At 46.9% G+C, this 461,373-nt stretch carries 367 protein-coding genes, 15 tRNA genes, 3 pseudogenes and 1 riboswitch (2 of these 386 running past the window's edge); of the genes and pseudogenes, 171 read left to right on the top strand and 214 right to left on the bottom strand.

Going from position 1 to position 461,373, the window contains the following annotated elements:
- The 9 genes from SHEWANA3_RS11645 to SHEWANA3_RS11605 all read left to right on the top strand — a co-directional run.
- Positions 1-687, top strand: partial view of a GGDEF domain-containing protein gene (locus SHEWANA3_RS11645; protein WP_086017256.1) — the 3' portion only. Its footprint begins 288 nt before the window's first position; the window shows 687 of its 975 coding nt (coding positions 289-975); its start codon lies beyond the left edge, outside the window; the stop codon is at positions 685-687.
- The gene (locus SHEWANA3_RS11640; RefSeq protein ID WP_011717156.1) at positions 687-1,865 is read left to right on the top strand and encodes an AraC family transcriptional regulator; all 1,179 of its coding nucleotides are present in this window, start codon (positions 687-689) and stop codon (positions 1,863-1,865) included. Before SHEWANA3_RS11645 ends, SHEWANA3_RS11640 begins: the two co-directional genes overlap by 1 nt.
- A 394-nt stretch (positions 1,866-2,259) precedes the next feature.
- Entirely contained in the window at positions 2,260-3,468 is a 1,209-nt protein-coding gene (locus SHEWANA3_RS11635; RefSeq protein ID WP_011717155.1) for a multidrug effflux MFS transporter, read from the top strand.
- Positions 3,469-3,685: 217 nt separating this feature from the next.
- On the top strand, positions 3,686-3,883 hold the full coding sequence (locus tag SHEWANA3_RS11630) for a hypothetical protein (RefSeq protein WP_166485356.1): 198 nt from the start codon (positions 3,686-3,688) through the stop codon (positions 3,881-3,883).
- Positions 3,846-4,814: a helix-turn-helix domain-containing protein gene (locus SHEWANA3_RS11625; protein WP_041412648.1), complete on the top strand. Its 969-nt coding sequence runs from the start codon at positions 3,846-3,848 to the stop codon at positions 4,812-4,814. Before SHEWANA3_RS11630 ends, SHEWANA3_RS11625 begins: the two co-directional genes overlap by 38 nt.
- On the top strand, positions 4,811-6,013 hold the full coding sequence (locus SHEWANA3_RS11620; RefSeq protein WP_011717152.1) for an EAL domain-containing response regulator: 1,203 nt from the start codon (positions 4,811-4,813) through the stop codon (positions 6,011-6,013). The genes SHEWANA3_RS11625 and SHEWANA3_RS11620 overlap by 4 nt, the downstream gene beginning before the upstream one ends.
- A gap of 40 nt (positions 6,014-6,053) precedes the next feature.
- On the top strand, positions 6,054-6,311 hold the full coding sequence (locus SHEWANA3_RS11615; protein WP_166485355.1) for a hypothetical protein: 258 nt from the start codon (positions 6,054-6,056) through the stop codon (positions 6,309-6,311).
- Positions 6,301-8,226, top strand: coding sequence for an ATP-binding protein (locus SHEWANA3_RS11610; protein ID WP_011717151.1), 1,926 nt, complete (start codon positions 6,301-6,303; stop codon positions 8,224-8,226). The genes SHEWANA3_RS11615 and SHEWANA3_RS11610 overlap by 11 nt, the downstream gene beginning before the upstream one ends.
- Positions 8,227-8,317: 91 nt before the next feature.
- Positions 8,318-9,100: a CLCA_X family protein gene (locus SHEWANA3_RS11605; protein WP_011717150.1), complete on the top strand. Its 783-nt coding sequence runs from the start codon at positions 8,318-8,320 to the stop codon at positions 9,098-9,100.
- A 10-nt stretch (positions 9,101-9,110) separates the two neighbouring features.
- Here the strand turns inward: SHEWANA3_RS11605 and SHEWANA3_RS11600 are convergent, their stop codons facing one another.
- Complete coding sequence (locus tag SHEWANA3_RS11600; RefSeq protein WP_041412646.1) at positions 9,111-10,061, bottom strand: hypothetical protein; 951 nt, start codon at positions 10,059-10,061, stop codon at positions 9,111-9,113.
- 292 nt (positions 10,062-10,353) lie between these two features.
- The gene (locus SHEWANA3_RS11595) at positions 10,354-11,250 is read right to left on the bottom strand and encodes an MBL fold metallo-hydrolase (protein ID WP_011717148.1); all 897 of its coding nucleotides are present in this window, start codon (positions 11,248-11,250) and stop codon (positions 10,354-10,356) included.
- Between the two features lie 202 nt (positions 11,251-11,452).
- On the opposite strand from SHEWANA3_RS11595, the gene SHEWANA3_RS11590 reads away from it, so the two are divergent.
- The 5 genes from SHEWANA3_RS11590 to SHEWANA3_RS23210 all read left to right on the top strand — a co-directional run bounded on the left by SHEWANA3_RS11590 (position 11,453) and on the right by SHEWANA3_RS23210 (position 15,102).
- Positions 11,453-12,622: a PepSY-associated TM helix domain-containing protein gene (locus SHEWANA3_RS11590; protein WP_011717147.1), complete on the top strand. Its 1,170-nt coding sequence runs from the start codon at positions 11,453-11,455 to the stop codon at positions 12,620-12,622.
- Complete coding sequence (locus tag SHEWANA3_RS11585) at positions 12,622-13,086, top strand: hypothetical protein (protein WP_011717146.1); 465 nt, start codon at positions 12,622-12,624, stop codon at positions 13,084-13,086. The genes SHEWANA3_RS11590 and SHEWANA3_RS11585 overlap by 1 nt, the downstream gene beginning before the upstream one ends.
- Before the next feature lie 96 nt (positions 13,087-13,182).
- On the top strand, positions 13,183-13,449 hold the full coding sequence (locus SHEWANA3_RS11580; protein ID WP_011717145.1) for a hypothetical protein: 267 nt from the start codon (positions 13,183-13,185) through the stop codon (positions 13,447-13,449).
- Between the two features lie 1,037 nt (positions 13,450-14,486).
- Complete coding sequence (locus SHEWANA3_RS11575; protein WP_011717144.1) at positions 14,487-14,789, top strand: hypothetical protein; 303 nt, start codon at positions 14,487-14,489, stop codon at positions 14,787-14,789.
- A 22-nt stretch (positions 14,790-14,811) separates the two neighbouring features.
- Positions 14,812-15,102 (top strand): hypothetical protein, encoded by a 291-nt coding sequence (locus SHEWANA3_RS23210; RefSeq protein WP_011717143.1) that lies wholly within the window; start codon positions 14,812-14,814, stop codon positions 15,100-15,102.
- 75 nt (positions 15,103-15,177) lie between these two features.
- Here the strand turns inward: SHEWANA3_RS23210 and SHEWANA3_RS23205 are convergent.
- The 3 genes and pseudogenes from SHEWANA3_RS23205 to SHEWANA3_RS11565 all read right to left on the bottom strand — a co-directional run.
- Positions 15,178-15,331, bottom strand: a pseudogene (locus tag SHEWANA3_RS23205) (IS200/IS605 family transposase); the annotation flags it as partial.
- Between the two features lie 40 nt (positions 15,332-15,371).
- A complete protein-coding gene (locus SHEWANA3_RS11570) occupies positions 15,372-16,985 on the bottom strand; it encodes an IS1634-like element ISShes12 family transposase (RefSeq protein ID WP_011715680.1) in 1,614 nt (537 codons plus the stop codon).
- Between the two features lie 287 nt (positions 16,986-17,272).
- A complete protein-coding gene (locus SHEWANA3_RS11565; RefSeq protein WP_011717142.1) occupies positions 17,273-18,166 on the bottom strand; it encodes a WYL domain-containing protein in 894 nt (297 codons plus the stop codon).
- Between the two features lie 191 nt (positions 18,167-18,357).
- On the opposite strand from SHEWANA3_RS11565, the gene SHEWANA3_RS11560 reads away from it, so the two are divergent.
- From SHEWANA3_RS11560 to SHEWANA3_RS11510, 11 genes are all read left to right on the top strand, one after another.
- Positions 18,358-19,161, top strand: a complete 804-nt coding sequence (locus SHEWANA3_RS11560) for a hypothetical protein (protein WP_011717141.1) — start codon at positions 18,358-18,360, stop codon at positions 19,159-19,161.
- Positions 19,154-22,165: a hypothetical protein gene (locus SHEWANA3_RS11555; RefSeq protein WP_011717140.1), complete on the top strand. Its 3,012-nt coding sequence runs from the start codon at positions 19,154-19,156 to the stop codon at positions 22,163-22,165. The genes SHEWANA3_RS11560 and SHEWANA3_RS11555 overlap by 8 nt, the downstream gene beginning before the upstream one ends.
- Before the next feature lie 2 nt (positions 22,166-22,167).
- Complete coding sequence (locus tag SHEWANA3_RS11550) at positions 22,168-23,568, top strand: hypothetical protein (protein ID WP_011717139.1); 1,401 nt, start codon at positions 22,168-22,170, stop codon at positions 23,566-23,568.
- Positions 23,565-24,122 carry a hypothetical protein gene (locus SHEWANA3_RS11545; RefSeq protein ID WP_041412645.1) on the top strand — a complete coding sequence of 186 codons (558 nt, stop codon included), beginning with the start codon at positions 23,565-23,567 and terminating at the stop codon, positions 24,120-24,122. Before SHEWANA3_RS11550 ends, SHEWANA3_RS11545 begins: the two co-directional genes overlap by 4 nt.
- A gap of 582 nt (positions 24,123-24,704) precedes the next feature.
- Positions 24,705-25,973, top strand: a complete 1,269-nt coding sequence (locus tag SHEWANA3_RS11540; protein WP_011717137.1) for a hypothetical protein — start codon at positions 24,705-24,707, stop codon at positions 25,971-25,973.
- Positions 25,973-29,383 carry a hypothetical protein gene (locus tag SHEWANA3_RS11535; protein WP_011717136.1) on the top strand — a complete coding sequence of 1,137 codons (3,411 nt, stop codon included), beginning with the start codon at positions 25,973-25,975 and terminating at the stop codon, positions 29,381-29,383. The genes SHEWANA3_RS11540 and SHEWANA3_RS11535 overlap by 1 nt, the downstream gene beginning before the upstream one ends.
- The gene (locus SHEWANA3_RS11530; RefSeq protein ID WP_011717135.1) at positions 29,383-32,154 is read left to right on the top strand and encodes an RNaseH domain-containing protein; all 2,772 of its coding nucleotides are present in this window, start codon (positions 29,383-29,385) and stop codon (positions 32,152-32,154) included. Before SHEWANA3_RS11535 ends, SHEWANA3_RS11530 begins: the two co-directional genes overlap by 1 nt.
- 48 nt (positions 32,155-32,202) lie before the next feature.
- Entirely contained in the window at positions 32,203-32,991 is a 789-nt protein-coding gene (locus SHEWANA3_RS11525) for an HNH endonuclease (protein ID WP_041412644.1), read from the top strand.
- Positions 32,992-33,103: 112 nt separating this feature from the next.
- Positions 33,104-33,400 (top strand): hypothetical protein, encoded by a 297-nt coding sequence (locus tag SHEWANA3_RS11520; RefSeq protein ID WP_011717133.1) that lies wholly within the window; start codon positions 33,104-33,106, stop codon positions 33,398-33,400.
- Positions 33,401-33,488: 88 nt separating this feature from the next.
- Complete coding sequence (locus tag SHEWANA3_RS11515; protein ID WP_041412643.1) at positions 33,489-33,785, top strand: hypothetical protein; 297 nt, start codon at positions 33,489-33,491, stop codon at positions 33,783-33,785.
- Positions 33,786-33,930: 145 nt separating this feature from the next.
- The gene (locus tag SHEWANA3_RS11510) at positions 33,931-34,836 is read left to right on the top strand and encodes a hypothetical protein (RefSeq protein WP_011717132.1); all 906 of its coding nucleotides are present in this window, start codon (positions 33,931-33,933) and stop codon (positions 34,834-34,836) included.
- 229 nt (positions 34,837-35,065) lie between these two features.
- On the opposite strand, the gene SHEWANA3_RS11505 is transcribed toward SHEWANA3_RS11510, so the two are convergent.
- From SHEWANA3_RS11505 to SHEWANA3_RS11425, 17 genes are all read right to left on the bottom strand, one after another.
- Positions 35,066-35,488, bottom strand: a complete 423-nt coding sequence (locus tag SHEWANA3_RS11505; protein ID WP_011717131.1) for a hypothetical protein — start codon at positions 35,486-35,488, stop codon at positions 35,066-35,068.
- A gap of 9 nt (positions 35,489-35,497) precedes the next feature.
- Positions 35,498-37,816, bottom strand: a complete 2,319-nt coding sequence (locus tag SHEWANA3_RS11500; protein WP_041412642.1) for a hypothetical protein — start codon at positions 37,814-37,816, stop codon at positions 35,498-35,500.
- Positions 37,813-39,459, bottom strand: a complete 1,647-nt coding sequence (locus SHEWANA3_RS11495; RefSeq protein WP_011717129.1) for a hypothetical protein — start codon at positions 39,457-39,459, stop codon at positions 37,813-37,815. Before SHEWANA3_RS11495 ends, SHEWANA3_RS11500 begins: the two co-directional genes overlap by 4 nt.
- Positions 39,456-40,541, bottom strand: coding sequence for a site-specific integrase (locus tag SHEWANA3_RS11490; protein WP_244096559.1), 1,086 nt, complete (start codon positions 40,539-40,541; stop codon positions 39,456-39,458). Before SHEWANA3_RS11490 ends, SHEWANA3_RS11495 begins: the two co-directional genes overlap by 4 nt.
- Positions 40,542-40,891: 350 nt before the next feature.
- Positions 40,892-41,527, bottom strand: coding sequence for an endonuclease III (nth, locus tag SHEWANA3_RS11485; protein WP_011717127.1), 636 nt, complete (start codon positions 41,525-41,527; stop codon positions 40,892-40,894).
- Positions 41,528-41,593: 66 nt separating this feature from the next.
- Complete coding sequence (locus SHEWANA3_RS11480; RefSeq protein ID WP_011717126.1) at positions 41,594-42,292, bottom strand: electron transport complex subunit E; 699 nt, start codon at positions 42,290-42,292, stop codon at positions 41,594-41,596.
- A complete protein-coding gene (gene rsxG / locus SHEWANA3_RS11475; RefSeq protein WP_086017255.1) occupies positions 42,285-42,923 on the bottom strand; it encodes an electron transport complex subunit RsxG in 639 nt (212 codons plus the stop codon). Before rsxG ends, SHEWANA3_RS11480 begins: the two co-directional genes overlap by 8 nt.
- A gap of 53 nt (positions 42,924-42,976) precedes the next feature.
- Positions 42,977-44,026: an electron transport complex subunit RsxD gene (gene rsxD, locus SHEWANA3_RS11470; protein ID WP_011717124.1), complete on the bottom strand. Its 1,050-nt coding sequence runs from the start codon at positions 44,024-44,026 to the stop codon at positions 42,977-42,979.
- 80 nt (positions 44,027-44,106) lie between these two features.
- Positions 44,107-46,473, bottom strand: coding sequence for an electron transport complex subunit RsxC (gene rsxC / locus SHEWANA3_RS11465; RefSeq protein WP_011717123.1), 2,367 nt, complete (start codon positions 46,471-46,473; stop codon positions 44,107-44,109).
- Between the two features lie 3 nt (positions 46,474-46,476).
- The gene (rsxB, locus tag SHEWANA3_RS11460; RefSeq protein ID WP_011717122.1) at positions 46,477-47,058 is read right to left on the bottom strand and encodes an electron transport complex subunit RsxB; all 582 of its coding nucleotides are present in this window, start codon (positions 47,056-47,058) and stop codon (positions 46,477-46,479) included.
- A complete protein-coding gene (gene rsxA / locus SHEWANA3_RS11455; RefSeq protein ID WP_011717121.1) occupies positions 47,059-47,637 on the bottom strand; it encodes an electron transport complex subunit RsxA in 579 nt (192 codons plus the stop codon).
- 125 nt (positions 47,638-47,762) lie between these two features.
- Positions 47,763-49,667 (bottom strand): GGDEF domain-containing protein, encoded by a 1,905-nt coding sequence (locus SHEWANA3_RS11450; RefSeq protein WP_011717120.1) that lies wholly within the window; start codon positions 49,665-49,667, stop codon positions 47,763-47,765.
- A 208-nt stretch (positions 49,668-49,875) separates the two neighbouring features.
- Positions 49,876-49,951: transfer RNA gene (locus SHEWANA3_RS11445), tRNA-Asn, on the bottom strand.
- A gap of 46 nt (positions 49,952-49,997) precedes the next feature.
- Positions 49,998-50,073 (bottom strand) — tRNA-Asn (locus tag SHEWANA3_RS11440).
- Positions 50,074-50,119: 46 nt separating this feature from the next.
- Positions 50,120-50,195, bottom strand: a tRNA-Asn gene (locus tag SHEWANA3_RS11435).
- Positions 50,196-50,226: 31 nt separating this feature from the next.
- A tRNA-Asn gene (locus SHEWANA3_RS11430) sits at positions 50,227-50,302 on the bottom strand.
- A 47-nt stretch (positions 50,303-50,349) separates the two neighbouring features.
- Positions 50,350-50,425 (bottom strand) — tRNA-Asn (locus SHEWANA3_RS11425).
- 514 nt (positions 50,426-50,939) lie between these two features.
- On the opposite strand from SHEWANA3_RS11425, the gene SHEWANA3_RS11420 reads away from it, so the two are divergent.
- Both SHEWANA3_RS11420 and uvrB read left to right on the top strand, forming a co-directional pair.
- A complete protein-coding gene (locus SHEWANA3_RS11420) occupies positions 50,940-51,143 on the top strand; it encodes a hypothetical protein (protein WP_041412641.1) in 204 nt (67 codons plus the stop codon).
- A 695-nt stretch (positions 51,144-51,838) separates the two neighbouring features.
- A complete protein-coding gene (gene uvrB, locus SHEWANA3_RS11415) occupies positions 51,839-53,860 on the top strand; it encodes an excinuclease ABC subunit UvrB (protein ID WP_011717119.1) in 2,022 nt (673 codons plus the stop codon).
- A 139-nt stretch (positions 53,861-53,999) separates the two neighbouring features.
- Here the strand turns inward: uvrB and rrtA are convergent, their stop codons facing one another.
- Positions 54,000-54,605 carry a rhombosortase gene (gene rrtA / locus SHEWANA3_RS11410; protein ID WP_011717118.1) on the bottom strand — a complete coding sequence of 202 codons (606 nt, stop codon included), beginning with the start codon at positions 54,603-54,605 and terminating at the stop codon, positions 54,000-54,002.
- Positions 54,602-55,321: a 7-cyano-7-deazaguanine synthase QueC gene (gene queC / locus SHEWANA3_RS11405; protein ID WP_011717117.1), complete on the bottom strand. Its 720-nt coding sequence runs from the start codon at positions 55,319-55,321 to the stop codon at positions 54,602-54,604. Before queC ends, rrtA begins: the two co-directional genes overlap by 4 nt.
- Before the next feature lie 188 nt (positions 55,322-55,509).
- On the opposite strand from queC, the gene queE reads away from it, so the two are divergent.
- Positions 55,510-56,178, top strand: coding sequence for a 7-carboxy-7-deazaguanine synthase QueE (queE, locus tag SHEWANA3_RS11400; protein ID WP_011717116.1), 669 nt, complete (start codon positions 55,510-55,512; stop codon positions 56,176-56,178).
- Positions 56,179-56,373: 195 nt separating this feature from the next.
- On the opposite strand, the gene SHEWANA3_RS11395 is transcribed toward queE, so the two are convergent.
- From SHEWANA3_RS11395 to SHEWANA3_RS11385, 3 genes are all read right to left on the bottom strand, one after another.
- Positions 56,374-56,458 (bottom strand) — tRNA-Tyr (locus SHEWANA3_RS11395).
- Positions 56,459-56,588: 130 nt separating this feature from the next.
- A tRNA-Tyr gene (locus tag SHEWANA3_RS11390) sits at positions 56,589-56,673 on the bottom strand.
- Between the two features lie 39 nt (positions 56,674-56,712).
- A tRNA-Tyr gene (locus tag SHEWANA3_RS11385) sits at positions 56,713-56,797 on the bottom strand.
- Between the two features lie 125 nt (positions 56,798-56,922).
- Here SHEWANA3_RS11385 and SHEWANA3_RS11380 point away from each other — a divergent pair.
- The 3 genes from SHEWANA3_RS11380 to SHEWANA3_RS11370 all read left to right on the top strand — a co-directional run bounded on the left by SHEWANA3_RS11380 (position 56,923) and on the right by SHEWANA3_RS11370 (position 60,320).
- Positions 56,923-57,411 carry a VC2046/SO_2500 family protein gene (locus tag SHEWANA3_RS11380; RefSeq protein WP_011717115.1) on the top strand — a complete coding sequence of 163 codons (489 nt, stop codon included), beginning with the start codon at positions 56,923-56,925 and terminating at the stop codon, positions 57,409-57,411.
- Positions 57,412-57,660: 249 nt separating this feature from the next.
- A complete protein-coding gene (locus tag SHEWANA3_RS11375) occupies positions 57,661-57,948 on the top strand; it encodes a DUF406 family protein (RefSeq protein WP_011717114.1) in 288 nt (95 codons plus the stop codon).
- A 188-nt stretch (positions 57,949-58,136) separates the two neighbouring features.
- Positions 58,137-60,320 carry an EAL domain-containing protein gene (locus SHEWANA3_RS11370; RefSeq protein WP_011717113.1) on the top strand — a complete coding sequence of 728 codons (2,184 nt, stop codon included), beginning with the start codon at positions 58,137-58,139 and terminating at the stop codon, positions 60,318-60,320.
- Between the two features lie 79 nt (positions 60,321-60,399).
- Here the strand turns inward: SHEWANA3_RS11370 and SHEWANA3_RS11365 are convergent, their stop codons facing one another.
- A complete protein-coding gene (locus SHEWANA3_RS11365; protein WP_011717112.1) occupies positions 60,400-60,894 on the bottom strand; it encodes a YchJ family protein in 495 nt (164 codons plus the stop codon).
- Positions 60,895-60,921: 27 nt separating this feature from the next.
- Positions 60,922-61,500 (bottom strand): hypothetical protein, encoded by a 579-nt coding sequence (locus SHEWANA3_RS11360; RefSeq protein ID WP_011717111.1) that lies wholly within the window; start codon positions 61,498-61,500, stop codon positions 60,922-60,924.
- Between the two features lie 132 nt (positions 61,501-61,632).
- Between SHEWANA3_RS11360 and smrA the strand changes: the two genes are divergently transcribed.
- The gene (gene smrA, locus SHEWANA3_RS11355; RefSeq protein WP_011717110.1) at positions 61,633-62,223 is read left to right on the top strand and encodes a DNA endonuclease SmrA; all 591 of its coding nucleotides are present in this window, start codon (positions 61,633-61,635) and stop codon (positions 62,221-62,223) included.
- 169 nt (positions 62,224-62,392) lie between these two features.
- Here the strand turns inward: smrA and SHEWANA3_RS11350 are convergent, their stop codons facing one another.
- The gene (locus tag SHEWANA3_RS11350; RefSeq protein ID WP_011717109.1) at positions 62,393-64,252 is read right to left on the bottom strand and encodes a M2 family metallopeptidase; all 1,860 of its coding nucleotides are present in this window, start codon (positions 64,250-64,252) and stop codon (positions 62,393-62,395) included.
- A gap of 218 nt (positions 64,253-64,470) precedes the next feature.
- On the opposite strand from SHEWANA3_RS11350, the gene SHEWANA3_RS11345 reads away from it, so the two are divergent.
- Both SHEWANA3_RS11345 and SHEWANA3_RS11340 read left to right on the top strand, forming a co-directional pair.
- Positions 64,471-65,109 carry a TetR/AcrR family transcriptional regulator gene (locus SHEWANA3_RS11345; RefSeq protein WP_011622813.1) on the top strand — a complete coding sequence of 213 codons (639 nt, stop codon included), beginning with the start codon at positions 64,471-64,473 and terminating at the stop codon, positions 65,107-65,109.
- Between the two features lie 15 nt (positions 65,110-65,124).
- Positions 65,125-67,404, top strand: coding sequence for an acyl-CoA dehydrogenase (locus SHEWANA3_RS11340; protein WP_011717108.1), 2,280 nt, complete (start codon positions 65,125-65,127; stop codon positions 67,402-67,404).
- Positions 67,405-67,544: 140 nt separating this feature from the next.
- Here SHEWANA3_RS11340 and pyk read toward each other — a convergent pair whose 3' ends face one another.
- Together pyk and SHEWANA3_RS11330 are read right to left on the bottom strand one after the other, a co-directional pair.
- Positions 67,545-68,984, bottom strand: coding sequence for a pyruvate kinase (gene pyk, locus SHEWANA3_RS11335; RefSeq protein WP_011717107.1), 1,440 nt, complete (start codon positions 68,982-68,984; stop codon positions 67,545-67,547).
- Between the two features lie 185 nt (positions 68,985-69,169).
- On the bottom strand, positions 69,170-70,024 hold the full coding sequence (locus tag SHEWANA3_RS11330; RefSeq protein WP_011622810.1) for a MurR/RpiR family transcriptional regulator: 855 nt from the start codon (positions 70,022-70,024) through the stop codon (positions 69,170-69,172).
- A 312-nt stretch (positions 70,025-70,336) separates the two neighbouring features.
- Here SHEWANA3_RS11330 and zwf point away from each other — a divergent pair, with 312 nt between their 5' ends.
- The 4 genes from zwf to SHEWANA3_RS11310 are packed head-to-tail and all read left to right on the top strand — an operon-like array spanning position 70,337 to position 75,018.
- The gene (gene zwf, locus SHEWANA3_RS11325) at positions 70,337-71,809 is read left to right on the top strand and encodes a glucose-6-phosphate dehydrogenase (RefSeq protein ID WP_011717106.1); all 1,473 of its coding nucleotides are present in this window, start codon (positions 70,337-70,339) and stop codon (positions 71,807-71,809) included.
- A gap of 9 nt (positions 71,810-71,818) precedes the next feature.
- Positions 71,819-72,517 carry a 6-phosphogluconolactonase gene (pgl, locus tag SHEWANA3_RS11320; RefSeq protein ID WP_011622808.1) on the top strand — a complete coding sequence of 233 codons (699 nt, stop codon included), beginning with the start codon at positions 71,819-71,821 and terminating at the stop codon, positions 72,515-72,517.
- Positions 72,518-72,529: 12 nt separating this feature from the next.
- A complete protein-coding gene (gene edd / locus SHEWANA3_RS11315) occupies positions 72,530-74,356 on the top strand; it encodes a phosphogluconate dehydratase (RefSeq protein ID WP_011717105.1) in 1,827 nt (608 codons plus the stop codon).
- A gap of 20 nt (positions 74,357-74,376) precedes the next feature.
- The gene (locus SHEWANA3_RS11310; RefSeq protein ID WP_011717104.1) at positions 74,377-75,018 is read left to right on the top strand and encodes a bifunctional 4-hydroxy-2-oxoglutarate aldolase/2-dehydro-3-deoxy-phosphogluconate aldolase; all 642 of its coding nucleotides are present in this window, start codon (positions 74,377-74,379) and stop codon (positions 75,016-75,018) included.
- A gap of 70 nt (positions 75,019-75,088) precedes the next feature.
- Here SHEWANA3_RS11310 and SHEWANA3_RS11305 read toward each other — a convergent pair whose 3' ends face one another.
- From SHEWANA3_RS11305 to SHEWANA3_RS11295, 3 genes are all read right to left on the bottom strand, one after another.
- The gene (locus SHEWANA3_RS11305; protein WP_011717103.1) at positions 75,089-76,429 is read right to left on the bottom strand and encodes an anti-phage deoxyguanosine triphosphatase; all 1,341 of its coding nucleotides are present in this window, start codon (positions 76,427-76,429) and stop codon (positions 75,089-75,091) included.
- 25 nt (positions 76,430-76,454) lie between these two features.
- Positions 76,455-77,042, bottom strand: a complete 588-nt coding sequence (gene yfbR, locus SHEWANA3_RS11300; protein WP_011622804.1) for a 5'-deoxynucleotidase — start codon at positions 77,040-77,042, stop codon at positions 76,455-76,457.
- 254 nt (positions 77,043-77,296) lie between these two features.
- Complete coding sequence (locus SHEWANA3_RS11295; protein ID WP_011717102.1) at positions 77,297-78,511, bottom strand: pyridoxal phosphate-dependent aminotransferase; 1,215 nt, start codon at positions 78,509-78,511, stop codon at positions 77,297-77,299.
- A 740-nt stretch (positions 78,512-79,251) separates the two neighbouring features.
- Here SHEWANA3_RS11295 and SHEWANA3_RS11290 point away from each other — a divergent pair.
- Positions 79,252-80,634, top strand: a complete 1,383-nt coding sequence (locus SHEWANA3_RS11290; protein ID WP_011717101.1) for a Na+/H+ antiporter NhaC family protein — start codon at positions 79,252-79,254, stop codon at positions 80,632-80,634.
- Positions 80,635-80,903: 269 nt separating this feature from the next.
- Positions 80,904-82,120 (top strand): IS3-like element ISShes13 family transposase gene (locus tag SHEWANA3_RS23200; RefSeq protein WP_086017254.1). Its coding sequence is split into 2 segments (ribosomal slippage): positions 80,904-81,252 and positions 81,252-82,120, totalling 1,218 coding nucleotides; the frame shifts between segments, so codons are not numbered across the junction.
- 50 nt (positions 82,121-82,170) lie between these two features.
- Here SHEWANA3_RS23200 and efp read toward each other — a convergent pair.
- From efp to SHEWANA3_RS11250, 6 genes are all read right to left on the bottom strand, one after another.
- The gene (gene efp / locus SHEWANA3_RS11275; protein ID WP_011622801.1) at positions 82,171-82,731 is read right to left on the bottom strand and encodes an elongation factor P; all 561 of its coding nucleotides are present in this window, start codon (positions 82,729-82,731) and stop codon (positions 82,171-82,173) included.
- 44 nt (positions 82,732-82,775) lie between these two features.
- Positions 82,776-83,957 (bottom strand): elongation factor P maturation arginine rhamnosyltransferase EarP, encoded by a 1,182-nt coding sequence (gene earP, locus SHEWANA3_RS11270; protein ID WP_041412639.1) that lies wholly within the window; start codon positions 83,955-83,957, stop codon positions 82,776-82,778.
- A 79-nt stretch (positions 83,958-84,036) separates the two neighbouring features.
- Complete coding sequence (gene fldA / locus SHEWANA3_RS11265) at positions 84,037-84,564, bottom strand: flavodoxin FldA (protein WP_011622799.1); 528 nt, start codon at positions 84,562-84,564, stop codon at positions 84,037-84,039.
- A gap of 55 nt (positions 84,565-84,619) precedes the next feature.
- Positions 84,620-84,892: a LexA regulated protein gene (ybfE, locus tag SHEWANA3_RS11260; protein ID WP_011622798.1), complete on the bottom strand. Its 273-nt coding sequence runs from the start codon at positions 84,890-84,892 to the stop codon at positions 84,620-84,622.
- A gap of 11 nt (positions 84,893-84,903) precedes the next feature.
- The gene (locus SHEWANA3_RS11255; RefSeq protein ID WP_007648263.1) at positions 84,904-85,125 is read right to left on the bottom strand and encodes a DUF2788 domain-containing protein; all 222 of its coding nucleotides are present in this window, start codon (positions 85,123-85,125) and stop codon (positions 84,904-84,906) included.
- Positions 85,126-85,226: 101 nt separating this feature from the next.
- Positions 85,227-86,003, bottom strand: a complete 777-nt coding sequence (locus SHEWANA3_RS11250) for an alpha/beta fold hydrolase (protein ID WP_041412638.1) — start codon at positions 86,001-86,003, stop codon at positions 85,227-85,229.
- Between the two features lie 295 nt (positions 86,004-86,298).
- Here SHEWANA3_RS11250 and seqA point away from each other — a divergent pair, with 295 nt between their 5' ends.
- Both seqA and pgm read left to right on the top strand, forming a co-directional pair.
- Positions 86,299-86,850 carry a replication initiation negative regulator SeqA gene (gene seqA, locus SHEWANA3_RS11245; RefSeq protein WP_011717098.1) on the top strand — a complete coding sequence of 184 codons (552 nt, stop codon included), beginning with the start codon at positions 86,299-86,301 and terminating at the stop codon, positions 86,848-86,850.
- Positions 86,851-86,921: 71 nt separating this feature from the next.
- Positions 86,922-88,574, top strand: a complete 1,653-nt coding sequence (pgm, locus tag SHEWANA3_RS11240; protein WP_011717097.1) for a phosphoglucomutase (alpha-D-glucose-1,6-bisphosphate-dependent) — start codon at positions 86,922-86,924, stop codon at positions 88,572-88,574.
- A 118-nt stretch (positions 88,575-88,692) separates the two neighbouring features.
- Here pgm and msrA read toward each other — a convergent pair whose 3' ends face one another.
- Positions 88,693-89,172: a peptide-methionine (S)-S-oxide reductase MsrA gene (gene msrA, locus SHEWANA3_RS11235; protein ID WP_011717096.1), complete on the bottom strand. Its 480-nt coding sequence runs from the start codon at positions 89,170-89,172 to the stop codon at positions 88,693-88,695.
- Positions 89,173-89,449: 277 nt separating this feature from the next.
- Here msrA and astE point away from each other — a divergent pair, with 277 nt between their 5' ends.
- The 7 genes from astE (at position 89,450) to sodC (ending at position 97,741) form a co-directional block, all read left to right on the top strand.
- Positions 89,450-90,484, top strand: coding sequence for a succinylglutamate desuccinylase (astE, locus tag SHEWANA3_RS11230; RefSeq protein WP_011717095.1), 1,035 nt, complete (start codon positions 89,450-89,452; stop codon positions 90,482-90,484).
- Positions 90,485-90,646: 162 nt separating this feature from the next.
- Positions 90,647-91,825 (top strand): thiamine pyrophosphate-dependent dehydrogenase E1 component subunit alpha, encoded by a 1,179-nt coding sequence (locus tag SHEWANA3_RS11225; RefSeq protein WP_011717094.1) that lies wholly within the window; start codon positions 90,647-90,649, stop codon positions 91,823-91,825.
- Positions 91,826-91,828: 3 nt separating this feature from the next.
- On the top strand, positions 91,829-92,806 hold the full coding sequence (locus SHEWANA3_RS11220) for an alpha-ketoacid dehydrogenase subunit beta (protein ID WP_011622791.1): 978 nt from the start codon (positions 91,829-91,831) through the stop codon (positions 92,804-92,806).
- 9 nt (positions 92,807-92,815) lie between these two features.
- A complete protein-coding gene (locus SHEWANA3_RS11215) occupies positions 92,816-94,411 on the top strand; it encodes a dihydrolipoyllysine-residue acetyltransferase (protein ID WP_011717093.1) in 1,596 nt (531 codons plus the stop codon).
- A 144-nt stretch (positions 94,412-94,555) separates the two neighbouring features.
- On the top strand, positions 94,556-95,629 hold the full coding sequence (gene nadA / locus SHEWANA3_RS11210) for a quinolinate synthase NadA (protein WP_011717092.1): 1,074 nt from the start codon (positions 94,556-94,558) through the stop codon (positions 95,627-95,629).
- A gap of 272 nt (positions 95,630-95,901) precedes the next feature.
- Positions 95,902-97,118, top strand: a protein-coding gene (locus SHEWANA3_RS23195) for an IS3-like element ISShes13 family transposase (RefSeq protein WP_086017254.1) whose coding sequence is annotated in 2 segments (ribosomal slippage) — positions 95,902-96,250 and positions 96,250-97,118 — 1,218 coding nt in all. Because the reading frame shifts where the segments join, the coding sequence is not laid out codon by codon here.
- A 110-nt stretch (positions 97,119-97,228) separates the two neighbouring features.
- Positions 97,229-97,741 carry a superoxide dismutase family protein gene (sodC, locus tag SHEWANA3_RS11195; protein WP_011717089.1) on the top strand — a complete coding sequence of 171 codons (513 nt, stop codon included), beginning with the start codon at positions 97,229-97,231 and terminating at the stop codon, positions 97,739-97,741.
- Positions 97,742-97,866: 125 nt separating this feature from the next.
- Here sodC and gap read toward each other — a convergent pair whose 3' ends face one another.
- Together gap and SHEWANA3_RS11185 are read right to left on the bottom strand one after the other, a co-directional pair.
- Positions 97,867-98,877 carry a type I glyceraldehyde-3-phosphate dehydrogenase gene (gene gap, locus SHEWANA3_RS11190; RefSeq protein ID WP_011622787.1) on the bottom strand — a complete coding sequence of 337 codons (1,011 nt, stop codon included), beginning with the start codon at positions 98,875-98,877 and terminating at the stop codon, positions 97,867-97,869.
- A gap of 212 nt (positions 98,878-99,089) precedes the next feature.
- Entirely contained in the window at positions 99,090-99,977 is an 888-nt protein-coding gene (locus SHEWANA3_RS11185) for a DUF2989 domain-containing protein (protein ID WP_011717088.1), read from the bottom strand.
- 206 nt (positions 99,978-100,183) lie between these two features.
- Here SHEWANA3_RS11185 and SHEWANA3_RS11180 point away from each other — a divergent pair, with 206 nt between their 5' ends.
- From SHEWANA3_RS11180 to SHEWANA3_RS11160, 5 genes are all read left to right on the top strand, one after another.
- Positions 100,184-101,617 carry a glyceraldehyde-3-phosphate dehydrogenase gene (locus SHEWANA3_RS11180; RefSeq protein ID WP_011622785.1) on the top strand — a complete coding sequence of 478 codons (1,434 nt, stop codon included), beginning with the start codon at positions 100,184-100,186 and terminating at the stop codon, positions 101,615-101,617.
- Between the two features lie 325 nt (positions 101,618-101,942).
- Positions 101,943-102,018: transfer RNA gene (locus SHEWANA3_RS11175), tRNA-Gly, on the top strand.
- Between the two features lie 23 nt (positions 102,019-102,041).
- Positions 102,042-102,115 (top strand) — tRNA-Cys (locus tag SHEWANA3_RS11170).
- A 49-nt stretch (positions 102,116-102,164) separates the two neighbouring features.
- Positions 102,165-102,251, top strand: a tRNA-Leu gene (locus SHEWANA3_RS11165).
- A gap of 293 nt (positions 102,252-102,544) precedes the next feature.
- On the top strand, positions 102,545-103,738 hold the full coding sequence (locus SHEWANA3_RS11160) for an amino acid aminotransferase (RefSeq protein ID WP_011717087.1): 1,194 nt from the start codon (positions 102,545-102,547) through the stop codon (positions 103,736-103,738).
- A 164-nt stretch (positions 103,739-103,902) separates the two neighbouring features.
- Here SHEWANA3_RS11160 and SHEWANA3_RS11155 read toward each other — a convergent pair whose 3' ends face one another.
- Positions 103,903-104,826: a YvcK family protein gene (locus SHEWANA3_RS11155; RefSeq protein ID WP_011626149.1), complete on the bottom strand. Its 924-nt coding sequence runs from the start codon at positions 104,824-104,826 to the stop codon at positions 103,903-103,905.
- A gap of 317 nt (positions 104,827-105,143) precedes the next feature.
- Here SHEWANA3_RS11155 and SHEWANA3_RS11150 point away from each other — a divergent pair, with 317 nt between their 5' ends.
- Both SHEWANA3_RS11150 and SHEWANA3_RS11145 read left to right on the top strand, forming a co-directional pair.
- Complete coding sequence (locus SHEWANA3_RS11150) at positions 105,144-105,956, top strand: glucosaminidase domain-containing protein (protein ID WP_011622782.1); 813 nt, start codon at positions 105,144-105,146, stop codon at positions 105,954-105,956.
- A complete protein-coding gene (locus SHEWANA3_RS11145) occupies positions 105,949-106,572 on the top strand; it encodes a DUF2987 domain-containing protein (RefSeq protein WP_011622781.1) in 624 nt (207 codons plus the stop codon). Before SHEWANA3_RS11150 ends, SHEWANA3_RS11145 begins: the two co-directional genes overlap by 8 nt.
- A 59-nt stretch (positions 106,573-106,631) precedes the next feature.
- On the opposite strand, the gene ttcA is transcribed toward SHEWANA3_RS11145, so the two are convergent.
- From ttcA to ccoN, 11 genes are all read right to left on the bottom strand, one after another.
- Positions 106,632-107,600, bottom strand: a complete 969-nt coding sequence (gene ttcA / locus SHEWANA3_RS11140) for a tRNA 2-thiocytidine(32) synthetase TtcA (protein ID WP_011622780.1) — start codon at positions 107,598-107,600, stop codon at positions 106,632-106,634.
- A gap of 77 nt (positions 107,601-107,677) precedes the next feature.
- Positions 107,678-108,610 (bottom strand): universal stress protein UspE, encoded by a 933-nt coding sequence (uspE, locus tag SHEWANA3_RS11135; protein WP_011622779.1) that lies wholly within the window; start codon positions 108,608-108,610, stop codon positions 107,678-107,680.
- Positions 108,611-108,752: 142 nt separating this feature from the next.
- Positions 108,753-109,505, bottom strand: coding sequence for an electron transport transcriptional regulator EtrA (etrA, locus tag SHEWANA3_RS11130; protein WP_011622778.1), 753 nt, complete (start codon positions 109,503-109,505; stop codon positions 108,753-108,755).
- A gap of 55 nt (positions 109,506-109,560) precedes the next feature.
- The gene (locus tag SHEWANA3_RS11125) at positions 109,561-110,253 is read right to left on the bottom strand and encodes a sulfite exporter TauE/SafE family protein (RefSeq protein ID WP_011717086.1); all 693 of its coding nucleotides are present in this window, start codon (positions 110,251-110,253) and stop codon (positions 109,561-109,563) included.
- A gap of 8 nt (positions 110,254-110,261) precedes the next feature.
- The gene (ccoS, locus tag SHEWANA3_RS11120; RefSeq protein ID WP_011622776.1) at positions 110,262-110,462 is read right to left on the bottom strand and encodes a cbb3-type cytochrome oxidase assembly protein CcoS; all 201 of its coding nucleotides are present in this window, start codon (positions 110,460-110,462) and stop codon (positions 110,262-110,264) included.
- A 19-nt stretch (positions 110,463-110,481) separates the two neighbouring features.
- A complete protein-coding gene (locus SHEWANA3_RS11115) occupies positions 110,482-112,881 on the bottom strand; it encodes a heavy metal translocating P-type ATPase metal-binding domain-containing protein (protein ID WP_041412637.1) in 2,400 nt (799 codons plus the stop codon).
- A gap of 22 nt (positions 112,882-112,903) precedes the next feature.
- On the bottom strand, positions 112,904-113,383 hold the full coding sequence (locus tag SHEWANA3_RS11110) for a FixH family protein (RefSeq protein ID WP_011717084.1): 480 nt from the start codon (positions 113,381-113,383) through the stop codon (positions 112,904-112,906).
- A 110-nt stretch (positions 113,384-113,493) separates the two neighbouring features.
- Positions 113,494-114,462 carry a cytochrome-c oxidase, cbb3-type subunit III gene (ccoP, locus tag SHEWANA3_RS11105; protein ID WP_011717083.1) on the bottom strand — a complete coding sequence of 323 codons (969 nt, stop codon included), beginning with the start codon at positions 114,460-114,462 and terminating at the stop codon, positions 113,494-113,496.
- Positions 114,462-114,638, bottom strand: coding sequence for a CcoQ/FixQ family Cbb3-type cytochrome c oxidase assembly chaperone (locus SHEWANA3_RS11100; protein ID WP_011072349.1), 177 nt, complete (start codon positions 114,636-114,638; stop codon positions 114,462-114,464). Before SHEWANA3_RS11100 ends, ccoP begins: the two co-directional genes overlap by 1 nt.
- Before the next feature lie 11 nt (positions 114,639-114,649).
- Positions 114,650-115,276 (bottom strand): cytochrome-c oxidase, cbb3-type subunit II, encoded by a 627-nt coding sequence (ccoO, locus tag SHEWANA3_RS11095; RefSeq protein WP_011622772.1) that lies wholly within the window; start codon positions 115,274-115,276, stop codon positions 114,650-114,652.
- Positions 115,277-115,288: 12 nt separating this feature from the next.
- Positions 115,289-116,725, bottom strand: a complete 1,437-nt coding sequence (gene ccoN / locus SHEWANA3_RS11090) for a cytochrome-c oxidase, cbb3-type subunit I (protein WP_011072351.1) — start codon at positions 116,723-116,725, stop codon at positions 115,289-115,291.
- Between the two features lie 223 nt (positions 116,726-116,948).
- Between ccoN and SHEWANA3_RS11085 the strand changes: the two genes are divergently transcribed.
- Entirely contained in the window at positions 116,949-117,434 is a 486-nt protein-coding gene (locus SHEWANA3_RS11085; RefSeq protein ID WP_011717082.1) for a hypothetical protein, read from the top strand.
- Positions 117,435-117,542: 108 nt separating this feature from the next.
- Here the strand turns inward: SHEWANA3_RS11085 and SHEWANA3_RS11080 are convergent, their stop codons facing one another.
- Entirely contained in the window at positions 117,543-119,120 is a 1,578-nt protein-coding gene (locus SHEWANA3_RS11080; RefSeq protein ID WP_011717081.1) for a DUF3369 domain-containing protein, read from the bottom strand.
- Positions 119,121-119,290: 170 nt separating this feature from the next.
- On the opposite strand from SHEWANA3_RS11080, the gene SHEWANA3_RS11075 reads away from it, so the two are divergent.
- Both SHEWANA3_RS11075 and SHEWANA3_RS11070 read left to right on the top strand, forming a co-directional pair.
- Positions 119,291-119,509, top strand: a complete 219-nt coding sequence (locus tag SHEWANA3_RS11075) for a hypothetical protein (RefSeq protein WP_041412636.1) — start codon at positions 119,291-119,293, stop codon at positions 119,507-119,509.
- Between the two features lie 61 nt (positions 119,510-119,570).
- Positions 119,571-120,866 (top strand): site-specific integrase, encoded by a 1,296-nt coding sequence (locus SHEWANA3_RS11070; protein WP_011717080.1) that lies wholly within the window; start codon positions 119,571-119,573, stop codon positions 120,864-120,866.
- A 262-nt stretch (positions 120,867-121,128) separates the two neighbouring features.
- On the opposite strand, the gene SHEWANA3_RS23020 is transcribed toward SHEWANA3_RS11070, so the two are convergent.
- The 4 genes and pseudogenes from SHEWANA3_RS23020 to SHEWANA3_RS11050 form a co-directional block, all read right to left on the bottom strand.
- Positions 121,129-121,599: an HNH endonuclease signature motif containing protein gene (locus SHEWANA3_RS23020; RefSeq protein ID WP_049795964.1), complete on the bottom strand. Its 471-nt coding sequence runs from the start codon at positions 121,597-121,599 to the stop codon at positions 121,129-121,131.
- Between the two features lie 259 nt (positions 121,600-121,858).
- A pseudogene (locus SHEWANA3_RS23955) lies at positions 121,859-122,722 on the bottom strand (restriction endonuclease); the annotation flags it as partial.
- A gap of 48 nt (positions 122,723-122,770) precedes the next feature.
- On the bottom strand, positions 122,771-123,112 hold the full coding sequence (locus SHEWANA3_RS11055) for a hypothetical protein (RefSeq protein WP_011717078.1): 342 nt from the start codon (positions 123,110-123,112) through the stop codon (positions 122,771-122,773).
- 233 nt (positions 123,113-123,345) lie between these two features.
- Positions 123,346-123,654, bottom strand: coding sequence for an HD domain-containing protein (locus SHEWANA3_RS11050; protein ID WP_279587704.1), 309 nt, complete (start codon positions 123,652-123,654; stop codon positions 123,346-123,348).
- A gap of 78 nt (positions 123,655-123,732) precedes the next feature.
- Here SHEWANA3_RS11050 and SHEWANA3_RS11045 point away from each other — a divergent pair.
- Positions 123,733-123,906: pseudogene (locus tag SHEWANA3_RS11045) on the top strand (transposase); the annotation flags it as partial.
- A gap of 286 nt (positions 123,907-124,192) precedes the next feature.
- Here the strand turns inward: SHEWANA3_RS11045 and SHEWANA3_RS11040 are convergent.
- The 5 genes from SHEWANA3_RS11040 to SHEWANA3_RS11020 all read right to left on the bottom strand — a co-directional run bounded on the left by SHEWANA3_RS11040 (position 124,193) and on the right by SHEWANA3_RS11020 (position 133,293).
- A complete protein-coding gene (locus tag SHEWANA3_RS11040) occupies positions 124,193-125,503 on the bottom strand; it encodes a hypothetical protein (protein WP_011717075.1) in 1,311 nt (436 codons plus the stop codon).
- A 190-nt stretch (positions 125,504-125,693) separates the two neighbouring features.
- Positions 125,694-126,641: a Wadjet anti-phage system protein JetD domain-containing protein gene (locus SHEWANA3_RS11035; protein WP_041412634.1), complete on the bottom strand. Its 948-nt coding sequence runs from the start codon at positions 126,639-126,641 to the stop codon at positions 125,694-125,696.
- Positions 126,641-131,197, bottom strand: coding sequence for a chromosome partition protein MukB (gene mukB, locus SHEWANA3_RS11030; RefSeq protein WP_166485354.1), 4,557 nt, complete (start codon positions 131,195-131,197; stop codon positions 126,641-126,643). The genes SHEWANA3_RS11035 and mukB overlap by 1 nt, the downstream gene beginning before the upstream one ends.
- Complete coding sequence (locus SHEWANA3_RS11025) at positions 131,187-131,969, bottom strand: chromosome partition protein MukE (RefSeq protein ID WP_011717072.1); 783 nt, start codon at positions 131,967-131,969, stop codon at positions 131,187-131,189. The genes mukB and SHEWANA3_RS11025 overlap by 11 nt, the downstream gene beginning before the upstream one ends.
- Entirely contained in the window at positions 131,962-133,293 is a 1,332-nt protein-coding gene (locus SHEWANA3_RS11020) for a hypothetical protein (RefSeq protein ID WP_041412633.1), read from the bottom strand. Before SHEWANA3_RS11020 ends, SHEWANA3_RS11025 begins: the two co-directional genes overlap by 8 nt.
- A 176-nt stretch (positions 133,294-133,469) precedes the next feature.
- On the opposite strand from SHEWANA3_RS11020, the gene SHEWANA3_RS11015 reads away from it, so the two are divergent.
- Positions 133,470-134,336: a WYL domain-containing protein gene (locus tag SHEWANA3_RS11015; RefSeq protein WP_041412632.1), complete on the top strand. Its 867-nt coding sequence runs from the start codon at positions 133,470-133,472 to the stop codon at positions 134,334-134,336.
- A 627-nt stretch (positions 134,337-134,963) separates the two neighbouring features.
- Here the strand turns inward: SHEWANA3_RS11015 and SHEWANA3_RS23610 are convergent.
- The 8 genes from SHEWANA3_RS23610 to SHEWANA3_RS10975 form a co-directional block, all read right to left on the bottom strand.
- On the bottom strand, positions 134,964-135,134 hold the full coding sequence (locus SHEWANA3_RS23610; RefSeq protein ID WP_166485353.1) for a hypothetical protein: 171 nt from the start codon (positions 135,132-135,134) through the stop codon (positions 134,964-134,966).
- A gap of 947 nt (positions 135,135-136,081) precedes the next feature.
- Positions 136,082-136,981: a formate dehydrogenase accessory protein FdhE gene (gene fdhE / locus SHEWANA3_RS11005; RefSeq protein ID WP_011717068.1), complete on the bottom strand. Its 900-nt coding sequence runs from the start codon at positions 136,979-136,981 to the stop codon at positions 136,082-136,084.
- Positions 136,982-136,983: 2 nt separating this feature from the next.
- Positions 136,984-137,607, bottom strand: a complete 624-nt coding sequence (locus SHEWANA3_RS11000; protein ID WP_011717067.1) for a formate dehydrogenase subunit gamma — start codon at positions 137,605-137,607, stop codon at positions 136,984-136,986.
- Complete coding sequence (gene fdxH / locus SHEWANA3_RS10995) at positions 137,604-138,506, bottom strand: formate dehydrogenase subunit beta (protein WP_011717066.1); 903 nt, start codon at positions 138,504-138,506, stop codon at positions 137,604-137,606. Before fdxH ends, SHEWANA3_RS11000 begins: the two co-directional genes overlap by 4 nt.
- Positions 138,507-138,508: 2 nt before the next feature.
- Entirely contained in the window at positions 138,509-141,526 is a 3,018-nt protein-coding gene (fdnG, locus tag SHEWANA3_RS10990; protein WP_011717065.1) for a formate dehydrogenase-N subunit alpha, read from the bottom strand.
- 522 nt (positions 141,527-142,048) lie between these two features.
- On the bottom strand, positions 142,049-142,951 hold the full coding sequence (locus tag SHEWANA3_RS10985; protein WP_011717064.1) for an SMP-30/gluconolactonase/LRE family protein: 903 nt from the start codon (positions 142,949-142,951) through the stop codon (positions 142,049-142,051).
- A gap of 99 nt (positions 142,952-143,050) precedes the next feature.
- On the bottom strand, positions 143,051-143,902 hold the full coding sequence (locus tag SHEWANA3_RS10980; RefSeq protein WP_011717063.1) for a DMT family transporter: 852 nt from the start codon (positions 143,900-143,902) through the stop codon (positions 143,051-143,053).
- 99 nt (positions 143,903-144,001) lie between these two features.
- On the bottom strand, positions 144,002-147,367 hold the full coding sequence (locus SHEWANA3_RS10975; RefSeq protein ID WP_011717062.1) for a LamG-like jellyroll fold domain-containing protein: 3,366 nt from the start codon (positions 147,365-147,367) through the stop codon (positions 144,002-144,004).
- A 586-nt stretch (positions 147,368-147,953) separates the two neighbouring features.
- Between SHEWANA3_RS10975 and SHEWANA3_RS10970 the strand changes: the two genes are divergently transcribed.
- Positions 147,954-150,791 carry a TonB-dependent receptor gene (locus tag SHEWANA3_RS10970; RefSeq protein ID WP_011717061.1) on the top strand — a complete coding sequence of 946 codons (2,838 nt, stop codon included), beginning with the start codon at positions 147,954-147,956 and terminating at the stop codon, positions 150,789-150,791.
- Positions 150,792-150,970: 179 nt separating this feature from the next.
- On the top strand, positions 150,971-151,726 hold the full coding sequence (locus SHEWANA3_RS10965) for a sulfite exporter TauE/SafE family protein (RefSeq protein ID WP_011717060.1): 756 nt from the start codon (positions 150,971-150,973) through the stop codon (positions 151,724-151,726).
- Positions 151,727-151,905: 179 nt separating this feature from the next.
- Here SHEWANA3_RS10965 and SHEWANA3_RS10960 read toward each other — a convergent pair whose 3' ends face one another.
- On the bottom strand, positions 151,906-153,810 hold the full coding sequence (locus SHEWANA3_RS10960; RefSeq protein ID WP_011717059.1) for a family 43 glycosylhydrolase: 1,905 nt from the start codon (positions 153,808-153,810) through the stop codon (positions 151,906-151,908).
- Complete coding sequence (locus SHEWANA3_RS10955; RefSeq protein WP_011717058.1) at positions 153,810-154,880, bottom strand: arabinan endo-1,5-alpha-L-arabinosidase; 1,071 nt, start codon at positions 154,878-154,880, stop codon at positions 153,810-153,812. Before SHEWANA3_RS10955 ends, SHEWANA3_RS10960 begins: the two co-directional genes overlap by 1 nt.
- 208 nt (positions 154,881-155,088) lie before the next feature.
- On the opposite strand from SHEWANA3_RS10955, the gene SHEWANA3_RS10950 reads away from it, so the two are divergent.
- Both SHEWANA3_RS10950 and SHEWANA3_RS10945 read left to right on the top strand, forming a co-directional pair.
- The gene (locus tag SHEWANA3_RS10950; protein ID WP_011717057.1) at positions 155,089-156,534 is read left to right on the top strand and encodes an MFS transporter; all 1,446 of its coding nucleotides are present in this window, start codon (positions 155,089-155,091) and stop codon (positions 156,532-156,534) included.
- 106 nt (positions 156,535-156,640) lie between these two features.
- Positions 156,641-159,028 carry a glycoside hydrolase family 127 protein gene (locus tag SHEWANA3_RS10945; RefSeq protein WP_011717056.1) on the top strand — a complete coding sequence of 796 codons (2,388 nt, stop codon included), beginning with the start codon at positions 156,641-156,643 and terminating at the stop codon, positions 159,026-159,028.
- A 277-nt stretch (positions 159,029-159,305) separates the two neighbouring features.
- On the opposite strand, the gene SHEWANA3_RS10940 is transcribed toward SHEWANA3_RS10945, so the two are convergent.
- The 10 genes from SHEWANA3_RS10940 to SHEWANA3_RS10895 all read right to left on the bottom strand — a co-directional run bounded on the left by SHEWANA3_RS10940 (position 159,306) and on the right by SHEWANA3_RS10895 (position 170,827).
- Positions 159,306-159,896, bottom strand: a complete 591-nt coding sequence (locus tag SHEWANA3_RS10940; protein WP_011717055.1) for a DUF4303 domain-containing protein — start codon at positions 159,894-159,896, stop codon at positions 159,306-159,308.
- A gap of 307 nt (positions 159,897-160,203) precedes the next feature.
- Positions 160,204-161,205 carry a family 43 glycosylhydrolase gene (locus SHEWANA3_RS10935; RefSeq protein ID WP_011717054.1) on the bottom strand — a complete coding sequence of 334 codons (1,002 nt, stop codon included), beginning with the start codon at positions 161,203-161,205 and terminating at the stop codon, positions 160,204-160,206.
- A 66-nt stretch (positions 161,206-161,271) separates the two neighbouring features.
- Entirely contained in the window at positions 161,272-162,405 is a 1,134-nt protein-coding gene (locus SHEWANA3_RS10930; RefSeq protein WP_011717053.1) for a family 43 glycosylhydrolase, read from the bottom strand.
- On the bottom strand, positions 162,380-163,342 hold the full coding sequence (yjfF, locus tag SHEWANA3_RS10925; RefSeq protein WP_011717052.1) for a galactofuranose ABC transporter, permease protein YjfF: 963 nt from the start codon (positions 163,340-163,342) through the stop codon (positions 162,380-162,382). The genes SHEWANA3_RS10930 and yjfF overlap by 26 nt, the downstream gene beginning before the upstream one ends.
- Positions 163,339-164,556 carry an ABC transporter permease gene (locus SHEWANA3_RS10920; RefSeq protein WP_011717051.1) on the bottom strand — a complete coding sequence of 406 codons (1,218 nt, stop codon included), beginning with the start codon at positions 164,554-164,556 and terminating at the stop codon, positions 163,339-163,341. The genes yjfF and SHEWANA3_RS10920 overlap by 4 nt, the downstream gene beginning before the upstream one ends.
- Complete coding sequence (locus tag SHEWANA3_RS10915) at positions 164,557-166,056, bottom strand: sugar ABC transporter ATP-binding protein (RefSeq protein ID WP_011717050.1); 1,500 nt, start codon at positions 166,054-166,056, stop codon at positions 164,557-164,559. It lies immediately after the preceding gene.
- Between the two features lie 31 nt (positions 166,057-166,087).
- On the bottom strand, positions 166,088-167,029 hold the full coding sequence (locus tag SHEWANA3_RS10910; RefSeq protein WP_011717049.1) for an ABC transporter substrate-binding protein: 942 nt from the start codon (positions 167,027-167,029) through the stop codon (positions 166,088-166,090).
- Between the two features lie 98 nt (positions 167,030-167,127).
- Entirely contained in the window at positions 167,128-168,183 is a 1,056-nt protein-coding gene (locus tag SHEWANA3_RS10905) for an aldose epimerase family protein (RefSeq protein ID WP_011717048.1), read from the bottom strand.
- 79 nt (positions 168,184-168,262) lie between these two features.
- Entirely contained in the window at positions 168,263-169,033 is a 771-nt protein-coding gene (locus SHEWANA3_RS10900) for an SDR family oxidoreductase (RefSeq protein WP_011717047.1), read from the bottom strand.
- Between the two features lie 60 nt (positions 169,034-169,093).
- Positions 169,094-170,827 carry an IlvD/Edd family dehydratase gene (locus tag SHEWANA3_RS10895; protein ID WP_041412631.1) on the bottom strand — a complete coding sequence of 578 codons (1,734 nt, stop codon included), beginning with the start codon at positions 170,825-170,827 and terminating at the stop codon, positions 169,094-169,096.
- Positions 170,828-171,003: 176 nt separating this feature from the next.
- Between SHEWANA3_RS10895 and SHEWANA3_RS10890 the strand changes: the two genes are divergently transcribed.
- Positions 171,004-171,951 carry a glycoside hydrolase family 43 protein gene (locus SHEWANA3_RS10890; RefSeq protein ID WP_011717045.1) on the top strand — a complete coding sequence of 316 codons (948 nt, stop codon included), beginning with the start codon at positions 171,004-171,006 and terminating at the stop codon, positions 171,949-171,951.
- Between the two features lie 109 nt (positions 171,952-172,060).
- On the opposite strand, the gene SHEWANA3_RS10885 is transcribed toward SHEWANA3_RS10890, so the two are convergent.
- The 5 genes from SHEWANA3_RS10885 to SHEWANA3_RS10865 form a co-directional block, all read right to left on the bottom strand.
- Complete coding sequence (locus SHEWANA3_RS10885) at positions 172,061-172,777, bottom strand: FadR/GntR family transcriptional regulator (protein WP_011622747.1); 717 nt, start codon at positions 172,775-172,777, stop codon at positions 172,061-172,063.
- 235 nt (positions 172,778-173,012) lie between these two features.
- Entirely contained in the window at positions 173,013-173,621 is a 609-nt protein-coding gene (locus SHEWANA3_RS10880) for a beta-phosphoglucomutase family hydrolase (RefSeq protein WP_011717044.1), read from the bottom strand.
- A 76-nt stretch (positions 173,622-173,697) separates the two neighbouring features.
- The gene (gene araA / locus SHEWANA3_RS10875) at positions 173,698-175,200 is read right to left on the bottom strand and encodes an L-arabinose isomerase (protein ID WP_011717043.1); all 1,503 of its coding nucleotides are present in this window, start codon (positions 175,198-175,200) and stop codon (positions 173,698-173,700) included.
- Positions 175,201-175,238: 38 nt separating this feature from the next.
- Positions 175,239-175,934 (bottom strand): L-ribulose-5-phosphate 4-epimerase, encoded by a 696-nt coding sequence (locus tag SHEWANA3_RS10870; RefSeq protein WP_011626173.1) that lies wholly within the window; start codon positions 175,932-175,934, stop codon positions 175,239-175,241.
- Between the two features lies 1 nt (position 175,935).
- Entirely contained in the window at positions 175,936-177,609 is a 1,674-nt protein-coding gene (locus SHEWANA3_RS10865; RefSeq protein ID WP_011717042.1) for a ribulokinase, read from the bottom strand.
- 369 nt (positions 177,610-177,978) lie between these two features.
- Here SHEWANA3_RS10865 and SHEWANA3_RS10860 point away from each other — a divergent pair, with 369 nt between their 5' ends.
- The gene (locus tag SHEWANA3_RS10860) at positions 177,979-178,509 is read left to right on the top strand and encodes a hypothetical protein (protein WP_011717041.1); all 531 of its coding nucleotides are present in this window, start codon (positions 177,979-177,981) and stop codon (positions 178,507-178,509) included.
- Between the two features lie 403 nt (positions 178,510-178,912).
- Here SHEWANA3_RS10860 and SHEWANA3_RS10855 read toward each other — a convergent pair.
- Together SHEWANA3_RS10855 and punC are read right to left on the bottom strand one after the other, a co-directional pair.
- Positions 178,913-179,003, bottom strand: a tRNA-Ser gene (locus tag SHEWANA3_RS10855).
- Between the two features lie 80 nt (positions 179,004-179,083).
- Complete coding sequence (punC, locus tag SHEWANA3_RS10850; RefSeq protein ID WP_011717040.1) at positions 179,084-180,355, bottom strand: purine nucleoside transporter PunC; 1,272 nt, start codon at positions 180,353-180,355, stop codon at positions 179,084-179,086.
- Between the two features lie 115 nt (positions 180,356-180,470).
- Here punC and punR point away from each other — a divergent pair, with 115 nt between their 5' ends.
- The 6 genes from punR (at position 180,471) to SHEWANA3_RS10820 (ending at position 183,725) form a co-directional block, all read left to right on the top strand.
- Complete coding sequence (punR, locus tag SHEWANA3_RS10845; protein WP_041412630.1) at positions 180,471-181,373, top strand: DNA-binding transcriptional activator PunR; 903 nt, start codon at positions 180,471-180,473, stop codon at positions 181,371-181,373.
- Between the two features lie 259 nt (positions 181,374-181,632).
- Entirely contained in the window at positions 181,633-182,292 is a 660-nt protein-coding gene (locus SHEWANA3_RS10840) for a Bax inhibitor-1/YccA family protein (RefSeq protein WP_011717039.1), read from the top strand.
- Between the two features lie 59 nt (positions 182,293-182,351).
- Positions 182,352-182,741: a sulfurtransferase complex subunit TusD gene (gene tusD / locus SHEWANA3_RS10835; protein WP_041413025.1), complete on the top strand. Its 390-nt coding sequence runs from the start codon at positions 182,352-182,354 to the stop codon at positions 182,739-182,741.
- Positions 182,742-182,755: 14 nt separating this feature from the next.
- A complete protein-coding gene (gene tusC / locus SHEWANA3_RS10830; protein WP_011717037.1) occupies positions 182,756-183,112 on the top strand; it encodes a sulfurtransferase complex subunit TusC in 357 nt (118 codons plus the stop codon).
- The gene (gene tusB / locus SHEWANA3_RS10825) at positions 183,112-183,393 is read left to right on the top strand and encodes a sulfurtransferase complex subunit TusB (RefSeq protein WP_011717036.1); all 282 of its coding nucleotides are present in this window, start codon (positions 183,112-183,114) and stop codon (positions 183,391-183,393) included. Before tusC ends, tusB begins: the two co-directional genes overlap by 1 nt.
- Positions 183,387-183,725 carry a TusE/DsrC/DsvC family sulfur relay protein gene (locus SHEWANA3_RS10820; RefSeq protein WP_011717035.1) on the top strand — a complete coding sequence of 113 codons (339 nt, stop codon included), beginning with the start codon at positions 183,387-183,389 and terminating at the stop codon, positions 183,723-183,725. Before tusB ends, SHEWANA3_RS10820 begins: the two co-directional genes overlap by 7 nt.
- A gap of 67 nt (positions 183,726-183,792) precedes the next feature.
- On the opposite strand, the gene SHEWANA3_RS23905 is transcribed toward SHEWANA3_RS10820, so the two are convergent.
- The 7 genes from SHEWANA3_RS23905 to lrp form a co-directional block, all read right to left on the bottom strand.
- Positions 183,793-183,915: a hypothetical protein gene (locus SHEWANA3_RS23905; RefSeq protein WP_011622734.1), complete on the bottom strand. Its 123-nt coding sequence runs from the start codon at positions 183,913-183,915 to the stop codon at positions 183,793-183,795.
- Between the two features lie 18 nt (positions 183,916-183,933).
- Positions 183,934-185,220 (bottom strand): serine--tRNA ligase, encoded by a 1,287-nt coding sequence (gene serS, locus SHEWANA3_RS10810; protein WP_011622733.1) that lies wholly within the window; start codon positions 185,218-185,220, stop codon positions 183,934-183,936.
- Between the two features lie 18 nt (positions 185,221-185,238).
- Positions 185,239-185,613, bottom strand: a complete 375-nt coding sequence (gene crcB / locus SHEWANA3_RS10805) for a fluoride efflux transporter CrcB (RefSeq protein WP_011622732.1) — start codon at positions 185,611-185,613, stop codon at positions 185,239-185,241.
- Positions 185,606-186,937 (bottom strand): replication-associated recombination protein A, encoded by a 1,332-nt coding sequence (locus SHEWANA3_RS10800; RefSeq protein WP_011717034.1) that lies wholly within the window; start codon positions 186,935-186,937, stop codon positions 185,606-185,608. Before SHEWANA3_RS10800 ends, crcB begins: the two co-directional genes overlap by 8 nt.
- A gap of 8 nt (positions 186,938-186,945) precedes the next feature.
- On the bottom strand, positions 186,946-187,566 hold the full coding sequence (gene lolA / locus SHEWANA3_RS10795) for an outer membrane lipoprotein chaperone LolA (protein ID WP_011717033.1): 621 nt from the start codon (positions 187,564-187,566) through the stop codon (positions 186,946-186,948).
- 69 nt (positions 187,567-187,635) lie between these two features.
- A complete protein-coding gene (locus SHEWANA3_RS10790) occupies positions 187,636-190,389 on the bottom strand; it encodes a DNA translocase FtsK 4TM domain-containing protein (RefSeq protein WP_011717032.1) in 2,754 nt (917 codons plus the stop codon).
- Between the two features lie 321 nt (positions 190,390-190,710).
- Positions 190,711-191,217, bottom strand: a complete 507-nt coding sequence (lrp, locus tag SHEWANA3_RS10785) for a leucine-responsive transcriptional regulator Lrp (protein WP_007647640.1) — start codon at positions 191,215-191,217, stop codon at positions 190,711-190,713.
- Between the two features lie 180 nt (positions 191,218-191,397).
- On the opposite strand from lrp, the gene ald reads away from it, so the two are divergent.
- Both ald and trxB read left to right on the top strand, forming a co-directional pair.
- On the top strand, positions 191,398-192,513 hold the full coding sequence (gene ald / locus SHEWANA3_RS10780; protein ID WP_011717031.1) for an alanine dehydrogenase: 1,116 nt from the start codon (positions 191,398-191,400) through the stop codon (positions 192,511-192,513).
- A 250-nt stretch (positions 192,514-192,763) separates the two neighbouring features.
- Entirely contained in the window at positions 192,764-193,717 is a 954-nt protein-coding gene (gene trxB / locus SHEWANA3_RS10775; RefSeq protein WP_011717030.1) for a thioredoxin-disulfide reductase, read from the top strand.
- Positions 193,718-193,910: 193 nt separating this feature from the next.
- Here the strand turns inward: trxB and rplT are convergent, their stop codons facing one another.
- The 4 genes from rplT to thrS all read right to left on the bottom strand — a co-directional run bounded on the left by rplT (position 193,911) and on the right by thrS (position 197,038).
- Positions 193,911-194,267 carry a 50S ribosomal protein L20 gene (gene rplT / locus SHEWANA3_RS10770; protein WP_006081652.1) on the bottom strand — a complete coding sequence of 119 codons (357 nt, stop codon included), beginning with the start codon at positions 194,265-194,267 and terminating at the stop codon, positions 193,911-193,913.
- A gap of 16 nt (positions 194,268-194,283) precedes the next feature.
- Positions 194,284-194,478 carry a 50S ribosomal protein L35 gene (gene rpmI / locus SHEWANA3_RS10765; protein ID WP_011072303.1) on the bottom strand — a complete coding sequence of 65 codons (195 nt, stop codon included), beginning with the start codon at positions 194,476-194,478 and terminating at the stop codon, positions 194,284-194,286.
- An 85-nt stretch (positions 194,479-194,563) separates the two neighbouring features.
- Positions 194,564-195,106 (bottom strand): translation initiation factor IF-3, encoded by a 543-nt coding sequence (gene infC, locus SHEWANA3_RS10760; RefSeq protein ID WP_084294816.1) that lies wholly within the window; start codon positions 195,104-195,106, stop codon positions 194,564-194,566.
- A 3-nt stretch (positions 195,107-195,109) separates the two neighbouring features.
- Positions 195,110-197,038 carry a threonine--tRNA ligase gene (gene thrS, locus SHEWANA3_RS10755; RefSeq protein ID WP_011622724.1) on the bottom strand — a complete coding sequence of 643 codons (1,929 nt, stop codon included), beginning with the start codon at positions 197,036-197,038 and terminating at the stop codon, positions 195,110-195,112.
- 374 nt (positions 197,039-197,412) lie between these two features.
- Between thrS and SHEWANA3_RS10750 the strand changes: the two genes are divergently transcribed.
- Positions 197,413-197,673: a hypothetical protein gene (locus SHEWANA3_RS10750; protein WP_244096609.1), complete on the top strand. Its 261-nt coding sequence runs from the start codon at positions 197,413-197,415 to the stop codon at positions 197,671-197,673.
- 221 nt (positions 197,674-197,894) lie between these two features.
- On the top strand, positions 197,895-198,095 hold the full coding sequence (locus tag SHEWANA3_RS10745) for a CPXCG motif-containing cysteine-rich protein (RefSeq protein WP_011622722.1): 201 nt from the start codon (positions 197,895-197,897) through the stop codon (positions 198,093-198,095).
- 9 nt (positions 198,096-198,104) lie between these two features.
- Here the strand turns inward: SHEWANA3_RS10745 and SHEWANA3_RS10740 are convergent, their stop codons facing one another.
- Complete coding sequence (locus SHEWANA3_RS10740) at positions 198,105-198,725, bottom strand: riboflavin synthase (RefSeq protein ID WP_011622721.1); 621 nt, start codon at positions 198,723-198,725, stop codon at positions 198,105-198,107.
- Between the two features lie 33 nt (positions 198,726-198,758).
- Between SHEWANA3_RS10740 and SHEWANA3_RS10735 the strand changes: the two genes are divergently transcribed.
- The 3 genes from SHEWANA3_RS10735 to SHEWANA3_RS10725 all read left to right on the top strand — a co-directional run bounded on the left by SHEWANA3_RS10735 (position 198,759) and on the right by SHEWANA3_RS10725 (position 200,581).
- Positions 198,759-200,138 carry an MATE family efflux transporter gene (locus SHEWANA3_RS10735; RefSeq protein WP_011717029.1) on the top strand — a complete coding sequence of 460 codons (1,380 nt, stop codon included), beginning with the start codon at positions 198,759-198,761 and terminating at the stop codon, positions 200,136-200,138.
- A gap of 251 nt (positions 200,139-200,389) precedes the next feature.
- A tRNA-Val gene (locus SHEWANA3_RS10730) sits at positions 200,390-200,466 on the top strand.
- Between the two features lie 38 nt (positions 200,467-200,504).
- Positions 200,505-200,581: transfer RNA gene (locus SHEWANA3_RS10725), tRNA-Val, on the top strand.
- A 489-nt stretch (positions 200,582-201,070) separates the two neighbouring features.
- Here SHEWANA3_RS10725 and SHEWANA3_RS10720 read toward each other — a convergent pair.
- The 17 genes from SHEWANA3_RS10720 to SHEWANA3_RS23185 all read right to left on the bottom strand — a co-directional run bounded on the left by SHEWANA3_RS10720 (position 201,071) and on the right by SHEWANA3_RS23185 (position 229,712).
- Complete coding sequence (locus tag SHEWANA3_RS10720; RefSeq protein WP_011717028.1) at positions 201,071-207,433, bottom strand: DEAD/DEAH box helicase; 6,363 nt, start codon at positions 207,431-207,433, stop codon at positions 201,071-201,073.
- Positions 207,434-207,454: 21 nt separating this feature from the next.
- Entirely contained in the window at positions 207,455-210,997 is a 3,543-nt protein-coding gene (locus tag SHEWANA3_RS10715) for an STY4851/ECs_5259 family protein (RefSeq protein ID WP_011717027.1), read from the bottom strand.
- 12 nt (positions 210,998-211,009) lie between these two features.
- Positions 211,010-211,426 (bottom strand): hypothetical protein, encoded by a 417-nt coding sequence (locus SHEWANA3_RS10710; RefSeq protein ID WP_041412629.1) that lies wholly within the window; start codon positions 211,424-211,426, stop codon positions 211,010-211,012.
- A gap of 14 nt (positions 211,427-211,440) precedes the next feature.
- On the bottom strand, positions 211,441-212,091 hold the full coding sequence (locus SHEWANA3_RS10705) for a hypothetical protein (RefSeq protein WP_011717026.1): 651 nt from the start codon (positions 212,089-212,091) through the stop codon (positions 211,441-211,443).
- Positions 212,092-212,093: 2 nt separating this feature from the next.
- Positions 212,094-213,185, bottom strand: a complete 1,092-nt coding sequence (locus SHEWANA3_RS10700) for an MBL fold metallo-hydrolase (protein WP_011717025.1) — start codon at positions 213,183-213,185, stop codon at positions 212,094-212,096.
- A gap of 449 nt (positions 213,186-213,634) precedes the next feature.
- Positions 213,635-213,955 carry a hypothetical protein gene (locus tag SHEWANA3_RS10695; RefSeq protein WP_011717024.1) on the bottom strand — a complete coding sequence of 107 codons (321 nt, stop codon included), beginning with the start codon at positions 213,953-213,955 and terminating at the stop codon, positions 213,635-213,637.
- A 16-nt stretch (positions 213,956-213,971) separates the two neighbouring features.
- Entirely contained in the window at positions 213,972-214,166 is a 195-nt protein-coding gene (locus SHEWANA3_RS10690; protein ID WP_041412628.1) for a hypothetical protein, read from the bottom strand.
- 125 nt (positions 214,167-214,291) lie between these two features.
- Complete coding sequence (locus SHEWANA3_RS10685; RefSeq protein WP_011717023.1) at positions 214,292-216,001, bottom strand: LeoA/HP0731 family dynamin-like GTPase; 1,710 nt, start codon at positions 215,999-216,001, stop codon at positions 214,292-214,294.
- Positions 215,979-217,607 carry a hypothetical protein gene (locus tag SHEWANA3_RS10680; protein ID WP_011717022.1) on the bottom strand — a complete coding sequence of 543 codons (1,629 nt, stop codon included), beginning with the start codon at positions 217,605-217,607 and terminating at the stop codon, positions 215,979-215,981. Before SHEWANA3_RS10680 ends, SHEWANA3_RS10685 begins: the two co-directional genes overlap by 23 nt.
- Positions 217,608-217,611: 4 nt before the next feature.
- Positions 217,612-218,151, bottom strand: a complete 540-nt coding sequence (locus tag SHEWANA3_RS10675) for a hypothetical protein (protein ID WP_011717021.1) — start codon at positions 218,149-218,151, stop codon at positions 217,612-217,614.
- Between the two features lie 238 nt (positions 218,152-218,389).
- Positions 218,390-220,159 carry an ATP-binding protein gene (locus SHEWANA3_RS10670; protein WP_011717020.1) on the bottom strand — a complete coding sequence of 590 codons (1,770 nt, stop codon included), beginning with the start codon at positions 220,157-220,159 and terminating at the stop codon, positions 218,390-218,392.
- Positions 220,160-221,293, bottom strand: coding sequence for an SIR2 family protein (locus tag SHEWANA3_RS10665; protein ID WP_011717019.1), 1,134 nt, complete (start codon positions 221,291-221,293; stop codon positions 220,160-220,162).
- 21 nt (positions 221,294-221,314) lie between these two features.
- Positions 221,315-222,502 (bottom strand): restriction endonuclease subunit S, encoded by a 1,188-nt coding sequence (locus tag SHEWANA3_RS10660; protein ID WP_049795960.1) that lies wholly within the window; start codon positions 222,500-222,502, stop codon positions 221,315-221,317.
- The gene (locus SHEWANA3_RS10655; RefSeq protein ID WP_011717017.1) at positions 222,499-224,040 is read right to left on the bottom strand and encodes a class I SAM-dependent DNA methyltransferase; all 1,542 of its coding nucleotides are present in this window, start codon (positions 224,038-224,040) and stop codon (positions 222,499-222,501) included. The genes SHEWANA3_RS10660 and SHEWANA3_RS10655 overlap by 4 nt, the downstream gene beginning before the upstream one ends.
- Positions 224,041-224,061: 21 nt before the next feature.
- Entirely contained in the window at positions 224,062-227,466 is a 3,405-nt protein-coding gene (locus tag SHEWANA3_RS10650) for a DEAD/DEAH box helicase family protein (RefSeq protein ID WP_244096608.1), read from the bottom strand.
- 69 nt (positions 227,467-227,535) lie between these two features.
- The gene (locus SHEWANA3_RS10645) at positions 227,536-229,038 is read right to left on the bottom strand and encodes a sigma-54 dependent transcriptional regulator (protein ID WP_011717015.1); all 1,503 of its coding nucleotides are present in this window, start codon (positions 229,036-229,038) and stop codon (positions 227,536-227,538) included.
- Positions 229,039-229,487: 449 nt separating this feature from the next.
- Positions 229,488-229,712 carry a helix-turn-helix transcriptional regulator gene (locus SHEWANA3_RS23185; protein ID WP_011717014.1) on the bottom strand — a complete coding sequence of 75 codons (225 nt, stop codon included), beginning with the start codon at positions 229,710-229,712 and terminating at the stop codon, positions 229,488-229,490.
- 121 nt (positions 229,713-229,833) lie between these two features.
- Here SHEWANA3_RS23185 and SHEWANA3_RS10640 point away from each other — a divergent pair, with 121 nt between their 5' ends.
- Genes SHEWANA3_RS10640 through SHEWANA3_RS10630 form a run of 3 tightly spaced genes read left to right on the top strand, consistent with a single transcriptional unit; the run spans position 229,834 to position 232,142 of the window.
- Positions 229,834-230,070 (top strand): hypothetical protein, encoded by a 237-nt coding sequence (locus tag SHEWANA3_RS10640; RefSeq protein WP_011717013.1) that lies wholly within the window; start codon positions 229,834-229,836, stop codon positions 230,068-230,070.
- A complete protein-coding gene (locus tag SHEWANA3_RS10635) occupies positions 230,063-231,286 on the top strand; it encodes a DUF3596 domain-containing protein (RefSeq protein WP_011717012.1) in 1,224 nt (407 codons plus the stop codon). The genes SHEWANA3_RS10640 and SHEWANA3_RS10635 overlap by 8 nt, the downstream gene beginning before the upstream one ends.
- On the top strand, positions 231,279-232,142 hold the full coding sequence (locus SHEWANA3_RS10630) for an HD domain-containing protein (RefSeq protein ID WP_011717011.1): 864 nt from the start codon (positions 231,279-231,281) through the stop codon (positions 232,140-232,142). The genes SHEWANA3_RS10635 and SHEWANA3_RS10630 overlap by 8 nt, the downstream gene beginning before the upstream one ends.
- A gap of 130 nt (positions 232,143-232,272) precedes the next feature.
- Here the strand turns inward: SHEWANA3_RS10630 and SHEWANA3_RS10625 are convergent, their stop codons facing one another.
- The 3 genes from SHEWANA3_RS10625 to SHEWANA3_RS10615 are packed head-to-tail and all read right to left on the bottom strand — an operon-like array spanning position 232,273 to position 238,474.
- Positions 232,273-235,386, bottom strand: coding sequence for a tyrosine-type recombinase/integrase (locus SHEWANA3_RS10625; protein ID WP_011717010.1), 3,114 nt, complete (start codon positions 235,384-235,386; stop codon positions 232,273-232,275).
- Complete coding sequence (locus tag SHEWANA3_RS10620; protein WP_011717009.1) at positions 235,356-237,896, bottom strand: hypothetical protein; 2,541 nt, start codon at positions 237,894-237,896, stop codon at positions 235,356-235,358. The genes SHEWANA3_RS10625 and SHEWANA3_RS10620 overlap by 31 nt, the downstream gene beginning before the upstream one ends.
- A complete protein-coding gene (locus SHEWANA3_RS10615) occupies positions 237,893-238,474 on the bottom strand; it encodes a hypothetical protein (protein ID WP_011717008.1) in 582 nt (193 codons plus the stop codon). The genes SHEWANA3_RS10620 and SHEWANA3_RS10615 overlap by 4 nt, the downstream gene beginning before the upstream one ends.
- Before the next feature lie 286 nt (positions 238,475-238,760).
- Between SHEWANA3_RS10615 and SHEWANA3_RS10610 the strand changes: the two genes are divergently transcribed.
- Together SHEWANA3_RS10610 and SHEWANA3_RS10605 are read left to right on the top strand one after the other, a co-directional pair.
- Positions 238,761-238,837: transfer RNA gene (locus SHEWANA3_RS10610), tRNA-Val, on the top strand.
- Positions 238,838-239,433: 596 nt separating this feature from the next.
- A complete protein-coding gene (locus SHEWANA3_RS10605; protein WP_011717007.1) occupies positions 239,434-241,065 on the top strand; it encodes a HAMP domain-containing methyl-accepting chemotaxis protein in 1,632 nt (543 codons plus the stop codon).
- A gap of 227 nt (positions 241,066-241,292) precedes the next feature.
- On the opposite strand, the gene SHEWANA3_RS10600 is transcribed toward SHEWANA3_RS10605, so the two are convergent.
- From SHEWANA3_RS10600 to SHEWANA3_RS10590, 3 genes are read right to left on the bottom strand one after another with little or no spacing between them, the layout of a single operon-like run.
- Complete coding sequence (locus SHEWANA3_RS10600; protein ID WP_011717006.1) at positions 241,293-242,774, bottom strand: sigma-54 dependent transcriptional regulator; 1,482 nt, start codon at positions 242,772-242,774, stop codon at positions 241,293-241,295.
- Positions 242,775-242,782: 8 nt separating this feature from the next.
- Positions 242,783-246,142 carry a PAS domain S-box protein gene (locus SHEWANA3_RS10595; RefSeq protein WP_011717005.1) on the bottom strand — a complete coding sequence of 1,120 codons (3,360 nt, stop codon included), beginning with the start codon at positions 246,140-246,142 and terminating at the stop codon, positions 242,783-242,785.
- Between the two features lies 1 nt (position 246,143).
- Positions 246,144-247,046 carry a phosphate/phosphite/phosphonate ABC transporter substrate-binding protein gene (locus SHEWANA3_RS10590; protein WP_011717004.1) on the bottom strand — a complete coding sequence of 301 codons (903 nt, stop codon included), beginning with the start codon at positions 247,044-247,046 and terminating at the stop codon, positions 246,144-246,146.
- Positions 247,047-247,354: 308 nt separating this feature from the next.
- On the opposite strand from SHEWANA3_RS10590, the gene SHEWANA3_RS10585 reads away from it, so the two are divergent.
- The 12 genes from SHEWANA3_RS10585 to SHEWANA3_RS10530 all read left to right on the top strand — a co-directional run bounded on the left by SHEWANA3_RS10585 (position 247,355) and on the right by SHEWANA3_RS10530 (position 261,941).
- Complete coding sequence (locus tag SHEWANA3_RS10585; protein WP_011717003.1) at positions 247,355-248,590, top strand: SpoIIE family protein phosphatase; 1,236 nt, start codon at positions 247,355-247,357, stop codon at positions 248,588-248,590.
- Positions 248,587-248,982: an ATP-binding protein gene (locus SHEWANA3_RS10580; protein WP_011717002.1), complete on the top strand. Its 396-nt coding sequence runs from the start codon at positions 248,587-248,589 to the stop codon at positions 248,980-248,982. Before SHEWANA3_RS10585 ends, SHEWANA3_RS10580 begins: the two co-directional genes overlap by 4 nt.
- 225 nt (positions 248,983-249,207) lie before the next feature.
- Positions 249,208-249,549 (top strand): STAS domain-containing protein, encoded by a 342-nt coding sequence (locus SHEWANA3_RS10575; protein ID WP_041413020.1) that lies wholly within the window; start codon positions 249,208-249,210, stop codon positions 249,547-249,549.
- A 37-nt stretch (positions 249,550-249,586) separates the two neighbouring features.
- Positions 249,587-250,855, top strand: a complete 1,269-nt coding sequence (locus SHEWANA3_RS10570) for a polysaccharide biosynthesis/export family protein (protein ID WP_011717000.1) — start codon at positions 249,587-249,589, stop codon at positions 250,853-250,855.
- A gap of 66 nt (positions 250,856-250,921) precedes the next feature.
- Positions 250,922-252,334: a hypothetical protein gene (locus SHEWANA3_RS10565; protein ID WP_011716999.1), complete on the top strand. Its 1,413-nt coding sequence runs from the start codon at positions 250,922-250,924 to the stop codon at positions 252,332-252,334.
- On the top strand, positions 252,289-253,584 hold the full coding sequence (locus SHEWANA3_RS10560; protein WP_011716998.1) for an O-antigen ligase family protein: 1,296 nt from the start codon (positions 252,289-252,291) through the stop codon (positions 253,582-253,584). The genes SHEWANA3_RS10565 and SHEWANA3_RS10560 overlap by 46 nt, the downstream gene beginning before the upstream one ends.
- Before the next feature lie 255 nt (positions 253,585-253,839).
- Positions 253,840-255,168: an oligosaccharide flippase family protein gene (locus SHEWANA3_RS10555; protein ID WP_011716997.1), complete on the top strand. Its 1,329-nt coding sequence runs from the start codon at positions 253,840-253,842 to the stop codon at positions 255,166-255,168.
- On the top strand, positions 255,165-256,220 hold the full coding sequence (locus tag SHEWANA3_RS10550) for a glycosyltransferase family 2 protein (protein WP_011716996.1): 1,056 nt from the start codon (positions 255,165-255,167) through the stop codon (positions 256,218-256,220). Before SHEWANA3_RS10555 ends, SHEWANA3_RS10550 begins: the two co-directional genes overlap by 4 nt.
- Positions 256,221-256,614: 394 nt before the next feature.
- Positions 256,615-258,564, top strand: coding sequence for an exopolysaccharide biosynthesis polyprenyl glycosylphosphotransferase (locus SHEWANA3_RS23900; RefSeq protein ID WP_011716995.1), 1,950 nt, complete (start codon positions 256,615-256,617; stop codon positions 258,562-258,564).
- Between the two features lie 10 nt (positions 258,565-258,574).
- Complete coding sequence (locus tag SHEWANA3_RS10540; protein WP_011716994.1) at positions 258,575-260,068, top strand: NDP-sugar synthase; 1,494 nt, start codon at positions 258,575-258,577, stop codon at positions 260,066-260,068.
- Positions 260,065-260,493: a glycerol-3-phosphate cytidylyltransferase gene (gene tagD, locus SHEWANA3_RS10535; protein ID WP_011716993.1), complete on the top strand. Its 429-nt coding sequence runs from the start codon at positions 260,065-260,067 to the stop codon at positions 260,491-260,493. Before SHEWANA3_RS10540 ends, tagD begins: the two co-directional genes overlap by 4 nt.
- A 50-nt stretch (positions 260,494-260,543) precedes the next feature.
- Complete coding sequence (locus SHEWANA3_RS10530; RefSeq protein WP_011716992.1) at positions 260,544-261,941, top strand: CDP-glycerol glycerophosphotransferase family protein; 1,398 nt, start codon at positions 260,544-260,546, stop codon at positions 261,939-261,941.
- 34 nt (positions 261,942-261,975) lie between these two features.
- On the opposite strand, the gene SHEWANA3_RS10525 is transcribed toward SHEWANA3_RS10530, so the two are convergent.
- Positions 261,976-262,413, bottom strand: a complete 438-nt coding sequence (locus tag SHEWANA3_RS10525) for a hypothetical protein (RefSeq protein ID WP_011716991.1) — start codon at positions 262,411-262,413, stop codon at positions 261,976-261,978.
- Between the two features lie 337 nt (positions 262,414-262,750).
- On the opposite strand from SHEWANA3_RS10525, the gene eco reads away from it, so the two are divergent.
- Positions 262,751-263,302, top strand: a complete 552-nt coding sequence (gene eco / locus SHEWANA3_RS10520) for a serine protease inhibitor ecotin (protein ID WP_011716990.1) — start codon at positions 262,751-262,753, stop codon at positions 263,300-263,302.
- Between the two features lie 83 nt (positions 263,303-263,385).
- Here eco and SHEWANA3_RS10515 read toward each other — a convergent pair whose 3' ends face one another.
- From SHEWANA3_RS10515 to SHEWANA3_RS10505, 3 genes are all read right to left on the bottom strand, one after another.
- Positions 263,386-265,362, bottom strand: coding sequence for a RecQ family ATP-dependent DNA helicase (locus SHEWANA3_RS10515; protein WP_011716989.1), 1,977 nt, complete (start codon positions 265,360-265,362; stop codon positions 263,386-263,388).
- 88 nt (positions 265,363-265,450) lie between these two features.
- Positions 265,451-265,777 (bottom strand): hypothetical protein, encoded by a 327-nt coding sequence (locus SHEWANA3_RS10510; RefSeq protein WP_011716988.1) that lies wholly within the window; start codon positions 265,775-265,777, stop codon positions 265,451-265,453.
- A gap of 154 nt (positions 265,778-265,931) precedes the next feature.
- Positions 265,932-266,432: a hypothetical protein gene (locus SHEWANA3_RS10505; RefSeq protein WP_011716987.1), complete on the bottom strand. Its 501-nt coding sequence runs from the start codon at positions 266,430-266,432 to the stop codon at positions 265,932-265,934.
- A gap of 687 nt (positions 266,433-267,119) precedes the next feature.
- Here SHEWANA3_RS10505 and SHEWANA3_RS10500 point away from each other — a divergent pair.
- Entirely contained in the window at positions 267,120-268,169 is a 1,050-nt protein-coding gene (locus SHEWANA3_RS10500) for a tyrosine-type recombinase/integrase (protein WP_041412626.1), read from the top strand.
- A 197-nt stretch (positions 268,170-268,366) separates the two neighbouring features.
- The gene (locus tag SHEWANA3_RS10495; RefSeq protein WP_011716985.1) at positions 268,367-270,424 is read left to right on the top strand and encodes a PhoX family phosphatase; all 2,058 of its coding nucleotides are present in this window, start codon (positions 268,367-268,369) and stop codon (positions 270,422-270,424) included.
- A 50-nt stretch (positions 270,425-270,474) separates the two neighbouring features.
- On the opposite strand, the gene SHEWANA3_RS10490 is transcribed toward SHEWANA3_RS10495, so the two are convergent.
- The 4 genes from SHEWANA3_RS10490 to SHEWANA3_RS10475 form a co-directional block, all read right to left on the bottom strand.
- Complete coding sequence (locus tag SHEWANA3_RS10490) at positions 270,475-271,962, bottom strand: efflux transporter outer membrane subunit (RefSeq protein WP_011716984.1); 1,488 nt, start codon at positions 271,960-271,962, stop codon at positions 270,475-270,477.
- Positions 271,955-275,122, bottom strand: a complete 3,168-nt coding sequence (locus SHEWANA3_RS10485; RefSeq protein WP_011716983.1) for a multidrug efflux RND transporter permease subunit — start codon at positions 275,120-275,122, stop codon at positions 271,955-271,957. Before SHEWANA3_RS10485 ends, SHEWANA3_RS10490 begins: the two co-directional genes overlap by 8 nt.
- Positions 275,122-276,378 (bottom strand): efflux RND transporter periplasmic adaptor subunit, encoded by a 1,257-nt coding sequence (locus SHEWANA3_RS10480; protein WP_011716982.1) that lies wholly within the window; start codon positions 276,376-276,378, stop codon positions 275,122-275,124. The genes SHEWANA3_RS10485 and SHEWANA3_RS10480 overlap by 1 nt, the downstream gene beginning before the upstream one ends.
- A 260-nt stretch (positions 276,379-276,638) precedes the next feature.
- Positions 276,639-277,403 carry a DTW domain-containing protein gene (locus SHEWANA3_RS10475; RefSeq protein WP_011716981.1) on the bottom strand — a complete coding sequence of 255 codons (765 nt, stop codon included), beginning with the start codon at positions 277,401-277,403 and terminating at the stop codon, positions 276,639-276,641.
- Here SHEWANA3_RS10475 and SHEWANA3_RS23605 point away from each other — a divergent pair.
- The 3 genes from SHEWANA3_RS23605 to emrD all read left to right on the top strand — a co-directional run bounded on the left by SHEWANA3_RS23605 (position 277,402) and on the right by emrD (position 280,649).
- Positions 277,402-277,539 (top strand): hypothetical protein, encoded by a 138-nt coding sequence (locus SHEWANA3_RS23605; RefSeq protein WP_166485351.1) that lies wholly within the window; start codon positions 277,402-277,404, stop codon positions 277,537-277,539. The genes SHEWANA3_RS10475 and SHEWANA3_RS23605 overlap by 2 nt on opposite strands.
- Positions 277,540-277,813: 274 nt before the next feature.
- A complete protein-coding gene (gene ampC, locus SHEWANA3_RS10470; RefSeq protein WP_011716980.1) occupies positions 277,814-279,031 on the top strand; it encodes a class C beta-lactamase in 1,218 nt (405 codons plus the stop codon).
- Positions 279,032-279,404: 373 nt separating this feature from the next.
- Positions 279,405-280,649, top strand: a complete 1,245-nt coding sequence (emrD, locus tag SHEWANA3_RS10465; RefSeq protein ID WP_011716979.1) for a multidrug efflux MFS transporter EmrD — start codon at positions 279,405-279,407, stop codon at positions 280,647-280,649.
- A 53-nt stretch (positions 280,650-280,702) separates the two neighbouring features.
- Here emrD and pssA read toward each other — a convergent pair whose 3' ends face one another.
- Together pssA and SHEWANA3_RS10455 are read right to left on the bottom strand one after the other, a co-directional pair.
- The gene (gene pssA / locus SHEWANA3_RS10460; RefSeq protein WP_011716978.1) at positions 280,703-282,016 is read right to left on the bottom strand and encodes a CDP-diacylglycerol--serine O-phosphatidyltransferase; all 1,314 of its coding nucleotides are present in this window, start codon (positions 282,014-282,016) and stop codon (positions 280,703-280,705) included.
- Between the two features lie 11 nt (positions 282,017-282,027).
- Entirely contained in the window at positions 282,028-282,360 is a 333-nt protein-coding gene (locus SHEWANA3_RS10455) for a DUF1904 family protein (protein WP_011622704.1), read from the bottom strand.
- 391 nt (positions 282,361-282,751) lie between these two features.
- Here SHEWANA3_RS10455 and SHEWANA3_RS23480 point away from each other — a divergent pair, with 391 nt between their 5' ends.
- Both SHEWANA3_RS23480 and dacB read left to right on the top strand, forming a co-directional pair.
- Complete coding sequence (locus SHEWANA3_RS23480; RefSeq protein WP_011622703.1) at positions 282,752-282,928, top strand: hypothetical protein; 177 nt, start codon at positions 282,752-282,754, stop codon at positions 282,926-282,928.
- A 113-nt stretch (positions 282,929-283,041) separates the two neighbouring features.
- Positions 283,042-284,496 carry a D-alanyl-D-alanine carboxypeptidase/D-alanyl-D-alanine-endopeptidase gene (gene dacB, locus SHEWANA3_RS10445; protein WP_049796065.1) on the top strand — a complete coding sequence of 485 codons (1,455 nt, stop codon included), beginning with the start codon at positions 283,042-283,044 and terminating at the stop codon, positions 284,494-284,496.
- A gap of 109 nt (positions 284,497-284,605) precedes the next feature.
- Here the strand turns inward: dacB and SHEWANA3_RS10440 are convergent, their stop codons facing one another.
- The 11 genes from SHEWANA3_RS10440 to SHEWANA3_RS23600 all read right to left on the bottom strand — a co-directional run bounded on the left by SHEWANA3_RS10440 (position 284,606) and on the right by SHEWANA3_RS23600 (position 295,106).
- Positions 284,606-286,363, bottom strand: a complete 1,758-nt coding sequence (locus SHEWANA3_RS10440) for an acyl-CoA dehydrogenase family protein (protein ID WP_011716976.1) — start codon at positions 286,361-286,363, stop codon at positions 284,606-284,608.
- Positions 286,364-286,580: 217 nt separating this feature from the next.
- Positions 286,581-287,123, bottom strand: a complete 543-nt coding sequence (locus tag SHEWANA3_RS10435; protein WP_011716975.1) for a DUF2058 domain-containing protein — start codon at positions 287,121-287,123, stop codon at positions 286,581-286,583.
- 59 nt (positions 287,124-287,182) lie between these two features.
- Positions 287,183-288,010, bottom strand: coding sequence for an SDR family oxidoreductase (locus SHEWANA3_RS10430; protein WP_011716974.1), 828 nt, complete (start codon positions 288,008-288,010; stop codon positions 287,183-287,185).
- 72 nt (positions 288,011-288,082) lie between these two features.
- Positions 288,083-288,778 carry an orotidine-5'-phosphate decarboxylase gene (gene pyrF, locus SHEWANA3_RS10425; RefSeq protein ID WP_011716973.1) on the bottom strand — a complete coding sequence of 232 codons (696 nt, stop codon included), beginning with the start codon at positions 288,776-288,778 and terminating at the stop codon, positions 288,083-288,085.
- Between the two features lie 42 nt (positions 288,779-288,820).
- On the bottom strand, positions 288,821-289,981 hold the full coding sequence (lapB, locus tag SHEWANA3_RS10420; protein ID WP_011716972.1) for a lipopolysaccharide assembly protein LapB: 1,161 nt from the start codon (positions 289,979-289,981) through the stop codon (positions 288,821-288,823).
- Position 289,982: 1 nt separating this feature from the next.
- Positions 289,983-290,258: a lipopolysaccharide assembly protein LapA domain-containing protein gene (locus tag SHEWANA3_RS10415; RefSeq protein ID WP_011626213.1), complete on the bottom strand. Its 276-nt coding sequence runs from the start codon at positions 290,256-290,258 to the stop codon at positions 289,983-289,985.
- Positions 290,259-290,381: 123 nt separating this feature from the next.
- Positions 290,382-290,669: an integration host factor subunit beta gene (gene ihfB / locus SHEWANA3_RS10410; RefSeq protein WP_011072380.1), complete on the bottom strand. Its 288-nt coding sequence runs from the start codon at positions 290,667-290,669 to the stop codon at positions 290,382-290,384.
- Between the two features lie 73 nt (positions 290,670-290,742).
- The gene (gene rpsA / locus SHEWANA3_RS10405) at positions 290,743-292,410 is read right to left on the bottom strand and encodes a 30S ribosomal protein S1 (RefSeq protein ID WP_011622695.1); all 1,668 of its coding nucleotides are present in this window, start codon (positions 292,408-292,410) and stop codon (positions 290,743-290,745) included.
- A gap of 102 nt (positions 292,411-292,512) precedes the next feature.
- Positions 292,513-293,205 carry a (d)CMP kinase gene (gene cmk / locus SHEWANA3_RS10400; RefSeq protein WP_011716971.1) on the bottom strand — a complete coding sequence of 231 codons (693 nt, stop codon included), beginning with the start codon at positions 293,203-293,205 and terminating at the stop codon, positions 292,513-292,515.
- A 183-nt stretch (positions 293,206-293,388) separates the two neighbouring features.
- Positions 293,389-294,669: a 3-phosphoshikimate 1-carboxyvinyltransferase gene (gene aroA, locus SHEWANA3_RS10395; protein WP_011716970.1), complete on the bottom strand. Its 1,281-nt coding sequence runs from the start codon at positions 294,667-294,669 to the stop codon at positions 293,389-293,391.
- A 224-nt stretch (positions 294,670-294,893) separates the two neighbouring features.
- Positions 294,894-295,106: a hypothetical protein gene (locus SHEWANA3_RS23600; RefSeq protein WP_166485350.1), complete on the bottom strand. Its 213-nt coding sequence runs from the start codon at positions 295,104-295,106 to the stop codon at positions 294,894-294,896.
- Between SHEWANA3_RS23600 and SHEWANA3_RS10390 the strand changes: the two genes are divergently transcribed.
- Positions 295,105-296,295 carry an amino acid aminotransferase gene (locus SHEWANA3_RS10390; protein WP_011716969.1) on the top strand — a complete coding sequence of 397 codons (1,191 nt, stop codon included), beginning with the start codon at positions 295,105-295,107 and terminating at the stop codon, positions 296,293-296,295. The genes SHEWANA3_RS23600 and SHEWANA3_RS10390 overlap by 2 nt on opposite strands.
- 223 nt (positions 296,296-296,518) lie before the next feature.
- Here the strand turns inward: SHEWANA3_RS10390 and serC are convergent, their stop codons facing one another.
- Positions 296,519-297,610, bottom strand: a complete 1,092-nt coding sequence (serC, locus tag SHEWANA3_RS10385; RefSeq protein WP_011716968.1) for a 3-phosphoserine/phosphohydroxythreonine transaminase — start codon at positions 297,608-297,610, stop codon at positions 296,519-296,521.
- A gap of 105 nt (positions 297,611-297,715) precedes the next feature.
- Positions 297,716-300,472, bottom strand: coding sequence for a DNA gyrase subunit A (gene gyrA, locus SHEWANA3_RS10380; protein ID WP_011716967.1), 2,757 nt, complete (start codon positions 300,470-300,472; stop codon positions 297,716-297,718).
- A gap of 385 nt (positions 300,473-300,857) precedes the next feature.
- Between gyrA and ubiG the strand changes: the two genes are divergently transcribed.
- The 6 genes from ubiG to SHEWANA3_RS10350 all read left to right on the top strand — a co-directional run bounded on the left by ubiG (position 300,858) and on the right by SHEWANA3_RS10350 (position 307,280).
- Positions 300,858-301,568, top strand: coding sequence for a bifunctional 2-polyprenyl-6-hydroxyphenol methylase/3-demethylubiquinol 3-O-methyltransferase UbiG (gene ubiG, locus SHEWANA3_RS10375; RefSeq protein ID WP_011716966.1), 711 nt, complete (start codon positions 300,858-300,860; stop codon positions 301,566-301,568).
- Position 301,569: 1 nt separating this feature from the next.
- Positions 301,570-302,244 (top strand): HAD hydrolase-like protein, encoded by a 675-nt coding sequence (locus SHEWANA3_RS10370; RefSeq protein ID WP_011716965.1) that lies wholly within the window; start codon positions 301,570-301,572, stop codon positions 302,242-302,244.
- A 485-nt stretch (positions 302,245-302,729) separates the two neighbouring features.
- Positions 302,730-305,018 carry a class 1a ribonucleoside-diphosphate reductase subunit alpha gene (nrdA, locus tag SHEWANA3_RS10365; RefSeq protein WP_011716964.1) on the top strand — a complete coding sequence of 763 codons (2,289 nt, stop codon included), beginning with the start codon at positions 302,730-302,732 and terminating at the stop codon, positions 305,016-305,018.
- 61 nt (positions 305,019-305,079) lie between these two features.
- Entirely contained in the window at positions 305,080-306,210 is a 1,131-nt protein-coding gene (nrdB, locus tag SHEWANA3_RS10360; RefSeq protein WP_041412624.1) for a class Ia ribonucleoside-diphosphate reductase subunit beta, read from the top strand.
- Positions 306,211-306,226: 16 nt separating this feature from the next.
- Positions 306,227-306,637, top strand: a complete 411-nt coding sequence (gene yfaE / locus SHEWANA3_RS10355; protein WP_011716962.1) for a class I ribonucleotide reductase maintenance protein YfaE — start codon at positions 306,227-306,229, stop codon at positions 306,635-306,637.
- A gap of 187 nt (positions 306,638-306,824) precedes the next feature.
- Positions 306,825-307,280, top strand: coding sequence for a nuclear transport factor 2 family protein (locus tag SHEWANA3_RS10350; protein ID WP_011716961.1), 456 nt, complete (start codon positions 306,825-306,827; stop codon positions 307,278-307,280).
- A 124-nt stretch (positions 307,281-307,404) separates the two neighbouring features.
- Here the strand turns inward: SHEWANA3_RS10350 and SHEWANA3_RS10345 are convergent, their stop codons facing one another.
- Positions 307,405-309,423, bottom strand: coding sequence for an NADPH-dependent 2,4-dienoyl-CoA reductase (locus SHEWANA3_RS10345; RefSeq protein WP_011716960.1), 2,019 nt, complete (start codon positions 309,421-309,423; stop codon positions 307,405-307,407).
- Between the two features lie 165 nt (positions 309,424-309,588).
- Between SHEWANA3_RS10345 and sppA the strand changes: the two genes are divergently transcribed.
- Both sppA and ansA read left to right on the top strand, forming a co-directional pair.
- Positions 309,589-311,433 (top strand): signal peptide peptidase SppA, encoded by a 1,845-nt coding sequence (gene sppA, locus SHEWANA3_RS10340; RefSeq protein ID WP_011716959.1) that lies wholly within the window; start codon positions 309,589-309,591, stop codon positions 311,431-311,433.
- A 111-nt stretch (positions 311,434-311,544) separates the two neighbouring features.
- Positions 311,545-312,558, top strand: a complete 1,014-nt coding sequence (ansA, locus tag SHEWANA3_RS10335) for an asparaginase (RefSeq protein WP_011716958.1) — start codon at positions 311,545-311,547, stop codon at positions 312,556-312,558.
- A 70-nt stretch (positions 312,559-312,628) separates the two neighbouring features.
- Here ansA and SHEWANA3_RS10330 read toward each other — a convergent pair whose 3' ends face one another.
- The 11 genes from SHEWANA3_RS10330 to SHEWANA3_RS10280 form a co-directional block, all read right to left on the bottom strand.
- On the bottom strand, positions 312,629-312,910 hold the full coding sequence (locus SHEWANA3_RS10330; protein WP_011716957.1) for a DUF1315 family protein: 282 nt from the start codon (positions 312,908-312,910) through the stop codon (positions 312,629-312,631).
- Positions 312,907-313,224 carry a hypothetical protein gene (locus tag SHEWANA3_RS10325; protein WP_011716956.1) on the bottom strand — a complete coding sequence of 106 codons (318 nt, stop codon included), beginning with the start codon at positions 313,222-313,224 and terminating at the stop codon, positions 312,907-312,909. Before SHEWANA3_RS10325 ends, SHEWANA3_RS10330 begins: the two co-directional genes overlap by 4 nt.
- Positions 313,225-313,232: 8 nt before the next feature.
- Positions 313,233-314,360, bottom strand: a complete 1,128-nt coding sequence (locus SHEWANA3_RS10320; protein ID WP_011716955.1) for a M14-type cytosolic carboxypeptidase — start codon at positions 314,358-314,360, stop codon at positions 313,233-313,235.
- A 180-nt stretch (positions 314,361-314,540) separates the two neighbouring features.
- Complete coding sequence (locus SHEWANA3_RS10315) at positions 314,541-315,221, bottom strand: response regulator transcription factor (protein WP_011716954.1); 681 nt, start codon at positions 315,219-315,221, stop codon at positions 314,541-314,543.
- A 197-nt stretch (positions 315,222-315,418) separates the two neighbouring features.
- Positions 315,419-317,980, bottom strand: a complete 2,562-nt coding sequence (locus tag SHEWANA3_RS10310) for a TonB-dependent receptor (protein ID WP_011716953.1) — start codon at positions 317,978-317,980, stop codon at positions 315,419-315,421.
- Positions 317,981-318,954: 974 nt separating this feature from the next.
- Positions 318,955-319,959: a Holliday junction branch migration DNA helicase RuvB gene (gene ruvB, locus SHEWANA3_RS10305; protein WP_011716952.1), complete on the bottom strand. Its 1,005-nt coding sequence runs from the start codon at positions 319,957-319,959 to the stop codon at positions 318,955-318,957.
- A 120-nt stretch (positions 319,960-320,079) separates the two neighbouring features.
- Positions 320,080-320,697, bottom strand: coding sequence for a Holliday junction branch migration protein RuvA (gene ruvA / locus SHEWANA3_RS10300; RefSeq protein ID WP_011626232.1), 618 nt, complete (start codon positions 320,695-320,697; stop codon positions 320,080-320,082).
- On the bottom strand, positions 320,694-321,215 hold the full coding sequence (gene ruvC, locus SHEWANA3_RS10295) for a crossover junction endodeoxyribonuclease RuvC (RefSeq protein WP_011716951.1): 522 nt from the start codon (positions 321,213-321,215) through the stop codon (positions 320,694-320,696). The genes ruvA and ruvC overlap by 4 nt, the downstream gene beginning before the upstream one ends.
- A 241-nt stretch (positions 321,216-321,456) precedes the next feature.
- Positions 321,457-322,203 (bottom strand): YebC/PmpR family DNA-binding transcriptional regulator, encoded by a 747-nt coding sequence (locus tag SHEWANA3_RS10290; RefSeq protein ID WP_011622670.1) that lies wholly within the window; start codon positions 322,201-322,203, stop codon positions 321,457-321,459.
- A 216-nt stretch (positions 322,204-322,419) separates the two neighbouring features.
- Complete coding sequence (aspS, locus tag SHEWANA3_RS10285) at positions 322,420-324,195, bottom strand: aspartate--tRNA ligase (RefSeq protein WP_011716950.1); 1,776 nt, start codon at positions 324,193-324,195, stop codon at positions 322,420-322,422.
- Between the two features lie 184 nt (positions 324,196-324,379).
- On the bottom strand, positions 324,380-327,193 hold the full coding sequence (locus SHEWANA3_RS10280; protein WP_011716949.1) for a transporter substrate-binding domain-containing protein: 2,814 nt from the start codon (positions 327,191-327,193) through the stop codon (positions 324,380-324,382).
- 148 nt (positions 327,194-327,341) lie between these two features.
- On the opposite strand from SHEWANA3_RS10280, the gene cmoA reads away from it, so the two are divergent.
- The 8 genes from cmoA (at position 327,342) to SHEWANA3_RS10240 (ending at position 336,748) form a co-directional block, all read left to right on the top strand.
- A complete protein-coding gene (gene cmoA / locus SHEWANA3_RS10275) occupies positions 327,342-328,073 on the top strand; it encodes a carboxy-S-adenosyl-L-methionine synthase CmoA (RefSeq protein WP_011622667.1) in 732 nt (243 codons plus the stop codon).
- Positions 328,070-329,062, top strand: coding sequence for a tRNA 5-methoxyuridine(34)/uridine 5-oxyacetic acid(34) synthase CmoB (gene cmoB / locus SHEWANA3_RS10270; RefSeq protein ID WP_011622666.1), 993 nt, complete (start codon positions 328,070-328,072; stop codon positions 329,060-329,062). The genes cmoA and cmoB overlap by 4 nt, the downstream gene beginning before the upstream one ends.
- Positions 329,063-329,145: 83 nt before the next feature.
- Positions 329,146-329,967, top strand: a complete 822-nt coding sequence (locus tag SHEWANA3_RS10265; RefSeq protein ID WP_011716947.1) for an ATP-dependent zinc protease — start codon at positions 329,146-329,148, stop codon at positions 329,965-329,967.
- A gap of 211 nt (positions 329,968-330,178) precedes the next feature.
- On the top strand, positions 330,179-331,687 hold the full coding sequence (locus tag SHEWANA3_RS10260; RefSeq protein ID WP_011716946.1) for a UUP1 family membrane protein: 1,509 nt from the start codon (positions 330,179-330,181) through the stop codon (positions 331,685-331,687).
- Entirely contained in the window at positions 331,687-332,631 is a 945-nt protein-coding gene (locus SHEWANA3_RS10255) for an alpha-L-glutamate ligase-like protein (RefSeq protein ID WP_011716945.1), read from the top strand. The genes SHEWANA3_RS10260 and SHEWANA3_RS10255 overlap by 1 nt, the downstream gene beginning before the upstream one ends.
- Positions 332,606-334,546 carry a M3 family metallopeptidase gene (locus SHEWANA3_RS10250; RefSeq protein WP_011716944.1) on the top strand — a complete coding sequence of 647 codons (1,941 nt, stop codon included), beginning with the start codon at positions 332,606-332,608 and terminating at the stop codon, positions 334,544-334,546. The genes SHEWANA3_RS10255 and SHEWANA3_RS10250 overlap by 26 nt, the downstream gene beginning before the upstream one ends.
- On the top strand, positions 334,473-335,672 hold the full coding sequence (locus tag SHEWANA3_RS10245) for a DUF3541 domain-containing protein (RefSeq protein ID WP_011716943.1): 1,200 nt from the start codon (positions 334,473-334,475) through the stop codon (positions 335,670-335,672). Before SHEWANA3_RS10250 ends, SHEWANA3_RS10245 begins: the two co-directional genes overlap by 74 nt.
- Positions 335,673-335,845: 173 nt before the next feature.
- Complete coding sequence (locus SHEWANA3_RS10240) at positions 335,846-336,748, top strand: LysR family transcriptional regulator (RefSeq protein ID WP_011716942.1); 903 nt, start codon at positions 335,846-335,848, stop codon at positions 336,746-336,748.
- Between the two features lie 174 nt (positions 336,749-336,922).
- Here SHEWANA3_RS10240 and SHEWANA3_RS10235 read toward each other — a convergent pair whose 3' ends face one another.
- From SHEWANA3_RS10235 to SHEWANA3_RS10195, 9 genes are all read right to left on the bottom strand, one after another.
- Positions 336,923-339,145 carry a putative metalloprotease CJM1_0395 family protein gene (locus SHEWANA3_RS10235; RefSeq protein ID WP_011716941.1) on the bottom strand — a complete coding sequence of 741 codons (2,223 nt, stop codon included), beginning with the start codon at positions 339,143-339,145 and terminating at the stop codon, positions 336,923-336,925.
- A gap of 2 nt (positions 339,146-339,147) precedes the next feature.
- Complete coding sequence (locus SHEWANA3_RS10230) at positions 339,148-339,411, bottom strand: hypothetical protein (RefSeq protein ID WP_011716940.1); 264 nt, start codon at positions 339,409-339,411, stop codon at positions 339,148-339,150.
- A 111-nt stretch (positions 339,412-339,522) separates the two neighbouring features.
- On the bottom strand, positions 339,523-340,638 hold the full coding sequence (thiH, locus tag SHEWANA3_RS10225; RefSeq protein WP_011716939.1) for a 2-iminoacetate synthase ThiH: 1,116 nt from the start codon (positions 340,636-340,638) through the stop codon (positions 339,523-339,525).
- Between the two features lie 2 nt (positions 340,639-340,640).
- On the bottom strand, positions 340,641-341,399 hold the full coding sequence (locus SHEWANA3_RS10220; RefSeq protein WP_011716938.1) for a thiazole synthase: 759 nt from the start codon (positions 341,397-341,399) through the stop codon (positions 340,641-340,643).
- Position 341,400: 1 nt separating this feature from the next.
- Entirely contained in the window at positions 341,401-341,604 is a 204-nt protein-coding gene (gene thiS / locus SHEWANA3_RS10215) for a sulfur carrier protein ThiS (protein ID WP_011716937.1), read from the bottom strand.
- Positions 341,601-342,617: a HesA/MoeB/ThiF family protein gene (locus SHEWANA3_RS10210; protein ID WP_011716936.1), complete on the bottom strand. Its 1,017-nt coding sequence runs from the start codon at positions 342,615-342,617 to the stop codon at positions 341,601-341,603. The genes thiS and SHEWANA3_RS10210 overlap by 4 nt, the downstream gene beginning before the upstream one ends.
- Positions 342,614-344,296 (bottom strand): thiamine phosphate synthase, encoded by a 1,683-nt coding sequence (thiE, locus tag SHEWANA3_RS10205; RefSeq protein WP_011716935.1) that lies wholly within the window; start codon positions 344,294-344,296, stop codon positions 342,614-342,616. Before thiE ends, SHEWANA3_RS10210 begins: the two co-directional genes overlap by 4 nt.
- 2 nt (positions 344,297-344,298) lie before the next feature.
- Positions 344,299-346,461 (bottom strand): phosphomethylpyrimidine synthase ThiC, encoded by a 2,163-nt coding sequence (thiC, locus tag SHEWANA3_RS10200; protein ID WP_011716934.1) that lies wholly within the window; start codon positions 346,459-346,461, stop codon positions 344,299-344,301.
- A gap of 159 nt (positions 346,462-346,620) precedes the next feature.
- A riboswitch (TPP riboswitch) is annotated at positions 346,621-346,719 on the bottom strand.
- 174 nt (positions 346,720-346,893) lie between these two features.
- Complete coding sequence (locus SHEWANA3_RS10195) at positions 346,894-348,096, bottom strand: hypothetical protein (RefSeq protein WP_041412623.1); 1,203 nt, start codon at positions 348,094-348,096, stop codon at positions 346,894-346,896.
- Positions 348,097-348,372: 276 nt separating this feature from the next.
- Here SHEWANA3_RS10195 and SHEWANA3_RS10190 point away from each other — a divergent pair, with 276 nt between their 5' ends.
- On the top strand, positions 348,373-349,056 hold the full coding sequence (locus tag SHEWANA3_RS10190; protein WP_011716932.1) for a hemolysin III family protein: 684 nt from the start codon (positions 348,373-348,375) through the stop codon (positions 349,054-349,056).
- A gap of 30 nt (positions 349,057-349,086) precedes the next feature.
- On the opposite strand, the gene SHEWANA3_RS10185 is transcribed toward SHEWANA3_RS10190, so the two are convergent.
- Both SHEWANA3_RS10185 and SHEWANA3_RS10180 read right to left on the bottom strand, forming a co-directional pair.
- Positions 349,087-349,617 (bottom strand): NUDIX domain-containing protein, encoded by a 531-nt coding sequence (locus tag SHEWANA3_RS10185; protein WP_011716931.1) that lies wholly within the window; start codon positions 349,615-349,617, stop codon positions 349,087-349,089.
- Positions 349,618-349,728: 111 nt separating this feature from the next.
- Positions 349,729-350,553: a tRNA (adenine(22)-N(1))-methyltransferase TrmK gene (locus SHEWANA3_RS10180; protein ID WP_011716930.1), complete on the bottom strand. Its 825-nt coding sequence runs from the start codon at positions 350,551-350,553 to the stop codon at positions 349,729-349,731.
- A 249-nt stretch (positions 350,554-350,802) separates the two neighbouring features.
- On the opposite strand from SHEWANA3_RS10180, the gene SHEWANA3_RS10175 reads away from it, so the two are divergent.
- The 3 genes from SHEWANA3_RS10175 to SHEWANA3_RS10165 all read left to right on the top strand — a co-directional run bounded on the left by SHEWANA3_RS10175 (position 350,803) and on the right by SHEWANA3_RS10165 (position 354,551).
- Positions 350,803-352,914, top strand: coding sequence for a glycoside hydrolase family 97 protein (locus SHEWANA3_RS10175; RefSeq protein ID WP_011716929.1), 2,112 nt, complete (start codon positions 350,803-350,805; stop codon positions 352,912-352,914).
- Positions 352,915-353,180: 266 nt separating this feature from the next.
- Entirely contained in the window at positions 353,181-354,065 is an 885-nt protein-coding gene (locus tag SHEWANA3_RS10170; RefSeq protein ID WP_041413012.1) for a helix-turn-helix domain-containing protein, read from the top strand.
- Between the two features lie 36 nt (positions 354,066-354,101).
- Positions 354,102-354,551, top strand: coding sequence for a carboxymuconolactone decarboxylase family protein (locus tag SHEWANA3_RS10165; protein WP_011716927.1), 450 nt, complete (start codon positions 354,102-354,104; stop codon positions 354,549-354,551).
- A 205-nt stretch (positions 354,552-354,756) separates the two neighbouring features.
- On the opposite strand, the gene SHEWANA3_RS10160 is transcribed toward SHEWANA3_RS10165, so the two are convergent.
- The 3 genes from SHEWANA3_RS10160 to SHEWANA3_RS10150 are packed head-to-tail and all read right to left on the bottom strand — an operon-like array spanning position 354,757 to position 356,102.
- Positions 354,757-355,272 carry a hypothetical protein gene (locus SHEWANA3_RS10160; protein ID WP_011716926.1) on the bottom strand — a complete coding sequence of 172 codons (516 nt, stop codon included), beginning with the start codon at positions 355,270-355,272 and terminating at the stop codon, positions 354,757-354,759.
- Positions 355,273-355,319: 47 nt separating this feature from the next.
- Positions 355,320-355,796, bottom strand: a complete 477-nt coding sequence (locus SHEWANA3_RS10155; protein WP_011716925.1) for a GNAT family N-acetyltransferase — start codon at positions 355,794-355,796, stop codon at positions 355,320-355,322.
- Between the two features lie 27 nt (positions 355,797-355,823).
- A complete protein-coding gene (locus SHEWANA3_RS10150; RefSeq protein ID WP_011716924.1) occupies positions 355,824-356,102 on the bottom strand; it encodes a YciI family protein in 279 nt (92 codons plus the stop codon).
- Positions 356,103-356,843: 741 nt separating this feature from the next.
- Here SHEWANA3_RS10150 and SHEWANA3_RS10145 point away from each other — a divergent pair.
- Both SHEWANA3_RS10145 and SHEWANA3_RS10140 read left to right on the top strand, forming a co-directional pair.
- Positions 356,844-358,439: an MFS transporter gene (locus SHEWANA3_RS10145; protein ID WP_011716923.1), complete on the top strand. Its 1,596-nt coding sequence runs from the start codon at positions 356,844-356,846 to the stop codon at positions 358,437-358,439.
- Positions 358,440-358,576: 137 nt separating this feature from the next.
- Complete coding sequence (locus SHEWANA3_RS10140; protein ID WP_049796063.1) at positions 358,577-361,084, top strand: glycoside hydrolase family 15 protein; 2,508 nt, start codon at positions 358,577-358,579, stop codon at positions 361,082-361,084.
- 232 nt (positions 361,085-361,316) lie between these two features.
- Here the strand turns inward: SHEWANA3_RS10140 and SHEWANA3_RS10135 are convergent, their stop codons facing one another.
- Complete coding sequence (locus SHEWANA3_RS10135) at positions 361,317-362,129, bottom strand: helix-turn-helix transcriptional regulator (protein WP_011716921.1); 813 nt, start codon at positions 362,127-362,129, stop codon at positions 361,317-361,319.
- A 79-nt stretch (positions 362,130-362,208) separates the two neighbouring features.
- Here SHEWANA3_RS10135 and SHEWANA3_RS10130 point away from each other — a divergent pair, with 79 nt between their 5' ends.
- Positions 362,209-363,597: an SLC13 family permease gene (locus SHEWANA3_RS10130; protein WP_011716920.1), complete on the top strand. Its 1,389-nt coding sequence runs from the start codon at positions 362,209-362,211 to the stop codon at positions 363,595-363,597.
- Positions 363,598-363,812: 215 nt separating this feature from the next.
- Here the strand turns inward: SHEWANA3_RS10130 and SHEWANA3_RS10125 are convergent, their stop codons facing one another.
- From SHEWANA3_RS10125 to SHEWANA3_RS10095, 7 genes are all read right to left on the bottom strand, one after another.
- The gene (locus SHEWANA3_RS10125; RefSeq protein ID WP_011716919.1) at positions 363,813-364,412 is read right to left on the bottom strand and encodes an ABC-type transport auxiliary lipoprotein family protein; all 600 of its coding nucleotides are present in this window, start codon (positions 364,410-364,412) and stop codon (positions 363,813-363,815) included.
- A gap of 1 nt (position 364,413) precedes the next feature.
- Positions 364,414-366,066, bottom strand: a complete 1,653-nt coding sequence (gene pqiB / locus SHEWANA3_RS10120; protein ID WP_041412622.1) for an intermembrane transport protein PqiB — start codon at positions 366,064-366,066, stop codon at positions 364,414-364,416.
- A gap of 22 nt (positions 366,067-366,088) precedes the next feature.
- The gene (locus tag SHEWANA3_RS10115) at positions 366,089-367,372 is read right to left on the bottom strand and encodes a paraquat-inducible protein A (RefSeq protein WP_011716917.1); all 1,284 of its coding nucleotides are present in this window, start codon (positions 367,370-367,372) and stop codon (positions 366,089-366,091) included.
- Between the two features lie 119 nt (positions 367,373-367,491).
- Complete coding sequence (locus SHEWANA3_RS10110) at positions 367,492-368,961, bottom strand: efflux transporter outer membrane subunit (RefSeq protein WP_011716916.1); 1,470 nt, start codon at positions 368,959-368,961, stop codon at positions 367,492-367,494.
- Between the two features lie 2 nt (positions 368,962-368,963).
- Complete coding sequence (locus SHEWANA3_RS10105; RefSeq protein WP_011716915.1) at positions 368,964-372,071, bottom strand: efflux RND transporter permease subunit; 3,108 nt, start codon at positions 372,069-372,071, stop codon at positions 368,964-368,966.
- Positions 372,068-373,177, bottom strand: coding sequence for an efflux RND transporter periplasmic adaptor subunit (locus SHEWANA3_RS10100; protein ID WP_244096607.1), 1,110 nt, complete (start codon positions 373,175-373,177; stop codon positions 372,068-372,070). Before SHEWANA3_RS10100 ends, SHEWANA3_RS10105 begins: the two co-directional genes overlap by 4 nt.
- Positions 373,178-373,262: 85 nt before the next feature.
- The gene (locus tag SHEWANA3_RS10095; RefSeq protein ID WP_041413007.1) at positions 373,263-374,168 is read right to left on the bottom strand and encodes a LysR family transcriptional regulator; all 906 of its coding nucleotides are present in this window, start codon (positions 374,166-374,168) and stop codon (positions 373,263-373,265) included.
- A 771-nt stretch (positions 374,169-374,939) separates the two neighbouring features.
- Between SHEWANA3_RS10095 and SHEWANA3_RS10090 the strand changes: the two genes are divergently transcribed.
- Positions 374,940-377,612, top strand: a complete 2,673-nt coding sequence (locus SHEWANA3_RS10090; protein ID WP_011716912.1) for a TonB-dependent receptor — start codon at positions 374,940-374,942, stop codon at positions 377,610-377,612.
- A gap of 85 nt (positions 377,613-377,697) precedes the next feature.
- Here the strand turns inward: SHEWANA3_RS10090 and SHEWANA3_RS23595 are convergent, their stop codons facing one another.
- The gene (locus tag SHEWANA3_RS23595) at positions 377,698-377,874 is read right to left on the bottom strand and encodes a hypothetical protein (RefSeq protein WP_166485349.1); all 177 of its coding nucleotides are present in this window, start codon (positions 377,872-377,874) and stop codon (positions 377,698-377,700) included.
- A gap of 186 nt (positions 377,875-378,060) precedes the next feature.
- On the opposite strand from SHEWANA3_RS23595, the gene SHEWANA3_RS10085 reads away from it, so the two are divergent.
- The 9 genes from SHEWANA3_RS10085 to SHEWANA3_RS10045 all read left to right on the top strand — a co-directional run bounded on the left by SHEWANA3_RS10085 (position 378,061) and on the right by SHEWANA3_RS10045 (position 385,845).
- Positions 378,061-378,465, top strand: a complete 405-nt coding sequence (locus SHEWANA3_RS10085) for an ArsC family reductase (protein ID WP_011716911.1) — start codon at positions 378,061-378,063, stop codon at positions 378,463-378,465.
- Positions 378,462-379,607 carry a succinyl-diaminopimelate desuccinylase gene (gene dapE, locus SHEWANA3_RS10080; RefSeq protein ID WP_011716910.1) on the top strand — a complete coding sequence of 382 codons (1,146 nt, stop codon included), beginning with the start codon at positions 378,462-378,464 and terminating at the stop codon, positions 379,605-379,607. The genes SHEWANA3_RS10085 and dapE overlap by 4 nt, the downstream gene beginning before the upstream one ends.
- Positions 379,601-380,389, top strand: coding sequence for a M15 family metallopeptidase (locus SHEWANA3_RS10075; RefSeq protein ID WP_011716909.1), 789 nt, complete (start codon positions 379,601-379,603; stop codon positions 380,387-380,389). The genes dapE and SHEWANA3_RS10075 overlap by 7 nt, the downstream gene beginning before the upstream one ends.
- A gap of 65 nt (positions 380,390-380,454) precedes the next feature.
- Entirely contained in the window at positions 380,455-381,285 is an 831-nt protein-coding gene (locus tag SHEWANA3_RS10070) for an alpha/beta hydrolase (RefSeq protein WP_011716908.1), read from the top strand.
- A gap of 153 nt (positions 381,286-381,438) precedes the next feature.
- On the top strand, positions 381,439-382,044 hold the full coding sequence (can, locus tag SHEWANA3_RS10065; RefSeq protein WP_011716907.1) for a carbonate dehydratase: 606 nt from the start codon (positions 381,439-381,441) through the stop codon (positions 382,042-382,044).
- A 438-nt stretch (positions 382,045-382,482) separates the two neighbouring features.
- A complete protein-coding gene (gene kdnA, locus SHEWANA3_RS10060; RefSeq protein WP_011716906.1) occupies positions 382,483-383,670 on the top strand; it encodes an 8-amino-3,8-dideoxy-alpha-D-manno-octulosonate transaminase KdnA in 1,188 nt (395 codons plus the stop codon).
- Positions 383,671-383,689: 19 nt separating this feature from the next.
- Positions 383,690-384,760, top strand: a complete 1,071-nt coding sequence (kdnB, locus tag SHEWANA3_RS10055; RefSeq protein ID WP_011716905.1) for a 3-deoxy-alpha-D-manno-octulosonate 8-oxidase KdnB — start codon at positions 383,690-383,692, stop codon at positions 384,758-384,760.
- Positions 384,761-384,842: 82 nt separating this feature from the next.
- Positions 384,843-385,580, top strand: coding sequence for an 8-amino-3,8-dideoxy-manno-octulosonate cytidylyltransferase KdsB (kdsB, locus tag SHEWANA3_RS10050; protein WP_011622622.1), 738 nt, complete (start codon positions 384,843-384,845; stop codon positions 385,578-385,580).
- Between the two features lie 28 nt (positions 385,581-385,608).
- Positions 385,609-385,845 (top strand): DUF2897 family protein, encoded by a 237-nt coding sequence (locus tag SHEWANA3_RS10045; protein ID WP_011716904.1) that lies wholly within the window; start codon positions 385,609-385,611, stop codon positions 385,843-385,845.
- Between the two features lie 360 nt (positions 385,846-386,205).
- Here the strand turns inward: SHEWANA3_RS10045 and SHEWANA3_RS10040 are convergent, their stop codons facing one another.
- The 10 genes from SHEWANA3_RS10040 to SHEWANA3_RS09990 form a co-directional block, all read right to left on the bottom strand.
- Positions 386,206-386,628: a GNAT family N-acetyltransferase gene (locus SHEWANA3_RS10040; RefSeq protein WP_011716903.1), complete on the bottom strand. Its 423-nt coding sequence runs from the start codon at positions 386,626-386,628 to the stop codon at positions 386,206-386,208.
- A gap of 73 nt (positions 386,629-386,701) precedes the next feature.
- Positions 386,702-388,624, bottom strand: coding sequence for a restriction endonuclease (locus tag SHEWANA3_RS10035; protein WP_011716902.1), 1,923 nt, complete (start codon positions 388,622-388,624; stop codon positions 386,702-386,704).
- A 631-nt stretch (positions 388,625-389,255) separates the two neighbouring features.
- Entirely contained in the window at positions 389,256-389,843 is a 588-nt protein-coding gene (locus tag SHEWANA3_RS10025; protein ID WP_011626281.1) for a cytochrome c3 family protein, read from the bottom strand.
- An 8-nt stretch (positions 389,844-389,851) separates the two neighbouring features.
- On the bottom strand, positions 389,852-390,337 hold the full coding sequence (locus SHEWANA3_RS10020; protein WP_011716901.1) for a nitrate reductase cytochrome c-type subunit: 486 nt from the start codon (positions 390,335-390,337) through the stop codon (positions 389,852-389,854).
- A gap of 10 nt (positions 390,338-390,347) precedes the next feature.
- Entirely contained in the window at positions 390,348-392,837 is a 2,490-nt protein-coding gene (napA, locus tag SHEWANA3_RS10015) for a nitrate reductase catalytic subunit NapA (RefSeq protein WP_011716900.1), read from the bottom strand.
- A gap of 2 nt (positions 392,838-392,839) precedes the next feature.
- On the bottom strand, positions 392,840-393,097 hold the full coding sequence (locus SHEWANA3_RS10010; RefSeq protein ID WP_011716899.1) for a chaperone NapD: 258 nt from the start codon (positions 393,095-393,097) through the stop codon (positions 392,840-392,842).
- A gap of 44 nt (positions 393,098-393,141) precedes the next feature.
- The gene (locus tag SHEWANA3_RS10005; protein ID WP_011716898.1) at positions 393,142-393,300 is read right to left on the bottom strand and encodes a nitrate reductase; all 159 of its coding nucleotides are present in this window, start codon (positions 393,298-393,300) and stop codon (positions 393,142-393,144) included.
- A 704-nt stretch (positions 393,301-394,004) separates the two neighbouring features.
- Positions 394,005-397,886, bottom strand: coding sequence for an ATP-dependent RNA helicase HrpA (gene hrpA / locus SHEWANA3_RS10000; protein ID WP_011716897.1), 3,882 nt, complete (start codon positions 397,884-397,886; stop codon positions 394,005-394,007).
- Positions 397,887-398,014: 128 nt separating this feature from the next.
- Positions 398,015-398,431, bottom strand: coding sequence for a CBS domain-containing protein (locus SHEWANA3_RS09995; RefSeq protein WP_011716896.1), 417 nt, complete (start codon positions 398,429-398,431; stop codon positions 398,015-398,017).
- 249 nt (positions 398,432-398,680) lie between these two features.
- Entirely contained in the window at positions 398,681-399,712 is a 1,032-nt protein-coding gene (locus tag SHEWANA3_RS09990; RefSeq protein WP_011716895.1) for an isoaspartyl peptidase/L-asparaginase, read from the bottom strand.
- Between the two features lie 120 nt (positions 399,713-399,832).
- On the opposite strand from SHEWANA3_RS09990, the gene SHEWANA3_RS09985 reads away from it, so the two are divergent.
- Positions 399,833-401,689, top strand: a complete 1,857-nt coding sequence (locus SHEWANA3_RS09985; RefSeq protein WP_041412619.1) for an autotransporter assembly complex family protein — start codon at positions 399,833-399,835, stop codon at positions 401,687-401,689.
- Positions 401,686-406,035, top strand: coding sequence for a translocation/assembly module TamB domain-containing protein (locus SHEWANA3_RS09980; protein ID WP_011716893.1), 4,350 nt, complete (start codon positions 401,686-401,688; stop codon positions 406,033-406,035). Before SHEWANA3_RS09985 ends, SHEWANA3_RS09980 begins: the two co-directional genes overlap by 4 nt.
- 109 nt (positions 406,036-406,144) lie before the next feature.
- Here the strand turns inward: SHEWANA3_RS09980 and rplY are convergent, their stop codons facing one another.
- Positions 406,145-406,432 (bottom strand): 50S ribosomal protein L25, encoded by a 288-nt coding sequence (gene rplY / locus SHEWANA3_RS09975; protein ID WP_011622605.1) that lies wholly within the window; start codon positions 406,430-406,432, stop codon positions 406,145-406,147.
- 312 nt (positions 406,433-406,744) lie between these two features.
- Between rplY and SHEWANA3_RS09970 the strand changes: the two genes are divergently transcribed.
- Positions 406,745-407,179 (top strand): hypothetical protein, encoded by a 435-nt coding sequence (locus SHEWANA3_RS09970; RefSeq protein ID WP_011716892.1) that lies wholly within the window; start codon positions 406,745-406,747, stop codon positions 407,177-407,179.
- Here the strand turns inward: SHEWANA3_RS09970 and SHEWANA3_RS09965 are convergent.
- The 10 genes from SHEWANA3_RS09965 to SHEWANA3_RS09920 form a co-directional block, all read right to left on the bottom strand.
- Positions 407,130-407,678, bottom strand: a complete 549-nt coding sequence (locus SHEWANA3_RS09965) for a DUF882 domain-containing protein (protein WP_011622603.1) — start codon at positions 407,676-407,678, stop codon at positions 407,130-407,132. The genes SHEWANA3_RS09970 and SHEWANA3_RS09965 overlap by 50 nt on opposite strands.
- 123 nt (positions 407,679-407,801) lie before the next feature.
- Complete coding sequence (locus SHEWANA3_RS09960) at positions 407,802-409,478, bottom strand: L,D-transpeptidase family protein (protein ID WP_011716891.1); 1,677 nt, start codon at positions 409,476-409,478, stop codon at positions 407,802-407,804.
- 230 nt (positions 409,479-409,708) lie between these two features.
- On the bottom strand, positions 409,709-411,892 hold the full coding sequence (gene mdoH / locus SHEWANA3_RS09955; RefSeq protein WP_011716890.1) for a glucans biosynthesis glucosyltransferase MdoH: 2,184 nt from the start codon (positions 411,890-411,892) through the stop codon (positions 409,709-409,711).
- Positions 411,893-411,915: 23 nt separating this feature from the next.
- A complete protein-coding gene (locus SHEWANA3_RS09950) occupies positions 411,916-413,553 on the bottom strand; it encodes a glucan biosynthesis protein G (RefSeq protein ID WP_011716889.1) in 1,638 nt (545 codons plus the stop codon).
- A gap of 444 nt (positions 413,554-413,997) precedes the next feature.
- Positions 413,998-415,392: an ATP-binding protein gene (locus SHEWANA3_RS09945; RefSeq protein WP_011716888.1), complete on the bottom strand. Its 1,395-nt coding sequence runs from the start codon at positions 415,390-415,392 to the stop codon at positions 413,998-414,000.
- A gap of 113 nt (positions 415,393-415,505) precedes the next feature.
- On the bottom strand, positions 415,506-416,165 hold the full coding sequence (locus tag SHEWANA3_RS09940; protein ID WP_011716887.1) for a response regulator transcription factor: 660 nt from the start codon (positions 416,163-416,165) through the stop codon (positions 415,506-415,508).
- Positions 416,166-416,175: 10 nt separating this feature from the next.
- Entirely contained in the window at positions 416,176-417,078 is a 903-nt protein-coding gene (locus SHEWANA3_RS09935) for an FAD:protein FMN transferase (protein WP_011716886.1), read from the bottom strand.
- 97 nt (positions 417,079-417,175) lie between these two features.
- Entirely contained in the window at positions 417,176-418,522 is a 1,347-nt protein-coding gene (locus tag SHEWANA3_RS09930) for a DUF3570 domain-containing protein (RefSeq protein WP_011716885.1), read from the bottom strand.
- Positions 418,523-418,615: 93 nt separating this feature from the next.
- Positions 418,616-418,837, bottom strand: a complete 222-nt coding sequence (locus tag SHEWANA3_RS09925; RefSeq protein ID WP_011716884.1) for a DUF4266 domain-containing protein — start codon at positions 418,835-418,837, stop codon at positions 418,616-418,618.
- A 3-nt stretch (positions 418,838-418,840) separates the two neighbouring features.
- The gene (locus SHEWANA3_RS09920; protein WP_041412618.1) at positions 418,841-419,308 is read right to left on the bottom strand and encodes a TlpA disulfide reductase family protein; all 468 of its coding nucleotides are present in this window, start codon (positions 419,306-419,308) and stop codon (positions 418,841-418,843) included.
- A 350-nt stretch (positions 419,309-419,658) separates the two neighbouring features.
- Between SHEWANA3_RS09920 and hyaA the strand changes: the two genes are divergently transcribed.
- The 6 genes from hyaA (at position 419,659) to hypF (ending at position 428,194) form a co-directional block, all read left to right on the top strand.
- The gene (gene hyaA / locus SHEWANA3_RS09915) at positions 419,659-420,795 is read left to right on the top strand and encodes a nickel-dependent hydrogenase small subunit (protein ID WP_011716882.1); all 1,137 of its coding nucleotides are present in this window, start codon (positions 419,659-419,661) and stop codon (positions 420,793-420,795) included.
- A 3-nt stretch (positions 420,796-420,798) separates the two neighbouring features.
- Positions 420,799-422,502 (top strand): nickel-dependent hydrogenase large subunit, encoded by a 1,704-nt coding sequence (gene hyaB / locus SHEWANA3_RS09910; RefSeq protein ID WP_011626296.1) that lies wholly within the window; start codon positions 420,799-420,801, stop codon positions 422,500-422,502.
- A gap of 21 nt (positions 422,503-422,523) precedes the next feature.
- Entirely contained in the window at positions 422,524-423,198 is a 675-nt protein-coding gene (gene cybH / locus SHEWANA3_RS09905) for a Ni/Fe-hydrogenase, b-type cytochrome subunit (RefSeq protein ID WP_011626297.1), read from the top strand.
- Between the two features lie 7 nt (positions 423,199-423,205).
- On the top strand, positions 423,206-423,784 hold the full coding sequence (locus SHEWANA3_RS09900; RefSeq protein WP_011622590.1) for a HyaD/HybD family hydrogenase maturation endopeptidase: 579 nt from the start codon (positions 423,206-423,208) through the stop codon (positions 423,782-423,784).
- Positions 423,765-425,615 carry a hypothetical protein gene (locus SHEWANA3_RS09895; RefSeq protein WP_011716881.1) on the top strand — a complete coding sequence of 617 codons (1,851 nt, stop codon included), beginning with the start codon at positions 423,765-423,767 and terminating at the stop codon, positions 425,613-425,615. The genes SHEWANA3_RS09900 and SHEWANA3_RS09895 overlap by 20 nt, the downstream gene beginning before the upstream one ends.
- A 77-nt stretch (positions 425,616-425,692) precedes the next feature.
- Positions 425,693-428,194: a carbamoyltransferase HypF gene (gene hypF, locus SHEWANA3_RS09890; protein ID WP_166485380.1), complete on the top strand. Its 2,502-nt coding sequence runs from the start codon at positions 425,693-425,695 to the stop codon at positions 428,192-428,194.
- 3 nt (positions 428,195-428,197) lie between these two features.
- Here the strand turns inward: hypF and SHEWANA3_RS09885 are convergent, their stop codons facing one another.
- Positions 428,198-429,076 (bottom strand): LysR family transcriptional regulator, encoded by an 879-nt coding sequence (locus tag SHEWANA3_RS09885; protein ID WP_011716879.1) that lies wholly within the window; start codon positions 429,074-429,076, stop codon positions 428,198-428,200.
- A 161-nt stretch (positions 429,077-429,237) separates the two neighbouring features.
- Here SHEWANA3_RS09885 and fdhD point away from each other — a divergent pair, with 161 nt between their 5' ends.
- The 7 genes from fdhD (at position 429,238) to hypA (ending at position 436,186) form a co-directional block, all read left to right on the top strand.
- A complete protein-coding gene (gene fdhD / locus SHEWANA3_RS09880; RefSeq protein WP_011716878.1) occupies positions 429,238-430,098 on the top strand; it encodes a formate dehydrogenase accessory sulfurtransferase FdhD in 861 nt (286 codons plus the stop codon).
- The gene (locus SHEWANA3_RS09875; RefSeq protein ID WP_011716877.1) at positions 430,082-432,403 is read left to right on the top strand and encodes an FdhF/YdeP family oxidoreductase; all 2,322 of its coding nucleotides are present in this window, start codon (positions 430,082-430,084) and stop codon (positions 432,401-432,403) included. Before fdhD ends, SHEWANA3_RS09875 begins: the two co-directional genes overlap by 17 nt.
- 210 nt (positions 432,404-432,613) lie before the next feature.
- Positions 432,614-433,375: a hydrogenase nickel incorporation protein HypB gene (hypB, locus tag SHEWANA3_RS09870; RefSeq protein WP_011716876.1), complete on the top strand. Its 762-nt coding sequence runs from the start codon at positions 432,614-432,616 to the stop codon at positions 433,373-433,375.
- Positions 433,375-433,620: a HypC/HybG/HupF family hydrogenase formation chaperone gene (locus SHEWANA3_RS09865; RefSeq protein WP_011716875.1), complete on the top strand. Its 246-nt coding sequence runs from the start codon at positions 433,375-433,377 to the stop codon at positions 433,618-433,620. The genes hypB and SHEWANA3_RS09865 overlap by 1 nt, the downstream gene beginning before the upstream one ends.
- Positions 433,621-433,678: 58 nt before the next feature.
- Complete coding sequence (gene hypD / locus SHEWANA3_RS09860; protein WP_011716874.1) at positions 433,679-434,818, top strand: hydrogenase formation protein HypD; 1,140 nt, start codon at positions 433,679-433,681, stop codon at positions 434,816-434,818.
- Positions 434,811-435,830 (top strand): hydrogenase expression/formation protein HypE, encoded by a 1,020-nt coding sequence (gene hypE / locus SHEWANA3_RS09855; RefSeq protein WP_011716873.1) that lies wholly within the window; start codon positions 434,811-434,813, stop codon positions 435,828-435,830. Before hypD ends, hypE begins: the two co-directional genes overlap by 8 nt.
- On the top strand, positions 435,830-436,186 hold the full coding sequence (gene hypA, locus SHEWANA3_RS09850; protein ID WP_011716872.1) for a hydrogenase maturation nickel metallochaperone HypA: 357 nt from the start codon (positions 435,830-435,832) through the stop codon (positions 436,184-436,186). Before hypE ends, hypA begins: the two co-directional genes overlap by 1 nt.
- Positions 436,187-436,315: 129 nt before the next feature.
- Here hypA and lpxM read toward each other — a convergent pair whose 3' ends face one another.
- The 4 genes from lpxM to pheS all read right to left on the bottom strand — a co-directional run bounded on the left by lpxM (position 436,316) and on the right by pheS (position 441,036).
- Positions 436,316-437,254, bottom strand: coding sequence for a lauroyl-Kdo(2)-lipid IV(A) myristoyltransferase (lpxM, locus tag SHEWANA3_RS09845; protein WP_011716871.1), 939 nt, complete (start codon positions 437,252-437,254; stop codon positions 436,316-436,318).
- 96 nt (positions 437,255-437,350) lie between these two features.
- Positions 437,351-437,647, bottom strand: a complete 297-nt coding sequence (gene ihfA, locus SHEWANA3_RS09840) for an integration host factor subunit alpha (RefSeq protein WP_011716870.1) — start codon at positions 437,645-437,647, stop codon at positions 437,351-437,353.
- Between the two features lie 3 nt (positions 437,648-437,650).
- Positions 437,651-440,038: a phenylalanine--tRNA ligase subunit beta gene (pheT, locus tag SHEWANA3_RS09835; protein WP_011716869.1), complete on the bottom strand. Its 2,388-nt coding sequence runs from the start codon at positions 440,036-440,038 to the stop codon at positions 437,651-437,653.
- Between the two features lie 14 nt (positions 440,039-440,052).
- Entirely contained in the window at positions 440,053-441,036 is a 984-nt protein-coding gene (pheS, locus tag SHEWANA3_RS09830; RefSeq protein ID WP_041413005.1) for a phenylalanine--tRNA ligase subunit alpha, read from the bottom strand.
- A gap of 470 nt (positions 441,037-441,506) precedes the next feature.
- Between pheS and SHEWANA3_RS09825 the strand changes: the two genes are divergently transcribed.
- Complete coding sequence (locus SHEWANA3_RS09825; protein WP_011716867.1) at positions 441,507-443,024, top strand: methyl-accepting chemotaxis protein; 1,518 nt, start codon at positions 441,507-441,509, stop codon at positions 443,022-443,024.
- A 500-nt stretch (positions 443,025-443,524) separates the two neighbouring features.
- Entirely contained in the window at positions 443,525-445,486 is a 1,962-nt protein-coding gene (locus SHEWANA3_RS09820; RefSeq protein ID WP_011716866.1) for a TonB-dependent receptor, read from the top strand.
- Positions 445,487-445,547: 61 nt separating this feature from the next.
- Here SHEWANA3_RS09820 and SHEWANA3_RS09815 read toward each other — a convergent pair whose 3' ends face one another.
- Together SHEWANA3_RS09815 and SHEWANA3_RS09810 are read right to left on the bottom strand one after the other, a co-directional pair.
- Positions 445,548-446,066, bottom strand: coding sequence for a rod shape-determining protein (locus tag SHEWANA3_RS09815; protein WP_011716865.1), 519 nt, complete (start codon positions 446,064-446,066; stop codon positions 445,548-445,550).
- Between the two features lie 56 nt (positions 446,067-446,122).
- The gene (locus tag SHEWANA3_RS09810; RefSeq protein WP_041412616.1) at positions 446,123-448,045 is read right to left on the bottom strand and encodes an ATP-dependent DNA helicase; all 1,923 of its coding nucleotides are present in this window, start codon (positions 448,043-448,045) and stop codon (positions 446,123-446,125) included.
- Between the two features lie 358 nt (positions 448,046-448,403).
- Between SHEWANA3_RS09810 and SHEWANA3_RS09805 the strand changes: the two genes are divergently transcribed.
- From SHEWANA3_RS09805 to SHEWANA3_RS09735, 14 genes are all read left to right on the top strand, one after another.
- Positions 448,404-448,745: a hypothetical protein gene (locus SHEWANA3_RS09805; protein WP_011716863.1), complete on the top strand. Its 342-nt coding sequence runs from the start codon at positions 448,404-448,406 to the stop codon at positions 448,743-448,745.
- A gap of 87 nt (positions 448,746-448,832) precedes the next feature.
- Positions 448,833-449,285: an MBOAT family O-acyltransferase gene (locus SHEWANA3_RS09800; RefSeq protein WP_041412615.1), complete on the top strand. Its 453-nt coding sequence runs from the start codon at positions 448,833-448,835 to the stop codon at positions 449,283-449,285.
- Between the two features lie 118 nt (positions 449,286-449,403).
- A complete protein-coding gene (locus SHEWANA3_RS09795; RefSeq protein WP_011716861.1) occupies positions 449,404-449,730 on the top strand; it encodes a hypothetical protein in 327 nt (108 codons plus the stop codon).
- Between the two features lie 65 nt (positions 449,731-449,795).
- Positions 449,796-450,623 (top strand): hypothetical protein, encoded by an 828-nt coding sequence (locus tag SHEWANA3_RS09790; RefSeq protein WP_011716860.1) that lies wholly within the window; start codon positions 449,796-449,798, stop codon positions 450,621-450,623.
- A gap of 659 nt (positions 450,624-451,282) precedes the next feature.
- Positions 451,283-452,182, top strand: a complete 900-nt coding sequence (gene hisG / locus SHEWANA3_RS09785) for an ATP phosphoribosyltransferase (RefSeq protein WP_011716859.1) — start codon at positions 451,283-451,285, stop codon at positions 452,180-452,182.
- A gap of 3 nt (positions 452,183-452,185) precedes the next feature.
- Positions 452,186-453,487, top strand: a complete 1,302-nt coding sequence (gene hisD, locus SHEWANA3_RS09780) for a histidinol dehydrogenase (protein ID WP_011716858.1) — start codon at positions 452,186-452,188, stop codon at positions 453,485-453,487.
- 66 nt (positions 453,488-453,553) lie between these two features.
- Positions 453,554-454,759: a histidinol-phosphate transaminase gene (gene hisC / locus SHEWANA3_RS09775; protein ID WP_011716857.1), complete on the top strand. Its 1,206-nt coding sequence runs from the start codon at positions 453,554-453,556 to the stop codon at positions 454,757-454,759.
- A gap of 82 nt (positions 454,760-454,841) precedes the next feature.
- Positions 454,842-455,933 (top strand): bifunctional histidinol-phosphatase/imidazoleglycerol-phosphate dehydratase HisB, encoded by a 1,092-nt coding sequence (gene hisB / locus SHEWANA3_RS09770; protein ID WP_011716856.1) that lies wholly within the window; start codon positions 454,842-454,844, stop codon positions 455,931-455,933.
- 145 nt (positions 455,934-456,078) lie between these two features.
- Positions 456,079-456,729, top strand: a complete 651-nt coding sequence (gene hisH, locus SHEWANA3_RS09765) for an imidazole glycerol phosphate synthase subunit HisH (protein ID WP_011716855.1) — start codon at positions 456,079-456,081, stop codon at positions 456,727-456,729.
- Positions 456,730-456,758: 29 nt separating this feature from the next.
- A complete protein-coding gene (hisA, locus tag SHEWANA3_RS09760; RefSeq protein ID WP_011716854.1) occupies positions 456,759-457,496 on the top strand; it encodes a 1-(5-phosphoribosyl)-5-[(5-phosphoribosylamino)methylideneamino]imidazole-4-carboxamide isomerase in 738 nt (245 codons plus the stop codon).
- A complete protein-coding gene (gene hisF, locus SHEWANA3_RS09755; RefSeq protein WP_011716853.1) occupies positions 457,478-458,251 on the top strand; it encodes an imidazole glycerol phosphate synthase subunit HisF in 774 nt (257 codons plus the stop codon). The genes hisA and hisF overlap by 19 nt, the downstream gene beginning before the upstream one ends.
- A 44-nt stretch (positions 458,252-458,295) precedes the next feature.
- A complete protein-coding gene (gene hisIE / locus SHEWANA3_RS09750; protein ID WP_011716852.1) occupies positions 458,296-458,955 on the top strand; it encodes a bifunctional phosphoribosyl-AMP cyclohydrolase/phosphoribosyl-ATP diphosphatase HisIE in 660 nt (219 codons plus the stop codon).
- A gap of 690 nt (positions 458,956-459,645) precedes the next feature.
- Complete coding sequence (locus SHEWANA3_RS09740) at positions 459,646-460,833, top strand: aromatic amino acid transport family protein (RefSeq protein ID WP_011716851.1); 1,188 nt, start codon at positions 459,646-459,648, stop codon at positions 460,831-460,833.
- Between the two features lie 257 nt (positions 460,834-461,090).
- Positions 461,091-461,373: the beginning of a YdbH domain-containing protein gene (locus SHEWANA3_RS09735; RefSeq protein WP_011716850.1), read on the top strand. Its footprint extends 2,924 nt past the window's final position; only the first 283 of its 3,207 coding nucleotides appear in the window; its start codon is at positions 461,091-461,093; its stop codon lies beyond the right edge, outside the window.

Genomic DNA, 461,373 nt, shown 5'->3' with positions numbered 1-461,373 from the left:
ATTTTTATCGTCAAAACTATCCCAGTGTATAACTGGTTTGAAAAGATGCCGACGCCAGTTGGATTGCTGGTGCTGACCTGTGGTCTATGGCTATGGCGTGATGAGCAAACCGTCGTCAATCGCCAGTTGCAAACCCGGGAGCAATTTCACCGCGAACACCAGTTAACCGATGGCTTAACCTTGCTCAATGATGCTAAAGCCTTTGAACATCACTTAATAAAACAATTATCGCAAAATCAATCATCTGGTCTGATTATGCTTGATATCGATAATTTTCATCAATATAACCAAAATCAAGGAGTGGAAGAGGGTGATAGGCTCTTGTCGCAGTTGGCATTGTGGTTAAGCTCAACCCTTAGGAATCAGGATTTAGTCTGCCGCTACGCTGGTGATCGCTTTATCATTCTGTTGCGCGGTGCGATTCCTGCCCTAGTGAGTGTGATGGCGGAGCAGATACAACAAGGTGTTAGCGCGTTCGGTTGTAGCGCCTCCGTGGTCTGGGCGCTGCCATCACCTAAAGTGTTGCCGTTGCAAACGCATAAAACGCCTGCCAAGGAAGAGGCCGCTACGCTGCTGCAATTATTGAATCAAAAAATGTCACAGCAAAAAGAGAGTCGTAGTCCTGCAGCCACACCGGCTCAAGCGAGTAACACGTTCAATCAGTCTACCTTGAGTGAGCTTAACTGATGCGCGCGCTCGCCACTTGGCAGGATAAATGTATCGATAGCCAATTGCTGGTGGCGAGCATCGTTGGGCTTTTTAAACAGCGTGGGCTCGATAGTGATAAGTTGTTACGGGGCACGGGGATTTTTGCTGCAGACATTCGTAAACCCGATCACCTTATTAGTCCAAAGCAGTTATCTCGGCTGCTGGACAATGCTTTATGCCTGTGGCCAAGTGGCGATTTAAGTTTCTTATTGGGTCAGCTGTGGCTGCCATCCCAAAGTGGCGCGCTCACGGCGGGGATATTTTGCGCACGGGATCTGCAGTCGCTCGGGCATTTTTGGCACAAATATCATTGGCTCACACAACCTTGGTTGCAAACTTGGCGCTGGCAAGGAGAGCAGGAATGGCACTTTCTATTAAGCCTCGACTTAGGTATGCAGCGGCACAAACAGTTTTTCATCGAATTAAGCCTGTCGTCCCTCACGGCATGCTGCAAACAATTACTTGGCCAAGCTTGGCGCGGCAGTATCAGTTTTCCTTACCCCGCACCAGCGAACTTAGCCCATTACTATAAGTATTTCGGCACTGAGTTAAGCTTTGATGCGCCCCTTTGCCGAATTTCGATGGGAAAATCCCTGTTGTGCCAACCTCTGTTGTTTGCAAGTCACTCAGAGACCGATGCGATCGATTTTGCTGGCTCCAAATATACAAAGCCGCCGAATAAGCCCGCTGCGTTGCAACCTTGGGATCACCCTCATGCGGGAACGTGGGATCACCCTCAGGCGGGAACGTTGGATCGCCATTTTAACGAGCCGCTTGCGAGTACTGTGTTAGGGCCGCAACTGACGATGGCCAAGAATGCCCGCCAAGCCCTGCTCGCGCATGGGTTTCGCCATGGATTAGCAGCAGGGATCCGCCTTAAATTGATGCACAATGCATTAAGCCTGCCGGAAATTGCGCAATTGTTAGAGATGAGTCCTGCCACGTTAAAACGGCGTGTTGGGGAGATGGGGCTGAGTTACGGACAATTAGTCGATGAATCCCGTTTGATTAAAGCGTTGTATTTTCTCGCCGAACCAGATCAGGATGCCAATAGCATTGCGCATTCCTTATCCTTCAGTGACGCCAGTAATTTTAGACGTTCCTTCAAGCGCTGGACCGGCCAATTACCCGCCTATTTCCGCTTTTGGCTCGCCTAAGCAAGCGCGATAAGTATTTACGGCTCAAAACAGTAACAATTTCAACTGTTTTTGAATGGATATTCGCGATTTTGCATAATGGTTAGAAGAATCCCCGGAGTTATATTTTTATTTATGCAAATTAAAGCATATTCAGTCATTTATAAACTCAGTGGCGATTGGGTGCTGATTGGGGAATTAGTCATAGCAATCAAGGGGGGATTTGTGCCATGATCCGCCATCTTGTACTGCAAGAGGCATGGTGACTCGTGCGGTAACCGGCGTTGTAATAAGCCCGCAGCCAGAACAGTAATAAGTTATTCGATAGGTTAAAAACGGAGGTTAAAGATGAAGAGGGCGGTGCCTTTTATCCAATTATCGCTGTAAACATTCATAGCAATAATTGGATTTTAACATGACAAAATTTAATCAAAACCCGCAAGACCGCAAATGGGATTATACCTTTGCGTACTCACTCCTATTACTTATTCCCTTCGATTTACTCGCTTCTCTTGGCATGGATCTGTATCTGCCTGCCATCAATGATATTCGCCAGAGTTTTAGTGTTAGCCAAGGTCAAATGCAGCTGACTTTAACCCTCTATATGGCGATTTTAGGCTTAGGCCAGTTGCTATTTGGACCGCTATCCGACGCAATAGGGCGCAGGCGAGTGGTGATTGCCGGAGCCTTAGTTTACGCAGGTTCCAGTTTGGCGATGGCATTGACCGACAGCTTCAGTGTGTTTCTGCTCCTTCGGATTGTCCAGGCACTGAGCGCCTCGGCCGTGCTAGTGGCGGCATTTGCGACAGTGCGAGATGTGTTTGCCGATAGGGAAGAAGGCGTCGTTATCTATGCCATTATGGGCTCAGTGCTCGCGGCCGTGCCTGTGGTAGCACCTTTTATTGGCTCGCTTATCGATGGGCTTTGGCATTGGCGAGGGATCTTCTACACCTTAGCGATATTTGCTGCCCTAGTAGGCTTGCATGCCTTACTGAAATGGCCTGAAACCCGCCCAGCGCAGACCCATCCCTTTGAGTGGTCGAGATGTTTTAACATCATTCGCGCTAAGGCGTTTTTAGGCTATACCTTGGCCTACGCCACGGCCATGGGGGCCTTCTTTGTCTATTTTTCGGCATCACCGAGCATACTGATGGACAAATTAGGACTCGATAAGGTGACCTTTAGCCTGTGGTTTGGCTCGGTTGCGATAGTCATGATAATCACCACCCGCTTTGTTAAGCATCTTGTCAAACGTTGGGGCACACAGGGAACTGTGCTAAGAGGCTTGATTGGCATGATGCTAAGTAGCGGCTTATTGTATGGGCTGGAATGGCTAAATGGGCTGAGTTTACTTGGCTTTATGCTGCCTATGTATTTCATCGGAGTGCATATCGCCTTAACCTGCGCCGTAACCGCTAATGGTGCCTTAGCGGCGTTTTCCCATTCTGCGGGGCTGGCAACCGCTCTGTATTATGCCATTGAGAGTCTGTTCTTAAGTGCCTTAGTCAGTCTGTTGATTTGGCTGTTGCCCTCGGGTACTACGCTGGTGATCTGTAGTTATATTTTGATCTCGGCGTCACTATCACTGCTATTTATTCTCTCCATTAGAGCAGATAACAAATAGCCTCAGCTCCATTATCGTCCATTAAAAGCCGAGAATAGCTCGGCTTTTTTTGCATGCTTTATTGGTTGTTATTTGCTCGAAATTACCGTACGTATCACTAGACACTTTTTTTCGTTGTCCAATGTTACTGTGCCATGGTTTTAGGTTAAAGCTGGCATTTATACTGCAATTCCTGTGGCAAACGCATGGTTACGACTCGGAGCAAATGGAGGGACAAGTGATGCAAGAAGAGAAAATCACGGGGCTCTATTTTGTGGAAGAACAGCAACGCATTTGGATTATTTATACCCTAAGACATCCAGAGCCAATAGATGATGTGAACCATGAGACATATATGGAGCTGCTTGAGAAAATAAAAAAGACTGATGGAACACGTTATGATTTGTACGCCTATCTCCTATCCAAGCAAAACTAGTGCACAGACATTCTCCAATTTCTTAAAACACACTCGCACTGAAAACCAGTTGTCTCAGGAAGAGCTATGTTGCCAGCTACGGCAAAAGAGTTGTTTGTTCGATACCTTAGATGCCATCACTATCAGCCGCTGGGAACGCGGGGTGAATATTCCCTCATTGGCCAAGCAGGCGGAAATTGTCGAAATTTTTGGCTCTGAACTATTTGATATTTATCGTGAAGATAAAACGTTTATCCATGAAGGCTTATCACTGATCAATTTATTTGAGTCCAGTATCGAGCGTAGTGAACATCCTTACTATCGAAATAAACCCTATCGCGTCGAGTTTATTGATAGTCAGGATGACAACTTTATGACCTTGCTGCAGTTGAGCTTGGTTTATGAGAGTAATCCACGGCTTTCCTTGACGAATCGTCAATTAACTCAGCCCTTCATTTGCGGATTATCGCTGGTGGTCGCCTTTAGTTTTGGTGAGCAGATCGTGGGGCATAGTCTGTTTTGCCGCACTCAGGCTAAGGTTGCGCTCGAATTTATGAATGACGAGGTGGATTTATTCGAAGTCATAGGCCATCACTCCCAGTCGATTCCCGATACCTTGATGGTGTTTTCATCCTTTGGGGTGACGCCACATATTGAGAACCACATGATGTCTGTTTACCTCCATAAGATGGCCTTAAGTCGCTCGATCAAGTACTTAAGTTTTAGCATTTGTGATGAAGCCTTAAAGCGTAAACTCACCCAGTTTAAATTACCGCTTTTTAAGATCCGAACCTTAGATAACTATCATAAACCCTTAAAAAATTACTCCTTTTTTGCAAGTCGAACCGAAGTGATGGCGAATCGAAATTTGCTGAAATTGTCTGTCATTCCTTCGGCTAAGTCACAGACAATCGATCCCATTTTCTTTATGCAGTTAGGGACCAGCATATGAATATACTTATCATCGATGATCAAAAATTTATCCGTGAGACGCTCAAAGCAGATATTCATCGGTATTTAGCTGAGGACGATATCCATATTTATGAGGCGAGTAATGGCAACCAAGGGATAGAGTTGCTGATGGCGCTGGATGTATCACTCGACTTAGTGATTATCGATTTAAAAATGGAGCAGGGGGATGGTATCGCTGTCATTAATATGCTGGCGACAACGCCTCGTTGGCTGACTGTGCCTATTGCGGTGATCAGTTCCTCCGATAAACGCACACTGGAATTGGTTGATTGCATTATTCATACCTTGAGACTCAACTTGGTTGGCGTGTTTGCCAAACCTGTTAATGCGAGCGATATCTTAACCCCATTACTGGCAACAGAAGCCGAAGATATTGAGCCAGACAATCAGGCTAATCGACGTCAGCGGCATGCAAATATCAATGTGCAGCAACTACTTAAAGATGAGCAGTTGATCCTCTGTTATCAGCCTAAGATTAACTTAATCACTCAGGAAATCGTGGGGTTTGAGGTGTTATCGCGACTGTGCGATCGTCATCATGGGTATATTTACCCCGATGCGTTTTTACCCTTAATCAATCAGCAGGGCCTAAATAGCGTTTTCACTCGTATGGTGATTTCTCAAGCGTTGCAATGTTGGTTACGTCAGCCTCTCTTAGCCAAGTATTCACTATCGATTAATATTACTGCCGACGATCTTACCTGCGATGAGTTGATTGAATACATTATTGAATCAAGCCGGAATCATGATGGTATTCGGTTGATGTTAGAGTTGACCGAATCCCAAGAGATCATCAATCAGGATAGAGTGCTCAATTCAATTGCACGGCTGATTATTAACAATATTGATATTTCCCTCGATGATTTTGGCAAAAGCTATTCCACCTACGATCGCCTCGATGCTATTCCGTTTAAAGAAATCAAAATCGATAAAAGTTTTGTCTCTGATATGGATATCAATCATCAACATTATCTGATTGTTGAGTCAACCATTGCCCTTGCGCAGAAGATGCATGTCAAAGTGGTCGCAGAGGGGGTAGAAACAGCGGCCATTGAGGCTATTTTGACTGCCCTAGGATGTGATGTGGCACAAGGCTATTTGTATAGCCCTCCCATTGAAGGTCGATATCTTATTGACTGGATAGGCCAATATCAGGGCGAATTAATGCATGCACAGTGATGTATTGGAGCCTCAAGTACGGCGGGCAGTATGGTTTTTTATGAGCCAATACTCCCCCGTTCAACAGCAAGTGCTTAGGCGAGCCTTACTCACTGAACTTGACTGTTTACATCATCAACTGATGCAACTCACTTTAGGTGAGAGTATTGCTGAACTTAAACATAGTTTTTTAGGTATAACCCGTTGTCTCGCCTTACACGAGATCTTATCCGTCCCAAGCATAACATCCATCGAACCCTTGATGGCGCGAGTCAGACTATTGCTTAAGGTTGTTCGGGAGGAAAACCATGGGCAGTAAATATACTCCGAGTATTCATTTGTTAACGGGATTACTGGTTACCTTGCTATTGATTTGTTTGACTCTGGCCCATACAACCCACGAGTTTAAAGCGGTTTATCAAAAAAAAGCTCAAGCAGTATTCGCCTCATCTCAGGATATGTTTTTACAGCATCGCATAATGCTGGATGCGCTCAGATCGTTTTTTCATGCATCAGAGGCGGTGTCACCCCAAGAGTTTGAAATCTTTGCTAAAGATCTATTGAGGATAAAATCGGCGCTGGCTTTTACTTTAAGACCGGATCTTCAACTTGCGTATCTCTCGGATCCTTCTCGACTCTCCGAGTTGCAACGGCTACAACTGCATCGCACTGAGCAAGGCGAGCTACAGGCTCAATTAATGGATTATCTCCTCGTCTCCCTTAAGATTGATGAACCTAACATGCCTTATCTTATCTATGCCATCTCGCAAAAAAGGATTTTGACCCGCATCGATCAGGAACAAAACATTTGCGTAACCTATCAATTTGAGCACTCGATAGTGCGAAGTTCAGCCTGTGACAAGCCTCCTGCAGTAGGCTTTTGGCGGCTATTTACTTATTCCGATGAGCAGTTTGTGGTACTGAGCGAATATCAGACTCAGTTTAATCTACAGGTTTACTACCAAGTTCCTCGTGCCGAAGTGATTGAAATCTTGGTGATTATCCTTTCTATTGCGTCGCTCGGGCTGGCATTTTCAGTGCTGTGGTTTGTGAAAGCGAGGCATCGACAAGTAGTACAACGTATTGAGTGCGAAAACCGCTCTAAGTTAGCGTTACTCGCCAGTATTAACCACGAGATCCGAACACCAATTAACGCATTACTCGGTTATAGCAAGCTGTTAAAGAAAACCCTCTCGCGACAGGAGGCGCAATTAAGGTTGCATCATGCAGAGCAAGAAGATAAAGCATTAAGTACGATCGTCGATAAAATGATCTGGTCAGCGAATTTACTCTATTCAGTTGCCGAAAATACCTTAAATTACAGTAAGGCTGAGGTGGGAAAGCTACAGCTTGACCAACACCCTGTGAACCTACGGGAATATGTCGAGCGAATTCAAGAATACTATCGAGCCTTTAATAGCACTTCAGGTAAAACCCTTAGTGTGACTATTAGTGATACCTTACCGGACTGGCTGGTGCTGGATGGCACTAAACTGTTCCAACTCATTACTAACATTATTAATAATGCCTTTAAATACAGTACTGGCGAGCAAGTGCATTGTTATATGGATTTGCCCATGTTATCTCTACAAGTTTCGACTTCCCCCATGTTAAGGATATTAATCCGCGATTTTGGTGAAGGCATGTCTTGGCGGGCAAAACAGGCTTTGGATGAGCCCTTTAATTATCAATCGGTATCAAGTCACGGCATATCAGGAATGGGGCTTGGGTTATATACCTGTAAGCGCTTATTAGAGCAGATAGGTGGGAAATTACGTTTACGCAGCCAGGAAGGGCAAGGCACTACCGTACTGTTGCGCTTTCCCTGTCAATTGCATTGCGGGGTGCCAGTGCCAACAAATCACTATGCACAGCAGTCATTACTTTTGGTCGACGATAATTTATTTAATCTTGAGATTTGCCGTAGTGTGCTCGAGTCGCATTTTACGCATATTCACAGTGCTGATCGGGCTGAAGAGGCTTTAAGATTATTTAGCACCCAGCGACCATTTATCGTGATTGTCGATTACCGCTTAAAGGATACGGACGGGTTAGCCTTAATCAAGCAAATGGTTATCGCCCAAGCTGAGCATTTTTGGGCATGTCAGTTCTTTATGCTATCAGCGAATGATCGCCACGAGATCCCTGATTTGGCACAGTTCCCTGAGGTGATCTTTATGCAAAAGCCCTTTAGCCTCGAAGTGTTCTTTAGCAAATTAGCGGTGGTTCAATAGAAGTAAGATTGTTGTCTGTGAAGCTATAAATCGATTCTGCTTTCACATAGAATCACTTCCATACTATGTTCACCCACGACTTTAACCGATAGTGTTACTCCATCAGCAATATACCCGCCATGGCCCCGATTATCGCTTCGGGGAGCAAATGACCTTTCTGGATGTAAAGCAAACCTTTGGTTTTAGCCATGTACGTGTGGGGCGTTGGGTTACGCGGGAAGAGTCATTGATTGCCGCGAATTTAGTGTTTGATTCGCTTGCCGATCTTGCTTTTATCCTCAATTTACCGCCGTTGACTTTAGGGTTGAGGCAAACCCTAAGCCTTGCTTTTGGCCATGGTGGACAAAAGGGCGTGCAGGCTCACTATGCGCCAGGGGCGCGAGAGCTGGCGTTAGCCAAAAATGCGGGTGCTGGGGCGCTGGCCCATGAGTTTTGGCATGCCTTTGACCATTATGTGGCACTCAAGGCGTTTTCACGAGTCTCGGGGCGTTTTAAGTGTGCTAGCGATCTTTGGCTTGCGGATCTGCCACTTATCGAGCATCCGCTCAATCAGCGGTTGGCCGAAATTTTTAGGGTGACATTACTCTCCGAGGACAATTTGGAGCCAAGCGATTATGTGCGTCGCGCCATAGCCTTAGATAAGCGTTATGGCGCGCAGTATTTTGCTAAACCGACGGAAATGATGGCCCGCGCGTTTGAAGCTTGCATCGAATCCTATCAAGGGATCCAAAATCCCTATTTAGTCTCTGGCACGCACCATTCTGCGTTGGCGAAGGAAGGGGCTTATCCCGATGAGCAGCATAGGCTGCGTATCTTTAATGCTTTGATTGCTTACTTTGAGCCATTAGGCATGGCCTTAGGGAAAGCGGGATAAGCTGACTGGCTTAGTCCGCGAGTTGCTGACAGTAGGCCAGCTGGTGGCGAATCGCATCGAGATATTGCGAGGCGTGATAATCCATCAGGTACCAAGGACTCGTTTGGCTTTCGGGAAGATGATTAAAGAATAAAGGCTCGCTCGCTTTAAGCTTGCTGTGATCGGCACATTGTTGCCAAATCTCATAAGGCGTGTGTGCAAGGGTCGCTAAGTGGTGACGTAGGGTTTGTTTAGTCTCCTCGCTTACACTTGGGGCGAGGTTGGATTGTCTGAGTAATTCCAGCTGTTCGAAGGGATCCTCAGATAAAGTCTGTTTATTCTTACTGCTATCTGTTTCACTGACTTCATCTGTTTCACAGTCCTTAGACATTGGCTCCCAAGGCATCAATGTAAACTCGACCCAATCTAAGCGTTCACACAACAGCGTCTTTGCGATTCTTCTTTCCCCTAGCCAGTTATGCACCATGCAGGGTAAATGGAGTGTCTCCGGCAGTTCAATACTGCGCTGTAAGCTTGGCAACAGCGACATCCGCTGAACCTGTACGTGATTCGCCAATTGCAGCATGAGTACAACTGTCGTTAAGCCTGAAGATGGCCAACAACCAAGGGATGCGGTGAGATCGGTAGCGACTTGTGTCAATGCTTTCGCCAGTTGCACAGCTTGCGGATGACCTTGAACTTCAAAGGCATACTGCGACTCAGCAAAGCCGCCATTGGCAATATTGACCACTTGACCTTGGGGAGCATTCTGCTGCGACCACTGCGTGCCATTAAAGATAAAAGTGAGGCCTTCGGCCGCGGGCTGCCACTCGCCAGAGGCATTGCCAATAATGGTCACTTGCTCAAGCTTAAGTTGCTCTGCGAGTGTGCGAAGGCAAATCCTAGGTTGTGGCTCAGCCAATTGACGGTGCATATGCGTATGGGACTGAGGCGCATCGGCTAAGGGCTGTGGATAGGACATACTCGCAAGGACTCTCTAAAACAAAGATGGGTATTGTAGCGGATCTTCTGTTTTGACTAAAGAATTATTCCCCCGAAGCGACAGGCAAGCTAATTGATAAAATTTCATAATAACAGTACGTTAGACCGTTTTTGTTTCGGCTTTTCTCCCTGGTTAATCTCCTCAAGCGTAGGTTGATGTATTTAGGATTGAGGGCTATTGAGCTGCGAATAGTATTGCCCGCTAAGCCGTTGGAGCCTTTGTTTTGTAAACTCTAGCTATGAACTTTCGTCCTCAAAATAGTATTTATCCGTTATTTTCCCGATGTTTGACGTTCTTTTTCTATCACGGCAATGGTACGTTCGATAAATTTCCTCAAGGCTTTTGGCGGCAGAAAAGGGGATTTGCCCTCCTGATTAAAGCGCGCAACCCGCTCTGCGATCTGTGGATGTTGGGTTATCTGTTCCACACTCTTGCCTGAGTCAATTAGCGACTCGATATGTTGCACCCAGTCATTGGTGTTTTGCTGAAAGCGGCGCAGGGATGCCTTACTACTTGGCTTACCATGGCCAGGTACGATAAGGCTGTCCTCATTACCTATGGCTAAAATATGGTTGATGGCGGCATTAAATCCGCTAATACCACCAGCATAAAAAGTCGGATGCCAGCTGTTATCGACAATATCGCCGACAAACAGGCTGTTGCTCCATGGATGAAAATAAATCCAGTCAGCTGATGAATGGGATGATACTTGGGTGGCCAATATATCGGTTATCACGGGTTGCATTGGCACAGTTTTTTGCGCTGCCACCGTGTTCTGCATCTGGGCTGTATTTTGCAACGGTACTTTTAGTGAAGATACGTTTTGCGATGGAACTGTGTCTTGCGTTGGCACTAGGCTCGCACCCTGTTGGATAAAGTGCTGATTACCGCCGGTATGATCGGCGTGTTCATGGGTATTTAAGATGAATTTAACGGGTTTGACATAGAGAGATTGAATCGCATCATCCAGAGCACCTAAGTGTTCATCCCCAGGCATAGGATCGATAAGCACTAAACCATCCTGCGTCAATATCAGTCCAATATTGGTGCCGTAATCTATGCCTTTTAAAAGATGTACTTGTTCAGAGACTCGCTCAACACTGATCGAATTGGCTTGAACAATGAAGCTATACGTTAAAAGAACGAGGGTAGCGAATACCTTATGCATAGTGAAATCACTCTCTGGTTTAGCCTAATCGATGGGTTCTTTAAGCATTATCGACCGCATTCGAGTTGCGAGCTATTGCGCAACTCGGCCTAATTTGTGACAAATCTTATAAACCTATCGTATTATCAATATGCTGTATTGATAACAATTCGCATTACCTTTACACTGTTGTGATTCTAAAAGAGGTAGGAAACAATCCCCCATGGCGAAAATAAGTAATCGCTTCTGGTTTATGTTACACGGTTGGGTATCTTTGCCCATCTGGATTTTATTCAGTTTTATCTGTTTAACGGGCACTGTGGCCGTGTTGAGTCATGAGTTGACTTGGCTGACCAATCCAGCGGCTCGTGCGACTAATCCTAACGAATTACCCGCAAAACCCGTTGACGAGTTGATGCTGGTGGTCGAAAAGGCGTATCCAAATGCGCAAGTGATGGGGGCAATGACCCTTGAGCCTTATTTAGTCAATGCCATTACCTTTACCGATGCCGATAAACCCTATGCCATCGCCTATGTGAATCAATATACGGGCGAGATCCAGCAGATCAATGAAGGGTTAACCTTTATCGGTTTTATGCGCTCATTACATGGTTGGTTGTTGTTCCCCTGGCAGAGCGGTTATAGCGTGGGCTATTACCTTGTGTGCTCTATGGCACTTTTGATGCTTGCCTCATTGATAACGGGACTCATCGTTTATAAACGTTTTTGGCGCAGCTTTTTTGCACCAAAACTTAGACTCACCCAAGGGAAGAAGACTCTATTGTCGGATCTGCATAAATTATCCGGCGTCTGGTCGATTTGGTTTATCGCGATTATGAGCCTCACAGGGCTGTGGTATTTAGTCCAAGCCATCTTTTGGCATGCCGATATCGATATTGAATCCCATGCGCCTATGATTGCCGCCGAGCAAGTGCCTTTGATGCAAGCTGGCGATACGCAACTGCCAAGCGCGAATGTCTCTTTTACTGAGGCCTTAAGTTTAGCCAAGCAGCGTTTCCCCGATTTTCAACCAAGCTATGTGATGCTGCCTGAACATCAACGGGATATGTACCATTTAAGTGGTAGTGGCGATCATATTTTTTACGATCAATATTCCTATAGTCTCAGCATTAATCCATGGACTGGTGAAATTGCCAGTGCTACCTCGCCAGAAACCATGACAGGTATGCAAACCTTAATGCATATTGCCGATCCGCTGCATTACGGCACCTTAGCTGGTATTTGGACTAAATTGATTTGGTTCTTCTTTGGACTGGTGCTTTCTGGGATGTCGATCACTGGTTTTATGATGTGGGGATTGCGCCATGTCCGCGCCTTTAAACAGGCCGAAACCAAAGACTTAGCCGCAGATATGATAGGGGAGGCTCGCTAATGGCATCATCGGTATTTTGGCTAAAGCATAAATATAAGCTCAGTGGCTTGATTTTGATTTTACCCTTTGTGTTTCTCTATCAGTCGCTTAGCCCAAGCTTTCCGCCCGCTTGGCCGAGCCAGCAGCTTGGTGAATTTAAAATCGCGCCAATGCCCTTAGATTTAAAGGCGCCTTACAAACACCACGATGATTACGTAAAAGATTTTATGTTGATCTTTGAACAGGGTGATGTCGCCCATATTCGCCAAGGTTATGCCAATATCGGCCCAGAGGCCTTGCCATTAGAAGTCCTGCAAAAAGGCGAAAATGGTGTGTTGCATGGCAGCAAACATGGCCAGCATGTGCATGCGATAACCGGCGCTAAGTTAGCGGCAACGGACAGCCTGTGGGTGTCGATTCAAAATTGGCAGGGCGAATGGTTAGTCAGCCAATGGCCTATCCCCGAGGCAGTGTTAGTTCAGTAATACCGCTAGCAAATTGTTTGCAGTAAAACCGCCCTCAGGTGCAAACTGTGCTTGAGGGTTATTTTTATCGGATAGGTTTACTGCAAAGGATTGGATATGGCATTTACTCAAACGGAACTCGCGTTAATCGCTGCCGCGAAACAAAAAGTGCAGATGGCGCAGCGAGTGCGTGTTGGGGTGATTATGTTGCTTATCTTAGGCACGCTTACGTTGCTGGCAGGATTTTGGAACCATCCGTACGCGATTTATATTGCCTTTGCGCTGGTGGTGTTTGCGGTAGCGCTACCCCAGTTTGGCCAGGGACCCAAATATGAAGAATTGCTCGCCCTATTGCAGCAAAAAGCCGCTCAGCAAAACGATTAACCTGCACCACAAGGTTAATATCAATAGTGCTAAGAACTGTGCTAATGACAGCGCTAATAACGAAGGGCTTTCAGCAAAATCTTAACTAGCCTGAAAGTATTCTCTAGCCTAAAATCCCTTGTTACTTACTCATTCCGTTAGTGAAAGCACTTAACGACAGCCTTGTAGCGCCCTTACTCTTCGGGATAGACCTTTTCCTTAAACTCACATTATATTTACTAAAAATGCATTCTCTTTGGTGGGTGAGTGAGTGTGTACCTAGCTATAACAGGCTCTATAGATAGTTTAGATGCTTATAATTCATTACAAATATTTTATATTTTTGTATAGATAGTCTTTTTTGACTCGAAATCATAGAAAATATCACCTGATTTTCTTTACAAAAAACAATAACAAATGAACCCAATGCCCAATTTAACTTTTTAGTTTAAAAGACTAGCAAGGCATGGTTTAGCTGTCTATAGCCACTGATTTCCTAAATACCTTTTAGTTAGATTAGGGGGTCTTGGCGGTTTACTATAGTAACGGTATTTAGGTTGCTCCTTCATTGGAGGATTGTTAACATCAATATCGCGGAAGAACATAAAATGGCTGAGGTATATGATGAGTGAGCTACAACTATGGTCTATCTTAATTATGTTCGTGACACTCGGTTTAGTTATCGCATCCGGAGTGATCTTATACAAAGGGTTCAAGGAATAGCTCTTACTCAACAAAACCGAATCAAGGGATTTAGTTTTATGTGCTACAGGCAACAAATTGATTTCGTTAGACAATAATGTGATTTGCTACTAACCCGGTAAACTTATTGCTCTTATAGGTTGAGCAACCATGCGGTTAACTTTACCAAGTATAATAGCCATCTCTGGGAACATAATGCTGGGTCTCAATGTGTAAAGTAGGCCACCCCAGATAAATCAGACAACCTTATTTTCTTGGATATATTAGCTCTATTCTGGTGCTCGACTCCTTCCTAGTGAGCCCGCTATCTAGCAACCTAAACATTTTGAAAATGTTTAAAATCAAGGAGGTGAATTGTGAATAACAAAGTTAAAGGAATTCCATTTGCAGAAGTTAAAGCTGCTGCGCTCGCCGATCCTACCGTTCTTGATGCTTACTTGCGTGAACAAGGCGCACTATCAAATCGAGTTGATGTTGAAATGTTTATTACTAAGCTAATGACAGCCTTAAACGACCTTCCTAAAAAGGATATTGATGTATGTGATTTGGCTAATGAGGTAGGTATAGCTATTGCCTCATTAGCCGGTAGTGAAAAGCATATAGAAAGAGAGTGTCTTAGTGGAATTAAGCATGGCTTTTCAATGATTAGAGAAGAATGAATTGTGATCGGGAGGTTTTTTAATGGATAAAACATCGTTGAATGCGTTTTGGGCCCATGCGTTGCCTTGTGTGATCATCTCATCTTGTATGCTAGGTTTTGCCTGGCTTGCGATTCAAGAGTCAGATGTCATCTCATCGATCAACTATCTTGTGACGGCCTCCGTTTCGTTTACTTTTACGACGATAGGTTATTGGGGGTATTGTAAATATTACGCTTCCAAAAAAACACATAGTGTATTATATGCTGCTGTTTACACTATTTTATTTCCATTTCTTTATCTACCAAGTATTTTTATTAGAAGACGCAGATAATTTTGCAATACAAGTTATGTTGTAAGGTTGTAAAGATGCCGTTTTCTTAGAGGGAACCTTTGATTTGCCCTGAATCATTTGCAGCGATAATTGTTCTTCTTGTTCAAGGTCTTACATATTGCCTAATAATTTCTTCATAAACCTCTAGTCTATCGACAAAATAACCTCTGGCCCCAAAACAATTAGCCCATAGCCTTTTACGAGCATGAGGGCATTTTTTGAAGAGCCTTGTGGTACTGATTCCTTTCAGCCGACTTTCCGCACCTGATTTAGGAATAAATTTGCCGATACCGTTCGCCTAACACGTCGAGAATGATCTGCTGGTCCACTGTGAGTCCTGTGACTTGAGGTGGCGCCTCTCCCAACTGGTACTCGTGCACCCCGCCAAAGCGTAAAAAAATCCACCGCGCAGTCGGTTTTTGCGTGGGTTTCTTTTTCATGTCCGCCACACTCCGGTTCTGCTCTACTAAGCCCTGCCGGATCCGGTGCTCCAGCGCCGCATAAATCATCAGGCTACAGGTCATCACCATCAGCAACGCTTCGATACGTTCCGGTTTTTTAAGATATAACGAGGAGGTTAAAAATTCGGGACTTTTCAGAAACCTAAAACCACGCTCGACATTCTGCTGGGCTTTATAGGTAGCCAACAGCTCAGCCATGGTGAGCGTTTCACTGTGATCATTGGTCGCGAGGATGAACACCCCTGTCTGGTTGCGCGCCTCAGCCACCCGCGCCAAGCTACTTGCGGCTAACCCCTTGATGTGAAATTGGTAGTTCACCGGCATTTCACCCTTTTGGGGCCTTCCGCGCCCTGCATAGATAGGTTCACTCACGACTTCTGCTTCTAGTTGCAGCAGATTTAAGCTGACAGCAAAACGGGCTAATTCAGCCTGCGCATCGGTCTCGCAGGCAAAACGCTGGGCACATAATTTGTTGAAGGCTTTCAGTTCACGCGTGCTGTCTTTCAGTAGGTTTTTGGCTAATGTTTGCTGCTCACGGTGGCTGGCCTGTTCGCTGCGCACCAGCAACCAACGCTGCGCGACGTCGGCATAATTGGCGCTTTGCCAACAGCCATGATAGCCATTGCCCAGCGCAACCAGCGACTGGGTGCCAATGGTTGCCACGGCTCGCTTGGCTTCATTGAGGGTGACAGGCACACGAGTCACGAACAACTGTTGCTGTTGTGCCAGTAGTTGCAAGGTGTCGGCGCAATACAGCGCCGCATCGCCGACCAGATAACGACTCTCCTGCGCGGCCTTGAGACTGCTCAAGTGGCGCCGTACCGTCTGGGCAAAGGCCTTGGTATCATTAATATTACCACTCAAGGCTTGCATGTAGATGGGCAGGCCGGCCTGATTTTCACAGATAAGCTCCAGGATAACCTGGTTTAGCTCTGGCCGATGGTCGCGGCTATAGCCCCGTACCAATTGCAACTTACCGAGCTGCTCGCCATCGGCTTGGTCATAGGCGCCATCGACGTGGAAGCTGGTGATATCGAGGTGTACTGCAGTACTTTTGAGCCCCAATCGTTCAACGACCTGCTCCGCCATCACCTGATAAAGCGTGCTGACATCGGCCTCAAAGAGGGCATCAAGGCAGCGGCCGAGCACATCATCATTGAGGTCATCGGCACAGATCCCCGGGCCAATCAGGCGTTCTACAGGCTTGTTGGCAAAGAATTGCGGGAACATGTGCAAGGTCGAACTATGAAAGCCAAGACCGTTCAGTATCATCGCCACCAACGCTTCACCATGTGAGACTTTGTAGGGCGGCGTTTTGGGTAGCACCGCATCAATCATGCGAGCAATGCCGAGTTCTTGGCAAAGTGCAGCGACCAAACCAAGGTGGTCGAGGTTACGGATAGAGATAGCGGGAGCGGCCATGATGAATTACCTGCAAAAGAGAGTAATAGATCAGAATGACCGATCGCCGTCAAGTTTTTTAAATCGAAAATTAGGTGCGGAATGACGGTTTCAGTACTCCCATTAGAGTTGATACAGATAACTTAGAAGGAATATTCTAAACGCAGTTAAATAAATCATTCAGTTACTTTCTGGTCAATTATGCTCGTTAATACTGGTCATAAACGGCGCTAGGAACAAGCGTTCGTATTGCTTTAGAAAAACTTTGGACTCAATTAATTACTACGAAGAGTTATTTTCAATAATACTCACAATCTGCTTCTATTATCAGTGCTCGATGTAAAGCCAGGAGCAAACTGCATAGACTCAACAGAAAGTAGTTCAGTACGATTTTTTAGAGCCAACGGATACTCTATAAAGTTGAGTTTGTGGCTTGTAGAGCAATCCACTCTCATATCATTAAGTACAAAACCTATTAAAGCCTCCGAAACAAGGATTGATCGGTGCTCACCGTCTTTAATACCTATATCAGATAATTGTGCATCTGGGATCGGATTTCTCGGATGTGCCATAAGTTCTACCATTCTTTGACGGTTCCAACTATCGTCACGAGCCTTGGAATAATCGTTGGACGAGTCAGGATGTAATTGGAATACTTTGATAACTCGACTGAGTTTAAACGTTCGAAACTCATATGCAGACTTATCATATGCTCGGAAATACCAAAACCCTCCGGCCTCAAATATAGAATGGGGGGTCACCACTCTATCTTTAATACCAGAGGTTGTAGATGCATACTGAATGTGCAAACTAGCGTTATTTACTATAGCTCTACAAACAGGCGCCACATTAGCTACATCAAGTTGCTTGGCAAACTTATTGATGACTATTCCATACCGTTGTACATCTAGTATTTGAGTAAGAGTGCCGTAAGCTGTGTATTGCAGTCCTGTAACTGCGTTATGCTCATATTTATGTTGATAGAATGGATTCGCTCTATAACCATACCTTGGCCCCAAATACTCCGTCTCTTCAGGATACTTTTCCAAAAAGGAGGCTATAGTTCTACTTGCTGTAGCTTCACCAATGCTGAATCGTTTAACCAGCTCTGCACGAGTTAGCTGACCTTTGAACAGCAGTAGGAAATCTATAAACCTGTATCGCTCAGCTAAAACAGGATCAAGTTCTTTAGTTGTTGTCATAACGACTCAATTAAGCTCCGCACAGTTGTTCCAGATAAGTTAGTTACGGCCAGTCCTTCTAAAGATATTACCATTATTTAGTATCTTTTGATACATATATAGCACGAAAAATCATGACATATTGACACTTAACAATCAAAATACTAGGATTGCTATGTATCAAATGATATATAGAATGAGTGTGAACGGTGATGACACCAGCAGTAAAGAAGTTTTTGAAGCAGATCGAAGCAGGTAATCCGGTCAATTGGAAAAAAATAGAGCGAGCCCTAGTCAAAACTGGCATTCCCTCTGCTTTGCTAAATCAGGCGTTCGATGTGCTCCCATACGGAAGCGATACATATCAAGTAACTGTCCGTGATGATTACGCCTATACAGAAATCAGCTCTCTACTTAATAAACCTAGAAACAACGACCGCACCTCTGCAAGTGTTGCCGGCAATAGCCATGCAGTGTCAGTAAAAGGGGCTATGTTGATTACTTGGGCTGCTGGTGAAGAGTCACCCAAGGTATGCGTTTTCAACGATGACACCCAAGCTCAATTTCCTGCGAAACCGAATGTGCTGATCATTGAAAACGAAGAGTGTTTTTTAAATAAAGAGGACACATTCCAGTTTGTTGATAAATTTTGTGGTACCGATTGCCCAATAACTGACATCGAGTTCGTATTCGGATCTGGAAATAGCATTTCAAACAAACGTATCCTCCCTTATCTCAAAGCTGCTACCGGGCAAATATACTGTCTGTTCGATGTAGACTTCGGTGGCTTACGGATTTTTGCTAACCTCTTAGCTGGCGGACTATCAGCTGAACAAACGCATTATCTAATACCATCAGATCTGGAATGTAGATTAAAGCGATCTAAACGCATTGCTACTCAAGCAGAGCTGGAAAGCTTGGCTCATGTTTATGGGATATCGACAAAAACCGACAGGATCATATCGGCTATTCGCTATTACAAAACAACTCTTGAACAGGAAAGCTACCGTGCATAACTTGGATAATACCTTCGAGCTGGGCTTTTCCAGCGAATATCAAATCCACGAGCTCATTTTTATTAACAGTGGGTCGAACTATTATGTTCGATTGCCAGTTGACCATCATGCTGCGCTAATATCTGACAACAACAGCGGTAAGACGTCCTCTCTTTCAGCCTTAAAGTTATTCTTACTTCCGGAAACCTCTTTCAAAAAGCAAAAAGACAAATTTGGATTCCAGTCGGGAGGAACGTTTTATCAGGATCTATCGTCATATACTTATTACTTTCCTGGGTCTGAGTCTTACATCATATGCAGCGCCTCCAATCCCAGAGGCAGATTTTGTTGGATTCTTCACAGGACCACTGATCTTGGTTATGAGCGAATCGCCGTTCCAGAGGAATATAATTCAATCGAACACCTGTTCTGGAATGCAGATTCCGAATTAAACGAATCAGCCGGCACCCTGCACTCAGGCATAGGAATAGCTGCTATAAAGAAGCAGTTGGTTTCAAACTTCAAAGCAAAAGTGTTTAACGACCGTAAAACTATTGGTGACGCAATATACAGCAGAGCAACTAATCAGGACGACGACACTCGTTTCTGCCTGCTGCCGATGGCAAAAGGCTTTACTACAAGTGGAACTGAAACCATTCGTTCTTTATTGGGAATGGCATTTAGCCTGGGTAATGCCTCTACAACATCCCTGCCTAAGGCTATAAGCTCAATTCTTGACGGCTTAGGAATGAGTGCAGTGAAGAAAAATAATGGTGAAGGTATCTTACTGGATTTGGATAGTCAGCTTCATGAATGGCAAACACTGAAAACAGAAGATGCGAGACTTATACTCGTTGAGTCGCAAAAAGGCACTTTCGATACACTTCAGTCAGCACGAACAAAATATTATCAGCTACGCGGCAGCCTCCTAGATTCATTTAACAAAACTGTATGGTCGATAGAGTTAAGCAAAACCGCTTTGACATCTAAACAAGAGACGCTTAAAAAGTCTGTTTCTGATTTACACGCGGAATTACAGGCATTTAAACCAGAACATGATCGTCTGAGGAGCATGGAATCTGAGGCTAAAAGCGATCATAAATCTGCAGTCAACAGGCTTCACGAAATCGACACCGCTATAAAGATTGTTGAAGAGTGTCGTAGTAAGCTTCTACCTCTTTGCCCTGCAGATTCGCGAAATGATCAATCGCTTTTAGCGGTGCTTGATGAACAGATCAAAGACTGTGAAACTGAAATCGCCAGCTTGCTAGACCAAGCCGCAGCTATTGAGAGAATGAAAAATTTCACATCTGTGATAAACCGCAACAAGGAGGAGCTCGAGTTACGTCGGAAGGCACTTGAAAATATAGACTCTAAATTATCCTTTCTCGATACCATCACCCCAGACGCGGCATCGATTCTACTGAGTATTAATAACAATTTTGCTAAGTTGGAAATAACACCCAGCGCTGAACAAAAAACCGTTATTCAATCTTTTGCAGCACTATTTGCTTCTGAAGCTGAAGCAGTCTATTTCTGTGGCGCCATACTGCCTGGCGTTAACTTGAAGCGATTCAATAATGCAGATATCAAACGAGAATTGGAAAGTGTTATCGATGTTCTGATAGCTAAGATTGAGCATGATGAAAAGCAACGAGCGACCATCAGTCAAAACTGTAGGTTGTCAAAAGAACGCCAGGCTGAAAAGCTAAAAGAATGCACTGAAGATTTAGAGGAGCTGCGTCTGCAGAAACAAAATCTACAAGGCACTGAGCTACTAAATACTCAAAAGACAAAAGCTGAATCAGACGTTATTAGGTCGAAAGAAGAATTTGATAAAGCGACTCGCGAGTTTAAATCGGCTAGTGAAAAATTCGAAAATCTAAGCCGGCGATACAACTTGGCAAATGAAGAACTTACATCGGTGGGAAACCCGCTCAGAGAGCTCAATAATCAAATTAGTCGTCTGGAGGATTTAGAGAGCAATTCCGGCCGAATACTTAATCTGGAGCAAGCAAAGCTCGAGACTCGTCATTCAGAGGTCATCAGCCAACCTATAAATCAGATAGCGGTGTCAGTTCAGTCATTGAAGACCCAGTTATCTTTGGTCGGGGAAGTTCGGCAAGAGTGTATTGATACGATGAATTTTCTTCTTCAGTATCAAATTATCCCGGCTACACCAGAGGAGCGACACCAAATAACCACCAACTCTCAGTTTTTTGAAGACATGTATGGAGCGCTCCAAACTGTATTTCTGAACCTTGACCAGGCAAAAGTTAAGTACAGGGAAACGTTATCTCACCACAACAATACTGCTGCCGCTGCAGCTCGCATTATTGAGAATGTAGAAGGCATTATTACCAACTTCATCAGCAACATTAACGATGAGATAAAAGGCTACAAAATATCAAATCTGTCTTCCGTTATGCTCGTTCCTGAACTTCACGCTCAATACGTTGATATGACTCGCACACTCAATCGTATAGGCAACAGAATAGATGAGCTACTGTCAGAGTCGTTCTATGTCCAAATTAGCAACTTCCAAAATAATTTTTATAACAAACAGACCGGCAAGGTTGAAATCGACAAAATCATTGAAAAAGTGCGGTACCAATTTGTACGTAACGACACTGTAGAGGACACGCCGCAGTCAAATGGGACAAACTGCATGATAAACAGTGTGCTACTCGCACTGTTGTTACAGCGACTGGTTCCAGACGATTTGAGTTTAAGCATGCCTGTTGTGTTTGATGAGATTGGTAGTCTTGATGAGAAAAATTTTCAGGAGATCCTGAAGGTTATGGAAGAACATAATCTCTATCTTTTTGTGGCAAACCCTGAGCAAAATGGCCTAATCGCCAGCGTCCTCGATACCTATCACGACCTTTCTCTTTTCAAAGCCTCTGATGTAGGCGTACTAAATAAAGCTGAAGCCATTTATTACCCTGGCATGGAGGAGCGGCTGGAAAATATGGAATTTGAGTCTGAATTAGAAAACGTAGATGAAGCCATGATGAGTGCCTGATAATGGATACGAACGCACAAAATACACTTGTCATTATCTTCCAGCATGTCGAGATCTTTTTCACGATGCTGGACCATTACACAGGCAGCAGTAAAACGGTAATCGGATTTCAGGTTTCAGCTTATGAGAATGTTATCGAATCTTATCTGAACAGAAAGGAGTTGAGTAAACAGGATTGCCAGCGTATCAGAGCGGCGCTATCGATTAAAAACATTAATGAGTGCTGCTTACTTAGTTTTGTCGATGATCAGCGTGGCCAGTTTGCATTGCAGCGAGGGCTGTTGCAAACCATTCAGAATTTAGACTCTAAACGAATCCGGGAGCTTGGCCAACCCGATTTGGACAGCATCTACGAGCAAATCAAACGCTTATATGATTACTTCATCTCAAAGGCTGGGATATACGAGCGTGAAGATCTCGATTTTAAAGAAAATCTCGCCGCTTTAATGGATGTTCTGCACGAAACACTGAACAAAATTGACCACAATGTCCGAGCACTAGAAGGTAGCTCCAAGAGGCTCTCTGAAATTCTGGATAGCCATGATTTCAATCAAATGGTTATGAACGACCGGGTGCGTAATGCTTTGCAAGAAGTAATACAGATATCAAAACGCAACATACAGCCCACTCTCATTTTCTTAAATGAGAAAGTTATGGCTGCCGGCACGAGTGCTATGAAGCTCATTCGAGAAATCAAAGAATGTTTTGCCAAAACCAGCTTTCACATCGAGTATGCGAACATCTCAATTATTGAAATGAAGCTACTGTCCTATGCAGATGTGATTGGTGACACTCGACGCCGCATGAATCGTTATGTAGAGATGGACCGCAAGCAACGTGAGTTGTACAACAATATCGAACTACGGTTTAACGAACTACATGAATTAGTTGTCTCGAGATTAGACAGCAAGTTAACAGGAAAGAGAATACCCGCGGACGCACCTATATTTGAGCCTGCTCGCTCTTTTAGAGGATTGGTTAGCTGGACATCGTCTAACCTTACGGGTGCGCTGATTGAGTTACCTCACTACGCTGATGAGCAGTATGTTCACGAGTATATCCGCAGTCAATTAGATAAAGTTGATGTTATTAACTCCAGTAAACGGACACCTGTTAAAGACCCCGCATCTGCCAAGGAGCGCCTCGAAAAGAAGCAACGTATTCAACGTATCAAGCAAGTTATGGCCAGTTTCAGTAACCAGGCCGCAGAGCAAGATTTGTACCTGGCGATACATCAGTTTCTAAAAGAAAATCTAAAAGATTATAAGTTGAAAGACGTATTTGATGCTTTGCATTTTGCAGAAGAGAGCAAGCTCTACAAGCCTACCCTGTTAAGGGGGGAAATCATCTATAAATCACAGAAGTTGTCATACCTGATAAGAAGGAAACAAGCCGTCATATGAACAATAACTACCTTGACCTGAATGTGTTTGCTTCCCGGCTTATATACAAGGATTTCATAGCCGGAGCGGTAATAAACAAATATGAGGTCATTGAAGGAGAATTACAGTCTTCACAAAAGTTCCGGGCACTGATAGATGACATCGATAAATATCGTTACGTTTACAGTCTCCTTGGCTTCACTATCCAAAGCATCGGTGAGGAATCATTTTTCGTAACCCGAACAGACAGGGCGGAAGAATACAACGAGGTTGCTGCGAATATCCAAGTGCTACTTTTAGTGATATTAAGAGGGGTGTATTCCCTTGGGATCGCACCAGGTATTCTTTTAGACCCAACTGCAGGGCTAAGCCGTATGCAAATTGATGACATTGGCAATATAAATGAGCAGAAGAGAATCCTGGAAGCCTGCAAAATGAAACTGCCCCTCTCGGAGTCAGTGAACTCATTGCTTGTTAATCGGGGAATTTGCTTTAAGACCAAATCAGACAGATATATCTTATCAGCAGCGGGTAAGTATTTGTTTCAACAACTAACTGCGTCGGCAAACCTATAACTGGATTCAAAGCTTGGAGTTTGACTCGGTCATTATCATGGCCGTCGAGAACGAAATCTTCTTTTAAAAAAATGAAACTGAGCTGGCTGCGAATTTATGCTCTTATTTTGTAGGAGTGTCACGTGCAAAAAGGCGGCTTATTTTGACGTTCACAAAACAGTGGTAGCAGTCTACATATATACAAAACGTTCATCGAACTGCACAGACTGGATTTTTTGGTTATGTTATACCGTTTGTGGAACACAAATAAGCAATTGCAGTAGTTACTAGCAAAACTTCACAGCAGTGTGATTGCAGCTGAATTGATGTACTAACTAACGAAATAACACTAAATGGTGTTAAATCAAATTCAATATAACACTAAATGGTGTTAAATCAATGATCTAAATCCTAACTCACAAAGCAAAATGGTCCGGCACAGCGGAAGATTTAGTTGATACCATCAACAATGTTGAAGCTCTTTCCTGTGTATCCAGAGCTCGAGAATTCAGTAAACGCACAATCAATTATTACCGTACTAAAGGTGTCATCGATGCCACAACCAGCAAAAGATATTCCTATAGGCATTTAGTTCAATGCTTATTGGCACGCAAGCTTACTAATGAAGGATGGAAAGTTCAGCAAATAGCTGATTCAGTTCCACTACTATCAATAAAACAAGCAGAATTTTACCTTGAACAACCTGTCAAATTTGAAGAGCTGTTCAAACAAGCAACGACTGTTGATAAAATCAGTGAAGACGAATCTATAACAGCAACTCTAGAACTAACGGAAGAGTTACTCACAGCCCGAATGTTGGCAAAAGGGGTTTTAAAGCAGTATCTATTGGTTGAGCATGGTGAGCTGGTTGATGGAACTCAAATACCCATAGAGTTACGTCAAGCCATGTGTTTGCTTGGAAAACTAAGAATTAACAATGGTAAAATCGACAACTGCGCATCTGTACACGAGGTATTATCTCGTTGCATAAAGCCTTTTGGTGATGATGAGTGGGGTATTGCAGAGTTTAGCTCAAATTCGTTTTTGCATCGAACTGTATCTCTGATTGACCCGGACCATAGATGCCCTACATTTGATTGTATTGAGTTAGCTGATATACGCTCTGATGCTGATCTTAGAGAAAAATACAGTTTTGAAGAATTTTCACAGCTGTGTACAAGCTTTGGTGCCATGCGACACCAAGTTTATTCACAAATTCGCCGTTTTGTTGCTGAGAATCCAATTGTCGAAAGTTCGGTATTGTTGGATTTCCTCAAGGAAAATAGAATTCAAAAAGCCGATAGGTTTCTTCGGCAGGCTTGTTATCGGTCCTTACAAGAAGCTGACCTAATCAACAGAAGACTGCATGTATGTAAAAGTTGCGGCGTGCCTATCAAAATGGAACGCCACGGAGTTGGTCGTTGCTCTATTAAACAGTGTAGTCAATTCTCAGTTGACCAACCCTTGTCAAAAAACGTTGAACTCACGTCTTCATTACTTATACTCAAACCTCATTTACTCATTTACTGGTTCGGGCCAGCAATTGATGAACTAAAAATATTCTATCAAGCAGAGTCTACAGGTCTAAGTTGTAGCCTTTTCCCAAACAGCGATCAATGTGATATATCAATAGATGGATATGATGTTGGCATAGATGTGAAATCGTATCAAAGCCCACATTTTCTGGCTCAGAAGCTATCGGGTTCGATTGGAGGGTTATCAGAGTATCATCACAAAATAATCGCTGTAAACGACAACCTTATCCATCATCAGCGAGAGTATCTAGAGATATTGGCGAGGTACTATCGCGGTAATGTGAAACTTGAATTCATGTCTGTCGCTGAAGTTGTTCGCTGGTTGGAGGATATGTAATGGTTCCCAAGTGGAAAGGCCCTAATGTGATCAATTGGCTTTGTGTTTTTATGTCTCACTATTTAGGGACTTCTTGCTTAAAAATGGCTCCATTGCTGCTGTCTGGCTATCGAAGTGTTGCTAGCACACCACAGATGTCTGGTCATGAAGAAGCACTCGTTAATATCAGACGAATATGCTTCCACTTAAGCAACATATCAGCAATCCGAAAATGCATCATTAGGTACAATGAACATCATGCCTCGAATCAGACAATGGGCAGCGTAGACAGAAGACTTTTCAAAATCAATGAAAAGACGCTCGAATTCGAGTTTGCCTTTGATCACCCTCCTGTAGAATTTAACGACGCTGTGCAGCACTTAGCAATGACATATCAACCCTCTGCTCACAGCGTTCAGTTTATCTCACCCGGTAACGCAAAACACTTCATTCAAATAAAAGACACGAATACATCTTTTACATATGAGATCAAGGGATTACCAAAACAGGTTGCTCCACTTCACCATGATTTATCCCCTCCCAAAAAGGACCCTATAAAGATTCCTGTTTCAGAGTTACGTGAATTAGCGCGCCAAATGGATGATGTTGACAAAGAACGTGGGTATCGTCTTGGTAATTGGGAGAACCGACTCAAGAACATAATATGTGAAGTCCCACAAGTCGATGGAAAATTTTTAGTTACAGAAGTCATTACACTAGATGAGATGAAACATCTTATCGGCTTACCAGGTTCAGGAAAAACCACATTGCTCGTTTGTATAACTAAATGGCTGTCAGAAAAAGGCTTTCGGACGGTGATGTTTTTTCCCTCTATAGAAGTATGTCGCCAGTATATGACAACGTTACAGCGTTACGACGTAAAAGCCAGTTTGTTAATGGGCCGAAGTAGAAACACCCGCAAGCGCCATGCGCATCAGTTGGCAGAGTCTCTGGCAAGTGGAGACCATCTCAATGGTTTCGCCAGTACTTTGCCAGGGGCTAAATATTTCGCTACAAGTTGCCCGCTACCTGCATATACCACAGCGTTTGATGCAGGGTTAGTGCCTGAAGAAGTATTTTGCGAAGATGTTCTGGAGAAAAATGAAGACTCGAGCAGTCGAAGTAGTGCAGCAAAAATGCAGTCAAGATTATGTCCACTTTGGTCGCAGTGTGGTTATCAGCTTGCTCCAAGAGAGTTAGTAGAGGCCAATGTTTGGTTGGGGCATATTGCTTCTGCGGACACTGAGGTACCAAAACATACGTTGACGCAAAAAATGCGCTACTTCGAACTAATTGCCAGACGAAGTGATGTAGTAATATTTGATGAAGCAGACAAAGTTCAAAGTCACTTGGACGAGCAAGGGATTGCAACGTTGTCATTGACCGGTGATGCTAATTCATTTAATGCCGACTTACTTAACAGACATAGAGAGTTAGCTGCTGGTCACAATTATACGCTTGGGGACCCGCAGATATTCTCATTTTATGTCAGTACACTCGATTTCAGCCGTTGTAGTCACTTATTGGTTAATGCCATCCAGTCACTTGACCGATTACAAATGGCTCGTTACGAAGGGAGTTTATTAACGCCCGCAAGAATTTTGGGTGAACTAATTTCAGGTAATAACAGTAAAAAAGTCAAAGTTGCCTCTGATCGTGACTCTCTATTTCGTAAAAAAGATGCGTTATCGCAGTTATGGGAAAGTGCCGCGGTCCATGCATTCATAAACAGGCTTGGGTTGTCCGAGGAGGTTATTGGTAAGAACTTGGATGTTGCATTTATAGCTAGTAGCCTGTTTATTTCCAAAGAAGATGTTAAAGAGCGCCATAATGTATTAGTTAGAGCTTTTCGGATTTGGTTGAGTGAGGAGCATGATGCAGGGCTAGATGATGCTCTGACTGAGATTTTGGATACCATCAATCCGTATATCCCAGAAGATCGGGTAGTGCAGAAAATACAGCAAGTACGCCTTTTAACTGCTGTGTCGTTCACAATATTAGGTTATCGAAAGTTAGAGCCTCATGCGAATGCTCTTATAGAACAAGGATTTATTGAGCCATTAAATATTGACCAGCGCTGCTCTGCAGACTTATTGAAACATACCAATGACAACATTCTTGGCGGTCTTTCAGGAGTACGATTTTTCTCGTCTGAAGGTGCTACATCTGGAAACAGAGCAGGATCAAAGAATATTCGGCTTCAATATGTGTTATTTGCAGGCTCTCCTAGAGCATATATGTACAACCTGCATAAATTCAAAATGAATGCAGGCTCTAACCCTAAAGTCTTGCTTACTAGTGCTACCAGCTTCCTAGAACAAAGTCCTGCATTTCATGTCACGAAGGAGCCTGATTATATCGTCCGCGGGCTCGAAAAGAAAAAAGCAGTTACTCAAAGTCGCTTTGTCTTTTTGCCAATCAAAGCTTCAGCACAGGGTAAAGAATATTTGCGCTACAGTGGAGAAACCTTAGAGAAAAAGCGCAAAGATAATCTAGAACGTATGGTTTTTCATCTGCTTAATAATCGTGTCGTTGAAGATGCCATAAATACATTTGATTCAGGATTAAAAAAAAGAAAAGCAGCTTTCGTGGTCAATAGCTTTGCTCAATGCGAACAATTAAAAATGTTTATTGATATGCGGTTTCCTGAGTGGCGATCGAAAACGGTGGCCTTAACCAAAGACGTAGAAAAACATTCGGGTAAGACGGGTTATATTACTGCCTCTCAGGTGGAAGCAATTGGCGATGATGATTCAATAGAACTTTTGATTTTCCCTATGGGTGCTATAGGTAGGGGAGTAAATATCGTTTTTACAAATGGAGAGCGTCCACGTGATGCGGCAATTGGCTGTTTGTTTTTTTTGACGCGACCCCATCCATCTGTCGATGATCTCTCTTTGCTTGTAAGTATTGCTGGTCGCCGTTCTGAAGCGTTTAACCAACGGAATTTCAGTTCTGTTGCAAGTCTTGAAGAAGTTGCAGAGTGTCTGAAAATAAGTCGTAAGGAAACTTACTTCCAAATTGGACGATTGCTTCGTAATCCTCTTATGGCCAGTCGTCTTGGTAAGCTACTTGAACCATTTACAGCCAATATTGCTGTGGAGTTGTTGCAAACAATAGGCAGAGGCATGCGCAATGGATGCCCAGTTCAATGCTTTTTTGTAGACGCTGCTTGGGCACAAATGTCATGTCATGGCGAGAAAGATACGCCAGTAAGCAGTATGTTAGTTCAACTTATCGATATACTGACCGAGTGCATAAACCATCCTGACCCAAAACATGCAGCCATTTATACCAGACTTTATAGGTCTTTTCTGGACCCTCTTGTTGAAACTGAAAATTTGTTATACAGCCGACAAAGCGATTATGAAGACCCAACAGTTCAAGAGAACTACCAGCCAGGATGTTTCTTTCAGGAAGGATTAGAGTAATGAGCACCGAAAAGGATATTGAACAAGTGAACAGACAAGACCAAAACATTATACAAGATCTCGCGATGGCATTTAGTCCGCCAGTATACCCTCAAGTATTGAACGTTCAGGTGACTAAAGCGTATTGGACACCACATGCTATGGCCTTGTTTGCTGACATCTATAAACTGGCCGAACAACACTTTATAAAACAAGGAGCTAAAGACAAAAATGTAACATTACCTACATCGGCATTACGTAATTTGTTACATGGCAGCTTGCCCAACCTACTTTCGACCAATCAGTATCTAGGACTAGGACCACACTCTCTATATCGCAAAGACATATCACTGTGTGGCTTGTTTAAGCAAAATATACATACTGTAGAACGATTCTATGCATGCTTGGATGAGTGGATTGAGCATGACATGACAGGTTTTATTGAACGCTATGATATTCCGGATCATTTCCGCGAGGAAATGTACGGTTTGGCAGATAACACCTCGTTAGTAACTTTTACGGATGATTCACTTTGTCTCTATCCATGGATTTCCCCGCATGTTGATACGGCACCATCTCTTGGAGAGCGTTTGACTATATCAGCCAATGACATCGCTGTTCTGCTGGAAGGTGAAGTGATTTTTCCTGAGTTACCACCTGTTCGTCGTGTTGCTGGGCACGGAGGTAATCGAGCAGAATTAGTGACACTTCCCATTAATGATCACCAAGAGGGACGATTCAGTTTGGTTTGTGAAATCTCAGTCGAAACCTTGCCAACTGATAATACTCCAATAATCAACATTAACTTCAAAAAACGCAGATGGTTGGAAAGCTTAAATAATGATTACACCCGAGCACTCACAAAAAGTGGATATCTCATAGAGTCTGAAGGTACTCGCGCTTATCATTTTTGTCTGGAAAAAAATCAAACTAATAATTGGAAGTGGACACCAGATAGCGCATTTTCCGCCTTGGAACGTCGCTTTGACCTTACATTTACAGAGGCTTTGATGTTTCAGGAGCCTTCTGACCAAAGCGATTTCATTGGAATAGTGCATGACTATGAAAATGAAGGTGATCAAAAAAACGAAATTGGAGCTGGAGTCCCCGAAAAGGATAGAAAAGACGCATTTGATCTCATCTCTCAAATTTTGTCAAAATTTGGCTTTACACCGTTTAGTGCATTTGAACGAGTCAAAAGCCCGATTAAAGCGTTTTCTAACGTGACTTATATGAGCAAGTTAGTCAAAGATAAACCGACGGATATCAAGCTTGAGGCGGCAGACTCACTCTATCTCGGACAACCCCTTCCACCCTCTTTGTTTGAATATGATGATATCGATGCATTAACTGCCGGTACAAAAGTATATTTGCCCGACTTAATCCAAGGGTATCTGAGCGATGAAAATGTTACGAAACACGTGAAATCACAGACGCTTTTTCTCGTTTCACAATCTGCAGCTGAAGGGGAGGTGCTCAAACGAATTGCATATACCCTTTTTGGTGATTGCTTAACAATAAAATCTGTTTCGCTTCCCGAGCTCGTTCACGGGCCGCGGGTAGACCTACCCAGCAGTGAGGTGAAAAATAAGCACACACGAAAATCGGCTCGCAAGAAGCAATGGGAAGGTTTCGTCAAAAGTCTCTCCGAAGATTCAATGTCGTCTATATGCCTAATCCAGGCGCCTATGTTTTATGAAACGAGTTCAGGGCCTAAACCTGACGACGAGGTGAACAAACCAGCGGCTAAATTAGCTTTTTCCAGTGAACAAGGATTCCCGGTTCAATACTTGCTACCTCCAGATACAAGGAGCAGCTCGACTACCAAACTTGAAAAATACATTATGCAGGCTCAGCAAGCTTTGCTGGATTTGATTTTCGGACATCTTGGTAAACTGCCGAACCTCTCGAAACGCACCTCTCATTACCATTCTGATGAAAAAGCACCTAAGTACCTATATGGCATTAATATGTTTACCGCGACAACTGAGACTCGTGCGAGCAAAGCTGAGATTATCGTTGCGTCCAGAGTTTGTATAGAGTCGGGATTAACCGAAATCAAAATTGCTCATAGTACAGCTCAAAATGTGATTACAGATTGGATGCCATTTAGGAATGCTATTCAATATTTAACAAAAAGATCTGAAGCAACTTTGTCCTTGGGTAAGTCATGGGGTGACAAACAGCACTTGGTGAAAGAGTTTTGCTCGTCGATTTTAGATGAAGCACAAAAAAGTACACCTCATGCATATGTATATATCAAAGCTGAAGGCTGCCGCAGTTATTGGAATTGGTTAGGTGATAGTGGTGTGGCTGATTTTGCCACACATGCTAAGAGTAAGTGGTCTCTGTTGAGAATCGTCAGAGTTAGAGATCAGGCACCCAAATTACTTCAGCACAAAATAGTCGACGGGCATGATAAACCTACAACGACCCCCAGTCTATTCAAGTTGCATACAACAGACTTGCCTGTATATTGGTCGCTTGGTGAACCAATCCAACAATATACACGAGGGTTAAGTTGCTACAGGACATTAACAGTGAGTCAGGCAAATCCCAAAACCAAAGAAAAAGTAGTGAAAACATTCTCACCAGATATAAAGCAGGCAATGCGACCAAATGCCACTGAGTTTACACTAATCAGTTCTTTACCCGAAGATGAACCGGATACAATATCACAGTTTTCAGCTTCGCTTAGGCGCGGGTTGATGCCTGCAAGACTTGAGACTTGGGTGAAGTCTCCTTCCCCAATCTTTGTGATGAATAAATTAGAGGAGTACCTTAAACTTTAATTACTAACTTTTCCCTAAATATAAGTGTTTGAAGTGGAATTGGAGATTATGGGTTCTATTAAAATATCTGCTATAAAAAGACTGTTTGCGATGTCTGCAAATGAATGCGCTTTTCCTGAATGCAGGTCGCCAATAATTGAATCGTCAGGCACCGTTACCGGGGAGATAGCTCACATCAAGGCTGCGAATAAAAATGGTCCTCGATATGATGCCTCGCAAACAGATGATGAAAGGAACTCGTTTGACAACTTGATATTGCTGTGCAGTCGTCATCATACGATTGTTGACTCGGAAATAGATTTATATCCGGCGGATTTAATACAAAAATTTAAAAGTGAACATGCGCAAAAAAGTGTTGTAGGAATATCACCACTCACAGAGTTTGCATCAAAGATGCTGCTTGACAACTACAATCAGAACGTTGTAATTCATAGTAATTCTGGACAAGTTGTAATAAATAGCCCTGGTGCAATTCAGGCAAAAACCGTAAATATTAAGTCTCAAAAAGTAAAAGCTGTCTACCCAATACCAGAAGGTGCAGTATCTGGTGTCCTAGGAATGAATTCTTACATTGAATATCTAATTGGAAAATATAAAGATTTTCAAAAACAGGATATTTCCAAACAGAGCAACTACAAGTATATGGCTATTTATAACGCAATGAAGAGAGAGTTTGGAAGTAAATGGCAATTACTACCAGCCTCTAGTTTCGAGTTGATTGTCGTTTTCCTTCAGAAAAAAATTGATAACTCGAGGGTTGGCCGAATCCGTAAAAAGAGTGGGCAAAAGAACTATCATAGCTATTCAGAGCATCTTGAACGGATAGGTGCATTATAATATTTTATATTATTCAATGCGTTAATTGTAAGGTGTTGAAACTGATTGGATCCAACAATCTCAATAAATAAGCACTAAACTGACCAATGGTAATTCTGAGGGGGATTGATATATGAGTACCAAAGAGTGGGTTTATCAAGATAATGAGCCGTTTGGGCTTTATCAGGAAATAACCTTCGATAAGGATAATGACAATCCTGCTGTTATTGAGATAACCAATCCTATTGATTTCAAAATAATTTATGAGTCGGATGCTGAAGGTAAGTTTTTCGGAAGGCTGGACGCTGAAATACCAGCAGATGTGTTTGATAAAATTGCTATTGCTTGGTGCAAAAAGAGAAAGTTACAAGGTGCTTTAGGTGGTCCAATTGGTTTGGAGCTTGGGGGGCCAGACTGTGATTGGGATTAGACCTGATTTATATCTTATATAAGTGAGAGTGAATATATGAACTATTTTGAAGAGGACCCCTTCTAGGTAACGTAAACCTGGAGGGTATATGAAAAAACTAAAATCACACTACGTACAGAGTGTAAATGAGGAACATTCAAAATATTTATGGAGGCAATACCCTAATATCCGTAGCGGGTTTCATAAATATTTTAGTACTAAACAAGAAAAAAGCTTTTACTTTATGCATTTAATTGAATGCAAAGGGTACCCAATTAAACTCCGTGCAGCTCGTGGGAAACAGCTAGCAGATCCTTGGGATGATTACCCGGCACATGTCTTTGATGTAGCAAAAAGTTGGAAGCATAACTCAAAAAGAAAGTTTCAGTACTACCGTTTAGTTTGAACTGTCGGAAAGCTTAGTTCATCTAATGGAAAGCTGAAAAGTTCTTTGTATACTGATAGTTAACTGTGCGCGTTTGCACTGGTTCAACGAGGTAAACGCGCAGCACATAAATACTAAGACGTTACATATCAATCGAGACCTATAAATGATTACACTTAATAGCGAACAAGGGTTTGTTAAGGTTGAAAGCTGGGAAGATATTGAAACCCTTCCAGGCTTCACTACGAATTTAGATCCAAAAGAGCACCAGCTAAATCAAATTATTGGCAGGTACATATTTAAAGATTATATAAAATGTGGTTTATCTAACTGCCACACTCCTCATGGAAGAGGATATATTGTCAGTACAAAATCAGGGCCTATTACGAACATTGGACATAATTGTGGAAAGAGCCATTTTGATGTTGAGTTCGATCAGCTATCTAAAGTATTTGAGAGGAACATTGCACTTCATACATACAGTGAAAATATTAGAAGCACGCTTAAATCGCTTGATTTTTACAAAGAGAAGATCGCAAGCATTCGAAGTGGGCCTCAAGGTGCTGACGCATTGTATAAGAAATCTCTACTCCTATTTAAAGGGAAATCTGGTTGCCCAGAGGCGGCTACATCGATTATTTCCAAAATGGTTCGTGGTCGAAATTCAGTTATAAGTATCGAGAAAGAGGCTAGCAGAAAGGAGATTGACTACCTCGAGGCAATTCAAGGGAAAAAATTACCACGTCCGTACTACATTGAAGAAAAAGTTGGAGAGTTATCTGGACTGTCATTTCTTTTCGAAGAAAATAGCTTAAGAGATATATTAGTTTTAGATCTAGATAATAGTTTCAAAAGTTTGTCAGAACTGGACGTTGATAACGGCAGTTTTAACGAGTTAAAGGAATGGTCCGCATGGTGTTCTGTTATAGGGCGAAAAATAGAAAACATAGAGAACTTAATTGACGTCGGAATAAAGCTTTTGCGAAAAGATAATTTACTTCAGATTTCTGCAGCTATATCAGATAAAAAACAAAAGGATGAATATATTAAATTCATCAATGCAAACATGTAACATACAAACCGTAGCACTCCGACTCATTCTACCACGATCGTTTTTTGTGTCGCGGTGTAGTGGCCAAATTCACTATGCCACTACACTTCCTGGGAAATTAACAAGTAAGGGGAGCTAATCTCTTCGTTAGTCCAACTTCTAATTTTATCAATGTCAAATTGACTCATTGATGACTCATCCAATTAAAGTTCAATAAAATGTACAAACATTTAAAAGCTACATGTGATGTTTACTTAGTGCTACTTTCAACGTCTCGTAGGGTCTTTTGAAACACATCCATGACACTTGGGTTGGTTTTGCTAATGCTGGATAACTTTTGAATGAAAGCTTGAAGTTTGCCTATCTCAGAGTGTGCTACTGCAAGCTGTGCTTCGAGTTGGATCAGCTTCTCCGCTAATTCCACGTCTTTTTGTAAATATGAAATCAGTTCCTTATTATCAGGCGAAACGGGCTTACCCCTTAAAACTTGCTTTTTTTGCTTGTATTCGTGCTTGATATTGGCGTACTTGTCGAGTGTTTGTCTCGTGGTGGCAATACCTAAACTGGATTCAATTTTTGTGACTAACAAGTCCCAGGTTAATTTTCCTTCCCAGCTTCGAATGAGGGCTTGTATGGAAATTTGCTGTTCAGTTTCGAGTGATTTAAGTGCCATATTGCCTCCCTAGAGTGAACCTAGAAAGCCTAAGAAATTATTCGTGGCTGCATCTTGGCTTTTAGCTTTTTTTGCCTCAAGCGCGGCTTGAAGGGCTTGCTCGGCATCAGGTAGCGCTAACTTGTGTTCTGCCACTGTTTTTGTCTCTAAACTGGTGATTCTTATGCTATTTGAACGAGTAAGTAAACGTACCATACTGCCTTTTTCGATGGCGTCATCGGATAGCACTTCAATGAGGTGCTTTAGCATGCACGTGTTGCGATAATGGGTTTTGTACCACATCTGCATGCTTCGACTGGTGACAAAGTTGATGGTAGTCTGAACCTTTTCCAAGTTATGCGTCTGTACTTTTAGATCCTTCATAAGCAAGGCAATTGCCTCACTATCATGGGCGATATGGCACGACGATGAGCACAGCGCACATTGTGTTTCAAACTCTGACATGTAAGTGCAAGGTGATAGGGCGAGGTTCTGAGTGCAAAACCCTGTTTCATGGACAAAAGTAGGCGTTTCATTGTCGATAGCCTCATTGTATTGGTTCATGGTTCTAATACGAAGACTGACTTTCTCTTTAACGTCCCTTTCTGGCTCATTAGAGTAAGAGATATCCCAAATCACCGAGGCGTTCTCGGCATCTGTGGTATGGATATACGTCAGGGTTTGCTCTGCGCTTTTTCGACCGGACAGCAGGGTGATGAGATGGTGAGGTAGCCCTTTTTTCGCAAGGTAATCATTTTGCCAGTGGCGAAGTTGGTGAGGCTTGAGCACAAAATCGCTGGCAAAGCCGTGTCGCTCAAAAATCGTCAGCCTGTTTTTACTGGCTTTACTTAAATCGTCAGCAAAGATCCGACTGAGCGAGCCAATCGGCACCAAAAGAAAAGGGTGTGTTACCTTGCCGCCCATTTGCTTTTCTGTATACATAAACAAGGCGTGCTCTACATCTACAGACTTCGTTTGCTGCTTATTGTAGCCACTCAGTTGAGATTGATTTATCTCGATGGTGTGATTTTGAAAGGCGGCCACGGTAAGTGCTTGTTGACCCGCAGTATAATTTTGGTATTGACATTGCTTTGCAAAATTAGATCCTGTTAGCGCCCGAGCGTAAGGGCAGCGAGGCTTAAATACCAATGTATCGAACGGCTCAAGTTGGGCAATGGGTTTGATGAACTTTGGATTATGCGGTTTATAAGTTTTGTCGATTGCCCCTTTTGTGTCAGGGGTAACTCGCACACATTTGTCACTGCCTTCAAAAAAGCCTAGCAGCAAGCCAAGATGCAAAAGGTGGGTGGGTTTGTTCATGGATGGCTTTAGCAGGGCAATGTTCTCATCGCTAGGCTTAAAATCACCCAGCACTTCTTTCAATGGGCGATTTGGCTGTCGATAGAACCGAGCCAGGGCTCTGGCAGGTTCTGTCGCTAGGATGGTGAAGTGCAAGGCTCGGTCTAGACTCTCAACCATTTCGGCATTGATGTGATTTTGATTGTCCTTAAAGCCCTTTGAGCCTCGCCAGTTCAGATAATGCACTGTTTTTTCTTGTCCATCGACAACTTGCGAATGGCGCTGTATGCGTTGTGTAGTCAGAAGCACTTGCTCTGCACCGATGCGATTAGGTGACGCCATGCCTAGCGCTGCCATGGTGCAAATAAAGCTGTCTCGCTGCGTTTGCGTCGATGCGATAAGCGGTTGCCAAGCATCAATATCATTTTGGTCATCATCCAGATAGGGGGGGATGACATCATGAAAGATAGCGCCGAGCGCTAACAGCGATTTTTCCGAAGGCAGTTTGCCTTTCTCCGCCGCCAGTGCATCATCACCACTTTTATTTCGAGCTGCTTCAGTGGTGGTATTTATGTAGGGCTGACAGCTTTTGGGCAACATTTTATGATGGTGTAGCCAGTTGATGAAATTCGTTAGGGGGCGAGAGTATTTCAGCGAGTCGATGACGTGTTGAATTTTATCAAGGGAAGCAGAGGCGACATTCTCATTCAAGCGGCAAAGGAAGTATCTTGCTGTCGTGATTTTATCTTGCCTTCTATTTATGGTTATGTTTTCCTTCAATACATCAAGCATATAGGCAAACAATAAATCATGTGTTTCAGGCGCTAATCGGTCATCGTCTGTGAAACGCGTACCTATATTTGGAAAGTTTTTATTCAGATTGCAAAAGAGAATATTGATGGTTCTACTGTCACTGTCGGTGAATGTCACCGCCATATCATCCCATGACGCAGGCTCCCCCTGAGAGTTAGTAAAGCCCATTAATGGCTGAGTTTTCTTTTTGGCCACGTAAGCACACTGGTTATCAATGTAGCGATTTATCGTGCTCATATCTGCGTACCTACTTTCAGGATTTTTCGCTCTTCACACAGCGCAATTGTCACTCGGATATAAGTAATGATGGTTTGCAGCCGTTTGACCGTGGCGGGATGCGCTGATTGACTGTTAATCGCCAGTTTACGCTCGGCTTTATCCAAATACGGTTGATGATTGGCGGTTTCTAACGGTCGAAAGTTATCACAGGGATAGCACCCCATCGGGGCGGCCCCTTTTGACTGACAACTGGCACAATTGGAGGGGTTCAGTTTGTGCCCCATTTCTTCGTCAAAAGGACTTTTAACCACAAAATCATGGTGTTGCTGTAACTCTTTCGAAGACATGCTATCAAAACGCTGGATAACACTATTCCCCGCAAAGGCTTGGTCAATTTTGACCCGTTCAGGTGCTTTTAAATCAAGATAAGATAGGATAGCTGCCACTGTGACACCAGTAATGGCGGCAACTTGTGCGGGGCTTAATCCCATCCAAGCCGCCAGGGTTAACTGGGTGTGGCGCCAGCGATTATTTTTAAAGACAAGGGGCTGATGGGCGATGCGGTCACTTTTAATGTCGAGTTTTTTATTGAAGAGGTAAGCAATATTTTTTAAAAGACTCACAGAAGAGAGATGAAATGCTTCGGATGTGTCGCTTACAGAGCGAAAGAGGCTCTCTATCATCTCAAATTTTGCTGAAAATAAACTTTGGTCCGGAAGCAGTGGCAGTCGTTGCATCAGTGCTTTGATGTCACTCTCAGATAATGCGATATTGCACTTGCTCAAGCAGACACATAGATAGGTTTCATACGCTTGGTAATATTGGAGTAGCAATTCAGACAGGTTTGGATCGAGTCGATGTGAGCGTGATTCGGCATTGCGTCTAAATCCTCCGTCTTTTCCTTTAAAGGTTCGCAAGTGCAATTGCTCCACATCAGAAAAGTGATGCTGTGTCAGAGGTTGCCAATCACGGTTATGTTCCTTGTGTGAGGTAAACGCTTGACCTACTCGCAAGAGGTCACACCATTTAAGTTGCACTAATTGTATCGGTCTTCTTACGATGGCGACCATCAACTGACAAGCCAGAACACTTCTCAGGCGTATAAAAGGGGATGTGGTGATGAACTCATTCTCGAGCGCATGGAGCGTTTCGATTCTAAGGGCTTCTAGAAGGTTATCACGCTCGATTTCACTGTACGCACCTATTTTTTCATCAAGGATGCCTTTATGAAAATTGCTTCTCCCTAGGTTTTCTTCCTTAACGAGATTATAGAGCGGAGTCAGGATAGAGCTACGGTACTCATGGCTTCTCTGACAAAATGCGTATAGTGTATCTCTTGTATGCCTTTTATAGTCCGTCAGTGTTAGCCACCACGCTTCAAACGTTGCGGGCTCTATATACTGGCAAAGCGTTTTTAAGGTGCTGACAAAACCATTTAGACTTTTATAAGCATAATGTTTTGCTGCGTGAGCGATAGCCAGTCGCAAATCGAGAAAAACGTTGCTGTCTAACGTGTGCATCCAGCCAAGGTAAAGGGTTTTCTTGTAACCGAGCATCCACTCATCTGAAAAGAGCTCGAAATCATAGCCCTCCATTTTTGACTGAAAGGTACTTGTTCCTTCAAAACGATTAATTAAATCATTTAATTCAAGGATGTTCATTGGTCACCTCTCAGGTTAGGCACGGATTGGCTCTGGTTTTTCGATGAGATTTCCGCCACCGTTACGGCTAATTGGAATTCGTTGTAGACGGAGGCCATTTTTGAATTTTCCACCCAACCCATCGCATATTTGCGAAGGTCTTCAATTTTATCTGGTGAAAATCCTTTCTCTTTTGCTTTATCTTCAAAGATTTCATTCCATTTATGACGAAGTAAATGGGGGTGCAGTGCTATTCCAATCGCGTCCCCAAAGGTCTTTATGACTTTGTGAATGGCGTTGTAAGAGATTGGCTTTCCTATGGATTTTCCTTTCTCCGAAATGAAGACAAAGTCATGCTTATGAGCGTTTGGGGTACTTTGGCGCACGGTTTCAATGTAGAGCTTAATGAGTTTCATCAAGTCACGAGAGATGGAAACTGAGAGTGCTTTTGTTTTATTCGCGGCGGGAAGCCGCCTTATGTCCGTAGGGTCGTTAGGTGTTCGGGTTAGTCGGAATCGAGGGTTGCCCCAATCATCCACTAAATCACTCACCTTCAATTTCAATACAGCACCCACACGAACGCCAGTATCAATCAATATTTGGGCGATGATTTGATTTCGAAGCTTGCTCGACTTGAATGGGTTATTTGGCGAGCGCTCTTTAATAATTTCTAATAAATCAAAGAACTTATTCGCTGAAATCACGGATTCAAAGGGATCTTTAACAACCGTGTTGTCTTTTCTAGAGTGAGATATCACCGAGCTTATGTAGAGTTTAAATTTATTAAATTGAGCATCCGTACTGATTTGCTGATCAGTTTCAGCTCTATCGTAGTGATGGCACACATATAGGAATTCAATGTAGGCTTTCAGTCGATTGAGGCGTTGATTAAACGTATGCACTGACACTTCTGGTTGACTGATGGATGTCGCATGTATCGCATCTCTGATCCTTTTATCAGTCAGGCTGACTACCGTGCTGTCTTTGTTATCGTCTTTTGTGTCCACATAGAATTTACATGCACGAATGTAGTCATCAATTTCCTCGATCGATAAAAACGATCCACATGCTACACGCTCAACAAGGTCAATACCGTTCTCCATGAAGAAGCAATATAAAAACTTCAACTCATAGGCATATTTCATTCGAGTGTAGAATGACGCTGACTGTTTTGAGGTGTGTGATCTCGCATTGGAAAGTGGGGAGTTATGATTGCCGTTTAGGTAAGCATTCAGGTACAAGCAGCATGGGAGGAAGCCGTTCCTAACTACGACTGGAAACGAAGCGCCTTTTATATCCTTATATATCCTAACCTGAACATTATCCCTCAAATTATTCATTACATAATTCAATATCGCTTACACATAAATACACTATGGTAGGTCTTTAGCTTTTTGTAAAGATAAAAAACAGATTTACTAAGGAAACTGTTATACAAACTAAGTCTGATTCTTTACTTTTCTTTTAGTGGGGAGTATTCGCAAAGGTCCTCAATAATGCAGCTGCCACAGCGGGGTTTGCGGGCCAGACAGGTATAGCGGCCATGCAGAATAAACCAGTGGTGCACATCGACTTTAAATTCGGCGGGAACAACCTTTAACATGCGCTCCTCGACTTCGACCACGTTTTTACCGGGGGCGAATTTAGTGCGGTTTGCCATGCGAAAGATATGGGTATCGACGGCGATGGTTGGCCAGCCAAAGGCGGTATTGAGCACCACGTTAGCGGTTTTACGGCCGACACCAGGAAGCGACTCTAGCGCTTCTCTGTCCTCTGGGACTTCGCCATTGTATTTTTTAATCAAGATCTCACAGGCTTTAATCACATTGATGGCCTTGTTGTTATACAGGCCAATGGTCTTGATATATTCCTTTAATCCATCCACGCCTAAGGCATAAATGCTGTGGGCGGTATTGGCGACTGGAAACAGTTTATCGGTCGCCTTATTCACGCTCACATCGGTCGCCTGCGCTGATAAAGTCACCGCCACCAGTAATTCAAAGGGACTGGAGAAATTCAGCTCGGTTTCGGGTTTGGGATTGTTTTCGCGAAGGCGGGTGAGGATTTGGATGCGTTTTTCTTGATTCATAGTGATCCTTGTAAGCAGTGGGTTTAACGCTAAACCCACTACTTAAGCTGTTATCTCAATAAGGGCTTAACTCACTTTGGTGATCCGTGCCCGAGTTACACTTGGTTGTACAGCCACTTCGGGTTGACGCTCTTTAAGCTTTTTATCGATAACGTTTTTCAGGGCGATAAGTAGGCCCATCACAATAAAGGCGCCGGGTGGTAACATCGCCAGCAGGAAGGGGGTATCGACTTGCCATACCTGAATCGTTAAGGCTTTAGCCCATGGGCCGAGCAGTTGGTCGGCGCCATCAAACAGGGTGCCTTGGCCGAGAATTTCGCGCGTTGCGCCAAGAACCGCTAAGACTAAGGTAAAGCCAAGCCCCATCATCAGTCCATCGAAGGCGGCGCTAAAGGCATTATTACGGGAGGCAAATGCTTCGGCGCGGCCAATGATAATGCAGTTGGTCACAATCAGCGGCAAGAAGATCCCTAAGGACAAATACAGACCATAGGCGTAGGCATTGATCAGTAGTTGCACCGCCGTCACCAGCGCCGCAATGATCATCACAAACACGGGGATACGGATTTCCTTAGGCACATAGTCACGTACCAACGAGACTAAAATGTTTGAGCCTATCAGCACCAACATAGTGGCAACCCCAAGCCCGAGGGCGTTGGTGAGGGTGGCCGTTACGGCTAACAGGGGGCACAGACCCAGTAATTGCACTAAGCCAGGGTTGTTTTTCCACAGTCCTTGCCAGGCAATTTCGCGATAATTAGTCATGGTTGGCCTCACAATTCAGAGGTTGGCTGAAAATCTCTGCTTGATGCTGAGTAAAGTACCATACGGCGCGCTTAACCGCTTTCACATAGGCGCGTGGTGTGATTGTCGCGCCGGTAAATTGGTCGAAATCACCACCGTCTTTTTGCACTAGCCATTGCTTATCATCTTCTGATTTAAGCACTTTACCGACGAATTGCGTCACCCAGTCGGATTTACGTAAATCGATTTTATCCCCAAGGCCTGGGGTTTCTTGGTGGGCGAGTGTGCGCACGCCTAATACTTCACCTTGGGTATTGATGCCCACAATCAGCTTAATATTGCCGTTGTAACCATCGGGGGCAATGGCTTCTAGGGCGATAGCAACGGGTTTACCAGCAGCGGTAGCAATATAGGCGGGCATGGCATCTTCGGTGCCGAGCGCCTCTTTATCCTGCAACAGGGTGCATTGCGCGGTTAGCTCATTGTCATGGAGCTCATCAGGGATCAGCTGATGCAGTACGCGCATCAATTCCTGCTGCTCCTGCTGCTTAATTTTGTCTAAGGTCTGTTGATTGACCACTGCGACTAAGCCCGTGCAGAGCAGGGCAAATAGCGCAAGTAACAGACCATTTTTAATCATTGGATTATTCACTTTTATTCCTCAAGAATCTTTGTTCAAGCATGCTTGATTCTTTTGCCACAGGCCTAGGGCGCTGAATGGCCATAGGTGCGCGGACGCACATAGTAGTCAATAAATGGCGCGCACAGGTTTGCGAGCAGTACGGCAAAGGCGAAGGCATCGGGGTAGCCACCTTGGGTACGAATGATATAGACCAAGACGCCAATTAATGCGCCGAAAATCAAACGGCCGCGCGGACTGGTCGCCGCGGTGACAGGATCGGTCGCAATAAAGAAGGCGGCGAGCATGGTCGCGCCCGAGAATAAATGGAACAGTGGGCTTGCCTGAGTATCGGGCGACAGTAAAAAGCCAATGCTCGATGCCACAAATAATCCCGCCAATACGCCGGTGCTGATATGCCAACGGATGGCTTTTAATTTGAGTAGCACTAAACCGCCAGCAAGATAAGCCAAATTGACCCAAAACCAACCAACGCCAGTGCCGCCATCGAAGATGCTTTTAGCCATACTTTCAGTGGTGGTGAGCCCTAAGGACAGATCGGTTTTGAGGGTATCGAGTGGTGTCGCCATACTGATCCCATCGATACCGAGGCGGAATTGTTCCATGCCACCATGGGCGCCGACATTGAAGATCAATTGCAAACTATCGATCACACTTGGGGTATTGAGCGCAACGGTACTTGGTGCTATCCAACTGGTCATCTGTACAGGGAATGAAACCAGCAGTAACACATAGGCGGCCATTGCGGGGTTGAACAGGTTATGGCCTAGGCCGCCGTAGAGGTGTTTGACGATAACAATCGCAAACACTGTGCCCATAACGATCATCCACCAAGGTGCCAGCGGCGGGATCGCAACCCCGATTAAGATTGCCGTCAGCATGGCGCTGTTATCGCTTAAACTCGCTTTGATGCTGCGGTTACGCAGTTTCATCACCGCGGCTTCACAGCTTAAGGCTACGATAATTGCCAGTAACACTTGAATAAGCGTACCCCAGCCGAAAAAGGCGCATTGCACCACAAGGCCGGGTAACAAGCATAAAATAACCCTTTGCATAACCGTTGAAGTATGCAAATTACGGGTAACATGGGGTGATGAGGCTATTTTAAACGCCATTGTGATCCCTTTTATCTAATCTTGAGTCACTGATTTTTAAGCTAATCATTTTCAAAGCACTGAGGTTAAAACCCGCAGTGCTATTCATTTGCGTCGCTGATCGCATTCGCTTCTCTGGCCGCTTTTTTGGCTTTCGCGCGGGCAACCGCAGCAGCGACCTTGGCTTTCTTCTCATCTTCGGGACTGAGTGGCGCACTTGGTTCAGCGACTGAGCTTGATTCATCGCCTGATTGAGAGCCTGATTCAGAGTCTGGTTCAGCGTCTACGGCTAACTTGGGCTGAACTTCGGCAACCTCAGTCGATTCAGCCTGCTGCGTGGCGGCTTTTTTGGCTTTCGCGCGGGCAACGGCAGCTGCGACTTTGGCCTTTTTCTCATCTTCAGGGCTGAGTGGCGTGCTTGGAATAGAGCCTGACTCTGATTCTGGCTTAGCGTCAGCTACTCGCTCGGGCTGAACTTCGGCAACCTCACTCGATTCAGCTTGTTGTGCGGCGGCCTTTTTGGCTTTCGCACGGGCAACAGCTGCAGCGACCTTGGCTTTTTTGTCATCCGCTTCTGCGTTAGCCGTTGTTTCTGTTGCTGACTTATCTGTGTTGCTTGTCGCGGCGTCAGTGTCGCTATTGGCATCCGAGTCGGCCTTCAACGCCGCTTTTTTCGCTTTGGCACGAGCGATGGCAGCGGCGACTTTATCTTTTTGCGATAAAGACTCGGTTTGCTCAGTTGGCTCGCTTTGCTCAGGAGACACGGCTTGTTGAGACGATTCTGCATCATCGGCCCCTTGAGCCGCAGCAGCTTTCTTGGCTTTAGCTCGAGCAATCGCGGCGGCAACGGCCGCCTTACCCTTAGGCGCCTCAGTGCTGCTTGCATCAGCCGCAACGACCTCGACCGGAGCGTTATCCGCTGTGGTTTCTGCAGCAGCCGCTTTTTTGGCCGCAATCCGCGCCATGGCTTCGGCGACGGCATTTTTGTCCGTTGAGGTCATGGTCGCTTGGCGACGCGCAGCGGCTTCTTTAGCCTTGGCTTCGCGGGCGAGTTTTTCTTCCTCGAGGCGTTGAATACGCGCCTCGAAGCGCTGTTTGGCGCGCTCGGCTTGATGCTTTTCATCGGCGGCTTGTTTTAGCGCCGATTTAGCGATGCGGTAGTATTCCACCAGTGGGATATCACTGGGGCACACATAACTACAGCAACCACATTCGATACAGTCTTTAAGGTTGTAGCTGGCCGCCTTGTCATATTCTTCGGCTTTTGCATGCCAAAACAGTTGCTGTGGTAGCAGGAGTGCAGGGCAGGCATTGGCACATTCGCCGCAGCGAATACAGGCCTTTTCCTCTGGTGTTGTTCCAATCTCTTGACTGCTGGGCACCAAAATACAGTTTGTGCCTTTTAAAATCGGCACTTGGATGGTTGGTAACGCATGGCCCATCATAGGGCCGCCAATAATCACTTTTTGATCGGCTTCGGCGTTAAATTCAGTGTATTTGAGCACATGCTCAACGGGCGTACCTATGGGTAACCAATAGTTGCCGGGCTTACCCACATTTTGCCCGGTAACTGTCACCACACGTTCAATCAGCGGTTTACCTTGGGTCACGGCTTGGTGAATCGCAAACGCGGTTCCCACGTTATGCACGACAATGCCAAGCTTAGCGGGGATAGCGCCCGAGGGCACTTCACGCCCCGTGATGATTTGAATAAGCTGCTTTTCACCGCCAGAAGGATACTTGGTTGGTATCGCCGTTACCCGCGTGCTGCCCGCTGGAAGCGCGGATTGACTCACCGCCTGTTGCATGGCTTTAATCGCTTCGGGCTTGTTGTCTTCAATCGCAATCACAATGCGCTTGGGCGCTAGGAGGCGATGGATAATCCCAATACCCGCCAGAATGTCTTGGCTGTATTCGCGCATTAAGCGATCGTCGGCGCTGATATAAGGCTCACACTCCACGCCGTTGATAATGACTAATTCGATTTCACTGACGGGGTTCAGCTTGATATGACTTGGGAAGGCGGCGCCCCCCATACCGGCAATGCCTGCGCCATGGATTTTGGCAATCATCTCATGATTACTGAGCTCAATTGAGCCTGGCGTTAACTCGCACCAGCGGTCTTCACCATCAGCGGCAATCACGCAGGTATTGACCGGCAAGGCCGAGGCGTGGTTACTGGCTCTTGGCTCAATGGTGACCACAGTGCCAGAGGTTGGCGCATGCACCGGCAAATGCCAAATCGAGGTGCCTTGAGTTAATGGCGCGCCTTTTAATACTTTGTCACCCACTTTGACCGCAAGAGTGCAGTTCTCACCTACCTGTGGCACAGGCACTAGGTATTCCTGCGCTAATGGCAGTTGGCTAATTGGTGTGGTGTTGGAGAGGAATTTGACTTCAGGTGGATGAATGCCACCGGGTGAGCGCCAAAGGGTTCCTTTATCTAATTGATCTAATAAAGTCAGCACCGCTTATCCTCTCTTTTCTTCGTGCGGGGTCTCTTGGATAAGAGTCACGGGAATGGCATTTAAGCGCCAGTTCCAGTTTTTCAGATTTTGGCCCACAGGGATCATATCGATACAGTCAACGGGGCAGGGCTCGACACAGAGATCGCAACCTGTGCAGTCTGCCGTGAGCACGGTATGCATGAGTTTGCCCGCACCAATAATGGCGTCGACAGGACAGGCCTGAATACACTTAGTGCAGCCGATACACTCATCTTCGCGAATGTAGGCGACTTTTTTGACTTGGGACTGAGCCTCGGCATTGAGCGGCTCTGGCTCGACACCCATTAAGTTGGCGAGCTTTTCCATGGTTGCAGTGCCGCCGGGAGGACACTTGTTGACTTTATCGCCATTAGCAATGGCTTCGGCGTAGGGGCGGCAACCGGGATAACCACATTGACCGCATTGGGTTTGTGGCAGAATCGCTTCGAGTTCATCGACAATGGGATTGCCTTCAACCTTAAATTTTAAGGCAGCAAATCCGAGTAATACCCCAAAGAACAATGCCAATAGGGTCAGTAAGATAACGGCAATTAACATGGTGGACATCTATTTAACCAATCCTGTGAATCCCATAAAGGCTAAAGACATTAAGCCTGCGGTGATCATGGCGATGGCGCCGCCCTTAAACGGCATTGGCACATCGGCGGCCGCTAAACGTTCGCGCATCGCGGAAAACAGAATTAACACTAAGGAAAAACCTACCGCAGCCCCAAAACCATAGATAGCTGACTGAATAAAATCGTGTTTCTCGTTCACGTTTAACAGGGCCACACCCAGTACGGCACAGTTAGTGGTGATCAATGGCAGATAGATCCCGAGTGCTCGGTGTAGGGAGGCACTGGTTTTTTGCACCACCATCTCAGTAAATTGCACCACCACAGCAATGACCAGAATAAAGCTCATGGTACGCAAGTAGCTGAGGTCAAAAGGCAATAATAGATATTGGTTGACGAGGTAACTGAGAATGGATGCCAAGGTCAACACGAAGGTGGTCGCCATGGACATGCCAATAGCGGACTCCAATTTACTGGAGACCCCCATAAAAGGACATAAACCTAAGAATTTCACTAATACGAAATTGTTGACCAGTACGGTGCTGATCAACAACAGGAGATATTCACTCATCTCAATACTTGTCTAAACGGATCTTGGCCGTATTATCGACTTTTCCGTTTGCATAAACAACATATAGAATGCAGGGTTAACTATCTTTACTGTAAATTTGCGCGCTCCATTAACCCTGCGCTGGCTTAAATTTGGTCAGTTAAGGTAATGGCCTGTGGCTGGGCAATATAATAGCCCTGCAAACCATCGACGAGGAGTTTTTCGAGGGTCAGTTTTTCCTCTTGGCGCTCGACACTGGTGGCGATAACTCGAATGCCGATGCGTCGTGCCACATCGACCATCATCCGCACGAAGAACTTATTATTGCTGTCTTCATCGATTGATGAGGTGTAGCTGCCATCGAGCTTAATGTAGTCTGGACGCACTTCACTGAAGAATTTGAAGGAGGTAAAGCTCATCCCAAAGCGCTCAATTGAGACCCGTGAACCGACACTGTGTACTTCACGGACAAACTTATAGCTGGCGCCTAAATTGGCCTGCATGCCGGATTCGTTGATCTCAAACACTAGGCGAGAAGCGATGTATTTATGTTTACTCAACACATCCCTTAACCAGCCGACAAACAGTTCTTGATGGGCCGAAAAGGCGCTGATATTGACGCCAAAGTTGCCGCTAATGGTCGGATTTTCTTTAAGCATTCTTAATGTGCTGATCACCACTAATTTATCTAATTCGGTGCTCATGCCGTGGCGCTCGGCCATGGCGATGACGGTGGTGGTAGGCAAAAACTTGCCTTCGTTGTTGTAAAAACGTGCGAGTAACTCGCGATAGACCTCGACATCATTGCGGCAAGGTTGAATCGGCTGTTGGAAAAACTTCAACGCTTGGCGGGTGATTAAGTCGTTGATTGCCACTTTCCAACGGTCATCCCCAAACTGCTCGTCGCCGTTGAGCTTTTCTTGAATATGGAAACTATTAGGACCTAAGGTTTGCGCTATGCTGACGGCGGTGTCTGCTAAGGAGAGCAAATTAACGGGGTCGGTCCCCTGTTGATAAGGCACTAAGCCAATGTGCGCCACCGATTCGGCTCTGGTCATTTGTTGGTATTCATCGAGGAACACTTTAAGTTGTTCTAAAAACTTAGGGCCGTCTTTTAACACTAAATCAGGTAAAAAAATCGCAAAATCGGCACTGGAGACACGGTAACACTCCGAATCGGGATATTTTGAACAAGCCTTACGAATGCAATTAGCTACACTCGCAAGATAATCATCACCCGCTGAGCGGCCTTGCAATTGGTTCACATGGGAAAGCTCAGTCGCTTTGACCATGGCTAACAGCCCGAGTTGTGGGATGCTGCGGTTACTGATGCTTTCTAATTTAGTGGTAAAAGGTGGACGACTGCCAAAACCCGTCACAGGGTCTTGATAGGCGGCTTTATGTAATTTTTGATTTTCTTGGGTGAGCAAATCCAGTTTTGATTTGAGCTGAGTTCGGCAGTCTTCTAAGGCTAATTTCACTGGCGCCATTTCACCGTTCAGCTTCGAAGATTCAATGGCGGAAAAATTCATGTCAGGAATGTGGGAGATATACTCTGCCGCATAACGGATAGCTGATTTTAATCTGTTGATAAGCAAAATAAAAACAACCATCAACAGGATATAGGTCAGCACCAATACCATCCCCAACTGCTGGGTACTGGTGATGGCATTTTCAATCGCTTGATCGGCACTCAACTTAACCTGTAAACGCCCCGCAGCCAGTTTTTGCGTATGGGATAAATCTAAGGCAAACAATCCGGCTAGCGGGTGAGGGCTCTGGGAGTTGAGATCGCCCTGAGTAAAATTAAGTTGTCCGTCGGTATCATCGACATATTGGAAAAATTGCAGCGGATAATGACTGGCAATACTTTGGTAAAGCTCGGCGCCATTGCCTTGCCATTGGGCAAAGTTAGCCATGTACTGTTTAAAGTTATTGAGCTCTTGCTGTTGCTGCACTTGGAGCTGATTATTTTCGTTGTGATAAATCCAACCAAACAGCCCTAAAAAAATCAGCAATAAAAAGATGGGATATGATTTAGACATCGCCATAAAAATCCGCTCTCAATGTGGTGAAGTATTTGCGGACAGAATATTAAGAGAGTGCTCAGTCAATATCCCTATCTGCGTGATGATACTCGGAATTTTGGTTAACAAACTGCTTACAGTGTAACCGTATTTGGCGTAAAACAGAAATGAAAACACACGCCTAGATGACGAGTTATTGGAGCTTAGAAAATTGGATGGATAAGCAAGAAAGTGGCTCCCCTGACTGGACTTGAACCAGTGACATACGGATTAACAGTCCGCCGTTCTACCGACTGAACTACAGGGGAGTAGAGGGTGCGATATTGCTATCGACTTGAGATATCATCTTGAAATTGGCTCCCCTGACTGGACTTGAACCAGTGACATACGGATTAACAGTCCGCCGTTCTACCGACTGAACTACAGGGGAGTAGATGATGCGATATTGCTATCGACTTTAACTTGTCTTGCGTTAGTGGCTCCCCTGACTGGACTTGAACCAGTGACATACGGATTAACAGTCCGCCGTTCTACCGACTGAACTACAGGGGAATCGTGTTAACGCAACAGCTTGATAATTAAGTGGCTCCCCTGACTGGACTTGAACCAGTGACATACGGATTAACAGTCCGCCGTTCTACCGACTGAACTACAGGGGAATCGTTAGTTACCTAACTGCATTCTCACTTTTATCGAGATTGAAATTTGGCTCCCCTGACTGGACTTGAACCAGTGACATACGGATTAACAGTCCGCCGTTCTACCGACTGAACTACAGGGGAATCGTTTCTCTTGTCTCGATGACTCGTTGAGAACGGAGCGCATAGTAAAACGCTCTGTGGGATGAGTCAACTCGAGTTACTAAAAAAAGTGTAATTATGCTGTTAAGTGCTCATCTAATGTGCATTGCGGTGTAGAAATCAGCATTTTGATGAAGAAATAACTTATGTTTTCGTAAGATAGCGTATGTAAACATCCAAACTCAGTTGGCTTTTATCCGCCAGTAAAAATCCCCAAAAGGCTTAATTGATTAAATTGACAGCAGTTATTGGGGCTAATGGTTAATTTGAAATTTCTAAAAGCTCGGTCTTAACTAGATAAAGTTCAAATTCGTGGCAACGAAACGGTACGATTGTGGTCGAATTAAATATGCGGCATTCAATTTGGCCTTTGCGCCGATGCAAAGCAATTGGTAACGCGATAACCCAAGACACTTCACATTATCCCTATAGCGACAGGTAGGCGCCATTTTTAACGATATAAGTGGCATCGAAAACATCCCGAGAGGTGATAACTATGGCAATGAGTCGATTAGCGCAAGCGGAAGCCTTACTTCAGGAACCGTTGACTTTAGATGTACTGCGTCAATACCGCGAATTATCCATGCACTTAGATGATCCTGATTTTCAAAAAATCCAAGACTTAGCCGAAATCCTCTTTGTAGTTGCATCGGCGGATGAAGCACTTTTCGCCGCCGCGTTGGCAGAGGACTTAATTTAGCGCTGCTATCTGCAGCGGTGATCAAACAGGAGAACGGGCCTTATATAAAGGCTTTGCCCACATTAATACGTCGTGAATGGGTAAACGCTGTCATTTTATGCTGCAATGCCAAGGTTAAAGCCTAACAGTTGGACATGTATCAGATTTTTCGAATGCTCGCAGATGTAACAAGTAGTAACATTTATCAAATGTAATTAAATTACCAAAGCCGTCCATCAGCTGACGCTAGGGTGAAATACTCCTCAATCCCGCATGGTTTCTCACTAATTTCGACTTATCAACAAATTCTGTGGATAACCCTGTGAGTTGCGGCTTGAAACAGGCGGCAAAGCCTTGCTGCACGTGCGATGGACTTAAATTGCACTATTTTGGCGATAAAAATTTAATAATATATTTATCAAATAGATATGAATTGCAAGCCTTATCTTTTTTGGGCTTGTTTGAGGTTGCAATTTTGTAAGCAAGTGAAAGTCAACTCTTGTGTATTAATTTGGCATTTCCCCTGTATTTTTGGGCGTTTTATCGCCAATTTGAGCATTAAAAGCTCGTGGTCAAAAAGTTTCATTTTCTGTCCATCAAACTGTCATTCAGATGGTTTAGGGCTTAATACTCCCTTTGACTTCTAAAGGAGAACTGCTGGAGCTTAAAGGATGAGTTGATTAGAATGGGGCGACTAACCACAAGGATATGTTCGCGTGTCAGAATCTGTTTTTCAGCTTGAATCTCAATTTGCCCCCGCAGGGGATCAGCCCACGGCCATTGCCAAGTTGGTCGATGGCTTAGAATCGGGCCTAGCTTGCCAAACCCTATTGGGGGTAACGGGCTCGGGCAAGACATTCACTATCGCCAATGTGATCGCCCAACTGGGGCGCCCAACCATTATTATGGCGCCAAACAAGACGCTGGCGGCGCAGCTTTATGGCGAGATGAAAGAGTTTTTCCCCAATAATGCGGTGGAATACTTTGTCTCCTATTACGATTATTACCAGCCAGAAGCCTATGTGCCCGCATCGAACACCTTTATTGAAAAGGATGCGTCGGTTAACGCCCATATCGAGCAAATGCGACTCTCGGCCACGAAAGCACTGTTAGAGCGTAAGGATGTCGTCTTGATTGCCTCTGTATCGGCAATTTACGGTCTGGGCGATCCCGATTCCTACATGAAGATGCTTTTGCATCTACGCCAGGGCGATACCATGGGGCAGCGGGATATTCTTAAGCGCTTGAGTGAGTTGCAATATACTCGCAACGATCTCGAGTTGCAGCGCGGTACTTTCCGCGCCCGTGGTGAAGTTATCGATATTTTCCCCGCCGATTCTGACCGCTACGGGATTCGAGTCGAACTCTTTGACGATGAAATTGAACGCTTAAGCGAGTTTGACCCGTTAACGGGGCAAATTGTTAAACGTATCGCGCGCACCACTGTTTATCCGAAAACCCACTATGTGACGCCGCGGGAAAAAATTCTCGAAGCGACCGAGTCAATTAAACAAGAGCTGCGCGAGCGTAAGCAGTATCTGCTCGACAACAATAAGTTGATTGAAGCCCAGCGGATCCATGAGCGGGTGCAATACGATATTGAGATGATGGTCGAGCTGGGCTATTGCTCCGGTATTGAAAACTACTCCCGCTATCTGTCGGGTCGTGCACCGGGTGAAGGTCCGCCAACTTTGCTCGATTATTTACCCGCCGATGGTTTGTTGATTATCGACGAGTCCCACGTCACTGTGCCGCAAATTGGCGCCATGTATAAGGGTGACCGCTCCCGTAAAACCACGCTTGTGGAATATGGCTTCCGTTTACCCTCGGCGCTGGATAACCGGCCACTGAAGTTTGAAGAGTTTGAGCAATTGATGCCGCAGACCATTTATGTGTCGGCAACACCAAACCCTTACGAACTGGATAAGAGTGGTGGCGAGATTGTTGAGCAAGTTGTTCGGCCAACGGGTTTGCTCGATCCCGAGTTAGAAGTGCGTCCGGTCAGCATCCAAGTGGACGATTTACTCTCCGAGGTCGCCAAACGCGTCGCCGTTAATGAGCGGGTGCTTGTCACCACCTTAACCAAGCGCATGTCGGAGGATTTAACCGAATACCTCGATGAGCACGGCGTCAAAGTCCGTTATTTGCATTCGGATATCGATACCGTAGAGCGGGTGGAGATCATTCGCGATCTGCGCCTCGGTAAGTTTGATGTGCTGGTCGGTATCAACTTGCTGCGTGAAGGTTTAGACATGCCAGAAGTTTCCTTAGTCTGTATTCTCGATGCGGATAAGGAAGGCTTTTTACGTTCGGAGCGTTCGCTTATTCAGACCATAGGCCGCGCCGCGCGTAACGTCAATGGCAAGGTTATCCTCTATGCCGATAGGATCACCCAGTCGATGGCCAAGGCGATGGGTGAAACCGAGCGTCGCCGCGAGAAACAACACGCCTACAACCTTGAGCATGGCATAGTGCCAAAAGGCGTGGTCAAGCGCATTACTGACGTGATGGATGTGGACGATGGCAGAGATACTGAGAAGGGTTATAGCCCATCGTCACTGGGTAAAGTGGCTGAACCTAAAGCCAAACGTTATCAAGCCGATGCGGCGCAGCTTAGCCATGATATCGACAAGTTAGAGAAGCAAATGCATGAACATGCGCGTAACTTGGAGTTTGAACAGGCGGCAGCCCTACGTGATGAGGTGAAACGTTTACGGGAGTTGCTGATCACAGCCTAACAAATTTGTGTCTTAGCTCGTTAGACGTAGGACTGCGATGCTAATCAAGCAGATACCAAGGTTCACTACTTAATAAAAAGCCGCCAACATAACAATATGAGGCGGTTTTTTATTGTATGAATTAATCAAAGCGCGAGGTTTACTTTGCTAGTGTGCTTCGTTGGTACACAAACACCATAAGCGCGCAGACTAAGCCACAGATCAGGCCGACTAAATGCGCCTCAGTGGCCACGCGTGCACCAATCATTGCGGTCACATCATCACTGGCACCATAGAACTGTTCATGGCCGACTTTGACTATCACGCCGAGCAGCAGCAAATAACCCGAGCGCATTTTGCGGCGTATATCCTGCACTGCACCAAAGGTAAATAGGCCGTGTAACATGCCACTCAGCCCCACATAACCTAATAGCTGCGGATAACCCAGATACAGGCCAATGCCTTCAAATAGACAAAGCAGAATAAACAGCGCGGTTAATCCGTTAAGTCGATAATGAAAGTGGTGCAAAAACAACACTACCCATAATCCTGCGAGGTTCATCAGCAGGTGCCAATGATTGGTATGCAGCAGATTGCCTGTGATCAGACGCCACCACTGGCCATCACTGATGGCGCTGCGGCGATAGGCGAGCAGGTTATCTATGCTCGGGGTAAAAAGTCCCGCAACATACAAGAGTGCGCAGAGCAGACTGACGATAAGCGCCAGCCAATAGGGGCCGAGTTTTTTTAACGTTACCAGTCTCACGCCTGTGGTTTACCCGTTGCAGTTGCCTTGTCCAGCGAGGCCATCACCTCTGCTTTATTTTGCAGGTAATCCTCTAAGCCCCGTTTGCGAAGATGGCAGGCTGGGCAAGCACCGCAACCATCGCCGACAATGCCGTTATAACAGGTTAGGGTATGGTGGCGAACTAAATCGAGCTGCTGGTATTTATCGGCCAGCGCCCAGGTTTGAGCCTTATTGAGCCACATTAATGGCGTGATGATCTCAAGCTTTTTGTCCATGCCTTGCACCAGTGCCGATTCCATCGCGCGCACAAAGTCGTGGCGACAGTCGGGATAACCGGAAAAATCGGTTTCACACACGCCGGTAATAATCGCCCCTGCCCCTAGTTGGTAGGCGTAGATCCCCGCCAAAGTCAAAAACAGGATATTGCGGCCCGGCACAAAGGTATTGGGTAAGCCATTTTCCATTAATTCGTGGGACACGGGGATCGCATCGCGGGTGAGGGCAGAAATAGCTAACTCATTGAGTAAGCTCACATCTATCACTTTATGGCTAGTGATCTTTAAGCGCTTGGCGAGGGATTTGGCAACTTCAATTTCTTCACGGTGACGCTGACCATAATCAAAGGTGATCCCGTGGACTTCATCAAACTGAGTTAAGGCTTGAATAAGACAAGTCGTTGAGTCTTGTCCGCCACTGAAAACCACTACCACCTTTGAAACTGACGCTGCTGACATAGGATCCACTTAAATTGACACATAAAATAGGGCGTAAGTGTAACTCAGGCGCTAGGGCTTGCAAACTCTTTGCTGGCGTGTGGCGACGGGCATATCGCTCTTGGCATCACTCTGTGTGAGGCGGTAAAAACTTGCAGCTGCAGCTAAAATCCTCTATAAATGCCGCCCCAGAAAAACGGAACGCTAGCATGAATTACCCAGTCAACGAAGTCTTTGAAACCATTCAAGGTGAAGGTGTCTTTACCGGAGTGCCCGCCATTTTTGTGCGTTTACAGGGTTGCCCTGTGGGATGTGCTTGGTGTGATACGAAACAGACTTGGGATCTGCTTGAGGAAAAGAAGGTGTCACCTGAACAAGTGATCACCGTCGATGGCTCCGTGGGGCGCTGGGCGAATCATACGGCGCAGAGTCTTATTGATGCGTTCAACGCTAAGGGATACACGGCGCGACATGTGGTGATCACCGGTGGTGAGCCTTGTATGTACGATCTGAATGAATTAACTCACACGCTTCATGCTGCCGGTTTTGCCACTCAAATCGAGACCAGTGGCACCTTTGAGGTGAAGTGCGATGCTGATACCTGGGTGACTGTCTCGCCAAAAATCAATATGAAAGGGGGTTATAAGGTGTTAGCGCAGGCCTTGATCCGCGCCAACGAGATTAAGCACCCGATAGCGACCGAAAATCATATCGACGAACTCGATGAGTTACTCAAAGGGATTGATGTGTCAGCGAAAACGATTTGTCTGCAACCGATCAGCCAAAAGCCAAGGGCGACGGAATTAGCCATGAAGGTGTGTATTGCCCGCAACTGGCGTTTATCGATTCAGACCCATAAGTACTTGAATATCGATTAATTGCCACTTAGCTCAGCAGCATTGGTCTCTAATGCTTAGAAATAGTTTTAACGCTCCGAATGGGGCGTTTTTTATCAGCAAAATCTATGGATTAAAAGCAATAGCGTTAAGCGATAGAATAAGTTTGAATAAGCGGGAGCGCTAGAGATAAAACTTGGGGAATAACGCGAGAAAAAGTGTGAGATAACAAAGAAGTGGTGGAGGGAGAAGGATTCGAACCTTCGAAGGCGGAGCCGTCAGATTTACAGTCTGATCCCTTTGGCCACTCGGGAACCCCTCCACATATTTTCTTCAACTTTTAAGTCCGACTCATCGAGTCTGATTTTAAAGTTATCTTAAATCTTGGCCGGATTTAAGGGTAAAGCAAGTGTACAGTGAACTAACGATTGACGAACCAAATAAGATAAAAGTGGTGGAGGGAGAAGGATTCGAACCTTCGAAGGCGGAGCCGTCAGATTTACAGTCTGATCCCTTTGGCCACTCGGGAACCCCTCCACGAGTATCTTTTATAGCATCGCTAATTGTTAGTGCAAATGGTGGAGGGAGAAGGATTCGAACCTTCGAAGGCGGAGCCGTCAGATTTACAGTCTGATCCCTTTGGCCACTCGGGAACCCCTCCTCAATTGCGGCCGCCATAGTAGTCAGAAACGTTTGGCATGTAAAGTCTAAATATGAAAATTTTCCTAAAGTTCTGGTTCAACTGGTCGATTAACTAACAACGAGTTGTTTTAATGATGTTTTTTTATGCAAATCGATGTTCCTTTAATCAACGAAGCCCAAATTGGCTCCCGCTTAAATGCGGCAATCGAACACAACAGGCGAGGAGAGTTCGCCCTGTTGCTATCGCTATTGTCTGCAGATGCGAGGGACATGGCGCAGTTTCAATGGCAAAAAGAGCTCGATAATGCAGAAAAATTGCAACGTCAGTTTGAGTTACCCCCAAAGCAAGCGCTTCTAGCGGATTTATCGACGGATAACAATGTTACCGACAATAGTGCTGTTTTCGCCGAGCAAGGGGCGAGGGCGTTTCAACTGCAACAGGCATTGCGCCCTGAAGCCTTAGTGATCCGCGGTGGCGAGCCTATCGCCATGGCCGAAGCCTTAAGTAATTGCGATCTCACCACACGCCTGCGTCAACGTGGGCAATTGCCATCTCCTAAAATGGACATCATGCATTTTGCCGATCAACTGGCGATTCAACGTAACTTGATGCCGTTATTAGCCAGCGCCTAGCCAGTATGTCGTCTTGCCTCTAACTCGCTTTCGGGCTGTTGAGGAATATTCAGTCTTTAAAAGCACATCTAGGCTTTAAGGGACTTGTTGACCAAATAGCCATCAACTGTGTCGATACACAATAATAAGCGTGAGCTAAAGCTGAGTCTCTGACGTCACAGTTATCTATAATAAGGCGTTAATGATGCAGCTTTAAGTTGATGCATCACCCTTAAATGCAGCTGTATAGCGATTAATGAGGAAAAACAGATGAAAGGTATCATTGCAGGACAAGCGGCTACCGTAAACGACACTTGCACCGATTGTGGCAGTTTTGTGGATATTGGCGCTGTGATTGATGAGCAGGATACAATGCTGGAGTTATCCTTTGCGGGTGCACAGGCTGAGGTCGAAGCCAGCAAGATGCTGGAACGGGCTCAAGCACGCTTTAGCCAAACCCAAGGAAACATTGTCAAGAATGACGCGGGCGTTACCCTCAAGCTGGTCTTCGATGTGAGTGTCGAGAAGATGATTTTCCAATTAGAGAACGGGCTGTAAGCATAAAACCCTGCGGTAAATGTTGATTAATTTGTAATAAATTGTGCTCGATGTTGCTGTTTGAAATGCCAATGTGTAATCTGCATCGACAAAAATATTCAGGATTGGCGCAATTAGCACGCTGAAATGAGTCGTGCTACTCGCTGTAGTATCTGTGTTACCCAACACGAAGTTTTGTAGGAATCAGAGTGAAGCGACGTCAGCATCAGCATTTATTAGAGTCTTTAGTGCATTCCACGGCTAAACAGCAGGGTGATTTTACTAAGACCGCAGAGTTAGCCACTGAGCTACTTTGCCAAAATTTAGCCGTTTCTCTGGTGTCGGTTTGGATTTTTTCCGCCGACCAATCGAGCCAATCCCTAGTGGCGCAATTTGGCGCTATGCCCCTACAAGACACTTACCGCCCCTCGCAGTTGCAGACGCTGCCTTGTTATTTAAATGAACTCAAAAATCATCGCCATATCGATGCGGGTAATACCCTTATCGATCCACGCTTGACTGAGTTAGTCGATAACTACTTTATCCCTCGGCAAATTTTATCTAGTCTCGAGATTGGCATTCGCATTAATGGTCATCTCGAAGGCGTGCTTTGCCTAGAGCGAGCGCAAGTTACTCACCATTGGCACGATAGCGAAATCCATCTTGCCTGCCAAATGGCCGATCAACTGGCCCTCACGCTGGCCACTAAACATACCTATGATAAAGAAGAGCGCCTAAGCCTATTTCGCTGTGCCACCGAGCAGTCACGCCAGATGAGCATGCTGATTAACCTGCACACTGAAAAAGTCGAGTACGTGAACCAAGCCCATGAAGAGATCACCGGCTTAGCGCGTGAAAAAAGTATTGGCGCCAATTTACGTGAGCTAAGTTTTTTTAAGCAGCACAATCAATTAGCTGAGCAAACTCTCGCGCAGATCTTCAGGGGTGAGCAGGCCAAGGGCGAGGTACAATTTAATCGAGCAGATGGTAGTCGCTACTGGCTCAAATATGTAGTCAGTCAATTTATCACCGATCGCGGCAATCATTACGCCTTAGTGTCGGGCGAGGAAAGCACGGATGAGCACAATTATAAGGCGGAGCTTGAGCGTCTAGCCTGGCGTTGTAGCCTCACTGGGCTGAATAATCGCAGTCACTTCAATCGCGTATTGGAGCGCACTACCAATGGATTGTTGCTGTTGGTCGATTTAGTCGCCTTTAAACGTTTCAACGATACCTATGGCCACGAAAATGGCGACAGCTTGCTGATCGAAATTGGCCGGCGCTTAAAACATTTTTCGGAAATCAATAAGGCAACCGAAATTGCCCGCGTCGGTAGCGACGAGTTTGCCGTGTTGCTCACCGATGATAACGCGGTTTACGATCTGGATTATTTCAGTACCCGCCTATATCAGCATTTAGCCATGCCGATTTTAATCGGTCGTGAGCAAATCGAACCTAAACCCGCACTGGCGGTTGTCGATATCGCCTCGGTGGCCAATCTGTTCGCACCGCTGACCTGCGCCGATATTGCGGTGCAATACGCAAAGAAGAAAAAGGGTACAGCTATTCAAGTGTTTAACAGCACCTTGCTCAGTGCCTTTAAGGAAGATGCGCAAATCGAGCGTGATTTACATAGCGCGATTCGCGGTCGTCAATTCGAACTTTATTATCAGCCCTTACGGGATCTGGAGCAGAAAACCTATATCGGTGCCGAAGCCCTGATCCGTTGGCATCACCCGAAAAAAGGTGTGCTGTATCCCGGCGCCTTTATCGATATTGCCGAGCAATCTGGGATGATAAATGCCATTGGCAGTTGGGTGCTGGAGGCCGCGTGCCGACAATTGAATATATGGCAGCACCATAATGCCGATTTAAGCATGCATGTTAACGTGTCGGCGCGGCAGTTTTTTAGCGGAAACCTGTATGAGCAAGTCTGGCAACTGCTGACGCGCTATCGTTTAAAGCCTAAAACCCTGATCCTTGAGATCACCGAGACGGAATTGATGGGCGACATTCGCCATGCCACGCTCTTATGTCAGGAATTGGCAGAGCTGGGTGTGGGGCTGGCCATAGATGACTTTGGCACCGGTTACAGCTCGATGCGCTATCTTAAACAATTCCCGATCAGTAAGTTAAAAATCGACCGCTCCTTTATCTCCGATCTCGCCATTAGCCGCGAAAGCCAAGAAATCGTCTCGGCCATTATTGCGATGGCGAGCGCGCTTAATATTTCCTTGACCGCCGAAGGGGTTGAAACCGCCGAGCAGGAAGCGTTTTTAGCCAAGAGTTTTTGCCATCAGGCGCAGGGGTATTTATACAGTCCTGCGTTGCGAGAGCCCGAATTTGCGCAATTCTCATTGGTGGCAAAAGAACCTAATCTTGTTACGCATTAACCAGTTAGATTAGTCGTACAGGTGATATAAAAACAAAAGGCAATCAATAGATTGCCTTTTGTTTTATCTGTGGACTTGGTTAACCCTTCATGCAGCACTGCTTAAACTTTTTACCGCTGTGGCAGACGCAAGGATCATTACGCCCCGGTAATTTGGCATGCATTTGATGGCCTTTAGTGTAAAACCAACGACCTTGCTCGAAGATAAACTCAGAGCGCTCGTAAATGGCATCAATCTCGCCACTCATTTTATACCAGGCTTTGAAAGTTACAGTACCGAACTTGCTGCCATCGGGCTGGGTAGTGTCATTGGCGGATAATACATCGAGCCCTAACCATTCGGGATGTGGACCTTGTTGGAGCTGCTCAAGGGTTAAGCCATCGAGGTAAGCTGCATGGTGTGTTTTGATAATGTAATCAAAATTTTTCAACACAAAAGCGCAGTAGCGAGAGCGCATTAATTGCTCAGGACTTGTCGCCAGTTGTGCTCCTGAATCGAGCCCTAGATGCAGTATTTGACAGCAATCTTGATAGATTTTTGGGCTGCCGCAAGGGCAGGTTTTGTCGTGTGTCATAATGGTAATGCTTTAAAATATAATAGATTACTGCTTTTTCTTTTGGCTGTCCGGTAATGGTGGGAACTGGCGGCCATAGTAAAGATTGGGTACAGGTTTGGCATTCAAATAGAAACTGGGTTCGGCACGGTTATTCATATCCAGTGTGACATTCCAGCGCTGCTGAGAGTCTTTTTGGGTGCCAATCACAAATTTGCCAGCAAATTCACTCACTGGTTCGCCGGTTTCTTCTGCGGGGTAAAAACGCACTAAATAATAGCCAGTGTCGAACGCGCTGTTGCCCGAAAGCTTACGGTTGAGCACCCGGAAATCGATATCGATACGGGCCTTTTTATTGCGGATTTTGTCGAAAAAACGTTGGTAAATAGCAACGATACTGTCGCGGCCATAATAGATTTCTTTACTTTGGCTTTCAGAGAGATAGCTTGCATCTTTCGCATAAATCTCTGCGGTGACTTCGGGGGCAAGCTCAGTAAATGCTTTAGTGAACAGCGGATAATTAGCATTGATCAGCTGATCGGTTGTCATGGTTGTTTTGGCTTTTGCAGGAGTTGCAAAACTTGGAAGCGACAATAGGCAGATCAGGGCTAGCAGCAAAAATCTCATTACATTATTCTAATCAAGCATTCATGGCGCCACTATAATGGAGGTGCCCGCTGAACTAAAGGGTTGAATGTTTACAAAGTGTGTTTCTGTTCTAAAAGTGCACACTGAGTGTTAAGAGTGGAGGAGCTTGCCATGCTAGATGATGAATCAGCACTGTTTTTTGAAGAAATGGCGGGGGTTGTGCCACTTAAGGGTGATGTGAAAGCGGTGAATTTGCAGCCTAAGGCACTAACGGAGGAGCAACTTCAGCGCCGTGATGCGTTGCAACGCGAGGCTTATTTAGCCTGTATGCCCTTGGATTTGAGTTTGATCCCGATAATAGCGCCCGATGATATTGCCAGTTTTAAGCGCGAAGGGGTGCAAGGGGCAGTGTTTAAGCGCTTAAGGCTAGGGCAGTACAGCATTAAGATGGAATTAGATGTACATGCCTACCGTTTAAGTCAGGCCCGTGATGCGTTGCTCAATTATCTGTTAGCGGCGCAGGCCCATGGGGAACGCTGCGTCATGCTTATCCATGGTAAGGGTCATAACAGTAAACCCGTGGCAGGCCTGTTGAAATCTGCCGTCTGCCATTGGTTGTCTCAACTTGATATGGTGCTGGCCTATCATTCGACGAAAACCGAGCAGGGCGGCACGGGCGCCTTGTATGTGATGCTCACTAAATCCGAACAGCTTAAGATTGAGAACAAAGAGGCAAATCGTAAGGGAATGGGTTGGCGTTAATAGGTTTCTGAACGCATTGATTTTATCTGATTGATACTCGCGTTCGTTATTAATGCCGAAGCTTAAAAGAAAATGCCCAACATCGTTGGGCATTTTTATCGGTTACATTTTCACACCTAAGAGCCTAGGTGTTACTTACGTTAGAGGCTTCATTTCGTCTTGGTTTTAATTACCAACCACATTGACGATTCGCCGCCGTGTTTTGCTCATCGAGCCAAGTTTTAAGCGGCGCAAAATAATCGAGTACGGCTTTGGCATCCATTCCCTTAGTACCTGTCACTTCTTTTAAAGCAACTGGCCAAGGTTGGCTTGCACCCAGCTCTAACATTTTATTGAGTTTTTCCCCAGCGGCTTGATTGCCATAAATACTGCATCTGTGTACAGGTCCTTTATCGCCGGCGGTATCACATAGCGCCTTATGGAACTGGAATTGCAGAATATGTGCGAGGAAGTAGCGCGTATAAGGCACGTTACCGGGCACATGGTATTTGGCACCTGGGTCAAAATCGGCTTCGCTGCGATCCGTTGGCGCCTTAACGCCTTGGTATTTCTCTCTTAATTCCCACCAGGCTTGGTTATACTGCGCTGGAGTGATTTCACCGCTAAAGACTTTCCAGCGCCACTGGTCAATCATCAAACCAAAGGGCAGGAAGGCGATTTTATCTAAAGCTTGTTTCAGCAGTAAGCCAATATCCTTAGAAGCATCGGGCACATCTTCGAGCAAGCCAATCTGTTTTAGATAGCTTGGGGTAATAGATAGCGCGATCGTGTCACCAATGGCCTCATGGAAACCATCATTGGCACTGTTTTTAAACAGGAAAGGCTGCTGTTTATAGGCACGTTGATAGAAGTTGTGTCCAAGCTCGTGGTGAATAACGGTAAAGTCTTCAGCGGTTTTCTGGATACACATCTTGATGCGAATATCGTCGAGGTTATCCAAATCCCACGCCGAGGCATGACAAACGACATCACGATCCTTGGGTTGCAAGAATAAAGAGCGACTCCAGAAACTGTCTGGCAGCGGCGCAAAGCCTAACGAGGTGAAAAAGCTTTCGGCCTGTTTAACCATCTTGTGTTCATCATAGCCCTTCTGCTCGAGCAATTCCGTCACATCATAGCCAGGATCGGCATCGTCAGGGGCGACGAGATCGTACACATTGCCCCATTGCTGCGCCCACATATTTCCCAGTAAGTGTGCGGGAATAGGGCCGGTTTTTGGCGCGATGGCATCACCGTATTCGTTATTCAGCTCGCCGCGAACGTAACAATGCAGGGATTCATAGAGGGGCTTAACTTGTCCCCATAAACGATCTAACTCCTGTGAAAATTCATCGGGTTTCATATCGTATTGGCTGCGCCATAACTCAGAGAGGTTAGCGTAACCTAGATCTTTTGCACCTTCGTTGGCGAGTTCAACTTCACGTTGAAATAGTGGGCGCATCGGTTTTGCAATTTCGCGCCAACCTTTCCATGCCTCAAGCAGTTTGGCTGGGTCACGCGATTCCGCCATCAGGCTCGACAGCTCTGGCTGGGTCATACACTTGCCATCGGCGAAACAGTATTTGCCTTTACCATAGAGTCCATTGAGCTCGGAGCTGATTTGCGCCAGCTCAGCATTTTTGGCGGGATCAAGCGGCGCAGGTAACACGAGTGCGCTGCGCAGAATATTCAGTTTGCGCGCATTGGCTGGATCGAGTTCCACATTGGCGTACTTGGCAGCTTCGGTGGCAAATTTTACCGACGCGGCACTGACTTTTTCACCGACTGCGGCCGAAAGTGCAGCGGTATCTTCGGTGATGAAGTTACTGTAAATCCATTCGGCGCGATTCGCTTCGATAGAGAGCTGCGCCATCTGGGCTTCAGCATCTTGAATAAAGGCGATGGCCTGAGCTTTATCGGGCGCAGCATTAGTTGCAGCAGGTGCTGCAGTGGTTTCGGCCTTGCTTTGGGCATCATTACAGGCGGTTACGCCTAAGGTTAGTGCTATGGTGAGCGCAAGAGTGGTGGGACGATTCAATAGAATAGCCATGTATTGCAGTCCTTTGTTGTTTTTGTGTTAAGCATTCTACCTAAGCACAGTGTTTTTTGCACAGGACTTGATGACTTTTCATTGTTTTTTGCAACGGATGTGAGTGGCCTGTTAATCCCTGTCAGCAAGGCGCAGCTTATTTGGCCATTTTTCGTTTGACAACTCCCATACCAATGTTTAATTTAAACGAGTGTTTTAAATTAATTCAAGGTCACGGAATGGCAAGTCGATCCGATACAAAAACTAGAATACTTGATGCCGCAGAGAAGCTATTTGCCGAAAGGGGGTTTTCTGAGACGTCATTGCGACTTATCACGAGCAAGGCGGAAGTTAACTTAGCCTCGGTGAACTATCACTTTGGCTCTAAAAAAGAGTTAATCCGCGCCGTGTTAGCCCGCTATTTAGACGTGTTTATGCCCGCCGCATCGACGGCCATAAAACGTTTACATACGGCGCCAACACAAGCCTCGTTAGAGGAGATTTTCTCTGCGTTAGTCGATCCATTATTGGATTTGAACGAGCTGCGCACCGAAGGCACGACAATTTTCCTACAATTGCTCGGTCGCGGTTACATTGAAAGCCAAGGGCACCTGCGTTGGTTTATCACCACCCATTATGGGCAGCATTTAGACACCTTTGTTAAAGCTGTTTCGGCCAGTGCACCGCATATTCCTCCTGCTGAAATGTTTTGGCGCTTACACTTTACCCTAGGCACGATTGTTTTCACTATGGCGTCAGCCGATGCGCTCAATGATATTGCCGCGGCCGAATTTGGTGAGCATAACGACATCGAAGCCGTGATCCGTAAAGTGATCCCCTACATGGCTGCGGGCGTATCAGTCCCCGTGGCTTCTTAATAAAAGGTCTTGATTATGTTGACGATTATAATTATTGCCCTGATTGCGATTATTGCGCTGTTTGCAGTAAAGAGCCTTCGGATGCAATTTATCACCCAGCCTGTGTTTCATTTCTTTAAAAAAGTATTACCGCCATTATCCGATACCGAGCGCGAAGCGATGGAAGCGGGTGATGTGTGGTGGGAAGGCGAGTTATTCCGTGGTAACCCAAACTGGAATACCCTGCACAGCTACGGTAAACCAACCCTGACGGCTGAAGAGAAAGACTTTATCGATAATCAGGTGATGACCGCCCTGAAGATGATCGATGATTTCGACATTGTGCATAATCGTAAGGATTTGCCACCAGAGCTGTGGGACTACTTTAAGAAAGAAGGCTTTTTTGCGCTGATCATCCCGAAAAAGTTTGGTGGTCGTGCGTTTTCTGCCTACGCCAACTCGACGATTGTGAGTAAATTAGCCAGCCGCAGTGTGAGTGCTGCGGTCACTGTGATGGTGCCAAACTCATTAGGCCCAGGTGAGCTTTTGACTCATTATGGTACCAAAGAGCAAAAGGAGCGCTGGTTACCTGCATTAGCTAAGGGTGATGAGATCCCATGTTTTGCATTAACTGGCCCTGAAGCCGGTAGTGATGCGGGCGCTATCCCCGATGTGGGTATTGTTTGCCGTGGTGAGTTTAACGGTGAAGAAGTTTTAGGCCTGAAATTAACCTGGGACAAGCGTTATATCACCCTCGCACCTGTGGCAACCGTATTAGGTTTAGCCTTCCAGATGCGCGACCCTGATGGTTTGCTTGGCGATAAAAAGAATTTAGGTATTACCTGCGCCTTGATCCCTACCGATCATCCTGGTGTGGTGATTGGGCGTCGTCATAATCCGCTTAACATGGCGTTTATGAACGGGACTACTAAGGGCGAAGAAGTCTTTATTCCGCTGGATTGGATTATCGGTGGTCCTGAGTTTGCGGGCAGAGGCTGGCGCATGCTGGTTGAATGTTTATCGGCGGGTCGCGGTATTTCTCTGCCTGCATTGGCTACCGCTTCTGGCCATATGGCGACCAAAACCACCACGGCTTACAGCTATGTGCGTCAGCAATTTGGTATGGCGATTGGCAACTTTGAAGGTGTGCAAGAAGCGCTGGCGCGCATTATCGCTAATACCTATCAATTGGAAGCGGCGCGCCGTTTAACCACAACGGGTATTGATCTTAAAGTTAAACCTTCAGTGGTGACGGCGATTGCTAAGTTCCACATGACTGAACTGGGCCGCGCTGTGATGAACGATGCGATGGATATTCAGTCGGGTAAGGGTATCCAATTAGGACCTAAAAACTACTTAGGCCACCCTTATATGTCGAATCCTATTTCGATTACCGTTGAAGGGGCGAATATTTTGACGCGTTCCTTGATGATCTTTGGTCAAGGTGCGACCCGTTGCCATCCTTATGTGTTGGCTGAAATGGAAGCCGCGGCGATGGAAAACGAGCACGATGCGCTCGAGCGTTTCGACTCGCTGTTAATGGGCCATATGGGTTACGCCACTCGCAACGCGTTCAGTGCCTTATTCAACGCCTTGACTGCCAGCCGTTTCGGCAGTGCGCCGGTGAGCGGCGATACCAAGCAATATTACAAAGACATGTCGCGCATTTCATCGGCATTAGCCTTGATGACAGATATTTCAATGCTGATCATGGGCGGCGATTTGAAGCGTAAGGAAATGTTGTCGGCACGTATGGGAGATGTGTTAAGCCAGCTGTACTTAGGCTCAGCCACCTTAAAACTGTTTGAAGACAATGGCCGTCAACAGGACGATTTACCCGCGGTGCGTTATGTGATGGCAAATCGCTTGCACTTAGCAGCTAAAGCGCTTGAAGAAGTGATCCGTAACTTCCCGAACCGCCCATTTGCATGGCTGCTACGTGCACTGATTTTCCCCATCGGCAACCATTTCAATGCGCCTAGCGATAAAATGGCGACTGAATTGGTCTCTGGCATGTTAAAACCGAGTCCTGCTCGTGAACGCATTACTTTCCTATGCCCAGAGTTTGAAGGCGACGTGGGTGGTATTGCAGAGGTTGAACAGGCCTTCGTGGCGCAATATGCCTGTAAAGAGATTTACAAGAAGCTCAAGAAAGCACAACGCGCCGGTGAGTTGCCAGCCAAAGTGCCTAACTTAGTGTTATTTGCTAAAGCGCTGGAGCAGGGCACTGTGACTCAAGATGAGCATCAAAAGCTGTTACATGCCGATAAGCTGCGCTTAGCGGCCATCAATGTGAATGATTTTGAAGCCTTATAATCTGATCGGCTAGCACGACTACAATCGTTTCTAGCCTGACAAGATATAAAAAAACCACCTCAATTGAGGTGGTTTTTGTTTTTAAGCTTGATGACGGTTAGCCTTACTCTTTACGTCTAGCTAACGCCAATCAGCAAAAATTATGCAACGATCAACACTTTACAAGTGTTAGTGCCGCCGATAGTTTCCATCGCATCGCCCTTGGTCATTAATACCAAGTCGCCACTCTGCAGATAACCCGCAGCTGTTAATGATTCCAACGCTTTTTGCGCTAACTCATCGGCAGGATAAATGGTTGAGTCGAAGTAAATCGGTAACACACCACGGTACAGTGCCATCTTCGCCAGCGTTGTCTCATGGCGTGATAAACCAAGAATTGGTAAAGATGAACTGATACGTGACATCAGTTTAGGTGTTGCGCCAGACTCAGTTAAGGCAATAATCGCTTTAACGCCTTCTAAGTGGTTAGCGGCATACATAGTAGAGAGTGCGATCGTTTCTTCAACTGAAGTAAAACGTGCATCTAATCTGTGCTTAGACACTTTCACGCTTGGGTGAGATTCGGCACCGATACACACATTCGCCATCGCCTTAACGGTTTCTTCTGGGAAGTCACCAGCAGCGGTTTCGGCAGACAGCATCACAGCGTCTGTACCATCGAGCACGGCGTTGGCCACGTCCATGACTTCCGCGCGAGTTGGCATTGGGCTCGAAATCATTGACTCCATCATTTGAGTCGCAGTGATCACGATTTTATTCAGTTGACGAGAGCGAGCGATAAGCTTCTTCTGCACTGCAACCAGTGCTGCGTCACCAATCTCAACCCCTAAGTCACCACGGGCAACCATGACTACGTCAGAGGCTAAAATCACATCATCCATCGCTTCTTCGCTAGCAACGGCTTCAGCACGTTCTACTTTCGCGACGATCAGTGCATTGCTGCCAGCTTGTTGTGCTAAAGAACGGGCGTATTCCAGATCGGCGCCGCTACGTGGGAAAGACACGGCTAAGTAATCCACTTGGATCATGGCCGCAGTCAGAATGTCTGCCTTGTCTTTTTCAGTCAGAGCCGCTGCCGATAGACCACCACCTTGTTTGTTGATCCCTTTATTGTTTGATAGAGGGCCAGCAACGGTAACAGTCGTGTGCACTTTACGACCCTCAACGCGCTCAACACGCAGTTGAACACGGCCGTCATCGAGCATCAGGATATCGCCGACATTCACATCGTCTGGCAATTGCTTATAGTCGATACCGACTTGATTCTCGTCGCCTTCGCCTTTACCTAACTCGGCATCCAGAATGTAGGCTTGACCTAAGTTCAGTTGAACTTTCTTGTTGTCTTTAAAGGTAGATACACGGATCTTAGGACCTTGTAAGTCACCTAAAATAGCAACATGGACACCTAATTCTTTTGCAATTTCGCGAGCTTGAGTCGCGCGTTTGAGATGATCTTCGGGGGAGCCGTGGGAGAAGTTAAGACGAACAACGTTTGCACCTGCCGCGATAATACGGCGTAAGTTATCGTCACGGTCAGTGGCGGGGCCCAGAGTGGTGACGATTTTGGTTCTGCGGAACATAAGATACTCCGTTAAAGTTAAAAAAATCTTGGGGCTATATTACCATGCAATTCCAAATTATGTAGTAAAGTTACAATCAAATTGATCTAAAGTTATGTTTCAAATTTGTGAGGTATCGCTGAAATTTGCTTTAAAAAAGGCTAGACGGACGATTTGCACTAGCCTTTTTTAAGATAGGAAGTGAATTACAGTATCGGATCTTTATTGATACGAGACTCTTTCAACACTTCTTTCACACGCTTTAAATTGTCACGGAAACGTGGGCCGCGGCGAAGGGTAAAGCCAGTCGCCAATACATCTATAGTCACCAATTGCGCTAAACGCGAGGCCATTGGTAAATACATATCGGTATCTTCAGGCACTTCCATTGTCACAGGCAGTGTACATTCCATAGATAACGGTGAGTTACGAGCCGTAATACCAATCACAGCCGCGCCGTTTTCTCTCGCTAAACGCGCTATTTCAATCAATGACTTAGTACGACCTGTATGGGAAATCAGCACCACAACGTCGCCTTCATTGCTGTTAATACAGCTCATGCGCTGCATCAGAACATCGTCAAAACAAATGACAGGCACATTAAAACGGAAAAATTTATTCTGGGCATCATGGGCTACGGAGGCCGAAGCGCCTAAGCCAAAGAAGGAAATCGTTTTGGCTTGAGTCAAAATATCCACGGCTTTATTGATGGCAGTGACGTCTAAGCTTTGACGTGCTGTATCTAAGGAAGCCATTGATGATTCGAAAATTTTTGTGGTGTAAGACTCGGGAGAGTCATCTTCTTCCACATGGCGGCTCACATAAGGCGTACCGTTTGCGAGACTTTGCGCCAGATGTAACTTAAAATCAGGAAAGCCTTTAGTATCTAAGCGGCGACAGAAACGGTTCACAGTAGGTTCACTCACATCTGCCATCTTAGCCAGAGTGGCAATACTGGAGTGAATAGCTGTTTGCGGAGAGGCTAAGATCACCTCTGCAACCTTGCGTTCTGACTTACTAAAATGGGTGAGGCTTTTTTGAACCTTTTCTAGGGTATTCATACGCGTACGTCCGCTAAATTGAGAATGTAATTTTATTTATTTTTGTTTAGTGCTGCTGATCTGTTTCAGGATCTCACTAATCGACACTGCTTAAGTAAGTTTTAAGTACATTTTTGAAATAAGAATTTACTATCATCAGTAATTTAAGCACAAAAAGCATATCAGATTTATGCCCTAGGTGCCTAGTTAGCAAGAATGTTAATATTGATAAAAATAGATGCATTTAACAAATTCTGTTGTTATATTACAACAAAAGTGTGGATTTCTTCATTGGCTTGAAGGGACACAACATACAAAGGAGAGCGTAACGCAATGGGCAAAACAACATCAGGCGCCAAAGCTTGTGACTTCGTACTCTTTGGTACTAAAGGCGACTTGGCACGACGCAAGTTGTTACCTTCTTTATACCAGCTAGATAAAGCTGAACTTCTGGATAAAAACACCAAAGTCATTGGGGTTGCCAAAGATGAGTTCAGTCAGGATGAATTTAGAGAACTCGTCATCCTTGCGTTAAAAACCTTCGTAAAAGAAGCCCTCTGCGAAGAGACTGTCCAACGCTTCTTGTCCCGCTGCCATTATGTCGGCACGAATTTCACCGAATCTGCAGGCTACAGCGCCTTCCATGAATTGCTCAAACCAGAAGAGCGCGTCATGGTCAGTTATTTTGCCACCCCTCCTGCGATTTTTGGCGATATCTGCCGCTGTTTACACGAACAAAATCTTATCCATAGCGATTCTCGCGTGGTACTCGAAAAGCCCATTGGCTCTGACCTCGCTTCTTCCCGTGTGATTAACGATCAAGTTTCTGCCTACTTCAAAGAAAACCAAGTTTATCGTATCGACCATTACTTAGGTAAAGAGACAGTCCAAAACCTGATTGCGCTGCGTTTCGCTAACTCGTTATTCGCGTCTAAGTGGGACAACCGGACCATTGACCATGTCCAGATCACCGTTGCTGAAGAAGTGGGTATCGAAGGCCGTTGGGGTTACTTCGATAAAGCCGGTCAGATGCGCGATATGATCCAAAACCACTTACTGCAAGTGTTGACACTGGTTGCCATGGATCCACCAGTTAACTTAGATGCTGACAGTATTCGCGATGAAAAAGTGAAAGTACTGAAGTCGCTGCGCCCAATCAATGCCGACAATGTCTATGAGAACACTGTCCGTGGTCAGTACAGTGCCGGCTTCCTAAAAGGCAGTCCTGTTCCTGGCTATTTAGAGGAAGAGGGCGCTAACCTTCAGTCCCATACTGAAACCTTTGTGGCGCTGCGTGTCGATATCGACAACTGGCGTTGGGCTGGCGTGCCATTTTATCTGCGTAGCGGTAAACGCATGCCGTTCAAGAGCTCTGAAATTGTGGTGTATTTTAAAAACCCACCCCACAACTTGTATCGCTCAAGCTACCGTAACTTGCCACCTAACAAGTTAACCATCCGTCTGCAACCACATGAAGGGGTTGAGATCCAGATGATGAACAAGGTGCCGGGGCTAGAGCAGAAACAACGTTTACAAACCACCAAACTCGACTTGAGTTTCTCGGATACCTTTAAAAACGAGCGTATCGCCGATGCTTACGAGCGTCTGTTGCTCGAAGCCATGCTCGGTAACCAAGCCCTGTTCGTTCGCCGTGACGAAGTAGAGCAGGCTTGGACTTGGGTGGATGGCATCATCCAATCATGGGAACAAAGTAACGAGAAACCGAAACCTTATCCTGCGGGCACTTGGGGACCTGTTGCGTCGGTCGCGCTGATCACCAAAGACGGCCGTTCGTGGGATGAATAGGGGGCTTTTATGATTAAAGAAACCGTATTTAAATCCTTTGATACACCCGCAGCGCTCGAGCAACAGTTGGCGAATAAGATCGCCAGTCAGTTGCAAGAGGCTGTGGATGCCCGCGGTAAGGCAAGCTTAGTCGTCTCCGGCGGCTCAACACCGCTGAAACTGTTTGAGCTCCTCAGCATGAAATCCATCGATTGGAGTGATGTTTATGTCACGCTCGCCGATGAGCGCTGGGTAGATGTGGAAGACAGTGCATCGAATGAGCGGTTAGTGCGTGAACATTTACTGCAAAACCGCGCGGCCAATGCCAAGTTCCGCGGATTAAAGAATATGTTTTCCACCGCCGAAGCGGGCGCCGATATGACCGCCGAGTCGCTGTCTAATTTCCCGCGTCCCTTCGATGTAGTGGTGCTCGGTATGGGCAATGATGGTCACACTTGCTCATGGTTCCCTTGCAGCGCCGAGTTAAATGATGCCTTGAGCACTCAAGCCCTGTGTGTGGCAACCAATCCCACCACGGCGCCCCATGGCCGGATCACATTATCTAAGAATGCGATCCTCAATAGCAGACAGATTTATCTGCATTTGGTCGGGGAACAGAAATTATCCGTATATCGTCAAGCCTTAGAAAATGATGATGTTAATGCTATGCCCATCAGAGCCGTATTAGCGCAGCGTAAAACGCCCGTTGACGTGTTCTGGAGCGCTTAAGGAGTCACTCTCATGCACTCAGTCGTTCAATCTGTTACCGACAGAATTATTGCCCGTAGCAAAGCATCTCGTGAAGCGTATTTAGCCGCGTTAAATGATGCTCGTAACCATGGCGTACACCGTAGCTCCTTAAGCTGCGGTAACTTAGCCCACGGTTTTGCTGCTTGTAGTCCAGATGACAAAAATTCATTGCGTCAACTGACCAAAGCTAACATCGGGATTATTACCGCATTCAACGATATGTTGTCTGCACACCAACCCTATGAAACCTATCCTGAATTGCTGAAAAAAGCTTGTCAGGAAGTGGGCAGTGTTGCACAGGTCGCAGGTGGTGTACCTGCAATGTGTGACGGTGTGACTCAAGGTCAACCCGGGATGGAACTGAGCTTACTGAGTCGTGAAGTGATTGCCATGGCGACGGCGGTGGGCTTATCCCACAACATGTTTGATGGCGCCTTATTACTGGGTATCTGCGACAAAATCGTGCCGGGCTTATTGATTGGCGCCTTAAGTTTTGGCCATTTACCTATGCTGTTTGTGCCTGCAGGCCCAATGAAGTCGGGGATCCCAAACAAGGAAAAAGCCCGTATTCGCCAGCAATTTGCCCAAGGTAAAGTCGATAGAGCGCAGCTGCTTGAAGCCGAAGCGCAGTCTTATCACAGCGCTGGCACTTGTACCTTCTACGGTACGGCTAACTCGAACCAGCTGATGCTCGAAGTCATGGGGCTGCAATTGCCGGGTTCATCCTTTGTGAATCCTGACGACCCACTGCGTGAAGCGCTGAATAAAATGGCGGCCAAGCAGGTGTGCCGCTTAACAGAGCTTGGCACTCAATACAGCCCAATCGGTGAAGTGGTTAACGAGAAATCCGTGGTGAACGGCATAGTGGCGCTACTGGCAACGGGTGGTTCAACTAACTTAACCATGCACATTGTGGCGGCGGCGCGTGCGGCTGGCATTATCGTGAACTGGGATGATTTTTCTGAATTATCTGACGCGGTTCCTTTGCTGGCCCGTGTTTATCCAAACGGTCATGCGGACATTAACCACTTCCACGCCGCGGGCGGTATGGCTTTCCTTATCAAGGAATTACTCGACGCGGGCCTCCTACATGAGGATGTCAACACAGTTGCCGGTTTTGGTCTACGTCGTTACACCCAAGAGCCAAAATTACTCGATGGCGAGCTGCGCTGGGTCGATGGTCCAACCGTCAGCTTAGATACTGAAGTATTAACGTCTGTCGCTACGCCTTTCCAAAACAACGGTGGCTTAAAACTGCTTAAGGGCAACTTGGGCCGTGCGGTGATTAAAGTGTCAGCCGTGCAAGAAAAACACCGTGTAGTTGAAGCGCCTGCCGTGGTGATTGACGATCAAAACAAACTCGATGCGCTGTTTAAATCCGGCGCATTAGACCGAGATTGTGTGGTGGTAGTTAAAGGCCAAGGGCCGAAAGCGAACGGTATGCCTGAGCTGCACAAGTTAACGCCACTGTTAGGCTCTCTGCAGGATAAAGGCTTTAAAGTGGCTCTGATGACCGACGGTCGTATGTCGGGCGCATCGGGCAAAGTACCAGCCGCAATTCACTTAACGCCAGAGGCTATCGATGGAGGGCTAATTGCCAAAGTGCAAGATGGCGATCTGATTCGTGTCGACGCACTGACCGGTGAGCTGAGCTTATTGGTCTCCGATGCCGAACTTGCCGCGAGAACCGCCGCTGAAATCGATTTACGCCACTCACGCTATGGAATGGGCCGTGAGTTGTTTGGGGCACTGCGTTCAAATTTAAGCAGTCCAGAAACTGGTGCGCGCAGTACCAGCGCCATTGACGAACTTTATTAATACAAAGGAAGAATACCGCAATGCTTGAGAATAACTGGTCATTACAACCACAAGATATTTTTAAACGCAGCCCTATTGTTCCTGTTATGGTCATTAACAAGATTGAACATGCGGTGCCGTTGGCTAAAGCCTTAGTTGCTGGCGGGATCAGCGTTTTGGAAGTGACATTACGTACTCCATGCGCCCTCGACGCTATCACTAAGATCGCCCAAGAAGTGCCTGAGGCGCTTGTTGGCGCGGGTACCATTTTAAATGAAGCCCAGCTCGATCAGGCGATTGCTGCCGGTGCGCAATTTATTATCACCCCTGGGGCGACGGTTGAGCTGCTTAAAGCCGGTATGCAAGGCCCTGTGCCTTTGATCCCAGGCGTTGCCAGCATATCCGAAGTGATGACGGGCATGGCGCTGGGTTACACTCACTTTAAATTCTTCCCAGCGGAAGCTTCGGGCGGTGTGGATGCGCTAAAAGCATTCTCCGGCCCATTAGCGGATATCCGTTTCTGCCCAACGGGTGGTATTACGCCAAGCAGCTATAAAGATTACTTAGCGCTGAAAAATGTGGATTGTATCGGCGGCAGCTGGATTGCCCCAACCGATGCAATGGAGCAGGGCGATTGGGCGCGTATCACCCAATTGTGTAAAGATGCGATTGGCGGACTCTAAGCCGTTTACTTGCGGAACGCACTGATAATAAAAAACCACCTTGCGGTGGTTTTTTATTGCCTGTTCAGCGCTACATCTCTTTGCTGAGTTCCACGTTCGAGCCGGCCTTGGGGCTAAATAACTGCTGGTACAGTCTTCCGGCAAATTCATCCGTCATGCCAGAAATATAATCTGCCAACACCCTGTGGCTGTTTTGACCTTGCTGCTCACTGGTGCGCCAACGTTCTTGGGTATTGAGTGGTAATAACCGCTCGGGATCCGAGGCGAACGCTTCGAAGAGTCCCATCACTATCTGTTGGCCCTTGTATTCCAGCATTTGGATCTCAGGTTTACGGATAACGTATTTAAACACTAACTGCTTTAGCACATTGAGCGCATTAGCAAATTCGGGTTCTAGGCTGGCATTAAACCGCAGCAACGGTTCCTCGAAAGCCGGATCGTCGTTGATAATAATGGCGGTGACAAAACCATTTACTAAGGTACCGATGGCATCCTTTCGCAGATGATGTTCGTGGGAGAAGAGCTTAGTGCCGATATCGGCAAGCTCTTGGCGGATCCAAGGATCGCCACTGTGCTTAAGTGTCGGCGCCACATCCTGTTGCCATTGCGAGGCGGTGACTATGCCCATGACAATCGCATCTTCAAGATCGTGCACCGCGTAGGCGATGTCGTCCGCCAGTTCCATTATCGAGCAATCGAAGGATTTAAACTGAGTGCGTAGATGCGGGTAGTTTGGCTGTAGGCTCGGTTGAACGGAGGTAAAGCGCGCTCTATCGGCAACGGACAACGGTTCCAGTACCCAATCGAAAATGTCGCTATCATCGTCGAATATGCCTTTAACAGGCGGCCATTGTGATGGTTTAAGCTGTCTGTGATTGGTGATTTCAGGATGCGAACCTGCCACAAACAGCAGTGATTGCGATGCGGGATATTTTAAAATGCCGAGCATAGTACGGCGGCACAGATTCATCCCAAAGGCCTCGGTGTAAGGCTCGAGTTTCGAGAGGATACGAAACGTCTGGCCATTGCCTTCAAAGCCGCCGTGGTGGCGCATCATATAGTTGAGTGCGACTTCACCGCCATGACCAAAGGGCGGATGGCCAATATCATGGGCTAGACAGAGGGATTCGAGCAGGCTCATCGAGCCTAATAAGGGCTTATGCTCGGGATACTTGCGGCTGAGCTGCGCCGCAATGCCAGTGCCGATTTGAGACACTTCGAGTGAATGGGTTAAGCGCGTGCGATAAAAATCGTTCATGCCTACCCCAAGCACTTGGGTTTTGGCCTGTAGGCGGCGAAAAGCTGCGGAGTGGAGGATCCTTGCTCTGTCCCTTTGGAAAGGGCTTCGATGATCATTACGTCTTTGTTTATCTTCGCCATGGCGGCGTTCTTGCCAAACACTTGAGCTCATATGCATTCCTAGCGAGAGTGATATATCACAACATCTTGTTAATTTCGTCTAAATTCAAGGTGAAACTTGGCACAAAGCAATCCATAAAATATTTCACCGCCGGATCGGAATTGGCCGCCAGCATGGCTTCGAGTCGTTTACGCGCGGTATTAAATTCGGTGTTGCCAGCGCGGTTTTCCTCTAGACATTTAAGGTAAGCGCACAGGGTATCGGCGGATTTGACTATGGCTTTGTAAATCGGATCGGCGTAATCGCTAATAAACAGGCTGCGATAATCCTCTTTAAATTCATCGGGTACCATATCGAGCATGCGCTGCTCGGCAATGGCCTCAATCTTCTTATACTCGGCTTCGATTTCTTTATTAAAGTACTTTACCGGAGTCGGTAAGTCGCCAGTTAAAATCTCACTGGCATCATGGAAAATCGCTAAACTGGTCGCCTGATGGGCATCGAGCGTGGTGCCAAATTTCTTATTACTGATAATCACGAGGGCATGGGCGACCATGGCAACTTGCAGCGAATGCTCTTGAACGTTTTCGGTGCGCACGTTGTACATTAATGGCCAGCGCTGGATAAGTTTCATTCGGGCGAGGTGGGCAAATAAATGACTCATAATGCTCCTTTATATGAATGCCGGACCGCATAACACTCAACTCAAGACAAATCGGTGAGAAGCGTGGCTTAAAAATACGGCTTAAAAATACTGCATAAAAAAGTACGGCGATGAAGCTTTAGCCTAACACAGGCAAGGTAGATAAGTGAGTGGAATGATTGAAGAGTTTTTACGCACAGCAAAAATAAAGCGACCCAGAGGATCGCTTTAGTCGAGGTTAACCTAATGGTCATCTTGGCGGTGAGACTAAAACATTATTGTTTGTAGGTCTCGAGGAAATTGCCAAACTCTGTCAATGCTTTAGTCAAATCTTCCTTATAGGGTAAAAACACCACTCTTAAATGATCCGGCTCTGGCCAGTTAAAGGCGCTGCCGTGTACGAGGAGGATTTTTTTATCCCTGAGCAAATCGAGTACTAAGCGCTCATCATCCCTGAGGTTGAACTTTTTCATGTCCAGTTTGGGGAAGGCGTACAGTGCCCCCTTGGGCTTTTTCACGCTCACACCGGGAATTTGGTTCAATAACTCATAACAGGTATCGCGCTGCACGGTTAAGCGGCCGCTAGGTAAAATCAGCTCATTAATGCTTTGGTAACCGCCGAGCGCGGTTTGAATCGCATGTTGATTCGGCACGTTGGCACACAGGCGCATCGAGGAAAGCATCTCTAAACCTTCGATATAACTCTTGGCAGCCTTAAGATTGCCAGACAACATCATCCAACCGACACGAAAGCCCGCTGCGCGATAGGCTTTTGAAAGACCATTAAAGGTCACGGTTAAGATATCGTCAGAGAGGCTCGCGGCCGGAATATGTTTGGCCTCGTCGTATAAAATCTTATCGTAGATTTCATCGGCAAACAGGATCAGGTTGTGCTCGCGGCAGAGCTCGATAACTTGCAGCAGTAATTCTTTACTGTAAACAGCGCCCGTTGGGTTGTTCGGGTTAATCAGCACAATACCACGGGTACGAGACGAAATTTTGCTCTTAATATCATCAAGATCCGGGAACCAATCCGCCTCTTCATCGCAGCGGTAATGTACCGCTTTACCGCCGGCTAAATTCGCCGCCGCGGTCCATAGCGGATAGTCGGGAGAGGGGAGCAGCACTTCATCATCGGTGTTTAATAAGCCCTGCATGGCCATCATAATCAGCTCTGACACACCATTACCGATATAGACATCTTCGATATCGACGCCTTTAATGCCCTGCGCTTGATAATGCTGCACAATCGCCTTGCGGGCAGAGAATAATCCTTTCGACTCACAGTAGCCTTGGGCGCTGGGAAGATTGAGGATCACATCGCGCACAATTTCTTCCGGCGCTTCAAAACCGAAGGGGGCGGGGTTACCAATGTTGAGTTTGAGGATGCGGTGTCCCTCGTCTTCTAAACGTCTGGCTTCCTTGTGCACTGGGCCGCGGATGTCGTAGCAAACAGTATCCAACTTGTTGGACTTGATGATAGGGCGCATTTACACCTCGAAACATGCAGTTAATTTAGGCTTAAGTTTGTGCACCATAACGAAATTATATGGCTTAAGGAAGGGGGCTTGAGCACAAATAACAAGTTTTTTTCATTAAACTACCCAGTTAAATATGCTTTAACCAAGCTTTAAATAAATTAAAACAAGTTTTAAATGCTGAATGTATGCAAAGTATCAAACTAATTCACTGTTGGTTTTAGTGGGGTCAGCCTTTGCGACTATCAAACGGCTTACTTGAGCCTGTGCTCGCTTTTTTTGAAACTAAAAATCCGTTCAACGGTTAAATGTTAATAAAATTGTTAATCAGTTTTTGCTTAACCGCTGATTTACTGGCGGTGATTTTAGTTAATGCGGTTTTATCGGGCATTCAGCGATTTTTTGATATTTAGGCAGATTAACTGAATGCTTATTAAGCATTTAAGGTCAAATAAAGATTTCGTTACGCTGGCTTAAAGTCATTTAAAATCAAATGCATATGCCAATATTTATTTCAGTATTAAAAATTATTTATGGTTAGCATAAATTTATGGTTGACTCGATATTCGATGCGCTTTATTTTCTGCGCGATGTTTTTGGCAAGGCACCTAAGATAACAAGCTTTTAGCAGGTTTTATCAGCGGAGTTAGTCATCATGAAGCAGCAATATTGGCGTCCGTGATCGAGGTGATTTCAGGCGCTGTTCTAAAAACTTTTGCCCTTTAGGCAACTTATTTAGAGGACCTAAGTGCATGTCTGAACCGACAGCGTTAAGTCTTATTCCACCTCTGGTGGTATTGGTGTTGGCCATTTGGTTACGCCGCCCCATTCTTTCTCTGATCATTGGTGCGGTAACTGGTTTCCTGTTACTCGATCCGTCGCAAGTCTTAAATAATTTCGCCAGCACTTCATTAAAAGTCATGGCCGATGAAACCATCGGTTGGTTGATTTTAGTCTGTGGTTGTTTTGGTGCGTTAATTGCCCTGTTAGTGCGTACTGGTGGTGCACTGGCGTTTGGTCGAAATGCACTAAAATTTGCTAAAGGCCCTAAATCCTCTCTGTTTATGACCTTTATTCTCGGGATTGTGATTTTTATCGATGACTATCTGAACGCGTTAACCGTGGGTGAAACCATGAAGCGTGTGACCGATAAGTTTAAAGTGTCCCGTGAAATGCTAGCCTATGTGGTTGACTCTACCGCAGCGCCAGTGTGCGTGCTCGTGCCATTATCCACCTGGGCAGTATTCTTTGGTGGCTTGCTGGTCGATAACGGTGTGGCGGCAGAAGGTCAGGGCATTAGCGTATATATGCAGGCGATCCCCTACATGCTTTACGCTTGGTTAGCCGTAGCTATGGTGTTACTGGTGGTGTTAGGTGTTGTGCCTGCCATTGGTCCGATGAAAAAAGCCCAGCTGCGCGCCGCCCAAGGTGAACCTGCTGAGGCGCAAGTCGATTTAGACCAGGTACAAACCTCTGACGAATACGCGATTGCTGCGATTGAAGAAGAGTTTAAGCATGCCGACAATCAGGGCAAGCTGCACAACTTCTTAGTGCCTATTCTGCTACTGGTTGCCTTTACCGTTTATTTTGATATCGACGTGTGGAAGGGCTTGTTAGCGACATTAGTTATCACGCTGCCTTACTATGCAGTGCAACGTTTAATGCCACTGTCAGAAATGATGGATCAGATGATCGATGGTTTTAAGAGCATGCTGCCCGCTATTGGTACCGTGATCGCCGCATTCGTGTTTAAGGATGTATGTGATGCGCTGCTGCTGCCACAATATGTGATTGAATCATTGAGCCCATTCATGACGCCTAAGATGTTGCCTGCGGTAGTATTCCTCTCTATGGCGATCCTTGCCTTTGCGACGGGTTCAAGCTGGGGTATTTTTGCGGTGACCATTCCAATTGTGATGCCACTGGCGCAATCGGTTGGTGCGGATATTCCACTGGTGATTGGTGCGCTGCTGTCGGCATCATCATTTGGTAGCCAAGCGTGTTTCTACTCAGATTCAACCGTATTGGCCGCACAAGGCTCTGGTTGTAACTTAGTGAGCCATGCGGTGACTCAGTTACCCTATGCGTTAATTGCCGCTGTGATTGCGTTCTTTGGCTTTATCTTGATTGCCTAAGCTGCGATGCAGTAAATATAAAAAACCAGCTACGGCTGGTTTTTTTATTGCCAACGTTTATTGAGCGTGTTGACTGGCTCGCGCCACTAAAGAACTCTTCGCTGTTTACCTCGATACCCAATTCCATGTGATAACTGTCCGGCAGCAAACCGTTAGAAGCATCAAATTCGAGGCAATAAAAAAGCCAGTGCAGGCACTGGCTTTTTTATCTGGGAGTTGACCCGTCCTAAATAGCGTTGACACTTTTCAAACTCATTTTGGAGAGTGTAATGACTTCAACAATTAAACGAACTCAACGTGATTATTCCCTCGCTTTTAAATTGGCGGTTGTCGACCAAGTGGAAAAAGGCGAGCTGACCTATAAGCAGGCACAAGACAAGTACGGTATTCAAGGCTGCTCCACCGTGTTAGTGTGGTTACGCAAGCATGGCAAACTGGATTGGTCCCTAGGGACGCCGCCTACATCAATGCGAGGACAGTTGATGACTGAACCCACCACGCTCACCCCCGAGCAAAAGATAAAAGCCCTCGAAGCCGAACTTGAAGATACTCGCATGAAAGCCGCGTTCTTCGAAGCCATTGTCGAAAAACTCAGAACTGACTACGGGATATCCGTCGTAAAAAAGCCACCCGCGAAACGCTCCAAGAAAAAACGGCCATAGGTTATGGCGTCACCCAATGCTGTCGTTACCTTGGCATCAGTCGCCAGGCGTATTATCAACAATGCCAGCGGCAAATCGTCTCAGAGCTAAAGGAGCAAGAGGTGGTGCAAACGGTACAATATGAACGGTTATTTCAACCGCGAGTCGGTACGCGTAAACTGCAGTATTTACTCAACAAAATGCATCAAATAGTGATAGGACGAGACCGGTTATTTCGCTGTCTTAGGGCGCATCGTTTGTTGGTCACGCCGAAACGGGCGTACCATAAAACGACCCATAGCCATCATCGATTTAGGTGTCATCCCAACTTGCTTAAGCCCAGTGAGCAGCAAGTGGACATCAGCCGCTCAGAACAAGTCTGGGTGGCTGATATTACCTATCTGTCACTGCAAGATAATGAAGCCTATTTAAGCTTGGTGACCGATGCCTGGTCACGAAAAATTGTGGGTTATCATGTTGATGATAATCTTAAAACAGACGGGGTGCTAACGGCTTACAAACGGGCACTGAGACAGCGACAAGATAAAAGTAAACCGCTGATACACCACTCAGACCGAGGGATACAGTACTGCTCAAACGCGTATCAAGCGGTTCACGCACAACATGGCGTGACATGCTCAATGACAGACGGATATGACTGCTATCAAAATGCCTTAGCAGAGCGAGTGAATGGCATCTTGAAGCAGGAGTTTTTAACACATAAGCCCGCAACGCTGGAGGAGGCGCGACAAATGGTGGCAGAAGCGGTTGCCATCTATAATCAACGACGGCCACATTTGGCCTTAAAATACAAAACGCCCGATGAGGTTCATCGAGCGTTTTAGGTGGAAATAAGTGTCAACTTATTTCAGGACGAGACAAGTAGGAAGGGCGATTATACGCGCTTCTTGAATTCGCCAGTACGAGTGTCGATTTCAATCTTGTCGCCAACTTTAACGAAGTCAGCCACGCTGATTGTACCGCCGCCAGTGATAGTTGCTGGCTTCATTACTTTACCTGAAGTATCGCCACGAGCTGATGGCTCAGTGTAGATCACTTCACGTACGATAGTGGTTGGCATTTCAACAGAAATTGCTTTGCCTTCGTAGAAAGTTACTTGGCAAGTTTCTTCCATACCGTCAACGATGTAAGCCGCAGCATCACCTAAGTTCTCAGCTTCTACGTCGTATTGGTTGTATTCTGCATCCATGAACACGTACATAGGATCAGCAAAGTAAGAATAAGTACAATCCAGACGATCTAGGATAATATCGTCAATCTTATCTTCACCTTTGAAAGTGGTTTCAGTACCAGAGTTAAGCAGTAAGTTTTTCAGCTTTAACTTAACGATGGCAGCGTTACGGCCAGAACGAGTTGTTTCTGTTTTCTGTACAACCCATGGGCTGCCTTCAAACATGATCACGTTACCAGGACGGACTTCATGAGCAGTTTTCATTACACAATTTCCTATATGTCGATTTTCTATTTCAGCGCAGCATCTTAGCTTTTTTTGACGAATTGGACTAGCCGAGTCGCAAGATCTGCAGCATTTATTGCGTCAATTGGCCAATCTTTAGCATGTTGCAAGAGTGGCAAACTGACAGGATTTAGGTTTTGCCAGTGAGTTTTCACGGCAGATTGCTCGCCTTGGTTAAATGCAACATTCAATTTAGACCAAGTGTCGGCAATATCAGGGGGCAGATTATCGCAGTAAAGTTGGATAAAAGCTTCTAATTTTATTAGATGATAATCATCTTCTTGCGGATAAATATGCCAAATGAAGGGTTTAGCGGCCCATTGCGCCCTCAAGAAGCTATCTTCACCGCGGACAATATTAAAGTCGCAGCTCCACAGCAGGCGGTCGAACCCTTGTTGGTCAGTCATCGGCAAGATATGCAGGGTCAAATGACCTAGCTTAATTTGCTGTCCGGGGCTGAGCGCCTCAACCTTGCAGGGTAATAAGTGTTGTAAGCTGTTTAAGCTGCGTCCCTTGGGAATAAGCGCATGGATTTTGGCATCGCTTGTTGCACTGGCTTGCCAAAGTTCACATAAGGCCGGCAGAGAATCAGTTTCATAACTAAAGACGCTGTAGACAGTATCTTGCGCCTGAATATCCTTAAGACCAAGGCGCTCAAATAATTGCAATTTATTGACGCTATCCTGTTGCCATGCATCGCGTTCGGCAAATAGCTCCCGCTCACAGATTAATCCACCCGTCTTTGGGGTAAAACCCGGGAAAAAGAAATACTTTTTGATGCCGCTTGCCTGCATCGAGGGTAACCCATGGCAGCCATCGACCCAGTCTTCGGCGCTTAAATATTCTAAATTAAGCCATACAGGCACAGCTTGCGGTGTTGTGCTGTGCAGCGTGATGAGTTGTTGTTTGACCTCGTCAGGCAGTTCGCAGGCAAAGGCTTCAATTAACACGGCGCCGGGCACAAATGCCACGGGCAGGGGTGTTGTCCAATGATTGATGGTGACGCCATTAAAGACTTGGCTGCTTTGGTTTGGGTCAAGGCTCGGTAAAATATGCGAGAAGCTGTTTAAGTCATCGACCCAGAGTGTAATGGGGAGCTGATATTCATTGACCAGCTGTTTGGCTAAGCGCCAAGTGACGCCGATATCGCCGTAATTATCGACGACGCAGCAAAAGATGTCCCAGTGGGGAGCGGTGGTTGCCATTGAGTGTATCGCTTTCATTAATCGGGAGAGCACACATAAAAAAAGCGGCATTTCGGCCGCTTTTTTTACGGAACTGAGCTTAGTCTTCGAACTCGGCTAAGCACATTTCTTCGTAGATTTGCTTAACCCAAGCATCCACACGCTCTTCAGTCAGCTCTGGTTGACGGTCTTCGTCAATCCCTAAACCGATGAAGTGGTCATCATCGACTAAGCCTTTTGACGCTTCGAAGTTATAACCAGCCGTTGGCCAGTGACCGATGATGATACCGCCACGAGCTTGAACGATATCGCCCACCATGCCCATGGCATCGAGGAAGTATTCTGCGTAGTCTTCTTGGTCACCACAACCGAAGATAGCAACCAGTTTGTCTGTAAAATCAATCTGTTCTAATTCAGGGAAAAAGTCATCCCAGTCGCACTGTGCTTCACCGTAATACCAGGTTGGGATGCCGAACAGCAGCAGGTCGTATTCTGCGATCTGTTCTTTGGTGCTCTTGGCGATATCTTTCACCTCAACCATTTTCTTACCCAGTTTCTTCTGGATCATCTTGGCGACAGCTTCGGTGTTGCCTGTGTCGCTACCGAAAAAAAGACCTACAGTTGCCATTGTCTATCCTTTATGTCTAGTTCACTTATACGTTAATCTTGCTGCTATCGATTGCTCAGCATTCTATTTTTTGCTGAAGAATTAATTCGATTAACTGGCTTCGGCTGATGTTACTGGCCAATGCCTGCTCATTCAAGGCGTCATATAAATCTTGTGACACCTTTAACTCTATTCGCTTTAATCCTTTGGCTTTATCCCGCTGGATCTGGTTGCGCTTATTGACCTTAAGTTGCTGGCTACGGGACAAAGGATTGCTACGTGGGCGGCCCCGGCGCTTTTCATTGGCAAAAAGGTCAATGGTTGTTCTATCTGTTGCTTCTTTTGCCATGTTCTTATTGTTTAACCGATGCCTGAACCTTCCCAGGACATCTGGATAATACCTTTTGCAATAAACCCGGCGCAGCCGAGAAATAACACTAACCACACAATAAATCGACCAAATTTCGGCACATTACCTTGTTTAAGCACATCGTGGATGGCCATGCCGATAAAGAAAAATATCGCGGCAAAAAACAGGTTCAGGCCGATGGTTTCAATTTGTTCCATGTACTGAGATAACATACTTTCTTAGTCCTCTAGAGTCTTCTAAGGCTAAAAGAGGCGCGAATATATCACATCAGCAGGGTGTCGGCTATATGATTTAGGTCGAGAATCATTGTCATTTACACTGAGTGTTTGTCAATAAATTCAGACACAATACGATTAAACACCGCTGGTTTTTGAGCATGCAGCCAATGGCCACAACCTTCTAATGTTTTGGCCTGCGCCGCGGGAAATTGACGCATGATCTCATCGCGATGTTCGGCGGTCACATAATTGGAGTCGCCACCACGGATAAAAAGGCTCGGTCCGTTATAGACTTGCTGCGATTTGTGGTTTTCATTTGGCCAACCAATGATGTTGGGATAACAGCTTTTTAAACCAGTAAGGTTCATCTTCCAACGAAAGCCGGTGTCGGTGCGCTGGAGGTTTTTGAGTAAAAACTGCGCGGTCGGTTCATCGATGCCACCCGCTAATAAATGCGATAACGCGAAGCGGCGGTCGGTGTGGCCTTCGAGTGGCAAACTTTCGAGTGCCGCAAATACCGCATCATGGCGCGGCTGGTAAGCAACTGGGGCAATATCGGCGGCTACCATGCTGATGATGCGTTCTGGATAGGCAAGGGCGGTTGCCATGGCGATTTTACCGCCCATGGAATGGCCAACAATGTGTATACGCTCAAGCTCAAGTTCATCTAACAATGCCACCATGGCCTTGGCTAAGCTTGGGTAATCCATCTCCTGCCAATGTTCACTCAAACCATGATTAGGCACATCAACGCGGATAACCTGATGATTTGCTTCGAGGACTTGTCCTAGCCCCTTAAGATTATCTAAATTGCCAAAGAGTCCGTGGATAAGGAGGACTTCTTCTCCTTGACCTGTGGATGCAAAATTCATGGAATCGCCTGTGCTGTGGTACATAAAGTGCTGCGGATTGTGCCCCTAATGGGTTAAGTTTGACAAGTCTTGAGGCGATTTTGAGGCACAGTGCGCCGAACTTGCTGGCTTTTTCAGCGATTAACGCGCTTGTGCTAATTTGATGTGCGATTTCACGCATTTTTAGATTAATGATGCTTTATCAGATTGATAGAGATAGATACACTGGGGCAACGATCGCACAGATCCTTTGCGAGGATCGCCTGTGGTGCACTTTTTCGGTTAAGCCTATCGAATAACAAAGGATAATAAGGTTATGAAATACATCGAAGTGGATGAAGAGCTCTATCGTCATATTGCCAGCAAAACGGAACGTATTGGTGAGAGCGCCTCTGACATTCTCCGTCGATTACTCGGCCTGTCCGTCGATGCGGTTGAACAGGCGCAGCCACAGGCCATTAGCCAACCGAGTTTAGAGGCAACGACGCCTGAGCCACAGATAGCACCTCAGATAGAAACCTTAGTCTCTGCGACCGATTTCAATCAATTGGTGGATGAGCATAAGTTAGAGCAGCAAAAAGGCGCCGTGGGTCGTTTCTTATTCTTGCTCGAGAGTTTATATCAACAGAGCCAAGCGCAATTCTCGCAAATTTTGCAGATCCAAGGTCGCGATCGACTCTATTTTGCGCGCTCACGGGAAGAGTTACTCAAGGCCAGTGCTACCGCCAACCCCAAGGAAATCGGTAATACCGGATTTTGGGTCACGACCAACAATAACACCGCCAAAAAACGGGCGATTTTAGTCGAAGCCTTAATGCAATTTGGCTGCGATGCCCAAATCGCCAACGGCATTGCCGAACGCGTATAACGCTTTTATCGACGCCGCAATGATGCGGCGTTTCCATTTAATTAACCGATTTTCCAGTAGGAGAGGATCAGGTGGCAATACATCAACGGGCAGGACAAACCGCGAGTCAGACGGATCTGGTGAATATTCCAAAGCTGATGAGCCATTATTACAGCATCAAACCTAATGTGGATGCTGCAGAGCAACGTGTGACGTTCGGGACCTCGGGTCACCGCGGAACCGCGTTTCAAGCAAGTTTTAACCAAGACCATATTTGGGCGATTACTCAGGCCGTGGTGGATTATCGCCAATCTGTGAATATCGACGGCCCGCTATTTTTAGGTATCGATACCCACGCCTTATCTTATGCGGCTTACGTGTCGGCGATTGAAGTGTTAGCGGCCAATAAGGTGACTGTGCATATTCAGCAAAATGATGGCTTTACCCCCACGCCTGTGGTGTCACATGCCATTATTTGTGCCAATCGTGAAGCGGCGCTGAGTGGCGCCGCGTTAAGCGATGGTTTGATTATTACACCATCCCATAATCCACCGCAGGATGGTGGTATCAAGTACAATCCTCCCCATGGCGGCCCAGCCGAAGGCAATATCACAGCGTGGATTGAGTCCCGTGCTAATGATTACCTGCGCGCAGGGCTTAAGGGCGTTAATAAGCTGGCTTATGCGGATGCGTTAACCTCGGGTTATGTGCATGCCATTGATTTGATCACGCCCTATGTGGCGGATTTAGTCAATGTGGTCGATATGCATGCTATCGCTAAGGCTAAGCTGAAATTGGGCGTTGACCCATTAGGCGGCTCGGGTATTCATTATTGGGCGCCGATTGCCAAGCACTATGGCATTGATATCACTTTAGTTAACGATAAGGTCGACCCAAGTTTTAGCTTTATGTCGCTCGATAAAGACGGCAAGATCCGTATGGATTGCTCTTCTCCCTATGCGATGGCAGGCTTACTTGCCCACAAAGAATCCTTCGATTTATGCGTTGGTAACGATCCTGACTACGACAGACACGGCATCGTGTGTCCGTGCACCGGACTGATGGATCCCAACCACTATTTAGCGGTAGCAATTGATTATTTGCTGACCCACAGACCCGAATGGAGCGAGCAGTTAGCCATCGGCAAAACACTGGTATCGAGCGCGCTTATCGATAAAATCTGTACCTTCCATGGCAAAAAATTACTCGAAGTCCCTGTCGGCTTTAAGTGGTTCGTTGATGGATTAGCCGAGGCAACTATTGCATTTGGCGGTGAGGAGAGTGCTGGCGCGGCGTTCCTGCGCCGTGATGGCACGACTTGGTGTACCGACAAAGACGGTTTTATTCTGGTACTGCTTGCGGCCGAAATGCTTGCGGTTACTGGCAAGACACCGGGGCAACGCCATCAAGAATTAGTGGCGCAATTCGGTCAAAGTTTTTACAAGCGTATCGACAGTCCGATCAGCCTTGAGAACAAAGCCAAATTTGCCAAGCTTAATGCCGAAACCTTAAACGCCACTATGCTGGCGGGTGAGAAGATTGATGCCGTATTGACCCACGCCCCTGGTAACAACGCCTCGATAGGTGGCATTAAAGTGACGACGGCCAATGGTTGGTTCGCGGCGCGGCCGTCGGGCACTGAGGCGTTATTTAAGATTTACGGTGAGAGCTTTATCAGTGAGCAGCATCTTGCCGATATCATTAAGGACGCACAGGCCTTGATTGATAAGGCGCTTAGCGCCTGAACTAGCATTTAAGCTTTGTTTTTCCGATAAAAAACGCACTCATGGAAATCCTATGAGTGCGTTTTTATTTGTAGCGATGAGAAGCCAAGCCTCTCACGAAGATGCTAAATGGTTTTGATCAATACTCGAGATGGCAACTAGGTAAGTTGTTCTTATCGATATAGTTTTGATGATATTCCTCTGCAACATGGAATTGCTGCAAAGGTACAATTTCAGTCACAATGTGGCGTAATCCCCAGCGGCCCGACCGGGCAAAGGCCAGTTTAGAAGCTTCGGCCGTCGCTTTTTGCTCACGGTCATGGAAGAAAATGGTACTGCGGTACTGAGTGCCGATATCGCCGCCCTGCATATTGAGCGTGGTGGGGTTGTGGTTCTTCCAAAACACATCCAGTAACTCGTCGTAGCTGACAATCGCAGGGTCAAATTCCACTTGCACGACTTCAGCATGGCCTGTTTTGCCTTTTTTGACTTCCTCATAGGTGGTCGCTTCGTTATTACCACCCATATAGCCGCAGGTCGCGTTGGTCACGCCGTTGACTTGTCTAAAGAAATACTCCACGCCCCAAAAACAGCCGGCACCGAAAGTTGCTAACGCCATGATAAATCCTGATAGAAGTCTAGATGGCTAAGGATTGTGATAAAACTCATCCCTAAAAGCAAGTGTGTCGACAAAATTAATCCTATGTCGACCAAATGCGGCTAAGATGCTGTGGTTTGCCGCGAAATGCGCTTGTTTGACCAGAATGACAGAGTAACGGCCCAAAAACTTGTGTTAGTATGGATGCGCTTTTTAAGGCGGGTAGCGATAAGTGCCATGAAACAGGCAGTTATTGCCATCACTCCCGTCTTTGACACGCTATTATAAGGAGAATTCTGTGTTACAAGCTCTGTTAGATTCGAAGGATTTTCTCGCGCTGACCCTCGCCAATCCTGAAACCCTCGGGGATGAGTTTAGTTTCACCTTAGGGGAACATACTCGAGTCGAAGTGTGGAACACAGGCGTCATCGTCTTTGAGCCAGCACAAGCCCAAGGTAAGGATGTCATTCTCTCCTGCGGTGTCCACGGTAATGAAACCGCCCCCATCGAACTCTGCAATACCTTAATCAAACAGCTTCTCCAACAAAAAATCATCGCCAAACAACGCACACTGTTTCTTATTGGTAACCCTTTAGCGATTAATAACGGCACTCGCATTATCGACGAGAACATGAATCGTCTCTTTAGTGGCGAGCATTCAAACCCACCGGGATTAGTCAATCCTGAGCGGGTGCGAGCAAAAAAATTAGAAGCTTATGTCGACCGCTTCTTTAAGGGCGCAGCTGCAGGGCGCCAGCGTATTCACTACGATTTACACACGGCGATGCGGGCATCAAAACACGAAAAGTTTGCGATTTATCCCTATCGTCCCGGCCGGGCTTACAGCGCCGAGCAAATCATGTTTTTAGCGGCCAGTGGCGTCGATACTGTGTTATTTCACCATGAGCCGACGACCACCTTTAGTTATTTTTCCTCCGAGCAGTATGGCGCCGATGCCTTTACCATTGAATTAGGTAAGGTGTATCCCATGGGGCAAAACGATATGACGCGTTTTATTGCCGCCCAAGAGATGTTTATGCGCCTTATCACAGACAAACCCTTAGCGCTTGAGCCATTCTCAGCGGATAAGGTGAATCTGTATCAAGTATGTCGGGTGATTAACAAACATTTTGATGATTTTGAATTTACCTTCGCGGCCGATGTCGAAAACTTCCGATCGTTCCCGAAAGGCTTTGTATTGGCCCGAGAGGGTGGGCAGGAAATTAAAGTCGAACAGGAATTTGAAGCGATTGTCTTCCCCAATGCTAAGGTGCCCATCGGCAATCGCACTGTGATTTGCTTGATCCCTTCAGTCGCGCCAGATGTTCGCTAGTTTTGTAAAGCATTATATACATGCCCACAGGGGATTAGTTGTCGTTTGAACTGTGCCAACGGTTGATAGGTAGTTTACGTTAACGTAATGTTCATCCGGCATATTCGTATAAATTAGGCGTTGTGGATTTTCCATGGCGTAACGAGATAACAAGAGCACAATATGAGCAAAGCAACACTCAACACTGATACAGTGCACCGTGTCGGCTTCTTGGATAAGGCATCGCTTCACATTCCTATCCTTCGAATTCTACAAGCAGACGGCACTACCTATGAAACCGCGGTTTTGCCTGTAATAGATGAAGCCTTAGCCACCAAAATTTACGATACTTGCGTATTCACGCGGGTACTCGACGAACGTATGTTAGGCGCACAGCGTCAGGGACGGATCAGCTTCTATATGACCTGTACGGGTGAAGAAGCGGCGATCGTCGGCAGTGTCGCGGCGCTTGATCAAGAAGATGTGATCCTCGCGCAATATCGTGAACATGCGGCGCTGCGTTACCGTGGTTTTACCACTGAGCAGTTTATGAACCAAATGTTCAGCAATGAGAAGGACTTAGGTAAAGGTCGCCAAATGCCAATTCACTACGGCTGCGCGGCGTTAAACTACCAAACCATTTCATCGCCACTGGCCACGCAAATCCCGCAAGCGACAGGTGTCGGTTATAGCCTGAAAATGCAGGGCAAACGTAATGTTGCCGTCTGTTATTTCGGTGAAGGCGCTGCCTCTGAAGGTGACTTCCACGCAGGCTTGAATATGGCTGCGGTGTTAAAATGCCCGGTGATTTTCTTCTGCCGTAACAATGGTTATGCGATTTCCACCCCAACAGAAGAACAGTTTGCCGGTAACGGTATCGCTAGCCGCGGTGTGGGTTACGGTATGCACACCATTCGTGTCGACGGTAACGATATGCTGGCGGTGTTAGCGGCGACGCAACAGGCGCGTGCCTATGCAATTGAGCATAATGCTCCCGTGTTGATTGAAGCCATGACTTATCGCCTTGGCGCGCACTCATCTTCTGACGATCCTTCTGGCTATCGCTCCAAAGAAGAAGAGGCAAAATGGCAGCAACACGATCCAGTCAAACGCTTCAAGTTATGGTTGATCAACAAAGGCTGGTTGGCCGAGGCCGATGATGCCCAGCGTTACGAAAAGTACCGTGAAGAAGTGTTAGCCGCCGTTAAAGTCGCTGAAAAATTACCTATCCCTATGCTGGATGAGATCATTGAAGATGTGTACGACAAGCCAACACCAGCGCTGAAAAAGCAGCTGAGTGAACTTAAAGAACACATCAAGAAATATCCGCAATCCTATCCCAAAAGTGCAGGGAGGCTATAAGCCGTGGCAGAAATGAATATGTTACAGGCCGTCAATGAGGCCTTGTCTATCGCCATGCAATCTGACGAGCGCATGGTGGTATTTGGTGAAGACGTTGGCCACTTTGGCGGTGTGTTTCGCGCAACCTCAGGTTTACAGGAAAAGTTTGGTCGCAGCCGTTGCTTTAACACGCCGCTGACTGAACAAGGCATTGCGGGTTTTGCCAACGGTTTAGCCTCTAATGGCATGACCGCCGTAGCGGAAATCCAGTTCGCCGATTACATCTTTCCAGCGTTCGATCAGATAGTGAACGAGTCTGCTAAATTCCGTTACCGCAGTGGTAATGAATTTAATGTGGGAAGCCTAGTGTTTCGTACACCTTATGGTGGCGGTATTGCGGGCGGCCATTATCATTCACAATCGCCAGAAGCTTATTTTACCCAAACCCCAGGCTTAAAAGTGGTTGTGCCACGCAATCCAGAGCAGGCCAAGGGCTTATTATTAGCCTCTATTCGCGATAAAAACCCTGTGGTGTTCTTCGAGCCAAAGCGTTTATACCGTGCTTCAGTGGGTGAAGTCCCTGCGGGCGATTATGAAATCGAGCTGGGTAAAGCCGAAGTAGTGCGTGAAGGGAAAGACATCACCTTAGTAGCCTGGGGCGCACAGATGGAAATCATCGAAAAAGCGGCCGACATGGCGGCAAAAGAGGGGATTTCCTGCGAAATTATCGACCTACGTACACTCGCGCCTTGGGATGTAGATACAGTTGCAGATTCTGTGAAGAAGACAGGCCGCTTACTGATCAACCACGAAGCGCCATTGACGGGTGGTTTTGCCGGTGAAATCGCCGCGACGATTCAGCAAGAGTGTTTCTTGTATTTAGAATCACCCATCAGCCGTGTATGTGGTCTAGATACCCCATATCCACTGGTCCACGAAAAAGAATATATGCCCGATGCGCTCAAAACCTTTGAAGCCATTAAGGCATCGGTGAACTTCTAGGAGTCCGGTATGATTAAAGATTTTATTTTGCCGGACATTGGTGAAGGCGTTGTCGAGTGCGAACTCGTCGAGTGGTTGGTGCAAGAGGGCGACACGATTGCTGAAGATCAGCCCATCGCCGATGTGATGACAGACAAAGCCTTAGTGCAAATTCCAGCGCCTTTTGCGGGAGTCGTGACCAAGCTGTATTACACCAAAGGCGATATCGCTAAGGTGCATGCGCCGCTTTATGCTGTGCAGATTGAGTCTGACGAAGCCGCGCCTGTAGCTGCGTCTCAGCCTGAAGCACACACAGCGACGCAAACACCTGCAAGTCAATCCAGCGCGGCGGGTACGAGCGTAGAAGAGTTTCTGCTACCCGATATTGGCGAAGGCATTGTTGAGTGTGAACTGGTCGAATGGCTAGTCCAAGAAGGCGATACTGTGGTTGAAGATCAACCCATCGCCGATGTGATGACAGATAAAGCCCTAGTGCAAATCCCTGCTATCAAAGCGGGCAAAATTGTCAAATTGCACTACCGTAAGGGCCAGTTAGCGAAAGTACATGCACCACTATTTGCGATTGAGGTCGAAGGTGGCGTTAGTGCGCCAGTCAGCCATGCACAGGAAGCCAGCGCCACCGCTGTGAATACCGCAGCACCAGTCGCTTGCGCGGCGGTGTCCTCGGAGCCTGCTCGCCAAGGTAAAGCCTTAGCCAGCCCAGCCGTTCGCCGTATGGCACGTGCCTTAGATATCGATTTAAGTCGCGTCCCTGGTAGTGGTAAACATGGCCGTGTGTATAAGGAAGACATTACTCGCTTCCAAGCACAGGGCGGCGCTGTGCCTGCCGCTGCGCCAGTGGCAGCTGCCCCAACTGTGGCTCAATCGACCGTTTCTACCGCAGTGGCAAGCGCTGCACGGGGTGACATTGTTGAGCCTATCCGTGGCGTGAAAGCCGTGATGGCGAAAATGATGGTGGAGTCGGTATCCACCATTCCACACTTCACCTATTGCGAAGAGTTTGATTTGACAGACTTAGTCGCTCTGCGTGAAAGCATGAAGGCCAAGTATTCCTCCGACGAAGTAAAGCTGACCATGATGCCATTCTTTATGAAGGCCATGTCGTTAGCCTTAACGCAGTTCCCTGTGCTTAACAGTCAAGTGAATGCCGATTGTACGGAAATCACTTACAAAGCGCGTCATAACATAGGTATGGCGGTCGACTCTAAGGTGGGATTATTGGTACCAAACGTGAAGGATGTGCAAGATAAGAGCATCCTCGAGGTTGCTGCCGAAATCACCCGCTTAACCAATGCTGCACGCAGCGGCCGTGTGGCGCCGGCGGATCTTAAAGAAGGCACCATCTCGATTTCGAATATTGGCGCCTTAGGTGGCACAGTTGCAACGCCTATTATCAATAAGCCGGAAGTCGCGATTGTCGCATTAGGTAAGTTGCAAACCTTGCCGCGCTTTAATGCGAAAGGTGAAGTCGAAGCACGTCAGATCATGCAAGTGAGTTGGTCTGGGGATCACCGCGTTATTGATGGCGGCACCATTGCTCGTTTCTGTAACCTTTGGAAACAATACCTTGAGCAGCCGCAGGATATGCTATTAGCCATGCGCTAATCGGCTGTCAGCCAATACTTACGGCCAATCCAGCAAAAAAGGACGCAATTTAGCGTCCTTTTTTATTCGCAGGCCATAAATGGGTTAATCTTTTGATCCCAATTACGTATAATTCGCGAACGTTGTTATCCTGATGGATTTGTTATGAGCCCCAGCCCATTTGCCCCAACAATCGAAACTATTGATTATCCGTTTCCGCCTAAGCCAATTCCTCTGTCCGATGCCGAAAAGGCGGACTACAAGGCACGTATCAAGCAGCTGCTGATTGAAAAAGATGCGGTATTGGTTGCCCATTATTATACCGACCCTGAAATTCAAGCTCTGGCCGAAGAAACTGGCGGTTGTGTTTCTGACTCACTCGAAATGGCGCGCTTTGGCCGCGATCATCCCGCCAAGACGTTAATCGTCGCCGGGGTGAAATTTATGGGTGAAACCGCCAAAATCTTAAGCCCTGAAAAAACCATTCTGATGCCGACCTTGGAGGCGACCTGTTCATTGGACTTAGGTTGCCCCATCGATAAATTCAATGCCTTCTGTGATGCGCATCCTGATCATACCGTAGTCGTTTATGCCAACACTTCGGCGGCGGTAAAAGCCCGTGCCGATTGGGTGGTCACCTCAAGTATTGCCCTTGAAATCGTTGAGCATTTAGACAGCGAAGGCAAAAAAATCATTTGGGGCCCAGACCGTCATTTAGGCAGTTATATTGCCAAACAAACGGGCGCCGAGATGTTGATGTGGCAGGGTGACTGTATCGTTCACGATGAGTTTAAGGCCAATGCGCTGCGAGATTTAAAGCGTGTTTACCCTGACGCGGCGATTCTAGTGCACCCAGAGTCACCCGCGAGTGTGGTTGCGATGGCGGATGCTGTCGGCTCCACCAGCCAGTTGATTAAAGCTGCGCAAACCATGGCAAATGAGCGTTTTATTGTGGCGACCGATCGCGGTATTTTCTATAAAATGCAACAAGCGGCGCCGGGTAAAACACTGATTGAAGCGCCTACTGGCGGTAATGGTGCCACCTGTAAGAGCTGTGCTCACTGTCCTTGGATGGCGATGAATGGCTTAAAGGCGATTGAAGCGTCCTTAAGTGACAGCGACAAAACGACTCACGAAATCTTTGTCGATGAAGATTTACGCGTGAAAGCCTTAATCCCGCTTACCCGTATGCTCGATTTCGCTAAAACACTGAATATGAAAGTGAAAGGCAACGCTTAATCAAGCGTGCATAACACTCACGAAAAATGAAATCCCTGCCACTTGGCGGGGATTTTTGTATCGGTTCAAATTGATCAGCAGCTAAGCTGCTAAGTATGTGCTTAATAAGGTGCGCTAACTTTTAGACGCCATTCTTCATAGATGCATATATGCTTCAATTTAAAGAAATACACGCTCTTTTACTTACTGGATCGGTGTTGTTGGCCTAAATTTGATATAGTGACCCGTCCTAAATAGCGTTGACACTTTTCAAACTCATTTTGGAGAGTGTAATGACTTCAACAATTAAACGAACTCAACGTGATTATTCCCTCGCTTTTAAATTGGCGGTTGTCGACCAAGTGGAAAAAGGCGAGCTGACCTATAAGCAGGCACAAGACAAGTACGGTATTCAAGGCTGCTCCACCGTGTTAGTGTGGTTACGCAAGCATGGCAAACTGGATTGGTCCCTAGGGACGCCGCCTACATCAATGCGAGGACAGTTGATGACTGAACCCACCACGCTCACCCCCGAGCAAAAGATAAAAGCCCTCGAAGCCGAACTTGAAGATACTCGCATGAAAGCCGCGTTCTTCGAAGCCATTGTCGAAAAACTCAGAACTGACTACGGGATATCCGTCGTAAAAAAGCCACCCGCGAAACGCTCCAAGAAAAAACGGCCATAGGTTATGGCGTCACCCAATGCTGTCGTTACCTTGGCATCAGTCGCCAGGCGTATTATCAACAATGCCAGCGGCAAATCGTCTCAGAGCTAAAGGAGCAAGAGGTGGTGCAAACGGTACAATATGAACGGTTATTTCAACCGCGAGTCGGTACGCGTAAACTGCAGTATTTACTCAACAAAATGCATCAAATAGTGATAGGACGAGACCGGTTATTTCGCTGTCTTAGGGCGCATCGTTTGTTGGTCACGCCGAAACGGGCGTACCATAAAACGACCCATAGCCATCATCGATTTAGGTGTCATCCCAACTTGCTTAAGCCCAGTGAGCAGCAAGTGGACATCAGCCGCTCAGAACAAGTCTGGGTGGCTGATATTACCTATCTGTCACTGCAAGATAATGAAGCCTATTTAAGCTTGGTGACCGATGCCTGGTCACGAAAAATTGTGGGTTATCATGTTGATGATAATCTTAAAACAGACGGGGTGCTAACGGCTTACAAACGGGCACTGAGACAGCGACAAGATAAAAGTAAACCGCTGATACACCACTCAGACCGAGGGATACAGTACTGCTCAAACGCGTATCAAGCGGTTCACGCACAACATGGCGTGACATGCTCAATGACAGACGGATATGACTGCTATCAAAATGCCTTAGCAGAGCGAGTGAATGGCATCTTGAAGCAGGAGTTTTTAACACATAAGCCCGCAACGCTGGAGGAGGCGCGACAAATGGTGGCAGAAGCGGTTGCCATCTATAATCAACGACGGCCACATTTGGCCTTAAAATACAAAACGCCCGATGAGGTTCATCGAGCGTTTTAGGTGGAAATAAGTGTCAACTTATTTCAGGACGAGACATAGCAAAGCGTAGGTGAGTTCACTCATTGCGCTGTGTTCATGCAATTTTGTATAAGATAACCATGGAGAAGGGTATGAAAAACATCGTGTTACTGCTTGCATCAATGTCTGCTGCCTGTGCATTTGCAGACGTGAGTGTGCCAATGAATCTTGTCAACGAAAAGGGCGTGGGTGAAAGTGTCGGTCAAGTGACCATTTCTGAGTCGCAGTATGGAGTGGTATTTACGCCATCACTCAAAGGCTTAATGCCGGGATTACATGGTTTCCATCTACATGAGAACGGCAGCTGTGATCCAAAGGAAAAGGACGGAAAAATCGTCCCTGCTGGCGCGGCAGGTGGACACTATGATCCTGCCGCCACGAAAGCCCATGGCACGCCATGGGGAGAAGGGCATTTAGGCGATCTACCACCATTGTTTGTCGATGCAGACGGTGCAGCTAGTCAGGCCGTGCTGGCACCGCGCTTAAAAATGGGTGATCTTAAAGGCCATGCGATCATGATCCATGCCGGTGGCGACAACCATTCCGATCACCCAGCGCCTTTAGGTGGCGGCGGTGCGCGTGTAGCCTGCGGTATTATCAATTAATGTATCGCCACATTCAGTTGTTAGCGGCGAAATGCGAGCATTGGTAACGACAGTGGATTAATGAGCCGTGAAATCGGTATAAAAAAAGCCCCGCAAGAGCGGGGCTTTTTGATAAAGAAGAATGATTACTTCGCGTTCATCAGCGCAACCGCGTTGTCCAACATACGGTTACTGAAGCCCCATTCGTTATCGTACCATGCCATCACTTTAACTAAACGGCCGTTAACGCGGGTTTGAGTCGCATCGAAGTTAGATGAAAACGCATTGTGGTTAAAGTCGATAGACACCAGTGGCTCTTTGTTAACCGCTAACACTTCGCTCAGAGGCGCAACAGCAGCGGCACGTTCGATGATGGCGTTAACTTCTTCAACAGTGGTATCACGTGCTGCAATGAAAGATAAATCCACTAAAGACACGTTAACAGTCGGTACACGTACTGCTAAACCATCGAATTTACCTTGTAATTCAGGTACAACTAAACCTACTGCCGCGGCAGCGCCAGTTTTAGTTGGGATCATTGACAGTGCTGCAGCGCGGGCACGACGTAAATCTGTGTGGTATACGTCAGATAAACGTTGATCGTTGGTGTAAGCATGAATGGTGGTCATCAGACCGGATTCAATACCAATTTCGTCATTTAACGGCTTAGCGAAAGGTGCTAAACAGTTAGTGGTACATGAAGCATTAGAGATAACTGTCATATCCGCGGTCAATACATTGTTGTTCACACCGTAAACGACGGTTGCATCAACGTTTTTACCTGGTGCAGAAATAATGACTTTCTTCGCGCCCGCCGCTAAATGTGGCTGTACAGATTCTTTAGAAGTGAAGATACCAGTACATTCGAACACGACGTCAACTTGTAAGTCGCCCCAAGGTAATTTACCTGGATCGCGTTCTTGGAAGGTGAGGATCTTGTCGCCGTTGACATAAATTGCTTCAGCATCATGCTCAACTTTGGCATTGAAACGACCATGTACAGAATCGTATTTTGTCAGGTGAGCGTTGATTGAAGCGTCGCCTAAATCGTTGATGGCAACAATTTTGATTGGGTAAGCTTTTTCGCTTTCATACAGGGCGCGTAATACGTTTCTACCGATACGGCCATAACCATTTATTGCTACACGGATAGTCATCTCATATCCCTCTGGTGATTATAAAATTCAACTGGTAGTAAAATTACCAAACTGACAGCTATCGTCAAGTGAATTCGGCAATTTTGCCGGGATTCGGTTAACAAATTAGGTGTTTTTTTTACATTGCTCGCGAAAACACCATTTTCAGCGCTGTATTTGGGTAAAAAATTACAAGGTGGCAAACATTTTGCCGACGTTCTTCAAAACGCAAGTTAAGGCGAATTTGGCTTCTCTGGCTCGACAGTTGTTGCCGCTGGCGGTGTGACCTCCGTCTGGGGCGGAGCAAGCCAGAGCGCAACCGGACTGGTTGAATAGAGGCCATCTTCTAACGCGTCGATTAAGTTCTGGGCGTATTGATCTAATTTGGCCGCTAGCGCCTTGTCGCCACCGATTAAGGCTAGCATCTTATCTTCAGAATACTTCTGCTGCGTAAGTAGTAAATTCGCTTTGGTCAGCATATATGTTTTTTCAAACGCTTGGGTTTGACGATAGGCTGAGGCGAGCCCAAGCAACCAGTTGGGATCAAAGTCGGCATATTGAATTTCTGCAAACACTTTAAGATAGAGTTGTTGCGCTTTGATGGCATTTCGATTGCTGTAATAGGTGGCGATTTGCGCAAGGAGAAAAGGCTCAGTAACTTCACCGGCATTTTCTTGCGCTAATAGTCGGTTTAAGGCATCGGTGTCACCAAAACGTGTCCATTGATAGTAAGACATAAAGGGGTCTTGGCGTTCGCGGGTTTCTTCCTGTAGACGGCTGAGGTTTTCTGTACTCAGGCGAAAGGCTCTGGCGCGGTCAGCCGTGCGATTCGTATGGATGATATGTTGCACCCCTGAGGCCAATTCAATACAACGGCTGTAATCTTCAAGGTAAGTTAACTGTTGGTAAAGTTGCTTGCCCGTAGGATTTTTGTTGTCTAATAGGTCGAATCGGCTCTGGATCAGCAGGGTTTTCTCGGTTAAACACCATCCATCTTTATGCAAATCGGCACAAATTTCAGGATTATTTTTACAAATCGTTTCGATATTTCGGCCATTATCACAACCGAAAAGGCTTATCGCGAGGGTAAATGATGTAATTATTACTAGATTTTGTCTCAAAACACGCTCCAAAATGCAATTTTCTCTAATAAAATTACAGATTTACAGAAAATATCTTACTGGCAAGCTGGGTCAGTTTTCATTACAATGGCGCCGACCAAAACACAGGGTTTTCCCTAAAACCTCCATAAGATTATTGGTCTTTTCGTCATGTTACTCAAACCTTTCAATATATTTTATTGAAAAGTGAGATAAAGGATCTGTAAATGAGCGCTGATAAACACCTACAAAGTTGGCAAGAACGTTTTGAAATGGCAGAGGCAATGCAACCTTTGCTGGGCAAGTTGTACCGTAACCAAGGCGTCGAAGTTGTGGTTTATGGTAAGCCATTACTCAATGCTTCTACTATTGAGATTATTAAAGCGCACCGTTTAGTTCGTCGTCATGTCGGCGAGAAATTACGTTTACGCGAGAGTTTCCCGTTTGTTCAAGCCTTAAGCAGACTCGCAGTTAAACAATGTAAAGTGGATATTGGTAAGCTTGCCGTTAAATACTGGGCTGAACATACCGATACCAACGAAATTGAAAGCTATATGGCACGTGAATTAGCGGCAGCGATTGATCATGCTGATGATATCGCCCCGCGTGATGTAGTGTTGTATGGTTTTGGTCGTATTGGCCGCTTATTAGCGCGCTTACTGATCGAACGTACTGGCCGCAGCAACAAGTTAAGACTGCGCGCTATCGTGTTACGTGGTGGTAAGAAGGGCGATTTAGAAAAACGCGCAAGCTTACTGCGTCGTGACTCTGTTCATGGTCCATTTAACGGTTCAGTTGAAGTGGATGAAGAGAACAACGCTATCATCGCTAACGGCACCTATATTCAAGTTATTTACGCAAACTCGCCAGATGAAGTGGATTACACCAAATACGGTATTACAGATGCCTTAGTGGTAGACAACACGGGTATTTGGAAAGATGAAGCAGGCTTAGGCTTACACTTGAAGAGTCCAGGTGCGAGCAAAGTGTTACTGACTGCACCTGCAAAAGGCGCCATCAAGAACATCGTTTACGGCGTGAATGAAGGCGACATCACTGCAGAAGATATCATTGTGTCTGCGGCGAGCTGTACCACTAACGCCATCACACCAGTACTGAAAGCGGTAAACGACAAGTACGGTATCGAGAATGGTCACGTTGAGACTATTCACTCATACACGAACGATCAAAACCTGATCGACAACTACCACAGTGCTGACCGTCGTGGTCGCAGTGCACCATTAAACATGGTGATCACTGAAACGGGCGCGGCTAAAGCCGTAGCTAAAGCTCTGCCAGTATTAGCGGGTAAACTGACGGGTAACGCGATTCGCGTGCCAACACCAAACGTGTCTATGGCGATCATCAGCATGAACCTCAATGCTGAGACTAACAAAGATGAATTGAACGAATACCTGAAAGACACTGCGCTGCAATCACCATTGCAGAACCAAATCGATTACACAGACTCAACTGAAATCGTATCAAGCGATTTAGTGGGTTCTCGCTATGCGGGCGTGGTTGATTCACAAGCGACTATCGCCGAAGGTAAACGTGCCATTCTGTACGTATGGTATGACAACGAATTTGGTTACAGCTGCCAAGTCGTCGGTGTGATGCAGACGATGTTAGGCCTGACGACTCTGTCTCTGCCAGCATAATCGCTACGCACATAAAAACGTCCAAGAAAAAGCGCCCAGTAGGGCGCTTTTTTTATGACATTGACCCGTCCTAAATAGCGTTGATAAGGCTGGGTAACATCACTTCAACTCTTGTTGTTGCAAAGAAAATCATCAAATTGATTATTCCATCGGCAAGTTTTTATCTCTGTGGCTGAATATTGGGCAAACAGTGCTTCTAAGCGCAATATTTCAAATTTGTTGATTGACTCTGAAGGTTAAATCGGTAGAATGCCAATCCGCAGTCAGGGGAAAGCGTAGCAACGTAACTCCTAAGCTTAATGACTCATTAAGCTGTGACATCGATGCGACATTAGCTCAGTTGGTAGAGCGATACCTTGCCAAGGTATAGGTCATCGGTTCGAACCCGATATGTCGCTCCAACTCTTTACGAGTTTGGAAATCTGGCGCGATGGCAGAATGGCTATGCTGCGGATTGCAAATCCGTCGATCTCGGTTCGACTCCGGGTCGCGCCTCCATAGATTAAGGTATTAATGACACGATTCCCGTCGTTAATATAAAGAGTTTGCCCGAGTGGTGGAATCGGTAGACACAAGGGATTTAAAATCCCTCGCTGGTAACAGCGTGCCAGTTCAAGTCTGGCCTCGGGTACCATAACATAGAGAAGGCCTAACAGATGTTAGGCCTTTTTTATTGCCGCAAATCCCGTTCTAACCCCTACAAATTAATCCTTAAACAAATAGTGATCAGCCTCTTAAAAATCACAATTATCAAAAATTTCAGCCTCAAGACAATTGATCTCTCATTTAGTTGTTATTTATTTTAATCAATCCATAATACGCAAACTATTTCCTTAAGATGCGGCAATAGGCGCTATTCCCCCTCTTAAGACAGTGGTATAAATAAGCCGAATTTCCCCTACACGTGAACATTTAGGATAAGTAGTCATGATTTTCTCTCAGGTAGTACTCGCACCCGCTGATCCCATCCTTGGTTTAACCGATACCTTCAAGGCCGATCCACGCCAAGATAAAGTGAACCTCGGTGTTGGCATTTATAAGGATGAAGCAGGGCAGACTCCAGTATTACAGTCAGTGAAGAAAGCAGAAGCCCTATTGCTTGAGCAAGAGAAGACCAAGAACTATTTAGGTATTGAAGGGGTTCAAACCTATAACCGCGTGGTACAAGAGCTATTATTTGGCGAGGGCAGTACGCTTGTGACGTCAGGCCGTGCCGCGACCGCTCAGGCGCCAGGTGGTACTGGTGCACTGCGTATTGCCGCCGAGTTTCTACTGCGCAACACGCCATCGCGCACTGTGTGGGTCAGTAACCCAACTTGGGCGAACCATCAGAATATTTTTGAAACTGCAGGTTTAACGGTTAAAGAATACGGTTACTACAATGCCAGTGCCCACGATATCGATTTCGATGGCATGATGACAGATCTCGCCAATGCACAGGCGGGTGACATTGTTCTACTGCACGGTTGCTGCCATAACCCAACGGGTATTGATTTGACCTTAGCCCAATGGGAATTGGTTGCTAACCTGTGTGCAGACAAACAGTTAGTGCCATTGTTTGACTTTGCTTACCAAGGTTTTGGTGCTGGGATTGAAGAAGATGCCGCAGGCCTACGTTTAGTGGCTGCAAAAGTACCTGAGTTGTTAGTGGCTAACTCTTTCTCTAAAAACTTTGGTCTTTATAACGAGCGTATCGGCGCTGTGACTGTAGTGGCACAAAATGCCGATGAAGCGGTGCGTGCCTTCAGCCAAGTGAAACGTACTATTCGCGCCAATTACTCAAACCCACCAGCACACGGTGCGTTAATTGTTAGCACCATTTTAAGCGATGCGGCATTAAAAGCACTTTGGGTACAAGAGTTGACTGAAATGCGTGAACGTATCGCCCAGATGCGTACTCTGTTCGTCCAAAGCTTAAAGGATGAAGGCGTCACCCAGGACTTTAGCTTTATTTCCCGCCAAAACGGTATGTTTAGCTTCTCTGGCTTAAACAAAGAGCAGGTTGCACGCTTAAAAGACGAGTTTGGTATTTATATCGTCGGCTCAGGCCGCATTAGTGTTGCCGGTATGACCAAAACCAATATGCCTGTGATCTGTAAAGCGATTGCCCAAGTTCTTTAACTTAGTTCTTTAACTTAGCTCTTTAATTTAGCTCTTTGATTTAGTCCTCTAATATCAGAAGAGGGCTCACTAAAAAGGACAGCCTAGGCTGTCCTTTTTGTATTTTGAGCTGTCCTTTAGCATTTTGAATCTGTTGGATGCTAAAGGATGCGGTTAGTCTGTCGTTATGACGCCAAGGTTTCTAGCGGTAAATCCGACTTAATTCTCAATACTGCACTGAGCGCATCACGCAGCCCTGCCTGATCGTGTAATTGCGGATTGTGGCGATTCCTTAACGGGAAGTAATTCATTAAAGTGCCAAGGCGCACTTGTTCTGAGTGACGTAGCACTTTAGTGATCACAGGCTTGCCAATCACTTGATGGCACCAAGCTATCCGCTGCTCAATACTAAACTGGCCAGCTGGTGAAGTTTCTTCATTCAGATTATCGATAAAAACCACGGGCGCAGTGGTCATCGCTAAGGCTTTAGCAAAGCAGGGCAGTAACAGCGGTGGCATAATACTGGTCAGGAAGCTCCCTGGGCCTAGGATAATCAGATCCGCACGGCTGATGGCCTCACAGGCTTCGGCAGTTGCATCGACCTGTGGTTCAAGACATAAGGCAATTGGCGCCTCATTCATCTTATCGACATTAACCTCACCAAAGACCTTACAACCAGAGGCCTGCAATGCCACTAAATGGGTTGGTTGTTCTGACATAGGGATGATATTGGTTTCAATCTTAAGCATATGACGTATAAGATTGACGGCCTCGAGGGGCCTAACGCAAAGCTTATCGAGGGCAAGCAGCATCAAATTCCCTAGATTGTGGCCGCTTAGTTCGGTTTCGCCCTGAAAGCGGTACTCAAATAATTGCGAGCTCACCGATGGGCGATGGGCTAGTTGAGACAGACAATTACGCAGATCGCCCCAGGCAATACAGTCCTGTTCGGCCCGTAATCTGCCCGTAGAGCCACCATTATCTGTGGTTGCAACAATGCCTGTGAGACGATTGCCCAGAAAATCCAGCGATGAGAGTACTCGACCCAAGCCGTGACCACCGCCAATGGCGACCACGTGTCTGTATTGATTTAAGATTTGATGCTGCATGAGGGTTCCTTCCTGAATACCCAAAAAATCCTGTCCTGTTGTTAAGCGGTGTTGCGAAGCCTCGTTTGGGCTCAGTTGCCAATACCTGCGTTAACGGAACCTTAGTATAAAAGCTCAGTCAAAAGCATGCACTAAATATTCACGCTCAAATTGTGCCAATGTGTATGAGTTAAGCGTGGGATCGCATTTTCAGCACAGATACGCTTTGACTGCGCTTGGCATGGGCGGTTTTGTCGTCAGATTTCGTGAATTTCAAGATATGACATATAATCTGGCGCTTATTTTGCCACTCGTGACTCAATATCAAAGGTGACTTATTGAAAACAGGTAGAATTGGTTCGTTTACACTCGCGTTAGCCCTAGTGATCTTAGCGATTTTTTCGCTGAGAGTCTGGCTCATTCCTACTATTGATGAGCCTGAATCTATCGTTAACCAACTGGAAAACTCCGTTGATCCCGTTACTCAAGTGCCTGACTTTTCTGCCATCAATGATGTGGCGGAAAAAAAGCGTGCCTTTTTTGATTTTCTCAGGCCGATCATTCAACAACAAAATGCCATTATTGCCACCGAGCGTGACTTTATCACCGACATGTTGGCCTTAGTGGAGAACGACAGTACTCTGTCGGATAAGCAGTTAGCGCAGCTCAATCAGTTATTTGATAAATATCAATATGCTGCCCGTAATGTGGATGCAAAATCCCTGAACAGTTTACTGAAACGGGTCGATATTATTCCCGAATCTATGGTGCTTATTCAGGCGGCCAATGAATCGGGATGGGGCAGTTCGCGTTTTGCCCGTGAAGGCTTTAACTTTTTCGGCGAATGGTGTTTTAGCAATGGTTGCGGCATAGTGCCATCCTCTCGTGGTTCGGGCAAAACCCATGAAGTGAAAGTGTTTCCCTCGGTGGACGCTTCAGTGTCTTCCTATATGCGCAATTTGAATTCGAATACGGCATACACGCTGTTTCGCTCAATACGTGCAGATTTACGCTCTCAGGAAGCCGAATTAAGTGCCGACCAACTGATCTATGGACTAGTGAATTATTCTGAAAGGCAAGAGGCTTATATCGACGAGTTACTCGATATGTTACGTCATAATGAAAAATATTTGGTGAAGGCGGATGCATAAAAAATGGTGGTTAGTGGGGCTTTGCTTGTGTGCGACAAGTCTGCAGGCAGAAACGATTTCCCTCGAATATAAAGGCTTTTATGACAGATTAAAGCAAGTCAATAAGGGAAATTATCAGTTAGTCGAAATCGCCTTTAGTGTACCAATGCTACCTAATTGTCAGATCCAGAGTGGAAGCATTTCGAGTGAATTAAATTCAACGCCACTCACTTATACTGCGGCGCAGCGGTTGTTTATTCCCTTTGATGACGCGCTTAAAGATCAACGCGCATTAGTGAATCTAGAGTTTGAGGGCAAGGCTGAGGGCTGTGGTATTGCAATGCAAGTCAGAGCTAAGCAGACTTTAGCCACATACGACAAGGCGCGACTAGCGCAAATCGCCAGCGAAATGGATGCTTTACTCGGAGCCATGCAGGGCTTCCCGATGCGCTATTTTAAGGAGCCAATCGCGGGATTAAACTTTGAATTTGCTCAAGACCAAGCCGTTACTGTGACGCTTGATGGGCGTGAGCAACAGGTGAACAGCAGCTTTAAGTTGAGTGTTGAGCAGCTTAACAGCTTGACGTCGTTGCAATTTAGCCAAGCGCCGACCGTGTTGAGCCCTTGGGTTAAGTAAGGATAGATTTAAGCTATAAAAAAGCCCACTCTCGTGGGCTTTTTTTATGCGTATCGCGTTTACGCTTCGTAAACGTTGACGATATTGATGCGTTTTGCCGCATCTAAATCGATATGGCCGCTGTTGGCGATATCCAAAAAGTCAAATGCGGGTAAATCGGCTTCGGCCACATCACCCTTCATTGGCGCGTTGGGATCGCGTTTCAACGACACAAAGTCAAACTGCTCACGGTCAACACCCTGTGAAGGGGCAGTGTTTTGCATGGCGGTGAAAATAGTTTCAATACGGCCTGGGTAGAGTCTATCCCACTGATTGAGCATGTCTTTCACTGCTTGACGCTTGAGGTTTTCCTGCGAGCCACAAAGATTACAGGGAATGATGGGGAATTTTTTCAATTCCGCATATTCTTCTAAATCCTTTTCGCGGCAATAGGCGAGTGGACGAATAACCACGTTAGCGCCGTCGTCCGAGAGCAACTTAGGTGGCATGGCTTTCATCTTGCCGCCGTAGAACATGTTGAGGAACATGGTCTCAATAATATCGTCTCTGTGGTGGCCTAGTGCGATTTTGGTTGCGCCAATGCGCTGGGCAAAGCCATAGAGAGTACCGCGACGCAGGCGAGAGCACAGCGAGCAAGTGGTTTTGCCTTCAGGGATCTTTTCTTTCACAATCGAGTAAGTGTCTTTCTCGAGGATGTGATAGGGAATATTAAGGCTGTCTAAATAGGCTGGCAGTACGTGTTCAGGGAAACCCGGCTGCTTTTGATCTAAATTAACGGCAATAATTTCGAACTGTACGGGCGCGCGCTGCTGTAGATTAAGCAGAATATCCAGCATGGCGTAACTGTCTTTACCGCCACTTAAGCAGCACATGACTCGGTCGCCATCTTCAATCATGTTGTAATCGGCGATGGCACTACCCACTTCACGGCGCAGACGCTTCTGTAATTTATTCAGACGGGTAATTTGTTTTTTTGATAATTCTTCAGGCATTTGACTCGCCGTAACTTCAGACATAGCTTCCAACATAAAAAAAGCGCCCAGTAACTCAGTTTCAGGGCGCGTATTATTCCAGCTATCGACGGCGGGGTAAAGAGCGGCGTGCGTTATGCCTCTTCAAGCGGTGATTTATAACCATCGGGTTTGATGGCTAATAAATCACAGTTAATGCTATCAATCACATGCTCTGCGGTATTGCCGATAAGCGCCGCCGAGAATCCAGTCCGACCGACAGTACCTAAAATGACCAGCTCGGCATCGAGTTGCTCGGCAAGTTCAGGGATCACATCCTCTGGCAAGCCTTCTTTCACATGGCAGTGCAGGGTATCGATACCATAGGCATTGGCAAGGTATTGCACTCGTTGCTCATGTTGCATGCGAATGGTGTCGTTATAGGTTTGTGCATCGAAATCAGGCAGTTCAATGGCAAGATTCACCGGTGTGCCGGGATAACCATTGACTAAGTGCACTTCGGCGGCAAATTTTGCGGCTAAATCCTTGGCATGTTCGATAATCTTGCCGTTTAGCATCTGATGATCGGTGTCTTCGGTTGCCACGTTGACGGCGCAGAGGATTTTACCCGCTTCTGGCCAATCATGATCTTTGACCATCAACACAGGCACAGGCGCTTTACGCATTAAATGCCAATCGGTTGGAGTAAAAATAACGGCCTTTAACTTGTCGTGGGCGTGGGTGCCTTTGACGATCAAATCATATTGCCCTGCAATCGCATGGTTGATGATGCTTTCAAATGGGCGATTGTGCCAAATAACTTGAGTATCAATATCGAGTTGCAGGTGGTTATAGGCAGTCAGTAGATCTTGGATCCACGCCAGACGCTGATCGATCACACCTTGGCGCATGGCTTCGCGCTCTTGGCTCGATAGAATCGATGTCATTTCATAGGAGAAGTCAAAAATAGAGAGAAACACAGTCACATGGGCGTTACTTTTACTGGCCAAGGTCACCGCTCGGGCGAGTGCAACTTGATGCTCTGTCGTGGGGTCGACTACTACCAGTATTTTTTGATAATCCTTCATAACATGTTCCTTTAGTCATAGGCTCATGTTCATCATGAGCCTTTGGCAATTATCTGTATTGTTCTAGATCAAAACTCTTTTCAAAACCAGTGCCTAGCGCATTAATTACGAATATTAAAGCACAAATCTAGGAAGGTGTGACTTATCTGGCGATCCTGGCATTACCTGCCAAGAGATTCAGTTCGTGGTGGTCAAGGATAGTGATGTACTTGCCTTTCACTTCAATCAAACCTGACTTTTGGAAACGGCCTAACAAGCGGCTGATGGTTTCTACGGTTAAGCCAAGGTAGTTACCAATGTCACCACGGGTCATGGTTAAACGGAATTCTTTCGGAGAAAAACCACGGTTGCCAAAGCGATTAGCTAGATTGCTGATAAATGCGGCGAGGCGTTCCTCGGCATTTTTCTTGCTCAGCAATAAAATCATTTCTTGATCGCTCATGATTTCATTGCTCATTAAGCGCATGATTTGTTGGCGTAACTTGGGCATGCTGCCTGAAAGCTCATCGAGAATATTGAAGGGGATTTCACATACCATTGAGGTTTCTAAGGCTTGGGCAAAACTCTGGTGGGATTGAGCATGAATACCGTCAAAACCAATCACATCGCCCGCTAAATGGAAACCGGTGATCTGTTCATCGCCCTGTTCGGTAATCGTATAACTTTTTACAGTACCAGAGCGGATGGCGAACAAGGACTTTAATGGATCGCCTGATTTAAAAATCTGCTCACCTTTTTGAATTGGCTTTTTACGCTCAATGATATCGTCGAGCTGATCGAGCTCGTTGGCATTGAGGGTAAACGGAATACAAAGGGTACCCATACTGCAATCGTGACAATGAATTGCGCACCCACTCGCGGCGGGACGACGGTTTTTATTCTGCTCTATTGTCATGTCGGTTCTCAAGTTAATCCACTGCAGCCATGTTAAACCAATTCACTCGCTTGGGCTAGTTTAGCTGCGACAGGGCGATATATAAAGTTTGTGCGCCAAAGGCAATTAAAAGTAAGCCACTCAATAATCTAACGGTTTTTTGCTGTACCCAATTGGCCAAACGTTTGGCCGCAACACCGGCACTCAGGAGTGCGGGGAGTGTCCCTAATCCAAAGGCGAACATAATCAAAGCGCCTTGACTGGCAGAGCCTGCCGCCACCGACCAGGTTAAAGTGCTATAGACCAAGCCGCAGGGTAGCCAGCCCCAAATGAGTCCGGCGGTGATGGCCTGCATTGGCGTATTGATGGGGACGAGGCGTTGGGCTAAGGGTTTCAGATAGCGCCATAACACTTGGCCAAGGCGCTCAATCTGCACTATCCCCACCCAGATTTTTGCAATGTAAAGCCCGGTTGCAATCATCATCACGCCAGCAATGATCCTTAGGATCAACAGGTAACTGTCGAGTTCAAATAAGTGCCCAAGCATGGCCGATGAACCGCCGACTAAGGCGCCTGCGAGGGTATAACTTAAGATCCGGCCGAGGTTATAGCTTAATAAGTAGGTGAGTTGATGGGCTAAGTGATTGCCCTGTTTAGGATTCGGCAGTTGGGAAGAAAAGGCACCAACGAGGCCGCCACACATGCCAAAGCAGTGGGCAGCGCCCATTAACCCCACCAGAAATGCCCCTGTGACGTTATATTCAATCACAGAGCCAATCACTGAGGCATGCCTTTATCTTGTGCCTGTGACGATGGATTGGCTTGAGTCGGTTTGTCTGCATCCTCATCGAAGAGAATCGACACACTTTGACGGTCTAAGTCATCGAATTGTTCGGATTTTACTGCCCAAAAGAACACGGCTACGGCGATCAACACAAAGATCATCGCGATAGGAATTAGTACATAAATGATGCTCATAACCTAAGCCTTTTTGTTGTTATAATTTAATTCGTAATAATCTCAAACTGTTACCCACAACAATCAAAGAGCTTGCCGACATGCCAAGGGCGGCAATATAAGGCGCAACATGCCCAGTTACCGCCAGCGGTAAAATCAGCGCGTTATAGCCTAAGGCCCAAGCGAGGTTTTGACGAATAATTTGTGTGGTCAGTTTAGCAACCTTGACCGCTTGGGTGAAGCGAGAGAGGTGATCGCCAAGCAGAATGAGATCGGCGCTGTTTTTCGCAATCGCGCTGCCGCTCCCCATAGCCACCGACAAATCGGCGCCCGCCAAGACTGGTGCATCATTAATGCCATCGCCGAACATCGCAACTGGTGTCGATTGTTGTAGTTTGGTCACCAGTGCCAGTTTATCGGCTGGAGTCAGTCCACTGTGGACATCGTTAATCCCGAGTTCTTTCGCCAATTGATGCACATGCCCAGAGCTATCGCCACTGGCAATACTGACCTGGCAACCTTGCTGCTTCAAAATATCGACGGTTTCTTTGCTATCGACACGGATATTATCTTGGATCTCAATAGTGGCGATGACTTCAAGCTGGCCATTATGGCTGCGGGCGAGCCAAATCAGCTGATTTGCAAGCTTGGGCTTGGCGGTAGCACCCGTGAAGCTTGCGTTACCAATGCGGTATTCGGTGCCATTAATCAAGCCTTTCACCCCAAAACCCACTTCATGGTGAACTTGCTCGGCAATCACATCGGTTTGGCTAAAGCTGGCAAAGGCCGCAGCGATGGGGTGGCGTGAGCCTGATTCTAACGCCGCAGCAATCGCCAGTGCTTGTTCTTGGGTGAAATCTTTATGGCACTCAACTTTGGCTATCGATAGGGTGCCGCAGGTGAGAGTGCCAGTTTTATCAAATACCACATGCTTAATTTGTGGCAGTTTTTCAAAGACGCCCGCCTTACGGGTAATGATCCCAAGGCGAGTAAAAATAGCTGTCGCACAGGTGACGGCTGTCGGGGTCGCCAGCGCAAGGGCACAAGGGCAGGTGGCCACTAATACCGACAAGGTGACCCAAAAGGCATCTTCGGGGGAGATTTGCAGCCATACCAGATAGGTGATTGTCGCAATGGTTAAGATAGTGCCTGAGAAATAACGCGACAATTTATCGGCCAACATAGCGACGGCAGGTTTAGTGTTTGAGGCTAATTCCTGCAGACGAATAATCTCGGCAACCAATTGATCTTGCCCAAGGGCGGTGACTTTTACCTTGATAGGCTGGTCTAGGTTAATGGTGCCAGCAAACACTTGGCTATCGACGGGCTTTTCAATCGGCATTTGCTCACCGGTGAGCATGGCTTCATTGATGCTGGTATGGCCGTCAACTACGATGCCGTCGGCGGCAACCATCTCGCCGGGTTTAATGAGGATAATGTCCCCAAGGCGTAATTTCTTAGCGGGGATCTCTTCTTGCCCCTGGGCCGTGACCAAATGTGCCGTAAGAGGTACTAATTTGTGGAGATTGCTGGAGCTAACGGAGGCCTTTTGTCTTGCCTTCTGCTCGAAATAACGCCCCAGCAGCAGGAAGAAGGTAAACATGGAAACGGATTCAAAATAGACTTCACCCGTGCCGTTAACGGTGGCAAAGCAACTGGCAATATAGGCGCCGCCAATGGCGATAGAGACCGACACATCCATATTGAGTTTGCCACTGAGCAGGGTACGAATGGCGCTGAAATAGAAGGGCTGCGCCGAATACAGCACCACGGGCGTGGCGAAAATCATGCTCACCCAGCGGAAATAATCCCGATATTGCACATCCAAATCGGTAAAGTAACCGGTATAGAGGGCGAGGGCGAACATCATCACTTGCATAGTCGCAAAACCCGCCAAGCCTAAGCGCAATAAGAATTTGCGGCTATTTTGCTTGGCGGTCAGTTCTTGCTCATCCACTTGATAGGGCGCGGCTTGATAACCGATACGGCTAATTTGCCCAAGAATATCACTGAGTTTAACTTGCTGTTTATCCCAGCTGATCATCGCCCTTTGGGTGGTGGAGTTGACCATCACTTGGCTGACGCCAGGCAGTTGTTTCACTTTATGCTCGATTAACCACGCACAGGCCGCACAAGTAATGCCATCGATGGACAGCGAAACAGAGTCACTATTTTCCTCTGAGTGGACAAAGTCCTGCTGTACTTCGGGCAAATCGTAGGCACTAAACTGATTTAATTCATCAGGTACCAGTGCCGTCTGTTTACTGCCGGGCTCGGTTCGAAACTTGTAATAGCTTAATAAACCTGCATCCACAATGGCTTGGGATACCGCTTGGCAGCCAGGGCAACACATGAGTTCATCGCGATCATTGATACGGGTGACAAACTGAGTGCCCGTAAGCACGGGCTCATTACAGTGAAAACAACTTGGATGTGTCATAGCAATATTCATTCAACCACAATTAGTTCAACCACAATTGGACGTTGTCTTTGAGTTCGACACGTTGATGAATACGCCATTTGCCATCAAAACCTTCCAGACGGACTTCCCAAGCACCGGTTAATACATCGGGCAGAGTAATGCGATACACATGGTTGGCATCGGCGGTGACTGTGGTCTTAATGTCTTTTTCGGCAATGGTTGGGTGATAAAATTCAACTTTTAATGCAGCTTGGTAAGCAGGGCCGCCGTGTTGAGTGAAGAGGAGTTCATGATGATTCTGTTCGAGTTGCCATTGCATGCCAAGCTGCTTGGCATATTTGACCTTACTCAAGTCCATATTGATGGCTTTGCCTTCTTTGTAATAATCCTCGGCGACCAGAGAGTCAGAGTTTGAGAGGGCAATTTTTAGCGTGGTAAAACTTGCGACGACGGCACACAAAGGAAGAATAATTAAAAACCAAGGCCAAAACTGCTTATACCAGGGTTGTTGTTCGCTCATGTTAAATACCCATAATAAAAATTTGCGCCATTTTACCGTTAAAAGGTGGCTTTAGCACTTTAAAAAAAAGGCCTCGACGTTATCGAGGCCTTAGCGTTACTCATATCTAATTACTTGTTTGACAAGCTATAAACATAAGCTGCGATCACGTGGACTTTCTCTTCACCGAGAACGTCTTTCCATGCTGGCATCACGCCTGCACGGCCGTGCTTGATCGTTTCTTCGATCATGCCGCGGCTACCGCCATATAACCAAACATCGTCAGTTAAGTTAGGCGCGCCCATGAGTTTGTTGCCTTTTGCGTCCATACCGTGACACGCAAAACAACCTTTCATGAATGAACCTTGACCTTGAGCGGCGAGTTTCTCGTCGTGCTCACGGCCAGATAACTTAACCACGTACTCGGCCAGACCTGCAATTTCGCTATCGTCGATTGGCAAACCACCTTTTGGTGGCATCATGCCATGACGACCGTTCATGATAGTGGTCTTGATAGTGGCTAAATCGCCACCATATAACCAATCACTGTCGGTCAGGTTAGGGAAGCCTTTGCTACCACGTGCGTCAGAGCCATGGCACTGGGCGCAGTTTTGTAGGAACAAACGACCGCCCACTTTCAACGCTTCTTGGTTTTTCACTAACTCTTCGAGTGGTGTTGCCAAGTAAGCCGCGAAGATTGGGCCATATTTTTCGTTAGCGTGTTTAACTTCTTGGTCGTACTGAACGTACATGCCTTCTTTTGCTGCCAGCTCAATCGCGGCTGCAGAATCGGCTTTAATCCCTTTCTCTGTACCAATGCTTTGGTTAGAGCTGGTCCAGTTCAGTAGACCTTTGTAGTTACCTAAACCTGGGAACAGGGCTAAGTACACTAGGCCAAACACGATAGTGATATAGAACATATAACTCCACCATTTTGGCAGTGGGTTATTGAGTTCTTCGATACCATCGAAACTGTGACCCATGGATTCGCCCTCTTTGACATCCGTGGTGTTCTTTGAACACACACGCAGCAACAGAAAACATCCTGCGATCACAGTTAACGAGAGTACGCTAATCCAAATACTCCAGAAGCTACTCATCACTTATTCTCTCCTGAGTCCTTCGATTCCTTGCTGATTTCCTCATCGGAAAACACAAGATTCGCTGCTTCATCAAAGGATTTTTGACGACGCGAGCTATATGCCCAAGCAAATATACCGACGAAGGTCAGCATCACAATGATGGTTAAAATACCTTGTAATGTGCCGTAATCCATATATTGCCTCCTTATTTGAGTGCGTGACCCAAAGACTGAAGATATGCAATCAAGGCTTCCAGCTCTGTCTTACCTTCAACAGCTTTCTGCGCGCCTGCGATTTCTTCATCGGTGTAAAGATCATTACCTTTGTAACCGCCTTTGTGCATGTTACGCAGAATAGTCATCTTGTCGCCGGTTAACTTGCCGTCTAACTTGTTTTCGGCAAGCCATGGGAAGCCTGGCATATTCGATTGAGGGACCACAGCACGAGGATCGATTAAGTGAACTTCATGCCATTTATCGCTGTAGCGACCGCCAACACGGGCCAAGTCTGGACCAGTACGCTTAGAACCCCATTGGAATGGGTGATCCCAAACAGACTCACCGGCAACAGAGTAGTGACCGTAACGTTCAGTCTCTGCACGTAAAGGACGGATCATCTGGCTGTGGCAGTTGTAGCAACCTTCACGTACATAGATGTCACGGCCTTCAAGTTGCAGGGCAGTGTAAGGTTTCAAACCTTCAACAGGCTCAGTGGTATCTTTTTGGAAAATCAGCGGCGTGATTTCTACCAAGCTACCGAAGCTGATAGCGATAACAGTGAAGATCGCTAACAAACCGATGTTTTTTTCAACTATCTCATGATTAAATTTCATCGAGTTTGCTCCTTAAGCCGCTTTTGCTTCAGCCAGTGCTGGCAATGAATCTTTAGAGGCTTTCACAGTACGGATCACGTTGTATGCCATGATCAGCATACCGGTTAAGAAGAAACAACCGCCGAGGAAACGTACGAAGTAGAAAGGATAAGAAGCTTCCAGACTTTCAACAAAGCTATAAGTCAAAGTACCGTCAGCGTTAACTGCACGCCACATCAGACCCTGCATTACACCCGAAATCCACATAGACACGATGTAAAGAACAGTACCGATAGTTGCTAACCAGAAATGCACGTTAACTAACTTGATGCTGTACATACGGCCATGGCCGAATAGTACTGGGATCAAGTGATACAGAGAACCGATAGACACCATTGCCACCCAGCCTAGCGCGCCTGAGTGAACGTGACCTACAGTCCAGTCTGTGTAGTGAGATAAAGCGTTAACTGTCTTAATGGCCATCATCGGACCTTCGAAGGTCGACATACCGTAGAAAGACAGCGAAACCACTAAGAAACGCAGTACTGGGTCAGTACGCAGTTTGTGCCATGCACCAGATAAGGTCATGATACCGTTGATCATACCACCCCAAGATGGTGCGAACAGGATCAGTGACATCACCATACCTAACGACTGAGTCCAGTCTGGCAGGGCAGTGTAGTGTAAGTGGTGAGGACCTGCCCAAATGTACAGTGCGATCAGTGCCCAGAAGTGCACGATAGACAGACGATATGAGTAAACAGGACGACCCGCTTGCTTAGGAACGAAGTAGTACATCATACCTAAGAAGCCTGCGGTTAACAGGAAGCCTACCGCGTTGTGACCATACCACCATTGCACCATGGCATCGACCGCGCCACTGTACATAGAGTATGACTTGAACAAGCTAACAGGAACGGCCATAGAGTTCACGATGTGAAGCACGGCAACCGTAATGATAAATGCACCAAAGAACCAGTTCGCTACGTAAATATGCGATGTTGTTCGTTTGATAATAGTGCCGAAGAACACTATTGCATAGGAGACCCAAACGATGGTGATGGCGATATCGATTGGCCATTCTAATTCAGCATATTCTTTACCACTGGTGTAACCCATTGGCAGAGTGATTGCTGCTGACAGAATGATGGCTTGCCATCCCCAAAACGTAAATGCAGCTAATTTAGGTGCAAATAGTCGGGTTTGACAGGTGCGTTGTACGACATAATAGGATGTTGCAAAGAGGGCTGATGTTCCGAACGCGAAGATAACCGCATTGGTATGTAATGGTCGCAAGCGACTATACGTAAACCAAGGAGTATCAAAGTTCAGATGTGGCCAGATTAACTGAGCCGCAATTAATACACCGACTGACATACCAACAATACCCCACAAAACTGTGGTTAAGGCAAATTGGCGGACAATGGTGTAATTGTAATCAGCGCCTGTTGGCTGGGAATGGTTCATCATAATGCTTCCACTGCTTATTACTTTTACTTTTAGTAAAGACAAGCTTTACCTGTTATATATGACACAAAGCCCACTTCCCTATTAGGGTTGTGAAGCCATGTCAATGCGTTACCCTACACATTTGTGCTCAAATATGAGGTTTCGCAATGATACTTGAGCCATGTCAAAAAAGATACCAAAGATGGGGTCTGGAAAGTTGATCTAGATCAACCTACGCCATAGAATGTTAACATCTTGCATCACAAGGTTAATTTTTGTGCTTACTCGCAAACTTCTTCCGCTATCCATCATGCTAGTTATGATGAATCTCACAGCTTGTAATGAAAAAGCCACGCAACAGGTCGAAACAAAGGCTGTAGACCCAACACTTTGTGCTTTTACACAGGGGGATTGCATTAAAAACGTCGCGGGTGTTGAACTGCGAATTAGCCTGTCACCAGCCCATGCGCCGAGCGAAAAGCCATTAACATTGAAGCTATTAACCTCAGAGCCGATTGACAATCTTCAGATACGTTTAGAAGGTCGAGATATGTTTATGGGCATTATTCCTGTCAATCTTAATGAACTGAATAAAACTCACTATGAAGGACAGATGATTTACGGTTCTTGCAGCAGCGGATACATGGTGTGGCGAGGATTTATCCGTTTTAACCGAAACGGAGAGGAGCACGCCGTTATTTTTGACTTTCTTGCCGATAATCCTCACTAAGCAGGGGAATTAACTCCTATTAAACCCCTGTTGGTCAATTTAAACGAATAAACGCGTTGATATGGCGAATAATGATGAATTTTCTACTGATTTTTAAGCTTATTTTCATTATTCGTCATGATCCTTCCAACTCTCTTTGACCCGCACGAAAATATCGATGTTATTGATAAAGAGTTCCAGCAAATCGGGGTCAAAATGCTTACCCGCACCTTTGCGCATTTCATCTATCACTTCGTTTAATGGCCATGCGGCTTTATAGCAACGGGCGTGAGACAGGGCATCGAACACATCGGCGATAGCAACGATGCGGGCGAAAATGTGAATTTGATCTTGTTGTAAATTGCCTGGATAGCCAGAGCCGTCATATTTTTCATGGTGTTGTAGGGCGATAATCGCCGCCGCTTTAAGGATCGGCCGCTCGGAATTTGCGAGAATTTGATAGCCAATAGTCGGATGTTGGCGCATCACTGACCATTCTTGATCATCTAATTTACCGGGTTTGAGTAACACCGCATCGGGGATCGCGATTTTACCTATATCGTGCATAGGTGAAGCGCGGCGCAGCAAGTCGGCTTCGATTTCGGTTAACCCAGCCAATAACGCTAGCTGGGCACAATATTCCGCCATGCGTTTAACATGATTGGCGGCCTCTTTAGAACGACTCTCAACCACATCGCCTAAGCGCAGGATCAGTTCTGATTGGGTATCTTCAACTTCCTGATTCAGGAGTAGATTCTCAAACGCAACCCCGACGTTTATCGCAAAGATATCGACCAGTTTTTTGTCCAAATCATCTATTTTATCAATGCCATCCATATAGAGTAGATTGATAAGCCCGCTCTTTGTCGGGAAGTAACCCACAAAACAATTGTCTTCGTATAGGCAGCGTTTTTGGATTAAGGCGCTACGTAGTAATTTACCAATATGCTCAGGGAGTTCTTTATGAGGAGGGCTATTGGCAAACTGGCCTGTTCCCGCGAGGATTTCGATTTCGGCCGAATCCACATGGCCGCTGATCGCATCCATCGCATTGCAGGTGAGTAATAAGGTTTCAGTATCGAGGTTGAGTAGGGTGGCGACTTGTGTAAGGAGTCCATCGGCAAACTTATGTAGCGTTCGCAGTTCAAACAAGCCCGAGGTGGCCTCAAGTACCCGCTCTAAACCTATTCTGTGATTCATTTGCGCGCGTCTTGCTTGTTCGATTTCCATAATATCGCGGTACGAGCGTAATGAAGAGTAGACGCTGGTCATCAGCTTACGGGAATCAAGCTCAGATTTTGCTTTGTAATCATTAATATCGTAATTGACTATCACATCTTCTTCGGGGGCTTGTCCTGGCTGGCCGGTGCGCAGAATGAGTCGAATATTTTTGTTCACTTGCACTTCGCGGATCCATTTGACCAGCTCGAGCCCAGCATGGTCGCTCTCCATCACCACATCGATAAAGGCGACGGCAATGTCTTGCTCCTGTGCGAGCAGTTCTTTGGCCTGTTCACCACTGTAGGCATTAATAAAGGTGAGGGCACGGCCATCGAGTCGAAAACGTGAAAGAGCAAGTTTGGTGACTGTGTGGACATCGGGTTCATCATCAACAACAAGGATCTTCCACGGAGCGGCAGCGGGGGATATTTCTGTGGCTTTCTTCGCGGAGAACAACGGCTTTTTGTTTGCAAGATCAATCACCATCCGATACCTCATCACATAAAGGAGCATCACACAGTTAGAGTGTAGTAGAAGCCAATCGGATAAGTTGAAAAAATTAATAAAGTGGGGGAGTTAGCATTATTGAATTAAGATTATTGAGAATTATTCTCATCTTGGTATTATCGAAACAGGATTATTAGCAGGGGATTTATATGGCCGAGCGGATCAATTTATCGATTTCTGAGGAGAAACTCGCGCAGCTTATCCGTGAAGGTAAGTTATGTGCGGCGGATTTCTCGTGTCTCGATAGTCAATCTAAACGTAAAGTCTGGCAGCTTTGCCTGATTTGCTGTCAAAAACGCATTAGTTGCCAGCAATGTACGCAAACAAACTGTTCGCAAATTGAGTTTTTGGTTAATGCCGATAAATAACGTTATCGGCATTTGCGTTTAAGTATTATCATGCAATAAATAGTTAAATTTTAAAGTTAATATGCAGCTACCTCCAGTTTTACCTCTGTTTGATTCAATTGAATTCATACAATATGGCAACAGTGTGGTGAATCAATACATCACTCAAGTCAGCTTATCTGATGTGCCCGATGCGGGTTTAGTGATGGAACACGCAACTGATTGGTTGTTCGAGCAAAAACACAGTGAAAACAACTATAAAGCCTATCGAAGTGAACTGACCACGTTCCTGCATTGGTGCTTTGATGTCGCGAAAATGTCACCCACACAGGTGCTACGTAAGGATATGAGTCGTTATGTGGATTACTGCTTGGCGCCGCCGCTGGAACTGATCGGTTATTTTAATGTGCCACAATTTAAATTGGACAAATTGCGCGATGAACGGGTACCAAACAGTCTTTGGCGGCCATTTGTGGGCAAGAAACAGTTAGGTCAAATTCAACCCTATGTGTTGAGCGATAATGCGTTAAAAACCAAGATTGCCATTTTATCCTCGTTTTACAGTTACTTAATAAGTGAGGAGTTTTGCGAGCGTAATTCCGCGCAAATTTGGTTGAATCACAGCCGTTTTGCGCAGAATAAGCAGTATCAAAGGCAAACAGAGGAAGAAGAAAATAGCTTGGCTTTCACAGAGTTACAGTGGTCCTATGTTATGAGTACCGTCACTCAATTGGCTACTGAGTCCCCAGAGTTGCATCAACGTAGTTTATTCTTGATTTCATTGATTTATTCCTGTTATCTGCGCATTTCGGATGTTTCGGCGCGGGTTGGCTATTCACCGGTTATGGGGCAATTTAGGCAAAATCCACAGACAGGTATTTGGAGTTTTCACATTCCACTCAGTAAAGGCGGCAAAAAACGCAGCGTGGCGATTTCTAAGGCATTACTCGATGGTTTAGTCAAATATCGGCAATTTTTAGGGCTGCCTGATTTTCCAAACCAAGGCGAACATCATCCTTTGTTCGTACGTCATCGCGCCGCCGGTCGTGGCCGCGACGCGGGTCTTGTGAATGCCAATCTTGGGATCAGGCAAATCCGCGAAGATATTCAGACCATTATCAATCTCGCGGCAGATAACGCGCAAGCCGATGGCTTTAATCACGATGCCGAGCAAATGCGAAAACTCACCGCGCATAATATCCGGCACACAGGGATCACTCATGACATCAATATCAATCGTCGGCCGTTGTCACACGTGCAAGCCGATGCTGGCCATGAGAGTATCGACACCACATCGAAATATTTGCACACCACACAAATCGAACGACACGAAAGCGCCTTCAATAAGCCATTAGACCATCTACAAGGCATTGACTAGTGCTGTGTTGGCATCCCAAATCCCTCTCACACAAAGTTGCGCACAATGTATATTATGTTAAATTGAATGTGAGTAAATATGGAAAGCACTATTCCCTATGCGTGACAATTCTCACTGAGAATCAGAATGTTCTCACTATTCTGATTTAGGTGCTCTATTCTGAAATACGTGAGAATTTTGTGTCTGAGTGTTTATAACAACAGTCGCTCTGATTTATGAATACTTCGACACGTGCCCGTGCCTCACTAACCCTTGTGTTGGACTATTTAGTGCCACGTACAGAGTTGGCTTGGCACCACTGAGCCCAATCGCGCTCAGATGTATTGGATTTCATTTGGTTGTGTTCTTCACAAAGAATCTGAAGATTGTTGATGTCATCTTGAAGTTTTGGATATTTCGAACGAGGTTTTTTATGATCTACATGAAGCACTACGCCATCTTTTGGACCTCTACCACAGCAGGCACAAAAGTTTCCATATAACTCAAAGGCCTGTTGTCTCAGTCGACGCCATTCCTTAGTCTGCAAAAAGTCTAAATTTTCAGGTTCACTGAATGGAAGTTCTTGCCAGCCTTTGATGACTCTTGGCTCAGAATACATAGGACCAATAATCACTGCATAGGCGTTATCGTCTTCTGTTGCTTTAAGCCATTTCCATACGGCCTTCAAAGCTCCATTTTCAGACTTGAATTGACGTGTACGCCTCGAGTTTTCGTGAAAAGTTACTGATATCATGAAGATGCTTCCTTGTAAAAAATGTATGGCATTTGTCAATGTAATAAGCATCTTAAAACACTAATTTTGTGACTACTTTTATTCCGCCCTATTCTTTCATTTGTATTAAATGCTCTATCAAGTAATTGGACAATTCCGAGTTAAAGCCTTAACTCTAACTCGACATTTTCGGATAAAAATTTCTATGGGTTAACGCAAAGCTAAGATGCAAAAAACGCCAAGCGTTTTTTGTCATTCTTGAGCGCCTTGTTAGGCGAATTTATATAGTTTGTTCAAACAATACTTCCGATAAACCGCTAGTAGGAGACCAAATACCAGATTTAGACTTAACGTATTGTGTACATAATGTAACGATTTTTTTCTGATCGCCGAACTTTAAATGTTTTCTGTCAATTTCAGTCAACATTTCAAACGCATTCTCACAATAACCATATGAAGAAAGAAATAACCCACCATTCACTTCTTCATTAACAATCACTTTCAGGAAACCTCTAGCAGCTTGTCCACCTACTTTTTGTTGGGATCTCCAGTGCTTCAGCTCTACGTAATATGTATGATCTTGCCCAGAAATCCTACAGGTAAGCACTAAATCTTTACCGCCATCTTTGCTTCCTGGGGTAAGTTCTGCGCTGAACCCTAGCTCTTCAAAAACGGTTTGAATAACATACTCAAGCTCTCTCCATTCAATATCCATTAGATATCGCGGATTTTTAGCTATTAGCACTGCTAACCGCTCGCTAATATTGGAACGAATAATATTTACTAGTTCGAAGTCATAGTCTTCAGTTTTTTCTGCTCTCTGCACCCACGCTCTTAGAGCATCTAAGTCAATTAGTTCAAGCTTGACTGGTAAAGCCGAATTCGCAAGCTCAAGGGCAGCTTTAGTAAAACGAGATTTGGTTACTAAAATTAAACGGTCAAAGTTGTGAGTAAATGTTGTTCCCAGTAACCGGCGAACAGCATCGACACCTACAGCAGATTTATAGTGCTTATATTCGATTCCCACTTGCTCTAGGTTAGTGGAAAGTTGCTTCTCAGCAATAAAATCTACTCCAATGTCACCGCGAAAAGGAGTCTGAACAATGTTATACCCATCTTCATTTAATAACGGAACTAAGATGTCGCTTAATTGCTTCTCAGCATCTTGAGGAGATAAATTTCCATTTTCTAACTAACTTTTGCTGGTGATCACGATGTCATCAGTGCCAGCTACAAACCAGTACCGGGTATGCTCAACGATAGGCACGGCTGCGCTGATATTGTTCCGGATCAGCGCTTTGGTGCTGACCGCTTGCCCCCTGACCTTATCCGCCTGGTAGCTTAGTAAATTATCTTCTGCGCATAAGGCCTGAAACTGGTGCCTGGCCCATATTTCATCAATAAAGCTTAGGCCTGCCAGCAGCGGCAACAGCAGCAGAGAAACCATTGTTTTCTTGCCCCCAGCAGGCATTTTCCATAGCAGAATCTGGCTTAAAAAGAGTAGGACGCCCAGGTAAACCAAGACAATCGGCAATAATGCCTATCATAGGTGCTTCCTTTCAGATATTTAAGAATAATTAACTTAATGATTATTAGTAGTAAGCGGCGCAGAATCGCCATAGTTAGAGTCGGCGACTTTGTCGCATTACTTAGTTTGGGTCAACATTAGGCTAGTGATGCTCATCTCAAGTCGTGTTGATAACTTTGAATGGGGCATCGACAAGTTACGGGCCTAGTCTGGATAGACAAGAAACAACCAATGAAAGATCATGCTTTAAGCCAACCTTGTTCAACGGCATATTCGAGCTGTATAACAAACCATGAAAAAATTTCAGGACTTTCCTTCTCGATAAATTGGTGCATATTCAACACTTGGGCTTTATGTATTCCATTATCCCTCCAAGCTTGGCCTTCGCTAGTCATGTTATGTAAGAATGGCAATAAGCGGTCAATTACCTTCAATAACTTTGCTTCTTTAGTCACACCGATTTCCTGTTCTTCCCAGAGTTCGACAATATTGCCAATCGGATTTCCAGGATGAGCAGCGATCCGCTCCACGCTCTCACGTTCTAATATATGAGTGTAGTGGCATAGTGAATTTGGCCACCTAATTAGAGCTGCTATGATGGCAGCATAACAACGTTAGGTGACAAAATGACAAAGAAAAAAGGCCCGAATTTTAGCCCTGAATTCAGACTGGAAACAGCACAACTGGTTGTTGACCAAGGTTATACGAATAGAGAAGCAGCCGAAGCCATGGGAGTTGGTTATTCAACTCTGGGCAAATGGGTTAAGCAATTACGGGAAGAACGTGCAGGTAAAGTCCCTATTAAGGCCAGAATCTTTCAAATATAGTTTTCGGATGTTATTCGTTTCATCGTAATAAAATGTATAAACATCATCGGTATTTTGAAGACCGTGATTCTGGATAAGAATATATCTACTTTCATTGACATCCATTTCATTCCCCTCATGTAATTCTCAAAAGAAGGCCAATTTTAGTAATCCCCATATAAATCACTGATTTTTTTTAAAGTCGGTTCTAGTGGACCTTCACAATATTTGATCAAATTAGACAGTGGAGTCGCTGCATTCGTGTCTAGCGAAGGCTGAACTATTCACAACTTCCACCATAAAGCATTGTACTGAACTGTTCTTGCAGCTTCATCTTGTGCTTTGGGGATTGGTTATAGTCTTCATCAATAATGCGCCTGATGGCATTGCGAACCACGTTTTCAGCCAAGTCATTATCAATGATATGTGAGGAGTGTAATCTCGGCGTTATAACAGACTTCAACTCTTCCAGTTGTATCAAGCTATGTGGAAAATATACATCTACCGTCTCATCTTGTTCTTTGGCTTCTTTTATTGCTTCCTGGCCAAGATGGTTTGCAGCATTGAAACATTCGTTGCACACCTTAATTTCTTCAGCAAAAGACTGATGCTCAGAATCATGAGCTAGAATGGCCTTTACTTCAAACACCCAAGGGTTATTTTTAGACGGCTTAAGACATTCCCGCTTTAAACGACCACAACATGGGCATTGCCAGCTGTCGTCGTACCTGTTCCAGTACCGCCCCCTGGTGTTAGATAAATGTGCTATTTGTCCATCAGTTGGTCTCGTACTTGTGAAAGGCTTGGGATTCAATCTCCATGATGAGTGGTTTCCCTTGAAAGGCGTTGTATTGTATAGAAGCTTTTCAGGATCATCGTGAAGGTCTCTTAATCCACGCAAGTTAAACTTGTAATTGGCAGAATCATTGACTTGCTTGGCTGTTGGTTCTGAGGGTTGATACCAATGTGAATCGCTGGCAGCCAACTCCGCTATAACTTTTGCCAACTGCATACGCTTATTGAACGTTTCCAGATTCTCGTTCCAAATTTCCTTGGCGATATCCGCGTCAATTTCATGCTCTCGATTATCTGATGGTTTTACAAATCGCCCAATTTCTGCTGGAGAGTATGAAAAGTCACTGTGAGTTTTGACCATCCGTTTTGCAATACCGTCTGCTTTATTACAATCCGCGCAAATCACCGTGTTATCGTAAGCGGAAATTGCAAAGGACGTCCTGATTGCAAACCGCTTAGCTAGCTCAGTTGCAACAACGACTTCTCTGTTCGAAGATATTTCTTCGAACAACGTGCGCACCGTATCCTTCATGTGATCGTGATGCTCCTCCAGTTTGCAGGAGGCATATCTACGATTATCTAGTTTGGCTATTTGGGGCTTAGTCCTTTTACAGGCGGGACACTTCCAATCCATGGCGGTCCTTACCCACCACTTATTGAGAAAGGCTCCTTTTGCATCCAATGCTTCGACGATACTCTGAGTCTGAGGAGAAAATTCTGCATCAAACCAAGGGTTACCTCCTTCTTCGAAGAACTGTTTTAGTTCCTCCACGCTTCTAAACTTCTCAATACTCATTAAGTATCCTTATTCTTAAGAAGTAAACTAGTCAGATAACTGCTTCTTATGGGCATAGCTAGGCTATTGTTCGCCAGGCAATGAATTGAGACTTTCCCTGTAGCGGAATTGTCGACACACTGCACGAACATCAGCTTCGCCGAGTACAATGTTTGATTAACTGCCGCCTGAACTGTCAATCGTAAAATCTTTAGTATTGAAGAGTTATTAGCCGGAGCTTAGGCTCACTAACAAGCTCACTGACGGCTTTGACGCTTCGTTGATCTAAGACGAGAACCTCTTGCTCAACCCAATGGCTTGTTTCCTGCAAACTTGCGATTTCAGGGCAGGCAGGGGCTTCCCCCCATACCTTTTTTCCTTTACCAGAAACCAGCGGCTGAGCTCGGACCCTATCCCAATGAGGTGGAATCCAAACATTGCAAGGTTTGTTGAGGGTATCTGCCATTTGCGTTGATATGATCAGACCATTGGGATCAAGGTCCGGGAAGTGTGCCCAGGTCACCTCTTCCAAGAAGCGCTTGATAAAACAAACCGATGATGCAAAGTTATTCCCTGATGAGTAAACCAATACGAGTCCATCCACCATGGGGAAGTCAACAAATGTGCCCAAGTTTTCGACAGTCAACACCAACTTTACCCCAGCGACACAGGGCGCATGAGCGTCTTTGTACAACCGTTCTGGTAAGCTGACTTCAGTCCTTTGCAGAGTCTCCAAGTCAGTATCAATCGTGGCGTTATCGCTGTATATTACGAACCCGGTCTTCTGAGTGCGGACCCGTACTACATCGTCTGTACTTATCAGTTGACCTTTCTGAAGAGCCTCGCCTTGCCCACTTTTGCTATGTCCTCGCCAGGCAGCAGCACTTTTATGATGTACAACGGGCATCTTTCGTAAGATACCAGGCCTGTTTTTTTGCAAAGTATATTGCGTTATTTGGTTACGAACACTCTCAATGCGTTGGGGCTCACACAGCTGCCAGTAACTCCCCACTCGTTTCACTATGCCAAGTTGCTCAAGGCGCTCAATCAGTAAACTATCTCTCTGGTTGGGCAACACTTTCCCGCGCTCAATAAGCTTATCAATAAGTGCCAGTGCCTGCTTAGGTGTTAACTTTACATCCTCCAGTAGTCCATGCATCAATGCGCCGCCCCACTCACAACCGAATCGATAAATGCTTCTTCATCAATCCCTAAACTGTCAGCATCCCGGATCCCACTAATGATTACACGGCTCTCTTTGTTACCTGCTTTAGAAGCACTTCTGACAAGTTGATAGCCAACACCTGATATCTTTCCTTGCGACTCAGGTGCGGCAATTACAATCTGACTTCCGGTCTTTACCGCCAACTGGTGCACCGTTCTCTGAGCGTCGGAGTCCAAACGTGATGCTTCATCCATTACTAACGGGATTAAGAAAGGTTGTTTTTCATGTGAGACCCGTCCCCAGTTTTTTAGAATTGCTATTAAGACAACCAATCCAGAGCCAATTCGCTCTCCTGTTGAAAGTGTTTTGTCATCCAATAACTCAAATTCTTCACTACCAACTCTCTGGATTTCTGTTACCACATTGATGTAGTTCTTATGGTCAAGCAGCTTTTCTCCCTCGATCCGGCCACCAGTGGTTTTTTGATATAGTGTTGCGAGCGCTTCTTCTACATCTTCAGCATTATTGAAGAGATCGTCCATGACATCGTCGCTTCCTCTCAAAGCCTTCAAAGTAGCTTCGAAATGAGGGACGCTTTTAGGTACTAGACGAATAGCCGCAACTTGCCCAAAGCTTATTCCTATCATTTCAGCACTTAGCCTTCTTATGGCTTTCTGCTCATCCTGTACACGACGGGCAATGGCATTTCCTAGTTCATTTCTATCTGTGAGAAACTGCTCTTCGGCGCTTTCAAGTGTTCTCCTAGCGAGACTACACGCACTATCCAATTGTGTAAGCATCTCTGTCGGCTCGGAACTACGAATAATGTCCCCTCGGGCTTGCCGACGAAACAAAGAAATAGCGTCACTATGCAGCTGGCAAAGACTAGGCAGGGTGGTCCCTCCCTCTAGATTAAAACTATTTATTTTTTGGGAGAACTCATCATCTCGACTCAAACCATAGCGATTGACCAATCCAGATATTGCGTAAATCCCATTAGTGTATTGGACGGCCTCACCTTCATGCATCAGTTTAAAATAGACGTCCATTTCTTGCTCTAGCTTATGTTTTGTGGCTCCGGCAGGCAGAGCATCCAGCACCTTTTGCTTTATACCATTTGCATTTTCACGCGCCTCTTCTGCAATCACTGATGTACTCTGTAGGGATTCTACTTGCTTGAGTAGGGTGTTATGGCGTTCGGTTAATGATACTTGCTTAAGTTGGAGTGATTCACATTGCTCTTGAGCCGCTCTCAATCGTTTAGATATCGTTTCGCTATCGAGTGAAAGTTGTTTTTCGAGTCCTTCGCAATAAGGGTAAGTCAGCTTTGACAAACTACGTTTTGATTCCGCAACCTGCTCTTCTAACACAGAATATTCCGATTGAAGCTTAAGATGTACCTCTTTGTTTTTGCGTGCTTTATCTTCGCTTTCTCTCAACTGAACCTTCAACTCATCGAGCATGACACGTTTCTGTTTGTGCCTCTCACGCAATGAACTTACGTTTCCATCTTCTTTCGCAAGATCGTTTTGTGCTTGCTCGTAATCGTCAGCGAGATGATTCGCCACTTGGTTAAGCGAGGTTAAATCGCGCTTGCGGTTGTTGGTATTGCTAAGATCTTGTTCAGCGAGTTGATGTTGTCGCTTTAGCGTGTCTATGTCAGATTGATAATCTTCTCGAATCTTCGGGTATTGCTGCTTTATCTGCGAGAAGGTACCGCCGTACCTATCGACATACTTTTTAGCCTTTTCAGAACGTATGATTTGTTCCTCTGCTTCCATAATCTCCTTGTCGAAGTTAACGTCTAGCAAATCACTTGAATCCGCATGCTGTTCAAGCAAACTGCATTGTAGTTCTAAGGTTTTTACGCGATTGGTCGCTTGCAACGTTTGAGAGTACAGGTCAGCTACCTTATTACCTTGTTGTTGTAATTTCTGTTTTTTGAGCTCAACATTAGGCTCAACAGCGAAAGCCAATGAGGGATTAACGTTGATTCGATTGGCTTGCTCTAGGCCACTTTGCAGCAGCGATATATTCTCATCGTTACTGTCAAACAAAGTTTGCTTTGAATTTAACTCAATTTGTAGATCTGCTATCAGCTTATCCCGAGCCTCTTTACCCAAAACTGGTTCAGTAGGCACCCCGCTAACACGTATACCGCCAAAGGGTTCACTGAGAACTACCCAAGGAACATCATTTTCGTTGTGATTAAGGTCTAGATCAGCACCTACAAACTCTTGACTAAGATCTTTAAAAAACAGGTCCGCGTCATAGCCACCACTCCGTAGTTGATCAGGACTGTGGTTTTTTACAGTCATTAAGATCACGTCAGGTAATGGCCAGTTATCACCATATTCAGCTAATAGCGTTCTAGCCGCATCGCTCGGGTCATTCACTACGATAGCGCACATAAGCTGACCTAAAGCCGCTTCGGTGAATCCAGCTTCTTCTAACGGTATATCGCTATACAAGTCCGCTACGGCCACTCCGCCAACATCGCTGGCAAAACGTTGGAGGGTTTCCAATGACCCAGTTTCCCTGTTGCTGAGTGAAAGGATCCTCTCTTTCAAAGAAAATATATTGCTCTCTATTCGGGAGTTATTCTCTCGTAATGACCTGAGTTCTCTCTGCGTGTTTTTAATCAACCCATCTAACATCTCTGCCGTGAATTGAGTATCAGGGAAGCATTCATATAAACGTGCAACCGCAGGTTGATAATTTTGCCACTCTGTTCGCAGCGATTTGAGACGTGAAACCTCGATCTTTAGCTCTTCCTGGATATGTCGCTCGTCCTCATACCTAGCATCGACACTCGCTTTCACCTCCTTCGCCGACTCAAGAGCTTCTCCTCTGTCTTCCGTAAGCTGTTGGTACTCAGATTCATTGGAAGGCATGCGTGGTAACTTTGCTTGCTTAAAGCGATCAAGCATGCGGTTCACAGTACGATGATTCCTTTTCAACGCACTCAATCCATTTCTCATCTGTTCAAGGCTAACGGCTAGCGGGCGTTCCTCTTCGAGTCTAAGCTCTGTAGAGATAAACCAATTCTTTGCGACGTTTGGGTCAATGCTATCGCCAGCGCGTCGAATCAGTGATGCAGCTTTAGCATGAATTTCATTGATATTCTCTGCACTATTGAGCTTGTTTCCCAGCTGGTCCGCCTCTAGCGCTAGCTGTTTGGATTGTGCAGTGTATTCTTCAATCATGCCCTTAAGCTTCGCTAGTTCAAAGCTATCGCCACACCAGCTCTTGACGCTATCTAATAACGACTTCGCATTTCGGTATTGCCCCGCCTTTTTCTCAAGAAGGATAAAACGTTCTTGCACATCTGCGAGCTGTGCTTGGATATCCAAGATATCTTGATTAGCTTGTTCAACTTTGTTGCGCGACGCGTCAGCGCCTTCGTCAGCCAACTGGGACAAACTCAAACTCTCGTAAAGTTGAGCTTCCTTCTTTAATAGACTCACAGAGGCTTGTTTACCCTGCTTGTAGAAGATTTCGCCCTCAACAGCAGAAGCAAGTCTTGGCTTTAGCTGTTCACTTTCCTGCTCGAGTGATGTTCTATTCTCAACGCTTGTATCTAGTTTCGAACGACACTCCGTAAGATCCTGATCACTCTTCTCAATAGAAACTTTGCACTCTGAAACATCTTGTCGACAGGATGTAGCTTCTTTATCTGCTCGAGAAAAATTGTACTCGGCTTGAGCCCATGCTTTAGCTGATACAGTGAAGGACTTCTCTAACAACTCCTTGAAAAACGCATAGTCTTTGGAGTTGTGCGCCAGATCATCTCTTGTCTGCCTAAGCTTTCGCATTGTTCCAGACAACACATCGACCACACTTTTGATATTTGTCCTTGAGTGCGTCATTAGGAAATCAGCTAGATCTCGGCCGATAGCTTGATCTCTTTTTCCTGACATGGCGCTGTGAAAAATCTGACCTAATTGGTAACGCTCATTAGAACGGTTGAATGTTCTGGGCAAAATACCATCGTTAAACAACGCCAGCATGTATTTATCAATCTTGTCGAAGCTTTGTAGTCGGCAGCCATGCTCGGCAGCTATATCTCGAATACCATCTATAGTTCTGGGCGTAACCATGTTGCCGTTACGAACGATAAGAAAATCAAGTGGTGCTAAACTATCGAACAACCCAACCCTGAACGTGTCAAACTTCAAGCGGGACCCCGTCTCTCGCTCAGAGCGAACAATAAACAGCGCTCTTTCACCAGCACGAGATACAACCTCTAACCCAATAAGAGACGGATTACCCAAGCGCTCAAACATTTCTGCGTCCTGCATCTTCTGCGTCTGAGTAAAATTATCCGATGTTCCCAAACTGACCGAGCGAATATCGGGTAAGAGAGCCAACATAAAGGTCCCAAGTAGCGTCGTTTTCCCTGAACCATTTTTGCCTAAAAGGCTAACCACGGTGCCATATTGCCTATCAGTCTGATGTTCATGAGGATTAACTAAATCGAGGGTTCTGGCAGAGACTCCGTTGACGCCCACAAGCGACAGGCTCTTTATGTATGGGTAATTACGCATCATATTCCTCCGCATCAAACATATCGCGAGTATCACCTTCGATAGTTAGGCCTTCTGATGACCAATGTTCAGACTCTGTTCTTGGCGTGTCTCTTAACTCTTCTCTGGGCGAAGGTGAGTCGGTAAGAAAACCCTCTTGGATTAACGAACTTATGCGGCCTGGCAACTCGTCTTCGCTGCTCAAGCCTTTCAAAGGTTCGATAAACCTGTAGATCGCATTAGTTGCCCAGAAAGTCTGCTCATCTCTGTTGAGCCTAATAAAACTCAGACGTGACAGTCTAGAGAGTCTCTTCAACGTTTCCTCTCTCACACGCCCTACATCATGGTCTGTCTGAATGCCCGGCTTACGGCGATACAACTCAGCGAACCGTTCGTCCGACAGCTGAGACTTCAATCGTTCAATAAGAAAATCAACGGGGATCCATTCGAAATCAGTCGCATTTTTTTCCCATTGCATTGCAACTATCGTTAGACCCATAACCATTTCTAATTGGTTCAATCGGGTCGTAGGAACATTTGAACGACGCTGTGGCCTTAGGTAATAAACTTTCTCAGGCGTGACTTCTAGAGCCAGGTGTAACTTGCCGTAAAACTTGCGAAGCACACTCTCCGTCTCTCCTAGAAAGGTATGTAACCGGTCATCTTCACTAGTAATGTTTACCCCGCCCCTAAGGCGATAATCTACATCCGCGAATAGGGGGTCATCAATTACATCATCTAGTGTAAGGTACTGTTTCTTTGAGTCTTGAGCGTGTGTAAATAGATGATCAGTCATATTTTTTGAACCACTGTTGTTCAATTTCAACGTTATTATCGTGTGCTAATTGTACCCACTCAGGGTGATAGGCAGGGCGTGTCCAATCTCCGTTTTTTATCAACTCATCGAAGATGAAAAACAGCAACCGATGGCGGTCTTTATATTGAAACTCTTCATTGGAAAGGATCTGGTCGGCAACTTTTGAAATATCGACCTCGTTATCGCTCTCATACATTCTCGCAACGAGTCCCTTAGCTAATTTTTCTAGGTAGTCGCTAGGGGTCTTTCTAAGGATGACTTCAGGGTCGCCATCATTTGGCAGTTCGTTTTCCAAAGGTGGAGGCGGAGCCTCCCAATCCCTGAGCTCCACAACAGGATCTGGCGCAAGAATAGAGATTGACCAAGGCATCCGATCCATTTGCAGGACTGCTTTTTCAATCAATAAATTGAGATTCGCGTTTGGATCTAGGGTGATTTTTAGGCGGATAGTGGATAAAACTTGCTCAAAGAACTCTGCTAGCTCCAGAAGAGAGTGCCCAGAGAACTGACGAATAGAATCCAGCTGGTCATGAATATCAGCCATAGCATTGGTAAGTCTGATCGGAGCATTTCTGTTATGTGCCATCTCTTTGATTTCATGAAGTAGAGAAAGCACATTGTCCGCCCCATTCAGTATCAACGATTTTAGGTCCCTTATTTGGCCTGCAATCTCGTCAATTAACTCAATCAAGTGCTGCATTTGTTGCGCAAGAGAGCCGCTGGCTGCTGACTGGATCGAGCTGCGTTGAAGCTGAAACCCTTTTATTAAGGCCTCCTGGTTTTTGTTAATACCATCGAGAAGGTCCCTAAATGAAGGTAGCTGAGCCTTAATCTCATTAGCCCACTCTTCGTCATCCTCTATCTTCAAGACGAGTAGGTTCCCAAGCAAGATCTCCAACCGTACATATCTCTGAGAAAGTGACTCTTTCTGTATCAATGTGTCGCCGGTAAAGGGCTTGAGGAGGTCGTGACTCAGCTGAGTAAGTCGATAGAAGCCATCAGCGTTTCTTAACGAGCTTCCGGCCTGCATTACGAGGCCCTGTTCAACAGCTCGTTTTAGAAAATTACTTGTCCGGAATGAGGTGATGTCGTCTTGACCCAGCCACCTGTCAACGTAGGAGAATATTTCGTTGCACTGTTCCTCCTTATATCCTGGGTCGACAAGTCGGTAATCGTCATCGTCGTTTACATTCCATAAGCTCATGGCTGCCAAATAAAGGTATTCGTTTGGCTCAATGTGTAATGCAGGCTCGTTCATTCGAACCTGGTTTAAAAGAGCTGATAGTCTTTCTGTTTGGAACATAGGAAACTGCGCAAGCTCCTCGTTTTAGATCACTATTTTTACCATGTTTCTCGAATACCAATTTTTCTATCGCAAATTTAGTAAGTTGAGTTTGGTAAGTGGTATACCCAATATACTTGTGGTTTTTATTGATGTATAGTCTGTATACATTAACATGTAGCAAAAACAGGCATTACATGGTTACCGCTGACGTTAAATGGGAGCAGCTTCTTAGATTTCGACTCATTGAAATCGTTGCCCTTTGGGAAGGCAGGCTCACAACCAATCATCTTTGCAATTCATTCAACATCGGGCGGCAGCAAGCATCGAGAGACATTGCTAACTATCAGAAGCTTTTCGAAATACCTCCGCTTGTTCATGACCGGGGGATTAAAGGCTATAGACCCACTAATGACTTTAAACCACGTTTTACGCAGGGAACGCCAAACGAGTACCTGTCTCTATTAAACAAATACACTAACGAAAATATTGATGGTTTTGACCTTCAAGGGCTAGGGCAAGCAAACTCGATCGTGCTCAGTGTACCTGACCGCCATGTTGCACCAATTATCGTTAGGCGTTTGCTTCAAGCAGCAAGAGAGCAGCGATGTGTTGATGTTGACTATGTTTCGTTAGAGCACCCTTCTGAGCGAGGAAGAAACATTGCACCGCACACCCTTGTTTTCGATGGTTTTAGATGGCACGTACGAGCTTACTGTGAAGAGAAGAAGGGATTTCGAGACTTTGTTCTAAGCCGATTCAGGAATGAACCTGAAATCCTCGATAAGTCTTCTTTGACCAAAGAAGATGATGACGATTGGAACATCGAAGAAACTTTCGAAATCACAACGAACCCCTTTCTTACTCAAGAACAGCAACTGGTTGTAAAAGCAGACTATGGGATGCTTGAAGCACAGTTTTTCGTATCTTGCAGAAGAGCTTTGATTAAGTATTACGTAAAACGCCTAAACATATGCCTTGACACAAAAAAGCTGAAATCTTCACCTCAAGCTAACCAGCTCACGGTCGCTCAGCCACATAGTTTAAAACGGTGGATCTTGTGATTCATAACTCCACTACGGCTTGTGAAAACAAACTGAGTAAAAAAGCGTGGAGGATGAATTGATCCTAGTTTGTCGGAGGCTAACTTTCTTGAGAGAATTAGCCAATGAGAAAAAGAATTACTTATTCCCCAGAAGTCAGCGAACGTGCGGTTCGTATGGTTTTAACAGCAGAGCGTGAGCACCCATCTCGGTGGTCTGCTATCAAGTCTATCGCTTCAAAGATCGGTTGTACCCCAGAAAGCCTTCGAGTATGGGTTAACAAAATGGAACCGCCCTCTGGAGAGAAAACTGGAGTCACAACTGATACGGCCACCAGGCTTAAAGAGCTTAAACGTAAAAACTGAGAGCTAAAACAAGCTAACGAAATTTTGAAGAAGGCAGCGGCTTTTTTCGCAGTCGCGGTGCTAGATTGCAAACCCCAGAAATGATCGATTTTATTGACCTCTATCGGGGACTCTGGTTAGCCTCTAGAACAGTAGGCACTTGTAGCATTACTAAAATTAGGTCAACGGTTCAATACCAAGCTGAGCTAACTTGGTCATGCGAAACAAAGAAAGGGGCAAATTAATTTCAAGTTGGTTGAATCACCACTACTTCGCTACCTAGTTTTATCCATTTCTTTTGCCACTAATTTTTTCTTTCTGGAATCAGAAATTCGACAGTAGCCTCATTATGACCACGCGATTTAGTCACATCTTTCATGCTCATTTCAGCGAGAATTTCTTCTGCTTTAGCTCTAGCAGCCAATTGCACTTGTGGCTTAAGCCTCTTTCTAAGTTCGTTCAGTGATTTAGCCATAATAACCTCCTTTGAATCGCCACTGTTCGGTGTAGAGCAACGAAAAAGACATGGATAAGTGTTCTATCAATCGGGCAGCCAGTCGCTAATTTTCATAGATGGACCATTCATATTTTGGTTGGGCACTCATTCTAGATTCCAATGCTCTAAGACGAACAGGATATGAATTTAGCAAAGGGTACGAAATTGCTCAGGAACCCATTTAAAACAATAAGTTAATATCAATCTGATACTAACCTTACATTTATGAATTTTGGATAATAACCAACAATATTTGGACAAAAATACTGAAACTTTTGCATTGATTTAACAAAAAAACGGAGAAATTTTGTAATAAAAATGTCGGTGTCCAGACAGTTGTTTTTTTACGGATGAAGGGGGCATAATGGAAAGGTATTGCCAATAGCATCTACTCAATCTTGTGGTCAGTCACTTCATTGAAAACGTTACCTATGTGGGTTTATCTATAACGGCCTGCACCACTTTTTAAAATAAATATAGAAATTTCAGATAGTTAATATAAATATATAGCTCATTCTGATTTATGTGAGAATCTTCGTTTTGATGCATTCTGAAATAGAGGTATAACTATCTGATTTTATTGAAGGCTCATTCTGATTCTCGGTGAGAATTTTCATGCGTCTAATTGTCCGCCCAATAAAGGGTTAAGATTGTCCTCGTTTAGCGCTTACCGTTGATTTTTGTTTAATCAAGGGATAGATACATTTGATGGGTTACTTCTACGCTATTTTCAAGGCGTTCCTACGTGAATATTTGGCAAGATTGCCCCTGCAAGTTTTGCAGATTTCACGTAGCGCACGAATAAGATTTGAATCAGTTAGTTTGATATCACAGTCGATGACCATTCGGTCACACTAAGTGGTGACCGAATGGAACATACAGTATCAAAACCATCCATGGCCTTGTTTATTAATCCTTTTTACTATTTAGGCTTCATGTGCAAGTAACAGTGGATTTACCGTTGTGGCACCATAGCCCTTTGCATTGAGCTCGGCATCCAATCCCATCGATGCGATATCGTCCGCTGCCGCATCTAACAATGGCAAACGGTTGGTAAACAACATCTTAGTGTATCCCTTGCACGCCTCGCAGCTCTCAATCCGCACGGCTGCCTTATGGTCATCAAACGACCAAATTGACATCTCCCGGGATTGCTCGCAGCAGGTACAATGGGCGCGCACATAGTGCCACTCGCTTTCACACAGACTGCAATGCAGATAGCGCAGCCCTTCCCGTGGCTCATCGACAATCATGCTGGCGACGGGATGACTGCCGCACACCGGGCAAAGGCTAGACTGTTTAACCTTATTCACATCCATTCGTGCAATCACCATGGGGGCCCAGTGTGACCAATACAAGGACAATCCCGCCCAAATAAATAGGCTGTACTGCGCAGGCACGGCACTAAACTCCCCTTGCCTCAGTTGAGTGCCCCACTCTAGCAATTGAGTTGGCGACTGCTGTTGTAACTCCTGTAGAACAGGCACTAAATGCGTGGGCACTTGAGATACCAATTTTGTTAGCAATGCTTGCAATGCTTTTAACCAATCCTGAGCCGTTTGAGTTTGGCTTAGGGACAACGGATATGGCACCTCAGGGTCAATCTTTGGCGCTGGGCCCATTTCCGTTGCAGCCAGTTTTTGCTGCGTCGACACAAGGATTTGGCAAAGCTTAAGATAATCCGCCAGCGGAGAATCCTGCGCTAATTGGGCTAAACGACGTGCTCTATGTTGATAAATTTTCTCAGGATCTGCCGCTTTTAGCGGTTTCAATGCTAAGGGGGATTTATCAACAAAACTTAACGGGATATCGCTGGCCATCTTCATTGCTATTTTTCCTCGTGTTCTTCTAACATCGCTGGATGGTGCTTACGGGCCCAAGCCTTAGAGACTTTGCCGTAGAGCATCCCTGTGATAGAGCCTTCAATCCAGCAGGCCATCCACACATGTACCACGAGGGAGAGCAGCATTAACACGCCGCAGGCCGAGTGGACTAAGGTGGCCCAATTGACGGCTTCTGCCGAGAACATGGGCGCAAAATAAGGCTGCCACATCATGATGCCGCTGATCAGAAACGCCATTACAAAAACCACAAAGGCGCGGAATAACATTTTCTGACCTGGGTTGTAATGGCCCACGGGCGGAATGTTCTCTTCTTTTTGCAGTAACACCCACACCACGGCTTTCATCCAGGGCAAATCGTATTTATTCCACTTATTGTGCTGGTAGTAGCGGATCAACATCACCGCCAGCAGCAGACACATGGCGATCCCGAAGAATGGATGCATCACTTTTGCCAGTTGTGGTGTGCCAACAATGCCACTTAGCCACTGGAACGAGGGATAAAAAAACGAGAACCCCGTTAGAAAGGTCACTAGGCCAACAAAGACTATGGTCCAGTGGCACAGGCGATCAACGAGCTTATGACGGACAATCATTTCTTTATGATTCATAGCTTTTCCTCCTCTTTGACACCGGCATCAATGTAACCAGGCTGATCTTCCTCGACGATGTTGCGCCCTACTGCAATGCGGTGCATCAGGGCGAATGCCGCCGTTGCGAGCAAGCCCGCGGTGCCCAAAGGTTTAAGCCAATCTTGACGCCATTCAGTGGCGGCGGGGATTTGCGGATCCTTGGGCATACCATAGGTTTCGGGTTGCGTGATGTCGTGGAGGATCATCATCATATGCGTACCACCAACCCCTTCGGGGTTATAGAGTCCCGCCTTGGTAAAACCGCGTTCCTTTAACTGCTCGACGCGCTTTTCGGCATAGAACAACATATCTTCGCGGGTGCCAAAACGCAGCGCTCCCACGGTGCAGGTTTTAACGCAGGAAGGCTCGAGGCCAACGGCGAGCCTATCGGAGCACAGGGTGCACTTATAGGCTTTGTTATCTTTGGCACTGATCTTAGGCACATTGAAAGGACAGGCACTGGCACAATAGCCGCAGCCAATACACTTGTTCGAGTCAAAATCCACTGTGCCATTGGCATGTTGCACAATCGCGCCGCTGGTTGAGCAGGCTTTTAAGCAGGCTGGATCGGCGCAGTGCATACAGGCAGTGTGGGTAAATTGCCAACGCAACTTATTGTTATCCATCACTTCGTGATACTGCATTATGTTCCAGCTTTCTGGAGACAGTATCATCGGGTTCTGGTAACTGCCTTGGAAAGTGCCGACATCTTCACGAAGGTCATTCCATTCGGAGCAGGCAACCTGACACGCTTTACAGCCGGTACATTTAGTCGCATCAAACAGCTTAGTCACCTGCTGGACCGCACCAATGCGCGCCTGGGACGCAGGGGTGATATCCGTGGTGCCTGAGATGCGGATAATATCTTGAGAAGCCATAATTAGAAGCCCTCCGCTTTGGCAATATTCACAAGGAATGCTTTATATTCAGGGGTTTGGGTATTGGCATCGCCCACAGATGAAGTCAGCTCGTTGACGATATAACTCTTCTGCGTCAAGGCCTCATAACTGCCATGGCGTGGAATACCAATGGTGTGAACTTTTTTGCCCTGAACCATCATGGGTTGGAGTCGTTTAGTGACATAGGCCTTAGTGACAATATGCGAGCGCTTAGAGCTCACCTTGACCCAATCACCGTTATTGATGCCCTTTTCCGCCGCCAAGGTTTCATCGATTTCGATAAAGTGCTGTGGCTGGGTAATCGCAGCAAGGTGGCAATGCGTGGTCCAGTTGTTGAAGTGTTCCGTCATTGAGTAAGTGGTGCCAACATAGGGGAATTCTTCATTGGTACCAAAGCTTTCACGTAAGCCTTTGAACATCCGTGCCACAGGGTTATTGGTGACCTTAGGATGCAGCGGGTTACTCGCCAGTGGTGATTCAAACGGCTCGTAATGCTCTGGGAATGGGCCATCTTTTAAGTCACGCAGCGCAAATAAGTGGCCAACGCCATCAGCTTGCATGATGAAAGGATGGGCCGATTCTTCGGCATTCAATTTGGCATTAAAGTCTGGCACATCAATACCCTGCCACTTGTTGTCCTTATACTCGAGTAGCACACGGCTTGGATCGCGCGGCTTACCTTGCACGTCGCAGGATGCGCGGTTGTACAAGATGCGGCGGTTTGCAGGCCATGCAAATGACCAATTCGGGGTAATACCTTTGCCGGATGGATCGCTATTATCGCGGCGCGCCATCAAGTTGCCCGCTTCAGTCCACATGCCTGAGTAAACCCAAATACCGCATGAGGTTGAGCCATCGGATTTTAATTCGGAGAAACCATTGAGCAGCTTACCGGTCGTGAGATCATAACCGTTCATCTCCCGCGCGATTTCCTCTGAACTGGGTTCATGCTCAATCGCATAGTCCCATTTAATGGCTTCGATAGGCGCAGGTAAACGGCCGCCCTCTTCACGGTATAAACGTTTTAATTCCAGCATGATGCCAGAAAGGATCGCAGGATCAGATAAGGCTTCACCGGGAGGATTAGCGCCCTTAAAGTGCCATTGTAACCAGCGGCTCGAGTTAGCAATGGAACCACTTTCCTCAGCAAAACAGGTTGTTGGTAAGCGGAAGACTTCGGTTTGAATACTGGCGGTATCGACATCGTTAAATTGACCCGCATTGCGCCAGAAACTCGAGGTTTCGTTCGCAAGCGCATCGAGCACTACTAAGAACTTAAGATTCGATAAGCCCTTAGACACTTTTTGCTTATCGGGCTGGGAGTTAAGCGCGTTGATGCCCTGGATAAAGTATCCGTTGACCTCACCGTGAACCATCATGTCGATTTGCTTGTTGATATCGTACTGTTGGTCCCATTTTGGCAGCCAGTTATAACCATAATCATTCTCTGCCGTTGCATGTTCACCGAAGAAGGCTTTTAACAACGACACGGTAAAGGCTGGGTAATTGTGCCAATAGTTGGTTTGGTTTGGTCTTAAGGCTTTAGGGGTGTAATGGGCTAAATAGTTTTGTAAATCAACATCTCTATCCTGTGGCAGTTTAAGGTAGCCAGGTAATCCTTGGCACAATAAACCTAAGTCCGTCGCGCCCTGTACGTTTGAGTGACCGCGCAGCGCATTCACGCCGCCGCCCATGATTCCCATATTGCCAAGCAGCAATTGGATCATCGCCATGGTACGGATGTTTTGCGCGCCAACGCTGTGCTGTGTCCAACCGAGGGCATACAGGAAGGTGGCAGCTTTATGGTCAACATGGGTCGCCCCAATTTGCTGACACACTTCAAGATAGGCTTCTTTAGGCGTACCTGTGATGCTAGAAACCGTGTAGGGATCGTAGCGATCGACGTGTTTTTTCAGCAGGTTAATCACGCAGCGAGGATGGCTTAAGCTAGGGTCAACTTTTGCGTAACCCTCTTCATCTAGCTCGTAGAACCAAGTGGATTGGTCGTATTTATGGTTAGCCTCATCGTAGCCACTGAATAAACCGTCATTAAATTCAAAGTCTTCCCGCACGATAAACGTGGCGTTGGTATAGGCTTTGACATAATTAAGGTTGATTTGCTGGGTTTCGAGCAGGTAGCGGATCATGCCGAGCAGGAAGGCAATATCGGTGCCCGAACGAATAGGCGCATATAAATCGGCGACGGCAGCACTTCGGTTAAAGCGCGGATCGACCACAATCAACTTGGCGTTGTTGTGCTCCATCGCTTCTGTCACCCAACCAAAGCCGACGGGATGCGCTTCGGCAGCGTTACCGCCCATCACAATGGCCAGATCGGTATTTTTCATATCCGCCCAGTGGTTAGTCATAGCACCACGGCCAAAGGTGGGCGCCATCGCGGCCGGTGTTGGGGCGTGGCAAACACGGGCGATGTTATCTATGCCTAACATACCAATGGCACGGCCAAATTTATGGGTAATGTAGCAGCCTTCGTTTGCCTGGGCCGATGACGTCATCATCCCTAGGCTGACTAAGCGGTTAACGGTTTGACCCTGAGCATTTTTCTCAACCAGATTGGCATCGCGCTCGTCTTTGATAAGCCTTGCGATACGCTTAAAGGCCTCATCCCAGCTAATGCGCTGCCATTTATCCGAACCGGGTAAACGCACTTCGGGGTATTTTAAACGGTGCGGACTGTTCACATAGTCAACCAGTCCTGCCCCTTTTGGACACAGGGCGCCGCGGTTAATCGGATTATCGGCATCGCCCTCGATATGAAAAATGCTCTGCTCCGCATTTTTCCCATTACTGCTTTGGCTGTACATCAACAAACCACAACCCACAGAGCAGTAGCAACAATTGTTACGCGTCTCTTTTGCGCGTAGCAATTTAAAACCTCTGACGGATGCAAATGCCTTTTCGGACATTAACCCCAGTGCAGAAATAGTAGAAGTCGCGGCTCCTACAGCACAGAGTTTAAAAAACTGTCGTCTATTCATTGTCATTTCACACACTCTCTTTTATGTGCTCACAAGTTGCAGCGAATACGCTGCATGCTTGAGTAGAGAACTTAACCCTACTCATGGTGCGAGTATAAAAAGTGACCAATAATGACAATTTCCGACAGGTGATCAAGGTCACATTAAGTCTTCAATGGAATAAATATCTAAATAAAAGGATTTGTTGCGAGGTTACAAGATTAATGTGTTTAATTTTCGTCAATGTATAGAATTAAAAGCTTTTTATGGTGTGGACATTTTGATTAGCCAATTTGTCCACTTTGTACCAATTTCCGATGGGTGTAAATCCTACTGTTGATGCGCGTCACAAAAGTGGCGCCAGTTGCTCAGGTTATGAGTGAAAATACCGATTAGCTGCTTTTTGAGCAAGATCACAATTTAAGGTAAATGATTGGGGCAACAAAGGGTGATTTTACCTGAAATTACGGTAAATCGTTTTTGTCTAAGGGATTGGTGAGTGGCTGTGATAACAAGATTTACGCTAAAAACGCTGATCTAAACTTAGAGCTGCCCGCAAAAACGAGGGCTGTTTACACCATAAATACCCTGTAATGGGTAGATAAACACATCGCCTGCTTGCGGCTCTTGGTCTAATTGCGATGCGTCAAGTGAGTGTTTGGCACTGGTGACTATCAGTAAATCACGCTTTTCGCCGCCAAAAGCAATGCTGGTTGGGTGGGTAACTGGCAATTTGAGAATAAGATCGACTTCACCATCGGGACGATAGCGCACTACCTGGCCACCGCCCCACTGGGCATTCCAGAGATAACCCGCCGCATCGACATCTGAACCATCAGGGAAAATATGATGGCTCGTGCTCGCAAAGAGGCGCTTACGACTCAATAACCCCTGCTCAATATCAAAATCATATTGATAGATTTGGTGTTTTGGCGAATCAGCATGGTAGAGCGTTCGCCCATCCACGCTCCAGCACAGGCCGTTGGAGATTTCGAGATTTGTAAGGTGTTGGTGGCAATGCCCTTTCTCATCTAGACAATACAGGGCTGCGGTTTGTTGCAAAGTATCGCGCTGCTCAACCATAGTGCCCGCCCAAAAACGCCCTTGCCTATCAATGCGACCATCATTAAAGCGATTGCCAGCAAAATGAGATTCTGGCTGTGCCAACCATGTCAGGCTTTGATCTTCAATATCATAGATTGCAATACCGATATCGAATGCGACGATAAGTGTTGTAGGCTTTGCCGTGAGGCCAAAGGAGCCGACGCGGTGCGGCATGGGGAAAGTCTCTAAGGAGCGGCTCGCGAGATGAAAACGATAAATCACAGAGGATAAAATGTCGGTCCACCAAATAGATTGGTGTAAATCATCCCATAGCACACCTTCACCAAGGCGGTTGCCCACAGGGATTGTCATCAACAGCTCGCCAACCGTGACCGTTTGCATGATTTACTCAAGACGTCCTTTTACCCAGAATGGCCTTATTCTTAAACAAGGCGTTGGCAGACGCAAGGGCAAAAGGAAAAGATAAATGTTTCTTTCTATTTAGCTTTTATTTTGTGGTTCAGATTTGCTGAGGACAACAAGTGCAATGCCACCGAGGATGGCACAGGAGGCTAGCAGTAATCGAAGGCTTAGGGGTTCACCCAGCAATAGCACTCCGCCAACCGCGGCAATTAACGGCACACTCAACTGTACAGTGGCGGCGTAGGTGGATGACAATAAAGGTAAAATGGAATACCAAATCGCATAACCTAAGCCTGAAGCGATGGCGCCCGAGGCTAACGCATAGATAATTCCCATCTGACTTACTGCTAAGGGATCTCGAACTAATAACATTAATAACAGTGCCATCGGCACAGTGCGGATAAAGTTGCCTGCACTGACAGGAATGGGATGCTTGGCTCCCTTACCCTTAATCGAATAAATCCCCCAAGCGACCCCAGCGCTTATCATCAGCAATGAACTCATTAGTGGCGGCGCCGACAGCCCAGGTAACAGCAGAAAAATCAAACCGGCAGCGGCGCAGGCCAATCCAAGCCATTGTCTGGTATTAAAGATTTCTTTTCGGTACAGCCCATAGCCAATCATGGTGGCTTGTACGGCGCCAAAGAGTAACAGCGCACCCATTGAGGCCGTCATATTGATATAGGCGTAGGAAAATCCGGCTGCGTAGACAAACAATGCCAAGGCTGAGCCCCAATGTCCCTTGGCCTCCAGCGCAGGTTTGTTAAGGCTTAATAGCCAGAGCATGATGGCACCCGATAACAACCGGATCAGGGTAAAGCTGCCCGCATCGATACTGCCATCCTTTAACGCGAGCCGGCAAAGTATCGAGTTACAGGCAAAGGCAAACATGGTGAGCGTTGTCAGCGTAAATAGACGAAAAACAGTCATTAGATTCCTTAGTCACGGATAACCAGAATTCAGTTACCATGCTGCAAACAATAAAAAAGCACCCGAATGGGTGCTTTCAGTATAGACAGCTAATCTCGATTATTGATTAGATTCACCAAATAAATCAGCTACATCTTGCTCAGTAATCGCTTCGTCATAGAACTTGATTTCATCGATTGCCCCTTTAAAAGGTGCATCCCAGAAGTTGACCCCAACCGCAAACTTAGTGGTCGGTACTGAGAATATGTTCGGGAAGTTCGCGCCGGTAAACTTCAATTCACCATTGATATAGACCTTCACCTCGCCGCCATTCACTGTGTACGCAAGGTGCGTCCATTGGGATTTTGGCATCACAAAACCAGTTCTACCGTCGTACCATGCTGTGCCTGACCATAACACCATGCGCTCATAATCATTTTGACCGCCTGGTAAGACGCTGGTCCAGCTGGAATCCGTCGCATAACCAAACAAGGCTGTAGTGTACTTATTCAGCTGCTCAGGGTTGAGCCACATTGACACTGAATAGGTGTAGTCTTTGATAAGGTTATTCGGCAATACAATACCAGAGGCACCATCAAAGACCGCCGCCTTGCCTACCGCGCCATCCACATAGCTGATTTTACCGCCTTCAACGCCAATCAGGTTACCCACTACAGTGCCCGCACCGAAGTTAGCGGTACTGTCGTTAAGATTGTCTTCAAAACTATAGATTGCGACCGGTGTTGGCGGATTCTTAGCTTTAACGGTTGCCGTGAAGACTTTGGTTTGGGTCGCATTACCCAGTTTTAAGGTCGCCGTTAAGGTGACAACCTTGTCTTCTTCACCACGAACAGGTTGCGTTACGCCACCATGAGTATCAATAGTCGTTGGATCTGACGATTCCCATGAAATGGCCGAAGCATAAGGACCCGTTACTGGCAGTTCGATATTTTCACGCACCGCCGATAAGTCGCCTAGCTCCAGAATGGCCGTTGCTGAGGACAAGAGTTCACTATCGGCTAACTTGTCGATATCGAGGGCTTTGACTTCTTCAGCCGTTAATGCCGCTTCATATACTTTTAGCTCATCGATAAGGCCGTTGTATGGAACATCCCAGTAGTTAACCCCAAGACCGAAAACGCCCTGAGCCCCCGTAAAGTAGTTGGCAAGGTTACCGCTGCTAAAGCGCTCAACCCCGTTGATAAAGACTTTAACGAGCCCTTTATTGACGGAGAACGCCAGATGCGACCAAGTGTTTTCAGCGATGCGCTCACCCATTACACCATCAAACCAGGTCTCCAGTACTGAGCTGCCACTGGTATCGATATTATGGCTCCAGAACATGGTATTACCGTCCCAGCCCTGTGGCAGCAAGCTGACCCAGGTATTGGAGAACTTGCTACCATCTTCAGCGGTTTGCTCGTTAACTGCGCCGAAGAATGCCGTGGTAAATCCTGTGATAACCGCAGGACTTGCCCAGAAAGACACTGTGTACTCGTAGCTGGAGATAATGCCCGATGGCAGTAACACCCCGTGGGCACCATCTAATGATAGGGCTTGTCCTTCAAAGCCTGTGGCGTAACCAATGGCATCACCCGCTTTGAAGATCCTATCGCCAGTGGGTTGACCATCACTAAATAAGCCTAGGGAATCCTTGAGGTTATTCTCGAAGCTGTAGTGGGCAATACGGTTATAGGTTTTATGGGCAAATACGGTAATTTGGAAGGTTTTAGTCACCTTCTTACCATTGACCATAATTGTCGCGGTCAAGGTCACGACCTTATCGCCCTCGCCAACGTTGGGTCGGATAATGGTGCCATCGGCACGGATCACTGACTCATCGCTCGATTGCCACTCGATAGTCGCCCCACGGGTACCATTTGTCGGTAAGTCGATCGTGCCTTCGGTAGCTTCGGTCGGCAGGCTAATGCCGTTTGCCGATGCCGATAAAATTTCCTCAGTGGTTTTATCGGTGAGCTTCACGCCCCAAATACTCGCCCCATCATTAGAAATGGCGCTAAACGTCGGCATAAGTTTATTTTGCTCAGGGTCCCACTGCCAAGCGAGTACGCCTTCAAACGTGCCTAAATTGTCTAACATTAAGGTGATTTGGTTATCATCGCCCTGTTGGTAAGTACCTGTTACATCGCCAGAGACTGTACCTTTATTGGTCCAAGTACGGGATAACTTCACATGGACTGATTTGTGTGCCGCGGTATTAATATTTTTTGCGTGATTAATAAATTGATAATCACCGGTGACATCGATTTCATCGACAATGTTAGCGCCGTTGATCGGTGCATAACGCTGTGGTGAGGCAACTAACCAACCATCGCTGTTGAGAAATAGCTCATGTACGCGCACGCTGTGACCTTCGCCGGTATCGGGGAAGCGCGTATGGAATACTAAGAAGTATTTGCCCGTTTGTGCATCATAAAAAGCGGAGTTGTGGCCGGGTGACAGGTAACCATGATCATGGCCCACATCGCCCGGGTGGGCCACAAATTGGAAGCCGCCCATCAGTTTGACGCCATAGTCGGCGATATTGCCTGCGGCCGTTGCGCCAATCATGTCCAGACCCGCGGCATCCACATAGGGACCGTTAGGATTTTTAGCGCGAGAGATACGAATGTTGTAACCGTCTTTTTGGGCGAAGCCGCCAAAAGAGGTAAACATATAATAGTATTCAGATTCAGGGCTGTATATAACATAAGACCCTTCGATGGCACTGTAGTTACCACCCATGATCTTAGTGCCATAGCCCTGATCAGGTAACGGTTTACCCGTTGCAGGGTCTAACTGCATCACCCAGATCCCGCCGGAATAGGAACCATAGGTCATCCATAGACCGCCATCTTTATCGTAAAACACGGCGGGATCGATAGCGTTAGGGTCGACAAAGCCATCGTAAATTTGACCGTTTGCGCCAGGGTTTTCAGCCCCCTCTTGACCTGATTTCAGGATCAAGCCTTGGTTAACATAAGGGCCTAAAATATTGTCAGAGGTGGCCATCCCCAGATAGGAGCGCGATACGCAATCAATCTTATCGGGGCCGCCACAGAAGTCGTAATAGAAATGGTACTTACCGTCGGCAAGCTTTATCACATCCGGTGCCCACGAGCCAACAAAGCCACCCGTCCATGCGGTGCCTTCCGCGATTTCTGACTCATAGGTATTGAACAGGCTGCTCTCGGCTGCACCATCTGAGGCAATTTGTGTCCAGTTCATTAAATCAGTAGAACTGGCCACCGCGAGGTGGGAGCCGAAAACATAATAGGTGCCATCGGTATCTTTAATGATGGAAGGATCATGAACCACTGCATTTTTGTAGCTCACCTCACCTGCAATTATCGGATCCGCCGATGTCATAGGGGGAGGAAGTGTAAAGGTATTTGTGTCGTCTGCACTATAGCTGCTGTCGTCCCCACCACAGGAGGCTAGTGCCATGATCAAGCTTGCTGACACGAATGAGCGTTTAAGCACCATGAGCGTCGTTCCTTTTATTGTTGTGTTTGATAATTAGGTTAGCGTGTATCAATGTATCAAATGTAAAAGTAATACAATACTACTGTAACACTAAAGTTACATTAGCATTATGGGGATAGAAGTAAATATCTTGTGACAGAGATTTGTGAGATTTTGCAAAACATTTGACGTTAAGGTCAGCTTGCTTGACCAGTCTAACCTATTCAATCAAGACAATGCTTTAGTCGCCAAACCTTAACGCCATTCAATAAACTCGTTTAATTTCATGTTGATAGTGTTTATGCATCTTTTCGTCGCATTTTAGCGAAATGTGATCTTGCTTTCCTATTGCGTCAAACAGTGAGTTGACATGCAAATAGTCATACAATATTATTTTAACAGTTCTGATAAATTCTTAACCTCACCCGTTGAAGCGAAATTGGTTTAACGCGGTGCACTATACGCTACAAAATAGGCAACAAAATTCTAAATTTTCAGGGACACTGTGGGGATGTCCGTGACTCTGAAGTGGAATAAAAAAGACCGGGACGTCAGATGGTGTCTTAGGCTACCGGGTCAAATAATAAAACTACCGGAGATTAACTAGATGTTTAAACAGACTTATTTGGCAAGTGCTATTCTGCTTGCTCTTGCTAGTCAAGCGACGTATGCGGCAGAAGCTGAAGCGACACAATCGCCTCAGACGGAAGAAACGTCACGCCCCTCTTCTGGCGGTAAAGCGCAAAATAACGAAGAGATGGAGATCATTCAGGTTCAGGGGATCCGTGGTAGTTTAAATAAAGCGGTAGAACTTAAACGCCAAAACATTCAAGTTGTCGATGCCATTATTGCCGAAGATATCGGTAAGTTCCCAGATAATAACGTGGTTGAAGCCTTGCAACGGGTAACGGGTGTTCAAGTGACTGACCGTGCATCAGGTGAAGCCAATACCGTGAGTATTCGTGGTTTAACCGACGTAACCACTACAGTTAACGGCCGTCAAGTTTTCACTGCAGCAGGTCGTGAAGTCGCTATTGCTGACGTACCTGCGGCATTACTCGGCAGTGTTGAAGTCTTTAAAACCCGCTCTTCTTCTCAAGTCGCCAGCGGTATCGCGGGTCAAATTGACATTCGTACCCATAGACCTTTTGATTTCCAAGAAGAAAAAATTTCGGTAGCAGCCAAAGGGATTTACTCTGATCAGCCTGACACTATCGATCCCAATTTCAGCGCCTTAATTAGCGACCGCTGGGATACCAGCATCGGTGAAGTCGGCGCATTAGTTAACGTCTCCTATATCCGCACCAACTATAATGATCAAGTGGTTGCACCTGGCGCATCAATGCCCTATTACGCTGAAACTGGTGTCCAAATCCCTGATACTTATTGGAAGCGTGGCCTAGCCCATGGTTTAGATACCAGTGAAGGGGCATTAATCAACGGTCAGGAATATCTGCTCATGCGCGACGCCGTATTCCAAAATATGAATAACGGTGAGCGTGAACGTCCAGCACTGAACCTATCATTGCAATGGGCGCCAACTGACACTTCCGAATATCTTTTTGAAGCATTCTATAACGGTTATCGTAATGATAACTTCAACTCTATGCTCTTTAGTAACGTAGATTCATCCGCTAACTGGAGCCAAGTGATTCAAGATGGTATTGAAGTTTATGATGGTACCAACGTGGTAAAATCGCGAACTGCCTATAACGTTGACGGATTTAGCAGTTCAGACCATAGCCATAACAAAACAGATAGTTATGTATTTGCCTTAGGAGGTAAGTGGGACTTTGATAATTTGACCTTAAAGTCTGAAGTGGTCTATCAAACCAGTACCTATGAATCACAATTTCTGGCGATGCGCGGTGTAAGCGCGAATAGCACTAAGACTTTCTACGGTGTTGATGTTGACTATAACAACAAAAGTGGTGGTGTACCTAGTTGGGTTTATTTAGATAATCCAGATACAGATATTAATGAGTCTGATTTAACTCAATATGCCCTATGGCAAACGGCTCAATTATACGATAGTGGCGCTAAGGACGAAGGTGATTCAGTTACTTGGACATTCGATGGTGACTATTTCCTCGACTACGGCATATTTACTAAGATGAAATTTGGTATTCGTGCAGAACAACGTGGTGCGAAACACGGACTTTACGATGCCGGTTCCTTAAACACCAACGTGTTATTTAGCGATCTTGACCCTAACATGTTCACCGTAACCTCCGGCTTCTTTGATGGCCGTGGTAATGTGCCGACAAGTTGGGCGATTGCCGATGGTAATTATTTATATGCTAATCGCTCAGCTATTGAAGCTATGTATAACGCCGATGAGCAAGCCCTTGCCATGTATACCAACTATGACATCACCGAAAAGTCATATGCTGCATATATTCAAAGTGATTTTGAAACCGAGTTATGGGGTAAGCAAGTTGATGGTCAAATCGGCCTTCGCTATGAGAAAGCCGATGCAGATATGGATTTCTGGGAACGCAAAAAATATGCTGCAGAGGATGTTGTTGATGACATTCGATACTATCTCGTTCATGACACAGATACCAATGGAAGTGCGGAGTTATTACCAAGCTTAATGGTACGCTTCTGGTTAACTGACGACTTGGTTGCACGTTTTGCCTACACTGAAACGATTCGTCGTCCCGCCTTTGGCGATTTAACCACTGCGATTTCTTATACAGAGGACTTAACAAAGCTTGGGTTCGGTCAAGCTTCAAGTGGTAACTCTAAGTTAGAACCTACTACTTCACAAAACTATGATTTCTCATTGGAATATTACTTTGGTGAAGGATCTTCCATATTCGGTACTTATTTCCGTCGTGATATTGAAGGTTTCGTATTTAACTCTTCTTCTACTATTACCCGTGAAGTTGACGGCGAAACCAAAAAATATATTTTAAGCCGTCCAGAAAACGCTTCAAACGGAAAGCTGACAGGATTTGAGCTAGGTACTGTATATTTCCCAGAGAATATGCCTAGTTACTTAGATGGCTTAGGTACTCAAGTCAGTGCAACCTTCTTAGATTCAAGCCAAGACATTCCTGAGTTTGACTCTGAGAGTGGTGAGCAAATTGGTACTACAACTCGTGAACTATTCGGTGTGTCTGATACTTCTATGAGTGCGGTATTGATTTACGATAAAGACGATTACAGCGCGCGTTTATCATACACTTGGCGTGATAAATTCTTAAGTGCGTATGATGCAGGTAGCTTTGCAATGCCACGCGGTATTTACCGTAAACCTGAGCAGTCACTTGACTTCCAGTTCAGCTACAACATCAGTGATGAGTTTGTATTAACCTTCGATGCGACAAATATTCTTGATGATATCTATCAAGAATACTACGAGGACTCAGTACTCTATAACCGTACGAACAGTATCTATACTCGTACTTTTGCATTGGGTGCGCGTTACTCCTTCTAATTGACCACTGTTGTTTAAACCGAAAAAGCTAATCCTGTGGATTAGCTTTTTTATGCTTTTAATTTAAATGCATAGCAAAAGCCTTAGCCGTGCTTACGTACTTGCTGGCCATCAAACTGCTTTTGTCTCTGGTCAAGCTTTGCTAGTTTTATGCTCCCACTCTTCCTCAAATATTGACTATGCATACCGCTTGGTTCGATTTTACGCTGATCCCTATCGATATCTTTGCCCTGCTGACAATGACTGCGGCGTTTACTTCGTTTTTTACCGCCTGCTTCGGGATTGGTGGTGGCGTAATGTTATTAGGCGTGATGGCGCAAGTCCTTCCGCCACAAGTGATTATTCCTCTCCACGGCGTGGTGCAATTGGGCTCGAATCTGGGCCGCGCACTATTAGGTTGGCAGCATGTGCAGTGGTGGCTTATCAGTCGCTTCTTACCCGGCGCGCTCGTTGGTGCCGCCTTGGGGAGCTTAGTGTTAGTCGCATTGCCGCCAAAGGTCATGTACCTCACCATCGCCCTGTTTATTTTGTACTCCTGCTGGGGACCCAAAATCCCCCGAGTGGTGCTGGGAACAGTCGGAACCATTATTGCCGGTGCTGTCACAACCTTTATTTCGTTATTTGTTGGCGCGACAGGCCCCTTAGTGGCGGCCTTTATCAAACAATTAGAGGTTGACCGTTTTCGCACTGTCGCAACCTTTGCGATGGCGATGTCCCTGCAACATGGCGTCAAAATTATCGTTTTTGAGGGGCTGGATAGTCCTATCCTGCCGTGGTGGCCGCTGCTGCTCTGCATGATTTTAAGCGGCGCCTTGGGAACCTGGCTTGGCTTTAAGATGTTAGCGCGGGTGACGGATAAACATTTCGGCGTCGCCTTTAATTGGGTGCTGACACTGCTGGCGATACGCTTACTGTGGCAGGCCTTGGTGGGATAAAAACTATGGTATAAAAGAGCCTGAATAAAAAAGAGCAGCAGTTGCAAGCACAACTACTGCTCTGGTGCCGAGCAAACTAGGCTCAACCAAGATGCCGATAAGCGACCTCAACTTAAACGACATTACAAGCACGCGTTTAGCCACCGCCGTGGTGATGCTCAGTTATTTAGAGGGATGAATTATTTCACCTCTCTAAAATAGAACTGTTGTGAAATGGTGTTTTTCCACACGTCCTCCACTATGTTATCGCCATTGGCATAGGAGCCATTGGCCACTTTCATCGACGAACCGCCCTTACGGGACACTAGCCTTAATGAGCCATTAGGCATCAACTCGCTACGGAACTCGCTGTCGATTGCAGTACAAGCCCCTAGCTCCAGATTACCTTCGTTGGTCACAAGGCATTGTTGCGCCTTGTTGTTTGAACGTTGGATGGATTGTAGACGGTAAAATCCATCGGTTGTCGGCATGGCTTGCCACTGCTGACAGGCATCGCCGGTGTATTCAAACTGAGCCACATTGGCATTAGGTTTAAGCTGACATTGTTCGGCGCTGACCACTCGGCCGCTATGGGCGTTGACTATGGCAAATGTTGAGACTGGCTCAATCCGCCAATCGGTGCATTCACTGACACGGTTTTCCCCGGCAATCACCTCGGCGCCAGCCTTTTTACTGCAGTTTTTCACCTGCAGATTGCCGATGGAGCGATCGTTTGCGAAACGGAACCAGCCCTCGCGAGTCGAATCCACCGACCAACGCTGACAACGGGAGGCGACCCAAGGCGCAGTATTCAGTGCCGTTGAAGACTCATCTTGGCACTGAGCCTGAGTTAAAAAGGTTCCCTGACCCACATTAGCAAAGCGATACAGGCCATCGTTACTCGGATCAATTACCCATTGGCTGTTGTCATCCTCGCACTTACCGACACTGACCTGCCCCTTGGCATTGGTCACTAGGCATTGACCGACTTCACGGCTCACGATGCGGTATTTCACGCCTTCCACCTGGGTGGTTATCGGACCAAACTCGCCACTTGGGACTGGCAACTGCTTTTTATCCGCCATTGGTTCGCCAAATTTAGGCAAGCCTTCGTTATCCCAAGTAAAGGGTTGAGCACGTGCCGCACGGGTACCACTACAGCCGTCGGAGGCCGAGGAGTTGCCATGGTAAATGAGCCAATCTTCTTTCCCATCGGGAGACTTGAAGAAACCATGGTGGCCAGGGCCATAGACACCATTGGCCTTGCTAAAGAAAGGCTTGTCGTACTTAGTCCATGCGGCGGGATCCATAGGATCGTCACCGGTGAGTTCAACCACGGCCAAGGAATAATCCTCAGTGTTACAAAAGCTTGCCGAGTGAACTAAGAAAGTTCTGCCCTCATGCTGGATGATTTCAGGGCCTTCGTTGACGTTTAAGCCTGATTTTTCCCAGTCGTGAATGGGCGCTGTGATCACCTTATGTTCGCCCTCGACGGTCCAAGGGTTGCTCATCTTGGCAATCAAGTTGACTTGATCTTGGCCATGCCATTCGGACCAGAGGAAATATAACTGGCCTTTATACTCCAAATAGCTGCCGTCGATATTCCAGTGGTCGGGCATTGGTGTGCCCTTAAACTTGTATGGCCCCATAGGGTCGCTGCCTTCACTCTCGAGGATATGGTTACGCTGGCCATCGAAGTTTTCTGCCACGCCCGAGGTGTAAATTACATACCAACGTAATCCCTGCGCAGTTTGCAGTGGGTGGAATTCGAACGCCCAAAAGTTACAGCAGTTGGATTTATCTGTGCCACTCCAAATATTGTGGGCTGGCGCATAGGCAAGCCCTGCAATGGTGGGCGATTTACGCATCACCAGCTCAGAGGTCCACGTGGTGGTGGTGAGATAATAGTTACCATTGTGGTATTCGAGCCAAGGATCGGCTCCATTTCGAAATAACGGATTGGCAAAGGTCGCTGCGGTAATGCGGTTTTCATCCGCGCCCTTCGCACTCTCTGCGGCATATAGGTTACCTGCCCCCAAGCAGGTCGCACTAAGTCCCATGGCCAGCGCAAGCGTCGCCATTCGTTTGTTGATTGTGTGAGTCATTATTGTTTTGTTCCTTCGGGTGCAACTAATACGCTCTGGTATTGATTGAGCGCCTTAGGATCGACCTCTGGCCAACCTTGGCGCCAGCTAAGTTCCGCCATCTTGAGTTTTTGTAAGCCATTATCGGCGGATTCGTAGGCATGAAAGACTAAGTAATCTTTGCCATCGAAGGCATAAACACTGTTATGGCCCAATCCAGGCCAAGCCTTAGTGCCATGCAGTAAAACTGATCCGCCGCCTTGCGCCATGTCTTTGCCCGCTTTATCGAGGTAAGGCCCGGTCACCGTTTTGGCGCGGCCCACGGCTAAGTGGTAAGTGCTGTCATCCCCACGACAGCAAAGGCCGTAGGAGACAAAAAGATAGTAATAGTCATCTTTTTTATAGATAAAAGGCGCTTCGATTTCAGCAGGACCTGGCTCGGTTTCACCAAGCAGTGCTGGGCGTTCTAACTTGGCAAGCGTGTGCCACTCCTCAGGTTTGGCGATGGAGATAAAGTCCGGATTGAGCTTGACCAGTTTTAACCCTTGCCAGAAGGAGCCAAAACTCATCCAAGGCGTACCCTGCTCATCGACAATAATATTGGGATCAATCGCGTTCCAAGCATCGCGATTTGGCACAGATTGAATAACGATCCCCTTATCTGTCCACTGATAGTCCTTTGAATTCTTGTCGAGGGTTTTATTGACTGTCACGCCAATGGCCGAGGTGTTTTTACCAAAGGCCGATACTGAGTAATACAGATAAAACAAGCCGTTATGCTCAATGATATCCGGCGCCCACAAATGGCCGTTAAACTCTGGCGCAACGCCTTTTGCCCAGCTAGGCTCAGTTTCGAATACCCGCCCAGCTAATTCCCAATGGATTTTATCCTTTGAGGAATAATAGGTAATACCGGGACCTGTGCTGAAGAGATAATACTGTCCGGCCTCTTTTGCCATCACAGGATCGTGAATACTCACCTGTTTGGCACTCACTTGGCCTAGGGTGCCCAATACGCCAAGCAGTGCACAATTGAGCATCTTAAGGTGACGTTTTAGGGCTGTTTTCGGTGTGACTCTCATAGCTGGCATCAATTCTCCTTATGACCCCCATCCCATATAACAAAATAGTTATTATGCTATTGTATGATGAATTAAGTTATCATACTATCAGGACAAGGAAGTAACAATCAAATGCAAAAAAATTAACAGGAGAAAAATGTGTTAACATTGCGGAGGCGTTAAATTGCAAAATAACACAATAACTCACTGTTTATAATAAATATAATAAGGATTTCTGATGAGTTATCATAAATTGTCAGTCATTGAAAAGATCGGTTACGGCTCCGGGGACATGGCCGTTAACGTGGTGATTTCGTCAATGATGTTAATTATTACCTTCTTTTATACCGATATTTTTGGGTTAAAGCCCGCCGATGTCGGGATATTGTTCCTGCTGGTTCGTCTTATCGATGCCATTACCGATCCTTTAATGGGCATTATTAACGATAAAGTGACGACCCGCTGGGGAAGATATCGCCCCTACTTCCTGTTTATGGCGATTCCCTTTGGTATTTCGGTGTTCTTAACCTTCTCAACCCCAGATTGGGATTACAATGCCAAACTTATCTGGGCCTATTCGACTTATATTCTGGTCACTATCATCTTTACCACTGTCACTATTCCGTATATTTCGATTATCAGCGTGATCACCGACGATCCAAAAGAGCGGTTATCCGCCAACGGTTATCGTTTGTTCTTCGCCAAGATTGCCGCCTTTTTAGTGACCATTATCGTGCCTATATTGGCGTCTGCCTGGGGCGGAGAGAACATTGCCGCGGGCTATCAAAAAGCCATGGGCGTGATGGCATTGATGGCAACCCTACTGTTTTTATTCTGCTTTTTTACTACCACAGAGCGCGTGGCCTACAAGGTGGAAACTAAGCCTGTTGGCATGCAACTGCGATTATTGTTCAAAAACGATCAATGGTTAGTACTAGTCGCGATTTGTGTGATTGGCACCATTGGCTATGTGATCCGCGGCTCGGTAGCAGCCTACTACGCGACCTATTACTTGGGCGGCGATGCCAAGATGCTCTCGGCATTCCTGTCGACCGGTGTTGGTGCAGCGATTCTTGCGATGGTCGCTTCAACTTGGATCACTAAGCGTTACTGCAAACTAAAACTCTTCCGCTACAGCCAAATCGTGGTTGGGATCTTAAGCGCCATCATGTTCTTTGCCGTGCAGCCGGGCGACATAGTGCTGGCCTTCGTACTCTACTTTGCGATTTCATTCGTGGTGGATTTACATGCGCCTGTCTTCTGGTCGGTGATTTCCGAGTCGGTGGATTATGGCACAGTCAAAACGGGCCACAGGGTCTCTGGCCTTGCCTTTGGCGGGATCTCATTCGCCCAAAAAGCGGGTATGGGCGCGGCGGGATTTGTGGTGGGTATGCTACTGACCTACTTCAACTATCAACCCGGTGAAACTCAAAGCGAATTTGCGTTGACCGGTATTTCGTTAATGCTAACGGTGATCCCTGGCGCATTCCACGCGCTGATGGGCTTACTGATGTTCAAATACAAGATTTCTGATCGCGTTTATGAAGAAATCAAACAGGCTTTGCCCGAGCAGGCGCATGTTAGCCAAACGGACGCCAAGCAGACGTCTAAGGCTATAGCCTCAGACACTGTAACTGCTGAGACAGTAACGCCTAAGACTGCTGCGCCCCAAGTATCGGCGTAATCTTTCTGCGATAACACCATAAGCCCCTACCCAGGGGCTTTTTTATCACGCAAAAACTGAGTTAATCCAAACGTAAAACTCCAATCCGTATAATAAGGGAGCCAAGATGAACACTGCCCGATTGTTTGGCCTTTGCCTGTTATTGCCATTAACTTGCCCATTCGTATCCCAGCCAAGCTTTGCTAGTCTTACCCCCATTCCGCTAAACGATGTGCGCCTAACCGCCGGGCCATTTCTGCATGCCCAGCAGACCGATTTGGCTTACATCATGTCGATGGATCCCGAGCGACTACTCGCCCCTTACCGCAAGGCCGCGGGAATTGCGACCACGGCCGACAACTACCCCAATTGGGAAAATACGGGCCTTGATGGCCATATCGGTGGGCATTATCTATCGGCATTGGCCCTAATGTATGCCGCCACGGGCGATCAGGCGGTGCTTTCGCGCCTCAACTACATGGTGGCCGAGTTGGAAAAGTGTCAACAGGCCCATGGCAATGGTTATGTGGGCGGTGTCCCTCATGGAGACAAACTATGGCAGCAGGTCGCCGCTGGCCATATCGAAGCGGATCTGTTTACGCTCAACCAATCATGGGTGCCTTGGTATAACGTGCATAAGGTATTCGCGGGCCTGCGGGATGCCTATCTTTATACTCAAAATCCCACGGCGAAGAAAATGCTCGTCGGTTTTGCCGATTGGATGCTGGATTTAAGTCGCAATCTAAGTGATGAGCAGCTGCAGCTTATGCTGCGCACCGAATACGGTGGCTTAAATGAAACCTTAGCGGATGTGTACAGCATTACAGGTCAAAACAAATACTTAAATCTTGCGAATCGCTATACGGATCAAAGCCTGTTACAACCCCTGTTGCAGCATCAAGATAAACTGACGGGCCTACATGCCAATACACAAATTCCTAAAATTGTCGGTGTGGCACGTATTGCCGAGCTGAGTAATAACAAGGAATGGTTAGAAAGCGCCGATTATTTTTGGCAGCAAGTAGTTCACCAGCGCACCGTTTCCATCGGTGGCAACAGTGTGCGCGAGTATTTTCATCCCAGCGAAGATTTCAGCAGTATGCTTGACTCGGTAGAAGGCCCTGAGACTTGCAATACCTACAACATGTTGAAGCTGTCAAAATTACTGTATGAAAACAAACGTGATTTACGCTATATCGATTACTACGAGCGTGCACTCTACAACCATATCCTCTCGTCCCAGCATCCGCAAACTGGCGGCCTAGTGTATTTTACGCCAATGCGCCCAGACCATTACCGCGTCTATTCCTCGGCGCAGGAAAGTATGTGGTGTTGTGTCGGCTCAGGCATCGAAAACCATGCTAAATACGGCGAGCTCATCTATGCCGAGGAGGACAACAATCTGTTTGTGAACCTGTTTGTTGATTCTGAGGTCCACTGGAAAGCCAAAGGCATCAGCCTTAGCCAAAAAACTCAGTTCCCCGATGACAATACTTCGCAGATGATTATCCATCAGGAGGCGGACTTTACCCTCAATCTGCGCTATCCCACATGGGCTAAGGGTGAGGTGACCGTGAGCATTAATGGCGAGCCGCAAAGGTTTACACCGACTCAAGGGCAATATATTCCCTTAACGCGGCACTGGCGCAAGGGCGATAGCGTGACAATCACCTTACCTATGGACATTAGTCTTGAGCAGCTACCGGATAAAAGCGCCTATTACTCAGTGCTTTATGGGCCAATTGTGTTAGCGGCAAAAACGGCGCCTATCGCTAACGAAGCCTTAAACTTTATCGGCGATGCCAGTCGCATGGGGCATATTGCCAGTGGTCCTATGTGCGAACCCAGTCAGGCGCCGATTTTTATTAGCGATGGTACCCGCTTTTTAACCGATATCCGCCGTGAACCCATGAGTCTGCTGCAATTTACCACGGGGAAAGCTCATACAAATCAAGCGAGCCCCATCACGCTGATCCCCTTCTTTCGCCTGCATGACAGCCGCTATACCTTGTATTTTGGCCAGAGTGCGCCCGATGAATGGCAACAAAAACAGCAAGAGTTAGCTCAAAAAGCCCAGATGGAAGCCAAGCTGATGGCGCAAACCTTAGATAGTGTGCAGCCTGGTGAGCAGCAACCTGAGTCGGATCATTTCTTTAAGGCATCAAGGAGTGAAGCAGGCCTTAATGGTAATCGCCATTGGCGCCATGCCGAGGATTGGTTTAGCTATCAACTCGATGCTAAAGGTGAACCGCGACCCATATTGCGCTTAACCTACTTTGGGCTGGATGCAGGGCGACGTTTCGACATTTTGATTAACGATAAACGCCTTGCCGAAGTCACTCTGCCTGCCGATAAGGGGCCGATATTTTACAGCGTCGATTACCCTATTCCCGCCGACATGCTGTTGGATAGCACAGTGCCCTTCAGGGTGAAATTTATGGCAAAACCGGGCTCGATTGCCGGCGGTCTATATGAGGTGCGCCTACTAAAAAGTGAGCCAAGCTCGACTCAGTAAGCGAGCATCCCGAGCGCATGTAGGCACTCGAGCTTAAAACACTGATTCAGATAAGGGAAAGTGAAACGCTTTCCCTTGTTTTTTTATCCCCTTACCCAGAGTTTCTGCGCTTGGCACTACCTAATGTTTGCTGGTGACCCTATGCGACTATCAGTTATTAGCAACCTCTCGCCGTAAATAACAGCCACTACCCGTCAATATCAGTCAATATGGAGTGGGATGTTGATGGTTATAGACGAAATAAGTCAGTTGTGTTGAAAATTTTTGCTGGCAAAAACTAACGCCATTGCTCATAAAACTGTGCGACATTATCTTCATCGTTGCAACTTCGAACAAAATATTCGATATCAGCCTCGCTTTGATCGCCAAACCAAACGGAGAACAATATTGCCTGCGGGTTTAGCCCGCGCATGGCTTTAACCTCATTGAGCGCCCTGACTAATATGGCGTACAAAGCTTTAAGGTAAGCATCGTATGCGGCTTCGGACTCGAGCGCCTCAGCGTCTTCTTGCAGCAATTGCAGTTTGTCGTTAATCGCCTCAAAAATATCTTCATTTTCATCGTGATGTGGGGAGTCGCAGGCTGACCAGCGCAGCGTTTGCTTAAGCTGTGTGAGGGATTTATGCCGAAAACTCTTATCGTTTTGATATTTCTTTGCGACGGCCGTCAGGCCTTCCTCGGTGAAAAGGGTGACACCTAAATATTCCACTAAGGGCGAGCTGTATAGGCAAAAACCGTAGAGGGTTTGCGCCGGATAGTGTGACAGCCACCAATCGTAATATTCAGCAAGCGCCAGAGTGAGTTCCTGAGCAAGCTCTTCCATTCTTGCTTCAATATTCGCACTCAGCTTATCCTTGTTTATCGCCATCTCCCTACTCCTCGAACTTGGCAAAATCATCATCACTGAAATTCACTCCAACAGAAAGGCTGCACTCCTGCCCACCATGTGAATGCTCGGGCGGCAATATAACATCTTTAGCTTTAAAGGCTGAATCAGTTAACTGATTGAAATAGCGATTGGAATGAGTAGTAAGGCTTTTATAGTGCTGCTTATTGTGCGTGCGAGTCTATGCAATCGCGCTTTACCTAAGCAATAGCGCTTCAATCGGGCATAAAAAAGCGGGGCTGCTGAAGCATGCCCCGCGGGTATTACATCATTTATGGCGGCAAATAAATTAGTAGAGGTCGAACAAGGGGCGCCCGCTCTCATCAAATGACACCGCTAGCGTCCGCGCATGGCGATTGGGATCATAGAGTGGATCTTTAATAATTTGCGCTAATGGACGGGTATCTGTCTTTGGCACCACACTAGGATCGCCCACCGCATGTTCATAATCACGGGCATGGTACACACAGATGGGCGTCACGCCATCTTCTGCCACGGTGAAACTGTTATGACCAGGACCGAAGATTTGCTTGTCGACATCAGTGCACAGCACTGGCTGGCGGGTTTTCTTCCAGGAGTTACGATCGAGCAGATCAGCATGCTCATCGGCCTCCATATAACCCATGCAATAACAAGCACCTGTCGCGCTGGCCGAGAAGGTAATAAAGATTTTTCCTTGATGTTTAAGTACTGCAGGCCCTTCGTTAACCCAAAAATCGACGCGCTCCCAATCGTAATCTGGGGTGGTGAGCATAAATTGCGCCGTCTTTAACTTGATGGGCGATGCCATTTCCGCAAGATACAGGTTGGATGCCGCAAATTGTCCACCGGTTTTCTCCGCCCAGCAGAAGTAACGCTTACCGTTGTTTTCGAAAATGGTCGCATCTAAGGAAAAGTCGATAAATGACTTATTATCACCATCGGCCGCCTGCATCATACCAAGTTCAATCCATTCATCATTCAAGGGATCTTGCCCTTGGCACTCAAGCACATAGGGGCGCAATGCCCAAATATCTTCCTCTTCGCTGGCCGCAAAGTAGATGTACCATTTGCCATCGAGATAATGGATCTCGGGCGCCCATACGTGGCGGCTCATCGGGCCACTTGGGTGTTTAAACCAGATGTCGAAGGTTTGGGCGTCTTTTAAGCCGTCTAAGGTCTTGGCTTTACGCAGTTCAATCCGATCGTAGGTCGGAACTGAGCCCGTAAAGTAGTAATAACCGTCGCTATGTCGGTACACAAAGGGATCGGCGCGCTGCTCGACTAGGGGGCTATTTGTTGCTCTTATCATGGAAAAACCTTTCTATTTCGATTACTTAAGTGTGCTATTTTGTGTTTATTAAATGCATTTCGCTTGTTAGCGGGATTGCGTGCCTTGCCGATGCAGGGTTTGGCTATCGCTCTGCTGATTATCAAATACTGGGAAACCGTCCGCCGACCAGCGAATGGCTCGGTAGTAAGTGTGTCGATTACCGTCAGTCAATGGCGTCCCCTGCAGCTCAAGGTAATTACGCGCATGGTAAAACATCAGCTCGGTTTTACCATCCTCTGCCAGCACAAAACTATTATGGCCAGGACCAAAACGATTAAGACTTGGCTCAGTGGTAAAGACTGGGCTTGGCGATTTATGCCAACTCTTGGGATCGAGTAAATCGGCATTTTCATCGGCCCATAACAGCCCCATAGCATAACGGTCATCCGTGGCACTGGCGGAATAGGTTACGAAGACTTTACCGTTTTTAACCAACACAGCTGCGCCTTCGTTGACTTTAAAGCCTAAACGCTCCCAATCCAATAAGGGTTCGCTGATAATAGTTTCGTTATCAGAGAGTTGAGTCGGCGAGAGCATTTTGGCAATCACTAAGCCGGTGTTGTAACTCTTAGCTTTGTCTTGCTGCGCCCAAATAAAATAACGCTCGCCCTTGAGGCTAAAGCTGGTCGCATCGAGGGAAAAAGCATCCTGCGCCGATTGCAACTTGCCAAGTTCCTGCCATTGGCCCGTCATCGGCGAGTCGCCCTCGAGTCCTAAGACAAACATGCGGTTGTGAAAACGCACATCCTTATTGCTGGCCGCAAAATAGATATACCAGCGACCATCGATTTTGTGCAGCTCAGGCGCCCAAATATCGATACTCATGGGGCCAGTTTCATGCTTGTACCGCAGTGTTTTAGGTGTGGCTTGGCGTAAACCGTCGATGGTTTTGGCGTGGCGAAGTTCGATGCGGTCAAACTCTGGCACTGAGGCAATAAAGTAGTAACTGCCGTCATCGTCACGAATAATCCAAGGATCCGCCCTTCTCTCGATAAAGGGCGCATTCGCATCGAGGGTTTGCACCGTGGCGCTGTGGGGTTGTGCGCGGCTAATTTCGAGCACAGGCACGGCTTGCGCTAATGGCAGCGCCAATGCGGCGAGTAAGCCAGAGACCAAAGGAAAGCGCCTAAAGACAGATACGTTAGATTGACGATTATCCATGTTGAGTTTTGCGTCCATTCAAGAGTTTCTGTAACAGGATGAAGAAGAACAGTAACAGGCCAATGACTATCTTGGTCCACCAACTGCTTAAGCTGCCATCGAAGGTGATATAGGTTTGGATCACCCCCATCAAAATCACCCCAAGCACAGTGCCGAGCACAAAGCCACTGCCGCCAGTTAACAGGGTGCCGCCAATGACCACGGCCGCAATGGCATCCAGTTCGACGCCAATGGCGCCAAGTGCATAGCCAGAGAAGGTGTAAAAGGTAAAGACAATACCTGCCAGCGTTGCTAGGAAGCTACTGATGGCGTAAATACTGATGGTGGTTTTCGCGATGGAAATCCCCATTAGTTCGGCGGAATGTTGATTGCCACCAATGGCATACACATTCGTGCCAAAACGGGTGTAATGCATGACCACGGCGATAATCACAAAGAACAGGATAAAGATCAGTGAGCTTAAATCGAGTGCGCCATTGCCCGGCAGTGCAATGCTCATCTCGGCCACCGCATCGTAAAATGGATGGTCAATGGCAATCGACTCTTCGCTGAGCGTCGTCGCTAAGCCCCGCGCCAGGAACATGCCCGCAAGCGTCACAATAAATGGCTGCAACTTATACACATGGATAATAGTGCCCATGAGTGCGCCAAACAGAGTGCCGAGGGGTAAGATAACCACAAAGGCCAACAATGGATGCCATTGGTACTCGGTGATCAATAAACTGGTGACGACCCCACTTAAGGCGATGACGGCACCAACCGAAAGATCGATACCCCCAGAGATAATCACTAAGGTCATGCCTAATGCGGTGATCAATAGGAATGCATTGTCACGCAACAGGTTGGTGACTACTCGGCCACTGGCAAAACCGTCAAACTGAAAGGTGCCAACCAGAAACATGGTCAGCAGCAATGAGGCGGTGATCCACAGCGGGATAAAACGTCTTGCTATCATAGTTTTTCTCCTGTTGCGGCACTGGCTTTTGCACTTGTGGCCTTTTCTGCTGGTTTGGCATCCGCATGGCGCTTGGATTTGAACAGCGCCGACAATTGGCGCCTAAATTTAGCCGATTGCAACAGCAGCACGGTCAGGATAACGATGGCCTTGATCAGCAAGTTAAACTTAGCGGGTAAACCACTGACGATAATGGTGGTCGCTAAGGTTTGAATGATCAGCGCGCCAACGACCGACAAAATTAACGAGAAACGCCCGCCCGTGAGCGCTGCGCCGCCAATGACTACGGCCAGCACGGCATCCAGCTCAAGCCAAAGTCCAGCGTTATTCGCATCCGAGCCTTGGATATCGGCGGTGCTGATCATCCCGGCCAATGCCGCGCACAAACCCGCAATGCCATAGGCGAACAGTTTGATGGATTTATCGTTGATCCCAAGGTAACGACTCGCCTTGGCATTACAACCAACCGCTTCGATAAAAAGCCCTAAAGCGGTTTTACGCAGCAGTAATTGACTGAAGGTTAGCATCCCAATCACAATCCACACTGGCATCGGCAGGCCTAAAAACTGGCCCACGCCAATGGCGGCAAAGCCTGGGTGCTGAAAGGTGATAATTTGCCCTTGGTTGATAAGCTGAGCGACACCGCGCCCCGCCACCATGAGCAGCAAGGTCGCGACAATCGGTTGAATGCCTAAGAAACTCACCAGCCCACCATTAATACAGCCAGCTAAGAGCCCGACGATAAGGCCTGCTGCAATGACGGTGACTAAACTGATATCCGGCACTAACAGTAGATTCGCGCAAACCGCGCCCGCAATCGCCATCACGGCACCTACCGACAGGTCAATTCCGCCAGTGGCAATCACGAGACTCATACCAATCGAGAGCAGCGCCACGGGTGCACTGCGATTTAAGATATCAATCAAAGAGCCATAGAGTCTGTCGTCTTGATAGCTGATATTGAAGAAACTGCTGTCAATAAACAGATTGGCCAGTAACAGAATACTTAATGCCAATAGTGGCCAGAGATATCGACCCATGGAGGTCGACTTGCCCGCTTGGTAACGGGCGTTTTTTTCTTGAACCATGGTCTTATGACTTTCCTGCATCCGCGGTTGCCGCTCAGATGAATGCGCCTCAGATGCGTTCATCTGGGGTGAGATCAAATCGGCGGACATGCGTGTGGATGATAGGGTTTCGGCTGAGCTTTTCATTTATCCCTCCGCAATCGCTTGCATTACGTGTTGCGAGGTTAATTCCGCTCCTGAAAGTTCACGTACTGCATATCTGTCGCGTAATACCACGACTTTATTTGAAAAGGCCACGAGCTCATCGAGCTCAGACGATGCAACCAGCAGCGACATGCCTTCATCACACAAAGTTCTGATAAGCTTGACGATTTCGGCGTGGGCGCCAATATCGATACCCCGGGTCGGCTCATCCAGCACGAGCAGGATGGGTTCGATGGCTAACCAACGCGCGAGGATCACCTTCTGCTGATTACCGCCACTCAATTGCTCTATGGGTTTATCCGCATCTGGGGTCGCAATCTGTAATTTATCGATAAAGAACTGGGCAATTTCCTGCTGCCGCGTGTTGGATAAATACCGCCACCACCCGATACGCGCCTGCAGCGCGAGAATAATGTTTTCGCGAATCGATAAAGGACCGATGATGCCGTCAATCTTGCGATCTTCGGGGCACAGGGCGATCCCGGCGCTGATCGCATCCACGGGTTGAGACAGATTCAGTTTCTGCCCAGCCAAATGGATACTGCCGCTATCGACCAAGTCCAGCCCAAACACGGCGTTGCAGACTTCGCTGCGCCCAGAGCCTAGCAGCCCCGCAAGCCCGACTGCCTGCCCTTTGGGCACGGTGAGATTCATCGATTGGATTGAGCCTTTCACCGACACATCTTCGAGGGACAAGAGCACGGCCTCTGCGCGGGTGACGGTGCGCTCCTTTTCCTGTTTATCAACCAATTGCTCCTGCAGAGACCGCCCGAGCATGGCTTCAATTAGCTTAGGCTGTGGCAGTTCTGCCGTCAGATATTCGCCGATAAACTGCCCGTTACGTAACACGGTAATGCGATCGCTTATCTGATAAACCTGATCGAGGAAGTGAGTGATAAACACGATAGCCACGCCCTTGGCTTTGAGCTGGTTTAAGATCCCAAACAGTACTTGCACTTCTTTGGCATCTAAGCTCGCGGTAGGCTCATCGAGCACTAATACCTTGGCCGACATGGCAACACCGCGGGCGATGGCGATCAGTTGCTGCACCGCGATGGAATAATCCGACAGCGGCGCGCTAACATCGATATCCAGCTTGAACTGAGTTAACACGGCCCGCGCGTCGGCATACATTTTTTTAAAATGGATCAGCCCAAGGCGGCGCGGTTCGTAACCGAGGAACAGGTTTTGTGCCACGGTCAGGTTAGGCACTAAGTTCACCTCCTGATAAACCGTGCTGATCCCCGCCTTTTGCGCATCCATCGGTGTGTTGAAGTGTTGCGGCTCGCCAAGAAAGAGGATGTCGCCCATGTCTTTTGACTGGGCGCCTGTCATCACTTTCACCAGCGTCGATTTACCCGCACCGTTTTCGCCCAATAGGGCGTGAACTTCCCCCGCAAATAACCGTAAGCTCACATCCTCAAGGGCTTTGACGCCCGGATAATGCTTACTGATCTGCTTGAGTTCTAAAATAAGGCTCATAGCGCTATTCCCCAAGAAAGCGTCAATGGGATTATTGCTGGCGGCGCTTTTCGTACTCTGCGGCAGCGGTTTCTTGGGTAAACACATCACCCGTGGTGCTAATAAGCTTGGCCTGATCCTTATTGCCCTTCAGGTAGGCATCGATAGCATCAAACGCTGGGCCGCCTAAGTATGGGCTAAGCTCAACCGTGGCATTGACATCGCCATCGGCCATCGCCTTAAAGTAATCGGGAACACCGTCCACGGAGACAATCAGAATATCTTTGCCCGGTTTTAAACCGGCTTCTTTAATGGCTTGCACGGCGCCGAGGGCCATTTCATCGTTATGCGACCACACGGCGCACAGTGGCTGACCGTTTTGGGCTTTGAGGAAACCTTCCATCACTTCTTTACCCTTAGCACGGGTAAATTCGCCAGTTTGGCTACGAACAATCTTGGCATTGGGATAATTGGCAATCACTTGGTTAAAACCGGCTGCGCGATCAATCGCTGCGGTTGCACCTACCGTGCCCTGCAACTCGGCGATATCGCAGTTACCTTGGGTTTTATCCATAAGCCATTGGCCAATCTTGCGGCCTTCTTCGCTAAAGTCGGAGGCGATACGGGTAAGGAATAAGGAGTCATCATCGACCTTGATATTACGGTCGACAATCACGACTGGGATTTTGGCGCGTTTGGCTTCTTTCAGTACGGGTTTCCAACCTGTTTCTACCACGGGCGCAATAATAATGGCATCCACACCTTGGGCGATAAAGCTGCGCACGGCTTTGATTTGGTTCTCTTGTTTTTGCTGAGCGTCGGCAAATTTCAAATCGATGCCACGCTGTTTAGCTTCGGCCTTGACCGCTTCGCTAAAGCTGGTACGCCAACCACTCTCGGAGCCAACCTGTGAAAAGCCCACTGTGGTGGCGTAGGCACAAGTAGCACTGACAGCCCATAATCCCAATGCGGTAATGATTTTATTATGTTTCATTATTATTCCCTTTATAATTTTAGGTAACAGAGATCCCCTAGCCTGCTGTTAACTGCAGACTAACTCGTACAAATAAATGTTATTTCGCCTTGATTGAATTAAATATTCTTAAACTTATGTACCGTAATTTGTTGATATTGAGTATTTGCCTCAAGCATGACACTCGGGAAATGGTCAATGTTTACCGCGTTCGGATAACCGTGGGTTTCTAAACACAGGCCATGGAATTGATTAATGCTATAACCTTCATCATCAATATGGCTGCCATCGAGAAAGTTGCCACTATAAAATTGCACGCCGACTTCTGTGGTACTAATTTCGAGTTCTCGGCCAGAAAGCGGATCTTTTAATACCGCAATAGTCTGCAAACTGTTTTTATTGTCTGGGTTTCTATCCATCACAAAATAATGATCATAACCATTGGTTAATTGCTTAATATCCGTGGCAATTAGCTTCGGTTGTTTGAAATCGTATGCGCCATCGTCGACTAAGATTAATTCGCCCGTCGGGATCTGTTCATTATCGAGCGCCAAGAAATGACTGGCTTGAATGGAGAGTTCGTGCCCTAAAATGCCTTGCTGTTTGTTGGAGGCAAGATTCCAGTAAGCATGATTAGTTAAACAGACGGGTGTGGTTTGATCGCAAACGGCTTGATAGTTCAGAGTTAATTCATTGTTTTCATTGAGGCGGTACTCGAGCGTAATCGCAAGATTCCCCGGAAATCCTTGATCGCCATCGGGGCTGGTAATGCTGAAAACCGCCGCCACACTGTCATTGTCCTGCAGCATCTCAACCTGCCAAGTGCAATGGCTTAATCCTTTAGGTCCGCCGTGAAGTTGATTATTGCCTTCATTGGCGACTAATTGAATTGTTTTACCTGCTAAGGGGAATTGTGCTTTACCAATGCGATTTGCGACACGGCCGGCGGTAATACCAAAATAATACGGATTAGTCACCCAATCTTTAATATCTTGATAGCCCAGACTTAATGAAATAGGTTCTTGCGCTTGACCATAAAGTTTGACCGACCAAATACTGGCGCCGTAATTTGACAGAACCACTTCAAGCCCGTGGCTATTAGTGAGCGTGACTAATTGTAGTTCATCCGCAAATGCGGCGTGTTGTAGGCTTTTTTGAGTAACAGAGAGTTGCATGGTGAGTGCTTTACCTTTTATTTAAAATAAACTCAGCACTCACCTCATTATTTAATGAACTGAAATTTTATTGTGATATTTAAATCCAACCACCATCGACAATAAAATTCTGTGCGGTGCAGAGTTTGCTATCATCTGCTGCTAAAAATAACGCCATAGCAGCAATATCTTCGGGCATCACATATTCTTTAATACATTGGTTATTTTCGATATGTTTTGCCGTATCTTTATCTACCCAGTGCGTGAGTTGACGTTTTGTCATCACCCAACCCGGCGTTAAGGTATTAATCCGGATTTTATCTTTACCTAAATCGGCAGCTAACCCTCGAGTTAAGCCCATGGCGCCGGCCTTAGATGCGGTGTAACCCGCCATGCCCGCCTGCCGATTGTGCCAACTCATTGAACCTAAGTTGATCACTGAGCCTCCGCCGAGGCGCTGCATTTGCGGCCTGACCGCTTGTACGGCGAAAAAGTAATGCCGCAAATTGGTGTTTAGGCATTGGTCCCAATATTCTGGGGTCACTTCGTCGATGCTATGGCGTTGATCGCACGCGGCATTGTTAATTAATACTGATATTGGGCCTAAATCGTCCTCGACCTGAGCAATCACACGCTTGAGGGCGGCGATATCGACAAGATCGCAGTGATAAAATGTTACGCTGGCCTCTGGTTGAGTCTGCTTAAGGTCTGCGACGAGTTGAGTTGACTCCTCAACTAAAATATCGACAAATGCCACCTTAGCGCCCTGCTCTAAAAAAGCATTAACCAAGCAAGCCCCAATACCCGTTGCGCCACCACTGATAAAAATGGTTTTCCCTTGTAAACTCGGGTATTGATTAGTCAACTTCATAACTCAACCTTTTATTAAAATAATTATCTGGTTTTATTATAAAAGAAAACGAGTTCATATTTAATGGGAATGTGCTGGTATCTCTGCACCTCGACATCCCACGAGAAAATCAAAATCACAGCCCTCATCCGCCTGGAGAACATGCTCCTTAAAGAGCGAGAGATAGCCACCATTCACAGGAATGGATTTCACTGTCGCCAGTTTGGCAAGACGGGCTTGTAACTCTTGGTCACTGATCTCCAGCTGTAACGTTCCGGCATAGGTATCTAGCGCTATCATGTCACCATTTTGGACGGCGGCCAGTGGCCCAAGGGCTTGTGCTTCTGGGGCAACATGCAGCACAACTGTGCCAAAGGCGGTGCCACTCATGCGTGCATCGGAAATCCTCACCATGTCCTTAATTCCTTTTTTCAACAACTTCGGTGGCAGTCCCATATTGCCGACCTCTGCCATGCCCGGATATCCCTTTGGGCCACAGTTTTTAAGCACCATAATGCTGTTTTCATCGATATCCAATTCAGGATCGCCGATGCGAGCGTTGTAATCGTCGAAGCTTTCAAACACCACGGCTTTACCGCGGTGTTGCATCAGGTGTGCGCTGGCGGCTGAAGGCTTGATCACAGCGCCTCTAGGCGCGAGATTGCCGCGCAGTACGCGAATGCCGCCATTTTCAACCAAGGGATTTTCAAGTGACATGATCACCTCTTGGTTATAACACGGCGCCTCTTTGACATTGTCCCAGAGGCTAGCGGCATTGACTGTAAGCGTATTTTTGCTCAGTAAATCATGCTCAAACAGTTGCCTTAGTACTGCTGGCAGGCCACCTGCGTAGTAAAAGTCTTCCATTAAGTACTGACCCGAAGGTTTAAGATTCACTATGGTCGGTACTGTGTAACCATGGCGCCAGTCATCGAGTGACAGCTCAACCCCTATCCTGCCGGCGATCGCCTTTAAATGGATTACGGCGTTGGTTGACCCCCCAATGGCAGCATTCACTTTGATGGCATTGATAAAAGCATCACGGCTTAAAATTTTACTTAAGGTCAAATCCTCTTTGACCATGTCCACAATTCGCATTCCCGACATATGGGCCAGCACTTGGCGGCGAGAATCCACCGCAGGAATGGTTGCATTGTGTGGCAAACTCACCCCAAGGGTTTCCACCATACAAGCCATGGTCGATGCCGTCCCCATAGTGTTACAGGTGCCCGTTGAGCGTGACATATCCGCTTCGGCATTCATAAATGCGGCAAGGCTGATATTGCCCGCTTTATATTCTTGATGCAGTTCCCACACGAGTGTGCCCGAACCAACATCCTTACCCTTATGCTTACCATTGAGCATGGGACCACCAGTAACAACGATTGTCGGTAAATCACAACTGGCCGCGCCCATTAATAAAGCCGGAGTCGTTTTATCGCAGCCTACTAACAGCACAACACCGTCGATGGGGTTGCCACGAATGGCTTCTTCCGTGTCCATGGCCGCAAGGTTACGGGTCAGCATGGCACTTGGACGCAAGTTGGACTCACCATTCGAAAACACCGGAAACTCCACCGGAATGCCACCCGCTTCCCGAATGCCATTCTTTACTCTTTGCGCCAATTCCCGTAGATGACCATTACAGGGCGTCAATTCTGACCAAGTATTGCAAATACCAATCACAGGCTTATTTTGAAAGTGATGCTCGGGTATGCCTTGGTTTTTCATCCAACTGCGATACATAAAGCCATTTTTGTCATCACTACCAAACCAACTAGCCGAACGAAGTGTTTTCGGTTTTTTATTATTCATATGACACCTTCGTCTTCCAAGGCACATGCCCTACCCGCACGATTGAGTAACACTCAACATAAAACGAACGGATGAAGCTGATGCCCTGAGTTAACAATTTGTACTTTAATATTGCTAGCACGTAAAAGTATTGGTATTACTATAATACCAAAATATCAAAAAACAATAGAGGAAGTATGAAAAAGGCATTTTTGAGTGTGTGTTTGGCATTGAGTACGAGTGTCAGCACTGCAGCGATTGCTGCTAACCCTCTGTTTACGGATGTATTTACCGCCGATCCTGCCGCCATAGTGCACCAAGATACCGTCTATCTTTATACTGGCCATGACGTTGCAAAGGACAATCGCACCTTCTTCGAAATGCATGATTGGCTCGTTTTTAGCTCTAAGGATATGCACAATTGGACGGCCCATGGCAGCAAGTTATCGGTGAAGGATTTCAGCTGGGCTAAAGGAGATGCATGGGCTAGCCATGTGATCGAAAAAGAAGGTCAGTTCTACTGGTATGTGACGGCAAGACACAACAAAATCAATGGCTTTGCCATAGGTGTCGCTGTTGCTGATAGTCCACTTGGCCCCTTCAAGGATGCCCGCGGCACTGCCCTTATCACCAATGACATGACCACAGATACTGAGATTGATTGGGATGATATCGATCCTGCGGTCTTTATCGATGATGACAAGCAAGCTTATATTTTCTGGGGTAACACTAAGCCAAGATTTGCCAAGTTAAAACCCAATATGATTGAACTCGATGGCCAAATTCATGCCATTGATGTGCCTAACTTTACCGAAGCGCTCTGGGTACATAAAAAAGATAAAACCTATTATCTTTCATACGCTTCAGGCTTCCCTGAAAAAATTGCCTATGCCACCAGTGATAGCATTCTTGGCCCGTGGAAGTACCAAGGCATCTTAAATGAAGTGGCGGGTAACTCGCCGACAAACCATCAAGCGATTATTGAATTTAAAGGTAAATCCTACTTTATCTATCATACCGGCGCATCGCAGGATGGCGGCGGTGAGTTTAGACGTTCAGTTGCCATTGACCCGCTGCATTACAATGCCGACGGCACCCTACAGCGCGTTCATATGACCAGCGAAGGCATCAGCGAGCCGCAGTAACCCTATTTTCTGCTCGCAGTAAAACAAAAAAGGTGAACCTAAGTTCACCTTTTTTATTGATCGAGGGACGTTAAAGATAAGTAACTCGTTACTTATGCTAGATACTTTGTTATTTTCGCTCGATATTTTTATGCACAGTATCTTGAGACGTCGAGAGTAATTTATTCATTTCGGCTTTCGCGCCTTCACTGTCCCCTGCGGCAATCGCAGTATAAATGGCCTTATGCCCTGGGAGTGATTGGATAAAGTCATCCTGAATTGTGCTACTGAGTCTAAAGATTTCGAGCAGCGCAGATTGGATCGACACGCCGAGGGATACCATAAACTCGTTATTGGTCGCATCTAAAATCGCCATGTGGAAATCGATATCCGAGGTATAGACTTCATCCGTACCTAATTCGGCCGCTTCCATCTTTGCATAGGCTGCCGCAATCACCTCAAGCTGCTCAGGGGTGCGTTTTTTCGCCGCCAGTTCCGCCGCTGCGGGTTCAAACACTTCACGGATTTCATAGAGAGAAGTGTAAAACTCGGGCGAAGGCTTAGATTGGGAAAACCAGTTTAAGATCACCGGATCAAACATATTCCAGTGGCGACGCTCACGAATACGAGTGCCAAGTTTAGGGCGAGATTCAATAAGCCCCTTTGCCGTGAGTACCTTAAAGGCTTCCCTTAAGGAGGTGCGTGACACTTCCAGCTCTTCACAGATAGCATTTTCGTTAGGGATATATTCACCTGGCGCATAAAAGCCGCCCACAATGCGAGAACCTAATTCGCTTGCCACCCAGTTATGGATATTCTGCGGACGGTTATTTGCCTGATTTGCCATAGTGCCCTCTTTAACTCTCTATCTCTGTGCTCAATCCAATCAACTGGATAAGGTGCTTAACGCTGATAAACAAATGTTATGATACTACCTTTCCTGATAAAGGTAATAAAAATTTTGTTAACGCTAAGAATTTATGGGAATTTCCTTAAACTTACTGTCCCTACCTTACCCCAAACTTTTACATTGTAAAGCCTAATTTTGCGTTTTAGCCAGTGATTGGACAAGCTCGCAACGGCTACCGAGTGCCTAGGAAATAGTCATTTTCAATCTGTAATTCGGCATGCACATCGACCACAAACATCCCCGCAGCTTCGGCGGCTTGGATGCCCGCCTTTGCATCTTCAAATACGATACAGCGCTCGGGCGCTATGCCCATCAGTTCGGCGCAGCGTAAAAAGGTGTCTGGCGCGGGTTTAGGTGACGCGACCTGATCGGCACCCACCACATAATCGACTAATTCCAGTAATCCACACAGGGTTAAGATTTGAATGGCTTCCTCTGTGTAGGCACCTGTGCCGACCGCCATTGGGCGTTTGCCCTGATTCTGCTTGGCAAATTCGGCTAATGCCGTCGGTTTCACATATAAATGCATAGTGTCGCGCACTAGGGCTTCTTTATACTCGTTCATGGCCTCGCAACTGGCCGTAGGCGTGACGCCAAAATGGGCGATTAGGATCTCTAAGGTACCAATAGTCGGCACCCCTGCTAAGGAGCGCATCAGTGCAGGCTCTACCGGGATCCCAAAGTGATTCAAGGTTTGTCGCCATGCCTGCTCATGCAACTGACCGCTGTCGACTAAGGTGCCATCCATATCGAAGATAATGCCGTCAAATTCTGTATACATCTGTGTTAACCCTATGAAATGAATGGTGCCAGAAAAATGAAAGCCGCCCGAAGGCGGCTTTATTGCTGCGCGAGAATTATAAACCTCTTGCTAAACCGTAATAAACGGAATTTTGGCGAAGCTCATTCTTAAACTCGCGGATCTTAGTGTCGGCATCGATGATAACCAGTTCAGCACCGGCCATTTCAGCAAAGTCGACAATCTGATCCGTCGTGATAGCTTGGCTGTAAGCTGAGTGGTGAGCACCACCGGCGTGGATCCAAGCTGCGGCGGCAACCGCTAAATTCGGACGAGGCTCCCACAGCGCAGACGCGACAGGCAGATTTGGCAGATCCTGTGGTGGTGTCACTGTATCTAATTCATTAAGAATGATACGGAAACGGTTGCCTAAATCGATAGTCGATACGTTGATTGCTGGGCCCGCTTTACCAGTGAATAACAGACGTGGCACGTCACAACGCACACCAATGGTGTGGCGGTGAACTTCTAAACGCGGTTTTGCAGCAGCAATCGATGGGCACACTTCTAGCATGTGGGCGCCAAGAACTTGGTCAGTCGCGCCAAAGTTATAGGTGTAGTCTTCCATAAATGAAGTACCACCGGCACGGCCTTGGCCCATCACTTTCATGATGCGCACCATGGCAGCCGTTTTCCAGTCACCTTCGCCGCCGTAACCGAAACCGTTCGCCATCAGACGTTGAGTAGCCAGTCCGGGTAATCCTGTCATGCCAGTGAGGTTTTCGAAGCAGTTGGTAAAGGCACCAAATCCACCTTGGGTTAAGAATTGGGTTAAGCCGAGTTCAATCTTGGCTTCTTTTCTTAAACGGTCTAATTGGTATTCATCGCCAAATAGCTCGTTACCTACTTGGTATTCGCTGGCGTAACGGTCGAGTTGTGCGGTTACATCGCCTTCGGCAATGTCTGCAATCGCCTCATTGAGTTCACCTAAGCTGTAGGCGTGCACTTCATAACCGAATTGAATTTGTGCGGCAACTTTGTCACCTTCGGTTACGGCCACTTGACGCATGTTGTCGCCAAAGCGGGCGATACGCAGGTTTTGGCTCTCGTGCCAACCTGCCGCTGCGCGGCACCAATCATCGATTTGAGCCTGTACATCGCTCGATTGCCAGTGACCCACAACCACTTTGCGCTCTTTACGCATACGAGTGCCGATAAAACCAAATTCGCGGCAACCGTGAGCACTTTGGTGGGTGTTCATGTAGTTCATGTTGATTTCGCTCCAAGGGAGCTCAGCATTGAACTGCGTGTGTAAGTGCATGAATGGCTTGCTTAATTCATTAAGGCCAGCAATCCACATCTTGGCTGGAGAGAAAGTGTGCATCCACAGAATAACGCCAACACAGTTTTCATCGCTGTTGGCCGCTTGGCATACGGCGTGAATTTCCCGTGGGGATTTTACGGTTGGCTTATACACCACTTCGATGGAAATGGCGGATGATTCATTAAAGCCATGAACAATTTGCTCACTGTTTTTAGCGACTTGCTCTAATACTTTTGGGCCGTATAAATCCTGCGAACCCGTGATAAACCACACTTGTTTTTGTTTGAAGGCTTTCATATTACTCTCTCTAGTTTGAAATGAGACCCGACTGGCAATTACTTGCTTTGGCCGTAATAAGCGTCTTTTCCATGCTTACGCAAATAGTGCTTATCAATAAGCTCTTGTTTTAACTGACTGATACCTGGTGATAATGTTTTGGTGAGATACGCCATCCGAGCGATTTCTTCGAGCAACACGGCGTGATATACGGATTTAGCCGCATTCGCGCCCCAAGTGAACGGTGCATGACCTGCAACGATTACCATGGGCGACTCGTTAGGATCTCGGTCGGCGAAGCAATCGAGGATCTGCACGCCGGTTTCTTCTTCGTAGTCGCGGCTGATCTGATCGTTGCGCATCACCGCTGTGCATGGGATTTCACCGTACACATAATCGGCCTGTGTTGTACCTAAACAGGGAATCGCAATCTGTGCCTGCGCCCAGGCAGTGGCGTAGGTCGAGTGGGTATGGGTAATGCCACCAATACTCTGCCACTGGCGATACAAATAGGTGTGTGTCTTGGTATCGGATGAAGGACGCATGCGCCCTTCTACGATTTGATTCTCAAGGTCAACAATCACAATGTCTTCAACCTTCAAATCTTCATAGGGCACGCCGCTGGGCTTGATACCAATGACGCCGAGTTGGCGATCAATTTGTGAAACGTTGCCAAAGGTGTAAGTCACCAGTTTGCGCTTCTCAAGCTCCATGTTGGCTTCGTATACTTCGCGTTTTAGCTCTAAAAAAGACATCTTATTTCGCTCCATCAACATAGTGGCCAAGGGCTAAGTACCCTTGGTAAAGCGCTTGATATTTCTCAGCGTTTTCTGGATTTGGTTGATAGGTTTTCGCAACGTTCGAGGCCATGGCTGCCTGGGCACTTAGCACATCGGGATAAACCCCGGCTGCGGTTGCGGCATAAATGGCGGCGCCCAATGCGCAGCTTTGCTCGCTCTCGAGTACGTCGATGTTGCAATTCCACACATCGGCGCAGGTTTGCATAATGAAGTCGGATTTTTTTGAGATCCCACCGATGGTGACCACATGGTCAATGCAAACGCCTTCCTGTTTGAAGCGCTCGATAATGGCCCGTGCGCCATAGGCGCTGGCTTCCACTAGGGCTTTGAAGACTTGCGGAGCTTGGCTACCCATGGTTAAGCCTGTGATCGCCATGGCAACAGATTGGTCGGCATCGGGGGTGCGACGTCCGTTAATCCAATCCAGTGCGACAATGCCCGTCTCGCCAACGGGGATTTTCGCGGCCGCATTGCCTAACATTGTCAGAGTTTCAGATTCGAGTTGCTGAATGAGTTTGGCTTTGATGTTTTCATCAAATAAGACTGAAGTGTCAAGCTGTTGCATCGGCCATGCTGTGAGATCCCTAAACCAAGCGTAGAGATCGCCAAAGGCAGACTGACCCGCTTCTAGCCCTATCATGCCGGGCAATACTGAGCCATCGACTTGACCACAAATGCCTTTGATACAACGCTCACCTATATCTTCATAACTGGCGACCGTGATATCGCAGGTAGAGGTTCCCATTACCTTGGTTAAGACGCCGGGCTTAACATTGGCCCCCACCGCACCTGCGTGGCAGTCGAATGAGCCAAAAGACACGATAACCTCGGTCGATAGCCCTAAATGCTGTGCCCACTCAGGGGTTAGCTGGCCGCAAACCTTGTCAGATGTGCAGGTTTCTAGCGGTAACTTGTCTCTCAAGCCATCGAGTAAGGGGTCGATGCCAACGAAAAAGTCATTCGGCGGATAACCATTCCATGACTCGTGCCACATCACTTTGTGACCAGCGGCGCAACGCCCTGCTTTAAAGACCTTTGGATGTGAAGTGCCCGTCATTAATGCGGTGATCCAATCACAGTGCTCGACCCAGCTATAGGCCGCTTGTCTGACTTCTGCGTCATGGCGTAGTACAAATAGCGCTTTGGCCCAAAACCATTCTGAGGAGTAAATTCCCCCTTCATATTTCAGGTAATTTTCGCTTGAATCGTTTGCCGCAGCGGTAATTTGCTTGGCTTCGATGATGGCGCTGTGATCTTTCCAAAGCAAAAACATGGCATTGGGGTTATTCTCAAACTCTGGTTTTAAGGCTAAAGCAACACCAGATTCATCGACCGCAATCGGGGTTGAGCCTGTGGTATCAACACTCAAACCGCAGACTCTTTGCGCGGCACCACTCGGGGCTTTTGCCCATAGCCCTTGCACTACCTCGATAAGGCTTTCGATGTAATCGAGGGGATGTTGTCTAAATTGATTCTTCGCGGGTTCGCAAAAAAGCCCCTTCTTCCAACGTGGGTAGTACACCACATTCGTTGCTACTTCTGCGCCCGTTTGGGTATCCACCAATAACGCGCGAACTGAATCAGAGCCGTAATCAAGCCCTAACGCGTAAGCCCCTAAAACATTCGACATTTGCATCCCCGTACATTTTGTCTGCGTCCGATCCGGTTTACGCAGGTAGAGTGAATATTATTTAGTACTACAATATTACTACAGCTTAATAGTAATACAATATGATTTTAGTTATTGAGTGATAAAATTTTTAACATTAAGGCTGAGCATGTAACGATTCGGGGGATGAAGCGGAAGGAAGGTCGAAGCAGTGCTGAGCTTGACTCGAGCATGAAGAAGTCGAATAATGGCGCCAGGTTGCAGAGACGCCTATCCGCAGAAGATGACATCACTCTGACTCATATCTCGATGTTCGCATCACATGTATGACACGACAATTTATTAGGTTTGGCTTAGCGGAGATGCCAATAAAACTTAGGAGAATTGTTTGTGATACAACAAATTACCCCAGTACCACGCGCCTTAAACGAAGTCAAAATCCTCGCTAAAAAGCGCCTTAAAGCCTGCCAAGCTGGCGATGCAGTGGCGCTAGATAAACTTGCCTCCTTGATGAACAAGCAAGGTTTAACCCAGCTGGATATCCAACTCAAGCATTGCCAAGCCGTCTTGGCCCGAGAGCTCGGTTTTACTGATTTTAATCACTGCCAAAGAGTGTTATCGGGGCAAGCGTTAATTGGTGAAGACTTAGGTACCCTATTCCATAACAGGCGCTGCGATACCTTGCTTAATCATTGGTTTAGCGGTTTTGATGAGGCGCAGGCTTTTTTAAAGCAAGCACCGCAGATGGTGTTGTTGCCCTATAAAAAGCAGTTCTTTGTGGTCAACGGCAGCGACTATATTGACGCTCTGGGACTTGTATTGAACGATCCCGACTGCATTTATTGCACATGGTTGGGAAGTGAAGCGGTTGCTGCCTATGAAGCTTTTGCGCTAAGCCTTATCAGGCATAAGCTCACTTAGCCTAGCCTTACTTAACCTAAGCTGCTTTGCTATTTGAAAAACCAAGGCTAATGGGAAATTAAATCTAGTGCGAAATAAAAAGGCCGCTAAGTCTTTAGCGGCCTTTTTATTTGAATACGGTGAAGGATCTGCGCTTAGGATCAGTAGCCTTAAGGTCAAATTCCATAAACAAAAAACTATTATTGTTATGGATTTTCCGTGAGTTCTGGTGGATGAACGACGCTTAGGGTCAGGAACCCTAGGGTTCAACTTCCGTAACTCCAAAACAAAATGTCATGATTACTGATGGTTTATTTGTGGAATATTGCGGAGGAGCTGCGGTTAGCATGAGGAACCCTAGGTTCAACTTTCGAAATTCCAAAAACAAAAAAGCCATCATTGCTGATGGCTTTTCCGTAGAATATGGCGGAGGAGCAGGGATTTGAACCCTGGGTGGGCTATAAACCCACGCCGGTTTTCAAGACCGGTGCATTAAACCACTCTGCCACCCCTCCGAACGATGCGCATAATATAAGTTAGTTTACGGACTGTAAAGCACTAACTGATAATTCTGCGCTAACTGCTCGTATTACATTCAATCTGCTTGATTTTGCTTCGTATCTGCATTGATCCCAAGACGAGCAGGATCCGGCGCAGTAAAGTGTTTGGCAAAATCAGCCCAAGTTTGCTCGGTTTTTAACAGGTAACCTAAGATCACTACTAATGAACAGCTCAGAATCCCCCAACCTATGGCGACTTCTCCTGAACTTGCCCAGAGCGCGACTAAACTTGAAGCGCCAAAGGCGATGGTAATTTGCAAAAAGTTCTGTAATCCTGCCGCCTTAGCCGCATTTTGAGTGAATTGCTGCAAAGCACTGTTTACCACAATGGGATAAATCGCCCCGTTCGCCGCTGCGAGTATCGAGAAGGAAATCAGCAGTGGGAAAATAGTTTCCGCCTTCATTAATAAGGTGAAAAACACAATTGAGATAACGCAGAGTCCAAAAATGGCCAGTAATACGTTGAGTGTACGGTCGGCACCAATGCGTTTTATCAATAACTTACTCGCGTATCCGCCCACAATAAACATGATGGTTTGCGGAATAAAGCTCAGCCCAATCTCAGTTGCCTGATAGCCGTGTTGCTCCATCACAATCGGCCACACAGTAAGATATGCGAAAAACGCACCCGAACAGGCACCAAATATCACCACATTGCCAAGGTAACGAGTATTTTTCAAAATCTGCCCGTAGGAAACCGCGCTTGGCCTAGTATCCTGATGCTCTGCGTGGCTCGGCACAAAGTATAAGGTCATCAATACCAACAAAAAGGCAATCACACACAATGAGATAAAGATTGCACGCCATCCAAAATCGTTCAGAATATAAGCGCCAAGGATGGGGGCTAATGCGGGTGATAATGCCACTAACGGCATAATGTTACTGAAAATCCCCTGCGCTTTTTCGGCATCATACTGTTCGACCACAATTGCTTGCCAGATGACCCCTGCACTACAGGCGCCTACGGCTTGGAAGAAGCGAGCGATGTTCAGCATCAGTATCGAGTCGCTATTGGCGATGGCCACACTGGCAAGCGCAAAAATGCCGAGGCCGAGAATAAGAGCATAACGTTTGCCGAGTTTACTGACCAAAGGGCCATAAATCAGTTGCCCTAAGGCTAAACCAGCCAAGAAACAGGTGAGCGACATCGCCACTTGAGACGGTGTAGAATTAAACGAACTTTCAATTGCTTTGAAAGCAGGCAAATACATGTCAGTGGCAATAAAACCTAACATGCTTAATAAGGCCAAATAGAATAAAAATATAAAAAACTTCATATTTACAAAGATATTACTAGACGTTTTCATAAAATAATCATGTCAAAAGACTTAAGGCGTGCAGTCTAAATACTTGTTAATTTGATTGGAAACGTTTATTTTTGACAGATGCTATCAATTATTTTCATCACAATGGATGTCAGCTATGCTCTCGGAACAAGCGTTAGAACTCATTGATATCGTGGCCCGGGTGGGGAGTTTTACGGCGGCAGCCAATCGACTGCACAAGGTCCCTTCTGCGGTCAGTTATGCCGTTAAACAAATCGAAGAAGAACTTGGTGTAGTGTTATTTGAGCGCCACCACCGCAGCGTGACCTTGACCCCCGCGGGAGAGCATTTTGTTAAGCAAGCCAGAAACTTGCTGACTCAAATGGATGAGATGAAACGCGGCACCCAGCGTGTGGCCAACGGCTGGCAACCCACGCTGTCTATCGCCTTAGATAACATAGTGCGCGCCGACAGAATTAGCGTATTAATCGCCGACTTTTACCGTCATTTCCAAGATATCGAGCTCATCATCCGCATCGAGGTCTTTAACGGCGTGTGGGAGGCGCTTGCGACTGGTCGCAGTGATATCGCCATTGGCGCAACCACTGCTATCCCTGTGGGGGGCGTATACCAATATAAGGACATGGGCGATATTCAATGGGCATTTTTGGTGAGTAAAAACCATCCTTTAGCCAGTATTGATCGCCCCTTGACCGATGATGAACTGCGTCCCTTCCCCTCCATTTGTTTGGAAGATACCTCGCGGGAAATTCCTAAGCGCATGACCTGGTTATTGGAGAATCAACGCAGACTCGTGGTGCCGGATTGGATCCGCGCGATTAACTGCTTTAGAGAGGGATTAGGCATCGGCTATATGCCCGTTCATTTAGCCAGCGTATTTATCAAAGCGGGCGCCTTGGTTGAAAAGCAGCTTGAAAATCCTAAATTAACCAGCCCCTGCTGCCTAGCTTGGAACGCCGATAAGATGTCGCCCGCCCTCGCCTGGGTGCTCGACTACTTAGGAGATACCGATAAGTTACACCGAGAATGGCTGGCGTAATATTACTTCATTACCTCAGGATTAAGCTTGTTTTAAAGTCTTTGTGTTGCACTGGTGTAACGAAATACGGCTGAATCGTTTGGTAGCGCAGAAAAATCAGTCATTACAACTTGTTATTTGTGGCGTGAATCCTTTAAGCCCAGCGCTGTTTTCGGTAGTATTCACCCAGTTTTACTGGATTTACGATATTAATGGGAACTCTCGTCCCCGTTAAAAATCAAAATGATCAGTTTGGATTTAAAAGCTAATGGAGAAAGATATGACTCAGCAAACCTTGTACTCAGCTAGTGCATCCACCCTAGAAGTGAATAAACTTCTTAAAAATACCTATTTATTGTTGGCCATGACCCTCGCCTTCTCGGCATTGTGTGCAGGCTTAGCGATGGCACTCAATATCAGCCCTCTGATGTCACTCGGTTTATCTATCGGTGGTTTAGTGCTGTTGTTCGTTACCCTACGCAAAGCCGACTCCGCTGCGGGCATCTTCTGGGTATTTGCATTTACCGGTATGGAAGGCGCCTCATTAGGTTATATGCTTAACCACTACGCCGGCATGACCAATGGCTCTGAGCTTATCATGCAAGCTTTAGGATTAACCTCGGTTATCTTTATTGCACTCTCGGCCTATGCAGTCACAACGAAGAAAGATTTCTCTTTCCTACGTGGTTTCCTGTTCGCCGGATTGATTGTGGTGATCGCTGCTGCGCTGATTAACATTTTCGTGGGTAACAGTGTGGCCTTTATGGCGATTAACGCGGGTCTTGCGCTGTTAATGACCGGCTTTATCTTGTTCGATACTAGCCGTATCGTGAATGGCGGCGAGACCAACTATATCCGCGCCACTATCTCCTTGTATCTGGACTTTTTAAACCTGTTCATTGCCATTTTGCATTTGCTTGGCATTGGTAACGATGATTAATCCCCTTTTCGGGAAACTTACGCTAAAATGGCCCTACTTTTAGGGCCATTTTTTTTATGATGAGCAAATTTATTATCCAAGTAAACGGGCCAGCCTATGGCACGTCGGCAAGTGTGAATGCCCTACGTTTCACCCAAGCCTCCCTGCAAAGCGGACATGAGATTGTCAGCGTGTTTTTCTATCAGGATGGCGTGTATAACTCGACGGACTTTAATCTACCCGCATCCGATGAATATGATGTGGTTAAAGGCTGGAAACAACTGGCGGCCGAGCATCAAGTCTCCCTCGTGAACTGTGTTTCTGCGGCATTAAGACGCGGCATAGTCTCGCAGCAAGAGGCGCAGGAGAACGGGTTAAGCCACTGGAATGTGGAACATTCTTTTATTATGGGTGGACTAGGTGAACTGGTCACGGGAATTGAATCAGCCGATCGTTTGATCTGCTTTTAAGCTTCGGAAATGTTATGAAAAAAATCTGTATATTGTTCCGAAGCGCGCCCCATGGCACCACTAAAGGCCGCGAAGCCTTAGACTTTGCCCTGTTAAGCGCCAGTTTTGAGCAAGAAGTGAGTTTAGTGTTTGTCGATGAAGGCGTGTTACATCTGCTAAAAGACCAACAACCCGAACTTATCGGCGGTAAAGATTACCTCGCGGCGCTAAAAGCGCTCCCGCTGTACGACATCGAATCAGTATTCGCCTGCAAACAGTCCTTAGGTGACTACGGTTTAAGCCATGGCTTGTTGTCTATTTCGGTGACTATCTTAAACGATGAAGCCATCTCGGCTCACTTAAAAGCCGTTGATGAGGTCTTAGTATTCTAATGATTTTACATCATATTCAAACCTCGCCCAGCCGAGACAATGCCCTCAAACTTTGCCTACGTTATGCTTGCAAAGAGGATGCGATTTTACTCTCGAGCGATGGCGTTAACGCATTATTACTGCGCCAATGGGCCATGGCGCTATCGCCTTTTAAGGTGATGGTGCTCAAAGACGATGTTATCGCCCGTGGCTTAATGGAACGTCTTAAAAACATTAGTCAGATTGATTACAACGAGTTTGTCGCTCAATCTCTGCAGCACGATAAGGTGATTACGTGGTAAATCCGCTTATATTTAATGGCGTCGAAATTGAACGCGACCATCAAGGCTATTTGAAGAATATCGCCGACTGGCAGCCGGATATGGCGCCGCTATTAGCCCAAGAAGAACAGATTGAACTGACCAGTGCCCACTGGGAAGTGGTCAATTTTGTTCGGGATTTTTATCTGGAATATAAAACCAGCCCTGCGATCAGAGTGTTAGTCAAAGCCATTGGTCAAGCCTTAGGGCCGGATAAAGGTAACTCTAAGTACCTCTATACCCTTTTTCCGGTGGGTCCTGCCAAACAGGCAACAAAGATTGCGGGTTTGCCTAAACCTGCCAAGTGTATTTAAGGTTTAATCACTTCTGCTAACAAAAAAGGTATATTCCACTGGAATATACCTTTTTATTTGAGTCGTGCTATTTCACGTTTTCTAACACAACCCAGACGGCTTTACCTAGGGTGGCCAACATCACAGCGCAAAACACGGCGATGACAGCGGTGTAGGAAAGCCAACGAAGATAACGTTGACCTTTATCCATGGTGTTGTGTTACGCCAATTAACCGATCTGAGTCAGTCCACCCATGTATGGGCGCAGTGCTTCAGGAATGGTCACGCTACCATCGGCATTTTGATAGTTCTCTAAAATCGCAACTAAAGTACGACCTACCGCGAGGCCTGAGCCGTTTAAGGTGTGCAGCAATGCAGGCTTGTTATCTGCCTTAACGCGGTAACGTGCTTGCATACGACGTGCTTGGAAGTCCTTCATGTTTGAACATGAAGAGATCTCACGGTAAGTGTTTTGACCTGGTAACCACACTTCGATATCGTAGGTTTTGCTTGAGCCAAAGCCCATGTCACCGGTACACAGGATCACTGTGCGGTATGGCAGACCTAGGCGTTGCAGCACGGTTTCAGCGTGGCCAGTTAGCGCTTCGAGCGCCGCCATTGAGTCTTCGGGCTTAACCAGTTGCACTAATTCCACTTTATCGAATTGGTGCTGACGGATAAGACCACGGGTATCTTTACCGTATGAGCCCGCTTCACTGCGGAAACAAGCGGTATGCGCGGTTAACTTAATCGGCAATTCATCTTCATCGACAATGCTGTCACGCACTAGGTTCGTTAATGGCACTTCTGCGGTTGGGATCAGGCTTAAGCCTTGGCCTTCTTCGGTCGCAGGTTTAGTGTGGAACAAGTCTTCACCAAACTTCGGTAATTGGCCAGTACCCAGTAAACTTGCTTCGTTAACCAGTAATGGTACGTAAGCTTCGGTATAACCGTGCTCAGTAGTGTGCAGATCTAACATGAACTGACCTAATGCGCGGTTTAAACGGGCGATTTGGCCCTTCATGACGATAAAACGTGAACCAGTGATTTTCACTGCGCTTTTGAAATCTAAACCGTTTAGGCCTTCACCTAAATCGATATGATCTTTAACTGGGAAATCGAAGCTGCGTGGTGTGCCCCAACGACGGATTTCGACGTTTTCAGTCTCATCAGCACCGATAGGCGCAGACTCATCTGGCAGGTTTGGCATCGACATAGCAATCGCGTTCACTTCTTCAAGTACCGCGGCCAGCTCGACTTTCTTCGCATCTAATTGCGCACCTAAATCGCCAACCTGCGCCATGATGGCATCCACATCTTCGCCGCGGGCTTTTGCTTGTCCGATGGACTTGGAAATAGCATTACGCGAAGCTTGTAACTCTTCAGTCGCCACTTGCAGTGACTTACGTTTTTCTTCTAATTGAGTGAGATGAGCGACATCTAAAATAAAACCACGGGTAGCTAATCGCTCAGCGGTAACTGCTAATTCGTTGCGCAAAAATTTAGGATCTAACATGTGATATATTCTTAATAGTTAAATGCGAGAAAAAACCAGTTGTTGGCCTAAGTAAACCATAAACAAACATAGACTTAGGTTCAACACCACATTCAAAGCCGCCTTCAACCAATCTCCTTCTTGCATCAGCAATAAAGTTTCGTTTGAGAAAGTTGAAAACGTTGTCAAAGCGCCTAACAGGCCAACGCCGATCAGGGCTTTGAGTTCTGGGCTGATATGACTCATTTGTCCCAGTGCGTAAATGACGCCCATTAAAAATGAACCGAGGACATTGACCAACAGTGTACCAAAAGGAAAACTGCTGCCAAATACTTGGATCATGAATATTGAAATAAGATAGCGAAAAACCGCACCAATGGAACCACCCAAGGCCACAAGTAAGAGATTATTCATACCTTTTTCTCCCACTGGCTTGATCTAATTGCGCTAATTGCGCCAATTTGTCCTTAATTCGCTTCTCAAATCCGCGTTCGGTCGGGAAATAAAATTGCGACTCTTGTAAGGATTCGGGGAAATAATTCTCGCCGCTGGCATAGGCATTGGGTTCATCGTGGGCATAGCGATATTCGGCGCCAAAACCCATTTCCGCCATAAGTTTGGTCGGCGCATTGCGCAGATGATAGGGCACGGCCTCTTGGCCGGTTTCGCGGGCCAGCGCCCTCGCCGCTTTAAAGGCGGTGTAAACGGCATTACTCTTAGGTGCACTGGCTAAATACACAATCGCTTGGGCAATCGCCCGCTCACCTTCGGCAGGCCCAACGCGATGGAAACAATCCCAAGCATTGAGCGCGACTGTCATGGCATTAGGGTCTGCATTGCCCACATCTTCCGAGGCTATGGCTAATAAGCGTCTGGCGACATATAGCGGATCGCCGCCGCCTTCTAAAATACGGCAAAACCAGTACAGCGCAGCGTCGGGCGCAGAGCCACGAATCGATTTATGTACCGCCGAAATCAAATCGTAAAACTGATCGCCATTTTTATCGAACCCCGCCACTTGATGGCCAGCGACTTGAACTAGCATCTCAGTGGTAAAACTGCCGCCATCGGCCACCATATCGCTCATCAGCTCAAGCAGGTTTAGCGCCTTGCGCGCATCACCGTCACAGAGCTGCGCCAGCTTATTGAGCACATCCGTTGGCATGACTAACTGGCGTTGCCCTAACCCACGTTCGGGATCCGTTAAGGCTTGGGTGATGATATGCACTATCTCGTCTTGGCTTAAGCGCTTGATAAGATAGACACGCGCCCGTGACAGCAAGGCGTTATTGATTTCAAATGAAGGGTTTTCAGTGGTCGCCCCAATAAAAATCACAGTGCCATCTTCAATGAAGGGCAAAAAGGCGTCCTGCTGACTCTTATTAAAGCGATGCACTTCATCGACAAACAGCAAGGTGCGTTGGCCACGAGACTGGGCAACGGCTTGGGCCTGCTCGATAGCGGCGCGAATGTCTTTTACCCCCGAGGTGACCGCCGAGATGCGTTCAACATGGGCATTGGAATAATGGGCGATAAGTTCGGCAAGTGTCGTTTTACCTGTGCCCGGCGGTCCCCATAACATCATCGAATGGGCTCGGCCCGCTTCTAATGCTTGGCGCAGTGGTTGGCCTTCCCCCAACAAATGGGCTTGACCTATATACTCGGCAATCGTCCTTGGCCGCATACGCGCGGCTAAGGGACGAAAATCAGGCGCAAAATTAAACGATAAACTGCTCACGCGTAAACCTACTGGCTTTTAAGACGTTGATCATCCACATCAACGTTTTCTGGCAACACGAACTTAAATAACGCTTTATCCGCGGCGCTAATGCTGTGTTGATTGCTCAAATCAAACTGGCTCTGGTTGCCTTTATCATCGAGCACATTGAATTTATTCAGCGTGCCTTTGTTAAAACAGACATTGACCGAGGAGATCCCGGCATCCGTGGCCTTAGGTTTGATTTCATAACAGTCTTGCTTCTTGGCGACGCTATATTGTGACCAAGTGGCGTCATCGCGGTGAACCAATAAGGCGATCGGCGATGCATTAATGGCTTCAGCAAAATCCATGATCACCACTTCTTCGGCGAAGGGATTATAAATCCATAAATCTTTACCGTCGGCGACAATTTGGGATTCATCGGGCGCGGTTAAATGCCAATAGAACTGGTTTGGATGGGCAAGCGCGAATACACCCGCGCCCGTTTGGATAACCTTTTTATTGATATCGGTAACGGTTTGCTTGAAATCCGCCTTGAGTGACTCAGTGCCGTTTAAGGTTTCGCGTAATTGCTTTGCGTCATCGGCCAATACTGCATTGCTGTATAACAATGGTGATAACAACACAGCACACAACAGTTTTTTCATAGGTATCCTTTGGACTAAAAGTTGAACTCGCCGCATTATGGCGAGTTCAAACTGACATCTAGCTTAACATTAATAGTGTTTCGGGGCCGGCGGTGCCAGCACTTCGCGGTTACCATTATGGCCCTGCGCCGAGACCACGCCCTGCATTTCCATTTGTTCGATAATACGTGCTGCGCGGTTATAACCAATCTTAAATTTACGCTGCACACTCGAAATCGAACCGCGGCGGGTTTCGGTCACGAAGGCGACAGCCTCATCGTAAAGGGGATCGTATTCTTCATCGGATTCGGCGGTTTCACCCGGCAAGAGCACTTGTTCGCCCTCACTCACGCCATTGAGGATCTCATCAATGTATTGTGGCTTACCACGGGCACACCAATCGGCCACCACACGGTGAACTTCATGGTCATCGATAAAGGCACCATGGACACGGTTTGGCACCGCGGTGCCGGGCGGTAAATACAACATGTCACCCATACCCAATAAGGTTTCAGCGCCTTGCTGATCCAAAATCGTACGGGAGTCGATACGGGAAGACACTTGGAACGCCATCCGTGTCGGGATGTTGGCTTTAATTAAGCCCGTGATCACATCCACCGATGGACGTTGGGTCGCAAGGATTAAATGAATACCCGCAGCACGGGCTTTTTGAGCGATACGGGCGATCAACTCTTCCACTTTTTTACCGACAATCATCATCATGTCAGCAAATTCGTCGACGACAACCACAATCGATGGCAGTTTATCTAAGGCTGGCGCCTCAGGCTCCATGCTGTCAGATGACTTCCACATGGGGTCTAAAATCACTTCGCCATTAGCTTTCGCCTCGGCAATCTTGGCGTTATAGCCCTTGATGTTACGAACGCCCATCATAGACATTAGCTTGTAGCGGCGCTCCATCTCACCCACACACCAGCGCAGCGCATTGGCCGCTTCTTTCATGTCGGTAACCACTTCACAGAGTAGATGTGGGATGCCTTCATACACCGACAATTCCAGCATTTTCGGGTCGATCATGATAAAGCGAACATCTTCAGGGCCAGACTTATACAATAAGCTGGTGATCATCACGTTTACCCCGACCGATTTACCCGAACCTGTGGTACCGGCAACCAGTAAGTGCGGCATTTTGCCTAAATCAACCACCACAGGCTCGCCGGAAATATCTTGGCCAAGCACCATGGTCAGGTTCGACTTGCTCTCGGTAAAGGCTTCGCAATCGAGTACATCACGCATGTACACGGTTTCGCGGAACTTGTTTGGCAGTTCGAGACCCACATAGGATTTACCCGGAATCACCTCAACCACACGTACACGCTCGGCCAGCAGTGAACGTGCTAGGTCGTTGGCGAGGTTTGAAATCTTCGAGGCTTTAATGCCTGGGGCTAAATCCAGCTCAAAACGGGTGATCACAGGACCGGGATAAACCCCCACCACTGTGGCCACAATGTTAAAATCGGCAAGCTTGGCCTCGACTAAGCGGGCAACTTGCTCTAATTCCTCAGGGCTTATCGGATTCTTTTTACGATTAGGCACATCCAGCAAGCTGATGTTTGGCAGCGGATCCATAGGTTTTGCTGGAACAGGTTTATCTTCTTGTCCCGGTAAAACCACAATCCCATCGACAATCTTCGCCTTTGGCGCTTCTTTTTGACGTTGTGCCTGAGTCACCGCGCCCGTTGAGGCTTTAGTATCAAAATCGATGACATCTTCATCGTTAAAACCTAACTCGTCTTCATCCTCGTCATCGAGCATGGTTTCACGATGGAATACGGGTTCGTCATCGCCATCGTCATCTTCGAATACGTGCGCCTTGAACTCTGTTTCATCCTCTAAATCTAATTCGGCTGCTTTGGGCTTAGCCACCCAAGGCGGCGCCTCAAAATGGCCATGTTCAGCCACGGCGCTGGCTTGATCCAATTGGGGCTCAACTCGTTGTTGGCCTTTAGGTTCAGCCTTGGCTTTATTGCTGTTTAAGCTCAAGATTTTTGCGAGCGCCGACAGCTTGCCCTTACCTGTACTCGCTTCGGTGATGATTTCGTCGCTGACTTCTTCCTTTTCCTCCTTCACTGGGCGAGTGGTAAAGATGCGACTCGGTGCGACTTCAGGCTCACGCACTCTGGCTTTTTCAAGCTGGTGCTGTGAATCACGGCGCTGCTTAAACTTATCAACGACCGTCATAAAACCACGGGTATCTTCGGTTTCACGCTCACGTTTAAGTGCTTGTGGCAGACGTTTGAGCTTTCTGAAGCACCAAATGGAAACAAAGCCGACCTTCTCGACCACAGTTAACCAGCTGATCCCGGTTAACAGCGTAAAGCCCGAGCCTAAGAAGCACAGCAGCAACAAGGTCGTGCCGAGCTTATTAAAATACGGCAACATGGCTTGGCCGATAACATCCCCTGCCACACCGCCAGCGGAAAATTCATAGATGTTATTAGCATTCATGCTGGCTAATGCCGAAAAACCGAGGATAAGCAGCAGAAAACCTATGATGCGCAGTGCGACTGAAAAGTAGTCAATTTCCAATAAATCATGGGCGCGTTTGAAAAGCAGCCAACCTGTCGAGGCCACAATAATCGGCATGATGTAGGCAGTGACGCCAAAAAAGTACAGCAGAATGTCGGCAATCCACGCCCCTACTGCACCCGTCCAGTTTTTGATATCGCCTTGAAAATGAGACTGGCTCCAGCCCGGATCCGACGGACTAAAACTGGTTAAGGCAAGCAAAATATAGGTGGCTAAAACACAGCAAATGATGAGTCCGCCTTCGAGCAGACGCTGCAGGCCTGAGAGCGTGCGTACACTATTTCCTTGAGACAAACGACTTAATCCATAAAAATGAAAACAGGTGGGCTAACGATACCAGAATCCCACTAAATGTGGAGCATCTTAGGGCGTTTTTATCCTAAGAATTACTGGTACAAGGCAAAAAATCGGCGCTAATGACCTAAAGCACAGGTTTTCAACATTAACTGACTATTATGCAACCAATTTACCCGCTGAACAGAAGATAAAAACCAGATAAAAATTCGCCCTTAAGCTGGCAAACCTAAGGGCTAAGCAAGGTCATTTTTGAGTTCGAAACGGTGATCGTAGGAATAAATAAGGGGCCGAGGCCCCTTATTGTAAACGTTCAGGGTATTAAATATCGGAGAGCAGATGGTTTATCGCGACACGACTCGTGTGTTTCACTTCTTCCATCACCACGTAAGTACGGGTATCGGACACTGAAGGTAATTTCAGCAGCGTCTCACCGAGTAAACGGCGATAAGCTGACATATCAGAAACACGTGTCTTCAATAAGTAGTCAAAGTCACCAGAAACCAGATGACACTCTTGAATATCATCTAACAGTTGCACAGCGCGATTAAACTTATCAAATACTTCGGGAGTATCACGGCTCAAGGTGATTTCCACGAATACCAGTAGGGATGCACCCAAGAAATGAGGATTTACCAAGGCGGTATAGCCGTTGATATATCCTTGCTTTTCGAGTCGTTTCACTCTTTCTAAACACGGAGTGGGACTTAATCCTACTCTTTTAGACAGTTCCACATTTGAAATGCGTCCATCAATTTGTAATTCATTAAGAATGTTGCGATCGATGCGATCCAAGTCTTTTACAGGACTCTTTTTATTATATGCCATTTATTTAACCTTGCTTTATCACTAAAACAACATTTTATTCTACGTATGTCTAAAGTTCAGCAGCATAAACTGCGTCGCCGATACTATACTAGATATCCCTGAATTAATCACGTTCAGGTCACGATAAAATAACAATTATGCCCATTAAAAGTGGGTTTTTCAGGCAATTGAGGCTCAAAAATGATTATTGGTGTACCAAAGGAAATTAAAAACCACGAGTATCGTGTCGGTATGGTTCCTTCAAGCGTTCGCGAATTGACCATCAAAGGTCATGAAGTGTTTGTCGAAACGAATGCCGGCACGGGAATTGGTTTTTCAGATCAGGATTATGTTGATGCAGGTGCCGAAATATTAGCAACTGCTGCTGAAGTCTTTGCTAAAGCAGAGATGATCGTAAAGGTAAAAGAGCCTCAAGCAGTCGAACGCGCTATGCTGCGTCATGACCAGATTTTATTCACTTATCTGCATTTAGCGCCGGATTTACCACAAACTGAAGATTTAATTAAAAGTGGTGCCGTATGTATCGCTTACGAAACAGTAACCGATGACCGTGGTGGCTTACCTTTGCTGGCCCCAATGTCAGAAGTGGCTGGTCGCATGTCTATTCAAGCGGGTGCGATGGCGCTGGAAAAATCTTCTGGTGGCCGTGGCATGCTTTTAGGCGGTGTACCAGGTGTCGAGCCTGCAAAAGTTGTGATCATCGGCGGTGGTATGGTTGGTACCAATGCTGCACAAATGGCTGTGGGCATGGGTGCTGATGTTGTAGTGCTTGACCGTAGCATCGATGCACTGCGTCGCTTAAACGTACAATTTGGTTCTGCAGTTAAGGCTGTTTACTCAACTGCCGATGCGATCGAGCGCCATGTATTAGAAGCTGATCTCGTGATTGGTGGCGTATTAATTCCAGGTGCTGCGGCGCCTAAGCTTGTGACACGTAGCATGATCGCTCGCATGAAGCCAGGTAGTGCTATCGTTGACGTAGCAATCGACCAAGGTGGTTGTGTGGAAACTTCACATGCAACGACTCACCAAGATCCAACTTACATCGTTGATGATGTAGTGCATTACTGTGTCGCGAACATGCCAGGTGCTGTTGCCCGCACTTCAACCTTCGCCCTGAATAACGCGACTCTGCCTTATATCCTTAAGTTAGCTAACTTAGGTTATAAAGCTGCCCTACTACAAGACAAACACTTACTGAACGGTTTGAACGTGATGCACGGCAAACTGGTTTGTAAAGAAGTGGCGCAAGCATTAAATCTTGAGTACACAGCGCCAGCAAGTTTATTAGCCTAATCATATGAGAGCCTAGGTCCTTCAGACCTACTCTGCTTTGTTCGGCCTCACTCTGTTGAGGCCGATTTTTTATGCTGATCACAAATATCTTCACCCGTGCGGGGTTTAAGCCAAAGCCTTAGTAAACTCAGGCTGACAATTTGCCTTAGGATTCGATTAGCATAATCTAAAAGAATCACCAAACAGCGCTTTACCCCTACAGGTAAATTCCCTACAATCCATGCAATTTGCTAAAGGCACGGAGAGAAAAATGAGCCAAGTCAGACACAGTAACCTATTGATTTTAGGTTCAGGTCCCGCAGGATACACGGCCGCAGTTTATGCTGCGCGCGCAAACTTAAAGCCTGTGATGATTACAGGTATGCAGCAAGGTGGTCAGTTAACCACCACGACTGAAGTTGAAAACTGGCCAGGTGATGCAGAAGACTTAACGGGTCCAGCATTAATGGAACGTATGCAAAAGCATGCGGAAAAGTTTGATACTGAAATCCTTTTCGACCATATCAATGAAGTCACACTGACTGAGCGCCCTTTCCGTCTAAAAGGCGATAACGGTGAATACACCTGTGATGCGCTGATCATTGCGACAGGCGCCTCAGCTCGTTACTTAGGTCTGGAGTCAGAAGAAGCGTTCAAAGGACGCGGCGTATCGGCTTGTGCGACCTGTGATGGTTTCTTCTATCGCAATCAGAAAGTTGCAGTCATTGGTGGTGGTAACACAGCCGTTGAAGAAGCGCTGTATTTGAGTAACATCGCCGCCGAAGTGCACTTAATTCATCGCCGTGACACCTTCCGCTCAGAGAAAATCCTTATCGACCGTTTAATGGATAAAGTAGCTAACGGCAACATTATCCTGCACCTAGATCAAACCATGGAAGAAGTGGTTGGTGACGCTATGGGTGTGACAGGCCTGAAAATGAAGAGCACCAAAGATGGCGCTATCACAGATCTGGCTGTTGCCGGTGTGTTCGTGGCCATTGGTCACAGCCCAAATACTGGGATTTTCGAAGGCCAGTTAGAGATGAACAACGGTTATCTGAAGGTGCAAAGCGGCCTTCAAGGTAATGCGACCCAAACCAGCATTGAAGGTGTGTTTGCCGCGGGTGACGTTATGGACCAACATTACCGTCAAGCGATTACCTCTGCGGGTACCGGTTGTATGGCAGCATTAGATGCTGAGCGTTACTTAGACGCTAAAAAATAATCACGCGCAGAAACCATCGGATCTGGTTCTTAGTTTTAGCGAGATTCAAATAGAAATAGCAGGCATCAGCCTGCTATTTTTTTATCTGTATTTTGTGACTCGCCTGAAGCAAGCCTCAACGCTATTTTGGACGGGTCACAGCAACAAAAAAAGGGACCGAATGGTCCCCTCTTAAGTGCGGCAAACTAATTGCTTAGTTTAACGCTTCTTTTGCTTTTTCAACTAAAGTTGCGAATACAACTTTGTCGAATACAGCGATGTCAGCCAAAATCTTACGATCGATTTCGATAGACGCCTTTTTCAGACCGTTGATGAAACGGCTGTAAGACAGACCATTTTGACGAGCTGCAGCATTAATACGTGCAATCCACAGTTGACGGAATTGACGTTTTTTCTGACGACGGTCACGGTAAGCATATTGACCAGCTTTAGTTACTGCTTGAACAGCAACGCGGTAAGTACGGCTACGAGCGCCATAATAACCTTTAGCTAATTTTAAAACTTTCTTGTGACGAGCACGTGCGGTTACACCACGCTTAACTCTTGGCATTTTCTAATCTCCTAAATTAAGCGTATGGTAATTGACGCGCGATTGCTGGAACGTCAACTTTAGCAACTAAACACTTGTTACGTAAGTGACGCTTACGCTTAGTGCTCTTTTTGGTCAGAATGTGACGTAAATGGGCTTGCTTGCGCTTGAAACCATTAGCGGTTTTCTTAAAACGCTTCGCTACACCTCTGTCGGTTTTCATTTTAGGCATTACTAAAACTCCGCATTGGGATGTTAAATAAAAAGCAAGGCGAGCGAAGGCATATAGCCTTCGCTACTTTTATAGGTTGCCCTACTTATTTCTTTTTAGGCGCGAGCACCATAATGGCTTGTCGGCCTTCCATTTTCGGGAAGGATTCAACAATTGCATACTCATCCAAATCTGTTTTGATACGGTTCAATAGATCCATACCTAGGTTTTGGTGAGCCATTTCGCGGCCTCGGAAACGCAGCGTAATTTTCGCTTTGTCCCCGTCTTCCAGAAAACGTATCAGGTTGCGTAGTTTTACCTGATAGTCGTTTTCGTCAGTTCCAGGACGGAATTTGATTTCCTTAACCTGAACCTGTTTTTGCTTCTTCTTTTGTTCCTTTTGAGCTTTCGCTTTATCAAATAGGAACTTACCGTAGTCCATAATGCGACATACTGGAGGTTCAGCGTTTGGACTAATTTCGACTAGGTCTACACCCGCTTCATCTGCCAAATTCTGAGCATCTCTGATGCTCACCACACCAATAGCTTCACCATCAATGCCGGTTAAGCGTACTTCTGGTACACCTGTGATTTCTTCATTGATTCTATTAGGGGCCAGCTGACGCCCTGCTGTTTTCTTGATCTTTATGACCTATTCCTCCAACAATTTGAGACTACGGAGCGAAATTTGTTGATGGATCTTAGCGGCGAAATCTTCAATTCGCATCTTACCTAAGTCAACGCCATCACGTGTACGCACCGCAACTTCCTTATTTTCCATTTCCTGATCGCCAACGACCAATAAATAAGGAACACGCCTTAAGGTGTGCTCGCGTATTTTAAAGCCTATTTTCTCATTCCTCAAGTCAAATGAGGCGCGAATACCTTGTTCTTTGAAGAATTTGACCACTTCTTCAACATAATCAGCCTGTTTGTCGGTGATATTCATCACGACAACTTGCATTGGAGCCAACCAAGTTGGGAAACGACCTGCGTATTCTTCGATCAAAATACCTAAGAAACGCTCCAACGAGCCTAAAATCGCACGATGGATCATCACAGGCGTTTGACGGCTGTTATCTTCGGCGACATAAGTTGCACCTAAACGGCTCGGTAATGCGTAGTCTAATTGCACAGTACCGCATTGCCATGCACGGTCTAAACAGTCGTGCAGCGTGAATTCAATCTTAGGACCGTAGAAGGCACCTTCACCCGGTAAAATGGTGAATTCGATATTGTTCGCACGTAAGGCTTGCTTGAGTGCTTCTTCGGCTCTGTCCCACATTGCATCGTCACCGATACGTTTTTCAGGGCGAGTTGACAGTTTTACAACGATGTTCTCAAAGCCAAATGTCGAGTAAGTGTCGTATACCATTTGGATACAAGAGCTAACTTCTGCTTGAACTTGATCTTCAGTACAGAAGATATGGGCATCGTCTTGAGTAAAACCACGTACGCGCATCAGCCCATGCAGTGAACCTGATGGCTCATTGCGGTGACAGCAACCAAATTCCGCCATACGCAGTGGCAGATCACGGTAAGATTTCAAGCCTTGGTTGAAGATCTGTACGTGGCCTGGGCAGTTCATTGGCTTAACCGCATATTCACGGTTTTCACTGCTGGTTGTGAACATGGCTTCTGAGTATTTATCCCAGTGACCGGAACGTTCCCACAAAACGCGGTCCATCATCAACGGACCTTTCACTTCTTGGTAAGTGTATTGATTTAACTTACGGCGAATGAAACGTTCTAATTCGAGGAAGATGCTCCAACCGTCGTTATGCCAGAACACCATGCCTGGTGCTTCTTCTTGCATATGGTAGAGGTCAAGTTGCTTACCTATTTTACGGTGGTCACGTTTAGCCGCTTCTTCGAGGCGGGCTAAATGGGTGCTCAGGGCTTTTTTATCCGCCCATGCTGTACCGTAAATACGTTGCAGCATCTTGTTTTCAGAGTTACCGCGCCAGTAAGCGCCAGCAATGCTCATCAATTTGAAATGGTGGCAGAAACGCATGTTTGGCACGTGTGGACCACGACACATGTCGGTGTATTCTTCGTGATGATACAGCGCTGGAGTTGCATCTTTGCTGATGTTCTCATCCAGAATCGCGATCTTGTATTCTTCACCGCGTGCGGCAAAGGTATCACGGGCTTCTTGCCAGCTCACAACGCGTTTGACTACGTCGTAATTGGTTTTCGCCAATTCCAGCATACGTTTTTCGAGGGCTTCGATATCTTCTTGAGTCAGCTTGTGCTCAAGATCGATGTCGTAATAGAAGCCGTTATCGATCACAGGACCGATCGCCATCTTGGTTTGTGGCCATAATTGCTTGATTGCATGGCCTAATAAATGCGCGCAAGAATGGCGAAGGATTTCAATACCTTCTTCGTCTTTAGCGGTAATAATAGAAAGTTCAGCATCGGTTTCGATCAGATCGCAAGCGTCTTTTAGTTCGCCATTCACGCGACCAGCGATACAGGCTTTAGCAAGACCAGGGCCGATATCAGCGGCAACATCGAGAGTCGATACGGGATGTGCAAACTCGCGCTTGCTACCATCAGGAAGTGTAATTACAGGCATGAAATATCCTTGTCCAGTGGTGACCCACACGTAGGGCCACATGGTGATTAAGTAAAAAGAGAATGCTCGCGAGGTTAAGACAGTACAGGAGTCTTAGCCGCCTTGCGTAGCAGGACAGTTATTCTACGGGATAGTCTTTAAGGCACGCAAGTTAAATGGCCCAATTGCGAGGCTTAGCACTCAAATCAGCTTCTTTATTAACACCAATCCGCAAAGTTTACCGTGAATTCATCATATTGCAGTCAATCATTCATGTGGCAGTCATCTAACACCCCTACGCTATGCGCGTTAAATGATTGCGGGTTGGTTGGAGGTTTCCACCATGCCTACCGTGCCGTCACATCGCTGTAAATAATGAAGCCAAAGGAGTTGGTATGTTCACGAGTATCCTATTGACGGTTGCACTTAGCCAAGTCGCCCAGAACCCAATCCCAGTTAGCCCCACGCCACACACTCAACCTGCCCCCCGAGCTATTCAACTCCAAGCGGTGCAATTCGACGCCATAGGCTTACAGGCCGATATCCACGCCGAGCTTTTGCAGCAGATAGAACAGCTATCACAGGCCATTAGTGACAATATAGAGCAAGGCATATTACCGACGGCGCCTGTCGAACTGATGACAGTAAAGGATTGAGTTAGCTTAGCCGGTACGTATTGCTTGACGGTTTTTACGCGAGATAAATCTCAGTGAAAAAAGTACCCAGCGCTGAGATGAACGGAAAAATCTAGTTACAGAGATTTTGATACCGACTTTATCTAAGTTGCCACGGCACATTCTTGTATACTCAACTAAAGCCTGTGTGAAGGCTTAGCGACAAGTGTCATCCCTAGCATTCGTTAGAGAGGAGTTGCGCCATGAGGATCATGAATAAAGTGATTGCCTGCCCCCACTGCGGACACCATCAACATATTAGTATTGATGCCAGCAGCGGCGATCAGGATTATTACGATGACTGCCGAATTTGTTGTAATCCCATCCACCTGCGTTTACATGTGGATGATGCCCGCCGCACCATAGAGTTATATATTGACTCGGACGACGAGCAAATTTACTAGGCATGTAGCTTAAGATTGGCCGCTAAAACGTTTGGCCAGCACACGCTCGACGGTATCGACGATGGCTTGGGTTTGGCTGTCAATTTCGATATTTAGCTCATCTCCAACCTGACACTGGCCTAAGTTGGTCAATTTGAGGGTTTCTGGGATCAAGTGCAGCATAAAACTGCTCTCGGTCACCTCGCCGACCGTTAAGCTGCAACCGTTTACCCCGACAAAGCCTTTATAAAGGATATAGTTCATCCATTTGGGCTCGACGCTTAAGGTCAGATCATAATGCTGCTCGGTGTGACTAATGTGGCTAACTTTCGCCTTGGTATGAATGTGTCCCGAGAGGATATGGCCGCCGATTTCACTACCGAACGTCAAAGAACGCTCAATGTTCACCCGCTGACCAACGGTCAAATTGGCAAGGTTTGTCAACCTTAAGGTCTCTTCCACTACATCGAAAAATACCCTATCATCAACGACCTGAGTCACCGTCAGACATACCCCGTTATTTGCCACACTTGCGCCAATCGCAAGTCCCTCATGCAAATCAGGTTTAAACGCTACCTCAAGGGTATTTAGGCCATCTTTCTTATGTATTGCAACCACCTCACAGGTGGCTTGAACTATACCAGTAAACATTTTTTGCTCGCTTATTTGTTAAAGGCTGTATTTATGAATCATTCAGGCTTTCAGGCCAAACGCTTAATTCAACTCGCACTCCCTGTGTTGATTGCCCAAGTGACCCAAACCATGATGGGGTTTATCGATACGGTCATGGCGGGCCGCGTCAGTGCTGTCGATATGGCCGCCGTGGCCGTAGGAACCAGTCTTTGGTTACCCGCCATCTTATTTGTCCAAGGGTTGCTGATGGCGTTTACGCCGTTATTTGCCCATCATAATGGCGCAAATAATCAGAAAGCCATTCAACCGCTGGCGTTTCAAGGCGCTTATCTGGCCTTAATTGGTGGCCTTGGCGTGATGGCGTTTCTTGCATCCGCCCCACTCGTGCTCAGCCATATGAATTTAGAGCCCCAATTGTACAACTTAACCATAGGATATATCGACGGTATTTTATGGGGCGCGCCCGCATTTGTGCTCTATCAGGTATTACGCGGTTGCAGCGAAGGGATTTCTTACACATTACCGACCATGATCATCGGATTCGTTGGGCTCGCGGTGAATATTCCGGCGAACTATATCTTTATCTATGGTCATTTCGGCATGCCAGCAATGGGCGGCGCCGGCTGTGGTGTCGCGACAGCACTAGTGTTTTGGGCCATGTTGATTGCCATGACGATTTATATGCAGCTACATAAAAAGTTTGCCGCATTGGCGCCCTTTAGCCAGTTCCATCGCCCTGATTTTGCCACCATGAAGAAGATGACTAAGCTTGGAATGCCGATTGCGATGGCGCTCTTCTTTGAGGTGAGCCTATTTGCAATTATTGCCCTGCTGCTGGCGCCATTGGGCGCGACTGTCGTGGCCAGTCATCAGATTGCGCTGAACTTCTCCGCCATAGTATTTATGTTGCCACTCTCGATTGGTATTGCCGTCTCGATTCGTATTGGCTACTACCTCGGCCGCGATCGCGCGGATATTTCTGCCGTGGTGGCAAAGGTTGGATTGTGGTTGGCGCTTTCATTGGCCTTGTCGACGGCAATCTTAACGGTGTTATTCCGCTTCCAAATCGCTGAGTTGTATAACAGCGATCCTGAAGTGGTGGTACTTGCCGGCAGTTTGATGCTCATGGCCGCGCTGTATCAATTATCTGACTCAATCCAAGTGGTCGCTGCCGGTGCCTTGCGTGGATATAAAGATACCCGCAGTGCGTTTTATATTACGCTGTTTTCCTACTGGGGCATTGGCATGACATTAGGTTATACCTTGGCGTATACCGACTTTATCGTACCCGCCATGGGCGCCCATGGTTTTTGGACTGGATTAATTGCCGGCCTCACCTCAGCGGCGCTGCTGTTTTTCATCCGCCTTCGTTATATTCAAAAGCATGGTGTGCATTTAAGTTTGATTGAAGGCGACAGCGTGCATCATTAAGCAGATTGAAAGATAAAACGGCGAGCATTTGGCTCGCCGTTTTATTTCGCGCGGGGTCATTTGGGCCCTCATCACAGTCTAACTTGCCGCTTTATCAACAACTTTGCTGAAACACTGGACAAGTTGCACAGCAATTCACCATTTGGCAATAAAATTCATTTTTTTGCTTGCCAGCCTTTCGCTATCCCCCTAATATAGCGCTCGTTCCGAAGCGCAACGCTAAGTTGTGTTGAGGCAACAATTAAAACGATGCACCCGTAGCTCAGTTGGTTAGAGCACTACCTTGACATGGTAGGGGTCGGTGGTTCGAGTCCACTCGGGTGTACCACTCTCTTCAAAGAGTATAAACTTCGAAATTCAAACAGTGCACCCGTAGCTCAGTTGGTTAGAGCACTACCTTGACATGGTAGGGGTCGGTGGTTCGAGTCCACTCGGGTGTACCATTTCTTGCTTTAACCCCCTAAAAAACCTCAATTTAATATAATCATCCATAAAGATGCTTAATTTTTATTTGTGCCTAAGATAAAATCTTCGAGTCTGTTCTAGGTTTTTCCACAAACATTCAAACATGCCCCACCCTTCGGCTCTGTCTGATTTTGTCTCTATCGTTTGGTCCACATTTACCGCTGTTCCCCCAAAATTCGACGTTTTTCTAAATTTGTGCCCATTTCGTGCCAAACCTGTTGGCACAAAATGCTTTTGACGATTTTTTTGTTGACCCCAACCATAGTTGGCACAACGATATCAACTTCAGGCTTGCCTGACACAATCAAAAGTTATACTGACAGGATGAATTCAGCCCTAATATTCAGAATAACGCTAGTTTGATTAGATTTGAGCTAATTTCTTTTTAGCCTAAATCGTTTCACCATCAATTAACGTATCCAATAATAGTTGGTCGCAGAGTGCCAAACCTATACATTTAAAAATGTTTAACAGCTCCGCCCTTTATGTACAACAATGTAGCTATTGCCACCACTTGACTCAACTTTAAAACACCAAGAATTAATATCAAACGCCCCCACACTTTCGAAATCAAATTTGATCCGACTGTATGGACGGCGAGTTGCCCAATACCCCATTCCTTGGTCAAATAAAAATCGAACCACCTCTCCATTCTTGAGTGTAAACGTCAAGCACCTTCCATGATCGATGTCATTTTTGGAAGCAAACTCTGGATATACGTTAATTCCGTATGTACTACAAACCGAGTCGATGAAATCATTAACTTCATCAATATTGCTGAAGTTATCCGCAATGCAGTATGGTTTCCTATCACCAGCAGCGCTCGGATGGCATGTAATGATCTCAAAATCCCTTATCCCCATAATTGCTTTAACATGAGCAAAAATAGAGATGATCAAGCCTAAACTTATTGGGCTTATCAGGTATCTGTCTGTATAAGTTACATTCTCGATGCCTTGATCAAACACATTCTTGAAGCGCGGTATTATCTCCTCGAAAAGCGCAAATATCGAACTGCCAAATCGATTGAATGGGACATTCAGCTTTGTCGTAATGTCGTCGATCAGCGCGATGTTACTTGTTAGCTCAGACTTCAATGCCAAGTCTTCCAAGTTGAAAGGGCTGGTTTTTAGATCAACAGCCATTGGTTTTGCCGCGACTAAAGATGCTCCTTCCGACGAGCCCCATTGAGCGTTACAAGAGATTTTTCTCTGATCATCGGTTGCATACCAATAATCACCATCGGTAAATTTCATTCGTAATAACGGGAACGAGCCGGCCGAAATCTCCTTGGGTAATTCATAAGATGAGATCTCCACTTGAGATGGAATTTTAGACCTAAGCTGCCAAGCTAAATTTGGTGTCAGTGTTTGAATCGCCGCATTACCTAACAGCAAACGAATTGGTATCCCTTTCAAATCATGAAGTTTAGATAAAACTGAAACTTCAGCTAGATCCCAATCAGAAGCAGACACAAACAAATCTATTCCTAATGACGACCTACCCTTGATTGATAGTAGCTGGTCAATACTGCTGAGCTCAGGAATTGAGCGTTCTCCAAAGCATGCTCGAGAAGGTTCAACCTCAAATAACAAATGAAACTTTGTTTCTTCAAAAAACTGAACTAACCATTTTCGGTCCAAATACTCGACATGATGCTGTGTGTCATAATCCAAAAGGCATGCGTGACAATATGCATCACAAGCAGATGGACATTCTGACGCGTACTCATAGACATCTTTAAAAAGCTCTGCCAATACCTCAGGGATTGACGATGCATACCCTGCACCTTGTTCTGCAGTATCGAAAATAAAAAGGCTACAAACTGATTCACTCTCGGAAGATGCTGTTTTCCTTTGATGGACTGAAATGCCAAGCTCAGACGTGGAAATCCCCTTCCTTGCACAATAAACTTGTCTTAAGGCAGCACCGAAACTAAACAAGAGCTTACGATCAAATATCCACTCGTGAGTTTTTGGATCCCTAATTTGTAGCTCGAACATACTTGTTACACTGCTGAACCCGAGAACAAAAGGAATTTGTAATAATCCATCTTGTAAACTTGAAGAACTGACTTTAATGCTCCAATCACTCTTAATACAGTCAGCATTTCCATCTATTGACGTACCAGACAACCTAGGATGCTTTTCTCGAGTAAGTAATCTCACCTGACTTTTCAGATCTAAAAAAGTACGACCTTCACTACTATTGACTGCCAATGGCTCCATCCGGCCACAACTCCAACAGAGAGCATACCCACCACCATTGCCATTGTTGTAGTAAAAAAGCTCTGCCGCGTCGGAGACCTTAAAGCGTCCTAATTCGTGCCGACATAGCGCCTGCCAGGTTGTGTCTGTTATGGAAATTAACGGTTCTGTATATGGCGCATAAAGTGGTTGAGTGTAATCGTTATGAAGTGGCGTCTTATAATCGACTTTAAATCCATCGGGTACGATATACTCCATCGTCTTGAGCCTATTGGAACCGCAGTCTGGACAACTTTTTAGCTCTTGATTGCTTATAATGTCCAATTGACAAAAGCCGCATTCTTGGCAGCTCACAGCATTCCGCAATTTCTGAACCTTAGATAGGTCATACTGGCTTTGTGGCACTTTCCAAGACAATTGAAGGCCCATCGAACGATATACGGCACCGTTTAAAACGATATCACTCCCTGGAGAGAACTCCCTTATCGCTGTGGCCAGTCCCCTTGATGGGTAGCTGTGAGCCTCCTTTGCTTTTTCCATTTTATTGTTAGTAACCAGTTCAACAACGTTTACCGGGAAACCATAGCCTGGAAGAAATCCTCTTGAGGTTAGTTCACTCAATAGCGAATCTTTCTCCATAGATTCTTTCTGTTTAATCAAACGCCTTTTGGCTCCGGTGTCGTCTTCGCTTACTTTCTGAATTTCTGCACAAAGTGAGTCCCAACGCCTCCGCCAATGGCTTGACGCTTCTTCGATGGTTTGCAATGTTTTATGCACAAGAGATGCTTCCGCTTGTCCCGCCAATCCACTCCCTACAATCATCATGCGCAAGCACTGGCTAATGTATTTATCATCAACAGCTTCACTGGATAACCAGCTCATAAAACGCTCATAAATTGCAGTACCTGTATCCGAAGTGAAGAATTTTCCAGACTTCAAAGTTGGCAGATTCTCTTTGCTAAACTTGGTATTTAGATAGCGAGATAGGAGGAATGCGTTAATGTGCCTATGAACAATAGTCACACTTTCAAGTGCAACCTTCGGAACTGGAATGGGCGTTTCAAATGGCCACTTCGGGTTTGCAAAAATTCTTTCACCATGCGGCGTAGATTTACAGAACGTGAATACGATAGAGGTACTCTCACCTCGTCGGCCAGCGCGTCCAGCGCGTTGCAGGTAATTTGCCGTCGATGGCGGAGCATTGTTCATCGCTACCATGACTAGCGAACCAATATCTACACCCATTTCCATCGTTGTTGAACAATTAAGGACATTCAAAAAATCTTTTTTAAATGCCTTTTCAAAAAGCTTCAAATTGTCAGTGTATTGTTGAGCTGAGTGTTCTGCAGAACGAAGCATGACTGGGGGTAAAAGTGCCGCATCAGTGATATCTCTCCAGATCCCCTGCTTTTTCATGTTAAGAATAAACTCATTGTGGCGTATCCAGTTGCGAAGCGATTGCGAGCTATTGCTTTGCAACAAATCAGGGGCTGGATGAGGAATCTTGCAGTTCGTATTCTTAACCAAGCAATCTTCTATTTCAGTCTTACTGGTTAAATATGGCGATATTCCCCGAAATGACGTATCTAACCATCGGTTAGTAATTGGACACACGGATGCATTTGTTATCAATTCAAAGGATGCTGAGTTACTCAGCTTTAGGTGGTAGCCTTCACGCCACTCTTTATTTCCATCCTTGTAATGCTGCAGTATTTCTTTATTAATTAGAGTACGCCACGCAAATCTGAGGATTCCGTTGAAAAGCTCTGGGTTGTCTTTAGCTGACCTTTTGCTAAATAACTCGAGCATACGAACCAGCTTATGTTGGTTCCCCTTGTTCACCGATGGAAAAGCCCAAATAGCTTTTTTCTCTTCCTCGGATTTGCCTTCAAACTCAGGCCCCTGCAGAAGGCGTGCAAATAATTTACCGCCCATCCAATTCACTTGATAAGAGTGAATGTCAATTAGCGTGTTTTCTCTGACATAAAAATCAAGAATGATCTTTAGGTAGCTCTTCCAATCATCGAGATTGAGACCTAGAGTGCCCCATTCCCGACAGCCAACTCGCAGATCTTCCTCAGTTATGGAATCTAGGGCAGGGTAAACTATCTTCACCAAGCCTAATGTTTCTAAGTTGTTGGCATTTTTAGGCCGCCGCGCAAACTCTCGGAGTAAAAACAATTCTGCAAGGTGTTTAGTATTTTCTAAGCGTTGGTCTCGATTACTATATTCGCCTGGGAGCATGTAGTCTTCGACATCTAGGTCCCCTGCCATCAACCTTATTTCGTCAGTGTTTGCCAAGAGTTCAACCGCAGCTACCCAATTCAATTTGAATGAGACTTTCTTTAACTCTTCAAGCCTTATTTTTATCTGCGATAAAATAAAATCCTTAGTAGCGGCTTCAGGATTACTATCAAGAATCTTGTTGAATGTTGCAATTTGGGGGTCGTTATACAGTTCGGAATCAGAGCTTCGCATTGCAATTTCGCGATAGATTTTTGAACGACACCACTTACGCTCAGAATCTAGTTGCAACTTTGCAGAAAATCTTGCCGTTCCTTGTCGGCTATCCGTAAAAGTTATTAAACGAGCACCGAACAACGAATCATCATTTTTCCTTGGGATATGCCGCAATAACTCGGGGACAAGATTTCCCATTAAAAAAGGCGCACCAAGAAGAGCTCTCTTAAAAGTCGAACTTGCTACTGCTTCCGTAGCGTCACAGCATGCGCAACGGAGATATGAGTCACGATCCGCTGTTGTGTACCTAACCGCAAGGGTGTTTTCAGAACGAGTTTTGACTCTTCTGGTACTCAGATCCAGATAAGCTTCGACTGAGCTTCCGAAGGATTTATATCGTTCTAAATCGCTCGATTGGGAGCTAAATATTTGCACATTGTTGCGAGTCTTATGCTCAAGAATTACATCGATTTCTTGATTATCTTCAATCTCATCCGAATACTCATCTAAATCATCATGCTCTCGTGATAGCAAAACTCGATTTCCATGTGAGTCAATGACCAATGAGGCCGCAAGAGAAGGTTCTTTACAGACTGCACAATGCGTTAATTCGTACACTGGTGAACTGCAGCCATCCAAGCACTTTTGTCGCTCTGAAACAAACACTCTTCCGAATGGCCATCCCTGCTCTAGCTCACTCCCCGTCTTATGACAACAATTGGGGTTAACACACGCCCATAAGCCTCTTTGGGCGCGATGAAATATGTGAGCTCTAACAGGAAAAAAAGGCTCAAGACTTGGATTGCCGTCAGGGTATGCATTTGTTGCAATATCAATTAACTTCATAGCATTTTGTGCGTGCAGGGCCTCTAATTGCTCCCGTTCTGTATATACCGTTTTTGCAATCTCGCTAACTGTCATAGGAGATTGAATTAGTCTTTGGCGTAAAATGCGCATTAGAGGGATTTGGCAGAGCTTTTGGTATGCATCTGCACTATTTAATTTTTCTAAATCCGGAATTGAAATTTTGCCTTCAATATCAGTGTCGTCGGGAATTTTAGGAATGTATCGAGTACCACGCACCACAGATACTTGTTCAGGGCTCACTCCGGCAAGCCCAGAGAGGAATTCTTTGAGTAACTTCTCTGTTCTAATCCAATCTTTTGAGTCACCGATGGTTGCTGAAGTTGCAATAAATCTTACGTGCTCAGGTTTTACATTAAAAGCTATCATCGTCCGACGTAACAACAGCGATATTTCTGCTGCCTGCGTCCCAACCAAGGTATGAGCCTCATCTAAGATAATCCAGCGCAGCTTCCCTTGAGACTTTGTTAAGATTTCACGATCAACTGGGCGAACAAGCATGTACTCAAGTATTGTTGAGTTAGTTACCAATATTGGGGGAGGTGCATTTCTTATATCATCCCTATACTCGACTTTTTCAGGCTTGTGTGTTTTAAAAACTCTGGTCGCTTTGGGTGGTGCAGTATGTTTAGTTTCGCCAGTGTAAAGTGCATACCTTATCTTTCCCTCAAATCCCCTAGTCCATGCACTTAAACGCTCTTGCTGAGAATTAATTAATGCATTAAGGGGATACAACATTATTGCTTGAACCCCAACTAGTACTTCATCGTGAGATTCAACTTGTTTGGCTAAATCATTAAGTAATGGAACCAAAAAGCATTCAGTCTTTCCTGAACCGGTCCCTGAAGTAACAACTGTAGAACGCGGAGTGTCCTGTGAGAGGAGATTCCACGCCTCTAACTGATGAGTATAAGGAGCTCTATTTTCGGGCCAGGTATAGTCTTCATCTATGTCTGTCGCGTATCCAAGACGGGATTTTCCCATTTTTGAATCTTCAGACTTTTGTTTTTCCGTATCTGGCGCAAAAGCACCATCCATACACTTTACCAACCGTGCTGATAACTCTCCCTGCTTAGTCAAATCGTTCAAGGATCGCTCAGATGAATGCCAACCAAATGTTGCTTCAATTACTGGCTCTGCTAAAAATCCATCATTGTGGCGCATTTGACTAGAGAGGACTGAGCGTAGATAAGCTCGCAAACTGTCATGCCTGAAATTTAATTGGTTGAGAACCGCATCGACAGACACTGATGAAATTGCTGTATACAAATTGGTTAGGGAAATGCTTTTTTTAGACATTAAATGAACCTATCTCCGAGCTTAACCGACCACTGTGAATTCTGAGTTACAAAAAGCTGAATATGCCGCCCCTGTGGCTAATGACATAGCCTCCTGCAACCATTCTCTGTCGAACTGTTGCAGTTGACTCAAAGAGAAACTCAGCGCGTGGAATTCCCTTGGAGGAAGAGGTTGCAGGAATACATCCAAGTTATAAAAAGCCACCTTTACGGGTAATTCAATCGTAAGCTTGTAAGCTCGCTTTACCACTTCACTTTGTTCAATGGCCCCCATTGCCCTGAAAAAGCCACGAAGATCGCTTGGCAACGAAGAAACAGGCCAACACCTATCCAAACATTCGATTAACTCAAGATCTCTTTTCTTTGACTGTGAAATACTCATCAACTTGTGTTGATGACGCTCAAACAATTTGCTCTTGGCAATCAGGAATTTATTTCCAATAGAAGAACTGCCCCTCGGGTCTTTTGTATCCGCCCAGATTTTTTTACTTGGAGTAAAATTGACTAAAGCGATATCGACCAATGTATTAAAATATAGGCCTTTTGCAGTGAGATCTCTAAATAGACCACGCTCAACTTCGGCATAAATATTAGGAGCTGTTTTTTTTATCAATTCCAGTGATGAAGCATTTTTCCGTTTAACTTTATCAATAGCTTTGATCCACGCTGATATTGGTATGAGAATCCACTGAAACGGCAAATAATCAGCCAACTCCCACACCTTGTGGAATCTGGAGGTGTCTCTAAGAAGCATTAAGGTTAAGCAAGAAGGGCGCGATAACAGTCGCTTGAGTACATGAAAATTTGCAGGCTCGATATCTTCTACGAGGTCTATCAGATCATTTAAATATGACCAACCTTCATGATCTATATCGTTTTCCATTTTTTCTAGAATACGATCGAGTAATGAGAAATTAATAGTACGCTTGTTACCCTCTTGCTTTAGATACTTAACCGCATACTGTATCGAGTCTTGTTTTAGAGGTTCATTAAAATCAGTGATGCCTTGAGAACACTGAAGTGCTGACTTTAGAGCCTGTCCGAACGCACCTAAGTTATCTATTTTCTTGCGTACAACCGGAACGTCAAACTCAATCAATGTCGGTTTAAAGTTTGTTTGTCCGGGCCCCCACAGTAACCATCCGCCATATTCATCAATCTCTGGTAGCTTTGCTTTTACAAAATCTCCATCCTCAACCAGAAATTCTAAATCTGGAGTGTCCCGGTTAAGATCCCAAATTGGTGTCAACTTTAACTTCAATTGGTCAAGATGCTTTATCAATAGAAGAGTTTTAGGTAAGTAAACGAATTGGCCGCGAATTTTGGGTATATATTTAAATCTATACACTAGAGGTATGCGGTTCTCCAGAATTTCGTTTTTAGCAAAGAACGATAACCTGACAACATGTTCCGGAGTTGAACCATTACGGAAAAGTCGACGCACTAAGTTAGCAACAGCTCTCGCAGGAAGAGTTTTACTTGTACCAGACGCGGAAAGATTCATTTCTTGAGAAACTGACATGTCAACTTTGTCATCGGCGAGGAGATCAACTTTAACCCGAGTTTCAAATGTGTCTGGTTGAAACTTGAAAGTACAGTCCATGAGATCGTCAGCTGTCAGACATCCTAGGTCACATTCTCTATAAACATCCCCCGTCTTTGTCAGCAAAGATACCGCATTAAGTGCAATGGGCAATCTGAGTCTTATTGTATTATCAGGGGCATCTGACCAGGAGATACTGAATTCAACACTGTCAACTAGAAGATCAGTTAATCTGATATCACAAAACTTAAAGCCCGCTATGAGTTCGGGCTCAGCGGTCAAAATTGCACTTTGACCAGGAACTAAACCAACATGGGCATTTTCCAAACCCCGGAATTTTACTTCAAATTCCCCTTTTCCATTGTGAATTAGTTCTGCCAAAAACTCATCGTGAAGATAGACGCATTCATGCACCCAAACAATTTCGCCTTCAAGGACCCTAACAACAGCACCTGTTCCCGAAGTAACCGTATTACTAAAATAGGGAATTCTCGTACCATTGGTGCTCACCCAAAAATATTCTTCTTTATTTAAGAATGCACCAGGCTTTGATTCATCAATTACTAGATTTGGTTTACCGATGTATACCGGTTTATCGGATATAACATCTACCAACTTTTTCCCTTTGACATTTACGCAGTCTAGATTCAGTTGGCTAGCATCGGTTCGAATATGAAAATGGCCAAAGGTTGATGGTATTTTTACATGGCCGGTTATTTTGTAGACGTTACGTTCACAGAAGCTGACTTTACCCAATAGTCTAACTTGAGAGGATGGACTGCATTTCGCTGGTTCGCAGTCACTCACAACAAGCACTGATGCTAATCTGTCACGAAAACTACCCTGGCCTAAATAATTAAATTTTTGTTCGTCAGCGTCAAAAATCCAAGGAGCACGATCGTCAAACGACTCGCCGTGGCGATAAGTATTGCTCCCAATCAGTTCTCCATCAGAATATAGCTGATACTTGAGCTCGCCTGCAGCCAACAGACCAACTATGGGACGCACGATCTCTGAAACTATCCATCTTGGCGCAGCACCAGTTTTATAACTAAAACTGGCCGCTCTGGATCTGTGGCCGTCTCCGGTAATAGTGATTAATTCAAAAAAGTTTGGAAGTGAATTTACTCCAAGAACCTTATTTAGGTCTTCGGGATGAATTGTATGGTTTACATGCACCTCACTAAACAAATTGAATTCGTCGGCGTTTTGTCGGAGATAACGCTTTAGTCTGACTGGGTTCTGTGAACGTCTAACTACTTTGCTAGTTTTCTTTAGCAGTGTGTTTATCAACCTGCTAGCTTCTTCATCAATAACTAAAAAAGGTAAGTTATTTCGCCAATTTGGATTCTTCATGTCCAAAAATGCGAGAGGATCAGACGTCTCATAAAGATGAAAACTATCTCTAAGTTCGAAAAGGTAACTAATTAGCGATGAAGCTAGTTTAGAAAAAGACTTCTGCTGTAAGGTTTCAGGTAAGCTGGACAATTTGCCCTCAGCGATTTCATCAACTGTGAGCGAGTGGAGGAACGTTGCATAATTATTAAGTACATCTTCAAAATACCCCATTAGGTGTGAATGAGAGATGCCAAGTAAATCCGCTCGAGGAAAACCTCCATGGCAATACAAAGTATCAAGGTATCTATAATTCTGAGTGTGGTGTATTTTTATGCCGAATTCTTTTAGACCTGCTCTAATACAGTCGAGTATAAGGGCGCGGCTACTGGTGTTGTAATCTAAGCAGATGCTATCCGTAACAGGTTCCCAAGTAGGACGGGATTTAGTTTTCCGCTGAAGCCAAGTTGCGATATAAAGAACAAGTGGCCGTGATAAGACGCTCAGATGCTTATTGAAAAGTAAGTTAGTATTGGTCGTTGAAAACAAACGTTGTAAAACTGTTTGGAGATCTTCAAGCTCACTGTCTGTGATTTTGTAAGCCCACAAAGGGCTACCAAAAGGCACGTGTTGCCTACTCTGAAGAACCGATGCTGTCCACAGTTTAAGTTGTTCTACCACAGCCATTTTTAAATCCTTTTAAGCACTTAACTTTAATGTAATATCTTGGCTATAAAAAAACCTCACCTCACACTCAAGTTGTAATTCCTGCCACTTCCTCCGCCACGAGTAATTCGCTGACATTTTTGGCGGCATTTCATAATGCATAGCCATGTTAGTTATGTTGTTGATTAAAACATAATTTATGTCAGTTGTCACTAATTTGAACACAGTCATAAAGTCCTTATATAACCAAAATCGCTGAATGCTGCCGGTATACTTCTGCATCAAACTAAAGACCTCTTCATCACGCAATGCATGCGCAAAACCATTGCGAATGTGGTAAATGCACCAAAAATCGAACTTGTCTTTAGAAAATACCAACTTTGTTCCGTCGAGTAGTGTTGCAATCTCCGACGATTGTTCAGCAAAACGTTGCGTGACGATAAATGCCATAACTCGTTCTGCCTCTATTGCTGCTGACACGCACTAGGCTTTAGCAGCCACAAAACAACAGCATTTGTGACCATTCGTTTGCCGCTATGGTGCGCTGCACATCCGGTCGCCAGTACAAAGAACACCGACACTAAAAACGATAATGGACTGAACACTGCAGCTACTGCCGGCAAGGTTTGCACTCCAATCGCTAGCAGCAATGCGGTAAATAGTGATACCACCAGACTATCGCGCCACAACAAGAACGCTTTATGGGCGTCCTTTACCAAGGGAGTATTTTGGTGGGGGTGGTAAATGTGTTGATACCACACCCGGTTTTGCTGTTCTTCAGTTGCATTTAATTGCATCAAAGGTAATACCTTCAGATGCAAAGTGAATAAATCGATGCGCTGGTCGTGTTCAGCGAGTTGCAGGAATCGATGGCCGGGTAATGCGTTATTTAGTCGCAAAAAGACCAACTGATGCTTCACTGACGCAGGCAGCAGGCTGCTAAATAACGCAGCCGCCAACATGATCAAGGTCACCGCTACCGTTTCCGGTGAAAACACCTCAACGGAAGACCAGTCGAAGCCTGAGTTTGACAAAGCATAAGCAACCGATAACTGCGCAATAATGATTGAAGTTAATGACGGTAAATTCTGTGCTTTTAATGAAATCCAAGCCATGATTACACTTCCTCTTCATAAGAGAAGTGATATGGCTCAGCATTTAATGAAGACCATCCTGAACGCCCAGGTGAATTATGATAATGTAGTATCCCTTGCCCACGAGTAACCAATACTCTGGCACCGCGATGGGTGAATGCATTTAACACAGCCTTCCTTGGATGCTTCGGCTCCCCCGCTTTAGCGGTTGATGCAATTGCCGTTATATCGCGTGCAGAGCTGTGCACCACAGGACTACCAATCAAACGGTTTAATACTGTTGGCCCGATATTACGTTTACTTCCATGGTGTGGGATTTGTATAAACTTCAACTCAGCGCCAGAGTAACATGACTCAATTTGTTCGGCGGCATGCTCTAATGCCTGAATCCCCGCATCCGCAGTAAAGACTAGACGCCTTCCATCTACGATAAACTGGGTAATTACGCTCGAATTATTTTTTGCTGAAGTTTGGCCATCATCTGAAATATGATCCTCTCCCCAGTTTGCAAGAAATGTTTTTACATTACGTACAGCTTTATCAAACCAGCTCTCGTTGGCGACAGTACTTGCTTCAGCACGTTTTGGCATTCCATCAAAATCGGGGATTAATGATTCGTAATAAGACTGGCTGGGTCCCAAAACTTTGACCGAACCTGATTTATCGGTAAGCCCAGTGAATGGCTCTTTTATCAAAATACCTTTGCGGTTCGCCAATTTTGCCAGTGACCAGGCACGCTCTAAGTTTTGCTTTAAACGCTCACCCAGACTTGAGTCAGTTAAACGGCCATCAGCAAATTCATCAGCTAAGTTCTGGTTGTGTAGCCATGGTTGGTGCAACCACAGCTCTTTGACATCCAGCTCATTTAATAACGCTTCAAGACCATTAATGTGGTCTTGATCTGGATGAGAACTAATAACCAAATCAACGATGTCAGTCCCAAAGTGTATGCGGATGTGTTCTACCAATTCAGAACCGGTATCACTAAATCCACCATCAATCACCACCACTGTTTGTTCGTCCCGGCGGCCATGCAAATTGCCAAAACGGATGGCAATAGCATCGCCACTTTTAGACTCGCTGCCTACACCTAAAAAATCTACTTCGTAACCCATTTTGAATCTCCTATGAAATGTTTTTCACAGGAGATAATTCACGAGGCATGCCACCACAACAAACCCATTAAAATTCAAAATGATAGACTAAATCAATCAAGTTAAACAACAAAGAAGCTAAAATATTAATTACACAAAAGTAAATAAATTTACATTGGTCACTTACTTTTACAGGTGCATAAATAAATGAGATTTTATGATGGAATTGGCTCTTTGAATTGGCGCAAGGACAAGGGGAATAGAACGTGTCATTAGTACTGACATAACCAACAAGTAAGTATGTTCTTTACTGACTGTATATTCTGCAAGGCTGTGACCCGTTCAGCAGTCAATTGAATAGAGATATAATCCAATTGAGGACTCATATCTCCATCTTCTTGATGCTAATCGGAATCTCCTTTTCTTATCGTCAGACTATGAAGCAATCAAACTAAACCAGCAATCTTACTTTAGCCATTAAAGCTATTTTTCAACACAAAGAACAACGAGATAAGAACTGCGCCAGAAACTGTAAAACCAAGTAATAAAATAAGGGCAATTTTGGTTACATCGGTGACTAACTTCTGCCGTTGCAATTCGATTTCTTTGAGCATCTCTTTCGCAAGAAAGTCTGCCTGTAAGGCAGATTTTTGCATCAACTCATCAGCATATTTGTTGATGAAGACCACTTTCTGGTCAATCATTGGCGACACATCATCGTCGATAATTTTCTTTGCAACCTCATGAACTTGATTCAGTTCATTAGTCCAATCTGTATCAAATAGGGCCATCTTTGTTACCAGCTAATTAAAGTTTCTTAAAGATATTTACGAGTATTTTTTCTGCAAAATTAGGCTGCAGTCGTTTTAGATGTTCATTACCACAAGTTGGACACTTTTCTGGCACCTGACCGGGAAAGCGTACATCACCCATCGGCGGAAAAACCTTAGTCCAACCGCAAGATGGACAAATGAGTTTAAAAGCAGGTGTTTGTATTGGCATATAATCTCCTTTTTTATAAACCACTGTAACAATGGGCGTATTACATTACCTTCAAACTCGTTGAAAAATTACCGCCCCGCAGTATCAGCTGTAAGGCGATAAATTTCAATATTATAATGAGTTAATTAATAACTGGGGAGCGATTTTAATTTTTCACTAATCCCCCGAAGTGAATTTTGACTAACTCGGATATCTTTCACTTGCGATTCAGTATCAGTTATCAGTTGGTCAAAGATTTTTAGTTGTGGTGCGAAGAAATCAAAAAGTTTCTGATCATCACTGACAATATCATATAAGTCTTTAAACGCTTCTTTGATCATTGTGCTAATCTCATTCTTAGTCTCTTTAAGCTCTGCTTCTAGCTCACTTGCTTTATAAGCATTGTAGAAATCAGCCGTTAGACTAAACACCATACCCGCAGGCCCGGCCCACTTACTGATACCAGCAGCAAGTTTAGAAGCCTGCCAAGGTTTAAATTTATAAACAACTCCTGTGGTTTTAGCTAAGAGATCTCTGGCCACAAAAATTGTTGCTTTAATAGCATCTGGGCTTATCTTTGAAACATTTGACAGGCCGCTCCCAACAAACTTAAGTGCATCGCTACCTAATGAGTCTAAGAAGCTGGTACTTGAGTCTAGCTGGCTATTGATCTCCTGATTTAATCTAGACGTAATAAGAGACGTTTGGTCATAATAAGAGTCAACTATTGTTTTAATTTTGATCGAAAGTTTGTAGCCAATATTATCTTGCGTATAACCAATTTCATCCTCCATAAAAGGACGTATATCTTCAAAATCTAAAGGACGTAGCTTTCCCATCAGCTGCTTTTCTAAGCCCTCTAGTTCATTAAAAAGCTGACCAGCCAAGCGCTTAACTTCCCTTTTCCCGTTATTTAAATCCTCACGGATCCTTTCGCATTCCTGCTCACGTTGCTTGGCAAAGACTTCAAGTTCATCAAGGGAATTCTGCGCAGCAAGAACCCGCTGACTAACAACTCCTGCGACGACATCAATACCAGTTTTAGCGATAATAGTACTACGTACACTGCTATCTAAAATCGATGTAGTAGTTTTTTTCAACTCATCAATGCGAGAGCGGTTTCGATATACATCAAGCTTTTCAAACCAAAACGGTAAGCCGCGCCCATTCGGATTTGATGCGATACAGACTATACGAAGTGCCTTAACTTCCTCATCTGTGAGGCTTGCTGCACGTTGGAGTTTCTCTTTTAGAGTTTCCGTTTTTATGGCTGCCTGTTCGGAAAATAGTGTAGGATCAGACAAATCTGTTACTTCATCCATTTTGTTAATGATAAATACGGTAGAGCTTAGCTTATTCAAATCCCGTAGTACCCAACGTACTATCTGGTGATGGCTTTCTTTTAGCGGATTGGTAGCATCTACTACATACAGAATCAAATGAGCCTCAGATATGTAATTGCGAGTTATATCCTCGTACATAATCTGAAGGTTTTCATCTTCTTTTTGCTTATCGCCAAATAGCCCCGGAGTATCAACAATTTCGCATTTATCAGGCAGGCCTTCAGGTCTGTAAATAGCTAAACGGTCTGAGGATTCATCCATATCAATCTTCATATCAGCCATAATCTTGCCCAACCAAGCCGCAATTACACTGGTCTTCCCATCGGAAAAAGCACCGAGCAAAGCAATCCGCAATACATCATCTTTGATTGTATTCAATGCAGCTTCTAATTTTTGAATATCGACTGAAACATCCATTCCTATAGCCCCTAACTCAGTCAACACTTCTTTCAACTGCTGTAAGGTACTAATAGCCGATTGCTTCTCTACTTCAAACTGTTTCAATTGTTCCATATTGCATATCCCTGACTTTATTCAAAATAATGGTAAGAACTTTTATCTGCTTCTCGAGAACATGCACTGGAACATTTAGATTGTTCTCTAGTGTGTTAACTGCAGATAAGGCTTTAGATTCGACCTCGGAATGAACTCTCGCGACAATTTTGGCAACGTTACTTTCAATGGTCGCTAATTTTTCATCACAAACCGCTTCAATCTTTTCGCGTACTTCCGACTTTGCATTTCTGATTCGCTTTTCTTTGCTAGTAAAGAGGCCAAAGAGCCCCATGACGATGCCCAATACAGCACCGCCAATTGCCCCCGCAATATTACCTATAACGGGAAAGGCCGAACCGATTGTAAAGCCAGATAGAGCATAACTTCCAACTTGGAAAGCAAATGAGCCAAAGTCGCTTAAGCCCAGATTCCAGCCAAGATCCTTGGCATGATTTAACTTAGTATCAGTAAACGCCTCCGCAGCAATGGACTGTTCCAGCTCTACACGTTGCATATCTTCGAGCAGGCGTTTGATAGCACTTTGAATTTTTTGTGACAAATCCTGCACATTTTCAGCATTTTGTTTTTCTATAGAAGTCTGTGCTTCCGCTACAAATTTCTCGAAAGCTTGTTCAATTTTGGATTTTATCCGATCACCGTCTCCGAAGTATTGTTCAACAATGTAATCACTTTCATCCATTAGCTGTATAAACGTATTTTGAAAGGTATTTTTTTGGCCAGTTAAGGTCATACGTTCAAAACTCTTTATCGCCTCCTGTATAGCTGTACGACATTTTTTAAATTCAGGCTGCATCTTTCTGATGTAATCGTTGAGTTCATCAAGTGATGACTGTAAAGAACTAATGGTCTCGCTAAGCAACTGTTTAATTTTATCTTTATTGCACTCGATAATGTCTTCCTGATATGTATCAAGCTTACCTCGCACAACATCAGCAACAGTATTTATCCCGCTGAATCCGAGCATAGTGCTGGTGTTGCCAAAATGTTTCAGGAAATTGGTCTGATGCCTTACCAGGTCAACTTCACGATCAGGATGAATAGAGGTTGTTGCTGTATCATTATTATGAGCCAACGCGCAAAAACTAATTAAGCCTTGTACAGCATGGCCCGGCAACAAAGCTGAACGGCCAAGTACATTGTCTAATACATGCGTAGTCTGATTAATAATATCTTTCGCATGGGAGTTTAATAACAGTTCTCTGTCTTCAGGAAACTCATAAGTATCTGCACTCCCACGAATGTTTATCAGTGGAAAAACTTTACTACCGCGACGTAAATAGTTTTTTATTTTTTCAGATGTTATTTTCTCTGGCTTCTTATTCGTGCCATTTACATAAACTACCAGATGAGCCTTAGCCACGGCTTCTTCAACTAGTTTGACAAATCTCGATTCATCTCCTTCGATGCCAGGAACATCTATCAACTGAAAAGTTCGATTATCCAAATTTAGATTGTATGCAACATTTCCTTGGGTGAAATCTGCTTTCCCTGTCCCAATGATCAAACCGTCAATTCGTCCTGAAGAAATAAGATGCTCTGCTTGAGTCACTGCTGAATCTGCTAGTGCACTAAGTCCATCAGAAAATTGGCTGCTTATACTCATGGTACTAGCCTCCAATAAACCAAAAAATCAAACCAGTCAAAGTGGCTCCAATCAGAACGCCTGCAACAATGTTTAGCAATTTCGATTGCTGTAACATTTTTTTCAGGTCGTTAATGTCTGTATTTAGCGCATTTGATTTATCAGCCTGAATTCTCATCGTTTCTGCGAAAGCAAACTTAATTTTTTCAATATGCTGGTTAATATCGTTACTGAACTTGCTGAGGTCTCCCCGGTTCTGTTTAAGTAATTCACGCCGTGACTGTTCATCAAACAAAATACGAAGGGATTCAATAATAGTGCTCTTACCAGCATTGGTTTCACCAAAGAATGCCAAGGTAAATTTTTCCCACTCGGAATTTTTTTCCAAAAATAACAGTTCGTCTTTAAAGTCTGACCGTATATCTTTCATCTTTTTGGAGATGTCGGCGAGCTTTGCCTGCCCTTCTTTGTTCTCAATTTTTAGGTCCGTGATTTCTGCTGAAGCAGCATCAAGCTGCTGGATGATGCTTTTATATAAATCATGGAAGCCTTGTTGTGTACTCATACCTTTCCTTAGTGTTTAGATTGAAAATTGTTTAGAAAAATAATTCCGAAGATATTTAGCTATTCCGGTGGACTACTATCGAATCATCATACCTTTTGTCTACTTGGCAGCTTGAGCTTAGGCAGCAACCAGCAACCTCTGCAACCTTGCAGGCCCACTTAGAAACGGTTCGCCAGTCACTCGTGAGGCTTAAGGCATGTAGATACTTTTCGTTGATCGACAGGATGTTAGTTAATCGTTACCCCCATAATTTTGTTAGGTCGACGTCACCACTATCTGGTTGAGCCTCTTTCGAGAGCGCTTTAAATTGCACAATCATTGGAATATCAAACGACGTCCCAGTCACGACCGCACAGCCTCTTGCAAGGTTAGGTATCATCGAGCGTGAGAGGGCATCCAAAGTGCTGATCGAATTTTCAAGCAACAGCAAATCTCTATCATTAACCAGTCGATGAATAAAAAAATTGTGAATTTGAGACATTATCGTTGACGAAATATCAGCGGGCCGCTGGCTAGACAGTGTTAAGTAAAAACCAAATTTTCTGCCTTCTTTGATGATCTCTTCAAACAACTCCAGCCGATAATCTTTCCAGCTTTCACTTTCCCTGTTTGACTGCATAGACAGTATGTTATGCGCTTCATCGATAATCATGTGAAAAGTCTTTTTCGGAGGGCTGTCATTGATAACAGTAACTTTATGACTGTCGTAATAGTATTTAGCTAAAAGTAGTGGAATTATTTTTTTTATTTCTTGATTAGATTTTCTCAGTGAAACAACCGTCAATAGGTGGAGCTTTGGATTTTCACCTATCTCTATTACACGCTGTAAAGACGTTAACGAAGACTCAATTCTTTTTAGTAACGGTTGGATATGGTCGAATTGAACAAAACCATTAACTAAATCGGACAATAACTGAAGATTAACGCGCAGCTTGAGCTCTTCGAAATGAGACAAATTGCCTATTTTTAATTGATTTATGCTTTCTTCAAAATAATTCTTGTAGCCGAAATCATCTGAACCGCCATTCAGATGTGTACCAGTATTTAGAAAATAAAAATTAACGCTTTTGCTATGCCAGCTTAACTGCAGGGTTTTTTGTTTCAATTCATCAGCATGAACAATATCTGCAATTTCGACTATGAGCTCTGCAAATTCCTTTTTTGGCGATGTACTCGTTAATGCTTTAACCAGTATTTTTTTAGTGTAGTTTTCAAGGCTATTGGGAAACTCCTTAAAACGCTCTCGACCAGTAATAATTCTCTTCAAAAACGGTTTCTGAGTATTTTCAGTCGCCTTGAACAAAATGCCGAAAATCTCTTCATCCCAGAAGACTGCCTCGCTCAGCGGAAATTTGCTTTGTCCATCTTTTCGGGTATCTAAATCATAAACTTTTTTGAACTTTGGATCAGTGCATAGCTGGCCAGCAGTATATTCACCGTTAAAATCGATAACAACAAAATGGCTTTTGCCATTTATTTGCTTCAACTTTTGGGAGAATAACTTCGTGTAGAGCGTTGTCAAAGTATTAGATTTACCACTGCCTGTGTTCCCAAATACACCGATATGAGTGTTGAACAAGCTTGCCCACGGCAGTGAAACTGATAATTCTTCTTTAAGAATTTCACCGACAACAAAATCATCATCCCCCTCACCATAAACTTGCCGCACCTGCTTATCACTCATCAAGTAAGCAAGATCTCGGATCATGGGGAGGTATTTAATACCTTCGTAGAATTGATTTTCCTGAAAGTAACCAATTGGTTTTAATTCGATTTTCCTGACAAAAGTTCGACCGTTTTCAGTTGGCATTTTTTCGTCTAAATATTCGCCTTGCACGATAGCAACAATATCTTTGAAGCCGCGCCGAATAAGGATGTGCTCTTGTATCGAAACTCCGTTGAAACGCTCTCCTTTATAAAACAGCGTTTCTTTATTGGATTCTTCGTACAGCTCAACAACGATGTTAATTCCTTTGACTGATATTACCTCTCCAATAGCAATGCTCATCTAATCGCCATCCTTAGCCAAAGTGAACACTCGTTTATTAAAGCGTTTGAATGTTAGTTCATCATCAATAGTGAGGTATTTGACATTTGGATAGCCTTTAAACTTCTCCTTCATGGCAGACTTCTCAGCGTCGTTATAACAAGATACAAACACGGTAAGACTTGGATTTGACAAGGATCGCTGCACTAAATGCAGAATATGTTCATCGGCAAACGAAAAGCCAAAAGTGATTAATACCGAATTTGGACGTTCTAGTTCAAAACTTAAGTGGCGAAGAATCTGATAATAAGCTTCTTCAAACACTGTTTCATGAAACTTCCACTTGGTAGGGTTCACTATGGGTATCCTATTGTAGGAATCCCAGAACGTCGCTTCATCTAATTTTTTAAATTCAGCCGCTTTATCTACGGCAAACTGTAGAAGGTTTGGCCATACATTTCGTGGATCGTTAAGCAACTCATCAAATTCAAGTAACAAAGTACTTTGGTTCAAATCAAACTGAATTTGATAGTTACTTTGCCCGTAGTTAACTTTAATTTTTTGCTCGAACCGTTCCCAGTACACAGAGCCATGCGGATGCAGCAGATTTATCTGCGGAATAAACTCTGAATGCTTATCAAAAATACCTTTTTGAATAACACGATTATTAAAATTCTTGGTATGAAAACGCCGTTGCTGAAAGCCTGCACTACCGTCGTTAAACACACAGGTAACCAGATTTTCAGAAGTTATGCTGTCACCCGCTAGCTCGAAGCAATTATCATAATTAGTGGTGTAAATATTAGCTTTTTTGTCACTGGCGCTTTGCCTTGATATTACCGCTAGCAAGGTTGTTAAAAAGTTTCTATATTCCAAGACAACGGGTTCTTGTTCTGCTTTTAAAACACCGTCTTGTGAAAGGGGCAAACCAGGCTGAATACATTTTTGGTAGTAAAGCATGAATAGCAGCGCATAAAGCTTATCTTGACGGCCCTTTTCAAGATCTTTAGCTAACGTTTCAAAGGTATATGGCTCGCCATGCTGGTTTTTTATTCTAAGAGCTAAAGTAGGCAAAAAACCATAAGAGGCGCCAGCGCCAAAAAGAAAGTTTAAATTTTGCTCATAGATGTCGTAAAGGCTGAATTTTTCTGACACGGTTTCGTCCTTGAGAATTTACTAAAGCTGGCCGGAGAAGGCTTTTTGGCTTAGCGAGTTGAAGATTTGATTAGCCTCAGTCAAGTTCATTTCCATTCGATCTTTCGAGCGCCTTAACTTAGAGACTATATCGTGATATTTGCTAACTGATTTTTCATCAGGTACCAGAATCTCAAAGTTCTTTAGTTCAACTGGCGAAATATGAGGGACTGTTGTTTCTGTAGGACAGCAATGCTTCTCAAATGCCGGTGACAAAATGCTTGAATACAAATAATCGGTATAACGTGGCTGTTTTGAGCGGATTCTTGCTACACGTTGAACTAAATATGTATCTCGCTCGTTTTCAGGGAAGACACATACCTTTAATCCACTTGAAATCCATGGACGGTCCATAGCTAGTATCACGTCGCCAGCTTCTAGTTTGTAATTGTGTAGCCCATTTATTTTATTTGAATCCCAAAAAGCAGTATCTTTCCACTCAAAATAGCCAGTCAGTGTATTAACCCCACGACAAAGCCTTACAGCATCATCACTGTCTTCGACATACTCAGCGCTTTTAAACGCAAATCCAGTAATAACGTCGGCAAGAGCCGACAATTTTGACTTCTGAAAGCCTTTTGGGTTGGTGACTGGGTCGCCGAACATTTCTAGGAAGACGGCGCGGAGTAAGTCGTCGGCGAGTTGGATGGCTTGTTGGCGTTTGCGGCGGATGGCGTCGGCTTTGTCCAGTATCGCAGCAATCCGTTTTTGCTCGGCTAGTGGTGGGAGTGGGACTTCCACACTTTTAACTAATTCAGTATTGAGGTTTTTGACAACAGCACCAGCTGCTAATCCAGAAAAACGTTGTTTTAAAGTATCGCTTCCTAGTAAATAGTAGAAATAATCCGAATTAACTTTATCCGGATTCCCTGATAGTACTAACCATCCGTCATGAATACATCCCGTAGTATTCATAATATATGGCCGTCCAAAACTCATAGAGTTTGTCAGCAAAAAATCGCCTGGATAAACCATACGAGTTTTAGTTAAACCTTCAGGTTTAATTTTTAGTTTTGTTGAATTAATGTATTTATTACTGTTACTAGCGTCTTTTATGGATATCCAATTTAACCCGTCATCGGCATCGGTTATATAGTCGTCGATAGGGCGAGGCGATCCTCCCCTAGCTATATCAAAAATATCGCCCAACTTTACCATCGGCCAACTCACAGCATATCCTCCAACGCTTTTAAATCCGCCAGAATATCGTTTTCCAGCGCCACTAATTTACTAAGGATCACTTTCGGGTCGTCATACTGCTGCTCGGCATACACCACTTGTTTGTAGCGGTTAATCGACAGGTCGTATTTATTGCCAACGATATCTGCTTTGCTGACCCAAAAGGCTTTTTGGCTGCGATCGTTCTGCTCGGTTTCGGCAATGGCTTTATCGCGCGCTTTAAACTTGGCGACTAAGTCCGGTAAGTCGTTGTCTTTGATTGGCGTGCGTTTGTCATCCAGACTCATGCCATCGGCCTGCACGTCATAAAACCAAACGTGGTCGGTGCGTGAGCCTTTGGTGATAAATAAAATCGCGGTCGACACACCGGCGTAGGGTTTAAATACACCGGATGGTAAAGACACCACCGCTTGCAACTCGTTGTTTTCAATAATGTGCTGGCGTAGTTGCTGGTGTGCGTTGGATGAGCCAAACAACACGCCATCTGGCACGATAATGGCGGTTTTACCGCCGTTTTTCAGCAGCCTCAGTATTTGCGCGACAAACAACAGCTCTGTCTTTTTGGTTTTCACCATGCGCAAAATGGCTGGGTCGACGTCTTCTTCATCAAGCGAGCCTTTAAACGGCGGGTTGGCGATACATAGGGTGTAAGCGTCTTTACTTTGATTTGGGAAACGCTCGGTAAAGCTGCCACTTAAGGTGTCCTGATAATGCACGTCAGGTTCAGTCACCCCATGCATCACTAGGTTCATGGCGGCAATGCGTAGCATGGTGGCGTCGAAGTCAAAGCCGTGGAACATGTCGGTGTTGACGTAATCGCGGTGTTCGACCAATAAGTCGCCGCTATAGATTTTGACTTGCTGCGCTTCGCCGTTGTCGCCCACCACAGTTTCGGTATGCACGCCTTCGGGCGAGGTGTATTTTTCCAGTAAATATTCGTAAGCCACCGTTAGAAAGCCAGCGGTGCCGCAGCTTGGGTCGACAATACGGTCTTCGACTGTGGGGTCGAGCATTTCCACCATAGCGCGGATAATATGGCGCGGGGTGCGGAACTGGCCGTTAATGCCAGCGGTGGTGAGTTTGCTTAGCAGGTACTCGTATAAGTCACCTTTGGTGTCGCTGTCTTCCAGTGGCAGCTTATCAATCATCTCAACGGCCGATTCCATCAGCGTTGGCTTTTGGATCATGCACTGGGCGTCTTTCATAAATTCGCCAAATAACGAGCCTTCACCTGAGGCATTTTTAAAATGCGGGAACACTTCGTCGCGCACCAGCTTCAGCATGGTGTCTTTGTCTTGGTGAATAAAACGATGCCAGCGGATATGCTGCTGGTTGTCGTTAAAGCGACGTTTAAAATCAATGCCGCGCAGTTTGGCGCGTTTTTCGTCACGCTGCTCGTGCAAGTCCAACAATCGGGCGTACATCAAAAAGGTGATTTGCTCAATCACAGTTAAGGGGTTGGCGATACCGCCCGTCCAGAACTCTTCCCATAGCTTGTTGATATCGCTTTTTAATTTACCAGTGATCATGCAATTCTCGGTTATTATGACTTAATTTTTTGCCGTCATTTCGGCTTTGGTTAATGGTATTGGCAGCTCTAATGACCTTAACAACGAAAAGACGTCGTCTTCTGAGCTGCCCAAGATACCTTCATATATTTTGTTGTATGGCGCTTGGTCTAAATCGGCCATTTTTATGCCACCACTACGGGCAATGTGCCCAATCAGCATATCAATCACCCGCATGGCTTGAGGTGGCATGCGATGTTTTTGCAACAGTGCAGTAAAGCTTTGCTCTATGTACTGTGTATCCATCCCCACAATACTGCGCAAAAGCTTGTCGAGAGGTTCTGTGGTGTCTGGATAAAAGGTTTTTAGGGTTTCAATGTCCAAATTTGCATATTTGGCGTGGATGATACCGTTTAGTTGGGCGATTTCACTAACAGTTACGGCTTGGCCTTTACGAATTTTTTGAATAACGGGATTGCTATCAAAAATAGGCTGCAGTGCCTCCTGTACTTTTTGCTGATAGATTTGATAATCGACAGTATGAATATTCGCCGCTCTGGCTTTGTATTCGATATGTGAATTGTCTTCTTTAACATCGATATATTTGGGGCCCGGGTTAGGAGGCAGAATGTCGCCTTCTAGCAAATACATGATTTCGCGCAATGCCAACCGATGCTGTTCCAACTGGTAAAAAGTGATATTTAGCCAACTGTTGCTATCCATCAAAAACTTAATTTCGGTAGCCTTAGCCTGCACCTGCGCGGTGTTTTTGGGCAGGCGTTCTAGCACACTCTGTACCTCAAGCTTTAATTCACCTATGGCTTCTCGGTTTAGCAATAACTCACATTGAGTTTGGGCGATGAGGCAATCCCAGCGAAAGGCTTTACTTTGCCCTTTGATCACCAGCCAATTCATCAGAGGGGCAATTTGCGATTCAAGTAAAGCTACTGTGGGTTTGGCAAACTGCTCAAGCACTTTTACATCAGATAATTGTGTCACAATTGCCCAATGGTCCCGCACATTGATATTGCGGGTATTCAGTGCGTTGATGTCTTGTTGCAACAGCTTGATCGTTTGGCTGAACGCATTTAGTTCCAGTTTTTTTAATGCCGCGGATGCGAGTTGCAACCGTAACTCGAACCTTTTTTGCGCGAGTGATTTAGTGTTGGATGGTTCGACTTCTTCGTAGTTGAATTCAAAGTAATCAAAGTTATTCCAGTGGTCAAATATCAAGAAGCGGGTTTTATGCTTACCCTTGCCGAACAAGTCTTCGCATAAACGCGTGCCTCGGCCAATCATTTGCCAAAACTTAACCTTTGATTTAACCGGTTTAGCAAACACCAAATTGACCACACTCGGCACATCAATCCCTGTATCTAGCATATCAACAGAGATAGCTAAGGTTATGGGGTCAGGCAGTGATGAGTCTTTGGCTTTTTCCTCTTCGGTAATTTTGAATTGATCAATCAGTGCTTCAGCACGCGGTTCCTCAGAGTGAATGACTTCGCAAAAGCCCTGACTGAGCTCCGGGTACATCTCGTCGAACAGCTCTTTTAATAATCGAGCGTGGTTGATTTTTCTGGCAAAGATTATCGACTTACCAATCAACTGGTTGTCTTTATCTTTAATGCCATTTTCCATGAGATTACGCAGAATTTTGCGATTGGTATCTTTGTTCAAGACCGCGTTATCTATCTCTGCGGACTCAAATTCAAACTCGTTTGGATCTTCTCCCTGCGCTTCTAACTCAGCGATTTGCTCATCGCTTAAAGAGCGCTGGTTCATGCCCTCACGCATGAATTTAGTGGTCATGGTCACAATTTCAAAGGGCACTAAATGCCCTTCTCCAATGGCTTTTTCTAACGGATAGTTAGCGGTTGGTTCTTTGTAATCACAATCAAATAAATTACAGGTGGAGCGAGAGACCATCTCAACGGGTGTTGCGGTTAAGCCCACTTGCAAACAGTCGAAATACTTAAACAAGTTACCAAACACATTGTAAATTGAGCGGTGCGATTCATCGGCAATGATGAGGTCGAAATAACCAACATCGAAATCTTCGTAAATGCCCATCATGCCCGGATAAGTAGCAATAAACACTCGTGCTGTATCTTTATATTTTTTATCACTTTTTCCAACGACATAGGGTTTTACGCCCAAGAACTGAACAAAGGCTTTATCAGCTTGTTTACGTAATTCTTTGCGGTCACACAAAAACAAAATGCGTTTAACCCATTTCGCATCCATTAACGATTTTGCCAAGGCAATAGACACACGCGTTTTGCCAGTGCCTGTCGCTTGCACTACTAAGGCTTTGCGACGTTTTAGTTCAAAGGTTTCGTGCACACGGGATATGGTTTCCAACTGATAGCGACGGCCAGCAACCTCGGTATCAATCGCCACATCAGTAAGTTTTTTCTTTTCAATGCGCTGAAACTTTACCAAGTGCTGAAGAGAGCTTTTGGAATAAAAACCATAGATTTTACGAGGCGGGTAACCCTGAGCATCATCCCAAATATAGATGTCATGACCATTGGTATAGAATATTACCGGACGCTGGCCATAATGTTTTTCTAAGGCATCGGCATAGTCCTTAGCTTGTTTTTTCCCGATGCGTGCATCTTTAGAGGTTTTCTTTGCTTCCACCACAGCCAAAGGTAAGCCATCATCATCCCACAGCACGTAATCGACATAACCAATGCCGGTATTGGTTGGCTGATGTTTAACTTCAACTTCCTGGCCAACTTGGTCGGTTGACTTATTGTCTTTACTTACCTCCCAACCAATGTCACGCAGCTCCATATCAATAAGATACTTACGCGTTTCTGCTTCATTAAAATTCAAGCTGCTAGATAACAATTGGCTGTTGGTGGCGAATGCTTCAAATACTGGTGTATCTTTCACTGCCGTAGCTTGTTTCGCGGCAGCAAACATCTGTTCATTAACCAGCCGTTGTCGCTCTAACTCTGCCATTGCCTGCTGATATAGGGCGTCGCTTTGCTCAAGTTTTTTCTTTAGTTTGCTTGTAGTTAAGAATTCTTCACTAAGCTCGATAAATGCAGGAACAGTACAGGCTTGCAGATTATGGTAACTACAATAAAACCAAGTACCTAATTGATGGGATTGCTTAACGGCAAACAAAGCATCGTTACTTGCACCTTTGTTTTCATGCGCAGCTTTATTACCTAAGGTTTTAATTAGATGAAACTTATCTAATACTGCAGAGGATGCGAGTTGTACAAAGTCCTCACCTACCAGCTTTTCATGAAAGGAAGCTTTGGGGAGGCAAGGCAAGTTGAGCTTTTGATAGATGAAGTTAACGATATATTCACTGTAAGAACGTAATTTGATCAATGCACTTTGAGGGTCACTAAATGCATATTCTTCTGCATAAGCACCAAAATCAGCTAACTCAGGCCAATTTTTTCGTAAAAACTCAAAATTCATAGATTGCTTCATTCCGCAGTATTCCTTCTTCCCTAATGGGCAACTTTGGTGCCAATATTTTTTTAGCGATTATTTCTCTGTTGCTATTCCTAAACGTTTCATCCAATTGGTGAGCGTCTGGTGATCTTTTAAACCGAGCATTTGAGTAGCATGTTTTTTAACGTTCCCACTGGCTTTAAGAGCGGCTACAACATAATTTTTTTGCAAATTATCAGTTAGTTGCACTATATCAACTTTATCATTAAATGTTAAGGAAATTGGTACATCTTCTACTACTTGTGATCTTGTTAACATCGCTTGAGATAATTCATATTCATCCATTATTGAAGTATCTGACCATAAAAAAGCACGGTTGAGTGTGCTCCATAGATCTCGAATATTGCCTGGCCAGTACTGACTGGATAAAAATTTAATTCCTTTTTCGGAAATTTTCTTACTTATATATTGTGGGTGTTTAGATGCAGAATGATTGATTTGATCTACAAGCTGACCAACTATGAGGGGGATATCTTCCTGACGTTCCCTTAACGACGGGATTCGAATCACACCAACTGCCAAGCGATAAAACAAATCTTCCCTGAATTTTCCATTAGCAACGAGCTTATTTAAATCTTGGTGAGTCGCAGCAATGACACGCACATCCACATTGATGGTTTTAGTATCACCCAATCGTGTCACCTCTCCCTGCTGTAATGCTCGAAGCAGTTTAACTTGAACATCCAGAGGTAATTCACCCACTTCATCTAGAAATAGAGTGCCATTATTGGCTTGCTCAAACAAACCTGGGTAATCCTTGTCTGCACCAGTGAAGGCCCCCTTTTTATGGCCAAATAATGTAGAGTCGACAAGGTTTGGTGCTAATGCCCCGCAATTGACTATTTTTAGCGGTTGGCCTGCTCGTAAACTTGCGCGATGAATCGCTTGAGCCATTACTTCTTTACCCGTTCCTGTTTCACCTAAAATTAAAACAGGCACTTCAGATGCAGCTACGCGTTTAGCTTTACTTACTGTATCTTGCATAACGAGTGACTTAGCTGTTATGACAGAAAACGCAGACTCTAGTTTGGGGTGAGAGGTAGCTAAATAGGCAATATTTTTTGATGCTGAGCGAAGATACTCACTGCCAAAATCAATGGGGATCTCAACATGAAGTAATTCGTTGGTTGGTGTAGCCTGAAGAAACTTTGTGTTAGCCTTACCTTTGCCAATCAAAACTGATAACGCCGTCATGGCTGGCGTACCAGATGTAAGATTTATTGATAGTGTGTCGGCTTCTTCACTGAGTTTTGTAATCCATTTTTCAGTTTCTTTAGCTATCGTGTGGTAGTCAATGGGGCTTTCAATATGTGCTTTGACTATTTTAATGTCATTATAAGGCCTACCATTTACCGCCATGCTTTTTTTCAAAAATGCTTCAAACCTAGACCACGTCTCTTCTTTATCATTGGATAGAATAACAATTTTATCAAAGTGTGGTTGTGCTTTAAGCGCAATGGCTGTAATTGCAGCAATTTTATCTTGCTGCATATTTTCTAAATCACGATTGCCAAGCCAAGTTAGTAGTGTATGCATTGGATTTGTTCATTTAGACCATTAGTGTAAATAATAATACCTAAAATAAGAAAATTTACATCAAATGAATACTGACACAAATGGCTGTGACGGGGTTTTTAATCGATAAATGTCCAGATACCTAGGTATCAACATCACGGTAACCCTGGTGCGTGTATTGTTATCAGGAATATCGTAGTGGAACTCACTAAAAGAGCTATTCCAGTGGATCGTTGGAGCTAGATTGAAGGTTTTTTACCATCATAACGCCAATGTAAAATGTGACCCCATAACTGAGTAGACCGTTACTAGAAAAGCTTCGCTACACAAAATGAAAAAGTAATATCGATATTAACAAACAACGCGCCCTACCCCACGAGCTAGCTGAATAAGTGCATGTGCACACTGAAATTTTTCAGAAATGAATATTAATTAAGATAAACGGTTTAGCCTACCTACCATTAAGATTTTCAATCACTTACATGGGTTATTACATCTTCTACTTTACAACCAAAATAATGACACAAAGAGTCGATCGCCTTTGTGGTGGTCGAATATTCGTAACTGGGGTTCATCATCTTTGATAATGCAGTACGGTTAACCCCTGTCGAATCAGCAACCTCTTGAAGCGTAATTTTTCGTCTTTCTTTAAATTCTTTTTCAGCTATTAACTCTTTGATTTTAAAACGAATCACTTTATTTAACCTCTAAATGAGTTAAAACAACCCAAAATGTTCCTTGCAAGAACAAAAAACACATGATTTAATGTTCCCATATAGAACATTTAACACATCCAAAGAACACTGTGAGGTTTATATGAAACAAACTTTACTCAATGCCAAAGAACTTTCTCAAAGGATAAAGTTTAGTGCGGCATATATCAATCATACATTGAAAGATAGTGTGTTCATTGAGGGTATTCACTACATCAAACCTTTTGGTGGTAGAAAAATTTTTTACATTTGGGAAGAAATAGAGATTGAGCTCTTTAGAAAAGCAGAACGGAGCAAAATCGTTGTACCAATGGCACGCCGAGGTGTTTGCCATGGGTAACATTAGAGCGCGCGATGGCAAACTATTTTTCGATTTCACTTACGAAGGGATCAGATGTCGAGAGCAAACGGTTTTGATTGATAATCGATTAAACCGATCAAAATTGACCAATATTTTGAATACTATCGAAGCTGAAATTCGACTGAATCGATTTGTGTTTAAGTCCTATTTTCCTTCGAGCTCAAGATGTAGCCAATTTTCAGAATATGACATCAGAGTGCAACAGCATTTGGCTGAAAATGTTGAACCTTTGACTGTAAATATTATGTCAAATATTCCTACATTCGAAGAGTTTGTCGGCGAATGGGTTGTAGAAAACAAGATTCAATGGAAAAAGAGTCATTGTAAGAACATACAGATGATCATTGAATGTTACTTATTACCTGCATTTGGTCATATTAGATTAAATGAAATCACAAGGCCAAGTTTGATTAAGTTTAGAGCTTCTATTGCTGACTCTAGACGTACAGGCACTACAGAAAAACTAAGTAACGACTGGATTAATCATGTAATGACGCCACTACGAGGGATCTTAAATGAAGCAGCATTACGATTTGACTTCCCTACCCCGTTTGTCAATATCAAGCCTTTAAGAATCGATAAGACGGTCATAGAACCCTTTTCTCTAGCGGAAGTTCAATATTTTTTAGAGCACATTCGAGATGATTTTAGAAATTATTATACCGTTAGATTTTTCACTGCCATGCGAACAGCAGAAATCGATGGATTAAAATGGCAATTTGTTAATTTAGATCGTTATGAAATCTTAATCCAAGAAACACTTGTTGACGGTTACGTTGAAACCCCTAAAACATCAGCCTCTTATCGTAGTATTCAATTATCACAACCTGTAGTTGATGCATTAAAAAGACAGCGAAAAGTAACTGGCAATAAGACTTATGTATTTTGTAATGCGAGTGGCAACCCATTAGAGCACCGAAATGTAACGAAACGAATTTGGTACCCAGCTTTAGACGAAATGTGCTTAAAAAGAAGACGCCCATACCAAACAAGGCACACTTGCGCAACGTTATGGCTTGCAGCAGGTGAAAACCCTGAATGGATAGCCAAACAAATGGGACACAGCACAACAAAAATGTTGTTTGAAGTTTATAGCCGTTATGTTCCAAACGCGACTAGGCAAGACGGTAGTGCATTCGATCGACTCATTCAGCATGTTAATTTTGACTTTAACCGGGAGAGTTCAGATGAGTAAGCCAATATTCGTGTGGATGAAAAGCATTAAGTTTAGTGCAAATCTCCCTACTGCAAATTGTGAGTTTATTGCATCTAATAACCTAGTTAGTGCAATAACATCAGCAGATATAGCAAGAAATTGTAAAGTAGCTTATGGCCTTGCACAAATAATTGCATCTCATGACTATCATGGCAATACTGTTGTTTGCACAATAAAAGCCATACCAACCAGATGTTCTGAACAGCAATATAGTCAAATGATCGGTCTAGTTAACGAGCTCAAAGAAAGTTTAGTTGGCCGATTTCTTAGACTGCTTAGTTTTGTGACGATTGATGAACTTCAACCCTTTACCGATTTTATTCTGAATAAAGAGGATATCCTTAAATTATTCATGAGCTCAGAAGCCAGCTTTAAGCATCATCATTGTTATAAGGGAGGCTTGTTTGAACACAGTATTGAAGTAGCAGAAATGACTTATCAGAATGCAAAACACTTAGGTCACTCAGATGTTGAATGTCAGATAGGGCTTATTGCTGCACTATTTCATGATATTGGTAAAATTTATCCGGCTTTAAACATGAAAAATAATAAATACTGTGCAGGGCCACATGAGAGTTATGCCTTTGCTCTTTTGGCTAAACCTTTAGGCGAGCTCGGTACGTTAAACAGCCGCGTCTTTTCAATGTTAAGCGATCTTCTAGCAATAAAACCATATGGACATAAGGCTCGATATGCTATAGAACATGTATTAAAGCAAGCAGACCGTACGTCAGCTGAATCTAATTTTGCTAAAACCCAATTCAAAACACTTCCGTCCCACTACTATTTTACTAAAGTAGATGGGAGCGTAATTTATAGGCTGAATAGCTTATGAACACATATTAAAATTATGGGGAATTAGATTTACAACATGTCAATCCAATAAAGTTAAATCAATGGATGTCATAATTTATGGTCATTTTTAAAACACTAAAATTTGCTTTATTAAACTCACATAAAATATATCATTTCTTTTCATTGTAGCTAAAAATTAATATTAAGTGTAAGAAACTAAACAGACTTTGATGTCGCTGTACACGTTTGTACGCATTGTTAACTAGCAATATCTCAAGAAATCCATTTCCATCATGCTTTCCTAAAAATCGACCTTCACTTTCACTCGCAATAGTAAAGTTTTTCTCACTAAACCCATAATCCACAATGGTTTTTATCCATCTATCTTCTATTCTATTTGAAGCTTCAAGAGTGAGATCTGCTCTATGATATTTAAACCTTAAATGGCGGTCTTTTAGTCCCAGTAACTGACAAAAACGGACAAACATCCTAGAAACGTTGGACTCAGGGCATCGCAAAGCATAACCCTTCCCCGGCACTGCATATTTCAAAATACTCATGCTTAACCTAACATTGGCCAGCGTCAAAGATTCCGCTTCGATACTTTTATCAAATTTATTACATAGATAAGCAAATACTTTACCTGATTTAGCTAAATAACTATTAGTGTTGTTCGAATCTGATGAATGAATAAGTCTTGGAAAGTTAGGAATTAACGGGAGAGGTTTTCCTATTCGAGGGTAGTTGTTATGTACTTGCTCGGCATTAGTAAGAATTTGCTGTAATTGTTCAACTGGGACATTGAAAGTATGAGATGAGTCAACTATCGAACAGAATTTTAAAGCAGCGAGTGCTTTAGCCCATGTCAAACTACTGACTTTTATAGTAGGGTGAATTTCCTTAACAAAGTTTGCTAAAGTCGGAATTTTTAATGATGAAATTAATGGCGCAGGTTTAATGCTCAACTTAGTTTCAGTATCTTTAGTATAATACTGTATTCTCTCTGCCAGACTTAATTCCTGCTCCTGCTCCATTAATGTAGATCGACCTATACACTCTGAACAAAAGTACTTAGTTAAAGTAAATCGAGGTTGCAATTCTAAGTAATGCAATACATCCTTGAGATGCAGGTAACTATTTAGCGTCGAATAAACATCTTTATGCCCTAACAAATGGGATAGAATAAACATTTTTTTCCGAGTATTGTTACTGTAACATAATCGATTCTGTAAGCGGCTTAAATATTCTGCACTAAAGATCTCATGATTAAATAACTTAAGCTGAATTTTTCCTATCTCGATAATATGAGGATTCAAGCGACACCATGACCAATTGGCAAAACTATGTCGTAGATGGTGAACGCGTAAGCTATAGTCATGAGTATAATGACGCATTAAATCGGTTATTAAATCATAAGCTTGATTTGCAACTTTTTGATTATCAAATAGTAGGGCGTTTTTACTTTGTTTCATTTTATGATGAATTTGATACTTTTTTCTAAGTTTTTCTATCGCGATTTTAGGCCAAAATGCATCTAATGGTATCTCTCTACGAGCAGAAGATGTTTTCAACGTTCTATGCTGGTTAGGTCTTACTGATAGCTTAACATAATCAAACTCATGCTTAGATGGAAATAAAATTGAAAATGAAAAATCCGACCACGTTAATTTTGCAGCTTCATTTCTGCGCAAACCGCTAAAAAAGCAGAAGCACAATAAAAAATACGCATAATGATAAACTAGTCCATCATTAAAATGTTGAGTTAAATAGTTCAAAATTTCATCAATGTGGGTAGGAGATATCATGTTCGCATCAACTTGACTTGAACTGCCTATTATATCGATATCAGAAAGGCATAGATCCCGAACTAACCTGTTGTCAATCAAAAATTGTGCAAAGTAATAGACATATTTTTTACGTTGTGCTGAAGAAAATAATTCAGCCGAATCATTCAATTTACTAACCCAATCTTCACCAGATAACAATCCAATATTACAGGTGCTAAAAACTGTTAGAAAAGGCTTACTAAGACTTTTAACGTAGTCGATAATAGTAGATAGTTTTAAACGACTTTTAGAAGTTCCTCCATGCTTTAACAAAGAGTATAACCATGAACATAAAAGCCAAAAGTAAGGTACGGCGGCGATTTCTGGTTTTTTTATAGTGTTTTTCAAAAATTTAATACATTTTTCTCGAACATTGTTCTCTAACCTAAATTTCAGTAGTCGCTCAAAAAGTTTGTCCAAATTTTTTAATATGATTTTGATATCGATGAAGGGGGTATCTCCAGCATTGATCATTTTCCAGGGTTTAGACAGGATTAAATTATCGCTACTAGGTTCTAAGATACGAGGTTCTAAATTACGACAGGCTTTGTCCGTTAGCAAACGACAAAACGCATGCTCAGGCAATGCTTGACTGACCCTTGGTAGAATATACATCTGATACTGCACTGGACCGTAGCGCAAGACATTATCTATTTTCCGTAATGTTCTTAATTTTAGAATAGATAACGCTGACCAATCGAAATCAGATACAAAATTTAAATATTTTACTACTAAATCCATAACCTTAAAAGATTTATTTACATTTAAAACATTCCATTGTTGCAAGGCAACTACTGCAACATCACTTAATATGAACCTAGTCGAGTATGTATATCTCTTCTCTGACTGCCAATAACAAAGACCACCAACATAAAAAATATTTTGCGGGAATTCAAGAATCGAAATCAATTCTTCGGTTTTACTCAACCCTACGGTCCAATATACTAATAAAGCAGTTCGACCTAGTTTAGCATCCACAGTTAGCATCCTACTGGGTACGTTAAGTTCACTATCTATGATAGTATTAAGCTGTTCTACAATAGGAAGTTTAATAAGTTCAACTGGAGATAGTATTGGTTTATCACGTTTTAATGTCACTATGACAGGTATATTTGGAGAGTCAAAATTAAATTGTTTTTTTGCATAATTAAGCAGTGCTTGCAATATTAGCAGCTGGGTTTGTTTTCCAATAACATCTGGCTTTAAATGAGAAATTAAAGATTCTAACTCTTCTTGGATAAAATTAGTCTCTGATAACAGGAAATGATTTTTCAAATGTCCTAGCAAGTTTTTATATAGTGAATAAAATATTTTTTTAGTATCAACTCCTTTTGACTCATCACAAATGGTATGACAATTTTTAGCTAAATAGGCAACTAATGTCTCTTGATATAAAGGATGCCTTTCATCTTTAATAATTAAATCATTTATGAAAGAACTGATTTTAACTTCAACCATCCTACCTCCTTAAACAATTCATCAAGTACAGGAACAATGTCATTAATGACTCCGATATGGCTTAATGCTGAATAGTACCCTAGTGGTACTTCTCCCGCTTGCCAATGACCCATTTGAAAATTGATCAATTCTGACGCAATATTTTTTTCAAGTAACTGGGATTTAAGCCAATGTCGTCCTGCATTAGATGGCATCGTTATTTCATCAACAGTATGGTTGGCTAGTTCTGAGGGTGATAAATTCTTCGCTACTAAACTAGAACCTTGTTGATGCAACAAGAAAAATGGCCCCAGTTCCTTACGTGAATTCCTGACAGTTTTGTACCAATGGGTAGCTTGCATATGATTAAAATTTAATACATTTTGATCAACATCTACGATGTTATCAATCGTATTACAAAGCTCAGGCATTAATACTCTTAACAGTGCACGCAGACACCCTAAATGACGCTTATATTCAATAAGTTGCAACTTTAAAACATTAGGTACTGCAACAATACGGGAGTGACTGAAATCCGAATCGTCCTTATCACTGATCCCCATTAGGTTTAATGATGGGATGAATAGTGCAAATGTCGGTAATGGATTCCAAGCAGCACGATAACCCGTTCCAAATAACAACATCCACGCTGTATAAACAGCAAAAGCATTATGATAGTTGATAATGTCTTCTACTCGATAATGAACACCCGGTTTTGACTCATGTACTTTTAAGGATAGTGAACTAATTAGTTTAGTGATCGCCAAATGAGATGGCATGAATGAAGAGCCGATAAATTGGTCATTTTGACTAAAGTATCGCAATTCAAATAACGAAAGAGATAAAGGGTTACCGGTGAAACTTTCTACATTTTTCTCAACACTTTGCCATAATTTATTGAGCTGTTGACATCGATAGTGATTACCCACATTAGCATAGCTTCTCGCGACACGTGTAGTATACATATTAACTGCATAGCTATAGTCAACATAGATGGGATCAATTATATCTGTAGAATTTAGGTAGTAACTTACAAAGTTAACTAAACGCTTAACGCTCATACGGCTTGAACTATGGCGGTCTGATATTTTTTTCAATTTCCGTGTGATATTGTTGACGAGGAACTGAGTATCTGATTGATTGATAATAGGTCCTGTAGCGCGGTCTCCAACATATGATTCAATCAACTTGAGTAAAAAATCTGGACACGGTGTAAAAACTTCTTCAGTAACGTCTCTTAAGTCAGCATTACCTATCCTTGATTTGGCTGAATGGACAACATAGAAAAACCACCAACCACGTCCTTCAGGATCAATATACAAACCTTGTTGTTTCTTTTTAAGATCTTTAAAAATAACTAAATTTTGTAAATCTACTATTGATTTACTTAATAACATCATAATCCAAATAGCAATGACGAACTCATGGTTTACTTTTTTTTTGCCTAGTCTTATCAATTCTTTAATTAGCAGATTGAGTTCATTTGGCATTAATAATTGAGTGTTTTGCAACCCCATATTGTGAGAGCGACGAACTTTAGCTGTTACATCGATGGCAGTTCTGGACTGGACTGACTTGTTAAATGGTATTTTAGCATCTAATAGCTCAGTTTTATCACGTTTAGAGTTTAGCTCACCATTACTTACAACAAATGTCTGTAACGCATACTGGTCATCTTCATCTAATCCGTCCAGGTTGGGTATAAGCGGCTTATCTGGTATCAAAACAGAAACATCATCGTGAGCACCAACAATTGGCACTGCTACTGGATCCGAAAATCTTATAGGAGATGGTCCATGAGGCGAATAACTTCGTGGAACGTATTTGGACGGCTTCCAGTCATTAGCAAAAAAATGCGCTAACACTCTAAGATAATTTTTATAGGGTAAATAGCTCCACAGTGTCTTTTTGTCGACAAATTCAGTAATTTGGTTGGCAATTGACAGGGGGGAGTCAAGCGGTGTTTGGGGTATTGTATCTCTGACAAAGTTACATTCTGGCGAATAAGAAGCACTCATAAAAAGCCTAAAGTTTGCACATGCCTCATCTTCTCTAGTTGTTGATTTGGTCGCAAGCTCTGTATCTCTCAACGTTTCCAGTACCGTATAGTAGTGTTTGGTAAATGCTGCGAGCAGCTCACAGGATTTGATAGTGAGTTTGTATTCAGAGGATTTTAATAATAAAACATAGAAGGGATATTCGCTACACCAACCTTTTTGATAACTGCTTCGATAGTATTCAGACTTTAAAAATCTGTCGTTAATTTCAATAGTGAATTCATGCAAGGCATCAAAAATGTAAGGTGGCCAGTGCAAAGCGCTTAAAATTGACTCGGCAGACTCGAATGAAAGATTCCTGACTCTAACAATCAATTGAACTAGTTGTTTAAAGCCTCCTAGTGATTCTGGGGCATTAACTCTGTCAAGAAGCTCCTCAAAATCCTCTAGCACCTCATCTTTTCCTATGCTCAGCTTCTTATGCTCGCAGTAATTGCAAATATGTTCATGAAGAAGCTGTTTGAGGCAAATCATTTTAGCCTCACCATTTTAGTGCTGATATGCAGCCACTCACATAATTGAGTTTTTGTTTTGATCATAGGGAACAGGGATTGCCATTGAGACGAATTAAATACAGACGGTTGCTCCTCAGATGTAAACCATACTGTTAGTGATTGTGTAACAGTGTCGCCAGTTACATCTACAAACTGCTTAAGTAGCGGCCTAATAATGTCATTTAACATCATTAAGCGAAGAGTTTCTTTATTTGGACGTCGCGGTAAAACAATGCATGGTACTAATGATTTATCATCAGCAGCATAGATTTTGCAAAGCTTGTGATATGTCAATATGCCTGAAATTAGTCGAAAGTTGCCAAGCTCAGTTTTGCTGACTAACAATGGTACTTGATATGAATCAAGTAGTATTGATGCTTGTGACTCGAAACCGTCATCGGAGCTTGGTTTCAATGTGTTTATTAAATTAAATGATTCACAAAAGTGTTTTAGCTCTCTTTCGAGTTGAATTAGGCGAAATGGGATTTGCTCGAACTTCACATCGACTAATAGTCTATCTAAATTTTTTTTGAAATGTTCTGCATGAATGTTCATCATCCACCTATGACCATGGCAAAGTAGTCATTTTTGACATTTATAGCTTGTGCCAATTTTGTGCCAAAATCAAGGCTGAAAAATCTGATAAATGCACTAAACATGAATAGATAATGTATAATAAGTCTTTTAAAAATTGGTAGTTATGGTATAATTAGAGCATCTAAGCTGATGCTAACATGTTCGAATAACGTCTTGACATGGTAGGGGTCGGTGGTTCGAGTCCACTCGGGTGTACCACTCTCTTCAAAGAGTATAAACTTTGACTTCTTATTAAAAAGTAAACAGTGCACCCGTAGCTCAGTTGGTTAGAGCACTACCTTGACATGGTAGGGGTCGGTGGTTCGAGTCCACTCGGGTGTACCATTTCTCGCTTTAACTCCCTATAAAACCTCAATTTAATATAAAATCCATCGAGATTCTTAATTTTTATTTGTGCCTAAGATAAAATCTTCGAGCCTGTTTTAGTTTTTTGCAAAAACATTCAAACATGCCCCACCCTTCGGCTCTGTCTGATTTTGCCTCTTTTGCTTAATCCACATTTACCGCTGTTCCCCCAAAATTCAACGTTTTTCTAAACTTGTGCCCATTTCGTGCCAAACCTGTTGGCACAAGATACATTTGATAACTTGCCCACTGACCCCCATCTTAAATAGCTAAAGAAATCCTAGTAACCATCGGGAGTGAGCCATAACCGCCACACCGATTGCAAAATGTGTTTTCATTTCGCCGGCGGCAAATCGGCTAAGATTCTAGGTATTTTTATTTCGGCATTTAATGGGGTCATCTTGCCTGCATCACAACAGTATTCGCAAACAAGCAAGTCACTATTGCAATTCAAATATTCATTGTGTGGACATAGCGAAAGTGAAGACTCTGACTTATATATCTATGGAAGGAAAAATACCTACATTAGGCTTTTTTAACTGAATTTGAGCATAGTCATCATTGCTGGGGTTTACATGCGTAATCTAAAGATCAGTCACCTATTACTTGGCGCTTTTGCGATTCCAATTATTGCAATTCTAGGGTTAACCATGATGGCAATGAGCAAAATGCAGGTCATCAATGATCAGTCTACCGTCATATCCAATGACTGGTTGCCAGCCGTGCGGGTCATCGAGCGACTCAACGGTCAAACCGCAGATCTTAGGGTATTAGAATCCCGGCATATTCTCTCGCTGGATGAAGGACAGATGCGAGATACCGAGCGTGAACTGGAGAAAACCAAAGCGCAAATCGATGACTCTATCCGCACCTACGAGCAACTGATCAGCGGCAATAAAGAACGAAATATCTTCAATGATTTTAAGCGCTTATATAAGGAATATCTGGTCGTTCACCAGAAGCTGCTTATACTGTCACGGGCAAATAAAAACGAAGATGCTAAACAACTGCTGTTGACGGAATCACTCGAGGCGTATAACGAATACTCGGATTTATTGCTGAAATTATCAGACCTGAATTACAAAGGCGCGCAGGACGCAAGCAGCTATGGCGATGTAATTTACGATGAATCGATCAAAATAATGTTATTCATTTTGGTCATAGTGTCATTGCTGGTGTTAGTGACGTCGACGGCTATCTCAAAATTTATTATTACATCGATTAAAACCGTGCAGAGTTTTATGGCGAAATTGGCTAATGGCGATCTTTCCGATCGCATTGCCGATATTGGCAATAATGAATTGGGTGTTTTGGCCCAGGGCTGTAATGAGACTGCCGATAAAATCTCTGAAATGACCGAGCAATTGATTACCGTTGCCGATAATACCGCGACTTCGGCCGAAATACTCGCCTCGACCATGAATCAAGTTGAGCATAATTCCCAGCAAATGCTGGTGCAGGTAGAACAAATCGCGACGGCGCTCAATGAAATGTCCAGTACGGCACTGGAAGTGAGTAAAAATGCGACCGAGGCGGAAACCAGTGCAGCTGAGGCGATGGGCAATGTCTCTGAAGGCAACAAGTCCCTCGGCGAGTCCGATAATATTTCAGTCAAAATTGGTGCGGCGATCCGAGATTCAGGCGCCATAGTGAATCAGTTGAAAGACTATTCTATCGAAATTGGCTCAGTTATTGATGTGATTACCAGTATTTCCGAACAAACCAACCTACTGGCACTCAATGCGGCGATTGAAGCCGCAAGGGCTGGAGAAGCGGGTCGCGGTTTTGCCGTAGTCGCCGATGAGGTTCGCTCTCTTGCGGCTAAAACCCAGCAATCCACCATTGATATTCAAGAAATTATTTCAAAATTACAGTCTCAGGCGGAAAAGGCCGACCATTATATGAAGGCCAATACCAGTTTGCTGGATGAGTCACAAATGGTATCGGAAAAAGTCCGTAGTGCTTTCCAGGGGATTTCAGCCTCCGTCAATGCGATTTCCAATGTTAATACCGTGGTTGCCACGGCATCGAGCGAACAATCGAGCGTGACCGAAGACATTTCCAGAAATATCTCATCGACGGTTGAAATGGTCGATCAAAACGTGGTTGGGATCGGCAATGCCAGTAAGGCTTGCCATGATGTGTTATCTGAAGCGGGTAAACAAAAACAGCTACTTGCCTTCTTCAAAACCAAGCGCAGTTATTGATTAGAGAATAGATGTATCCAGTGGGGCGATTGTGAGTTAAAGCGAACCACTGAACGTTAGTACACTTGAGATTTAGCGCAGCCTAGGTTATTGGAGCCTAGGCTGCGCAACAAAAAAGGATAAACACCTAACCGCAGACACTGTTGACGTTCAATGTGAAAGCACATTGTTTAGCTATCTGTTGAAGCTCTTGTTAACGCAAGTGTCAGCGGCTCAAGACGGAACAATTATGAGCTTGAACGTTCCGCTTGTTCTTCCCATGTCATGCGTTTGCGATAAATGGTCGATGGGCTAATGTCCAGCAGTGCGGCCGCTTTAGGGACATTACCATCACACAGGGCTATCGCCCCTTCTATCGTTTGCTTCTCGGTTAACCAAAGCGGTTGGATCCGCTGTTGATCAGCTGTATGTGTATGCGCCTCTTGCGTGGACTCTGACAATAATTCGCGACTCGCCACTTGAACGAGTGTATCAATGTCCACTTTTGTCGCTTCGACTTGCATCTTAGTCTGCAGCTGAGCTTTTGTTTGAGGCTGTGCTAGCGGCTTTAGCGGTGTGGGGAACATACTTGGCTCAACATGGCTTGCGTCATTGAGTACCACAATCTGGCGGATCACGTTCTGTAGTTGCCTTACATTGCCAGGCCAATCATAGGCTTGTAGCATGGCTGCAGCCTGAGGATTAAAGTCGATAAACTTTTTACCTTCTTCTTTGCTGTAGGTTTTTAATAATTGTTTGGCCAGCAAGAGCACATCATTCCCCCGTGCGCGCAGGGGTGGCAGTTCGATAGGAATAACATGCAGGCGATAAAACAAATCCTCACGGAAATGCCCAAGTTTAACTTCTTCCCAGGGCTCGCGATTGGTGGCACTGATAAAACGAATATCCACATGCTCTTCTTTAGAGCCGCCCACCCGTTGAAAGGTCCCTGTTTGGATAAACCGCAGTAATTTGCTCTGCAGTTCTAAATCCATTTCGCAGATTTCGTCGAGGAACAAGGTGCCGCCGTCGGCTCGGGTCGCGGCGCCATCCCGATTGTTATGGGCGCCGGTGAATGCCCCTTTGCAGTGGCCAAAAATTTCGCTTTCAATCAGTTCTTTCGGGATTGATGCGCAGTTTAAGGCGATAAAGGGTTTGTCGGCGCGATTACCGACTTGGTGAATGGCTTGAGCGCAGACTTCTTTACCCGTACCACTCTCCCCCATAATAAATACCGACGCCTTACTGTTGGCGACACAATCAATGGTTTTGTACACGCTCTGCATTGCCAGCGAGTCGCCGATAAACCCTTGGTAATGACCTTTTGGTAAGCTGTTTTCATACTGAGTCACAAGCTCGAGTAATTGTTTTTGTTTAAGGGCATTACGCACCGTTATCGATAGTCGCTTGGCATCGAAGGGTTTAACTAAGAAGTCGAACGCCCCTGAGCGCATCGCATCGATGGCAATATCGATGCTGCCGTGGGCGGTGATCATAATGGTGCTGATATGGGGATGACTCTGCTGCACTTGCTTAAGGATGTCGAGACCCGACATATCCGGCAGCTTAATATCGAGAATTAACAGATCGGGCTGCCAGTTCGATAATTCCTTTAGGGCATCCGCGCCGTAATGCACATGGGTTACATTAATATCCTCCGCGCGCAAATACTCCGTATAGAGCGCACCGAGTGACATACTGTCTTCAACCAATAATGCTGAATAATTCATAGCTATCCCTATTGAATAAATCGTTCCGTTAATAGGCTGTGAGTCTGTTTTCCGAGGACATTAATCTGTGCCATCAGCTCGGGAATGGCACCGAGCTGTTGCTGACGGGCACAGGCTTCTAATTTCTGAGCTAATAAGAACAGCGCCGTCGCCCCAAAACTGCCTGAACTGCTTTTTAGAGTGTGCGCTTGATCTTCAATCTCGTCCACTTGCGTCGAATCGAGTTCGCTTAACTGATTAAGCCGCTGCGCCAATTCATCACAGAAGATTGTCATCATGTTCGAGAGACTCGCTTTACCTAAGGTTTGTTCAAGCTCCGCTAGGAGTTGTTCATCGAGTAAACTCGCTGTATTTTCAGCGGGTTTATGTGAGCTTGGTAAACTGACAACGGCATTGGGCAACCATTTTTGAATGGCATGTAGTAAGGTCTTTTGTTTGACGGGCTTAGCGATAAAGTCCTTCATCCCGACTCGATAGCAATGCTCTATCTCTTCTTTCATCACATTGGCCGACATCGCCAGAATAACTTGCTCAGGGTGATTTTGCAGGATGACTTCCGTGGCCTCGAGTCCATCCATCTCGGGCATACGTACATCCATCAAGACGAGATCGAAGGGCTTTTCGGCGACCAACTTAACCGCTTCAAGCCCGTTGCAGGCATAAGTGATATCAAACCCCGCCTTGGTGAGCATGGTTCCGGCAATAATTTGGTTCGCGGGACTGTCTTCGGCGAGGAGGATATGGCCTTGGAATTTCTCTTGGGCCACATACTCCTCTTCAAACTCATTCGCCAGCGCATCTTTACTCAAGAGTGCTAACTGCATGGCGCGGCTTAGGGGCTTATTGACGACTTGATCTAACCCTAACGTGGCGAGTGAATGGGTTATTTCGGTGCTCATTCCCGATACCAAGGCCACCATAGAACCATCGGCGGTTAAATGCGCTTGCCTTAATCGATTGACATCCTGTTCGTTTACATCCAAAAAGAAGCCTTCATCGAGCAAAATTAGGTTGAATTGACCTTTTATTTTTTTCGCCCGTTTGATTGATGGCCAGTCCATCACTTCAACCGTCTCTACCCCGTATTGCGAATATTGTTTCGAGACGAGCGATAGCCAAGTTGCATCATGGTGGGCGAGCAGAACCCGAGAATGGGCGGGGAAATAATGACTGTGGCAGAAATTTCCCTCAAGCAATTGCAAAGACACATAAAAAGTAAAGCGACTTCCCTGACCAAGCTCACTTTGCAGCTCGATCGTGCCGCCCATCATAGTGATAAGCTCGCTACAGATGGCCAAACCTAGGCCCGTACCCTTGTAGTTTGTGTTATGGGTATCGTGTACTTGGCTAAATTCTTTGAATAGTTTGCTTTGCGCCTCCGCAGAGATACCAATACCAGAGTCTGTGACACGGCAATAGAGTTGCACCTCGGTTTGGTGATTATCGGGGATCCACATTTCCACTGTGATGGTGCCGGATGCAGTAAACTTAATCGCATTATCGACGAGGTTATGCAGCACTTGGCGTAAGCGCTGCTGATCGCCAACCACGGTTCTTGGCACATTTCGATTCACAAAACTGACCAGCTCTAACCCCTTTTCGAAGGCTTTGGGCTCAAGAATTTGCAGCACTTGAGCAACCAGTTTATCTGGCTCAAACTCATGGGACTCGAGCACCATCTGCCCGGCTTCAATCTTCGAAAAGTCCAAGATATCGTTAATGGTATGCAGCAAAGCACTGCCCGCTTCCCGCGCGATATTGGCGTGAATGCGTTGATCTTTGCTTAAGGATGAGTCGAGCAACAATTCCACCCCGCCTAAAATTGCGTTCAGCGGTGAGCGGATCTCATGGCTCATGGTGGCTAAGAAACGCGACTTCACTTTACTGCCCTGCTCGGCTTGTTCTTTTGCCTGCTGTAGTTTTTGCTCGTTGGCTTTGCGCTCAGAAATATCCCGTAAAAATGCCGTAAACAGCACTTCATCCCCGAGTTGGATCGGTACCACCTCAAGCTCGATAGGGATTAGATTTCCAGCCTTGCAGCGCGCGAGTAATTCGACCCGCTTATTGAGCATTTTCCCTTCGCCAGTGCGGCGATAACGTTCAATGCCTCGCTTATGCCCCTGTTGTTTGTCTTCGGGGATAATTAAATCCTCCAATAAGGCGCCGACAGCTTCCTCGCGGCTATAACCAAACAGTCTGGTGGCCGCGAGGTTAAATTCAATGACTTTGCCCGACATATCGATGGTTATTAAGCAATCTTGGCTCGCCGCTAAGGTGGCAAGCAACACTGACTCGGTTTTCGCTGCGGCGATTTCTTTGCGTTTCGCTTCGGATAAGTCTTTGACTAAACCGATAAACATCGCCCGATTGTCGATGCTCATTTGCGACACGGATAAGGCGATAGGAAATAGCTGACCGTCCTTACGTTGCGCCGTTAACTCGCGGCTGGTGCCGATGATTTTGGCAACATGGGTTGTGAAGTACTGCTGAATGTAACCATCGTGCAATGGCCTTTGGTCGAACGGCATAAAAATCGATACATTCTGGCCAATCAGTTCATTATGGGCATAACCAAAGAGTCGACTGACGGCGGGGTTGATGTCGGTAATGATGCCGAATTCATTGATGATCACAAAGCCATCGACCGCCGACTCAAGAATGGTGTTGAGACGGATATTTGCCGCCTCTAATGCCTTGGTTCTGGCATCGACTTTATCGACCATATTGTTAAAGGCGCGGGTCATCTGGGCGATTTCATCCTTGCCTTTGACAGGCACCCTCACCCCAATCTCGCCCGCGAGAATGCGTTTAGAGGCGCTGGTTAGCTGAGTTAAGTTACGGGTGAGGTAATGCCCAAGCAGCAATGAAAACAAGGCCACCAGCAACATTTCAACCCCAGCGATTGAGAGGATCTGTTGTGTCACCGTATTAACCAGATTTTCAAGGCTCTGGGTCTCAAACCCCATGTTCACTTTGCCGAACAGATAGCCATTGACTTCAATGGGATATTCGAGATCGAAGATCCCATCTTTGACTTGATCCAGATGTTTATCCGCTTGATGCGAAACCTGAATGTATTTATCGGCGCCGCCATAGGCCAAAATGCGGCTCTGATCAGACACTGTTACATACAAGACTTCGCTGTGGCTTAACAGCTCTTGAATTAACGAATGTAATGTCGCCAGATCGTTACTGATCACCGCATCCTGCGCCGCCACAGAGAACAGTGTTAACGTGGTTTCGGCCCGTTTTTCAATTTGCGACTGATTAGACAACTTAAGGTAGTTAATGCTGGTATACACCAGCAAAAACAGTAATAAACCTTCGATTAAGGCGATCCCTAAAATTGTTTTCAGTCTAAACGACACACTATTTCTCCCCGAGCGGTTTGGTTAAGGAGCCGAGTTTGAGCGAGCGGACATCATCCCAATCCTGATCTTCTGCCGCGGTAAACGCTGAAAAGTCCACCGATTCTAATAAGGCTTTGCCCTGCGCTGTTGTCGAGAGTGCCATTAACCGCTCGAGTAGCATTTGACGCTGCGCCGCCGAGACTCGTGGATGCGTTGCAATAGCATGGGGCGTATAGGTCGGCGTTTGCCACAATACCGTTAATTGCTGTTTTTGCGCTTCACTAAGATTATTAAAGGTGCGCTGAACGCCGCCCCCCGCATCTACAAGCCCTTGCAGCACGGCTAAATATACTGAGTCATGGGAGCCTACATATTTTACCTGCACATTAAGATTGGCCTGTTGCAGATGTGCCCTTGGTAGCACACTGGCCGCAAATGCCGCGGGTGCCGGAAAAGCCAAGGTTTTTCCCTCTAATTGGGCTAACGATTTGATGGGAGAATCCTTGCGTACCACAAGCAAGCCTTTGAGCTTTTTATCCTTTTCACGCGCTAAGGCCAAATATCCCGGGCTGTCATGAAACACCACATAGTGGTAGGGATTCATATAGGCAATATCGTATTCCCCTGCCTTGAGCCGCCGCTCAAAGGTGGGAATGTCGGGTGCCGTTGCAAATTGCAATTGATAATTTGCATTTTCAGACAAGGCGGCGAGGATCGGCGGCCACAGCTTTGCGAGTTGAGTCGCCGACTGCTGGGGTACTACACCAAAAATCAGCGTCGGTTTTGGGGTATCAGGGGGATTGCTATCCTGCGCATAAGTCGGCGATACCCAAGCCATTACTAAGATTATCAGATAGATAAACTGCCATTTTATGGCATTGTTAGGCGCTGCCTTGACGCACAATCTAGAAAACTGAGCCATGCTAAATGTCCTTTTTTAATGATATGCATTCTACATATAGGGCATAAAACACTTTGCCCCTATGCTGCATCAGCAACCCCTGTGCCATAAAAAATACCATCAATAAAAACAATCATCTTGGAGAACATTTCGCCTGAGATAAACTCACTATGGATGAGGGTTTTGCATTTTGCAACAAGATGGCAAAAATCAGTCTTAAGCCTGCGCTTTTCGGCGATGCTTTGCAGTATCAACCTCAATTAGTTGGCTTTTTTTAAATGGGCATAGCTCTTGCTATTCGAAAATATTCCCTTTGCAGGAGTCAGACTATGCCGCTCTCTTCGCTCACATCGATTCAAGCCGTTACCTTGTCTGTGCTGGTCGTGGAAGACACAGATTGCGAGCGCTTTTATATCACTCACCTGCTAAGACAGTTTGGTTGGTTGGTCGAGAGTCGCAGTAACGGTAAGGCTGCGCTGGATTACTTGCAGCAGAATGAAGTGCATATTTTAGTCAGCGATTGGCGCATGCCTGAGATGAGCGGCATCGAGTTGTGCCAAATCGTTAAAAATAATCATCTGCCGCCCTTTGTGATCTTGCTGACGGCCAATAATCAGACAGCCGATATTGTGTTAGGTATTGAAGCGGGCGCCGATGACTTTATCTGTAAGCCTTTTCTACCAGAACTGTTAAAGGTTAGGATGTTAGCTGCGATGCGTATCGTGCAGCTGCAACATAACTTGAGCCGTAACATTCAACTGTTACAGCAAGGGCTTGCGAAAGAATCTGCCTTGCTCAGCACCATAAAACAGGATTTGTTTTCTGCCGCTAAGGTGCAGCGAGAATTACTGCCCCGCAGTAAAACCTTGCCAAGGGATTGGCAGTTACACCATGAGTTTCAGCCCGCGAGTTATCTTGCTGGCGATCTCTATCAATGTTTCGATCTTGGCGATGATCAACTCGGGTTTTATCTGATTGATGCCGCGGGTCATGGGGTCGCCGCCGCGCTGCAGAGTGTCAGCCTTGCCCAGCGTCTGTCGATGGAACGTACCGATTGGTGCGGATTATCGCCCCAAGAAATAGTGAATCAGGTTAATCGCGAGCTAAGCGACCCAGACAATACTGGCCGCTTTGTGACTCTGTTACTCGGCAAGATCAATACGCTGACGGGTGAACTAAGGCTGTGCAGCGCCGGCCATCCCGCGCCGTTACTGCTCACCGAGACTAGCTGCGAGCCCTTGCCCCTCGACACTGAGTTACCGCTTGGGATCCATGGCGCCGTGCAGTATCAAGATCAGCTAGTCACCCTCTTACCTGGCAGTCGCTTGTTGTTATTTTCCGATGGTACCTATGAGTGCCAACACCCCAAGTTCGGTTTTTTCGGCCAAGCGCGTTTGCAAACCCTGTGCTCGAAAGCCAACAGCTTGAGCGATGAAGCCTTGCTGCATCACTTGAGCCATGCCTTACAACTCTGGCAAGGCGGCACAACTCAAGATGATATTTCGATGATGTTAATTACCTACCCGTCAGCCAACTATGCCAATGCGGCTTTGGAGGCATTATGAACAGCTTGCAGTTTAACCTCACCCATGACCAATGGAGTCAACAGCCTTTTTGCTCCGAATTAGAGCAGTTTATGCTGATGCAAAATGTACATGAGCGCCAACGATTTAAAGTCATTACCTGCATACTCGAGGCGGTCAGTAATGTGATAAATCACACCGAAGATTCCCGTGAGCCCATCGTATTGATTGTCCACTGTAATCATGACCGGATTATCGTCGATTTACTGGACCGCTCGCCCGTGGTGCCTAAGGTTTCCTTCGACCAATGTCCTGACCAAATGAACGAGCATGGTAGAGGCTTATGGATCATGTATAACTGGATGGATGCGGTGCGGTTTCAGACCACAGTGCTCGGTTCACACTTAAGGTTAACCTTACTGCGTCATCACTAAAGATCATTTCCATCATACCTAGCGGCGGGAATTTCCACCGCTAGGTTTCGTTTCATGTTCGTAGCGCTTTCCAATTGCAAATTGCAATGCATTTTCAAACCTAGCTCTATCCTTAATACCTTTACCAAGTTAACTGATTGAATTTATTAATTATAAATATTGGCCTGATAAATGCCTATCTGTTACTGCGGTTTCAATATTAACTGGCAGCCAGAGGTGATTATCATGAAATTCTTCCCACTCGAAAAATACAACGCGAGCCTAGTGATATTTCCCACAGAGATGATGATGGCCAATACGCCCACCCACAGGGCCGCGCTATTACGCCATATGGAGCAGAACACTAACCGCCTAATCATCAATCTTGAACAAGTGAAATGCATCGACTCTAGCGGCTTGTCGGTATTGATCTCCGCTCTTAAACGGGCACAGCAGCATGATGGTGAAATATTGCTTTTGTCTCCTTCGGCCCATGTGCGCGCCCTGATTGAACTGACGCGCTTACACCAGATTTTCAGCATCTATGAAAATCAAGATGCAGCCATCGCGCACTTTAGTTGCCACTAGCGCATCGTACAGGGTTTAGCTAAGAGGGAGTGACATTATGGAAAGGTTAACACTCAGCCATTTGGGCCATATCGCAGGTAAATGCCATTTATCCTTACCACAAGTGACTATCAGCGCCGCTATCTGCTTGTTAACGGCTTGCGTCACTCCCCAGCGCACGACTCAGGACCAACTCTGTCAGCAACAGGCCGGAGAATATTGTCACTACTTCGGCCCGCAAACTTCGTATCTGCGTCAGGCGGACCAGCAGTTATTAACGGCGCAAGCTGAGAACGTCAGTCTTAATCCAAGTGAAGTTCAAAGCATTAGCGCCACATTGAGCGAAACAGCCGCCCTCGATGCACAGCTCTCCGTTGGTGATAAGTTGCGTGTAGGGATCCTTAATGGCGAGGATTTCAGTGCTGATGTGGAGATTGATGCCAACGGCCAAATCTATCTGCCCTATTTACCGCCGATTACTGCGCAGGGATTGACTCTCTCCGTCCTGAAACAACGTATCAGTCAAACCTTAGTGAATGAGCAATTAATGCAAGCCAGCAGCGTGCGGGTTAATATCAGTCCCATCGCCTGGGCGCCGGTTGAAGTCACTGTACTGGGTTCGGTATTTGAACCGGGGCAGCACTTTATCAACCAAAAGTCCGATACCGAGATTAAGGATGATGACAAGAGCCATAGCGGCGATCAGGCAAGCGATCGCACCATAGCCGCCGCCCTTCGCGCCTCCGGAGGGGTGAGACCCGACGCCGATATCCGTCAAGTGCGGGTGATCCGCGGTCAACAGCATTTTTTACTGGATTTATCCGGCGTGATCAGCGGTACCCAAGTGCCACGTTTTCTCTTGAGTGCCGGCGATCAAATCTTTGTCCCAAGTTCTCGGCATTTTGAGGACAAACTGGTGCGCCCCTCGCAAATCACCGCACCTGGGATCCGCGTGTTTATTTCTAACTTAACCCAACCAGCGAGCAGTAACTCGCAATCTGCGGTAGATACCGAAGCGACACGTTTTCCCTACGGCACACGTTTACTCACAGGCGCGATAGCGGCTAACTGTGTCGGCGGCGCCCAAAGCACCAACGCCAGTCGTCATGTGTTGCTAGTGACACGCAATCCGCTCTCGGATCAAACCGATATCGTCGAGCGCTCATTGGACAGCTTAATCCGTGATTCTTGGCAGCCACAAATGAACCCGGTATTGCTCCCTGGAGATGGTATCGCCTGCTATGACTCTGGCGTGACCAATGTGCGTGAGATTGCGCGCAGTCTAACCGACTTATTGGTGCCTGCAAGTTTACTCGGTTTGCTGTAGCTCGGAACAAGCGCTTGGGTGGCAGGTGATGCCACCCTTAGGATGATTCGCGAGGGAGAATTGATCATGAAAGCATCTCAGGAAGGCTACCCTCTACTGTGGTTAAAGCGCGCGCTGGTCAATGGCAGCAGCTTGCCCGCCCCCGCGCGCCGTAAGTTGTATCTAAAGACCGTGCTATCGGCATTAGCGGTAATTTGGCTGATAACCGGCCTTGTTATTGTTATCACCCCAACCCGCTATACCTGCAAATGGGTGCTGATTTTACCCGGCGCCGGCGCGGGGGCGGTCGTTAGTCTCGACAGTTTGGGCCAAGCCAGCAGTTCGAGCAGTTCCCCTTACCTGAGTTCAGCCATCGACCCGCGGGAAAACTATAAGGCCATCGCGCTAAGCGACAAGCTCTTAAGTGACGCAGCCGCCCAGTTAAATCTTAAGGCCTCAGCACTGGGCACGCCTAAATTAAAGCTCCCCAGTCAAACGGGATTAATGGAGTTTAGTATCAGTGCCAACAGCGCCGAGCTTGCCGAGCAAAAAGCCTGGGCACATTATCGCACGCTACAGGGCACACTCTCACACCTGAGAATCGATGAAATCCATATTCGCGAAAACGGCGTCAGAATGGGGCTTGAGAGCTTTGCCGATAAAGTGCATCAGAGTCAGGCGAATATTGTCGCCTTTCAATCTAAGACGGGGTTGGTCTCGCTGGATCAATTTAAGGAAGTGGCGGTCACCATTGAGCATTTACGCCAAAGCCAAGTCAATCTGACCGCTAAACTCAATGGCGGCCTTGCCAGTCAGCAACTGTTGGAAGCTGACTTATCCCTAACGGCGAGTCAGTCCACTGATTTGCTTAAGCTGAAAAACGATCAGCTATTCCAACAACTCTTAGTTAACTATACCGAGTCTACCGCGCTGCTTGTGGGCCTTAATGGTCACTTTGGTGAGCAACATCCCCAAGTGCTGACCGCCAAGACAGAGCAAAAAACCATGTTGGATGCGCTGCATAGTCGCTGCCAAAAATTGCTCACGCGCTGCGATCCAAAGTTGATGTTGATCCTGTCCGTCGACGATATCGATGGCCGCGCAGAGCTGATGCAAAAGCTGATAAACATCACTACCGAAAATGAAGGCTTAACCCATGAGCTGGCGTCCCTGAGCACCCAAATTGATGAATGGGAAATCCGGCTCAAGCACAGCAATGACGATGCGGCAAAGCTTGAGGATTTACACCGTGATCATCAACTTGCGACCGCGGTGTTTACCTCCGCCATTGCAAAAATTGATGTGGGCAAAGCCGACATCTTTTCCGCTTACCCGTTATTACAGCTGTTTGCAGCACCGACTCGCCCCGAAAAGCCTGACAAGCTGGGCTTAATTTTAACCTTAGTGGGTGGCATCGCCGCCTCAATGATGGTCATTGTCGGATTGAGCATACTATGGATACGCAAACCTATACTCCAGAAAATTCTGACGAACGACTAGTCTGGCTCGCCATTACGGGCACCTACTTCTTTTGGTTTTTAGGTGCCATGTATTTAGTTGCTCCAGTGATCGGTTGGATCTTAGTGCTGCGGATGCTCGGCAGACTGCTGTTTTACGCCGAAGGGTGCCGGATTTCGTTACCGATAATAAGTTGGATATTTGCCATGTTATTGATGCTACTGGCATTAGTAATAGGCCATCTGGTGGAGCATTTAGGCATAGCCCAACTGATTAAATCCTCCATAGGTTGGGCCAAGGGCTGGGCGCTACTGGCGGTATTTCCGCTGATTGGCGGCCTGCAAATTCGGCCACAGCTGATTTACCGCGCCTGCTGCGTGGTCGGCAAACATACCTTGATATTGTTTCCGCTGTTTGTACTCGCTTGGCTGCTGCACTTGCCGACAACCTTGTATGTCTCTCCCTTAAGCATTGTCGGTGGACCTGGGCCTGAGTTTTTCGCCGTTAGCTTGTATGAAATCGACCCTGGCAGCGGCATGCCGAGGTGGCGTCTCTTCACTCCTTGGGCTCCCGCCCTTGGCATGGTGGGTAACTTTTATTTTCTATTTGCCCTGCAGGAAACCAATAAGCGTTATCGCTTCTATGGCTTAGCTGGCAGTATCTTGATGGTGCTCATCTCCCAATCCAGACTCGCTATCCTCTGCTGCCTCGCCCTCGTCTGTTATTTCAACTTTATTCGCTACGCCAAATCCCCTTGGCTGTACTTATTGGTGAGTCCGGTTTTTCTATTGGCGGGTATTTTTGGCGAGTCGGTACTGTCTAGCATCGAAGCCAGTATTCACAGCGTCAAAGCCGCCAGAGCCGACTCGACTCGGGTGCGTGAGGCCCTCGGCCAAATCGCCCTCGAGCGCTGGGCGAATGAGGCGATTGTCTGGGGCCATGGCATTGTCGAGCGCGGCCCCCATATGGTGGAGTATATGCCGATTGGCTCGCACCATACTTGGTACGGTCTATTGTTTGTGAAGGGGATCGTTGGCGCCTTCGCGCTGGCAGTAGCCTTATTTGTCAGTGTGCTCAGTCTTCTGCCTAGTTTGATGCAATCCAGACTCTCGGCAGTCGGTATGGCGGTACTGATGATTTTGCTGCTTTACACCTTTGGCGAAAATTTAGAGATCCTCGCCTATCTCTTCTGGCCTGGGTTAATCGTGCTCGGTATTGCCCATAATCAGGCAAAACAAGCGGCGACCCTTCGCCAGCAGCGCTTATCACAAGCACTAGCGCAAAAACAGTAACAGGAATCATCAGAAGCCACTCAACCAAGTGCTGACTGAGAACCCTTCGCTAGTTTTTCCTTGTCCTTTCAATACACACGGCCGTTGCATCTTGATTTGCATTTTGCAATCGGCCGCAAATCAAACCGCCTCCCTAATATGCATTCACATTAAAAATAAGCTAACAATATGTTTTTAAATGGAAAAATAAAACACAAAAAGCTGGCATAGAAACTGAATAGTCAACATAGGCACTCTTAACTGATAGGTGTTGCGATGAGCAAGTGGGCATGGATACAAACCCTTAAGTACAACCAAGGTATTCGCCAATTGGGTAGCAGCATACTGTGGTTAGGCTCAGCCCAAGTCGGCGGGCGTATTGTGCGCCTTGGTTGCAGCATTATCTTAGCCCGTTTACTTACCCCCGAGGTCTTTGGCCAAGTCGCGATCATTCTGACCAGTTTTGAAATAGTCAGCATTTTTATTCGCAGGATCACCTCGGCATCACTGATCAAGATGGACGATAGCGCCTTTGCTTCTCATCTCGCCAGCGCCAATCTGATCAATATTTTTGTGTGTGTACTGTCTTTTGTTGCCTTGAGCTTACTCAGTGGCCTGTTAGCGATTTACTATCAAGACGCACAGATAGTGAAGCCTATGATACTCATGGCAACAAGCTATTTGCTCCTCCCCTTTGGCATGCTGCATGCCGCCGCCAACCTACGCCAAAATAAGATGCGTATCGTCGCCAAGGCCAACCTGTGGCAGACGGTGGCCGACAGTGTGCTCACCGCTATCTTAGCGTTATGCGGTATGGGGATCTGGGGGATTATTCTACCTAAAGTGCTGGTGGTGTTGATTTGGATAGCCGTGCATAGGCAGCATTCTGGTATCCATAATATTCACACTGCCCCACTCGCGCGTTCTTTCTGCCAGATAAACTTAACTCAATGTAAATCACTATTTCGCTTTGGTACTCAGGTGGCGCTTGGGGATCTTTGCCTCGCCCTGAGACAAAATATTGATTATTTATTAGTGGGTTACTTTTTAGGTGTTGAGGCGCTTGGGATCTATTTCTTCGCGGTCAATACCAGCCTTGGGATTAGCTTAGGGTTAATTCAAAGCTTTGGCACCGCCTTCTATTCACATCTTTGTCAGAGTGATGGTGAAGATCCGCTGCTTAAATACCGCCACGGTCTGCTGAGTATCATGCTAGTGACCTTGCCTATCATAGGCTTACAAAGCGCGCTCGCCCCTTGGTATTTACCGCTAGTGTATGGCCAACATTGGCTTGAAGCTGGCGCGCTGCCGGTCTTTATTCTGCTCTGTTTGAGTGGTTTAACGCGTCCCTTGGGTGAAGCCGCGAGTCAACTACTGATCTCCTGCGAGCTTAGTAAGCTGAACTTAGTCTCAAATGTCGGCTTTATTGGCCTATTGGCGTTGAGTATCAGCCTCGGCACCCTGTGGGGGCTGAAAGGCGTCGCCATGGGCATCTTCCTCTGTTACCTCATTTGTATGCCGTTATTTGCCTACTTTGTGATGAAACCCATAGCAGAAAAACTGCGTTTACCCACCTTATCCCCTTCATTAGGAGGTTCATTATGATCCCTACCGTCTCTGTGGTGATGCCGGTCTATAATGTGGAAGCTTTTGTCTCAAAAGCGATTTCCTCAGTATTAGCTCAAAGTTTTACGGATTTTGAGCTCATCATAGTCAATGACTGTGCCACCGATAATAGCCTCGCTCGCTGTAAACAATTTTGCGACAGCCGCATTCGTATCGTGCAGCATGCCGTGAATAAGGGCTTAGCCGCCGCACGTAATACCGGCATACGCCATGCGATTGGTCGCTATGTGGCCTTTATCGATTCGGACGACCTCTGGCATCCGGATAAGTTAAAGCTGCATGTGGATCATCTACAAAAATCGCCCAAGGTGGGGATCAGCTTCTCGCGTTCAAGCTTTATCGATTACCGGGGTAACCCGATCAACTTTTACCAGATGCCGCAGCTCACAGACATAGATGCTGGCCATTTGCTTTGCCGCAATCCGGTGGGCAATGGTTCAGCGCCGGTGATCCGCCGCGAGACCTTAAATGACATTCGCTTCCAAGCACTGAACCACAGCGAGCATTACACTTGTTACTTCGATGAACAATTTCGCCAATCGGAAGATATCGAGTGTTGGTTTCGCATCGTGGCGACAACCGAGTGGCAAATGGAGGGGATCCCCGAGCCATTAACTTACTACCGCTTAAACCACGGCGGCTTATCGGCGAATTTAGTGAAACAGTTGGCATCTTGGGAGCAAATGGTCACTAAGGCACGCCGTTATGCCCCTAAGATCCTGTTAAAGCATGAAAATGCTGCCAGAGCCTATCAGCTTCGCTACTTAGCCAGGCAAGCCATTCGCCTAGGCGATGGTCGTATGGCGAAAAACTTAGTCAATCAAGCGCTGCTGACTTCACCACAGATCTTATTCAAGGAAACCAATCGCACCCTTACCACGCTGATTGCGGCCTATTTGCAATGGTTAATGCCCCGAGGTTTATACCAAATGTGCGAAACCCTTGGGCAAAAGTACCTAGGTTATCGCCAACGTTTGCAAATCAAACGTGATGGTGTGACGGCAAGCTTACTCACCACCCAATTAAAATAAGTCAAATCGACGCGACAGCAAACGTTGCATATTCATCGTACAGATTCAAGGCGGCTCAGTGAGCCGCCTTGCTTTTGTCGTAGGTTAGTCTCTAATGCATTGCGCTCGTTTCACCACTGTGTTTCACATTATTTGTGAGCGTTAGTGATGATGAGGACAATAACAGCGCCTGAGATAATTCCCCCTAGCTGATACTTCCATCTCAAAAGGATTTGCAGCTTGCAAAGCAAACTGCAAAAAACCACTTAGTCCATAAAGCATTAACCTCTTAGTGATTGTTTTTAAATGATTTATCAATCTGGCCTGCATTATGCTTTGTGACTCTTGCCAAGCGCAGCTATAAGCGGTTATCGAGCGTCCCGCTTAGCATCAAGCAAATTGCATGGAGGTCATGATGAATACTCAGAACTCGACTCAAGTACGCTGGTCTATTCGATTATTCGATAGCGCCATTGCGATGCTGGCCTTATTGCTCTGCTCACCTTTTATTCTTGTGGTTTACCTTTACCGCAAGTCACAGGGACAAAGTGTATTCGAACGTGTGTATGTGCATGGTGGCCGTAATCAAATTGGTCTGTGGCAATTTGCCTACCAAGGCGCAGGATATCGTCTCCCCCAACTGTTTAATTTACTCAAAGGAGATATCGGCCTATTAGGTGTTGAAGCCCAATTTGCCTTCACGCCTTTAGTCGATTTACCTCAAGTTAATCGTATTGATCGAGTGGGTATATTTTCCATCAGTGCTATGCAGCGCCGAATGGGGATTGACTTTGAATCCAGTGAGAAAAGCTTAAACATCGCCTATTCGAGCTTAAGCCGTTACTTCTTTGCGCTGCTAAGCGCTATTTTGAATAGCCTTTTGACCTCTGCTTCACGCTCCCACACTAACCAAGTCACGATTTTTGGCGTGACCATGCGTAACCTCAGCATGACAGGCATGCTCGACATGCTAGTACAACAAGCACAGCACCCAAAACACCACTTAACCCCATTTTCCTTTGTGAATGCCGACTGTTTAAACAAAGCCTATTGCGATCCCCAGTACCATCAGATTTTGAATCAATGTGAAGCCGTTTTTGCCGATGGCATAGGGGTACGTATGGCTTGCCGCTGGCAAGGCGTGGATCTCAGGGGCAATTTAAATGGCACAGATATGTTGCCACTCTTATGTGAGCGCCTGATTGCAGCCAATCTGTCTCTCTATCTGCTGGGCGGCGCGCCAGAAGTCGCCCACCAAGCCGCCGAACAGCTTCAGTGTCGTTTCCCACAATTAAAAATTGCAGGCACCCACCATGGTTATTTCCATGAGGCAGATACCAAGCAAGTGATTAAAAAGATTAATCAATCTGGCGCTGCCGTGCTGTTGGTGGCCATGGGCGCCCCTAAACAAGAGCTATGGTTGAATCAATATCAAGCAAAACTTACTCCTGCGGTCGGTATTGGTGTGGGCGGACTGTTCGACTTTTACTCCAATCGTATTAGCCGCGCGCCACTTTGGTTAAGGCAAATTGGCATGGAGTGGATCTGGCGCTTAATGCAAGAGCCCAAGAGAATGTGGCGCCGCTACATTATCGGTAATCCCCTGTTTTTATATCGGGTATTCAAAGAACTGCGTGCTAACGCCAGCCTTAATGCAAAGACTCAAGCTGACGTACAACAAACACCCGCTACGCCCCAGTTTCCTAACTTAAGTGACTCAGGCTCACTGAAACGCTGCAAACGCATCCGCTTGCATCTGCTATTGAACCGCATCGTTAAACGTTGCCTCGATATCTTAGTCGCGGCCATCGCCATACTGTTACTATCGCCTCTACTGTTGATCGTTGCACTGCTTATTCGATTGGAATCCCCAGGCGCCGTGCTGTTTTGCCAGCAGCGCGTCGGCAAGTGGAATCAACCTTTTACCATGTGGAAATTCCGCTCCATGTATCAGGACGCCGAAACGCGACTGGCCAGCTTACAACAGGCGAACGAAATGCAAGGCGGCGTCCTATTTAAGATGAAACAGGACCCCAGGATCACCCGTGTCGGTCAATTTATCCGTAAAACCTCCATCGATGAGCTGCCACAGCTATGGAATGTACTCAAGGGCGAGATGTCACTGGTTGGCCCGCGCCCCGCGCTACCACGAGAAGTCGCGCAATACAGTCCAAGCGATCGCCGCCGCTTAGAAGTTAAACCCGGCATAACCTGCATCTGGCAAGTATCGGGTCGCTCCGACATTCCCTTCGACCGTCAGGTTGAGTTGGATGTGGATTATATCTACCAACAATCCTTAATGGCGGATCTGTCCTTGCTTATCAAGACCATACCCGCCGTGATTTTCAGCCGTGGTGCCTACTAAGGGGGTTACTATGCAAGCCATTATTTTCGCCAATCGCCATGGACACGAACTGACACCGCTGGATAAACAATACTGCCCAGCATTACTCCCCATGGGAAACCGTGCCCTGATTGAATACACCCTAGAAGATGTCGCCAATGCCGGGATTGTTGAGGTAAAACTGATTATCTCAAGCCATGCCAAAGAACTCGAAGCGCATCTTGGCGATGGTAGCCGTTGGGGATTAAAGATTGATTACTTCCTCAGCAGAGAACAAGAGTCTGTCAACTGCGTGATGTCACGACTAAAACTCGATTTCGAACAAGATTATCTCGTTGTAAGGGGCGATATGCTGCGCTCCCCCTGCATTAAACGCTTTATCGATTACAGCCTAAAGCGACCTTTACACTTAGTGTTACCCATAATGGCCGACTGCAATCCTGGTATGCTGCTATTGCCTAGCGCCTGTAACCATCTGTATCTCCTCGATTGGCCCTTAGAACGAGATCCAACGGTCACTAATGCCATGATGGAACCGCTACCTGGGCAGTGCGCCATGTTGGACTCCTTCGAATCCTATCTTAATGCCAATTTAGCCATAGGCGATGGCAGCTTTACTGGACTATCTCCTTCTGGTCGCCCCACTCCCAGTGGCCGACATGCCAAGTTTTTTCACCTAGGGGCTAAGGCGCAAACGGGCAAATTGGACCAACATGCCGCCTGGGGCGCGATTGGAGAGCAAACCTGGATAGCCCCCGATGTGGATATGCACGATCAACTGATCATTGGCGATCAATGTGTTATCGAGAAAAACTGCCGTTTGAGTAACAGCGTGATCCTGACGAACAGCTTTGTCGGTGAAGGACTGAATGTCGATAACTGTATTATCAGTAAAAATCTGCTGATCAATGTCGGATTTAACACTGCCATCGAAGTTGATGACCCTAGGCTTATCGCCTCAACCGAGCAGAATTTACACGCCCATGTACCTTGCTCGAGTCGGCTTATGGCTTTGATATTGCTTGGCTTAACTTTACCCTTCTGGCCATTACTCTGGCTGTGGAGCTTATGCCATTCATCAACTCTAGGCCAGTCTAGACCAGCAGTGAGTATTGCGTATCAGCCCATTAAGCTGTTGCGCGTTAATTTGCCGCCATCAGGCATGGGATTATCGCTGCTACCACAGCTTTATCAAGTATGTTTGGGGCGATTATTCCTGCTAGGCAGTCAATCCCCTGAGATGCATTCAGCATCCGAGCTTAGCGAAGCTACGCCACTATATGGCGTTTACGGTCCGCTGCAACTGCTTGGCGCCGAACTGCCAGAGGAAGAACAAGGGCTGATTGAGCAGGAGTTTCTTAGCAAGCCTAAGGCATCGCAATGTTATCAAGTGATCAAACTGTGCTTTCAATTAGTTTCAAAATCAGTGGCTTCAACACGCTCTGCCACGCCCAAACAGCCCAGCACAAATCAACTTAGTGCAAGCCAGCCAGATATCGCCAATGAATGGGGGAACGGACAATGAAAACCATCATCACTTATGGCACCTACGACTTATTCCACTATGGTCATGTGAGATTGTTTCAGCGCTTAAAAGCCATGGGCGATAAGCTGATCGTCGGCGTATCGACCGATGAGTTTAATGCGCTTAAGGGCAAAGCAGCCTTTTTCAACTATCAACAGCGCGCCGAAATGGTGGCCGCCTGTAAGTACGTCGATTTAGTGATCCCCGAGACACACTGGCAGCAAAAACCTCAGGATATTGTGGCGTTAGATATCGACATCTTCGGCATGGGCGACGACTGGCAAGGCAAATTTGATTACCTCGGCACCCTTTGTCAGGTGATTTACTTAGGCCGAACCGAAGCGATTTCAACCACGGAAATCAAAACCAATCTGGCTATGCCACACACTAAGGTGGCGCTAGCGATTCCCCAATTGATTAAGTAAGGCCGAGATTGAAGGAAATCATCGAAATCAAAGGGTAAGTGAGGGATATCATGGGCACAAATCTAGCATTAGCCTTACTGAAGAAATGCATTTTCACCCTCTCTTGGTTAGTACCAAGAAACGCTAACAAGGCGGTATTAGGTTGCTACAAGAACCGTTTTGCTGACAATAGCAAATACCTGTTTTTGCATTGGCAGCAGACGCACTTTATGCAAACCATTTGGATAAGCGGCGATAAAGCCCTTATCCATGCCCTCAGGCAACAAGGCTATACCGCCCATTCGCGCTGGAGCCTGCTGGGCATTTACCATGCGCTCACGGCCAAATACTATGTGTACAATAGTTATATTGGCGATATTAATCAGTGGCTTGCAGCAGGCGCGATTCGTATCAATCTCTGGCATGGCTCGCCACTTAAAAAAATCGAGTTTGATATCACCACAGGGCCATTGGCCCCCAAGTATCAAACCCAGTCCCTTTGGCAAGCTGGGCTGCAGGCGCTGCGTTATCATCAGGAATATGTCCGTCCGAGTTTGATGCTAAGCCCAAGCCCATTGGTCGGTGAGAGTTTCCGACGCGCCTTTCGGTTAAAAGAAGATTCCCTGCTATCAAGCACTAATCCGCGCACCGATTACTATCTGCGTTACCCAGAGCAACGCCAAACGTTGCCCTTAAAGGCGGATGCGACGGCCTATCGCCGAGTGATTCTCTACGCCCCTTCTTGGCGGGATGCCCTATGGCAAAATAGTCAGAATGTAGCTTCACATTCGACCCCACATTTAACGGGAGGTCATAGCGATTCGCCCTACCAAGCCGCCTTTGACTGGCAAAGCCTGTCCCAACATTTAGTCGATACAGATACCTTGTTACTGTTACGCCTGCATCCCAATGAACGCCACTACGCAGCGCAGTTTTGTGCCTATCCCAATGTACTCGATATCAGCGATTGGGACAATATTTATGGGATTTTGCATCGTGTCGACCTGCTGATCACCGATTATTCGTCGTTATTTATCGATGTACTGCCACTTGAGATCCCTGTCCTCTTCTACCGTTTTGACCATGAGCAGTATCTCAACCAAAGCCGTGATTGCTACGATATAGGTCAAGATCCGCTCAGTATTGGCCAGGTCGCCTATCAATTCGATGACTTATTGGCACTGCTGCAAGAGATGAGTCACCTTAACGCCAAACCCCAGCCCTGCGAGGCTTACAAACAATTACAGCGTTTGTATTGGTCGCAGCATGCTATGGGTTCATCAGCAGACAGTTTAGCGACTGATGGTTTGTCTATTGATGGTGTATCTATGGTTTGTGTATCTATGGTTGGTATATCTATGAATGAAAGGCATGATGATAGTTTTGCGCGCTTAGAACGGCATCTGCGCCAAGGGCAAACTCAGTCGTATAAGTTGGCCTTTGGCACTGATATCAAGCCTCAAATATGAAAGTTCAGATATTAAGGCTCTGGTATAAAGCCATTTATAAGAAGGTGTCTTTAAACCAATCCCAGATCCCGAGTGAGATTTCGGGTAATAAATCGATACCGAGCGCCGATTTAAGCAGATATAACAGCAACAGGCCAAACAAGGTACACAGCAAGATAAAAGCAATAAAGAACAGGCTAAACATAACCAAGGAGAAGCGTTTTTCTCGGCGTGTATAAGCGCGTCTGTTTTTGCCTAAAAGAAATACATAATAAAAGCGCCATTTAATAAAAGGCAGCGCAAACGTACCCCGGTTATCAATAAAGTGTTTACCCCAAGTTCTATCTCCCAAGGCAACACGTATCCCCATTAATTGTTCTTTTGTATAACTGTCGGCAACGTGTGGCGGTAATTTGGCCAATAACTTGAGAATGGTCGGCTCCTGTTTAATCTTATCTAACGTTTCTTGATCCCATGGCTCAAATTCATTCATGCCCTATTTCAACCCGATATTGATTGTTTCTCAACAGATTATAGTCAACAAATTAAGCCGTTTAGAGATATCTCCATCAATCATTCGGTGGATATTCCCGCGCTATTCAGCTCAGGTTAACCGCGACGAAGCTATCATAACGCCAGAAATTCACGCATCGCTTAAGTTTTAAAAGCTATTATTTTCATGACGTTGTAGGAAAATCCGATCTTTTTTGAAAAAATTTTCAAAAAGATTAACCCTTTTTTGCTATTACTACGTTTACAAAGATAAGAATACAGCAAATGATGGTACAACCATCTGTGCTAGGCCTTATCAACATCACTAGGAGACTATTATGAAATTGACTCACTTATTTAACACTGCGGCACTTCCCCTTGCCTTTGCATTACTGTCTTTTAATGCCGCAGCAGTGAGCCCACCACATCCAACGGGATTAAATGCACCTATGATCAGTGTCGCGAGTTTCAACCATAAAAATTATGCCGAGCAAGAAGCCACGAAAATGTTTCCAGCGCCTGAGGCGGGTATGGTGCAACATATTTTGACCTTACCTAAACTCGAAAATGAAGACGACTACATGGTCGAAATCCAAATTGGCCAAACCCAATTAGTCGACTGTAATAAGCATGGTCTGAACGGCGAGTTAAAAGAACTCTCGGTTAAGGGCTGGGGTTATAGCTATTATCAAGTGTCAGAAGTATCTGAAGGCCCAAGCACTATGATGGCCTGTTTAGAGATGGCGAAAAAAGAAGCCTTTGTCCGCATTCCAGGTGAACTTAAAATGCGTTACGACAGCCGTTTGCCTAAGGTATTTTATCTACCAGAAGGCACAGAGCTGCGCTTTAGAACCTGGAAAGTCGATTCAACATATCACTACGCTAAATAAACGCGCCTCAATATTAGTTGTTTATTTAATGGTATTACTGCGGTGATATAAAGGGCATATCTTACAAGATATGCCCTTTTTTTTCAGCAAGCTGCGTCAGCTAACTGCGCTAATTTAGCTTTAATTTCTGCATATCTGAGGTGTTCGCAGCGACCAAAACCTGATAATTTCCGTACTTGTAAGCGAGTAAACAGCGGTAATGTCATGCCGGCCATAAAACGGCATTGAGTATCTAAGGATAATGAAGCTAAACCTTTCGACCCCGCCGTACGCTTCAGTTCATGCAAATCGGCCTTAAGCTGCGCATCATCAGGCCACTTTGGCACTTCGGAATACGCCAATTTAGCCAATTGGCCGCGGCATACACTGCAATGACCACAGGATTGAGGCGCGGCATTATCATCAAAATAGCGGGCCAAATTGTAATTTAAGCAAGTTGTTAGCTCAAAAAATCGCACTAACTGGGCAATACGGGCGACTTCTTTCGCTTCTTTGTCGGTAAAGTATTGATGGAGCTCATCGGCTAAATGCCCCTGTGCTAACACCTCAGCATTCACTTGATAGACATCCGTTACTCGCTTAGCTTCCAATTCGATAAGCTGTTGACTGGCAAGATATTCTAATGCCGCTAATACTCGAGTACGTTCCGCACCTGTGGCTTGGTAGAGCGCGGAAAAATCTAAACTGCCCCATACTCGTTTCATCTGAGTATGGGTAAAGATGTCATTTAAAAATGCCTGACGCTCGGGGGAAAACTGGCTCAAGATCTGCGCCTGTGGCTCAATAAAACGGTAACTGATATCGGCGTAATAAGCATAAAGCGGCTTAATCACGCCCATCATTTCAAGCTGAACTAGCAAGGTTTTAAGTGGGAGCTGCCTGATATTACTCACATTTGATAGCTGATGAAGTTGCAACTCCCAACGTCCGTTATGGGTTTCTTCGCGAATGTTATCGATAACGGCTGCAATACTGGCCAGTTCCGGCGTATCACCGTAAACAAAATTTTCGACCGTGTTTATGCCATCTAAATTCGCCAAGGTCACACAATGTGACAACAGGCCATCCCTTCCTGCACGGCCAATTTCTTGGCAATAATTCTCAATGGATTTAGGCAGATCGTAGTGAACCACAAAGCGAATATTGCTTTTGTCTATGCCCATACCAAAGGCGATAGTCGCAACCACGATGCGGATCTTACCTTGCATAAAATCCTGCTGAATTTGCTGACGTTTTTCATCCTCAAACCCCGCATGATAGGCACTCGCATCAAAGCCCATTTGGCAAAGTTTCGCGGCAACATCCTCCGCAGTATGCTGCAAAGTCACATACACAATCCCCGTACCAGTAAAGAGATTAAGTTGTTGTTGCAGTGCTGTCAGTTTATGTTGGCTTGCCACAGGCAAGACGGTCAAGTCGAGGTTTGAACGATAAAAACCTGTTTGAACAATATGTTGTGGCTTGATATCGAAACGCGCCGCCATATCCAGTTTCACTTTGCGTGTCGCGGTCGCCGTGAGTAACAGCACCAATGGAATTGCTAATTCACGGCGATAATCGGGAAGCTTTAAATAGTCGGGGCGAAAATTATGTCCCCATTCCGAGATACAGTGTGCTTCATCAACAACCAACATAGATATAGGAATTGATTGAATAAATTGCCTAAAGCGCTCATTTTTAAAACGTTCAACCGATACCATCAGGAGTTTTAACTCGCCATAACGAGCATCACGCATGACCTGTTGGGTTAATTCAGGCGTTAAGGTTGAGTCGATACTTGCCGCTTTAATGCCCTTCTCATGCAGGAAACTCAGTTGATCTTTGATCAACGCCAGTAAGGGTGACACCACTAAGGTTAGATGGGGAAGTTGCAGAGCAGTAAATTGGTAACAGAGTGATTTTCCTGAGCCGGTGGGGAAAATAGCAAGGCTCGAATGGCCCGACAACAACTGCGAGACAACCTCATGTTGCCCTTGCCTGAACCCATCAAAACCAAACTGTTGCTGTAATAAAGATGCATAATCCGTAGCGTTAGCTGACGGCGATATTGAATAAGACATAAACAAATCCTTATGCCACCACAAGGGTGGAGGCGGTGGCGACCACGCAAACAGATGAATGGGCGAGTGAATGCGAGTAAGCGGGTCGCTATGATTTTCTAGCTAAATATAAATTGATAAAGGCGGTGAGTTTGTCATTGAAGGCTTCTTCAAAGACATCAACATCTTGACCTAAGGTATTGAAATACTGTGTCACTTGCGCGCGAGATAAACTTTTGTTGGCGATACTGTATTCCATTTCTGGCAGTGTTTTATCATAACGGGGCACTAGCGTCCAAGTCACCATATCGGCGGCAAAATGCTTCATCGCTTGCTGTGCTAAGGCACAAAAAGCTTCAATATGCTCACGCCCATCCGGTCCCAAACACCCTGGTTCGACGCGGCAAAGAACGGCAACAGTTCTATGCTGTGACATGCTATTCCCTGTATAAAACTCATCAAAAATAGAAAGTTACAAAAGAGGTGGCGGAAGCGAATAAGCTATATTCACGCTTAAGCTCTCTCTTTGAGTGTATGTGACACCCGCAAGAAGTCACGTACGCTAAGGTTAAAAATCACACACAAATATTTTAAACCTGACTATCCTCTTCAGCCATGGCAGCTACGGCCGCGGCATGTTCCGATAATAACGTATCGAGCGCTTGATCAAAACTGTCCAAACGTTCGAGTTCCATATAACGCTTCAAACGTAAAATAATATCTTTACTGACTTCGATATGGGATTTCTTCTGGCGCTTTTTAATTTGTGAAAGTTCTTTTCGCACCATGCGCCAGCCCAAATCACTGAAATATTGATTCAGCATTCGATTTACAGATTGCAGTTGTTGGTCAACGGGCTGATTTTTTTTACGCAGTTGAACCAGTAAATTTAAATTAGCAATTAATTCGGTATAACTGGATTGAGACTGATTTAACTGAAACCACTCTGCCCGCTCAGTGACACTTTCGGGATGAACCATGCGATAAATTAACGGCAGGGCAAACACTAATTCAGATTTATCTAACAGTAATAATTTTCGGCCCGCGGTAGGTACGGCATGATGATATTCCCATAGCGTGTTTGTCGTCATTGGTATCGTTTTAGACTTTCTAATAATGGTTTATGAATAGACTCATAATACCGACAAACAGTATAGATTAAAAGAATGGTTACACCATTTTATGAGTTCATTTTTACAGCACAAGGTTAAACGCGCCACTTCACAAACAAACGAGATGGAGCTCGCACTTCTCTTGTCCTCTAATCCCCTGTTTTAGCATGGCCAAATCGATATCAGTTTTGCATCAGCAAAATCATAAGTTAAATTTTTCTGCTACTTTTCAACTTTATAAAATGGTTAAACCATCTTTTAAAAATAAAGCTATTCACCTACACAGTTAGCCGACCAGAGAAATAACTACAGGTTATTTTATCGCCAATTTTAACTCGCACAGCCGTAATTGACGAAATAACAACCAATAAACCAAGCTCATCTTTATCGCTTATTAACCTCTTATCTGAGTCCACCTTATACATTTAATTCGTATTGAGCCCGCCTTGCCAACGCCTCTATCTTAAATGATGCTTTCTTTTTGACCGATACGATTAATTAAAATACAAACAACAGCACTACCAGTGATAATGACGATTATCACTGGTAGATAAAGGCTGGTTTTACGTATAATTGCGCCAGTTTTATCGGCCGTAAAATACTCCCATGTCTAAATCGATTATCCATTATTCCACAGGTGGAAGTGCTCCTAGCCGTTCCTCTGACATGGCATCGAATATCACAGCAAGCGATAAACAAATAGATTCGCCATTTTTTGAGGAAAGCTCACTGCCCCAATCGGTTCACAGTGATTTTTTTAACGCGGCCGCCGAAACAGAATACGAAATCTCCATCAATACCCGTCGGGTTTATCGGACCAGCTTTGGCCTATTTGAGCAATATTGCGCGACGCATCAGCTGCAGTCCTTACCCGCCGATCCGCGCAGTATTATTTCTTTTATCGGTCATCAAAAAGAATTGCTCCAAGCAAGCAGTGGGACTCAGCTTTCAAAGCAAACCTTAACGACTCGGCTAGCCGCGATCCGTTACTATCATATCCAAGCAGGATTTCCATCCCCCACCGAACACCCACTGGTGATCCGTGTGATGCGCGGCCTGAGTCGTAATCACCATAGGCAAGTCCAAGATTATGATCAGCAACCAATCATGTACGATGAGGTCGAGCTATTGATCCAAGCAATAGAGCAACAACCCCATCCACTGCTGCGCTCAAGGGATAAGGCCATTATTCAACTTGGACTACAAGGCGGATTTCGCCGCTCAGAATTGGCCAATTTAAAAGTACAATATTTAAGTTTTATGCGGGATAAATTGAAAGTACGGCTGCCTTTTTCGAAAAGCAATCAGCAGGGATTAAGGGAATGGAAGAATTTACCCGACTCGGAACCCTTTGCCGCCTATAATGCCGTCAAGGACTGGTTAAATGAAAGTAAAATTACCGAAGGTCATTTATTTCGCTCAATTTCTCGAGATGGAAAAACCTTAAGGCCTTATCAAATCAGTGATAATGTCACATCTAAATCATCACTCATTCGAAATAGTGGATTTTTAAACGGTGACGATATTTATCGGATCATTAAGCAATATTGTCTAAAGGCAGGTTTACCAGCGCAATATTATGGCGCCCACAGTTTGCGCAGTGGATGCGTTACACAACTACATGAAAACAATAAAGATACCTTGTACATCATGGCAAGAACAGGACATACGGATCCACGCTCATTACGCCATTACCTCAAGCCAAAAGAAGATTAACCACAGCATTAGCACTTAATTAATAACACTGTTTTTAATATTTATGTTAAGAATAATTTTATTTTTAAGATATTTTTAATAAAAAATAAAATTTATTATATTGCAGTATTACTGTCATATAAACTCAGCTTTAGTGTCATATTGCTACTTTAGGCTTAGCTTCGAAATTTAATTCTTCGAACTAGCTGGAGTGAAATATGAGCAAGGCCACCTTTGATCCAACACTTTATAATAAAAGTAATAACGAACCTTTTAATCAAGTGTTGGATAAACATTTATCCCGTCGTAATTTTGTTAAAAGTGGATTAGGCCTAGGTGCGATGACCGCCTTTGCAGGCATGGGATTAGTCGGTTGTGGTTCGGACAATTCCCCTGCCCCTACACCTATTGATCCCGTTCCGCCATTACCACCGACTCAAAGTAGCGCCAAATTAAGCTTCACATCAGTCGCCGGCTCCCGCCTGGATGCGGTTGTGGTACCCGAGGGTTACAGCGCGCAAGTACTTGCCCCTTGGGGAACACCACTAAATGCTAAGGCCGCACCTTGGAAAGCCGATGGCAGCAATACCGCCGATGACCAAGCAAACTCTGTCGGTATGCATCATGATGGTATGCATTTCTTCCCATTGAATGATGCCGGCGATGACGGTTTACTCTGTATCAACCATGAATATATCGACGAGATAGCCCTGCATCCTAATGGCCCAACCGTAGATGAAACCACTGGATTACGTACCATCATCGATGAAATCCGTAAGGAAATTAACGCCCACGGCGTGTCGGTAGTAAGAATTAAACTCGTTAATAATCAATGGGAAGTTGTTTACAACGACAGTCATAACCGCCGCTTTACCGGCGCAACTGTGATGGATATCGCCGGGCCTCTCGCCTATTCGCCACTACTCGAAACCCGTTACTCACCCGATGGCAGCCAGGCTCGTGGCACCTTAAATAACTGTGGTAATGGTTACACGCCTTGGGGCACCTATTTGACCTGCGAAGAAAACTGGCCGGGTTACTTTGCCAACCGCGGCACTTTAGCCGCCGATCAAGCCCGTATCGGGATCAGCAAAAGCAGCACCCGCTATGGCTGGGATGACTTAGCGGGTCACGCCGAGGAGCGTCTCGATGAGTTCGCGCGTTTTGATGTCACGCCAAAGGGCAATAGTGCACAAGATGATTACCGCAACGAGGCTAATGGCCACGGCTATATCGTTGAAATTGACCCCTATAATCCAAGCTCACGCGCCATCAAACGCACTGCCCTTGGTCGCTTCCGCCACGAGGGATGTACCTTCGGAAAATTAACCGAAGGTAAACCTGTGGTGTTCTACTCTGGCCACGATTCTCAATTCGAATACTTATATAAATTTGTGTCGAATGCGCTGTGGGACCCACAGGATGCAAACAGCACAAATCGCCTGCAAATGGGTGATAAGTATATGAATGAAGGAACATTGTATGCCGCTAAGTTTAACGAAAATGGCGCTGGTATATGGTTGCCTTTAATCTTAGACAGCCAAACGACAGACGGTAAAACCTTAGGTGATAGCTTTGCCAGTCTGGCCGAGATTATCTTAAATACTGCAGGTGCGGCGGATTTAGTCGGCGCAACGCCTATGGACCGCCCTGAGTGGTGTGCGGTTGACCCCTTCACAGGTTCAGCCTACTTAACACTGACCAATAACTCTAAGCGTACCGAGGCAAACCCAGCTAATCCAAGACTTAAAAACTCCTTTGGACATATTATTCGTTGGGATGAAGGTGACAAAGACACTGAATTCACATGGGATATTTTTGTCTTTGGCTCACCGAGTGATGGCAATGCCGAGACCAACCTGTCGGGCTTAACGGATCTAAACCAATTTGCTAGCCCCGATGGATTGGCCTTCGACGCCCGCGGTATTTTATGGGTGCAAACCGATAATGGTGCCAAAGAAGTCGCCGAAGAAACCAATGATCAAATGCTAGCGATTGTGCCATCAACCTTAGTCGACAGCGCAAACAAGCAAGCCAGCGTCACGGCCGAAAACCAAATGGAATTAAAGCGTTTCTTTGTTGGGCCAAATGATTGCGAAGTCACAGGTTTTGCTATTAGCCCAGATTACACTTCGGTTTTTGCCAACATTCAGCATCCAGGTAACTGGCCCTATTCGAATAATGCCGCCGAAATAACGCCTGCTGGTACCGTACTGCGACCACGTGCGGCAACTGTGGTGATCCGTAAACTCGATGGTAAAGAAGTGGCGGTCTAATCAGTCACCCAACCTAAACCCGATAAAAATCCCCGCCATGCGGGGATTTTTTATTCACTGACTGCACCACCACCGAGGGCTCGATACAGGGCGATTTTGGCCAATTGCTTATCCCTTAAGATCTCGCTGTAGGCCAATTGGGCGCTAAACAATTGCCGCTGCGCATCCATTAAATCCAGCGAAGTGGCAACACCATTTTGGTAACGCAGTCGTGCAAGACGTGCATAAGCCGATGAAGATTCAACTAATTCCTTTTGCGCTTTGATGGCCTCTTGGGCACGTTTAAGATTATTCAGCGCATCGTTCACATCAAAGTAAGCGGTCAGCACCACATTGCGGTAACTTAACATCGACTGTTTCGCGGCTTCGGTGGCGATATCATATTCAGCAGCAATCTTTCCGCGGTTAAAAATCGGTGCACTAATGCCGCCAAGCAGTGACCAAGTGACACCATTACTGTCGAAGATATCTTTAAGATGATCATTCTCCCGACCATACACACCCGAAATGGTAAATTTAGGGAAAAAGGCCGCCTTGGCGATACCCACTTCCGCATTCGCTGCAATCATCTGCTGCTCGGCAATTTTGACATCGGGTCTTAATGTCAACAATTCAGAAGGAACACCTGTGTTGAGTTCATAGGGTAAACCCATATTTTCGGGTAAGCCTTGGGGAGATGGTAAAGCATAATCATATTCACCGAGTAAGATATGCAACTGATTTATTTTATATTTTCTTTCGTAGTCTAATGTCGGCAAGGTCACTTTGGTGCTTTGAAGCTCAACTTCTGCCTGACGCACATCGAGGCCCGAAATCACGCCATTAGCATGGCGAAGCTTGGCGATATCCAGTTCCTTCTGCCGTAATCCCACGGTGTCGATAGACACACTATAACGCTGCTCGATATCGAGCCATTCGTAATAACGGCTAGCAATATCACTGATAAGGCTGACATAGGTGAGCCTGAGCTTTTCAACCTCCGAAAGATAATCAGCCATAGCAGCCTCGCTCGCCCTGCGGTTTGCGCCCCAAAGGTCTAGCTCCCACGAAACCGCGCCGCCTAAATCTAAGGTGGTACTCGGACTTGGATTAGTGCTGGTTGCACCGCTATCTAAACTGCGTTCATATCCCGCTTTGACTGAAACCTCAGGCCAAAGCGCACTGTCGACCACTGTCATTTTTGAACGTGCAGCGAGAAGGCGCGACTGCGCCATTTGCAAATCCAGATTGTTCGCCAGCGCATGCTCAATCAAGGAAATCAGCACAGGGTCTTGATAAAAATGCCGCCATGATAGGGCCGAGACTTCCTTTACATTCCCCTGCTCAGCAGTGGTTTGCGACAACATTTGCGCTTGATACTGATTCGGTAACACTAGCTCTGGCCGCTGGTAATCGGGCCCCATGGCGCAGCCTGCAACACTCAATGCCGTCACGAGTCCCAAATAAAGCGGCTTTAAACGCAAACCCACTGAAACAGACTGCATCACAGGCCGAGTCGCCGACGATGGATGGCTGGAGAGAGTATGATGCTTAACCACGGCTCACCTCCTCAACGGTTTCTTGATCTAGGAGTAATTGCTCTTTTGTTTTAATAGGTTGTTTAATGGTTTTCTTTTTTACCCAACCTGCGGTCGTCACAAAGAATAGCGGCACAAACACTATACCTATGGTGGTTGCCAACACCATGCCACCCAGGATAGGTAACGAAATCGATTGCCGACTCACGGCCCCTGGCCCTTCGGATAACACCAACGGCAACACCCCAAGAATAAACGCCATGGAGGTCATTAAAATCGGCCTAAAGCGCATGGTGGCAGCTTCGAGCGCCGCCGAAATTCGCGTCCGGCCTTGCTGATGCAACTGATTGGCAAACTCGACAATTAGAATCGCATTCTTCGCCGCCATACCGATTAAGGCGATAAATGCCACTTGGAAGAATAAGTTACTCTGCATGCCACTGATTAAGGTCGTCACCGCCGCCCCTAAGAGTGCGATGGGCGCGATCAGCAATACCGCAACTGGGATACTCCAACTCTCATAAAGCGCGGCTAAAAACAGGAATACAAATAACAGTGCTAACCCAATAGCAATGCCAGTTTGGTTCGCCGACTGCACCTCTTGGTAGGTAATGCCTGTCCATTCGTATTTAAACTCATCGGGCAAAATCGGCGTTGCGACCCGCTCTATGGCTTGGATAACATCACCAGTGGCGTAGCCCGTTGCAGGCGTGACATTGATGGAAGCGCTGGAGAATAAGTTGTAATGGGTCACAGAAGATGGCCCAACCGTATAATCATACTTCGCCAACACGCCAATCGGCACCATAGCACCGCTCGATGAGCGCACATAATAATCTTTGATCTGGTGCGGGAATTGACGGTAGCTTTCTTCCGCTTGGATCTTCACCCGATAGACACGACCAAAGAGGTTAAAGTCATTCACGGTTGAGGAGTCAGTTAAGGTTTTGATGGTGCTGTAAATATCACTCACATTCACCCCAATCGCCATCGCCTTTGCCTCATCGACCGTCAAATGCAATTGCGGGATTGCGCTCTGCAGTGACACACTGGCACTGGCAACTTCAGGCTGCAGTTTTAGCTGTTCGACTAATTCGTTTGCAGTTTCAATTAAGCCATCAAAATGGGTGCCAGAGGTGTCTTGGAGCTGCATTTCCACCCCAGAGCCATTGCCTAAGCCGGGGACGGCCGATGGCAAATACAGGTTAAACTCAGCTTCTAAGACGTTTTTCAAGTCCTTATCTATCGCCTTCATCACAGATTGTACCGTGGCATGACTGGCTTCACGCTCAGCCCAAGGCTTGAGTACCACTTCAAATTGGCCGTTGGCCTGATTCGCCCCCGAGCGGCGGTTTTCCCCCGCCAAGGTAAATGAATAGGCCACGGCGGGATTAGCACGCACATATTGCTCGGCTTTCTTTAAAATCGCCTCGGTGCGATTCACCGTTGAGCCATCGGGCAATGTCATATCGATAAAGAACCGACCTTGGTCCTCATCGGGCATAAAGCTGCTCGGCAAATGGGACATGATGAAATAGGTGCCACCAAACATAATCGCAAAGGCTAAGTAACTGCGTTTGGCGTATTTATTAGTTAAGGCGACTAAGCCGACATATTGATTGGTACCCACGTCGAGTTTTCGATTCAACCAATGGAAGAATCCCCTTTCAGGTGCCTTGCTGGGTTTTAATAATAAGGCGCACAGTGCCGGACTTAAGGTCAACGCCACTAGGGTAGAAATCAGCACTGCGACGGTAATCGCCACCGCAAACTCGCGGTACATGATGCCGGTGATCCCCGCTAAGAATGACACGGGCACGAATACCGCGCAGAGCACTAAACTGGTGGCCACCAATGCGCCCGACAATTCTTTCATTGCAATTCGGGTCGCATCTATCGCGCTCATGCCCTTCTCATGGATTAAACGTTCCACGTTTTCGACCACCACAATGGCATCGTCGACCACAATGCCGATGGCGAGAACCAGCGCGAGTAAACTCACGGTATTAATGGTAAAACCAAAGGCCAGCATGGCCGCTAAGGTCCCAATTAAGGAAACTGGTACGGCAATGGCCGGGATTAAAGTGGCGCGCACATTTTGCAGGAACAAGTACACCACCAACACCACGAGCACTAAGGCTTCTATTAGGGTGTGGATCACCTCATCGATAGATTCTTGGATAAAGATGGAGGCATCGTAAAACACTTCCCATTTCATCCCTTGGGGAAACTTTTGCGACAGCTCTGCCATCGTCTGTTTCACCTTGCGGGTCACTTCTAAGGCATTCGCGCCCGGCAATAAATAGACCTGCAAGATGGTGGCATTTTCACCATTCAGCTGGGATTGCAAGGTATAGGCGGAGGAGCCGAGTTCTACGCCAGCAATATCCCGCAGCCGGATAATCGAGCCGTCGGGATTGGCGCGCACTATGATCTCATTAAAAGCCTGCACCGAGCTTAATCTGCCCGCCACACTGATGGGCAAGGTTAAACTGATGTCGTCATTATTAGGTTGAGTACCAATGGTGCCTGCGGGGGATTCTTTGTTTTGTGCCTTGATGGCGTTGATCACATCTGTGGTGGTTAAGCTGTAACCCGCCATGGCATCGGGTTTTAACCAAATCCGCATCGCATAACTGCGTGAACCCGTGTTACGGGTGCGACCCACGCCAGGGATACGCCTGAGCGCCGATTCAATATTGATGGTAGCGTAATTACTCAGGTAAATTTCATCGAACCTTTCATCGTTCGAGGTTAACGCGAGTTTTAGCAATTCCACCGACGCATCTTTGGAGACGGTCACCCCTTCGGTTTGCACATCGATTGGCAGCCCCCCCGAAGCTTGCTGAGCGGAGTTTTGCACATCCACCGCCGCCAAGTCCGCATTGGTGCCCACATCGAAGGTAATGGTCACACTGGTGCCGCCCGAGTTGGTGCTCTTGGAACTCATGTAAATCATATTGGGCACACCATTCACTTCCTGTTCGAGCGGTGTGGCGACAGATTCGGCGGCTGTGGTAGAGCTCGCACCAGGGTAAGAGGCAGAAATGGTCACCTGTGGCGGCGTGATGTAAGGATACTGATCGACGGGCAGCTTAAACATCGCAATCACCCCGAGCAGCACGATAACAATCGAGATGACGCTGGCAAAAATCGGCCGATTAATAAAAAACTGCGCCATTATTTTTGCTCCTGCTTTTGCTGCTCCAAGGCTTGGCGCTTAAGTGCCTCGGCTTTTGACATCTCATCTTCCTTCTCAGCGTATTCCTTCGCGCTTAACGGCTCGGCAATCTGGCCGTGGCGTACACGGTGCATGCCTTCGGTGATCACCATCTCGCCAGCTTTGAGGCCACTTTTAACCACAACCCCTTCAATCCCTTGATGATCGATCACGATAAAACGTCGCTCGACCGTGTTATTGGGCAATACCACCATCACGTACACCCCACCCTGATCCACTTGGGTCGCTTTTTGCGGGATAACAATCGCATTGGGGATTTCGGACAGTTTAATCCGCACATTAGTATATTGGCCGGGCAACAGCTCTTTTTCAGGATTAGGCAGAATGGCGCGCACCTCAAAGGTGCCAGTGTTAGGGTTTACCTGGGGATCGGTAAAACTCACATCCCCGAGGTAGCGATATTCACTGCTATCAGGAAGCGTTATCCGCACAAAGCCTGCCAATGCTTTACCTTCGACCTCGGCTTCTTTTTTCGCCGAATAACTGGTCAGGCGGCGCTGGGCATTTAAATAATCCAGTGCCGACATATTAAAGCTGACATAAATCGGATCGACTTGTTTAACGCGGGTCAGTAGCGATTGGCCCTTACTGCCCACAAGAGCGCCAATATCGACCTCGGAGCGACTCACCAGTCCGGCTATTGGCGCCTTAATTTCGGTATAGCTGAGTTCTAATTCGGCCTCTTCCACCTCGGCGCGACTCGCGGTGAGGTTAGAACGCGCCTGAGCCAAGGTGGAGAGCGCATTATCGTAATCGAGCTGACTGGCTGCATCCTGCTCATACAGCGGCTTTAAGCGTTTCACATCTCGCTCGGCCTTATCGAGAATCGCCTGCTGTGACGACAGTTTGGCCTTTAAACGATTCACCACCGCCACATAGGGTTTATTATCAATCTGATACAGTAGTTCACCCGCTTTGACAGCACTACCTTCGACAAAACGCTTCTCCTCCACAAAGCCATCGACCCGCGCCCGAACTTCCACATCTAAGGAAGCTTGGGTCACGCCAATATAATTGCCATAGAGTGGTACGGTTGCCGTGGTGACTTTTTCCACCACCAACATTTTGGGGGAGATTTTAATTTCAGGATCTTGGCAGCCACTCACCGAGAGACAGAGCAAAACACCACTCAGATAAAGGGGAAATGAGCCTAAGCGTGGAACAAAAAAACGAGCTGTAACAGATGGTTGAGGCATATGCGAATCCCGCACTCTAAAGACAGTGGAACCACTCGCATGGGCAAAGTGGTTTTAACAATTTTAGTCGGTTCTAGGTAACGTCCTGTGACCAATGCAAATTCAGTGTAAGGCAAACAGCATAAAATTGAAATTTTAAAATCAATAAGTTCAATGATTTGTGATGGGAATGCGAAAGCGAGGATTTACAGCGGATGATAACAAGTGAAATTCCCCCAAAAGTGTCAGTGTACTCTTGGGGGATTAAAAACTAACTAGCGTTAAACACTGATTGGCGTTGCGGCGCAGTACGCCGCTTCGAAGGCGTCGGTAAACTCGCTGATGGGTAAAATATCCTCGCGGCAGCGGCGATTGCGCCCGAGCAATGAGGACTCCACAAACAGATCGAACCAAGCCGTTAGTGCCTTACCATTAGCCTCCTCGCCCATTGCCGCCAGCGCAAGTGAGGCAACTTCTGCCGTCCCTAATTGAAAGTCATGGCTTCCCTTACGTAAGGCATAGGTGGCTAAGGTATCGGGGTCGAAGGACAGCATAGGCAACCCCTGCAAATAAGTGCTTTTGCGAAACATCTTAATCGCCTCACGCCAACTGCCGTCGAGCATAATCAGCAAAGGTCGTTTCCCCTCGGCAAGACTGTCCATAGGCACCTCAGTCAATACGGTTTGTCCTTGGTCGGCATATTGCGCCGGAAAGACTAAAAAGGGCTGATAGTCGCTTGAAGCCAATAGTGCCAACAACTCAGGGGCGGGTTCGGTGCGCGACCAGAGAAAGGCATGGGTATCCGGGATAAGATCGGCAATTAAGCGACCGCTGTTGGTCGGCTTTAAGACCTCATCGTTATACATCAGCAGCAGAAAACTGGCCTGAGTGGTCAACTGTTTACGCAGTGAACAGGTACAAAATTGCTCGCCCAATAGGCAAAAATGACAGCGGATCAGTTTTTTACCGCGGGCGCCAAAGGGCTTAGTCGATATGGATTTACGGTATTCATATAAGCGATGTACAGCGTGGGGGGCTAGAGCCATGGCAGCCAATTCTCAGTCTATTTCGGTCAAACTTGTTTTTAGAGGCGCGACTCAGTATACGCCATTTATGCGTGTACTTGCGTGCGGTGGCGCAGTGTATCCTTTGGCCGTGAAAGGCGCAATTAGCCTAGAGTAAAAGTGGCATTGCCTTTAAATTTTCCTTTGGGTATTTCACGACCCTACACAACAAAAACACCATTAAATCAGATCAAAAACTCAGCATTGCAATATAGGCATCAACCTCTTGTTCACCCTTTACTAAAATATTGCCGTTAATCCTATCACCCAAGCGAAATTAAATGGCGAGTCGAGCCTAAATCATGCTAAACCTTTCATCATTATCGAGTTTCAAACGGCGCAGATTGTTAACCCGTGCCGTTCAATCATGCCATCATCGCGAAAGGAATTGTATGCCAGAGTCTCTTCAGCCTGCCGTAAAAACAGCGAGGTTTTTACGCTTATCGAACCCATCACCCTTTTTAGGTTTAGTGCTGCTTACGGCAGTGCCATTAGTGGCCAATGCTGCACCACAGGTTCAAACAAAAGCCATGCAATCCCTTGTCGATTCCGCGATCAATCCGTTAATGAAGGAATATGGGATCCCAGGGGCTATTGTTGGGATCAGTATGAATGGTCAACAGTATTTCTTCCCCTATGGTGTGAGCTCAAAAACCACAGAGCATCATGTCAGCAAGAATACCCTGTTCGAGATTGGTTCTATCAGCAAAACCTTTACCGCGACACTCGCAAACTATGCTCAAGTCGAAGGTAAGCTCACTTTGACTGATAAAGTAAGCCAATACCTGCCCGAATTAACGGGCAGTGCCTTTGATCAGATAAATCTTATCAATCTCGCGACCCATACCGCGGGCGACTTGCCCATGCAAGTGCCAGATAAAGTGACGAACAATGCAGAATTGATGCGTTATTTTAAAGAATGGCAACCCGCCTATGCCGCGGGAACACACCGAAATTATGCTAATCCCAGCATTGGATTACTCGGCTTAATTGCGGCAAAACAGTTAGGGCAAAGCTTTCCAAACGCAATGGAGCAAACCCTATTTCCACAACTGGGTATGACTCACAGCTATCTTCAAGTGCCAAGCAACAAGCTGGCCGATTACGCCCAAGGATATAACAAGCAAGATCAGCCCGTGCGCCTGAATCCCGGTGTGTTAGCCGAGGAGGCTTACGGGATTAAAACTTCGGCCGTGGATTTGCTGCGTTTTGTTGAAACCAATATGCAGCAACATCCTGTCCCTTCCGTACTACAGCAGGCCATAGATGCAACTCACGTTGGCTACTTTGATGTCGGTATGATGACCCAAGAGATGATTTGGGAGCATTATCCCTATCCTATAGCCCTCGATAAGCTGCTTGCTGGACATACCCAAGAAGTGGTGTTTGGCAGTGTGCCAGTGAAAGCAATCGTGCCGCCGCAAGCACCACAGCCTGATTTATGGATAAATAAGACAGGTTCAACTGGTGGCTTTGCCGCCTATGTGGCTTATATTCCCGCGAAGAAACTGGGCATGGTGTTACTGAGCAATAAAAATTATCCCGTTCCGCCTCGGGTGACTGTTGGCTACCAGATATTAACGGGCTTAACAGCACTGCCAGCGAAATGATCCCTTAGCAACCCTCATTCGATGGAAGGCAGATTCTGCTTTCCATCTTTTTAATTGTTAACTCGCATAACGCTTTACGCCTCTATCTCTGTACTAATCTGAACGATAACTCTTTTATCCACATCGGATACAAAAATCTTGTTAATAAATAACTTGTGTTGATTAATTTCAGCTGCCGCCACTTATCAAAATCGAAACCCAATTAACAAGTTACTCACTAAGTGTAAGCTTAGTTTGACAATGATAATTCGATAGAAAAACTTATGAATAAGATTAAAAAATATTCGCGTAAATCAATATGATTGCCACTTGAACTGAAATGTTTTGGGGGTAAGATGCGCGCCATCGTTCAACTCAGCTTTTTAATGGAATTATGATGTCAGACGATGCACCGTCTTTAATCTCACAAAAAGCGCCGACACCCGCCGCAGGCAGCGCCACTCAGTTACTCTTTATGCTGGTATTTATGGTGGCCTGTGGGCAGATGGCACAAACTATTTTTGTCCCCGCACTCCCCCTTATCGCCCAAGGCTTAGCTGTGGATGCCAGTAAATTGCAGGCGGTCATGGCTTGCTATCTGCTCGCCTACGGCCTATGTCAGTTTATCTATGGCCCATTATCCGACCGAGTTGGGCGTAAAATGCCGCTGCTCATTGGCATTGGGATTTTTATCCTTGGCGCCTTGATGGCGGCAGAGGCTACAAGCTTTAATCAATTGATTTTCGCAAGCCTGCTACAGGGGTTAGGAACCGCGAGTGCGGGCGCCTTGTGCCGCAGTATTCCAAGGGACCATTACTTCGGCGATAACTTAGTTAGATTTAACAGTTATGTGTCCATGGCCGTGGTGTTCTTGCCCTTGGTCGCGCCCTTCTTAGGCAGTTTTGCCTCAGCTTACTGGGGGGTGCAGGCTGTGTATTGGGTGCTGTTTGGATTTGGCAGTTTGGTTTGGCTACTGCTCTGCTTTGGTTTTAAGGAATCTTTACCCAAGCATAAGCGAGAGCAACAACCCATATTGGCATCCTATCGACATGTACTGCGCCACCGCAGTTTTCGAGCCTATTTGCTTTCGCTTATCGCGACCTTTGCAGGCATTGCCGCCTTCGAAGCCATTGCGGGCGTACTCTATGGCCAATATTTGCAGCTCTCGCCGTTTATGGTGAGCTGTTATTTTGTCGCGCCCATCCCTGGATATTTACTCGGCGCCCTGATTGCTGGTAGGCAAAAACAGGCGCAGCGTACGGTTTTACAAGGCGTTGCACTGCTAGGCGCCGGCGCACTGTTTATGTTGATCCCCGGTATTTTTCAGCTGGTCGTGGGTTGGAGTTTATTGATAGGCTCAATTTTGTTTTTCAGTGGCGCTGGCATGTTATTTCCGACATTAACCTCGGCCGCGCTAGAGCCGTTTCCACGCCAAGCAGGCATTGCGGGCGCCCTACTCGGTGGCCTACAAAACTTCGGCGCGGGACTCGCTGCCTTAACCATGTCGCTCGTACCAATGGGCGGCCAGTTAAGCATTGGTTTACTGAGCGCGCTGATGGTGCTGTTAGTGATTGTCGCCTTGCATTATGCAAGGGATCAAAACGATACCCACCACACCCTGTTACCGCAAAATCCATAATTGGCAAGACACCCAATAAAAAGCCCACATTCGTGGGCTTTTTATTGGGGCGATTAGAGAATGCGTCTGAGCAGGAAATCTGCTTTTAGCCTTCTAATACGATTCATAATCTTCTTCACTGGGGCGGGATAGCTTTGTAAGGTATCCACTTGACTGTAGTGATACAGCCGTTGCGTGTGTTCGAGGATATGGCTTTGTTCGGCCTCGAATTGCGCCTTCCAGCTACCGCTTTCATCGTGAATGAGTAACCCATTCTCTAAATCCAGCGCCCATGCTCTTGGGTTTAAGTTTGAGCCCGTGATCAAATGCTTACGCCCATCGGCGCTGATCCCCTTGAGGTGATAGCTATTGATACCGTGTTTCCACAGGTGAATATTAAGCTGGCCATTATCGATTGCCCATTGCTGACGCTTAGCAAATTTACGCAGCGATTGCTCATACAGATACGGCAAGGCCCCAATGGTAGAAAAATCCTGCTCGGGCGGAATGTAAAAGTCATTCGCCGTTTTATCCCCTACGACTATGTCGATACGTTTGCCTTTACGCAGGTGCTTAGCCAAGGCACGCACCAGAATATAGGGAGGATTAAAATAAGGCGTGCAGATAAACAGCCTATCTTTCGACTCTTCCACCATGGCAATCACGGCTTTATTCAGCAGGTTATGTTTGCGGCCTAATCCCAGTAAAGGGGTGACACGGTTGCCACTGCGGGTCGCGTTAAACTCGTACTGTGCCTGTGATAATCGCAGTTTGAAGCTGCGCACATCGGTTTTGGGTGGCAAGACTTCTTGCTGCGCATCTTGAGTAAGTGATGCAACGGCAGGATCGGCAATAATATAGCGCTGGATCATAGTGCGCATACTGCGTGCTAACTCGGCCGACTCAATCACATGGTAACGGTCGAAACGGTATTTATCGTTTTGCTGTAGATAAATGTTATTCAGGCTGGCACCACTGTAAATCACGGCATCGTCAATCACAAAGCCCTTAAGGTGCAGTACGCCCATAAACTCGCGGGATTTGACTGGCACGCCCATAATATCGATAGGATGCTCTGCCTCGGCCATGACCTTGCGGTACATCAGATAGTTACCGCTATCGCCCTTGTGACCAATCAAGCCGCGTCTGGCGCGGTGAAAATCCACCAAAATCTTGACATCTAACGCGGGGTTATTCGCCTTAGCCGTCATCAAGGCCTGTAAAATTTCGCGCCCCGCCTCATCGTCTTCAAGATAGAGTGCGGCGATATAAATGCTGTCCTTGGCATTTTCGATACGGCTGAGCAATTCTGCCTTAAATCGGCATGGCGTAAGCAACCACGTTAAAGCCTCGGGTTGAACGGCTATTCCACCAAGCTTATCTAGCAAGGCATCCTCCTTTAAACATGCTGACCACCCCGATAGGAAGCGCTTGGGGTCAGTGACAAAAACATCACAGCAATTTGGGTTAATTCTGGATAGGCTTCTGTCACTGCCAGCCTGATCGTTTGTTCTACTTTAAGATGGATATCAGGGTCGACCGGAAACCAAAGCAATTCGATTTGGACAAAGCGTTGATCAATTCTGCCATTACGGTAGCTGATGCTTGGGATCCAATCTAATGTAAAACTCTCTGCATTACCTTTACATATAGCCGCCAAAGACTGCAGTAATGTTTGGCTAAGCTCTGCAACAACTGCCTGTGGCAAGCCGCGCATACTAATATGAGGCATGGTTTTAGTGGTTACCTGAGATCCTAAAATCGTAAGGGGTAGAAATTACCGACTTCACTGCAACTCGGCAAGACTTTTCGGCGAAAAGCACGTGGGATAGCGCCTATTTTGCTGGTAATTTGACCTGAAACGACGCATTCCACATCGATGGAACTAAAATGCAGCAATTGAGCCCGCAAATTGCAGGCTTCTATGCCTCTATTCACAGCTAACTAAATGCTTTTACTGTTTTTCCCTGAATCTATTGTCCATGATGATTAACCAACACTAATCAGGCCATAAACAAAATGGTGTGTGAGTCACAAAACAGGGCTTCTACCTTAGGCAAGCGTGCCTGTCATCGTTGTTTTAGCGTAAACTAAAACATCTTAAGTCCCTATTGCCTAACACCATGAACAAAAAAATCCTACTGACCCTCGCCCTCACCTTAGCCTTAGCTTGGGGCATTTTTCATTTTAAAGCGCAGCTCGGTTTACTCATTTTGCCGCTTTTTATCGGATTGGTTTTATTTGTCACCCTAAGACTGTATCGTTTAATGGAAAAAGACGATGGCAGCAATGACCGCTAATGGTAAAAATGATATTCAGGACACCTATGACGTACTCGCTAAACAAGGATAAGTTACAGGCATCATTCACTCGCCCCAAGATTAAAGGGTTACTCTTAGGTAGCTTGGTAAGCATGCTACTGTCAACCCAAGCCCATGCGGCAATTCATCCGATGGATGAGTCGATATTGGCCAAGCAAATCGCCGATATTGCTCCGCGTCATTCGCAAGTGGCTTTGTTGGCCCGTGATTTAAGTACCAATACCCTGTTATACAGCCAGCAAGCCGATACCTTATTTATCCCCGCCAGCACACAAAAAGTGCTGACCGCCGTTACCGCTTTGGCCACCCTTGGCCCAGATTTTCGCTATGTCACTGAGCTGTGGAGTGATGCGCCTATTCGCCAAGGTCATATTGCGGGCAGTGTTTATCTGCGTTTTAGCGGCGATCCGACGCTAACTCAGGACGACCTTAAGGCCTTGTTTGCTCATCTACAAAAGCAAGGCATAACAAGCATTGAGGGGCATCTCTATCTTATCGGGGATAAACAAGAGCAATTACAAGCGCCTGGCTGGGTGTGGGATGATCTCGGGATTTGCTTTGCAGCGCCGGTGTCGAGTTATATCATCAACCAAAACTGCGTGTACGGGCAGTTTGCGCCAAGCTCAGCCAAGCATGCTTCTGAGGTGAAATTAAGGGCATCGAGTTTTGGGGTGAAAGTGAGTAGCGACGCCATATTCTCCCCCAAAGCAGGCCATGATTTTTGCCAACTCGATTTAGTACGCCTTGGCCAGAATCAGTATCATCTACGGGGCTGCTATCCTGGCAATGAAGCGATACCGCTGGCGATTGCCATTAGCGATCCTGAAAAATTTGCCATGGACACCCTAACAGCGACGCTCAAGGGTGAAATGTCACTCTCAGGTAAAGTGAAGATAGGCAACGCCATCCCTTCGAAGGCAAAACTCATTGCCAGCCATAGCAGCGCACCCTTGCCTGAACTGCTCAAAACCATGTTGCTGAAGTCGGATAACCTGATTGCCGATAGTTTGTTTAAGCGCGTGGGGCAAAGTTATTACAAAGCCCAAGGCAGCTTTACCCATGGTGCAGCGGCTATGCGCCATATACTGACTGAGCTTGGGATTGATTTAACCAACGCCAATATTGTCGATGGTTCAGGGCTTTCTCGCTATAACCTGTTGAGCGCAAAACAATTAGCCGATGTACTGGCACTCATTTACCAAGATGCACGCTTTCACAGCCTCATTGACAGTTTGCCCGAAGCTGGTGTCAGCGGCACACTGCAATATCGCTTGGGATACACTAAACCGCCCTTAAAACATCGAGTGTTTGCCAAGACTGGCTCGATGCAGGGTGTCGCCAATTTAGCTGGCTTTATGCGTTTAGCGCAGCAGCGGGATATTCTCTTTGTCGTGCTCGAGAATGGCATCAGTCCTGAAACCAAAAAACAACGTAAGCCCGCCTTTAGCGCTGACTTTTTAACTCGGCTACTGAGCGCTGTCGAAACTCAAACTCAGACCAGCCAAACAACGACCACTGAGCTCAACACCGTTAAGTTAAGTGATTAATATCCGATAAGGTGCAGAGTCATATACAAAGCAATTAAAAAGAAAAAGCACTGAATATCAGTGCTTTTTTATTGGGTTAATTCGAACGTTTAACGCGATTAAGTTTACGTTAGAACAGCTCAGCTGGCATCGCCATAGTGCTGGTATCTCCCGCGCGCACTTGTGCTAAGTGATAGTCAGCCTTAGGCAGCAATTTGTCGAAATAAAATTTGGTGAGGTAGGATTTTTGCTCGGCATACTGCTTATCTTCAGCACCCACCGCTTTATCCAACATGGCTAACCAATAGAACCCATAGAGGGTGAAGCCGAAGGCATCCAAAAAGTCGACCGCACTGGCGTTAATCAGCGCTGGTTGAGTCAGCTTTTGCTCATTGATGGATTCGGCAACATTGACTAAGGCATCCAAACGTGCACAAACGGCGGACACTTTCACCGCATCGACCTGAGTAAACTCACGCATTTGCGCCTTTAACTCGGCCACAAACTCCTTAAGGGTCGCGAGATTATCGCCTGTAACTTTTCGTCCTAGGAAGTCGATAGCCTGAATGCCGTTAGTGCCTTCGTAAATCTGCGCAATACGAGTATCACGTACTAACTGCTCAATGCCGGTTTCGCGAATATAGCCATGACCACCAAACACTTGTTGCGCCATGATAGTAGCATCTAAACCGCGGTCGGTTAAAAACGCTTTTGCCACGGGAGTTAACAAGCCCACGTAGCGAGCAGCCTTAGCTTTAACCTCACCCTCGGCATATTTTGCTAAATCGAGTTGTTTACCGGTAAATACCGAGAGTGCGCGCCCCGCTTCCGTCATCGCACGTATGGTCAGCAGCATACGACGCACGTCGCCATGAACAATAATAGGATCGGAGTCGCTACCTGTGGGCGAGCCGCCAGCGGCAACGCCTTGGTTGCGCTCTTTGGCATAATCGGCGGCCATTTGATAAGCGGCCTGCGCACTGCCAAGCCCTTGAATACCGATGGCTAAGCGCTCGTAGTTCATCATAGTGAACATACACACTAAACCACGATTTGGCTCACCAATCAGGTAACCTTTTGCCTCATCAAAGTTCATTACACAAGTGGCAGAGCCCTTAAGCCCCATTTTATGTTCGATGGAACCGACGCTCACACCGTTCGCTTGGCCTAAACTGCCATCGGCATTAACCGTGGTTTTAGGCACGAGGAACAGTGAAATACCTTTGCTTTCAGGAAGCTTTGCCAACACTAAGTGAATGACGTTCTCAGTTAAATCATGATCGCCACCCGTGATAAAGATTTTGCTGCCGCTAATGGCATAACTGCCGTCATCCTGTGGGATAGCACGGGTACGGATATTACGTAGATCTGAGCCCGCCTGAGGCTCAGTCATGTCCATGGCCCCTGCCCATTCCCCGCTGTAAAGCTTCGGCAAATAGGTTTCTTTAATCTCTTCACTGCCGTGGGCATTAATACATAATGCCGCCCCCGCCGTGAGTGAGCCATACAGAGTGAATGCATTGCAGGCGCTGTAAGCCATTTCATCGACTAACACCCCCAGCATTTTCGGCATGCCCATACCACCGAACTCGGGTTCACCACATAGGCCCACCCAGCCGCCTTGGGAATATTGATCGTAAACAGCTTTATAACCATCAGGGGTAATCACTCGATTATCCTGATGAAGAACGCCTTGCTCATCGCCAGCACGGTTAAGCGGATGGATTAATTCAGCACTGATTTTCGCGGCTTCTTCGAGAATCGCGCTGGCCGTATCCATATCGACCATTTCAGCAATATCAGGGAGTTGTGCCCAAGTATTTGGCGCATCAAAAACCTGTTCCAATAAGAAACGCATATCCGCTAACGGAGCTTGGTAAGGATTCATGGGTAGACTCTTAAACGTAGGATTTAAACAGTTGTTTTAATTTATACCAGTTCAATACAGAAAACAATCTCATTACAAATTCACTTTGCAACTCAGAACCAGCAAAACCGTTAATGTGAAATGCGGGCAATAAAAAACCCTTAAGTTGCCTTAAGGGTTTTAGTGTAGCCAGAGATAAGCGATGCGTCGTCGGCTTAGCTCACGATTAACGCATTGATTACCACATTAAATCGTCTGGGATCGCATAATCAGCATAGGGGTCATCTTCGACCTCAACCGCTTTGCCTTCATCTTGTTGCCACAAGTAACCGCACCATTGTGGCACCAGTAGATTGACGCGCTCTGCTAATTTATGGGGGACTAGGTAGCTCTTATCTTCGTATCGAACAATCCCTAATAGACCTTTTAGCAGTTCTGATTGGATCTTCTCATCGATATAGACTGAATAGATTTTATTGTCGAGGGTATAGTTAAACTTGACCTCAGCATGGCTTGGGATCTTAATCGCAAATTGAGTGAATTCACTCACTAAGCCACGCACTTGCCCACGGGCCGTCGCTTCGGCAAAACGCTGCTCGTTCAAAGCCTTATCTTTTTCAGCTTGGAGTCGTTTTTGCTCGGCAATGTCACTCTTCAATGCGCTCGAACCATCATCCACCCGCGCCTTTTTGTCGCGACGTTTTTGCGTCTTCACATCACGTACTTTTTGTTTACTGGCAAGGCCAGCCTTAAGCAGCTGCTCTTGTAATGCATTCGCCATGGATTTTCACCCGATTTCTCTATCAAATAAATAAGTTACAACGTTCAAATATTGCACTATTACTGCTGAGCTTTAATCGCCAACTCGCCTAATGCCGTCATTGCAATGCTCGCTCCGCCAAGTGACCAGCCACCATCGACGGGTAACACAACCCCTGTAATGTACGAGGCATATTCTGATCCTAAAAACATCGCGGCATTAGCAATATCTTGCCCTTCGCCATTGCGTTTTAACGGTACAGACTGTGCAACTTGCTGTTGCAGCGCGGCGCTCGGTGCTAAACGGTTAAATCCTTCAGTGTCCGCGATTGGTCCAGGAATAATGGAGTTTATGCGGATCCCTTCGCAGCCCCATTCTACCGCCAGTGTCCGAGTGAGCATGTCTACGCCCGCTTTGGCGGCGCACACATGGGCTTGCATTGGCATTGCTATGGATGCCTGCGGCGCCGAGATTTGAATAATATTCCCTTGGGGGCGACGCAGTAAAGGATAAGCCGTCTTTAGCACTTGAAAACTGCCCAACAAGTCAATATCCATCACGGCCTTAAAGCCATTAGCAGAGAGTTTTGCCGCAGTCGCCGGAAAGTTGCCTGCCGCGCCACTGACCAACACATCGATAAAGCCAAATTCGGAGGCGATGGCTTCAAAGCCCTGCTCAACCGCAGCCAAATCCCTGACATCAAAACTCACCCCGAGGTGGATCCCATCTGGATTTGACTGTTTGAGTTGCAACACGGCGGCATCAATCTTGTCTTGACTGCGACTCGCCACCGTCACATTCGCGCCAGCCTGCGCAAAGGCGTTGGCTATCGCGAGGTTAATTCCACTCGTACCACCGACAACGACAACATTCTTACCTTGATAATTAAACATCGTAGTATTCAGCATGGGCATTCTCCGTGAACGGTCAAATTAACGCGCGAATGAGTGCTTAAGCCGCAATGGCTTTCATCATGGCACTCAAGCGAGAGATTGATGAATCGCCTGCAGCGCCGCCAGAGGATCGGCGGCCTTAGTGATTGGTCGACCAATCACTAAATAATCAGAACCGGCTGCAAGCGCCTCCGGTGGCGTCATCACCCGGTGTTGGTCACCCACGTCGCTGCCCAGTGGACGGATCCCCGGGGTGATAAGTTTAAAATCTTGACCTAAGAGTGATTTTAGTACATTTGCCTCTTGCGCCGAACAGACCACACCATCAAGGCCCGCCTGCTTGGTGAGTTTCGCGAGACGTTGCACATGTTCAAAAGCTGGCACATCAATGCCGATGAGTTTTAAATCTTCATCACTCATTGAAGTAAGTACCGTTACTGCGATTAGCAGAGGTGCATCCTTGCCATAGGGCAGCAACGCTTTTTTCGCCGCTTCCATCATGGCCAAGCCACCGCTGGCATGCACGTTTGTCATCCACACGCCAAGTTCTGCCGCAGCCGCAACTGCTTTGGCGACCGTATTGGGAATATCGTGAAACTTTAGGTCGAGGAAAAGATCGAAACCACGGTCGTGAATGTCTTTAACCAATTGTGGGCCAAACAGGGTAAACATTTCTTTGCCCACTTTGAGGCGGCACATGTTGGGATCGAGTTGATCTATCAGTTGTAAGGCGTGGTTTTTATTATCGTAATCAAGCGCTACGAGGATAGGTTTGGTCGTCATCATCTCTCCAACTGAGTTACACTAACAAGGTATTTCTAAAGGTTATTCACCGTCTAAGCCACGGATCCGTTTAATGGTGCCCCATTTTTTACAGGAGGGGCAATGCCAATACAGGGTGTGGGATGGGAAACCGCATTCTTTACAGCGATAACTTGGACGGAATTTAATTTGTTGTTCAACAAGTTGCTCAAGCATAGTCAAACTTTGTTTGGCTTGCCCTTCTTCAGCTTGACGCAGGTGCATCTGCATTAAGTGCTGAAACCCCTTCATGGTGGGATGGCGATACAGGGCATCCAACACCATGTTTTCAGCAGTTTTTATCTCATCGAGACTAATCATATGTTGAGCAAGCGCTACCACCACGGAGGCGCCCGCCCCTTCGGCCATCGCGCCCGCTAATAATTCTTGATAGCCCTCTTTATCTTGGGTATCGCGATACACTTGCTTGGCCGTTGGTAAGGCATCGGCAAAAAGTTCTATGTCAGCCTTTTTCAGTGCCATCAGCATAGATTTGCACTGGTTATAATCCTTGGCGTCGAGGAATTTTTTGGCGAGCGTGAGTAAGGCTCGGCCACACTTAGGATCTTGTTTTAAGGCCTGTAGTAATAACTTGATCTTGTCAGCATCGTCGCTGGTTTCATCCGCAAGCTGGCAATAAAAATGGGCGATAATCGGTTTAAGCACCTGCTGACGCTTGCGGCTTAAGCGCTTGGTGATGTCGATGGCCTTTTGCCATTCCTTAATGACTTGATAAATGGCAATCAGCTGCGTCTCAGACTCTTCGCTATGGTCATCTTGACTCACCAAATTCAGGAAAATTTCTTCTGCACGGTCGTAAAACCCCGCCGCAAGGTAATCTTTACCCAGTTCCATCATCGCGATATCGCGCTGCTCATTGGTGAGTGTGGGACGTGCGATTAAGTTTTGATGGATACGAATGGAGCGGTCAACTTCACCGCGTTTGCGGAATAACGACCCGAGGGAAAGATGAGTATCGATGGTTTCATCGTCCACATCGAGCATACTGATAAACAAGTCGACCGCTTTGTCTGACTCGTTTGACAACAGGAAATTCAAGCCGGTGAAATAATCACGACTTAATTGCTTACGCTGATTACTCTGGTTTTGCCTTATGCTCCGCCGCCCCATATACCAACCGTAACCGGCAGCAATAGGAAGCAGCAGGAAGAGGATCTCAAGCATATTAGGCGTCTACACCTTGAGGAGTTTTAGCGGTTTGGACCGTTAATTTCTTTCTGGTCGCCGCTAAAGCCAATTTTAGTTTGACAATATAATAGCTGGCCACGAGCCAACTCAACATAAAGCCTGCAAAGAAAACCACGGCTAAGACTACGGGTAAACGATACTCACCCTGAGCCACAAAGTAGCTGATCGTCACTACTTGTTCATTACGCGCACCAAAAATCAATGCCACGATAAATAACAGTGCCACAAGGACTGTCGCTACAAAAGATTTCACGTTGCACTCCCTTAAACGCCTTTCAATTTTCTGATTATCCAAGAAATTTACTGAGCTGACCAGCTTTGCCTTGCATTAGATATAAAAAAGCCCCCTTACGGAGGCTTTTTGTAATGCGGTCAATTATACATTAACTGCGTCAACGCGTTCGCGCAGTTCTTTGCCTGGCTTAAAGTGCGGGACGTATTTGCCTTCCAATTCAACTGATGAACCAGTCTTTGGATTACGGCCAGTACGCGGTGCACGATAATGAAGCGAGAAACTACCAAAGCCACGGATCTCAATACGATCACCGCTTTCTAATGTTGTTGCCATTTGCTCCAACATCTCTTTGATTGCGCCTTCAACCTCTTTCGCCGACAGCTGCGACTGCCTGGTGGCGAGTTTTTCGATCAGTTCGGATTTTGTCATCCTAGCTATCCCCTATTATCAAGCCAAACACAGTCACCTAATGGGGAGAAAAAACTCCCCATACAACAGGCGATTATTTGCGAGCTGCTTTAAACGCTTCAGCCATTGCATTACTAATAACAGCGTCTTCTTGTTTATTCAAGGTCGCCATTACTTCTTTTTCTTCAGCTTCGTCTTTCGCTTTGATTGACAGGCTGATAGAACGGTTCTTACGGTCAACACCCATGAACTTAGCTTCGATAGCGTCACCTACTGAGTAAACAGTAGATGCATCTTCGATGCGCTCACGGCTGATGTCAGCTACACGGATGTAACCTTCAACAGTGTCAGCTAGTTCAACAGTCACGCCTTTAGCGTCAACAGCAGAAACAGTACCGTTTACGATAGTACCTTTCTTCTTGTCAGCTAAGTAAGCGTTGAATGGATCGTCTTCAGTTTGTTTAACACCTAAGCTGATGCGCTCGCGCTCTGGGTCAACAGACAGAACCACTGCGTGGATTTCGTCGCCTTTCTTGTACTCAGATACTGCGTCTTCGCCAGTGCCGTTCCAAGAAATGTCAGACAGGTGAACTAAACCATCGATACCGCCGTCAAGACCGATGAAGATACCGAAGTCAGTGATTGACTTGATCTTACCAGAAACCTTGTCGCCTTTGTTGTAACGAGTTGCGAAGTCATCCCATGGGTTGGTCTTACATTGCTTCAGACCTAGAGAAATACGACGACGCTCTTCATCGATATCCAGAACCAGAACTTCAACTTCATCACCTAAGTTAACCACTTTAGATGGGTGAATGTTCTTGTTAGTCCAATCCATTTCAGAAACGTGAACTAAACCTTCAACGCCTTCTTCGATTTCAACGAAACAGCCGTAGTCAGTCAGGTTAGTTACGCGACCAGTTAACTTAGTGTTTTCTGGGTAGCGTTTGCTGATTTCTAACCATGGATCTTCGCCAAGTTGTTTCAGACCTAGAGACACACGAGTGCGCTCACGATCGTACTTCAGAACTTTAACGTTGATTTCGTCACCAACGTTTACGATTTCAGATGGGTGCTTAACGCGTTTCCATGCCATATCAGTGATATGTAACAGACCGTCAACGCCACCTAAATCTACGAATGCACCGTAGTCAGTCAGGTTCTTAACGATACCTTTAACTGCTTGACCTTCTTGCAGGTTTTCTAACAGTGCATCACGCTCAGCGCTGCTTTCTGATTCGATAACTGCACGACGAGAAACAACTACGTTGTTACGCTTCTGGTCAAGTTTGATAACTTTGAATTCTAATTCTTTGTACTCTAAGTGAGCGGTGTCGCGAACTGGGCGCACGTCAACTAGAGAACCTGGTAAGAAGGCACGGATACCGTTTAATTCAACAGTGAAACCGCCTTTCACTTTACCATTGATGATACCGATTACAGTTTCAGCATCTTCGTAAGCTTTTTCCAGAACGATCCAAGCTTCGTGACGTTTCGCTTTTTCGCGAGACAGTTGAGTCTCACCGAAGCCGTCTTCAACAGAGTCAAGAGCTACGTCAACTTCATCACCAACAGCGATTTCTAAAACGCCTTGAGCGTTTTTGAATTGTTCAGCTGGGATTGGGCTTTCAGACTTCAGACCTGCATCAACCAGAACCATACCGTTTTCGATAGCAACTACAGTACCACGAACGATAGAGCCTGGACGGAATTCCAGAGTTTGAAGGGATTGTTCAAATAGATCAGCAAAAGATTCAGTCATGTTTAAGTTACTTTAATGTAATAAACCACAGTCAATCCTAGACGTGGAGTCAGTCAAATTATCCGTATCATCCTTAATACGAATACCTATCCAAACAATAACTTAGTTATTGTGGGATAATTTTTGGTTGATGTAGTTGAGCGCAAGCTCAAGTACTTCATCAATACCTTTATCGCTAGTATCGATAACGAGCGCATCCTCGGCAGGGACCAAAGGGGCCACTGGACGATTCATATCGCGGTCGTCACGCTCGATAATTTCAGCTAAAAGGCGCTCGATATTAACATCGAAGCCCTTGTCCTGCAACTGATTATAGCGTCTTTGAGCCCGCTCCTCTGCAGAAGCAGTTAAATATAATTTAGCCGATGCTGTTGGGAAAACAACCGTGCCCATGTCGCGGCCATCGGCGATTAATCCGGGTGCCGTTCTAAAGGCACGTTGACGACGTAATAAGGCTTCCCGCACACGGGGAAATGCCGCCACTTTAGAGGCCGCATTTGAGCATTCTTGAGTACGTATCGCAGTAGTGACGTCTTCACCTTCTAAGATCACTTGAACTGGGTCTTTCTCATTGCCGGTTAAAAATTTCACATCAAGGTGCGCAGCAAGGAGTGTGATGGATTCTTCATTTTCCAGTTCTACATCGTGGTGAATTGCAGCTAACGCAAGCACTCGGTAAATAGCACCACTATCAAGCAGTTGCCATCCGAGATGCTTAGCCAATAATTGGCTAATTGTCCCTTTACCAGCACCACTTGGGCCGTCGATTGTGACTACAGGAGCCCGTTCAGACATACATTCCTCCGCAAAAAATAATCATCATCCGTGAGTTCTTAACTAGAGCCCCGAAAATGAGCGCGCCGCATTGTACAATACAATACAAATAAAATCCGTGGATTTTTTATGAAGTTTAGAAGCCGCTCAAATGCGGCTTCATCATCTTGATATGACCCAAAGTCAGTCTGTTACAGAAAGCGGTTAGGCTTTGAGACTGGCAAATTGGGCAAAATAGTCTGGGAAGGTTTTCGAGGTACAATCGGGATCATTGATGGTGATCCCGCAATCGGCAAAAGCCATCATGGAGAAGCACATCGCCATACGATGATCGTTATAGGTGTCTATCTCTGCGGTATTGAGCACCACTGGCGGGGTGATTTGAATATAATCGTGCCCTTCTTCCACTAGAGCGCCCACTTTACGTAGCTCGGTGGCCATCGCCGCTAATCGATCGGTCTCTTTAATGCGCCAGTTATAGATGTTGCGGATGGTGGTCGTGCCCTTAGCAAACAGGGCCGCAGTGGCAATGGTCATCGCCGCATCGGGGATATGATTCATATCTAAATCAACCGCGGTTAATGGCGCGCCGCGGGCAATAATATAATCATCGCCCCACTCAATATCGGCGCCCATTTTTTCCAGCACATCGGCAAATTTCACATCGCCCTGAATGCTTAAACGGCCAACACCCGTGACTTTCACCTCACCGCCTTTAATGGCTCCCGCCGCTAAAAAGTAAGATGCAGAAGAGGCATCCCCTTCCACTAACACTTTACCCGGAGACACATACTGCTGCCCGGCTGGGATTTCAAAGCGGGCATAGTCATGGTTAATCACCTGAACGCCAAACTGTGCCATCAGGGCTAAGGTAATGTCGATATAGGGCTTTGAAACCAGTTCACCTTTGACATGAATATTCACACTGCCCTTCGCGAGGGGCGCAACCATTAACAGCGCGGTTAAGAACTGGCTAGACAGATCGCCAGCAATTTCGACATCACCACCGTTAAGACCGGTTGCATTGATGGTCAGTGGTGGAAATCCATCATTCTTAAGGTAAACAATATTGGCGCCCAATTGTTTTAAAGCATCGACCAAATCGCCAATGGGACGCTCTTCCATGCGCGGCTCGCCGGTTAAGGTAAATTCGCCACGGCCTAAGGTGAGCGCAGCGCACAATGGACGCATTGCCGTGCCCGCATTGCCTAAAAACAGCGTTTGCGCGGTATCTGATGAAATCACGCCGCCTAAGCCAGTCAGTTCACAGACAGTATTATTTTGCGATAAGCGGTATTCAACACCCAACTGCTTTAAAGACGCCAACATATGACGAATATCATCGGAGTCGAGCAAATTGGTTAGCGTAGTGGTGCCTTTGGCTAAGGTCGCTAATAATAACGCGCGGTTAGAAATGCTTTTTGAGCCCGGAATATTGATCTCACCGCGGACTTGCACAACAGGTTCAAGACGTAATTGCTTCATGAATAAATCTTCTTTCTCTTAGGGCGTAACCATCAACGGTACGCTGATTGAAAATAGGTAAATGGCAACCTCACGCTACATGGCGTCAAGTTAAGATTACAAATTAAAGGAGATTGGGGACCTTGTTGGTGCTTCGTCGTTATAAAATTACCGATAGTGACGCAGGATTCAACCGTTTTTTACTAAAAAACGGCTTTTTAAACCGGAAAATTACTCAAGTCAGTCTAAAAATAACAAAAATACAAAATATCAGCGGTTAAATTGTGATCTAAAGCGTTTTTTGGCAGGCTTTTTTGCCAGATTAATTGGCCATAGTTCACAGTTTTTGCTTTAAATTTTTCATCTATCCACGCTATTCTAGGTTTCAAACGATAAATCACGCATATTCTTTGCAATTCATGTTGTCGCAATATAACCAAAAAGGTAGATGGAGCCATGTTTAACTCACTCGTCGCAATGCCTGCGGATCCTATCCTCGGCCTATTAACCCAGTACCGTGAAGACTCACATCCTCAAAAAGTCGACTTAGGTGTGGGCGTATATAAGGATCCCGCTGGAAACACTCCCATCCTTAATTGCGTGAAAAAAGCCGAAAAATTCCGTTTAGACACTGAAACCACCAAAGTGTATATCGGCCCAACCGGTTCACCTCAGTTTAATACCCTGATAACAGAATTAGCCTTTGGCAGTGATCACAGCGCGATTATCACCAACCGCATTCGTACTGTTTCTACTCCTGGTGGCACGGGCGCCCTGCGCGTTGCCGGTGATTTTATTAAACGCTGCAATCCTAATGCTGTGCTATGGGTGAGCGATCCCACATGGGCTAACCATATAGGCTTGTTTGAAGCGGCGGGTCTGACCGTTAAAACCTACCCTTACTATGATTACGACACTAAATCGTTAAAGTTCGATGAGATGCTCAGCGCGCTTGCGCAGATTGGCCCGAACGATGTGGTGCTATTCCACGCCTGTTGCCATAACCCAAGCGGGATGGATTTAACGACAGAACAATGGGATAAAGTGGTTGCCCTCACCAAGGAGCAAGGTTTTACCCCGCTTATCGACATGGCTTACCAAGGTTTTGGTGATGGGGTCGATATCGATGCCTACGGCGTGCGTAAAATGGCCGCTGCGGTCGATAATATGATCCTGTGTAGCTCTTGCTCGAAAAACTTCGGTCTGTACCGTGAGCGTATCGGTTCATGCTCTGTGGTTGCAAAAGATGCAAACACGGCAAACATCGCGCAATCTGTGCTGCTTTACGTGGTTCGCTGCCTCTACTCCATGCCGCCAGCCCACGGCGCGGCGATTGTCGAAACCATTCTAGGTTCGGCAGAATTAAAGCAAGAATGGTTAGATGAGCTGAAAGTGATGCGCGACCGTATCAACGGTAACCGCGCCATTTTAGTGGAAAAACTCAAAACCAATGGCGTGGACCGCGACTTTAGCTTTATCGCACGCCAAAAAGGCATGTTCTCTTTCCTAGGGGTTAATCCTGAGCAAGTCGCGCGTCTGCAGAAAGAATTCAGCATTTATATGGTGGGTTCGAGTCGCATTAGCATTGCAGGCATTAGCGAAGACAATGTGGATTACTTAGCTAAGTCGATTGCAAAAGTACTGTAACAAGACTGTTGGGATGAAGCGCCTAATTCGGCCTAAGTCCCCTAGCCTTCCTTTAGCTATTACTTAGTGCATGCTTTCATATTAACTTTAAGCTTTATGCAACCAATAAAAAACGAATGCCTAGGCATTCGTTTTTTTTCTCACTTTACGCTGTTAAAACTGACTTTAAACGACACGTATCAATCAGCGAGTTAAGCAAGTTAGGTAAACTTCATTACTTGGCTTAGCTATGCTTTGCCGCAAATTCGTTCATAAAGCTCACCAGCGCGGCGACACCTTCAAGTGGCATCGCATTGTAAAGGCTGGCACGCATGCCACCAACGATTCGATGACCTTTTAAGGCCACTAGGCCCGCCGCTTCGGCCTCTTTTAAGAAGGCGCCATCAAGGGATTCATCCGCCAGTTGGAAAGTCACGTTCATTTGTGAGCGGTTTGCCGCGACGACACCATTTTTATAGAAAGGATTGGCATCGATACAGGCATACAGCATTTGCGCTTTTTGCTGATTGATTTTCGCGATACTAGCCACACCACCTAAGGATTTGAGCCAAGCAAATACTTCAGCCGCTAAGTACCAAGCAAAGGTTGGCGGCGTGTTGAACATGGAGTCATGCTCAACGGCTAAACGGTAATCCATGATGGATGATTGGGTTAAACTCGGCAGCTTCAACATATCATCACGCACGATCACAATAGATAAGCCCGAAGGACCAATGTTCTTCTGTGCGCCAGCATAGATTAAACCGTAACGACTGACATCGATTTCGCGAGACATAATGGTAGATGATAAGTCGGCGACAATCGGCCATGGACTGTCTAACTCATCAAAAATTTCGATACCATCAACTGTCTCATTTGGGCAGTAGTGCACATAACGGTAATCGGCATCAATCTTATGCAGTTCAGGCAGCACTACTGCATTGAGTCCATTATGTTTTTCAACAATGTTAAGGCTATCAATTTGAGTGTCACCCGCCAGCTTTTGTGCTTCGGCTAATGCTGCAGAAGACCATTGACCACTGACTAAATACAGGGCTCTGCCTTGGTTGCCTAAAAAATTATTCACAACGGCAGAGAACTGACCGCGACCACCGCCGTGCATAAACAACACATGATAGTTCTGTGGAATGTGCATCAGCTCGCGTAAATCCGCCTCAGCTTGCTTGGTCAGCGCGATAAACTCCTTACCTCTGTGGCTGACTTCCATCACGGAGACACCTAGCCCATTCCAATCGAGTAATTCCTGTTGTGCTTTTTTCATTACCGCTGCGGGTAACATCGCAGGACCTGCACAGAAATTATAAATCGCGCTCACTGCCACTCTCCTTATTTACAAACCATGATATTAGAATTCATAAAATAAAACGTTGCCATGAAAAAAACGAGCGTCCAATTGGACGCTCGTTTTCATACTCTCGAATTAGTCTTCGTCTTGCTCGTCGTCAAGCTCTTCGTCTTCGTCTAATTCTTCTTCCAGTTCATCCTCTAAAGGCTCTTCTTGAACAGAGTCACCTTCAGTGACAACTGGGACGATTGGCATACCGTTTTCATCCAGCTCGACTTCATCTTCGTCGCCTTGGATCTCATCAATACGCTGCAGACCAACCACTTTCTCGTCACTTGCGGTACGGATAATGGTCACACCTTGGGTGTTACGGCCGATGATAGACACACCGTTCGCTGGCGTACGCACTAAGGTACCTTTGTCGCTGATGAGCATGATTTCGTCATTGCCGCCAACTTGTACCGCGCCAACCACTGCACCGTTACGCTCGCTCACCTTGATCGATACCACACCTTTGGTCGCGCGGCTCTTCGATGGGTATTCGGACAGTTCAGTACGTTTACCGTAACCGTTTTCGGTCACGGTTAAGATAGCGCCATCGCCCTTAGGTACGATGAGAGACACTACTCTTTGACCTTCTTCGAGCTTGATACCGCGAACACCTGTCGCGCCGCGGCCCATTGGACGCACGCCCTTGAAGTTGATTTGAGGGTTGCCTTCTTCGTCCAGCACTGCGTTGCCGTTTTCATCGAGTACGGCGACTTCTTCGCCTTCTTTAAAGCGAACCACTTTACCTTCGTTCGAGAACAACATGATCTCATCATCACCATTAGTGATATCGACACCGATCAGTTGGTCACCATCTTTCAGGTTCACGGCGATAATGCCGTTAGCACGTGGGTTGCTGTAAGCCGTCAGCGCAGTTTTCTTCACGGTACCGTTAGAAGTCGCCATGATGATGTACTTATCTTCTGCGTATTCACGCACCGGCAGAATCGCCGTAATGCGTTCGCCATCGGACAGCGGCAGTAAGTTAACAATCGGACGCCCGCGCGATGTGCGGCTTGCCAGCGGTAATTGATAGACCTTGAGCCAGTACATCTTACCGAAATCAGAGAAGCACAGAATCGTATCGTGAGTGTTGGCAACCAGTAGTTTTTCAACGAAATCTTCGTCTTTCACTTTAGTCGCGGCTTTACCCTTACCACCACGGCGCTGGGCTTGGTAATCGCTCAGCGGTTGGTACTTGGCGTAACCTAAGTGTGACAGGGTCACAACCACGTCTTCTTCGTTGATTAAGTCTTCAAGACTCATATCAATTTCATTAGCGTTGATGACAGTGCGGCGTGCATCACCGTATTCAGCCAGAATTTCTTCTAGCTCTTCTTTGATGACTTCCATCAAACGCTCAGGGCTGCGCAGAATAAACAGCAGACCCGCGATGAACTCGAGCAGCTCTTCGTATTCGGCGATGATCTTATCGTGCTCAAGACCAGTTAAACGGTGTAAACGCAGCTCAAGGATCGCCTGAGCCTGTTGCTCGGTCAGGTAATATAAGCCATCACGGATACCGAATTCTGGCTCTAACCATTCAGGACGCGCCGCATCGTCACCCGCTTTTTCAAGCATGCCCTGTACATGGCCAAGTGCCCAGCCCTGCTCAACCAGTTTGACTTTCGCATCAGCTGGGGTAGGAGATGCTTTGATCAGCGCAATAATCGGATCGATATTGGCGAGTGCGACCGCTAATGCCTCAAGAATATGGGCACGTTCGCGCGCTTTACGCAGTTCGAATACGGTACGGCGAGTCACCACTTCACGGCGGTGCAGGATAAAGCATTCGAGCATTTCTTTTAAGTTGAACAACTTAGGCTGACCATTGGTCAATGCCACCATGTTGATACCAAAAGAACATTGCATTTGTGTCTGGGCATAGAGGTTATTCAAAACAACTTCACCCACTTCACCGCGTTTGATTTCAATAACGATACGCATACCGTCTTTGTCAGACTCGTCGCGCAGGCCGCTAATGCCTTCAATCTTCTTATCTTTGACTAACTCAGCGATTTTCTCGATGAGTTTCGCCTTGTTCACCTGATAAGGAATTTCGGTGACGATAATGCGTTCACGGCCGTTATCTTCGGTTTCGACTTCAGCCAGTGCGCGCATGACGGCGCGGCCGCGGCCCGTCTTATACGCATCGATAATGCCTTTACGGCCGTTGATAATCGCAGCCGTTGGGAAGTCTGGGCCAGGAATATGTTCCATCAACTGTTCGATAGACAGCGCAGGATCGGCGATCAGCGCTAAACAGCCTTTGACCACTTCGGTTAAGTTGTGAGGCGGAATGTTTGTCGCCATACCGACCGCAATACCCGATGAACCGTTGATTAACAGGTTAGGGACACGTGTCGGTAATACAGCGGGAATTTGTTCTGTGCCATCGTAGTTGGGCACATAGTCAACGGTTTCTTTTTCAAGATCGGCGAGGAGCTGGTGCGCTAACTTATCCATACGGATTTCGGTATAACGCATTGCCGCTGCGGAGTCACCGTCAACCGAACCGAAGTTTCCTTGACCGTCGACTAAGGTGTAACGCAGAGAGAAAGGCTGAGCCATACGTACGATAGTATCGTAAACCGCCGAATCACCATGGGGGTGATATTTACCGATCACGTCACCAACCACACGGGCAGACTTTTTGTACGGCTTGTTCCAATCGTTCTTCAATTCACTCATGGCAAACAGCACGCGGCGATGCACAGGCTTAAGGCCATCACGCACGTCTGGTAATGCACGTCCCACGATGACGCTCATGGCGTAATCAAGGTACGAATTCTTTAGTTCGTCTTCGATATTAATTGGCGAAATAGATGATGCCAGATCAGTCATAAACTGCTCGTTCCCCTGAAAATTAGCCGACAACGTATAATCCGTATCATTGAGCGGCCCAAAAACGTGATTTGGCATTCTAACACAGTTATTTAATGTCGCCAGACCTATCCTACGTGAATTGCAAAGGATGTGGCTTAATAGATGAAAACACTGTCAATTTGCCCTTTTAAACCCGATAAAATCCGTTGTTAATGGCGAAATTAAGGCCAAGACTTGATTAATCTCTGAGCAGAAAAACCGCTCAGCTTCACAAAGTGTTTAAGAATTAATGATAATTGTTGAAATTTCACTCAACCACAAAGACTTAGGATCAGCCAATACTGTGTTTATCCCCCATTGTCGTTATAATAGCCGCACAATGACAGCCGTAATAGGTAATAGCATGCAACAGAATACCAACGTAGACCCGCTGGAAATCGCAAAGTTTGAACGTATGGCCGAAACCTGGTGGGATCTCAACGGCGAGTTTAAGCCGCTGCATCTATTAAATCCCCTGCGCCTTAACTATATCGATCAAACGGCAGGCGGGATTTTTGGTAAGAAAGTGCTGGACGTCGGCTGCGGCGGCGGCATTTTATCCGAAAGCATGGCGCGCATCGGCGCGATCGTTCACGGCCTCGATATGGGTGAAGAACCATTAGAAGTCGCGCGTTTACATGCACTGGAAACTGGCGTGAGCATCAACTATGTCAAAAACACTGCCGAGGCCCATCGGGAAGAACACCGCGAATACTATGATGTGGTGACCTGTATGGAGATGCTCGAGCATGTACCAGATCCACAATCAGTCATTCAAGCCTGCTGCGATATGGTTAAACCCGGCGGTTTTGTGTTTTTCTCAACCATCAACCGTAACATTAAGTCTTTCGTCGAGACCATTATCGGCGCCGAGTACCTATTAAAGATGCTGCCCATTGGCACCCATGACCATAATAAGTTCATCAAGCCATCGGAACTCATGGCCTTAGTCGATAACACCGATCTTCTCTGTAAAGATGCACTTGGGATCACCTATAACCCACTGACGGGGATCTTTAAGTACACGCCAAAGGTCGATGTTAATTATATGATTGCGACGCAAAAGGTAGATTAAGATGAGTTTAGCTGAGGTTAAAGGGGTCTTATTCGACCTTGACGGTACCCTTGCCGATACCGCGCCGGATCTGGTTCAGGCCCTTAACCTCAGTTTGTCGGATGTCGGTATCGCAGCAAAACCTTTAGCAGATATGCGTAGCGCTGCCTCCCATGGCAGCTTTGCCTTAGTCGATGCGGCGATTCCCGGCGCGGATGACGCCCTGCGCACTCAAGTACAGCAAGGACTCCTCGCCCACTATCAAAGGATCAATGGCGACCATTGCCAGTTGTTTGATGGTATCGCCCCCCTGCTCGATTGGCTCGAGTTGTGCCGCGTACCATTTGGGGTGATCACCAATAAACCCGCCCGCTTTACTCGCCCTCTATTGCATAAACTTAAGCTCAGCTCACGTATGCCGGTGATGATCAGTGGCGATTCCACTCGTTATCCCAAGCCCCATACCGCACCAATGCTATTGGGCGCACAGCAATTGCAGTGCCTACCACAGCAAATCCTCTATTTAGGGGATGCCGAGCGGGATTTACTCGCGGCCCAAGCGGCGGGCATGCTCGGCGTTATAGCGCTGTGGGGATATTTGGGTGAGGCCGATACGCCCGATGCATGGCCTGCCTATGCACAGTTTACCTCGCCATCGAGTTTGCATTCGGCATTAAGCCAAGCATTAGCGAAATAGCGGTAACGGACCGACTCGTGCTAATTGCTCAACTTAACCATTAATGGCGAAATTCTGCCCCATTTGCTGGTAATGCAATTTAGGCTAAGGGTCAATCCTTGCGATCGCAATCGCTGCTTATTTTAGCGATCGATCACACAGTGAAATTTGCGCAAAAAAACGTCATCAATGTTGCACGCTAATCTCAATTTGAGCTTCAGGGTTAGTCATCACTAACGCTTTTCTTTATCCTCAAGATATCCACAAGATACCCCCTGAATTGAGACTTGCAAATAGCGGCAAACCTCACTATCTTGTATCTCAGATTATTTAAAACACCATATCTTGTGTATAGGTAGCAATCAGACACACTAGAAGTTCCCCGTTAAATCGACTATCTTCTGCATAGTCAGCAGTATTAAGGGTTTTCAGGTTGATTGTTTTACAAGGAAACGTACGGTGACTTAGTTCACCTGAACAGATATCAGAACCAAGGCCTCTCTTCAATGAATAGCAATATGACAGTCACAAAACGCTGTGGTGCACGTGAGACAATCGATCTCGATAAGATACACCGCGTAATTACTTGGGCAGCCAAGGGATTAAAAAACGTTTCTGTTTCTGAAGTTGAACTTCGCACGCATTTACAGTTTTTCGACGGGATCCCAACCGAAGCTATCCACGAAACGATCATCAAATCTGCGGCGGATTTAATTTCCCCAGAATCACCGGATTATCAGTTTCTGGCTGCGCGCTTAGCCGTATTCCATTTACGTAAGAAGGCCTTTGGTCAGTTCGAGCCGCCAAAGTTATACGACCATGTGACTAAACTGGTCGAGCTTGGCAAGTATGATATGCATATTCTGCAGGATTACACCCGCGAAGAACTCGATATTATGGACAGCTATATCGACCACTGGCGCGATATGAACTTCTCCTACGCGGCAGTAAAACAGCTCGAAGGTAAGTATCTGGTACAAAACCGTGTGACCCACGAGATCTACGAGAGCGCCCAGTTCCTCTATATTCTAGTGGCAGCCTGTTTGTTTGCCCGTTATCCAAAAGAAACGCGCCTGCAATATGTTAAAGATTTTTACGACGCGGTATCGACCTTTAAGATTTCGCTGCCAACGCCAATCATGGCAGGTGTACGCACGCCAACACGTCAATTCAGTTCATGCGTACTGATTGAATGTGGCGACAGCTTAGATTCTATCAACGCGACCGCCTCTTCTATCGTGAAGTATGTGAGCCAACGCGCAGGTATCGGTATCAACGCGGGTCGTATCCGTGCATTAGGTAGCCCAATCCGTGGCGGCGAAGCCTTCCACACCGGTTGCTTACCTTTCTACAAGTATTTCCAAACGGCGGTAAAATCTTGCTCGCAAGGCGGCGTTCGTGGTGGTGCAGCGACCCTCTTCTACCCCATTTGGCACTTAGAAGTAGAATCGCTGCTGGTACTGAAAAACAACCGCGGTGTTGAAGATAACCGTATTCGCCACTTAGACTACGGCGTGCAGCTCAACAAGCTGATGTACCAACGTCTGATCAAAGGCGAAAACATTAGCCTGTTCAGCCCATCTGACGTACCAGGTCTTTACGATGCCTTCTTCGAAGATCAAGACGAATTCGAACGTCTGTACCTGCAATATGAGCAAGACAGCAGCATTCGTAAGAAGACATTGAAAGCAGTTGAACTGTTCTCATTGATGATGCAAGAGCGTGCTTCAACGGGCCGTATCTACATCCAAAACGTCGACCACTGTAATACCCACAGTCCGTTCGACTCGAAAGTCGCTCCGATCAGACAATCTAACCTTTGTCTTGAAATCGCGCTGCCGACTAAGCCGTTGAACAACATTGACGATCCAAACGGTGAAATCGCGCTGTGTACACTGTCAGCGTTAAACTTAGGTGCAATCAAAAACTTAGCCGAGCTTGAGCCATTAGCCGATTTAGCGGTACGTGCACTGGATAACCTACTGGATTACCAAGATTATCCAATCAAAGCGGCCGAAATTTCATCGATGAACCGTCGTACCTTAGGTATTGGTGTTATCAACTTTGCGAACTACTTAGCGAAGAATGGCATGAAGTACTCCGATGGTAGCGCGAACAACCTGACTCACAAGACCTTTGAAGCGATTCAGTTCTATCTGCTCAAGGCGTCAATGAATCTGGCGAAAGAGAAAGGTGCGTGCCCATTATTTAATGAGACCACTTACGCTCAAGGTATTTTACCTATCGATACCTACAAACGTGATTTAGATAAGATTTGCAGCGAGCCATTGCATTTAGACTGGGAAACACTGCGCCAAGACATCAAACAGCACGGTTTACGTAACTCGACCCTGTCTGCATTGATGCCGTCTGAGACTTCATCACAGATCTCAAACGCGACCAACGGTATCGAACCGCCACGGGGTTTGATCAGCGTTAAAGCGAGTAAAGATGGCCAGTTAAAGCAAGTGGTGCCTGATTTTGATGAGCTGAAATACAACTACGAGCTGCTATGGCAAATGCCAAGCAACGAAGGTTACTTACAGCTCGTGGGTATCATGCAAAAATTCGTTGACCAAGCGATTTCGGCCAACACTAACTATGACCCAACGCGTTTCGAAGGCCGTAAGGTTCCGATGCAGACTCTGCTGAAAGACTTACTCAATGCCTATAAGTTAGGTGTAAAAACGCTGTACTACCATAACACTCGCGATGGTGCATCGGATCAACACGATGACATTACCAACATAGAGAAAGAAGATGACGGCTGTGCTGGCGGCGCCTGCAAAATCTAATCTTCAATGTTAACGGTTGCGGGATCCCTTTGGGATCCCGACTTATTGGAATACTCGTACCATGACCTACTCTACTTTTTGCCAAACACCCAACGATGCCACCCGTGAACCTATGTTCTTCGGACAATCGGTTAACGTCGCTCGTTATGACCAACAAAAATATGAAGTGTTTGAAAAACTGATTGAAAAGCAGTTGTCTTTCTTCTGGCGCCCCGAAGAAGTTGACGTGAGCCGCGATAAAATCGACTACAACTCACTGCCAGATCATGAAAAGCATATTTTTATTTCGAACCTAAAATACCAAACGCTGCTCGATTCTATCCAAGGTCGCTCGCCTAACGTGGCGTTTCTGCCCTTAGTGTCGCTGCCCGAATTAGAGACCTGGATTGAGACTTGGTCTTTCTCCGAGACAATTCACTCGCGCTCATACACGCACATTATTCGCAATATCGTGAACGATCCTTCGGTGATTTTTGACGATATCGTGGTGAATCAAGAGATCCTACGCCGCGCGACTGACATTGCCGAATACTACGATCACTTGATCAAGCTGACACAGGTTTACCACCTGTTAGGCGAAGGTACCCATGTGATCGATGGCGAGCCGATTGAAGTCAACACTCGCACGCTAAAGAAAGCGTTGTACCTGTGTATGATGTCAGTGAACGCCCTCGAAGCGATTCGCTTCTACGTCAGTTTTGCCTGCTCATTCGCATTTGCTGAGCGTAAGCTCATGGAAGGTAACGCGAAAATTATTCGTCTTATCGCCCGTGACGAAGCGCTGCACTTAAACAGCACTCAGCATATCTTAACCATTATGCAGGGCGGCAAAGACGATCCTGAAATGGCTGAGATTGCCGCAGAATGCCAACAGGAAGCGTACAACCTGTTCCTCAAGGCCGCAGAGCAAGAAAAAGAATGGGCAAAATACCTGTTCAAAGACGGTTCGATGATCGGACTCAACGAGCAGATCCTCTGCCAATACGTTGAGTACATCACTAACCAACGGATGAAGTCCGTTAACCTGCCACTGCCTTATGCCGAGCTGTCTAACCCACTACCTTGGATGAAGAACTGGTTAGAGAGTGACGCGGTACAAGTAGCGCCACAGGAAGTCGAAGTGTCATCTTATCTTGTCGGTCAAATCGATTCGGCCGTCGACAGTGACGAATTCCTCGATTTCGATCTCTAACGGGATTTGATTGCTCATGGCTAAATCGAACCTGCTGTTAAACAACCCCTTTGCGAAGGCGCCCATTGTGCGCCTTCAAGGGCAACCTGTGCTGCTGTTTACCGAGCAGCACAATTCGTTGTTGCAAGCACTCGAAGCCAAAAAAGTGACCATTTTCTCTGAGTGCCGCAGTGGTTTTTGCGGCGCTTGCAAGACCCGTATTATTAGCGGCAGCGTCAGCTATTTAACCGAGCCTTTAGCCGAGCTTAATGCCGACGAATGCCTGCCCTGCTGCTGTATTCCTAGCGAAGATTTAGAACTCGATTTATCCCCCGAAGGTGCTGCCGTGGTGACCTATTCTTGCGGTAACAGGCGCGCCCAAACCCCATCGACGCGTAAAACCGCTAATCTAAAAGCCGTGCCACAGCAAGAAGTGATAGAAGACTAATAGAGTCGTCTACAACAAATGGGTATTTTCTTCCCTTATAACGCTTACTGATTAGCAAGACACCATCTTTACGGCTTCCTAAACACTTTATCACTCGCCCTTGTTAGCTTGCCAAAAGTTCATTATGTTATTGCTTTCCACTTACTTTTACTTTGTATTAGGTGGCCCGTTTCTACCAAGGAGAGCTATGGATAAGTTAATCGCAATCAGCTTGCTGCTTGTGTCGATGAGTGCATTTTCGATTGAAGATAACCTCGTTGCCGAGATGAAAGACATGGATAACAAGGTATTTGCTTCATTTAATCACTGTGCCGATGAGCAACAACTCAAGCTGCACGAAAGTTACTTTGCAGAGAAGGTCGAGTTTTACCATGACAATGGTGGTGTGACTTGGGATCGCCAATCAATGATCAACAACACTAAAAACTATGCCTGCGGCAAATACACCCGCTCACTGGTTGAAGAAAGCTTTCAAGCCTATCCCATCAAAGACTTTGGCGCGATAACTGAAGGCATTCATAAATTTTGCAGTCTAGAAACTGGCAGTTGTGATGGCAAAGCCAAATTTTTAATGCTCTGGCAACGCACCAATGGCCAGTGGCAAGTCACGCGGGTCGTCAGTTATGGGCATTTACCCAACTAAGCAAATGTCCCACTCATGCAGATAGGCTCTTATCTTCATATCAATCAACAAAAAAGCCTGAGTCAAAATCAACAAAAAAGCCTGAGTTAAACTCAGGCTTTTTATTGGTGAAATAGCTTAACAACTACAGTCGCATCGCAAGCTCTGCGCCTTGACGAATGGCGCGTTTTGCATCGAGCTCGGCGGCCACATCGACACCGCCAATCAAATGCACAGGAATCCCCGTTGCTTTCATCTCATCGACTAAGGTGCGGTTAGATTCTTGTCCGGCACAGAGGATCACATTATCCACGGCCAACACTTCGGTTTGCTCGCCAACACGGATATGCAGACCCGCATTGTCAAACTTGTCATAGTTAACGCCGGTTTTCATCTTCACATCGTGCTGTTTTAACACTAAACGGTGGATCCAGCCGGTGGTTTTACCTAAGCCTTGGCCCATCTTAGAAGTCTTGCGTTGCAGCAAGTAGACTTGTCTATGGTCGCTATTATCGACTTCAGGCTCGGCTAAACCACCCGCATGCTGATATTGTTTGTCTATGCCCCACTGCTTTAACCATTTTTCAGGATTGAGGGTGCTCGACTCTGATTCGCAGAGGTAATGCGCCATATCAAATCCAATGCCGCCGGCACCAATCAGGGCCACTTTGTTGCCAATAGTGGCTTGGCCCGTCAGCACCTGTTGATAATCCACCACTTTGGGGCTATCAAAACCTGGCAAACTTAACTCGCGCGGGACCACGCCCGAGGCGATAACGATTTCATCAAAGGTTTCGGTTTCAAGCACCTTAGCATCCAAACGGGTATTTAAGCGCAAATCGATTTTATGGAGCTTGATTTGATTAAGGAAATAACGAATCGTCTCGTTAAACTCTTCTTTTCCTGGGATTTTACGTGCCAGATTAAACTGCCCACCCACCTCGGATTTTGCTTCAAAAAGCACGACCTCATGGCCACGCATGGCCGCATACACCGAAAATGCCATCCCCGCAGGGCCCGCGCCCATCACTGCGATACGCTTCTTGTTATTGGTGGGTAAAAAGTTAATTTCGGTCTCATAACAGGCGCGAGGGTTGACCAAGCAAGTGGCACGTTTGAGTGAGAATGTATGATCCAAACAGGCCTGATTACAGCCAATACAGGTATTGATAAGCTCTGGCGTGTTGGCCGCCGCTTTATTAACAAATTCAGGATCGGCCAAAAACGGCCGTGCCATAGACACCATATCCGCTTGACCAGAGGCGATGATTTGCTCGCCAATCTCAGGCGTATTGATACGGTTTGTGGCAATCAAGGGGACTGAAACCGACTTTTTAAGTTTTTCAGTCACCCAAGCAAAGGCACCGCGCGGCACACTGGTCGCAATGGTTGGCACACGGGCCTCATGCCAGCCGATCCCTGTATTGATAATCGACACCCCCACATGCTCGAGCCACTTGGCCAATTGCACTACTTCGTCCCAGGTGGAGCCGTTGTCGACTAAGTCGAGCATGGATAAGCGGAAGATAATAATAAAATCTTTGCCTACTTTGGCGCGAATGGCATTCACAATCTCTATCGGAAATTGCGCACGTTTTTCAAAACTGCCGCCCCATTCATCGGTGCGGGTATTGGTGCGCGAACTGATAAATTGGTTGATCAAATAGCCTTCAGAGCCCATCACTTCTACGCCATCGTATCCCGCTCTTTTCGCTAAGGCGGCAGAACTGGCGTAATCCTTAATGGTGGCGCGTACTTGACGGCTCGACATGGCCGAAGGCGTAAAGGGAGTGATAGGCGACTTGATTCTACTCGGTGCCTGTGAAAAAGGATGGTAACCATAACGCCCCGCATGCAGAATTTGCATACAGATTTTACCGCCAGCCTCGTGCACCGCTTGAGTCACGATGCGGTGTTTACCCACTTGCCATGGGAAACTCAGCTGACACGCATGGGGAGTCAAACGACCACGTAGGTTGGGTGAGATACCGCCGGTGACAATTAAACCGACGCCGCCTAACGCGCGCTCTTTATAAAACGCTGCCAGTTTCTCAAATCCGCCCTTTTCTTCTTCTAAACCCGTGTGCATGGAGCCCATTAACACACGATTTTTGAGCTGGGTGAATCCCAGATCTAAGGGTTCTAATAAATGGGGAAACGACATTCAAACATCCTTTTTAAACAAGTGATTTAAATGAGCATACCTTGAGTCAAATGTAAGCTCAACTGTTGCTAGGGGGTTAAAAGTTAAAATCCTTTACAATTGTGTTTAGCCAGTGAGGGGATTTTCAGTTAGCATTGGCACATTCGATAAGCAAAGGAGTGGCTAATGTCCGCTAACCCATCGTTTTTCAAGAGAATATGTTTATTTATATGGAACACCCTCAACGGGATCCGTAAATTCATACTCAACCTGATTTTTTTTGGCTTCCTGGCCATCATCCTCATTACTATTGGCAGCAGTGAGGATATTCAGGTCGAAGAGAACTCAGCATTGGTGCTCAATCTGGCAGGTTCAATTGTCGATCAAAAACAACAGGTCGACCCAATTGAAGCCGCACTTAAACAAGGCAATAACGGCAGCAGCGATGGTGAAATCCTGCTGTCCGATATTATCTATGTGATTGATAACGCGACGCACGATAACAGGATCAGCACCATAGTCTTAGACTTAGCCGAGCTGAAACGCGCAGGGATCAGCAAATTACAATCCATTGGCGATGCCCTGAATCGTTTTAAAGAAAGCGGCAAAAAAGTGGTGGCAATTGGAAACTATTACGAGCAAAACCAATACTTTCTTGCCAGCTTTGCCGATACCATTTACCTCAATCCCCAAGGCAGTGTTTCTCTCGATGGCTTGAGTATGTATAACCAATACTTCAAATCCGCCCTCGAGAAGCTCAAGATAAAGGCACACATTTTCCGCGTCGGCACCTTTAAATCCGCGGTAGAACCTTACATGCGTGACGATATGTCGGATGCGGCCAGAGAGGCAAGCAGCGCCCTACTCGCCGATGTTTGGCAGAGTTATACTCAAACGGTTGCAGAAAACCGCCAAATTGATGCCAATACCTTAGTGCTGGACTCGGCAAGCTACCTCGCGCAACTGGATAAGGCCGAAGGCGACTCCGCCACTATGGCCATCAATATGAAATGGGTCGATACCCTAGCGACCGATGAAGAGTTCCGTAAAGTCATGCTCGATAGCGTGGGTAAAGAGAAGTCGGGTGACAGCTTTAAGCAAGTCAGCTTTTACGACTACTTAACCTTAGTGACGCCTTTGCCAAGCTTTGTTGAGCAAGACAGTGTCGGCATTATCGTTGCCAGCGGCACCATTTTAAATGGCAGCCAACCCGCCGGCCAAATCGGTGGCGATAGCACTGCAGAGCTGTTACGTAAGGCGCGATTTGATAAACATATCAAAGCGCTGGTACTTAGAGTCGACAGCCCTGGCGGCAGCGCCTTTGCCTCAGAGCAGATCCGCCAAGAATTACTCGCCCTCAAAGCGGCGGGTAAACCTGTGGTGGTGAGTATGGGCAGCCTTGCGGCGTCTGGCGGCTACTGGATTTCGGCTAGCGCCGATTATATCTTCGCAACCCCAACTACACTGACGGGCTCTATCGGGATCTTCGGGATGATCACCACCTTCGAAGATTCACTCGCTAGCTTAGGTATTCATACCGATGGTGTATCGACCTCTGAATGGGCGGGATTGTCTGTAACTCGTACCCTCTCGCCACAAATCGAATCGGTTATCCAGCGTCATATCGAGCGTGGTTACTTAGACTTTATCTCACTGGTCGCTAAGGAACGTAAAATGACCTTGGAACAAGTGGATAGCATCGCCCAAGGCCGTGTGTGGAGTGGTAAAAAAGCCCTAGAGTTAGGTTTAGTGGACGAGCTTGGCGATATCGACCAAGCCGTTGCCAAAGCCGCTAAATTGGCAGATTTAAGCCTATTCGATACCCGCGTAATTGAACAAGAGCTCACGCCTGAACAGCGTTTTGTGCAGCAAATGTTTGCCTCTGTTTCGGCCTACTTGCCCGCGTCACTCAGCCATTCAACACTGCTTGAGCAAATGTTGGCGCAATGGACGGGCAGCTTAAAGACCATCGCGGCCTTTAACGATCCTAACCATGTGTATGTGTATTGTGACAGCTGTGCGATCAACTAACGCAGACTCAAAATGAAGGACACAAAAGCCCGATTGCCTCGGGCTTTTTTATTGGGTTTATGCCTGCAAAATCGTATAATTAGCTCACTTGCAGCTAAGATAACGACAAGAATGACTAAACGCTCCATTTACGTCGCCTATACGGGCGGCACCATAGGCATGCAAAAAACCGCGAATGGCTTTGCACCGGTGGCAGGCTTTTTGACCCAATGTGTCCAATCCATGCCCGAGTTTTACCATGATGAAATGCCTGAGTTTGTGATCCATGAGTACTGCCCGCTCATCGACTCATCAAACATGGCACCAACCGACTGGCAAATGATCGCCGATGATATCAAGGCCAATTACGACAAGTACGATGGCTTTGTGATCCTCCACGGCACAGATACCATGGCCTATACTGCATCGGCCTTATCCTTTATGCTTCAAGGTCTGTCAAAGCCTGTTATCGTCACCGGCTCTCAAATTCCATTGGCACAGCTGAGATCAGACGGTCAAACCAACCTACTTAACTCTTTATATATCGCCGCCAATTATCCGGTGGCTGAAGTGTGTTTATTCTTTAATAACAAACTGTTCCGCGGTAATCGTTCCACCAAAGCCCATGCCGATGGCTTCGATGCCTTTGCCTCGCCTAACTTCCCCTTACTGCTTGAGGCAGGGATTAAAATTAATCTGCGTGCAGGTAAAATTGCCACGCCAAGTGATAAGCCGTTAGAAGTGGCGAATATCAGCCCGCAGCCTGTCGGAGTGGTGACTCTCTATCCTGGTATTTCGACACAAATTTTTGAGAACATTCTACAGCAACCTGTAAAGGCGCTGATTTTACTAACCTTTGGCGTGGGCAATGCACCACAGGATGCGGCATTACTCGATACCCTAAAGCAAGCGGATGAGCGTGGAATTGTGTTAGTGAACCTAACTCAGTGTTTCCAAGGCAAAGTGAATATGGGCGGTTACGCTACGGGCAATGCCCTCGCCAAAGCGGGGGTGATCAGTGGTGCAGACATGACCATTGAAGCCGCACTGGCTAAGTTGCATTATCTGCTATCGAAAAACTTAAAGCCGAGCGAAATTAAAACTGCCATGCTGCAAAACTTGGTTGGTGAGCTCAGCCCCGACTAAGTATCGAAACGTTACGCATGAAAAAGCCCACATTCGTGGGCTTTTTGTTGTTTAAGCATTAACACAACAATTAGAGTTCGTCAGCTTTAAACTCAGCAATAGACTCGCCACGGAATTGTTTCTTCAACTCCGCCTTCGACAGCTCATTTAATTTGCCACCGGCCGCTATGGTGAAATGCTCAGTTTGATCTAAGCGGCGCGCCTGATAGAGCATCACCACTTGAAGAGTCGACTCACGCTGGGCTTCGGTTAATACTGTGCCATCTTCCCATTTGCCTAATTCAGCGGCGCTACGCAGCCTTTCATAGACTTCTTCGGGCATTTGGTCGATTACTTGATTAATGTCGGTCATACACTCTTTCGCTTATGTAATACGATTCTAACGCGGGTAATTAAATAACCCACAAAACCAAAGACAAAACAGATGACGCCAATGGTCGCGCGCAAACCTTCGGCGGGCTCGCCGCCCCAAAACCAAATCACCACCCCCGCAATAAACAGCGTCATGGCGACAAAGCTTTGGTTCATTAAGCTGCTGGATTTTTGGATATGACTGATCCGAGCGAGCGAGCTATTGTCACCATTGGTTTTTGCCTCACAATGCGGGCAAGCTGGTGCTTTGCTCGACATCCGTTTACGGCAGATTGGACATTCGATTAATGCCATAGTCGCACCTATCTTAACTTATCAACCACGGCGAGCATGGCAATCAATGAAGCTTCGCCTAAGTAAATGCTTCGCTCTGGCGACCAACCCACAAACGGATCCTGCAGGTTGTTGTTGTCTTTAAAAGGCATTTCTAAGGTGTTCGACAAGCAATCGAAGGTTTGTGCTACCCAATTAGAGGCCACGGTCAAGTTGGCTTGACCTGGCTCGTCTTTAGCGTAACCAAACTCGGTTTGGAAATCGGCACTGGCCAAGGTTAATGCCTGACTAAAATCAGCTTGCAGCTGTGCCAATCGTTCATTGTAAGCAGGCACACCCTCACAACCCGCGAGGAATACATAGGGCAAGCCTTCATCACCATGGACATCGTAAAACAAATCCACGCCCGTTTGCTGCATCTTATGCACTACATGGTAGACCTCAGGGCTTCTTTCTAAGCTCGGAGTTTGCCATTCACGGTTAAGGTTAACCCCAATCGCATTGGTACGCAGATGGCCTCTTACGCTGCCATCCGGGTTCATGTTAGGCACTATGTAGAAATTCGCTTTATCGAGCAGCGCTTTTGCCGTTGGACAATCGTTATCCAGCAGACGATTCACTAAGCCTTCGACTAACCATTCCGCCATGGTTTCACCGGGATGTTGTCTCGCAGTGATCCAGATATTGCGTTTATCAGGATTGCCATCGCCCACTTTCATCAGGGTGATATCGCGGCCATCTAAGGTCAGACCTAAATGCTCAAGATTAACATCGGGATGCAATTGTGCGTTGCTGAGTAAATCTAAGTGACGCTCGTAGCTGTAGGGTGCAAAGTAGGCGATTTGAATCGCATCACAATCAAGCGCTAACTGAATGCTCAGTTTGCCATCGATATATTGGGTTGGCACACGGAACCAATGCTGGCGATCGTAACTGGCGACCGCATGGTAATCTTGCCAGCCCTTAGGATAGGAAGCGGTGCCCGCATTGATGATATTTAAGGTGTATTGATTACCCACCTCACCTTCGAATCGGAAGTTGAACCATTGATAAAACTCACCGCCCGCATCGGGACGGATTGCCAGTTGAATATCATCTTTATTATCAAGATTAATGACTTGGATATTTCCGCCATCAAAATTGGCACTGATCCGCATAATGATTCCTACTTGGTTATTCATGTGAGGGTAATGATGCTGAATACGCATCACCTATAATGCCCGTTAGAATAAACCAAATCCGTATCAGGGGAAAATGAAAGCGACTAAAATTGCCTAAGAAGCCAGCAGTCGCACTGTAATTCATCAGTGCCTAGTTTGTTAACCTCTCACAACACATCAAGCGGAAAAACTGTACCCTTGACCACGGACCGTATTGATTAATGTCCGCGGTAAACGGGTATTCGCCAGTTTGCGCCTTGTATTACTAATATGCATATCCAAGTTACGATCAAAACGGCCTAAGTCCTTCTGCAATACGGATTTTTGCAGCTCTTGCTTAGTGATCACTTGCCCCTTACGCTCGAACAGATACTTAAACAACCTAAACTCGGTTTGGGTGAGCTCCACGGCATTTTTACCAATAGTGATCCTATAAGCAGCCTCATCGAATTTGACCGGCTGGATTGTCGCCTGCTCGATTGCCATTGGCTCTGTGGCGCGCGGGATTAATCGACGCTCTAAGGCATGCAAACGCACCAATAACTCTCTAATGCTAAAGGGTTTCGTTAAGAAATCATCCGCACCAAGCTCGTAGCTTCGGATCCTGTCAGCCTCATTATCACGGGCAGATAACATCATGATAGGCGTTATACAGTCCCTCGCCTCTAGTAGTGAGAAACCATCCATTTGCGGCATCACCAGATCGAGCATAATAATATCAGGCCTAAAGCTGCGAATACGTTTGAGCCCTTCAACGCCGTTTACGGCACATTCAACTTCATGTCCCTGTGCTTTAAGCGCTTCAGTTAACCAAACTCTGAATAATGGATCATCATCGACTAACAGTATTTTACTCATCCCTAAACACCAAACGAGAATCAATATCATTTATGTTACCATAACTTAAAATATGTCTCTAGCATTAGAAGATGATTAAAAATCAGTATTCGCTTAATTGTGATCAAGTTGGCAGCGATAGATAACGGCTTGTAACCTTTTGCACCAAAACAAAAAAGCGCCCGAAGGCGCTTTTTAAAGGTTGGTTCTATTTTAGATTAGAACTTAACTGTTACACCACCGTAAATAGTACGGCCGATAGTGTCGTAAACTTCTGGAACAGTACCAGCATCACTGCCGTTAGTTACGTAAAGAGGTTTCTCATCAGTAAAGTTCTTCACACCTAAACTAACAGTTGTGCTGTCATTTACATGGTAAGTACCAGAAATGTTGTGATACAGAATTGAATCTACACCTCTTACTGCAACGAATGGGTTATCGTTCGCATCATAGTCAGTGTAAACATCATCCATTGATCTGATATAACGGTTGAAGTACATCACGCTCCAATCATCTTGACCTGCAGAGATGCTGAAGTTGTTACGTACGCGGGCATAAGCTCCCGTATTACCATCGATTGTGCCAGTATAGTTTTCACCATCCTGTTCGAACTTAATCAAGTAAGTAGTATCGTTACTCACTTTCCAATCTAAACCAAGTAGCTCAAAGTTATAAGCTAAGTTGAAGTCAACACCGCTGGTGTCCTGTGAGCCTACGTTAGTCAGTGCACTTGTTAAGTTGAATAAGTCACCATCAGCTGTGATATTGAATGTGCTACAAGCTTCTGTATCACCACCATGACACGCGTCTAAACCAACTTGCACGTCTGCACGAGCAATTGCATCAGTGACTTTGAAGCGCCAGTAGTCAAGGGTAATTGACATGCCATCAATATAGCTTGGCGAATATACTAAGCCTGCAGTGTAAGATTCTGACTCTTCAGGTTTCAAATCTGGATCAGATGTACGGTTAACTAAAATCTGTCCAGTTTGATCACTCATAGGTAACCAAGGATTAGTTAAATAATCAAATGAACCTGAGTTACCGCCATATAGCTCAGCAACGCTAGGAGCACGGAAACCGGTAGCAGCTACAGTGCGAACCATCAGCTCATCTGTTGCAGTGTAGGTTAAACCAATTTTCCAAGTAGTCGCTTTACCGAAAGTAGAGTAATCGTCTAAGCGTAGTGCAAATTCACCCGTTAGTTTTTCCGTAAATGGCACGCTCACTTCTTGGAAGATAGAAATAACGTTGTAGTTGCCACTTGTAGGATCTTGTTGAGCGGCAGTACTGTCACCTGCAACAACAATTGCATCTGGATTGTAGAAACCACTTTCACGACGGTATTCAGCACCAATAGCGAAACCCACGGCTCCAGCACTCAGATCGAATAATTCACCGTTTAAGCCTGCAGATAATGTTTGCTGCTCATTACCACCCGTCTCTTGCTGATCATAAGAAACATCCTTCATCTCATCAGTCAAAGGAGAACCTTCAAACCAAGCATATGGGTCGGCATAGATTGAATTAGCCATCAATGTTGCGTTAATAGAGTTAGCAACACCTGTCTTAGCTTCGTTCTTACCAAATGTGTAATCCACATTCCAATTCATACCCGTATGAACGTCTAAAGAACCTGCTAAACCAGCTGATAAACGCCAAGTATCAGTATCTTGGTTATAAATACGCGGGCCAACATCCTTCATACGTCTATTGTATTGCACTTGTCCACGGGCATCAGCTTCAATACCAGCATCAATCATGCCTTGGTCAAGGGTCAGACATCCTGCTGTAGGATCGGTAACTCTTGGATCACCACACACATTCAATTTGATTTGAGCTGGCTGTGCTGCAAGCTGTTGGTTAGAACGGCGATTGGTATAAATAGCATCCGCAGTCAGAACAACATCATTGCCTAGCTCTTGCGTCATATTTGCAAATAAGCTACGGCGCTCACTTGGTGTTTGGAAATAGACATCATTTGAGTAGTCATAAGTCGAAGTTCTTTTAACCCAATTACCGTTGGCATCGATAACTTTTTGATTTAAAGCACCCGTTGGGATGATAGAACTGGTATTGTCCAGTGGATCATACCAATCACGGTCACCTTGAACTACACCACGACGATCTGAGTAAGCCGCACCAAAGGTATAGTTACCGCCTTCAGTATTGAAGCCGTACAATGCGCTGATGTCACCGTTTTCGCCGTCACCTTTGTCGGTACCGCTGCCGTTAAAGTCTAATTGGAAACCATCGAAATCTTTCTTAGTGATGATGTTAACTACACCGGCAATCGCATCAGAACCGTATACCGCTGAAGCGCCGTCTTTCAGGATTTCAACGCGAGCGATCATAGCAACTGGGATAGAGTTTAAATCCACAGCACTGTCAGCACCTGAACCTGAGTTCACCATACGACGACCGTTCAGCAATACGAGAGTACGTTGCGAGCCCATACCACGTAAGTCAACTTGTGCAACACCGTCCGCACCGTTGTTGGTGGTTGAACCAACCGCAGCACCCGCCATAGAGGTTTGAACTTGCAACATTTGGTCTACAGAGGTAAAGCCTTCGGCTTTAATTGCAGCAGCATCAATAACGGTAACAGGAGAAGCTGTTTCCATATCTTGACGTTGAATACGTGAACCCGTGACTTCAATACGTTCTACTTTTGCAGTCTCTTCAGCTGCAAATGCGCTTGATGCTACAAAGGTACCAGCAGCAATTGAGCTAACGACAGCTAAATTAATAGCCGACGCAACTTTGGTTCTTTTGATCATGAATGAATGCTCCCTAGATCTTACTATTATTTTTATGCTTACAGTTTGTACGACAATTTGCTGTACGACTGTTGCGCTTGATACTGAGGATTCACTTTCATTCAGTCAATCTTCATTTTTTTAACTTTAAAAGTCATTTTGTTTATCATCGTGATGGATGTTGTAACTTATTTGTTTAATTCAAATACCAAATACAAATCAACCCTTATTAACAGCATTAAAAACCGTATATTTAAGTAATTAACAGTGATTTAAACTGTTAAGAAAATAACATTTAACAAACATTGGATTACCTCAAATATGTGATGTGTGTCACACTTTTTTGCATGATAACTATCTAGCACACAGAACCATATGTCGATTAATTATGGAGAAATATGCATATTGGTAATCATTGCAACAGAATGAATCGTGTAAAAATCAGGGATTTCACAGCGCGCACTGATACAAAATGAATAAATTGTGATTTTTATGCACCGCAAGTGTGCAATACACACAAATGCAACAATTCATCGCCAATTTGGAACAAGCATAAATATGAGGTGCTTTAGGATGAGATAAGGGTTAAAAAGCGGAAATAAACAGCATCTACGGAATAAGAAAGCGTTGAACCACCCTACTCTGAATGCTGTTTTTATAAACAATACAAATGTCATTCCGAGTTGTTTCAACTCAACATATAAATACATTTGTTTTATTATTGTTAATTCATTAGATTAAATATTATTTATAAACAAAATAAGATTATTATTTAACCGAATAAACTTAAATAAAAACAGCACTCCAATGACTAGTCTGCGTCATAGTCAATTAAGTGAAACCGACATTCATTAAATAATATTCATCTTAATGATTTGGATGTGGTTCGTTCTAGCGGCAACATTATCTGGTGACAAAAAGGACAATAATAAAATCGGTAAAAACAAAAAGCGGCCAAGGCCGCTTTTTGTTAACAAGGTCATCCTTCTTGGATGTTACTCTGGTTTTATCATGCCAAAATGCAGATAGGCTCGGGTTGTGGCAATACGACCACGTGGAGTACGTTGGATAAAGCCTTGTTGGATAAGGAAAGGCTCCAATACATCTTCAATGGTTTCACGCTCCTCACCAATAGCCGCGGCAAGGTTATCAAGCCCTACAGGGCCTCCCATAAACTTATCGATAATAGCAAGCAGCAGTTTTCGATCCATATAATCGAAACCTTCGCCATCGACATCGAGTAAATCAAGCGCCTGCTCCGCAACTTTTTGCGTTACAGCACCGTCGTGTTTCACTTCCGCATAGTCACGCACTCGACGCAGTAAACGGTTGGCGATCCTCGGTGTTCCCCGTGAGCGTTTGGCAATTTCGGTGGCCCCTTCACTATCAATGGCCAATCCCATCACCTGTGCCGAACGGGTCACAATAGTGCTTAAATCTTTGACATTATAAAACTCGAGCCGCAGTGGAATGCCAAAACGCGCCCTTAGCGGAGAGGTTAACGCCCCTGCCCGCGTGGTCGCCCCCACTAAGGTAAAAGGCGGTAGGTCCAACTTAATTGAGCGTGCAGCAGGCCCCTCACCAATCATAATATCCAGCTGATAGTCTTCCATAGCAGGATACAGAATTTCTTCGACGACAGGACTTAAGCGGTGAATTTCATCGATAAAAAGCACATCCCCCGCCTCAAGATTGGTGAGCAGCGCCGCCAAGTCCCCGGCTTTCTCGAGCACAGGCCCCGACGTCGATTTGATGTTCACCCCCATTTCATTAGCCACGATCATGGCTAAGGTGGTTTTACCTAACCCCGGCGGGCCGTAGATCAGCATATGGTCTAAGGCTTCTTCGCGATTCTTTGCCGCTTGAATAAACACTTTTAATTGGGCACGCGTATCATCCTGCCCAGTATATTCATCGAGCAATTTAGGGCGCATGGCCCTGTCGATAACATCGTCTTGACCTTGCAGCTGCGGCTGGATCAGTCTATCTGCTTCAATCATTTACCTATTCCTGTTACCGCATCGACATACGGCACTTGCTATTTTGGTGCAGTTGCAACCTAACTGGCTGCAAAAATCGCGTACCGCAATATAACACTAGCCTTAATGAAAACCATGCCATTAGAGCATCGATTTTAACGCGGCCTTAATCAAGGTCTCACTGTCCATGCCTTCTTTATAGGCGGCAGAAACGGCTTTACTCGCCTGTGGTGGTTTATAGCCGAGGGAGATCAAGGCTGAAATCGCATCCTCTTCGGCACTGTTGACCGTCGGAGCCGGTGAATAGTTAGATTGCAGCACGAACTCACGCTCAGAGCCTACGGATGCCTCCATCAAGCTCTTCAATTTATCGCGCATCTCAACCAATAAACGTTCGGCAGTCTTTTTACCGACACCGGGTAATTTCACCAGCGTCACTATATCATCACGCTCGACACAGCCCACAAACTCGCTGGCGGTCATGCCAGAAAGAATGGTTAACGCCAGTTTAGGACCCACACCGTTGGCCTTGATAAGCAAGCGAAACAGTGAACGCTCTTGTTTAGTGATAAAGCCGTAAAGCAGCTGGGCATCTTCACGCACCACAAAATGGGTATACACTGTGGTCGGTTGATTGACCTCGGGGAGTTCATAGAAGCTGGTGAGGGGCATCTGTAACTCGTACCCCACGCCATTGACATCAATCAACACCTCTGGCGCTTGCTTTTCAATTAACACGCCACGTAAACGACCTATCATCTGTACCGTCCATATGTTCTTGTTGTCGCTCGGCCGCTTAAGGCGACCAAACTTTGATTGGTGTGATAATGACATACCGCAACGCCGAGCGCATCCGCAGCGTCGGCCTGTGGCGCCGCGGGCAGCTTAAGCAATTGCTGGATCATATGTTGAACCTGTTCTTTCTTGGCTCGCCCCGTTCCGACCACCGCATTCTTAATTTGGGTAGCACTGTATTCGGCAACGGGTAAGTTGGCTACTGTCGCTGCCACGATAGCCGCACCACGGGCTTGGCCCAATTTCAAGGCCGAGTCGGCATTCTTGGCGAGAAACACCCGCTCAATCGCAAATTCATCGGGTTGGTATTGGCGAATAATTTCACTGATCCCATCAAAGATTTGCTTGAGTCTTAATGGTAAATCCTCGCCCGAGGTGCGAATGCAGCCGCTGCCCAAATAAAGTTGCTGTCGCCCTAGGCATTGGATAACGCCGTAACCTGTGATCCGAGAACCAGGGTCAACCCCTAAAATAATCGCCATGCTATCCCTAATGTCTGTGCTCGACTTTATTCAACCTAGATAACGGCGGTTGTAAGCCGAGCAACAGCACAAAAAACATCAATAAATCAAAGGTAAATTTAAGGTGACCCTATAAGCAAGATGCGGTGTCTAAACGCTGGTTCAAAGCTCAGTGTTAAACGCTTGCTCTATGTAAGAACCAAGCTCTGTCGAGCTCAGTTCCGGCCACCTACTCAGATAAAAATCAAATTTCAGCTTGGGTTTACCCTAAACTTTCCATAATCTCATCGGAGATTTCGGCATTATGATACACCTCTTGCACATCATCGTGCTCTTCGAGGGTATCGATAAGACGCATAAACTTCTCCGCCGTCTCGGCATCTAACTCCGCTTTGGTCGAGGCTATCATCGCGATTTCGGCGTTATCACTGACAAATCCCGCCGCATCGAGGGCATCTTTCACCCCATAAAACTCGGTCGGTTCGGTAAATACGTCAATTGCACCATCATCGTAACTCACCACATCTTCGGCGCCCGCTTCTAGCGCCGCGTCCATCAGGGCGTCTTCATCAGTACCCGGCGCATAGGACAACACGCCGCGCTTAGTGAACAAATAGGCAACCGAACCATCGGTCCCTAAATTCCCACCCGATTTACTAAAGGCATTACGCACGCCGCTCACGGTACGGTTACGGTTATCTGTCATGGTCTCGACCATCACAGCGGTGCCGCCAGGGCCATAGCCTTCGTAAATAATGGTTTCGAGTTGCTGACCTTCAAGCTCACCGGCGCCACGTTTAATTGCGCGCTCAATGGTGTCGCGGGTCATGTTGCCGCCAAGCGCTTTATCGATAGCGATACGCAGACGCGGGTTTGAATCGGGATCCGAGCCACCTTCACGGGCTGAAACCGTTAACTCGCGGATAAATTTGGTAAAGAGTTTACCGCGTTTGGCATCTTGCGCTGCTTTGCGGTGTTTAATGTTGGCCCACTTACTATGACCTGCCATGGGAGTTCTCCTCTACACATAGCCATTGCACATCTTATCAATAGCCTAAGGTAACCTTGACGGCGCCTCTTGTGAGGTTCCAACAGCCAATGTTCCTTTACACAAAGATTGACGGCAAATTCAGTGACGTCGATAACGCAGATATTGATAAGAAATGAAATGACGGGGTAAAAATAGACCGAGGCTTGCGCCTCGGTACTCGATAATCACTAAAGATTAGTCTTCAGTCTTCGCGGCTTTCACCACGGAAATACCTAGTTCAGCTAATTGTTGTGGGTTAGCAAAACCTGGGGCATTGGTTAACGGACACGCCGCTGTGGTGGTTTTCGGGAAAGCCATCACATCACGGATTGAGCTTGCGCCCGTCATCAGCATGATAATACGGTCTAAACCGAATGCCAGACCCGCATGTGGTGGCGTACCGTAGCGCAGCGCTTCGAGTAAGAAGCCGAATTTCTCTTTCGCTTCTTCATCGGTAATGCCAAGAATACGGAATACCGCAGATTGCATCTCTTGGTTGTGAATACGAACTGAACCACCACCTAATTCACAGCCGTTTAATACCATGTCGTAGGCATCTGACACACGGTTAGCCGGATTGGCTTCCAGCTCTTGTGGTGTCACGCCACGTGGCGCAGTAAACGGATGGTGAACCGCGTGGAAGCTGCCGTTGATCTTCTCAAACATTGGGAAGTCAACCACCCACAGTGGACGCCATTGACCTTCGAGCAGATTAAAGTCTTCACCGGCTTTAAGACGCAGTGCGCCCATAGATTCAGCAACCACAGTCGCGTTATCGGCACCAAACAGGATGATATCGCCCGTTTGTGCGCCAGTACGGCTGATGATTTCGTTCACAATGCCTTCGTTCAAGAACTTCAGCACAGGTGATTGAATGCCTTCTAACCCTTGAGTCAGGTCGTTTAGCTTCATCCAAGCTAAACCTTTAGCACCGTAAATACCGACAAACTTAGTGTAATCATCGATTTGCTTACGGGATAAGCTCGCACCACCTGGAATACGCAGCGCCGCAACACGGCCTTCTTCGTCATTAGCTGGGCCTGAGAATACCGCAAACTCCACTTCTTTGAGCAAGTCAGCCACGTCAACCAGTTCTAATGGGTTACGTAAATCTGGCTTATCTGAACCGAAACGACGCATGGCTTCGTTATAGGTCATACGTGGGAATTCGCCTAAATCGACGTTCAGCATCTCAAGGAACAGACCACGCATCATCTCTTCGGTCTTAGCCATCACCTGCTCAGACGTCATAAATGAGGTTTCGATATCGATTTGAGTAAATTCTGGCTGACGGTCAGCACGTAAATCTTCGTCACGGAAGCATTTTACGATTTGATAGTAACGGTCAAAGCCTGACATCATCAGCAACTGCTTAAACAGCTGTGGTGATTGTGGCAGCGCGAAGAATTGACCTTTGTAAGTGCGGCTTGGCACTAAATAGTCACGGGCACCTTCTGGCGTCGCCTTGGTCAGAATAGGCGTTTCGATATCTAAGAAGCCGTTTGAGTCGAGGAAACGACGCACGGCACTGGTCACTTTCGCGCGGAACATTAAGCGCTGCGCCATTTCTGGGCGACGTAAATCTAAATAACGGTACTTTAGACGCTGCTCTTCACTGTTGTTTTGATAGTTATCTAAGCTCAGCGGCAGCGGCTCAGAACTGTTGATGATCGTCAGTTCTTTACCTAATACTTCAATTTCGCCGGTCTTCATTTGCGCGTTGACTTGGCTATCAGGACGGGCACGAACCACGCCTTTTACCTGCACACAAAACTCGGCGCGCAGCGTACTGGCCACATTGAACACCTCAGGTAAATCTGGATCGTAAACCACTTGGACCAGACCTTCTCTGTCTCTTAAATCTAAAAAGACCACGCCACCCAAATCACGGCTACGATTAACCCAACCTACCAAGGTAACTTCTTGTCCAACGTGAGACTTATTGACGTCTCCACAATAATGACTGCGCATCTAACTCTATCCTTTATCCGGAAACCGGTGCTTTGGAAATAATCAAAACGAGATAAAAGCGGCATTATAGTCAAATAATGCCGATTACCAAAGTACTTCACTTTTAGGCGGTGAAGTATCAAACAGTTTTACGCCCTTGACTAGAGGCGAACGCACTATCTGCGTATAAGCGTTCAAAAAATCATCAAGCTAGGCGGTAGCAACGGCCACCCGCCGTTTTGGCTTGATACATCAGTTGGTCGGCTTTCTTCATTAACTCGATGGCCGTATCGCCATCGCGGGGATAAATGACCACGCCAATACTGATAGCCACCTCAACAGTCACCCCTTCTATGCTAAACGGTGACGATAACGAGTGCAGAATATTATCAGCAACTTGGGTCGCGGCATCGAGATCTTGCACACGATTTAGCAGGATCACAAACTCATCGCCGCCGAATCTTGCCACTGTATCAGAATTGCGAATGGCTTTGGTCAATAATCCCGCCACTTTTAATAGCAGTGCATCCCCCACAGGATGACCATATTGATCGTTAATTTGCTTAAAGCCATCTAAATCGATAAACAACAAGGCGAAATGGCTATGATCCCGCCGATGGGCAAGTAAGGCCTGTGACAATCTATCATCCAACAGTGCCCTATTAGGCAACTGGGTTAAGGCATCGTGGCTTGCAACATGCTGCAAACGCTTTTCAGCGGCAATTCGGCGAGTAATCTCAAGGTTTAAACGACGATTAACGACTAAAACCGCCACCATCACGCCAGATAACACTAACGCCCCGAGCAATAAATAACGGATCCATTGCAGATATTGGCTGTTATCCGTCGTTAAAGAAAAACTCACCCAATGGGAATAGATTTGTTGCTGCGTATGTTGATCGATTTGCCCCAATACGCGATTGATTAAGGGAACCAACGGTGCATACTGCGGATTAAGTCCGAAGTGGCTGTGCTGATCGGCTAAGTCACTGAGGAGTGACATTTTCAGCAACGGATATTGACCCGTTTTTAGCTCAGAGGCCAGCGTCACGACTTTATCGATAAACACATCTGCATGGCCATCGTTGACCGCCGAGAGTCCCGACTGGGTATCAGGCACCAGCACCAGTTTGAGCGAAGGCTGCAATGCCATCAGTTGCGCCACCAGATGGTAGCCCTCCACCACTGCAACCCTTTGTCCCGCCAATTGCGCCAGATTAAATACCGAGACTTGCTCAAGCTGCGACACTAAACCCCACGGCGATGGCCAGTAGGGTTCGCTAAAGGTTAAAAATTGCTGGCGCTCGGCGGTTTGAGCAATACTGCCCGCCAGTGCAATCTCGCCTGAACGCAAGGCGCCGATCAACGAATGCCAATCGTCAAAGGCGACGGGCTGAATATTAATCCGCAGTTGCTCGGCTAGCAGCTGGCTGACATCGCTATTAATCCCCGCAAACTGGCCTTGCTCATCGCTAAACTCCATTGGCGGCCACTGTTTCAAGTAACCGAGTTTAAGTTCACCGAGTTGCGAGAGGTAATCTTGCTCACTGCTTGAGAGTTGAACGCCGTGTAATCCCTTCTGGTTAAAAATGCGATCCTTAGGATTAAGCATCCATTTCTGCTCTACCTCGGCAAATTCCTGCATGCTAATACTGCGAAAACCATTAGTAATGCGCTGGGTTAAGCCGGGATCGTCACTGCGGGTCAGTACATACACATCGGTCGGAAACTCAAGCTCAGGATATTGATGAAATTCGGACCAAGCCTTATTTTGCAATAAATAGTGGGAAGTCCATGCACCCGCGGCAACAAAGCCTGCGATCTCGCCCGAGCGCGCACCCGCGACCATGCTGTCCATATTTTCGTAATAACGCAGCGTGACATCGGGCAGCGCTTTACGCAGCGCAACGAGATAAGGCGCTGTCGGCACAACACCGATACGTTTGCCTTTTAAACTCTGTAAATCGGTCAGTTGTTGCTGATATAAAAACAACCGACTCTTCACCGTATAGAGTTGCCATGCGCGGGTTAAGCCAGTTTTCAATTCGTCACTTTCAGGGTAACCAATATGCGCATCGGCTAAACCTTGGCGCACATCATTGACACTGGCATTCATGTCGCCCGAGATAAAATCCACATTAATGCCGGTCTTCGCCGACCATAGTTGCCAGAGATCCACATAAAATCCATGGGGCAAGCCATCGACGCCTAAATCGACAAAGGGCTCAACGCCTAGCTGCATCGCCACCACAAGACCCGCTTTTTGCCCGTGATAGCCTAACCAGCGGCGCTCGGTTTGTTGCACAAAACGTGCATCGAGTGAATGAAAGCCCTGATTAATCTTCTCGACTAAAGCTTGATTGCCTTTCATCACCGCGGGGACAAACTGCATGGCCTTGATTGGAATACGCGCACTGATGGGAAAACTGCCCGCAATCGCTTGGCTTGATGCGGGATCGCGTAGATAGCCATCGAGTCCAGCAAAGACGACCGTTTCGCCCGCTGCAACCCCCGCCAGCAATTTTTCACGGCTTTCATAATATTTGAAGACTAAATTCGGCTCGATACGGCGAAGCTCAGCCTCATGGGATGAGCCACTCACAATCCCGATTTGGTAAGGAATAAGTTCCTTAATGGACTTTTTACCCTGCAAGGATTTATGCAGGTAAAGATAGGTACTGACATCGGCAATAGGCTCTGCGAAATCAAATAACTGCTCACGTTCGGGCGTCTGTCCCATACCGATATGCACTTGGGCTTTGCCCTGCTGCAACTGCTGTAATGACTCATTCCAGTGGCGCGCCACAAACACTAATGGTGTATTGGTACGCTTGCCCCATTCCTTCCACAGATCCACTAATAAACCCGTGGCTTCGCCGTCGTTGTCGACAAACTGATAGGGAAAGCTGTCTTCCCCCATCACCACAATCAGTGACTCAGTCTGTCCTTGACTGGCGTTAACTGCGTTATTGATGAATATGCAACACAGGATCACGATAAGCTGGAGCACTAACTTCAACTGGGGTCCCTAGTACTTGATGTACAATGTAAATACTTTGTTATTGATGCATATTAGACAGAAATTTCGGGCAAATTACTAGCCGAGACTTGCTGCTAGTCAACGGGATTCGTTAAAATGCATGGCTGAATTTTCGAGATATTCCCAGATGAACGCTTCCCAAGATACTATCTACGCTCAAGCGAGCGAACACATTAGCGATTTCCAGTTTGATAATCGTGTCGCGGGTGTCTTTAGTGACATGATCCGCCGCTCGGTGCCTGGCTATACGCAAATTATCAATACTATTGGCGATTTTGCGGATCGTTTCGTCAAGCCTAATACCCAAGTCTATGATTTAGGTTGCTCTTTAGGCGCAGCCACTTTAAGTATTCGCCGTCAAATCCAGGGCCGCGATTGCCGCATTATCGCCGTGGACAATAGCGAATCCATGGTGACGCGCTGCCAAGAAAACCTCAATGCCTATGTGAGTGATACTGAGGTTGAGCTGATCTGCGGCGATATTCGTGATATTCACATCGAAAACGCTTCTTTAGTCGTGCTTAACTTTACCCTGCAATTTTTACCGCCAGAGGACAGAGAAGCGCTGATCGCGAAGATTTATCACGGTTTGAATCCCGGCGGTCTGTTAGTGCTGTCGGAAAAAATTCGCTTCGATGATGCGCCTATTCAAAGTGTGCTCGAAGAGCTGCACTTAGACTTTAAACGCGCCAATGGCTACAGCGAGCTCGAAATCAGTCAAAAGCGCAGCGCGCTCGAAAACGTGATGAAGCCCGATACCTTAACTCTCCACCAGCAACGTTTGACTCGCCAAGGGTTTAGCCACTTTAGCTTGTGGTTCCAATGTTTTAATTTCTCTTCCATGGTGGCCATCAAGTGATCAGTTTCAGCTCCTTTTACCAACAAATTGCCGATTCCAATTTGCAGCATTGGCTCGAGACTTTGCCAGCCATCCTCGGCAAATGGCAAAGAGAACATAAACACGGCAACTTACCCAAGTGGGAAAAAGTGCTCAATAAGCTGCACTATCCTGCCCCAGATCGCGTTGACTTTGTCAGCAGCGTCACCGTCGGCACTGGCGAGCAACTCACGCCCGGCGAAAAGGAAAAGCTTGAGAACCTACTGCGCTTGTTTATGCCTTGGCGCAAAGGCCCATTTCATATCCACGGCATTCATATCGATACCGAATGGCGCAGCGATTGGAAGTGGGATCGCGTGAGCCCACATATTTCTCCTTTGCAAAATCGCACTGTGCTCGATGTCGGCTGTGGCAGCGGCTATCACATGTGGCGCATGCTTGGTGCGGGCGCAAAACGGGTGGTGGGCATCGACCCTTCACCGTTGTTTTTATGCCAATTCGAAGCCGTTAAGCGCCTGAGCGGTGAAAATCACCCGGTGCACTTACTGCCACTTGGCATTGAAGAGCTGCCACCACTGGATGCATTCGATACGGTTTTCTCCATGGGCGTCTTGTATCACAGACGTTCGCCTATTGATCACTTGTTACAATTACGTGATCAGTTACGCATGGGTGGGGAATTAGTGTTAGAGACTTTAGTAATAGATGGTGATGAAAACGCCGTACTCGTCCCTCAAGATAGATATGGGAAAATGAATAATGTATGGTTTATTCCATCCGTCGCGGCCCTGATGCTCTGGCTAAAGAAGTGTGATTTCACAGACATACGTTGTGTCGACACCGATGTCACCGCCCTAGCAGAACAGCGCCGAACCGATTGGATGCCGAATGAGTCACTGGTTGAATATCTTGACCCTAACGATATCACTAAGACTATCGAGGGTTACCCCGCGCCGAAACGCGCAACGATTATTGCGGTGAAAAATCAACCCAATCAAGATTTGACCTAACGAGTTAGCTCCAGTGGCCTAATACGCTTATGCCTAGGTAAACCCTAGGCATAAAACCCGTTTTAACGCCAATAGGAAGTACTATGCTAAAGCAGTTGATCGCTATCGCCGTTGCCAGCAGCTTAATGGGATGCGCAGCGACAGAACCGACCGCCCACGCCCCCAAACCACTCGATACTGATACCTTTAATACCCGTCTTAATCAGCAGCAAGATCAATTAGTCGCTGCGATTAATCAGCAATGCCAGCCTGCGGATTTAACCTCGCTTGCGACACTCAACAGCCAAGTCGAGCAGCTCAGTCTGCAAATCAATCACTTAAATCAAGCGGCGAAAAACCTCACCGCACAAAAGCAAGCCGCGGTGGTGACGTCTGCGCCGAGCCAATGCCCCAAATCCGCCCTTGGGGATAAGTTTTTACTCGGTGAAATCGAAAATGTGTTTATCGATGAACTCAATGCCAGTTTTGCCACCCGCATTGATACGGGCGCAGAGTCCTCCTCCATCGATGCCCGTAATATCACGCTGTTTGAGCGCGATGGTGCCCAATGGGTACGCTTTGATGTGTATACTCAAGGGGAAAAACAGCCCGCGACGAATTTCGAATCTAAGGTCGTGCGTTTTGTGCGCATTAAGCAGGACGCCAATGAAAAGGACGATCGCCGCCCCGTGATCCACGCGCACCTTAAGATTGGCCAATATTCCGCAGAGACAGATCTTAACCTCACCGACCGTAGTCACCTCGACTATCCCTTATTGCTCGGCCGTAAATTTATCAAAGATATCGCCGTTGTCGATGTCGGCCAGCGCTATGTGCACGGTAAAGCCAAACCGCCCAAACCCAAACAACCCGATCCTGAACAACCTAAAGCAGAGTCAGCTATCGTCTCCAGCGGCAAAAAATAACCGCTTGAGCCAAGCCGTTTTACAAGCTGAGCATAAGAGCCGCTTGCGCTTATTGGTCTGTCAGCTTGTGATATCGCCGCTCAACCTGACGCAGCCTGACGTAGCTAAAACCCGCCACGCGACAATCTAACGCGTGACGTTGAGTTCGAACCGCCAATGCCCTGGGGTAATCCCACGCTTTTCGGCCATTGGCGCAACATGGGAAACACGTATGCATTCACGTAAACCTTTTTACATTTTGGTGGCATTACTTTTTATTATCGGTTTAAGCGCCAGCATCTATCGCGGCGTTAAGCATCAAGTGCCTTTTCTACCCGGTGAGCAAGTACAAAGCTGGGCGGTAGACGCCAAAATCAGTTTCGATGGCACTGGCGATGCGGCCGAAGTGTCCTTCTCCTTACCACAGGATCCCGCCTATGAAGTCTTGGTCGAAAACGCCAGCTCCCCAGGCTTTGGGTTATCGGTGAGTGATGATAAGGACGCGCGCCGTGCAATTTGGTCTATTCGTGAAGCCTATGGCAGCCAAGATCTCTATTATAAAGTGACCCTAGTGCCAACGGGTGTGACCCAAATCCACAGCGACAATATCCCCAGTCAACCAGAGCCTTACCTCTGGCCCGCGACCGAGAAGACCGCTGCAGAGCAAGTGATTAACGAAACTTGGACGCGCAGCGCATCGAATTTATCCTTCGCCCAGCAATTGATGAATGCAATCACTGCAACTAAGCGCAGCCAGAATATGGAGCTATTGCTGTCGAGCCAAACCGCGACGCAAGTGTTTTTGCATATGCTGCAAACTAAGGGCATTCCCGCCCGTGAAGTCAGCGGGCTCTACCTTGAAGATCAACGCCGCCGTCAATCCCTCTCGCCCTTTGTGGAAGTGTTCCATAACGGCGAGTGGGTCTTATTCGATTTGGTTAAAGGCAAGCAAGGTCGTCCAGAGAACTTACTGCTGTGGGAACGCTCGGGCCATTCCGTGCTCGATGTGATGGGCGGAGTGAACTCGCAGGTACATTTCTCGATGTTGCAAGACACCCGCTCGGCATTGGCGACCTCCATCGATATGATGATGAATAACAATGCCTTGGATTTCTCACTCTACCAATTACCGCTGGAGGAGCAGAGTCTATTCAAGGGCATTTTATTGATCCCTATTGGGGTACTGATGGTGGTGTTTTTACGGGTGATTATTGGGGTCAAGACCTCGGGCACCTTTATGCCAGTCCTTATCGCCCTCGCCTTTATTCAGACCAGTTTAGTCACGGGTTTAGTCGGCTTCTTGCTGATCGTGGCCTGCGGCCTAATGATCCGCTCCTATTTGTCCCAATTAAATCTGTTGCTGATCTCGCGAATATCGGCGGTCATCATCGTCGTGATCGGCATTATCGGCGTCTTTACCTTGCTGTCTTATAAATTCGGTTTAAGCGAAGGACTGACGATTACCTTCTTCCCGATGATTATTTTGGCGTGGACCATCGAACGTATGTCTATCCTCTGGGAGGAAGAAGGCCCGAAAGAAGTGATAGTGCAAGGCGGTGGCAGTCTAATGGTCGCCACACTCGCCTACTTAGCTATGAGCGCCAGTTGGGTACAACACTGGGTATTTAACTTCCTTGGGATCCACTTAGTGATTTTGGCCCTAGTGCTATTAATGGGCCAATACACAGGTTATCGCCTACTGGAACTCAAACGCTTTAAACCACTCGCGGGGGATGCCTAATGAATATTGCTTGGCCATGGGAGCTTCGCGCGCGCGGCGTGCTCAATATGAATAAACGCAATATTGATTACATTGGTCGCTATAATCCGCGTAAATTTTATAAACGAGTGGATGATAAGCTGCTGACTAAACAGTTGGCACTGGCTAATGATATTGCCGTGCCCGATTTAATCGCCGTTGTGCGCGAGCAGCACGAAATCGTGCACATTCCCGAGCGCGTGAAAGGCCGCACGGGGTTTGTGATCAAACCTGCCAAGGGCTCTGGTGGTAAAGGCATTTTAGTGATCACTCATATCGAACAGGGCCGTTACTATAAACCCAGCGGACACGAGGTCAGCCCATCGGAATTGGATAGACACGTCTCCAATATCCTCAGCGGATTATTCTCCCTTGGCGGCAAACCCGATGTGGCGATTGTCGAGGGGCTGATTGAATTCGATCCCGTGTTTGACGGTTACAGCCATGAAGGCGTGCCCGATATCCGCTTGATTGTCTTTAAAGGGTTTCCGGTGATGGGGATGCTCAGGCTCTCCACCGCCGCCTCCGATGGCAAGGCCAATTTGCACCAAGGCGCCGTGGGTGTGGGCGTTGACATTGCCACGGGAAAAGGGTTACATGCTGTGCAATTTGATGATCCAATTGAGTTTCATCCAGACACAGGCAAAAAGCTCACCGATATCGTCGTCCCCCACTGGGACAGCTTGCTGCATACCGCATCGAGCGCCTTTGAGATGTGTGAGATGGGTTACTTAGGCACGGATATGGTGCTTGATCAGACTAAAGGCCCGCTGTTATTGGAACTCAATGCACGCCCGGGACTGGCGATCCAGATTGCAAATGGAAAAGGCATTTTGCCTAGACTTAAGCATGTCGAAGCCATGTCATCCCATTCAATGACAGTTGCAGAACGTGTAGCCTATGCAAAAATCCATTTTAACGGCTAGCCTGTTTGGCTGGTGTTTATCCACTCTCGGTGCAGCCTATGCTGCGCCAAGCCCTGTGCCGCTGCTGGTTGAGCAGTGTTTGCGCCAACCCAATATCGATTTGGCTGGCGCCTTCGCCAGTTATGCTCGCACCCGCAATCTATCTGCCTTAACACTGGCGGATAAGGTCCTAGTGTTAGAGCAGCAAACCATAGGGCTCAATAACGTCAACGACAGACTCACCTACTACCGAGGTTTGCCGCTGTCGGGGGATGAGCGCCAAGGTTTACTACAGTGTCAGTTGCGCTTGGCCGACACTCTGAGCCACTTACTAAACCAAGCTGAATTTAGCCAACTGGCGTTTGAGCTGACACAAGCAGCTTCAGAAAATGATGATGCAGCAAATCAGGAACAGGTGTTGCTCGGTGAGCAATTAACGGCTTTGTTGCGCCAGCATTTATCCATTATGGATAAAGCCAAGCTGCACACGGCGCAGGCCAGCATTCGCCAAGGCTTGGGCAACCAACAATTTCAACTGGATATTCAAGCAGATAAATGCCAGCTTACAGATGAAGTAGCCGAAGTTAATACGACCAATAACGAGGAAGAAACATCTGATAAGGATGCGCAGCAGCCAAGCTCTCGCTTCTCAGGCACTATCGCGAGTTATCTGTTAAAGCAACCCGATGCCGAATGCCGTCAAACCCTATGGCAAGCCTATCAAGGTCGAGCTAGGGAGCATAATCAAGTCGCTTTACACCGTATTGCCGAGCTGCGTCAACGCCTCGCCAATGACGCAGGTTTTAGCGACTACGCCAGTTACAGCCTCAAGGATCAGCTACTCAATACCCCTGAGTTAGTTAAAGCGTTTCTCGACAGCCAAACCGAAGCGATTCAAGTTGCCCCTTGGGATCTTGGCCGTACCTTATCGCAATTACCCAGTGCACAAACCACCGCCCTCAATACCCGAGAGCTACTCGACAAGGCCTTAACAACCTTAGGCGAGTTTGGTTTACGTTTTGAGGTGATTGGCGAACATCTAGATTCAACAGCCACGCAAACGACACTTTCTCAAACGGTACTTTCTCAAACGGCACCAGCACAAGCGCAGCAACAGATCCTCCGCGTTTATCATATGGATAGATTACTGGGGGAAGTGTACCTGGCCATTGGTGCTCAAGATGAAGTGAATAAACTTGGGAATGCCAGTCAACACACCCTCAGGCAAAGTGTGATTGGGCAGCAATTTGGTCAACAGGCGCTCGAGCTGCCCGCGACACTCAATAATTTCAAAGATATTGAACGCTTTACCCAAGCCCTTGCCGATGCGATAACCTCGCTGGCACGCGGCAGTCATTTTTACCTTAACAACACCTTAGGCCCGACGCTCGATACCAATCAATTACCAAGCCTTTGGCTCGCTAAGGTGTTACGCCAAGCACTATTTCCCCAATTTGATACCCAATATATTCAACCGAGGGAAACGCTCGCAAGCGCCTATGCGACTCAGCTTAAAGTCTTTCGCGCTAAGGTGGCACTTAACTTTTACCAGTCCTTAAACCAGCAGAGCTATCCGGATTTACCTGCTGAATTTAGCAAAAGCTTTGGGGCGAACTGGGCGCAAGCGATTGATTACCCATATAGTTTCAATGCTATCGCCAGCGAAGGCCCACGCTATTATCAATCCCTGTGGCAAGCCAAGCTCGCGACGCTTGTCCATCAATCCACCCAAGACTGCCAAGATAAACTTGGGCTTTTTAATCTCCTCGTGGTCAATGAGACCGCACTCACCTTGAGCGAGCAACTGCGCGCCATACTTGGCGAACCCGTGGATGCCGCTGCGCTTATCCAAAGGATTATCCATGTCTCAGGATCTGAAAATCACCCACACACCACAACCGAAACACAAACTCACACTATCCATTGCGCTTTTTAGCGGTTTAACCTTCTTTACCGCGCAGAGTGCTTTCGCCAATTCGCAAAGCACGCTCCTAAGTCACGCTGGGCTTGAGAACTCACAAAACTTTCTCAAGCCAAACACCACGGATAAAACAGAATTAAGCCAAAGCGACGTTGCGCAGCTTATTCAACACAACCTTGAAACCCATCTCTATACACTCCCACCTCGGGTGCAGGGCCATTATGGGATCCGCCTCTATCGCCTGACGGGCGATGAGCAATACGCCAACGCCGCGTTAGTCGATCTTTATGCGGTAACCGAAGCTCAAGCGTTTTATGCCTGCCAAGTGGATAACCCTGAATTTGTACGTCAAGCCTCAGAGAACGCCATAGCAGAACTGGGCAATGGCCCCAGAGCCAAGGCCCGTAAAAAAGCCCTCGCGCCCTTTCCTGAATTTTTATTTTATTCCGATGTACTACTGCGATTTGCCAGTCGAATCGATGAGTTAGGCTTTACAGGTCCATGCCATAGTCAAATGATCCAAGCCCTCAAAAAGGCCGACCTACGCCAAGGTTTGACCGATCCCGCGATGATTAAAGCCTGGGCAGCGCAGCTGATTAACTATGTGTATTGGGCCAAACAATTGGGGGTGGGAGATTATCTAGAGGATTATAAAACGGCATTTACTCGGGTTTACCCCGACGCGCACGATGCCACTCTCAGCAAAGCACAGTTTCGCAATAAGCTCTACGGCATGACGCATTTTATCTTTGCCGCGAGTGAATATTATCAGCATCGGGTTGATACCACTGAATTTGCATGGATTTTGGATTACTTTGACGCCAACATTGAGCGGATTTTACAGGATGCGACCGATGATATTATTGCCGAAGTCGGCATTAGTTTTCTGCTAGCGGGCAAAACTGACCACCCTGTCGTGGCTCAAACTCGGGCTTATATTGCCAACTCGTTTGATGCCAACAGCCAAATTATCCCCTCACCCAAGGGCAATCCTGACTTAGCCCTTGGTGAGCATCGCAATGTGCTTGCGATAATGTTGCTTAATTGGCCGGAGACGCTCTATCCCGGCCCCTATCTTAACGAACTTAACGCGACAAAAAAGTATTTACCTATGGGCGTGACGCCTAAGGTTATCGATTAATCCATTACCCATAAAGCTTACTGATCAGAGGTTGTCACGCCGCCACATTGCAACGGATAACCTCTTTTTCAATTAACACGATAATAGTATTGAAAAAACGATCATAGCTCGCCACTATAAGCCTCAATCTATCGCTTTTTTAGAAACCTGTCGTTTTCGACATGAGGACAACCATGACTCGCGCGAAATCTACCCTTGAGCAATGGCGTATTTTACAGGCTGTCGTCGATTACGGCGGCTACGCGCAGGCGGCGGAAAAGCTCAATAAGAGCCAATCCTCACTCAATCATGCGGTGGCAAAGTTGCAACACCAGCTTGGCATAGAACTACTCGAGGTCCGAGGCCGCAAAGCTTACCTGACACCACAGGGCGAAGTATTATTGCGCCGTTCGCGCCATGTGACTCAAGCGGTCAACGAGTTAGAACAACTTGCTAGCAACCTTGAGCAAGGTTGGGAGCCCACACTTACCATTGCTCGCGAAATCGTCTATCCGATGGAAAGTCTAGTGTGCGCGTTAAGTGACTTTTTGCCCCATAGCCGCGGCACACGCATCATAATGTTGGACTCAGTCATCACAGGTACTCAAGAATTAATCCTTCAGAATAAAGTCGATATTGCGATTTGCGCCGGCATTCCGCCGAAGGGCTATTTATCCGAGCCCCTGTGTGAGCAGGAGCTGCATCTGGTTTGCCACCCGAGCCACCCCTTAGCTGAAATGGGTACCTTAGACGATGACAAGCTACTGGCGCAGCACCTGCAACTGGTGATCAAAGACACGGGCCTGCAACCCAATGTGGATATCGGTTGGTTAAAAGCCGAGCAGCGCTGGACTGTATCTAACTTCCATGAGGCGAAAGTCATTTTAAATCAGGGCATTGGTTTCTGTTGGATCCCATCTTTCCTTATTCAAGAAGAATTAGCCGCAGGCAAACTGGTGCGCTTACACCTCCAAGGCAGCCAGAAACGGCGGATTATGCTAAGCCTAGTGATCCCGAATCGTGACCAACAGGGCCCCGCTTCAAAACTGCTGGCCTCTTATCTCCTCAAACATCATGGTGTGAGTACAAGCGATTGATAGCGCAGAGGTCGTTTCCTCTAGCACGTAAAAATGAGCGCTTGACCAATAGGGAATCACTATGGGTTTATCTTTATGGCGACTGAACTTGCCAAACAAAGCAGGCTTAAGTAATTAGTCTTTATGGACAAACGCTAGTTAGTTAAGATTTGAGGATATATCGAGAATGAGAGGCTAGACATTCACATCTAAGAAACGCGGACGGTGCAATGCTAAGGTCTGAGGATTGAACAAGCCGCGTGTATTTTGGCGGCTTGAAGACTCAAGCGCTAATCCATGGGAAATAACACTATTCCCCTCATCGCTAGGCGAATGAGTGGTTAGTGCCGAATCATCTATCCGCTCAAGTGAAGCCTCATCCGAACCTGATTGGTTGAGTTCAGAACTTCCCTTACTCGCCAGCGTTGCCACGGCGACCGAGCCATAGAAGCGCACCGCATTACTGCCGTTTGTTGTGTGACTCAAGCCGCTCTTATTGTCACGAGACGACGCCAACCGCTGCATAGCAACCTCTGGCGCTTCATCCTTATTTGGTACGGCGCCAATCGCTAAGGTCGCCGTTGGCGGCTCAATGGTCTCTGTCGTATCAACTTCAGTGGTACTTACTGCATCTGAAGTATTACTTGATGCCACCTGAGCCGCAATAGCTTGCTTAATCTTATCAATCACTTCTGTCACAGGAGCCGATGGTTCATCTTGGGGCGCAGTGATATTGCCATTAGCATCAATCTTGCCCGTGACTTGAATTTGCCGCTCCTTAAGCGGTGGTAAACCGTCAATCTGTGCCTCTGCGCCAATCAGCGTTTCTGTTGTCGGTTGATCAACAATCTGCTGCTGACGTTCCTCAGCAAGTTTAGCCTTGGCCTCATTCATTTTCTGTAGCGCTTCTGCGGCAACACGAATATCGGCCGAAGAGGGATCAACGGGTGCCATCGCCGCCGCATAGACTTGCTTCATCTTATTGATGGTCGCCAGCGGATCGCCAGGTACTATCGACACATCGATTTGCACCTCACCGTCAGTCGCATAACGCTGACCATCGGCACCTTTTTCATACTTGAAACTGGGGCTTTGAGCATATTGACCGCCCACACTCGCATGGGCATGCTCATGAGCTTTGACTTCTGTGTCTCGGGATTTTAATGCGTCAACTTGGGCTTTTTGCTGCTCAATAGCCTTTTCCTGAGCCTGTTTAACTTGCTCCTTCGCTAAATCTTGCTGACGAGTTTGCTCGTCCTGTGCCTGCTGAGCTTGCTTACTTTGGTCAGCTTTGGCAAAAACCTCGGCTAACGCTTGCTGCTTTTGCTCCTGCTCCTGCACCGCCTGTGTCCTTGCCTGCTTGGCTTGTTCATCTCGCGCATTTTGAGCCTGAATTTGTTCCGTTTGAGTCTGCTGCTGTTGCGTTTGAGCATTTGGGGTTATTCCAGCACCTACTTGGCCACTTTCCCCCGAGGGTTCATTAAAAACACGGCTTAACTGCTCACTTACACCGCTTGATTGATTGCTCTCTTGAAGCGCGTTTGGATTAAAAGAAGCTGAAGCGCTGGAATCTGACGCTTTGCCAATCGCATCGACGCCTACGAATTCAGTCGTAAAAGGAGTAACTACAGCACTTGAGGCATTTGGCAATATGCCATTTGACTCTGTTGGGCCAATATTCGTACCGACTGGCGTAGATGTAGAAAAAATATTGGCTAACCCCAGGCTCGCAGAAACAACACTGCCGTCAGGTGTGGCAATTGTGGCCGCAAGACTTGGAGCCGGAGGAGCAAAAGGCGTAATGGCATCACTTGTAGTGCTAAAACCGACATCAGATGCAGTTAAGGTTGACACTGATGGCTGAGTGTCTACGGTAGCAATTTGTCCCTCCCTCATTCCGCCAATGGAGCGGGGGCCGGTAAGTAAGCTGAAACTACTACTGCTTGATGCTAGTAGGCTTGTATCTAACGGAGCCGAATGTGGCTGATTGGATTGTAGTGCTTGTGAAGGCGGCTTATTCGAATGTAACTGTTTTGAATTCAGCTGCGCCGTGGCGTTTCCACCGAGTGCGGTGAAAGCCTTCTGAACAGGAGCTATATCAACATGAGATGAAATCGGAGCACTAGCAGGTTTAACGTCCGTCAATAACGCGGGCGTTGTCCTACTCATGGGCACAGCTTGGTTCATCGCAGCCCCAAGACTGCTTAATGATGGTGCAAGTGCCCCACTCGCTTCGAATTTTGGTGTATTCAGGTTAACGGTTGAAGCGGAGAGCGTTGCGACCGCCTGACCATTTCCTCCTTGATAAGTCTGTCCGCTTTGAGGTTTTCCCCCTTTTGACGGTTCAATAGACTTATCTGCACCTAAAAACGAAGTGGATGGCGCGCCAATTTGTGATGACAGCGCCATAACCGACATAACTATACCTTGATGTTGATTATCGAACCTATTGCTTCAGATTCACGTTCAAGCACCTCAGTCGATGCCTCTCCTTGTCGCAATGATTCATTTGCCGACAGTAATGCTGAGGTTTTATCGGGTTCATCTACCGCTTTAGCGGTTTCTGTGGGCGCAGCACTTTGCGAAGGGCTAGGTTTAGCCACATCAATCGTTGCCTGCGTTAACCCTGATTGGGCCGTTTGCAAGCCTTGCAGACCGGAAGCATAAGCAGATTGGATTTGCATAGAGTTTTCCTGCATCTGGTGATAACTGGGTTAATTATTAATCAAACCTCAGGCAAAGTACAGGTTTATCCCCCGCCATAAAGGCATTTTAAAATCACTTTTAGTCCCCTATTAACGCGCAATCCAAGCCGATTCCCAATCCTTGAAAACCGGATTAAATCCCCTGAGTCGCATCTGAGTCATGACCTGCTCAACAGTACGTTCATCGCTTATCTCAAACTGATCTAATTGGCTCTCTGGCGCCTGATAACCGCCTGGCTGTGTCGAGCTCCCCGCACTCATCTGTGTTATCCCAAGCGGCAGTAAATTGTCCCGAAGCGATGGCGCCTCGCGTGTCGATAAACTGATATCAAGTTGCTGATTAAAAAGCCTGAAGGCACAGATCATCTGCACCAGTCCAAGATCGGTTAAATGCACTTTTGGTGTTATACCGCCGGTACAAGGCCGCAAACGTGGTAACGAAATACTAAAACGAGTACGCCAGTAATTCCGTTCTAAATAGTCCAGATGATGGCCCATCAGTAAAGCATCGAGCCGCCAGTCATCTAAACCTAGTAGCACACCTAGGCCTATCTTATCGACACCCGCACTAGCAACGCGGTCGGGCGTTGCGAGCCGATATGCAAAGTCCTGTTTATTGCCTCGGGTATGATGCTTGGCATAGGTCGCCGCTTGATAGGTTTCTTGATACACCATCACAGCATCCAGCCCTAGCTCGACAAGCTGACGATAATCAACCTCTTCAAGCGGCTGAACCTCCATGGCCATATAACTAAACTGCTGTTTTACAATGGGTAACACGCGCTTAAAGTAATCCATCCCCACTTTGGTGTCATGCTCTCCCGACACCAGCAAGATGGAGTCAAAACCACGGAATTTGATAATCGCCATTTCAGCCGCAATTTCCTGCTCATTGAGCACTTTGCGCTTTAGCTTATTGCTCATGCTAAAGCCGCAATAGTCGCACTCATTGGCACACAGGTTCGACAGGTATAAGGGCAGATAGAGTCCGATATTGGCCCCAAAGCGTTGCCGAGTGAGCGCCGCCGAGCGCTGCGCCATCTCTTCGATATAGGGCTCGGCCGCTGGAGACAACAAGGCAAGTAAACTCTGTAGATTGCCCTCGGGTTGCATCAGGGCGCGCTCAACCTCCACTGCCGTGCAGGAATATAACGCCAGCAATAACTTATCCCGTTCAATACGGGCAAATTGGTCGACAAAACTCATTGCTACAAGAACCCCGTTAGTGGACTGGTATGTACAGCCTGGGTTTGCACTCGGCCAAGCCCCGCTTCAAAGGCGCGGCGCCCACAATCCACCGCGTCCTTAAAGCACTGCGCCATTTCAATGGGAGAAGCACTGCTCGCGATGGCGGTATTAACCAGCACGGCATCGGCTCCCAGCTCCATCGCGTGGGCCGCATGGGAGGGCGTGCCAATTCCCGCATCAATCACCACGGGCACTTTTGCCTGCTCAATAATCATCTTGATAAAAGGCTCAGTCACCAGCCCCTGATTCGTCCCAATTGGGCTTGCCAATGGCATTACGGCGGCGCAGCCAACCTCTTCTAAGCGTCGGCACAGCACAGGATCGGCATGCACGTAGGGCATCACAATAAACCCGCGTTCACACAGGGTTTTGGCCGCGGCTAATGTCTCGACCGCATCGGGCATTAGGTATTTAGGATCGGGATGAATTTCAAGTTTAACCCATTGTGTTCCCAACATTTCCCGCGCTAATTCGGCGGCAAATATCGCTTCCTTAGCATTACGCGCACCCGAGGTATTAGGCAAGAGTCGCACGCCCGCTTGCCTTAGTGGCGATAGCAAATCATCAGCCCCTGTTTTTAAATCAATTCTTTTCATCGCAACTGTCACCAATTGCGATTTAGACGCCTTAATTGACTCCAGCATCAGCTGACTTGAGCTGAACTTACCCGTGCCCGTAAATAATCGTGACTCAAATTCCACACCCGCAATCGTTAACATCTTAACCTCCGGCGACAACGGCAAATACATCTATCTTATCCTCATGATGACAAAGGATAGATGACCATCTATGTTTGGGTACAACGGCCTCGTTAAGCACTAAGGCAACCGAGTGTTGGCAAATATTCTGTGCTTCTAACAGGGCTTGTAAACTCAGCGGTTGTTGAAGTATCTGGGGCACATTATTGAGATGAATTAAAATCATAACAAACCTCGATTAGGGACAGATTTGAATGAAACGGCTGTAGTTGAATGGTGGGTGTTAGCATTAGCCCTTTCTTCGCTCTTGCTTGGTTCGCATGGCATTAATTCACTCGACTTTAATAAATTCGGCTTTAATGAACTCGGTTTTAATCCGCACACTTCGCACTCGGGATCACGGGTTAATGCGGCCGAATGCCATTGCAGCAACTTGGCATCGAAGCGCCAAAATCTTCCAAGTAGCGCTCTCGTGGAGGCTATTGGTTGGCTTGCCTCTTCGAAAGTCTGATTGGCTGTTTGCTTTGTTGCAGAGGTTGACGGCGTGGCTAGGAGCAACAATTGCATTGCTAGCAGCGCCTGCATCGATGCCATTACGCCGACACTGGGGCCAAGTACACCTTGGCTGCTACAGTTTTGTGGCGCGCGAGTATCTGAGGGGAAAATACAGTGATAACAGCCTCCCTGAGGGAAACGCTGCTGATCAACGGCAAACAATTGGCCGTTGAAAGCGGCAATTGATGCGCTCACCAGAGGTAAGGCATGCTCAATACACAGCCGATTGATACAATGGCGCGCCGCAAGATTATCTGTACAATCAAGTACTAACCTAGCTTCTTTGCCATGGGCTAACAGATTCGAAAATACCGCGTTCGCAGACTCAATAGTCAGATGCTCAGCAACGGCATCAATCTCACAATCTTGCGCCAACACAGCCAATTTCTGTTTAGCAATTAAGGCTTTGTGATGACCAATATCGTCGTCACTAAAGAGTAATTGCCTTGGCAGATTGGATAATTCCACCCTATCGCTGTCGACAAGCGTTAAGCGTCCTACACCGGCGCAGGCTAAATACTGCGCCGCCAATTGCCCAAGGCCTCCGAGGCCTACGATAAGCACATGAGCCTGTTTAAGCTGCAACTGGCCAGCCTCGCCGACCTCGGGTAAAAATATTTGCCGCGAATAACGAATAAAGTCTTTATCGGCAAGGGATTGCGCCTGCTCTTGTGTCGTGATCATAGGCTTGACTCCCAGGCTCGCGTCAATTCGGCAAGGGCCATTACTGGATCATTAGCCTCGGTAATCGCCCGCACCACGGCAATATTGCTCACCCCAGTCGCTTTGACTAGCAAAAGATTCGAAGGTCCTATGCCACCAATTGCCACTAAGGGATAGTGTGTATTTAACAGCTCAACATAATGAGTGAGTTTAAATAATCCCTGCGGCGCCGATGGCATTTGCTTGGTGGTCGTTGGGAAAATATGCCCGAGGGCGATGTAAGATGGCGCATGTTGATGGGCACGCAGCAACTCGAAATAACCGTGGCTCGAGATGCCTAGCGCCAATCCTGCTGCATGAATGGCATTAAGATCCGTCACTGCCAGATCTTCTTGGCCAAGATGCACCCCAAATGCGCCATGTTTTATCGCTAACTGCCAATGATCATTGATAAAAAGCTGCGCTTCATAGTGTTTACCTAAGGCAATCGCGGTTTGGATTTGAGCCTCAAGTTCGTCCGACTTTAGCGCATTAGACTTTATCCTGAGCTGTACCGTCTTCACGCCTGCCGCTAATAACTGTTCGAGTAACAGTAGGTTATCGACGACAGGATAGATTCCTAAGTCAGGCTCAAGGCGCTTAAACGCGCCGCATTGCACATCACTGGATTCACTCAAGCTGTTTTCAGAATAAGCAGTAATATGAGGATACGCCGTCAAATTGTGCGGCCAAGCGGTACGCGCGAGTGGCCCTGGGCCTTGGCCAATCCCCCCTGCATAAGTTAAGCCTTGATTGACATAGGCTTTTGCTACCACAACGGCATCCTGCAATACAAAGCCAAAGGCTAACACCGAGGCGATGGCCGAAGACAGAGTACAGCCACTGCCGTGGTTATGGCGCGTGTTAATCCGCGCACTGCTGAGCCAAAAGCAGCCATTAGCGTCGAGCGGTGTGCAACCTGTAACCTGATGACAAATCAACAAATCTTCCGCCATACGCTGATTATCTGTGGCACTGCGATGACTTGTGATATCGCTTTTGTGACCGCTTAAGCTATCCCTTGTATTAATGCCTACGCTTGCCTGAGCCGCAAAATCAACATCGCCGCCCTTGGCTAATACGCTGCAGTCTAATTGTTCAGAGAGTTGCATTGCCGCAGCAGCGAACGCTGCTTTTGTGTGTATTGGTGACACTTGTTTGTCAGTTGTGACAGTAAGCTTTGCCAACTCCTGCACATTCGGCGTTATCAGGCTAATCAAGCCCTTAAAGGGCGTAAAATCCAGTGGCTGGCTCGCCGTGCTCTTATCCCCAAGTTCATCCCCACAGCTTGCAACCATTACAGGGTCGAGAATAACAGGGACGAGTGGAAACTGGGTTTTAAAGCCAGCCAACCAATCGGCAACTAAATGCAGTTGCTGCTGATTCGCGAGTAAGCCAATTTTAATCGCCTGAGGCGGTAGATCGGCTAACAGGGTCGAGAGCTGTGTGAGTAGCATTGCCTCACTCACAGGCTCAACTAAATCCACCGCCACCGAACTTTGGGCCGTTAACGTGGTGATCACGCTGCATCCATGACCGCCCAAATCCTTGATGGTGGCTAAGTCGGCTTGGATCCCCGCGCCGCCACCGCTGTCTGAACCCGCAATGGTCCAGACGATAGGTTTAGGCGCCAAGTGGCTAACATGTTTAGCAGAGGTCATTATCAAACCTCCGCTACCTGTACTGTGGGTTGGAGCTCTGTCCCATCCTGATGCTTTGCCGATTCGTTGGCAGTATTGGCTGCATTAGCATCACCTAGCGGCAGATACAGTTTGGCGCCCGAGGCCGCAAACTCGGCCGATTTTTGCGCCATGGCCGCCGCTAATTCATCTTGGGTTTTGACTCTGATCTGCTGGATTGCTTCTTTGCTAGCTTGCCCTTGTGGAGCAGAGTTTATCGATGCAAGCGCTTCAGTCGTTTCATTATTCTGGCTTGACGAAGCCCCTGCTAACGCACCCGCCGCTAAACTTGCCGCATAGTCACGTACATCTTGGGTGATCTTCATCGAGCAAAACTTAGGGCCACACATAGAGCAAAAATGCGCAACCTTGGCCGATTCCTGTGGCAGGGATTCATCGTGATAGGCACGCGCGGTATCAGGGTCAAGCCCTAAGTTATATTGGTCTTCCCAACGGAATTCAAAGCGCGCCTTAGATAACGCATTGTCGCGGATCTGCGCGCCCGGGTGACCTTTAGCAATATCGGCCGCATGGGCGGCAATCTTGTAGGCAATCAGCCCTTGTTTGACGTCCTGCTTATTGGGTAAACCTAAGTGTTCTTTCGGCGTCACATAGCAGAGCATGGCGCAGCCATACCATGCAATCATCGCCGCACCTATCCCCGAGGTGAAATGATCGTAACCCGGTGCAATATCGGTAATTTGTGGACCTAAGGTATAAAATGGCGCCTCGGCGCAGTGGATAAGCTGCTTATCCATATTCTCCTTGATAAGCTGCATCGGGATATGCCCTGGCCCTTCGATAATGGTCTGCACATCGTATTCCCAGGCGATTTTGACCAGCTCGCCTAAGGTTTCAAGCTCGGCAAACTGCGCCTCATCATTGGCATCGGCAATGGAGCCTGGACGCATACCGTCACCTAATGACAGCGATACATCGTAGGCAACACACAGTTCGCAAATCTCGCGGAAATGGGTATAGAGGAAGTTTTCTTGATGGTGACTCAAACACCATTTGGCCATAATCGACCCGCCGCGGGACACAATCCCAGTCACCCGTTTGGCAGTCATGGGCACATAGCGCAATAACACGCCCGCATGGATGGTAAAGTAATCGACGCCCTGCTCCGCTTGCTCAATCAAGGTATCGCGAAATACTTCCCAGGTCAGGTGCTCGGCAACACCGTTTACTTTTTCCAAAGCTTGATAAATCGGCACTGTGCCAATCGGCACTGGCGAGTTTCGGATGATCCATTCACGGGTTTCATGGATATATCGCCCCGTGGACAAGTCCATCACAGTGTCCGCGCCCCAGCGGGTTGACCAGACTAACTTTTCCACTTCCTCCTCAATGGAAGACGTGACCGCCGAGTTGCCGATATTGGCATTCACTTTCACCAGAAAGTTACGGCCAATAATCATGGGCTCAGCTTCAGGGTGATTGATATTTAACGGAATAATGGCGCGCCCACGGGCAATTTCGTCGCGGACAAATTCAGGGGTAATCGATTTACCGATCACGGTACCAAAGGATTCACCTTGGCCGCGGCGGTTTAAGATTTCATCCTGCACCTCGGCGAGCGCCATATTTTCCCGAATCGCCACATACTCCATTTCGGGGGTAATGATCCCTTGGCGGGCATAGTGTAATTGGCTCACGCGTTTACCCGGTAAGGCACGGCGGGGACGAACAATTGCACTTGAACCGGCTTCGAAACGCAGATGATCAAGCCCATCATCCTTCAGGCGCTGCTGGGTGAAATCTGAGGTCGCACAATCAAGCACTTCGGTATCTTGGCGCTCGATAATCCAAGGTAATCTGAGTTTGGCTAAGCCTTGGCGCACGTTAATTTGCGCAGCTGGATCGGAATAAGGCCCCGCGCAGTCGTACACAGGAATGGGAGGATTTTTCTCAACTGTAGGCTCTGCTGCAGTGCCGCCAATCCGCGTATCGGTTTGCAGAATTTGCCGCATCCCTACACGGAGATCCTCACGACTCCCCTGCAAATACAACTTTTGCGAATTAGGGTGTTGTAATGGTTTAAGGGTATCGATAAAGGCTTGGGCCTGGGCGCGCGCCGCACGGCGGCTCGTTTGCCCTAGGGTGTTCACGGCAATCGATTCTGAGGACGATTCTAAACTGGACATAAGCAATCTCACTTTAACAAATAAAAATGGGGTTGCTTGTCTGGAGACTTGAGTGTTGAAGCTGAGCCTTGCAAACCCTAAGCGGATTTGCGGACTCAATAACGACTAAATCGATGGGTTGATGCAGGGCGAAAAGGTTGCCACTGATACGATTTAATGGATGTTATTATGCTTGTTTCCTTCGCAGGTTTTAACCTGATCAGGTTCAACGGATCCCGAATAAACGGTCTCAGCCAAGAGGCACTCCGACAAGATGGGCAAAAGTATAGGCAGAAGCGCTGCGAACAAACAAGCGTAATTTTAGGATAAAAATCAAATTACCAATCAAAAATAAAGAACAAATAACCTATTGTATAAAACAGATTTAATTTTAATAAACTCTATAATCCACAATAAATATCATTTTTAGTGAAAATTTATCATCACTATTTTTTAATCTTTTGGCCGCTTTACCATCATTTTATCGAGCTGCGCCTTAATGGCATCATCAATTTCTTGATTCATTTTCTTGCCACTGCAATTGAAGGGGAACCCTAAATTCTCCGCATAGGGATTAATTTGGGTGCCGACTTTAACGACCCGGTAGCAGGTATCCCCTTTACGGACAATTCGATTGGGATCCAGTTCTAAATCTAAACTGGTGGGGCCGCTAAAATCGTCGGCATTGGGCACAATCAACACCTCCATCTCGGGGCTCATTTCAGACATAGTCGACCGTTTGCTGTAATGATTTGCCTGCTCTAACACTAAATCATCTAAGGCTTGCTCACGCTGGCGTTCAAAATAACGCTGGGTAAATAAACCGACACTGCCAGCCGCACCGCTGCTTTGCTCACCAGTATCTGACTGCTGAGTACTTGCCGCTTGAGCCGAGCTTGATTGGACTTCTGCCTTTTGAGGCTTAATAGCTTCTTTTGCACTCTGCTGGGTTTGGTCCTGTGTTGGAGTCTTTGAAACTGCTCTATTCGACGCTTGGGCGCTGACTTCAAGAGGTTTTGCAATCTGCTCTGTAGTTTTTGGCGCCAACTTTTCCGTGGGTTTTGGTATCACTTTTGCGGCTGGTTCAACATCCACTGTCAGCTGCGTAGTGTTAGGCGGCGAAGTGATCGGCTCACTAGAAACGGTAGGTTCTTCAACGGAGTAATCTTGAGGCGGATCCGCTGGAGCAGTTTGCGTTGGCGGCGCATAAATAAAATACGCCTTTAACGCCTTGGTTGTAGTCCGTGCGTTGGAAGATGATTCGGTAAACGACAGCCCTAAGTGTTCCGACTGAGTTCGCCATAAAAAAATTAATAACAACAGCAGTAAGCCATGGCCCAGAATGACCCCAAACAATGGCTTAAGATTGAAATACTGCGACCACTCTCGCCCACTTAGCTTTGAAGATGTTTGAAATGTGCTATCGATATCTTTTTGGTTAGCCTCATGCAAATTAAGGCTTATATCGCTCCCCAAAGGCTCTGCATGAGCGCTAAAAGGCTTAGTATTCAAATCTGTAGCGCCTTGGGCTGTAGCGCTGAAAGACGTTGCACAAAAAGGCATAACGGAAAATGGTGCGGTCTCATCGTTTGTCACACGACCGTACGCGTCAAAACTAAGATCATCTTCTGGGGTAATATTCGAACGAATAGGCAAAATCCATCCCTTAGTACTTAATGGACAAAGTACTTAACAAATCCATGACATCTACGGGAGATTAGAGAAAGTGCGCAGCACAAAGTTCCAAGGCGTTGACATTAATCAGTCGTAAACAGGCACCATAATGTTGTACAACTAGATAAGGGCTCGCCTAAGTCTCAGTTGATGATGTGGTCCTTAAAATAAATTAGCTTACACGTGTAAGCTAATTATGGCTTTCCAATTTATCAACTGATAGACTCAGTCATTATCGCCATCGAGTGGATCAACAGCATGCCAAGCCAGAGTTTGATAGAGCCGCAAATGAGTCATGAAAAACCATTGAATATCAGTGGCTATAGCCTTAGTGAGGAGATAGCCAATAGCATCAGCCATGGCCTTGGAGTGATCGCGGGTGTGGTCGGCTTAGTGTTTATGATCCTCAAGGGCGCCGACCACCTCACCAGCATTCAGCTCACAGGTGTTATTATTTATGGTGCAAGCCTTATCCTGTTGTTTTTAAGTTCTACCCTGTATCACAGCGTAACGCATGTAGGCTGGAAACATAAACTCAAGATTGCCGATCACTGTGCCATCTACTGCTTAATTGCAGGCACCTATACCCCTCTGATGTTAATCAGCCTGCAAGGACAACTTTCCACCATTATCCTGACGGCGATTTGGTCCTTGGCTATTGGTGGGATTTTATTTAAGACCTTGTTTATTCATCGTTTTAAAAAAATGAGCCTAGTGCTCTATTTGGTGATGGGTTGGCTGTGTGTGACTGTGATGGGCGATTTGACGGCGGCGATGTCGCCGCTAGGATTTAAGCTTCTGCTATTAGGCGGGTTGTTTTACACCTTAGGGGTGGTCTTCTATGTCGGTAAACGCATCCCATACAATCACGCGATTTGGCATTTATTTGTATTGGCGGGCGCGATGAGCCACTTCTTTTGTATTTATTTAACAGTGATCTAACCGTTAAGGCAGCCATCAAGCTAACTTTATCTACAGCAACTCTGCGACGATTCGTTTGAGCAGAAAGGTTTCCCTGTCGATGGATTGCCCTTTATTGGCGAACGTTCGTTGGATCTCTTCATTATGGGCAATCGCTTGGTGGATATTGATCCATTCAGGGCGCATGCCATTTTTAATCTCATGGGCTTCGAGTCTTGGCTCACCTAGGCCGCGCTCGCCAAGGCTCGTATCGATTTCGCACAGGTAACAGTAAGAGTCCATGTGTACAACATTTGCTCCCTCACGAAACCAGGAACGATATTCCTCATAACGACCAAAGGGCGCTAACACTTTGGCGGTAATGGCGCCGGTTTCTTCCTGCAATTCGCGGATAAGTCCAACTTCAAGGCTCTCGCCCTTATCTACCCCACCACCAGGCAAACCGTAATCGCGATATTTTTGGGTATAGAGCAGCAAAATATCTTCCCCCGACAGCACTATGGCACGGGCGGCTTGGCGATAAAAAATCTTCGCCTGTTTAAGATTGAGATTGGCGGCTTGGGTAGACTTCAATAAACGCATAATAAAACTCAAGATTAACGGCCTAATAGCATAAACCAACTCGATGGATTTACAGAGTAAAACCGTCAACGCCAAGGCTAAGCGCTCAATGGCCGCATGTTGACTATGAGGTTAACAATTCAGTTGCTGCAAAATGTGCTGATAGGCCGCCACAATTTGCGACTTGTTGGGCATGCGATGCTCAGGAATACGCTGATAATGACCTATGGTTTGGTCAAGATAACGCTTAGCTTGGTTGGTTTTATCCGCATCTAACCCTTGCCACATGATTGAACCCGTCGCACTTAAGGGCATAGTTTCAGTTGTTTTAGAACTGGTATTCGTTTTTGAGCAGGCATTGGCCTGAGTTAAATGCAGGATCTCGTAGAAACGTTGGTTTTCTTCGAGTAAATATTCATCTTTAAGGGATAAGCCCAATTCCGCCAACGCGCTGCGCACATGGTAATTATGATGCACGGGACACAAAATAAATTCGAGCTGGCAGGTGCTTTGACTAAGGTCATGATTGCCCGAATTATTTCCACTCTGAGCATCACATTGAGTTTGCTTATTCGCCACAATACTGCGCACCAATTCAACCAATAACTCACCGCCCACACCCGCAATAATCACTAAGTGCTTGGCTTGTTTGCCGTATTGCGCCAGTGGCAAGGCCGCCACATCGAGGCAATGCACTTGCCATTCACTCTGGGTATTGGCCTGTTGCTCAGCGTTTTGAGTGTTAGAGATAGACGGCAGGGGGAAAAACCTTGCTAACTCAAGGCTAAGTTGCTGCATCAAGGGCGCAACACAATCGACAAAATGCACCTTAGGTGCAGCATTTCTTTGCAGTAGCAGCATGCCGAGTAAACCATGATCGCAGCAGCAGTCCCAAATATGATCGTATCCAGAGCCCACCATTCGATTGATCTGCTGTAATCGCTGACTGATTTTCACCGCTCACTCCTAAACGCGTTCATATCGCTGCCTATATCGGCTTAAGCGCCTTAAACACCTACAGACCCTTAAACAAAAGCCGCGCATTCTACCCGAGTCAGCGGTTAAAACCCATCTATTTACGCCTTACTATCCGCCTGCCACCTAACCGCTCACTATGGTGAATACGTATGCAAACCATTGCGAGCAAAAACCCATCGCCACTAGTATGCATTGACCCATATTCACTATAAAAACAAGGATCAGGGAATGTTCAGCAATCCTCTTACCCACGTACGCCACATCAACTCGCCAAAACGACATAGCCGCCATTGGGCCGCCAGCCTATTCACGCCTAGCTTGCTAGCACTTAGCATTGGCAGCCTGCTCTGCACCAGTGCTACAGCACAGACCCTCAACCTGAGCTCACCCGATAAACAAATCGTCTTGAGTCTGAGTGATGATACGGGCCGCCCCGAATACCAAATCCATTTTCATGGCAAATCGATTATCGAACCGAGCCGCTTAGGGTTAGTCTTTGCCTCATTGGGGGAATTAGGCCAAGGTCTACGTATCAAATCGAGCCACAGCGCCAGCGCCGATGAACAATGGCAGCAACCTTGGGGTGAACAAGAGTGGATAAAGGATCAACACAATCAACTGAGCGTGGTATTAACCGACGGTAAAATCGACTTAAACCTGGAGTTTAAAGCCTTTGACGATGGCATAGGTTTTCGTTATCACTTAGCGGCTCAACACGCCCTCCCGAACAATACGCCGCTTGCCATTACCGATGAACTCACCGAATTTAATATTGGTCAGAGTGATAAGGCCACCGCCTGGTGGATCCCTTCTCGGGGATGGAACCGCTACGAATATCTGTATCGCACCAGTGCGCTCAATCAGGTCGACAGAGCCCATACTCCTTTTACCTTTAAACTGGTCGATGGCACCCATTTAAGCATTCACGAGGCGGCGTTAGTTGATTTTGCCTCGATGACCCTCGATCAACAGCGCGATGGCAAGCTCAAGGCCGATCTCACCCCTTGGTCAGATGGTATTCGCGTTAAAACCCAAGCGGGCTTTTATACCCCATGGCGCACCATTCAAATCGCCGACAAGGCCACGGGACTGCTTAATTCGCACCTTATCCTCAACCTGAACGAGCCCAATAAACTGGGGGATGTCTCTTGGGTTAAACCGGGCAAATATGTCGGTATTTGGTGGGGGATGCACCTCAATGAAAACACTTGGGGCTCGGGCCCAACACACGGCGCAACCACCAGCGAAACAGAGCGCTATATGGATTTCGCCGCCAAGTACCAATTTGATGGTGTCTTGGTTGAGGGTTGGAACCAAGGTTGGGATGGTGATTGGTTCCATAATGGCGATCAATTCAGTTTTACCAAGGCCTATGATGATTTCGATTTACCCGCCATTACCGCCTACGGCGCGAAAAAAGGCGTACGTCTGATTGGTCATCATGAAACCGCAGGTTCAGTAACCCATTACCGTAATCAAATGGATGATGCCTTCGCCTTGTATGAAAAACATGGCGTGACCCAAGTCAAAACCGGTTATGTGGCTGACGGTGGACAAATCAAACGCATCGATGAGAACGGTATTACCCGTCACGAATGGCACGATGGTCAGTTTATGGTAGGCGAATATCTGCACAGTGTCACCGAAGCCGCCAAGCACCATATCAGCATCAACAGCCATGAGCCGATTAAAGATACTGGGCTTCGTCGCACCTATCCGAACTGGCTTGCCCGCGAAGGCGCACGCGGACAGGAATACAATGCCTGGGGCAGCCCACCAAATAACCCAGAACACACCGCCATGCTGCCCTTTACCCGCATGCTGGCGGGACCAATGGACTTTACACCGGGGATTTTTGACTTAGCTCCCAAGGGCTTAGATGCCGAAAACCGCGTGCAAACCACCTTGATGAAGCAACTCGCCCTGTATGTGGTGCTCTATAGCCCAATCCAAATGGCTGCCGACTTACCACGCAATTACCAGAAACATTTGGATGCTTTCCAGTTTATCCGTGATGTGCCAACAGACTGGTATCAAAGTATCGCACTGGCTGGCGAAGTGGGTGATTATGTCGTGTTTGCCCGCCAAGCCAAGGACCAACAGGATTGGTACTTAGGCGCGCTAACCGATGAAAATACCCGCGAGGTTAAGGTGAAACTGGATTTTCTCGACCCAAACAAACGCTATCAAGCACAGATCTACCGTGATGGTGCAAAAGCCGATTGGAAAACCAATCCCTATGATTATGTGATTGAAACCAAAGAGGTTAATGCTAAGGATAGCCTGACATTACAGCTGGCCAGCAGTGGCGGCACAGCGATCCGCTTTAAAGCGCTGTAAACTCAAGCGCTAAATGGACGCTTAAAGCCCCTCGCGACAGTAACTATTGCTACAGCAATCGAAGTGATAGTGGCCATTACAATAGTCACCAAGAAGCACTTCTTGGTGACTATTTTTTATTATTGAGTTGGTTATTTTAGTTACAGCGTTTGGGCAACCGTTGGCGGATTTCATTTGAGCAGGACCACGGCTCTCCACTACTGAGTCACACTCAACACGGATGCAAACTGCATTAAGTTAGCTTAAGCTAAACTCCCCCAATGCTAATGGTGACGACCTTGCGATACACGGCTAATGAACTCGAAATGCGCAGTTTTAAGCGTTTTGAGACCCAATTTGCCCACTTAGGCTTTAATCATTTTCAAGCCATTGCCCCACTGCGCCCTTGGGTGCAGCGCTATTTTCATTTGCGTGTCGCGGCGGATTTACCGCAACAAATCGCTCAAACCTTCTATCCCGATGGCGGCACAAGCCTGCATTTTTATTTGCCATCACCCGGTATTGGCGACACGCCTTCGGTGTATTTTTACTCGGGCCAGCAGCGGCATTGTCACAGCTTCGCGCGAGGTACCGAGCAAATTACGGTGCGTTTTCAGCCCGGTGGCGCCTTCCATTTACTGGGGGTTGAACTTGCCGCCATGCAGGCCGATACGACAGCAAGCGTTATCGATGTGACCCAGTGGCCCATCGTTGGTTTAACAACGCTCTTATACCAACTCGTTGATACGCCCAAGCCAAGCCAGCGTATCGCCCTTGTGGAACACTGGCTATTGCAACGAGCGCAGCTATTAGACTTAAGCTTATCGACGCGCATGAGCCTAGTCCCCGCAACTCTGCCTCAACTCATTCAAACCCAAGCCAATTTGGAGACCTTTTACGGGCAACTCCCCATGAGTCGACGCCAATTTGAACGCAAATTTAAGCAGGAAACGGGTTTATCGCCTGCACAGTTATTGCAGCTGAATCGAGTGAAAATTGCCCGCAACCTATTGAGTCAATCGCCGTCGCTTAGTCTCGCGCAGGTGGCCTTCGATTGTGGATTTTACGATCAAGCTCATCTACATCAGCACTTTTTACGGGTGATGCAGCAAACACCGGGGCAATATAAAAAACGCAAGATGTCGCAAATCTCCAATATAACGGCCGATTAATCCCTTAGATTCAAGCCTCAACTTACAGGAGGCTTTATGTCAGAACGTATTCCGCGCCAACAGATTTACCAACTCCAACCCGAGCTCGCCAAGGCACTCATTAGCCTAGATAAAGCAGCCGCTGACTCGGCTTTTTCGCCATTATTGGTACATTTAGTCAAACTGAGGGCATCGCAACTCAATGGCTGCGCGTTTTGTCAGCGAATGCACGCCGAAGAAGCGCGACACGACGGTGAAACCCAGCGCCGTTTAGATTTACTGGCTGCTTGGCACGAAGTCGATGATCTCTTTGATGCACGGGAGCAAGCGGCGCTGCGCTGGACGGAAACCTTAACCCGCGTCGCCCAATCGCCAGTGCACGACAGTGAATATACCGCGGTCGCAGAACACTTTTCAGAGAAGGAGATTGTCGATCTCACCAGCCTAATTATCGCCATTAATGGTTGGAACCGCATCGCGATCGCCTTCCATCTTCAACCGCTCTAGTCGCGCTAAAATTATCGCAAGCCTGTTCTTCAAAGCCAGCAAGGGCACCTACTCTAGTGCCCTCGCTACCTGTACTCGCAGCAGTCATGTTTTGGCGAGCATCCAATATCTAACAGCATTGATTGGCTGACTCAGTAAAGAGGGATAGCAGTTTGGTCAAGGAAATATTGATAGTGACTCACGCTAGATAAGGGATTTTTGTAGCCTAGTGGCACTGTTCGGTCTTTAACCAGAGCATGGCTTCAAATTGGGGTGATGAGGATTGTGTCGTGATAAAAAACTTCTCGATATCGACTGAGGTGATTCTTTCGCAGCGCGCACTAAAATCGGCATTCATCAGCTTAACAAAACCTGAGGCGAGAGTGGCTTCCTTAAATCCCTGCCGTAGGGCCACCACCTTTGAGTTATGTATATTGCCCGCCGAAGCCAAGGCATCGGCTAACATCTGCGGATAATGTTGCTGCAGATAAGTGTGCAACTCGTGCTGAAAACCATCGAACTGTGCAAGGGGTGACACTTGTACCGAGCGAATCCACACCGACTTGGGAACTGCGGCTATCGCATCTTTCAAGCTATCTACACCCGTGCTTGAGGCAAAAATCATCGCGTCATGATCTGCTAATCTTGTCTGCCACTTAAGTGGCTCAGCAACTGTGACTTCTGAAAACAGTGCGACTTCAGAGAACAGTGCGAATAAGACTGCCGTGAAATAACGTTTCATCCGAGATCCTTTCGATTTGTCATTACGTCCATAATCGTCAGCACGGCTTATAATTCCAGCGCTAATCGCAGCATATCCTTATGTTGTAATCCCTGTTCAAACAGAGGTACGTCGTAATGGGTTAAGAAGTAATCTTTTATCACAGCCTCGACTCTAAACCCCAGTCGCTGATAATAAGTAAGTTGATACCCAAAGCTCCCCGTACCCAACTCCACACGAACCACCGACTTTTTCGCCAATTCAGTTAAGGCAAATGACAGTAACACAGAACCAATTCCCTGCCGCTGATAGTCAGGCCAAACTGCCATATTAAAGATTTCCGCAACCTTATCGCGAATGAGCTTAGCCACACACACGGCCACAATCTCATCCTTATGCTTGGCGGCAAAACACCAAGCATTATCCAAATACGCTTCGATACTGGCAGTGGAAGGATCGGCCTCTAACAGTAAGGCCATAGGGACTTGTTGCGCAGACACCCACTCAAGATACACAGACTGCATTAAACCTTGGGTATATTCCATTATGTTTTTAGCTCGTATCCCTACCCTTTAAATCTGCTCAATTAAAGCTTCTAAACCTGCTGCGGCTCGAGTGGGGACAAATTCTACCACCTCTTCGATATAGAAGGGGTCGAGTTTGACAATGGCTTCAAGTTCGGCGCGACCATTTGCTTTGGCAAGGATCACTCCGCCAGTGCGGGGCACCTTACGGCCGGAGGCGATAAAGGTCCCCTTGGCATAATATTCATCGAGATAGGCAATATGGGCCGCCAAATGCTGTTCTACATCGGCCAGCGGTTTTTTGTAGGTTAAGGTGATTACAAACATAGGGTTCCTTAAGGGCGTAATACCAAGCCAGAATAAATATTCAATTGCACTTGCCACACACGTCAATGGCGGCAAGTAGCCAACAGTGCGTAAAGTCTGGCGACATAGTGATGCATTATGCTTTCGCTATCAATAGCCTAGGGCGTGTTAATTAAATTGAAAATGATCCATGTACTTACCCACCAATTAGCAGATTTCAACATATTCCCCCTCATTACAACGCGAGTGAACCAATTCTAAGACGATGCACTCAGCCCCACCGATGTAATAACTGGATAAATCGAGGGTTTAAACCCATCCACGCCTCACGTAAAATCCACACACTATTAGTTACAGGGCTGTTTCGCTAGGGTTATCAAGGAATGATGAATACGTATGTAAGCGGTTGTGCGTCAATTGGCGCTGCGGCTACTATAAATTCGCTAGTTTCACCCTCTGCTTGTGGGGTTGAACACTGTGAGGTCGTTTCTGGTGGTTGCCTTTGAGGATAGCTGTCAGGCTTAGGTTCTTTTCTGCTACTGAGCATTTGCATCATAGCGTATGAAAATGAATTTATTGGCGAATATGCTTCTGAGGGAGAGGTATATTCGCCATTTTTTCACCTACACGGCCAAGCGATAATGCACTTTGGGGAAGCTAGCAAACACGCGTAAAACTGAGCAAAGGCCACTGAATAGGCCACACATTATAACGATAAATGACTCAAGGCAGCCCCGCTGCCCGCTACTGAAGGGAAGTTGCATGTCCGCGGATCAACAAACGGTTACCCCATTAGAGAATTTCTCGCCCAAGGTGGCGCAGCGCGCCGTACATAGGGTGCAACCCGAGCTGAATTTCTGGCAAATCTTCAATATGTGCTTTGGCTTTTTGGGGATCCAATTCGGCTTCGCCCTGCAAAATGCCAACGTCAGCCGCATTTTCCAAACCCTTGGCGCCTCTATCGATGATATCCCCATCCTGTGGATTGCCGCACCGTTAACGGGTCTGCTGGTTCAACCTATTATTGGTTATCTTAGCGATAACACATGGGGGCGTTTAGGTCGCCGCCGGCCGTATTTTTTAATCGGCGCCATTTGTACGACTCTTGCGATTTTTGTGATGCCACATTCCCCGACGTTATGGATTGCCGCAGGCATGCTGTGGATTATGGATGCCTCAATCAATATCGCCATGGAACCCTTCCGTGCCTTTGTGGGGGATAATTTGCCTCCCAAACAGCGCACCCAAGGCTATGCCATGCAAAGCTTTTTTATCGGCATCGGCGCGGTTGTTGCCTCGGCCCTGCCCTATGTTCTCAGCAACTACTTTGATGTCGCCAATACGGCGCCCGCGGGTGAAATCGCCGATTCGGTGCGTTATGCCTTCTATTTTGGTGGTGCCGTGCTGTTTCTCAGCGTGGCTTGGACTGTTGTGTCCACCAAAGAATATTCCCCCGATGAACTCGCCGCCTTCCATGGCAATGCTGACGCAGGCGCAGATGAGCAACAACATCGCACTCGTACCCATAAGAATTATCAATTTGCCGCTATCGTTTGGATGGCTGTAGGCGCATTACTGACTTTTGCAGTGTGGGCACAGGATTTAGATAAGCAGCTGTATATTTTAACCTTAGGGATTTTTGTCTTTGGCCCATTGCAACTTTACTGCGCCCTGCGTTTAGGCAAATCAACGCCCTCACAACGCGCGCAACTGGGCATTGTCTTTAATGTGGTCGACGATTTATTCCATATGCCGAAGGCCATGCATCAGTTAGCGATAGTGCAGTTTTTCTCTTGGTTCGCGCTCTTTGCGATGTGGATTTACACCACCTCGGCGGTGACGTCCTACCATTTTGGCAGCAGCGATGTGTTGTCTAAGGCCTATAACGATGGCGCCGATTGGGTGGGCGTACTGTTCGCCTCCTACAATGGATTTTCGGCCATTGCGGCCCTGTTTATCCCGCTACTGGCTAAACGTATCGGTATCAAACTGACCCACACCTTTAATATGTTCTGCGGCGGTTTTGGCTTGATCAGTTTCTATTTTATTAAAGATCCCAGTCTGTTATGGCTGCCTATGATTGGCGTGGGTATCGCCTGGGCTTCGATTCTCTCCGTGCCCTACGCCATGTTATCCGGCGCCTTGCCGCCGAAAAAGATGGGCGTGTATATGGGGATCTTTAACTTCTTTATCGTGATCCCACAGCTGCTCGCGGCCAGTGTTTTAGGCTTAATTCTTAATGGTTTGTTTGATGGTCAACCCATCTACGCCCTGATCACCGGCGGCGTTCTGATGCTCTGCGCCGGAATTGCCGTGCTCTTTGTTGAGCAACCGAATACTCAGCACACTCAAGCGTAAACCGCAGATCCTACAACTCAGCACACTTGGCGTTTAGGCGTTTGGGCAACGAAACGCCAAGACGTATAGCCACTTAGCTTACAACAAGAATAAATCGCAATTAGCACCATCTATTGATTGGGGAGATTTTGATGAATATGGAATCAACAACAGTTCGCAGCTTTTCTGACCGTCGCAACTTAAGCCGTAAGCCGATTGCGCTTGCGATTGCCGCAAGCCTTATCGGCGTTGCCAGCTTAACAGGCTGCTCACCCTCGGCCCCCAATGCAGACGTATCCACACCGACTGTCGCCAAATCCTCAGACGCAAACGTACAGATCGCCCCCGGCGCCCCCGGCAAAGCGCCTACTTGGGCGTTCTCCGGTAAAACAGGGATTGGCACCTCCTATGAGCCTTATACTCACGGGCAATATCAAGATAGTGCCCAAAATCCCATCAGCCGCGTGTGGTTCTCCGTCGCCCAGGGGATTTTAACCGAAACCATGTACGGTCTTATTCACAATGCTCAGCTCAAAGAATTGCAATTTGTGATCACCGGCAATGGCTTTATCGATACTGAGAAAGACAACACTATCAGCAGCATTGAATACTTAGATACCGACGCCAATGGCCGCCCACAATCCTTGGCCTATAAAATTATCAATCGCGACGTTGAAGGTAAGTATCAGATAGAAAAACATATCTTTACCGATCCCGACCGCGATACGCTGATGATGCGCGTGACATTTACCGCCTTTGAAGCGGGCATCACACCGCATTTATACGTTAACCCCCATATCGATAATGCGGGCGCGAATGATATTGGTAGAATCGATCATCAAGCTCTTATTGCTCGCACCGCCGATCCCCACAGCAGCGTGATGACGGTGAAATCGGATATCGATTTTGCGCAGGCGACCACGGGCTTTGTCGGTGTATCCGATGGTTTGGCCGATTTAGCCGATAATGGCAAGCTCGATACCCTTTATCAGGCCACCAGCAGCGCCGAAAATCCGACTCAAGGCAACATTGCCTTTACCGCCAGTTATCCCACACTCCAAGCGAATCAACCTCTTAATGTGAATTTGGCGATTGGTTTTGGCCATGATGAAACCAGCAGTTTAGCCAATGCCAACGCCAGCTTAACGGCGGGGGATGATGCGGTGCTGAGCCAATACAACGCCGGTTGGCACAGTTATTTACAATCGCTACCCGCGATGCCTGCTATGGCGCAAAGCACCACAGATAATGGCAAACTGCTGTATACCAGTGCCATGGTACTCAAGGCGCAGGAAGATAAAACCTACGCGGGCGCCCTTATCGCGTCGCTTTCTAATCCTTGGGGCGATACAGTGCCTGCTGTCACACCCAGCACGGGCTACAAGGCCGTTTGGCCACGAGACTTTTACCAGTGCGCCATGGCATTTCTCGCCATGGGCGATACCCAAACGCCTAAAGTCGCCTTTGAGTACCTTAAAAAGGTGCAAGTGAGCGATAAAACTCCAGGCTTTAACGGCACACCCGGTTGGTTTTTACAAAAGACCCATGTGGATGGCCAAATCGAATGGGTGGGAGTACAGCTCGACCAAACGGCGATGCCGATCATGTTCGGCTGGAAACTCTGGCAGGCAGGTGTGCTGAGTCAAGCAGAACTGAGCCACTGGTATCAAGAGATGTTAAAAGCCGCGGCGGACTTTTTAGTTAGCGGCGGTGAGGTCAATCTCGACTGGAACCACACCCAAATTACGCCACCGAAAACTCAGCAAGAACGTTGGGAAGAACAAGCAGGTTATTCGCCCTCCACCACGGCCGCAGTTATCGCAGGCTTAGTGGCTGCGAGTGATATTGCCAAGGCAGTAAACGACAGCGATGCTAGTCAGCGTTATTTAGCGACCGCCAAAACGCTTAATCAGCAACTTGAAAAACACTTAGTGACGACCCAAGGTTTGCTTACAGATAGCCAAGGCATTAAGGCGCCTTATTATCTGCGCTTAAGTCCGAATGGTGAGCCAAACACCGCCGAGACACTCGCCGCTAATAATGGTCGAGCGGGATTAGATCAACGTCAGATCCTCGATGGCGGCTTTTTAGAACTGGTGCGCTATGGCGTACGTGGCGCAACCGATAAGCTGATTAATCAAAGCCTAGCGCTGGTGGATAACACCGAACTTGAGGACAATTTACGCCTCAAATACAGCTTTACTGCAAAAGATGGCAGCAGTGTTCCGGGCTTTAGACGTTACGGTAACGATGGCTACGGTGAAGATACCCTCACTGGCGCAAACTACGCCGAATCGGGCAGTAATAGCGACAACCAACGCGGCCGCGTCTGGCCCTTCTTCACCGGCGAGCGTGGACATTTTGAACTGGCCCTTGCCAGTGCTAAGGGAGAGCTAACGGGGGCAAACGCGCAGCAAACCAAACAGCAGCTTATCAATACCTATGTGCAAGGGATGGAAACCTTCGCCAACGCGGGTCTGATGCTCCCCGAACAAGCATGGGACGGTGTAGGTAACGCCACACGTTACCAATATCAACTCGGCCAAGGCACTAACTCCGCCACCCCGCTCGCCTGGACCCACGCTGAATATATCAAGCTGGTGCGTTCAATGAGCGACGGTCGAGTATGGGATAACTACCCTATCGTCACAGAAGCGTTGAAATAAATCCTACTCGAGACAATCTAATTGTGTCCTTTAGTGCTGATTAGCACTAAAGGACTCTGTTTGGGAATGCTCTTAAGGGGCTATTTCTAAGGTCTATCTCTAAGATCTACTTCTAAGAGCTATCTCTACGATCTAACCTTAAGAGCAATCTTAAGGAACTATCTTAAAGAACTATCTTTGCAGCTATCCAAAGCAGATTTCTTTGTAACTATTTGATTTAGATATGGTAATACTACCGCGTGGCTTGCACGCTTTTTTGGGCGTATTCCTGAGGCGTGCAACCAAATAAGGCTTTAAATGCTGCGCTAAAACTACTGACACTTAAATACCCCAGACTATGGGCCACGCTTGTTGTGCTCTCCCCTTGGGTTAACCGCTCAAGGGAGTTGAGTAATCGGTATCTTTGGCGCCATTGCCTGTAGGTCTGCCCAGTTTCAGCTTTAAAGAGTCGTTCTATGGTTCGAATACTCGCCCCCGCACTTTGAGCTAATTCGGCCAAGGTATACTCAGCCTGCGGTTTTTTGATCAACAGTTGGATCACTCGACCAAGACGCGGATCCGAGCCCGCATTCAAGTAGGTATTCACACTGTCGAGCGCATCTAACTCGTCTATGGCACTTAAACCCAAGCGAAAATACTTGGCTGGTTCCATTGTGGCGTCTTGGCATAGTTTCAGCACCATTTCACGCATTAGCGGCGTCATTGTAACCATCACCACCTGCGTGTCCTGCACTCTGACGCGATAACTGGGATCGATATATAAATTGCGAAGATGAGCTTGGGTTTCACAGTTAATTTGATGCCGGCAACCACTGGGGAGCCACACGGCATGGGTCGATGGCACCACCCAAACCGCATTATCGCTCTGAACCCGTAAAATCCCTTTTGCCGCCCAAAGTAACTGCCCCCGAGGGTGAGAATGGGGCTCGACGCCCATTTCGGCCTCGAGATTGCGCGCATTACTCAATACGGGACGATTTGCGTCTAACGTGAATGCAAATTGGCTGGGTGCCAACATTGTCGCTTTGGAAATAACATCTGACACATTACCACCTTAAAACGCCATATCAACTGGGCTATCTTAGGCCGCAATATCAATGCCCGCAATATTAAGGTGATCCCCTATGGGTAAGTTAAGTATTAAACAATGGTTGGTCTTTAGCGCCATGCTCGTCGCCGTTTTGTTGGCCATGTTTCCACTACAGCAGCACCCTGCACTTTTTTCCTACAGCGCATCGGTCGTACTCATCACCCTGTTATTTTGGAGCACTGGCTTTATTCCGCCCTTTATGGCGGGACTGATCTTTTTTGCCTTGGCCACCATTTTTAAACTGATCGACCCCAGTGCGTTGTTCTCGGGATTCGGTTCGGCGGCGGTGTGGTTAATTATCTCCGGCTTTGTGATTGGTAGCGCTATTTCAGAGTCGGGATTGAGTCGCCGCCTTGCCGCCGTTATCGCCCCCGCGTTAACCATGAGTTATCCACGCATGATTGCGGGACTCGTCATCAGCGCGATGCTACTGGGATTTGTGATGCCATCCTCCGTGGGGCGCGCGGTAGTGATGCTGCCCATCGGCATGGCCTTGGCCGATCAGCTCGGGTTTAGTCGTGGCAGCAATGGCCGGATAGGCATAGCAACTGCCCTTGCGCTCGCCTGTAATATGCCCAGCCTTGCGGTACTGCCCGCCAATATTCCCAACATGATTTTGGCCGGTGCGAGCGAAAATCTGTTTAACGTGCATTTTGGCTATGCTGAATATCTGTTTCTGCACTTTCCGATTTTAGGTCTGCTCAAATCAGCCATTATCGTGGCACTCGTGGTGTATTTGTTTCCGGCCAAGATTAATAAAAACCAGATTGCGGCAGCGACGGATATCGAAGCGTATGATGTGGTTAAACAAGTTAAACTCGCTTTGTTACTCATCATCACTCTGCTGTTTTGGATAACAGACTCATGGCATGGAATTAATCCGGCATGGGTGGGGCTAACGACCGCCATCATTCTCTTGCTGCCGAAATGGGGCATTATTGAGCCAAAGCGCTTTAATCAATCGGTTGATTTTTCAACGGTTATCTTTGTTGCCGCCGCGCTAGGATTAGGCGCCCTAGTCAATCAATCTGGGCTAGGTAGCGCGCTCGGCCAAGCATTCAGCCAATACTTACCCTTGTCGCAAGGCGCCTCTTTCCTCAACTTTATATCCTTATCACTGATATCGACCTTAACTGGATTAGTGGCAACCGTGCCTGGTGTGCCTACGGTACTCACCCCCATGGCTGCCGACTTAGCGAATGCGACAGGGTTTTCTCTCCCCGCGGTATTGATGACGCAAGTGATCGGCTTTTCGACGGTGATTTTCCCCTATCAAGCGCCGCCGCTGATTTTGGCAATGCAACTGTCGCAGGAGTCCCTCGCCCATCTACTGAAAGTCACCTTACCCTTAGCGCTGATCACCTTATTGGTGCTGATGCCGCTCGACTACCTCTGGTGGCATTTACTGGGATGGATAAGCTAGCACTATCTCCCAGAAGCATTAATCGGTTTTTCTGCGACAAACGTTAAGATAAAGGCGACATTAAGCAATTTATACTTTGGCCAGTTATGCAAAAGTTCATATGCCTGAGCTTAGGCAAAAGCTCAGCTTAATGTCGCCTTTAGCAGTGATTTTGCCTATTGAGCTGAGGCTAACTCAGCAGGCAGTGACTGAGCTGGCAGTCACTGAGCTGGCAGTCACTGAGCAGTATGCGGCGACGCCATTAAGCGGATACCTTCAGCAAGCTGCACCAGCCCATTATCTAGGCTGCTGACGAGAGCCGCATAACCTTCTTCAGGCAATGAGACACGATATTGGAATGGCTGCTCACGCAGCACTTGCTGCGTATTATCCATCAGGCGCCACTGCCCGCCCACAACAGCCTCACCTGTATAGCTGCCATAAAATTCAGTCACAATGAGGTCGAGTTGGACGGATTTAGCAGGGCTATCGGTTGCTAAGGCCCATCTAGCAGATGCGCTGCATGACTGGCTTAGCAAATTATTTAACCTAAATTGGATTTGCTCGGCCAAAGAACCTGCCCATAAATGCTGCTTTGCTACGACCAACTCCCGTGCTGAGGTTTGATAAACCAAACCATGGGTATTGAGATAGTCAGCCAAGTTCACCCGATTAACCCTTAATGCGCACGGCTCGCCAGAACGGATAACGCCACGGCTGGTATCCGTTGTACCTGCAACTGCCGTATGTTGCAGGGCGATAAAATAGGTTTGAGGAGTGGGCTGACTGCTACAGCCCGCCATTAAAAATGCAATCAATAACAGTAAAATACGCATATTAGTTACCTTTAACTGGGATGGGGTCTGCGGGCAGATCTGCCCCTAAAATAAGTGCGTTAGGCTTTTGATTCAGCTGACGCGACAAGGGCGCTAACTCTTTCATTAAGGTTTGCAGTTGCTGCAGACTGGTCTGAAGTTCGGCATAAACGCTCGACTCTGGCCCATATCCCTTCGCCGTCAAGCTTACGGCTTTCAAAGTTTGTTGTATTTCTGCGGGCAGCGACATCATTTCTTGCTGCTGTAACACTTGGTCTAAACTCGCGCCCACCTTATCCCACTGCGCCAATGCACTGGCGGTATTTTGTAGCGTGGTATTGACCTCTGAGAAGGTTTTTTCCAGCGGTAAATTATTGAGCTTGCTGATAAGCTGCCCAACTTGCTTTTGGATCTCAGCCACACCCGCGCGCTGCGTCGGGAATACCGGATAGCCCATAAAATCGGCGGTTTGATAGGGCTTAGCATCGGCGTATAAATCCAGATCGATAAACAAGGCACCCGTGAGTAAATTGCCGGTTTTCAGGCTCGCCCGCAGACCCGAGTGCAACTCTCGCTCGATTTCAGCGCGTAAATTGTCCAAGCCTACCTGTTCGGCATGCTCAAACACCCGCGCTAGTTCGATTTTGACCAATACGGGAATCGTGCCATGGCTAAAGCGACCAAAATGCGGATCGAGTTGCTGCAAAGTGAGCGGTGATTTCACCACTTCGCCTATGGTGATGCCACGGAACTCCACCGTCGCACCGTCATGTAATCCACGAATAGACTCATCGAATAACATCACGAATTCTAAGTACTTGTCGTATACGCTTTGGCTCGCAAGCTCCTGCGAGTCATACAACCTAAAATCATGGCCATCCTCTGTGATTTTTGCCCCAGCGAGACGCCCTTCAGGCAAACAGAAACTCACACCGCCAGAGAGCAAGGTTTCGAGCGACCCCACCTGCAGATTTAACCCTTTGGCCGAGAGTTGCATGTTAATGCCAGAGGTCAACCAAAACTGGCTGTTATCCCGAACGAGTTCATCGTAGGGTTTATTGATAAACAGCTGGTAAAAGGCTTCGCGCCGCTCGGTGTTAAAGCCTAAGGTTTCCACTCGACCGACTCTAAAACCTTCATACAGCACAGGATCGCCCACACTTAACTTACCGGCCTGCGGGCTAGTCAGGGTGATCCGCATCCCCTCCTCGTCGGCCGATGCCACTGGCGGATTGTCCAGCACAGTAAATTCATACTGGGGCGTCGATGATTTCCCCGGCTCTAGTTCGATATAAGCGCCTGAGAGCAAGGTATCTAATCCCGAGACCCCTTCCATACCAATCCGCGGTTTCACCACCCAAAAGCGTGCATCTTGCTTTAGCATACGTTTGGCATCGTTTGAGATCCGCGCCGTCGCCACTATGGCGCTGTAGTCATCGCTTAATTTAATGCTTTCTATCACCCCTACATTCACATTGCGGGATTTTAAAAAGGTTTTACCGACTTCTATGCCCTCGGCGGTTTTTAAATGCAGCTGGATTTCGGTCCCTAATTGGCTGAAATAGCTATACAACATCCAGCAGCCAATCAGGACGGCGATCATAGGGATCAACCACACGGGCGAAAGCTGTCTAACCTTAGACTCTTTCGCTCGGATATTTTCATTATTTATCATGTTACTACTCATATTAAATGGGTCATTTTTCGCAGTTGGTGGTGCTGGATTGTCGCCACAGCACGCGAGAATCAAAGGCGATTGCTGACAGCATGGTTAAGATCACCACCATGGCAAAGGACAGTGCCGCTGGGCCGGGTTTAATCGCCATTAGTTCATCGAGCTGTACCAGTGCCGTGAGTAAGGCCACCACAAAAATATCAATCATCGACCAACGACCAATAAATTCAGTCACTCGGTATAGCTGTTGATTTTTAATGGCTTGGTCTGATGAGTGAGCTTTACCCGCTTGGCGGAACAAATACGCTAGAGAAGCGATTTTGGCCGTGGGGATCACTATGCTGGCGAAGAAGATAATTGAGGCCACAGGGTAAGAGCCCAAATGCCATAGCAGCACGACACCACTGATAATGGTTGATGCCTCGGTTTGGCCCACACTAGTGGTGTACATAATCGGATAGAAGTTTGCCGGAATATAAAACACCGTTGCCGCCAGCAAAAATGCCCACGCGGCTTGCATGCTGTTTGCGGGTAAGTACTTGTGCACAGCGCCCGCGCAGCGGCTGCATTCAGTCGCATCGATGGCATTTAACTGACCACAAATAGGGCAAACGCCATGATTCTGTTGCAGGTGCGACTCACCCACACTCACGTACGGCGTTGCGACTCTCGGCGTTAATTTATCCCATACCCATGAGCTGTCGACTAGGCTGACAAACTTCACTAGCAGCAAGGTATAAATGCAAAACGCCCAGAAAGACGGTCCAAAGCCGACTTCTGCCAGCGACAGAATTTTCACCATGGCGACTAAGATACCCACAAGGAACACATCCGCCATCAACCAAGACTCAAAACGAAATACCCACTTGCTAGCGCGTTTAAGCCAGCTCAGTTCAATCGTTCTCCCTTGCTGGACTAAATAGGCCTGTCGATAAATCAGCATTGAAAAACTGATATAAATCAGTGGCAAGATCACCACACACAGTAAGATCACCAAGGCCAACAGACTGTTACTGGCATAGTGCATACTGATCAGCGCCGACCACAGACTCGCCTTTTGGGATAAGCCCTGCACGCTAAAGGATAAGAAAGGGAACCCCAGACTCAGTCCTAGCATGATTAAAGTCGCGGCCCCATAGGCCCAAATCGGCTGAAAGGGAGTGGCCAACACAGACTGCAATCCATGCTGACATCTTGGGCAATGGGCACGATAGCCAGGCTTCGGCTCGGTGTAAGGCGTGACTAAACCACACTCCTCACAGGCCTGTAACACGCCATCATGGCGGGAATAAATGTTCTGTGACACGGCAACTCCTCACTCTAGTCACGATTAAAGAGGATTATTAGCAACGAATAATCGTCATGAAATCAGGCGCCCCTGCCGCTGTAGTACCACCTAACGGCAAGAGCCCCCTCATACAATCTTTAATCCGCGGTGTTTGCCAGAGTCCAGTCGCCGCCCAATGCCTTATAAAGCGACACCACACTCGATGCCGTTTGTAGGCGGGCTAACACTTCCGCATCCTGCATATTGTTTTTCACATTCTGCGCAGTTAACACGCTCAAGTGATTTTCTAAACCGGCGCGATACAGCGAAGTCGCTTTTTGTACCGCAACCTCAGATTGCGCCTCTGCCTTTGCAATAAAGCGATGATATTGCTGATTATTGCCATAATGCTTTAGCACGGTTTCGACTTCATTGATGGCGTTATTCACCGTCTGCTGGTAGCTAAGCGCCGCAGTTTTAAAACCCGCTTCCTGTATTTCCACCATGGCTTGAGTGCGGCCACCATCGAAGACATTCCAGCTCACGCCCGCGCCTAAAGCCCAAGTAAGCGAATCCGATGAGAAGAGATCGTCAATATGATCGGCCGATAATCCCGGTGCCCCCGTTAAGAAAAAGCTCGGATACTTAGCCGCAATCGCCGCCCCAAGCTCTTGGTTTTTAGCGGCCATTTCACGCTCGGCAATGGCAATATCTAAACGGCGTGTCAGTAACTCTGAAGGTACGCCCGTTGGGATTAACTCCGTCATTGCGGGTAACGCCGCGGCGCTTAACCGTCCTGACGTCTCCTTGAGGCTTTCCCCGAGCAAAATCGCCAGTCGATGCAAATGCGCCTGCTCGGCCGAACTTAACATGGGTAACATGGCCTCGCTGGCGGCAAGCGCCGCCTTGGCATTAGCGACATCCAGCGGCGAGCCATAACCATTGCGCTCCAAGGATTCCACCAAGGCCAAGACTTCGGCTTGTTCGGCAATGTTTTGCCTTGCAATCGCCATCCGCTCCTGCGTACCACGGTATTGCAGATAGTTATCGATAACCTCCGCCGTTATTAGGGTGGTCAGATTAGCGCGGTACAATTGCGCCTGCTCGGCGCGGATTTCTGCGGCCTGAGTTAAACTCGCTATTCGGCCAAACAAATCCGCCTCCCAAGCAATGCTCGCGCCCACGGTTGTACTGTTCGGGTCACGATTCATCAACTTAAGGTTGCCGCCACCCAAGCCAGCGGGTAGTTCTATGCCTCCAACCGCACTGCCCATCAGCGGATCGTTTTCACTGATGCGCATATCGAGGTACCCCGCGCCCACCGAAACGGTCGGCACTTTTAACGATGACACCGCCGCCTGATAGGCCCGTGCGGCGCGCACACGCTCACTGGCGATCTGCAGACTTATATTTTGCTGCTGCGCCTTTGCCACCAGCGCATTGAGCTGAGGATCGTTAAACTGACGCCACCAAGCTTGGTAAGCCAAGGCCTCTTGGCTCACGCCCTCAGTCGCCGCATTTAAATACAGCTCACTGACTTTCACCTTTGGCGGTGTGTAATCAGGGGACATACTGCATCCGCCAAGCAAGCTCATTGCCGTAAAGGCCATTAATAGATGTTTATTCATGTTTAGGCCCCTTTGGCACTGCTAATAACCGATGGAGTGTTGTCCGTTTGTGCATCGAGTAATGCATCTTCCTCACGCTCTTCTCGACGATAAAAGAGTCGATACAAGGCAGGCATCACAAACAAAGACAGCACAGACGCAGCGGTCAAACCACCAATAATGGTCGCGGCCATTTGGTCAAACAGTCTGTCGGTTAACAAGGGGATCATCCCCAGCGCCGTCGTCAGGGCCGCCATCGAAATTGCCATAGTGCGGTTGAGCGTCGCCGCCTTAATCGCCTCGGCAATTCTGCGGCCATTGCGGCGTTCGAGTTCAATCTGATCCATTAGCACAATGCCATTTTTGATGATCATTCCCGACAGACAGATCATGCCGACGATCGCCATAAAGCCGAAGGGTTTGTCCAATAACAGTAAACTCCAGACAATGCCTATCGCCGCCAATGGCAGAGTAATCATAATGATCAGCGGTTGACGGAAGGCGTTAAACATCGCCACCAAAATAATCACCATCAACAGGGTTGCCTTAGGATTCTGCTGCATCAAGTCGTCAATCGAGCGCTGCTCATCGTAGTATTCACCGCCCCATTCCATCCGATAACCATCGGGCAGCGCAATCGCCTCGATATCCGCCGCAATGCTCTGGCGTACGTTCGATGCGGTATCGCCACTCACGCCCGCTTGAGCGGTGATCGCAGGTAAGCGGTTGCGACGCCACACCATGCTTTCTTCACCTTTAATCTCAATACTCTCAACCACTTGCCCCATAGGTACGCTGTGTGTGCCGAGTAATGAACGCACGGGAATATGTTCAAAATGTTCCAAAGAGGCATCGGCGCTACGCAATTTAATCGGGATCAAATCGTCACCGTGTCGCATAGTGCCAACATGGGTGCCTTCGGTGACACGATTGATGGCATTGGCAATATCGGTGCGTGTCACGCCAGCTAAACGGGCGGCATGCATATCCACCTGTGGCGTCATGACTTTGCTCTCTTGTCGCCAGTCATCGCGAACGTATTTTAAGTTCGGATGTTGGCGCATGATGTCCTTAGCCTGGTTGGCTAAGCTATGCAGCACCTTGGGATCCTGCCCGATAAAACGCGCTTCAATCGAATATTTATCCTTAGTCGCCAGCTTTAACTCCCTAAATCTCGGCTCTGCATAGGGAAATTCCTTGGCTAACCAGGCATCGCCACGCTGCACTAAGGTGTCGATATCATCGAAACTGCGCATATTGATGAGGATCTGGCCATAGCTCGCATCCAAAGGCTCAGGCTCGACCGTGACCGAGAACCGCGGTGCACTCTCGCCCACATAACTGGAGATACTTGCCACCTCAGGTTGCGCCAGTAACCAATGCTCGACCTTACGCATATCCGTCGAGGTCTGCTCGATACGCCCACCATTGGGCAGCCAATAATCGAGGAACACGATGGCACGATCGGACGACGGCATAAAATTCACTTTTAATAACGGCGCGACCAGTAAGGTGCCCAGCAGTAAAGGCACGGTAAAGAGAATGGTCTTCTTCGGGTTTTCTACAACCCACTCCACCGCTTGTTGATACATCAGCGTGTAGCGAGAAGGCGGTTTCGCATTTTCAGCATCGACTTCGCTGGTTTTTCCTAAGAAATACCAACACATCAGCGGGGTGACGACCATGGCAATAATCCATGAGAGCAGCAGCGAGCTACACAACACCTGCACAATCGAGAGTGAAAACTCCGCCGAGTCGGTTTGTGATAACAGCACGGGTGCCGTGCCCATAGCGGCAATCACTGTCGCACCGAGGAGCGGCATGGCCATTTCTTTAATGCTGTCGATAACCGCCTGAGTACGCTCTATGCCCTGCTTGATCTTGGCTTGGAACAGATCGACGATCACAATGGCATTATCCACCAGCATCCCTAGCGCTAATACAAAGGAGCCAAGGGACACCCGCTGCAAATCGACGCTGGTTAGATTCATATAAATCAAGGTGAACAAAATAGTGAGCAGCAGACTCACCCCCACAATCGCGGCGCTGCGCCATCCCATAAAGATCAGCAGCACAACAACCACAATCACCACACTCTCAATCAAGTTAACGATAAAGTTGTTAACCGACTTTTGAACTTCTTCCGGTTGATAGGCAATCACCCCAATGCCCGCACCATCTGGTAACTTGGCTTGATAATCAGCCAGCACCGCCTTTAAGGTATCGCCGATGCTGACCACGTTTATGCCATTCACAGGGCTGACGGCCAACGTAATCGCCTGTTGGCCGTTATAGCGGCTGAGTGTTGAGGCAGGATCTTGATACGCCATAGTCACATCGGCAATATCCCCTAAGCGGATCACCGCCGATTGCAGTCCATTTAAACCAGTCTGAATGCTGAGATTGCGAATATCCTCAATACTCTTAAAGGTATCGCCCTGCTCCACGCGTAGGTTTTCGATGCCAAGATCAAAATCCCCCGCCACAATCGGCATATTCTGGCTATGCAACTGCTCAATCAATTGCAGCATGGTGAGGTTAGCTTCCGCCAAACGCTCCTCGGAGATACGGATATTCACCACCTGCTCGTTAATGCCGTGCAGCTGAACTTTTTTCACCCCATCGACGGCTTTAATGCGGCGCTGTAATTCCCGCGCATGATCCTTCAATTCCGCCATTTCCATGTTGTCGCCATAGACAGCGAACAACATGCCGTAGACTTCAGAGAATTCATCTTGAACTATGCTGATTTGCGCCTGTACGGGCAGCTCTAATTTGACGTCTTCCACTTTACGGCGCATCAAATCCCACTGTTGTGGCAAGGCCTCAGAGTTCACTTTTTCCTTCAGATCGACAAAGATCATCGAACTCCCCGGACGGGAGAGTGAACGTAACTTCCAGAGGGATTCCATCTCCTCGAGCTTAGTTTCAATTTTATCGGTAACCAACTGCTCGACTTCCTTGGCATTCGCGCCGGGATAGAGGGTCACAATCACCGCACTTTTTACGGTAAAAGACGGATCTTCCAGCTTGCCTAAGTCGAAGTAGGAATAAATCCCCGCGATGATCGACAGCACAGTGAAGAAAATAACGAAGGTTTTTTGCCTTAGCGCAAAGGTTGAAAGACTCATGATTTAACCGACGCCCCATGCAAAATGGTGACGGCTTGGCCTTCTTCGACAAAAGCGCCGCCTGCAATCACGATTGACTCACCAGAGGTTAAGCCGCCAGTCACGCATAAAGAATCGTCGGTCTGACTCACTGATTCCACGGGAGTCGCACTCACATGCTCGGCAATGACGCGATTGACATAAAGTTGACTCTCGCGGCTCGTAACCGCCATGGCAGGAATACAATAGATAGGTTTATCACTGGCATAAGGTAGAGCGACGTCCACACTCACCGCCTTGCCCGCGACTAACTGTTTTGGAACATGCGCTAGGTTAAAGGTCACCTCATAGGTGCGCTTTAGGCGATCGGGCACTGACGCGATTTTGGCAACCACTGCAGGTACAGCTTCAGTACCCTCAAACCAAGTCACTTGGCCTTCGGTGCCAAGTTTTAGGTTCCAGATCTGGCTCTCGGGAACATCCACTACCGCATTGAGTCGTTCGGGGCGATGAATGGTTAGGATTTTGGTGCCAACATTGACTTGTTCATGCTGATCGACAAAGGTTTTACCCACCACGCCGTCATAGGGCGAGGTCAGCTCAGTGTAACGCAGCGCGTCCTGGGCTTTTTTCAGCGACTGGCTGACTAATTCGACGCCCGCTTTCGCGCGCGCTTCGGCGGCCACGGCACGGTCTAACTTCACGCTGGCAATCGCGCGATCATTAATCGCACTTTTAACCCTTTGCAGTTCAATTTTTGCCAATTGATGGGCGGTTTTCGCCTCATCCAACTTAGCCGTCAGCTCCAGAACACTGACTTGAAAATCATGGGGATCGAGCCTTGCAATCACTTGTCCCTTGGTAACCTCAACTCCTTCTTCGGCCAACAATTCAGCGAGTACGCCTTGGACTCGGAAGGACAAATCCGCACGATTCTCCGACTCCAACACGCCGCTAAACTTGTAACCTTTATCCGTGACAGGTGCGGGTAGTTCCATCACTTGTACTAACGGACGTTTTGAGGTTGTGAGGGTTTGGTCTTCACTGCTGCCACAGCCTGCGAGCACTAATACAATGCCCGCACAACACAAACCCGTTCCGATTTTGATTGGTTTTACTCTGTTCACCACAATTTCCTGTAACTAGGACTAAGGCGGCACAGAGTAAAGGAGGTGAATTTATTGGACAATAATCAAAAAAGGTACATCAATGTCACGAATTTTGTGACAATGTGACATCCGGTGTCTTACTCGCCTCATGAATTAAGCTATCGATCAGCAGCCGAGCCGCATAGGTCATGCCTTTGCGGCTAGGATAGACTAACCAGGCATCGTCAACGTAAACCTCGTATTCGGGTAAAACTTCAACCAAATTACCCAATTGCAAGTGTTCAACCACACTTAATTCGGATAATAAACTGATCCCAGCACCACTTAAAATGGCATGACGAATATATTGGCTACTGTTAGAAACCAGTCGACTTTTTACTCGATACTCACCTAAATTAAATTTCCAACGATCTTCTAATTCACCATTTTGTAAACGATAGATCATTAATGCATGTTGACTAAGATCATCCAGTGATGTTGGCATGCCATGGGCCGCAATATAATCAGGACTTGCATATAATTTGCGACATACGCGCATTAACGGTCGAGCGACAAAAGAATTATCTTTGATATTCCCAATATGAATACAAGCATCCAAACCATAATTTAAAATATCGTGATAACCGAGATTACTTACATGGGTTTCTAAGGTAATAAGAGGGTAATTTTTTAAAAAGTCCTGCAATAAATGATGGGTCACAACATCGGCATCGCCAACTAAACCTAGCTTGACCGATCCCGTTGGCATATTACGTTGATTTTTGACCGACTCATTGAGGGATTCGAGCCTTGGAATAATCTCCATCAACTGCTGGTGGTAGTTTTCGCCTGTGGGTGTCAGCGACAATTGGCGTGTCGTGCGGGTAAACAGTTTAGTCCCCAGATCCGCCTCTAACTCACCGATACGGCGACTGACCGAAGCCCGCGGGATCCCAATCGAACTGGCCGCGGCAGCAAAACTGCCTAACTCTACAACCAACAAAAACAGCCTAAGATCATTAATTCTCACATTCACCTCGTTCTATTTGCCCGCCATCAGCGCAGCGCTCTCGTGACGATCCGCTAGCCTCGAATCTTATCGCCGCAATGCTGCTCACTATACAGGATAGCAAATTGATTTATCGACCTTTTGCATCTCGCTAGATCAGGATAAGGCGTGAGTAATAAAACAGCCTTTTTAGAAACGGTAAATTGACCGGATAATATTTAAGCAGGTTAAGAGTAAAACGACTAGTTTAGACACAATATCAACACCTCCAAATACAACCTATCTTTGTTCGTGACAGAATGTTTCAAATCCCTCGATTAATGCGACTATTTTAAAACTGAGAGTTTTGAAATGTAGAACTTTGACAACCCTGACAAAAATAAAATGTTAAATTATGTTTTTAAGACTTATTTAAGGTTTATTTTTAAACACTTACTAACGCTTATTTAATTTGCAACTTCAACACTCACCTGACACAGATCACATTATTTAAAACTACTTATCCTCGACTCTTTAATAATAGAATTGACATTGTAAAGACAATGTTTAGTTACATTGAGATACATCTAGTTATTTTCGCACGCCATACCGCCATTCTTTATTTTTTAGCACACTTAATTAGCCTTTCAAATATTACAAATGCAACACTGTTGCAGCTATTGAATAACAATTAAGCAGTTGATATTAAAGTTGTTAATGATAATTTTCCGGCTATGGAGGGCTGTTGCAAATAAATATAAGCCTTGATGAAAACCTTCCTGATCATCACGGCATAACAAAGGGAATGAAAATATGACTACGCAAACAACCGTGGCACGCGCGGTTCGTTTTAGTTTACTCGCTTTAGTATCAACATCCTTATCTCCGTTGGTATTTGCCGCCGATGAAGCGGCCGTTATCGATGATAAAGTGGAGCGTATCGAAGTCACGGGTTCACGTATTAAACGTACCGATCTTGAAAATGCCTCCCCTATCGTGGTGGTGAGCGCAGCAGATATCGAAAAAGGCGGCTTTAACTCAGTGCAAGACGTGTTAGGTAACCTGTCGCAAAACTCTGGTGGGTCTATGACCCAGCAGGAAGTGCACGGCTTTACTCCAGCGGCATCGGCCGTCAACCTGCGTGGTGTGGGCGCTGGCCGCGTACTGACATTAATCAATGGCAAACGTGTGCCTAAATATCCGTTTGGTGCTGGTGGTACAGACAGCTTTGTCGATACTGCCAACATTCCGCTAGGAGCCATTGAACGTATCGAGATTTTAACCACGGGCGCTTCGGCAATTTACGGCTCAGATGCGATGGGTGGTGTTATTAACATCATCTTGAAAAAAGACGTTGAGCAAAGCACCTTCAAATACCGTCACTCCGATACCTTCGATGGTGGTCTGCAAAATAACCAGTTCTCCTTTATGACCGGTGTCAGCAGTGATAAAGCAAACCTGACCTTCTTCGCCGAATATGAAGATCGCCAAGCGTTAAAGGCCTCGGATCGTCCTGAATGGGGAACCGATATTGTTTCGGGTAACTACTATTCCAGTTACAGCTCCTATGGCGCCAACCTTGTGGATAGCAATGGTAAATTACTCAAGACCTTAAGCGCCGCAGAATGTGATGCGCGCGGCTATGTGATGATGGCCAATGGTAAGTGTGGGTTCGATCGCTCCGCACAGCGCGACTTTTCGCCTGAGCAAAAACGCTATTCAACGATGATCAACCTCACCAAAAACTTAAACGACAATCATCAGCTGTATTCGCGCCTCGATTACACCCATGCCTCGACCTACACTGAGATTGAATCGGCAACGGTCGGCGAAGATTTTATGTTCAACGTGTCGGGCAATAACGTCACTATTGTTGATGAACTCAATGGGTTATCCCAAGTGTTCGATAAAAATACCGCCTTCGGCGGAGATTTTGCCGGCGCCGCCGATGGGGATTATTACTACACTCGCCGTATGTCTGAGTTAGGTCCGCGCACCTCTGATTTTGAGACAAACAATTTCTCCTTCTTATTAGGCAGCAAAGGTTACCTCACAGATTCAATCGAGTACGACACCTCATGGTCGATTGCACGCCAAACGGTGGAATCCACCACCGCAGGCTCGCCAACCTACCAAAGCATGTGGAACTACCTCACCGCGGGCACAAACGGCAATTCGCTGCTGGATGTGATCTCGGCAGAAGATGCCGCATTGCTGGATTTCCAAGGTGGCAAGAAGGGGCAATCCACCCTATCGAGCTTCAATGCAGGGATCAGTGGCGATGCCTTTGAATTACCAGCAGGCACAGTGGCTTATGCTGTGGGCGTCGAATACGGTAAAGAATGGTTCTACGATAAGTCCGATAGCTTCACTAGCAATGGTGGCGTGATTGGTAAAGGCGGCAGCAGCGCCCAAGGTGAGCGTGAGCAATATGCAGGTTATGCCGAAGTCGCCGTGCCTGTGATCGAAAACCTCACCGTCACCCTTGCGGGCCGTTACGACTACTATGACGATTTATCTGATGTAGGCGGTCAGTTCAGCCCACAGGTCGCGGTCGAGTATCGCCCGATTGATAACCTGTTGTTACGCGGTCTGTATGCCGAAACCTTCCGTGCACCGGATATGCAGCGCTTATTTGGTGAGCCAACGGCAGCCTATAGCACAGTGATCGATACTCCAACCTGTGAAGCCGCAGGTGGCACGGGCCCAGCCTGTGAGAAGATTGACTCACTGCCAATTACTATCGGTGCCAACCCAGAGCTGGAAGCGGAAACCGGCAAAAACTATAACCTAGGCATGGTGTGGGATTATAACGATCTCAATTTAACCTTGGACTACTGGATTGTTGAAATCGACAACCTAGTGAACAGTCCAAGCGCCCAATATATCTTGGATCACTCGGACGCCTTCGCCGATAAGATTTTCCGCGATGCCAGCGGCAAGTTAATTCAAGTGAATACTCAAGCCATTAACATGTCATCCCAAGAAACCTCGGGTATCGACTTCTCGGTGGGCTATCGCTATGAAACGTCAGGCTACGGCGATTTATCCGCACGGTTAGAGGGCACCTATTTGCTGAAATGGGAAGAACAATTAACCCCAGATTCTGAGCCTTTAGATCTGATCGATGGTGACGGCTCTGCCCCGCAAATCCGTGGTAACTTAAATCTGGGTTGGAACTTCGATAACTTCGCCACTAACCTGCTGATCAAGTACACAGATAGCATGAATGGCCAGCGTAAAGAGGCATTTATTAACAACGGTTTAGCGGACAAGTACGCCGTCACAATCGACAGCCATGTCGAAGTGAACTGGGCCGCCAGCTATATGTTAACCGATGCGATTAAGTTCTCCGGTGGTATTAATAATATCTTCGATGCGGGCCCTGAAATTGACGAAACCCAAAACTCTTGGCCGCATTATCCACGTTCTTACTACAACGTTGTTGGGCGTGAATATTATTTAGCGGTAGAGATGAACTTCTAATCAACCTCATGTTTTGATTAGCCTTGCTTCCTAAAACACAAAGCCGAGCTGTTGCTCGGCTTTTATCTATAGGCTTCACACTCAGTTAGGCATAGGTATCAATCGATTCGCCTTGACTCGCCTCACGGGCGCGCTCCTTGGCAGACTCACTCTGCTCTTCCACTTTGGCTGGCGTTGGCTGAGCGGGTAACGCTGTGGGTGAAGACGAACGGTTGGCGGTATAGCTATGCGCTAACATTGGGCTGCTTGCACTGATATTCATCGCGATCCCCTTGTCGATTTAAGCTCAATACTCAGGTTCAGTACTCAGGCTCAAAACTTAGACTAGAAGCCAATACTTAACTGACGCTTAAGCTTTTCCTCTCAGTTCGCCCTGCTATTCCTAGTCGCATTCTGAATAGTTACCGCCCACACAAGCTTATATCCCCCTTGTGGCATCCAGCGCACAATGCCACAATGCGAGCAAAATCAATGCGTGCCAACGGCGCCCCTCGATAGGAGCATCATCTTGACCCTTTTTGGTATTAAAAATTGCGATACAGTGCGTAAAGCCCGTAAATGGATTGAAACCCATCAACTTTCGGTCAACTTCCATGACTTTAGGGAAGATGGATTAGCAGAAAAGGATCTTCAGCATTGGTGTCAAATTGCAGGATGGGAAACCGTCTTTAACAAACGCAGTACCAGTTTTCGCGCCTTGAGCGATGCCGATAAAGCGGATATCGACCAAGCCAAAGCCATTCAACTGATGCTCACTCACCCGACGCTGATCAAGCGTCCTGTGCTCACCGTGGGTGAACAAGTGTTGGTAGGCTTTAACGAAGCCGAATATAAGAAGGTGTTTTCCCTATGACGCACGCTTCGAACACCCACCCAGTTACCGAACTGACTAAAGAATTAATCGCCCGTCCTTCGGTCACCCCGCTGGATGAAGGCTGCCAAACCCTGATGGCCGAACGTCTCGCCGCCATTGGCTTTAATATTGAGCCCATGGTCTTTGAAGACACCACCAATATGTGGGCGCGTCGCGGTAATGAAGGCCCAGTATTTTGTTTTGCCGGCCATACCGATGTAGTGCCCGCAGGCGATTTAAGCCGCTGGCATACCCCGCCTTTTGAGCCAACCATTATCGACGGTTACCTCTATGGGCGCGGCGCAGCCGACATGAAAGGCTCACTGGCGGCGATGATCGTCGCGACCGAGCGTTTTGTGGCTAAGCACCCAAATCATCCCGGCTCGATTGCGTTTTTGATCACTAGCGATGAAGAAGGCCCCTTTATCAATGGCACCACACGGGTTATCGACACCCTAGAAGCCCGTAATGAAAAAATCACTTGGACGCTGGTGGGCGAACCCTCATCGACCCTAAAACTCGGTGATGTGGTCAAAAATGGGCGCCGTGGCAGCCTGACCGCCAACTTAACCGTTAAGGGCATTCAGGGCCATGTGGCCTATCCGCACCTTGCGGATAACCCAATCCACAAAGCCGCGCCGTTTTTAGCCGAGTTAAGCCAAACCCATTGGGATAATGGCAACGAATTCTTCCCGCCCACCAGCATGCAAATCGCCAATATTAATGGCGGTACGGGCGCATCGAACGTGATCCCAGGCACCCTAGAGGTGATGTTTAACTTCCGTTATTCGACCGAAGTGACCGCCGAGATATTAATCGAGCGCGTGGAAGCCTTATTAACCGCCCACGAACTGGATTATGACATCAGCTGGACCTTCAACGGTCTGCCATTTTTAACCGGCGAAGGCCCACTGTTAGACGCGACTCGCCATGCTATACGTCAGATCACTGGCTATGATACCGATCCGCAAACCACGGGCGGCACCTCTGATGGACGCTTTATTGCACCAACGGGCGCCAAAGTGTTGGAACTCGGTCCAGTGAACGCCACTATCCATAAAGTGAACGAGTGCGTGAAAATCGACGATCTCGAGCAGTTAGCCCTGTGCTACGAAGTGATTTTGGAACAGTTACTGTGTTAAACGCCACGCCACGCTTAACCAACACCGCCCAGCTTTATGGGATAGAGAGTGGGGTCACAAGCGGTTTAGACACGGGCTTACATACCGACTTATCCGCTGCTGTAACACCAGAGTCAGCGGATAAGCTGAAGCTGGTCGAACTGCTCAGTCCCTATCACCCGAGCGAAACACGCTTCATGCTGGAGGCTCAAACCGCTCTCGCCTTTAAGGCGATGGCGGACAGCGCCGCCACAGATGGGATAGCCCTCGCGATTTGCTCGGCCTATCGGCCTTTCGACAGGCAACTCGCCATTTGGAACGCCAAGGCCAGCGGTAAGCGCGTTGTGCTGGATATCAACGAGCAGCCAGTGGATATCAGTCCACTGAGCGATGATGCATTAGTCGATTTAATTTTACTCTGGTCGGCATTGCCCGGCGCGTCACGCCATCACTGGGGCACGGATATCGATGTGTTTGATGCCAAGCAAATCGAGGTAAAATCCCTGCGGTTAGTCGAAGCCGAATACACTGATGGCGGCCCCTGCGCCCACTTACACCAGTGGCTACTCCAGCACGCCAAGGATTTTGGGTTTTATTTTCCTTTTCAGCGCGGTAAAAGCGCCGTCAGCGCCGAGCCTTGGCATATCAGCTATTTTCCCGTGTCTCAAACCCTGTTACCCCAATTTGAGGTGCAGGCCTTAGCGCAGGTTATCCAGCAGAGTGATATGTTGCTTAAAGAAGCGGTGCTCGCTCGCTTACCTGTGCTTGTGGCGGAATATGTACATCGAATTGCAAAGCCTTAAGGTGTCGCAATTCGCACAACTTGATGGTGCCTTTTACTCGGCGCTTATCTTAAAAAGTAGGTTTTATGGATTTTTCTTCACACAGAAAACAACTCAACATCGCCGGTAGCCAACTCAGTTACCTCGATATAGGTTCAGGCCCAGCGCTGTTATTTGGTCACAGTTACCTCTGGGATAGCGCCATGTGGGCGCCGCAAATTGCCAGCTTAAGTCAATACTACCGCTGCATCGTGCCTGAGCTCTGGGGACACGGCCAATCGGGCGCAGTCCCAGAAAGCTGCAACAGCCTCTTAGACATCAGCGAGCATATGCTGACCCTGATGGATAGCCTCAATATCGAGCAATTTGCGGTTATCGGTTTATCCGTGGGTGCAATGTGGGGCGCCGAGCTCGTGCTTAAAGCCCCCGCGCGCGTCAATGCACTGGTGATGCTCGACAGTTTTATTGGGTTTGAGCCAGAGATCACCCGCGCTAAATATTATGGCATGCTGGACATGATCCAAGCCGCCGGCAGCATACCTGCGCCGCTTATCAGCGCCATTTCGCCACTGTTTTTCGCCGATAATGCCAAAGCGAATAATCCCGAATTAGTGCAGCGTTTTGAGGCCTACTTGGCCGCGCAAACGCCAGAGACCATCCCGAGCATAGTTAAGCTTGGCCGAATGATTTTTGGCCGCCGCGATACGATGGAATTTGCCGAGCAATTAACTCTGCCCTGTTTAGTCATGGTCGGAGTCGCAGACAAGGCCCGCAGCGTGCTCGAAAGTTATCTGATGAGCGATGCCATCGACGGTAGTCAATTAGTGCATATTCCTAATGCTGGGCATATTTCCAGCCTAGAGCAAGCTGACTTCGTCACTGAGCATTTAACTCGGTTTTTAGTGAAGGTATTGTAACTGCGCACCTATCATCAATGTGCCACTGCACTGTGGCACATTGGATAGACCAGCAAGCGTAAATTTACTGGTATACTCTTGCTAAAAATGTGCTGCTTGCATCACTTAGGGCAATAAAGACATTTTAATATGTCAATAAAACAATAGGTTAAAATGAAACTACTCAAACCCTTATTCGATAACAACCGTCGCTGGGCCGGACGCATTCGCCAAGAGCACCCTGATTTTTTTGAACAACTGGCGAAACAGCAGAACCCTGAATATCTTTGGATTGGTTGTTCCGACAGCCGAGTACCTTCAAACCAAATCATCGATTTAATGCCGGGCGAAGTCTTCGTTCACCGCAATATTGCCAACATGGTGATCCACACCGATCTTAACTGCCTGTCAGTACTGCAATACGCCATTGATGTGCTTAAGGTGAAGCACATTATGGTGGTTGGCCACTACGGCTGTGGCGGTGTACGTGCGGCGATGGGCAGCCAGCGCTTAGGCCTTATCGACAACTGGCTCGGCCATTTACGCGATATTTACCGCATCTACCACGATGAATTAATGCAAATGGATGAAGCCAAGCGTTTCGACCGCCTGTGTGAACTCAACGTAATTGAGCAAGTGGCCAACGTCACCAGCACCACCATCGTGCAGGAAGCGTGGGCTCGCGGCCAAGAACTGGCGATCCACGGCTGGATTTACGGTATTGATAATGGTCTGTTAACCGACCTTGATGTGACCGTCGATCGCGCGCAAAAGATTTAAATCGATTTAGGAAACGCGCCATAAGCGCGACGTTTTCTCCGCCAAAAACCTGCCCAGTGCAGGTTTTTTATTTTGATGCATAGCAACATCTATCGCACGCCACATACAAGCTCCATCCGCCTAATTTAACTTGTTGCCAAGGTACTTCCACACTCGCCCCATTGGCTCTGAATGGCGCAGTTCATCTCAACCAATCTGCTAAACCTCGAGCTGCACCTCGCTTAATGGACTCCCATGCCCTAATACAACGGCTCGCAAAGGCTAACATGCACGAACACATGCAATAACACAGTGTTAAGTGAGCAAAATCTAAGCTCGAAACGTCAACATGACCTTATTTTCATCAATAAAACATCGCAAGGGATCTTTAGCCCAGTTATAATCCGCCAGTTAATTGCAGCGCGACCATGCGCCACAAATTCTAAGGAGATACCTTCCATGCCCGGTTTTGAATTATTTGGTCCAGAAGAAAAGCAAGAAGTCGCCGATGTGATGGAGCACGGCTTTACCTTCCGTTATAACTTCGACCATATGCGTAATGATCGCTGGAAGACTCGCGATATGGAGCAACTGCTCTGCGAGAAAATGAATGTTAAGCATGCTCACCTCTTATCTAGCGGTACTGCTGCGCTGCAAACAGCCTTAATGGCGGCAGGCATTGGTGCTGGCGACGAAGTTATCGTGCCACCTTTTACCTTTGTTGCTTCTGTAGAAGCGATTTTCATGGCCGGTGCTGTGCCAATTTTTGCCGAAATCGACGAGACGCTGTGTCTATCACCAGAAGGCATTGAAGCGGCGATCACCCCACGTACTAAAGCGGTGAACTTAGTACACATGTGTGGCTCTATGGCCAAGATGGACGAAATCAAAGCCGTTTGCGCTAAACACAACATCGTATTGTTAGAAGATGCTTGCCAAGCCATTGGTGGCAGCTACAAGGGCCAAGCCCTAGGTACTATCGGTGATGTAGGTTGCTACTCTTTCGATTCTGTTAAAACCATCACCTGTGGTGAAGGCGGCGCGGTGATCACCAATAACACCGAAATCTACGATCACGCTCATATGTTCTCCGATCACGGCCATGACCATATTGGTAAAGACCGTGGCGCCGAGTCACACCCAATTATGGGTCTGAACTTCCGTATCTCTGAAATGAACGCGGCCTTAGGTTTAGCCCAGTTACGTAAACTCGATACCATTATCGACATTCAACGTAAAAACAAAAAAGTCATTAAAGAAGCGATGGCGAGCATTCCTGAAGTCAGCTTCCGCGAAATCCCCGATCCAGAGGGTGATTCAGCTGGCTTCTTAAGCTTTATGTTACCAACAGAGGCTCGTACCCAAGAGATCAGCAAAAAACTGGCTGAGAATGGCGTTGACGGTTGCTTCTACTGGTACGTGAACAACTGGCATTATCTGAAAAACTGGAAACACATTCAGGAGCTTAAGGCCCCTGCTGCGTTGCCAATCACATTAATCGCCGACAGACCTGACTATACTCAAATTTCTGTGCCGAAATCTGATGCCATTATGAGCCGCACTATTTCCATGCTCATTAAATTGTCTTGGACCGATGCTCAGATTGCCGAGCGTATTGAAAACATTAAGAAAGCATTTGCCCAATAATTAAACGGGAGTTTTTGCAATGAGTTTTAAAAATTTTAAAGTAGTTGAAAAGATGATCTTCGGTCGTGGCTCCTTCGCACAATTAGACGAAGTATTAGCTGCTCAGCGTAAGGCCGACGATGACTTCGTGGTATTTTTAGTCGATGACGTTCACCAAGGCAAACCACTCGAAGCACGCATCCCAGTGAAAGCCCAAGACTTACTGATTTGGGTTAACGTAGATGATGAGCCAAGCACAGTGCAAATCGACACCCTGACCGAGCAAGTTCAAGCCTTCAACGGCAAACAACCGGTTAGCGTCGTCGGTTTAGGTGGCGGTTCAACCATGGACGTTGCAAAAGCAGTATCACTGATGCTGACCAACCCAGGCGGCTCTGCCATGTACCAAGGTTGGGATTTAATCAAAAACCCAGCGGTTCACCACATTGGTATTCCAACGATTTCAGGTACGGGTGCTGAAGCGTCACGCACCGCAGTATTGTGTGGTCCAGTGCGTAAACTGGGTCTGAACTCAGATTACACAGTGTTCGACCAAATCATCATGGACTCTGAGTTAATCGAAGGTGTTGAAACTGACCAATGGTTCTACACAGGTATGGATTGCTATATCCACTGCGTTGAATCATTAGAAGGTACCTTCTTAAACGAATTCTCTAAGTCATACGCCGAAAAAGCCATGGAGCTTTGCCGCCAAGTGTACTTAGAAGATCACCCAGAAAAAGACGACAAGCTGATGATGGCGTCATTTATGGGCGGTATGAGTATCGCTTACAGCCAAGTGGGTGCATGCCACGCGGTATCTTATGGTCTGTCTTACATCCTCGGCTACCACCATGGTATCGGTAACTGTATCGCCTTCGACGTGTTAGAAGAATTCTACCCAGAAGGTGTAGCTGAATTCCGTCTGATGATGAAGAAGCACAACATCACTCTGCCGAAGAACATCTGTAAAGATCTGCCAGATGAAACCATCGCGAAAATGGTTGCCGTGACTAAGAGCATGGGTCCATTATGGGCAAACGTGTACGGCCCAACATGGGAAGAAAAAGTCACTGACGAAATGTTGACTGCGCTGTTCCGTCGCATTTAAGCTCTCAAGCAGATGACAAGGGCTCGTTGTGAGCCCTTTTGTCTATCTACACTGCATATCTTTGATAAATTAGGATAATTTAATGAATGTGACTCTGTTAATCCCGGCGCGTTACGGTTCAAGCCGCTTCCCGGGCAAGCCCTTAGCCCCGATTAACGGCAAGCCGATGATCCAACACGTGTACGAACGCGCGTCGTTAGCCAAAGGCCTCACCAATATTTATGTTGCAACCGATGATGAGCGTATCAAAAGCGCCGTAGAAGGCTTCGGTGGCAAAGTGGTCATGACCAGCCCTGATGCGGCATCGGGCACAGACCGTATCAATGATGCGATTAACCAATTAGGTTTGAAGGATGACGATCTGGTTATCAACCTTCAAGGCGACCAACCCCTAATCGACCCGACTTCTATCGAGCAGGTGATCAGCCTCTTCGAACGTCATCCAGGCGAGTTCGAAATGGCGACCCTCGGCTATGAAATTGTCAACAAAGCCGAGCTCGACGATCCTATGCATGTGAAGATGGTGTTCGATAACGACTACTACGCGCTATATTTCTCCCGCGCGCGTATTCCCTTCGGCCGCGATACCAAAGATTATCCAGTTTACAAGCACTTAGGCGTGTATGCTTACACCCGCAGATTCGTGCAAGCCTTCGCCGCCCTCCCCTTAGGTCGTCTCGAAGATCTGGAAAAGTTAGAGCAGCTACGCGCCCTAGAACATGGCCATAAGATCAAAGTCGCCATCAGCGCCTTCGACTCAATCGAAGTTGACACGCCGGAAGATATTCGTAAGTGTGAGCAGCGTTTAGCCGTTGATTAATCAGGGCGTTGCTCAATAAGGAGTTGTCATGTCGAGCTTAGAAGTGTGGATCATTATTATTTTGGTGGTGGGTGTGATTGCCAGCAATCTTGCCGCACTAAAATACAGTGCAAAATTCAAACTGCCACAGTTTGGTCAGCACGATAAAGAGAAACAGTTAAAGACCGATAATCACGCGAATTCCTCACCCGCTGCCGATAAGTCTGCGGATACGGGGATTGAAAATCGCGATAAATCAACCCAAGTTGAGCAAGATAAACCCTAAGCGAGTACTGATTTATCCATCAAAAAGGCGCAATAGCGCCTTTTTTGTGGGTGAGAAATAACGTTTCGGTATAGCTTTGCGTATAAGCCCAATCTTTCACAGCAAAGATGACGCATTGAATAATAAAGATTTATACTCGCCACTAAAATGTGTCAGGAAAAGAACAGCCTCATGTATTGAAGTTTTATACAAACCGAAGCAAGAGCGCGTGGAAAGGGACAAAGCTTGTCAGGACGTCAGCTGTATCAAGTGAATTTCGGGTAAAAATATCTATGGCTTAACGCCCCAATTTAGCGCGGAATGCCGCGCTGCGGGTTGACGTCACCGCCAGCGCTTTTGGCTGGCGATAAAATTTTATGGTTAGGAGATGGCACGGCTCATGTAGTAAAACCGATCATCTTCACTTGTTAAACCAAACCCTTGTCTCTTATACAAATGAACGGCAGGGCTATTTTTAAACACTTTAAGCTTCAAAATGTGAGAACCATGCTCTTTAGCCAGACGTTCCGCCTCAGCAATAGCGATTGAGCCAATCCCACGATTCTGGTAACTCTGATCCACTTGCAAATCTCGTAACCAGCACTCTTCAATGTCAAAAGATAATCTAACAACACCAACAAGCTTTTCTTCAAATAAAATATCAAAGTTCACAAGTTCTTGCGTCATTTGCTCAATCTGAGCTTCATCCCAATCGACAGAGTATTGTGCATAATATGGCCGCATATTCGACAGAGTAAAATGTGCTGCTTTTGCTAAATCCTTAGCTGGTCTAAATGTAACCATCGCTCTATTCTCCTAACGCCCAATTAAGGGACCACACGTAGTGCCGTCCAACTTCAAGTTTTTGTTAAGTTTATTATGGGCTTATAATTTTTTTCAATTCATCAAATGTCACTGGTTCTGTGATATTATTCAACAGCCCGAAATACTGTTTTGTCGACTGGTGCCAATCAATACCTAATGATACGTTGTAATTTTCTAGCCAATACTTGTCTGTGATAACATCAAACTTATTTTTAATGTGAGAATTTAGGATATTCATAATCAGTTTGACGATCAAAAAAATTTCGTCAAGGATATTTGACGTTGTTTTACACTCAAGTTCGTCAATGTTAGGTATTACTTTAAAAATAAATAATGATTTATTTCTTTCTATTTTAATGTCGTCTACTTGATCTATGCTGAAGATGTTATCTTGTATTATTTTAATTTCAGCTTCAGATACATTTTCTGCTTTTACAATAAACTCTAACAAGAAAAGTCTAGAGCAAGGCAAAATAGGGCTCGGTATGGTTTCTGGATAAGAAGTTATTTCACCACAAATAAATTTTACTTGCTCAGGAAATTCAAAAGGGTCACTTCCGATTATTGAAACCATATGTCGTGCTATGTGCGGTGTTATTATATTTATACCATCTATATTTGATGTTTCATATAAAATCAAAGAACGCTTTTCTAACCATTCACTTTCACTTGGAATTTTTAATACATGATTCAATGATTCATTATTTCTTTGTCTTGGCATGGAAAGATAACCAAGTAATGAATGATGCAGCCAACCGCAGATCATTTGGTTATCAGAAATCCAAGGTGCTTGTTCATCTGGTTCTGGTATATTTTTATATGGCCAAACATCAAATTCATCGATTAAGCAGAAAATTGATTGTTCCCAGTGTAATTTTTTTTGTTCAATTATTGCTAATTTTCTAAGTTGTTCATTCCACTCAATTCGACTTATGATGCTATGGTCAATGCAAACATTAAATTCTTTGTTGAAAATTCTAATGTGTTCAGCTTCTGTAACTCTTGCATCGTTAATGCTGCTCCAATTTACTGAGTTATTAGCTTCAATAAAATCAAGCTCAGTGCCAAAAAATAATTTTGTTTTCACAAAACTAATTGGTTGAATATTGAGTTCTAATTTTGAACCATCCTGAGTGTTGGGTCTATTAATGATGTGAGGTTTACCAAATCTAATAGTAAATGAACTTAAGCGTTGCTGTAACCATTCTGATAAAATTATTGATAGCTTATGAGTCAAATCGTTTATTTCTACTAATGTATTTAGTCCCTCTACAGTTATGGAAGAAAAAGAGAATAATGATGTTGCACCCTCTTCACATGTAAGTGGCAATGGTGCTTTATATGGCTCAAATGTTCTTGTGTCTAAAAGTGTTTTCTTGATAGAAAATTTAAAATGATTTAACGATGTTTTAAGATTAATTAAAAGTTCTGCAACATCTTTTTCTTCTGCATGATCGTTTATGATATATGGAAGATCATTTTCATGTTCTCTTATTAAAATTGGCAAATTGACAGTTAAAAGTTTGCTTATAAATGATTTTCCGTCAAACCAAATTGATCTTAGCAATGGATTATCTAGAATAATTGAGCATAATATATCCCCGTCGATAAAGTTCAGATTGAAATTTTGATAATTATCTAAATATTCTCTTTTAGCCTGTGGCGAAATCTTGGCATTCGTAATGAAAATTCCTTTTTTATAATTGAATTTCATTAAAGCCATTGGTAGTTCCGATAGTTCTCTGCTACCACAGACCAACTCAGAACTGTTGTGAAACTTACATTGTACTAGAAGTTTTTGACCAGACTGGTCTTCGGCATATAGATCTCTTCCACCATCTCCAGGTCCATCCATTTTTTTTGTATTAGTGCAACCTAAAGAAAATAAAACGTCAGCACTTAAATCAACTAATAATTTTGGATCTAAAATTTCAGTTAATTTTAATTTAGGGTTTTCTGGCCCTTTATAACTCATATTTCATTTCCTATTAGCGTATACACTTAACATTTTATTAGTGCTCATGCGCGTTTTCCACATTAGACCAGAGAAAACGCACACAGCTAACCATCTGTATACAAAGAACTTATCAGCTTTTTATTAAATACACCATCAGGAAAAATGTGCATGCGCGTTTTCCAAACCTATTATCTAATTAATGAATTTGTAGGCAACTGATTTTAAAGGTATTTATTTATAAATAAATGTGAGAACACGCAAGAAAATAGGATGGTAATTTCTATGTTAGAAAGTCTAGTTTTGACTGCAACACTGACAACTTGTTAACTACTATTGAGGCAAAAAACTTTTAGCCAGATGAACAGTTCAATGGTCGTAAAGATTGTCATTGTTGCAACTGTGACCGTTGGCGGCATGGATGCCGCCGTCGAGCCTATAGGGATATATTCATGGCGTGTCACAGGGGAAACAGTGGCAATGAATATAGCGCTATATACGATTCAGTCGTTTGCTTGGGGGCTGAAACGAGCCAGAAAAGGCGATTGCGAACTAAATACCTCCTATGCCACATACGATTTATCTACTTCATAAAAAAGGCCAAGTGTGGAGAGCACTTGGCCTTTGGCTGGAGATGGAATGTGAGTCGAGTTTAGAAGCCTTCAACCCCTGCCATATCGGGAAGATGGTGAGCAATCCCTTTATGGCAATCGATACAGGTTTTCTCACCACTGGCCAAGGATGTCGAGTGCATCTGGGCGGCGCGTGGCGACTGTCTGGTAAAGTCCATATAGGTAAAGTTATGGCAGTTACGGCACTCAAGCGAGTCGTTTGCCTTTAACCGTTCCCATTCATGTTCGGCCAACTCGCGACGTTTGTTCTCAAACTTTTCGCGGGTATTGATGGTACCAAACACTTTACCCCACACTTCTTTCGATGCCTGCATCTTACGGGCAATCTTATCGGTCCAGTTGTGCGGCACGTGGCAGTCAGGACAAGTCGCACGCACACCACTGCGGTTAGTGAAATGGATAGTCGACTGTAACTCTTGATAGACGTTATTTTCCATTTCGTGGCAACCGATACAGAAGGCTTCTTTGTTGGTGGCTTCAAGCGCGGTGTTAAAGCCCCCCCAGAAGATCACCCCCGCCACAAAGCCACCTAAGGTTAAAAACCCTAAACTGTAGTGCACACTCGGACGATTGAGAACTTGCCAGATCTTTTTGAGTTTATCTAACATGCTGACTCCTAGTGTGTTTTCTGCTCAGTGTTCGCTTTAATCAGATGATCCATATCCACAAAGTCGTTCTCGACCAGTAATTTGGCATCCAGTTGCGGCACATGGCACTGAGTGCAGAAGTAACGTCTTGGCGAAAGCTCAGCTAAGAAATTGTTATCCCTATCCATATAGTGAGTCACGCTGACCATAGGCGCTTGGGAGTCCCCCGTGCGGTGTCTGGCATGACATGACATACACTTGTTGACCTTAAGATCGAGCTGATAACCGTCGATCTTGTGCGGGATCACTGGTGGCTGCATCGGGTAGTTACGCATCTCTTTGATATCTTTGTTCAGCACCGCCTGCATCGCGGGCGGGGTTGGCTCAACGTTGATTGGCGCCTGACGCAAAGTATCAATTCTGTCCTCAGGAATGCTCGCCGCAGTCACGCTGGTCATCATCAGGGTGGAGAAGGCAAGCACACTGAATGCTGAGACTAATTTGAATGTTTTCATCCTGTACTCCTTATACCTTGACGATTTTCACGGCGCATTTCTTAAAGTCGGTTTGTTTTGACAGAGGATCTGTCGCATCCAAGGTGACTTTGTTAATGAGCTGACTGGCATCGAACCAAGGTACGAACACGAGTCCCACTGGTGGTTTGTTACGACCACGGGTTTCGACACGGGTTTTGATTTCACCGCGGCGAGACACCACGCGCACTTCATCCCCACGGCGTAAACCGCGTTTTTTCGCATCTTCTGGGTGCATAAAACACACGGCATCCGGGAAGGCACGGTAAAGCTCTGGCACGCGTTGAGTCATCGAACCTGAATGCCAATGCTCAAGCACCCGTCCGGTGGATAACCACATATCGTATTCAGTGTCTGGCGACTCTGCGGGCGGCTCGAAGGGCAAGGCATAAATCACTGCGCGGCCATCGGGTTTACCGTAAAACTCAAAGCCTGAGCCAGGTTTGACATAAGGATCGCTGCCCTCACGGAAACGCCATTTGGTTTCTTTACCATCGACCACCGGCCAGCGAATACCGTGGGCTTCGTGGTAGGCATCGAAAGGTGCTAAATCGTGACCATGGCCACGGCCAAAGGTGGCGTATTCTTCAAACAGGCCTTTTTGGACATAGAAGCCAAAATGTTTCGCTTCGTTGTTCAAATACTTAGGATCGGTATCGGCCAGCGGGAACTTATCGACATTGCCGTTTTTGTACAGCACTTCAAATAAGGTTTTGCCCTTAAATTGTGGATTCGCCGCTAGGACTTCCTTCGACCAGACTTCATCGGTCGTAAAGCGCTTAGAGAACTCCATCAATTGCCACAGATCCGAGTGAGATTCGCCCGGCGCCTGCACCATTTGATGCCAGAATTGAGTACGACGCTCGGCATTACCGTAGGCACCCTCTTTCTCAACCCACATGGCGGTTGGCAGAATTAAGTCCGCGGCCTGAGTCGTGACAGTGGGATACGCATCGGACACCACAATAAAGTTGGCAGGATTACGATAGCCAGGTAAGCCTTCCTCGTTGATGTTCGGCCCCGCCTGCATATTGTTGTTCACTTGCACCCAATAGCAGTTCAAGTCGCCATCTTTTAAGCGGCGGTTTTGCTCGACGGCGTGATAACCGGGTTTTGGCGGAATAATCCCACTGGGGATCTTCCAAATTTCTTCGGCGTGTTTTCTATGCTCAGGGTTTGTTACCACCATGTCGGCAGGTAAACGGTGTGAGAAGGTTCCCACTTCGCGAGCCGTACCACAGGCAGAAGGCTGACCGGTTAACGAGAACGGGCTGTTACCGGGCGTTGAAATCTTACCTGTCAGTAAGTGGATGTTATAAATCAGGTTGTTACACCATACACCACGGGTATGTTGGTTGAAGCCCATGGTCCAGAAGGACGTGACTTTAGTCTCGGGATCGGCATAGAGTTTAGCTAACTCGATAAGTTTAGCTTCAGGTACGCCCGACATCTTGCTGACCTTCTCCACCGTATATTCGGCGACAAAAGCCTTAAAGGTGTCGAAATCAATTGGAGTCGAATCCCCTGCCGTTTTCACGTTTTTGGCTTTCTGCTCCAGCGGATGGGTTGGACGTAAACCATAGCCGATATCCGTGGTACCTTGGCGGAAGTTAACGTGCTTCTTCACAAAGTCCCAGTTCACTTTATCGTTTTGAATAATGTAGTTGGCGATAAAGTTTAGGATGGCTAAGTCGGTTTGTGGCGTAAATACTATCGGTAAATCCGCGAGATCGAAGGAGCGATGCTCAAACGTCGAGAGTACAGCCACCTTCACATGGGATGCGCTTAAACGACGGTCAGTCACTCGAGTCCATAAGATCGGGTGCATTTCGGCCATGTTGGAGCCCCAAAGCACAAAGGCATCGGCCGCTTCCATATCATCGTAACAGCCCATAGGCTCATCGATACCGAAGGTACGCATAAAGCCGACAACGGCAGACGCCATACAGTGACGCGCATTCGGGTCGATGTTGTTAGAGCCAAAACCGGCCTTCATCAATTTAACGGCGGCATAGCCTTCCCAAACGGTCCACTGACCCGAGCCAAACATCCCAACCGCGGTCGGGCCTTTAGCTTTTAAGGTTTCTTTCCATTTTTGCGCCATGATATCGAAGGCACTGTCCCAGCTGATGGGAGTAAACTCACCATGCTTGTCGTATTTGCCGTCGGTCATTCTCAGCATTGGCGTGGTCAAACGATCGCTGCCGTACATAATTTTCGACAGGAAATAACCTTTAATACAGTTAAGGCCGCGGTTCACTTCACTGTTTGCATCGCCGTGGGTAGCAACTACTTTGCCCTCGCGGGTCGCGACAATCACAGAGCAGCCCGTACCACAGAAGCGGCATGGGGCTTTGTTCCACTCTAATTTGGTTTGTTCTGAGCTGGTGATTAAATTGCTCGCCGATGCCGGCAGCGCTAAGCCTGCGGCGCCCGCTGCTGCAATCACCGCATTGGCTTTGATAAAGTCACGTCTATTCATGTTCATTCTTCACCCTCTTCGAGCTCTTCACTCTGGTGGTAAACCATAGTGGCGGACAAGACGCCAGGAATGGCATTAATCTGTTCGATACCGTCCATCAAGGCACGTTGGGAGTCACCTTCAAGTACGACGACGAGTTTCACTTCGTTATTAACAGAGAGTTCGGCATTTTCAATCGCCATAATGTGTTGCCTAACATCCGCCATTTTTTGTGGCATGACTTGCACCACTAGACTCGTGATATGAAGCTCTTTGCTCATCCGACACTCCGCTTATTCATGCTGTTGTTATTGTTCTTTAGGCCTCAACCTGCACCCGGTGGGCCGGTGAAGATTTGGCTAAACCATATGGCAAATCCCAATCCACTCACCAACAACACGGATAAGAGGGGGGCGAGAAATACGGTTAAAAAGATAAAAATTTTCAGTTCTAAGGATTTTTCTGCTGCGCTGTTAGCACTCATGCGTCCTCCAAGAGGTTCGTTCCTGTGATGGATTGCTCTGACCAATACAGGATTTATAGGTATATCAATTGCATCTTTGATCCACGAAATGATCATAGCGTTAAGGTGTTAACAAACTGTATACCTCCAAATCGGTAAACCCTTTGATGCTTGATCCAGATCATCAATTTGGCGATAGATTTAGTTAGATCATGGTTTTTAAGCGTTTTTTTAGATTGTAAATAGATTGATTGGTTATGTTTTTTTATTAACCAATTGCTAAAGCATGGAAAAGAGATAGGCGTTAAGCAAGTAAAGCGCACAAGATTTAAACAAAATATTCCTTAAGGAGTATTAGGGGATGGTAAAGAAAGGCGCGAATTGCCGATTATCCACGGCAAAATCTGCTTAATATCTTCGTCAACGCGTTAACTCACTCAAGAGACAGCTAAATATTGGCTAACTGACCACGCAAATTTGAGGTTCTTAATATCGCCATTATGGCCCATTTATTCGCCACCGACTTTGCCCTTTGGAGTTAGTGGCTTGTAATATCCCATAGCGAAAATCTATGCAGTAAGGGACAAGTCTGTCGTGGCTAATGGTAGTTAGGTGAAAATGATCAATAAAAAAGCCGAACCCTAAGGTTCGGCTTTTAATGCTAAAGATAACGCTACGCTCAACTCACTGAATCTACAGATTCAATCCGTAATGTATCAACATCATTAACTCAGCAGGATATGGTTTAAGATACGCTTCTCCGAGATGGGATAAGCCGTTCCCAGCGCCTGTGCAAAGCAAGACACCCGATACTCTTCAATCATCCAACGGGCTTCAATCAGTGCCGCAGGTACGGGCTGTGAGCGCGGCACCTTGGCAAGTTGCGCCGCTAAGGCCTCCTGCACTTTAGTGATACTTTGCATATGCAAACGGTCACGGGTCGGATCCACAGGCAACTTATCGATACGGGTTTCAATCGCCTTTAGGTAACGCGCCACATCCGCTAAGCGATTCCAACCACAGGCTTCGACGAATCCCTTAAACACTAATTGGTCTAATTGGCTTTGAATATCACTCATCGCAAAAGCGATATCTAAGCTAATTTTACCCTTAGTCCGCTTTTTAATGCCCTGATAGAGCGTCAAAATCTGCTCCACTTTTAGGGCGATTTGCTCAGCCGTTGGATTCAGCTCTTGGCGTACCCAATCCTTGGCCTGTTCGAACTGAGCGGCATCGCGTACATCCAGCGCCTTTTCATCAAGCAATTGCTGCACGGCTGCGGCAATGATGTCATCAATCAGAATTTGCACTTGGCCAAAAGGATTGAAATACATTGCCAGCTTTGCCTTGTTTGGCAGTGCCTGTTGCAGGTGTTTTACTGGTGATGGAATATTGAGTAACAGCAGACGACGTAGACCTTGACGATGCGCCGTCTGTGCCTCAAATTCATCATCAAATAATTTGATAGCAACTGAGTCTTTATTGTCTATCAGCGCGGGGAAAGCCCGCACTTGATAGTTGCCCTTACGCTGTTCAAATTGTTTTGGTAAGTCGCCAAAGGACCACTCGGTGAGCGCTTCTTTCTCAATGCCCTTATCCGCTACTTGACGAATCGCCTTAGCGACCACGCCCTGTAACTCGGCCTTTAAGGTATCGAGTACCCGCCCCTGTGCGACTAACTTGCCCTTGTCGTCCTCAATCTTAAAGTTCATTTGCAAATGCGCGGGCATCTGCGTGACATCAAAATCTTCAGGATTGACGCGGGTGCCACTCATACGCAAAAGCTGTTTGCACATGGCGTCGAGTAAACTGGCGCTAAAGGGCTGCATTGCTTGCACGCAGGCTCGGGCATAATCGGGCGCAGGCACAAAGTTACGTCTTAGTCCTTTAGGCAAAGACTTAATCAGCGCGACGCATTTCTCCTCACGCATCCCCGCCACAAGCCAATCGAAATCCGTATCATCGATTTGATTGAGTAGCGCCACTGGAATATGCACAGAGACGCCATCATCACTCGCCGCAGGATCAAAGTGATAACTCAGTTGCAGGCGGATATTGCCCTTGTGCCAAGTATCGGGGAAATCGAGCGCCGAGATGTGATCGGCGCTGCGCTGCATGAGCAGTGACTTATTAAAATCGAGTAAATCGGGCTGAGTTCGGCGCGCTTCTTTCCACCAGCTAAAGAACTTAGGCGCGTTATAGATGCCTTCGGGAATGCGCGGCTCGTAAAAGTCCATCAACACTTGTTCATCGACCAAAATATCGCGGCGACGGGACTTGTGCTCGAGCGCTTCGACATCCTCCAATAACTTTTGGTTAGCGAGAAAGAAGGCTTCTTTGGTTTGTAATTGCCCTTCGGCAAGTGCGCTACGGATAAAGATCTCCCGCGCTTCAACAGGATTAATCGGCCCGTATTGCACGCGGCGGCGATGCACCACGGTCAAACCGTAAAGCACTTGGTTTTCAAAGGCAATCACACTGCCCTGTTTCGCCTCAAAATGTGGCTCTAGGTGATTCTTTTTAATCAGATGCGCCGCTAACGGCTCGAGCCATTCTGGCTCAATTTTGGCGCAGCAGCGGGCAAACAGCTTAGAGGTTTCGGTCAGCTCAGCCGCCATGATCCATTTCGGGCCTTTTTTCGCCAGCGGTGAACCTGGGAACACAAAAAACTTACGATTGCGCGCGCCTAAGTATTCGTTGTTATTATCCTTAAAGCCGATATGACTCAGCAAACCCGATAACAACGCACGGTGCAGCGCATCGTAGTTGGCTGGCGTCTCGTTTAAGCGCCACTTTAAATCGTGAACCGCTTGTTTTAGCTGAGTATATAAATCCTGCCATTCACGCACACGCAGGTAGGCTAAGTACTCGTCGCGGCATTTTTTACGGAACTGGCTGGCGGATAATTCCTTTTGCTGCTCTTTTAAGTGCTGCCATAGGTTCACCCAACTGACAAAATCTGAATGGGGATCGGCAAAACGGCGATGGGCCTCATCGGACGCCTGCTTTTTATCCATGGGACGCTCGCGGGGATCTTGAATCGACAGACCCGCAGCGATCACTAGCACTTCCTGCAAACAGCCCAGCTGATGACTCTCCACCACCATACGCGCTAAACGCGGATCCACCGGGATCTGCGATAGCTGACGCCCAAGCGGCGTTAACACTATATTGCCCTTCTGCTGCTTAACGGCTTGTAATTCCTCAAGCAGTAAGAAGCCATCGCGAATATGGCGCGGATCGGGCGGCTCAATAAAGGGGAACGCCGCAATATCGCCAAGGCCGATGGCGAGCATCTGCAAAATCACCGAGGCTAAGTTGGTGCGTAGGATTTCGGGATCGGTAAACGCGGGACGACTGTTAAAATCCGCCTCATCGTATAAACGAATACAAATACCAGGGCCAACACGGCCGCAGCGACCTTGACGCTGATTGGCACTGGCCTGTGAAATGGGCTCGATGGGCAGGCGCTGCACCTTAGTGCGATAACTATAACGGCTGATCCGCGCAGTCCCAGGGTCAATCACATAACGAATACCAGGGACGGTGAGCGACGTTTCCGCCACGTTAGTGGCAAGCACGATGCGACGCCCAGTATGGCTGCTGAATACCTTGGACTGCTCGCCGTAGGAGAGGCGCGCATATAACGGCAAAATCTCGGTATCGCGGTAATTGCGACGATTAAGCTGCTCGGCGGTATCACGAATTTCGCGCTCGCCGTTCATAAAGATCAGAATATCGCCCAAGCCTTCGGCGACTAATTCGTCAACGGCAGCAAAAATCCCTTCGATTTGGTCGAGATCCGCTTCGGTATCTTGCACTAACGGGCGATAACGGGTTTCCACCGGATACGTCCGGCCAGAGACTTCGATAATAGGAGCATTATTGAAATGCTTAGAAAAACGCTCAACATCGATAGTCGCCGAGGTGATGATAATCTTAAGATCGGGGCGTTTTTTCAGAATTTGCTTGAGGTAACCCAAGATAAAATCGATGTTGAGGCTGCGCTCGTGCGCCTCGTCGATAATGATTGTATCGTATTGATCTAAATAGCGATCCGAGGTGAGCTCCGCCAGTAAAATCCCGTCAGTCATCAGCTTAATATAGGATTCACTCTTTAAGGCATCGGCAAAACGCACCTTAAAGCCCACCAGTTCACCGAGCGGACTTTGTAATTCTTCGGCAACACGTGTCGCCACGCTGCGCGCCGCTAAACGCCGCGGCTGGGTATGACCAATAAAGCCGCGACTACCAAGGCCCAGTTCTAAACAGATTTTGGGGAGCTGTGTGGTTTTACCCGAACCAGTTTCACCCGCAATGATCACCACCTGGTTTTCACTGATGGCTTTAGCGATCTCCTCGCGCATGCCGCTAACGGGCAGATTATCTGGATATTGGATTTTCGGGCGCGCCTTAAGACGCTGCTCGACCTTTTCGAACGCTGCTTGCGCCTGCTCTGCAAGTTTGGCTAACTCTTGGGTTTTCTTATCAGAATCGGCTTCTTTATTGAGCTTAAATAAACGGCGGCGGATCCGCGAGGCATCACTTTGAAAGCACTGCTTGAGAAAGTCGCTCGATAGCGGATGTTTGTCAGAGTTCAAAACCAAATTCCATTGCTAGCATCGAAAACAGCGATCCTAGCAAGGAACGTGACGTATTGGTACGACTAATTTGGCCTCAAAAGGATGAAAAATAGGCAAATTAATCACCTTTTGAAAGGCTTAGCGCTTAGAGCTTAGGCGGGTGCTAAGTAACATTGCTGCATATACACATTCATGGCGCGCAGCACATTGGTGCGGTTAATGGTGCCAACGACTTTGCCCTGCTCGACCACGGGATAAATCTTAGGTTTAGAGCCAAGCATTTGCTCTGCTAATTGCAAAATACTGTCATCGGGACCGACATACAAGACTTCGGTGCGCATACAATCTTTTACCACTGAGGTCATATCACAGTGATAACTGCTCTTTAGCATCACGGCTAAACAATCTTGCTGGGATAAAAAGCCCACTAAATCGCCGTTATCATCCACGACAGCGGCACCCATCTTGTTATTATCTAACAGTTTTTCAACCGCAGTGGCCAGCGACATATTGGCGCGTAGCAATACGGGTTGACGATCCATATGGTCGCGTATTTTTATTGAATCCATAGCAATCTCCCCAATCTATCCTTTACCAACTCAACACACCTACGCTTTGAGTCTAGTCAAAATCTCGCAAGTAGTAAGCGATTAATATCGATTGAACTTATCTATTTGCCTATCCGGATGGATATTGGGTGAACAAAAATGCTATTTAGTGGGCCTAAATTGGATCTTAAAACGCCCATTGTGATGGTAACGCGTTGAGGATATGAGCCTTAGCGCTCACTTCACGTGCGCTAAGGCAATTGATATGGGTTATTGGTCCTGCCAAATCATCACTTGGGCAGGCTCGCCATTACTACGGGTAGCGCGGTACATGCCTTCGGTGTTAAATGGCGTGGCAATATTGCCCCTGTGGTCGACCGCTATCACACCACCAGAGCCGCCAGCGGTGATAAGGCGTTGATTAATCACTTCATCTGCCGCTTGAATAATGGATTTTTGCTGGTATTTCACCTTAGCGCAGATATCGCCCGCCACTTGGTAGCGAATAAAAAACTCGCCGTGGCCCGTGGCCGACACAGCGCAAACGCCGTTTTCGGCATAGGTGCCAGCCCCAATCACGGGCGAGTCTCCAATGCGACCAAAACGCTTGGCCGTCATACCGCCAGTCGAAGTCCCCGCCGCTAAGTTGCCGTTTTTATCTAAGGCGACAGCTCCAACGGTACCAAATTTATAATCGAGATCTTTCATCTCAATACCCGCAATTTGATCTGATTTTTCAGCCGCCTGCAGTTTTTGTCTGGCATCGAGTAATTGCTGATAACTGGCATCGCTATCGAAATGGCTGTTAGGTACCAGTTTAAAACCTTGGGTTAAGGCAAACTCCTCGGCGCCTGCGCCCGACAGCATGACATGCTCGGACTTATTCATCACGGCTAAGGCCAAATCGATGGGATTAGCGATATGGCGCACACCCGCTACGGCGCCCGCATTCATGGTTTTACCATCCATAATCGACGCATCTAACTCGTGGCCGCCATCATAGGTGTAAACCGAACCGACACCGGCGTTAAACAGCGGGCTGTTTTCTAATACATTGATAGCGGTTTGCACCGCGACTAAGCTATCACCGCCCTGCTCAAGCACTTTTGAGCCTTTGTCGACGGCTTCTTTGAGCTTGTCTTTGTAGGCCTGACGCAGCTCTGGCGTGAGGTTGGCCTTAGAAATCGTGCCAGCGCCACCGTGGATCGCAATGGCAAAAGGTTTTTCATTCGCTTGGGTATTTTGTGACATAAAAAGTGCACTCGAGAGAATTAAACTAAAGGTGGCTAATTTTATTTTCATTATTTACATCCCCTTAAACAGTAACGTCCTTTGTAACCATTTCAATGACTAATTTCAATCATCTCCTTGCCTGTTGCGGCTATTCTGGCGACAATGAACTCACATCACAGGGATTATAAAGTGCAGCGATACTTGCAAATAACGTCATTATCTTTTCGTCTTCATTTGCTACTTGGCCTGAGTTTAGTGACATCGGGGGCGATGGCCGCCGATAACTTGTTAACGCTTTCAGTGAACGGGGTCGACGAAGCCCTAAAGCGTAATATTCTCGCCCACTTAGGTGCTATGCCCGACTCCGAAGTGCAGCGCCGAGCCTTCTTATTTAACGTGGAAGACAATGTCTCCACCGCCCTCGAGTCCATGGGCTATTACCATGGCGAAGTGGAAGAACAGTTAGTCGAAAAAGAAAAAGGCCCATGGGAATTAAAGCTCACGGTCAAAGCGGGCGAACCGGTAAAGATCCAATGGGTTGATATTAATTTTTCCGGTGAGATGCTCGACGATCGCGCCTTCGATAAGTGGCTTGCGGAGGTGAATATCAAGCCTGGGGATACGCTCAACCATGGGGTATATGCCGATGTGAAATCCCAACTGGTGACGCTTGCCTTGGCGAGGGGGTATTTCGATGGCGAATTCACCGAGTCACAAATCAAAATCAACCGCGATTTAAACACGGCGCAAATTAGCCTGCATTTTAATTCAGGCGCACGTTACCGTTTTGGACAAGTAAGCTTTGAGGGACACACCTTAGAGCCGGATATTCTCACTAAACTTATCCCTTTCAAAGAAGATGCGGCCTATTCGACCCGTCGGGTCAGCTCTCTAAACCGCCAATTGTTGGATACGGGCTATTTCGCCAATATCAAGGTCATACCGCAGATAGATCAGGCAAAGGATAACCAGTTGCCCGTCAAGGTGGAGCTCACCAATAAGGCCAGCCACTCGATTGAATTAGGTCTCGGTGGCGACATAGGTCAAAGCGCAGATAAAACCTTCGATCCGCGAGTACGGGTCACTTGGCGTACGCCACAAATCAATAAATACGGTCACTCCCAAGAAACCAGTTTGGAGTGGTCGCCTGACAGGCCTAAGTTTTTAACCACTTATACGATTCCGCTGACTCATCCCTTAGACGATCAACTCAAAATTCGCCTAGGCTTGCTGCGGGATAAATACGGGGTGACCCAGATTTACGAGCCCGAGAACCGCGATTTTCGTAACACGGGACAACTGGAATCGACTAAGTATTTGCTCGGACTACTCAGGCAGCAACGCTTGGATAATCAATGGCTGATGACCTATTCCCTCGATGCGATTCGCGAGGAATATACTCAGTCCGATACCGATTACAGCCCCAGTTTTTATCTGGCGGGGATTAACTTTTCTAAAACGACCCGTGGGGATAACTCACTCGATCCTAAGTCTGGTTTCAGGCAAATGTATAGCTTAGATTATGCCGATCCTTATCTTGGCTCCGAGACACGCCTTGCCCGCTTACAGGCCAAGTTTAAGTGGATTGACACCTTTTTTGATAACCACAGAATCGTGGCGCGTATGGATCTCGCCGCCAACTTAGCCAATGAAAATGAGCTGGCCTTTATTCCACCATCACTGCGCTATTTTGCCGGTGGCGACCAAACCATACGTGGTTATGGCTATCAAGAACTTGGGCCTTATCTCGATTACATCGATGCCGATGGCAAAGTCAATCGTGAAGTTATCGGTGGTCGTTATCTCATGGTTGGCAGTTTGGAATATCAATATTACGTCACCCCGACTTGGCGTGTTGCCACCTTTGTGGATGCGGGTAACGCCTTTGATAACAATCAGTTTGAACCCGTAGTCTCAGTGGGTGGTGGTATCCATTGGATCTCCCCCATTGGCCCAATTAAGTTAGATTTAGGGGTTGGTTTGAAAGAGACAGACACCATTGACCGTTCATGGCGCATTCACTTAACCATGGGGACAGAGCTATGAGCAAGCCCCCTATTCATGAGCCTAATGCAACGGCTCAACAAGAGAATCAAATCCCTGAGCAATTGTCTTTGGAACAAAATCCAACGTGTGTGCAGCCCAAAACACTTAAGCTGCGCATTTGGCAAATATTTAAACTCTGCACGCGGATTATTGTTTACGTTCCCTTAAGTCTTTTGGTGTTAACGGCATTACTGCTCGGGACTGAAATTGGCTCGCGGATAACGGTGGGTTTAGCCGATAAGTTTGTGCCCGATCTGGCGCTCACCTACACCTCTGGCTCGTTAAATAAAGATCTCACCTTAGCCCACGCCAGTTGGTCGATGGATGGGATTAAGGTCGAGCTCAAGGATTTACATTTGGCATGGCAACCCACTTGTCTGCTACAAAAGCAGCTGTGCGTGAATGCCTTAACGGCGAGCCAAATCGATGTCAATATCGATACCGAGGCCTTAAGCTCAGGTTCCACTGAAGCAGACGTTACCCCCGAAAATGATCAGCCGAGTGAACTGGTTCTGCCCTTTGGCATAAAGCTCGACAGCGCCGAACTGAACAACATCAATATTGCGGTCGATAAGATGCGCTTTTCGGCAAATCATATTCAGACCGCTGCAACTTGGTTTGCCGAAGGACTGACGGTCGAGCAGCTTAGCAGTGAAGGCTTGGCCGTGTTAATTCCAACCGACGACAGTCCTGCGCCAGACACAGATCCTCAAGGCGCAGGCACTCAAGCTACAGGTACTCAAGCCACTGACACTCAAATCACAGGCACACAAGTCACTGACACCAAGGCAGCCGAGACAGCTGCAACTGCAGCGGCAAAAACCACGACCGCAGCGGCGACAACTCAGCCTGAGACCGAAAAATCAACAACCACAGTGGCGACTGCAAGTGCTAAAGCTTCAGCGGACAAGCCAATTGTCGAAAAGAAACCTTCTACGGAAACTGCCGCAAATCCTCAAGCAGATAAACAAACGGATGAAAACGCCGATAAGCAAGCATCTACAGAGGAATGGGCACTTGCCCATTTACCACAGGTTTTTATGCCTTTCCCGGTGGATGTCAAGCACCTCAGTTTAGACAACAGCCGTTTACAGATTGGTCCGCGCGAAGATCTATTTAGTCATATTGAGCTTCAAGGTCAATTTGCCAAGTATCAGTTAACTCTAGAAAAACTGCTGCTTGCCCATAGTTATGGCGAAGTGTCTGTGGTGGGTCAACTCGCCCTCGAACAGGACTATCCGCTCGCGCTTGAGGTTCAGGCCAATGTCACTCAGGTTGCCGAGTTGCCAGAACTGACCCATCAACAATTAAGCCTAACCCTTAGCCAAAGCGTCGGACAACTGGGGATCCACGCCCTTGCCAAAGGGGATGTGGATTTTAGTCTCAATGGACAATTGACCCTCAAAGATCCCACGCTGCCCTACAAGGTGAAACTGGAAAAAGTCCGCGCACAGTGGCCGCTGCAACATGCCGAGTATCTTGTGAGCGACCTCAATCTCGACAGCCAAGGCTCCCTCACTCAACAGGCCGCGACGCTCAATGGAAATGTCATCACACCTTTCCATAAAGTGTTAGCCATTAGCAGTGAGCTTCATCATCAGGGTGCAAAGCTCGATATTAAGCAGTTTACTGCGAAGGGCGAACTAGGTTCGGTCGATGTGACTGGTGAGCTAGATTACGCTAAGGCGATCACTTGGAAAGCCAAGGTATTGCTCGATAATCTGAAATTACAGGAAATCACACTGCCGGAAACTGCACAGACTCCAGAATCAACACCTACAAAGGACGCTAAAGCACCGAGCACAAATACCGATAAGCCAGCGCCAGCAATAACAAATGCTCCCGCTCCTGCGACAACAACTGCAGCTGCAACTACAAATGCAAAAGCAACTACAACTACAAGTGCAAGTGCAAGTGCAAGTGCAAGTGCAACGAGCAGCTTGCCAAACAGTTTAATCTCGGGCCAATTGCAGACCACCGGGCGCCTGTTAGATAAACAGTGGCAAGTGGCTCTAACGGACACCCAACTGTCAGGCACAATGCAGGGTTATCCGTTTGATATCACAGCCGATGTCAGCATCAACGATAAACTGTATATCAGCGCCAAAGGTGTCAATGCCAAGGTATTGGGTTCCACCTTAACCTTAGCGGGCGAAACCAACAAAACCTGGAACCTTGAGGGTAAACTGCAAGTCCCCGATTTCGGTTTATGGTTGCCCCAGGCCAGTGGTCAATTGCAGGCCGATATCAATGTCACTGGGGAAGAGAAACATCCACAAGTCGAGTTAACCGCGCAACTGGTCGATCTGGTGCATCAAAATATTAAGCTCAGGGAGTCAACACTCAAGGCTTACTATAAGCCTTTGGATGCCCATGAGTTTGCCCTATCACTCAAGTCAAAGGCACTGCAACTTGGCTCACAGAGTTTAGATACCGTGACCTTGGGCAGTAAAGGCGATATTCAAAACCAAAAATTGACTCTCAGCGCCACAGGGGATCTTGGGCTCGAGCTTGGCGTCACTAGCCAATACGATATGAAAAAATCCCAACTGCAGGCGCAGGTGAATAAAATCAACTTGGCAACCCCCGTCGGACGTTGGGAGATAGATAAGGATATTCTTGTCGGCTGGGATCAAAATAAGTCCAAAGGCAATATCAGCCCCTTCTGTCTAGTGAATCCCAACAGTAAGGTTTGCCTCGATAATCAAGTGACTATTGGCAAAACTGGCGAGGCTCAGCTCAGTTATGCGGGCAATCTAGGCAAGCTATTAGTGCCTGTATTACCCAACAATATGCAGTGGGATGGCAGTTCTTCACTGTTGGCAAATTTTGCTTGGGCGGCGGGACGTAAACCCACGGCCAATGTCGACTTTAATTTTACTCCCGGTAGCATCAAGCTTAAACGAGCCAAAAACCGTGAAGTCACCATTAATTATCAACAACTTGATTTCAAAGCTAACTTAGACGCTAAACGACTCCTCTCGTCAATTAGCTTTGAATCGGAAGATGTCGCCAGTTGGCAGAGTGAGGTCACGGTCAACGTAACGCCGGACAGAACCTTGTCGGGTTACGCCAATATCAAGCAAATTAACCTGCAACCTTTAGGTGAGTTTTTCCCGCAGCTCAATACTCTCGAAGGCTTGCTCACCAGCAGATTAAACTTTGCTGGCACCTTGGATGCGCCAGAAGTGTCGGGCAATGTGTCCTTAACCCAAGGCGCCCTCGCATTGACGGCCAACCCTACGCTTATCAATAAAATCGACATGTCGATGGACTTGGGCGGTCAACAGGCATCCCTCAAAGGCCGCTGGATGATGGGCAATGGTTTGGGGCGTGTTACGGGTGATATGCGCTGGCCTCAGGGCCAATTCAGTGGCGAGCTTGCAATTAAGGGCGACAAATTAGCCGTGATCCAACCGCCACTTACGCTACTTGATGTCTCGCCCGATCTCACCATCGCCTTTAGCAGTCAACAGCTCGAACTCAAAGGGGTTGTCGATGTGCCTTCCGGTAATATCAAAATCGTCCAACTCGCTGAAGGCGGTGTTGCCCTGTCGGAAGATGTGGTCTTCGATGACTCGATTGCCGCGGCGCAACCTAAAGCTAGCCCCTATGCCATTGTGGCGGATCTAAACATTAATGTCGGTAACGACTTAAAAGTCGATGGCATGGGCCTTAAAGGTAAACTGCAAGGAACCTTAAAACTGCAGCAACAGGCGTTCCGCCCACCACTGCTATTTGGCGATATTAAAGTCAAACAAGGCAGCTATAAGTTTATGGGACAAACCCTGAAAATCCGTACCGGTGAAGTGCAGTTTGTCGGCCCGACATCCGTGCCTAACTTAAATATCGAAGCTATTCGTGAAATTAAGAGTGAAGATCTAGTCGCGGGTGTCCGTGTCACGGGCACGCCCGCCCGCCCAGTGGTAACCCTGTTCTCTAACCCTGCTAAGGAGCAAGCAGAGATCCTGTCTTACATTATCAAAGGCAGCGGCTTTAACAGCAGCAATAACGAGCAGAACAATTCGTTGATGATGGGAGCGGCGCTGGGCTTAGGTTCACAGGTCGGCGGCGGTGGCGCCATCAATAACATTGGCAGTACCGCCACTGGGATTATTGAAGAGTTTGGCTTCTCTAACGTACAACTGGACACCAACGATGAGGGCCGCGTGGCGATCAGTGGCTTTATCGGTGATAACCTGATGGTGAAATATGGTGTTGGGGTATTTAACCCAGGCTATGAGATGACGGTCAGATACTACCTGTTATCGCAACTCTATCTGGAAACGGTATCAGGTACCTTAGGCCAATCCCTCGATATCTATTACAACTTCAATATCAAGTGATGCTCCCCCGCGTAGTTAGGTTGCGCGGGGATAATTTTATGTTCTTGTTCGTTAAAAAACAGCCACAAAAAAAGCGCCCTATAGGCGCTTTTTTGCTTCAATCACGCGATTAAGCGTAAACGAAGTCAACGTGCTCGATCATTGGCTTGAACGCGTGACGTTGCATAGCTTGTGCACGAACACCTACTTCTTTGCCATCTAAAACGATAGTCACAACAGAAGTGTAGAAGTCTTCGTTAGTTTGAATGTTGATGATGTCTTTGTGATCAAAAACAATAGAAACTGGCTCTTTGCCTGCGCCGTAGATAACAGCAGGAACTTTACCTGCATGACGTAGGCGGCGGCTCGAACCTTTCCCTATTTCAGTGCGGGTTTGTGCTTGGATAGTGTAAGACATGTGTTTCTCACTTAAATTTAGAGTAAAAACCGTCACCATTTTCGACCAATGGTGACTCATATAAAGCGCGCGCATACTAACACAGTTACTCAGCAGGTACAAGAACAGCCCCACTCTTAAACCTGAATGATACCGAGCGGCTATCGTTATAAATCACAAAGAGTATTTATTGAATTGGAAAACTTGTTTGTAGCCTGTTAAATAGCCGAAGCGGCTTTGATCTGAATCAAAAAACCCGCGATCTTGATCACACTTAAGCCAGTCGATGCCTGCTAAGCTCGGGCAAATTTTGTCACTTTAGTCTTGTCAAACATGCGTCACGAGCTGTATTTATTGCAACAAGAAAATCGTCTTTCATGCCAATTAGCCCGTGAACTCGTCTCACTTATCGAAACTGTACCCTATCAGCAGACCACGATCGAATTGAAACTGTTAGAACTGCTCGCCTGCACTCAACAAAAAAATCGTAGCTTACTGATGTTGATGCAGCTTTGTGAATCATCCGCGGTTGAAGGCCAACGACTCAGGCAATTTAAGTTTTCACAGTGCCTCAATCAGCATGTGAACGACTGGCAACAACACCGGGAAATGAACAAGCTTGGGCAACTCTTTTTGCCGCTGTTAAAACATTATTTGCAGGATATTCAAGCACTCGAGCTGCAGTTTTATCAGCAGCTCTCAGTGCAAAACGATAAGACTACCAGTGGCGGACTGGGCCACAGTCAACATGCACAAAACCTGACTTAGGGTAATAACCCACTCCTCCTAATTTAAGCGATAACGCCGCATCACGAAGGGTCTTTAGGTTCACACCCGGGATAGCGATGTCCATTGCCATGCCTTGCATGTGATAACTTTTCTTTGCCACCCCACTGCTCTTACCCGCCAACATGGCGTTAGTCTTGGGCGAACGATAACCAGAAATCACATGGATCTCATTCTCCGTATTGAGGGTGCTCTTGAGGGTGTAAAGCAGATCGAATAAGCGTTTATCCATGGGCGCCGCCACATTCTGGCGATGATCCCGCAGCAAGTGACTAAAATCATTCAACACTTCGCTCTGGTAATGGCCGTCAATCCAATAACTGCCATTGTTATGCTCGCCCGTGTGGCGATTGTAGAGGCTGAGATCGCGAACCCCTTTGGTCGACCGACTTGCAAACGCTTTAGAAGGAATTAAAGAACACAATGCCACACCACTGAGGCCTAACAACAACTGCCTACGGGCAGGACAAAGTAACGTCACATCATCACCTTTTGTTCGTTTTTTGGACACTAAAACCGCAAATTATACTGAATCGCCATTCAGATCAAGCCTTGACTGGCTCACAAGATTTCAGATTTCAAAATCTCTTAAAAGTTCAGGTCGTTATAGAATGTAAAAAATTGCTGCAGGCACCGCCTGGGTAAACTCAACTTCTAAGTGATAAATATCATTGCGATATTGAATTTGCCCAGCATCATCAAGCCATGCTGTCCAATAAACCGTGTAGACAGGCATGGTATCTGACAGCGCAAACCATTGGGATTGAGTGGTATTAGGCGTTAATTTGTCCCAAAGGCGCGTATCTTTAACTAAGTGAGTTTGAAACCAGCGGGCCAGCTCCTCGACCTTTTCAACCCGAATGCAACCCGATGATAAGGCCCTATCGGTCTTTTTAAAGAGACTTGGCTCAGAAGTTCCGTGCAAATACACACTAAAACTGTTGTCGAAATGAAATTTATATCGACCTAAGGCGTTTTTCGCCCCGGGGCGTTGCACTAAACGATAGGGAAAATGGCTGGACGCTAACTCTTGCCACTCCTGCGGCGAATGTTCGACTCGCGCGCCGTCATAGTCGTAAACATCAAACCCGCGGTCCTGCAGGTAATGACCATCTTGGCGTATATGGGGCATGATATCGCGCCGCACAATGGTGCGTGGCACTCGCCACTGTGGATTGAGCACCACGCTGGAGATATGACTACTTAGCAGCGGTGTTGGCCGCGATGCTTTGCCCACTATTACTTTTGAATTAAGGATCACCTTCCCCGCTTCGACGAATTGCAGCTCAAATGCAGGGATGTTTATCACCAGATAGCTTGCAGGTAAGGTGCGAGTAAAAAGCTGCTGCCTAAGGGTATTTTTCGCCAGCAGCTTTGCCCGAGCATAGGGAGATTGATTAAGCCAATACAGGGTTTGTTTACCTATCACCCCATCCGCCTGTAAGCCATGCTGGGTTTGAAAGTTTTTGATCGCGCGAACCAGTTCATCATCATAAGGCATGGAATTGTTATCAGTTGAAGCCTGCTCAGTCCGTGCAACTGTTCCAGCATGAGTTGTTGCGTCTGGTGAAATGATGTCTGGCTCAATGGTTGGCTCAGATCCTAGTTCAGATACTGGCAAAGCTGCTTCATCGGCTACAGACTCGGAAGCCGTGCTAGGCATCTCTGCTAGAAAACCTAATAGGAAAAGGCGCTGTGCAATCGGCGCAATGAGCGGGCTCTCTTGCCCTGGACTGAGCTTATCTTCGAGGATGAGTGTCTCCCACGAAGAGGATTCCGCTAACGCCATCAATTGCTTCAACTTGAGGACCACAGCGCGAAAATACGTATCCTTAGGGATCAGTGCTGCCGATAGGCATGGCGCAGTGCATTCAGCTTGGGCATCAAGATACTGCCAATAGTTATCCAATTGCAGCTGCATTTGGCGAAGCTTCAATTGCTCCTCGTTATTCAGCGCCCTATGTTGCCACTGGATCAACTGTTGATAATTGGCGCTAAAAACCGGGCTAACATCGGCAAGACTCAAGAGTAAGGTTTGCCCTAGAATTTGCTCAACTGCAGTGTCTGGGTCAGCGACTTCTGCGGAAGGCGGAAGAGCGGGCTGTTCAACCCTTTCTGCTTCAACGCTTAAAGGTGCTGTTACCAGTGGTTCGGCGGCGTAGGATTCTATGACTGCAAGCGAAAGTCCCATCAACAATGCACCGAGTGGCCAGCGCTTAAGTGAACTAAAGCTGCGGTTGGATGTATTAGGATTTAGCGTTAATCGACTCACAGGCATCATAAACGTCCCCTGTCACAGCAGATTCTTGACCGTAAAATTACCGCAAGTGCAAACATCGACACTCAATTCACCAGTAATCTGTGTTCACTATAGCTGAAGCCGTTGCCGAAATGCAGGCGAGCAAAGGGATAAAACAAAAATGCCACTGACAGACGTCAGTGGCATTTCAATTATTTGACAACAATTAAGCCCATTAAGCGAGGTGAATTATTACCCTAAAAACGTGTTACCTAGCAGAAAGAGACCAAGTCTTCTGGCACAAACTGCTCTGGCAGCTTTTGCAAGCTTCGCAGCATCAGCGGATTGGCTAGCACCAGCGCCATCTCCTGACGGTTAAATAACGCCAAGGCACTCTGTTGGCACTGCGCTTCATGCACTTTTACGTGCACAATAGCTTCAACCGGTTCAATGGGTGTACCCGCCGCACGCAGTGGCTGCTTATCAACCATAGCTAAATGCAGTTCCATTAACGCTGGATCTTTTAACACTTGCGCTAATGTCCAAGGCTGCTCGATATGCGCCTGATAAGCGGCACGTGCCTCTTGAGCACGAATACAGATAGGCGCAGGATTACGCTCCTCTGGCGTGGCCAAAATGCCAATGCGTTTAAAGAACTCACCAATTTTGATTGACCCCGTCCACGCCGAAATCGGCACGGCTAACCACAGACCAATCAAGGCGGGGCTCATCCACGCAAGCAATGTTAAGGAGTCCAAAATCGCCGCATAACCTAACATCACGCCCGCCAGCATATGCCAGCGGTGGCGATAGATCAGGGTTAACCAAGGCATGCTGCCATCGTCACGGCGCTGTGGAGACCAGCCACTGTCACGCCCCATCAGAATCGACATCACCGCACCGCAGTGGATAAACATCATGATAGGTGCGATTAGCGCAGAGAGGATCACCTCAAAGATCACGCTCAAAATCGCCTTGATGCGACCACCGACACTGCGGGCAAAATTTCCATCTTTTAGCAGCAATAATACGCCGAAAATCTTAGGTCCAAACAACACGCCCATAGTGATATAGAACAATCTTAATGCCCTATCCGAGTCCATGATTGGCCATGTCGGGAACAGCGAGAATTGGTCGGTAAAATACTCAGGACGAATAAAGTGTGCCTGCAACGCGAGCATCAAACCAGTCAGAATCAATAACAACCAGAATGGCGATGACAGATACGCCATAATGCCCGTCATTAAGTGCAAACGGCTGACCCAGTGCAAACCTTTAGTTGGCAGAATACGGGAATGCTGTAAGTTACCTTGACACCAACGGCGATCGCGCACGGCTAAATCGACAATAGATGGCGGACATTCTTCATAAGAGCCGGGTAAGTCGTAGGCAATGACCACACTCCAGCCCGCACGGCGAATCAGCGCCGCTTCGACAAAGTCATGGCTTAGGATATGACCACCAAATGGCGGTTTACCCTTAAGGTTTGGTAGACCTGCTGCGCCCATAAAGGCTTCGGTACGAATAATAGCGTTATGGCCCCAGAAGTTACCTTCTTTTTGTACCCACCAACCAAGCCCCGTACCAATCACAGGACCATAAATACGCGCCGCAAACTGCTGCAGACGCGCCATTAAGGTGGTGCCATTGATGAGCGATGGAATCGTCTGGATAAGTCCGGCGTCAGGATCGGCCTGCATACGTTGTGCTAAGCCAGTGATGGTCGATGACTCCATCAAACTGTCAGCGTCCAGCACCAATAAGTGATCGTAGCGAGAGCCCCATCGGCGGCAGAAATCCGCCACGTTACCCGCTTTACGCGCCACGTTCTTACGACGGCGGCGGTAATACACGCGAGAATGTTTATGGGTTTCTTGGCGTAGCACTAAAAACGCCTGTTCTTCTAACAGGGCGATTTCAGGATCTGTGGTATCACTTAAGATAAACCAATCGAATGCATGGCCATGCCCCGTTTGGGATAAGGCTTCCGCCATCACTGATACCGCGGAGAACACCCGATCAGGCGACTCGTTATAGGTTGGCATCAAAATCGCGGTGCGGGTATGTAGCTCAGTCTGTTCAAGCTCGTTTGGCTTGGGCTTTTTCAGCAACATGAAGAAGCCTGCGATACCACTACAAAACGCCAAGGCAATCCAGCAGAAATTAATCGCAAACAGCGCCAACATCAGATATTCGAGGGGAGTGATCCCTCCGATACTGAATACAGCGCCCATTTCGTAGATAGCAAAAGCAGACAGCGCCAGAGCTCCGCCCACGACAAAGAATCGACGGGATACCTTAGAACGTACACCATTGGCAACGGTGCTACGACGCGGAAATCCTTCAGGCATTTGGCTTAAGCTTTGGGGTTCCATTGCGCCAGGCCTTTCATTAGGCATGGCGCTACCACCCACGAGCACTTCAGTCTCAAGAACCGAATTCTCGGATACAGTCATATTATGTCGCTCCGTCATGGACCTTAAAGCGTCCAGCGATAGAGCCAGGTTTCAACCTGACGCGGTGTTGAGAACTTGAGTTCGGCACGTAATTCGATAAGTTCCTTATCTTCTGGCTCCAACTCAAACGCGAGGCGATAACCATTGTTGGCCGCGTTACGCGCAATAACCACATTTGAAATCACCCCACCGGAAGACTCAACCTTCGCGAGCGGTAATTCATCGGGCATGGCGCCGTTAAGATGATAATCCACGACAAACAAACGTCTTGGGGTCGCTTTTGCGATGTCGGCACGACCACTGGCTGTACGACTCACCACGACAGAATTGGTTTTCGCCACTGGCTCCTCGCCCCAGCTCATACGGTAAGCAAAATGATATTCGCTGCCCGCAGGAATAGGCTGACGCGGCTTCCAGAAGCTCACGATATTATCATGAATTTCTGATTCTGTTGGAATTTCTGTCAGAACGACCGCACCTTGTCCCCAGTTACCCACAGGTTCAATCCACAAACTTGGACGACGCTCGTAGTGGGCTTCGAGATCTTGATAAGAGGCATAATTGCGTTCACGTTGAATTAACCCAAAACCCTGTGGCGAGTTGTCAGAAAATGCACTTACCTGTAATTGGCGTGGGTTAGCCAGTGGGCGCCATAGGTGCTCACCGCGGCCGTTAAACATTAACAAACCGTCTGAATCGTGGACTTCGGGTCTAAAGTCGTCGGTATCATGGCGGCCATTGAGTGAATGTAAGAACATGCTAGTACTTGGCGCTAGACCCACTTTGCTGAGTTCGACGCGAGGGAATAATGTCGCTTCAACGTCAATTTGGGTGTTGTCACCAGGACGCACCGAGAAGCGATACGCACCCGCTACACTTGGGCTATCGAGCAATGCATGAACCACGATCAGGTTGCTGTCGTAGGAAGGACGTTCAACCCAAAATGCGCGGAAAATCGGGAACTCTTCCCCTTCTGGATCTGCGGTTTTCAAGGCTAAACCACGGGCAGATAAACCATAGGAGTTACCTTTACCTAAGGCACGGAAATAGCTCGCACCTTGGAACACCATCAACTCGTCATAAACGCCGTTGGTGTTTAACTGGTTATGAATGCGAAAGCCTGAGTAACCAATGTCATCATTTGGCAACGCTTGAGTGATAACCTCACCCGCAGTGAAATACTTAGGCTCGTAGGCTAAGTGAGTCGCTTGGTTAGCTTCAACAATGGCAATTTCGATTAAATCTTGGAAATAGAAGCCACGGTGAAACATTTGCATTTGGAAGGGTAAACCTTGATCGCGCCAAATCGACGAAATCGGGTTAAAGCGAATGTCACGGTATTCATCGTAGGTTAACTTAGCGAGGCCTGCTGGCAGCGGATCCTTTAGTACCACATAGGGTTTAGAAGCCAACTTGCGAGCTAACTTCACGACTGAGTCGCCATCAAAGGTGCCCGTTTTAGTAAATCTCACTTGATTTTTGTTCGCCGGCTGAGCCGTCGCCTTAGGTGGACTCACCACAGGTGTGGCGGGTTTGTTTTCAGCAGGCTTTGTCTCTTCAGCAAATGCCGAGCTCGACAGCGCAAATGCTGCGCTAAGCGCCAGTGAGCAAATGAGTGAAGAAGAAGGTTTAAACGATTGGCAACGCAACAAGCTAACCATAGGATAGGTAACCTAAAAATAAACTAAGAAATCAACGTTTTTTGTGTGCACAGTGAAATTTTTTTACCGCTGTTTGAACGAAAAAAAACACAGGCTGTTACATATCGCGAAAGATATCAGAAGGAGTAAAAAACTCATAAATAAAGATGCAGTTAACTCCTTTTGCACGATACTATTTAGCAATATACTTATACCAATAAAGAATATCAAATTCGAATTAACATACCAATTTGATCTTTAAAAGTTACAAGTGCTAATAAAGTGCTGCCAAGTTCGCATAATAGAAACAAAATCAATCTGTTTTGCAAATTTGCGGTATCACTCATCTTAGCGATTTGCCCTAACTACAAATCTTAGATGATGCCTGCCAATACGCGAGCCAGCGGGCATAAAATAATTATGTTAAGGCTGCGAATCGCGTTGAAATACCATTTGAAATGTGAGTTACAGGGGAAGCGCAAGCGTGACCACTAAACCGCCATTTTCACGGGGCGTGATCGTCAATTCTCCTTGGTGTAAATCAATGATGTGGTGGCAGATGGACAGCCCCAATCCCGCGCCTATTCCTTCATTTTCATTGACGCGGTAAAAACGCTCCGTCGCACTGGCGATTTGCTCCAGAGTCATGCCCTGCCCGCGGTCGGCGATCTTTATCTCGACATGGGTGTGGGTGACTGCGGCACTGATACTAATCTCAGTTTCGACAGGACTGTATTTACAGGCATTTTCGATGATGTTTTTTAGCACGATCAGCAGGTAAAACCGATCGCAGTTGAGCGTTAATGCCGCATCGATCTCGATTTGCCATTCATAGTCGGTGATCAGTGGCATTAGCTGATTCAGCGCATCTTCCACCATTGGCAGTAACAGATGAGGTTGCACATTGAGTTCGGCAATCGAATCGACCCGCGCAAGCAACAAAAGTTGCTCAACGGTGTGACTCATATGCTTCACACCGGCATCGATAGCGGCAAGGTGAATACGCTCCGCATCACCCTCGCCCACTAAACCTTCTAACCCCTGTTGATGTAATTTAATCACGGATAAGGGGGTTTTTAACTCATGGGCCGCATCGGCACTAAAGCGACGCTCCCTCGCAATAAAGTGCGCAATGCTGCTGATATATTGGTTTAGCGCGCGGCGCACAGGCACAAGCTCCTTAGGCAGTGACATAGTGAGCGGCGTGAGATCGTTAGGCGAGCGTGCCATTAACTCGCGCTCGAAGGACTTCAACGGCCGGAACAAGATGTAAAACAGCAAGCTGACGATAAGTAAGGTCAAGGGCACAACGATCAGCGGCACGATTACGGCATTGTGCATAATTTGCGAGACCAGCTCTTGGCGCACTTCATCTTGCTGGGCTGTGATTATCCAGACTTTGTGTTTGACCGAAAAAAAACTGAACACATGCCACAGCTCCCCTTCAAACACTTTTTTGCTATAGCCTTGAACAAACTTAGTTATGGGTTGTCGGCCGATATTGTCTGAAAACACCAGCGCTTGCCCCGCCTCGCTCCAGATCTGAAATGCGAGTTTGTGCTCATAGGCCAGCTTTAATGCATCGGCCTTTTGAGCAAAGGTACTGATCTGGCTATCGGGGACATGGAGAACTTGCGGCAGCTCTTGTGGCGTTTTAAATTCCGCCTCATCGTGATAAAAAAGCTCAAGCATTTTCGCGCTTTGCAGCATTTGCGCATCAAATAACTCTTCGATTTGATGCTTAGAATCCCGGGTGCTGAACCAGCTTGAAATACCCACGGAAACCGAAATCCCCGAGAGCATCAGCAAGGTTAATAACAAACGTAATGAGTACACATCCAGCACCTTGAGTCGATTCACCCCATAGTCCCCGTCGTTTATGGTGAGAGTAAACATGCCTAAAAGGCTGTTACTAAATACCGATAAACGCCGAGTTTGTCACTTAAATCCTGACTCTCGCGTTAATTTTCAGGTTAATTGACTTCGGTTAGGGTATAGCCAATGCCGCGTACGGTCTTAATCAAGTCATTGGCTAACTTTTTACGTAAATGGTGGATATGGACCTCAATCGAGTTGCTGCCAACCTCATCCCAGCCATAGGTTAACTGCTCTAGCTGATTACGAGTTAACACTCGGCCAGCGGATTGCGCCAGTTCGAGTAGTAGCTGAAACTCCCGACGTGATAGCGGCACATTTTGATCGCGAAAACTCACCTCACGGGTGTTGAGGTCAATACTTAATGCACCGATATTCAAGCTGTTATTATCCAGACCATATTGCCGGCGGACGATCGCCCGAATGCGCGCGGCTAACTCACGCACATCGAAGGGTTTACCTAAATAATCGTCGGCGCCGATATCGAGGCACTCAAGTTTGGTATCAAAATCCGTGTTGGCCGTGAGCACAATGGTCGGAATCGACACGCCCTCTGCCCGCCACGCTTTAAGTAGCTCCTTACCATTGCCGTCGGGTAAGCCTAAATCGAGCACTATGGCGCTAAAGGTTTCATTCTTAATGCCCACTAATGCTTGCTGATAACTACTTAGGTGATCGACCTGCATCCCCATTTTGGCAAGGCTCAAGCAGATCCCTTGGGCTAATAACTCGTTGTCTTCCACTAACATGATACGCATTGATAATGCCCTATCGAAAAATACTAGATTGCACCGATTGCTCGGCTAAAAAGGCTTCGGCCTGCTCACCCTGTAACATGGCCATGGTGGCCAACATGCCTGCGGTGACGCAGTTTGGCCCAAGAACTGTCACCGAGCGCGGCGCCCCACTTACCGGATAGCCAGTGCGCGGATCGACAATATGCCCATAACGCTTGCCATCAACTTCAATAAATCGCCGTGTATCACCGCTGGTTGCTAAGGCGCCTTGGGTGATGGCAAGCACTTTGGCGGCATGGTCAAGCTGATGTGGATCTTCAATCCCTACCTGCCAAGGCACAGCATTGGCCACCGGACAGGCGATATCACCACCAAAATTAACCAATACCGAGATCCCCGCATAGGACTCGGCAAGCTCATAGGCGACCCTATCGACCGCATATTCCTTGGCGATACCGCCAACATCGAGCTGCATGCCTTGGGGCATCAGCAACTCTTGGGAATTAAACTCAATACGCGCAAATCCCACTAAGGCTCGCGCAGCCTCAATATCCGCTTTGGCGGGCATCTTGGCGTCCTGCGTAAAACGCCACACTTGCATTAACGGGCAGGCCGAAATATCAAATAGCCCATCACTTAACTCAAAGCATTGTTTCGCAAAAGCCAACAGTTGCCAGGTTTCTTCATCGATTGACTGCCGTTTGCCATCGGCATGATTCAAACGCCATAGATAATTGCCTTCAATAAAACGACTGTACTTTTGCTCGATTCTTCGCGCCCCACGGGCCGCCATATCGAGCATATCGTAGGCGATATCTTCATCATGACTGGCAATCAATAGCTCACAGGGACTCGCCATGGCCCTAAACTCGCCCAAAAATCCCCAATCACGGCGCACGAGTCGATAAGGCGCATTAGGGGAAACTGCTGGCATCTTCGTATCCTTATTCTGTACTTCGCGTAACGCTCAATATGGGCAACATGTCCCATATTGATGCACTTTGTTTACGGCTCAGTAACAGAGTATACCTTTAAAATGAATAACTAAACTGCGCCGTTATCGCCTTTTGGGTTGGGAACAAGTCGTAGTTTTGCAGCTCGCCAGGGATCGTTGTGCCATTGTTTTTCGGATCCTGTTGGTAATATTCCAAGCGATACGTCATCTCATGGCCGCCTGACAGACGGTGGCCAAACTTAACCCCTATGGTATAAGCACTCATATCACCAATGCGGTAATCCGCACTGGCAAACTCGGGTAGCGGCGTATCGGCAAGCAGGAACGGCTGATAGAAATTCACCGCCGACTGTTGGTAATAACGTAAGTGCAATTGCCCGTAGAAATTGCCACTAAAGTAATAGCGGTAGTGGGTTTCTAAGGTGTGCGAAGTTAAATCCCAATCGTCGGTGCTATAGCGGTAGGAAAAGTCCACAACACCTGAATCGAGTGCGCCTTTGGTCATCACATAAAAGCTGTGTTTCAGGCGCGAATCGGGGCGATTCTCGTAGACTATGTCCTCAGTGGTGCCGTTATTGTCCACCACACTCAACACTTTATAGGGATCGGTTAAATAGCCGCTGACACTGGATAATCCATAGTTCGCCTGCAATAACCACCGCTGATTCAATATTTGGGTAATACCTAACATCAAATCGACGGTTTGTTTATCATCGCTGCTCGTTTGGCGAGTCGCATCGAATGCCGCGCGATAGGCTTCATCCGTGGTAAAGTTATCGCGGATCGCCATAGAGGATAAGGCCACGGGTCTGCCACCCACGGGATCAACCACATCGAAGCTGTAAGACGTCCCTAAAAACAGCGTGGTGTTGTCCTTGTTAAAACCACGTTCTAGCCCGGCATTGATGCCCATCGACATATAGTCGAATTCCTTAGAGCCATAGACGCCGCCGTTGACTTTCCAATCGGAATTAAGCGCCTGTGACCAGTTAGCACTGCCCTGTACTCGGGTATCGTGGAAGGTATCATCGAGCGGTGTCTCACCCGCCGCCACTTTATACTGGCCATTACCGGAAGGACGGGTAAAGGTTTGGCTGTCGCTTTGGGCTACCGCGCCTGAAGCCGAAGCACCGGTTAAACTGTCGACCACCAGTTTTAAATCCAACACACTGTCGTCGCCAAAGTTTTTTTGCGCCGTCCCAATGGCTTCGATTGCCTGCACCCTGTCTTGCTCACCGTAATACATAAGCGCGGCATCGACTTTCCAATCATCGGCATTTTTTGCAAGCTCAGAGGCGTGACCATTAGAGACAAACAAGCCACAACTGGCTAAAGCCAAGGCACTAGCAATGTGTTTAGTCTGCGGTTTAGCTTGGAGAACTTGTGGGGCTATTGAGTCTAACTTATTGTTATTATTTGTCATGGCTGACAACACCTTTATATCACTGAAACTTATTTAGACTAAAAACCGAATAAAAACGAAAATCTATGGCACAACCTGTTCAAGCAATACTGGCTAGTTACAGCCACAACCGCCGCCCGCGAACGCACGGCCGCCGCTGCTGCCTTCCTTACTAAAATAGATATGATCGTCTAATGCTTGGTCTAACTTTTCGCTATCGAGCGCCATATCGGCGCGGGCGAATTGCCCCTTTTCCCACGGTTGCACCCCTAAGCTTGAGCAACCAGTTAACCCCACTATCATCAACGAAACGGCAATCAAGGCGATTTTACGCATACACTACTCCTTCAACAGACTGATGAGTTCTTGCTCATAATCGGCGGCATTGTCTTGGTAAAAGCCCACATGGCTTTTAACTAACTCGCCTTGGCGATTGAACATAAAGCTGCTGGGCATGCCCAGTAAATCAAAGCTTCGTGCTACATCACCCTCAGGGTTAAAACGCACAGTAAAAGTCGCTGGCACCTGCTTTAAAAATTCATCGGCGAGCGCCTTATCAGTATCGAGGTTAATCGCCACCACGGCTAAACCTTGCTCGCGATACTTTTGCGCCATCGCATTCATCCAAGGGAAAGACTTACGGCACGGACCACACCAAGACGCCCAAAAATCGACGTAGACCACTTTGCCCTTAAACTCAGTCAAGGAAACACTTTGGTTATTTGCATCAAACACCTGATGCTCCAGCGACGGTGCAGCCTGGGCGCCAAGACTTAACAAACTGAGTAACAACAAGAGTTTTTTCATACTAGGTCCATCCATCACAATTGCGTTTGAATTTATTAACTGAATCTTAAGGTTTGCTTAAACTGTAGAAGAATAAATTTAAGCTCGCGTTGGCGGTTATTGTTTGCCGTATCAATTGATTGCAAAGTGAGCTGCAACAGAAAAAAGGTTAAAAGTGCGACATTTTGTCCCATTAGCAAAATCGAAATTAGATCTGCATCATGTTAATTAAATGTCAAAATCAGTTTCATCACATCTCTTGAAAATTCTTGATATGCATCAAGAATTCTGTGTCGCCTAAGGCCTAAACTGGCAGTGTCAATTATGTAAACCCTTACCAATTTACATTCAAATAACAAAAAGGTTGACCCATGGACACACATGCAGCCCTCTATGAACAGGGAAAGGCGCGCTTAGACGCACTGCGCCAACTCGCTCCCCGTCAACAGCAAACATTAATCGAAAAATTACAACAACACGGCATCACTCGTCGTGACTTTATGAAGTGGAGCGCCATGGTGACGGGCATGCTCGCCCTACCGCTGCCCTTTAGTAACTTAGTTGCCGAAGCCGCCGAACTGGCCGACCGTGTACCCTTAATCTGGTTACACATGGCCGAATGTACTGGCTGCTCTGAATCCTTAGTGCGCGCCGATACGCCTAATTTAGATTCGCTGATCTTCGACCATATCTCGTTGGAATATCACGAAACCTTAATGGCCGCTGCCGGCTGGCAAGCAGAGGAAAACCTCGAGCACGCTCTTGAAACCTACAAGGGCCGTTATCTACTCGCCGTTGAAGGTGCCGTACCGACCGCTAATAACGGCAGCTTCTTAACCGTGGGCTGTAAAGGTCATACCGGCTTAGAAATTATCAAGCATGCCGCCGAAGACGCCGCGGCGATTATTTCTGTGGGCACCTGCGCTTCCTTTGGTGGCGTGCAAGCCGCCTACCCTAACCCCACAGGGGCGAAAGGGGTACACGAAGTCGTGAGCAAGCCTGTGATCAACTTAGGTGGCTGCCCACCGAGTGAGAAAAACATCGTCGGCACCCTGATGTATTTCATCATGTTCGGCAAATTACCCGCGCTGGATATGTTTAATCGTCCTAAATGGGCCTATGGCGCACGGGTGCACGATAACTGTGAACGCCGCGGCCGTTTCGATGCCGGTGAGTTCGTTGAAGAGTTTGGCGATCACGGAGCGAAGGAAGGTTACTGCCTCTACAAAGTGGGCTGTAAAGGACCTTATACCTATAACAACTGTCCTACAGAGCGCTTTAACCACCATACCAGCTGGCCAGTGTTAGCGGGCCACGGTTGTATGGGCTGCTCAGAACCTAACTTCTGGGATGATATGGCCGACTTTGAAAAACCCCTTGGCCGTCAACTACTCCATGGATTGGATGCTACCGCAGACACAGTCGGTGCGGTGATTTTAGGCGCGACCGTCGTCGGCATTGGAGCCCACGCCGTCGCCAGTATTTTTGCCAAGCCGCTGGAGGAATAACCCATGAGCAAGCGCGTTGTTATCGACCCTATCACCCGTATTGAGGGTCATTTACGTATCGAAGTCGAAGTTGATGAGAATAATGTCATCAACAAAGCATGGTCATCCTCTACCCTGTGGCGTGGTATTGAAGTCATCCTCAAGGGCCGCACACCAATGGACGTGGGGCTGATCGTGCAGCGGATCTGCGGTGTTTGTACCTATTCCCACTATCGCTGTGGTACCGAAGCGGTGGAAAATGCCTTAGGCATTCAAATCCCGTTAAACGCTAAATACCTACGTTCCTTAATGCAAACCTCGCTCTATATGCATGACCATATAGTGCACTTCTATCATCTACACGGTTTAGACTGGGTGGATGTTGTGTCAGCTTTAAGTGCCGATCCCGCCAAGGCTGCACAGGTTGCCCTTAAATATACCGACAAGCCGATTGCTGCGGGCGAAGGCGAATTAAGAGCGGTGCAAGAGCGGGTTAAAGGCTTTGTCGAAACTGGCAAACTCGGCCCCTTCGCTAACGCTTACTGGGGCAATGGCACCTATAAATTTACCCCAGAGCAAAACCTGATTGCCCTGTCGCATTACCTCAAAGCCCTTGAAGTACAAAGGGTTGCCGCCGAAATGCTGGCGATTTTCGGGGGTAAACAGCCGCATCCACAATCATTGGTTGTGGGCGGTGTGACCTCAGTGCGCGATATGTTAAGCCCTGCGCGCCTGCAGGAGTGGAAACAAAAACACGCGATTGTGACTGACTTTATTCTGCGTGCCTATCAAGCAGATATCGTCATGGCGGCGGAAGCCTTTGGTGGTGAAGCCAGCGTACTTGGCGGCGTGAACGTTAAAAACTTCATGGCGACCAATGACTTTGTGCTTGCCAATGGCGAATACCTGTTCGACCAAGGCGTGATTATGAAGGGCGACTTAGCGGGCGTAAGCGACATCAACCCAGAGCTAATCGCCGAAGACGTCAGCCATGCCTGGTATAGCGCAGATGCGCCGCAGCATCCCTACGATGGCACAACTATCCCCAACTACACCGGCTTTGTTGAGCGCGATACGGTTTATGGCAAACTGCCCACCTTAGATGGCGATGGCAAATACTCTTGGGTGAAATCGCCACGTTACCAGGGCGAACCCGTGGAAGTGGGTCCATTGTCCTGCCTGCTGGTGAGCTATGCCCGTGGCAATAAAGTGGTGGTCGATGCCGTCAATGCGCTGCTGGCTCGCACGGGTCTGCCGGTTGAAGCCCTGTTCACCACCTTAGGCCGTACCGCAGCGCGGATGCTGCAAACCGTTATCGTGGCGCAGGAAGGTCTGAAAACCTTCGATGCCCTGTTAACCAATATTCAATCCGATGAAACCACCTATGTGAAACCCCATATCGACCCAAGTCGTGAATATGTGGGTCACGCCATGATTGAAGCACCACGCGGCATGTTAAGCCACTGGATCCGCATCAAAAACGGCGTCATTGAGAACTATCAAGCCGTGGTGCCCACCACTTGGAACGCAGGCCCAGTGGATGCCAATGGCAAGATTGGCCCCTACGAAGCCTCACTCATTGGTTTGAAACTGGAAGATCCCACTAAGCCCCTTGAGGTGATACGTATTATTCACTCATTCGACCCTTGCATGGCGTGTTCAGTACACGTGATGGATTTCAAAGGTCAAGCACTGAGCGAGTTCCGTGTCAGCCCCAATGGTCAATAACAACGAGGGAGGGAACGCAACATGAACCATTCTGAAACCCGCATTCGGACACTGGTTTTTAGTCCCGCGATACGGATTTTTCACTGGCTACGGGCACTGTCGATTTTAGTGCTGGTGATCACCGGATTCTATATCGCTTGGCCGTTTCTTGTGGCGCCCGACAGCACGGATGTATTGGTACAAGGTTGGGTGCGATTTGCCCATCTGATCTGCGGTTTTGTGTTGACCGCAGTCACCTTGGTCCGCTTCTACCTGTATTTTTTCAGTCGAAGCGATATCGAGCGACGCTCATTCCGTGATGTGATGAGCGTTAAGAGCTGGATCACCCAACTGAAATCCTACATTTGGATGGGACACTTGCATAAAGCCGGTGTTTACGGACCGCTGCAATTTGTGACCTACGTAGCAATCTCCTTCGTGGCACTTGTGATATGTATTACTGGACTCGTGCTGTATGCCAACGTCTACCATGAAGGTTTAGGTGGCATGCTTTGGAGCAGCGCAGCTTGGATCACGGCGCAAATGGGTGGACTGGCACAGGTGAGAATTTGGCACCATTACCTCACTTGGGCTTTCGTTATCTTTGTGGTTATCCACGTCTATATGGCGGTTTGGTCAGGGATACGCTTCAAACATAACTCTGTCGACTCAATTGTCTCTGGTTACGACTACCCGAAACCAGACTCACACCACTAGGAGTCCAATGAAGATATTGCTACTGGGTATTGGCAATGTCCTGTACGCCGATGAAGGCATCGGCGTACATTTTGTCAATTACATCGCTGAGAATTATCAGTTCACACACGAGTCCCACCAGCTGGAGATGCTCGATGGCGGCACCTTGGCTCAGGGACTCATTCCGATTATTTGCCAATACGATTATTTGATCGTAGTCGATACCGTCAATGCCAACGGCGTCGAGGCTGGCGAAGTGTATTTCTTTGATTTTGATAAAGCCCCGCAGGAAATCGACTGGCAAGGCAGCGCCCATGAAGTCGAAATGCTACAAACCCTCAATATGATGGAAATGGTAGGCGACAGACCCAAAACCTTTGTGTTAGGTGTCACCCCTACCGTGTTAGAACCGATGACACTGGGACTGACCACTAAGGTGGCCGCCGCCGTCCCCTTGATGGAACAAACCCTGTTAACCCACTTAGCCTCCCTCGGGTTCACCGCGACACGCATTGCCGAGCATAGTATCGATTCGCTGATCCCCAATTCTTACAAACGTGGCGTCACTACTGGTGAAAATATAGAAGATGAAACACATCAGATTTGAGTTTACCTGCTCGCGTCAGGTGCCTTTGTATGCGCATTTATGTAATCAATACCTAAATTACGATGCACTCAATATCAGCATCGGCTGCGACAGTCAGCAGGATTTTGGTTCGCACACTTATTTTATTGAGGCCCAAGGCGAACAAGCACAGCTAGAACAATTAGCCGAGGCGATCGCCGCCGACTTTTTAATTTCAGTCTGGCTGGTCGACTCAGGCATTCATGCGATTGAGGCGCCGCAGGGACAACGGACATTATTGACCGTCCCATCCACTGAGGGTGCGCTTAACGTGCAATCGGTCGCGGCTTTTTGCCAGCAGTGTTATCCCAGATTTGGTGATAATCAGGCGGCGCAATTTGGTCAGCTCGATTTAGCCTGCACTTGCTGCCACGGTGAAAAGCGCTTAACCAGCGCCCAAAAGGCGTTAACGCTGTCCGATCTCAAGGCGATGGCCGCGCAGCTTATCAGCCAAGGCTCACTAGATTTAGCCAGCGAAGGCGTGCAATTAAGCCTAACGCCCTTTGCCCATACAACAGCGTCCAGACCGCAACTGCTTATTTGTAATCCCAATACCCTCAACGCGCATTTTTGCCTGAAGGATAATCAAGTCCTCGCCCTATCCAGTATCGAAAAACCGCTGATTAGTGTCAGACCAACCCAAGATAATCAAAAGCTGCCCGCACCACTCTACGATATCTGCTTTGGTTACAGCCGAGTGGTGTTAGTGCTGAGTGAAATCCTGCGGCAAAAAGGTATCGATTGGGTGTATCTTGAGGGGGCGCACCAGAGGCCAGCGCTCGCCTGGGTCGATGGCGCTTGGGCTCAGTTAGGCAGCCACACAGCCGAAAACGCAGCGACGCAGACCATTAAGCAATTCAGTGCGCCGGAGCCTCTGCGGGAAGACATCCACTTTTTAGGCTTTAAGGCCAAATGGCAAGCCAATAAGAAAACCCGTTCACACCAAGGTTTATTGACTGTGCAGGCCATACCAAGTGAGGCCGAGACAGCTGAATATGCCGCGAGTGAGGAAGACCATACCATAGCGGATGCAGCCCTGTTTGCAGCGCTGCTTAATGGTAAATTTACGACCCATAAGCAGGCTAAAAATGCGGCGGTGATTTACTTAAGCCATCACCACACTGGGCAAATCGTTACCTGCGACAATAAGGGAGACACCTCACTGTTTTTCGCCCTGCCCGAACTACCGGACAATGGTTACGAGATTTTCCATTGCCTTGACAGCAGTCCACAAAAAGCCGTCGCGCAAAAATTTAAGAGCTTGTTTCCAGAAGATTACTTAAAGTTGCTGAGCCTAAAACTTAACGGCAGACGTGATAATCTTCAGAGTCTGTGGGCGATTGCTGCGGTATTGATTGGCCTTAATCCACAGGAAGAAACCCAATCGCAAGCCTATTTGAGCGATGCACTGCTCGCCGCCGCCATGCGTTACCATGGTGCGAATGCGCCGCGCATCGATTATCCCCTCACCAAAGGCGAGGCCCACCGCAGCCTGAATTGGTGTAAAACCCTAGGCACTCTGCTGAGTTTTCGCGTTGCAGGGCACAGCGATCCGAGTCAACTGGCCTTTGCAATGCAGGACTCCCTCGCCGACTACCTCGCGAATTGGCTGGAACACATTGACTTAAATATCGGTGTACACAACATTGCGTTAGCGGGCAATGAGTTAGCCAATGAAACCCTCTGCAAGCGTATTAGCCTACGACTCGGGAAAAACTTCCCGCTATTGGTCAATCGCAGTCTGGATTTAGAGGGCGACAACCTGGCCGTAGGCGCGCTCTATGTGAAGCAGCGGCAGTTAAATAGCCTTTAACAACACCCGCTCACCGCTAACCTTACATTCAGATAGCGCTAACGCATGGAAGATAAAATGTTTTATCTTCCATGCAGATGCAGCCAGATAAGCGAAGAATACCGAGATTGAAAAAAGCCACCTCACCCGCCAATCAAACCGAGCAACTCGAGCGCCGCCAGCTGCATATCACGGGCATTGTGCAAGGTGTGGGCTTTCGCCCCTTTGTTTACCGCTGGGCGAGTGAGCTTAAATTAACTGGCACTGTGCTAAATAATGCCAATGGCGTGATGATTGAGCTGCAAGGCCCCACCGCAAACTTAGATAACTTTGTGCGTGAGTTAACCACCAATCCGCCGCCGCTGGCGCGCATCGACCAGATTACCCAGAGTCCGTTAGCGGTAAAGCTTGAAGAGACTAGCTTCGATATTATTCAAAGTGATAGCCAAAGTGATGAATCTGGTGAGCATAACTTTGCAGCGCTGGTTGCCGTATCGGCCGACAAGAGTACCTGTCAGGATTGCTTAAGCGATATGCATAACCCGCAGGACCGCCACTTTGGCTATGCCTTTACCAATTGCACCAACTGCGGCCCAAGATACACCATTATCAACGCCTTACCCTACGATCGCCATCATACCGCCATGGCGGATTTCGCCATGTGCCCCGACTGCGCCAAGGCTTATCAAGATCCGCTAAATCGTAGATACCACGCCCAGCCTGTGAGTTGCCCTAAGTGTGGTCCTCAATTGAGTTTAAAATCACCTCAAGGCGAGTTACTTGCACCTAATTCCTTGTCCGCTTTGCAAGATAACAGCCTAGCAGTATTGTCGGCGGCGGCCGAAAAACTGGCCCAAGGGCAGATTCTTGCGATAAAGGGCTTAGGTGGCTTCCACTTAATGTGCGATGCAACCAACACCCTAGCGGTCAATCAATTAAGGCAACGCAAGCAACGAAAAGCCAAGCCACTAGCGGTGATGATGCCGAGCATCGAAGTGGCAAAACGCTATGTAACGGGCACACAGGTAGAGTGGCAAACCTTAAGCGCGCAGGAGCGGCCCATCGTACTAATGCAGGCGCAGGATAAACACAATCTGAGCCCTGAGATTGCGCCTAATATCCCAAAGCTCGGGATATTTTTGCCCTACACACCGCTGCATCATTTACTGCTCGGGCAATTTAACGGCCCACTGGTCGCGACCAGTGCGAATGTCTCTGGCGAACCGATTATCACCGATTGTGATGAGCTTATCAGCCAACTAGGCCATGTGGTGGATGCCATAGTCGATCACAACCGCCCCATACTCAACGGCTGTGATGACAGCGTGGTGCAACTTATCCAACCGCCAAACGGCTGTGCGCCACAGGTACAAGTGCTGCGTTTAGCGCGGGGATATGCGCCATTAAGCTTCCCGTTACCCAAACCGCTGAGTCACTCCATTCTTGCCGTGGGCGCCCAACAAAAAAATGCCATTGCTTTAGGTTTTGGCTCGAATGTGTTTTTAAGCCCGCATATTGGCGATCTCTTTAGTGTCAGCGCCGAGCAGTACTTCGAGCGAACCTTGGCGACCTTCGCCCGTCTGTATCATTTCAGCCCCGAGCTGATTGTCCACGATAAGCACCCAGACTACGCACCATCGCGCTGGGCAGAGACGCAGCAACAGCACAGCCTTGATACACAAAGCCAAGACACGCAGCCAATCCAAACCTTAAGTGTGCAGCATCACCACGCCCATGTGCTCAGCGTGATGGCCATCAATCAATATCAAGATCCAGTATTAGGCTTTAGTTTCGATGGCACAGGGCTTGGAAACGATGGCAGCCTCTGGGGCGGAGAGGTCTTACTGACCACCCTTAACGGCGCCGAGCGGATTGCCCATTTCGAGGCTATTCCCTTGCTCGGTGGAGAACAGGCAATTAAGCAACCTGTGCGTTTGCTGCTGGCATTACTGTTTCAGCAGATGAGTCTCGAGGAAGTGCAAGCCCTTAAGTTGCCGATTCTGACAACCTTAAGCCCCATCACCTTAAGCAATCTGCATCGGATCTGGCAAAACGGCCATGGGATTAATAGCTCATCGGTGGGACGCTTGTTCGATGCCCTCGCCTGCGCCTTAGGCTTTATCGACACCACTCAATTTGAAGGTCAAGCGGGTATGTTAATTGAAGCAGCAGCAAGACGGGCCGATGCCAAACAACTGCCAACGCTGATGCTCGACTTACCCTTGGAAATCTCAGATATGCCCAGTGATAGCTCGATACACGAACCGCATATCTGGCGCAGTAGCCAGCTCTTTAAGCAGATAATCACGCTAATCACCGAAGCGCCGCTCACTGACGTTCGGCAAGCGCAGTTAGCCCGCGCCTTTTTACATTGTGTGGGGGATGCCATTTGTGGTTATGCCGCGCGCTATCCAGCCCTGCCCGTGGTGCTGTGCGGCGGAGTGTTTCAAAATCAATATTTGCTTGAATATTGCCTCGGTAAACTGCACCTACAGGGCAATACCGTGCTGCCTAACAAACATATTCCCGTCAACGATGGCGGTATTGCCCTCGGGCAGCTTTGGTATGGTATCCATCAAAGCGCAAGCAATAACCAGTGATGGTTAAGACTCAAGCTGACGCATAAAAGCTTTCATTGCGGGCGTAATACTGTGCTTACGGGTCATAAAGACCGTTTGCCCTGAACTGACACCGTCCAAAAGCTGATATGGGATCCCAAAGAGTTGCGCCACCGATTCGGCAATACCGCGGCTGACGATCGCACTGCCTAAGCCATGTTTTACCGCGCCGATTAGGTGGAATAATGAGTCGGTTTCCAGCACCAGATTAAAATCAATCCCCGCCTGCGCCATTGCATTATCTATGTATTTTCTAAACTGCATATTTTGACTCAGCAGCACTAAGGGACGCGTGCCAATGTCATATAAAGACAAGCACTTGCTTGCACTGTCATCAACCGAATCACAGGACAACAGCGCCATTTGATTGGCCCGCTGCGGATAAAACACAAAGCTGCGTCGATTAGCCTCGGTGAGTTGTTCGTCAAATCCAAGGCCGATATCGGTTTTATGTAAGCTCAGGCTTTCAATCAATTGCCCATTGGTCATCACAGATAACTTGATGCTGATATTGGGATAAGCCTGATTAAACAGCTTAATCAGCGGCATGATGTCGATACTCGATTGCGGCACTATGCCAATCCGTAACGAACCGGTGAGCTGGCCGCGAAACAGACTCAATTCCTGCTTTAACGCCGCCTGTTCCTGCAACATTCTCTCAGCGTATTGCAGCATGATCTGCCCCGCATCCGTGAGCGCCACAAACTGGCTGCCCCGCACCACCAGCTCAGTGCCAAGGCTTTTTTCAAGGGCACTGATCCCCGCAGAGAGCGTCGGTTGCGTCACATGGCAGGCGTTCGCCGCTTTGGCAAAATGCTGTAATTGCGCGAGTTGTTGGAAGTAATGCAGATGGCGAATATTCATAGTGCTTTCGATATAGTGTTTTAGACAAATCTGAAAAATCAAACCCTATTGGTATCCATAGTTTAATAGAAATCTTCTATCAATCCATAAAATAGTTTGATTGGCCTAGCGCGTAAGCCCTCTCTAGAATGTGATCAACATCCAGTTTCAGGTTGAAATGCGTGCTAACTCACCCACTCGATTCGGCGAATGACCCAAGGCTCTGCCCTGAATCTCAACACAGCCCAAACGCGGCACAACATGCTAGTGCCCGCTACTCGCATCTGGTTGAAGAGGTCGCTGCCGCCATCAACCTCAATGGCATCAGCTATGCGGTGATGATGATAACGCCCGATCACTTTGAGGACTTTGTGATTGGCTTCTTATTCGCCGAAGGCATTATCAGCCAAGATGAAGATGTGCATGAAATTGATATCACTCCTGTCCAAGACGGCGTAATGCTCGATGTCATCTTAGCTAATCGCTGTTTAATCGCCCTTAAACAACGTAAAAGACGGCTCGTCGGCGCAACTGGCTGCGGGATCTGCGGTGTGGAAGCCCTAGGACATGCCCTACCAGATTTACCGCCATTACCCGCCTGCGCTCCCTTGGTGCTTGAGCATGTCGACTGCCTCAAACAGCAAATACATACACATCAGCTTAAGGCGCAGCGCAGCGGCGCTATCCATGCGGCTTTTGCCTTAGATGAGGCTGGCAATATCCTTGAATGCCGTGAAGATATCGGTCGGCACAATGCGTTAGATAAGCTGATTGGCGCGCTGCTGCGGCAAAAGCGCAGCGCCAAGGCGCTGCTGATGACCAGTCGCTGCAGCAGCGAGTTGATCCAAAAAGCGGTGCGTTATGGTGCCAATCATTTGATTAGTCTCGCGTCACCCAGCCAGCTCGCGGTGAAATTGGCGCTGAAATACCAGCTTAACCTTGTCCATATTCCTAAGTTTGATCCGCCAATCCACTACTCCATATTTGATGAAAGCCTTGCATGCCAATGCAATAGCGGAGAATTTTATGCCTGTTCATATTGAAAAACCGACCAAAGCCGGCGGCTTCCCCTCACTGCAATCGACCTTAAAGCATGTGCTGCGCAGCCAAAAGACCCAGCAAAATATCAAAAACCTGCTCAGGGTGAACCAAACCGATGGCTTTGATTGCCCAGGTTGTGCCTGGGGCGATAACAAGGCAGGCGCCTTTCAGTTTTGCGAAAATGGCGCTAAAGCCGTGGCCTGGGAATCGACAGGCAAGATTGTCGATCGCGACTTTTTCGCCCAGTATTCGGTGCGTCAGTTAGCCAAACAGACCGACTATTGGCTCGAATATCAGGGTCGCTTGGCCGAACCCATGCGTTATAACGCCGCGACTGATCACTATGAACCCATCAGCTGGGATGGAGCCTTTCAGCTGATTGCTGATACGCTTAATGGCCTTAGCGACCCCAATCAAGTCGAGTTTTACACCTCGGGCCGCGCCAGTAACGAGGCCTCCTACCTCTATCAACTGTTTGGCCGACTATATGGCACCAATAACTTTCCCGATTGTTCGAATATGTGCCACGAGGCCAGCGGCGTAGCACTCAACCAAGCCATTGGTGTCGGTAAAGGCACTGTCGTTTTAAGTGATTTCGATGCGGCCGAGGCGATTTTTGTCTTCGGGCAAAACCCCGGCACCAACCATCCACGGATGATGAATGCCCTACGTAAAGCGGCCAAACTGGGTTGTAAAATTGTCACCTTCAATAACTTAAAGGAAGTGGCGCTGGAGCGATTCGCCAGCCCGCAAAGTCCAACGGAGTTATTAACCCCCGCAGCCACAACCATTAGCCATCAATACCTCACGCCGCTGCTGGGCGGCGATATGGCAGCCATTCGCGGCATGGCAAAGCATATTCTTGAGTCGAACTCAAAGTGTATCGACCGGGAGTTTATCGCCGCCCACACTGCGTTTTTCGCAGATTATGAGCAGAGTGTCCGTCACACTGATTGGCAACAGATTGAAGCCCAATCGGGCTTAGCCAAGGACGATATTATTCAAGCCGCCACAGTATTTAGCCAAAGTAAGACGGTGATCAGCTGCTGGGCCATGGGCATCACTCAGCATAAACATTCGGTCGATACCATTCGCGAAATCATTAACTTGCATCTGCTCTGCGGCCAAATGGGCAAAGCTGGCGCAGGGCTTTGCCCGGTGCGCGGTCACAGCAATGTGCAGGGTAACCGCACTATGGGTATTAACGAAAAACCTAAAGCCGAGTTTATTGACCGTTTAGAGCAGTATTTGGGCTGCCAATTACCCCGCGCCGCGGGTCATAACGTGGTAGAGGCCTTAAAGGCCTTAGATAGTGAGCAAAGCAAAGTGCTAATTTGCCTCGGCGGCAACCTAGCTGCCGCGGCGCCCGACAGCGCCTTTACCTATAACGCCATGGGAAAAACGCAGTTAAATGTGCAAATCAGCACTAAGCTCAATCGCAGTCATTTACAGGTCGGCAAAGATGCGCTGATTTTACCTTGCCTTGGGCGCACTGAACTCGATAAGCAAAAACACGGCATTCAAAAAATCACCGTCGAGGATACCTTCAGCATGGTGCATGCCTCGACTGGGATGAACGATGCGGTATCGCCACTATGCCTGTCGGAAATCGATATTGTGGCGCGCATGGCGCACGCTACCTTGGCGGTGAAACCACCATCAATGAGTACACCTAATACCAAATCAATTGACTGGTTAGCCCTAAGGGATGATTACAGCCTGATCCGCGATTTGATTGAGCAAACCATTGCAGGTTTTGAAGATTACAATCAAAAAATTAACGTCCCTGCGGGATTCCATTTAACCAATAATGCAGCGCAGCTCGACTGGCATACCCAAAGCCACAAAGCTGAATTTAGCGCCTGCGCTTTACCCTACTCCATCCTCGCCGACTGTTCGAGTCAGGCCCTGACCAGTACGCTGCCAGTGTTGCTGCTACAGAGTCTGCGATCACACGATCAATACAACACCACCATCTATGGCATGGATGACAGATACCGCGGCATTAAGGGCAAGCGTAATGTGCTCTTCATGAACAGTGATGATGCCAAGGCGCAGGGCTTTAGCGACGGCCAGTTAGTCGATATCCAATCGCTCACTAACGATGGCAAATTGCGCAAGGTGTATGACTTTATGGTGATTTATTACGAGATCCCTAAGGGCAATATCGCCGCCTATTACCCCGAGACCAATCCCTTAGTCGCCATCGACAGTGTGGGCGTGGGCTCCTATACCCCGACCTCAAAATCGGTTCCCGTTATCTTAACCCCCGCGAGCAGCAATAAAATCAGCATCACCCAACTGTAAGTGACTCAAGTGCTTCATCCCACAGGCCAAAGAAATGTTCTTTGGCCTTTGTTTATCCAAATAAACCTGACGAACATCAAAGAATCCGCAGCCGATTTGTATCACACTTAACATTAGCGTAATCAAATTAACCCTATTCGATAGCATCAGCATATTGTCAGGCAAATGCGCCCAAAGAGGCGCTCGGCCTAGGACAAGGAGAAATATAAGATGTGTAAAGACTGCGGCTGCTCCTTACCCCGCCATTCACATGAACACGGCCATCTGCATCACCATCAGGAATTGCACACCAATCCTCAGCTTAACGATAAAAAAACCTTGTCGGTGATCCACAAAATTCTCGATAAAAACGATGTCGAAGCGGCCCATAACCGTGCGCATTTTGAGGCGCACAATATCACTGCCTTCAATTTAATGAGTAGCCCAGGCAGTGGCAAAACCACCTTGCTCGAACACTTAAAAGAGTACACCACCCTCAACTACGCCGTAATTGAAGGGGATTTAGAGACCTCCCGCGATGCCGACCGCTTAATCGCCAAAGGCATTCAGGCCCATCAAATTCAAACGGGCAGTGCCTGCCACCTCGACGCATTCATGGTGCATGGCGCTTTGCATCACTTGCCACTCGAAGGCTTAGATATTTGCTTTGTCGAAAACGTGGGAAACCTCGTCTGCCCCGCCAGTTATGATGTCGGCACCCATAAAAATATCGTGCTGCTCTCGGTTCCCGAAGGCGATGATAAGATTGAGAAATATCCAGTGATGTTCCGCCGTGCCGATCTGGTGCTCATCACCAAATGTGACCTCTTGCCCTACTTCGATTTCAGTGTTGACGAGGCGAAAGCTCAACTTAAAAAGCTCAACCCCAACACACAAATTCTGGAAGTCTCCATTAAGGATGGCGATGCCATGCGTGCCGTCGTTGCATGGCTGAACGATAACCTTCACCACGCTGCGGGAGAGCCACAATAATGTGCCTGTCTATTCCTTCCCAAGTTGTGGCCGTGGATAACGAGCGTCAATCGGTCACCGTCGATACCTTAGGCGTCAGGCGCGATGTGAGCAGCCATTTGATGACTGAGCCTTTAGCCATTGGTGACTATGTGCTTATCCATATCGGTTTTGTGATGAATAAAATTGATCGCAATGATGCACTACAAAGTCTTGAATTATATAAAGAGATAGTCTCAAAACTTGAAAATGAGACCACGCATTGAGTAATCACCGCAGTAAAAGTGATAACAAATAACAGCCAAAACTGCGCAAGGACTGAAGATGCTTGACCTAAAACTACTTTATCAAGGCTTTCGCGACCCCGATACCATAGCCTCGTTTGCGGAGGATATCGCTAAATGCGCCCGCACACTTAAAGAGCCGATCAATATCATGGAGGTCTGTGGCGGCCATACCCACACCATCATGAAATATGGCTTACTGGATTTACTGCCGGAAAATATTGAATTTATCCACGGTCCCGGCTGCCCAGTGTGCGTGATGCCCAAGGAGCGAATTGACCAAGCCGCAGTGCTCGCCCAGCAAGAGAATGTGATTTTAGTAACCCTAGGGGATATGATCCGCGTGCCAGGATCCCAGGGCTCACTTGCCAGTTTCAGGGCCAAGGGCTGTGATATTCGCCCTATCTATGACCCTTTAGATACGCTAAAAATCGCCCGCGATAATCCCGATAAAATCGTGGTGTTTTTCGCCATTGGCTTTGAAACCTCGACCCCTATGACCGCCGTGCTGCTACAGTTGGCCGAGCAGGAAAAACTGGCGAATTTGTTGTTTCATATCAACCACGTCTTAGTACCACCCGCAATTGATGCTGTGATGCAAGACCCTAAAGCCAGGGTAAACGCCTTCATTGGCCCTGCGCACGTCAGCGTGATCAGTGGTGCCAAAATCTATCGCCCCGCGGTCAAGCAATACGGTACGCCTGTGGTGGTTTCGGGGTTCGAACCCGTTGATGTGATGGAGTCCATCCTGCGCATCGTGCGGCAAAAGGTGGCGGGAACGGCGCTATTAGATATCCAATACAGCCGCGCCGTGTCCGAGGAAGGTAATCTTGCCGCTCAGGCCAAGGTTAATCAATTTTTCCAGACTCGGCCGCAATTTCGTTGGCGCGGGCTTGGACCTATTCCCAACTCGGCGCTTGAGTTAAGACCCGAATACGCCCACAGGGACGCTGAGAAATACTTTAAGGACAGATTACCCGTCAAAGAGATTGACGATCATAAGGCTTGCCAATGCGGCGATATTCTTCGCGGGCTCGCCAAACCTAAGGACTGTAAAGTCTTTGGCCGCGGCTGCAATCCCGAAACCCCTCTCGGTAGCTGTATGGTTAGCTCCGAAGGCGCGTGTAATGCGTATTACCGCTATCAAGGCATAGATAGCAAGGAGCCACACCATGGCTGATTTCCAACCCAAAGATAAAGCGATTCAACTCAGCCACGGTGGTGGCGGCAAAGAGATGAACAAACTTATTCGTGAACTGTTTTTTACCGAGTTCGATAACCCCATCCTGCGCAGCGAAGAAGACGCAGCCAAGCTCGATCTGCAAGGCGCCACCGCCTTTACCACTGATTCCTTTACCGTATCACCGCTGTTTTTTGCTGGCGGAGATATTGGCAAGTTAGCGATCGCCGGTACTGTGAATGATCTTGCCATGATGGGCGCCGAGCCACAGTATTTAAGTTGCAGTGTGATCATCGAAGAAGGCTTTTCGCTCAATCAGTTAACCACTATTGTGCGCAGCATGGCGAAGGAGCTTAAACAGAGCGGCGCCAGAATCGTTTGTGGCGATACCAAGGTCGTACCTAAGGGCTGCGCCGATGGCTTGTTTATCAATACCTCCGGCGTTGGACGGATTTTACGTCCGAATATCTCGGCGGCGAATGTCGCGCCGGGGGATGCAATCATTGTTTCCCGCGATGTGGGCTGCCATGGCGCCGCGATTCTGATGGCGCGCGAAGGCCTAACCCTCGAATCGGCTTTACAAAGCGATTGTGCCACCCTTTGGCCCGTGGTTGAGCAGCTTATTGCGGCGAATATTCCCATTCATGCGATGCGTGATGCAACTCGTGGTGGGCTGTCTGCCGTATTAAACGAGTGGGCGGCGGCCGCCAATGTCGGGATTACCGTCAACGAAGCCAGTATTCCGGTTTGCGATGAAGTCAAAGGCTTGTGCGAGCTCTATGGCTTTGAGGCCATGGATTTAGCCAATGAAGGCACCTTTATCTTGGCGGTCCCTAACGATATCGCCCTTGGCGCCTTGGAAATCATGCAGCGCTTTGGTCATTGCGAGCAGGCAGCCATCATCGGCACGGTGAGCGACGAACTTCAAGGAAAAGTGATCTTAAGAACGCCATGGAATACCAAACGTTACTTAGACTTGCCCCAGGGTGAACTGCTGCCAAGGATTTGTTAATGCACGAATATTCCATCGTCAGCGCCTTGATTGAGCAATGCGAGCAACACGCTAGGGCTAATCGAGCCAATAAAATCACCCGCGTCGATATCAAACTCGGCGTGATGAGCGGGGTCGAACCCACCTTGCTCGAGACCGCCTTTGAAACCTTTAAACTCGATGGGCTCTGCCGTGATGCTGAACTGCGAATGACGCTGCAACCCTTAGTGATTGCCTGTTTGGATTGCCACCAAGAGTCTGAGCTTGCTGAGCGCTCTATCGTCTGCCCTGCGTGTCACAGCTACCACACGCGGGTATTAGATGGCGAAGATATGCTACTGATGCAGCTTGAAATGGAGCAAGAAGACGAGCGCTAAGTGGCTGTAAGCCTCTGACTTAAGCATTCACACTTGATATAAAATGGGCTTTAAGTATCCACTTAAAGCCCATTTTATTGGTCTGCTAGCAGCCACTTTCACTATCGATAAGTCGCTATAGATAAATAACTATTGATAAATCGAGGCTTGCCCTTCAGGGCGGGTCTTAAGCAATCTTAAGAACCACATATACTGCTCAGGGTAAGCGAGGATCACTTGCTCAACCGCTTTATTCAGTGCCAACGCTTCGTTTTCTTTACCGACCATGTCTTCGGCGGCAATCGCGGGCATTACGGTTAAATCAAACTGGCGTGAAGCTTGGTTATAACCAATTTTCACCGGCAGCACTTGGGCATTTCCCGCCTGAGCTAAGCGGCCAACCACGGGTAATGTTGCTTTAACTGTGCCTAAAAACGGGGTAAACACGCTTTGATCTGGGCCTAAATCCTCATCGGGCAAATAGAAAAAGCTATTGTTCTGCTTCAATTCGGCCAACAAGGCGCGGATCCCCGCCTCTCGCATATAAACATGGCCACCGCCACTGCTACGTACCCGATTATTAAACCAGTTAAATAGAGCGTTTTTGTGGGCCTTAGCCATGGTCACCATGGGCAAGTCGAGGTTTAACCTCAGTCCCGCATAATCGATGGGCCACACATGGGGCATGATAAATATTACAGGCTGCCCTTCCGCCTGCGCCGCTTGTACGTGCTCAAAGCCCATGAGATTCACACGGCGGCGTAAATGCGCCTTGGAGCGTACTAACAGCTCACCTTGAGATAACAGCACTAATACGAAGTTCTGCACGTTCTCATCGATTAAAGTTTCAATTTCGGCGGCGGATTTTTCAGGGAAACACGCCTTTAAGTTCGCTCTGGCAATGCCTATCGGTTTTTTCGCAATAGGCGCCACCAGTTTGGCCAAGGTTCTGGCGATAGGATCACGCAGCCACGCGGGCATGATCCCAAAAATCACTAATAGGCCGATCGCCAACCAAGTGACCCAATATTTAGGGTGCAATAAGGCCAGTTGAAAACGTCGGTCAAAATGTTTGGGCTGTCTTGACAAAGGAATCACCTCAGACAGTTAAAGACTGAATTCGCATAGGAAGAAAATAGGAAAGCCACTCGCGATGGAGTGGCTTTCCTATCAAACTTTAAGAAATTACTTGCCCGCGTTAGCTGCTTCTACGCGAGTTTTCAGTTTCTGGCCGGGACGGAAGGTCACGACACGGCGAGCGGAAATCGGGATATCCTCGCCTGTTTTTGGGTTCCTTCCCGGTCTTTGATTCTTATCCCTAAGGTCAAAGTTGCCAAAGCCAGATAACTTGACCTGCTCACCACTTTCAAGTGCGCCTCGAATTTCTTCAAAGAACGACTCAACCATCTCTTTAGCTACACGCTTGTTAATGCCTAGTGTTTCAAAAAGATGTTCTGCCATTTCGGCTTTGGTAAGTGCCATACTTTAATCCCTCAACGATGCGTTGAACTCGGTCTTCAGGGCAGAAACAACTGATTCTACTGTCTCAGCGATCTCTTTTTCCTCAAGTGTACGAGTAGTGTCTTGTAATGTAAGTGCTATCGCCAAGCTCTTCTTGCCGGGCTCAACACCTTTACCTAAGTATACATCGAACAAGTTTATGCCAACCAACTGATTTTCGCCAACTTTTCTTATCAATTTCATTACATCGCCTGCAGATACACTTTCATCTACGACTACTGCGATGTCACGACGATTAGCCGGGAACTTAGATACAGCTTGGGCTAGCGGTAAACTGGTATGCAATAAAGCATCCAATTCCAACTCAAAAACGATGGTTTTACCATTGAGTCCAAAAGGCTTCTCCAAACTAGGATGGATAGCACCTATATGACCGATCACTCGATCATTTCTCAATATTTCAGCACATTGCCCTGGATGAAGAGCAGAATGCGTCGCTACTCTAAAGCTAAATTCTGATGCGGAAACTGTCAAGCCGATAATTGCTTCTAAATCGCCTTTAAGGTCGAAAAAATCAACAGTTTTCGATTCCATAGCCCAATGTTCGTCATTTTGGAGGCCAGTTATGATGCAACCGAGCATAGCTTGCTGTCTTACACCTGATTCTGCATTAATATCAGGAACAAAGCGCAGGCCAGTTTCAAAAAGTCTCACACGACCCTGTTGACGACTTTGGTTGTAGCCAACCGCAGTCAATAATCCTGTGAACATCGACAAACGCATGGCCGACATTTCGCTAGAAATTGGGTTCGGCAACACCATGGCTTGCTCGCCTGGGTGAACCAGATTTTGCAGCTTAGGATCGACGAAACTGTAAGTCACGGCTTCTTGGAAACCACGGGCCACTAACAGCGAACGTACGCGCTTGAGGCTTAAATCGGTTTCTTTATGGTCTGACATCCGCAGTGACGCCACAGGCGCAACGTTTGGAATGTTGTTGTAACCGTAGATACGGGCCACTTCTTCGATTAAGTCTTCTTCAATCGCCATATCGAAGCGGTAAGTGGCGGTTGTGACCTGCCAGCTACCCTCGCCTGCAACTACTCCAAAACCTAAACGTTCAAGGATTTCAACCACGTCGCTATCGGGAACATGGTGACCCAAAATTTTATCTAACTTGCTGCGACGCAATAGGATTTGCGCAGGCTTTGGTAAGTCAGCGTCAGATTTCGCTTCAACCACAGGACCCGCTTCACCACCGCAAATATCAAGCACTAAGCGAGTCGCACGGTCCATAACCTTGTGCTGCATCTCAGGGTCAACACCACGTTCAAAACGGTGTGATGAATCGGTATGCAGACCTAAACGGCGTGATTTACCCATAATAGCTAACGGTGCGAAGAAGGCACATTCCAGCAGAATGTCTTGCGTGGTGTCACTCACACCCGAGTATTCGCCGCCAAATACGCCAGCAAGCGCTAATGGGCAAACATTGTCGGCAATCACTAAGGTATCGCTTGGAATGGTCACTTCGCTGCCATCGAGCAGAGTGATTTTCTCTTCGCCATTCCCCAAACGCACTTGGATGTCGCCAGTCAGCTTGGCAAGGTCGAAGGCGTGCATAGGTTGGCCGAATTCAACTAACACGAAGTTAGTGATATCGACGATAGGATCGATAGAACGGATACCGCTGCGGCGCAGTTTTTCCTGCATCCATAATGGCGTAGCAGCTTTCACGTTTACATTCTTCACCACACGACCTAAGTAGCGTGGGCACGCTGCGCTTTCCTTCACATTGATAGCCACTTTGGCATCAATCGTTGGCGTAACGGCTTGCCATTGTGGCTCAGTCACAGCAGCACGGTTTAACACGCCTACTTCACGGGCCAGACCCACCATGCCTAAACAGTCGGCACGGTTAGCGGTTAAATCCACTTCAATCACAGCGTCATCAAGCTGGAGATACTCACGTAAATCCGTGCCTAATGGCGCATCTAATGGCAGTTCGATAATGCCATCGCTGTCGATGTCGATACCCAGCTCGCTGTATGAACACAGCATACCTTCTGAAGGCATACCACGCAGCTTAGCCTTTTTAATTTTAAAATCGCCTGGCAATACAGCGCCAACCATGGCAACGGCAACGCGCAGGCCTTGGCGGCAGTTTGGTGCGCCACAGACGATATCGATAAGTTCACCACTGCCGACACTGACTTTAGTCACGCGCAGTTTGTCTGCATCTGGGTGCTGGCCACATTCGACCACTTCACCAATCACAACGCCGCTGAACTCGGCAGCCACGGCATCAACGCCATCGACTTCGAGGCCAGCCATAGTGATCTGGTGGGATAATGCTTCACGGCTAACGGCAGGATTGACCCACTCACGAAGCCAAGATTCGCTAAATTTCATGCTATACAGCTCCGTTATTTAAATTGCTTCAGGAAACGCAGGTCGTTTTCGAAAAACGCACGTAGATCGTTTACGCCGTAACGCAGCATAGTTAAACGCTCAACGCCCATACCAAAAGCAAAACCAGAGTATTTTTCTGGATCGATGCCCACGCTGCGTAGCACGTTCGGGTGCACCATACCGCAGCCTAACACTTCTAACCATTTGCCGTTTTTACCCATTACGTCTACTTCGGCTGAAGGCTCAGTGAATGGGAAATAAGAAGGACGGAAACGCACCTGTAAATCTTCCTCGAAGAAGTTACGTAGGAAGTCATGCAACACGCCTTTTAATTCGGCGAAGTTAACGTTTTCATCCACCAGCAAACCTTCCACTTGGTGGAACATTGGCGTGTGAGTTTGGTCGTAGTCGTTACGATACACACGACCCGGTGAAATAATCCGCAATGGCGGCTTTTCAGTTTCCATAGTACGGATCTGCACGCCCGAAGTTTGGGTACGCAGCATCAGCTTAGGATTAAAGTAAAACGTATCGTGGTCGGCACGCGCTGGGTGGTGCTCAGAGATATTCAAGGCGTCGAAGTTATGGAAGTCATCTTCGATTTCAGGCCCTTGTTTTACCGTAAACCCTAATTCCCCAAAAAAGGTTTCGATACGTTCAATGGTGCGCGTCACTGGGTGTAAACCACCGATGTCGATAGTGCGGCCAGGTAGCGTCACATCAATCTTTTCGGCGATTAACTTGGCTTCCAGTTCGGCACTTTTCAGGCCGTCGATGCGCTCAGTTAATTTCTGTTGAATGGCCTGCTTCGCATCATTGACCGCCTGACCAAAAGCGGGTTTTTCTTCAGGACTTAAGCTGCCCATCATTTTCATCATGTCGGTGATCTTACCCTTCTTACCCAGGTAATCGACACGGATATCATCCAGTGCTTTTAGATCACTGGCCTGGTCAATAATGACTAAGGCTTGTTCTACGATCTCAGTTAACTGCTGCATTTTCTCTTCCACTGCATAGTCGCGCTTGATAAACAAGTGCTATGGGCGCCAAACTTTCAGGCTATTTGGGTGCTCAGGTTATCGGGCGTTAATGCCAGACGCTTTGCTAGCTATAACGAAATAAAAGGAGAGAAATTTTACGCGAGCGAGCGGCATATTACTAGAGTTTATTCGGGGTTTTTATCATGCAAATTCATGTGTTACCCCAACAAATGCGACGAGTTCGAAAGCAACAAATCACGATTGCTGATTTTTACAGCAAACGGTTCCTCATCTGCTACCACTAGCTACATATGTAGCTAAACTGTAAACTCATGTTTGTACCTTGCCAAAATTGCAGCAAATAAACTCAAAAAGACTGCAATTGGACAACAATAATACAAGCAACTGCTTACAAGACAGAAAATCATAAAGTCTATGGCAAACCGACCGATATCCATTTGGTCACAGCCCAATTTATCGAGGCGCTAATGAAAGAAGTAAAATTTCGCTGGATAGATCAATATCTTATCCACATGACCTTAAAAACCAAATTTGCAATTCTCGCCCTAGTTCCCATGTTTATGATTGTGGGATTAGCGGTATTTTTAAATACTCAGTTTAGGGATACCCTGCTCGAAAGCCATTTGAACGGCATTCAGGACTCGTCACAGAAAATCAATCAACTCGCGGCGCAGATCTATAACAAACTGCCCGAACAAGAACAGCAAAATCTCCCTAATCTATTAAGCCAAGGGATGCAGAATGTTCGGATTGTCACGGTTTCAGAGGCCGACAGCCGCGCACAAACCCTTGCACGCAGTGGCGGAGGTATCGATACCAGCAGTTCACCTCAAAGGGCGATAAGCTCGGTTAACGCTCAAAACCTCGTCACTATCATTCCCGTCGACGATCGCGCAATTGATGCCCTGCTGGCCGACGACAACATCTTAGTTTATGGCGTGATGGCAGTGCTGTTATTCGTGCTCTTCCTGTTTAGCTACTACATCTCCACCTTTGTGGGCGGTGCGCTCTACACCACAGTGATGGCACTTAAACGCGCCGCCTCGGGGGATTTGACTGGCCGATTAAACTTCTTCGAAGTGAAAGATGAGTTCAGCATTTTAGCGATTAGTATCGACACCTTGGTCGAGCGTCAACATACCCTAGTGAAGCAAATTGCTGAATCCACCAGCAAAATCCGCGAAGTGGTTTCATCATTTAGAAGCACGGCGCAGCAAGGACAAGCCCTTGCGGTCAATCAACGTCAGCACCTCGATTCCTTAGCCACAGCGATGGAAGAAATGACCGCTGCGGTTAAAGAAGTGGCGCGCAACGCCGAGCAATCCTCCGCCGAAACCCAAGAGGCGAATCAGCAGGTCAATGCGGGCTCTAAGGATATTGAAACCACAGTGAGCGCGATTGATGTGCTATCGGATGAGATTTCTGCCGCCTCGGATGCGGTCAATATCCTCAACGAAAACGCCAGTAAAATCGATGAAGTAGTGTCGACCATTAATGCCATTTCGCAGCAGACTAACCTACTCGCCCTCAATGCTGCGATTGAAGCGGCGCGCGCGGGCGAACAGGGCCGTGGCTTTGCGGTGGTGGCCGATGAGGTGAGAACCCTTGCTGGTCGCACTCAGGCGGCAACGGTTGAAATCAAGTCGATGATCGAGTCATTGCAACAGGGGAGCCGTAACCTGACGCAAGTCATGTCTCGCACGGTAAGCCAAGCGAGTGAAGGCAAACAACATGTGCTGCAAACGGGTAAGGATCTCGAATCCATTGCCCACCACAGCAGCCGCGTATTTGAAATGAGTGTATTGATCGCAACGTCTGCGGAAGAACAATCGGCCGTGGCTAACGAAATCGCCACCAATCTGATGGAAATTCGCAATCAATCCCACGATGTCGAGCAATCGGCGAACCAATCTGTGTCGGGTTGTGATGAATTACAAGCCACCGCTGGCCAACTCGATCAGTTAATGGTTGGACTTAAGGTCTAATACTGAAAAGTGAGTGTCGAGTAATAGTCGAGTAATAGATGAAGGGATAACGCTTATCCCTTCATCTATATGTTTCTATAGCCTCTCCTAGATTTATGACCTTCCCTCAGCATTACCGCTTATTGTCTTATTCAGTGCACCAGCTAACCTGTTAACACTTTAAACTGCCAAGTTTTAACTGAGCTTCTATTAAGCTTCATCTAACGAGGTTCATTTCAAACAGTCGCGACTTAGATGCACGCTAAGCATAAATATTAAGCGCAAACACCAACAACCAGCGTTTATCAAACCCGCTTGCAAAGCATGATTGACTGCATACAACCACTCATCGGGATTTAAGTTCACCTCAAAGCAAATACTTATTTTTACGGTAACAGAACAGTATCCCTTTGTTGTAAATATAAAATTTACACTGGCTTTACACTTAACTGTGGGATAGCGACTTGTTGACGCATTTAAGAATAATTATCATTCGCCAAAATTTTACAAGGAAGAATGATATGCCTGCACAACCCGATTTTACCCCTCGTCTGTCGCGATTTTCCCGCAAAGCCCTCCCCTTAGCTATCAGCCTCGGCCTCAGTGCTATATCGGCAACGGCTCTGGCCAACAATAGCGCCACAGGCGAGATGGAACGTATGGTGATCACTGCGACGCAAACCAAACACTCTGAGCTCTCGGCGCCAGCATCAGTATCAGTGATTAATCGCACCGAGCTTGAAGCCTTAGTGATTGATGACCTCGCCAGTGCAGTGCGTTATTTACAGGGAGTGAATATCAGTGAAGGTACGCCCTATGGCCGCAATGAAATCAGCCTTAGGGGTCTGGATTCTGACTACACCTTAATCTTGATCAATGGCCGCCGCGTCAATTCTCGCGAGGCGCTCACCTCCAACTATGGCAATGACTTCGACCTGTCATCTATCCCCATGTCTGCTATCGAGCGCATTGAGTTAGTTCGCGGCCCCATGTCATCCCTCTATGGCTCCGAAGCCTTAGGTGGCGTAGTCAACGTTATCCTGCGCCAACCAACCGAAACTTGGCAAACCAGCGTCGGCGTGCAATACGACACACCAACCAGTGGTGAAGGTGGCGATAGCACTAAATACAACTTCTACACAAGCGGCGCACTCGTGAAGGATAAACTGCTGGCGAACTTGATTGTCGATAGCAATAAACGTGATGCCTGGCGTTCAGACTTAAAGCCAACTATCGATGCACTCGAAGACAGGGATGAGATCAGCGCCTTAGCCAATCTGCAATGGTTAATCGACAAGCAGCAGGATCTGCAATTCGATATCAGTTACGCCAGCGATGAGCGTGAGTCCGACTGGAATAACTACGGCACGATTCTGACCAACAACCAACAGGCGGAGCGCATTAGCTCAGGTTTGACCCATAACGGCCGTTGGGACTGGGGTGATACTCGCCTGCGTTACTATTATGAAAATGTCGAAGTAACCGATGATTCGGCGCTGATCGCGCAAATTGGCCATATCACTCAAACCAACCACAATCTCGACGGCCAAACCACAGTGTTACTCGGCGAGCATATGCTGACGGGCGGCGCCGAATACCGTTGGACCAAGCTTGAGAACAGCCGCAATATTTTAGGCGATGGCACCTTAGACGACAGTCAGTCGGCACTGTATCTGCAGGATGAGTTCAGTTTAGGCGAACTGAGTCTCACCCTCGGTGGCCGTGTCGATCACCACGATGTGTATGGCACTGAGTTTAGTCCTCGCCTCTATCTGGTTTATCCACTCAGCTCCGAATGGGTGATCAAAGGTGGCGGTGGTAAAGCCTTTAAAGCACCGAATATGTCGCAGTCCCAAGCCGATTATATTATCCCAGCCTGTCGTGGTGCCTGCTCTGTGGCGGGCAATCCCGACTTACAGCCCGAAACCTCGGTGAACTACGAGCTATCGACCCAATACCAAACCGCAGATTTTGGCGGCTCCGTCACCTATTTCCATAATGATGTAGAAAACAAAATCATCACCGAGACCTGGGACAGAACCCCGGGCGCCGTGCTCACCTATCAAAACGTTAACGAAGCTAAGATCACTGGTTGGGAATTACAGGCATGGTACGACTTAACCGACAGTTTAAGTATCAGTGGTAACTACAGTAAAACCGATGCCAAGGATAAACAAAATGGCGCGCCTTTTACTTTAACGCCTGAAGATAGCTACAACCTGAAACTGCAATGGCAGGCGTTAGAGGGATTATCCACCTTTATTGCTTACCACTACACGGGTGAACAATATCTGAGAACCAACGTTAAATCAGATGGTTATGGTTCACTTGATTTAGGTGTGAATTATCAAATCAACCCTATGTTTAGAGTAAAACTAGGGGTGACTAACTTGACGGATGCCGAGCGCGATCAAATTGCCACCGATTTGGATTACATTCAAAAGAGCCGCAGCGTGTATGCTGGGGTAACGGCAAGCTTCTAATCCTGAGATCATGGCCTGCCGCGGCAGGCCATGCTTACCCTCGAATATCAGCAAAATAAGTTTAGATTAATTTTTTATAGGCTCTCAGTGTTTCAACGCGGCGTTTGATCTCATCAAACGTATCAAGGTCAGTATTGAGTCTAGGGCCAAGATAAATCACCACTTCTCTTGCACCAGCGCCCATGGCAAGTTCACGCAGTACCCTATCCTCAACATCGGTAAGGCCGCCTTCAGTCTTCTCTAACTGGTGCACAATCACCCGAGGCGCCGCTCGAAATCTAGATGTATGAAGTTGCGAAATGCCATATTGGAGCAGCTTTTCGGCGAGTTCAAAGCTTGCGACAAACATCCTAGAATGGGAAAAAGGATTAACCAGCCGTACGCCCTCGCCCTGCAAACCCATCGCCTCGCGACCAATTGCCTTGATCCGCGTCTGAGTCGGCTCATCGACGAGGGCAAGCACAGGTTCATATTCGAAACAAGTACGCTCACCAAACACTTTTATCGCAATCTTAGCTTCAGTTAACTCAATCAATACATCTTTAGAAACTAACCCTTTTAACCAAGTAAACACGTTCATTCTCTCTATAAAAAACCTACACAAATGAATCGTTTTAGCTCCAACTTCTTATTGTATTAAGGGATTTTCCTTAAAAATTGCAGGGCTTGGTCTAAATCTCGAGTGCGGGACATCGGTGGCAGGGAATTTAAAAAGGCCTGTCCGTAGGCGCGATTCACAATACGATTATCACACAGAATGAGTACGCCGCAGTCCTTTTCGTCACGGATCAAACGTCCAACCCCTTGTTTGAGCGCAATAATCGCTTGAGGTAACGACACTTGAGTAAAAGGATCGCCCCCCTGACGGCTGATATTGTCGGCGCGAGCACGGTAAAGCGGCTCATCGGGCGAGACAAAGGGTAGCTTATCGATAATCACGCAGCTTAATAACTTGCCGCGAACGTCCACCCCTTCCCAAAAACTGCTCGTCCCCAGTAACACCGCATTTCCCAGTTGGCGAAACTTGGTCAGTAGGCTCTGCTTACCCGCCTGCCCTTGCACTAATAACGGATATTGAGTCCGTGTGCGTAATGCCAGCGCGGTTTGCTCGAGCATTTTATGGCTGGTAAACAGAATGAAGGTTCGTCCCTGCGCCGCCTCAATCGCTTTTACACACACATCGACTAACTGCTTAAGTGCTTGCTGCTGATTCGTCACATTCCCCAGTTGTCTCGGCACACAAAATAAAGCCTGACGTGGATAATCGAAGGGACTGTCTAAAATATGTGCCTTGGCATCGCTTATCCCAAGCTCCTGTGCAAAATGGTCTAGGCTGCGGTTCACTTGCAGGGTCGCCGAAGTAAAAATCCAGCTAGTATTGGCCACAAATAGCTGCTGACATTCGCGGGCAATATTGATGGGTGACATCCGTAGCATGACAAAACGGCTACCAAACTCAACGCTGTACGCCGCCTGCGGATTATCGCAATTAAAAAATTGATTCAGTTTATGGTTTAACTCAGTCAGCTTTACCGCAATATCATCCAATAATTCGCTGCGCCCCACGTGTACAAGTAACAGCTTTTGCAGTGCGGTTAATTCAGCCAATAAATCCCATGAGGCTAAGGCGATGGATTTATTGCCAAGCTGCAGCCGCCAGTCCGACTCGCCGCTCGAAAATAATGCATTATGCCAATCACTTAACTTGGTTAAACAGCGCTGACAGAATTGAGCTATCTGCCCCGTATCGCTGAGCTCAGTTTGGTAAATCTGCAATAACTTTTGCAGATAATCATCAATGGTTCGACTCGAGGATTGTTGCCCAAAGTAACTGACGCAGATGTCTGGCAACAAATGCGCCTCATCGAAGATCACAACATCGGGATCGGGCAACAGCTCGGCAAAGCCCGTATCCTTTAACACGCTGTCGGCAAAGAATAAGTGATGATTCACCACAATGATTTTTGCGTCCATGGCGCGGCCGCGGGCCTTGCGGGTAAAACAAGCATCATAAAATTCGCAGCGCTGGCCAAGACAGGTCTCTTTAGTACTGACCACTAAGGGAAGCGCGGGAGAGTTTTCGGCAACAGAAGTTAAGCCACCGATATCGCCATCCTTACTCATGCCCGCCCATTGGTTGATTTTGAGTAAATCATCCAATAATCGCGCCTCAATATGGCTGGCCTCCTGCATCTGCTTATCGAGTCGATGTTGGCATAAATAGTTATTGCGACCTTTCAATAGCGCGAGCTTGGGCGCAATCCCAAGCATAGAGGTCAACGCGGGTAAATCCTTTAGAAATAATTGCTCCTGCAGGTTTTTACTGCCCGTGCTCACGATCACTTGCTTGCCACTTAAGATGGCTGGAATTAAATACGCGAAGGTTTTACCGACCCCTGTGCCCGCTTCAATCAGTGCATTGCCCTTGCTGGCAATCGCTTCACTGATGATTTGCGCCATTTCAACCTGACTCTGACGCGCACTAAACCCTTGAATATGCTTGGCGAGCACCCCATCGCTGGCAAAAGCGCGCAGCACTTCACTCGCCAATCGGCTCATCGGACGTTGAGCGTCTCTAGACTGCTGATTGGATTGCTGAAGTTTGGCTTGCCGCATAGCAGGGCGTCGGGTGTGATTCAAGGGCGAGCAAGGTCCTTTCATAGGGTTAAAAAATACGGTTCAGAGATGGCTAACCGAGGGTAAATTAGTCAGCAAGCGTTAAAGAGCCTGATTCCGTCGCCGCAGTGTAATTAAGCCCGCCTAATAATACCAATAGTTTCAGTCCTGCGCCGAATTCAACACGAACATAGTTCTATGCGAGAATATTGCGAAATTTGGCGGCCAGTCGACAATACGCTTTAATAGATTGGCGCTCATCAGCCACGGATGAACGTTTATAACGCGACAGGATGATTCGATGAAATACCTTTCAGGCTTTTTACTATTGTTGGCTTTTAACCCCGCCTCATGGGCTGGTTGTGATGAAGTGACCTCGCAATGCCTCGTTATTGATGGGCAGGAAGAGCGTTCTGAATCCTGTGAGATCGCGATTTGCGCCAATATGAACGAATACCTAGTTGATGTCTCGCTCGAAAATGGCGGTACCATTTTTATGAGGCAGGATAATCAATCGCAGCTTATTCGTGTTAATGGCAAGCAAGGAATCTTTATTAGGCCGTCCCCCGAGAAAATCGATCAAACCTGTTATGCTATGGCAGATAAAAGCCTAACTTACTGCTTGCCAGATGCAGTGCTGTAATGAATATTGATAACCGTACACTTTAGACGGCAAAACAGACTGCAGACCACTCACTATGAGGGGCAGCGTGGAGCATAAAGGTTAACCATGCAAACGACATTATCACTGTCACAATATGTGAAAAAGCGAAATGGTGTGCCACTGGGTGCCAATCACTCGATGAGGAATATGCTATCCCGCGCTCTTGGCGCTAAGTCATTCCCTATTTTTTGGCATTATTGGAATCCGATTTGGGGATATTATTTATCTCGTAATGTCATGCGCCCTCTCAGTCAGTTTCTGCCCATCTGGCTCGCCGTCTTGCTCACCTTTTTAGTCAGTGGTGCGCTGCATGATCTCGCCGTTGCTCTGGTTAAATGGCAAGCCATGTTCTTTTTTACACCTTGGTTTGGCATCATGGGAGTTATCGTAATTGCCTCAAATAAATATGGTCTGTCCTACGGTGCATTGCCTTGGATTATGCGGGCCTTGATTAATTTACTGTTTATTTTCTCATCGTTTGCGTTAACCGAATTCATGCTGAGTCTGTGGAGGCCTTAAGCCTAATTCTGTCGGTTTAATTAACTCGCCTTAATTAACTCGCCATAATGATGCAAATGATGCAAATGATGCAAATGATGCAAATGATGCAAATGATGCTCGCACAAAAGGATATTTCATGCGATTAACATTAACCTTGGAAACCCTACTATCCCAACTCGGTTCTTTTTCGTGGTACTTGGATATGTACAAAGCCCTAGATCAACCATTAAGTCCCTCAATGTCGGTATTAATCATTGACGATGAACTTGAAGAGGAGCGCGACCAACAGGATGAGCCTCTCCACCCACAAACCCAAGGCTATCAATACTTTTTAAGCATTGCCGATTTGCAAAGCATCAAGGCTAATTTAGTGCAACAGCAGCCTAATGCCAGCTTACATGACATAATTCATGCAGTCAGTTATTACTATCAAAACGATGCTTATATGAATTTAGAGAGCTAACCGCTTTAATTAAGTTTTATAAGATAAATTAAACCCAATTATTAAAAGATAATAAAGAATCAGCTATGGATAAAAAAGCAAAAAGGATTTTATTCTCCACCTATTGGAAGAATGGTTGGATTGACGCAAAAAATAGAAGTCTCTCCGAGTCCGATTTTAGCTACGCCAAATCGAAAGGATTAATGTTTGATCCTTTAACTATCTCCCACGATGAATGCATCCTTGCCATCACATCGCTAGTTAAAAGCATATCGCAAGCACAAGTAACAAAAGGATTTTTAAGTAGTCTAACCTCTAGGCGATTGGATTGGCGCTCATCCCTTGCATCCTATGCGATCGCCAAAAAAATCCCATCACATCAATATACACCTGTCATTTCAGGCACTTCCTATACGGATGGCAAACCAACGGCACACTCCTATACCTGTGGCATTTGCCGAGATAGTCAATATGGCATCCGAGGAAGCGAATCCTATATCGAGATGGATATTAACGTATTCAATTTCGAGCGTATAAAATGGGGTGGCGTGCGCCATGGGGATATTTTGTATACCTATTTTGATTTAAACCAATTGATTAATGCCGATATTCCAGAGCCAACGTCGGATGATATTGCCTGTTTTAGAGCGATATTAACGACTATCGAAACGTCTGACCCGAGCGATTATCCCAGCACACTAGAGAAAAGATTAGCGAGTGTAATTAAATCGAGTAAAGCAGAGCGACAAATATTAATCGAAATATTAGCCAGTCTGGGAATATTAAAACCCAATACTGTCGATAGACAACGCCAAGGCAAAAATGACTGGGTATTTGCCGAATATTGGCGTGGTGAAGACAAATATTGCCAACAGGCCGTTGATCAACTGTTTGGAGAATATTTAATACGGTAAAAGGGATGTCACGCGCTAATCCAGCATTAGCGCAGTGACTGACACTTAGCCACTATCGCCAGTCTAGATTGAACGCTGTTAGACAAGATTTGCCATACTTACCGCCAGCCGAATTTGTCTAAACGCAGCGTCGGCTTTGTGCCATCCTCTAGGAAACCTCAAGTATTCGCCCCTCCTTGCGATAAGCAGATTATCGTCCTGCGACCACCAAGATGAAACATTTTCACAAAACGCATAAATATTCTTATTTAGTTAAAATTAGCTGTTGCAAACGGCACAGAAAGCGGTTAGCTTAAAAAAACGTTCGATGGATAAGTATCCACCAACACCGAATTCAATAGAATACAGAGTATAGAGAGTCATATGAGCCCATTACTGAACGCTATCCACCATCATCACCACCATATGCGGTAGCCTTCGGACGCTCACTGCCGGAGGACTGTATCCTTCTGGCGGACTGATTCAAAGATGATCACTAACCCCTGGAAGGAATTCCGGGGGTTTTTGCTTTTAGGCTTTTTAACTTACAACTTAACTCATGTTTAGTATGTAATTTCAATATGTTAGCTAGATAAACACCGGCAAAACATAGAAACCAGTTAAACCATGCGACAAAAGAATATCATTTTGAATTTGTTAACTTTGAGCGAGACAAGACTATGACTGAATCAAACCGTTTACGCATCGCCATCCAAAAATCTGGCCGTTTATCCACCGACTCTCAGCAATTACTCAAGAGCTGCGGCATTAAGTTTTCCATTAATGAACAACGCCTTATCGCACACGCAGACAACATGCCTATCGATTTACTCAGAGTGCGTGACGATGATATTCCAGGACTGGTGATGGATGGCGTGGTCGATTTAGGCATTATTGGTGAGAACGTGCTTGAAGAAGAGCAGATTGAGCGTCAAACCTTAAATAAACCCGCCGAGTTTGTGAAGTTACGCCAGTTGGATTTTGGTGCCTGCCGCCTGTCATTAGCCGTACCAAGCGAATTTAGCTATGCCGATGCCTCATCCTTGGAAGGCTTGAGAATTGCCACCTCCTACCCCAATCTACTCCGCCGTTTTATGCAACAAAAAGGCATAAGTTATCGCGACTGTATGTTAAAAGGCTCGGTTGAAGTCGCGCCCCGTGCAGGGCTTGCCGATGGCATTTGTGACTTAGTCTCCACCGGTGCCACCCTTGAGGCCAACGGTTTATACGAGACAGAAGTCATCTACCGTTCTATGGCCTGTGTTATTCAATCGACTCAAACCCAAACGCCGAGCAAACAAGCGCTAATCGACAGAATTTTATCCCGCGTAAACGGCGTGATCCGCGCCCGTGAAAGTAAATATATTTTGCTGCACGCGCCTACAGAAACCTTAGATCAAATTGTCGCCCTGCTGCCCGGCGCCGAAAACCCAACGGTGCTGCCATTAAACGACGATACTAATCGAGTGGCCATCCACGCCGTCAGTACCGAAGATTTATTCTGGGACACCATGGAAGAGCTCACCGCACTCGGCGCCAGCTCTATCCTCGTAATGCCAATTGAAAAAATGATGGGGTGATCTATGGATATTTTGACTTGGGCAGCGTTATCCGTCGATGAACAAAAAGCCGCGCTCCAACGCTCGCCTTTAATCGGTGACAGCGGCTTAGAACAAAGTGTTCGGGCGATTGTCGATGCCGTGGCTAGCCGTGGCGATGCGGCGCTGAAAGAGTTTAATCAAAAGTTTGATGGCTTTAATAGCGCCAATATCGACAGTCTGCGCTTAAGTGAAAGCGAGATTAGCGCCGCCAGCGCACGAGTCTCGGCAGAACTTAAAGCCGCCATTGCCCAAGCGATGGCCAATATTGATGTGTTCCACAGCGCGCAGCAATTTCGCCCCATAGACATTGAAACCCAAGCGGGTGTTCGCTGCGAGCTTCGTAGCGAACCGATTGAAAAAGTCGGTTTATATATTCCCGGCGGCAGCGCGCCTCTCATTTCGACCGTGATGATGTTGGCCCTGCCCGCCAAAATTGCCGGTTGCGAAAAACGCGTATTGGTGAGTCCGCCGCCGATTAACGATGCCATTGTGTATGCGGCAAACGCCTGTGGGATCACCGAAATTTACCAAGTGGGTGGCGCGCAGGCCATTGCCGCATTGGCCTTTGGCACTGAATCTATTCCTAGCGTCGATAAGATTTTTGGTCCGGGTAATCGTTATGTCACCGAAGCCAAACGCTTAGTCTCCCAAGATGGGCGCTGCACTGTGTCTATCGATATGCCTGCGGGGCCTTCCGAGGTGTTGGTGATTGCCGATAGCGATGCCAATGCGCAGTTTATTGCCGCGGATTTACTCTCCCAAGCGGAGCATGGCCCAGATTCGCAGGTCATTTTAGTCACGGATTCTGAGCCATTAGCACAGGCAGTCAATCAAGCGCTCGCGTCACAACTGGCCGCCCTACCGCGCCAAGAGATTGCCACGACCGCCCTAAAAGGCAGCCGCACCATTTTGGTAAAAGATATGCAAGAAGCGGCGCTCGTTTCAAATCGCTATGGGCCCGAACACTTAATTATTCAAACCCGCTTCCCAGGGGACGTGCTAAAACATATTCGGGCCGCAGGCTCAGTGTTTTTAGGCGCTTATACACCTGAATCGGTTGGGGATTATGCCAGTGGGACTAACCATGTATTGCCAACTTACGGTTATAGCCGCGCGGTATCTAGCCTCTCCTTGGCAGACTTTAGCCGCCGCTTTACGGTGCAAGAGCTCAGCGCCAAGGGCCTGCTCGGACTCGGACAAGCGGTGATGACCCTGGCCAGTAATGAGTTACTCGATGCCCATAAAAATGCGGTCGCGATACGCTTAGCCAGTCTTAAGGACTGATGAAAATAAGTAACGCAATCAACAGTACGCTTAATTAACGCCATAGCGAGACTTAGGATGAATAGGATGAGCCAAGTGCCAACTAGCCAAGCCCCAACGAGCCCAGCACCGGCGAGCAATGTGCCTGTGACAAAGATTCCGAGCGCCAATTGCGCCAGTAATACTCTCGACAACAATACTCTCGATAACGTAAACATCGAGCCAACAACTCTGGCCGCACGTCTTGCGCGGCCAGAACTGCTCGAGTTAACGCCCTACCAAAGTGCTCGCAGACTGGGTGGTCGAGGGGATATTTGGATCAACGCTAACGAATCGCCCTTCAATAATGTGGCGGTTGCCGAACTCGATTTATCTAAGTTAAATCGTTACCCCGAGTGCCAACCGCCCGCGTTGATCAATGCCTACAGCCAATATAGTGGTGTAGTGGAGAGTAAAATTGTCGCCAGTCGCGGTGCCGATGAGGCCATCGAACTGCTGATCCGTGCCTTTTGTGTCCCTGGCATCGATTCCATTGCGACCTTTGGGCCCACTTACGGCATGTACGCCATTAGCGCGCAAACCTTTAATGTGGGCGTTAAGGCATTAAGCTTAACGGCTGAGTACGGTCTCCCTGCCGACTTTGCGACGGCTGCACGCGGCGCTAAATTAGTTTTTATCTGCAATCCTAATAACCCAACCGGCACTGTGATTGACAAGGCGCGCATAGAGCAAGCCATCCAAGCCCTGCCCGACGCCATTGTTGTCGTCGATGAGGCTTATATCGAGTTTTGCCCAGAATATAGCGTCGCCGATTTACTCGAGTCTTACCCAAACCTTGTGGTGCTGCGCACCCTTTCAAAGGCCTTTGCCTTAGCAGGCGCCCGCTGCGGCTTTTTGCTCGCCAATGAAGAGATTATCGAAATCATCATGCGGGTCATTGCGCCCTATCCCGTGCCATTGCCCGTGAGTGAAGTGGCCGTGCAAGCGCTATCAGCAGCAGGAATTGCGCGGATGAAAACCCAAGTCAAAGAGCTCAATGCGCAGGGCGAGCGACTCGCGGCGGCGCTGAATTTGTACTGCGAGCAATGGGGCGGCGCCGTGCTAACACCCAATGGCAACTATGTGCTCGCCGAATTTGACGACGTGGCCAAAGTGGCACAGCTGCTTATCGATAATGGCATTGTCGCGCGGGCCTATAAGGACCCAAGGCTGGCTAAAGCCATTCGTTTTAGCTTTAGCTCTCAGGCTGATACCGACCGCTTAGTGTCGCTATTTGAATCGCAAAAGCTATGAGCATTTAGCGCAAGTCTTGTCGCAGCATTGGCCTAATAAACTGATTTTATAAAGATAACAAACTGAATTGAAAGGTAGCAGCATGAACCCAGTATTTACCCCTAATGTCGCCCAGAAAATACTCTTTATCGACCGCGATGGCACCTTGATTGAAGAGCCCATCACCGACAAACAAGTCGATAGCCTCGCCAAACTGGTATTCGAGCCCCAAGTGATCCCAGCCTTACTGCGCCTGCAAAAAGCCGGGTTTAGGTTGGTGATGGTTAGCAATCAGGACGGACTCGGTACCCCTTCCTTCCCGCAGGAAGATTTCGATGCGCCGCACAATATGATGATGCAAATCCTCTCCAGCCAAGGGGTTAAGTTTGAAGATGTACTGATCTGCCCGCACTTTAACGATGAAAACTGCAGCTGCCGTAAACCTAAACTTGGGCTGGTGAAAGACTTTTTGACCCAAGGCACCATCGATTTTACCCAGTCCGCCGTGATTGGTGACAGACACACAGATGTAGAACTGGGCAATGCCATGGGGATAAAAAGCTTTCAATATCAGCGTGGCAGCCTAGGCTGGGACGCAATTGCCGATGCCTTACTCAACAAGGGCCGCACCGCAACAGTTGTACGTACCACCAAGGAAACCGATATTCGCGTAACTGTCGATCTCGACAATCCCAGCAAAGGCGCCATCAACACCGGCATTGGTTTCTTCGACCATATGCTGGATCAAATCGCCACCCACGGAAACTTCAAAATGGAGGTGAATGTCGATGGCGATCTTGAAATAGACGATCACCACAGCGTTGAAGACACGGCATTAGCGATTGGGGATGCACTGCGCCAAGCACTGGGCGATAAACGCGGTATTGCCCGTTTTGGTTTTAGTTTGCCGATGGATGAGGCCAAGGGCGAATGCTTACTCGATCTCTCCGGCAGGCCTTTTATTAAATTCGCCGCCCAATTTGAACGGGAAAAAGTCGGTGAAATGGCCACCGAAATGGTGCCGCACTTTTTCCGCTCCTTTGCCGATGGCCTACGCTGCACCCTACATGTGGCCGCCGAGGGAGACAACGATCACCACAAGGTCGAGGCGCTATTTAAAGTACTGGGCCGCGCGCTACGTCAGGCCGTCAAAGTTGAAGGCGATGTCTTGCCATCGAGTAAAGGCGTGCTCTAACACCTCACTCAATCTGAGTTAGGTGCTTAATGACCTGATGCAGATTGATTAGCGAATAATACAAAGCCTGATGATTTTAACGAGGGCAGTTCCGGAATGCGGCGACAAGCCACTTCCCCCACTGACCCATCAATAGGAAAACCCAATGTCAGCAAACATAGATGAATTTGATGTTGTCATCATAGACACAGGTTGCGCCAACTTAAGCTCGGTCCGTTTCGCCTTTGAGCGCCTCGGCGCTAAGGTGTTAGTCACCGATGACAAGGCCAGCATTAAAGCCGCCAAACGTGTGGTACTGCCAGGTGTCGGCAGCGCTGGCGCCGCGATGGCTTCGTTAACGGAAAAAGCCTTAGTCGAATTAATCCAAGGGTTAACTCAACCCGTGCTGGGCGTCTGTTTAGGGATGCAAATGCTCACCCTGCTCTCTAAAGAACGCGGCGGCCAAGCGTTAGATTGCCAATGCTTAGGCATTATTCCAACCGAGATTGACGAGCTAGACCGTCAAATACTGAAGGCCGAAGGTTTACCTCTGCCGCACATGGGCTGGAACCAACTGACCTTTAGCAATCCGTCTCAGGTTCACCCGCTGTTTACCGGTGTTCCAGCTGGCAGTTATGTGTATTTTGTGCACAGCTACCGCGCGCCATTAAGCGACTACACCTTGGCACAATGCCGTTATGGTGAAGACTTTAGCGCCGCCATCGGTAAAGACAACTTTATGGGCGTGCAATTTCACCCCGAAAAGAGCGCCGCCGTGGGTGCGCAAATCCTAGGTAACTTTTTAAAAATGCAGTAAATGCACCAAAAAGAATTTAAGGACAACAGATGATCATTCCAGCAATTGATTTAATTGATGGCCAGATAGTTAGGCTCTACCAAGGGGATTATGGGCAGCAGACCACTTTCGATTTAAGCCCGCAGACCCAGTTGCAATCCTACCAAGACCAAGGGGCAAGCTGGCTGCATATAGTAGATTTAACTGGCGCCAAAGAACCCGCTAAACGCCAAACGGCTTTGATTGCTAAGCTGACAGCGGGGCTTAACGCCAATATTCAAGTGGGCGGCGGGATCCGCACTGAAGAGCAAGTCGCCGAGTTATTGTCCCTTGGGGTAAAACGCGTGGTAATAGGCTCGCTCGCCGTCAAAGAGCCCGAGTTAGTCAAAGGCTGGTTTAACAAGTTTGGCAGCGAGGCAATTTGCCTGGCACTGGATGTGAATATCAATCAGAACGGCGAGAAAATCGTCGCGGTTTCTGGCTGGCAAAGCGGTGGCGGTAAGAGTCTAGAATCTATCGTCGAGGACTTTAGCCAAGTGGGACTTAAACATGCGCTGGTGACTGACATCAATCGCGATGGCACCCTCACTGGCGCCAATACCGCACTCTACCGTGAGCTATCCAGCCACTATCCCCATATCGCTTGGCAAGCCTCGGGCGGCATTGCCACCCTTGAGGATGTTGCCGCCGTCAGAGACAGTGGCGCCGCGGGGATCATTATCGGTAAAGCTTTACTTATCAATCAGTTTAATGTGGCGGAGGCAATCCAATGCTGGCCAAACGAATAGTCCCCTGTTTAGATGTGAAAGATGGCTGCGTGGTCAAGGGCGTACAGTTTCGCAACCATGAAATTGTTGGCGACATAGTACCTCTCGCGGCGCGTTACGCCGCAGAGGGCGCCGACGAACTGGTGTTTTACGATATCACCGCCAGTGCCCATGACCGAGTGGTCGATAAGTCTTGGGTGAGCCGAGTGGCGGAGCAAATCGATATCCCCTTCTGCGTTGCCGGCGGCATTAAAACCATCGGCCAGGCGCGCGAGTTACTGGCCTTTGGCGCGGATAAGATTTCGGTCAACTCACCCGCTCTTAGCGATCCGAGTTTAATCTCACGCCTGCAGGATGAATTCGGCCGTCAATGCATAGTGATCGGCATAGACTCTTTTTATGATGCGGCAAGCGACAGTTATAAGGTGAAGCAATTTACCGGCGATGAAGCCGCCACCAAAGAAACCGCTTGGTACACTCAGGATTGGGTCGAAGAAGTACAAAAACGCGGCTGCGGCGAAATCGTGCTCAACGTGATGAACCAAGATGGCGTGCGCGGTGGCTATGATATCAAACAGTTAAGCCTAGTACGCCAGCTGTGCGATGTGCCCTTAATCGCCTCGGGCGGCGCTGGCACTATGACACATTTTCGCGATGTGTTTATCGAGGCTAAGGTGGATGCAGCGCTAGCGGCCAGCGTGTTCCATAAAGCCATTATCAATATCGGCGAGTTAAAACAGTATTTAGCGGCCGAAGGCATCGCCATCCGCCAGTAACTCAACATCAGTAGCGATTGATAGAAATAATAAGGTATACAGATATGACAACTGGAACCACTTCAAGCTGTTGCCAAGGCCCTGCAAGCGCAGAACTGGTTAATAGCCTCGACTGGGAAAAACAACAGGGGCTTATCCCTGCAGTTATCCAAAATCATCTATCGGGCAAAGTGTTAATGCTCGGATTTATGGATAAAGCCGCGCTGCAGCACACACTGGCAACCGGTGATGTGACGTTTTTTAGCCGCTCTAAGCAACGTTTATGGACCAAGGGTGAAACCTCGGGCCATACCCTAAAATTGGTTGCCATCGATAAAGACTGTGATAACGACAGCCTGTTAGTGCAGGTATTGCCCAATGGCCCAACCTGCCATAAAGGCACCGAAAGCTGCTGGCTCGATGGCAATGCTCACCCGTTTTTAAATAATCTGGCCGAGCTTATCGCCTCGCGTAAGGGGCAAAACCCTGAGTCGAGCTACACCGCTTCCCTTTTTGCCCGTGGTACTAAGCGCATCGCCCAAAAAGTCGGTGAAGAAGGATTAGAAACCGCCTTGGCCGCTGCGACTCACGATAAGGATGAGCTGATTAACGAGGCATCGGATCTGGTGTATCACTTATTAGTCTTACTTGAAGATCAATCACTAAGCTTAAGTGATATCAACGCCAATTTGCTCGCCCGCCATCAAAAGGCGCAGCAAAAGTAGTCCGCTTTCAAACATCGCAGTACCACTCTGTCGCATTCCTTTGGGTCTGCGGCAGAGTACTCTCCATTTAGCCCCATTTACATGCTTTTTACGTGTCAATTTGCTTGTCTATTTGTGTGCTTTAGCCAACCCAAATCCCGCTTCTACAGTCTGTTTTGTAATCCTTAACCTGGGCTAAAAACGGCACGACGTCACACAAATTGTACACTTGGCTCCTGACAAAAAATCAGCAAAATACTGTTGTAATGGTTGACAAGTACACCTTAACTGCCTATCGTAGCCAGCGTCCTCGAGCCCGCACCGAGGCATTAACGCAACTTATTAACATTTAAGATAAATTTAACAACATGGCGAATTGCCTTAGTTATGTGATGTGATCAAGCCATTAGATGTGATCAAGCCACAAGATGTCATTAAGTGCCGAATTAACCCCAAGCAAAGGCGAGTGTTATGCGTATTACCACAGCTTATTATCCCTATCTGTAGCCGCAATGGCATAGATAGGCACACTCGCCTGACCTTCCATTGTGGCCATATCCCCAACGATCCGCAGATTGCGCCACGATCCCAATACAGGTACACCCAGGTACCCTTTAGATCCCAGTTTCACGCGCCACTCTGCACAGCTCCTCAATAAAGCACTCATCTAACACAGTTGAGCCATTAATAAAGACGTTTGAGCGTAAAGTTATGACACAAAATAAATTTTTCGGCAGTTTGCTACTGATTGCAGGCACCACCATCGGCGCGGGCATGCTTGCACTTCCTATCGCCTCGGCAGGACTCGGTTTTGGTGTATCGAGCCTGATCATGTTGCTCCTCTGGGCGCTCATGGCCTACACCGCCCTGCTGATGGTTGAAATCCATCAATTTGCCCCGAGCGATGCGAGTCTGAACCAATTAGCCCGCACGCTTTTGGGCGCCAAGGGCCAAGTGATTGCCAGTATTGCACTGATGTTTTTACTCTACGCCCTGTGCGCCGCCTACATCGCAGGCGGCGGCGAGCAAGTCAATCAAAAGCTCAATGCTTGGTTAGGGTTAGAACTGCCAACGCAGGCGGGCGCCATCTTCTTTACCCTGTTAATCGGCACCATAGTCGGCTTAGGCACCCATTGTGTCGATTTGATTAACCGCGTGCTCTTTAGTTTAAAAATCATTGCGTTGATCCTAATGCTGGCCCTATTACTGCCGCAGGTCGAAGGCACACATTTACTCGAGTTGCCACTAGAGCAAGGGCTTATCGTGTCAGCTATTCCAGTGATTTTTACCTCCTTTGGATTTCATGGTTCGATTCCATCCGTGGTGCGCTACTTAGGCGTTGAGGTAAAAAGCCTGCGTAAAATCATGCTGCTTGGCTCGGCGTTACCGCTACTGATTTACCTGCTGTGGCAACTGGGCAGCCAAGGCGTGCTCAGCCAAAGCCAACTGATGACGAATCAGAGTCTTTCAGGCTTTATCAATCAGTTAGCCAGCGTTTTGCACAGCCAATACTTAAGTTCTGCCATCAGTGTGTTTGCCGATCTTGCACTGGCAACCTCCTTTTTAGGGGTGAGCCTAGGTCTGTTTGACTTTATGGCGGCTAACTTAAGACAGCAGGATAATGCCGCGGGTCGCAGTATCACCGCCGCCATTACCTTCGTGCCACCTCTGGGTTTTGCCCTCTTTTACCCGCAGGGATTTATTACCGCCCTCGGTTATGCGGCGATCGCCCTCGTGATCCTCGCGATTTTTTTACCTGTGACCATGGTGTGGGTACAAAGACAAACGCGCGATAAGGCAAACCTACCTCAAGGTTACCGCGTCGCGGGGGGGAAGCTTGGTTTATTGTTAGCTATGCTCTGCGGAGTGGCCGTGATTGGCGCTCAGCTCTTGGGATAAGCTGCGCGGATAAACAATCGGGATAACGCTATTTTGCTTTAAGCCGTATAAGTGCCTGTAAAATCAAGATGAATAATGACAGACACTCAGTCTTGCTTCGCGCAAGATTGCCAAGTTCTTTATTAGTCAGCCAGCGGCTTGAGTGTTAAACTGCCGCTAATCCCGCTTGCCGCTGAGCATAGGCAGGCCCAAATCGCCTCACGCTCCCACGGGGAACAATAGCTAGGCGCTGATGATAAGGATGACAGTAAAACCCAATGGTTAACACGCCGACATCGCCAAATCAGGAGACTGCCGAGCACTCGCATCAGGCGATGCCTCAAGAGGCGACTGCGGCCGCAGCGCCACATTCGGCGGCGTCTCGCCGCGGTTCTACACTCAAAAAGCGCCTAAAACAAAGCCTGATTGCCACCACAGTGGCCGGCCTGTTAGCTGGCGCGGCGCTAACCATTTGGATAGTCAACAGCCAAACCGAAGCCCTGATCCTTCGTGTCGCAAATTACGCATTAAGCGGTATGGACGGTGAGCTTAGCGATATTC

This window comes from Shewanella sp. ANA-3 (assembly GCF_000203935.1).
In the GTDB taxonomy this organism is placed as follows: domain Bacteria; phylum Pseudomonadota; class Gammaproteobacteria; order Enterobacterales; family Shewanellaceae; genus Shewanella.
This window is presented reverse-complemented; position numbering and strand designations above follow the sequence as displayed.

Coding starts and splice junctions, on each gene's coding strand:
- SHEWANA3_RS10705 (WP_011717026.1), bottom strand. CDS start 212,091: ATGGCTTGGATTTCATTAAAAGCACAGAATTTACCGTCATTAACTTCA.
- SHEWANA3_RS10345 (WP_011716960.1), bottom strand. CDS start 309,423: ATGTCGTTTCCCCATTTATTAGAACCCTTAGATCTGGGATTCACCCAG.
- SHEWANA3_RS09925 (WP_011716884.1), bottom strand. CDS start 418,837: ATGCGTAAAATCGCCTTGATTGCCGTTTCGTTGATGATAGTGGGGTTA.
- SHEWANA3_RS23905 (WP_011622734.1), bottom strand. CDS start 183,915: ATGGATAAAGGTCAACGTTATCTTCGTTGGCTTTCCTACACCGCTGTC.
- SHEWANA3_RS10005 (WP_011716898.1), bottom strand. CDS start 393,300: ATGAGTGCTAACAGCGCAGCAGAAAAATCCTTAGAACTGAAAATTTTT.
- fdxH (WP_011717066.1), bottom strand. CDS start 138,506: ATGGCTTCTCAAGATATTATCCGCATCTCAGGCACCACGGATATCACC.
- SHEWANA3_RS10255 (WP_011716945.1), top strand. CDS start 331,687: ATGAATATTGCTTGGCCATGGGAGCTTCGCGCGCGCGGCGTGCTCAAT.
- SHEWANA3_RS10510 (WP_011716988.1), bottom strand. CDS start 265,777: ATGTCACAGCATAGAACTGTTGCCGTTCTTTGCCGCGTCGAACCAGGG.
- SHEWANA3_RS10950 (WP_011717057.1), top strand. CDS start 155,089: ATGAGTTATCATAAATTGTCAGTCATTGAAAAGATCGGTTACGGCTCC.
- aroA (WP_011716970.1), bottom strand. CDS start 294,669: ATGAAGCAATTACGTCTTGAACCTGTTGTGCAAGTCCGCGGTGAGATC.
- SHEWANA3_RS10890 (WP_011717045.1), top strand. CDS start 171,004: ATGAAAAAGGCATTTTTGAGTGTGTGTTTGGCATTGAGTACGAGTGTC.
- SHEWANA3_RS09825 (WP_011716867.1), top strand. CDS start 441,507: ATGAAAGAAGTAAAATTTCGCTGGATAGATCAATATCTTATCCACATG.
- SHEWANA3_RS11615 (WP_166485355.1), top strand. CDS start 6,054: ATGAGCCAATACTCCCCCGTTCAACAGCAAGTGCTTAGGCGAGCCTTA.
- SHEWANA3_RS11620 (WP_011717152.1), top strand. CDS start 4,811: ATGAATATACTTATCATCGATGATCAAAAATTTATCCGTGAGACGCTC.
- hypD (WP_011716874.1), top strand. CDS start 433,679: ATGCTTGACCTAAAACTACTTTATCAAGGCTTTCGCGACCCCGATACC.
- SHEWANA3_RS10455 (WP_011622704.1), bottom strand. CDS start 282,360: ATGCCTCATATTAGTATGCGCGGCTTGCCACAGGCAGTTGTTGCAGAG.
- SHEWANA3_RS11085 (WP_011717082.1), top strand. CDS start 116,949: ATGTTAACATCTTGCATCACAAGGTTAATTTTTGTGCTTACTCGCAAA.
- queE (WP_011717116.1), top strand. CDS start 55,510: ATGAATTACCCAGTCAACGAAGTCTTTGAAACCATTCAAGGTGAAGGT.
- SHEWANA3_RS23600 (WP_166485350.1), bottom strand. CDS start 295,106: ATGGCTCCATCTACCTTTTTGGTTATATTGCGACAACATGAATTGCAA.
- rsxD (WP_011717124.1), bottom strand. CDS start 44,026: ATGGCGTTTAAAATAGCCTCATCACCCCATGTTACCCGTAATTTGCAT.
- hisF (WP_011716853.1), top strand. CDS start 457,478: ATGCTGGCCAAACGAATAGTCCCCTGTTTAGATGTGAAAGATGGCTGC.
- SHEWANA3_RS10020 (WP_011716901.1), bottom strand. CDS start 390,337: ATGAAAACATTCAAATTAGTCTCAGCATTCAGTGTGCTTGCCTTCTCC.
- SHEWANA3_RS10550 (WP_011716996.1), top strand. CDS start 255,165: ATGATCCCTACCGTCTCTGTGGTGATGCCGGTCTATAATGTGGAAGCT.
- SHEWANA3_RS10940 (WP_011717055.1), bottom strand. CDS start 159,896: ATGGCGATAAACAAGGATAAGCTGAGTGCGAATATTGAAGCAAGAATG.
- efp (WP_011622801.1), bottom strand. CDS start 82,731: ATGAAAACTGCTCATGAAGTCCGTCCTGGTAACGTGATCATGTTTGAA.
- SHEWANA3_RS10310 (WP_011716953.1), bottom strand. CDS start 317,980: ATGATCAAAAGAACCAAAGTTGCGTCGGCTATTAATTTAGCTGTCGTT.
- SHEWANA3_RS10935 (WP_011717054.1), bottom strand. CDS start 161,205: ATGATAAGAGCAACAAATAGCCCCCTAGTCGAGCAGCGCGCCGATCCC.
- SHEWANA3_RS10505 (WP_011716987.1), bottom strand. CDS start 266,432: ATGACGACAAACACGCTATGGGAATATCATCATGCCGTACCTACCGCG.
- SHEWANA3_RS09980 (WP_011716893.1), top strand. CDS start 401,686: ATGAGCAAGCCCCCTATTCATGAGCCTAATGCAACGGCTCAACAAGAG.
- SHEWANA3_RS09995 (WP_011716896.1), bottom strand. CDS start 398,431: ATGGATTCAATAAAAATACGCGACCATATGGATCGTCAACCCGTATTG.
- SHEWANA3_RS11530 (WP_011717135.1), top strand. CDS start 29,383: ATGAGCACCGAAAAGGATATTGAACAAGTGAACAGACAAGACCAAAAC.
- SHEWANA3_RS10160 (WP_011716926.1), bottom strand. CDS start 355,272: ATGAAACGTTATTTCACGGCAGTCTTATTCGCACTGTTCTCTGAAGTC.
- kdsB (WP_011622622.1), top strand. CDS start 384,843: ATGAATGTGACTCTGTTAATCCCGGCGCGTTACGGTTCAAGCCGCTTC.
- SHEWANA3_RS10390 (WP_011716969.1), top strand. CDS start 295,105: ATGTTTAACTCACTCGTCGCAATGCCTGCGGATCCTATCCTCGGCCTA.
- SHEWANA3_RS10955 (WP_011717058.1), bottom strand. CDS start 154,880: ATGCCAGCTATGAGAGTCACACCGAAAACAGCCCTAAAACGTCACCTT.
- SHEWANA3_RS10090 (WP_011716912.1), top strand. CDS start 374,940: ATGACTACGCAAACAACCGTGGCACGCGCGGTTCGTTTTAGTTTACTC.
- SHEWANA3_RS11145 (WP_011622781.1), top strand. CDS start 105,949: ATGCATAAAAAATGGTGGTTAGTGGGGCTTTGCTTGTGTGCGACAAGT.
- SHEWANA3_RS10650 (WP_244096608.1), bottom strand. CDS start 227,466: ATGAATTTTGAGTTTTTACGAAAAAATTGGCCTGAGTTAGCTGATTTT.
- gap (WP_011622787.1), bottom strand. CDS start 98,877: ATGACTATCCGTGTAGCAATAAATGGTTATGGCCGTATCGGTAGAAAC.
- SHEWANA3_RS10440 (WP_011716976.1), bottom strand. CDS start 286,363: ATGAATCCTTACCAAGCTCCGTTAGCGGATATGCGTTTCTTATTGGAA.
- kdnA (WP_011716906.1), top strand. CDS start 382,483: ATGCCCGGTTTTGAATTATTTGGTCCAGAAGAAAAGCAAGAAGTCGCC.
- SHEWANA3_RS10265 (WP_011716947.1), top strand. CDS start 329,146: ATGCTAAAGCAGTTGATCGCTATCGCCGTTGCCAGCAGCTTAATGGGA.
- SHEWANA3_RS10685 (WP_011717023.1), bottom strand. CDS start 216,001: ATGGAACAATTGAAACAGTTTGAAGTAGAGAAGCAATCGGCTATTAGT.
- SHEWANA3_RS10710 (WP_041412629.1), bottom strand. CDS start 211,426: ATGGCATTTATCGTCACGCAACGTTTTGCTGAACAATCGTCGGAGATT.
- SHEWANA3_RS11215 (WP_011717093.1), top strand. CDS start 92,816: ATGATTAAAGATTTTATTTTGCCGGACATTGGTGAAGGCGTTGTCGAG.
- emrD (WP_011716979.1), top strand. CDS start 279,405: ATGATGTCAGACGATGCACCGTCTTTAATCTCACAAAAAGCGCCGACA.
- SHEWANA3_RS10920 (WP_011717051.1), bottom strand. CDS start 164,556: ATGAAAAGCTCAGCCGAAACCCTATCATCCACACGCATGTCCGCCGAT.
- SHEWANA3_RS11535 (WP_011717136.1), top strand. CDS start 25,973: ATGGTTCCCAAGTGGAAAGGCCCTAATGTGATCAATTGGCTTTGTGTT.
- SHEWANA3_RS10290 (WP_011622670.1), bottom strand. CDS start 322,203: ATGGCAGGTCATAGTAAGTGGGCCAACATTAAACACCGCAAAGCAGCG.
- yfbR (WP_011622804.1), bottom strand. CDS start 77,042: ATGAGTCATTTATTTGCCCACCTCGCCCGAATGAAACTTATCCAGCGC.
- SHEWANA3_RS09930 (WP_011716885.1), bottom strand. CDS start 418,522: ATGACAAATAATAACAATAAGTTAGACTCAATAGCCCCACAAGTTCTC.
- SHEWANA3_RS11570 (WP_011715680.1), bottom strand. CDS start 16,985: ATGGCCGCTCCCGCTATCTCTATCCGTAACCTCGACCACCTTGGTTTG.
- SHEWANA3_RS09815 (WP_011716865.1), bottom strand. CDS start 446,066: ATGAACGTGTTTACTTGGTTAAAAGGGTTAGTTTCTAAAGATGTATTG.
- SHEWANA3_RS11340 (WP_011717108.1), top strand. CDS start 65,125: ATGTTGACGATTATAATTATTGCCCTGATTGCGATTATTGCGCTGTTT.
- pgl (WP_011622808.1), top strand. CDS start 71,819: ATGATTAAAGAAACCGTATTTAAATCCTTTGATACACCCGCAGCGCTC.
- SHEWANA3_RS10185 (WP_011716931.1), bottom strand. CDS start 349,617: ATGCGTTTATTGAAGTCTACCCAAGCCGCCAATCTCAATCTTAAACAG.
- SHEWANA3_RS11525 (WP_041412644.1), top strand. CDS start 32,203: ATGGGTTCTATTAAAATATCTGCTATAAAAAGACTGTTTGCGATGTCT.
- ccoO (WP_011622772.1), bottom strand. CDS start 115,276: ATGAAATTTAATCATGAGATAGTTGAAAAAAACATCGGTTTGTTAGCG.
- hisH (WP_011716855.1), top strand. CDS start 456,079: ATGTCAGCAAACATAGATGAATTTGATGTTGTCATCATAGACACAGGT.
- SHEWANA3_RS09920 (WP_041412618.1), bottom strand. CDS start 419,308: ATGAAAAAACTCTTGTTGTTACTCAGTTTGTTAAGTCTTGGCGCCCAG.
- mdoH (WP_011716890.1), bottom strand. CDS start 411,892: ATGACTGTATCCGAGAATTCGGTTCTTGAGACTGAAGTGCTCGTGGGT.
- SHEWANA3_RS10170 (WP_041413012.1), top strand. CDS start 353,181: ATGGTGACGACCTTGCGATACACGGCTAATGAACTCGAAATGCGCAGT.
- SHEWANA3_RS09810 (WP_041412616.1), bottom strand. CDS start 448,045: ATGAGCCGATTGGCGAGTGAAGTGCTGCGCGCTTTTGCCAGCGATGGG.
- thiH (WP_011716939.1), bottom strand. CDS start 340,638: ATGAGTTTTGTCGACCAATTTGCCCGTATTGAACGGGATAAGTTATTG.
- SHEWANA3_RS11310 (WP_011717104.1), top strand. CDS start 74,377: ATGCTTGAGAATAACTGGTCATTACAACCACAAGATATTTTTAAACGC.
- SHEWANA3_RS10690 (WP_041412628.1), bottom strand. CDS start 214,166: ATGCCAATACAAACACCTGCTTTTAAACTCATTTGTCCATCTTGCGGT.
- ruvA (WP_011626232.1), bottom strand. CDS start 320,697: ATGATAGGTCGTTTACGTGGCGTGTTAATTGAAAAGCAAGCGCCAGAG.
- earP (WP_041412639.1), bottom strand. CDS start 83,957: ATGGCAACCACCGCTCCCCACTGGGACATCTTTTGCTGCGTCGTCGAT.
- SHEWANA3_RS10475 (WP_011716981.1), bottom strand. CDS start 277,403: ATGGCTCTAGCCCCCCACGCTGTACATCGCTTATATGAATACCGTAAA.
- SHEWANA3_RS11115 (WP_041412637.1), bottom strand. CDS start 112,881: ATGACACATCCAAGTTGTTTTCACTGTAATGAGCCCGTGCTTACGGGC.
- lapB (WP_011716972.1), bottom strand. CDS start 289,981: ATGCTTGAGATCCTCTTCCTGCTGCTTCCTATTGCTGCCGGTTACGGT.
- SHEWANA3_RS10045 (WP_011716904.1), top strand. CDS start 385,609: ATGTCGAGCTTAGAAGTGTGGATCATTATTATTTTGGTGGTGGGTGTG.
- SHEWANA3_RS11110 (WP_011717084.1), bottom strand. CDS start 113,383: ATGAGCGAACAACAACCCTGGTATAAGCAGTTTTGGCCTTGGTTTTTA.
- SHEWANA3_RS11040 (WP_011717075.1), bottom strand. CDS start 125,503: ATGAGTATTGAGAAGTTTAGAAGCGTGGAGGAACTAAAACAGTTCTTC.
- SHEWANA3_RS10350 (WP_011716961.1), top strand. CDS start 306,825: ATGGATAAGTTAATCGCAATCAGCTTGCTGCTTGTGTCGATGAGTGCA.
- SHEWANA3_RS10235 (WP_011716941.1), bottom strand. CDS start 339,145: ATGTCGGTTATGGCGCTGTCATCACAAATTGGCGCGCCATCCACTTCG.
- nadA (WP_011717092.1), top strand. CDS start 94,556: ATGAGCCCCAGCCCATTTGCCCCAACAATCGAAACTATTGATTATCCG.
- SHEWANA3_RS23595 (WP_166485349.1), bottom strand. CDS start 377,874: ATGAATATCAGTGCAAGCAGCCCAATGTTAGCGCATAGCTATACCGCC.
- yjfF (WP_011717052.1), bottom strand. CDS start 163,342: ATGATAGCAAGACGTTTTATCCCGCTGTGGATCACCGCCTCATTGCTG.
- SHEWANA3_RS11180 (WP_011622785.1), top strand. CDS start 100,184: ATGAGCGCTGATAAACACCTACAAAGTTGGCAAGAACGTTTTGAAATG.
- SHEWANA3_RS11380 (WP_011717115.1), top strand. CDS start 56,923: ATGCAAATCGATGTTCCTTTAATCAACGAAGCCCAAATTGGCTCCCGC.
- thiS (WP_011716937.1), bottom strand. CDS start 341,604: ATGATTTTAATTCATCTCAATAATGTGCCCCAGATACTTCAACAACCG.
- SHEWANA3_RS10110 (WP_011716916.1), bottom strand. CDS start 368,961: ATGAATAAACATCTATTAATGGCCTTTACGGCAATGAGCTTGCTTGGC.
- SHEWANA3_RS10145 (WP_011716923.1), top strand. CDS start 356,844: ATGTCCGCGGATCAACAAACGGTTACCCCATTAGAGAATTTCTCGCCC.
- ihfB (WP_011072380.1), bottom strand. CDS start 290,669: ATGACAAAATCCGAACTGATCGAAAAACTCGCCACCAGGCAGTCGCAG.
- SHEWANA3_RS10525 (WP_011716991.1), bottom strand. CDS start 262,413: ATGAATGAATTTGAGCCATGGGATCAAGAAACGTTAGATAAGATTAAA.
- SHEWANA3_RS11505 (WP_011717131.1), bottom strand. CDS start 35,488: ATGGCACTTAAATCACTCGAAACTGAACAGCAAATTTCCATACAAGCC.
- SHEWANA3_RS10325 (WP_011716956.1), bottom strand. CDS start 313,224: ATGGCATTAATCGAATGTCCAATCTGCCGTAAACGGATGTCGAGCAAA.
- SHEWANA3_RS11250 (WP_041412638.1), bottom strand. CDS start 86,003: ATGAATTTTGCATCCACAGGTCAAGGAGAAGAAGTCCTCCTTATCCAC.
- SHEWANA3_RS10750 (WP_244096609.1), top strand. CDS start 197,413: ATGTTCACGAGTATCCTATTGACGGTTGCACTTAGCCAAGTCGCCCAG.
- SHEWANA3_RS10150 (WP_011716924.1), bottom strand. CDS start 356,102: ATGTTTGTAATCACCTTAACCTACAAAAAACCGCTGGCCGATGTAGAA.
- SHEWANA3_RS11020 (WP_041412633.1), bottom strand. CDS start 133,293: ATGTTCCAAACAGAAAGACTATCAGCTCTTTTAAACCAGGTTCGAATG.
- SHEWANA3_RS11360 (WP_011717111.1), bottom strand. CDS start 61,500: ATGAGATTTTTGCTGCTAGCCCTGATCTGCCTATTGTCGCTTCCAAGT.
- SHEWANA3_RS10965 (WP_011717060.1), top strand. CDS start 150,971: ATGCATACCGCTTGGTTCGATTTTACGCTGATCCCTATCGATATCTTT.
- SHEWANA3_RS09940 (WP_011716887.1), bottom strand. CDS start 416,165: ATGCGTATCATGTTAGTGGAAGACAACGAGTTATTAGCCCAAGGGATC.
- SHEWANA3_RS10500 (WP_041412626.1), top strand. CDS start 267,120: ATGGCATCGAATATCACAGCAAGCGATAAACAAATAGATTCGCCATTT.
- SHEWANA3_RS09895 (WP_011716881.1), top strand. CDS start 423,765: ATGAAACACATCAGATTTGAGTTTACCTGCTCGCGTCAGGTGCCTTTG.
- SHEWANA3_RS10010 (WP_011716899.1), bottom strand. CDS start 393,097: ATGAGCAAAGAGCTTCATATCACGAGTCTAGTGGTGCAAGTCATGCCA.
- SHEWANA3_RS23900 (WP_011716995.1), top strand. CDS start 256,615: ATGAATACTCAGAACTCGACTCAAGTACGCTGGTCTATTCGATTATTC.
- SHEWANA3_RS09900 (WP_011622590.1), top strand. CDS start 423,206: ATGAAGATATTGCTACTGGGTATTGGCAATGTCCTGTACGCCGATGAA.
- SHEWANA3_RS11100 (WP_011072349.1), bottom strand. CDS start 114,638: ATGGATTACGGCACATTACAAGGTATTTTAACCATCATTGTGATGCTG.
- SHEWANA3_RS11305 (WP_011717103.1), bottom strand. CDS start 76,429: ATGAGCTCAAGTGTTTGGCAAGAACGCCGCCATGGCGAAGATAAACAA.
- SHEWANA3_RS09950 (WP_011716889.1), bottom strand. CDS start 413,553: ATGGTTAGCTTGTTGCGTTGCCAATCGTTTAAACCTTCTTCTTCACTC.
- SHEWANA3_RS11450 (WP_011717120.1), bottom strand. CDS start 49,667: ATGGCGATGTCTAAATCATATCCCATCTTTTTATTGCTGATTTTTTTA.
- fdhE (WP_011717068.1), bottom strand. CDS start 136,981: ATGAAGATGGCCAGCGATATCCCGTTAAGTTTTGTTGATAAATCCCCC.
- hisA (WP_011716854.1), top strand. CDS start 456,759: ATGATCATTCCAGCAATTGATTTAATTGATGGCCAGATAGTTAGGCTC.
- ald (WP_011717031.1), top strand. CDS start 191,398: ATGATTATTGGTGTACCAAAGGAAATTAAAAACCACGAGTATCGTGTC.
- thrS (WP_011622724.1), bottom strand. CDS start 197,038: ATGCCTGTAATTACACTTCCTGATGGTAGCAAGCGCGAGTTTGCACAT.
- SHEWANA3_RS11510 (WP_011717132.1), top strand. CDS start 33,931: ATGATTACACTTAATAGCGAACAAGGGTTTGTTAAGGTTGAAAGCTGG.
- SHEWANA3_RS10915 (WP_011717050.1), bottom strand. CDS start 166,056: ATGAGCCTTATTTTAGAACTCAAGCAGATCAGTAAGCATTATCCGGGC.
- tagD (WP_011716993.1), top strand. CDS start 260,065: ATGAAAACCATCATCACTTATGGCACCTACGACTTATTCCACTATGGT.
- SHEWANA3_RS10840 (WP_011717039.1), top strand. CDS start 181,633: ATGACTCAGCAAACCTTGTACTCAGCTAGTGCATCCACCCTAGAAGTG.
- SHEWANA3_RS10695 (WP_011717024.1), bottom strand. CDS start 213,955: ATGGCCCTATTTGATACAGATTGGACTAATGAACTGAATCAAGTTCAT.
- thiE (WP_011716935.1), bottom strand. CDS start 344,296: ATGACCTCTGCTAAACATGTTAGCCACTTGGCGCCTAAACCTATCGTC.
- SHEWANA3_RS10240 (WP_011716942.1), top strand. CDS start 335,846: ATGACTCGCGCGAAATCTACCCTTGAGCAATGGCGTATTTTACAGGCT.
- punR (WP_041412630.1), top strand. CDS start 180,471: ATGCTCTCGGAACAAGCGTTAGAACTCATTGATATCGTGGCCCGGGTG.
- SHEWANA3_RS11640 (WP_011717156.1), top strand. CDS start 687: ATGCGCGCGCTCGCCACTTGGCAGGATAAATGTATCGATAGCCAATTG.
- pyrF (WP_011716973.1), bottom strand. CDS start 288,778: ATGACGACCAAACCTATCCTCGTAGCGCTTGATTACGATAATAAAAAC.
- pheT (WP_011716869.1), bottom strand. CDS start 440,038: ATGAAATTTAGCGAATCTTGGCTTCGTGAGTGGGTCAATCCTGCCGTT.
- SHEWANA3_RS10430 (WP_011716974.1), bottom strand. CDS start 288,010: ATGCTGAATACTACGATGTTTAATTATCAAGGTAAGAATGTTGTCGTT.
- rsxA (WP_011717121.1), bottom strand. CDS start 47,637: ATGAGTGAATATCTCCTGTTGTTGATCAGCACCGTACTGGTCAACAAT.
- ihfA (WP_011716870.1), bottom strand. CDS start 437,647: ATGGCACTTACCAAAGCCGAAATGGCAGAACATCTTTTTGAAACACTA.
- SHEWANA3_RS11000 (WP_011717067.1), bottom strand. CDS start 137,607: ATGAATCATAAAGAAATGATTGTCCGTCATAAGCTCGTTGATCGCCTG.
- SHEWANA3_RS11590 (WP_011717147.1), top strand. CDS start 11,453: ATGGCGAAAATAAGTAATCGCTTCTGGTTTATGTTACACGGTTGGGTA.
- napA (WP_011716900.1), bottom strand. CDS start 392,837: ATGAATAGACGTGACTTTATCAAAGCCAATGCGGTGATTGCAGCAGCG.
- SHEWANA3_RS10175 (WP_011716929.1), top strand. CDS start 350,803: ATGTTCAGCAATCCTCTTACCCACGTACGCCACATCAACTCGCCAAAA.
- SHEWANA3_RS11565 (WP_011717142.1), bottom strand. CDS start 18,166: ATGACAACAACTAAAGAACTTGATCCTGTTTTAGCTGAGCGATACAGG.
- SHEWANA3_RS10495 (WP_011716985.1), top strand. CDS start 268,367: ATGAGCAAGGCCACCTTTGATCCAACACTTTATAATAAAAGTAATAAC.
- hypA (WP_011716872.1), top strand. CDS start 435,830: ATGCACGAATATTCCATCGTCAGCGCCTTGATTGAGCAATGCGAGCAA.
- SHEWANA3_RS10035 (WP_011716902.1), bottom strand. CDS start 388,624: ATGAGTTATAAAGGGCCAGAAAACCCTAAATTAAAATTAACTGAAATT.
- SHEWANA3_RS09790 (WP_011716860.1), top strand. CDS start 449,796: ATGGATAAAAAAGCAAAAAGGATTTTATTCTCCACCTATTGGAAGAAT.
- SHEWANA3_RS10645 (WP_011717015.1), bottom strand. CDS start 229,038: ATGCATACACTACTAACTTGGCTTGGCAATCGTGATTTAGAAAATATG.
- SHEWANA3_RS11155 (WP_011626149.1), bottom strand. CDS start 104,826: ATGCAGCATCAAATCTTAAATCAATACAGACACGTGGTCGCCATTGGC.
- SHEWANA3_RS10260 (WP_011716946.1), top strand. CDS start 330,179: ATGCATTCACGTAAACCTTTTTACATTTTGGTGGCATTACTTTTTATT.
- SHEWANA3_RS10880 (WP_011717044.1), bottom strand. CDS start 173,621: ATGTATACAGAATTTGACGGCATTATCTTCGATATGGATGGCACCTTA.
- SHEWANA3_RS10735 (WP_011717029.1), top strand. CDS start 198,759: ATGAATCATTCAGGCTTTCAGGCCAAACGCTTAATTCAACTCGCACTC.
- ansA (WP_011716958.1), top strand. CDS start 311,545: ATGACTAAACGCTCCATTTACGTCGCCTATACGGGCGGCACCATAGGC.
- ruvC (WP_011716951.1), bottom strand. CDS start 321,215: ATGGCGATTATTTTAGGGGTTGACCCTGGTTCTCGGATCACAGGTTAC.
- SHEWANA3_RS10155 (WP_011716925.1), bottom strand. CDS start 355,796: ATGGAATATACCCAAGGTTTAATGCAGTCTGTGTATCTTGAGTGGGTG.
- tusC (WP_011717037.1), top strand. CDS start 182,756: ATGAAAAAAATCTGTATATTGTTCCGAAGCGCGCCCCATGGCACCACT.
- SHEWANA3_RS11225 (WP_011717094.1), top strand. CDS start 90,647: ATGAGCAAAGCAACACTCAACACTGATACAGTGCACCGTGTCGGCTTC.
- yfaE (WP_011716962.1), top strand. CDS start 306,227: ATGGCTAAATCGAACCTGCTGTTAAACAACCCCTTTGCGAAGGCGCCC.
- zwf (WP_011717106.1), top strand. CDS start 70,337: ATGGGCAAAACAACATCAGGCGCCAAAGCTTGTGACTTCGTACTCTTT.
- SHEWANA3_RS10070 (WP_011716908.1), top strand. CDS start 380,455: ATGGATTTTTCTTCACACAGAAAACAACTCAACATCGCCGGTAGCCAA.
- SHEWANA3_RS09805 (WP_011716863.1), top strand. CDS start 448,404: ATGAAATACCTTTCAGGCTTTTTACTATTGTTGGCTTTTAACCCCGCC.
- SHEWANA3_RS11600 (WP_041412646.1), bottom strand. CDS start 10,061: ATGTCCTATCCACAGCCCTTAGCCGATGCGCCTCAGTCCCATACGCAT.
- SHEWANA3_RS10870 (WP_011626173.1), bottom strand. CDS start 175,934: ATGTCTTTTTTAGAGCTAAAACGCGAAGTATACGAAGCCAACATGGAG.
- SHEWANA3_RS10740 (WP_011622721.1), bottom strand. CDS start 198,725: ATGTTTACTGGTATAGTTCAAGCCACCTGTGAGGTGGTTGCAATACAT.
- cmk (WP_011716971.1), bottom strand. CDS start 293,205: ATGTCTGAACGGGCTCCTGTAGTCACAATCGACGGCCCAAGTGGTGCT.
- hisIE (WP_011716852.1), top strand. CDS start 458,296: ATGACAACTGGAACCACTTCAAGCTGTTGCCAAGGCCCTGCAAGCGCA.
- dacB (WP_049796065.1), top strand. CDS start 283,042: ATGCTACTGTCAACCCAAGCCCATGCGGCAATTCATCCGATGGATGAG.
- hisB (WP_011716856.1), top strand. CDS start 454,842: ATGAACCCAGTATTTACCCCTAATGTCGCCCAGAAAATACTCTTTATC.
- etrA (WP_011622778.1), bottom strand. CDS start 109,505: ATGACAATAGAGCAGAATAAAAACCGTCGTCCCGCCGCGAGTGGGTGC.
- eco (WP_011716990.1), top strand. CDS start 262,751: ATGAAATTGACTCACTTATTTAACACTGCGGCACTTCCCCTTGCCTTT.
- thiC (WP_011716934.1), bottom strand. CDS start 346,461: ATGTCCAGTTTAGAATCGTCCTCAGAATCGATTGCCGTGAACACCCTA.
- nth (WP_011717127.1), bottom strand. CDS start 41,527: ATGAATCAAGAAAAACGCATCCAAATCCTCACCCGCCTTCGCGAAAAC.
- SHEWANA3_RS10480 (WP_011716982.1), bottom strand. CDS start 276,378: ATGCCTCAACCATCTGTTACAGCTCGTTTTTTTGTTCCACGCTTAGGC.
- SHEWANA3_RS10655 (WP_011717017.1), bottom strand. CDS start 224,040: ATGATCACTGGTAAATTAAAAAGCGATATCAACAAGCTATGGGAAGAG.
- SHEWANA3_RS10930 (WP_011717053.1), bottom strand. CDS start 162,405: ATGGACGCAAAACTCAACATGGATAATCGTCAATCTAACGTATCTGTC.
- SHEWANA3_RS10715 (WP_011717027.1), bottom strand. CDS start 210,997: ATGGCTGTGGTAGAACAACTTAAACTGTGGACAGCATCGGTTCTTCAG.
- SHEWANA3_RS10580 (WP_011717002.1), top strand. CDS start 248,587: ATGAACAGCTTGCAGTTTAACCTCACCCATGACCAATGGAGTCAACAG.
- SHEWANA3_RS10910 (WP_011717049.1), bottom strand. CDS start 167,029: ATGAAACATAATAAAATCATTACCGCATTGGGATTATGGGCTGTCAGT.
- SHEWANA3_RS10885 (WP_011622747.1), bottom strand. CDS start 172,777: ATGGCAAATCAGGCAAATAACCGTCCGCAGAATATCCATAACTGGGTG.
- SHEWANA3_RS09970 (WP_011716892.1), top strand. CDS start 406,745: ATGCGTCACGAGCTGTATTTATTGCAACAAGAAAATCGTCTTTCATGC.
- SHEWANA3_RS11545 (WP_041412645.1), top strand. CDS start 23,565: ATGAACAATAACTACCTTGACCTGAATGTGTTTGCTTCCCGGCTTATA.
- SHEWANA3_RS09820 (WP_011716866.1), top strand. CDS start 443,525: ATGCCTGCACAACCCGATTTTACCCCTCGTCTGTCGCGATTTTCCCGC.
- hyaA (WP_011716882.1), top strand. CDS start 419,659: ATGGACACACATGCAGCCCTCTATGAACAGGGAAAGGCGCGCTTAGAC.
- SHEWANA3_RS10675 (WP_011717021.1), bottom strand. CDS start 218,151: ATGAGTACACAACAAGGCTTCCATGATTTATATAAAAGCATCATCCAG.
- ccoS (WP_011622776.1), bottom strand. CDS start 110,462: ATGAGCATCATTTATGTACTAATTCCTATCGCGATGATCTTTGTGTTG.
- SHEWANA3_RS10435 (WP_011716975.1), bottom strand. CDS start 287,123: ATGGCGAATGCATTACAAGAGCAGCTGCTTAAGGCTGGCCTTGCCAGT.
- kdnB (WP_011716905.1), top strand. CDS start 383,690: ATGAGTTTTAAAAATTTTAAAGTAGTTGAAAAGATGATCTTCGGTCGT.
- rplY (WP_011622605.1), bottom strand. CDS start 406,432: ATGTCTTACACTATCCAAGCACAAACCCGCACTGAAATAGGGAAAGGT.
- SHEWANA3_RS11070 (WP_011717080.1), top strand. CDS start 119,571: ATGCAGCTACCTCCAGTTTTACCTCTGTTTGATTCAATTGAATTCATA.
- SHEWANA3_RS10540 (WP_011716994.1), top strand. CDS start 258,575: ATGCAAGCCATTATTTTCGCCAATCGCCATGGACACGAACTGACACCG.
- tusB (WP_011717036.1), top strand. CDS start 183,112: ATGATTTTACATCATATTCAAACCTCGCCCAGCCGAGACAATGCCCTC.
- SHEWANA3_RS10970 (WP_011717061.1), top strand. CDS start 147,954: ATGTTTAAACAGACTTATTTGGCAAGTGCTATTCTGCTTGCTCTTGCT.
- SHEWANA3_RS11550 (WP_011717139.1), top strand. CDS start 22,168: ATGGATACGAACGCACAAAATACACTTGTCATTATCTTCCAGCATGTC.
- SHEWANA3_RS09865 (WP_011716875.1), top strand. CDS start 433,375: ATGTGCCTGTCTATTCCTTCCCAAGTTGTGGCCGTGGATAACGAGCGT.
- SHEWANA3_RS10370 (WP_011716965.1), top strand. CDS start 301,570: ATGAGTTTAGCTGAGGTTAAAGGGGTCTTATTCGACCTTGACGGTACC.
- SHEWANA3_RS09885 (WP_011716879.1), bottom strand. CDS start 429,076: ATGAATATTCGCCATCTGCATTACTTCCAACAACTCGCGCAATTACAG.
- SHEWANA3_RS09990 (WP_011716895.1), bottom strand. CDS start 399,712: ATGAAAATAAAATTAGCCACCTTTAGTTTAATTCTCTCGAGTGCACTT.
- SHEWANA3_RS10605 (WP_011717007.1), top strand. CDS start 239,434: ATGCGTAATCTAAAGATCAGTCACCTATTACTTGGCGCTTTTGCGATT.
- SHEWANA3_RS11515 (WP_041412643.1), top strand. CDS start 33,489: ATGAAAAAACTAAAATCACACTACGTACAGAGTGTAAATGAGGAACAT.
- rpsA (WP_011622695.1), bottom strand. CDS start 292,410: ATGACTGAATCTTTTGCTGATCTATTTGAACAATCCCTTCAAACTCTG.
- gyrA (WP_011716967.1), bottom strand. CDS start 300,472: ATGACTGATCTGGCATCATCTATTTCGCCAATTAATATCGAAGACGAA.
- SHEWANA3_RS23480 (WP_011622703.1), top strand. CDS start 282,752: ATGAACAAAAAAATCCTACTGACCCTCGCCCTCACCTTAGCCTTAGCT.
- SHEWANA3_RS10945 (WP_011717056.1), top strand. CDS start 156,641: ATGAACACTGCCCGATTGTTTGGCCTTTGCCTGTTATTGCCATTAACT.
- sppA (WP_011716959.1), top strand. CDS start 309,589: ATGTCCGCTAACCCATCGTTTTTCAAGAGAATATGTTTATTTATATGG.
- SHEWANA3_RS11345 (WP_011622813.1), top strand. CDS start 64,471: ATGGCAAGTCGATCCGATACAAAAACTAGAATACTTGATGCCGCAGAG.
- SHEWANA3_RS10905 (WP_011717048.1), bottom strand. CDS start 168,183: ATGCAACTCTCTGTTACTCAAAAAAGCCTACAACACGCCGCATTTGCG.
- SHEWANA3_RS10040 (WP_011716903.1), bottom strand. CDS start 386,628: ATGGTTACATTTAGACCAGCTAAGGATTTAGCAAAAGCAGCACATTTT.
- SHEWANA3_RS11330 (WP_011622810.1), bottom strand. CDS start 70,024: ATGAATACCCTAGAAAAGGTTCAAAAAAGCCTCACCCATTTTAGTAAG.
- SHEWANA3_RS10315 (WP_011716954.1), bottom strand. CDS start 315,221: ATGAGTAAAATACTGTTAGTCGATGATGATCCATTATTCAGAGTTTGG.
- SHEWANA3_RS10865 (WP_011717042.1), bottom strand. CDS start 177,609: ATGTCGAATGTTTTAGGGGCTTACGCGTTAGGGCTTGATTACGGCTCT.
- SHEWANA3_RS10140 (WP_049796063.1), top strand. CDS start 358,577: ATGGAATCAACAACAGTTCGCAGCTTTTCTGACCGTCGCAACTTAAGC.
- SHEWANA3_RS11610 (WP_011717151.1), top strand. CDS start 6,301: ATGGGCAGTAAATATACTCCGAGTATTCATTTGTTAACGGGATTACTG.
- SHEWANA3_RS11420 (WP_041412641.1), top strand. CDS start 50,940: ATGGCAATGAGTCGATTAGCGCAAGCGGAAGCCTTACTTCAGGAACCG.
- ybfE (WP_011622798.1), bottom strand. CDS start 84,892: ATGGCAAAAGAAGCAACAGATAGAACAACCATTGACCTTTTTGCCAAT.
- SHEWANA3_RS09795 (WP_011716861.1), top strand. CDS start 449,404: ATGCGATTAACATTAACCTTGGAAACCCTACTATCCCAACTCGGTTCT.
- hisG (WP_011716859.1), top strand. CDS start 451,283: ATGACTGAATCAAACCGTTTACGCATCGCCATCCAAAAATCTGGCCGT.
- SHEWANA3_RS11290 (WP_011717101.1), top strand. CDS start 79,252: ATGTCTGAACCGACAGCGTTAAGTCTTATTCCACCTCTGGTGGTATTG.
- rsxB (WP_011717122.1), bottom strand. CDS start 47,058: ATGTCCACCATGTTAATTGCCGTTATCTTACTGACCCTATTGGCATTG.
- SHEWANA3_RS10320 (WP_011716955.1), bottom strand. CDS start 314,360: ATGCGGATCAGTGCCAATTTTGATGGCGGAAATATCCAAGTCATTAAT.
- mukB (WP_166485354.1), bottom strand. CDS start 131,197: ATGATGCGTAATTACCCATACATAAAGAGCCTGTCGCTTGTGGGCGTC.
- SHEWANA3_RS09875 (WP_011716877.1), top strand. CDS start 430,082: ATGCCTGTTCATATTGAAAAACCGACCAAAGCCGGCGGCTTCCCCTCA.
- SHEWANA3_RS10105 (WP_011716915.1), bottom strand. CDS start 372,071: ATGAGTCTTTCAACCTTTGCGCTAAGGCAAAAAACCTTCGTTATTTTC.
- ttcA (WP_011622780.1), bottom strand. CDS start 107,600: ATGTTGGAAGCTATGTCTGAAGTTACGGCGAGTCAAATGCCTGAAGAA.
- SHEWANA3_RS10515 (WP_011716989.1), bottom strand. CDS start 265,362: ATGTCTTATTCAATATCGCCGTCAGCTAACGCTACGGATTATGCATCT.
- SHEWANA3_RS10615 (WP_011717008.1), bottom strand. CDS start 238,474: ATGATGAACATTCATGCAGAACATTTCAAAAAAAATTTAGATAGACTA.
- SHEWANA3_RS11480 (WP_011717126.1), bottom strand. CDS start 42,292: ATGACTAATTATCGCGAAATTGCCTGGCAAGGACTGTGGAAAAACAAC.
- SHEWANA3_RS10680 (WP_011717022.1), bottom strand. CDS start 217,607: ATGAGTATAAGCAGCCAATTTTCTGATGGACTTAGTGCACTAGCAGAT.
- pyk (WP_011717107.1), bottom strand. CDS start 68,984: ATGTTCCGCAGAACCAAAATCGTCACCACTCTGGGCCCCGCCACTGAC.
- SHEWANA3_RS10745 (WP_011622722.1), top strand. CDS start 197,895: ATGAGGATCATGAATAAAGTGATTGCCTGCCCCCACTGCGGACACCAT.
- SHEWANA3_RS11375 (WP_011717114.1), top strand. CDS start 57,661: ATGAAAGGTATCATTGCAGGACAAGCGGCTACCGTAAACGACACTTGC.
- hypB (WP_011716876.1), top strand. CDS start 432,614: ATGTGTAAAGACTGCGGCTGCTCCTTACCCCGCCATTCACATGAACAC.
- SHEWANA3_RS10900 (WP_011717047.1), bottom strand. CDS start 169,033: ATGAAGTTGACTAATCAATACCCGAGTTTACAAGGGAAAACCATTTTT.
- SHEWANA3_RS11500 (WP_041412642.1), bottom strand. CDS start 37,816: ATGAGCACGATAAATCGCTACATTGATAACCAGTGTGCTTACGTGGCC.
- SHEWANA3_RS11160 (WP_011717087.1), top strand. CDS start 102,545: ATGATTTTCTCTCAGGTAGTACTCGCACCCGCTGATCCCATCCTTGGT.
- trxB (WP_011717030.1), top strand. CDS start 192,764: ATGAGCCAAGTCAGACACAGTAACCTATTGATTTTAGGTTCAGGTCCC.
- SHEWANA3_RS10635 (WP_011717012.1), top strand. CDS start 230,063: ATGGGTAACATTAGAGCGCGCGATGGCAAACTATTTTTCGATTTCACT.
- SHEWANA3_RS11595 (WP_011717148.1), bottom strand. CDS start 11,250: ATGCATAAGGTATTCGCTACCCTCGTTCTTTTAACGTATAGCTTCATT.
- SHEWANA3_RS10165 (WP_011716927.1), top strand. CDS start 354,102: ATGTCAGAACGTATTCCGCGCCAACAGATTTACCAACTCCAACCCGAG.
- SHEWANA3_RS11035 (WP_041412634.1), bottom strand. CDS start 126,641: ATGCATGGACTACTGGAGGATGTAAAGTTAACACCTAAGCAGGCACTG.
- punC (WP_011717040.1), bottom strand. CDS start 180,355: ATGAAAACGTCTAGTAATATCTTTGTAAATATGAAGTTTTTTATATTT.
- SHEWANA3_RS10250 (WP_011716944.1), top strand. CDS start 332,606: ATGCAAAAATCCATTTTAACGGCTAGCCTGTTTGGCTGGTGTTTATCC.
- SHEWANA3_RS10125 (WP_011716919.1), bottom strand. CDS start 364,412: ATGCGTATTTTACTGTTATTGATTGCATTTTTAATGGCGGGCTGTAGC.
- hisD (WP_011716858.1), top strand. CDS start 452,186: ATGGATATTTTGACTTGGGCAGCGTTATCCGTCGATGAACAAAAAGCC.
- rpmI (WP_011072303.1), bottom strand. CDS start 194,478: ATGCCTAAAATGAAAACCGACAGAGGTGTAGCGAAGCGTTTTAAGAAA.
- cybH (WP_011626297.1), top strand. CDS start 422,524: ATGAACCATTCTGAAACCCGCATTCGGACACTGGTTTTTAGTCCCGCG.
- SHEWANA3_RS11350 (WP_011717109.1), bottom strand. CDS start 64,252: ATGGCTATTCTATTGAATCGTCCCACCACTCTTGCGCTCACCATAGCA.
- SHEWANA3_RS10570 (WP_011717000.1), top strand. CDS start 249,587: ATGGAAAGGTTAACACTCAGCCATTTGGGCCATATCGCAGGTAAATGC.
- fdnG (WP_011717065.1), bottom strand. CDS start 141,526: ATGAATAGACGACAGTTTTTTAAACTCTGTGCTGTAGGAGCCGCGACT.
- pqiB (WP_041412622.1), bottom strand. CDS start 366,066: ATGATAAATAATGAAAATATCCGAGCGAAAGAGTCTAAGGTTAGACAG.
- SHEWANA3_RS10985 (WP_011717064.1), bottom strand. CDS start 142,951: ATGCAAACGGTCACGGTTGGCGAGCTGTTGATGACAATCCCTGTGGGC.
- SHEWANA3_RS10560 (WP_011716998.1), top strand. CDS start 252,289: ATGGATACGCAAACCTATACTCCAGAAAATTCTGACGAACGACTAGTC.
- SHEWANA3_RS10720 (WP_011717028.1), bottom strand. CDS start 207,433: ATGTCTAAAAAAAGCATTTCCCTAACCAATTTGTATACAGCAATTTCA.
- SHEWANA3_RS10245 (WP_011716943.1), top strand. CDS start 334,473: ATGTCTCAGGATCTGAAAATCACCCACACACCACAACCGAAACACAAA.
- cmoA (WP_011622667.1), top strand. CDS start 327,342: ATGAACGCTTCCCAAGATACTATCTACGCTCAAGCGAGCGAACACATT.
- SHEWANA3_RS11635 (WP_011717155.1), top strand. CDS start 2,260: ATGACAAAATTTAATCAAAACCCGCAAGACCGCAAATGGGATTATACC.
- fldA (WP_011622799.1), bottom strand. CDS start 84,564: ATGGCAACTGTAGGTCTTTTTTTCGGTAGCGACACAGGCAACACCGAA.
- SHEWANA3_RS10330 (WP_011716957.1), bottom strand. CDS start 312,910: ATGACCGACATTAATCAAGTAATCGACCAAATGCCCGAAGAAGTCTAT.
- SHEWANA3_RS11295 (WP_011717102.1), bottom strand. CDS start 78,511: ATGCGCCCTATCATCAAGTCCAACAAGTTGGATACTGTTTGCTACGAC.
- SHEWANA3_RS10130 (WP_011716920.1), top strand. CDS start 362,209: ATGGGTAAGTTAAGTATTAAACAATGGTTGGTCTTTAGCGCCATGCTC.
- SHEWANA3_RS10960 (WP_011717059.1), bottom strand. CDS start 153,810: ATGACTCACACAATCAACAAACGAATGGCGACGCTTGCGCTGGCCATG.
- ruvB (WP_011716952.1), bottom strand. CDS start 319,959: ATGATTGAAGCAGATAGACTGATCCAGCCGCAGCTGCAAGGTCAAGAC.
- SHEWANA3_RS10670 (WP_011717020.1), bottom strand. CDS start 220,159: ATGAGCATTGCTATTGGAGAGGTAATATCAGTCAAAGGAATTAACATC.
- SHEWANA3_RS11490 (WP_244096559.1), bottom strand. CDS start 40,541: ATGGAGAACGGTATTGACCTTGTTGAGCGTGTAGCATGTGGATCGTTT.
- SHEWANA3_RS23020 (WP_049795964.1), bottom strand. CDS start 121,599: ATGATATCAGTAACTTTTCACGAAAACTCGAGGCGTACACGTCAATTC.
- SHEWANA3_RS09740 (WP_011716851.1), top strand. CDS start 459,646: ATGACACAAAATAAATTTTTCGGCAGTTTGCTACTGATTGCAGGCACC.
- SHEWANA3_RS10555 (WP_011716997.1), top strand. CDS start 253,840: ATGAGCAAGTGGGCATGGATACAAACCCTTAAGTACAACCAAGGTATT.
- smrA (WP_011717110.1), top strand. CDS start 61,633: ATGCTAGATGATGAATCAGCACTGTTTTTTGAAGAAATGGCGGGGGTT.
- lrp (WP_007647640.1), bottom strand. CDS start 191,217: ATGGCATATAATAAAAAGAGTCCTGTAAAAGACTTGGATCGCATCGAT.
- hypF (WP_166485380.1), top strand. CDS start 425,693: ATGCAGCCAGATAAGCGAAGAATACCGAGATTGAAAAAAGCCACCTCA.
- araA (WP_011717043.1), bottom strand. CDS start 175,200: ATGAAAGCCTTCAAACAAAAACAAGTGTGGTTTATCACGGGTTCGCAG.
- SHEWANA3_RS23610 (WP_166485353.1), bottom strand. CDS start 135,134: ATGGCTAAATCACTGAACGAACTTAGAAAGAGGCTTAAGCCACAAGTG.
- SHEWANA3_RS10640 (WP_011717013.1), top strand. CDS start 229,834: ATGAAACAAACTTTACTCAATGCCAAAGAACTTTCTCAAAGGATAAAG.
- ubiG (WP_011716966.1), top strand. CDS start 300,858: ATGCAACAGAATACCAACGTAGACCCGCTGGAAATCGCAAAGTTTGAA.
- uspE (WP_011622779.1), bottom strand. CDS start 108,610: ATGAAGGATTATCAAAAAATACTGGTAGTAGTCGACCCCACGACAGAG.
- SHEWANA3_RS10630 (WP_011717011.1), top strand. CDS start 231,279: ATGAGTAAGCCAATATTCGTGTGGATGAAAAGCATTAAGTTTAGTGCA.
- ccoN (WP_011072351.1), bottom strand. CDS start 116,725: ATGATGAACCATTCCCAGCCAACAGGCGCTGATTACAATTACACCATT.
- nrdA (WP_011716964.1), top strand. CDS start 302,730: ATGAATAGCAATATGACAGTCACAAAACGCTGTGGTGCACGTGAGACA.
- SHEWANA3_RS11560 (WP_011717141.1), top strand. CDS start 18,358: ATGACACCAGCAGTAAAGAAGTTTTTGAAGCAGATCGAAGCAGGTAAT.
- SHEWANA3_RS09800 (WP_041412615.1), top strand. CDS start 448,833: ATGCAAACGACATTATCACTGTCACAATATGTGAAAAAGCGAAATGGT.
- hypE (WP_011716873.1), top strand. CDS start 434,811: ATGGCTGATTTCCAACCCAAAGATAAAGCGATTCAACTCAGCCACGGT.
- ccoP (WP_011717083.1), bottom strand. CDS start 114,462: ATGAGTAGCTTCTGGAGTATTTGGATTAGCGTACTCTCGTTAACTGTG.
- SHEWANA3_RS11075 (WP_041412636.1), top strand. CDS start 119,291: ATGGCCGAGCGGATCAATTTATCGATTTCTGAGGAGAAACTCGCGCAG.
- SHEWANA3_RS11365 (WP_011717112.1), bottom strand. CDS start 60,894: ATGACACACGACAAAACCTGCCCTTGCGGCAGCCCAAAAATCTATCAA.
- nrdB (WP_041412624.1), top strand. CDS start 305,080: ATGACCTACTCTACTTTTTGCCAAACACCCAACGATGCCACCCGTGAA.
- SHEWANA3_RS11495 (WP_011717129.1), bottom strand. CDS start 39,459: ATGAACATCCTTGAATTAAATGATTTAATTAATCGTTTTGAAGGAACA.
- SHEWANA3_RS10585 (WP_011717003.1), top strand. CDS start 247,355: ATGCCGCTCTCTTCGCTCACATCGATTCAAGCCGTTACCTTGTCTGTG.
- SHEWANA3_RS11585 (WP_011717146.1), top strand. CDS start 12,622: ATGGCATCATCGGTATTTTGGCTAAAGCATAAATATAAGCTCAGTGGC.
- SHEWANA3_RS09960 (WP_011716891.1), bottom strand. CDS start 409,478: ATGATGCCTGTGAGTCGATTAACGCTAAATCCTAATACATCCAACCGC.
- SHEWANA3_RS10620 (WP_011717009.1), bottom strand. CDS start 237,896: ATGATTTGCCTCAAACAGCTTCTTCATGAACATATTTGCAATTACTGC.
- hisC (WP_011716857.1), top strand. CDS start 453,554: ATGAGCCAAGTGCCAACTAGCCAAGCCCCAACGAGCCCAGCACCGGCG.
- seqA (WP_011717098.1), top strand. CDS start 86,299: ATGAAATACATCGAAGTGGATGAAGAGCTCTATCGTCATATTGCCAGC.
- SHEWANA3_RS10575 (WP_041413020.1), top strand. CDS start 249,208: ATGAAATTCTTCCCACTCGAAAAATACAACGCGAGCCTAGTGATATTT.
- serS (WP_011622733.1), bottom strand. CDS start 185,220: ATGTTAGATCCTAAATTTTTGCGCAACGAATTAGCAGTTACCGCTGAG.
- SHEWANA3_RS10625 (WP_011717010.1), bottom strand. CDS start 235,386: ATGGTTGAAGTTAAAATCAGTTCTTTCATAAATGATTTAATTATTAAA.
- SHEWANA3_RS10190 (WP_011716932.1), top strand. CDS start 348,373: ATGCCAAGCCAGAGTTTGATAGAGCCGCAAATGAGTCATGAAAAACCA.
- SHEWANA3_RS10600 (WP_011717006.1), bottom strand. CDS start 242,774: ATGAATTATTCAGCATTATTGGTTGAAGACAGTATGTCACTCGGTGCG.
- pheS (WP_041413005.1), bottom strand. CDS start 441,036: ATGCAGCAGTTAACTGAGATCGTAGAACAAGCCTTAGTCATTATTGAC.
- SHEWANA3_RS10210 (WP_011716936.1), bottom strand. CDS start 342,617: ATGATCACGACACAAGAGCAGGCGCAATCCCTTGCCGATAAAGACTTT.
- edd (WP_011717105.1), top strand. CDS start 72,530: ATGCACTCAGTCGTTCAATCTGTTACCGACAGAATTATTGCCCGTAGC.
- SHEWANA3_RS10085 (WP_011716911.1), top strand. CDS start 378,061: ATGCCACAATGCGAGCAAAATCAATGCGTGCCAACGGCGCCCCTCGAT.
- SHEWANA3_RS11255 (WP_007648263.1), bottom strand. CDS start 85,125: ATGTTATCTCAGTACATGGAACAAATTGAAACCATCGGCCTGAACCTG.
- SHEWANA3_RS10700 (WP_011717025.1), bottom strand. CDS start 213,185: ATGGGTTACGAAGTAGATTTTTTAGGTGTAGGCAGCGAGTCTAAAAGT.
- SHEWANA3_RS10230 (WP_011716940.1), bottom strand. CDS start 339,411: ATGCAAATCCAATCTGCTTATGCTTCCGGTCTGCAAGGCTTGCAAACG.
- lolA (WP_011717033.1), bottom strand. CDS start 187,566: ATGAAAAAACTGTTGTGTGCTGTGTTGTTATCACCATTGTTATACAGC.
- SHEWANA3_RS23210 (WP_011717143.1), top strand. CDS start 14,812: ATGGATAAAACATCGTTGAATGCGTTTTGGGCCCATGCGTTGCCTTGT.
- SHEWANA3_RS10220 (WP_011716938.1), bottom strand. CDS start 341,399: ATGTTAACGATTGCGGGTGTGGAATTTGAGTCACGATTATTTACGGGC.
- SHEWANA3_RS11520 (WP_011717133.1), top strand. CDS start 33,104: ATGAGTACCAAAGAGTGGGTTTATCAAGATAATGAGCCGTTTGGGCTT.
- SHEWANA3_RS11025 (WP_011717072.1), bottom strand. CDS start 131,969: ATGACTGATCATCTATTTACACACGCTCAAGACTCAAAGAAACAGTAC.
- SHEWANA3_RS10485 (WP_011716983.1), bottom strand. CDS start 275,122: ATGGCGCAGTTTTTTATTAATCGGCCGATTTTTGCCAGCGTCATCTCG.
- queC (WP_011717117.1), bottom strand. CDS start 55,321: ATGTCAGCAGCGTCAGTTTCAAAGGTGGTAGTGGTTTTCAGTGGCGGA.
- sodC (WP_011717089.1), top strand. CDS start 97,229: ATGAAAAACATCGTGTTACTGCTTGCATCAATGTCTGCTGCCTGTGCA.
- rplT (WP_006081652.1), bottom strand. CDS start 194,267: ATGCCAAGAGTTAAGCGTGGTGTAACCGCACGTGCTCGTCACAAGAAA.
- SHEWANA3_RS10530 (WP_011716992.1), top strand. CDS start 260,544: ATGGGCACAAATCTAGCATTAGCCTTACTGAAGAAATGCATTTTCACC.
- ampC (WP_011716980.1), top strand. CDS start 277,814: ATGCCAGAGTCTCTTCAGCCTGCCGTAAAAACAGCGAGGTTTTTACGC.
- msrA (WP_011717096.1), bottom strand. CDS start 89,172: ATGGCGTTAGCAACTTTCGGTGCCGGCTGTTTTTGGGGCGTGGAGTAT.
- SHEWANA3_RS09935 (WP_011716886.1), bottom strand. CDS start 417,078: ATGCCAGCAGTTTCCCCTAATGCGCCTTATCGACTCGTGCGCCGTGAT.
- SHEWANA3_RS11625 (WP_041412648.1), top strand. CDS start 3,846: ATGATTTGTACGCCTATCTCCTATCCAAGCAAAACTAGTGCACAGACA.
- SHEWANA3_RS23605 (WP_166485351.1), top strand. CDS start 277,402: ATGGCAGCCAATTCTCAGTCTATTTCGGTCAAACTTGTTTTTAGAGGC.
- aspS (WP_011716950.1), bottom strand. CDS start 324,195: ATGCGCAGTCATTATTGTGGAGACGTCAATAAGTCTCACGTTGGACAA.
- SHEWANA3_RS11015 (WP_041412632.1), top strand. CDS start 133,470: ATGGTTACCGCTGACGTTAAATGGGAGCAGCTTCTTAGATTTCGACTC.
- SHEWANA3_RS11580 (WP_011717145.1), top strand. CDS start 13,183: ATGGCATTTACTCAAACGGAACTCGCGTTAATCGCTGCCGCGAAACAA.
- crcB (WP_011622732.1), bottom strand. CDS start 185,613: ATGAATAATCTCTTACTTGTGGCCTTGGGTGGTTCCATTGGTGCGGTT.
- SHEWANA3_RS10025 (WP_011626281.1), bottom strand. CDS start 389,843: ATGTTAGATAAACTCAAAAAGATCTGGCAAGTTCTCAATCGTCCGAGT.
- hyaB (WP_011626296.1), top strand. CDS start 420,799: ATGAGCAAGCGCGTTGTTATCGACCCTATCACCCGTATTGAGGGTCAT.
- SHEWANA3_RS10975 (WP_011717062.1), bottom strand. CDS start 147,367: ATGGTGCTTAAACGCTCATTCGTGTCAGCAAGCTTGATCATGGCACTA.
- SHEWANA3_RS10590 (WP_011717004.1), bottom strand. CDS start 247,046: ATGGCTCAGTTTTCTAGATTGTGCGTCAAGGCAGCGCCTAACAATGCC.
- SHEWANA3_RS10980 (WP_011717063.1), bottom strand. CDS start 143,902: ATGACTGTTTTTCGTCTATTTACGCTGACAACGCTCACCATGTTTGCC.
- SHEWANA3_RS11080 (WP_011717081.1), bottom strand. CDS start 119,120: ATGGTGATTGATCTTGCAAACAAAAAGCCGTTGTTCTCCGCGAAGAAA.
- SHEWANA3_RS10565 (WP_011716999.1), top strand. CDS start 250,922: ATGAAAGCATCTCAGGAAGGCTACCCTCTACTGTGGTTAAAGCGCGCG.
- can (WP_011716907.1), top strand. CDS start 381,439: ATGAAACTACTCAAACCCTTATTCGATAACAACCGTCGCTGGGCCGGA.
- tusD (WP_041413025.1), top strand. CDS start 182,352: ATGAGCAAATTTATTATCCAAGTAAACGGGCCAGCCTATGGCACGTCG.
- dapE (WP_011716910.1), top strand. CDS start 378,462: ATGACGCACGCTTCGAACACCCACCCAGTTACCGAACTGACTAAAGAA.
- SHEWANA3_RS10895 (WP_041412631.1), bottom strand. CDS start 170,827: ATGAATAATAAAAAACCGAAAACACTTCGTTCGGCTAGTTGGTTTGGT.